Consider the following 461,373-nt stretch of genomic DNA (forward strand, 5'->3'; position numbering starts at 1 on the left):
GTGCTGTACGCCCTGTTCCCCGTCTGGTGGATCGCCGCCCTGTCGTTCAAGGACCCCGCCACCCTGACGGACGGCAATTACATCCCCACGGACTGGACCTGGGAGAACTACCAGGGCATCTTCGAGACCGCCGAGTTCACCCGGGCCCTGATCAACTCGATCGGGATCGCCCTGATCGCCACGGTGATCGCGGTGGCGCTCGGCACCATGGCCGCCTATGCGGTGGCCAGGCTCCGCTTCCCCGGCAAGCGGGTGCTCATCGGCATGTCCCTGCTGATCGCCATGTTCCCGCCAATCTCCCTGGTGTCACCGCTGTTCAACATCGAGCGGATCATCGGGATCTTCGACACCTGGGTCGGGCTGATCATCCCGTACATGACCTTCTCCCTGCCGCTCGCGATCTACACCCTGTCGGCCTTCTTCCGGGAGATCCCCTGGGATCTGGAGAAGGCCGCCAAGGTCGACGGGGCGACGCCCGCGCAGGCCTTCCGGATGGTCATCGTGCCGCTGGCCGCGCCGGGCGTGTTCACCACGGCCATCCTCGTGTTCATCTTCTGCTGGAACGACTTCCTGTTCGCGATCTCGCTGACGTCCACCGAGTCCGCGCGCACCGTGCCCGCCGCGATCGCGTTCTTCACCGGGAGCTCCCAGTTCCAGCAGCCCACAGGGTCGATCGCCGCCGCCGCTGTGGTCATCACCATCCCGATCATCCTTTTCGTCCTGTTCTTCCAGCGGCGGATCGTCGCCGGGCTGACCTCCGGGGCAGTCAAGGGGTGAACGGGCCGACCGTGGCAGACAGGCCACCGGTCCGAGACGCCGACCGCAGTGCTCGGACCCGGAAGGCATGAAGGCAAGGAGACACCACCATGGCCGAGCTCATCCTCGAGGGAGTAACCAAGCGCTTTCCCGACGGGGCCCTCGCCGTGAAGGACGTGGACCTCGAGATCGCCGACGGGGAGTTCGTGATCCTGGTCGGTCCGTCGGGATGCGGCAAGTCCACCACCCTGAACATGATCGCCGGGCTGGAGGACATCACCGAGGGCACCCTGCGCATCGGAGACCAGGTCGTCAACGACCTCGCTCCCAAGGAACGCGATGTCGCCATGGTGTTCCAGAGCTACGCCCTGTACCCGCACATGAACGTCCGGGAGAACATGGGTTTCCCGCTGCGCCTGGCCAAGGTGGACAAGGCCACCATCGACGCCAAGGTGACGGAGGCCGCCCGGATCCTCGACCTGACCGACCACTTGGACCGCAAGCCCGCCAACCTCTCGGGCGGTCAGCGCCAGCGGGTGGCCATGGGGCGGGCGATCGTCCGTGATCCCAAGGCGTTCCTGATGGACGAGCCGCTGTCCAACCTGGACGCCAAGCTCCGGGTACAGATGCGCACCCAGATCTCCCGGCTGCAGCGGCGCCTCGGCACGACCACCGTGTACGTCACCCACGACCAGACCGAGGCGATGACGCTCGGCGACCGGGTCGTGGTGATGAGACAGGGACTGGTCCAGCAGATCGGCACACCCGCCGAGCTCTACGACCTGCCGCGCAACATCTTCGTCGCGGGCTTCATCGGCTCCCCGGCCATGAACTTCGTGAACGCCACACTGGAGGAAGGTGCGCTGCGCTCGTCCCTGGGCGACCTGACCCTCGACGACCGTACGAGGCAGGCCCTGGAACGGCAGAACGCGCCCCGCGAGGTCATCGTCGGGCTGCGGCCGGAGGCATTCGAGGACGTGGCCGTGTCGCACGACCGGGACCGGACGGGCCCGGTCTTCACCGCCACCGTGGAGGTACTGGAGTCGCTGGGCTCCGATGTGTATGTCTACTTCACCGCGGAGGGCGGACCCGCGACGACCGCCGAACTGGAGGAGCTCGCCAAGGACTCCGGCCTGCGCGACACCGGGGCCGACACCCATCACATCGTGGCCCGCCTGGACGCCGCCACGCGTGCCCGTGAGGGCGAGCCGGTGGAGCTCCAGGTCGACATGGCCAAGGCGCATGTGTTCGACCCGGCGACGGGAGCGAACCTCACACATCCGGTGAGGGCGGACTGACGCCGCACGGCAGGGCGACCGACGCCCGACACGCGCCCGGGTGGGAGCTGTTGTGCGCCGACAACATAGGTGGCCCGCACCACTGGGGGGTCAGGGGGCGCACGTTCACGTTCTGTCGTCCCGACTTGCGCAGAAGCAGCCGACTACGAGCCTTCCGGGGAGCCGGCGCAGCCTGCCGGGGAGCCGATCTCGCGGCGCACGGTGGTGATGAGGGGTGTGTCGGGGGTGCTCGGTGGACCTGGGGGAGTGTCGGTCGCTTTGATGGGGGTCGCGGGGTGATCCGTGCCGTCACGGGTCGACGACCGCAGGCCGAGGACCCTCGACACGCGCCGGAGATGAGCTGCCATGGTGACCGACCGGTACGGAAACCGCCTGTACGAGTGCACCGCCGAAGGCGCGGGGCACCTGGACCGGGCCGTGGAGGGGCTGCTGTTCTTCCGGCCCGAGTTCCCGGCCGCCGTCGCGGACGCGGTGGCCGCGTGCCCGAGGGCGCCTCTGGCCCAGGCGTTCGCGGCGTATCTGGGGGTGCTGGGGACCGAGCCGAGGGACGCCGACGAGGCGGGCCGGCGTTTCGCGGACTTCGACGCCGGGCTGGACCGTGCGGCGCTGCCCCGGCGGGAGCGGATGCACATGGCCGCGGCGGAGGCCTGGCTCGGGGGCGATCTGGGGCGGGCCGGGCAGGTGCTGGAGGAACTGGTCGTGGAGTGCCCGCGTGATCCGCTGGCCCTGGCGGTGGGCCATCAGCTCGACTTCTTCACGGGGGACGCGACGCGGCTGCGGGACCGGATCGGCGGGGCCCTGCCCGCGTGGGACGCGGACGACCCCCATCGTGGGCCGCTCATGGGCATGTACGCGTTCGGCCTGGAGGAGTCGGGGCACTACGACAGGGCGCAGGAGATGGCTCGGGCCGCCGTGGAGACGAACTCCCGTGACATCTGGGCCATCCACGCGGTCGTCCACGTACACGAGATGCAGGGTCGGTTCGCCGAGGGGCTCGACTTCCTCCACGCGCGTCTGGACGACTGGGCGAGCGGCAGTCTGCTGACGGTCCACAGCTGGTGGCACTACGCCCTCTACGCGCTGGAGGCGGGCGACACCGCGACGGCCCTGCGGATCTACGACGCCGTACTGCACCACAAGGACTCGACCGGGTTCGTCATGGAACTCCTCGACGCCGCCTCGCTGTTGTGGCGGTTCCTCCTCGACGACCGGGACCAGGGGGACCGCTGGCGGACCCTCGCCGACGCGTGGGCCGCGCGCGAGGACCCGCCGTTCTACGCCTTCAACGACGTGCACGCCGTCATGGCCCTCGCGGGAGCGGGACGGCTGGAGACGGCGGACGCGTTCGTCGCCGACCGGCGGCGCTGGCTGCGGGAGGCCCGGCAGGGCGGGCGGCCCGGCACCAACCGTGTGATGACGGGCGAGATCGGGCTGCCCGTGTGCGAGGCGCTGGTGGCGTACGTCCGGGAGGACTACCGGGCGGTCGTGGAGCTGCTCTGGCCCATCCGCCGGCGACTGCACATCTTCGGCGGCAGCCACGCCCAGCGGGACGCGATCCAGCGGACCCTGCTGGAGGCGGCCATCCGCGCCCGCCGGGACGACCTGGCGCGGCTCCTGCTCGGCGAACGCACCGGCCTGAGCCCCCACAGCCCCTACAACTGGCTCGGCCAGGCCCGTCTCGCCGATGCCCTCGGCGAAGCGGGCCGCGCCGCCGCCGCCCGCGACACGGCGACCGAACTGGCGGCGCCCGCCGCCAAGAGGCTGAGCCGCAACCCGCACGACACCTATCTCGTACGGAGGCCCTGAGCCCAGGCCGCCACGACCCGCTCCCGGCTAGGACAGACAGCCCACGTGTGCCAGAGCCTGCTTCAGCAGGACTCCCTGGCCGCCCGGCATCTCGTTCTGGACCGACTCCGACGCCGCCTCCTGGGGGCTGAACCACACCAGGTCGAGAGCGTCCTGCCGGGGGCGGCAGTCGCCGGACACCGGGACGATGTAGGCGAGGGACACCGCGTGCTGACGCGGGTCGTGGAACGGAGTGATGCCCTGTGTCGGGAAGTACTCGGCGACGGTGAAGGGCTGCAGTGCCGACGGGACGCGCGGCAGCGCCACCGGCCCGAGGTCCTTCTCCAGGTGCCGCAGGAGCGCGTCACGCACCCGCTCGTGGTGCATCACGCGGCCGGAGACCAGATTGCGGCTGACCGTCCCGTCCGGGCCGATGCGCAGCAGCAGGCCGATACTGGTGACTTCGCCGCTGTCGTCGACGCGCACGGGCACCGCCTCGACGTACAGGATCGGCATCCGGGCGCGCGCCGATTCGAGCTCGTCGGACGGCAGCCAGCCCGGCGTGGTTTCGGTCATGTCAGACATTGGCCGATCATACTTTCAACGTCAGCCGGAGCGCGCGTCGCTCCGATCACACTTGTCACAGATGCCCGCGTCGCTCCGCCCGCATGCGTCGCGTCGGTGATCGGTCGTGCGGTTCGTATGCGTCGCGTCGGTGATCGGTCGTGCCGCTCGCGTGCGTCGCTTCGACGATCAGTCGTGCGCGGCCCACATTCCGCGCACGTGACCGAGGTGGCGGGTCATCACCGCGTGCACGGCGGCCTCGTCGCGGTCGAGGAGGGCGTCCAGGAGTTCCAGGTGCTCCTGCGCGGAGGAGAGCAGACGGCCGGACTCGACGAGTGCGGTCAGGCCGTAGAGGCGGGCGCGTTTGCGCAGGTCACCGACCACCTCGACGAGGTGCGCGTTGCCCGCGAGAGCCAGCAGACCGAGATGGAAGCGGGTGTCGGCCTCGACGTACGCGATGAGGTCGCCGGCAGCCGCGGCGGCGACGATCTCCCGGGCGGCGGGCCGCAGCGCCTCCAGGGAGACCGGGTCGGCGGTCCGGGCCAGGCCGACGGTGGTCGGGATCTCGATGAGCGAGCGGACGTGGGTGTACTCGTCGAGCTGCTTCTCGGTGACGGCGGTGACCCGGAACCCCTTGTTGGGCACGGTGTCGACCAGGCCCTCCTTGGCCAGATCCAGCATGGCCTCGCGCACCGGCGTCGCCGAGACGCCGAAGCGGGCGGCGAGCGCGGGCGCGGAGTGCACCTCGCCCGGCCGCAGCTCACCGGCGATCAGCGCGGCCCGCAGCGCGTCGGCGACCCGCTCCCGGTAACTGCTCTTCTTGCCGCCGAGCACCGGCAGGGCGGGGGCCGGGGGAGCGGCGGCGGACGGGGCGCCGGTGCGCTGCGAGGCCATGGGGGGCATGCGGTCTCTCCTGGAGTCCTGAAGTCCCGGAATCCTAGAGGACGAATCCGGAGGGGAACGGGTCGGACGGGTCGAGCAGATACTGGGCCGTGCCGGTGATCCAGGCGCGGCCGGTGAAGCTGGGGAGCACGGCCGGGACACCGGCCACCTCGGTCTCACCGAGCAGCCGCCCCGTGAACCGGGTGCCGATGAAGGACTCGTTCACGAACTCGGTGTGCAACGGCAGTTCGCCGCGCGCGTGCAGTTGCGCCATGCGCGCGCTGGTGCCCGTCCCGCAGGGTGAGCGGTCGAACCAGCCGGGGTGGATGGCCATCGCGTGGCGCGAGTGCCGGGCGGTGGCGCCGGGGGCGTACAGGTGGACGTGGTGGAGGCCGTGGATCGACGGGTCCTCCGGATGGACGGGCTCCTCCTCGGCGTTGACGGCGTCCATCAGGGCGAGGCCGGCCCGCAGGATGTCGTCCTTGCGTTCGCGGTCGAAGGGCAGCCCGAACTGTTCCAGCGGCAGGATGGCGTAGAAGTTGCCGCCGTACGCGAGGTCGTAGGTCACCGTCCGCCCGTCGGCGAGTGCGATCTTGCGGTCGAGGCCGACGGAGAACGACGGCACGTTCCGCAGCGTGACCGCCTTCGCCGCGCCGTCCTCCACCGCCACCTCGGCGACGACGAGGCCCGCCGGGGTGTCGAGACGGATGGTGGTGACCGGCTCGACGACTTCGACCATGCCGGTCTCCACGAGCACGGTCGCGACCCCGATCGTGCCGTGGCCGCACATGGGCAGATAGCCGGAGACCTCGATGTAGAGCACGCCGTAGTCGCAGTCGGGGCGGGTCGGCGGCTGCAGGATCGCGCCGCTCATCGCCGCGTGGCCGCGCGGCTCGTTCATCAGCAACTGCTTGACGTCGTCGCGGTGTTCACGGAACCACAGCCGTCGTTCGTTCATGGTCGTGCCGGGGATCGTGCCGATCCCGCCGGTGATCACCCGGGTGGGCATGCCCTCGGTGTGCGAGTCGACGGCGTGCAGGACGAGTTTGCTGCGCATGACCGGTCCTACCTTTCTGACGTGGGCTACGCGAGGCCCGCTGCGACGGCCTTCTCGGTGGCCGCCCGGATCACGGCCTCCTGCTCAGGCAACAGCTCCACCCGAGGCGGACGGCAGCGTCCGCCGTGCCGGCCCACGATGTCCATCGACAACTTGATGGCCTGTACGAACTCGACCTTCGAGTCCCAGCGCAGCAGCGGGTGCAACTGCTCGTACAGATCCTTGGCCGTCGCGAGGTCGCCGTCCACCGCCGCGTGGTACAGCTCGACCGTCGCGGCGGGCAGCGCGTTCGGATAGCCCGCCACCCAGCCCTTGGCGCCCGCGAGCGCCAGCTCCAGCAGCACGTCGTCCGCGCCGATCAACAGGTCGAGTTCCGGGGCGAGTTCGGCGAGCTGGTAAGCCCGGCGGACATCGCCGGAGAACTCCTTGACGGCCCGGATGTACCCCTCTGAGTGCAGCTTGGCGAGCAGTTCGGGGACGAGGTCGACCTTGGTGTCGATCGGGTTGTTGTACGCCACGACCGGGACGCCCGCCTTCGCGACCTCCGCATAGTGCGCGAGGACCGACCGCTCGTCGGCGCGGTAGGCGTTCGGCGGCAGCAACATCACCGAGGCGCAGCCCGCGTCCCGCGCCTGCTCGGCCCAGCGCCGAGACTCGGCGGACCCGTATGCCGCCACCCCCGGCATGACCCGCGCACCGCCGATCGCGGCGACGGCCGTCTCGACGACCTTGGCGCGCTCCTCGGGCGTCAGCACCTGGTACTCGCCGAGCGAGCCGTTCGGTACGACACCGTCACAGCCGTTCTCGACCAGCCAGGCGCAGTGCTCGGCGTACTTGTCGTGGTCGACGGAGAGATCGTCGCGGAGGGGGAGCGCGGTGGCGACGAGGACGCCGTGCCAGGGACGGTCATCGGTGGTGGTCATGCGGATCCCTCTCAATGGGGTGTGACATATCACTGACGCGCGCTGGCGCAGGGGGTGCCTGTAGGTAGAAGGGCTTACCGGTTTCGGTGCCGGTTCAAGGGTCAGCGTTCAGGGGGTGCCATCGCTCTCCTCGGAGGTCTCTCCCGCACGGGCCAGTACGCCCAGCGGCACCGGTCGTGCGAACGGCCGCCGGGCGACGGCCTCCGAGCATCCCGCGATCCCCGCGACCGCCGGCCCGCACATCCGGCCCTGGCACCAGCCCATCCCGGCACGGGTGAGGAGTTTCACCGTCCGGACGTCCCCGGCGCCCAGCTCCCCGACGGCCTCACGGACGGCTCCCGCGGTGACCTCCTCGCACCGGCAGACGACCGTGTCGTCGGTGACCTGCTCGGTCCATCGCGCCGGCGGGACGTACACGGTGTCGAGCACAGCGAAGAACTCCCGCAGCATTCCACGGGACTTGGCGGCCCCCGCCCACTTGCCCGGGTCCGGAAGCCGGCCCAGGAGGTGGGCGGCGGCCGACCGCCCGGCGATGTGTCCCTCGGCGAGGGAGAGGGCCGCGCCGCCGATCCCGGTGGTCTCGCCCGCCGCCCAGACCCCCGGCACATCGGTGCGCTGCTCGTCGTCGACCCACACCCGCGTCCCGGCGGGCTCGACGCGGCAGCCGAGCGCCTCGGCGAGGTCGGTGTGCGGGAGCATGCCGTGCCCGACGGCGAGTGTGTCGCAGGCAATGCGCCGCTCGGTGCCGGACCGGACGCGCCCCTCGTCGTCGAGCGCGGCGACGGTCACGGCCTCCAGCCGGTCGTCGCCGTGCGCCTCGACGACGGTATGGCGTACGAGGGTCCGCACCCGGCGGCGCAGCAACTCCACCGCGTACCCGGCCCCTTCGGCGAGCTTGTCCGCCCGGCCCACCAACGCTCCGGCCCGCCGCACCAGGGCCTTCGGGTCCGCCGACTCCACCAGCGCGGCCACCGTCACGCCCGCCGCCGCGAGTCCGGTCGCCACCGGCAGCAGCAGTGGTCCGGTACCGGCGACGACCGCCGTACGGCCGGACACCACGAGCCCGCCCTTCAGCAGGGCCTGCGCGCCCCCGGCGGTGACCACGCCGGGCAGGGTCCAGCCGGGGAAGGGCAGCACCTTCTCGTAGCCGCCGGTCGCGAGGAGGACGGCGTCCGCGCGCACTTCGACGGGGGTTTCCTGGTCGGGGCCGAGCAGGGCGTGGACGGTGAAGCGTCGGGGGTCGCCCCCGCAGTGCCGCTCCACACACCACACATGGTGGTCCGGCAGATGCGTGACGCGGCCGGCGGTGACCTGCCGTTCGAGAGCGTCGCGCAGCCGCCGCCACGTGCGCCACTGGTGGTGCAGGGCCTGGGGGCGCCGCGCGCCGAGCCCGGCCGCGGGCTGCCGGTAGAACTGGCCGCCGGGTGCCTCCGCCGCGTCGACCACCGTGACGCGTACGCCCTGTCCGGCCGCCGCGAGGGCGGCGGCGAGGCCCGCGGGGCCGGCGCCGACGACCGCCAGACGGGGCAGCCCGGGTTCAGTGCTCATGGCCCGTCCCCTCCTGAGTGCTGATGGCATCCCCCGGCCGGAGCGGAACCAGACAGGCCCGTTGGTTGGGGCGGTCGTTGACGGTGACCAGGCAGTCGAAGCACACGCCGATGCCGCAGAAGATCCCGCGTGGCCGGCCCTCGCTCCGGGTGGTGCGCCAGGACGTGACCCCGGCGGCCCAGAGCGCGGCCGCGACCGTCTGGCCGGGCAGGGCCTCCATGTCACGGCCGTCGAGGGTGACGGTGAAGGCGGGTCCCGGCACTGCCCGTGCCAGCTCCAGTGGGTTCATGCCGCGTCCCCCTCGTACTCTTCGAACCGGTCCGGGCGGAACGGCGTGAGGTCCAGATCGGGCGTCCCGCCGGCGAGTACCCGGGCGATCGACTGCCCGGTGCCGGTGGCGAGGCCGATCCCGGCGCCCTCGTGGCCGCAGGCGTGGAACAGACCCGGGACACGGGGGTCGGGTCCGATCGCGGGCAGATGGTCCGGCATGTACGGCCGGAAGCCGGCGTACGTCCGCATCGCGCGGACCCCCTCCAGGAACGGGAACAGCAGGGTCGCACCCGCCGCCAGCGCCCGTACGACGGGCAGCGAGAACGACCGGTCGAAGCCGACCCGTTCGCGGCTCGCGCCGATCAGCACGGGCCCGGCGGCCGTGCCCTCGACGACCGGGGAGGTCTGGAGCGCCGCCGAGTCGCTGGCCACGTCGGCCACGTAGTCGGCGGCGTACACCTTGTGCCGCACCATCGGCGGCAGCGGTTCGGTGACGAGGACGAAGCCACGCCGGGGGAGGACGGGGAGGGTGACTCCGGCGAGCGCCGCCAGTTCGCCGCCCCAGGTCCCGGCGGCGTTCACCACCGCCGGAGCGTGGACATCGCCCCGGTCGGTCCGTACACCGCGCACGGCACCGTCCGGTGCGCGCAGCACCTCCGTCACGGTCCGGCCGGTGAGCAGTCGGGCACCGGAGGTCCGCAGGAGATGGGCGGCGGCCAGGGTGGGCATGACCTGGGCGTCCTGCGGGTAGTACACGCCGCCCGCGCGGTCGGGCGCCAAGTGCGGTTCGAGATCCGGGAGCCGGTGTGCGGGAACGGTCACCGCCTCGACCCCTGCGGTGCGTTGCCCGGCCGCGAACCGTTCCAGAGCGGCGAGCCCCTCCGGTGCGGACGCGACGACGAGCCCGCCCTTCGCCTCGTACTCGAACGCCTTTCCCAGGCCCGGCTCTGCGGCCAGCTCCGCCCACAGGCGGCCGGACAGCAGGGCGAGTTCGAGCTCCGGGCCGGGTTCCTTGTCGGAGACCAGGAGGTTGCCCTCACCGGCGCCGGTGGTGCCACCGGCGACCGGGCCGCGGTCCACCACGGCGACGCCCAGACCCGCTCGGGCCGCGTACAGCGCGCAGGCCGCGCCCACCATTCCCGCTCCCACAACCACGACGTCGCAGGTCAGTCGCTCGGTCACATCAGTACTATGTCACATGGCTCTGTGCCGCGGAATATCCCGGCCGGGCGTCCGGGGGTGGGGCGGGGGCGATGAGCGCGGCACCTGAGCTGACGTGGACCTCGGTGAGGTGGCGCAGAGTCGATTCGGCCCGGCGGCCGGCTTGCGGTGACCGGCGGGCTTGGTGTGCTCCGGCGGCGGGTGTTTGATGTCCCAGATCGGCAGCCACCCGAAGACGCGGTCGAGCAGGCGGCGGGGGCGAGGATGAGCAGCCGCTCCTCGGGCAGCCGGAGTGGTCGGCGACAGCCGCCAGAGACTCGGGTCGTCGTCGAGATCGAGCGTATCGGCCGACTGGAGGTGTGAGTCGACGCCGGTCACGCCGCCCCTGCGCCCAGCGGCCCGGCAACGCCACCGCACTCGCCCGCTGATCACCGCATGCCGCTCCGGTCACTACACTCTCGACCTGCGCGAGGTTCTTCCACCGGGGCGGCACCGCACTGGGCAGGGATGGGACAGCGAATGGTTCAGGCACTCCAACTCGACGCCTGTATCGGGTACTTGATCCGGCGGTGCGAACAGGTCCACACCGCCCTGTGGGCAGCGCACGTCTCCCGTGGCATCACGTCCCAGCAGTTCGCCGTGCTCAACACCGTGGCCCGACGTCCGGAGGTGGACCAGCGAACCCTGTCCCAAGAAGCCTCGCTGGACCGCTCCACCGTCAACGTCATCGTCCGCCGCCTGGTGGACCGGGGCTGCGTACAGCAGGTACGCCACGAACGAGATCGCCGACGCACCATCCTGTGCCTCACACCGGACGGTGCACGGTTGCTGGAGGAACTCATCCCGCCCGCCCGGCACATCAACCAGCAGATGCTGGAGTCCTCGCTCCGTCCAGGACGGAGCAACGGCACTGCGGCTGCTCACGGCACTGGCCGAGGCTGAGCTTTCCTGACGGTTCCTCCGTGCGGCCCTGGACCGACGCACCTCACACGACGTCAGGGCTGATTGTTGCCCGCGATGCCCAGAGCCGTCCGAGTGGCCGCGGGTTCGTACTCGGGGGCAATGTCCGCCAGCACGCTCAGCGCGGTGCGCGCCAGATGACGGGCGACCACGCGTGCGGCTTCGACCGGGTCGCTCAGGCGCAGTGCCTTCAGGAGCGCCTCGTGCTCTGCGTATGCCTTGCCCCATGACGAGTGCGCGCCGAGCTGGGCCAGGCGGATGTAGCGTTCGCTGTGCTCGCCGAGCGAGGCGATCATGCGCTGCAGCTGTGGCCCCACCGCCTGGGTGGCGATGCCGTGGAACTCGTGGTGCGCCGCGTGCCATTCGTCCGGCTGTTCGTCGACCGTCAACCCCTGCATACGCTTCAGGGCGGCACTCATGCGTTCGACATCCGTAGCCGTGAACGTCTTGGCTGTCATGCTGACAGCGAGCGTTTCGAGCATGATGCGGGCCCCGTAGACAGCGTCCAGGTCCTCGGGGTCCACCGACCGCACCCGTGCTCGCTGGTCGGGCCGTGCGTCGATGAGCCCCTCTTCCTGGAGCAGCCGGAACGCCTCCCGCATGGGCGTGCGGCTGACGCCCAGCTTCCGGGCCATCTCGGCCTGGGGCAGCACCGACCCCGGAGGCAACTCGCCGCTGAGGATCATGGTGCGCAACCGCCCGTGGACGTCGAGAGCCAGTCGGCGCCCGCCCGCAGCAGCCGCGGGGCTTTCGTCCGGCGGCGCCGACCGGGCCGGCACATCGCCGCCGTCGTCGGCCGGCCGCTGTTCCTCGTGGGACGTGTTCCTGCTTCTGCTCACGCCGGCAGTCTACCCAGTGTGTATGCAGCCGATACGGCAATCCGCCCAAGCTTCGGGAGGATGGCCCGCCCACGTCGACCTGACCGTGTTCAGGCAGCGCATGACTGTATCCACCTGTGAGGGGGTGGAGAAGGTCGTGGCTTCGCCGGCCACACCGCACCGGTGGCCCCTGCTCGTCATCGCACGACAACGAGGGCAAGGCCCTGTCCCATGCCGAGCGCAGATCGCCGCACCGCCACCCACCCGCCGGGGCGAGGGATGCGTCACCGAGCGCGAGTGCCCATGCGGCCTGGATGGCGGCCCCAGTCCTCAGCTGCACAACAGGTTGATGGTGACGCCGGGCACGGTCTCCGGGGAGCGCCGCCTTACGTGCCGCATTGCGGTTCTCCTCACTGACGCCGTCGGCGTTGCCGAAGAAGAGGTCGTCAACCGTGTCGCATTGGCCCGGGCGACCAGTCCACTTCTCTTTCCCTGCGCAGACAACGCCAAGAACCGGCTGAATGGAGCGGCCATCGATCAGCAAGCGCACCGCCGCAAGATCGCACACGGTATCGCGCTCGTCCTGCTCCGTCCGGGCGGACAGGCACTCGTTGATGCCCGAGCCGCGCGTGGCGGCGGCTCGGGCATCAGTACGTTCAGCGCGACCCAGGGCAGCGGAGCACCCCGTGTCGGCGGTCTCGTAATGCCGCGTGGGCGGCGGGAACTCCACCTCGGCGACGGCTTGCGTCAGTCTGCCTGGCCGGGTCCGATCAGGGACGTCAGCGGGCGGGCGGGCTGCCAGTCGGGAGCGAAGCGGCGGCGCAGGCCGGCCACCGCCTCCATGCCGCGCAGGGTCACCTCGGGAGAGGTCGACAGGCCGGCGGGCCCGAGGAGACCGGGCACGGCGGCCCGGACGGCAGCCGCGGGCGGACCGTGCCGCAGCAGAGCCGCCTCGATGCCCGGTGCGCCGGAGGCCAGCAGTTCCTCAGTACTCGCGCGGCAGACCTCGACATAGGCACGGGTGTGCCAAGCGGTGGCCACCTCACGTGCGGTGATCACCACGTTGGTGATGAGGTCGGGGGCGACCTGGAGGTGGCCGCCGACACGAGGGAAGCCCTTGTCGGCGGCGAGGACGTCGAACGGCGGGTGGAGCGTCGTCCCGTCCAGGTCCTCCGTCCGCAGGGCCTGGAACCTCTGCAAGGTGCCCCCCACCGGGACGAGCTGGTCGTCGGTCACCGGTGAGCCGGCGACGTCGGCGAGCACGGCGCGCAGCACGAACGCGAAGGCGCTCCGCGCGTTGTCGACCGCCCACCGGTCCGTCGGCAGCGGTGTTCCGGGACGCCGGTGAACAGCCAGTTCGCCCATGCCCTCGGCCCGGACGGCCACGGGGTCCCGTTTCAGTACCCCGCGCAGCAGGTGGTCGGGAGAGGTGTGCATGATGTCGAAGTCGTCATCGTTCCACCCGGCCAGCTGCTGGTCCGAGGAGACGACCTGCACGAGGTTCACCTCGAGGCCGGCCTGCTGGAAGTATCCGGAGTCGATGGCGTGGTGGAGATGCACGTTGCCGGAGCCGGGGAAGACGCCCACGGTCAGCTGTCGGGTGGGGGCGCCGGGCGGGCGCGGCGTGCTCAGCGCGGGAAGCATGGCGAACTCCGTTGCATGGGTGGTTCCTCCGAGTCGGAAGGCAGGACATTCAGGCCGTCGGCTCGGGGCGTCCCGACGGTCATGGGGCGACGGTCAGGCGGGCTTCGCTTCCTGGTTGGTGATGAAGTCGGCCGGCGGCGGCCCGGGGCTCCAGACGGCGGCCGGGAGGTCTTCCCAGTCGGTCGGCTGCCAGTTCTCGGTGATGCAGTCCATGTCGCTGGAGTACTCGATCCAGCTGCCCCAGGGGTCCTGGATGTAGTGGAAGAGGTTCGAGCCGAGGGTGTGGCGGCCCAGGCCCCAGCCCTTCGTGTAGCCCTCGGCGGCCATGTTCTGCGCGCCTCTGGCGATCTGGTCGATGTCGGACACCATCCAGCTGGAGTGGTGCAGGCCGGGGTGCTCCCCCGGGACGAAGCCGAAGACGTGGTGGTCGCCGGGCCCCGAGTTCATGAAGACGGGTCCGCCCACGATGCGGTCCGACAGGCGCAGCCCGAGCGTGCGGGTGTAGAAGGCCTCGGAGGCGCTCACATCGGAACTGAAGATCAACATGTGGCCGAGACGTTGCGGGCCGGTGTCCTCGGTCGCGCTCCGCCAGCGAGCCTGGTCGATCCGGCGGACCCGGTCGCCGACGTTGGAGTCCTGCGCGTCCGTGGTCCCGAACTCGCGACAGGGGGCGATTCCTTCGTCACGGAGATTGACCAGGTTCCCCTCGTGATCGCGGAACCACAGCCCGCCAGGGGCCTCGGCCGGCCCGTCCAGCAGCTTCAGGCCCAGGTCTTCCAGGTGTCGCTGCCACTCGGGCAGCGAGCCCGGCTCAACTGCGAACGCCACGTGGTGGAACCGCTTGACCGGCCCCTCCATCAGCAACGTCTGGTCCTGCTCCCGGCCCTCGCAACGGATCACCACCGCGTCGCCGCGCTCCGCCGTCTCCAGCCCGAACGCGCTGTAGAAGCTCGCCCCCGTATCCAGCGACGGCACCTGGAGGCCGTAGTGCAGGAGACCGATGACACGCAACATGTGCACTCCTCGTGGTTCTGGTGCACCCGCGTCCCACACGGGCACCCAAGCCAAGTGTGTACACCCTAGGGGTCGAGCGTCCAGAGGTTGACCAAAGCTTTTTCCGATACATGCGTGCATACCTCCCTCCGTCGACCCTCACGCATTCTGAAGCCTGCTCTTCCTCTCTCAATGTGTATGCACTATGGTGCTCCTGCTTCAGAGAGCCGCTCGACGGAGGAAACATGACACCGCAGGAATGGTCGTTGGTGCAGTACCGGGTGGATCACTCGGAGAAAGTCGCCGTCGGTGCGTACACCGACGGAACCGTGGTCCAGGGGCCGCCCGGGACAGAGGGCCTCACGCTCATGGAGGTGCTGGGCCGATGGGAGTCGTTCGCGCCTCTGTTCCGTGACTGGACTCCGACGGCGTCGGACGCCGTTGTGGGCGCCCGGCTCGCGCCGCCGCTGACGTATCCGGGCAAGGTGCTCTGCGCGGGCGCCAACTACTGGGACCACATCGCCGAGATGGGCTGCGCGCGCCCCGATGAGCTGGGGGACCCGTTCTTCTTCTTCAAACCTCCGACGACGACCGTGACGGGATCAGGGGACCCGGTGCCCTTGCCCGCCTACGCGGGCGCCCGCGTCGACTGGGAGGCCGAACTGGCCGTGGTCATCGGCCGTGGCGGTCGCGACCTCACGCCCGAGCGGGCCATGGACCATGTCGCCGGCTACCTGGCGGCGAACGACATCTCGGCTCGGGACCGGATCAAGGCGGACAAGCCGGTCGCCGAGCCCTTCACCTACGACTGGGTCAGCCACAAGGGCCAGGACGGCTTCTGCCCGCTCGGCCCCGGGCTGGTGCCCGCCTGGCAGATCACCGACCCGCAGAACCTTCGGATCCAGCTCAGCATCAACGGTGTGCTGAAGCAGGACTCCTCCACCGCTCAGATGATGGTGAAGATCCCGGAGGTGATCGCGGCGGCCAGCCGCATCACCCGACTGGAACCCGGAGACGTCATCCTCACCGGCACACCCGCCGGGTGCGGAGTCCCGCGCGGAGAGTTCCTGGCTGCCGGGGATGACATAGTCATTGAGATCGAGCGCATCGGTCGCCTGGAGAACACGGTGGTGGCGTCATGAGTGAGACCTTGCCCCTTTCCGAGCTCGGCTGGTCGCAGGCGCTGCCGGTTCCCGCGACCATGCAGGCCATGCTGTTCCGCAGGTTCGGCCCGCCCGACGTCCTGGAGCAGGCCACGGTCGACACACCGCGCCCCGGACCCGGCGAGGTCCTGGTCCAGGTCGCCGCGGTCGGCATCGGCCGACTGCTCGACCTCACGGCCCGCGCGGGCGATCACCCCTACGCCAAGATCGAACCGCCCCACATCCTGGGCGCGGACCACGCCGGCACCGTCGCCGCACTGGGAGAAGGCGTGGACTCCGTCCGGGTCGGGGACCGAGTGGCCGTCCTGCCCGGTGTCGCCTGCGGCGACTGTGCCTACTGCGCGGACGGCCGTGAGGAGGTCTGCGACTCCCTGACCGTGATAGGCACCCACCGCCCCGGCGCCTACGCGCAGTACTGTGCGGTGCCGGCGCGCAACGTCCACAGGGTCCCGGACGGCATTCCGGCCGCGATGGCCGCCTCGCTCGCGCTCCTCGGCGCTGTCGCCGCCAACCAGATGACCCAGGCAGGGCTCCGCCCCGGACACTGGGTGCTCGTGCAGGGCGCGTCTTCCGCGCTCGGTTCCACGACGGCCGCCTACGCCCAGCACCTGGGCGCGAAGACCATCGCGACCTCCCGATCGGCGGAGAAGCGCGCGGCCATGGCCGCGGCGGGGGCCGACGTCGTGCTCGACACCAACGCGCCTGACTTCGTGGAGCGGGTACGCGAGGTGACCGGCGGTCGCGGCGTCGACATCGCCGTCGACAACCTCGGGGACCCTGCCGTCTGGGACGCCACCATCGACTCCCTGACCCGCGGCGGCGCCGTGGTGACCTCCGGCGCCTTCCTCGGCGGCCAGGTCAAGATCGACCTGCGTCGCGTGTACTCCGACTGCCACCGCATCATCGGGGTACGCACGGGCAACCCGGCCGCGGTGACGGAACTGTGGAAGCAGGTGGAGAACGGCTTCCGTGCCGTGGTCGACCGCACCTTCCCCATCGCCCGAGCCGCCGATGCCCACCGCTACATGGAGGACGACAACAGTCTCGGGCGGGTGGCACTCACCCTGGGCACCGGGGACTGGAACGCGTAACGGACCCGACACACGGGCACCCGGCCGGGCGCCCGTGGGACAACCTCGGGAACGATGCGGATCAGTCGTCCCAAGGCGGTCCCGTCGGGCCCCACCGTCCCGTCGGGCCCAGCTCCATGTGTTCGGCGGGCGTCCGGCAGGCCGCCTTCGAGCAGGGCGCTGCGGAAGCCGCGCGAACTCTCGTCGCCGGTAGCCCGGCTCCTCAGTGCCGTCCAGGTACGCGATGCAGGTGCGGCCATGGGCCACCAGGTGTGCGATGGCCCTGTACAGCGCAACGTGATCGTCCACGCCGCATCACGAGGTCCGAGCGACGGGTGCCTGCGCAGCAGCTGCAGTTGACCGCCATGACGGTCAGGGCTCCGGCGAGGAGGGAGGCGAGAGTGGTCACGGCCGCTCTCGGGCGTATGTGTCTGCGTGTTGTTCAGATCGAGCGCCCACTCAAATGGGAGATCGAGAACGCCGAGGCGGGCCCGTGCGGCGGTCACGACCTCTTCCATCGCTTCGATCACGGGCAGGGGTATCTCGGCGGCCAGGGCCGCGAGCCGTTCGGCAGGCATGGCCTGCGGTACGAAGTGACGTTCGACCTGGTCGGCGTCACCCTGGTCTGCCGGACTTGACCTGGATACCGAGCCCTCGCCCCCGGCGTCGGCCCTCAGGCGCCGAGTCACGGGCTAATGTGCAGGCCCCATCCTCATCCCCATATGCCCATCCTTTCCTTCCTCTTCTTCCTTTTCTTCCTTCCTGAGGACGGCGCGATGTCACTCGACAGGCCTTGCTGCGCTCCCGCCCGCGAGCCGGTGGCCGGGCCGGTTGTCCTGCCGGTCGGTGGACTGGTCGATGTGCCGTCGCGCGGCCCGGTCGATGGTCCGTCGGGCGGGGCTCCGGCGGAGCGGACGCAGGGTGGCGAGAGGCTTCTGTCGCTGCGGGGCGGGGCGTTCCTGATGGGCACCGAGGACGAGGCCGGTTACCCGGCGGACGGTGAGGGCCCGATCCGTGAGGTCGGGCTGAGTCCGTTCCGTATCGCCGCGACGACCGTCACCAACGAGCAGTTCGCGACGTTCGTGGACGCGACCGGACACGTGACCGAGTCCGAACACTTCGGCTTTTCCTTCGTGTTCGAGGGGTTCCTCACCGCCGACCTGCGCGCCGTCTCCCCACGTGTCCCCGGCACCCCGTGGTGGCGCGGCGTCCGGGGCGCCACCTGGCGGCAGCCGGAGGGGCCCTCCTCCTCCGTCGACGGGCTCCTCGACCATCCGGTGGTGCACGTCTCGTGGAACGACGCGCAGGCCTACTGCGCATGGTCGGGCACCCGGCTGCCCACCGAGGCCGAGTGGGAGTACGCGGCCCGTGGTGGCCTGGAGCGGAAGCGTTACCCGTGGGGCGACGAACTGGACCCCGACGGGCGGCACGCCTGCAACATCTGGCGCGGCACGTTCCCCACCGACAACACCGCCGCCGACGGCTACCGTTCGACGGCCCCGGCCGACGCCTTCGAGCCCAACGGCTTCGGCCTGTACAACACCGTCGGCAACGTGTGGGAGTGGTGCGCCGACCGGTTCTGCCCGGACTTCCACCGCACCGGCCCGCGTACCGACCCGACAGGGCCCCCGGACGGCCCGGCGCGGGTGATGCGCGGCGGCTCCCACCTGTGCCACGCCTCCTACTGCAACCGCTACCGCGTGGCGGCCCGCTCCTCCAACACTCCCGACAGCGCTGCCGGGAACATCGGCTTCCGGGTCGCGGCGGCGGCCTGAACCGCCGCTGCCGGGTGGCAAGTTCAGGCCCTGTTCGGCATCGGCATCGGCATCGGCATCGGTGTCGGTATCGGTGTCGATGTCGATGCCGGCCAGGGGGCGAGGCCGGCCGCGGCCGTCGCGGTCACGTGCCCGTCGTCGACCGCTGGACCGCCCTGACCCGGCGGTCGAACTCGCGGTTGAGCAGCGGCATCAGCACGCTGCCGAAGCGGGCCAGTGCCCGGGTGCCCGTGTCCGGGCAGATCGTGAAGCGTCGCCGATCGATGCCCTTCACGATCGCCGCCGCGACCTTCTCCGCGGTGAGGGGCTTGATCGTGCCGCCGACCGCGCGGGTCTCCCGCGGTTTCCACCGGTTCTCCTCGGCGAGCTGCGGCGTGTCCACGTCCGGCGGGAACACGACCCCGACGTGCACTCCACGCGGGGTCAGTTCGGCCCGTACCGACTCCATCAGGCCGCGTACCGCGAACTTCGCCGGCCCGTACGCGCTGTAGCCGAAGATGCCGAGCAGCCCGGCGGCGGACGAGACGGCGACCACGCTGCCGTGCCCGCGCTCCACCATGCCGGGGGCGACGGCCCGTACGGCGTGGAGCGTGCCGAAGTAGTCGACCTCGATCATCTGCCGGAAGACGTCGTCGGGCAGGTCGAGGAAGTGTCCCGGTCGGGCGAGTCCGGCGGAGGTGATCAGGATGTCGCAGGGTTGTGCCTGTTCGGCCTCCAGCTCGGCGATGGCTCGGGTGAGGGCCGCCTGATCGGCCACGTCGGCGGCCCGCGCGGCTACCGATGTCCGCTGTGCGGCAACCGGCGTCCCCTGTGCGCCAACCGGCGTCCGCCGCTCGGCGGCCGGTGCGTCCGTCGCGGCGGCCGACACCTCCTTCGCCGCCGTGTCCAGTCGTTCCGCGCCTCGCGCGATGAGTGAGAGCTTCGCGCCGCGTGCCGCCAGGAGCCGGGCCGTGGCCAGGCCGATGCCGCTCGACCCGCCGGTGACGATGACATGGGACGAACCGATGTCCATGGGGCGGGTGTTCCGCAGTCTCATGGTGGGGAGCGTAGCGGTCGTCGTCGCGGGAGCAGAGGCCTTCGGCCCGGCCGGTCAGAGCCCGAGCCCCTGCACCATCTCGTCGACGACGACCCGGCACCGGGGCAGCGGCCGCCGGTCCGCTCGCGGAGGGGTGGTGTCGTCGTCGGCCGCTCGGGTCGCCCGGTCCGTCGGCGCGGCCACCGGGATCTCCCGCAGCCACTGCTGGACGACGCGTGTCGGGAGGCCGCTGCGGTGAGCGGCCTCCCTCAGCGTGAGCCTGTCGGCGAGGATGTCCGCGAGGATGCGGATCCGCTCGGTCGGGGGAAACTCCGAGGCGTTCAAGGGCCGGCCCTTTCCATGAGACGTGCACCGGTGTGGCAGTTGATCCGTCGGAACTCGTACTCGGGAACTCGTACTCGGGAACTCGGAACTCGTACTCGGGACCGTGAACAAGGCCGTCGTCCGTTCCCGGATGACCGTGCGCCGTGAGCAGCTTCGGACCGCGCCGGAGAGCCGTCCTTGCCGTGGCGTGGCCCGCGACCGTCCGGAAGATGAAGAGCCGCGGCCCGAGCCCTCTGCGAACACCCGGTCACCCTCTCGGCCGAGTACCTGGGGTGGCCGCCGGCAGTCCTCCCGCGCACGGGTGTGGCGGGCCCGGCCCGACTCCGCCGCCCCGACCTGCTGCGAGCCCTCCGATCCGCCCGAGCCCTACGGCCACCGGCTGAAGCGCCGGGTGCCGGGCCCCTGGTCACCGAGCGGATCGGCCGGGAGGAGCTGGACAGCCGGGCCGCGTCTCGGACCGCGTCAGCTCCGCCGCGTACGGCGGCGAGCAGCTGCTGCGGGTGCCGTCCCGGTGGTCGGGGTCGCGACCTTCACCCTGCTGATGCCCGTGACCGGCGCGATCGGTGACGGTGACGGTGACGGTCCTCCCGTAAGAGGTGGGCCGGTCGCCTTGACAGTGAGGCGCCCCAACAGCGCCTCGTCGGGGATGCGGGAACTGCGCCACCAGCCGCGTACGACAGGTGCCCGACAACGTACCGAAGCCCCACCCGCCAACTCGAACGCCCCACCCCACATGCCTGGACCCGAGAACCCACTGACACTGACCCCATGCCAGGACCCGCCCCCGACCCCCGCACCAGACCCGATCCCCGCACCAGACCCGGCCGCATCGAGGACTACGCCCTCATCGGCGACCTTCTCTCCGCGGCCCTCGTCGGCAAGGACGGAAGCGTCGACTGGCTCTGCCTCCCCCGGTTCGACTCACCCGCCTGCTTCGCCGCCCTCCTCGGCGACGAGGACAACGGCCGCTGGCGGATCGCCCCGGCCGACGAGAAGGGCCCGTACGCCCGCCGCCGCTATCGGGACGACACGCTGATCCTGGAGACGGAGTGGGAGACGGCGGGCGGCCAGGTCCTGGTCACCGACTTCATGCCGTGCCGGAAGACCGGCGCCCCCAGCGTCGTACGCATCGTCGAAGGCCTTTCCGGCACCGTCGACATGCGCATGGACCTGCGGCTCCGCTTCGACTACGGCCGGGTCCTGCCCTGGATGCGCCGCCGGAACGGGCATCTGACGGGGATCGCGGGGCCCGAGTCGGTGTGGCTGCGCACCCCCGTCCGGCCGGTCGCCCACGGCACCGTCCACACCGCCGTCTTCCCCGTCACGGCGGGCGAACGGATCCCGTTCGTGCTGACCTGGCACCCCTCCCATCTGCCCGCGCCGGAAGAGGTGGACGCGTTCGAGGCGCTGCGCACCACGGAGGCGTACTGGCGCCGCTGGCTGCGCAGGCTCACGTACGACGGGCCGTACCGCGACGCCGTCGCCCGCTCCCTGATCACCCTCAAGGCTCTGACGTACCAGCCGACCGGCGGCATCGTCGCCGCCCCGACCACGTCCCTGCCCGAGGAGATCGGCGGCGTGCGGAACTGGGACTACCGCTTCTGCTGGCTACGGGACGCGGGCATGACGCTGGAGGCGTTGCTGCGCAGCGGCTTCAAGGCCGAGGCGGACGCCTGGCGGGGCTGGTTGGAGCGGGCGGTGGCCGGGCGGCCCGAGGACGTGCAGATCATGTACGGCATCGCGGGGGAGCGGCGGCTCACCGAGTGGGAGGCCGACTGGCTGCCGGGGTACGAGGGGTCGCGCCCGGTGCGGATCGGCAACGCGGCAGCCGGGCAGCGGCAGCTCGACGTACCCGGTGAGGTGATGGAGGCCATCCACCTGGCCATCGGCTGCGGTCTGCGCCCGCGCCAGCACCTGGTCTCCCTGCAGGCGGTCTTCCTGGAACACCTGGAACAGGCCTGGACCGAGCCCGACCAGGGGCTGTGGGAGATGCGCGGCGCCCCCCGTCACTACACACACTCCAAGGTGATGTGCTGGGTCGCCTTCGACCGGGCGGTCCGGATGGCCGAGGCGCACTCCCGGCCCGGTCCGGTGGAGAAGTGGCGCGCGATCCGCGACCGTATCCACCGCGAGGTCTGCGAGCGGGCCTTCGACCCGGAACGGGGCACCTTCACCCAGTCGTACGGCTCCCGCGAACTCGACGCCGCGCTGTTGCAGATCCCGCAGACCGGGTTCCTGCCGCCGGACGACCCCCGGGTGATCGGCACCATCGAGGCCGTGCAGCGCGAACTGCTCACCGACGGGCTGGTGGCCCGCTACTCGGCGGGCACCGCCGACTCGCCCGACGGCCTCAGTGGCGGCGAGGGCGCCTTCCTCGCCTGCTCCTTCTGGCTCGCGGACGCCCTGCGGCTGATCGGCCGCGAGGACGAGGCCCGCGCCCTGTACGAACGGCTGCTGGAGCTGCGCAACGACGTCGGACTGCTCGCCGAGGAGTACGACCCCCGGGCCCGCCGCCAACTGGGCAACTTCCCGCAGGCGTTCACCCACGTCCCGCTGATCAGGGTCGCCTACGAGCTCGACCGGCACGCCCTGCACGCCCGCCGCGAAGACCCGAAGGCGCCGCCCGGGACGCCTCCTGGGGCCAAGGAGGGGTGAGATGCTGCCCGGATTCTTCACCAGGGCCGTCGAGCTGCTGCTCGGCAGGGAAGGCCGGGACGGCCCCCTCCATCTGAAGGCGGCGGGCGGCGCGACCGCCGTGCTGGTCGTGGTGATGCTCCTCGGCTCCTGGGCCGTGATCGCCGCCGAGCACGACGCGCCGCGCGCCAACCTGACCTCGTACCCCAGGGCCCTGTGGTGGTCGATCGAGACGGCCACGACCGTCGGCTACGGCGACTTCTATCCAGTGACGTTCTGGGGCCGTGTCGTCGGCGCGGTCGTCATGGTCGTCGGCATCACCACGTACGGCATGGTCACCGCCGCCCTCGCCACCTGGTTCGTGGGCCGGGAGCAGAAGCGTCACCGACTCACCCACGGAGCCCATGAGTTGTGCGACGAGACCGCGCACGCCCTGCATGAGCGTTTCGACCGGCTGGAGCGGATGCTCGGCGCCAAGGGGCACGGCGACTGACCACCGGTTCCTCGCCGACCGCGGGACACCTGCCCGGCCGGCGGGCTTCCGATGTCCACACCTCGGACATTGCTTCCAATCCCCGGACACCCTCTTGACGTGCGGCGTGGACGGCTCGACACTCCAGGTGGGGTATTTCCTAGTGAACAGGTAGGGAATGATGGGGCGCCTGGAGCCGGTGGTCACTCGTGTGCCGCGCGCACGCCGGCAGTCCCTCCTTCTGACCTCCCGCCGTCACATCGACCTGCTGCGGGTCTGCAGTGCGAGAAGCCCCCTGAGCTGACCTGAGCGAGCCGCCGGCGTGGCACGCCACAGCGCCCGCGCGTCCATGTGCTCGCGTCACCACGCCCTCACGTCGTCGCGCAACCGCGCACCGCGCACCAGAACCCCCGGGGAGACACATGTCCGCCATGCCCGTCCACGCCCTGAACGCCGTCCCGTCGCCGCGGTCCCTGCCCGCCTTCCGGGGCCGGATCGGCTGCGACGCCCGCAGTGGCCACTACGCCGTGCCGCGCCGCTACCGGCTCCATCTCTCGCTGTCCTGTCCGGGCGCCCTGCGCATCGCCGTCGTCCACAGCCTCCTCGGGCTGGCGGACGCCTGCCCCGTGACCCTCCTGCCCGCCGTGCCCGACGGCCCGAACGGCGAGCACTCCGAGCTGCGCCCGCTGTACGAGGCGAGCGCCCACCGCTACCCCGGAGCGGCCGTGGCGCCGGTCCTCAGCGACGACTGGTCCGGACGCATCGTCAGCACCCACGCCCCCGACATCATGCGCGACCTCGCCCAGCGCTTCGGCGGCGGCCGCACCGAGCTGTACCCGCAGGGCGCGGAGGCCGAGATCGAGGGTGTCGCGCGCCTCTGCGAGCAGGGCATGGACGGCTCCGCCCAGCGCGCCGGCCGCGCCGACGCCGACGACCTGGAACGCCGTGACGCGCTCGGTTCCCTGCTGCGCACCCTGCGCTCGCTGGACGCCCGGCTCGCCGGCCAGGAGTACATCCTCGGCGACCGACTCACCGTCGCCGACGTCGAGTTGTGGGTCGCCCTGGTGCGGCTCGACACCGTGCACCGCTGGCACCTGGACGCCTCCGCCGTGCACCGCGTCGCCGACCATCCGCACCTGTGGGCGTACGCGCGCCGCCTGGCCGCCCACCACGCCTTCGGCCCCCACCTCGACCTCGACGGCATCGCCCGCCGCCACCACGCGAACTGCCAGGGACTGGAGGCGGCCGGCGCGGCCGTGCAGATCCTGGACTGGGCCTCCCACGTCCCGGACCAGGCCGTATCGACAGACGGACAGGCGTCCCATGTGCTGGACTGACGTTGACAGCGGCCCGCCGGGCCTGAGTTACTTACGGCCACCCGAAGAGCACGAGGCCCACCGGGCCGGAAGAACGATGGTGACGGACATGTACGCAACCCCGAGGCCGGCCGCATGGCGCCGCCACGGTTGCGTGCCGCTCTGCGCCGACCGCGCCGTCGATCTGCTCCGGGTCAACAGCGCACTGTGTAGCGCACGCTAGCGCGGTCCGGGCCCGACCCGGCACCGCGCTCCCGTCGAGGCTGACGGTTCCCCCGAACCCCTGAGGCACCGCACCAGCGGTCCGCCCTCTCTCCGCCAGCCCCGGTGTCGTGCGCATTCGTGTGTCTTTCCGTGCCTCCGTACGGCGAGCGGTCCCTCTCCGCCGTACGACCGACGAGCGTTCTCGTCCGCCGAACGGCCGAAGTCACCTGCGTCGCCTGGGGTTTGACACTCTTCCGGAGCCCTTGATGAGTGAACCCCCAGGCGCCGCCGTGTCCTTGACCGAGGCGCCGTCGCCCGCAGACACCCCGCCGAAGCCGCTCGCCGCCCAGCGGGTGCTGCCGCTGCGCCGCCCCGGCCGCTGGATCGCCACCGCGGTCGTGCTGGTCGTCGCGGCCCAGTTCGTCCACGGACTGATCTCCAACCCCTTCTACCAGTGGGACCGCTTCGCCTACTGGTTCCTGCGGCCGACGATCCTCGACGGCCTGCTCATCACCCTCGAAGTCGCCGCCTACAGCGCGGTGTTGGGCCTCATCGGCGGCGTCCTCCTCGCGCTCGCCCGGCTCTCGAAGAGCCCGGTCCTGCGCTCGGTCAGCTGGGTCTACATCTGGGCCCTGCGCTCGATCCCGCTGATCGTCGTCCTGCTCTTCCTCTACAACTTCAGCGCCCTGTACCAGACGCTCAGCCTGGGCGTCCCCTTCGGCCCGGCGTTCTTCACCTTCGACGAGTCGCGCCTCGCCACCGACATGGCCGTCGCCGTCATCGGCCTCAGCCTCAACGAGGCGGCCTACGCGGCCGAGGTCGTCCGCGGCGGCATCCTCTCCGTCGACCAGGGCCAGCACGAGGCGGCCTCCGCACTCGGCCTGCCGAAGGGCTACCAGTTCCGCAGAATCGTCTTCCCGCAGGCCCTGCGCTCGATCACCCCGAACTACGTCAACCAGCTGATCGGCCTGATCAAGAGCACCTCGCTGGTCTTCTACGTCTCGCTGCTCGACCTCTTCGGCACCGCGCAGGCCATGGGCTCCACCTACCCCGGTGACATCGTGCCGCTGCTGCTGGTCTCCACCGTCTGGTACCTGATCCTCACCAGCGTCGTCTCGATCATCCAGTTCTACGTCGAGCGGTACTACGCCCGGGGCGCCACCCGCACCCTGCCGCCGACGCCGTTGCAGAAACTGCGGGTTGGTGTCACCGACCTCCGGGACCGCATCCGCAAGGAGGCCGCCGTATGACCGCCGGGACGCTCGACCATGCGGCCGCCACCGTCGAGGTGCACGACGTGCACAAGTGGTACGGCACCCACCGGGTGCTGAACGGTGTCGACCTGACCATCCGGCCCGGCGAGGTCACCGTGATCCTCGGCCCGTCCGGCTCCGGCAAGTCCACGCTGCTCAGGGTCATCAACCACCTGGAGAAGCCCGAGATCGGCCACGTCAGCGTCAACGGCGAACTGATCGGCGTGCGCCGGCACGGCGACCGGCTGAAGGAGCTGAGCGAACGGGCGATCCTCACCCAGCGCGGCCGGATCGGCTTCGTCTTCCAGAACTTCAACCTCTTCCCGCACCTGACCGTCCTGGAGAACGTGGCCGCGGCCCCGGTGGCGACCGGAAAGCTCGGCAAGGCGCAGGCCGGCCAACTCGCCCGCGAACTCCTGGACCGGGTCGGCCTGGCCGACAAGGCGGCTGCCTATCCACGGCAGTTGTCCGGCGGACAGCAGCAGCGCGTGGCGATCGCCCGCGCCCTGGCCCTGCGCCCCGGCGTCATCCTCTTCGACGAGCCGACCTCCGCCCTCGACCCCGAACTCGTCGGTGAAGTCCTGGCCGTCATCAAGGGCCTGGCGCGAGGCGGCACCACGCTGGTGATCGTCACCCACGAGATCGGATTCGCCCGGGAGATCGCCGACCGGGTCGTCTTCATCGACGGCGGACGGATCGTCGAACAGGGCCCGCCCTCAGAGGTCCTGGACAGGCCGCGGCACGAACGGACCAAGGACTTCCTCAGCAAGGTCCTCTGACCCAGCCCTCCCAGCTTCCCCCGACACCGCCCTCAAACCCTCTCGAACGACAAGGACAGTCATGCCCACGCACACCCGGTTCTCCCGGCGCAGCCTGCTGCGCGGCATCACCGCGGCGACCGCCGCCGCCACCCTCGCCACCGGGCTCGCCGCCTGCGGGGGCGACACCGAGGCCGCGACGAGGACCGAGGCCGCCGGCACGGTCACCGTCGGGCGGCTCGCCAACGGCGCCGCCAAGGAGACCGAGATCAAGGTCTCCGAGGTGAAGTCCATCAGCGCCGAACTGCCCGACGCCATCAAGAAGAGCGGCAAGCTGGTGATCGGATCGGGCACGCTGCCGTCCGGCAGTCCGCCACTCGGCTTCATCGGCAGCGACCAGAAGACGCTCACCGGCTCCGAGCCCGACCTCGGCAGACTCGTGGCCGCGGTCCTCGGTCTCCAACCCGAGGTGCGCCAGTCGACCTGGGAAAACCTGTTCATCGGTATCGACAGCGGCAAGGTCGACGTCGGCTTCTCCAACATCACCGACACCGAGGAGCGCAAGCAGAAGTACGAGTTCGCCTCCTACCGCAAGGACGACCTGGCCTTCGAGACGAAGAAGGACAACGACTGGAACTTCGACGGCGACTACGAGAACCTCGCCGGCCGGACGGTCTCCGTCGGCAACGGCACCAACCAGGAGAAGATCCTCCTGGAGTGGAAGGCGAAGCTGGCGAAGGAGGGCAAGAAGCCCCTCACCGTCAAGTACTTCCAGGAGAGCAACAGCATCTACCTGGCGCTGAACAGCGGCAAGATCGACGCCTACTTCGGCCCCAGCCCCAACCTCGCCTACCACGCGGCCAAGACCGCCGGCACACCCCAGGCGACCCGTATCGCGGGCCAGTTCTCCGGGGCCGGCGAGACCCTCCAGGGCCTGATCGCCGCGACCGCGAAGAAGGGCAGCGGTCTGGCCGAGCCTCTCGCCGAGGCCATCAACCACCTGATCGACAACGGCCAGTACGGCGCATGGCTGAAGGCCTGGAACCTTCCCAACGAGTCCGTGGAGAAGTCCGAGGTCAACCCCCCAGGTCTGCCCCTCACCAATTCCTGACGATACGTCATATCAATTGCAGAGAAAGCCCGTTGAATGAGGAAGGGATTCCGCCTCAGTGGCCCGTCAGACCGACCTCCACGGAGGCGGAACTCCGTCCGCACCCGCTGCGGCACCCTCCGCACCCGCCGCCGAACCCCTCGCCGCACTCGACATGGCCGCACCCCCCGCCGCACTCGACATACCCGTCCTCGACAACGCCGTCTGGGCCTCCCTCGACGGCCCGCACGCCCGCTTCGCCGAACGGGTCGGCGCCGCCGCCCGCTATCCGGCCGACACCTACGCCTTCGCCGCCCTGGCCGACCCTGGGGACCCGGCCGCCTGGGCCGACCTGCACACGCTCGTCGGCGCGGGGACCGTCGTACGGATCAAGCCGGTCCACGAGGTGCCGGACGACTGGGAGGTGGTCGGCGGCGGACAGGGTGTCCAGTTGGTGGACACCGCGCTACGGGCCGAACCCGCGCCCGAAGCGGTACGGCTCGGGCTCGACGACGTCCCCGAGATCCTGGACCTGGTCGCCCGCACCCGACCGGGCCCCTTTCTGAAGCGGACCGTCGAACTGGGCACCTATCTCGGCATCCGGGACCGGGGGCGGCTGATCGCCATGGCCGGCGAGCGGATCCACCCGCCGGGCTGGACCGAGATCAGCGCGGTCTGTACCGACCCGGACCACCGTGGCCGGGGCCTCGCCACCCGGCTCGTCCGCGCGGTCGCCGCGGGCATCCGCGAACGCGGCGAGACACCTTTCCTGCACGCCGCCGCGGACAACACCACCGCGATCCGGCTCTACGAGTCCATCGGCTTCACCCTGCGCCGCCGCTCCACGATCCTGGCGGTCCGAAGCCCGGCAACGCCCCGCGAGAGGGCCGTACGAACTTCCTAGGAAGGCGCACACCTGTGTCCCCAGCTGCCTCTTTCCCCTCCTCCACGCCGTCCGTCCCCCCTGCTTCCGCCTCCTCTCCCGCGTCCGCGCTGCACCTCGCCGTCGCACTCGACGGCACCGGATGGCACCCTGCCTCCTGGCGCGAGCCGGTGGCTCGCCCCCGCGAGGTGTTCACCGCCGGATACTGGGCCGACCTCGTCGCCGAGGCCGAGCGCGGACTGCTCGACCTCGTGACCATCGAGGACGGCCTCGGCCCGCAGTCCTCGCACCTCCTTGACCCGGACGAACGCACCGACCAGGTCCGCGGCCGGCTGGACGCCGTCCTCGTCGCGGCCCGGATCGCCCCCCTCACCCGGCACATAGGAATCGTGCCGACCGTCGTGGCCACCCACACCGAGCCCTTCCACATCTCCAAGGCGATCGCCACCCTCGACTACGTCAGCTCCGGCCGCGCCGGCCTGCGGGTACAGATCACCGCCCGGCCGAACGAGGCCGCCCACTTCGGCCGCCGTACGATCCCGCGCATCGAGGCCTACGACAGCCCGGACACCCGGGAGTTGGTGACCGAACTGTTCGACGAGGCCGCCGACCACGTCGAGGTCGTGCGCCGCCTCTGGGACAGCTGGCAGGACGACGCGGAGATCCGGGACGTGGCCACCGGCCGGTTCGTCGACCGCGACAAACTGCACTACATCGACTTCGAGGGCCGCCACTTCAGCGTCAAGGGCCCCTCCATCACCCCCCGCCCGCCGCAGGGCCAGCCCGTCGTGAGCGCCCTCGCCCATGACACCGTCCCGTACCGGCTGGTCGCCCGCCAGGCCGACATCGGCTACGTCACGCCGCACGACACCGGCCGGGCACGCGCGATCGTCGCCGAGATCCGGGCGGAGCAGCGCGCCGCCGGACGTGGCGACGAGCCGCTGCACGTCTTCGGCGACCTGGTGGTCTTCCTCGACGACGACCCGGCCGAGGCGGCGGCCCGGCGGGAGCGCCTCGACACGCTCGCGGGCGAGCCGTACACGAGTGACGCCCGGATCTTCACCGGTACGCCGGTCCAACTCGCGGATCTGCTGCAGGAGTTGGCGGAGGCTGGTCTGACGGGATTCCGGCTGCGGCCCGCGGTCCTGGGCCACGACCTCCCGGCGATCACCCGCGGCCTCGTGCCCGAACTCCAGCGCCGCGACGCCTTCCGCCGCGCCTACGAGGCCGAGACCCTGCGCGGCCTGCTGGGGCTGCCCCGCCCCGCCAGCCGCTACGCCGACGCCGCAGCGACCGCGACCCTCTGAGCCGTAGGGAGACCGACCACCATGAGCAAGCCCCTGAAGCAGATCCACCTGGCCGCCCACTTCCCCGGCGTCAACAACACCACCGTATGGAGCGCCCCGGAGGCCGGTAGCCACATCGAGTTCAGCTCCTTCACGCACTTCGCGCGGACGGCCGAGCGCGCCAAGTTCGACTTCCTGTTCCTCGCGGAGGGCCTGCGGCTGCGCGAACAGGGCGGCAGCATCTACGACCTGGATGTCGTCGGCCGCCCCGACACCTTCACCGTCCTCGCCGCGCTGGCCGCCGTCACCGACCGTCTCGGACTCACCGGAACCATCAACTCCACCTTCAACGAGCCGTACGAGGTGGCCCGACAGTTCGCGAGCCTCGACCACCTCTCCGGCGGGCGTGCCGCGTGGAACGTCGTCACCTCCTGGGACGCCTTCACCGGCGAGAACTTCCGCCGGGGCGGCTTTCTGCCGCAGGAGGAGCGCTACTCCCGCGCCAAGGAGTTCCTGGCCACGGCGAACGAACTCTTCGACTCCTGGGACGGGGACGAGATCGTCGCCGACCGGGAGACGGGCGTCTTCCTGCGGGACGCCAAGGCGGGAGCCTTCGTCCACAGCGGACAGCACTTCGACATCGAGGGCCGGTTCAACGTCCCGCGCTCACCGCAGGGCCGCCCGGTCGTCTTCCAGGCGGGCGACTCCGACGAGGGCCGTGAGTTCGCCGCCGCCGGTGCCGACGCCATCTTCAGCCGGTACGCGAGCCCGGACGCGGGTCGGGCCTTCTACACCGACGTCAAGAACCGTCTCGCCACGTACGGCCGCCGCGAGGACCAGCTGCTCATCCTGCCCGCGGCCAGTTTCATTCTCGGCGATACCGACGAGGAGGCGGAGGAGCTCGCCCACGACGTCCGCCGACAGCAGGTCAGCGGCGCCACCGCACTCAAGCATCTGGAGTTCGTCTGGAACCGGGACCTGTCCTCCTTCGACCCCGACGGACCGCTCCCCGACATCGACCCGGACATCAGCGACACCCACATCTCCAAGGGCCGCGCCCAGGTCCGTATGTACCGCGACCCGCTGGCCACCGCCCGCGAATGGCGGGAGCGTGCCGCCGCCCACAACTGGTCCATCCGCGACCTGGTCATCGAGACCGGCAACCGGCAGAACTTCATCGGCTCGCCGGAGACGGTCGCCCGCACGATCAACGACTACGTCCAGTCGGATGCCGCCGACGGCTTCATCCTCGTCCCCCACATCACCCCCACCGGCCTCGACCCCTTCGCCGACAAGGTCGTACCGCTGCTCCAGGAACGGGGTGTCTTCCGCGCGGACTACGAGGGCACGACCCTCCGCGACCACCTGGGACTGGAAGCACTGTCCTAGCCGCAGGTGGTCGTCCGCCGCGGCACGCAGCTGCGGGCAGCCGAACCCGTATCCGGCGGCCGGGGCGGAAGGAACCCCAGTCCCGGTCGTCGCCGACGAGGGCTGCGGGCCGATGGACACGCCCGTCCGGCGGGTGGCGGGGGAGTGCGTGCCGCTGTCGTTCGGCCGCGCCCCTAAGGAGCGGGTCGTCGTCGGTGTCGGCCGGGTCACGAGGACGGTCCGCGACCGCGTCGCATACTGACTGCCCGTCAGTTTTTCACGCGGACCCACCTCTGGGAGGAACGGCGATGACCAAACGGATGCTCCTGCGCTCGGGCCATGTCGTCTCGATGGATCCGGCCATCGGTGACCTGCCCGAGGGCGACGTCCTCATCGAGGACGGCACGATCACGGCGGTCGAACGCGAGATCGAAGCGGACGTGGACGCCGAGGTGCTCGACATGACCGGCCGCATCGTCATCCCCGGCTTCGTCGACACCCACCGCCACACCTGGGAGGCGTCGATCCGCGGCTGCGCCCCCGACGCCACCCTCGACGACTACTTCGTGGACGTCCTCGACACCTTCGCACCCGTCTACACCCCCGAGGACGTGTACGCCGGCAACCTGGCCGGCACCCTGGAGTGCCTCAACGCGGGCATCACCACCCTCGTCGACTGGTCACACATCAACAACACACCCGAGCACCCGGACGCCGCGGTCCGGGCGCTGACGGAGACCGGCATCCGCGCCCAGTACGCGTACGGCAGCGCCAACACCTCACTCGCCGACTACTGGTTCGACAGCAAGATCGCGGTACCCGGTGACGACGTACGCCGAGTCCGTGACCGGTACTTCGCCTCCGACGACGGCCTGCTCACCATGGCGCTGGCCACGCGCGGCCCCGGCTTCTGCGCCGACGACGTCGTCACCCGGGAATGGGGCCTCGCCCGCGAACTGGGCATCCCGATCACCGTGCACGTCGCCATGGGCCGCCTGGCCGGACGCTTCGGCATGGTCAGGCAGTTGCACGAGCTGGGCCTGCTCGGCCCCGACACGACGTACGTCCACTGCTGCCACCTCAGCGAGGACGAGTGGCGGATGGTGGCCGACAGCGGCGGCACCGTGTCCATCGCCGCCCAGGTGGAGACCCAGATGGGCCACGGCTGGCCGCCCGTGATGCAGGCGATCGAACACGGGCTGCGGCCGTCCCTGAGCATCGACGTCGTCACCACCGTGCCCGGCGACATGTTCACCCAGATCCGGGCCGCCTTCGCCGCCGAACGGGCACGGGTCAACGCCGACTGCTGGCAGGCCAACCTGCCCGTGCCGAAGACGATGCTGACGGCACGTCGGATGCTGGAGATCGCCACGCTCAACGGGGCTCACGTGGCCGGCGTGGAGGACCGTACCGGCTCCCTCACCCCCGGCAAGCGGGCCGACATCGTCGCACTCGACGCGACCGCCCTCAACATGGCGCCCGTGCACGACGCGGCGGCCGCCGTGACCCTCGGCGCGGACGTCTCCAACGTGGAGACGGTCATCGTGGACGGCGTGGTCCGCAAGCGCGACGGCAGGCTGCTCGCGGACGTCGGCCGGGCCCGCCGCCTGGTCGAGGAGTCACGTGACCGGCTGCTGGCGGCCGTGGCGGCGAGGAAGCCGGAAGCATGACGCACCCTGTGATACGCCGGGCCGCCGAGACCCCCGACCGCCGTACGACAGCGGGGGGTTCCGGCGGCGCGAGGTCGTCGGCGAGACGGAAGGCGCCGCGCACACCCGCTCGGCCGTCTGCGAACCACGGTCCCACGGCAGGGCCGACGCCCACGTCCACGCGACGGGGCGAGCTTGCACATCCTCCGGCGACCGCTCGGTCGACGCGGGGTTCCCGAACGTCGACGGGGGCGGCTGCTGCGCAGGCGCCGCCCGCCTGCCGCGCTGTCAGTCCTCGCGCGGCCAGTTCTCGGCCTCGAACATCCAGCGCTGCTTCTCCAACTCGTAGGTGATGGAGATCAGCAGGTCCTGCGTGACCTTGTCGGCCTCCTCCGTGGCGTCGATACGCTCGCGCAACCGTCCGATCGCCGTCTCCAGCGCCGCCACCAGCAGCCGTACGACCTCGGTGTCCCGCAGCCAGCCGTCCTTCGGCCCCTGCAGGGCGAACCGTGCCGCCACGGTCTCGGGCCGTCCGTCCGGGGCGACCCCGAGAGCCGCCGCGCGTTCGGCGACCTGATCGGCGAACGACCGTGCCGTGGACACCACCTCGTCGAGCTGGAGGTGGATCGAACGGAACCTCGGTCCCACGATGTTCCAGTGGGCCTGCTTCCCGATCAGCGAGAGTCCCAGCAGATCCACCAGGCTCTCCTGCAGCGCCTCGCCCGCGATCCGGCGGGCGGGCTCGGGAAGGGTGCTCCTCACCATCGTCATTGCTCGTTGCTCCTCATCGCATCGTGCCGGCGAACGCTTCGTGCCGGGCGGCGTCGGCGCTCCCGGCCCTGCGGAGCAGTTCGGTGCGCTCCTCCTCGCCCATGCCGCCCCACACGCCGGCCGTCTGCCCGTTGCCGAGCGCCCAGTTGAGGCACTCGCGGCGCACCGGGCAGCGGGCGCAGACACGCTTGGCGGTGGCGACGTCGTCGATCGCCGGCCCTGTAGTGCCCACGGGGAAGAACAGTTCGGGGTCCTCTCCCACGCAGGCCGCTCTCCGCAACCACTCCATGCGGGTCCGGGTGCCCAGGTCGCACAAGCGAAAACGCGGCGTGAAGCAGCAGCTCAGCGCCCCAGCACGCCGTCCACGAACTCCTTGACGTCCGCGAGCACTTCGCCCCTGTTCGTCTCGTTGAACACCTCGTGCCGGGCGCCGGGATAGACGCGCTCGCTCCACTCGGCGCCGCGGAGCTCCTCGATCCCCGTACGGCTGCCGGGCAGCGGCACGATCCGGTCGTCGTCGCCGTGCAGCCACAGCAGCGGAAGCGAACCGATGGACCCGCTCTTCGAGATCGTCTCCAGGGAGCGGTCGATGGCCTCCAGCGTCGGCCGCTTGAACGGGCCGTGCCACACCAGCGGATCGTTCGCGTACGCGGCACCGACCGCCATGTCCCGCGAGAGTATCTTCGGATCGAGCGGCACGTCGGGCACCTCCGGCGGCGCGAGCAGTGCCCTCAGCGGCTCCCAGATGCCGATCAGAGGCCCGGACAGCACGACCGCGGCGAGCCCCGCGCCGTACTGCTGGGCGTACCGCGCGGCGATCAGACCGCCCATGGAATGGCCGATCAGCACCACCGGCAGACCCGGATACGCGGCCCTGGCCAGCACCTCCACGGTGTGCACATCGGTGACCACGGCCTCGAAGTCCTCGATCAGCACCCGCTCGCCCGCCGACCTGCCGTGCCCCATGTGATCGGGCCCGAACACCGCCGCACCGTGCCGTACCAGGGCGTCGGCCACATGTTCGTACCGGCCGATGTGCTCCCCGTAGCCGTGCACCAGGAGCACGACGTAACGCGCCCCCTCGCACGGCCATTCCCGTGCGGTGACACCGCCCCGCGTACCGGCGAAGCTGTGCTCGCGCGAGTCGGCCATGACTCCTCCAACTACGTCGGTGAAGGTACCCGGGGGATCTTGCCAGCCCGTCGGACGTTGGTCCATGGGCCGACCGGGGCGAAAGCCGAACCGGGCGGCGGCGGGGGCGCGGAAGATCGAACCGGGCGCAGTCGGGGCCTGGGGAGTCAGGATCGGAAGGTGGCAGGGCCAACTGGCGAGACGGTCCTGTCGCGCGCCGACAGGTGCGCATAGCATCGGACCCCGCATGAACACCATGACTCTCTGGCACCTGTCCGTGGCCGAGTTCGCGGTCCTCGCCTTCGCCGCAGTACTCGTCGGCTTCTCGAAGACAGCCGTGAGCGGTGCCAACACGGTCAGCCTCGCGATCTTCGCGGCGGTCCTGCCCGCCCGCGCCTCGACCGGCGTCCTCCTGCCGATCCTCATCGTCGGGGACGTCCTCGCCGTACTCACCTACCGCAGGCACGCCCACTGGCCCACCCTGTGGAAACTCTTCCCGGCCGTCGGTGCCGGCGTGGTCCTCGGCACGCTGTTCCTGATCTGGGCCGACGACCAGATCGTCCGGACCTCCATCGGCGCGATCCTGCTGCTGATGACGGCCGTCACGATCTGGCGCCGCCGCACGGTCGACAAGGACGACGAACCCGACGCGATCACCACCCGCGCCGGCCGTGTGAAGGCCCGCTCGTACGGCGTCCTCGGCGGCTTCACCACCATGGTCGCCAACGCAGGCGGCCCCGTGATGTCCATGTACCTGCTCTCGGCGGGCTTCCGGAAGCTCGGCTTCCTGGGCACCTCGGCCTTCTTCTTCCTCATCGTCAACGTCTCCAAGGTCCCCTTCAGTGTGGGTCTCGGCCTCATCGACGGGCACTCCCTGCTGCTGGACGCCGCACTCGCCCTGTTCGTCGTGCCGGGCGCCTTCCTCGGCAAGTGGGCGGTCAACCGCATCAACCAGAAGCTGTTCGAACAGTTGGTGATCGCGGCGACGATCGTGGGCGGCCTGCAACTACTTCTCCGATGACGCCCCCGCCCCGGAGGACGTCGGTTCCGGTGCCCGCGGGGACAGCCCTTGGGTCAGGTCCTCCCGTGGCGGGCGCTCGGCGATGGTGGCGACGGTGGTCGGCCCGCGCGGAACCGATGCTGCCGACGCGGCTGTTCCGCAATCCGCGATCAGCGCCATCGCGGTGACCATGAGCCCGCCCGTGCCCACGCCCTGCAAGGCCCGCCACACGATCGCGGCGTCATGTCCGAGGCGAGGCCGCACAGGAACGAGCCCGTGATGAAGACGACCGCCGACACCTGGAGAACGACCTTCTGGCCGAACAGGTCGCCCGACTTCCCCACCAGGGCCGTCGACACCGTCTCCGTCGGCAGATACGCCGTCACGACCCACGTCATGTGCTCCGCACCGCCCAGGTCCGACACGATCGTCGCAGCGCCGTCTCCACGATCGTCCGGTCGAGGGCCACCGGCGGCATCCCCGGCGTGATCGTCACAAAGTCGACATCGCGTTGTGCGTCACGGCGCGCCGACGCGCGCCCCTGCGTGTCTACCGCTGTCCGGAACGGGCCGTCGCATGCCCGGCCTGGTCCCCGCGCAACCGGGGAGCGCAGGCCTCCGCGTCCACCGCCCGTCCCTCCCGCTCCACGACGTCGGCCAGCCGCCGCGCCCAGGCCCCCACCCCGGCCAGATCGACACCGTAGGGCTGCCGCCGTCGGCTCCCGGCCCCCCACTCCTCGACGGCCCCGGCCCCGCGCCGCAGCAGCAGTGCCCCACCCTTGACGTTCCCGCGTGCAGAGTGCGTGAGGCCCACCGCGAGCTGGGCCAGCCCCCGCCACAGCGGGCGCTCCTCGTCCGGCCCCGACTTCCAGGCGTCCTCGAAGACCTCGTGCGCATGGAACGGCTTTCCCGCGTCCAGCAGCGCCTGCGCCTCGACGACCGTCTCCTCGGGGGCCCGCACCACCCCCTCGGGCTGCCGTTGCACACCCGGCGCCCCGTACGGCAGGGGGCGGCCCAGCCCGTCCCGGGGCCGCGCGCTCCGCGCCCGCCCCTCCTCGTCCCGGTCCCGCCCCCACGTCGTCCCGTCATCCGCTGTCCCGCTCATCCCTCGATTGTCCCCCGCCGCTCGCCGGCTGCGGGGCGAGGGCCGGACGTACGGTAAAGTTCTCACTGCGCGATCACGCGGTTCACCGCGGACAGCGCACCGGGACGTGGCGCAGCTTGGTAGCGCACTTGACTGGGGGTCAAGGGGTCGCAGGTTCAAATCCTGTCGTCCCGACAGTTTGATGGACTGTCGTAGCAGGTCAGGGCCTTGGATCACATGACGTGAGACGAGGCCCTTGATCATTTCCGGGCTCTCGTCTCACAATCTCTCACCAACTGGGATGATCTTCCCCAGTCAAGCAGCTTGCCTGGCTTCTCCGAGCCTTGCCTTGAGACTCTGCGGGTCAGGGGGCAGGTAGACGCGCCCGGTGAACGACAGGTCGCTGTGTCCGGCCCAGGCTGAGACCACCGTGTCAGGCACCCCGTTGTTGGCCATCCAGGACAGGCACGCATGGCGCGCGCGTACAGACGCACCCGGCGCACTCCTGCTGCCTCCATCGGCTTCTGCGCTTCGCGTCGTGGCTTGTCCGTCTTGAACGGACGGCCCAGCTCATCGACGCCGACATAGCCGGAGTCCGCGTAGGCCTCGCCCGCCTGCTCCTTCTCTTCGCCTGGAGGGCGCGGAGCACCACGAGCGCGCTATGAACGGGCTTGGGCAGCGGAAGGACTCGCTTGCCGTTTTGGGTCTTGGGCTGCTTCTCGACGACCTTGTTCCGTAGGCCTCGCTCCCGGCTTCGGTCGTAGACAATTATGCGGGTATTGCCAACGGCAAGAGTCCCCGATCCGTGAAGGTCAACGTCCTCACGCCACCGTGCGCCACAGACTTCTGCGGGACGCTCGGCAATAAGGGTGAGAAGCATCGGGCCAAAGAGCCTGTGGCCCTTGCTCGCCTCGACAAAGGCCTTCGCCTCGGCCTCGTCCCACGGTGGGCGTGCAGGTGCATTCCGAGCGGCCCGGGTACGCGCTTCGCGGGATGCGCCGCTGGCCTGTCCACGGACATCGTCCAGCGTCATGTCGATCACCGGTTTGCTGGTGCATTTCATGCCCGCCGGCCAGGAGGCACCATCGCCGGAGGCCTGCCAACCTGAGCCGGCTACGGAAGGAGAACACCGACCCGCACCACACCCTCGCTCTGTACGAGGAGGCCCATCCGCCAGCAGGTCCTCGAAAACGACGCCGTGCGCAGCGGCGGCATCAAGGGGAGTTCATCAAGCCGTGCGTGCCGACGACGTGCCCGTTCCCGCCCGGGTGGCATCCGCGCCCCAGCTGGCCAGCAGTCGCAGAGCCTCCGCCGACGGGGAGTTCGGTTCGGCGTGGTAGGTCACCAACATCTGTTCGTGGGCGTCGGCCTGGTGGAACGACTCGAGGCGGAGATCGAGTTCGCCGACGAGCGGGTGATGCAGGCGCTGGATGCCGTGGCACTTCTCCTTGACGTCGTGGGTGGCCCACAGCCGCCGGAACTCCTCGCTCTTCACGGAGAGTTCGCCCACCAGCGCGGACAGTCGGGGGTCGTCGGGATGGGAGCCGGCGTCCATGCGCAGTTGTGAGACGACGTCGCTGGCTTTGTGCTCCCAGTCCATGAACAGGTCGCGGTACTCGGGCTTCAGGAACACCAGCCGTGCCCAGTTCTGCTCCCTGGCCGGCAGCTCGGCCCAGTCGCCGAAGACCGCCGCGGCCATCCGGTTCCAGACGAGGATGTCCGAGCGCCGCCCCACGAGGATCGCGGGAACGCCGTCCATGGTGTCCAGCAGCGTCCGCAGGGGGCCCCGCACCTGCTGGGCGCGGCCGGCCGGCTTCTTCTTCTGTTTCGGCTTCGCCAGGTGTGTGAGGTGGGCGTGCTCGGCGTCGCTCAGCCTGAGGGCGCGGGCGATGGCGTCGAGGACCTCCGGCGACACGTGCCGTCCGTTGCCCTGCTCCAGGCGTGTGTAGTACGCCACGGACACCCCGGCCAGCTGCGCGAGCTCCTCGCGGCGCAGCCCCGGTACCCGCCGGTACCGCCCGTAGTCCGGCAGTCCCACGTCTTCCGGCTTCAGCCGGGCGCGTCGGGTGCGCAGGAACTCACTGAGCTCGGCACGCGGGTCCAGAGCGCCGGCGGCCAGCTCGTGCACCGGTTCGGGGTATTCGTCCATGTCTCGAGTATCCACGGTCGCACGCACACCAGCCTGACCCAACCAGTGGTAGGCACCGCGCGCGTACGCAAAGCCGTGACCTGGGTGGATGCCGGATCGTCCAGCACGCTGGCCACTGTGCCCGGCTGGAAAACGGCCAGGGCGTGGCCTGGATCAAGAACGGAGTACATCCCATGAGCGCAACACAGGGGATCGAGTCGAGGACGCACCAGAGCGAGACGGCTGCGGAGGTGGTGGGCCGCCTTCGTGCGAAGTTCAACACCGGTGTCACCCGCCCATTGGACTGGCGCGTCGACCAGCTGCAGCGGCTGCGGGCACTGCTGGTCGAGAACGAGCAGGAACTGATCGAAGCCCTCTGGGCGGATCTGAGGAAGAACGCCGCCGAGGCGAAAATGCAGGAGATCGACTTCACCGTCGCCGACATCGACGAGGCACTGGCGAATCTCGAGAGCTGGCTTCAGCCTCGCCCGGTGGAGGTTCCCGCCCACTTCGGTCCCACGACCACGGCCTACACCACGTACGACCCGCTCGGCGTCGTTCTGGTCATCGCTCCGTGGAATTTTCCGCTGCACCTTCTCATCGACCCCATCATCGGCGCGCTGGCAGCCGGGAACACCGTGGTGGCCAAGCCGAGCGAGATGTCGGTGCACACCTCGGCGGTCGCTTCACGCCTCCTGCGCGAGTACTTCGACGCCGATGTGCTCACCGTGGTCGAGGGGGGAGCCGAGGAGACCACGGCCCTCCTGGCGCAGCGTTTCGACCAGATCTTCTACACGGGTAATGGCACGGTCGGCCGGATCGTCATGGCCGCAGCCGCCAAGAACCTCACCCCGGTCACGCTCGAACTCGGGGGCAAGTCGCCGGTCTTCGTGGCGCCGGACGCCGACGTGGACGAGACCGCGAAGCGGCTGGTCGGCGCCAAGTTCGGCAACGCGGGGCAGCAGTGCATAGCCCCCGACTACATACTGGCCGATCCTGCCACCGCCGCCGCGCTCGTCCCCGCCCTCCGCGCGGCGGTCGACGCCCAGTTCGGCCCCACTCCGCAGACCGCAGCCGACTACGGTCGGATCATCAACGAGCGGCACTTCGACCGGCTCACCCGTCTGCTGGACTCCGGCCGGGCGGCGGTGGGAGGCCGGCACGACCGTGACGACCTGTTCATCGCACCGACCGTGCTCACCGATGTCGACCCCGCATCGCCGGTCATGCAGGAAGAGATCTTCGGTCCGATCCTCGCCGTCGTCGAAGTCGAAGACCTCGATGCCGCCATCGCCTTCATCAACGAACGCGACAAGCCCCTCGCCCTCTACGCCTTCACCACCTCCGAGGCCACCAAGTCGCGCCTCGTGAACGAGACGTCCTCCGGCGGCATCGCCTGGGGCCAGCCGGTGATGCAACTGCTCATGCCCGGCCTGCCTTTCGGTGGCGTCGGCGAAAGCGGCATGGGCCGATACCACGGCCGGTACTCCCTCGAGACGTTCAGCCACCTCAAGGCCGTCGCGGACGTCCCTCTCAACTAGGGCCCTCCTGGCGGATCTCCACGGCGTCGCGACGCCCGGCACGCCCTCTCGCCGCCCCGGGCGAAAGCCCGAGTACGTCCAGTACGAGGTCTTCCGCCCGGCACGCCGAGGACACGCACCGAACGACGCTCCTTCTCCCACGGAGATCCATCAGAAGGGCCCCAGGCCCGCGCTCTCCCGAAGCAGGCTGCGCGACTGACGATCGGCAACGCAGCAAGTGCCTCTGACCAGTTGAGGTGAGGACTGCTGAGGTCCTGGTCCCCGGCACCCCGCCAGGCCCAGGCCGCCGCCTGTCTCTTCCACCCGACCCATTCTTCGAAGGAAGCTGCCATGACCACCGCGTTCGACCCGATCGACCTGAGCGGCAAGACGCTCGCCAACCGCATCGCCATGGCACCGATGACCCGCAGCCGCGCGGATGCTCCCGCGGCCACGGCGACGGAGCTGATGGCCACCTATTACGCCCAGCGCGCGAGCGCCGGCCTGATCATCACCGAGGGCATCCAACCGTCGGCCGGCGGCCAGGGCTACACCAACACCCCCGGCCTGCACTCCGCCCAGCAGGTCGACGCCTGGCGGAAGGTGACCGAAGCCGTCCACGCCCAGGGCGGCACGATCTTCGCGCAGCTCATGCACACCGGCCGGATCAGCCACCCCAGCCTGCTGCCCGACGGACTCCTCCCCGTCGCCCCCTCCTCCGTCGCGGCGGCGGGCCAGGTGTTCACCTACCAGGGCCCCCAGGACTACGTCACGCCGAACGAACTGGATCAGGACGACATCGCCCAGACGATCGCCGACTACGCCGACGCCGCGCGCAACGCGATAGCCGCCGGTTTCGACGGCGTGGAGATCCACGGGGCGAACGGCTACCTGATCCACCAGTTCCTCGCCCCCAACACCAATCTGCGCACCGACAACTGGGGAGGCGGCGCCGCGGACCGGGCCCGCTTCGGGATCGAGGTCGCCACGGCCGTCGCGGAGGCGATCGGCGGCCACCGGACCGGCTTCCGTATCTCTCCCGGCAACCCCTACAACGACATCGCCGAGACCGACCCGGCCAACGTGCTGGAGACCTACACCACCCTGATCGCCGGACTCGCCCCGCTGGACCTCGCCTACCTGCACCTGGTCGAGAGCCCGGACCGCGACCTGACCGCCCGGCTGCGCAAGGACTGGCCGACGGTGTTCATCCTCAACCCCTTCACCCACCCCGAGACCACCGGCCCCGGCGCACTCGCCCACATCGCGGACGGCACCGCGGACATCATCGCCTTCGGCGCGCTGTTCCTGGCCAACCCGGACCTGCCCGCCCGCCTCACAGCCGGCGGCCCCTACAACAGCCCCGACGCGGCCACCTTCTACGGCGGCGACCACCGCGGCTACACCGACTACCCGACGCTGCCCGCCGACAGCGCGTGAACTGAAAAGGGTCATCGCCGGCGAGTGCGGAGGCAAGACGCGGCGTGTCAGGCCACCGAAGTCCCTCTGGTCCTGACCTATGTGCCTGGTGGCGGCACTCGCCGCCTGGCACGCCCGGCGGATCACCTTGGAGAACCAGCAGCTGCCTCAGTACCGCAATGCGTCGCGGACCTCGGTGGTCACCGTGCCGGTCAGGTCCCGGTTGCTCCGAGCCGTGGCCTTGGAGGTCTGGCCTGCGGCGACCTCGGGGACGTCGAGGACGACCACGTCGGCCAGGTTGCCCGACCGGTCCTTGAAATTGACCACGATGATGTAGCTCCTCGACTTCGAGTCGTGGTTGGCGATGGTCACCGGGACCTCCGCCTTGCCGACCCTGCTCATGACGCGGCGCCTTGCCCGGCCGGGCCCCGGGAGAGGGTGAACCGGCCCGGCTGCCGCTCGGCCAGCCAGCCCCGCGCGACCGGGCGTTTCGCCTTCGACCGCAGCGCCTCCACCTTGGCCGGCACCGCGTCCAGTCCGAGCATCAAACTCGGTCACCCAGCTGAGCACGTTCATCCGTATCTGCCTGAGAGGTGAAGGGACGACGCGGGTCATGTACCACGCGGCGACGGAGGGTTCCGACGATCAGACACTGCCGTGGACGAAGACGGAGACCGTCGAACTCACCGAAGCCCACCAGGAGGCGGATGCCTGGTGTCCGTGATCCCGGGCTCGGTCACCGGCGCAGACTGACTGCTGCAGTTCTCACCGCGCGTGATCAAGGTCGACGGCAAGCCTGCGGCGGCGCCGGTGCGCAGAAGGGGTCTGCGGCCGTCAGGCCGCAGACCCCTTCTGGCTGCGTATGCGCGTCCCGGCTGGTGGTTACGCGTCCTTGAGCTTGTTCACGATCCACTCTCCGAGTTCTCGGGTCACGACGGTGTGGCCTTCGTTGGTGGTGGCGCAGCGGAAGTCGTGGAGGTGGCTGTAGTCGGGATCGATCTTGCTGTAGAGGGCGTCGTGGTTGTCGATGTCAGCGACGGCGACGGCGCTGATGGTGGGGACGAAGGTGGAGGCGTTGTGCGCGGGTTGCGTCGGCGCGCCGTTGAGAAGGTTGGCCAGCATGTTGGCCACGCCGAAGTTGGAAGCGCCCCCGAGGAGCTCGGGGAAGAGACCACCTGGGGCGCCGTCGAGTTCGGGGAAGCCGGTGGTGTTGATCGAGACCTCGGCCTGGTCCAGTTCCCGCATCCGGGCGACGGTCTTGCTTCCCTGGCCCTGGGTACGCAGCTGCGCGGCCACCTTCGGTCCGGGGGTGTCCATCGCGGGGCTGTCGGCGGGGATGCTGTTTCCGGCTCCGGTGCCCGTTCCGTTGGCGACGCCGAGCAGGCGGGGGATCTGGGGCCACTCGCCCATCCGTTCCAGTGCGTCCAGGAAGTCGGTCCGTGCCTGGTCCTGGCCGGCGGCGACGTCGAGAGTGGTGTTGGTCCCGGTTGCGATGTGCCAGCGCAGCATCTCCCGTGCGGCGGGGCTGTTGATCAGGTCGGAGTAGAGGTTGTAGAGCGGCTTGCCTACGCCTCCCCAGTGGGCCTTCACGTAGTGGGCGAACGCCTGGACGCCCAGGGGCAGCCACGCGCCGCGGTGCGGGGTGTCGTAGGAGAAGTAGGTGGCGGTCTCGTGCCGCATCTTCTGCCGCTCCAGCTTGGCCAGGGCGTAGCGGGTGACCAGGCCTCCCATGCTGAAGCCGCCCACCGTCAGCGGGTGCTCGCCTTCGCGCTCGCCGATCGTCTGCATGATGCACTGGATCGCGACCTCGGCGTTGTCGAGGACGGACGCGGTGCGGTCGGCGAAGCCCAGCAGAATGACGTCGAAACCGGCCTGGCGCAGCGTGGAGATGAACGGGTACTCCCCGTTCTCCAGGCCGTCGTACAGGTTGTCGACGTTGGTTCCTTCCGGAGCGAAGCCGTCGGCGAGGATCACCGGCCGCCTGAGGACCTTCTCACCGGGTGACCTGTAGAAGACCCAGGCGGTTCCGCTGGTGGTCGTGGTGCGGAGATCCCACTTGGCGCCCCAGGGGGCGGACTCCACTGCGGCGAGCTCAGACCCCGGAGGAGTACCCCAGATATTGACGACAGGCTTGGACATGCTTCGACGTCTCCCTTTGTGTCGCGGCCGGTCATGCCGAACACAGCCATCGTCCCGACGCGTACATCCCCATCCCACCCGAATTCGGCAATATCACCCTCCTGGACATGAAACGGCCCTATTCGCGCCCTCTCGTGCGCCTGTCGCACGCGGGCGCTCCAGTCAGAACGCCGCCCTGACGAGGCAGAGGCGTCAACGTGGCGGGGGCGCCGGACAGGAGGTGTGTCGGACAGCACAGACCCGCGCCGCGACCTCGAAGGGCGCCTTACTGCGAAAGGAGGAGGTTCGGGCGAGGAGGCACGGCGGCGAGGCTCTCGGCGGAACCGTCCAGTCCTACGACCACAGGGCGGAGCGCGGTCAACACCTCCCGGGATCGGTTCCCGTCCGTTGTGCCGGTGCGGTCGGCCAGGACAACCTCGTGCCGCACGGTGTGCCCGCCGGAGCGTGCCGCCACGACCCGGACGCCACGCCGCTCGCACACGGCGACTACCCCGGCCGCGCCGCCTCCGAGGAACGCCGACTGCACACCGTCGAGTACGCGCGTCCGCAGGATTTCGCCGGACGCCGTGTGATCGTCGTCGGGGGCGGCAACTCCGGCGCCCGGATCGCCGCCGACCTAGCGCACGACACCCAGATGACCTGGGTCACCCAGCGCCCGCCGCGCTTCCTGGCCGACGACTTCGGCGATCCGAAGCGGCCCCTTCGCCGTGCTCCGCATCGGCTCCGTGCCCTACACGGGTTGCGGGGCGAAGGGACACAGCTCGTCCGCTCCGGGCCGGACCACGCCGTAGCTGCTCTCGGGGACCTCGTTCCAGGCGCCGGGCAGATCGCCCAGGGGTTCGGAGACGACGAGGCGGGTCTCGTCGGAGACCTCCCGCAGGAACGCCAGGTCGGGGTGGAGCGAGCGCAGCGTCTCCACCCGCGTGCTGTAGAACAGCGAGCGTGACTGCTTCTGGCTGGAATAGCGGAAGGCCCACAGCGCCTCCCCGTCCGTCACGGCGATCGTCATCTGCAGCGGGAACTCCACCCCGTGCTCGTGACCCGTCCGCTCCACCAGGCCAGCCATCCGCGCGACCGCGCCCGGAGGGTCCTCTTCCAGGCCGAGCGTGAGCGCCAGGTAGAACATCAGCTCGGAGTCCGTCTGTCCTTCGATGTCGGCGAAGAGCTCCGGGGCGACGGCCAGGGAGAGGTCCCGCCGGATCAGGTGGAAGTCGGCGATCGCGCCGTTGTGCATCCACATCCAGCGGCCGTGGCGGAACGGGTGGCTGTTGGTCTGCTGCACGGCGGTACCGGTCGAGGCCCGGATGTGGGCGAAGAACAGCGGGGAGCGGACGTGGTCGGCGATCTCCCGCAGATTGCGGTTGTTCCAGGCCGGGCCGATGTCGCGGAAGACCGCGGGGGTCTCCAGGTCCGGCGAGTACCAGCCGATGCCGAACCCGTCACCGTTGGTGGTCTCGACGCCCAGCCGGGAGTGCAGACTCTGGTCGATCAGGGAGTGCGCCGGCCTGTAGAGGATTGTGTCGAGCAGGACGGGCGTTCCCGAGTAGGCGAGCCACCGGCACATCGGTTACCACCTTCCTGGCAAACGAGCCGTAGGGGCGAACCGGCCATTCCCATGGTCGTGCGACCGCCCGTTGATCGCCACACGGCGCCCCCGGCCGGAGTCCGCGCGGGCACGCGTCGGTGTGTCGGACGGGGGCCGGAGGACGGGGACGGTTCAGCCCCGATATCCCCGGAGTTTGCGGTACAGCGTGGCACGGGCGATGCCCAGGGACGCCGCCGTGCGGGCCTTGTTGCCCCCGTTGCGGCGGAGGGCCTCCAGGATGGCGGAGCGTTCGGCGTGCTCCATGGGGCTGAGGCGCCGCGCCGCGGGACCCTCGCGGACGGCGTCCGGCAGCTCGGCGCGTCGCACGGGCCCGGACGCACGCCGCTGTTCGGCCAACGCCCGTACGACGTGGACGAGTTCGGTGACATTGCCGGGCCACGGATGCTGCTCCAGTGCGCGCAGGGCGTCCAGTGTCCAGGTGAGCGGGGGCTGTCCGGGGGCCGGCTTCGGAGCGAGGGCGGTCAGCAACTCCCTTATGTCCTCCGGCCGTTCACGCAGCGCGGGGAGGGTGACCGAACGGGCGGCCAGGGTGTCCAGGAGCCGCTGGAGGCAGGGGCCCGGTGGTGGTCCGGGAGTGTAGGTGACCAGCAGGGGCACGCCCGGGTGCGTTTCGAGGAGGGAGTTGAGCGTCGCGGTGTCGGGTTGCGCGAGCCGCTCGACATGGCGGATGAGGAGGGCGTGGCCTTCCGCCAACTCGTCGATCAGGAGGCCGGGTTCGGCCTCCGCCGCGTCGACGACCAGCAGCTCCGGGGCCAGTTCGTGTGCGAGCGCGGTCTTTCCGGTGCCGCGTTCGCCGACAAGCAGCAGTGGTTCGGGCGACCGGGCCAGCTCCGTCGCGCGGCCCACCGCGTGCCGCCACGGCACCGAGTGCCCGGCGAGCGCCACGAGACCTCGCCCGAGCGGCACGGCGGCGTCTGCTCCCAGCGGCTCCAGCACGGCCACCGCGCCGATGACCGACCCCCGGTGCACCACCGGGACGACCGTCGCGGAACACCGCACACCGTCCGGGAGCCGCATACGATACGAGTCTGTGGTCACGCCGGTCACGCCAGCCACGCCGGTCATGCCAGCCACGCCGGTCACGCCAGTCACGGCCGCTGCTTCGGGATCGGGAGCGGTCGTCTCCGAGGGGGCTGCGGGCGAGGCTTCGGGCTCGGGTCCGGACGTTTCCGAGAGGGCTTCGGGCACCGCTGTGAGCGCCGCTTCGGGCTCCGTCGTACCCGGGAAGCCCACACCCTCGGACCTTTCCCCGCCGTTCGCGTCCCGCAGCAGCGCGGCCACGCCTCGTTCCAGCGCCTCCAACCCCTCGGGTGACAGCAAGCGCCCCGCGGCCTCGCTCACGAGACGGTTGCGGCCGTCGAGGGCGACGACCGCCTGCCCCTGCTCCCGAGCCGCCCGCAGGTACGCGTCCAACAGGACCCGCTCGGCCGGCTGCGACCGGGCCAGGAGTGCCGCCTCGACGGCACCCGCCGCGGCCTCGGCGAGGGAGGCCCACGGATGCGGAGCGCACTCGGCGCAGAGCCCCGAGGTGACCGTCACCGTGCCCACGGTCCGCCCGGTCTCCGGCGCGAGCACGGGCACGCTGACCGCGGACACGTCCTGCCACAGATCGAGGAAGTGTTCCGGGCCGTGCACCTCGGCGCGGCGCCGGGTGCGCAGCGCGAGCGCCGCGCTGTTGTTGCCGACCACCTGTTCGGAGAGATCCTCGCAACAGGGATCGCCGGGCGCGCACCCGGTCGCCCACAGCACCCGCAGTCGTTCGTCGGTCAGCAGGAGCGCGGTCCGTCCGGTACCCACGGCGGGGGCGAGCCGTTCGAGCACCGGCCGGGCCGCGGCCAGCAGGGCGGACTCGTCCGGTCGTACGGTATGGCGTGGCGTGTCGGCGGCCTTGCCGGGCGCGTCGGGCGCGGAGTCCGGCACGTCGTGTCGCAGGCCGAAGAACCGGGCACGCCTCCAGGCGGCGACGATCTCCTCCGGTACACCGTCCGGCAGTTCGCGCCCTTCGAGGAACAACTCACGGGCCCTGCGCAGCGACGCCAGGGCAGGGTGGACGGGGAGGTGTTCCGCGGTGGTCACGACACCACTCACCGTACCCGGCGAGGTTGAAGGCGCAACAACCACCCCGGAGCCCGGTGGGCGGGCGGGCGGTGAGCCCGTCCCCCCGTCCACTTGAACGGACGCGGCCCCGGCCCCGTACGACTCCCGTCCGGCAAACCGTACGCACTGTCTCTTATTGAGACACCCACGCTCCCGCGCCGCCCTCCATGATCTTGAACGGTCGGTGCCTGTCCTCATTCCCTGGAGCGTCTCCCGTGCACACCGTCGAGCCGGATGTCGTGACCGACGTACTGATCGTGGGCAGTGGCCCCGCGGGCGCCTCCGCCGCGCTCGCCCTGAGTACGTACGGCGTCCCGAACATCGTGGTCACCCGTTACGCGCGTCTCGCCGACACGCCCCGGGCACACATCACCAACCAGCGCACCATGGAGGTGCTGCGCGACCTCGGCGTCGAGGACGAGGTCGTCGCGAAGGCCACGCCGCAGCGGCTGATGGGCGACACGACCTTCTGCACCAGCCTCGCGGGGGAGGAGCTGGGCCGGGTCCGCTCGTGGGGCAACGACCCGCTCGTCCAGGCCGCGCACGAACTGGCCAGCCCCACCCGGATGTGCGACATGCCGCAGCACCTCATGGAACCCGTGCTCGTCGACGCGGCCGTGGCACGCGGCACCAACCTGCGCTTCAGCACGGTCTACAAGTCCTTCGTCCAGGACGACCACGGCGTCACCGTCACCGTCGAGGACCGGCTGCGCGGCGACGAGTACACCATCCGCGCCAAGTACCTCATCGGCGCCGACGGCGGCCGCTCACAGGTCGCCGAGGACATCGGGCTGCCGATGGGCGGCCAGATGGGCGTGGCCGGCAGCATCAACATCGTCTTCGACATGGACCTGGCGAAGTACACCGCGCACCGCCCGTCAACCCTCTACTGGGTGCTGGCCCCCGGCGCCACCGTCGGCGGCATCGGGGCGGGCCTGGTCCGGTGCGTGCGGCCCTGGAACGAGTGGATGATCGTCTGGGGGTACGACGTCACCGCGGGCGCCCCCGACCTGACCACCGAGTACGCCGAGTCGATCGTCCGCAGGCTGGTCGGCGACGACGAGATCCCGGTGACCGTCAAGTCGTCCTCGGCCTGGACCGTCAACGAGATGTACGCGCAGACCTACTCCAACGGGCGGGTCTTCTGCGCCGGCGACGCCACGCACCGCCACCCGCCGTCCAACGGCCTCGGCTCCAACACCTCCATCCAGGACGCCTACAACCTGGCCTGGAAGCTCAAGCTCGTCCTCGACGGCACCGCGTCCCCCGAGCTGCTCGACACCTACACCGCCGAACGCGCCCCGATCGGCAGGCAGATCGTCACCCGTGCCAACAAGTCCATCGGCGAGACCGCCCCCGTCTTCGAGGCACTCGACGGGCTCTCCCCGCAGAGCCCCGAACAGCTGTGGGCCAACATCGCCGCCCGCAAGGACGACACCGAGGCGGCCGAGAAACAGCGGGCGAAGCTCCGCGAGGCGATCGCGTTCAAGGTGTACGAGTTCAACGCGCACGGCGTCGACCTCAACCAGCGGTACTCCGCCGAAAGCTCTTCGGCGATCGTCCCCGACGGTACGGCGGACCCCGGTTTCGACCGCGACCCCGAGCTGTACCACCAGCCGACCTCCCGCCCCGGCGCCAAACTTCCGCACGCCTGGATCACCTCCGGCACCCGCACCCTGTCCACGCTCGACACAGTCGGCCGGGGCCGCTTCACCCTGCTCACCGGCATCGGCGGCGCCGACTGGATCAAGGCCGCCGCCGCCCAGGACCTGGAGATCGCCACCGTCGTCATCGGCCCCGGCCAGGAGTACGAGGACCCGTACGGCGACTGGGCACGGCTCCGAGAGGTGGCCGACGGGGGAGCCCTCCTCGTACGGCCGGACGGGTACGTCGCCTTCCGCCACGTGACGGCGGCCGCGACCCCGGACGACGCCGAGCGGTCGCTGACGGACGCGGTCCGGCGGATTCTCGGGCGTGCCTGAACCGGAGGCCCCCGGGGCAGGCGCCGTGTGCGGGGAAACATCTGCCGTCTCAGCCGTGGCGAAGCCGCGTGAACAGTCGTAGGAGTGGGGCATGAGCACCGAATTCACCACCCGGATCACCGAGGCTGTCGTCGACAGCCTCGACGGCACGGCCGACCCGCGCCTGCGCGAGCTGCTCGCCGCCCTCACCCGCCACCTCCACGCCTTCGTGCGCGAGGCCGAGCCGACGACGGCGGAGTGGGAGCAGGCGATCGCCTTCCTCACGGCGACCGGGCGGGCCTGCACGGACACCCGGCAGGAGTTCGTTCTCCTGTCGGACGTCCTCGGTGTCTCGATGCTGGTCGAGACGATCAACAGCGACGGGCGTGACGGGCGCGATGAGAGGTACGAGAAGGGCGAGAGCACCGAGGGGGACGAGAGCGATGGGCTCGGCGGCGTGACGGAGTCGACGGTCCTCGGCCCGTTCCACATGACCGAGTCCCCGGCCCGGGAACTCGGCGCGGACATCGACCTGGTCGGCGGCGGCGAGCCGTGCGTGATCAGCGGACGCGTGCTGTCCAAGGACGGCACTCCGCTGCCCGGCGCGGTCCTCGACGTGTGGCAGGCGAACCCCGAGGGCTACTACGACGTCCAGCAGCCCGACCTCCAACCGCCGGGCAACGGCCGCGGACTGTTCACGGCGGACGCCGAGGGCCGCTTCTGGTTCCGCACCTGCGTGCCGAGCCCGTACCCCATCCCCACGGACGGCCCTGTCGGTGACCTCCTCCGGGCGACGGCACGGCACCCCTACCGCCCGGCTCACATCCACTTCATCGTCTCGGCCGAGGGGCACACCCCGGTCACCACCCACATCTTCGTGGCCGGCAGTGACCACCTCGACTCGGACGCGGTCTTCGCGGTCAAGGAGAGCCTCGTCCAGGACTTCACGGAGACCGACGACCCGTCCCAGGCCCGGCGGTTCGGCATCCGGAACCCGTTCCGCCACGCCCACTTCGACCTCGTACTCGACGCGCCGGACACCGCGGGCGCGCGCGACTCGGAGCGTGCGTAGTGGAGTTCGTGTACGAGGCTCAGCCCATGCGGGTCGTCATGCGCCCCGGGGCGTCGGCGACGGCGGTGGCGGAGGAGGCCGAACGGCTGGGGCTGCGGCGGCTGTTGGTGGTGTGCGGACCGAGGGGTGCCGAGACAGCTCGGGTTGTCGCGGACTCACTCGGTGGCGCATGCGCAGGACTGTTCGCACAGGCCCGCCAGCATGTACTGGCGGAGGTGGCCGAACGAGCGGTCCGGGCGGCGCGGGCCGCGGACGCGGACGGATGCGTGGCGGTCGGCGGCGGCTCGGCGATCGGACTGGGCAAGGTGATCGCGCTCCGCACCGAACTGCCGTTGATCGCCGTGCCGTCGACCTACTCCGGCTCCGAGATGACCCCGGTCTGGGGCGTGACCGAACACGGCGCCAAGCGCACCGGCCGCGCCCCGTCGGTCCTGCCCCGCAGCGTTGTCTACGACCCCGAACTCACCCTCTCTCTCCCCGTGCTCCTCTCCGTGACGAGCGGAATCAACGCGGTCGCCCACGCCGCCGAAGCCCTGTACGCGCCGGACGCCTCGCCGCTGGTGTCGCTGACGGCGGAGGAGGGCGCCCGTGCCATGGTGGGCGCACTCCCCGCAGTGGCGGCCGACCCCGGGGACCTGGAAGCACGAGGCCGAGCGCTCTACGGCGCATGGCTCTGCGGGGCCGCGCTCGGCGCGACCACCATGGGCCTGCACCACAAGCTGTGCCACGTCCTCGGCGGCACCTTCGGCCTTCCGCACGCCGAAACGCACACGGTCGTCCTTCCGTACGCCCTCGCCTTCAACGCCCCCGCCGCACCCGACGCCATGACGGCCCTCGGCCGAGCCCTGACGGCAGAGAACGCCCCACAGGCTCTGTGGGACCTGTCGGGCGGCCTCGGCGCGCCCCGCTCCCTGGCCGAACTGGGCCTCGGTGAAGCGGACTTGACCAGGGCAGCGGCCGAGGTGACGGGGCAGGCGTACCCCAACCCGAGAAAGCTCACGGTGACGGACGCCCTGCAGGTCCTGAGGGCGGCATACGAGGGCGACCGGCCTCCGGTGTGGCCCTGACCGAGGGCCCGACGCGTACCGAAGGACGCGTACCGAACGGCGCGTACCGAACGGCGCGTACCGATTGACCCGCACCGACTGACCCGCACCGACTGACGAGAAACCGAAAGGTGAACACCATGCCCCTCGGACTGCTCCGGCGGCGATTCAGGAATGCCCCCGGAGGCGCCGCGGGCGCCACGTTCCCCGTCCCGGACGGCGCGGGCGTCGTCCTGCGCGAGGTGCTGGACCCCGTGAACCAACCCATGGGCGCGGCCGAGGTGACGGTGACGGAGCTGCGCAGCCACCGCGTCGCCGCGCGCGGTGCCACGGACCCGTACGGCTTCTTCATGGCCGTACTGCCGCCGGGCACCTACAGCGTGCTGATCATGGCCGAGGGGCTGGAGCCGCACCGCGAGACGGTCGAGATCGTCGCGGACGCCGGTGTCTCCCGGGAGCGGGTGTGGCTCCAGTCGGCAAGGGCGCTCGAACTCCCGGCCCCCGGCACCTGGCTCTTCGACCCACCGCACACCGCGATCCGCTTCATCGCCAAGCATGTCGGGATGGCCCATGTGCACGGCCGCTTCGAACGCTTCGAGGGCGGCCTCGCGGTCGCCCAGGACATGACCCGGTCCCGCGTCCACGTGCGCATCGACGCGTCCAGCATCACCACGGGCAACAACACCCGTGACACGCACCTTCGTTCGGCCGACTTCCTCGACGTCGAACGCTTCCCGTACATCGACTTCACCAGCACCCGTTTCGCCTACCGCGGCGGCAGCAAGTGGACCCTCCAGGGCAGCCTCACCATGCACGGCGTCAGCCGCTCCGTGGCCCTGGACACCACCTACCTCGGCACCGTCAACGGCGGCTACGGCGAGGAACTCCGCTGCGCCGCCCTCGCCAAGTCCGAACTCCACCGCGAGGACTACACCCTCAACTGGCGCTCCATGCTCGCCCGTGGCATCGCGGTCGTCGGCCCCACCATCCAGCTGGAACTGGACGTCCAGGCGATGTACCGCACCCACGACACGCCCACGCCGCCGGAGTAGAGGGAAAAGTCCGCGCGATATCCGCTCAATCCCTGTTCAAATCCGGTCGACCATTTCTGGTCATCGACAGTCGAGAACTCGGCGGTCATGTACGCCAATTCGGCCACGGTGGCAAGGAATGGCCGAGGATGCACCTTGATGCTCCGGATGTATGCATGGGGCAACTGACCCCAACTGTCTTGTGGACGCGCGAAGAGCACTGACAGAGCATGGACAGGGAATACATCCGAGCGGGGCAGCTTCTCCGCGCCCATCGGCTCTCAGGGAGGCAGCTAGGCATGGACGCGCCTCGGAACAGCCACATCAGTACAGAGCTGGTCGACATCCGTGAAGTGTCGCCGGCTCTGCTGGAGGCGGAGGCCGGCAAGGACACTGCGTTCGGCCAGGCCGTACGTCGCCACCTCCAGGAGCGGGACGACTCGTCGAGGACGACCGACGTCGTGTTCGAAAGTGCGCTGTGATGACGGCGGATCCGGAACCGGAGGGCCTGCCCACAGTTCCTTTCCGGCAGTTCCTGCTGAAAATACACAGTTTATGCAACTTGTCATGCGATTACTGCTACATGTACTTCGCAGCCGACCAGAGCTGGCGCAGACGGCCGGGAGTGATGGCCCTCGACACGGTGCGCCAGGCAATGGACCGGATCGCCGAACACGCCCGTGAACACGGGCTTTCCACGGTGCGCATCATCCTCCACGGAGGAGAGCCCCTGCTGGTGGGCAAGCGGCATCTGGCCGAACTGCTCGCCATCGTCGCCGAGCGTCTCACCCCTGTCGTGGAGGTGCGCTGCTCGATGCAGTCGAACGGCGTCCTTCTCGACCACGAGTTCCTCGCGCTGCTGCGTCACCATCGTGTCGGCGTGGCGGTCAGCGTGGACGGCACGCCCGAGGCACACGACAGACACCGGCGGTTCGCGAACGGCCGCGCCAGCCACGCGCGGGTGGCCGCGGCCCTGCGTCTGCTCGACGAACCGCGCCATCGGGACCTGTTCGTGGGCTTGTTGTGCACCGTCGATCTCGACAGTGACCCCGTCGCCAGCTACGAGGCGCTCCTCGAATTCGCTCCGCCGCGTGTCGACTTCACCCTTCGGCACGCGGACTGGGGGCACCCGCCGCCCGGTCTCGGACACCGGAGGGTTCCCCCGTCACGACCGCCGGGCGTCGTGCCGGACGGCGAGCCGATCCCGTACGCGCGATGGCTCATCGCCGCGTTCGACCGGTGGTTCGACGCACCGCGCAAGGAGACAAGGGTGCGGATGTTCGAGGAGGTCATCTCGGGAGTGCTCGGTGGTGCCGTGAACACTGAGGTGTTCGGACTCGCGCCGGTGGACCTCGTGGTCGTGGAGGCCGACGGGGCCCTGGAACACTCCGACTCGCTCAAGATCGTCGGGGAAGGAGTTCCCGAGACGGGCCTCGATGTCTTCCGGCACGCCTTCTCGGAGGTGCTGGCGACCGGGACCATGAGGCGCAGGCAGGCGGGGCTTCTCGGTCTCGGCCGGGTCTGCCGGGGCTGTTCCCTGGTCCAGGTCTGCGGTGGCGGCCTCTACACGCACCGGCACCACGAAACGACCGGATTCGAGACCCCGTCCGTCTACTGCCACGATCTGGCGGCCTTCATCGGTCACGTCCGCTCCCGGGTCCACGCCGCGATGGCACAGCTCGCCGCGAGCGCACCGCAAGCCGGCCCGGAACGCCCGTCAGCCCTCTCCTGAGCCGGAGTGCGACTCGGGGCGCACGGGTGACACCCGCGCGGTTCCCGCGTACGGGCGCACCTGGAAAGGGAGTTGGACGCGGAGAACAGGGGAAGCATGCATTCGGGTCCTACCGGAACGGGGCCCGTCGGGCTGGACAGGGGTATCGTCTTCTGTCTCGGCACGACTCAACCGAAGGCTATGGCTGAGGGGTACCGGTTGGGGGGTGGGGAGGTGTGGGAGGCGACCGAACCGCGTGCACTGCCGTCGGCGTCGGCCACCTTCCGAGGCACGAGAATCCATCCACCCCACGACAGGGACCCCGCTAACGCGGCACGTCGGGGGCTCGTTGGAACCGTATTTCTTCCTGAGCTATGCGCGCAGGCGCGGACCCCGCGTCCTCGTCAAGCGATTTTACGACGATCTGTGCGCGGAATTACGCCAAGAACTGCGGCGATTACACAAGGGCAATCCCGTGCCCTTCGATCGCCCCTTCTTCGACGTCCAGTCCATTCAGGTGGGGCAGGACTGGAGCGCTGCCCTCGGCGAGGCACTGGGCCGCTGCCGCACCATGCTGGCCCTGTACACGCCCGACTACTTCAGAAGCGACTTCTGTGGTCGCGAATGGAAGGCGTTCGAGGACAGACAACGCAGCCACAGAACAGTGACAGGAGTGGACGCGAAGGCTCTCATTCCCGTTCTGTGGGAGCCGGTACGAAACATTCCGTCGGGCGCGGCCCACATCCAGTACGACAACTTCGATTTCGGCGAGAACTACGCGCGGTGGGGCCTGCGCCGCATCCTGGTCGCGGACCCGGGCGGCCAGGAGTACCGCCGCATAGTCAACCTCATCGCGCACCAGATCCTCGTCGCCGCCGAGCACTTCCGCATACTGCCCGTCAACGGCCTGGACCTCACCGCGCCGGAGGCCGCCGGCCCGTTCCCGTCTGCCGCGGAACGCGCGGAGCCGGGAAGCCACGCCCTGCTGTTCGTAGCCGCCCGGACCTCGACGGACGCCCACAGGGGGGCGGCGGAACCAGGCTGCCACGGGGACACACCGACGGACTGGAACCCCTACCACGCCGACTGTCCGGAACCGCTGGCCGAGAGAGCGAGCCAGCTTCTGGAGGAGCGTGGCTTCGAGGTACGGACCGAGGTCGTCTCGGACGTGCTGGGCGCCAGCCTGGACGAGGCGCGCGGGCGGGGACAGGTCGCGGTCCTCCTGGTGGAGGCGATGGCCGCTGCGGACGAACCCTTCGGAAGGGCTCTGCGCGCCTACGACCGGAGCAACCATCCGGGCAGCGCGGCCATCGTTCCGTGCGGCCCGGACGACGCAGGTGACGGAGCCCGGAGCAAGGCGTACTGGGAGGCGGTCCGGGGGGCTCTCCCGTTCAACTGGGCGAAAGGAGTGGGGGATCCCCTGCCGCTGCTCCAATCGGGGATCAGCTCGGACCAGTTCGACGGGGCGCTCCATGCCGTCGTGGTGAAGGTGCAGAACCATCTCCTCTCGTTCCTGGGCACGCTCAGGACCAGTGTCCTGGAGAAGTCGCAGAGCCCACCCCCTTCGCTCCCCGTCCTGAGTGTGGCACCGCCGCCCGACCGGCCGAGGCCCGGACCTCCACCGACACCTGCCCGCCCCTTCTCCGAACCGATTCCCATCGAAGAGCAGGAGCAGGACAGATGACCCATGACGACCGCGGCCGGGGCACCATCATCACCTTCTACTCCTTCAAGGGCGGCACGGGGCGCACCATGGCGCTGGTCAACACCGCCTGGATCCTCGCGAGCAACGGTCTGCGGGTACTCGTCGTGGACTGGGACCTCGAAGCGCCCGGACTGCACACGTATCTCCAGCCCCTGCTCGCCGACCCCGAACTCACCGAGAGCGCCGGCATCATAGAGATGGTCAGCGCGTTCACCCTCCGCGAGACACAGGTGAACTCCGGAGCGGAGAACGGGCGCACGCCCGTGCCCCCGCTGAACGGCGGTGGACTGCCCGAGGCCCCCGACTACCGCGAGCATGCCCGCGTCGACCGATACGTCGTCGGCACGGAACTTCGGCTGCCACCGGGCGGAAAACTGGACCTCCTGCCCGCCGGTGTGCAGGACGCCTCGGGCTATGCGGCCGCCGTCAACAGCTTCGACTGGAGCACGTTCTTCCTCACGGGCGGTTCCGAATTCCTCAAGGCACTGCGTGACGACATGGCCGCGCGCTACGACTACGTCCTGATCGACAGCCGGACCGGCCTCAGCGACACCGCGAGCATCTGTACGGTCGTCATGCCGGACATCGTCGTGGACTGCTTCACACTCAGCCGGCAGGGGATCAACGGCGCGGCCCGCGTGGCGGCCGCGATCCGCCGCAACGTCGAGAACCGGCTCAACACGGGAAACTTCCACGACCACCGCGACATCCGTATCATGCCCGTCCCCATGCGCGTCGAGGACGCCGGACCCGACCGCCTGGAGGCGGGCCGGTACCAGGCTCGCAGCCTGTTCGCACCGTTCCTGGACTGGGTTCCGCCCGAGGAGCAGGAGCACTACTGGAGCAGTGTCGAGATCCCGTACAAGGCCAGCTACGCGTATGAGGAGATTCCCGCGACCGTGGGGGAGCGGCGACAGGACGGCGCTCTGCTCGCCGCCTTCGAACGGCTCACCGCCCGGCTCACCGACCATCGGGTCTCCCGTCTCAGCAACATGCCGGAGGCCTACCGGCTGACGCTGCACGCGGAGTACAAGCGCACCTCCCCGATGATTCGCAAGACGTTCTACGTCAGTTACGCCGCGACCGACCGGCTGTGGGCCGACTGGATCGTCACGGTGCTGCGGGCGGTCGGCTACGAGGCGACGCTGGCCCCGATCGAGTCGGACGACCTGACCGTCACCTCCGCGACCCCGACGGCGCTGGAGCACACGTTGGCCGGTGAGGGCCGCATGCTGGTCCTCCTCTCCCCGCGTTACGTCGCGTTGCCGCCCGCACGGGAGATCTGGCACCAGACCAGCCGCAGGGACCCGGCCGGACAGATAGGCCTGGTCGTCCCCCTCCGGGTCGACGACTCCCCGCCCTCGTCGGAGTTCGCGTCCCCTCCGGCGGTCAGCCTCGCCGGTGTCTCCGCGGAGGAGGCCGTGGCGCGACTGCTGACGGCCGTCGACCGTGGCGGCTCGGCGGAGCCGGGGTCCCGTTCGGGAGCTGCGGGCCTGGCCGCCGCGGCCCGGATCCCGGGGACGCCGCCGCAGGTCATAGGCGGTCGACCACAGCGCAATGTCGTCTTCACGGGCCGCCGGACGACCATCGAACGTCTGCGTGACAGTCTGCTCGCAGGCACCACCGCCGTCCTGCCGCAGGCGCTGTTCGGGCTCGGTGGTGTGGGCAAGACCCAGGTCGCTCTCGAGTACTCGTACCGGTTCGAGTCGGACTACGACCTGATCTGGTGGATCAAGGCTGCGGATCGCACTCAGATCCGGCAGGACCTGAACACGCTGGCCGGGCACCTCGGTATACCCGTCGGCGGCAAGGACCTGACAGCGGTGTGCAACGAGGTGCTGGAGAAGCTGCGCCTCGGGACGCCGTACTCTCGTTGGCTCCTGGTCTACGACAACGCCGAGAAGCCGGCCGACCTCGACAATCTGATTCCGGCCAGCGGACCGGGCAAGCACATCCTCATCACGTCGCGGGACCCGGCGTGGGCGGAGCGCGCCGCACGCGTCGAGGTGAACCTCTTCACCCGTGCGGAGAGCGTCGCGCTGCTGCGGCGTTACAACGAGGAACTGCAGCCCGCGGAAGCCGCCCGGGTGGCCGAGGAACTCGGGGACTTCCCCCTGGCGGTGAGCCTCGCCGCCGCCTCACTGCTGGAGTCGGCGACGCCGGTGGACGCCTACGTGGACATGCTGCGGACGAAGATGTCGGACTTCCTGGGGAGCCGGTCCGCCCCCGACTATCCGACGTCGGCAGCAGCGACCTGGTCACTCGAACGGCTGAAGACACGCACGCCCGCCGCAGCCGTTCTGCTCGAACTGTGCGCGTTTTTCGGGCCGGACCCCATTCCCCGGGAGCTGTTCAGCAGCCGCCCCGCACTCGAACTGCTCGAACGCCATGACCGGAGCCTCTCCGATCCGCTGCTCATGAGCCGACTCTACGGCGACATCGTTCGGAATGGGCTCGCACAGGCCGACCAGCGGACGGACACTTTGACCATGCATCGCTTGATCCAACATGTGCTCCGGGACCAGCTCACCGGCGAACAGCAGGACGTCATGAGGGGGCAGGCCCAAGCCGTACTCGGCCAGGCCAATCCGAAGGACCCCGACGAGTCCGAGAACTGGAAGAGTTACGCCGCCCTGCTCCCTCACCTGTGGCCCACCAGGGCCGAGGAGAGCGACAACCTCGAGGTACGGCAGTGGATCTGTGACACTGTCCGCTACCTGTGGCGCAGTGGCGACGCCGACACGGCCACCAGGACGGCTGAGCGGGTGCTCGAGAGCTGGCTGCCACGCTTCGGCGACGACGAGGCACTCGTGCTGCGTCTGCGCACCGAACTCGGTAACGCACTGCGCGATCAGGGCCGCCTGGCCGAGGCGTACGAGGTGACGCGCGACGTGTACGAGCGGGGCAGCCGGATACTGGGCGAGGAACACCCCTACACCCTCGGCGCGGCCATGAGTCTCGGCTCCGACCTGCGCAGTGTCGGCCGGTATGCGGACGCGATGGAGAGCGACAGGGAGACGCTGCGGCGCACCCGGAGGGTCTTCGGCGAGAACCACCCACGCGCCCTCGCGGCGGCCAACAACCTGGCCGTGTCGGAGTTCCTCTCGGGCAACCGCCGGGCCGCCCGTGATACCAACCGGGACATCCTCACGCAGCGCCGGGAGATCTCCGGCCCCGACCAGCGCGCCACCCTCAACTCCGCCACGAACTACGCGCGCGACCTACGGGCCGCCGGCGCCTTCCGGGAGGCGCTGAAGCTCATCGAGGACACGCTGAAGCGCAGTCGGAGCGCGCTGGGCCCCGACCACCTGATCACCTTCCGCGCATCTCTCGGAGCGGCGATCCTCTACCGTCGGCTGGGCCGGTACGAGGACGCGTACAAGCTGACGGACGAGATCTACGAACGGGCGCTGAAACAACTGGGCCCCGAGCACCCCGACACACTGGCCATCGCGACCAACCTCTGCTCGGACCTGTACGACCGAGGGGAGTCCGTGCAGGGCCGCGAACTCGCCAAGGAGACCCTGGACAGTTACGAGGGAAGGTTCGGCCCGGACCATGTCTTCACCCTCGCCTGTGGTGCCAACCTCGCCGTACTGCTCCGGCTGACCGGGGAGCCGGAGGCGGCGCTGGAGCTGTCGATCCGTACCGTCGACCGCTTCCGCCGACTCCTCGGGCCGCGCCACCCGTACACCCTCACCTGCATGCTGAACCATGCGACGGACCTGTCCGAGAACGGCGACCACGCGGGGGCCGTCCAGGTGGGCCGCGAAGCGCACAAGGGGCTCACCGAGGTGCTCGGCCCGGAGCACTACCTCGCCATCGCCGGTGCCTCGAACCTCGCGGCCGAACTGCGCCGCGACGACTCGGAGGAGGCCGAGCGGCTGCAGGAGGAGGCCGGGCGACTCCATGGCGAAGCGGAGCGCCGCGCCGTCGACAGTGCCGAACTCGGCGGGGACCACCCGATGACCCGGGCGGTCACGCGCTGGCATCCCATCGACGCGGACATCGAGCCACCGGTCACGTGACGCCCGCCGAGTGAACGCGATACGTCACCGGGTCCCGCAGACCATCTGGTCTGCGGGACCCGGTGCGACAGCGGGACCGGCGCATCGGATGCGCGCATCGGATGCGCCTCGGACATGGGACAGAGGCTCTCCTGGGTCCCGCTGACGACTGGACCCGCCTTCTGTGCGAATTATGGCACTTCCTGTCGTTTCTCTGTGTTTCGTTGCTATTCTCCGGTCGGAGTTACGGCGTGATCGCCATCGCCACACGATTCCCCGTATGAGTTCTGGTCCCCGCGAGAACGGTGTCAGCTCTATGGTTCCGCCAACCGCGCCCGCCGGCCCCGATCTTGTCGCCGCAGACAACGCTCTGGGTCACATCCTGCGCCGCCTCGAACACGAGGCCGCCGATCCGGATGTCACGCACTTCGCCGAGTTCGAATCGTCGATCGACTTTGAAGCACCGATGCGGTGATCTCTCCGCCGGTCCCGCCAACTCCGGTGTGCCTGCGGCAGTTCATCCTCAAGGTGCACAGCCAGTGCAACCTGGACTGCGACTACTGCTACGTCTACCACTCCGCCGACACCAGCTGGCGCGACAAGCCGCGCCTCATGGAAGCGGCTGTGGCCGAGCAAGTGGCCCTGCGTATCGCCGAGCACGCCGTGGCTCACCGGCTGCCCGACGTCCGGATCGTGCTGCACGGCGGGGAGCCGTTGCTTCTCGGGGCCGGGCGGCTGGGGGAACTGCTCGATGTCCTCGCGCGGGGACTGGCGAGGGCGGGGGTGCCCGTCCGTTTCTCGATGCAGACCAATGGCGTGCTGCTCACCCCCGACACCCTGGACGTGCTCCACCGGCATCGGGTGGGCGTCAGTGTCAGCCTCGACGGCACGCAGGCCGGCCATGACCGACACCGGCGCCTCCTGAAGGGCGAGGGGAGTCACCGGCGGGTGATGGAGGGACTCGGCCGACTGGGAGAGCCCAGGTACCGCGTCCTGTACGCAGGCCTGCTGTGCACGATCGATCTGGCCAACGACCCCGTCGACACCTACGAGGCGCTGCTGGCCTCACACCCTCCTCGCGTTGACCTCCTGCTGCCGCACGGCACTTGGGACACACCGCCCCCCGGACTCGCGGATCGGATGAACCGGGTACCCGCTGTCCCGCCGGTGACCGTCCGCGCAGTGACGGACAACTCGGGGGAGACGCCGTACGCCGACTGGCTGCGGCGGGTGTTCGACCGTTGGTACGACGCCCCCGTACGGGAGACGGGCGTCCGGCTCTTCGAGGAGCTGATGGCCGGCCTCCTCGGCGGCTCGATGCGCACCGAGTCCGTCGGGCTGGCCCCGGCGACGCTGGCCGTCATCGAGACCGACGGTTCCATCGAGCAGTCCGATTCCCTCAAGGTCGCCTACCAAGGCGCTCCGGAGACAGGGCTCGACGTCTTCCGCAACACTCTCGACGACGTCCTGGAACAGCCTCTGATCCGTCAACGGCAGTCGGGCGCCGACGGGCTGGGGCCCACCTGCGGGCGCTGCCTGCTGCTCGGCGTGTGTGGGGGCGGGCTCTTCGCCCACCGGTACGCCTCCGGGAGCGGCTTCAGTAACCCTTCCGTCTACTGCGCCGACCTGGCAGCGCTGACCCTGCACATCCGGGCCCGGGTGCGGGCCGATATCGCTCCGGCGCCGTAGGAGCCTGTCCGAGCCGGATGTCGGAGGCGCGTACGGTAGGGTTTACCTGCGCGTTCACATGACACTCCGTGGACACGCGACGGGACGTGGCGCAGCTTGGTAGCGCACTTGACTGGGGGTCAAGGGGTCGCAGGTTCAAATCCTGTCGTCCCGACTCGTGAGAGTCGTGGATCCGGGGCCGTTTCGGAGCAATCCGAAACGGCCCCTCGATCTTTCTCGGGGACCAAATGGGGGACCGGCCCCCCTTGGCCGTGGTGGTGGGCCACCGCGATCGGGCTCGCCGGGGAGCGCGGGGCGGCGCCCCAGCGACCGGCCCGGCACCATCGCCGGCCCCGGACGGAATGGCGAAGCCGACTCTTCCGCCGCACCGGGCCGAGACGGAATCCCTGCGCGCATGAGTCCCCGCCGGAAGACCGGCGGGGACTCATGCGTAGAACGCGGTCGTGAGGTGTGGGGTCAGCTGCAGACCACGTAGACCGTAAGGGTGCTGAGGGCAGCCGCCGTCGCGGTCACGGTCCAGTGGTCCCCGCTCGGGAAGGTCTCCGCGAGGACGGTGGCGAGGCCGCTGGCGGACAGGCCTCCTGAGATGGGCACGGTGCCGGCCGGGCATGACGGGGAGTCGTAGGACGTTTCGACGGCCAACAGGACGCTGTAGTCCTGGGTGAGGATCGTTGCGTCCACAGGGCCGGTGGGGCCGGTGGGGCCGGTGGGGCCCGTGGCACCCGTGGCACCCGTGGCGCCGGTGGCACCCGTGGCGCCCGTGGCGCCGTCGACGCCGTTGGTGCCGTCGATACCGTTGGTGCCGTCAGCGCCGGTGGGTCCGGTGGGGCCCGTGGCGCCGGTGGCGCCGGTGGCGCCGTCGACGCCGTTGGTGCCGTCGATACCGTTGGTGCCGTCAGCGCCGGTGGGTCCGGTGGGGCCCGTGGCGCCGGTGGCGCCGGTGGCGCCGTCGATGCCGTTGGTGCCGTCGATACCGTTGGTGCCGTCAGCGCCGGTGGGTCCGGTGGGGCCCGTGGGGCCCGTGGCGCCGGTGGCGCCGTCGACGCCGTTGGTGCCGTCGATACCGTTGGTGCCGTCAGCGCCGGTGGGTCCGGTGGGGCCCGTGGGGCCCGTGGCGCCGGTGGCGCCGTCGACGCCGTTGGTGCCGTCGATACCGTTGGTGCCGTCAGCGCCGGTGGGTCCGGTGGGGCCCGTGGGGCCCGTGGCGCCGGTGGCGCCGTCGACGCCGTCGACGCCGTCGATACCGTTGGTGCCGTCAGCGCCGGTGGGTCCGGTGGGGCCCGTGGGGCCCGTGGCGCCCGTGGCGCCGTCGACACCATCGGCACCGTCAGCACCCGTCGGGCCGGTGGGTCCCGTGGGGCCGGTCTCGCCCCGCTGGCCGTTGCCGCCGTCGCCGTAGTCGCCGTAGTCACCCTGGTCGTCGCCACTCGGGTTGGTGGCAGAGGCTCTGTTGGCGACCGTCTTCGTGTGCTCCATCGCGAGAGCGGGGCTGGCCAGGCCCGTGAGCACGAGAGCGAGGGATGCAAGGCTGCTGCCCGCAATCCAGGTGCTCCGCCTGGGGAGCGGGCCAAGTGAGGAACGTGTCCTGGAGTCAGGACTCATGCGGTCTCCTGATTTCGCGAAGTCGAATAGTCACGCCGCCCCGGCAGGGGCGACACACCCATCATTACCATTTGTCACGGTTTGCGCACTTTGTGTGATGTGCTGCCCTGTCGGGGGCCACCCGCCGCTCGCCTCACTTCTCTTGTCGTGCCCATGACATGCATCCGACTTCGACGTGAACGGCCGACTCCGGGACGCCTGTGGAGTGTGTCCACTCCGTGAGGCAAGGGTGGCTACCGAAATCCGCCTGCTTCCTACGCTCCGCCCGGCTCGCTCACAACGAGAATCACCGTTGCGCCGGCAACCCTTGTGTCGAAGTGGCTCAAGTGATTACGGCGACTTTTTTCCACGTGATTCAGGATTTATCGTCATGCCCGATCGAAAACTCGAAGGTGGGGTCAGAGGAATGAAACCGACCATCTCCCTCTGTGTGATTCGAAAATTCCTCGATGGTGTCCCCGGCGAGCTGTACGGCGCCACCCCTGGGTTGACTTCGGGGACAAGGGCATTCTCAATGTCGAACGCGCTCGCGGAAAAGTGGACCACCTGCTTCTGGTGGACGCGGGCATGACCAATCGGCGAGAAGAGTCATTTCCTCCACTGCCCTGTGAGTCCTGTATGATCCCGCGCGCCGGCCCGCCTACCCGATCAAGCATCTCGTCCGCGGCGATTTGCACGGGCGCTACGAAGGCGTGACACGCGAGTACCTGACTGCCGATGAGGAGCGCGGACAGGAGTGCGTTCTGCCTGGCCCGGACCAGGCGTGACATGGGACGCAGTGCAGAGGTGATCGCCCCCTGCGGAACCGGCACGGAACCTTGCGGAGAGGGGTGGCTGGGTGGAGGGGATCTATTACGCACTCACGCAGGCAGGAATCCTCAAGGATGAGTCCGGTGACTGGCCGGGAACCAGGAATACCCTCTGACGGGCACGGGCAGCAGTCGCAGCGTCTTGAAGATGTGGGGGCTGCCCTTCGAATATTTTGGAAACGAATTGTCCGCAAAACCGCGGAGTCGTGATTGTGCCGTCGCCCGTCAGGCCGGAAAATCGAACAGTATCCAGGGGGACGTCCCGGGTGGTCCGTCGCAGGTTCAGAACCTGTCGTTCCGACTTGTGGAGAAGCAGGTTGGAAGCCGTATCGGTGTATGTCGATGCGGCTTTTTTCTTGAGGGTGAGCTGGTGCGCGCCCGCTCACAGTACGGCCGGTTGTTGAAGTCGCCCGTGCTTTTCCACAGACAGTAGGCCGCCTGGATGTTCCATTCGGGATCCAGTGCCTTGCGCGGAGTTCCGCCGAGTTTCGACGGACGGGCGTCGGAGTCCGGAAGACGCCCCGGTTCCTGGTGCCGTTGGTGTTCGGCAGCATGCGGAGGGGGTCGAGGAAGGACTGGCAGTCGGCGATCGCGACCGCATGGTCGGGCTCCTCGGCGAACACCTGGCGGACGCGTTGCCTCTCACGGAGAGGCATGTGCGGCGGTCGTTCGCGCGGGACTCAGCCGCCGCCGTCGAGGTCGGCACACCGGCGCAGCACGTGCAGTTCGTGGCCGTCGAGCCGCATCTCGTAGAGCTTGCCGCGCGCGTTCTCGAAGGGGCGGTGGAGGATCATCATCAGCCGGCCGTCGAAGGTGCGGAACAGCATGCCGTGGCCACTGTCCTCGCGGACCAGGGGCCGCTGCTGGTCCCACGGCCCCGCGAGGTCGCCGGACCTGGAGACCGCGTACGTCTGCACATAGCCGCCGCTGATGGTGCCGTCGGCGCCGGCCACGTTCTTCTCGTACGTCGACCACAGCATGAGCAGGGAGTTGTCGGGAGTCCGGTACAGCTGGGGGCCGTCGGTGATGTACGGCGCGAGCTGGTGCGGCACTCCGCCGGGGATCTGCTCGGTGAGCCAGGACGCGTCCGAGGCCTTGAACAGGAAGACAGGGTCCCCGATGGTCCCGGTCAGGTCCGGCGCCAGCCGGATCGCCTCCATGGTTCCGTCGACGGTCTGCAGCCACTCGTGCGCGTACACCATCCAGGGCTGCCCGGACGGGTCGACGTAGAGGGTGCCGTCGAGGGTCATGAGGTTCTCGGGTGGAGTGGGGCGTGCGGGGTCGACGACGGTGAACGGGCCCAGCAGCGAGTCGGAGGCGGCTGTGATCGTGCCGCGCATGTGGTTCGGGAGCCGGAAGGGGGTGCCCCACCGGTTGGCCGGTGGCACATCGAGCGGTTTGTCCTCGTCGTGCAGCGTGGTGAGCAGGTAGTACCGGCCGTCCCACGCGTGCACCTCCGGCGCCCACGCCCCTTCGGTCGCCCAGATGCCCTTCTGCTCGGCCGTCCGGAAGACCACGACGGGGCGCGTCCAGTCCCGCAGGTCGGCGCTGCGGTAGACCATCGTGCCGGTGCCGTCCACGCCCGAAACGGTCGGGTCGTTGGACGTGTAGAGGTAGTAGGTGCGGGTTCTGTCGTCGGCGACCACGAACGGGTCGTGCAGCGGCATGTCGGGAAGCCGCATGGCGGGAAGGTGCTTCGGGTCGCTCTTGGTCACGGTCACGGTCGAAGAATAGTGAGCGGGGAGCCTTGACTTCGCGTGCGCTCCAAGTTGAAGACTCCCGTTCAGGCCCGAGATCCGGGTGGAACGGGAGGCAACGGCATGAAGTACCGCACGATAGGCAGTGATCCGGGGACCCGCCGTGAGGTGAGTGTGCTGGCGCTCGGCGCGATGCTGTTCGGCTCGCGGACCGACGAGAAGACATCCTTCGCGGTGCTCGACCGCTACGTCGAAGCGGGTGGGAACTTCATCGACACGTCCGACAACTACGCGTTCTGGATCGACGGAGGGCAGGGCGGGCAGAGCGAGGAACTGCTCGGACGGTGGCGGCGCAGCCGGGGCATCGGCAACGAGATCGTCATCGCCACCAAGCTCGGCGCCCGGCCCCTCGCGCCCGGCACCAGCTATGTCGACAACGCGGAAGGGCTTTCGGCGAAGGTCATCCGGGAGTCGGCGGAGCGCAGCCGGGAGCGGCTCGGGGTGGAGCGGCTGGACCTGCTCTACGCACACATCGAGGACCGTACGGTGTCGGCGCGGGAGACCGTCGAGGGGTTCGCGGAGCTCGTCGCGGAGGGCACGGTCGGGCTGCTCGGCGCGAGCAACCACGCCGTGTGGCGGGTGGAGCGGGCCCGCGCCCTCGCCGCCGCGGCCGGGCTGCCCGGCTACGAGGTGCTCCAGTACCACCACAGCTATCTGCGACCGCGCACCGACGTCCCCAACGACCTCTGGGCGGACGGCACCCTCGGCGCGACCACCGCCGAACTGTTGAGCTATCTGGAGGCCGAGCCGGCCCTCACCCTGGTCGCCTACTCACCGCTGCTCACGGGCGGGTACGTGCGGCCGGACAAGCTGCAGCCGGACTACGACCACCCGGGTACCCCCGCCCGGACGAAGGTGCTGGGCGAGGTGGCGCGGGAGACCGGTGCGACCGTCAACCAGGTCGTGCTCGCCTGGCAGTTGGGTGGCCGGTTCCCGATCGTTCCGCTGGCCGGGGTGTCGTCGGTGGCGCAGTTGGAGGAGAACCTGGGGGCGGTGGAACTGGAGCTGACGGAGGAGCAGCGGGTCAGGCTGGACGCCGCGCACTGAACCACGCGGGCCGGGCGCACCCGTCCTCGGTCACGCCGCCTTCTGAAGGTTCCCGTCCTCGTTCCCGCCGGCCTTCCGGCAGTCCCGGTCCCGGGTCACGCCCGAGCGACGTTCGCCGTGAGCAGCCGCAGCAACTGCTTGGCCATGGTGTGCTGTTCGGGGGTCAGCCCCATGGCCTCGCCGATGTCCACGGGAACGGTCCGGGCCCGCTCCTCGAGCCGGGCGCCCGACTCGGTCAGGCGGATGGAGACCGAGCGCTCGTCGTCCGTGCGGCGCTCGCGGCGGAGCACGCCGCCGGCCTCCAGGCGCTTCAGGAGTGGGGAGAGCGTGCTGGACTCCAACTGGAGCGCGGCTCCCAGGTCGCGTACGGAGATCGAGTCCTGCTCCCAGAGCACGAGCATGACCAGGTACTGCGGATAGGTCAGTCCCAGCTCGTCGAGCAGCGGCCGGTAGCGGGCGGTGACCGCGCGCGAGGCGGCGTACAGGGCGAAACAGAGCTGGTCGTCCAGGAGCAGACTCCGCTCCGGCGCCGAGGCCGGGTCCTGGGCCGTTCCGGTCGTGCTCACGATGTCGCCGACTGTGCTCACGGTGTCGCTCCTCCGCCCTGTGCTCTGCATGACGATCACCCACCCTACCTTCAAGTCCCCCCGACTCTATTGTGTGTCATTTAGTCGGCCACGATTTAATCGTGCGATGTGCCGGGGTGTGGCGTCAGGGCGTCCGTGGGGCGGGCGCTACGGACGGACCAGCGGGGCCTGGCGCATGACGGCCCAGCGCGAGGCGGCCGGGAGGGGGATCTGCTCCACCTTGACGTCCAGGAGCGAGTGGCGGTAGCGGCAGGTCGGGGGAGTGTCGACCAGGAGAAGGCAGGTGACGGTCGTACCGCAGCCGATGAGGCCCGGACCGATCCTCAGCTCGGAACCGTGGAGGGTGACGGGCGGGGGTTCGGCCGCGCTGGGCTCCGCTTCGGTGGCGACCAGCTCCACGTAGGGCACGCCGAGGTCCACCCGGATCGGCTGACCGCGGTCGAAGGCGCCGCTCGGGATGTCCCGCCGGCCCGGATTGGTGAGGACGATCCGTACCAGGTGGGGATCGGCCAGCAGCGTGCCGTTGCACCGGATCTCCAGCGCGCCGCCTACCGGCTCGTGGACCAGCGGGGCATGGCTCGTCGCATACGTGAGCCGGCGTCTGGGATGCGCCGCGCGCAGTGCGGCCCAGATCGCGCCGCAGCCCATGAGGACGGCCACCGCGACACCGGCGGCCGTCCACAACGTCTGCGACGCGTAGAAGGCGCCGGAGGCGAGGAGTCCGGAGACGGGACCGGACGCGACGTCCACCCAGTCAGATGTCCCGTGCATGGGCGGCTTCCCGTGGACAGGGGCCACCCGGCCACCCCGAACGTGCCCCGCCGACGAGCCTCCGCCATGCGGCGGGCCGGAACACCAGCCCCGGCCCGTCGGTGTCCTTGGAGTCCCGGACGGCTATCAGGTTCTCGACGAAGGCCACCTCCACACAGGCGCCGTTGCCCGAGCTGCGGCTGCTCCTGTGCCAGAGCGCGTTCCTCAGTGCCGTCGGCTCGACCTGCGGGGCCCGTCGCCCGTCGTCCGTGCTCGTCATCGGCTCCGCATCTCCCTCGCGATGTTCTCCAGCGTGGCGGGCGTCTCCTGCGGATCCGGGGCCGCTGCCCGCACCAGGTCGAAGGTCTGGACGAAGGCGCGTACGTCGCGCTCCTTCTCCAGGTACACGTTGCCGGCGATGGAATTGACGTAGACCACGGTCGGTGTGTGGCCCTCGAACTCCAGCAGCGAGAACATCCCGGCCAGCGCCGCGTGCGCGCCCTTGGCCGTCGGCATGATCTGGATGGTGACGTGGGGCATGGCCGTCGCCTCGGCCAGGTGGGCGAGCTGGGCCGCCATCACCTCCGGGCCGCCGACCGGGCGCCGCAGCGCGCTCTCCTCGACCACCACCCACAGCTCCAGCGGGTCCGGGTCACGGGTCAGCAGCGCCTGGCGCTCCTTGCGGAACCGCACCAGCTGATCCACCTCGTACGGTTCGTTCGGGCGCGCGGCGGAGATCACGGCGCGGGCGTAGTCCTCGGTCTGGAGCAGTCCGTGCACGAACGTGGGCTCGTACGAGCGCAGCGCGCGGGCGTCGGACTCCAGCCCGGCGTACGTGGCCATGCCGGAGGGGAGGACCTCGCCGTAGTGGGCCCACCAGCCCTGCTGCTGCGCGTCCTTGTGGATCTGCAGCACGGTCTCGATCTGCGCCGGGTCGGTGACGCCGTACCACCCCAGCAGGTCCCGTACGTCCCGTGCCTTGATGGGGGCCTGGCCCGTCTCCACCCGGCTGATCTTGGACATGGAGCATTCGAGGTGGGCCGCGACCTCCTCGATCTTCCGGCCGGCGTGCTCACGCAGGCGCCGCAGCTCCGCCCCCAGCTGCCGTCGCCGTACCGTCGGTCCCCCCGCCATGGCCATCGCTTCTCCCCACGGTGATGCCTCGCGTGACGCAAGTGTGCCGACCGCTCAACTTGCTTGTCCCCGGCCCGAGTTCAGAATACACATGTGACTGACGCAATTGCGTGGAGGAAGTCCCTTTGGGTGCGGGAGAGGTCGAAAGTGGGCAGAAAGCACACCGCCCCGGCCGGGAACGATCCCGGCCGGGGCGGCGCCGTGCGGACCCGCAGATCCGCGCAGGGTGTGTGTCAGGGTCAGGCGAAGTTCGCCAGCGCCTCGTTCCACGTGGTCGACGGACGCATGACCGCGGTGGCCTTGGCCGGGTCGGGCTGGTAGTAGCCGCCGATGTCGGCCGGCTTGCCCTGGACGGCGATCAGCTCGTCGACGATGGTCTGCTCGTTCGCCGTGAGGGTCTCGGCGAGCGGGGCGAAGGCCTTGGCCAGGTCGGCGTCGTCGGTCTGGGCGGCCAGCTCCTGGGCCCAGTACAGGGACAGGTAGAAGTGGCTGCCGCGGTTGTCGATGCCGCCGACGCGACGCGACGGGGACTTGTCCTCGTCGAGGAAGGTCGCCGTGGCGCGGTCGAGGGTGTCGGCGAGGACCTTGGCGCGGGTGTTGCCGGTGACCTGGGCGTACTGCTCCAGGGACGGGACCAGGGCGAAGAACTCACCCAGGGAGTCCCAGCGCAGGTAGTCCTCCTTGACCAGCTGCTGGACGTGCTTCGGGGCGGAGCCGCCGGCGCCCGTCTCGAAGAGGCCGCCGCCCGCCATCAGCGGGACGACCGACAGCATCTTGGCGCTGGTGCCCAGCTCCAGGATCGGGAACAGGTCGGTGAGGTAGTCACGCAGCACGTTGCCGGTCACCGAGATCGTGTCCTCGCCGCGGCGGATGCGCTCCACCGACAGCTTGGTGGCGTCGACCGGGGCGAGGATCCGGATGACCAGGCCCTCGGTGTCGTGCTCGTCCAGGTAGGCGTTGACCTTGGCGATCAGGTTGGCGTCGTGCGCGCGGGTCTCGTCCAGCCAGAACACCGCCGGGTTGCCGGTGGCGCGGGCGCGGGTGACGGCCAGCTTCACCCAGTCGCGGATCGGGGCGTCCTTGGTCTGGCAGGCGCGGAAGATGTCGCCGGCCGAGACCGCCTGCTCGATCACCACGTTGCCGGCCTGGTCGACGAGGCGGACCGTGCCGGTGGTCGCGATCTCGAAGGTCTTGTCGTGGGAGCCGTACTCCTCGGCCTTCTGCGCCATGAGGCCGACGTTCGGGACCGAGCCCATGGTCGACGGGTCGTAGGCGCCGTTGGCACGGCAGTCGTCGACGACGACCTGGTAGACACCGGAGTACGAGGAGTCCGGGAGCACCGCGAGGGTGTCGGCCTCCTGGCCGTCCGGGCCCCACATGTGGCCGGAGGTGCGGATCATGGCCGGCATCGAGGCGTCGACGATGACGTCGGACGGCACGTGCAGGTTGGTGATGCCCTTGTCGGAGTCGACCATCGCCAGCTCCGGGCCCTCGGCGAGCTCGGCGTCGAAGGAGGCCTTGATCTCGGCGCCCTCGGGCAGGGCCTCCAGGCCCTTGTAGATGCCGCCCAGACCGTCGTTCGGGGACAGACCGGCCGCTGCCAGCGTCTCGCCGTACTGCGCGAACGTCTTCGGGAAGAAGGCGCGCACCACGTGACCGAAGACGATCGGGTCGGAGACCTTCATCATCGTGGCCTTGAGGTGCACGGAGAACAGCACGCCCTCGGCCTTGGCCCGGGCGATCTGCGCGGTCAGGAACTCGCGCAGCGCGGCGACACGCATCACGGAGGCGTCGACGACCTCGCCCGCGAGGACGGGTACGGACTCGCGCAGCACGGTGGTGGAGCCGTCGTCGCCGACCAGCTCGATCCTCAGCGCATCGGCCTCGGAGATCACCACGGACTTCTCGGTGGAGCGGAAGTCGTTCTCGCCCATGGTCGCGACGTTCGTCTTCGAGTCGGCGGACCAGGCGCCCATGCGGTGCGGGTGTGTCTTGGCGTAGTTCTTGACCGAGGCGGGGGCGCGGCGGTCGGAGTTGCCCTCACGCAGGACCGGGTTCACGGCGGAACCCTTGATCTTGTCGTAGCGGGCGCGGATCTCGCGCTCCTCGTCGGACTTCGGGTCGTCCGGGTAGTCCGGCAGCGCGTAGCCCTGGCCCTGCAGCTCGGCGACGGCGGCCTTGAGCTGCGGGATCGACGCCGAGACATTCGGCAGCTTGATGATGTTCGCCGCGGGCGTCTTGGCCAGCTCGCCCAGCTCCGAGAGGGCGTCCGGGATGCGCTGGCCCTCCTCCAGGTACTCCGGGAAGACGGCGATGATGCGCCCGGCCAGCGAGATGTCACGGGTCTCGACGGAGACACCGGCCTGCGAGGCGTACGCCTTGATCACGGGCAGGAACGAGTGGGTCGCCAGGGCGGGCGCCTCGTCAGTGTGCGTGTAGATGATGGTCGAGTCAGTCACCGGGTGCTCCGCTCCACGTCTGCAACATTGCTCGACATCAAGATATCTCGTGCGCGGGCGGGACTCGACAGGGGCCGGGGTGTGGGGGTGCGTGACCCCACGGATGTTCTCCGCCCCCGCCGCCCCTACCCGTCCCATCTTCAAGGGCCGCGTGCCCCTTCGGCCCCCGCCACAGACTCGGGGCTCCGCCCCGGACCCCGTTCGCGCAGTTCCCCGCGCCCCTTTTCAGGGGCGCGGGGACGAACACCTAGGGCGCCACCTCGACCGACGCCTCACGCTGATGCGGGATCTCCACGCTGCCCCCGCCCGTCTGCAAGGTGATCGCCCGCCGGGGCACCGGCACGCTGATCCCCTCGGCCCGGTACCGCTTGTGCAGGCGCTTGATGAACTCGTGCTTGATCCGGTACTGGTCGCTGAACTCCCCGACCCCGAGGATCACGGTCATTCCGATGCGGGAGTCACCGAAGGTGTGGAAGCGCACGGCGGGCTCGTGATCCGGGACCGCGCCCTCGACCTCCTTCATGGTCTCGGCGATGATCTCGTTGGTGACCCGCTCGACATGCTCCAGGTCGCTGTCGTAGCCGACGCCCACCTGCACGAGCAGGGTCATGTCCTGCTCGGGCTGGTTGAAGTTGGTCATGTTGGTGCCGGCGAGCTGGCCGTTGGGGATGATCACCAGGTTGTTGGAGAGCGACTTGATCGTCGTCTGCCGCCAGTTGATGTCGACGACATAGCCCTCCTCGCCGCTGCTCAGCTTGATGTAGTCGCCCGGCTGGACCGTCTTCGACGCGAGGATGTGGATGCCCGCGAAGAGGTTGGCAAGGGTGTCCTGGAGGGCCAGCGCCACCGCGAGACCGCCGACGCCCAGTGCCGTGACCAGCGGGGCGACCGGGATGCCCAGGGTTTGCAGGATCACCAGGCAGCCGATCGCGAGGACCGTGACCCGGGTGATGTTCACGAAGATCGTGACCGAACCCGCGACCCCGGCCCGGGACTGGGCGAGCGAACGCACCAGGCCGGCGATCACCCTGGCCGACGTGATCGTGGCGACGAGGATGAACAGCACCGTCAGGCACTGGTTCACGTTGTGCTGCACGGTCTTCGTCAGTGGCAGCACCGCCGCCGCGGCGGCCGCGCCGCCGACGAACGCGCCCCAGGGGACCAGGGAGCGCAGTGTGTCGACGATGACGTCGTCACCGCCCCAGCGGGTCTTCGTGGCGTGGCCGCCGAGCCAGCGCAGCAGCAGCCGCAGCAGGAACGCGGCCAACAGGCCCGCGGCCAGAGTGATTCCGGCCACGAGGTAGTCGTCTAGGGTGAGGGCCCGGGTCATCGGTCACCTCCCGAGTGACGCGCGGAGCGGCCGACGGGCCGTATGTCAGGTCCCGTGGGCCGTATGTGATGTGTCGTCACCTTGCCACCTGCTCGAATTCGAGATGCACGATCAGCGCCTGCCCGGATGCGTGTACGACGTCGGGCGCGACCGCTCATCCTGCCGTATCCGCACAGCTGATCGGCACCGGACCTGCGTGGATCGGCCGACGACCGGCCCCGCGTCCACAGGAATGTCCGGATGTGCACCGCGGTACGGCCGCCTCCGCCCGCCGGATCAGGGCAACATCCTCTTCCCGGATCCGCCGGTGTCCTCTTCCCGGATCCGCCGGGATCCGCCGGGATCCGCCGGTGTCCTCTTCCCGGATCCGCCGGTGTCCTCTTCCCGGATCCGCCGGGATCCGCCGGTGTCCTCTTCCGGGATCCGCCGGTGTCCTCTTCCGGGATCGGCCGGTGTTCTCCTTCCGGCACCGGCCGGCACCTCATCCGGCGTCAGATCACCTTCAGCCGGACCAGCGCGCCGAGCGTCAACGCGCCCGGCAGCAGCGGCAGCCAGACCGTGATGACGCGGAACGTCAGCACCACCGCGGTCGCCACGGCCACCGGACCGCCGGCCGCCACCAGGGCGACCACGAGCGCGGCCTCCACCGAGCCGAGACCGCCGGGAGTGGGCACGAGGGCGACAGCGACCGTGGCCGCGAGATACGCGAGCGCCATGTGCGTCACCGGGATGTCGAGCCCCAACGCCAGCCCCACGGCGACCAGTACGGCCGCCTGGAGCGCCGGGAACGCCAGCGAACCGCCCCAGAGCGCCAGCACACGCGCCGGCCGCATGTGCACCGAACGGGCCTCGCCCAGCGCCGTGCGCACGAACCCGAACACGGCCGTACGCAGCCGTCGTACGAGGAGAGCCACGGCCACGGCGGCGCACGCGACGGCGACGGCCGTGATCAGCAGGGGAGTCGACGTGCCGTCGGGCAGGAGCGGGCCGAGTCGCAGTGCCCGCGGGAACGCGAACAGCAGAGCCACCAGCAGGCCGACGCGGGCGACGGACTCGGCGAGCAGATACAGCGCGAGCGCCGCCGAAGAACGGGACAGCGACACCCCGCACACCGTCATGAACCGTAGGTTCACCGCGCTCGCGCCGAGGCCGGTCGGCAGCAGATGGTTCGCCGCGCCCGCCGCGAACTGGGTGGCCACCAGCCGCCCCGTCGGCAGCCGCTCGACGAGCGCCCCCTGCCGGGTCACGGCCGCCGCGACCCACGTCAGACAGGTCACGCCGACCGCCGCGACCAGCCAGGGCCACCGGGCGGTCGCCAGGTGGGTGAAGCCCTCGGCCAGAACGGAACGGTGCCGCACGGCGACCACCAGAACCATCACGAGGGGCAGCAGACAGAGGATCCGCCGCACCGGAACACGCCGGGTGGGCCGTCGGGGGAGTGGTATCGCTGTCACACCGGGAGAGGTTCTCCGGGCCCGGCCAACAGGGGGTTGCGGGCGCGGGGACGGCGGCTGACCGACGGCGGACTTCATCGCGTCGGGACGTACACCGTCCCAACCGGGCCTCGGCACCGTCCCAACCGGGCCTCTCCACCGTCCCAACCGGGCCTCTCCACCGTCCCAACCGGGCCTCGCCACCGTTCTCACCGCGCCATGGCGTGCGCCGTCCCGCGGCCTTGACCTCAAGCTTGGTCGAGGTCCTAGCGTCCTCCGTATGAGTATGGAGATCACCGCCTGGACCCAGCTGCAGGGCCTGATGACCGCCCAGCAACAGAACCGCCCCTTCGCCCGCGCGACGCTACGGCGTATCGGCGCCTTCGCCCGTCCACATCGTCGCCGTATCGCGTGGTTCGTCGCCCTCAGTGTCGTCACCGCGCTGCTCGCCGTGGCGACGCCGGTGCTCGCGGGGAGCGTCGTGGACGTGATCGTGTCGGCCGGGGACGAGACCCTCGTCGTCCGCCTTGCCGTGCTCATCGCCCTCATCGCGGTCGCCGAAGCGGCGCTGGGCCTGCTGGGCCGCCGCCTGTCTGCGACGCTCGGCGAGGGACTCATCCTCGATCTGCGGACCGCCGTCTTCGATCATGTGCAGCGCATGCCGGTCGCGTTCTTCACACGTACTCGTACGGGAGCGCTCGTCAGTCGTCTCAACAACGACGTCATCGGCGCCCAACGCGCCTTCAGCAACACCCTGTCCGGAGTGGTGAGCAACCTGGTCACCCTGCTGCTCACCCTCGCCGTCATGCTCACCCTCTCCTGGCAGATCACCCTGCTGTCACTCGTCCTGCTGCCCGTCTTCGTGATCCCCGCCCGGCGCATGGGCAGCCGCATGGCCCGGCTCCAGCGGGAGGCGGCCGACCTCAACGCGTCCATGGGCACCCGCATGACCGAGCGCTTCTCGGCGCCCGGTGCCACCCTGGTGAAACTCTTCGGACGGCCCGGAGACGAGTCCGCCGAGTTCGCCGAACGAGCCGGCCGGGTACGGGACATCGGCATCCGGACGGCGATGGCGCAGTCGGCGTTCATCACCGCCCTCACCCTCGTCTCGGCCCTCGCGCTCGCCCTGGTGTACGGCCTCGGCGGCTGGTTCGCACTGCGCGGCACCCTGGAGGCGGGCGCGATCGTGTCCCTGGCGCTGCTGCTGACCCGGCTGTACGCACCACTGACCGCGCTGGCCGGGGCGCGCGTGGAGATCATGAGCGCCCTGGTGAGCTTCGAGCGCGTCTTCGAGGTGCTGGACCTCAAGCCGCTCATCGAGGAGAAGCCGGACGCCCGTGAGGTGCCCGAGGGCCCCGTGGCCGTGGAGTTCGACGACGTCCGCTTCGGTTACCCGTCCGCCGACAAGGTCTCCCTCGCCTCCCTGGAGGAGGTGGCCTCCCTCGACACCCGAGGCGGTACCGAGGTCCTGCACGGCGTCTCCTTCCGCGCCGAACCCGGCCAGACCGTCGCCCTCGTCGGCTCCTCCGGCGCCGGCAAGTCGACCGTCGCCCAACTGTTGCCGCGGCTGTACGACACGGACGCGGGCACCGTCCGCGTCGGCGGCGTCGACGTACGCGACCTCAGCGCCGCGTCGCTGCGCGGCACCCTCGGCATGGTCACCCAGGACGGCCACCTCTTCCACGACACCGTCCGCGCGAACCTGCTTCTCGCCCGCCCCGACGCCACGGACGACGACCTGTGGGACGTCCTGCGCCGGGCCCGCCTCGACGACCTCGTACGGTCCCTGCCCGACGCCCTCGACACCGTCGTCGGCGAACGCGGCTACCGGCTCTCAGGCGGCGAACGTCAGCGCATGACCATCGCCCGCCTGCTCCTCGCCCGCCAGCGTGTCGTCATCCTCGACGAGGCCACCGCCCACCTCGACAACACCTCGGAGGCCGCCGTCCAGGAGGCCCTCGTGGAGGCGCTGGAGGGCAGGACCGCCCTGGTCATCGCCCACCGCCTGTCGACCGTACGCACCGCCGACCAGATCCTCGTCGTCGAGGCCGGCCGGATCGTGGAACGCGGCCGGCACGAGGAACTGCTCGCGGCGGACGGACGGTACGCGGAGCTGTACCGGACGCAGTTCGAGAAGACGGCGGAGTCCGTCGTGGAGGCGCCGGTCGCCGCCGTGTGAGCCGCGTAGGAGGCCCGCGGTTCCCCGGGGTCCATCCCCCGACACCGGTCGCCGCGCGGGCGGCACCGATCGGCTCGGACTCCGGGGAACCGCGGTGCACCGGCCGGACCGTGAGAAGGAGAACCGCGGGCACCCGGACTGCCCGTTCTCCCTCACGTCGACGGCGAGGTCCGAGTCGCCGGACAAAGACCCCGCCTCGGGGCTCGCCAAGGGCGCCGCGCGAGGGCCCGGGACGGCCGACACCCCCGGCCGGGGCGACGGGCCCTACGCACCGTCCGCTCCCGCACCGTGCGCCCGGTCCACCGGCAGCCGGTACACCGCGAAGGCGCGCCGGATGACCGGCTGGGCGACATTGCGGACCCGTACACCACCGCTGGTGATGCCGTGTTCTGTGCCCAAGTGTGCGTGGCCGTGGACGGCGAGGTCGGCGCCGGACTCGTCCATCGCCTCGGCCAGCAGATAGCTGCCGAGGAAGGGGTAGCTCTCCAGTGGCTCACCGACGAGCGTGTCCGGTACGGGGGAGAAGTGGGTGAGCGCGATACGGACCGCGCAGCCGTCCTGCGCCAACGCGTCGAGGGCGCGGCGCAGCTCGTCCGCGAGTGCCCGGGTGTGACGGACGAAGGCCTTCATCTCGGGTTCGCCGAACTCGCTGCCGCCGCGCCCGGCGAAGCCGCCGCCGAACCCCTTCGTCCCGGCGACCCCGACCCGTACCCCGTCGACCCGGACGACGGTTCCCTCGCCCTCCAGTACGGTCACGCCCGCGTCCCGCAGCACGGCCGTCACGTCCTCGGGGCGCTCGGCGTGGTGGTCGTGGTTCCCGAGGACGGCGATCACCGGAACCGGCAGCCCCGCCACCTCACCGGCGACGACCCGGGCCTCCTCCGGCGTGCCGTGGCGGGTGAGGTCCCCGGCGAGCAGCAGCAGGTCGGCGTGGTCGGGCAGCGTGTCGAAGGCAGGGCGGAGCAGACCTCGGCTGTCCGGGCCCAGATGGATGTCCCCGACGGCCGCGACCCGGATCACGACAGCTCCTCGGGACGGTGGTCGGGCACGGTGACGTCGGCCAGCGCGATGTCGGCCCGCACGGCCACGCCCGGCAGTTCCTCCGCCGCGATGCGCAGTATCTTCTCCCGGTCGGCCGGGGTGGACGCCGAGCCGGTGATGTGCACGGCGTCGCCGCGTGCCTCGATCCGCATCCCGAGTTCGGCCAGCTCGCTCCGGGCGAGCCGCTCCTCCAGGTGGGCTATGCGGTACTCGGAGTGCGCCGCCGGGTGTGCGGCACGGTTCCCCGGCCCGTTCACCGGTGAGTGGTCATGTCCTGTCGCCATCGCCGGTCTCCTCCGGCTCGATCACATTCAGGCGTTCCAGCAGATAGAGGAAGGCCGCCTGCATCGGCTCGGCACTCCTGCCGTACCCGGCTCCAGTCGATCTTCTCGCGCAGGGTGCGGGCGATCGGCAGCACGGCACCGAAGTCGCAGTAGTGCTCGGAGAACGCCCGGAGGCGCCCGACGAGCAGATCCGTCGCGGCGAGCACGGGCATCCACACGGACTGGACCGACAGCACCTCTGCCCGGTCCAGCAGTTCCCGGCTGACCGGCGCCCGGGACGGCCGGAAGATCAGGTCGACCTCCTGGCCCTGGCTCCGCGTCTTCAGCAGCCAGACCTCGGGCGGCTCGACCACGGTCAGCCCAGCGGCCTGAAGCGTGCCGGTGACCGCGCCGATGTCCTCCGGCAGCACACAGAAGTCGACGTCGTGCTGGAGCGTCCCCGGGCCGCCGTGCGCGTACACAGCGACCCCGCCCGCCAGCGCGAAGGAGTGCTCACCGGCCTTGAGCAGCGAGGCGACCTCCTTGGCCGCTTCCAGGATGGCCTGGGACCGATCGGGAGCAAGCCCGTCGTCGTCCGGGCCCGCGGGATCACCCATGTTTTCCACCCCGCTCGGGTCAGCAAACGGTCAGCATCGGGCGCGGGAGCGTCCCAGCTTGCTGACCAGGTGGCCGCCATGACAGGGGGTTTGGACACAGGCGCCTGGCTCCCGCTTGGGAACGTTCGCCGCGTGACCTGCTGCGCCACGATCACCTCGGCTGCGAGCGGGGCTGGTCCAAGGTCGGCAGGTCAGCTGGTTGCCCCGCCACCTGGGGGCAGCACGGGTAGGCCATGATGCGTGTCCGAGGGAGGGACGGGCGGCGCCCGACCCGTACATGCGACAGGGGAGCCTCCGTATCCGCCATGCCGCCGCCTCCCAGCAGCGATACTGGATGCATGGACACGACGATCAACGACCCCCGTGCCGAGGTGCTGCGAGACCGCTACCGTAGCCGACTGCCCGAGCGCTTGCAGGAGCTGGCCGGCCCCGTCGAGGGCAACGTGGACCTGCCCCTCCACATCGTCTGGTCCGGGAGGACGAGTTACAGCCTGGACCGTGCGAAGTCCCGCATGACGCTCTACCGGACCGTCCTCGCCGAAGGACTGAGTGAGGACCTGGTGGCTCTCCTGCATCACCGGCTGCTCACCGAGCAGTGGCCCGTCCTGCGGCGCTTGATCAGTCCCTACATCCGCGAGGTCTGGGAGGACGCCTTCCCTGAGCTGCTCCGCACTGCTCTCGCCGATACGACCGCCGCGTGAAGCTCACTCCGCTCCACGAGCGTCTCCTCGCTGACATCCTCGACCTCGGCTCCCCCTACCCGCTGGTCCTCACCGGTGGATACGCCGTGCAGGCCCACGGCCTGGTCGAACGCTTCAGCCGTGACCTCGACGTCGCCACCGAGAACCCCGCTCCGATGCAGGAGATCGTCGCCTCACTCACAGCAGGCCTCAGTGCGCGCGGATGGCGGACCACGCACGTCCAGACCGATCCCCTCAGCGGCCGGTTCCTCGTCACCGATCCGGACACCGGCGAGGAGTGCGAGGTCGACGTCCTCAAGGAGGCGTTCTGGGCTCCGCCTGCCCAGACCCCCTACGGCCCCGTTCTTTCCCTCGACGACGTGATCGGCACCAAGGTCCGTGCCCTCGCCGACCGCGGCACCGTCCGCGACCTCATCGACGTCCAGGCTGCCTCCCGCCACCGCTCCATCGCCGACCTCGAATCCCTGGGCCGCCGCCGCGCCCACGACGAGTTCAGCCTCGAAGACCTCCGGGACCGGCTCATCGGCGCGGACTGGTACGAGGATGAGGACTACACCGCGTACGGGCTCACCTCCCGACAGATCGAAGAACTCAAGGCGTGGGCGCTGGAGTGGGCGGAGGATCTGGGTGCGCGGATCCATGACGAGAACGCCTGAGAGGCGGTCGTCGCGTCCATCCCGCCTCTACCGCCGTTGCAACGAGAAAATGCGGTGTAACCCGCCCGTTCTCATCGAATCGATGAACTCGTACTTGCTCGCTACCGGGGATCCCTCGCGAATTACGCTGCGGGCTTTTTCAGGAAGGCGTTCTCCTGCTCAAGTTTCCGGTTCCGGCGTCGCAGCTCCTACAGCAGCCCGTGCAGCCGGGCGAGTTGATCCATCACTCGGATACCTGGTCGCGCTTGCTTCTGGGGGTGGTGGGATCGGGGTCTGCGGTGGTCCACGCCCACGATGAGCAAGGCACTTGGTCTGAACTGAGTCCGCCGCGATCCAGCATCTGCCCACGTGCGTGGGAGTGGAGCCTGCGAACGTGGAACAGGTGCTTACGGAAGGCGGTGTGTCTTCCCTTCCGGTTACGCAAGCGCTTATCTGACGTATCGTCAGATAAGTCTGTGTCTGGTCAGAGTCGGTCCTCGAGCATTCCGAGACCGGCGTTCGAACAGGTGGTTGGTCGGCGGCGATATGACAGCCTGGTTCGTACGGAAGCGCAGGCAGGGAGCCTTCGCGTCAGAATGAAGCGATGTTCCTCACAGTCTTCGAGTCCAACGTGCGCCCGTGTAGGGTGAAGAAAGCCCTTGACCTGCAGAAAGCAGGCAGGGAGCCGTCTTCCAGGAGTCCAAGATGCTGCGAACTTTGATCAAGTCCAAGATCCACCGCGCCACGGTCACCCAGGCCGACCTGCACTACGTCGGGTCCGTGACCATCGACGCCGACCTGCTGGACGCCGCCGACCTGCTGCCGGGCGAGCTCGTGCACATCGTCGACATCACCAACGGCGCCCGTCTGGAGACGTACGTCATCGAGGGCGAGCGAGGGTCGGGGGTCGTCGGGATCAACGGTGCCGCGGCCCATCTCGTCCATCCCGGGGACCTGGTGATCATCATCAGCTACGCTCAGGTCTCCGACGCCGAGGCCCGTGCCCTGGAGCCCAGGATCGTGCACGTGGACCGCGACAACCGGATCGTGGCCCTGGGCTCGGACGCCTCCGAGCCCGTGCCGGGTTCGGACCAGCGGCGCAGCCCGCAGGCCGTCACCGTCTGAGGCCACGCGGCCGCCCGGCGTCACTGATCCGCACGCGAGGAGTGCCATGAGCGACGTACAGATCCGTGACGACCGGGCAGCCGGCCGGCTGGAGGCCTTCGCCGGCGACGAACTGGCCGGTCACATCCAGTACTTCGTCCTCGAATCCCCACAGGGCGCGCTGGTCCCGGTCCACACGATCGTCGACTCCGCACACGAGGGACAGGGCATCGCGGGCTCACTGGCCCGGGAGTTGTACGGCATCGCGGCCCGCGAGGGCGTCGTCGTCGCGCCGCTGTGCCCTTACGTCGTCAGGTGGGCTGAACGCCACCCCGAGGAGGCCCCGGCCGTCGGTCCGGAGCTGCTACGGGCCGCCAAGGACTGGCTGATCGCCCACCCCGAGGGCTTCTGAGGAATCCGTCGGCGGGAGCCGGCACGGCGGCTCCCGTCGACCGGGGGACTGCCCGTGCGGGGGACGGGTACCCGTGCCACCGGTCCATCGCCGACGTACCTCATGGCTGGAGGACGCGATGACACACCCAGACCCGGACCCCGTGCGCCCCGGCCCCACCCCGGGACCGGGCCCCGACCGTCCGGAACCCTTCCCGCAGCCCCCGTTCCCCGACCCCGTCCCCACCCCCGACCCCCGTCCCACCCCGACCCCGGACCCGGTGCCGAACCCCCCGGGCCCGGACCCGGTGCCGGGGGAGCCGAGGCCGGGACCCTTGTCCTAGCAAGTGGTCAGGTGGCAGAAGAAAGGCCCGGCATGGACGTTTCCATGCCGGGCCACATCTCCCACCTCAGGGGCGCGGGGAACTGCGCGACCAGCCACCGACGACCTGCGGCCGTCGACCGATCCGCGCTCTCGCTCCTTTAGGCTTCGACCTCACCGCGGCCCTGTCCCCACAGCGTGTGGAACGACCCCTCCCGGTCCACCCTCCGGTACGTGTGCGCCCCGAAGAAGTCCCGCTGCCCCTGCGTGAGCGCCGCGGGCAACCGCTCGGCGCGCAGCGCGTCGTAGTACGCCAGCGCCGCCGCGAACCCGGGCGTCGGCACACCCTGACGCGTCGCGGCCACCAGCACCTCGCGCCAGTCGTCCTGCGCCGCCGCGATCTCCTGGGCGAACGCGTCGTCGGAGAGCAGGCTCGGCAGGTCGGGCCGGGCGTCGTACGCGGCACGGATCCGGTCGAGGAAGGCCGCGCGGATGATGCAGCCGCCCCGCCAGATCGACGCCACCTTGCCGAGGTCGATGTTCCAGTCGTACTCGTCACGGGCCGCGTCGATCTCGTGGAAGCCCTGGGTGTACGACACGATCTTGGAGGCGTACAGCGCCTGCTCGACCCGGTCGGCGAAGGCGCCCGCCTCGGCCGCGCTGAGCGGCGTGGCCCTGGGGCCGGCCAGCGAGCGGGAGGCGTCGCGCAGCGCGGCGTGGCCCGACAGGGAGCGCGCGAAGACGGCCTCGGCGATGCCGGAGACCGGAACGCCCAGGTCCAGCGCGATCTGGACGGTCCAGCGGCCGGTGCCCTTCTGCTCCGCCTGGTCGACGACCACGTCCACGAACGGCTTGCCGGTGGCGGCGTCCACGTGCGCCAGCACCTCGGCCGTGATCTCGATCAGATACGAGTCGAGCCGCCCGGTGTTCCAGGTACGGAAGATCTCCGCGATCTGCGCGGGGCTGTATCCGGCCACATCGCGCAGCAGTTGGTACGCCTCGCCGATCAGCTGCATGTCGGCGTACTCGATGCCGTTGTGGACCATCTTCACGAAGTGCCCGGCGCCGTCCGGCCCCACGTGCGTGACGCACGGCGCGCCGTCGGAGGCCTTCGCGGAGATCTTCTCCAGCATCGGGCCGAGGGAGTCGTACGACTCGACCGGGCCGCCCGGCATGATGCTCGGCCCGTTGAGCGCGCCCTCCTCGCCGCCGGAGATGCCGGCGCCGACGAAGTGGATGCCCTGGTCGCGCAGCGCGGCCTCCCGGCGGCGGGTGTCGGCGAAGTGCGCGTTGCCACCGTCGATGATCATGTCGCCGGGCTCCAGGAGCGGCGCGAACTCCTCGATCACCGCGTCCGTCGGCCCGCCCGCCTTCACCATGACGACCAGGCGCCGGGGCCTCTCCAGCGCCTGCACGAAGTCCTTGGCGGTCTCGGCCGCGATGAAGTCGCCCTCGTGCCCGTGCTCCTTGATCAGCGCGTGGGTCTTCGCCGCGGAGCGGTTGTGGACGGCGACCGTGTAGCCGTTGCGGGCGAAGTTGCGGGCGAGGTTGCTCCCCATGACCGCGAGGCCGGTGACGCCGATCTGGGCTGAAGTGCTCATACGGTTGGCTCCTATGGGTCCTGATATCGGTGGTGCCGTTCCTGCACGCCAGTATTGTCCTTCGGGCCATCCTGACGTGCACCGGCCCCGTCCGCACTGCGCGGCCTGCCGGGCTTGAGTACGCGGGAAGGGCCCTACCTGCCTCAATGGGGGCGCAACCCGGTTGCTTGTGCGCCGTCCCTGCTCACTCGCGCGCCGGACGGGGGCACTTACGCGCCGGAGCAGGTTGCTTACTCGCCATTCGTGGGACGGGAGCGGCTGGTTTTTCGTCTTGTCATGGCCGGTTCGGGGCACTTACTTTTGCGGCTCATGGCATATGCGAGGGGGCTTCTCCATGGCCGTACGCGGTCGGCACCGCCGGTACCAGCCGAACAGGATCAACCGCGCTTCACTCACCGTCACGGCGGGCGGCGCCGGGATGGCGCTCCCGTTGATCGGCACCGGGGTCGCGGAAGCGGCCGATGTCGAGACCTGGGACAAGGTCGCGGCCTGTGAGTCCACCAACGACTGGAACATCAACACCGGGAACGGGTACTACGGCGGTCTCCAGTTCAGCCAGTCCACCTGGGAGGCCTTCGGCGGTACGGCCTACGCCGCCCGCGCGGACCTGGCCACCAAGGAACAGCAGATCGCGATCGCCGAGAAGGTCCTCGACGGGCAGGGCCCCGGGGCCTGGCCCACGTGTTCGGGCCCCGCCGGCCTCACGATCGGGGACGTGAAACCCCAGACCACGCCACAGTCACAGGCCGGCAGGGTCGAGATGTACACGGTGGTCCAGGGCGACACCCTCTCCGAGATCGCCGATTCCCGTGAGGTCAGGGGCGGTTGGCGCAAGCTCTACGAGGCCAACCGCAGAACCATCGGCTCCGATCCGGACGTGATAGTCCCCGGACAGCGGCTGAGCCTGAACACGACGGGTCAGAAGAAGGAACAGAAAAAGGAACAGCAGAAAGAGCAGAAGAAAGAACAGAAGAAGGTTCAGAAGGAGCAGAAGCAGAAGGAGCAGCCGTCCGAGAAGCGGCAGGAGTCGGCGTCCTTCGTCGCCCCGGTGAGTGCCTCCCTGGGCACGCCCTACCGGGCCTCGGGCTCCTCCTGGTCCAAGGGCTACCACACGGGCGTCGACTTCCCCGTGGCGACCGGCAGCTCCGTGAAGTCCGTGGCCGCCGGTGAGGTCGTCACCTCGGGCTGGGGCGGCTCCTTCGGCTACCAGGTGGTGATCCGGCACGCCGACGGCCGCTACACGCAGTACGCCCATCTGTCGGCGATCTCCGTGAAGGCCGGCCAGAACGTGGGCGCGGGCCAGCGCATCGGCCGCTCCGGCTCCACCGGCAACAGCTCGGGCCCGCATCTGCACTTCGAGGTGCGGACGGGGCCCGGCTTCGGCAGCGACATCGATCCGATCGCCTACCTGCGTGCGGGAGGGGTGCGGATCTGACGCGGTGCGGGAGGCCCGGACCCGGAGCGGGAGGCCCGGTCCGGGCCTCCCGCTCAGGATTTCACGCGGTCGCGGTGCCGGTCGAGAAGTGTCCTGGGCACGTACAGCTCGCCGTGGAACGGTTGCAGCAGCAGGCCGGGCGGTGCGTCGTCCTCGTCCGCCGCGCTCCTCCCCAGGAACGGGGCCGGTACGACCACGCGCTTGTCCAGGCCGATGGCGTCGCCTGCGGCCGGGATCTCCGCGGTGCGCCGCGGAAGCCCCGCGAGCAGCTCCTCCAGGGCCAGGGACTGCCGGTCGGCGGCCGTGACCGGGGCTTCCTCGTCGGTCCGCTCGGCCCGGACCTCGTCGCCGAGGCGCTCGGTGGTCAGCAGGATCAGACCGCCCGCCGCGACGACGCCGCAGCCCAGCGCGAGGAGGGTGCCGGCCGTGCCGTAGCGGAACGTCTCGCCGAACATCGTGATGCCGACCGCGGCCGCCACCACCGGGTTCACCACGGTGAGCGTGGCGAGCGGGGCCGCGAGGCCGCCGCCCCGATAGGCGGCCTGGGACAGCAGCAGACCGGCCGTCGCGAAGACGCCTATGACCGCGAGGGTCGGCACGTCGGAGAGCGCGACGCCGTCCGTCCAGTCGACGGCGACCGTCTTCGTGAAGACCGAGGACATGCCGAACGCGACACCGGAGGCGACCGCCAGCAGGATGCTGCGCACCGCCGGGTGCCGGTGCGCGGCGCGGCCCGCCACCATCAGTGCGGCCACCGCGCCACCGCTGACCACGGCCACCAGCACACGCTGGGTGGTGTCCAGCGACTGCACGTCGGCCGAGCCGACCAGGGAGAGCAGGCCCGCGAGACCCACCGTCGCCATGATCGCGCCCCGCCAGGCAGTCGCACCCGCCCTGCGGCCCACGAACAGAGCCGCCATGGGCAGGGCGAAGACGATGGTCAGCGCACCGAGCGGCTGCACCACGCTCAGGGGGCCGTAGGCCAGGGCCACCACGTGCAGCAGCCCACCGAGGCCGTTCAGTCCGACGGCGGCCCACCAGACCGGCCGGCGCAGCGGCGCGTAGGACGGGGCGGGGGAGGACACCGCGACACGCTCCTGGACGATCGCCCCGCCCGCGTACGCGACGGCGGAGACGAACGACAACAGTACGGACAACGCGAGGGCACTCATGAGCTGCTCCTCAGCGAAGCGCGGGGGCTCCGGGCCCGGCGCGGTGAACGCTCGGCTTTCATAGTGACCACGATGCCTCGCGAAAGTGTTCGCGTCGTCGTACCTGAGCACTCAATGAGTCCTACTGCCGTTGGAGTACGACGGGCCCACCGTCATACCCAGGGTGGGTGACACGGAGTGCAAGCCCACAGGTGAACACGCCCCCGGGCCCTGGTACTACTCGTCCTCGTGGATCACGACCCCGGCCTCGACGCCCTCTCGGCCCTCGGCGGTTTCTTCGTACTACGCACGGGCGAACCGCCGCACGGTCCCCTGCCCACCCTCGCGGAGGCCTATGCGGCACGGGATGCCCATGTGGAAAGGGAGGTTTACGCGAATCCCGTAATTTTCCGTGTCCGGAAGGTCGCGCGGAGTGTGCGGGCGCCCGAACCGCGCGTGGCCGCCTCCATCGCCCACCTCGGTTTCGCCGCCCGCCTGTGGTCGGTGGCCCTCGGCGCGGCAGCCCTGTACGGCCGCGTCCTCGACCTGGACCCGGGCCTCCTGTGCTGGGACGCGGACGCGAGCGCCCCGGACGAGCTGTGGCTGACCGAGGTGCGGAGCCTGCCCGCCGAGCGGATCGGCGAGGTCGTACGGGACGGCCACCTCGTACCGCTGGCGGCGGCTCTGCGCGCTCAACTGCCCGTCTCCGAGCGCCTGCTGTGGGGGAACGCGGCCTCTGCGCTGATGGGGGCGGTGCGCCAGATCGACCACTGGGCCGCCGCCAACGGCCGTACGGAGGAAGCGAGTCGGGCCCGCGCGCTCGCCGCCGAGCTGTTCGCGCACCCCGCCCTGGCGGGCACGCTCGACCCGGTGACGTACCGCCGCCGCAGCTGCTGTCTCTACTACCGGCTGCCCGGCGGTGGCCTGTGCGGGGACTGCTGCTTCGACCGGCCGCCCGGCCCGCGGCCCCTCGGTGGCCGCCGCCGCACCTGACCTCGTCGCCGCCGTGCCTGACCCCGGGAGAGCCACCGCGCGAAAATCGTGGTCTTCCCCAACCGACCCTTCTGGGTGACCATGTGGGAACCAGCCGCTGAGACAGGGGGTTCCGGGTGCGAGTCGGCCTGCTGACCCGGGAGTATCCGCCCGACGTCTACGGTGGCGCGGGTGTCCATGTCGAGTTCCTCGCCCGCGAGTTGAGGTCCCTCGTCGACCTGGACGTGCACTGCTGGGGCGAGGGGGCGGGCGGCGGCGTCGTACGCCACCGGCCCTGGTCCGCGCTCGACGGCGCCAACGACGCGCTGCGCACCTTCTCCGTGGACCTCTCCATCGCGGCCGGTCTCGAAGGCCGCGAACTGGTCCACTCGCACACCTGGTACGCCAACCTCGCCGGCCACTTCGGCAAGCTGCTGCACGGCATCCCGCACGTCGTGACCGCCCACTCGCTGGAGCCGCTTCGCCCCTGGAAGGCCGAGCAGCTGGGCGGCGGCTACGCCCTGTCCAGCTGGGCCGAGCGCACCGCCGTGGAGTCCGCCGACGCGGTGATCGCCGTGTCCGGCGCCATGCGCGACGACATCCTCGACTGCTATCCCGCCCTGGACCCGGCGAAGCTCCACGTCGTGCACAACGGCATCGACACCTCCCTCTACCGGCCGGACCACGGCACGGACGTCCTCGGCCGCATCGGCATCGACACCGGCCGCCCGTACGTCCTCTTCGTCGGCCGCATCACCCGGCAGAAGGGCGTGCCCCACCTGCTGCGTGCCGTACGGGACATCGACCCGGCCGTGCAGGTCGTGCTCTGCGCGGGCGCACCCGACACCCCGGAGACAGACCAGGAGTTCCGCGACCTCTTCGCGGAACTGAGCCGCACGCGCGAGGGCCTGTTCTGGATCCCGCAGATGCTGCCGCGCCCGGATGTGATCCAGCTCCTCACGCACGCCGCGGTGTTCGTCTGCCCGTCGGTGTACGAGCCGCTGGGTATTGTCAACCTGGAGGCCATGGCCTGCGGCACGGCCGTGGTGGCCTCGCGGGTCGGCGGCATCCCGGAGGTCGTGGAGGACGGTGTCACGGGCCTCCTCGTGTCGGCCGAGGACGGCTTCGAGGACCGGCTGGCCCGGGCTCTCGACTCGGTGCTCGCCGATCCCCGGGCGGCCGCCCGTATGGGCGAGGCCGGACGGGAGCGGGTGGTGCGGGAGTTCGGCTGGGACGCGGTCGCCCGGCGGACGGTCCAGCTGTACGAGGAAGTCCTCAAACAGGGCTAGTCGAGGAAGCCCTCAAGCAGGGCTGGCCAAGGAACAGGGTTCGGCACGAGCGGGCGTAGAGGGGCGGCGGGATGCGGCGGGGTGGACCTTCGGTGCTGGGAATCGTACTGGCGGGCGGGGAGGGCAAGAGGCTGATGCCCTTGACCGCCGACCGTGCGAAACCAGCCGTGACTTTCGGCGGAACGTATCGCCTGGTGGATTTCGTGCTCTCCAATCTCGTCAACGCGGACATTCTGCGCATCTGCGTGCTCACGCAGTACAAGTCGCACTCGCTGGACCGGCACATCACCACGACCTGGCGGATGTCGAGCCTGCTGGGCAACTACGTCACCCCGGTCCCGGCGCAGCAGCGGCTGGGTCCGCGCTGGTACCTGGGCAGCGCGGACGCGCTGCTGCAGTCACTGAACCTGGTGCACGACGAACAGCCGGAGTACGTCGCCGTGTTCGGCGCCGACCACGTCTACCGCATGGATCCCCGCCAGATGCTGGCGCAGCACATCGAGGGCGGCGCGGGCGTGACGGTGGCCGGCATCCGCGTGCCGCGCACGGAGTCGTCGTCCTTCGGTGTGATCACGCCCGGCTCCGACGGCCGGACCGTGGAGCGCTTCCTGGAGAAGCCGTCCGACCCGCCGGGCCTGGTCGACGATCCCGAATCCGTGTTCGCCTCGATGGGCAACTACATCTTCACCACCAAGGCCCTGGTGGAGGCGCTCCAGCGTGACGCCGAGGACGAGAGCTCCGTCCACGACATGGGCGGCTCGATCCTGCCCCAGCTCACCGACCGGGGCGAGGCGCAGCTGTACGACTTCAGCGCCAACCACGTGCCCGGCGAGACCACCCGCGACCAGGGGTACTGGCGAGACGTCGGTTCGCTCGACGCCTACTACGACGCCCATATGGACCTCATCGCCGAGCGCCCCGCCTTCAACCTCTTCAACCGCAGCTGGCCCATCTACACCAGCTCCGGCCAGCTCTCCCCGGCCCGCTTCAACGCGGGCGGCATCGCCAGCGAGTCGATCATCAGTTCTGGCTGTCTGATCCGCGGCCAGGTGACCAGGTCCATCCTGTCGCCGGGTGTCGTCGTCGACCCGGGTGCGGTCGTCCAGGGCTCGGTCCTGCACGACAACGTCCACATCGGGCGGGGCGCGGTCGTCCGGGGGGCCGTGCTCGACAAGAACGTCCAGGTGCCCCCGGGGGCCACGATCGGAGTCAACCCCGAACGGGACGCCGAGTTGTACACCGTCTCCAGGGGTGGAGTGATCGCCCTGGGGAAGGGGCAGCGGGTGTCTTAGTCCGTCAGGGTGACCCCGGTGAACACAGATGTCCCATGCGTCCCACCTTCGCCAGGAGGTGGGACGTAATCTGATGTTAACTGTGCGTAGCTTGATCGTACTTGACCGTAATCGGCCAACAGCGATTGACTGCTGACTCACCCGTCGTCGACGCGAGGCAAGCCATTGACTTCTGACCTGCTCGCCCCACTCGACCTTGCGTTCTGGAACATCGAGTCCGCCGAACATCCCATGCACCTGGCCGCCCTGGGCGTCTTCACCGCGAACTCGCCCACCGCGGGAGCCCACGCCGCCGAGCTGCTCGCCACGCGGGCCGCCGCGGTACCGGGGCTGCGGATGCGGATCCGGGACGTATGGCTCCCGGACGTACGGCTGCCGCTGGCGTTCGGCGGCGCGACCCGGGAGCCCGTCACCGACTTCGAGCCCTTCGACCACGTACGGCTGCACGCGCCGACCGCGGACTTCCACGAGGTGGCCGGCCGGCTGATGGAGCGCCCGCTGGAGCGCGGCCGCCCGCCGTGGGAGGCGCATGTGCTCCCCGGGGAGGACGGCACCTCCTTCGCCGTGCTGTTCAAGTTCCACCACGCCCTGGCCGACGGACTGCGGGCGCTGACGCTCGCCGCCGCCGTCATGGACCCCATCGACATGCCCGCGCCCCGGCCGCGCCCCGCGGAACCGCCGCGCGGCCTCCTTGACGAGGTGCGCAAGCTGCCCGGCCTGGTCCGGGGTACCTTCTCCGACCTCGGGCGCGCGCTCGACATCGGCGCCTCCGTCGCCCGCACCACGCTCGACGCGACCCTCGGCGCCCGGTCCTCCGCCGCGCTGACCTCCGAGGCCAGCGGCACCCGCCGTACCGCCGGGGTGCTCGTGGACCTCGACGACGTGCACCGGATCCGCAAGACCGTCGGCGGCACCGTCAACGACGTCCTCATCGCCGTGGTGGCGGGGGCGCTGCGGCGGTGGCTGGACGAGCGCGGGGACGGCAGCGAGGGGGTCGCGCCCCGGGCCCTGATCCCCGTCTCCAGGCGCCGCCCGCGTACGGCGCACCCGCAGGGCAACCGGCTCTCCGGGTACCTGATGAAACTGCCCGTGGACGACCCGGACCCGCTCGGGCGGTTGCGTACGGTGCGCGCGGCGATGGACCGCAACAAGGACGCCGGGCCCAACCGGGGCGCCGGCGCGGTCGCCCTCCTCGCGGATCATGTGCTGCCCCTCGGCCACCGGCTCGGCGGCCCGCTCGTCAGCCAGGCGGCCCGCCTCTGGTTCGACATCCTCGTCACCAGCGTCCCCCTGCCGAGCCTCGGCCTCCGCCTCGGCGGCTGCCCGCTCGCGGAGATCTACCCCCTGGCTCCGCTCGCCCACGGCCAGTCGCTCGCCGTGGCCGTCTCGACGTACCGGGGAAGCGTCCACTACGGGCTGGTCGCCGACGCGGAGGCCGTTCCGGATCTGGAGCTGCTCTCCCGGGCGGTCACCCGGGAGGTCCAGGACCTGTTGGCGGCGTGTGAGCCGTGACACGCCGGGGGTGACCGGAGAGTTCCTCGCCCCCGCCGCCCCTACCCGTCCCATCCCCAGGGGCTGTGCCCCCTTCGACCCCCGTCACAGACTCGGGGCTCCGCCCCGGACCACGTTCGCGCAGTTCCCCGCGCCCCTGAAAGGGGTGCGGCGGATGGGGGGCGAAGGGGCGCAGCCCGGGGGATGGGACGGGTAGGGGCGGCGGGGGCGGGAGCTGGTTTTTGGTGACCGGGGCCGCCGCTCCGTAGAATTCCGCGTTCGACGGCGGATGCGGTTGGCGCGCCGCACGGGATCAGGGAAGCGGCAGCGCGATGACGGTGACAGAGGACGGTCCGGCGACCACGGACGAGGTCGTGCACGGCCCGGGCATCGATCCGGAGCGGCTCGCCGTGTGCCTCAGCGTGCTGGACGAGCTGGACAAGCTGGAGGTCGACCACCCCGACGCGATCGCGGTGCGCCGGGCGACGGCCGGTGTCTACCGCACGGTGAAGCAGCGCCGCCGCCAGGAACGCCGCGCCGCCAAGACCGCGCACGACAAGGCGGTCACGGAGTCCACCGCCACCGGCTCCGCCCAGCGGATCGACGACGAGACCGAGGGCATTCTCCCGTCGTCGGTGACCGAGGCCGGGAAGATCGCGGGGATACTCCAGCGCCCGCGCTCCTGCTACACCTGCAAGACCCGGTACGTCGAGGTCGACTACTTCTACCACCAGCTCTGCGCCGACTGCGCCGCCCTGAACCGAGGCAAGCGCGACGTCCGCGCCGACCTCACCGGCAAGCGCGCCCTGCTCACCGGCGGCCGCGCCAAGATCGGCATGTACATCGCCCTGCGGCTGCTGCGCGACGGCGCGCACACCACGATCAGCACGCGTTTCCCGAAGGACGCCATCCGCCGCTTCAAGGCCATGGACGACTCGGCGGACTGGCTGCACCGCCTGGAGGTCGTCGGCATCGACCTGCGCGACCCGGCCCAGGCCGTCGCCCTCGCCGACCAGGTCGCCGAGGCGGGCCCCCTCGACATCCTCATCAACAACGCGACCCAGACCGTACGCCGCCTGCCCTCCGCCTACGCCGCCCTGGTCGAGGGGGAGAGCGCACCGCTGCCCGCCGGCGAGCTGCCCGCGCACCACGTCATCGGCGCCTTCAACTCCGGCGCCGTGGACGGCCTGACCGCGCTGCCCGTCGGCATCAGCGGCCTCGACGCGCAGCAGGTCGCCGACCTCGCCCTGGTCGCGGGCAACGCCAGCGTCGCCCGGCACCTCGACGGCACCGCCATCGACGCGGGCGGCCTCGTTCCCGACGTGGTCGACAGCAACACCTGGGTGCAGACCATCGAGCAGATCTCCCCGGTGGAGCTGCTGGAGACCCAGCTGTGCAACTACACGGCGCCCTTCATCCTGATCAGCAAGCTCCGCCCGGCCATGGCCGAGGCCGCCAGGAAGGCGACCAGCAAGCGCGCGTACATCGTGAACGTCTCGGCGATGGAAGGCGTCTTCGGCCGTGGCTACAAGGGCGCGGGCCACCCGAACACCAACGCCGCCAAGGCCGCGATGAACATGGTCACACGGACCAGCGCCCAGGAGATGTTCCAGACCGACGGCATCCTCATGACCTCGGTCGACACCGGCTGGATCACCGACGAGCGCCCCCACTTCGACAAGCTGCGCCTCGCCGACGAGGGCTTCCACGCCCCGCTCGACCTCGTCGACGGCGCGGCCCGCGTCTACGACCCGGTGGTGCTCGGCGAGCAGGGCGAGGACGTGTACGGCGTCTTCCTGAAGGACTACGCGCCCGGCAAGTGGTGAGACGACGCCCCGACCCGGCCGGCCCGGCCAGCCCGGTCGGCCGCACGGGGGCGGCGGTCCCGCTCGGTCTGGTGCGCCCGGTCCGCCACCAGTTCCAGCACGGTGCGCCAGTCCTCCAGGACCCCGGCGTCCACCCCGGCCGACCGGCCCGCCTCGTCCGCCTGGCGTAGCGTCAGCACGTCCTCGACGAGACCGGTGTCCACCCAGCCGCCCGCATGCAGTCGTACGAGGTGGTCGGGGCCGAGGGCGTGCAGGCGTACGAGATGTGCGACCCGGTCGCCGAGCAGTGGCCGGACCGCTTCGGCGGCCAGGTCCGCGTGGCTCGTGTCGTCACCCGGTCGGAGCAACTGCCCGAGGGTGTGGACCAGGCCGGCCACCTGGAGCTCCTTGTCGGCGGGGCGCCCCCGGCGCAGCAGCGCGGCGGTCCGCAGCGCGTGCTCGTGCGGATCGGTACAGGTGCCCGGAGTGCGGTCCGGTCCGTCCCGGCGGCGGTCCGGCGTCCTGCCGCCGCCCCGGCGGGCGTGCAGCAGATCCATCAGCTCATCGACGCTGCGCAGTTCCATCCGCCGGTCCTCCCGAGTCCGCCCGTGAGAAATGCCGTTGCGGCACATGAGCAGATCATGGTCGGCTTGCGATCCGGCCAACGGGACCTGAACTACGCGCCGAGGCCGACGAACCGATGGGTCGTCGGGGCGGTGCGGGGTTCGAGTACTGAGCCGAACGGGTGATGAGAAAAGCTACCAAATGGGTCAAATTGCCCTAGGGTGTGGCCTGCTGGGCGCTGAACGACTCTAGACAGTTACCTCTTGTTTTCAGCCCCATAGAGCGGCCGCCCGCTCATTTGGTTACTCTGTACCGGACGGACAGCCTGATATGGGTCCCACCCACACCCACGGTCCGTCCCGGGACAAGCCGGTCACCACGGCCTGCTCTCACACCAGGTAATCCGGCGCCACCGCGTCCGAACTGACATCGACTCAGACCCGAGCGGACGTCAGGCGCGCAGCGGCAGGCTGGGCCGACGTCCCGAGGGTGACCCGACACATAAGGAGTGCGCGGTGACACCAGAGAACACGAATGGCGATCAACGCCCCAAGGAACGCACCGAGGGCGGCGGCCGGTCGAAGAAGGAACTCGGCAGCCTGGACGTGTGGGCCAGGTCCGCCCCGATCCGACTGGCGGGCTACGAGGACGACCTCGCGGAGCCCCACATCCTGCCCAGCGTGGACTGACCGGCAGGATCACGATCGCCGTCTGCATGGGCGTGCCAGACTCGCGCCCATGCAGATCAGAGAAGCCACCGCCGACGACTGGCCCGGGATCTGGCCGTTCTGGCACCGCGTCGTCGCCGCCGGCGAGACCTACACCTGGGACCCGGACATCTCCGAGGAAGCCGCCCGCACCCTGTGGATGGCGCCCACGAAGCGCGTGTACGTCGTCGAGGACGAGACCGGAGCGGTGGTCGGCTCGGCCTACCTCACCCCCAACTACGGCGGACCCGCCGCCCGCATCGCCAACGCGGGCTTCATGGTCGACCCCGACCGTGCCGGCCAGGGCATCGGCCGCGCCCTCGCCGCACATGTCCTCACCGAGGCCGAGATCCAGGGCTTCCGCGGCATGGTGTTCAACGCCGTCGTCGAGACCAACCCCGCCGTACGTCTCTGGACCTCACTCGGCTTCACCGTCCTCGGTACCGTCCCGGACGCGTTCGAGCACCCGAAGGACGGCCGGGTGGGGCTGCACATCATGTACAAGGCGCTCTGACGCGGCCGGCCGGACGAGGCTGTTCCGGCCGGACAGGGCTGTTCCGGCGCCGCCGGGCCGTGTCCCGGGGTCAGTCGATCGGCGCCGTCCGCCGCCACGGATTCAGCTTCTCCAACCGGCCCGCCACCTCCAGGAGTTCGGGCTCCGAGCCCGGGCGGCCCACCAACTGCACCGCACAGGGCGCGCCCGACGGCAGCGTGCCGAACGGCACCGACATCGCCGGCCAGCCCGTGAGGTTCCACGGCGGGGTCAACGGCGAGTAGTTGGTGTTCACCAGCAGATTGCGCAGCCACCCCCGCTCGTGCCAGTTCGCGGCGGCGGGCCCGCGCCGGGCGAGCGCCGGTGTGAGCAGCACGTCGTGCTCGGCGAAGAACGGCTCCAGACGCCGGCGCAGCTGCTCCCGGCGGTCGCCCGTGCGGACCCCCTTCACAAAGCGCCGCCCCACGGCCGCGTGCACCCGCGTGCGCCGGGTGAGCAGCTTCGGATCGAGGCCCTCGGCGTCCACCGCGGTGCCCGCCGTCCAGTGCGCCAGCGAGGTCGTGCCCAGCCAGACGGGATACGACGGATCGGCCGGCCGGACCGTCAGCCCGGCCCCGGCCAGCAGCTCGGCCGCCCGGCGCGCGGCATCGGCGTACGGGCGGGTGACGGTCACGCCGACCAGGGGGCTGCGCACGGACAGGGCGATGCTCGGTGAGGGCGGGGTGGTGCCGCAGGGCCGTCCGGTGTCCGAGCCCGCCAGTATCCCGAACATCAGCCGGGCGTCCTCGACGGTCGTGGCCAGCGGGCCGTTCTCGGACATGCCGAACCAGTCGCCGTGCCCGATGTCCGCGGGGACGACTCCGAAGCCCGGCTTGAGCCCGAGCAGACCGCAGTTGGCAGCCGGTATCCGCAGCGATCCCATTCCGTCGTTGCCGAGGGCCAGCGGCACCAGCCCGGCGGCGACCGCGGCAGCGCTGCCGCCGGACGAGCCGCCCGTCGTACGCGAGGTGTCCCAGGGGTTGCGGGCGGTGCCGTGGACGCCGTCCGTGGTGCCGAAGACACACAGCTCGGGCACGTTCGTGAGCCCCACGACCACCGCGCCCGCCGCCCGCAGCCGGGCCACCGTCACATGGTCGTCCTCGGCCGGTGTCCCGGGGGTCGCGGCGGACCCGTTCCGGGTGGACTCGCCCCGCACGGCGAGGTTGTCCTTGATCGCCACCGGTACGCCCGCCAGGGGCAGTTCGGCCAGCTCGGCGCGGCCGGCCACCTCGTCGGCCTCAGCCAGGGCCGCCTCCGCCCGTACCTTGCGGAACGCCCCGACCCGCCCGTCCAACGCCTCGATCCGCGCCAGATGCTCCGCCACCACCTCACGCGGTGTGACCCGCTTCTCCCGCACGGCGGCGGACATCTCGGCGGCGGTCCGGCCGACCCAGCTGGTCACGGGCGCTCCCTGGCGGTGTCGTGCGCGTCGGTGTCGTACGCGACGGAGGGGCGTACTCGTGAGTAGTGGTCGAGTACGGGAGCACTGTGCCCTGCGGCACGGCCCCGCGTCGAGAGTCCGCCGTGAACAAGTCCGTCCGTGGCCTCGCTACGCGCTCCGCGCGGGCGACGTGGTCAGCCGCGTGGGCGGCATGAACTCACGTACGTACGTCCGGTCCCAGCACGCCCCGGTCTCCCGCAGCTCGCGCCAGGTCGTGTAGCGGTAGCGGAAGAGGCGGGCGCGGACGAACCGGGGCGGGGCGTCGGCGGGGAAGGGGGAGCGGCGGAGCAGGCGGAGGGTGTCGCGGTCGTTCTCCAGGAGCCGTTCCATCAGGGCGCCGAACCAGGAGCCGGCGTACGCGGGGGAGAGGGCGGCGAACCACATCAGCCAGTCGAGCCGCAGATGGTACGGGGCGAACTGGCGCGGCCAGCGCCTCGGATCGCCCGGCTTGCCCTTGAACTCGTACTCCCGCCACTGCGAGTCCTCGCGCGGCACGTCGTCCGCCGTGCCCTCGACCACCACCTCGTACCGCACCCGGCTGACGCTGCCGAACGCCCCGTAGGTGTTGACCAGGTGCAGCGGGTCGAAGGAGCGGTTCATGACCTGGCGGCGGGAGACCATGTTGCGGACCGGGTGGTAGCTGAGTCCGAGGAGCAGTGCGGCGGCGGCGAGCACGACGACCGTGTACCAGAGAGGTGCTTCGGGGGTGTCCGGCGCCGGCGTCCCGAAGTCGACCGCGGACACGGCCAGCACGATCGTGATCCAGTTCAGCCAGGAGAAGTTGCCCGACAGGACCAGCCACAGCTGGGTCAGGATCATCAGCGAGGCGGCGGCCGTCGCGATCGGCTGCGGGGTGAAGAGCAGGAACGGGACCACGAGCTGGGTGACGTGGTTGGCGGCCGCCTCGACCCGGTGCAACGGCTTCGGGAGGTGGTGGAAGAACCAGCTGAACGGGCCGGGCATCGGCTGCGTCTCGTGGTGGTGGTACAGACAGGTCAGCTTCCGCCAGCACGCGTCGCCGCGCATCTTGATCAGCCCGGCGCCGAACTCGACCCGGAACAGCACCCAGCGCACCAGGAACAGCGCGACGACCGGCGGCGCCACCTCGTCGTTGCCCAGGAAGACGGCCAGGAAGCCGACCTCCAGGAGCAGGGACTCCCAGCCGAACGCGTACCAGGTCTGGCCGACGTTCACGATCGACAGGTACATCGCCCACGGCACGAGCCACAGCACCATGCCCGCCCAGAGAGGCAGCAGCGAGTCCACCCCCGCGACGAGCGCCGCCGACACCGCGCAGCCCGCCCAGGCCCACCCCGCGAAGAAACGGTCCGAGTAGTGGCGGTGGAACACGCTCGGCGCCCGCCGGAACGGCACCCGCTCGACGAATCGGGGCACCGGCAGCATGCCGCGCTCGCCGATCAGCGCGCGGAACTGCAGGGCCGCCCCCAGGAAGGCGACCAGATAGACGACGGCCAGGGACCGCTGGAAGAGCAGTCGGCCCAGCCAGTAGTCGGGTGCGGTGAACCAGTCCACGGTACCGACGATAGTGAGCGGATCGACGACGATCTCTCCACTCGAATAATCGGGCAAATACTGTCAAAGTGTCCCCATGGTTGATCGGGGAGCGAGCGATTCGGACGTCCCGGACGACTGGCTCGCCCACCCGGATCCGGTCCTGGCGCTCAACCTCATGGGCACCTTCGACTGGGACCTCGACGCCGGTGCGTTCCACATGGACGCCACCGCCCACGAGATCTTCGACATCCGCCCGGACGAATACGACGGCAGACCCGAAAGCCTGTCGCCGCGGGTGCCGCCGATGGAGGGCCGCAGACTCGACACCCTCGTCTCGCAGGCCCTCAAGGACGGCAGCGAGAACTACGGGGCCTACTTCCGCATCCGGCTGCGCGACGGCACCCTGCGCTGGACCCACACCCAGGGTTACATCCGCCGCGACGGGACGGGCCGCCCCTACCGCGTCATCGGCATCGTCCGCGACGCCACCCGGGAGCTGCGCGAGATCCGCTCCCGCACCGAGCGGGCCGCGCACGACGAGGTCCGCCGCAAACAGACCAACGTCGTCCAGGTCATCACGGCCGCCCTGGCCCACGCCCGGACCGTCCAGGACGTGATCGACGTCCTGGAGGACACCGACGGCCTCACCCACCTCGGCGCCGCCAGCCTGGTCATGGGCCTGGTCGAGGCCGGACGGATCCGGATGGTCGCCGCCGGCCCCGAGGACAGCTATGTGCCCGGCACCCGGATCACCCGCCTCGACGTGAAGTACCCGATGAACGAGGTCGTACGACAGCTCGTACCGCACTTCATCGAGTCGCCGGAGGAGTTCGCCGAGTCGTATCCGCTGCTGTGGCCGCACATCACCGACCTCGAGATCACCTCGGCCGCCTATCTGCCGCTGATCGTGCAGGCCCGCCCGATCGGCGCGATGGGACTGCTCTACAGCGACCGGCGGGGCTTCACCGGGGAGGAGCGGGACGTCCTCGTCGCACTCGGCAGCAGCATCGCCCAGAGCCTGCAGCGAGCCATGTTCTACGAGCAGGAGAAGGACCTCGCCGAGGGCCTCCAGCAGGCCATGCTGCCCCGGTCCATCCCCAGCTTCCCGGGCGCCGACATCGCCGTCCGCTACCGGGCCGCCTCCTTCGGGGGCTCTCTCGGCCGGGACATCGGCGGCGACTGGTACGACCTCATCCCGCTGCCCGGCGGACGCGTCGGCGCGGTGATCGGCGACGTCCAGGGCCACGACACGCACGCGGCGGCCGTCATGGGCCAGCTCCGCATCGTCCTGAAGGCCTACGCCACCGAGGGCCACACCCCGGCCACCGTGATGGCCCGCGCCTCCGCCTTCCTCCACGAACTCGACACCGACCGCTTCGCGACCGCCCTGTACGCGGAGGCCGACCTGGCCACCGGAGTGGTCCAGGTGGTCCGGGCCGGGCACATCGACCCCCTGATCCGGCACACCGACGGCACCTGTCACCGGGTGACCGTGGACGGGGGGCTGCCGCTCGGGCTGTCCGCCGAGTTCGGGGGCCTGGAGTACCCGGTGACCGCCGTCGAGCTGGACCCCGGGCAGACGCTGCTGCTGTGCACCGACGGCCTCATCGAGGAGCCGGGCGCCGACCTCGACGACGGCATGCGGACCCTGAGGGCACTCGTCGCCACCGGGCCGGACGACGTGGACGATCTCGCCGACCGGCTCATCGACGTGGCGGAGGAGAGGGGCGGCGACGACGACGTGGCCCTGCTCCTGCTCCGGCGCCGCAGCCGCAGCGCCGAACAGCCCGGCGGGCGGCTCCAGCAGCATGTCGGGCCCGGCGACCCCGAGGCGCTCACCGAGGCCAGGCACATGATCGGTGCGGCCGTCCGCACCTGGGGTGCGCGGGACCGGGCCGACGAGATCGAGCTCGTCGCCGACGAGCTGATCACCAACGCGCTCATGCACACGGAGGGGTCCGCGATCGTGACGCTGCGGGCGCTGGCCGGGTCCGACCGGCGGTTGCGGGTCGAGGTGGAGGACTCCTCCAGCGCGTTGCCGCGGCGGCGGGAGGCGGGGGAGGCGGGAGTGTCGGGGAGAGGGTTGCTGCTGGTGGACCGGCTGACGGACGTGTGGGGGGTGGAGGCGCGGGGCGGGGGGAAGTGTGTGTGGTGCGAGTTCGTGCTGCCGGGTGAGCGAGGGGTTGCGGGCGCCAAGTAGCTCGGGGGTGCGGGAGCGTCGGCGGGGTGCGGGTCCGGTGGGGCTGGTCGCGCGGTTCCCCGCGCCCCTGAAAAGCACGGGCTGCGCCCGTGCTTTTCGGTCCGCAGACAACCCCCCACTCGCCCGCACCCACCCACGCACCTCATGGCACCCTTGACGTATGCCTGAATTGCCCGAAGTCGAAGCGCTCCGGGACTTCCTGGTCGGGAGCCTCGTCGGTCATGAAGTCGTTCGGGTGCTGCCCGTGGCGATCAGTGTGCTGAAGACGTACGAGCCGCCGGTCACCGCGTTCGAGGGGCGGGAGATCACGGGCGTACTGCGGTACGGAAAGTTTCTCGGCATCGAGGCGGACGGTGGTGAACTGCACCTGGTGACCCATCTGGCCCGTGCCGGGTGGCTGCACTGGAGGGACCGGCTGCCGGACGGTCCGCCGCGGCCGGGCGGCAAGAGCCCGCTCGCGCTGCGGGTCGCCCTGGAGACCGGCGAGGGCTTCGACCTCACCGAGGCCGGGACGCAGAAGCGGCTGGCGGTGTACGTCGTACGGGATCCGGCGCAGGTCCCGGGCGTCGCCCGGCTCGGCCCGGACCCCCTCGCCGACGAGTTCGACGTGACCCGGTTCGCGGGGCTGCTCGCGGGTGAGCGGCGGCAGATCAAGGGCGCGCTCCGGGACCAGAGCCTGATCGCGGGCATCGGGAACGCGTACAGCGACGAGATCCTGCACGCCGCGAGGATGTCGCCCTTCAAGCTGGCTTCGTCGCTGAGGCCGGAGGAGACCCGGCATCTCCACGAGGCGCTGCGCGCGACACTCACCGAGGCCGTGGAGCGCTCCCGGGGGCTGGCGGCCGGGAGGCTGAAGGCGGAGAAGAAGAGCGGGCTCCGCGTGCACGGCCGGACCGGGGAGCCCTGCCCGGTGTGCGGTGACACCGTCCGAGAGGTGTCCTTCAGCGATTCCTCGCTGCAGTACTGCCCGACCTGCCAGACGGGCGGCAGACCCCTCGCCGACCGACGGCTGTCACGGTTGCTCAAGTAGCGCGGCCGTGCGGCCGGGGGCCACTCGACGCGGTCCCGGACCGGTTCGACCATGATCCGCAACCATTGAAGGTACGGACCAATCGGGGGCGGATTCGGTGGCGAACTCGGGGGCGGATTCCGGGGCGGATCCGGCGGACCGATTCAGCGCCATGCCGGTGCCTTGAGGGTCGCCAGAAGCTCGCCCTCCTGGCTGCGCACCTCGAAGTGGCTGATGTCCTCGCGCTGCATCGCGGTGCCCCCCATCATCTCGGAGGCCTTGTCGGCGCCCTCGGGGGACTTCCAGTTGGCGGCCGTCTCCTCGGAGCCGTCCTTGCCGATCACGACGAGCCGGCAGGCGTGGGCGCCGTCCGCCTCCTTGACCTTCAGCTCGATGTCACTGCCCCAGATCCGGTCCTGGACCTTGACCTCGGCCCACACGCCCGTCTTGGAGTCGGTGGCGGCGACGGTGTCCGGCGCCTCCCCCGGACCTGCGAGAACGGCCACGGTGGGGCCGCCCACGGCGATGACGACGGAGGCCGCCAGCGCGAACAGCCAGCGCCTGCGCTTCGCGCGGTGCCGGGCGGTCACCTCGTCGAGCAGCCGTCCCAGCATCCGGGGGCCGGGGGCCGCGAAGGGGTGCACGGCGCGCGGCGTCGCGTTGCGGTACAGCATCAGCTGCCGGGCAGCCGGACGGAACTCGGTGACCTGTACCGCGCACTGGGGGCAGCCGCGGACATGGTCCTCGAAGTGGAACGAATCCACCTCGTCCAGCACGCCCAGCGCGTACGCGCCGACGTCGTGATGACGATCCTGGGACCACATGGCAATTCCTCGGGCCGGTGTGCGGTGGGGGTTGCTTCCTGCCCCCACCGGTACGGACCGGACCGGCGAATCACTCAAGCCCCACGACCAATGCCAACCAAAAGATTCGGAGCCCTCCGCCGCGCGGATTGGTCCAGGACCGAAAAACCTGGTTCATCAAGGCCGGGACAGCCGGGTGGCCGCCACCTGAACACGGGGTGCCGGTGCTAGAAGAGGTGGATCGCCAGGTGCCCCAGCGGCAGACCGAGCTGCCAGGCCGGCGTCCAGACCTTTGGGCCGTCGTCCTCTCCGAGGACCGCGCCGCCACCCGGCACCGCGTCCAGGTCGGGGGCGAGCAGCTCCGTCTCCTCCAGCCAGCGCCACGCCGCGACCGCCAGCTCCAGGTCCGGCGACGGGCCGCCCGACTCCAGCGCCTCGGCGGTGAAGTGCGCCGTGCGCTCGCGCACCCAGTCCTGCCACGGCTGGTCGTACGCCGTCAGCGACAGCCAGGTCTCCAGCTGGGTCACGACCCGGATGCCGGAGAGTTCACCGCCCGCGTCCGAGAGGAAGATGGTCAGCGCCAGGGCGTCCCGCCCCGCACGGAATTCGAAGGACGTCGGCGGCATCAGGTCGCCCGTCCGCAGCAGCTCCTCCGCGATGTACTCGGCATAGAACCACGCCATCGGGACGGACAGTTCGCCGCCGCCGGCGCCGTCCGTGCTCTCTTGACCTCTGTGCAGCATCCCTTCCTGCCTTCCTCCGGTGCGTGCGCGTCGCCCGACCCCGGGCCTGGAGACCAGGCCCCGGGTCCCCATCCGGAACACGGATAGAAGACAGCTGATTGCTCAACCGGGGTCCTCTGCAAGGCGCTTTACGGAGGTTTGACTCGGCCATGGGTTTCACCGCAGGTCGGCCGCGTATCCGGGAAGCACCCGGCGCAGGGCGCGCAGCGCGTAGTACGCGCGAGATTTCACCGTACCGGGCGGGATACCGAGGGCTTCGGCGGCCTCCGCCACACTCGCCCCCTGGAAGTACACCTGCACCAGTACTTCGCGGTGCTCGGGAGTGAGTGTCTTCACAGCTTCGCGCACATCGAGGCTCGCCACCGACCGTTCGGCGTGATCGGCCATCACTCGCGCGTTCTCCAGCACCGCGTCCCCCACCTCGGCGGGGCGCGCCTGCCGGGCCCGGCGCGCGTCTATGGCGAGCCGCCGCCCGACGGTGAGCAGCCAGGGGCGTACGGAGTCGAAGTCGTCGGCGCGCAGCGCCTCGGGGTGCTGCCAGGCGCGCACGAAGGTCTCCTGCACCAGGTCCTCGGCGCGATGCCGGTCCCCGTCGGAGAGCCGCAGCAGCAGGGCGAAGAGGGGGCGGCCGTGTTCGCGCTGGAGTTCGGCCAGCTCGTTTTCGGCGGTCGTCCCGTCGGTGATCGTGGTTCCGGCCGTCATGGCCGTATGGGAACGCGGGGCGCGACGCGGGGACAGGGGCCGGTCACGGGTGTGCGGCGGGCGGTCGAACCTGTCGGCGAACGGTGCGACGAACGGTCCGCCGCCGGACGGACCCGCCATGCGACGGTGCGCCCGTATGCCCACTTGACTGGTATGTGGCGATGTGTATGGATTCTTACTGACTCGTCATTAAATGTGACTAGGTTGGGGTGCTCATCCATGACCGCACACAGGGGACCCACCGCCCTTGCCCTCGCTGTCCTCCTCACCGCGACCGCCGCCTGTCAGCACCGGGGTTCGTCCCCTCGGCCCGGTCCGTCGGCCCCCGTCGGTGACGGCCGCGGCTTCACCCTCGTCGCCTCCGGCGACGTCCTCCCGCACATGTCGATCATCGAGAAGGCGTACATCGACGCGGGCGGCGACGGCTACGCATTCGGGCCGATGCTCGCGGGTGTGAAACCCGTGGTGTCCGGGGCCGATCTGGCGATCTGTCATATGGAGACGGTCTACGGGGCGGACGGGAACTACAGCGGCTACCCGGTGTTCAGGTCACCGCCGCAGGTGGCGGAGGGGCTGGCGGCCACGGGGTACGACGCGTGCTCCACCGCCTCGAACCACACACTGGACGACGGCGCGCCCGGTATCCAGCGCACGCTGGACGCGCTCGATCGCGTCGGCGTACGGCACGCGGGATCGGCGCGTACAGCAGCGGAGGCGCAGAGTCCGACGTTGATGCGCGCGGGGGGCGCTCAGGTGGCGCATCTGGCGTACACCTACGGGACGAACGGCATTCCGCTGCCGGCGGACCGGCCCTGGGCCGTGAACCTGATCGACCGGGAGCGGATCGTGGCGGACGCGCGCGCCGCCCGGCGGGCGGGCGCCGACGTCGTGGTCGTGTCGCTGCACTGGGGGACGGAGTGGCAGGACGCGCCGGACGCACAGCAGTTGAGCCTGGGGGAGGAGCTCACGGAGGCGGCCACCGGCGGGCGGCCCGACATCGATCTGATCCTCGGCACGCACGCGCACGTCCCGCAGGCGTACGAGAAGGTCAACGGGACCTGGGTCGTGTACGGGATGGGCGACCAGGTGGCGGGGGAGATGCGCAACCACTCCGGTGCCGTCGATGCGCGCGGCAACCAGAGCACCCTGGCCCGGTTCACCTTCGCCCCGCCCGTACGTGCGGGCGACCGCTGGGCGGTGAGCCGGGCGGAGTTCGTGCCGCAGTGGTTCGACGTCGCCCGGGGGCGGGTCGTCGAGCTCAACTCCGCGATCGCCTCCGGGGCGGGGGTGGACGTCACCGCCGTGCGCGACCGCATCCGGGACGTCGTCCTCAGCCGGGGCGCGGCGCAGGACGGGTTGGTCATGGGGCGGTAGCCGCCGTGCGCGCTCCCGGAGCCGCGTTCGGCCCCGCTGGACCTACGGCACCACCGTCACCGGCCAGCGGCCCGCCTTCACCAGACGCAGGGCCACCGAGCCGACGATGCGGTGGCCCGCCTGCTGGGAGGCGCCCACCACGACCGCGTCCGCCTTGAGCTGGTCCGCCGCCGTCACCAGGCCGTTGAACGGGTCGCCGCGGAAGGTGTGGAACTCCCAGCGCACCTCGAAGACGCCCTTCACCTGCTCGGCGGCCTCCCGGATCTCCGCGACGAGGTGCGCGGCGATCTCCTCGGTCGTCCCGGCCACCGGTACCCCGAGCGCCGCACCGGCCGCCAGCAGCGGCTGTACGTACACGATCGCGAGCAGCGCGTGCTGGCGGCGGGCGAGGCCGGCGGCGTACGCCACGGCCCGCAGGGACGTGTCGGAGCCGTCCAGCCCGACGAGGACGACCTTGGGCCCGTCGGTGCCTCGTTCGAACCGGTGCGCTCGCTGATCGGTCACGGTCGCGAGGCTATCCGTGAACCCGTGAACCCGTGAACCCGAGCACCGAGCACCGAGCATCCGAGCACCGAGAATCCGTGAACCCGAGCACCGAGCACCCGTGAACCCGAGCATCCGAGAACCGAGCATCCGAGAACCGAGCACCGAGCATCCGAGAACCCGAGCACCGAGAACCCGAGCATCCGTGAACCCGAGTTCCGGCGTGCGCCGGGTGCGTGGCGGGGGCGCGGACAGCTACTCCCATCGGGTGTTTCCATGCCGCCGCACCGGTGTCGCAGTGGTGCGCCGTCCCCGCCTTGGTCGACTGATGAGTCATGACGAAGGATCAGATGTTCACGCGTCGCCATGTGTTGACGGGCGGCACCGCCCTGCTGGGCGTGGCCGGTACGGCGGGCACCGCCGGCCTGCTCATCGGCGACGGGGCCGCCGCTCCGGCACCGACCGGCGCCTCCGTCCCGGCGGCCGGTCCCGTGGCCCGCCCGGCGCTCAGGCCCTCCTCCTACCGTCTCCAGCCCATCGCCGGGTACGGCCCGCACACCCGGCGCCGCACCCTCGTGCGGGCCGCCGTCCGGCGCGAGCCGTTCCTGAGGGTGGACGGGCGCGGCCGGACCATGGTGCTGACCTTCGACGACGGCCCCGACCCCCGCTACACCCCGGACATCCTGCGGATCCTCCGCGACCACGACGTCCGGGCGATGTTCTTCGTGTGCGGCGAGATGGCGGTCCAGCACAAGGACCTGCTGCGGGAGATGGCCGACGACGGCCACGTGGTCGGCAACCACACCTGGTCCCATCCACTGCTCACCACCCTCTCCCGGTCCAGGATCCATGTGGAGATGGCCCGCACCTGCGAGATCATCGAGAAGACCTACGGCGAACCGCCGCTGTGGTTCCGTGCCCCGTACGGAGCCTGGAACAGGGCCGCGTTCCGGTTCGGCGCCGAGCTCGGAATGGAGCCGCTGGCCTGGACGGTGGACACCCTCGACTGGCGGAGGCCCGGCGCGCACACCATCGCCGAGCGGGTGGAGGACGGAGCGGGCCCCGGCGTCGTCGTGCTCTCCCACGACGCGGGCGGCGACCGCTCGCAGAGCGTACGGGCGCTGCGCGAATACCTGCCCGGCCTGCTGGACTCCGGTTACCGCATCACCGTGCCCCAGCGGCGATACACATAGGCCCGCATGCCCGGCCTGTGGCATGGGCCATGAAGACAGCCCGTACGCGCAGCGGGATTCCCGCGGCAACTCGCCCGCCCGGCGGGGGAACGCTCAGCGAACATCGACCAGGCGGGCGAACACGACGACGTTCCCGTCGTAGCCGTTCTGCTTGGAGAAACCGCCCCCGCAGGTGATGACCCGCAATTCGGGAATACCACTGTTTCCGTAGACCCGGTCGCCCGGGAAGTTGTTCTTCTCGAATACCTCGATGCCGTAGATCTCGAACACGGCGGTCTTTCTGTCCGCGCGCCTGATCTCGACCTTGGCGCCCTTCTTCAATGCCCCGAGCCCGTAGAACACGGCGGGGCCCTGATTGTTGTCGACATGGCCGACGACGACGGCCGTGCCCTTCTCGCCGGGGGAGACCGCGCCGGTGAACCAGCCCGCGAGATTCGGGTCCCGGGCCGGCGGCGCGTCCACCCAGCCCTGCGTGTCCAGCCCGACGGGCATGGCCGGCGCGTCGACGCGGATCGAGGGGATCAGCACCCGGTCGACCATGGCGTACGGCATCGGGTCGGGGACGTCGGTGAAGGTGGCGTGCGGTGTGCTGCGGCCGTCCGCGGCCGCCGCCGACGCGGGCTGCGGCGGGCCCACGTCGAACTCCCCCGAGCCGTTCCGGATCAGCGCGAGGCCGGTCAGCAGAACAAGCGCTATCACGCCCCACGGAGCGCGCTTCTTCCGCGGCTCCTCCCATTCGGCCTCGGCCGGTCCGGACGAAGACATTCGCCATCCCCTCTCGACCCGGCCGTCGCCGTGTCCGTCGCGCATACGAAAAAGCTAAGCGTGCCGCACGGCGAAGGCGACGGGGCAGGTGCGAACGGGTGGCGGTGAGGGGAGTTCTGCGCCATCCGAGTCGCCGCCCGGAGGAATTTTCTGACGGTCCGTGACCTGCGGCGATTCCGATCGTGCGGAGATATCCCGGCGTGTCCCCTCACCAGGACGGACCATCGCCGAAATGCGGCCCCGCGCACGGCATCTGAGGGTCTTTTCTGGGAGGCGTTTTCTCGCCGATCGACCGGGGACGGGACCCGGGGCGTCTTCCGCGGAGGATCACATGCGTACTACTCGTGTCCTGGCGGCCTCGGCCGCCGCGGTCGCCCTGGTCGGCGTCGCCGCACCGACGGCCGCCGCCTGGGACCAGCCGAGCTCGGTCACGGCCGCCCCCAACGTCATCGCCCGCGGCGGGCAGCTCGTCCTCACCGTCAAGGGCGGTGACGCGTGCGCGATCGCCGGCAGCACCATCGGCTCGAACGCGTTCCCCACCACGAATCTCGCCTCCATGGGCGGCACGACCGCCACGGCCAGGGTGCGGGTCAACGCCGACGCCGGCCCCGGCTCGTACAGCGTCACCACCAACTGTGAGGGCAAGCGCAAGACGTTCACCGGCGTCTTCACCGTCATCGGCGGTGTCCGCGGCGGTCTCGGCGGCAGCAGCTCCACCGGGGCCACGCCGACCGACATCGCGATCGGCGGCGGACTGGTGACGGCCGCGGTCGTCGGCGGAGGTGTGTTCTGGATGCGCCGCCGCGCAGAGAACAAGATCTGAGTCCGAGAACCAGAGATCTGGGTCCGAGAACCAGAGATCTGGGTCCGAGCACGAGATCCGAGTCCGAGAAAGAGATCCGGCCCGCCCGCCCCTTCGGAGCACGGATCGTACGTGGCACAGCCCTTCGCCCCGGAACCCGTGAGGCTTCGGGGCGAAGGGCTGTGCCACGTACGAGGAACGGCGGTCAGGTGTGGCTGCCGTCCTCGGGGCGGCGGCGCGACCAGCGCCAGGCCGCCGTCAGCGAACCCGCGACGAGCGCGGCGCCGAGGCCGAGCTCGTGAAGGTCGAAGCCCGCGACGGTGCCGCCGGCCCCCGCGTGGGAGCCACGGGTGGGGTGGTGATGGGTGGGGTGATGGGTCGGGCGGCCGGAGGCGATGGTGAGATCCGTCCGGCCGCTCTCGTCGCCGCACTGGAACGTCACCTCGTACACCGTGCCGGGCCTGGCGTCCCAGTCGACGGTCGCCGTGGCCGCGGACTGGCCCCTGGGGATGGTGACGGTGTCGAAGACGCCCGAGGAGACGGTCGTCCTGCGGTGGCAGCCGTCGACGCGCAGGGTCACCTGTCCGCCGGCGGCGACCGTCGAGGGCACGACGCCGAAGCCGAACGACGTGATGTCGCCGGCCCGTGCCGCGTGCGCGGCCGGAGCGGTGAGGGAGAGGGCGGTCAAGCCCAGCAGAGCGGCCGAAGCGACGCGTATCGCGCGCATGATGTGCCTCCGGGTCCCCGAGGAGCCCGCCGCGGACCGATTCCGCCTGCGCCTGAAATGCACCTCGATGACCGAAACGCTAGGAAGGTGCGCCCGGTGGCGCGATCGCAGTCGCGCGAATGGGGCAAGCATGTGCTCCGCACAGGGGACCGGCATACGTACGGCCGGAGGACGGGCGCGGCGTGGCGCTCGTCCCCCGGCCGCACGGCCGGGTTCGAGGAACCGTCACCCGCCCGCGTTCGGGAACAGGGTCAGGAACGGATCCGCGGTGGCCGACAGACCCCGGCTGTAGGGCGCGTCGAAGTCCCAGACGAGGAACAACAGGAACGCGATGAGCGCGGAGAACAGGCCGGCGAGGATCAGCTCGCGGGGCGTACGCCGGATCTGCAGGGCGAACACCATGCCGACCGTCACGACGGCGCCGGTGATCAGGCCGAACCACACCACCCCGGGCATCGTCTCGCCGGTGGAGTCGGCGCGGCTGCCGCGTGCGGCGTCGGCCACGGCCACCTGGTCGAGCAGCGGCTGGTAGGCCTGCGCCTCGAAGTCGCTGCCCGGCTCGTAGTCGGTGACGTCGTGGCGGACGGTCTCGAACAGCTCGGCGCCGCGCTCGGTCACCTCGCCCTTCTCCGCCATGACCTTCCACTCGGTGGACACGACGTGGCCGACGTACGCCTCGATGTCGCCGCGGATGCGGTCGCGTACGTCCTCGGGGTACACCCGCACCCGTTCACTGATCTCGTGCAGTGCCTGCGCCTCCGTCTGGACCTGGTCCTGGGCGACGCTGCGGGCCTCCCAGACGCCGGCGATGGCCAGGCCCAGCACGATGGCGTACACCACGCCGATCATCATGGTGATGTACTCGATGACGTCCGGGGTCTCGGACGGGTCCTCGTCCGCGGGTGCGGCGTGATGCCGTACTACGGCCACGATGAGGACGACCAGACAGGCCGCCCCCATCGCGAGGGTGAGAACAAGCCATTCCGACAAGAGGTTCCTCCAGGGGTCAGCGCGGACGCAGTGCTGCGGCGGCGAACACCGCGGGCACGGTGACGAGCAGGGCGAGCGAGACGAGGGACGGACCGGAGCGCTTGGTCCCCGAGTGCGACGGGGCCCGGTACGGCGGGTAGCTCACCGGTGTCGGCGAGATCTCGGGGCGGGTGCTCGGCCTGCGTTTCGGCTTCGGGGTGGGGGTCGGGCGGGGGACGGGCCGGGCCGCCTCGGTGACGGGCGGTGGTGGTGGAGGCGGCGGTGGCGCGGGCCTCGGGGGCGGGGTGGGTGGCGGCTTCGGAGCGGGCGGGGGGTCCGGAGCGGGATCCGGGGTGGGGGTGGGCTTCGGCGTCGGAGCGGGTGGGGGGTCCGGGGTGGGCGTCGGCTCCGGTGGGCACGACGGTGTGGGGGTGGGGGTCGGCGGCGGGGTGGTCGGCGGCTCCGGCTCGCAGGAGTCGGTGCCCCCGATCGCCACGGCGACCGCGCCCGCGCTGTGCGGGCCGACGGTGGCGTACGCGCAGGCGTCGGCGACTGCCGTGCCGCTCGGTGCTCCGGTGAGGAGCCAGGTCAGTGCGAGCAGGGCCGACAGCCGTAGGGCGAGAGCGGATCGGGTCCGCTGGGGTCCTTGCACGTCGGAGATCATCCGTGCTCGCGCGCCCGCGTACGCGGGAGCACGGACCGATTGCTCCAAAAGAGGGAAGAACGGGCCCCGAAGGTTTGAGTGCGGTCGCACGATGCTGACCCCGCTTTCGATACCTCCGCAGGCAGGCGGCGCGAACCGAAGCACAGGCTCCGGAAAGAAAATCGTGCAGCGTTGAACACACCAGCCACTCCCGCCCGTACTTAGGACCAGCAAGCGGCGCAGTAGGGCGCTGCAACACCCACCGGATACACGGGGAGTTGGAATGAAGACCTCCTGGCGGAGCGCCTCACTCGTAGCGACAGCTGCGGCTGTACTGGTGCTGACGACGGCGTGCGGTCAGGAACAGGGGTCGACGTCCTCGCAGAACGTGGGCGCCGCTTCCACCCCGACGCTCGGCGCCGGCACCATCGCGGGCACCGGGACCGGCACGGCCGGTGTCGGCGCGGCCGGTTCCGACACGTCGGACCAGGCCCAGTCCACCACGGCGGCCTCCGCGGGCCAGCTGACGGTGTGGAACAGCGACGAGTACGGCAAGGTCCTCACGGACAGCGCCGGACGCACCCTGTACCGCTTCGACAAGGACTCCTTCGAGCCGCCGAAGACGACCTGTGAGGGCGAGTGCGCCACCACCTGGCCGCCGGTGCCCGCCTCGGGCGCCACCGCCGCCGAGGGTGTCGACAAGGCTCTGCTCGGCGAGGTCAGCCGTCCCGACGGCACCAAGCAGCTGACGGTCGGCGGCTGGCCCATGTACTACTTCGCCAAGGACACCAAGGCCGGTGACATCAAGGGCCAGGGCCTCAAGGGCACCTGGTTCGCCTCGGCCCCCAACGGCAAGAAGGCCTCCACCAAGGGCGGTTCCGGCGGCGGTACGGGCGGCACCGGCGGCACCGGTGGCGAGGCCGTCGAGCAGGCCGGCCTGACCACCCGCAACGACGCCAAGCTCGGCGAGATCGTCGTCGACAAGAACGGCATGACGGTCTACCGGTTCCTCAAGGACAAGCAGTGGCCGATGTCCACCAAGTGCACCGGCGCCTGCCTCGACAAGTGGCCCGTCGTCGCCCCGGTCGACAAGAACGACACCAAGGGCATCCTGCTGAAGGGCTACACGGTCTTCGACCGTCCTGACGGCTTCAAGCAGCAGACCATCAACTGCATCCCGCTCTACACCTTCGCCAACGACAAGTCGCCCGGCGACACCAACGGCCAGGGTGTCGGCGGCACCTGGTTCGCCATCAACGGCGACGGAGAGCCGATCGGCGCGCAGAAGTAAGGATCACCTTCCCCAGGGTGGGTCGCCTCGCCACTCACAACACCGCACGCGGAAGGGAGTGGACGAGAAGAAGAGTGCCGGACGCACCACACCAGCGCGACCGATCCAGGTCCGCCCCCTCCGCACCGCACGGAGGGGGCGGACCGCTTGGTATGCCCGGACACGCGAACAGCGGTGTCCGGGCACAGGCGTTGCCGGGGCGGCGGTAACGTCCGGGGTCGAACAGGGATGGTCGGGGCGGCGGTAACGTCCGGGGTCGAACAGGCATGGTCGGGGCGATGGTTGGGCATGTGCCATCGGCAGTGGACTTGAACGGACGGTCAATTTCCGTTTTCGCTCGCTCCTTCGGCGGGCGATCAGTAGCCTCAGCTCGAACACCGGATCGCCTACGCCACCCCCGACGCGTTGGAGAACACAGATGGAGCGTCCCGCCTGGGCGCCGCGGAGCATCGACATCTCGATGCCGTCCGTGGCGCGCATGCACGACTACTACCTGGGCGGTTCGCACAACTTCGAGGTCGACCGGGAAGCGGCCCGAAGGGCCATGGAGTTCGTGCCGGGCCTGCCCAAGATCATGCAGGCGAACCGGGCGTTCATGCGCCGAGCCGTGCGGTATGCCGCCGGCTCGGGCATCACCCAGTTCCTGGACATCGGATCCGGGATCCCCACCTTCGGAAACGTGCACGAAGTCGCCCAGGACGCCAGCCCCGGCGCCCGGGTCGTCCACGTGGATCACGACCCGGTGGCCGTAGCACACAGCCAGGCGGTTCTGGAGGGGAACGACGACGCGGACGTGATCGCGGCCGACCTCCGCAAGCCCCTCGACATCCTCACGAGCCCCCACGTCGAGCGACTGATCGACCTGAACCGGCCGGTCGCCCTGCTCCTGGTTGCCATACTGCACTTCGTGGAGGACACGGACGACCCGTACGGAGCGGTGGCCGAGCTGCGCGACGCGCTCGCGCCCGGCAGCTTACTCGTCGTCTCGCACACCTCCTACGAGGGAATTCCGCTCCCCCGGGAGCGGGTCGAGGGCGCGGTGGACGTGTACAAGGACATTCACAATCCGCTGATCATGCGCTCTCGAGGTGAGATCGCGCGGTTCTTCGAGGGGTACGACATGGTGGAACCCGGACTGGTGCCGATGGCGAAGTGGCGGCCCGACACGGCTCCCGACGACGAGGATCCGTACGCCTTCTCGGGGTTCGCCGGCGTGGGGACCAAGGCGTGAGGGCGGAGCCGGACGGGCCGGAGGACAGACTCCGCCGGTTCGCGACGATCTGGAGCCGCGCGGTCTTCCCCGCCACCTCCACGTCGCTGACCCGGCCCGAGTTCGAGGAACAGCTGCTGCCGCTGGCCCGCAGGCTGAGCGAGGCGCTGCTCGCCAGGACGTACGACGCCGAGGCGGCCAAGGCCGTCGGCGCCGCCCTCGTCGAGGCGCACTGCACCGAACCCGAGGCGCTCGGCCGGACGCTGGACTGCGTAGACGCCTATCTGGTGCTCTACTGCGGCGGCGACGGGCCCCAGGAGGATCTGCGGGCCCGCGCCGCACGGCTGCAGTCCGCGATGGCCGCCGGATTCGCCGAGGCGCTGCGGCAGCGGACACTGGCCGAGCAGGAGGCGATCGCCCGTGCGGCGCTGGAGGCCCAGGGCGCGGTCGCGCTGGCGCTGCACGCGACCGAGGCCCGTTTCCGCGCGGTGTTCGAGGGCGCCGCCATAGGCATCGGCATCGCCGACCTCGAAGGCAACATCCTCCAGGTCAACGGCGCGCTACAACGCATGTTCGGGGTCACCGAGCAGACGATGCGCGGGCGCCGCGTCCCGGAGTGGAAACACCCCGAGGACGCGCCCCAGGTGTGGCGCCTCTACGAGGAGCTGGTCCGCGGCGACCGCGAGCACTACCACACCGAAAAGGCGTTCCACCGACCGGACGGAACGGTCCTGTGGACCAACCTGACGGTGTCCCTGCTGCGGGACGCGGACGGCCGGCCCCAGTACCAGCTGGCCCTCATGGAGGACACCACCGAGCGCCGGCTGCTCAACCTCCGCCTCCGCTACGAGGCCACGCACGACGCGCTCACCGGACTGCCCAACCGCACCCTGTTCTTCGAGCGCCTGGAGAAGGCTCTCGCCGCGGGCGACGGCCAGCGCTTCGGCCTCTGCTACCTCGACCTCGACGGCTTCAAGACCATCAACGACAGCCTCGGCCACGCGGCCGGGGACCGGCTGCTCGTCGAGGTCGCCGACCGGCTGCAGTCCTGCGCGACCGCGCCCGGCGAGATGGTCGCCCGGCTCGGCGGTGATGAGTTCGTGGCGCTGACCACCGGCGCCGACACCGAACGCGAGGTCGACGAACTCGCCGACCGCATCATGAACGCGCTGGTCACCCCGGTCCGCATCGAAGGCCGGGAGCTGCTGGTCCGTGGCAGCATCGGCATCGTCGAGGGACCGGCGGGGGAGCGCGGCCCGGCGGAGGTGCTGCGCAGCGCCGACATCACGATGTACCGGGCCAAGTCGGCGGGCGGCAACCGCTACGAGATGGCCGACGCGGAGGCCGACGCGCGCGCGATCACCCGGCACGGGCTGACCACCGCCCTGCCCGCGGCCCTGGACCGGGGCGAGTTCTTCATCGAGTACCAGCCGCTGGTCCATCTCGGTGACGGGACCGTGCGCGGTGCAGAGGCCCTGGTCCGCTGGCTGCACCCGCAGCACGGAGTCCTCGGCCCCGACCGCTTCATCCCGCTCGCCGAGCGCACCGGCCTGATCGTGCCGCTCGGCCGCTGGGTCCTGGAGCAGTCGGTGCGGCAGGCCCGCGCGTGGCAGGAACGGCACGGCGGCACGGGAGCGGGCGGCCCGCTGCGCGTCAACGTCAACCTCTCCCCGTGTCAGCTGACCCACCCCGGGCTGGTCCAGGACACGGTGGACATCCTGGAGCGCGCCGGGCTCCAACCGGACGCCCTCTGCCTGGAGGTCACCGAGTCCGCCCTGATCGGCGCCGACGACGACCTGCTCAAACCCCTGCGCAGACTTTCCGAGATGGGCGTCGACATCGCCCTCGACGACTTCGGCACCGGCTACTCCAACCTCGCCAACCTCCGCCGGCTGCCGGTCCGTGTCCTGAAGCTGGACCGGTCCTTCACCCAGAGCATGCAGCAGTTCCCGGCCGACCCCGTCGACCTGAAGATCGTCGAGGGGATCGTCTCCCTCGCCCACAGCCTCGACCTCGCGGTCACCGTCGAGGGCGTCGAAACCGGCGCTCAGGCCGAACAGCTGCGGATACTGGGCTGCGACACGGCCCAGGGCTGGTACTACGCCCGCCCGGGCCCGCCCGAGCGGCTGCACGAACTGGCGCTGGTGGACGCGACGGGATAGGGGTTCCCTTCACAGCCGCCGGGGCGTGCGGCGCGCCCTAAGGGGCGCGGGGAACTACGCGACCAGCCACAGCGCACCCGCAGTCCCGAAACGGCGCGCAGACCAATGGCGCGCCCGGGACCAACAAGCCCGCCTTCATCGCTCGACCAACATCCGCTGCAACTCCCGCGCGGCCCTGGGCGGAGCCACATCGCTGCGGTGGGCCAGGGCGATCGTGCGGTGCAGGCCGGGCCGGGCCAGCGGGGTGACCCGCAGGCCCCGGCCGGAGCGGGTGGCGACCATACGGGGGACGACGGCGACGCCGAGGCCGGCCCGGACGAAGCCCAGCACCGCGTCCATCTCACCGCCCTCCACCGCGAAGTCCGGCTCGAAGCCGGCGGAGCGGCATGCGGCCACCGTGAGTTCGCGCAGGTCGTAGCCGTGGCGGAACATGACAAGACGCTCGCCCTCCAGGTCGGGGACGCGGACGGTACGGCGGCCGTTGCCGGGCCTCGGTTCGTCCGGGGAGGAGACCACGACCAGGTCCTCGCGCAGCAGCTCCACCGTGGTCAGAGCGGGGGAGGGCGTGGGGAGGGGCAGGACGACCAGGGCCAGGTCGAGGGCGCCCCGGGCCAGCTGCCGTACGAGGTCGTGCGAGCCGCCCTCCTCGATCAGCAGCCGGATGCCGGGATAGCGGTCGTGGAAGGCGCGCAGCACGTCCGGAAGCAGACCCGTGCACAGGCTCGGGGTCGCGCCGAGCCGGACCCGGCCCCGGCGCAGCTGGACCAGCTCCTGCACCTCGTGCCGGGCGGTGTCCGTGTCCGCGAGGATGCGGCGGGCCAGCGGCAGCAGCGCCTCACCGGCGTCGGTGAGGGTGATGTTGCCGCGCGCCCGCCGGAAGAGGTCCGCCCCCAACTCCCGTTCCAGCGCCTTGATCTGCTGCGAGAGCGACGGCTGCGCCACATGGACCAGCTCGGCGGCCCGGGTGAAATGCCTGGTCTCCGCCACCGCCACGAAGTACTGGAGCTGCTGGAACTGCATCCCGCCACGATACGGGACGATAGTTTCCAGCTATCGAATCGAGCTGTTTCATGTCTTGGACCGATGGGGTGATGTCGCTCTAGCGTCGGGGGCATGGCTCTGGCAACGCGGACGGAACGGGCGGCACAGCCGGAACGGTCGGAACGAAAGCCGTCCCTGGCGCGCTCGGTGTGGGACAGCTCCCTCGGCAAGAAGACGGTGATGGCCGTCAGCGGACTGATCATGCTGGCGTACCTGGTCGCCCACATGCTCGGCAACCTCAAGATTTTCTTCGGCTCGGACGAGTTCAACGGATACGCGCACTGGCTGCGCACCCTCGGCGAGCCCTTCCTGCATCACGAGTGGGCCCTGTGGATCGTCCGCGTGGTCCTCGTCGTCGCGGTCGTCGCCCACGCCACGGCCGCCTACCAGCTCAGCCGCCGCGACATCAGGGCCCGGCCGGACAAGTACGTCCACAAGAAGCGCCGCGCGAGCTACGCGACCCGCACCATGCGCTGGGGCGGCGTCATCCTCGGCCTCTTCATCGTCTGGCACATCCTCGACCTGACCACCGGCACCGTCCACCCGAACGGCTTCGAGGCCGGACACCCGTACCAGAACGTCATCGACACCTTCTCCACCTGGTACGGCAACGTCATCTACATCGTCGCGGTGCTCGCCCTCGGCCTGCACATCCGGCACGGCTTCTGGAGCGCCGCACAGACCCTCGGCGCCGGCAGCCGTACCCGCGACCGCGCCCTGAGGACCACCGCGAACGCCCTGGCCCTGGTGCTGACCCTGGGCTTCGTCTCCGTACCCCTCGCCGTCATGACCGGAGTGGTGAGCTGAACATGACTACGTCCTCCGAGTACGCGGACTACGTGACCGGCGAACCGGTCGTCGACGGCAAGGCGCCCGAGGGCCCGGTCGCCGAACGCTGGGACAAGCGCCGCTTCGAGGCGAAGCTGGTCAACCCCGCCAACCGCCGCAAGCACACCGTCATCGTCGTCGGCACCGGCCTCGCCGGCGGCTCGGCCGGCGCCACGCTCGCCGAACAGGGTTACCACGTCGTCCAGTTCTGCTACCAGGACTCCCCGCGCCGCGCCCACTCGATCGCCGCGCAGGGCGGCATCAACGCCGCGAAGAACTACCGCAACGACGGCGACTCGGTACACCGGCTGTTCTACGACACCGTCAAGGGCGGCGACTTCCGGGCGAGGGAGTCGAACGTCCATCGTCTCGCGCAGATCTCCGTCGAGATCATCGACCAGTGCGTGGCGCAGGGCGTGCCGTTCGCCCGGGAGTACGGCGGTCTGCTCGACACCCGCTCCTTCGGCGGCGTACAGGTGTCCCGGACCTTCTACGCACGGGGCCAGACGGGCCAACAGCTGCTGCTCGGCGCGTACCAGGCACTGTCGCGACAGATCGCCGCCGGGAACATCGAGATGCATCCGCGGACCGAGATGCTCGACCTGATCGTGATCGACGGGCGGGCACGCGGGATCGTGGCGCGGGATCTGATCACCGGCGAGATCGACACGTACTTCGCCGATGCCGTGGTGCTGGCGAGCGGCGGATACGGGAACGTCTTCTACCTGTCGACCAACGCCATGAACTCCAACGCCACCGCGGTATGGCGGGCACACCGGCGCGGCGCGCTGTTCGCGAACCCGTGCTTCACCCAGATCCATCCGACGTGCATCCCGCGCACCGGCGACCACCAGTCCAAGCTGACGCTGATGAGCGAGTCGCTGCGCAACGACGGACGGATCTGGGTGCCGAAGGCGAGGGGTGACCAGCGGCCCGCGAACCAGATCCCCGAGGACGAACGCGACTACTACCTGGAGCGCATCTACCCGTCCTTCGGCAACCTCGTGCCCCGTGACATCGCCTCCCGCGCCGCGAAGAACGTCTGCGACGAGGGACGGGGCGTCGGCCCCGGCGGCCAGGGTGTCTATCTGGACTTCGCCGACGCCATAGAGCGGATGGGGCGCAAGGCGGTCGAGGCCAAGTACGGCAACCTCTTCGACATGTACCAGCGGATCACCGACGAGGATCCGTACGAGGTGCCGATGCGGATCTACCCCGCCGTGCACTACACGATGGGCGGGCTGTGGGTGGACTACGACCTCCAGACCACCGTCCCCGGCCTGTTCGCGATCGGCGAGGCCAACTTCTCCGACCACGGGGCCAACCGGCTCGGCGCGTCCGCGCTGATGCAGGGCCTCGCCGACGGGTACTTCGTGCTGCCGGCCACCATCAACGACTACCTCGCCCGGCATCCGAAGCAGGGCGAGATCGGTCCAGAACACCCTGTCGTCCAGGAGGTGCTGGCCGAGACCGAGGACCGGCTGAACCTGCTGCTCTCCGTCGACGGCGACCGCACGCCCGACTCCTTCCACCGCGAGGTCGGCGAGCTGATGTGGGAGTTCTGCGGCATGGCGCGCACCGACAGCGGACTGCGCAAGGCCCTGGAGCGGATTCCGCAGATCCGCGAGGAGTTCTGGCGGCGGATCAAGGTCCCGGGGACCGGCGAGGAGTTCAACCAGTCCCTGGAGAAGGCCAACCGGATCGTCGACTACCTGGAACTCGCCGAGCTGATGTGCCTCGACGCGCTGCACCGGAGCGAGTCGTGCGGCGGGCACTTCCGAGAGGAGTCCCAGACGCCCGACGGTGAGGCGGCCCGGAGGGACGAGGAGTTCTCGTACGCGGCCGCCTGGGAGTTCACGGGTACCGGCGCCGCCCCCGTCCTGCACAAGGAAGACCTGGTCTTCGAGTACGTCCACCCCACCCAGCGGAGCTACGCATGAAGCTCACCCTGCGCGTATGGCGGCAGCGGGCCGCCGACGCCGACGGCGCCATGTCCACGTACGAGGTGGACGGCATCTCGCCCGACATGTCCTTCCTGGAGATGCTCGACACGCTCAACGAGGAACTCATCCTGCGCGGTGAGGACCCGGTGGCCTTCGACCACGACTGCCGCGAGGGGATCTGCGGGGCGTGCTCGCTGGTCATCAACGGGGACGCGCACGGGCCGGAGCGGACGACGACCTGTCAGCTGCACATGCGGTCCTTCGCGGACGGCGACACGATCGACGTGGAGCCGTGGCGGGCGTCGGCGTTCCCGGTGATCAAGGACCTCGTGGTGGACCGGACGGCGTTCGACCGGATCATCCAGGCCGGTGGGTACATCACGGCGCCGACCGGGGCCGCGCCGGAGGCGCATGCCACGGCCGTTCCGAAGCCGGACGCGGACTTCGCGTTCGAGCACGCGGAGTGCATCGGGTGCGGGGCCTGTGTGGCCGCGTGTCCCAACGGGGCGGCGATGCTGTTCACCTCGGCCAAGATCAACCATCTGAACGTGCTGCCGCAGGGGGCGCCCGAGCGGGAGACGCGGGTGCTGGACATGGTGGAACAGATGGACGAGGAGGGGTTCGGGGGGTGCACGTTGGCCGGCGAGTGCGCGACCGCTTGCCCCAAGGGGATTCCGCTGGTGTCCATCACCGGCATGAACAAGGAGTGGCTGCGGGCTGCCCGTAGGGCCGGGAAGCGGTAGCGCCGTAGGTGGCCTGTTGTATTCGGGCTGCGGGATCGTTGTGGCTGGTCGCGCAGTTCCCCGCGCCCCTTTGGGGCGCGCTGCAGCGGGCCCCAGTCACAGGTGAACGTTCGCCGACCCGTGCGGACGGGCGGGGCCGGGTGTGGTGCTCATTCCCGGTCCCGCCAAGGTTCGCAGGTCAGTGCCTCGTAGATCAGGGCGCGGAGTTCCTCGTCCTGGAGGACCGCCCGGTAGTCGGCACGCGGCGAGAGGCGGTGGTCCTGGTCCCGGAGGAGGCGCAGGGCCGCTTCGATGGCGGGGGTGAGTGTGCGGAAGCGGATGAGTGTGCGCAGTGCTTCGCCGAACGGGCCGTACCACTGGCCACCGGCCGCGAACGCCAGGATCTCCTCCTCCAGGGTCGGCAGCGCCAACCCGGGGTCGCCTGTGATCGACCACAGGGCGATCGCCGCCTCCGTCCTGATCCAGCCCTCGGGGGCGGTCAGGGCGTGGCGCACCCGGTCCGTGTACGGCGCGGCCACGGCGCCGAAGGCGGTGAGGTGGCCGACCATGCCGCTGCGGGGCTCCTCGCCTTCGGCCGACAGGGTTTCGCCGACGGCCCGCAGCGCCTGTGCAGGGTCGTCGGCGCCGCCGATACGCCAGAGGGCCCAGTACAGCCACGGGTGATTGTTCGGAGGTTCGAGGGACATGCGCTCGCGCAGGACGGGCGCGGCGGAGGCGGCGGCAGGGCCCATGGCCACCAGGGCCTCGATGGCGGCGAACCCGCGGAAGGGGTGGCTCACGTAGGCCGTGACCTCCGGCAGGGCGGGCAGCGCGTCCGTCTCCCAGGCCTTGACGATCGCCAGGAGGTCGGTCGTCAGGACGCCGGGTGCGCCAGGGTCGTTCAGGTTGCGGCGGAGTTCCTCACATATCGACGGCAGCAGGGCCGCCGCGTGGGCGCGGAGCGGGCCCAGGACTTCCGCGATCTCGGGGCGACGGGGTTCGCCACTGCCGTAGCTCCCGCCGTCGAGTTCGTGGAACGGTGCGCAGAGCCGGTCGACGAGGCCGGGCAGAGCCCGTGGGTCGTGCATCCGGGTCAGTGCCCAGCAGGCGTGGTCGCTGACGGTGGCGTCGTTGAACTCCTCCTCGCCCGAGTCGTCCAGCAGACCGGCCAGTTGATCGGCGTACGCGGCGGCCCGGCGGCCCAGTATGCCGAGGAGGTGGGCCGCCCTGATGCGTACGGAGGGGTCCGGGTGGGGCAGCGCAGCGCCCGCGAGCGGCAGTACCGCGGGTTCCACGGACCGGCGGGAGATCAGCAGCAGGACGCAGCGGTCCAGCACGGTCCGCAGCAGATCGGCGTCCCCGGCGGGGTCCGCCGCCGAGGACAGCCGGGTCAGGAACCCCAACTCCTGGGCGGGTGTGTCGTCGAACAGATCGGCTGTCCAGTACGCGACGGTCTCGCGGTCGAAGGGGTGCTCACTGTCCCGTTCGTACCAGACGGTCCCCCAACGAGACCGTGCGGCGGGGTCGGTGAGCGCCTCCACCAGCGGATCCAGCTCGCGGACCGGCACTTCGGTGTCCAGGCCCGCGTAGGCCTTCACGGCCGCGACCCGCAGGACGGGGTCGGGGTCCTTCAGCGACGCGTCCAGGACGGCACGGATCTCGGTGACCGTCGTGGTTTCGGCGCCGGGGGCCGCCGCGAGCCGGCCCAGCGCGAACAGCACCGGCAGCCGGACCGACAGGTCCCGCTCGGTCCGCCACCGCTCCAGGAGCCGACCGGGTCCGTCCGCCAGCGGGACGGCCTCGCGGCGTACCGCCGGATCGGGGTCGGCGAGCAGGGGCTGCACAGCCTGGTGGGCCTGGCGCCAGGCCTCGGCCCAGCCCGGGGCGACCGACTCGGGCGAAGCCGTCTCCGGCACCTCGGACAGGAACGCGAGCAGTTCCACGAGGGTCGCGCGGGCGCCCGTCCGGGGATCGGCGGCGAGCGCGACGACGAACGGCAGGGCGGCCGTGGCGACCGACGAGATACCGGGCCCCGACGCCCGAAGGCTGTCGAACAGCGCCCAGCAGTCGTCCTCGGTCGACTCCGGCCCCTTGCGGTACAGCCGGCGCAGAGCCCGGCGCACCTCCTTGGGCGGGACATCCGGATCGATCGACTCCAGCCGGTCCCAGGGCACCGCGTCCAGTGTCTGCTCCGACAGCTCCGCCACCTGTACACCCCGTTCGTCGATCGGTCCGTCGAAGAGACGGCCTTCCGGGCCGGGAGGTTGCCCCCGCTCACGGGCCGGTCACCGCCAGGCCACCCGCGCGTCGACGGAGTCGGACGCCCCGGACACCTGGTCCGAGCCGTTCAACGTCCTTACATCCGGGCTCTCGCAACCGGTCACACGCGTGTCAGTCAACGTCGGAAGAACTAGGGCGGCGGACCGCACGTCCCCAGGTCCGCCCCTGACGCCGCCGAGCCGGCCCGTGACCAGGAGATGCCATGACCGCCTCCACCCTCGACAGCCTGCCCCAGTCGACGGCCCCCATCCGCTACACCGTCACCCTGGCCCGCAGCGAGGAGGACGTCCGTGCCGCTCAGCGGCTGCGGCACGACGTGTTCGCCGGGGAGATGGGCGCCCTGCCGGCCGGCTCGCAGCCGGGGCTCGACGTCGACCCGTTCGACGCGTACTGCGACCACCTGCTCGTCCGGGAGACGCTGACCGGACAGGTCGTCGGGACCTACCGGCTGCTGCCGCCCGAGCGGGCCGCCGTCGCCGGACGGCTGTACTCCGAGGGCGAGTTCGACCTCACCCGCATCGACGCCATCCGGCCCGGCCTCGTCGAGGTCGGCCGCTCCTGTGTCCACCCCGACCACCGGGACGGCGCGGTCATCGGCCTCATCTGGGCGGGCATCGCCCGCTACATGCTCGACCGGGGTCACGAGTGGCTGGCCGGCTGCTGCTCCATCCCGCTCGCCGACGGCGGGGCTCTCGCCGCGGCTGCCTGGGACCGGGTGCGGGACAAGCACCTTGCGCCGCAGGAGTACCGGGTACGGCCGCTGCTGCCCTGGATCCCGAAGGGCGAGGCCCCGGTCGGCCGTACGGAACTGCCCCCGCTGCTGCGCGGCTATCTGCGGCTCGGCGCATGGGTGTGCGGCGAGCCCGCGTACGACCCGGACTTCGGCGTCGCGGACCTGTACGTGCTGCTGTCGATGCGCCGGGTCGACGCCCGCTACCTGCGGCACTTCCTCTCGCTCGTCCCGGCGGCGTGACCCGATGAGCGTGTGGCTGCCCAGCGCGCCCTGCAGCCCGCGGGCGTGCGTGGCGGCGACCGTGCCGGTCGTCGCCGTGCCGCGCGCCGTCGCGCGGTTCGTGGCGGTCGTGGCCCTGGTCGTCGTCGGGGTCATGGTGAGCCTCGTCGGCCTGCGGCTGCCGGCCGGCGTGGTGCGGCGGTGGAGCCGGTGGGTCGTGCGGGCCTCGGGGGTCCGGGTACGGATCTCCGGCGTCGCCCCGCCCACCGGCGGACTGCTGCTCGTCGCCAACCACGTCTCCTGGCTGGACATACCGCTGCTCGGCGCGGTCCGTCCCGCGCGGATGCTCGCCAAGTCGGACATTCGCGGGTGGCCGGTGACAGGCGCTCTCATCGCGCGGAGCGGGGTGCTGTTCATCGAGCGGGACCGCATCCGCGCGCTGCCGGAGACGGTCGCCCGCATCGTCGACGCCCTGCGCGGTGGTGCGGCCGTCGTCGCCTTCCCCGAGGGGAGCACCTGGTGCGGCCGCGCGCAGGGCCGCTTCCGGCGGGCCGTGTTCCAGGCCGCGCTCGACGCCGACGTGCCCGTGCAGCCGGTGCGCGTCCGCTACCGTTCCACCGCGGGCGGGGCGAGCACCACGCCCGCCTACGTCGGGGACGACCCGCTGCTCGCGTCGGTGTGGCGGGTGGTGTCGGCGCACGGCGTCGTCGCGGAGGTGGAGGTACGGCCCGTCATCGCCCCGGCCGGCCACCTCGACCGGCGGGCCCTGGCACAGGCCGCGCAGACGGCGGTGATCGACGTGGCCGCCATGGTCGAGCACATGCCGGATGCGCGCGGCGGTTGCCGGGGCGGACGGCCGAGCTCCGCGGCCGGGTTCCCACCGAGGCCCGCGACGGAGATCGGCACCGGCCCTCGACCGGGGATCGGATGAGGCCCGCGACGGGTACCTTCCTCGGCTTGCGGGTGGTGCGAGCCGAGGGCCGCGGCGGGGATCTGTTTCAGCCTGTGGTTGAGGACGAGCCGAGGGCTGCGGCGGGGATCTGTCTCAGCCTGTGGTTGAGGACGAGCCGAGGGCTGCGGCGGGGATCTGTCTCAGCCTGTGGTTGAGGACGAGCCGAGGGCTGTGACGGGGATCTGCCTCAGCCTGTGGTTGAGGACGAGCCGAGGGCCGCGGCGGGGATCTGCCTCAGCCTGTGGTTGAGGACGAGCCGAGGGCTGTGACGGGGATCTGCCTCAGCCTGTGGCTGAGGACGAGCCGAGGGCCGCGAGAAGACCGGCTTCAGTCTGCGAACAGGGGATCAGGTGAGGCCCGCGAGCCGGGACAGCCTTCGGTAGGAGTCCAGCAGGGCCTCGCGGTCGTACGTGCTCGTCGTGACCAGGACCTCCTGGGCACCCGTCTCCGTGATCACCGACTCCAGTTCCTGCGCGACCTGCTCCTCGGTGCCGTACACGTGCCCGGTCAGGCCGGATTCGTAGAAGCCCCGCTCCTTGGCCGTCATCGTGCGCCGCTCGACCTCCTCCGCCGGGGCGAGCGGCGGGAACGTGCCGTGGGTGCGGGAGTACGCCATGGCCCAGGCCTCCGGGAGGAGGAGGCGGCGGGCGTGCTCCGGTGTGTCTGCGACGGCGATCGTGCCGGAGACGACGACGTACGGCTCCGCCGCCCAGGCGGACGGGCGGAACCCGGCGCGGTAGCGGTCGATGCCCTGCCGCATCCTGTCGCGGTTGCGGAGGTCGCCGATCACCATCGGCAGGCCCGCCCGCGCGGCGATCTCGGCGCCCTCGCCCATCGCGAGCACGAACGGGGGTACGACCAGGCCCTCCGGGGGACGCGCGTGCACCCCGGTCGGGGAGGTGCCGCCGAACCAGCCGAGCAGTTCGTCGAGCTGTCCCGCGAAGTCGGCGGTGTCGGCGGCATCCTTGTCCCGGCCCAGCGCCCTGCGCACACCGTCCGTGAAGCCGACGGAACGGCCGAGCCCCATGTCGATCCGCCCCGGGAACAGCGACTCCAGCACGCCGAACTGCTCGGCCACCACCAGCGGGCGGTGGTTGGGCAGCATCACACCGCCGGTGCCCACCCGGATGGTGTGCGTGGCCGCGGCGACGGCTGCCGCCAGCACGGTGGGGGCGGAGCCGGCGACCCCCGGTACGCCGTGGTGCTCCGACACCCAGAAGCGGTGGAAGCCGAGCTCTTCCGTTTCGCGCGCCAGTTCCACGGTGTCCCGCAGGGCCTCGGGGGCGGGGTGGCCCTCGCGGGTGCGGGAGCGGTCGAGGACGGAGAAGCGGGTGGAGGAGAGGGCCGGGGTCATATGGGGTTCAACGCTCTGGGGGTGGGGGGATTCCCGGACGTCGCGGGCTGCGCGTGCGTGGGGCTTCTCGCGCAGTTCCCCGCGCCCCTGAAGTGCAAGGGGCTGCGCCCCTTGCACTTCCCTCTCCGCGTCGGCGCTGCTTTTCGGCGCGAGAGGGCCGTAGGCCCTCAAGGGGCGCGGGGAACTGCGCGAGAAGCCCCACCGGCCCGCAGATGACCACGCACCGCCCACCCACCAAAGCGAACCGCGCCCGGAAGGAATCCGGGCGCGGTTCGGTTCAGGTGTCGCTAGAGCTCGGTGTTACTTGCGGCCGATGGTGATGCCCTTCGTCTTCGCGGCCGTGTTGTTCTCGTAGACGACCGTGCCGGTGGACTTCTTCCAGATCTTGATCTTGAAGGTGTCCGGGCCGTCGGTGGCCGTGACGCGGAAGAGGTAGCCGCCCTTGCCGTTGACCGTGCCGTAGCCCTGGTAGACGGCCTTGGAACCGGTGACCACGAGCCAGTCGGAGCTGGTTGAGCGGAACTTCAGCTTGGCCCCGGCGAAGTCGAGCGAGACCTTCCCGGACGGCGTGGTGTCGCTCTTGCCGTACTTGGCGGTGAAGGAGAAGTCCGCCGTGCCGGTCAGCTTCGGGCCTGCCGGGAACGCCCCGGCGGGTGAGGTGAAGCTGCCGTCACCGGTCGCGGAACCGGCGCTCCGGTCGAAGACGACCAGCTCGGGGATCGTGCTGCTCGCCGTGGCGCCGTCGTCGTCGGTGACGGTGATCACCGGGGCGAAGATGCCGGCCGTGCGGTAGGTGTGCTCGGCCTTGCAACTGCCGGTCGTGACCTTGCCGGCCGTCGGCTTGCCGCCGTCCTTCCAGTCGATCTCGCAGGTGTGCCCGTCGCCGGTGCCCGGGTCGGTGAACTTGACCCTGACCCTGGTGACCTTGCCCGTTTCCGAGGTCTTCCGGCTGGTCACCGAGGTGATCTCCGGGGCCGCGTTGGTGACGGTGACGGTGGCAGTGTCGGTGCTGCGGCCGCCGGTGAGGGTGACCTCGTAGCTGCCGTTGTCGGTGCAGGTGATCGTGGTCTTCGCGGACTTGGCGTCGGCGAAGGTACAGAGTGCGCCCTTCTCGGCCGTCCACTGGGCGGTGCCCGCGCCGGAGACCGTGCCGTTCAGCTGGATCTTGGCGCCTTCCTTGCCGGAGACGTCCGCGCCGGCCCGGGCGATGGTGACCGGGTCGATGCTCTCCAGGGTGGGGACGACCTTCTTCATCAGGCCGTCGGCGTCGAACTCCAGCTTGTCGATGGTGGTTTCGCGGTGGGTGCCGTCTCCGCCGGGGATGGCGAAGCGGTGGTAGGCGATGTACCAGTCGTCGGTGCCCGGGACATGGACCACCGAGTGGTGGCCGGGGCCCTTGATGCCGAGCGAGAGGTCCTTCTCCAGGATCACGCCCCGCTTGGTCCAGGGACCGGTGGGCGAGGAGCCGGTGGCGTAGGCGACCCGGTAGTTCTCGTCACGTGTGTCGTTCTCCGACCACATGAAGTAGTAGGTGCCCTTGCGCTTGATGACGAAGGTGCCCTCGTTGTAGCCGCTCGGCGTGATGTCGGTGACCTTCGAGGAGTCGAAGGAGACCATGTCGTCGTTGAGCGGGACGACGTAGGCGCGGCCGTTGCCCCAGTAGAGGTACGACGTGCCGTCGTCGTCGGTGAAGACCGCCGGGTCGATCATCTGGCCCGCGCGGTCACCGACCTTCAGCAGCGGCTTGCCCAGGGCGTCCTTGAACGGGCCGGTGGGCGAGTCGGAGACCGCGACACCGATGTTCGCGTCGGCGCAGAAGTAGAAGTAGTACTTGCCGTTCTTCTCCTCCATCGCCGGCGCCCAGGCCCTGCTGTCCGCCCAGGAGACGTCCGGACCGAGGTCCAGGATGACGCCGTGGTCCTTCCAGTTGACCAGGTCCTTGGAGGAGTACGCCTTGAACTTCGTACCGCTCCAGCCCTCGAAGCCGTCGGTGGTCGGGTAGATGTAGAAGGTGTCACCGAAGCGGACGATGTTCGGGTCCGCGTTGAGGCCGGGCAGGACCGGGCTCTTCAGCTCCCGGGCCGACACCGTCCAGGTGCGCTTCTTGCCGTCCGAACCGGTCACCTCGTACTTCACCGGCTTGCTGAAGTTCTGCACGCTGCCGGAGGCGGGGCTGATCGTCGCGCCGTGGGCGAGGGTGAACTCCGGTGCCAGCTTGGTGAGATCGGTGCCCGGCTTCATCGGCAGGGTGACGCGGCTGTCGGCGTCGTCGATGATCGCGTCGGTCTTCTGCGCCGGGTGGGTCACCTTGGCGATGCCCGTGGTGTTGCCGCTGATCTCCAGGACCTCGGCGGCCGTCAGGGCCCGGTTGTAGATCCGGAAGTCGTCGACCTCACCGCCGAAGTACGGGTCGGGGGAGTACATGGACCGGCCGATGTAGCCGCTGTAGTCCTTGTTCGCGTCGTACAGCTCGGACGGCTTGACGATCACGTCGGTGGCGCGGGACACCTCGATGCCGTCCACGTAGAGGACCGCCGTCTTGGAGCCGCTGTCGATGGTGACGGTGACGTGCTGCCACTCGCCGACGGTGAGCCGGGCGCCCGACAGCTTCTTCTCCGCGCCCCAACTCGCCGCCGTGATGGCCGAGTAGAGGGACGAGGAACCGTTCGAGGGGCTGGCGAACAGGTACTTGTTGCTGTCCGGGCCGAGGCCGAACAGCCACTGCCAGTTGTCGCCGCCCTTCCACTTCGCGTACGTGGAGACGGTGACGCTGTCGGCGTTCTTCAGCACGCCGCCCGGGATCTTGACGTACGGCGAGCTGGAGCCGCTGTTGCCGCCGGACATCTTGAACGAGCCGCCGTCGACGCCGGTCCCGAAGTCGGGCGTACGGACGTAGGTGCCGTGGTAGCCGTGACCGCTGGAGTCACGCGTGATGTTGCCGCCGGTCTCGTCGAAGCCGTAGTGCAGGAGCAGGTCGGCCGGGACGTCCGGGCCCTCGGCGGAGACCGTGACCTCGGCGCTGACCTCGATCGCCGCGTCGCCCGGCAGGTCGCCCTTCACCGTGAAGGTGCCGGCCTGCGCGTACTTCGAGGCGTCCACGTCCTCCCAGGTGACCGCGACGGGCCGCTTGGCGCCGTCGGCGAACTCCGCGATGACGGTGGCCGGCAGGACCGGGGCGTCACCGATGCGCGTCTTGACCTTGACGTCCTCGACGCTCGTGACGATCCCGTCGGGCTGGTAGGTCTTCAGCAGCCGGTCGTACTCGTCCTGGGTGACCGGGAGCACGGTGCCGTGCCGGGGCTTGGACGGCAGGTCGTAGCCGGTGGACGGGGTCCAGACGCCGGAGTCCAGGTCCTTCGTCTCGAAGGGGATGTAGCCGCGGCCGCCGAACTCGTCGAGGAACGCGTACCACTTGTCCTCGGTGTTCGACTTGAACACCAGCGGTCCCTCGGCGGCGTTCATCGCGCCCTTGCCGATGCCCTCGGCGACGGAGGTCCAGGAGAGGTTGCGCAGCGAGTCGCTCTTCTCCTCGAAGATGAACTTGCTGTTGGGCGTGGAGGAGGAGTTGTTCCGCTCGTCCTTGGAGAGGCGGTAGTACTCGCCGTCGTGCTGGATGACCGTGGAGTCGATGACCGAGTAGCCGCGGTCGACCCAGACCTTGGGCTCGCTGAAGGTGTAGAAGTCACGGGTCGTCGCGTACATCATGCGGTTGTAGGTGTCGCCGGAGTGGGCCTCGTTGTCGTACAGCTTCGACGCCCAGAACACGACGTACTCGCCGAGCTGCTCGTCGTAGTACGCCTCGGGGGCCCAGGTGTTGCCGGCCGAGTCGGGGGAGACCTTGACCAGGCGCTGGTTGGTCCAGTTCACCAGGTCGGTGGACTCCCAGACCATGATGGACTTGCTGCCGGTGCGCTGGGAGGCGTCCCAGTCGCCGTTGCCGTAGATCTTGAGGTCGGTGGCGATCTGGTAGAACTTGTCGCCCTCGGGGGAGCGGATGATGAACGGGTCGCGCAGACCCTTCTCACCGAGCGTGGACGTCAGGACGGGCTTGCCGTCGTTCAGCTCCCGCCACTTCAGCGGGTCGTTGCCCTTGCTGAGCGCCGCGTACAGCTGCTCGCCGTCCGAGGTGCCCTCGCCGGTGAAGTAGCTGAACATGTAGCCCTTGAGGGCTTCCTTCTTGGGCAGTTCCGGCACCTTCGCGGTGAAGGCGCGGGTCTTCTTCGCGTCGCCCTTGGTGACGGTCGCGGTCAGCTCGGCGGTCGTGGCGCCGTCGCCGTGCGCGGGACGCTTCACCACGCCCTCCGCGGAGACGACGTCCGTGTTCGCTGAGGACCAGGAGACCTTCGTGCCGAAGGTGCCGGTGGTCGGGAGCGAGAGGTTGCCGCGGGCGTCGTCGAGGTTGTGCACGGTCAGTGCCTCGGCGGCCTGCTCGACGGCGGTCGTGTCGTCGAAGGTGGGCAGGACCGTGACCTCGAAGGTCTTGGTGGCGCTCACCGAACCCTTCTTCAGGGTCGCCGTCAGTGTGGCGTGGCCGTCCGGCTCACCGGCGGCGGGGCGGGTCACCGCGCCGGAGTCCGAGACCACGCCCGTGTTGTCGCTCTTCCAGCTGATCGAAGAGCCCCCGGCCGTGCCGGTCTTCGGCAGGTCCAGGTCGGCGGTCACGGCGCTGGTGTCGCCCAGGGTGAGGGCCGCCTTGTCGGCGGCGAGGCCCTCCTCGGCGATGGGGAGCGAGAGCTGCTCGACCTCGGAGCCGGCGAGGGCGCGGTTGTAGACCCGGAAGTCACGGATCTTGCCCTTGAAGAGCTTGTCGCTGGTGTAGACCGACTTGCCCACGTAGTTGGCGGTCGTGGTGCCCGAGCCGATGGAGCCCGGGGTGGTGGTGACCGACGTGTTGCGGCCGACCTCCACGCCGTCCTCGTACAGCACGGCCGTGTTGCCGGTCTGGGTGTAGGTGAGCTGCTTCCACACCGAGCGGCTCAGGTTGTGCGAGTCGGAGGGCCGGGTGTTCTGCTCGGTCGACCAGTTGCCCGAAGCGATGGCCGTGCGCAGCGAGTTGCCGGTGGCGAAGAGGTAGCCGTTGCCCGCGCCGCTGGTGGTGTTGCCGAAGCCGTAGATGAAGTACGGGCCCACCTGCGACTCGTCCATCAGCACGTCCATGGACACGCTGATCGAGTTCATGCCCTTCATGACGTCGTTCGGCACCTTGATGTAGGTGTCCGAACCGTTGAAGCCGAGGCCCTGGCCGTTGCCCGTCCAGCCGGCGGTGCCGTTCACCGTGCCGTCACGGCCGTTGCCGGAGGCGTCGACGGCCGTGGTGCCGGAGGTGGCGTCGAGCTTGTACCAGAGGGCCAGACCGTCGGTGAGGTCGGCGTCGTCCGCGGCGGCCGGGGCGACGGGCCCGGCGAGGCCCAGAAGAAGTGACGCGGCGGTCAGTCCGGCGAGCGGACCCGCCCAGCGTCTCGCGCGGCCGCGCAGACGTTCGATGTACGTCATATCGAGTTATCCCTGCTGAGAGCACGGCTGATGAAGGGGTGGCGAAGGCAAGGGAAAAGCAAGGAGAGAGAGGGGGTCGAGAAGGGGCGGGAACCCTCGCCCCGGGCGTCCCGCTGTTTCGACCATGTGACATCGTGTTGCGAGAGTGTCAATCGGCGTGTGGTGAGGCGTCAAGAGGTTTCGAACAACGTCCGACAGGTCGAACATGAGAAGCCCCGTTCTCTGTGGAGAACGGGGCCTTTGCGTGCTGTGTCTACTTGACGGGGCGTACCAGCTCCCAGGTGTCGACCGCGAAGTCCAGCTTCATGTCGTGCCGTTCGTAGAGGGCGAGGGCGCCGGTGCCGTTGTCGGTGTCGACGCCGAGGCCGATGCGGTCGCGGCCCAGCGCCGCGTAGTGACCGAAGGTGTGGCGGAGCAGCAGGCTGCCGAGGCCCCGGCCGCGGGCCTCGGGCAGGACACCGATGCCGGCGATCCAGGCCATGCCGGAACGGTCGTTGCGCGACCGCAGGGCCGCGACGTCACCGAGACCGTCGAGGTGCGCGATCCAGATCAGCGACCAGTCGACGTGCTCGGCGTCGATGTCGTCCAGCCACTGCTCGTACGTACGCGGCTGGAAGTCGAAGTGGTCGGCGAAGGCCGTCTGCAGCAGGGCGTGGGCCCGCCTGCGGTCCGGCTCGGCGGCACAGGTGCGCAGGGTGACGCCGGGCGGGGGCGTCGGCAGCGGCTCGGCGGGGGACAGCGGGCGGGCCATGACGTGGTAGCGGCGGACCGCGCGCCAGCCGCGCCCGCGCAACGCGTCCAGGTCCGTCGTGGGCGCGATGTTGAGGTGCATGTGCACCACGGCCCGGTCCGCCCCGTTGGCCGCCGCGCGCTCCGCCGCTCGGGCCTCCATGAGGTCGTACAGGTGCAGTGCGCCGAGCGGTTGGTCCGGCAGCGTGTAGTGGTCCATGTCGACGCGCTCACCGCCGGACTCGTCCCACAGCAGCCCGTAGGCCACCAGCCGGTCCCCGTCGAACAGCAGCCAGGAGTCACGCTGGAGGTCCGCCTCCGGATGCCTCAGATCGGCCTGGACCTCGCCCAGTTCGGTCTCGGCGCGGCCGATCTCCAGCACGTCGATCTCGTTGAGCAGCGCGCACACCGCCTCCGCGTCGTCGAGCGTCGCCGGGCGCACGGTCAGGCCGGGCGGCAGAGGGGTGGTGTGCGTCGTGGTCATGGGGCCACTGTCGGGGGGCGGAGGTGGGGGCCGCAACGGGATTTCGGGAGCATGGGTGCGGTGGGCCGGGGTCTCGGGGGTGACCTCCACCGGGGCGGGCCGGGGCGGGGAAGTGCTCGCCGGCGCTGACGGGGTGCCGCTGCGCCCACCCGTGCCGCCCCAGCGGCACGATTGCCCGCAGCCGTGCGGGCGGCGGAGCTGCGCCGTCGTGGGACCGCGGAGGGGCGCAGCCCTCTCGGGGCGCGGGGAACCTGGGGCGCGGGGAACCGCGCGATCGCCACGTACTGCCGCAGTCGCCGGACCACCCGACCCCTGAGTCGGAAGGCGCCCCTTACGCCGCCACAGGCAACCCCGGTGTCCGGAAGACCCGCCGCTCCGCGTCGACCGCGAAGACCTCGCAGCCCTCCCGGGACGCGGCCCACTCGATGCCCTCCGTGCCCATCGCGAAGGCCGCCGTCGCCGTCGCGTCGGCCTCGGTGAGGGACGGGGCCACGACCGTGAGGCTCAACAGGCCCGTCGCAGGGCGGCCCGTGCGGCCGTCGAGGATGTGGTCGCCGCGCTCGTAGCGGGCGGAGGTGGCGACCGCCCCGTCCGTGAGGGACAGGACCGTGCACAGGCGGTCGGCCCGCTCGGGGTGCCGTACACCCACCCGCCACGGGCCACCGGTCGCGGCCACGTCCCCACCCGCGTTGAGGCACAGTTTCGGCGCGCCGAGGTCAGTCAGCAGCTCGGCGGCCCGCTGTACGGCCCAGCCCTTCACCATCGCGCAGGGATCGAGCCCACGCCCCGGCAGCCGTACGTCGAACGCGCCTCCCGTCGCCACCCGGTACTCCTCGCAGAGGGCCAGCACCTCGGCCAGGTCCCGGCTGACCACGTCCGGTGCCAGCTCACCCCGGTCCAGCCGCGACACCTCGCTGTCGGCGCGGAACGGGCTGAATCTGGCGTCGACCTCGCGCAGCCAGGCGAACGCCGGCTCCGTGGCCTCGGCGGTCAACGCCCCGTTCCCGCCGTCGTTCTCGCCGTCCTCGACGAGCAGCGAGATCGGGAACCCCATGATGTGTTCGACGCGGCGCACCGGATCAGGCCTTCGTGTCGATCGCGGCCTGGAGGGACTCCCGGTAGCCGTCGCTGGTGATGGTGGCGCCGGAGACGGTGTCGATGTCGGCGCTCTGCGCCTCCAGCGTTTCCTTGATCAGCACCGGGACGGCTGCCTCGGTCTGCGGGTGGTTCGGCTGCTTCAGCATCTCCACGGCGGTGATCTTCTCGCCCTCGAAGGTCACCTGGACCTGGACGTCACCCTTGGAGGTGCCGACCGTCGAGCCCGCGACCGTCCGGTTCGCGCTCTCCTGCGACGCCGACGAGTCCTCCGAGTCGCCCGAAGCGGAGGACGAGGAGGATTCGCCGGCCGAGGAGGACGCCGACTTCTCGTTCTCGTCGATCGCGGCCTGGAGCGACTCCCGGTAGCCGTCGCTGGTGAGCGTGGCGCCCGAGACCGTGTCGATGTCGGCGCTCTGCGCTTCGAGGGTCTCCTCGATCAGCACCGGCACCGCCGCCTCGGTCTGCGGATGGTCCGGCTGCTGGAGCATCTTGACGGCGGTGATCTTCTCGCCCTGGAAGGTCGCCCGGACCTGGACGGGGCCCTTCTCGGTGTCGATCGTCGTGCCCGTGACGACGTTGGAACCGGCCGAGGCGGACGCGGAGGCCGACGGCGTCGACTCGGCGGTCGTCGTCGTGGACGTCGTGTCGGTGGAGGGGGCGTAACGCCAGACGGGGACCAGCGCGGCGGCGCTCAGGACCAGGGCGGGTATGACTCGTTTCACAGTGCTTTCCTCGTGTCCCGGTGTCCCTCAGCCGGCCAGGCTGAAGCGTTCGAAGTGGATCTGCGGCTTGGGCACGTCCAGCTCGCGCAGGCTGCTCAGGACCGCGTTCATCATCGGCGGCGGCCCGCACAGGAACACGTCCCGGTCGGTGATGTCCGGCACCATGCGCTGCAGTTCGCGCGGCGCCAGCAGGTCGGGGCTTACGGGGCCGGAGACCAGGTGCAGCTCGGCGCCCTTGTCGAAGGCGAGCTGCTGGAGCTCGTTGTAGAGGACGGCGTCCTGCTTCGCGGCCACCCGGTAGATGACCACGGCGTGCCCCTCGATCTCCTCCAGCAGGGCCCGGATGGGGGTGACGCCGACGCCGCCGGCGATGAGCACGGACTCCGGCCGGGTGCGGTGCATCGCGGTGAAGGCGCCGTAGGGGCCCTCGGCGAAGACGCGGGTGCCGACCTTGACGTGCCGCAGGGCGGCGGAGCCCTCGCCGGCTGCCTTCGCGGTCAGCCGCAGCTGCGTGCCGTCGGGCGCGGCCGACAGGGAGAACGGGTTGGCCTGCCACCAGCGGTCCCGGGTCAGGAAGCGCCACAGGAAGAACTGGCCGGCCTGCGCGGGCATCCGGTCCAGATCACGGCCGGCCATATAGATCGAGACGACGTTGTCGGCCTCGGGAACGACGGCGGTGACACGGAGCTGGTGACGCCAGTTGCGCCACAGCGGCAGGACCAGCCGGCCCGTGAACACCGAGGCCAGGGCCACGCCCCACAGCACGTACCAGTACGCCGTCGCGGTCTCCGACGAGGCGAACGACGTCCCCGCCGCGACCTGGTGGGTGAAGGCCAGCACCACCGCGACGTAGGTGTACAGGTGGATGAAGTGCCAGGTCTCGTAGGCCAGCCTGCGCCGGGCGAAGCGGGCCGAGACCACGCCGATCATGATGATGATGCCGAGCGCGACGATCGAGCGCAGCACGCCCTCGACGGTCTCGGCGAGATCGATCAGCTGGTTCACCGGGTCCATGTCGGAGGACTGGGCGTAGCCGAAGGTGATGAACACGGCGTGTGCGACCAGCAGCCACAGCACGGAGAAGCCGGTCCAGCGGTGCCAGGAGGTCAGCCGGTCCATGCCGATGCGCCGGTCGAACCACGGCAGCCGGGCCACCAGCAGCAGTTGGAAGGCCATCAGCAGCGCGCCGTACAGGCCGGTCAGGCGGCCCAGCACGATGAGGGCGTTCGAGGCGAAGCCGGCTTGCACGAAGAAGAAGGTCACCACGGCCACGTTCGCCGCCAGCACCGCGTACAGACCGGTGCGGGCGACCACTTTGGGGCGCGCTCCCGAGCGGCTGACCGCCGCGGGGGGTTGTTGGACAGTGGTCACGGGGACGGCTCCTTGATCGGGTGGGGAGTATGAGCTTCGCCGGTGAGTGCTGTCGTTTTCCTGTCGGACAACTTTCAAGTTTTTATCGATCAGCTGCCAACCTGTGAGCGGCTATGGCGCTGCGCGATCGGTAGCGCAGTATGAACACGTGGAAAAAGTGCGACTTCTCGTGGTGGACGACGACCCGCCGATCGCTGACCTGGTGGCGACCGTCGCCCGCTACGAGGGCTGGGACGCGGTGACGGCTCACTCCGGTGAGGAGGCGCTCAGGCAGGCGGCCGCGTTCCGTCCCGACATCGTGGTCCTGGACCTGATGCTGCCGGGCGTGGACGGCTTCGGCGTGCTCGACCGGCTGCGCCAGTCCGGCACCATGGTGCCCGTGGTGTTCCTGACCGCCCGCGACGGCGTCGCCGACCGGGTCGCGGGTCTCACCCGCGGCGGCGACGACTATCTGGTCAAGCCCTTCGCCGTGGAGGAGCTGATGGCCCGGCTGCGCACCGTGCTGCGCCGCAGCGCCGGGCCCGCCTTCCAGCGGTCCGTGCTCCATGTCGCAGACCTGACGATGGACGAGGACACCCGCGAGGTCCGTCGCGGCGACAAGCTCCTCACGCTCACCCCCACCGAGTACGAGGTCCTGCGCTACCTCATGCGCAAGTCCCCGACCGTCCTCACCAAGGCGCAGATCCTCGACCACGTCTGGGAGTACGGCTTCGGCGGCCGCTCCAACGTCGTCGAGCTGGTCGTCAGCCGACTGCGCCGCAAGCTCGACGACACCGGCGAACCCCTCATCCACACCGTGCGGGGCTTCGGCTACGTGCTGCGGCAGGCCACCGAGTGATCGGCCGACTCAAGCAGACCTACCGCGGCATGCGCCTCGGCACCCGGCTGGCCCTCGGCCTCGGCGCCCTGGCGCTCGTCGTGTTCGCCGTCGTGGGCAACGCGCTGACCATGTACATGCGCGACTACCTCTCCGCGCAGCTCAACGAACAGCTGAAGATCGCCCAGATCGCCCAGTCCAAGAGCATCGCGGACTACGGCACGCTCAAGGGCAAGAAGTACTACCGCTGGTACTACGCGGTGTACGACACGTCGGGCGGCGCCCCGGTGCTCCGGAAGCCCGAGGACCCCGCCGACGTGCCCAAGGACATCGACGACTTCACCCTCGTGGCCAAGGCGCTGACCGTCGAGGGCACGGAGGTCACCCGCACCGAGCACCTGAAGGGCCAGGGCCAGTACCGGCTGCGGGCCTGCGAGGTCGAGCCCGGCGTGATCCTGGTCAGCGCCGCGCCCATGGACGACATCGAGGACACGGTCGGCCGGCTGATCACGGTCCAGGTCGTCACCTTCGCCCTCGCCCTCATGGCGCTCGTGGTGTTCGGCCGGGCCATGCTGCGGCGCGGCCTGAAGCCGCTGAGCGACATGGCGCACACCGCCCGCGGCATCACCTCGCACGACCTGACGGACTCGGCACGGCTGCCGGTCCGCCACGACAACCGCGACGGCGGCTTCGAGGTCGAGGAGCTGCGCACCGCCTTCAACACCATGCTGGAGCACATCGACGACGCCCTCGCCGTCCGCACCGAGGCCGAACAGCGGCTGCGCCGCTTCGTCGCCGACGCCTCGCACGAACTGCGCACCCCGCTGATGTCGGTACGCGGCTACGCCGACCTCTTCCAGTACGCCGCCGCCCACAGCCCCGAGGAACGCGACAAGCACCTGGCCCGGCTGCGCGCCGAGGCCGCCCGCATGGGGTACCTGCTGGACGACCTCCTGATGCTCGCCCGCCTCGACGCCGCCGACGTGGAGACCCCGCTGCGACTGGAGGAGGCCGACCTGGTGGAGCTGGCGCTCCAGGCGGCGGACGCCTTCCGCGCGGGCCACCCCGGCCACCCGCTGACCGTGAGGACCGGCTCCGACTCCGTACGGCTGCGCCTGGACCCCCTGCGGCTGAGGCAGGTCCTCGACAACCTCCTCACCAACGCCGCCGTGCACACCCCGCGCGGCACGAAGGTCCGTCTGGAGGTGTCCGTCGAGTCCGGCTCGGCCGAGGTGCGGATCACCGACTCCGGGCCCGGTATCCCGGCCGACGACCAGGAGCGCGTCTTCGACCGTTTCTACCGTGTCGACAAGGCGCGCAGCCGTGACCGGGGCGGCAGCGGCCTCGGCCTCGCCGTCGCCCGCTCCCTGGTCCGTGCCCACGGCGGCACCATCATCCTGACCGGCGAACCGGGCACGACGACGTTCACGGTGCGCCTGCCGTTGGGCGAGAGCGAAGCGCCCGGGGTGTAGGGAGTGGGGTGGCGCGGTGGCCGGGTCGGTCGACCTGCCCCAGTAGGCGGGGGCGGGGGCAGGGGCAGGCGCGCGACGGGTCGTGCCACCGGTCGCCGCAGGAGATCGGCCCCCGCAGGGCACGTCGGGGACACCGCAGTCGTCGGAGCGACCGGTACGACTCCGATCGTGCCCGTGCCGTCGCCGGCGAGCGGCCGACCGCGGCGAGCGGTGCCATGGCCCCGGGCCGGTCCGGTCCCGCCCGGTCGCCTAATCTGATCGGTATGGGCAAGACGGTGCGGCAGGCCGCGCGGGCCACGCTCCAGCTGGTCATCGCCGCCGCGATGGCCTTCGGCATGTACCTCTTCATCACGGTGCTGCTGATCACCGCGATCGCCACGCTCGCCGTGGTGGGCGCCTGGATGCTGCCCGAGACCGTGACGCTGATCCGCCGTATCGCCGGCGCGAAACGCCACCAGGTGGCCGCCTGGACCGGCCGGGCCGTCCCCGAGGCCTACCAGCCCCTGGAGGGCACCCTCCGCGAACGCCTGCGTATCGCCGTCCGTGACCCCGGCACCCGCACCGACGCCCGCTGGATGCTCGCGTACTACGTCTACGGCGCCCTCTTCTTCCTCGCGGTACCCCTGTGGCCGCTGGGCCTGGTCGTCGACGGTGTGTGGTGCGGGGCGCTGCGCCGCGAAGCCCTCGTCCTGCCGCTGATCAGCCGTCTCGCCGACCTCGACGCCCACTGGTCCGAGACCCTGCTCAAACCCTCGCCCAAGGCCCGCCTCGCCGAGCGGGTGGAGGAGCTGACGGCGACCCGCGCCGACGCGATCGCCGCCCACGGTGCCGAACTCCGCCGGATCGAACGCGACCTGCACGACGGCGCCCAGGCCCGCCTGGTCTCGCTGTCCATGCGAATCGGGCTGGCCCAGCGCGCGTACGACCGCGACCCGGAAGCCGCACGCCGGCTGCTGCTCGACGCGCAGGAACAGGCCGAGGCCGCGCTGACCGAACTCCGGCACGTCGTGCGCGGCATCCACCCGCCGATCCTCACCGACCGGGGCCTGGCCGGTGCCGTACGGGCCCTGGCGGCGAGCAGCGGCCTCGAAGTGACCGTGGACGTGCGCGGGTTGGAGGAGGCCGACGGGCCGCGCCCGCCCGCCGCGGTGGAGGCCGCCGCCTACTTCGTCGTCGCCGAGGCCCTGACCAACGCGGCCAAGCACAGCGGCAGCGGCAACGCCGAGGTCCGCCTCGCCCGCACGGCCCGGGGTGTCCGTGTCCTGGTGCGCGACGACGGCCGGGGCGGCGCCGGCCCGGTTGCCCCGTCGAGCCGCCCCGCCGTACCTGCCGACGCCGCCTTTGCGATGGGCGGATCCGGACTCCTCGGCATGCAGCGGCGGGTCGCCGCGCTCGACGGGAGCACGGCTGTGACCAGCCCCGTCGGCGGGCCCACCGTGATCGAGGTGGAGCTGCCCTGCGTATGGTGAGCGAAACGCCGATCACCGGCCGATCCGCGGACATCGCGTACGCGCGGCGGTCGAGGACAGAGGTGGGACTGCCGTGCGCGTGGTGATCGCAGAGGACAACGCCCTGCTGAGGGAGGGCCTGGTCCTGCTGCTGACCTCGGCCGGACACGAGGTGCCGGCGGTCGCGGGCAGTGGCCCCGAGATCCTCCCCGCACTGCTGGAACACCGCCCGGACGTCGCCGTCCTGGACGTCCGGATGCCGCCCGCCTTCCGCGACGAGGGGCTGCGCGCCGCCCTGGAGGCCCGCCGGAGCATTCCGGGTCTGCCGGTACTGGTCCTCTCGCAGTACGTGGAGGAGTCGTACGCCGCCGAACTGCTCGGCGGGGGCGCGAGCGGGGTCGGCTATCTGCTCAAGGACCGGATCGGCCGGGTGGACGAGTTCCTGGACGCGCTCGACCGGGTCGCGGCGGGCGGTACCGCGCTCGACCCGGAGGTGGTGACCGAACTGCTGGCCCGCCGCAAGGACTCACCGCTCGACTCGCTCACCCCGCGCGAGCGCGAGGTGCTGAAGCTGATGGCCGAGGGACACGACAACGCCACCATCGCCAGGACCCTGGTCGTCACCGAACGCGCGGTCAGCAAGCACATCGGCAACGTCTTCCTGAAGCTGGGCCTGCCGACCAGCGACAGCGGCCACCGCAGGGTGCTGGCCGTGCTGGCGTACCTCGACAACAAGTAGCCCGGCCACGCACGGCGAGGGGCCCGCCGCCGGCGACAGACCGGTGGCGGGCCCTTCGCACCCCAGGACCGCGCGGTCCTACTCGTCGAAGGTGACGACCACCTTCTCCGCCGCCCCCGGCGTCAGCGCCAGCTCGAAGGCCCGGTCGACGTCGGCGGCGGGCACCCGGTGGCTGATGAGCTTGGCGAAGCGCTCGTGGTGCTCGACGATCTCGGGGGTCACCTCGAAGATCTCCGTGGGGTAGCCCTGGGAGGCGATCAGGGTCAGCTCGCTGCGGAGCATGCCGCCGAGATCGATCTCCGAACCCTTCTTCTGCACGGCGACCATGACGAGCTTCGCGCCCCACTTGGCCGAGCCCACCACGGTGTTGAACACCGCGGGAACCCCGGCCGCGTCGATGAAGATGTCCGTGCCGGGCCGGGGCTGGCCGAGCGCGTTGGCGGCCCCGCCGTGCAGCTCGGTGAGCCGCGCGGCGACATCCTCCTGGGCGGAGTCGATGACGGCGTCCGCGCCCACGGCCAGTGCCTTCTCCAGCCGGGAGGGGATGACGTCGGCGACGACCACGTGCTTCACACCGCGCAGCTTCAGCCAGATCGCCGCGCCGAGACCGATGGGCCCCGCACCGAAGACGACGACCTTGTCGTCCGGTCCCGCCCCGGAACGGTTGACGCAGTGCCGGGCCACGGCCATCGGCTCGTTGAGGGAGGCGATGGCGAAGGGCACGGTGTCGGGGAAGACGGCCACGCCCTTGCCGACCTCGGCGTTCTCGATCAGCAGGTACTCGCTCATCCCGCCGTACCTGCCGCCGCAGCCGATGATGCCGGTCGGCGCGTCCTGCGGGTTGACCACCACCCGGTCCCCGACCGCGAGACCGATGACCTCGGCGCCGACCTCGACGATCTCACCGGCCGGCTCGTGGCCGAGCGGCACCGGCACCATCTCACCGCCCTGGTGACCACGGGCCGGCATGCCTCCCATGTGCAGGAAGGTGACGTCGGTGCCGCAGATGCCGCAGGCGCGGACGCGGACGAGCACGTCCTTGGGGCCGGGCGCGGGGCGCTCGACGTCCACGACCTCGACCTTGCCGACACCGGCGGTCCGGACGGACTTCATCGTCGCCATGGAAAGACTCACTTTCTGGGGGAACCGGAGGAGAGGTACCGCCGCCGTGGGCGGGCGGAGAGAGGTGTTGCCGGTCGGGCCGGGCGCGGAATCCGTCCGGCACCGGCCCGACCGGGGTCAGCCGTGGCTCGGGGCCGTCAGACGGCGGCCCAGGCGTCGTCGACGGGCAGGACCACGCCGTTGACGAAGGCGGCGGCGTCGGAGGCCAGGAAGAGGATCGCGTCGGCCTGCTCCTCGGCGGTGCCGAGGCGGCCGATGTTGGCGCCGATCAGCCCGCCGATGACCGCGGGGCCGTGGGCCTGCTGGTCGGCGTCGACCTTGATGTTGGTCATCGTGGGGCCGGGGGCTATCGCGTTGGCCCGGATGCCCTGCTTGCGGTACATCACCGACAGGCTCTTCACCAGGCCGACGACACCGTGCTTCGACGCGGTGTAGGCGGCACCCGCCGCGCTGCCGCGCAGTCCGGCCTCGGAGGCGGTGAAGACGATCGTGCCGCGCCCCGCCTTCAGCATGTGCGGCAGAGCGGCCCGGGTGAGCAGGAACGGCGCCGTCAGGTTGACCCGGATGACCCGCTCCCACTCGGCGTCCGCGACGTCCGCGAGGGCCGACATCCGGTCCATGATCCCGGCGTTGTTCACCAGGACGTCCAGCCCGCCGAAGGCCTCCACGGCACGCTCGACGACCTCGTCGACGACCGACTGGTCGCTGAGGTCGCCGACGACCCCGACAGCGGTGCCGCCGGCCGTCCCGATCGCCCGGACGGTCTCCTCGGCGGCCTCCTTGTCGAGGTCGGCGACCAGGACCTTCGCGCCCGCCGCGGCGAACTTCAGGGCCGCGGCCCGTCCGATGCCGGAACCGGCACCCGTGACGACGACACTGCGGCCGTCGAGACCGTTGCTGCTCATGAACTGTTCCTCATTTCGTCGGGTGGGCCGGCCGCCGGGCGGAGTGATGTCCGCCCGGACCGGCCCACGATCAGTGGTCCGGTGGTTCAGGGGTGTGCCCCGAGGGCGTGCAGGACCGCGTCGGCCATGCCACGCTCACCGCGCTCGTTGGGGTGGACGGCCGCTGCGGGGGAGCGCGGAGTCGGAGGCCTCGATCTTCAACCGCGTGGCGACGAGGGCCGGGTAGTTCCGGCCGGACGGCTCGCAGCCGGCGGGGGTGCCGTTCTGGTCGGGGATCCCCGACCCGGCCGTGTAGGAGTCGCCGAGCGCGACGTACGGGCCGGTCGGCGGCGCCGACGCGTCTCCTCCGTCATCCCCGTCCCGTCCGGCAGTCATCGAGGTGACCAGCACGCCACAGGCGAGCGCCCCAGCCAGGCCGGCTCGTAGGGAGGTGTTCATCGGTGTGTCCTGTCTTCCGTCCGGGGTGGTCCCATGCGGGTGCGGGCGGTGCGCTGTTCGCTCGGCCGGGAGGGGGGAGGGCGGCTGGGACGGCCGAGCGAGCTTCGGGTCGTACGGGGGTGGTGCGTGGGGAGTGGGGGTCTGGAAGGGGTGTCCCCGGACCCGGCGCCGTTCGGGGGAGGATCGGCTGCCGGGCCCGGGGGCGGCGCCGGGCCCCGTCCCCACGGGTGCGGCGCGTCGGGGCCGTCCCGCTCGAACGGCCCCTGTCCTTTGGCCCCACGGCCGGGGAGGCCGGGGGGACTCGGGTGGCGCACCACCTCCTCCGGTCGTCCGGCCATCCGGCCCGGGTTCGGAAGTAGTGCGTCACGTCGTCTTGCTTGAGTTAGGCAAGCACATATGACTTACTTGAGTCAAGCAATTGAGCTGAATGGAATTGCTTGAGTTAGGCAATGAGAAGGGTAGGGTGATGCTCATGTCCCCATCGCCGCCGGCGGCCGGTCCCGCCTCCCCGGAAGTGATCGAGATCGAACGGGCTCTGACACGGATCACCTATCTGAGCACCAGGGCCCGGCAGCACGAGCGGCTGATGGCCCTCGCCGGAGTGCCGCTGGACCGGGCCGCCGTGGCGCTGCTGCGACAGGTGGCCGACTCCGAGCCGCTGCGCCCGGGGGAACTGGCGGGCCGGCTCGACGTCGAGGCCTCCCATGTCACCCGCCAGGTGCAGCAGTTGGAGAAGTCCGGCTACGTCACCCGCGTCGCCGACCCCGGCGACCGCCGCGCCCTGCGCATCCGCCTCACCCCCACCGGCCAACAGGCCATCGACCGCATCCGCGAAGCCGGCGCGGTCGGCATGCGCCTGGCCCTCGCCGACTGGCCTCCCGATCGGATCCGCCAACTCGCCGCGCTCTTCCACCGGATGGTCGAGGTGTTCCTCACCTACGCCGTGGACGAGGGCCAGGGCCCCGACACGGGTCCCCCGGATCCCCCCGACCGAGGGCAGGGGAGTGCGGGACCGGATCTGTTGGAGGACGGGGCCGGGGCAGGTTCCAGGGGCGGACGTTCCGCCGGCGAGAGGTGTGGAGCGGGTGGGGGCGACGAGGGGCGGGCGGAGTGAACGGGGCCGAAGGGTCGGGCGGAGGGAGCGGGGGTCGATGAGTGTGCCGGAGCGGATGAAAGGCGAGGGCGCGGAGTTCGGAAGGCGGCGGGCACGGACGGCAGCGGGCACGGACGGCATCGAGCACGGGCGGCAGCGAGCGCGGAGCAGCCGCCGTCGGCGAAGGGGCCCGCACGTGCGACACCCGGCGAGTCGTCTGCCCCCGCCCGAACCCCGACGCCACGCTCCGAGCCCGCATGGATGGGTCCCGGAACGACAAGCCGCCCCGCCGACGGAAGGGACCGTGCCGGTGCGTAACAGCCCCTCGCATACATCGGCCCGAAGAACGCCGCCCACCCACCCCCGAGCAGCAGGGCACCAGCGACAGCTCTCCACACCGCCGACACCCCGTTCGCGGCGGAGCCGCGCCCCAAGAGGGGCGCGGGGAACTGTGCGAGCGGCCACACGTCACCCGCAGGCGCTCGCGCGACAGCACTCCACGTCGATCAGGCGTCCGCCATCGCGCCGGGTGGGCCCGGCCGCCCCGAAGTCCCCGGCCGCACACTCGAACCGGCCGACCGTTGGAGGTATCTCGTTCGCGGCGGAGCCGCCCCAGGAGGGGCGCGGGGAACTGTGCGAGCGGCCACACGTCACCCGCAGGCGCTCGCGCGGCAGCACTCCACGGCGATCAGGCGTCCGCCATCGCGCCGGGTGGGCCCGGCCGCCCCGAAGTCCCCGGCCGCGCACTCGAACCGGCCGACCGCCGGAGGCCCCCCGCAAGGAAAGAGCCCTACACGAATGGCCTTAACCATGTACGGCAGTGCCAGTGAGAAACCCTCGCTCCCCCGGGGCGCGGGCCAGCACCTCCTGATCGTGGTCGACGACCCGGACGTCGTCGAACTCCTCTCCACGACACTGGAGTTGGCGGGCTACCGGATTGAGACGGCCGAGTCGGGCACGGAGGCGGTGGCGCGGCTCACCGAGCGGCGGTTCGACCTGGTGGTGCTCGATCTGGCGCTGCCGGACCTGGAGGACCTCGGGCGGGAGCGCCGCCCCGTCGCCCACCGTCCTCCGGTGCTGTTCCTGACGCGGTACGACTCGCTCGGCAGACTTCTCCCCGAAGTCGGCCTGGGTGAGCAGGACTACGTCACCAAGCCCTTCCGTATCGCCGAGGTGCTGGCCCGCGCCCAGGTCCTGCTGCGCGGCCGGAAAGCCGTCCGGCGGGACAACGAACTGTCGTACCGCGACCTGGTCCTGGACGACCCCGCCTGCCAGGCCCTGCGCGCGGGCCGGGCGTTGAACCTCACCCCGGCGGAGTACCGGTTGCTGCGCTACCTTCTGGTCAACGCGCACAAGGTGCTGTCGAAGGAGCAGATCGGCCGCTATGTGTGGGGTGACTTCCATGGCGACAACGCCATCGAGCAGCTCGTCTCCCGCCTCCGCCGCAAGGTGGACCGCGAGGGCCCGCCGTTGATCCACACCCGCCGGGGCTTCGGCTACTGGCTCGGCAGACCCGGCGACCGGGAGCGCTGAACGAATCTCTCGACCGGGAGTGCCGATGACAAGTCGTGGGCACTCCGAGAAGCAAACGCACCCGCACCACGTCGGCATGCGTGACAGCCCACGCGATCGCCCGAAGGGCGGTGCCGGAACCCCCGGCGCCGCCCTTCTCCGTCCCCGCAGCTCCCACCCCGGACATTTCCGTGTACGTCAACTGATCCCCGAGGCAAGCTGTTTGAGGAGCGACACCAGTCCCGTGCGGTCCGCCACCGACGCCCGGGATGTGATCTGGGCCACGTCAGGTTCTTGTCAGGCAACTGACCGGGAGCCGTCAGACCGCTCTGTTTGCATGTGCTCATCGAGGCCTCGAAGCATCCCCCGGCGCTCCACCCCACCGGAGCCCCCACCACCGAGGAGAGACCATGGCCGACACACTGACCGACGCCGCGTCCGGCACGAGCGGACAGGTCCCCGAGTACCCGATGCCCAGGGCGTCGGGCTGCCCGCTCGCGCCGCCGCCGGCCGCGGCGGAGCTGCGCGGCGACCAGCCGGTCACCAAGGTGCGGATCTGGAACGGCAGTACCCCGTGGCTGATCACCCGCCACGCCGACCAGCGGACCCTGCTCACCGACCCGCGTGTCAGCAACGACGACCACGAGCCGGACTTCCCCCATGTCAACGCCCACCGGGCGGCCATCGCCCCGCACACCCCGAAGCTGATCACCAACACGGACGCGCCGGAGCACACCCGGCTGCGCCGCTCGGTCAACGCGCCGTTCCTGGTGAAGCGGATCGAGGCGATGCGCCCGGCCGTGCAGAAGATCGTCGACGACCTGATCGACGACATGCTGGCCGGCCCCAACCCGGCCGACCTGCTCACCGCGCTGGCCCTGCCCGTGCCGTCGCTGGTCATCGCCGAGCTGCTCGGAGTGCCGTACAAGGACCACGAGTTCTTCCAGGAGAACAGCAACCGCGTCCTCGACAACTCCCTCACCGCAGAGGAGGCCCAGGAGTCCAGCCGTGCCCTCGGCGGGTATCTTGACGCGCTGTTCCGGGAGAAGCTCGAACAGCCGGGCGACGACGTGCTGTCCGAGATGGGCACCCGGGTCAAGGTCGGCGAGATGACCCACCAGGAGGCCGTCAGCATGGGCGTCGCCATGCTGATCGCCGGGCACGAGACCACGGCCACGATGATCAGCCTCGGCACGCTCGCCCTGTTCGAGCACCCTGACCAGCTGGCCGTGCTGCGGGACACCGAGGACCCGAAGGTCGTCGCGGGCGCCGTCGACGAGCTGCTGCGCTATCTGTCCATCGTCCACTCGGGTCTGCGCCGGGTGGCCAAGGACGACATCGAGATCGACGGTCAGGTCATCCGCAAGGGCGACGGCCTCCTCTTCGACCTCCAGACCGCCAACTGGGACCCGATCGCCTTCCCCGAGGCCGAGCGCCTGGACCTGAGCCGCCCCGCCCGCCAGCACAACGCGTTCGGTTACGGCCCCCACCAGTGCCTCGGCCAGAACCTGGCCCGCCTCGAACTGCAGGTCGTCTACGGCACCCTCTACCGGCGTATCCCCACCCTCCGCCCGGCCGCCCCGATCGAGCAGCTGGCGTTCAACCACACGGGGACGACGTACGGCGTGAAGTGCCTGCCCGTCGCCTGGTGACACCGCGCCCGGTGTCTCCCCACCCGGTGACACCCCCACCTCGCCCCCACAAGTACCAAGAACCGAGGAGCAATCCATGCGTGTGGAACTCGACGAGCCCAAGTGCGTGGCCTCCGGCCAGTGTGTGATGGCCTCCCCCGAGGTGTTCGACCAGCGGGACGACGACGGTGTCGCGATCCTGCTGGAGGAGCACCCCGCCGACGACCTCATGGACGGCGTGCAGGAGGCCGTCGCGATCTGTCCCGCCGCCGCGATCCGACTGGTGGACCGGTGAGGCGCATCCTGGTCGTGGGTGCCTCGGCCGCCGGGATGGCGGCGGCCGAGACGCTGCGCCGCGAGGGCTACGACGGCACGCTCACCCTCGTCGGCGACGAACCGCACGCCCCGTACGACCGGCCCCCGCTGTCCAAGCAGCTCCTCGCCGCGGAGTGGGACACCGACCGGCTGACCCTGCGCACCCCGGCCCACCTCGACGGCCTCGACCTGGACCTGCGCCTCGGGGCCGCCGCGACAGGCCTCGACCTGAAAGAACGTCAAGTACACCTCGCGGACGGCGATTCGGTGCCGTACGACGGACTGGTGATCGCCACGGGCGTACGGCCGCGGCGGCTGCCCGGTGAGGGTGCGCATGTGCTGCGCACCCTGGACGACGCGCTGACGCTGCGGGAGCAGCTGGCGCCGGGGACGCGGCTGGTCGTGGTCGGCGCCGGGTTCCTCGGGGCGGAGGCCGCCGCCGTCGCCTGGCGGCTCGGCGTGAAGGTCACCCTCCTCGAACCGGCGTCGGTACCGCTGGCGCACGCGGTCGGCGGGGACGTCGGCGCGGTGCTGTCCCGGGCCCACCTCGACCACGGGGTGGACCTGCGCACCGGCGTCACCGTCACCGAGGTGACCGAGGACGGGGTGCGGCTCGCGGACGGCGAGTCGATCGAGGCCGACGAGGTGCTGGTCGCCATCGGCTCCCTGCCCAACACCGAATGGCTGGCGGACAGCGGCCTGGACGTCGGTGACGGTGTGCTGTGCGACGAGTACTGCGAGGCCGCGCGGAACGTGTACGCGGCCGGTGACGTCGCCCGCTGGTACAACCCGCTCTTCGGCGCGTCGATGCGCGTCGAGCACCGTACGAACGCCGCCGAGCAGGGCATGGCGGTCGCCCGCAACCTGCTCGGGCCCGAGACACGCAAGCCGTTCGCGCCGGTGCCGTACTTCTGGTCCGACCAGTACGACATGAAGGTTCAGGCCTACGGCCATCTGCGGGGTCACGACGAGGTCGCCGTAGTCGACGGGAACCTGGCCGAACGCCGGTTCGTGGCCGTCTACCGCACCGACGACCGGGTGACCGGCGCCCTGGCCGTCGGTATGCCACCCAGGGCGATCCGGCAGTGGCGGCAGGCCATCGCGTCCGGTGCGCGCTGGCACGAGGCGGTACCCGACAAGAGCCCGACCCTGCGGGAGGAGGCCGAACGTGGTGGAACAGCTGCCTGACCGAGGCGGTGAGGTGGTCGTCGTCACCGGCGCCGGTGGCATGGGCGTGGCGATCGCGCGGCGGATCGGCAGCGGGCGGACCGTTCTCCTCGCCGACGCCTCGCGCGGTCAACTCGACCGGGCCGTACAGGCGTTGCGCGACGAGGGGTACGCGGTGCGGGGTGTCCTGACCGACGTGTCCGACCGCGAGTCCGTGGACGAGCTCGCGGCGGAGGCGGCCGGTGCGGGCCGGGTGGCCGCCGTCGCGCACACCGCGGGTGTCTCTGCCGCCCAGGGTTCTGCGAAGACGATCCTGGAGGTCGACCTGCTGGGCACGGCCCACGTCATCGACGCCTTCGAGGCCGTGGCCACGCCGGGGACGGCCATGGTGTGCGTCTCCAGCATGGCCGGCCATGTCGCCTCCCTCGGTCTGGAGGACGAGGCCGCCCTCGCCACGGCCCCCGTGGGAGAACTCCTCGGGATCGGTGCCGTCGAAGCCGTCGGGGACAGCCCGACAAGGGCGTACATCGTGTCCAAGCGGGCCAACCAGGTGCGCGTCGAGGCGGCAGCGCTCGCCTGGAGCCGACGCGGCGCCCGCATCAACAGCGTCAGCCCGGGGGTCATCGCCACCGCCATGTCGAAGGCGGAGGCCGAGGGCCCGAGCGGCGCGCACATGCTCGCGATGCTGGAGGCGAGCGGCGCGGGCCGCACCGGCACACCGACCGAGATCGCCGACGCCGTGGCATTCCTCGTCGGTCCCGAAGCGCGTTACATCACCGGTACGGACCTCCTCGTCGACGGCGGGCAGGCCGCCTGGCTACGGCGCCACCGACCGGCCTGACACGACGGCGCGGACAGGACGGCACCACCGAACCACCGGGATCATCGGGGCCACCGAACCACCGAACCACCGAACCACCGGGACCACCGAACCACCGGGGCCACCGAACCACCGAACCACCGGGACTACCGGGACCACCGGAACCACCGGGACCATCGGAACCACCGGAACCACCGGGACCATCGGGACCATCGGGACCACCGAACCACCGGAACCATCGGGACCATCGGGACCACCGAACCACCGGGACCACCGGAACCACCGGAACCACCGGAACCACCGGAACCACCGGGACCACCGAACCATCGGAACCATCGGGACCATCGGGACCACCGAACCACCGGGACCACCGGGACCACCGGAACCACCGGAACCACCGGAACCACCGCACCACCCACAACAGACGTATCAGGACCGCAGAGAGGACACCGATGTCCACCCCCCACGCTCCGACCGGCCCCACGTCCATCGACCCGGAGAAGCTGGGCTTCGACCCCGAAGCCCTCCGCGCCCGGTACCGGACCGAGCGCGAACGCCGGATCCGGCCGGACGGCGGCGCGCAGTACCGGCGGATCGCCGGTGAGTTCGTCTCCTACGACGACGACCCCTACGCCGACCAGGAGTTCACCCGCGAGCCGCTGCACGACCGGGTCGAGGCGGTCGTCGTCGGCGGCGGCTTCGGCGGGCTGCTCGCCGCGGCCCGGTTGCGCCAGGCGGGCGTCGAATCGATCCGGGTGATCGAGAAGGGCGGCGACTTCGGCGGCACCTGGTACTGGAACCGCTACCCCGGCATCCACTGCGACATCGAGTCGTACATCTATCTGCCGCTGCTCGAAGAGCTGGGCTACGTCCCGAAGTGGAAGTACGCGCCGGGCGAGGAGATCCGGCAGCACACCCGGGCCATCGGCCGCCACTTCGACCTCTACGGCGACGCCTGCTTCCAGACCGTCGCCACCGAACTGCGCTGGGACGAGACCGAGTTGGAGTGGATCGTCGCCACCGACCGCGGCGACCGCATGCGGGCCCGCTACGTCGTCGTCTCCAGCGGCACACTCAGCCAGCCGAAGCTCCCCGGCATCCCCGGCATCGAGACCTTCAAGGGCCACACCTTCCACACCAGCCGCTGGGACTACGACTACACCGGCGGCGACGCGAACGGCGGCCTCACCGGGCTCGCCGACAAGCGGGTGGCCGTCATCGGTACCGGCGCCACCGCCATCCAGGTCGTTCCCCACCTCGGGGCCGACGCGGCGCACGTGTACGTCTTCCAGCGCACCCCCTCGACGGTCGACGTACGCGGCAACGGCCCCACCGACCCGGAGTGGGCGAAGACGCTCACCCCCGGCTGGCAGGGGCGGCGCATGGACAACTTCCTCAAGACCGTCACCGGTGTGCGGGCCGGGAAGGACCTGGTGAACGACGCCTGGACCAGCAGCGCCCGCCTCCAGGAGAAGCTCATCCCGACCGACGCGTACGCCGACGTACCGGCGGACGAGCGCGAACGGGCGTACGAGATCGCCGACTTCCAGAAGATGAACGAGCTGCGCGACCGGGTGGCGGCGATCGTCGAGGACCCGGAGACCGCCGAGAAGCTGAAGCCCTGGTACCGCTACATGTGCAAGCGCCCCACCTTCAGCGACCACTACCTGCAGACCTTCAACCGGCCCAACGTCACGCTCGTCGACACGGCCGACACCCACGGCGTCGAGCGGATCACCGACAGGGCCGTCGTGGTCGGCGGGGTCGAGTACGAGGTGGACTGCGTCATCTTCGCCACCGGCTTCGAAGTCGGCGTCTCGGGGCTGCTCTCGGGCCGGCTCCCGGCGTACGGCCGGGACGGCGTCGGCCTGCTGGAGACCTGGATGACGGCCGGCCCGAAGACCCTCCACGGCTTCTACAGCCACGGCTTCCCCAACCTCTTCCAGCTCGGCCCCATGCAGAACGCCAGCGCCGTCAACTACGTCCACATCCTCGACCAGCAGTCGGTCCACGTCGGCGAGGTCGTCGCAGAGGCCCGCAGGCGCCGCGCCCGGTATGTCGAGCCGACCGCCGAGGCCGAGGCCGCCTGGGTCGCCACCATCCGCGAGAAGGCCGCCGACCTGCACGCGTTCCAGGCGGAGTGCACCCCCGGCTACTACAACAACGAGGGCCGGCCCAGGAAGCGCAGTGAGTCGTACGGCGACGGCCCGGTCGCCTTCCATGAACTGCTCCGCCACTGGCGCTCCGACGGCGGCATGGACGACGTGCTCGTCGGCGCCGAGTGAGGCCGGGCGAGAGGGTGGGAGACGACATGAGCAAGCGGCCCAACCGGTACGACGAGACCGGCGATCTGCGTACCACCAGTGCCCGTTGGCGGGCGCGGCGGCTCAACCTGCCCAGTCCGCTGTGGGGTTCCAACGGGGTCGCGTTCGGCCCCGACGGTCGGCTGTACGTGGCGCAGTTCCTCGCCGGGCAGATCAGCGCCGTCGACCCGGCCACCGGGGACGTCGACGTCGTCGTCCCGATGGACAGCCCGGTGCAGTCGCCGGACGACCTCGCCTTCGGCGCCGACGGCTCGATGTACATAGCCGACCTGGTGCCCGGCCGGGTGTGGAGACGGACCCCGGCGGGGGAGTACAGCCTCGTCACCGACGACGTGACGAACCCCAACGGCATCACCTGTATCGGGGACCGGCTCTTCATCAACGAGATGAAGCCCAACGGCCGTCTGATGGAGCTGTTCCCGGACGGTGGCGACCCGGTGGTGCTCACCGAGGGCCTGGCCCTCGGCAACGCGATGCAGCGCGGCCCGGACGGCCACCTCTACTACCCGCACATGATCACCGGGCAGGTCTGGCGCATCCCGCCGGACGGCGGCACGCCCGAGGTGGTCGCCGAGGACGTGCACGAGCCGGTCGCGGTCCGTTTCGACCAGGGCGGTGTCCTGCACGTCGTCTCCCGGGGCGTCGAGGGCATCGTCACCCGCATCGACCTGCACGGCAGCGGTACCCGCACGCTCGTCACCAGCGGTCTGAAGGGGCTGGACAACGCGGCGTTCGACGCCGAGAACCGCATGTTCGTCTCCAGCTATGCCAGTGGCGGCGTCACCGAGCTGCACCCCGACGGCCGCACCCGCGAGATCGTGCGCCGCGGCCTCGACGGCCCCTACGGCGTGACGGTCGACCTCGGCGGTACGGTCTACGCCGCCGACCACTACCGGCTGGCGAGCCCGGCGGCCACCGACGAGGGCGAGCCGGTCGGCACGTCCGTGGAGACCGGGCCCGGCGGTGTGCGGACCCACCTCCTGCTGCCCTTCGCCCACGGCATCACCGCCGACGGTGAACTGCTGCACTACACCTCGCAGTTCGGCATGGTGCAGACGTACGACACCGCGAGTGCGGCGGTCCGGGAGCGGGCACGGGGGCTGAACCGCCCCATCGGCATCGCGGTCGGGCCGGACGGTTCGCTCGTGGTCGCCGAGACGGGAGCGGGCCGGGTCGTGGCCATCGGGGACGAAGGCGGTGCCCGTACCGATGCCGATTCCGGCACCGGTACGGGCACCGCCGCCACCGCCGCCACCGTGACCGTGCTCGCCGAAGGCCTCGACCGGCCCACGGACGTGGCCTTCGACGCGGAGGGCCGTCTCTACGTCAGCGAGGAGCGGCTCGGGACGGTGCTCCGGATCGACACGGACGGCCGGACGGCCCTCGTCGTGGGCGGGCTGGGCGCACCCCAGGGCCTGGCGGTCCTGGGCGAGGAGCTGTTCGTGGTGGAGACCGGGCCGCGCAGGCTTCGCGCGGTCTCCCTCACCACGGGGGAGCGGCGGATCGACGCGGAGGACCTGCCGGTCGGGCCGCCCCCGGGTGTCGTCCCCCGCACCGAACCGGCGCTGTTCGCGGACATCATGCCCGGTATGGCCCGCCGCTTCGCGGGCCTCGCCGCCGCCCCGGACGGCACCCTCCTGCTGTCGGCCAACGGTGAGGGCACCGTGCTGCGGCTGACGCCGAGGACGGGGGCTCAGCCGGAGCGGTAGAGCGCCGTCAGCAGTTCGATGGCGGCCGGGGTGGCGGGATGCGGGTCGTCCCGCCACCAGGCGAGCCGTACGGCGATCGGCTCGGCGTCGCGCACCGGCCGGTAGACGACGCCGGGCCGCCGGTACTGGTTGGCGGTGGACTCCGCCGTCACGCCGATGGCACGGCCCGTCGCGATCGTGGTGAGCCACTCGTCGACGTCGTGCGTCTCCTCGGTCGCCGGACGGGCGTCGGGCGGCCACAGGTCGGTGGTGGTCGTGCCGGTCCGGCGGTCGACCAGCAGGGTGTGTCTGCTCAGGTCGGCGAGCCGCACCGACCGGCGGCGGGCCAGCGGATCGTCGCTCGCCATCGCGCACAGCCGCCGTTCCAGGCCCACGATCGCCGAGTCGAACCGGCGGTCGTCCACCGCCCACCGGACCACCGCGAGATCGCAGGAGCCCTCCGCCAGCCCGGCGGTCGGGGAGTTGGCCCGCACGAACTGCAGATCCGTCGCCGGGTGCGCGGCACCCCAGCGGCGCTGGAACGCGGGTGTGTGCCGGCCCAGCGCCGACCAGGCGTAACCGATCCGCAGCCGCACCCGGCCCGAGGTCGCCTCCCGCACCAGGTCGTCCACCTCGCCGAGCACCCGTCGTGCGTGCGACACCACCCGCAGTCCGGTCGGTGTGGGCGTCACCTCGCGGGAGTTCCGCCGCAACAGCCGTACGCCCAGGGCCCGTTCGAGCGAGGCCAGGGTGCGGGACACCGCCGCCTGGGAGACGCCGAGCGCGATGGCCGCGTCGGTGAAGGTGCCCTCCTCGACGATCGCGACCAGACAGCGCAGCTGTCGCAGCTCCACATCCCTGACGGCCGGGGCCGGACCGGCACCCCGCTGCGGCCTCGTGTCATCCATGACTCCAGCGTATGGATCGGGACGCGGATGCATTTTGGGCATCGGTCGCCCGGGCGCACGATCGGCCCATGGACACCACCGCGGCCTCCGCCCCCGACTCCTCCGGTACGGTCCCCGCATCCCCCGCCCCCGCCCCCACCTCCGTCTCGGCTCCGGCCCCCGTTCCCGGGTCGGGTGGGGCCCGCCTGGCCGGGGTCCTCACCATGGTCGGCTGCGGGGTGTCCAACCAGGTCGGGGCCGCGCTGGGTTCACTGGCCTTCCCGGTGCTCGGGCCCGCCGGGGTCGTCGCGGTACGGCAGTACGTCGCCGCGATCGTCCTCGTGGCCGTCGCCCGGCCCCGGCTGCGGTCCTTCACCGCGCGGCAGTGGTGGCCGGTGGTGCTGCTGGCACTGGTCTTCGGGACGATGAACCTGTCGCTGTACACGGCCATCGACCGCATCGGTCTCGGGCTCGCGGTGACCCTGGAGTTCCTCGGCCCGCTCGCCATCGCCCTGGCCGGCTCGCGCCGCCGGGTGGACGCGTGCTGCGCGCTGATCGCCGCCCTCGGCGTGGTCACCCTGATGCGTCCGCAGCCCTCCGCCGACCACCTCGGCATGGGGCTCGGCCTTCTCGCCGCCGTCTGCTGGGCGTCGTACATCCTCCTCAACCGCACGGTCGGCCGCCGTATCCCCGGCGCGCAGGGTTCGGCCGCCGCCGCCGGGCTCTCCGCCCTGGCCTTCCTGCCGGTCGGCATCGTCGTGGTCGTCCGGCAGCCGCCGACCGCCGGGGCCGTCGGCTACGCGATCGCCGCCGGCGTCCTCGCCTCGGCCGTGCCGTACCTCGCGGACGTGTTCACCCTGCGCCGCGTGCCCGCCCAGGTCTTCGGGCTCTTCATGAGCGTCAACCCCGTCCTGGCCGCCCTGGCCGGCTGGATCATGCTCGGGCAGGGCCTCGGGTGGATCGAGTGGGCCGCGATCGGCGCGGTGGTCGCGGCGAACGCGCTGAGCATGCTCGTACCCCGCCGCTGACGCACCTGGGGGAGAGGGCCGGGGGTGGATCCACTCTGTGTCGGGGTTCATGGACACTTGCTCATTTCTTGACAGGTGTCCATTATCTTGGTCATGAAGCAGGAACCCACCGAGTCGACGACGCCCCCGCCGCGCATGGACCGCAGAGTCCGCCGCTCCCGCTCCGCGTTGATGCGGGCGGCGATCGCCCTGGTCACCGAGCGGGGCACGACGGCCGTGCCGGTGTCGGAGATCGCCGAGGCCGCGGATGTGAGCCGACAGGTGCTGTACCAGCAGTTCGGCGACCGTGACGGGCTGCTGCTCAGGGCCGCGCTCGACCTCGCCCGGCGCGAACTGATCGAGGGCCCCGCGTACGACTCGGCGGACATGACCGACCGGGCCGGGGTTCTGGCCATGGCACGGCACTTCGCGGAGCACCGCGGCTTCTACCGCGCGATGTTCACCGGGTCCTGCGCGTTCGACCTGAACAGGGCGCTGACCGAACTGATCATCCCGGCCAACCGGGAGGTCGTACGCCACAGACACGGCACCGACCTCGCCCCCGAGCTGGTCGACGACCTCGCGACGTTCCTCACCGGCGGCGCCTCCGCAGTCGTCAACACCTGGGTCGTGGCGGGCGAAGAGCCGCTCGACCCCGAGGAGTTCACCGACCGGCTCATGCGGATGGTGCCCGTGGTCGCCACCGCGCTGGGCCGGTCCACCACACCCGCACCGAACCAGGAGCAACGCCGGTGAACCTGAGCAGCCACCTCATCCAACGCGCACTGAAACTGCCGCCGCCGCTCACCCGGGACCTCGTCGTCGAGCGGGACCTGCGGGTGCCGATGCCCGACGGGGCCGACCTGCTCGCCGACCGCTGGGCGCCGCGCACCGGCGCCGAGGGCCTGCCGACCGCGCTGATCCGCTGCCCGTACGGCAGGCGGGGCGCGATCGCCCTCGGGGCGGTCCGACCGCTGGCCGAGCGCGGATACCAGGTGCTGATCCAGAGCACCCGCGGCGGCTTCGGCTCCGGTGGCACCCCCGACCACATGCGGCAGGAGCGTGCGGACGGCCTGGCCACCCTGGACTGGCTCGTCGAGCAGCCGTGGGCCGGTGACGCGATCGTGCTGATCGGCACCAGCTACATGGGCTATGTGCAGTGGGCGGTGGCCGACCGGGTGCCGCCGCAGGTCAAGGCGATGATCCCGCACATGACGGAGTCGGCGCTGACCCTGGAGTTCCTGCGCCGGGACGGGATGTCGCTGCAGACGCCGTTCGGCTGGGGCGCGATGATCGCCAAGCAGGAACGCCCGTTCGCGATGGTCCGCCAGCCCTTCGAGCTGAAGGGCATCCGCCGCGCCCTCGACACCCTGCCCCTGGCCGACGCCGATCTCGCGGCCCTCGGGCACCGCTCCCCGTACATCCAGGACATCCTCGCCCATGACGCCGACGACCCGCGCTGGGCGGGCCTCGACCACCGGGACCGGGTCGCCGACGTGACCGTCCCGGTCAGCTCGATCGGCGGCTGGTACGACATCTTCCTGCCCGGCCAGATACGGGACTTCACGGCTCTCCAAGCGGCGGGCCGCGAGGCCCGGCTGACCATCGGGCCCTGGACGCACACCTCGCTCGACAACACCCTCACGCGCGAGGCCGTCGAGTTCGGCCTCGCCCACGCGCGCGGCGAACAGCCCCCGGAGCGCGCCCCGGTACGGCTGTACGTGACGGGGGAGGAGGCCTGGCGGGACTTCGCGTCCTGGCCGCCGAAGGGATACGAGGAGCAGCGCTTCCACCTCCACCCCGGTGGCGCCCTGGCCGTCGAGGCCTCGACGCGGCCGGCAGCCGACACGTACCGCTACGACCCGGCGGACCCCACCCCGTCCGTCGGCGGGGTGGCCATGCCGCCCGGCGCCGGGCGCGTGGACAACACCGCGCTGGAGGCCCGACCGGACGTGCTCACCTACACCGGCCCCGTGCTGGAGGAGGACGTCGAGATCGTCGGCGAGGTGAGCGCCGAGATCTGGTTCCGCTCCAGCCTGCCGTACGCCGATGTCTTCGTCCGGCTCTGCGAGGTCGACGCCAGGGGCCGCTCCGTCAACGTCTGCGACGGACTGACCAGCCTCACCGGCGCCGACGAACTCCGCCGCGCCACCGTCCGGTTGTGGCCGACCGCCCACCGCTTCCGGCGCGGCCGGCGCATCCGCGTCCAGATCTCCAGCGGTGCCTTCCCGCGCTACGCCCGCAACCCGGGCACGGGCGAGCCCCTCGCCACCGCCACCACCCTCCGCGCGGCCGACCAGAGCGTCCACCACGGCCCGGAGCAGCCCTCGGCCGTGCTTCTCCCGGTGCGCGTGACCCTGTGAACAGCGTGAACCCTGTGAGAACAAAATTGTTGACAATTCTGTCGCCATAGATTTACGTTCGACAGGCACTCACTCAGGGAGGGCACCATGCAGGAGGAAGCCCGTCCGGGCACCGGAGAGCGGGCCAGACAGCTCGCGCTGGCGAAGCTGCGGCAGGCGATCCTGGACGGCGAGATGGCACCGGCTCAGCGGCTGGTGGAGAACGAACTCGCCGAGCAGTTCGGTGTGACGCGGGCCAGCATCCGCGCGGCACTGATCGATCTGGAGGCCGAAGGGCTGGTCGAGCGGATCCGCAACCGGGGCTCGCGGGTGCGGGTGGTGACCGTGGAGGAAGCGGTCGCCATCAGCGAGTGCCGCATGGTCCTGGAAGGGCTGTGCGCGGCGAAGGCGGCCACGGTGGCCACCGACGACCAGCTCGCCGAACTGGCCGACATCGGCACGGCGATGACCAAGGCCGTGGCCGACGGCGAACCGGTGACGTACTCCGAGCTGAACCAGCGACTGCACGCCCGTATCCGGGAGATCTCCGGTCAGCAGGTGGCGGTGGAGCTGCTGGAACGGCTCAACGCCCAGCTGGTGCGCCACCGATTCCGGCTCGCGCTGCGGCCGGGACGGCCCCAGCACTCCCTGGGCGAACACCTGGCCATGATCGAGACGATCACGGCGAGGGATCCGCGGGCGGCCGAGGAGGCCGTCCGCGCCCACCTCACGAGCGTGATCACCGCGTTGCGCGAATAGCCGCGCAGCGCACGACGCTCAGGGGTGGGCGGACAGGCCTGTCCATCACGGCGAGTGAGCCGAAGGGGCGTGCCTGTGTCGAGACGGGGAACGCGCGGAGGCCCGAAGTGGGCGAGCACGATCGCCGCCTCGGCACAGGATTCGGCGCCCGGAGGCGAACAGAGCCTCAAGAGGGAGTGAGCTGACACATGGCCGACGGCACGGCATCCGCCGCCGCCCCACCTCGATCGACACTCGTCATCACCGCCCACGCGGGGGACTTCGTGTGGAGGGCCGGCGGTGCCATCGCCCTGGCGGCCTCGCGTGGCGAGAAGGTCACCGTCGCCTGCCTGACCTTCGGGGAGCGCGGGGAGTCCGCGAAGGCCTGGCGCGAGGGGCGGAAGCTCGGCGAGATCAAGGCGATCCGCCGGGAGGAGGCCGAGAAGGCCGCCGACGCCCTCGGCGCAGGGATCGTCTTCTTCGACGCCGGCGACTACCCCCTGCTCGGCACCCCCGAACTGACCGACCGGCTGGTCGCCGTCTACCGCGCGACCCAGCCGGACGTCGTCCTCACCCACCCGCTGGAGGATCCCTACAACGGGGACCACCCGGCCGCCGCCCGCATGGCCCTGGACGCCCGCGTACTCGCGCAGGCCATCGGCTACCCCGCCGAGGGCGAGATCATCGGTGCCCCGCCCGTGTTCTTCTTCGAGCCGCACCAGCCCGAGATGTGCGGCTTCCGGCCCGAGGTCCTCCTCGACATCACCGACGTCTGGGAGACCAAGCGCAAGGCCATGGAGTGCCTGGGAGCCCAGCGGCACCTGTGGGACTACTACACCGACCTCGCCGTACGCCGTGGCGTCCAGCTCAAGCGCAACGCGGGGCCCAACCTGGGCCTCGCCCACAAGACGATGGCCGAGGCGTACATGCGCCCCTACCCGCAGGTCACGGAGGTGCTGGACTGATGGGCGGCGTGATCGTCACCAACCCGCCGAAGGCGGACGCCGAGGATGTCGAGGCGATCGGCCGGTACGGGGTCGCCACCGTCCACGAGGCGATGGGCCGCACCGGCCTGCTCGGGACCCATCTCCGCCCCGTCCAGCAGGACACCCGGATCGTCGGCACCGCCGTCACGGTCCTGTCCTGGCCCGGCGACAACCTCATGATCCACGCCGCCGTCGAGCAGTGCGGCGAGGGCGACATCCTCGTCGTCACCACCACCTCGCCCTCCACCGACGGCATGTTCGGCGAACTGTTCGCCACCGCGCTCAGGCGGCGGGGCGTACGTGGCCTGGTCATCGACGCGGGCATCCGCGACACCTCCGAACTGCGCGCGATGGACTTCCCCGCCTGGGCCGCGGCCGTCAGCGCGCAGGGCACCGTCAAGGCCACCGGCGGCTCCGTCAACGTCCCCGTGGCCATCGGTGGCCAGGTCGTCCGTCCCGGCGACGTGATCCTCGCCGACGACGACGGCGTGGTCGTCGTCCCCCGGGAGAAGGCCCGGCGTACGGCCGAGGCGTCCGAGGCCCGCGAACGGAAGGAGGCCGCCTCCCGTGCCGCCTTCCTCGACGGCCAACTCGGCTTGGACCGCTACGGGTTGCGCGAGACCCTCGTACGGCTCGGGGTGACGTACCGGTCCTACGAGGAGTACACGGGCGAGGAGACGGACTCGTGAGGCCGTACGCGATGTACGCAGGCGAGCGCGGCCGAGCCGGGAAGCCGCACGGGGAGCACGTCGGCGCGGAGGCCCGGCCGTGACCGGGTGGCCCGACGGGATCCGCTGCATGCTCATGCGCGGCGGCACCTCCAAGGGCGCCTACTTCCTCGCCGAGGACCTGCCCGCCGACCCGGCCGACCGTGACGGCCTGCTGCTGCGGGTCATGGGCGGCCCCGATCCGCGCCAGATCGACGGACTGGGCGGCGCCCACCCCCTGACCAGCAAGGTGGCCGTGGTGTCCGCCTCGGCCGATCCCGGGGCCGACGTCGACTACCTCTTCCTCCAGGTCGGCGTCGACCTACCGGAGGTGAGCGACCGTCAGAACTGCGGCAACCTGCTCGCCGGAGTCGGTCCGTTCGCCGTCGAACGCGGACTGGTGCGCGTCGGCGAGCCGGACACGTCCGTACGGATCCGCATGCTGAACAGCGGTGGCCTCGCCGTCGCCACCTTCCCCACCCCCGGCGGCCGGATCGCGGTCACCGGGGACGCCGGGATCTCGGGGGTGCCGGGGACGGCAGCGCCGGTGGTGATCGAGTTCCCGTCGGGCGGCACCCCGCTGCTGCCCACCGGCAACGCCCGTGACGTCGTCGCCGGCACCGAGGTGACCTGCGTGGACAACGGCATGCCGACCGTCCTGATCCCCGCCGCCGCGCTGAACGTCACCGGCCACGAGACCCCCAAGGACCTGGAGGAGGACCTCGCGCTCGCCGACCGGCTGCGCGGGATCAGGCTGGCGGCGGGCCCGCTGATGGGCCTCGGCGACGTCGAGCACACCACCGTGCCCAAACTCAGCCTGCTCGCCCCGCCGCAGGACGGCGGCGCGGTCGCCACCCGCACGTTCATCCCGGTGCGCTGTCACACCTCGATCGGCGTACTCGGTGCCGCGAGCGTGGCCGCCGGACTGTGCGTGAAGGGCGGAGTCGGCGACGGCCTGGCCCAACTCCCGCCCTCCGGTGACCGGTTGCGCATCGAGCACCCCACCGGCTTCCTCGACATCGAGACCCACGTGGCATACGGCCCCGGCGGCAGCCCCTCGGTGAGCCGCACCGCCGTCGTCCGCACCGCCCGCAAGATCTTCGACGGCACGGTCTTCCCCCGGCCCGCCGACCCCGTCTGCCGCCCCTAAGGAGTCACCGATGACCCCGCCGCTCGGCGACATCGCCCACCTCGGGCACGTCGAACTGCTCACCCCCGACCTCGACCGCAGCCTCTGGTTCTTCACCGAGATCCTGGGCCTCACCGAGAACGGCCGCTCCGGGGGCTCCGTCTACCTGCGGACCTGGGACGACTACGAGCACCACAGCCTCACCCTCACCGCCCACTCCACCAACGGCATCCGCCGCACCGCCCTGCGGGCGTCCGGTGAGGAGGCCCTGCGACGCCGGGTCGAGGAGCTGGAGAGCACCGGGCGCGCGGGCCGCTGGGTCGAGGACGAACCCGGGATCGGCCCGCTCTACGTCACCACCGACCCCGACGGGCACGAGGTCGCCCTGTACTGGGAGAGCGAGTGGTACGAGGCGCCGGCCGACCTCAGGCCGGGGCTGAAGAACCAGCCCCAGGCCAAACCCGGCCACGGCGTCGGCGTACGCCGCCTCGACCACGTCAACTATCTCGCCTCCGACGTCGGCGCCAACGCCGCGTTCACCCGCGAGGTGCTCGGCGCCCGCCCCACCGAACAGATCGTCCTCGACACCGGGAAGGTCGCCGCCCAGTGGCTGACCTTCACCAACAAGTCGTACGACGTCGTCCACACCGAGGACTGGACCGGCTCACGCGGCCGTCTGCACCACATCGCGTTCGCCACCGACACCCGCGAGGACATCCTGCGAGCCGCCGATCTCTGCCTCGACCAGGGCGTGTTCATCGAGACCGGCCCGCACAAGCACGCCATCCAGCAGACGTTCTTCCTGTACGTCTACGAGCCGGGCGGCAACCGCATCGAGCTGTGCAACCCACTCACCCGGCTCGTCCTCGCCCCCGACTGGCCGCTCGTCACCTGGACCCAGGCGGAGCGTGCCAAGGGCCAGGCATGGGGCCTGCGGACCATCGAGTCGTTCCACACCCACGGCACACCGCCGGTCGGCTGAGAGGGCGCGCGAGTCCCCGTCCCCGACAGGCTGAACACCCCGTGGAGGGCCGGCCGGCGGTCACGGACCGGCCCTGCGCGGGGACGGCGCCGCCCTACGACACCCCCTGCTCGAACGCCCGTCGCACCTGCTCCGCGATCAGCGGGTACACCTCGCGTGCCCTGGCCTCGTCCTGGGTGTCGTAACCGTGGTCGGCGCCGGTGACGTCGTGGTGGCCGACCAGCGATCCGGCCGTGCGGAGGCGGTCGGCGTAGGCCACGCCCTCGGCCTTGAGGAGGTCGTACTCGGCGGTGACGACGAAGGCCGGCGCGATGCCCTTCAGGCCGGCGGTGTCCGAGGGATGCGCGGGCGAGGCCAGACGGTCGCCCCGCTGCTTCGGGTCCGGGATGTACGCGCTGTCGAAGACGTCCGCCATCCACGGACGCAGCAACGGCTTGGCGATCGCGGCCCGCTTGTCGCGGGCGGCGGTGGCGAGGTCGAGCGGCGGATAGTGCAGGACCTGGAGGGCGATCGACGGGCCGCCCTCCTCCAGCGCCTGGCGGGCCACCGCCGCCGCGAGGCCGCCGCCCGCGCTCTGGCCGCCCACGGAGAGCCGCTCGCCGTCCCAGCCGTGCTCGCCCCCGTGCTCGGCGACCCACCGGACGATCTCGAACGCCTGCCGGGGCGGCGCGGGGAACGGGTGCTGCGGGGCGACCACGTAGTCCACGTTGAGCACGGCCACACCCGCCTCGACGGCTAGGCACCGGCACAGTGAGTCGTCCAGCTCGATCTGCGGCATGACGTAGCCGCCGCCGTGGAAGTTGACGTGGACCGGCGGGGGAGGGGTGCCCTCGGCGTCGGCGGGCAGGTACAGCACGGCGCGGGCCGGGCCGAACGAGGTCGGTACCGTCAACTCGCGCGTGGTGCAGGCGTATTCGGGGAGGCGGGCGTGCCATGCGGCCGTGGAGCCGGGCCCACCGGCCCGCCTGCTCGCCAGCGCTGCGAGCCGTTGCATCGCCTTGGCCGCGAAGGCGGCCACCGCCGGGCGGGCGAGAAGGGACATGAGGGCTCCGTTCGGTCGCGGGGGCTACTCGGGCGATGAACTTACTTGAGTTAGGCAACAAGATGGTAAAGTAGATCCCATGTCCCCCTCACCGCTACCCTCCGACCCCGCTTCCCCGGAAGTGATCGAGATCGAGCGAGCCCTCACCCGCATCACCTACCTCAGCACCCGGGCCCGGGCGCACGAGCGTCTGATGAGCCTGGCCGGGGTGCCGCTGGACCGTGCCGCCGTCGCCCTGCTGCGCCAGATCGCCGACTCCGAGCCGCTGCGTCCGGGGGAGCTGGCCAACCGCCTCGGTGTCGAGGCCTCGCACGTCACCCGCCAGGTCCAGCAGCTCCAGAAGGCCGGCTACGTCACCCGCGTACCCGATCCGGACGACCGCCGAGCCCAGCGCATCGAGCTGACGGCGGTCGGCGAGCAGGCCATAGGCCGCATTCGCGAGGCCGGTGTCCGTGGAATGCAGATGGCGCTGTCCGAGTGGTCGCCCGAGGAACTCCAGCAGCTCGCGGGACTCTTCCACCGGATGGTCGACGACTTTCTCGCCCACGCGAACGACCTCGTGGAGCAGGAGCCGACGGGTGCGGCACGGGTCGACTGACCCTTTCGGGGTGTGGTGTTCGGCTGCGGGCGGGTGGGCCTTCTCTCGCCCCCGCCACTCCCCCGGGGGAGGCCCGAGCCTCACGCGGAGTAGCCGAGCTGCTTCCGTATGTACGGCGTCATCAGCGTCTTCGCCTTCGCCAGCGTGGACGTGCGCGCGCCGAGCACGGCCGTCTCGCCGCCCGGCACGGGCAGGAGGGTGATTCCGTCGGCCGGACCGAGGGGCACGATCAGCGGGGTCCGCCGGATCGGCCGGTACAGGCGCGGTTCCTTGCGGTGCCTGCCCGAACTCCCCAGATAGGCGCGGATGTTGTGGGCGGCGATGTCCGCCTGGGCGAACGCGACGGGGGAGACCTTCAGCTCGCTGACGTCGTTCACGTCACCTACCGCGAACACGTCGAGCCGCCCGTCGACCCGCAGCATCCGGTCGACCTTGACGTGCCCGGCGGCGTTGAGCCAGTCCCCGTGCCCGGCCAGCCGCAGCCAGAGGGTGTTCGGCGTGGTGCCGTTGGCCCAGAAGGAGAGGTCCGCCTCGATGAGGTTGCCCCGCCCGTCCCGGTAGGTGCCGAAGTCGGGCCCGGGGGAGACGAACGAGTCGAGCCGTACCCGCACGTCGTGCGACTCCAGCCAGGCCAGGGCCCGCCGCCCGGCCCACTTGCTGCCGGTGGAGCTGAGCAGCTCGGGCCCGGCGTGCGCGAGGGTGACCCGCGCGTCCGGCCGGGCCAGCCGGATCTCGGCGGTGAGTTCCACGCCGCCCGGCCCGCCGCCGACGATCAGGACGTGCTCGGCGGCGGCCACGCTCTCCTGGTGCACGGCGAACGTCTTGCCCGCCTCCTCGGTGGTGGTGCCCAGGAAGCGGGCCGGCTCCGGATAGTCCGCGCCGGTCGCTATCACCACCACGTCGTACGGCAGCCGCTCACCCGTGGCGAGCTTCACCTGCCGCTCGGCGGTGTCGATGCCGACCGCCTTGCCCACCACGACACGGCCGTTGCGCAGCAGCCGGTCGTACGGGATGAAGGGCGTCGTCGTCCATGCCTCGTGCACGCCGGCGCGCAGCGCGGCGATGCGGTGGAAGAAGACCTCCTTGCGGTCCACAAGGGTGACCCGTGCGACCTCGTCCAGCTGCCTGGCGAGGCGGATGCCCCCGTATCCGCCGCCGATCACGATTATTTCGCCGTCAAGCACGCCCGTTCTCCTGTGCTGTGTGGGGGGAGAGATGTCGAGCGTAACGTTTGAAACTTAAAGCTACTGGCGGAGTTTGTGGTTGTTGTGTGAAGCGACGACGGACGACACGAGTCATCTGCTGCCTAGGCTGGTGCCGTGACCGACAACGACCGGCCCCTCGCCGTATTCGACCTGGACAACACCCTCGCCGACACCGCGCACCGGCAGCGGTTCCTGGAGCGGAAGCCGCGCGCCTGGGACGCGTTCTTCGCCGCCGCCCCGCACGATCCGCCGCTGGCCGAGGGCGTCGCGCTGGCGCGGGAGAGCGCGCAGGAGTGTGAGGTCGTGTACCTGACCGGGCGGCCCGAGCGCTGCCGCCGCGACACCGTCGACTGGCTCGCCGCGCACGGGCTGCCCGAAGGGCGGATCTGGATGCGCCGCGACAACGACCGCAGGCCCGCCCGCCGCACCAAGCTGGAGATCCTCCGCGATCTCGCCAGAACCCGTGAGATCCGCGTCCTCGTGGACGACGACGAACTGGTCTGCGAGGACGCGGAGCGGGCGGGCTTCACGGTCGTACGGGCGCGCTGGGCCGTCGGCTCCAGCGCTCTGAAGGTGGCGCAGGAGCGGGAGGGACGGACCTGAGCGCCCGCCGGGGCCGCTCGGTCAGTCGGTGTCGTCGTCCAGGCGGAAGCCGACCTTGAGGCCGACCTGGTAGTGCGCGATCTGCCCGTTCTCGATATGCCCCCTGACCTGCGTCACCTCGAACCAGTCCAGGTTGCGCAGGGTCTGGGAGGCGCGGGCGACGCCGTTGCGGATGGCGTGGTCGACGCTCTCGCCCGAACTGCCGACGATCTCGGTGACCCGGTAAACGTGGTCGGTCATGCGGGTTCTCCTTGTCGCGTGCTCCGCCGTGGCCGGTGCGCCACACGTCACTCCACGGTGCCTCAGAGTGCGCGGGTCCGCGAGACGTCGGATGGGATCGCCCCCGCCTCCCCTACCCGTCCCATCTCCAGGGGCTGCGCCCCTTCGACCCCGAGGGGGGTGGGTTGTCGGGTGCGGGTCCGGTGGGGCTTCTCGCGCAGTTCCCCGCGCCCCTGAAAAAGCAGGGGCTGCGCCCGTGCTTTTTCGGCCCGCGAGGGCCGTGGGCCCTCCAGGGGCGCGGGGAACTGCACGAGCAGCCCCCACCGGACCCGCGGATGGGGGTCGCAGGGGCGCAGCCCCTGGGGGGTGGGAACGGGTAGGGGCGGCGGGGGCGAGGAAGCCGCTACGCCGCGCGGCTCAACGACAGCGCGAAGCGGCCCTCCCTGTCCGTCCACCAGTGGGCCAACTCCAGCCCGCAGGACGCCAGCTCGGACCGAATGCCACCCTTCCTGAACTTCGCCGACACCTCCGTGCGCAACTCCTCCCCGGCCGCGAAGTCGACCGCCAGGTCAAGCGCGGGGACCTTCACCGTCTGGGCCCTACGGGACCGCAGCCGCATCTCGATCCACTCGCACTCGGCGTTCCAGAGGGCGACATGCTCGAAGGCGTCGGCGTCGAAGTCCGCCCCCAACTCCCGGTCGACCACGTTCAGCACGTTCTTGTTGAACTCGGCCGTCACCCCGGCCGCGTCGTCGTACGCGGCGACCAGCACCGCCGCGTCCTTGACCAGGTCCGTGCCCAGCAGCAGCGCGTCACCGGGCGTCAGCAGCGCACGGACGGCGGCCAGGAACGCGGCCCGCTCCACGGGCACCAGGTTGCCGATCGTGCCGCCCAGGAACGCCACCAGGCGTGGCCCCGGAGTATCGGGCAGTTCGAGCCCGGCGGTGAAGTCGGCGATCAGGGCGTGCACGTTCAGTCCCGGCCGCTCGGAGATCAGCGCCTCGCCCGCCTGCCGCAGCGCGCTCTCGCTGACGTCGACCGGCACGTACGTGTGCAGGCCGGGCATCGCGTCCAGCAGGTGCCGGGTCTTGTCGGACGAGCCGGATCCCAGCTCGACCAGGGTGCGCGCACCGCTCGCCGCGGCGATCTCGCCCGCCCGGTCGACCAGGATCTCGCGCTCGGCACGGGTCGGGTAGTACTCGGGCAACTCGGTGATCTGCTCGAACAGTTCGCTGCCGCGCGCGTCGTAGAACCACTTGGGCGGCAGTGTCTTCGGGGTGCGGGTCAGACCGTCCAGGACGTCGGCGCGCAGGGCGGCGTCCGTGGCGTCCTCGGGCAGGGTGCGGGTGAGAAGGAACGGGCTCACGCAGGGGGCTCCTTCGGAAGGACGGGTGGGGAGTCGTCGTTCGGGCGGGTGGGCACCTCCGGCTCCATGAGTCGGGTGGGTGCCTCCAGCTCCTTGAGCGGGGTGAGCAGGACGTCCGTCCGGCTCGCCGCGAGCAGCGTGCGGTCCGGGACCTCCACCCAGTGCGGATCGTCGTCGTACGGCTCGGACGCCACGACCGTGCCGCGGCCGGGCTCGGCGAGATACCAGAGCGTGTCGCCCCAGGCCGTCGCGGCGATCGTCTCGCCGTCGGTGAGCAGCAGATTGAGGCGTGAGCCGGGGGCCGCCCGGGCGACCTCCAGGACGGTGTCGGCCAGCGCCTGGCCCTCCGTGTCGCCGGCCCGCAGCCGGTTCAGGACCATGGCCCACACGAGCGCCGAGTCGTTGCGGGCCTCCATCGACAGCACCTCGACGGCGGGCAGTCCGGCGGCGAGCGGCGCCAGGGACCGGGGCCATCCGGCGACCGCCCCGTTGTGGCTGAACAGCCAGGGTCCGGCCGTGAACGGCGCCGCAGCGGCCTCGTCGTCCGCGCCCGGCACCGTCGCGTCCCGTACTGCGGCCAGCAGCGCCCCGGTGCGGATCACCCGGGCGAGGTCCGCGAAGGACTGGTCGCCCCAGATCGGCCCGGCCCGCCGGTACCGCCCCGGCACCGGGTCGCCCTCCGCGTACCAACCGACCCCGAAACCATCGGCGTTGACCGTCCCGTACCGCTGCCGCCGGGGTGCCCACGACTGGCGGAACAGACTGTGCGGCGGGTCCACCAGGGCCCTGCCCAGCGGCAGATCGGGCCCGAGATAGGCGATATGACGGCACATCAGACGACCTCCCGGGAGGCGTCCCGCGCCGTGCGGAATCCGCTGAAGATCTGCCGCCGGATCGGATAGTCCCAGTTGCGGAACGTTCCCCGGCACGCCACCTGGTCCACGGCGAACGCACCACCGCGCAGCACCTTGTACTCGGGGCCGAAGAACACCTCCGAGTACTCCTTGTACGGGAACGCGGTGAAACCCGGGTAGGGCAGGAAGTCGCTCGACGTCCACTCCCACACGTCACCGATCAACTGCCGTACGCCCAGCGGCGACTCGCCCGCCCGGTAACTGCCGGCCGGTGCCGGACGCAGATGCCGCTGCCCGAGGTTGGCGTGCTCGGGCGTCGGGTCGGCGTCGCCCCACGGGTAGCGGGCCGAGCGGCCGGTGACGGGGTCGTGCCGGGCCGCCTTCTCCCACTCGGCCTCGGTGGGCAGCCGGCGCCCCGCCCAGCGGGCGTACGCGTCCGCCTCGTACCAGCACACGTGCAGCACCGGCTCGTCGGCCGGTACGACCTCGGTGACGCCGAACCGCCGCCGCAGCCACTGCCGGCCGTCGCGCCGCCAGAACAGCGGCGCGTGGATGCCGTGCGCACGGATGTGGTCCCAGCCCTCGGCCGTCCACCAGCGTTCGTCGTCGTAGCCGCCGTCCGCGATGAACGCCTGGTACGCGCCGTTCGTCACCGGCGTGGTGTCGATGTGGAACGGCGGGACGATCCGCCGGTGCGCGGGCCGCTCGTTGTCCAGCGCCCACGGCTCGGTCGAGGTGCCCATCGTGAACTCCCCGCCGGGCACGAGGACTTCGGCAGGGCCCGTGAACAAGGGGACGGGCTCGGGATCCGGCGCCGACAGCACGGCGGGGCCCCGGCGGAGCTGATGGGTGATCAGCATCGTCTCGTCGTGCTGCTGTTCGTGCTGGGCGATCATGCCGAAGGCGAACCCCGCGTCGGTGAGCCGGGTGCCGTGGAAGGCGGTGCTCTCCAGCACGTCAAGGGCCCGGCCGCGCACCTCGTGCAGATACTGCCGGGCCTCCTCGGGAGCCAGCAGCGGCAGCGAGGGCCGCGCGGCCCTCGGATGCTCGAAGGCGTCGTACAGTCCGTCGATCTCGGGCCGCATCGCCTCCCGCCCGGCGACGTTGCGCAGCAGCCACAGCTCCTCCTGGTTGCCGATGTGGGCGAGGTCCCACACCAGCGGGGACATCAGAGGCGAGTGCTGCGCGGTGAGGTCGGACTCGTCGACTGCGGTCGTCAGGAGCGCGGTGCGGGCCCGGGCGGTGGTCAGCGCGGCCAGCGCGCGCTCCCGGAGTATGTGAGGGTCGGCGTCGGTCATCGGGGCCGGCGTCCGGGATGCGGTCATGCGGGGATGTCCTTCCCGTGGAACAGGTCGAGCACGTCGTCGGCGGGGCAGCGGCCCCGGGCCACATAGCGGTCGGTGTACGCCGCGACCGCGTCCCGCACCTCGGAACTCGCGCCGAGCCGGGGCAGCGCCTCGGCCGCCGCGGCGAAGCAGACGGCCGCCGCTTCCCGCAGTTCGGGATCGGCCAGGCCGTCACGCGTGGCCGCGTCCCACAGCGGATTGCGCGGTGGCGGCTGCGAACCCGCCCGCTCCGCGAGGGGCTTGACCGTCCTGTACGCGATCTCGGCGGCCTCCGGGTCCTCGAACAGCGCCGTCGTCACCGCGAGCGGCACGATCCATCCGTCCTCGCCGGGCTGCGCGTCGATCATGCGGAGCTCCAGGTGGCCACGCGGGCGCACCGGCGGGAACAGGGTCGTCAGGTGGTAGTCGAGGTCGGCGCGGCTCGGCGGGGTGTCGGATCTGGTCCACTCCCGGAACGTCATCGCTCCGGGCACACCCCAGGGCCCCTCGTCCGCCCGTACGCACATCACGGGCGCGTCCAGTACCAGCCGCGCCCACGCCGCGCGCGGGTCGCCGTCCAGCGCCGGGGCGTCGGTGCGCGCCGGGTCCATCCCCGCCCACAGTGCCTGCCGGGTCGAACGCCAGCCGGTGACCCGGCCGCGTGCCAGCGGAGAGTGCGCGAACGCGGCCACCAGGACCGCGCCCAGCTGGTGCGCCAGCCACCAGCGCCGCCGGTGGCCGAGGGTGCCCGGTTCCTCGTACCCGGCGTCGAGACACACCTGCACCGAGGCGGAGGAGCACATCATGGACCGCCCCTCGGGTCCGAAGCGGTCGAGATAGATCTCCATCGCGTCGTACCGGGGCTCGTGGAGATAGCGGGTCGGGGGGTTCCAGGGTTCGTGGCCGAAGCCGCTGATGCCGAGATCCGCCTCGCGCAGTGTGGCGCGTACGGCGGTGAGGTCGGCCGAGACGGACCCGACGCACTCCATCAGGGAGGCGGCCGGTGCCGAGCTGAGCTCCAGCTGGCCGCCGGGCTCGACGGTCAGGGGTGAGTTCAGGGTCAGGGTCCGCAGTGCGGCGTAGGCCGCTTCGAGTCGTGCGGGTGTTGCCGGGAGCCGCGGATCACGCAGCTCGTGGACGTGCCATTCCAGTTCGACACCGAGGGTGCGGGGTGGACCGGTCTTGAAGCAGATGCCCCGTACCAGGGCTTCCACCTCCGCCTCGGTGACCACGGAGCGTTGCTCCGTACAGCCACTCAGCGAATCTGACATGTCGGGATCCTCCTGAGATGCCAATCTCGTCGGTCAAGCCGCCGGTCCGTTCCCGATGGGGTCGGACCGGCGGCGCTCGTCCCACCCAAAACCCTCACGCCGCTTTCGCACAAGGGGGCACATCGTGGCAATGCGGATCGACGATCTCCGTTTCCGGGACCTTCAGGCACCCCTTCCCGCTCCCGTACGAACCATTCACACGAGGAAACTCCGTTGCGGTCACTCACCAGCATCGCCCAGGATGCGCCCATGAGCACGACGGGGGAGAACGCTGCGCCGGCGGTGCGCACGGGGGTGGCGCCATGAGCGCACGCCTACGCGCAATCGCACGCGAGACCGAGAGGATCGTCGAGGCCGGGCGCTATCGCGCGCCCGCCGGCCACGAGGTGTCCATCGCGGCCCAGGTGGCGGCCGCCCGGGCCGGCACCCGCCTGTACGGCCCGGACCCGGTGGACACACCGCAGGCCGGTGCGGTGAAGGCGGTCATCGAGGTCACCGGTGAGAGCAGCCTGGAAGCCGCCCACCGCCTGACGGCCACGGCGGCCCCCGTGGCCGTCCTCAACTTCTCCTCCGCCCGAAACCCGGGCGGCGGCTATCTGAACGGCGCCCAGGCCCAGGAGGAAGCCCTCTGCCGGGCCTCCGCGCTCTACACCTGCGTCCGCGAGGCCCCCGCCTTCTACGACCACCACCGCACCCACCGCGACCCGTTCTACACGGACCGTGTCATCCACTCACCCGCCGTGCCCGTCTTCCGGGACGACCGCGGTGCCCTCCTCGACACCCCGTACACCACCGGCTTTTTGACCTCCGCGGCCCCGAACGCCTCGGTCGTCCGACGTACGACACCGGAGCGCGCCCCCGAGCTCCCCGGAGCCCTGGCCGTACGTGCGGAACGCGTCCTGGAGACGGCGGCGGCGAACGGCTACCACCGACTGGTCCTGGGCGCCTGGGGCTGCGGGGTGTTCGGCAACGACCCGACCCAGGTGGCGGCCGCCTTCCGCACGCTGCTCACGGCCGGTGGACGATTCGAGGGAGTCTTCGAGCACGTGGTGTTCGGAATCCTGGACCGCACGAAGGGCACGGCGATCCGGAGCGCCTTCGAGCGAGAGTTCGCCACAACCGCGCCCTCTCAGGGGCGCGGGGAACCGCGCGATCAGCCACGGACGACCCGCAGTCGGCCTACGAGCTAACGCCACCCGTACCGTTCCCGCAACCGGTGCACGACGGCGTTGAACCGCATCCGGTCCAACGCGCACGCCTCCCGCCGCATCCCCGCCTCATGCAGCCGCAGCACCCGGTCCACATCCACCCAGGAATCCCGGCCCGACCGATCCCACGGCCCACTCCCGATCGGCACCCACTCCCGGTCCCCGTCATGCCGCTTGCTGGACAACTGCACGGCGAGCAACGTCCCCCCGGCCTCCCGGGCCACCACGAGCACCGGCCGGTCCTTCCCCCGCCCGTCGTTCTCCTCGAACGGCACCCACGTCCAGACGATCTCCCCGGGATCGGGATCCCCGTCGTGCGCGGGCGAGTACTCGGTACGCACCCGCCCTACATCACGGGGATCGGCTTCGGCGGTGGCGGTGGGCCCGTAGCGCCCTGGAACATCTTGCCCGGCAAAGGAAGTCACAGCCGACACGCTAACCCGCGCCCCGTAAGGGGCGCGGGTTAGCGTCGATGTGCGGCTCCGCCGCGCGGCGCGATCAACCACGAACAACCCGCGGCCGATCTCTCACAGCCGAAGCCACGGCGCTACGACTCCCTGTCGACCTGCACCTTCTCCACGGCAACCTTCTCCACAGGCACCCCATTGACCCCGGCCGAGCCGCCGGCAGGCACCCCGTTCTGGTTCATCGAGGACAGCAACTGCCGAGCCAGCCCCAGCCCGGTCCCGCCCATCGTGAGCGCCTTGGCGAACATGTCCGCCATCCCGTCGGCCCCGTTGAGCAGCACCATGTTGTCGACGTTGCCGAACGCGGACGCGCCGGCCTGCACGATCTCCGGCCACTGCTCGGCCAGTTGCTGCGCGATCACCGCCTCCTGGTTCTCGGCCAGCGCGGCGGCCCGCGCCTTGATGCCCTCGGCCTCGGCGAGTCCCTTCGCGCGCGCGGCCTCGGCGGCGGCGAGCCCCTTGGCCTTCCGGGCGGCGGCCTCGGCCTCACCGGCGATCTGGGTCGCGGTCGCCTCGGCGGCGGCCGCGAGTTCGGTCTCCTTGGCCTTGGCCTGCGCGGCGGAGATGCGGGCGTCGCGCTCGGCCTCGGCGAGGGTGCGCTTCTCGTAGGCCTTGGCGTCCGCGGGCTTGCGGACGTCCGTCTGGAGCTGCTGCTCGCGCCGGGCCGCCACCAACTCCGCGACCCGGGTCTCCTGGACGACGACCTCCTGCTTGGCGGCCGCCTCGGCGAGCGGCCCGGCCTGCTTGGCCTTGGCCGCGGCGTTGTCCCGCTCGGCCTGGTAGCCGGCCTGCAGGATCTCGCTGTCGCGGGTGGCCTCCGCCATCCGCGCCGCGGCCATCTGCTCGGCCTCGGTGGCGAGCCGGTTGGCCTCGGCCTGCGCGATACGGGCGTCCCGCTGGACGGCCGCCGCGTGCGGCATGGCCAGGTTCTTGATGTAGCCGGTCGGGTCCTCGATCTCGTGGATCTGCAGCGAGTCGACGATCAGACCCAGCTTCTCCATCTCCGTACCGCACGCCGCCCGGGTCTGACCGGTCAGCTTGTCGCGGTCGCGGATCATGTCCTCGACCGTCAACCCGCCCACGATGGACCGGAGATGACCGGCGAACACGTTGTGCACCCGCTCCGAGACCCGCTTCTGCTGGTCGAGGAAACGACGGGCGGCGTTCGCGATGGACACGAAGTCGTCGCCCACCTTGAAGATGACGACACCACGGATCTTCAGCGGAATGCCCTGATGGGTCACGCAGTCCACGGAGAGCTCGGTCTGGTTCAGGTCGAGCGAGAGCTTGCGCACCGCCTGCACACCGGGCAGCACGAGCGTGCCGCGCCCTGTGACGATACGGAAGTTCATACCCTCCTCCAGGCCCTCCATCTTGGTCTTGGAGCCGGAGATGATGAGAGCCTCGTTGGGTTCGGCGACCCGCCACATGAGTTTGAACAGACCGACCACTACCAGGACGGCGCCCAGGGCCGCCCCCACGATCATGCCGACGAACATCGGCACACCCCCTCAGCCAGGTGCCCTGACGGCACCGAACGTCGGGAGTGTCCCGCGTGGTTCAGCGGTGGTACAGGTACCGGGAGACCGTTGTTGCAGTCCTGATGCGAACCGGTGCCACAAGGCCGACACAGGCGCCCCGCGGACCCTGCGGACCGTCAACTGTCGTACGCCGCCGACACGTACACCGTGCGCGGCGGCAGATACTCCATCACCATCACGAGCGTTCCCGGCGCGATCCGGTCCTTCGCGGAGGCGGGGTACGCGAGAAAGTGCTCGGCGCCGCCCCGCACCCGGACGATCACCTCGCCGACGAGCCCGGGACCGACCGCACCGGTCACCCGTCCCATCAGCCCGACCATCGACGCTTCGTCCATGGTCACAGCGTACGGGTCACATCGCGGGCGCCGAACCCGCTCACACAGCGGGTGGCGAGTCCGCTCGTGCCGCGGCGACGGTACGCGATTCACCCACCGCACGGCCCGACCGGCTCACACCGCCGGCGAATCCGCGGTGCTCCGCTGCGGCGGCCACAGCTCGTGCCAGCGCTGGTCCGCCTCCAACTGCGCGGCCAGCGACAGCAGCAGAGGCTCGCTGTTCGCCGGGCCGAGCAACTGCGCACCGACCGGCAGCCCGTCGTCCACGAACCCCGCGGGTACGTTCACGCCGGGCCAGCCCAGTACGTTCCACGGCCACGCGAACGGACAGGCCGCGATCATCGCGCGGTCGGTGCCGAGCCCGCCGAGGTTCAGCATGGAGCCGATGCGTGGCGGGGGAGCGGCGGTCGTCGGCGCCAGCAGCACGTCGTAGGAGTCGAAGAGCGCGCCGATCCGCCGGTGCAGCGTGACCTCCGCGCGGCGGGCCAGCCGCAGGGGAGCCCCGCCGAGCAGCCGGCCGAGGCGGGCGGCGTCGAGGGTGCGCCGGTCGAGGAGGCCCTGCTCGGTGATGGCGCCGACGCGTTCGGCGATGCCGGCGGTGGCGCGGGGGATGAAGGTCAGCCCGATCTGCCCGTACCGGGGCTCTGCCTCCTCCACCACGTGCCCGAGCGCGGCGAGCCGCTCCGCCAGGGCCCGCACCCGGTCCTGTACGCGGGGGTCGAGCCGCGCGGGCAACGCGGTGAACGGCGGTTTCAGCGACAGGGCGATTCTGAGCCGCCCCGGCTCTCTTGCGACGGCCTCGGAGGCGTTGACGGCGGTCGGCCGGTGCAGGTCGCCCTCGTGGTTGCCGCTGGCCGCGTCCAGGAGGAGGGCGGCGTCGGCGACCGTGCGGGCGAGAGTGCCGTTGACGGTGATGCCCTGGAAGGACTCCGCGTGCGGCCAGGTCGAGATGCGGCCGCGCTGGGGCTTGATGCCGATGAGGTGAGTCCAGGAGGCGGGGATCCGCACCGACCCGGCGCCGTCCGAGCCCAGGGCGGCCGGCACCAGCCCGGCGGCCACGGCTGCCGCCGAACCACCCGAGGAACCGCCCGGGGTGTGGTCGGGGTGCCAGGGGTTCCGGGTGGCCCCGAAGGCCGGCCCCTCCGTGAACGGCCACTGTCCCAGCTCGCACGTGTTGGTCTTGCCGACGACGATCGCCCCGGCCGCGCGCAGCCGCCGTACGGCCTCGCCGTCCTCCGGCAGCGACGGGAACTCTCCCCGGCAGCCGAACGCGGTCGGTTCGCCCGCCACGTCCATGTCGTCCTTCACGGCCACCGGCACGCCGAGCAGCGGCCGCCGCCCGCCCTCCGACAGTTCCTTGTCCGCCGCGTCGGCCTCCATCAGCGCCGCCTCTGCCCGCACCCGCCGGAACGCGTTCAGGGTTTTCTGACTCGCCTCGATCCGGGCGAGCGTCCCCTCCACGAGTGCCCGCGACGTCACCTCCCCGGCGGCCAGCGCACGAGCGCACTCCACGAGACCCGGCGCACGGTCGACACCCATACGGAACACCTCCGGAAGCAGGATTTCTACCGAACGGTAACGTCCGCGTGGGCGCGACGGTACGGGTCGGACAACGTGCCTGACGAGGGCGGCGATTCGGTTCGGCGGCGTGCGGCGTGCGGCGTGCGGCGTGCGGCGTGTGGCGTGCGGGGACCGGGTCGCGGAGCGCGGAGCGCGGAGCGCGAGAGGGGGCAGCGGCGGTGGTGATGGGGCGGCGGCCCGGGCTCGGCCGTGGTGCGCCGCAGCCGCCCGCTCCTGCCCGGAAGCCCTGTCACCGCCGTTCCTGAAGCCGTGTCGCCGCCGAGCGCCGCCGGGCACGGTCGCTCAGCCGCCGCGGGCCAAGTGCCGCATGGTGAGGGCCAGATGGAGCCGGAGGCGGCCCTGGGGTGTGCGGACCGGCCAGCCGAGGAGGGCCTCCGCGTGGGCCAGGCGGTCCTGGAGGGTGGAGTGGTGGACGTTGACGCCGGTGGCGGCCGCGCGCAGGCTGGCGGTCGTGGCGACCGAGTGGAGCGTGGCGAGCATCCAGGGCGCGTCGGCCGCAGCCCGCTCCAAGTCCCGTACGTCCGGCGGAGGTTCGGCTCCCGGTGCGATCAGCTCGGCGAGGAGGGCGATTCCGCCGAGGTCGTCGGCGTGGACCACCCGCTCACCGGGGTCCTGCGCGGTGCCCTCGGCGGTGAACCGCAACGCGGTCCGTGCGGCGTCCCAGGAACCGGGCAACCCGAGCACGGGTACCGGGGGGCCCACACCGACCCGCGCACCGGGAAACTCGGCCTCGGTGAGCAGGCCGCCCCGATGATCACGCGGTGAGCCATCTCCGGGCCCGCCGTCCCGACGGCCGAGCACGCCCCCGTCACCCGGCCCGGCGCCCCGCCGACCGTGCATGTCGTCGGCGGTCGGCCTGCCCGCCCTGCGGTCGCGCGTGTCGCCGTCGGACGGTCTCCCCTCCCGGCGTACGCGCAGGATCCGGGGTCGGCCGCCGAGCGGGGCGAGGGCGCGGGCCAGGGTCGTGGCGTCGTCGGGGTCGAGGCCGAGGCGTCGGGCGGCGTGGAGACGGGCCTGTTCGGTGGCGGTGGGGTCGAGGACGGTCTCCACGAGCGCCGGGTCGTCGGCGGGGGAGACGGGCGCCCGGCCCCGGGTCCGGTCGAGCACCAGCCGGAGGGCACCGGCGGCCCGCTCCAGGATGACCGCGTCCACCACGCTCGGCTCGCCGCCCCCGGCTCTCTCCAGCCACAGCGCGGGCACGCCGTCCGGTACGAGCGCGGCGGACGGCCAGGCCGGGTCCGGCGGGAGGTCGCTGTCCCGGCGCCGCCCGTCGGGCTCCACCCGCACGTGCACGCGCCGCTCGGCGTCGACGAGCCGCGCGGGACACCCGGCCAGCACGGCCGCGCCGCGGACCATCGCCTCCAGCCCGGCCCGCCCCTCGGCCAGTGTGTCGAAGTAGGCGATGACCCGCACGGCCGCACCGGCATCCGGGTCCACTGCGGTCAGCCGCCCCGCCAGCTCTTTCATACGCCCCATGGTGCGGCATGACTCCGCCGGCCGGCCAAGGCGTACGTCTGCCTGCGGTCCTTCGGGACCGGCCCGCAGGGTCGTCTCGACGGGTGCGGGGAACTGCGCGACCAGCCCCCACCCACCCGCACCCGGGGGTCGAACGGGCACCGCCCCCGGGGAGGGGACGGGTAGGTGCGGTGGGGGCGAAACTCACTCCCCGAGCAACCGTCGCACCCACCGCACATGCGCCTCCCGGCATGCACGCGACACCGCCGCCTGAGGCGCAAACCCGTCGAACCCGTGAAATCCTCCCGGCCAGACATGAAGCTCGGCCACCCCACCCGCCTGCCACAACCGAGACGCGTACGCGACGACCTCGTCCCGGAACGTCTCCGCGGACCCCACATCGAGAAACGCCGGAGGCAACCCGCTCAGATCCTTCGCCCGCGCCGGCGCCGCGTACTCGGAAACCTCGGGCCCACCCCGCCGCTCACCGAGCAGAGCAGTCCACCCGGTCTCGTTGGCCGTCCGGTCCCACACCCCCCGCCCCGCCATCTGGTGGGCGGACGGTGTGTCGTTGCGGTCGTCGAGCATCGGGCACAGCAGCACCTGCCCGATCGGCCGGGGCCCCTTCCGGTCCCGTGTGAGCAGCGCCAGCGCGGCGGCCAGGCCGCCACCCGCACTCGCCCCCGCGATGACGATCCGCTCGGCATCGCCGCCGATCTCGTCCGCGTGCTCGGCCGTCCACAGCAGACCCGCGTAGACGTCCTCGACGGGCGCCGGATGCGGATGCTCGGGAGCCAGCCGGTACTCCACGGACACCACGACCGCGCCCAGCTCCCGTGCCCAGGCCAGCGGCGCGTCCACCCCGACCCGGTTGTTGCCGACGATCATGCCGCCGCCGTGGATGTGGTAGATCACCGGCAGCGGACCCGCCGTCGATGGCGCGGCCGGACGGCAGACGAGCAGCGAGATCTCCGGCTCGCCCTCGGGACCCGGCACCACCCGGTCCTCGACCTCGAAGAACCCGTCCATGGTGAGGTCGAGCTGGGCCAGCAGCGCGATGCCGGGCCCCTGGCGCATCGCGGGGATGTCGTCCATGGTCAGCCCACGCGGAACCATGTCCTTGATCGCTTCCAGGGCCGCCGCGAGCTCCGGATCGAACGGGGGCGGGATCATGGTCATGGTTTCTCCTCGTGCGGGTACCGCGTCCACGGTGCCTACCGAAAGACGCGTGCCAACGGTTCGTACCGCGATGATGAGCGCGACGGCAAGCGCGCGGACGCCGTCGTACGGCGGTGGATGCCCGCCATCCGGCGGGTGGCCCACGGGAAGCCGGGAGCGGCGCGGTCGGCGGGTGTGCCGACCGGTGTTCGCACCCGCCTCGAACACACAGTTCACGCCATAGCTTTCGGGCGTCGCCACCACCGGCGCCCACTCCGGCGGCCGTCGCCGGACAGGGGAGGCAAGCCCCACGAACGCCGCGCGAGAGCCAGGCGCGAGTCCTTGGCCAGGCACGCGACCGCCCACCGGTCGCCGACCCTGAGCAGCGGATCGGCTCCCGCCACCAGCGGAACCCCGGTGCGCCGCCGCGCCACGAGCCTGCGGCGGTGCCGGACGGGGGCCGGTCACCCGCACATCGAGCCGGAGCGGAAAGCAGGCCAACCGTCTGTTCGGGCTCGCCATGGGCACAGCTGTGTGGAGATGGCGCGAAATGATTGCCGGGTTGAACAGATTTCGAACACATTCGTCAAACTGCCCTGCCACAAAGATCGGTGGCCCGAACCCCGAGCTCCCGCGTGGTCGGTACTCCCCCGGCCGGAACGACCTTCACCGCTTCTGCAAGGATGCAATCCTCATGGTGCAGATACCGAAAGAGCCCGCCCCGCCCTCGCCCCTGCAGCGATCCGTGCCCACGAGCGCCGATGTGGCACGACTCGCGGGTGTCTCACGCGCGACGGTCAGCTATGTCCTGAACAACACCAGCGCCGTCCGCATCAGCGAGCCCACCCGCCGCCGGGTCCACGAGGCTGCCAAGGAACTCGGCTACGTTCCCCACGCGGCGGCCCGCAGTCTGCGCGCCGGCCACAGCCGCCTGGTACTGATGCCCACGCCGAACGTGCCCATCGGCCCGCTCTACAGCCAGTTCATCAACGAGATCCAATGGGCCCTCAGCCGTCTCGACTACACCGTCGTCCAGCACGGCGGCTTCGGCCTGCGCGGCGACGACGCCGCCCGCGCCTGGGCCGAGCTGCGCCCGGTCGCGGTGATCGTGCCCGGCGTCGGCATCGGCCCGCAGGGTGTGGCCGTCCTCAAGCGTTCCGGCGCCAAGGCCGTCGTCACCCTCACCCCCGAACCCGTCGAGGGCGCCCACGCGTTGATCCTGGACCACGCGGGCGTCGGCCACAGCGCCGGCCGGCATCTGGTCGAGCGCGGCCGCCGCCGTATCGGTGTCGTCGTGCCCGAGGAGCCCGGCTACGGGGTCTTCTCCCAGCCTCGCCTCGCCGGCGTGCGACGAGCGGTGCAGGGGACGGAGGCCACGGTCACCGAACTGCCGCTGGCCTACGACGAGGCGGCCGCGGCCCGGCTCGCCCGCGACTGGCGCTCCCTCGGTCTGGACGCGGTGTTCGCGTACAACGACGAATACGCGATGCTGGTGGTGCGGGCACTGCAGGACGAGGGCATCGACATCCCCCGCGAGACGGCCGTGGTCGGAGCCGACGACCTGCTGCTCGGCAGGCTGCTGCGGCCGCGCCTCAGCACCGTCCACCTGGAGCTGCCGTCCGGACGACACCTCGCGGAACTGGTCGACCGTGTGGTGCGCGACCCCGCGTCCGTCCCCACGACCCACGACGTGCTGGGCGCGAGGGTCGTCCACCGCGAATCGAGCTGAACGGGCAGGTCCGATCGGACAGGGCGGGGCGGACCCCCGCCTCGGGAGGCGCGTCGTGCGCACCACGGTCGGGATCATCGGCGGCGGCACCGCCGGGCTTCTCCTCGCCCGGCTGCCGCACCGGGCGACAGCGACCGCGTGGTCCCGGAGAGCCGGACCCGCGCGTACATGGAACAGTGCCGGGCCGGGATGCCGGAACAGGGCACGGTCGACGCGTCGCGCGAGTGCGGCGCCGCCGAACGCCTGGAGACCGAGGGCCTGGTGTCCCACGGCATCGAGCTGCGCCTCGACCGCGAGCGGCACCGCCTCGACCTCCCGGTCCTCACCGGCGGCCGTACGGTCACGATCTAGCAGAGCCGAGATCGTGCCGGACCTCGGCGTCCTCCAACTCGCCGACCGGCCAACGCTGTTGTTCCAGACGGAGGCACTCGGCGTCGAGGACCCGCTCGGCGGGGCGACCGGTGGGGCCCTTCGTCCACGACGGCTACCAGGAGGAGCCGTCCTGCGAGTCGGTGGTCGGCTGCGACGGTCCGGCGAGGCCTCCGCGGCATCTCCCGCCACGTGTTCCCGGCCTCGACCGCCCACGCCGACCCGCCGGGTGCACGCGCACGGGTACCCGTACCCCTGGCTGGGTGTCCTGGCTGAAGTCCCGCCGTTCTGAACGGAGTTGATCCACGCACACGGAGAGGACGGCTTCGCCCCGCGGAGTATGCGCGTCCGGGACGACCTCGCCGCGCGCTTGACGATCGATGCCGACCGCAGCCCGGGACGCGGCCCGGCCAACGCCAGGTCCGCGACCCCGTGCGCGGTCACGGCCACGAGCCGATGCGCCACGGGTGCGCTGCTGCTCGCCGGGGACGCCACCCACATCGTGCCGCCGGGCGCCAAGGGCCTCGACCACGCGGTGTCCGACGTCCGCGTCCAGGCCCGCGCGTTCATCGAGCCGAACGAAAACGGAACGGCACGAAAAGGAAGCGGCACAACTCCTCGACCGCTCCTCGGAGTTGTGCCTCGACCAGGTCCGGCGGCCGCCCCGCTTCTCATTCGACACGACCGGGATGCCGCACACCCGGGCCGGAGAGCGTGCCTTCGGCCGCCGTCTCCGGCGCGCCCTGCTGCGCCGGTTCGCGGCGTCCCGGCAGGCAGCCGCCGTACTGGCCGCCGCTACACGGGACTGCCGTCGGCCCGGTGAACCGGCCGGCTCACTGGCCGTGCCGACCCGCTTCTCGTACGACACGACCGGGATGCCGCACACCCGGGCCGGAGAGAGTGCCTTCGGCCGCCGTCTCCGGCGCGCCCTGCTGCGCCGGTTCGCGGCGTCCCGGCAGGCAGCCGCCGTACTGGCCGCCGCTACACGGGACTGCCGTCGGCCCGGTGAACCGGCCGGCTCACTGGCCGTTCTGCTCGACCTGCGCCTGCTGCTCGGCTACGGCCTTGCGGACCTCGTCCATGTCCAGCCCCCGGGCCTGCCCGATGACGTCGGTCAGCGCGGCCTCGGGCAGCGCGCCCGGCTGCGCGAACACGGCGACCTGGTCACGGACGATCATCAGCGTCGGGATCGACTGGATACCGAAGGCCGCGGCCAGCTCCGGCTGCGCCTCGGTGTCCACCTTGCCGAACACCAGGTCGGGGTTGTCGTCCGCCGCCTTCTCGTAGACCGGGGCGAACTGCCGGCATGGCCCGCACCAGGACGCCCAGAAGTCGATCAGGACGAACTCGTTCTCCGTGACCGTCTGGTCGAAGTTCTCCTTGGTGAGCTCCACGGTGCTGCTCATGGCGTGCATCCCTCTTCCTGGTATCGGTGCTCGGGGCGAGCCGCACTGGACAACGCCGCCGCGTGGTGGCGTATTCCGCGCGCTTACCCGTTTGGCCACCGCGCACGCCACCAACCAGACTGACCCCATGACGGATACGGAAAACCCCGAAGGCACCGCAGGCGACCCGACGCCGACCGAGTACGACGTCGTGGTGCTCGGTGCCGGACCCGTGGGGGAGAACGTCGCCGACCGCACCCGTGCGGCCGGCCTGTCCACCGCGATCGTGGAGAGCGAACTGGTCGGCGGCGAGTGCTCGTACTGGGCGTGCATGCCCAGCAAGGCCCTGCTGCGCCCCGCGATCGCCCGTGCCGACGCCCGCCGCGTACCCGGCCTGCGCCACCTGGTCGACGGCCCGCTGGACAGCGCCGAGGTGCTCGCCCACCGCGACTACGAGACCGCCCACTGGAAGGACGACGGCCAGGCCGGCTGGCTGGAGAGCGTCGGGGCGGTCCTCTACCGTGGCCACGCGCGCCTGGCCGGGCCTCGCCGCGTGGTCGTGGACGCCCCCGCCGGCGGGCGTCACGTCCTCACCGCCCGGCACGCGGTGGTGGTCTCCACCGGCAGCCGCGCCCTCCTGCCCGACCTGCAGGGACTCGCGCAGGTCAAGCCCTGGACGAGCCGCGAGGCGACCAGCGCGCAGGCGGTCCCCGGCCGGCTGGTCGTCGTCGGTGGCGGAGTCGTCGCCGTCGAGATGGCCACCGCCTGGCGGTCCCTCGGCTCCGAGGTCACCGTCCTCGTCCGTGGCGAGGGCCTGTTGCCCCGCATGGAGCCCTTCGCCGGTGAACTGATCGCCGAGGCGCTCGTCGCGTCGGGCGTGGACGTCCGCACCGGTACGTCGGTGACGGCGGTGTCCCGCGAGAACGGGACCGTGGTGGCCCTCACCGACACCGGCGACCGTCTGGAGGCCGACGAGATCCTCTTCGCCACCGGCCGCGCCCCGCGCACGGACGACCTCGGTCTCGACACCGTCGGACTGGAATCCGGCTCGTGGCTGCCCGTCGACGACAGCCTCCGGGTGACGGGCAGCGACTGGCTGTACGCGGTCGGGGACGTCAACCACCGGGCGCTGCTCACCCACCAGGGCAAGTACCAGGCCCGGATCGCGGGGTCCGCCATCGCCGCCCGCGCGGCCGGGGTCCCGATCCTGGAGAGCGACCCCTGGGGCGCCCACGCGGCCACCGCCGACCACGTCGCCGTCCCCCAGGTCGTCTTCACCGACCCCGAGGCCGCCGCCGTGGGGCTCTCCCTGGCCGAGGCGGAACAGGCCGGCCACCGGGTCCGCGCGGTCGACGTCGAGTTCTCCTCCGTCGCGGGGGCGGGCCTGTACGCCGACGGCTACCGGGGCCGCGCCCGCATGGTCGTCGACCTGGACCGCGAGATCCTGCGCGGCGTCACCTTCGTCGGCCCCGCCGTCGGCGAACTCATCCACTCCGCCACCGTCGCCGTCACCGGAGAGGTCCCGATCGGCCGCCTCTGGCACGCGGTGCCCTCGTACCCGACGATCAGCGAGGTGTGGCTCCGGCTGCTGGAGGCGTACCGGGGCTGAACCGGCCGGTCCGGGCGCTCGGGCTCCGAGCCGCGCGGCCGTTCAGTCGGGCAGCAGGAAGCCCAGTGCCCGGGCGGCGTTGGCCGGAGTCGGATCGTTCCAGCGGTCGGCCATCGCCTGGTTAGAGGAGAGCGAGCGCACTTCGGCGTGGTCGAGGTAGAGCGTGCCGTTCAGATGGTCCGTCTCGTGCTGGACGATACGGGCGGGCCACCCCGAGAACTCCTCGTCCACCGCCCGCCCCCGCTCGTCGAGCGCCCGTAGCCGCACCTTGGCGTGCCGGGCCACCACGGCCTGCCAGCCGGGCACGCTCAGACAGCCCTCGAAGAACGCGTCACGGTACGACCCGACGGCCTCGTACGCCGGATTGACCAGGACGCGGAACGGCTGCGGAACCCGGCCCCGGGCGAGCCGTACCTCGTCCGGGACCGGCGCGGGGTCCTCGATCACGGCGATGCGCAGCGACACCCCGACCTGGGGCGCGGCGAGGCCGACGCCGGGAGCCGCGTGCATGGTGGCGCGCAGGGCGGCGACGAAGCGGGCCAGAAGGCCGGGGGCCAGCTGGCCGTCGAAGGGCTCGGCGGTGCGGCGCAGTACCGGGTCGCCCGCGGCGACGATCGGCAGCGGCCCCTCGTGGGCGAGGAGTTCCTCGACCCGGTCGCTCAGGGGCTGGGACTCGGTGCGGTCACGTTCGGAAGCCATCGGGCCAGGATGCCAACCGCGGTCGAGCGATGCGAGGCGGCTCTCGCGGAGGCACCCGGGCGAGCGGGCGGGCGACACGGCCATCCCGTGTGACCCACATCACATAAGGTGCCGGGAACTCGAAGCCCGTACGCCCCGACTACTGAACCGCCACGACGTCCCCGCATCCCGGAGCATCCGCCGATGACCATCGCCCCCTCGACCGAGACGGACGAGCCCCAGAAACCCGTCGCCAATCCCGACGGCGCCACGAGGGGCTGGGCCTCGCTCAGGCCGCTCGTGCTGCGGCTGCACTTCTACGCAGGCGTCCTCGTCGCCCCGTTCCTGCTGGTCGCCGCCCTGACCGGCGGGCTGTACGCCGCCTCGTTCTCGATCGAGAAGATCGTCTACGCGGACCAGATGACCGTCGCCAAGGTGGGCGACGAGAAGCTGCCGATCTCCGAACAGGTGGCCGCCGCCCGCAAGGAACACCCTGAGGGAACCATCTCCGCCGTACGCCCCTCGCCGGAGGACGACGCGACGACCCGGGTGATGCTGACGGGTGCCGAGGGCATCGACGAGGGCAACACGCTCGCGGTGTTCGTCGACCCGTACACGGCTCAGGTGCGCGGCGCCCTGGAGCAGTACGGCTCGACGGGCGCGCTGCCGGTGCGGACCTGGATCGACAAGTTCCACGCCAACCTTCAGCTCGGTGAGCCCGGCCGCCTCTACAGCGAACTCGCCGCGAGCTGGCTGTGGGTCATCTCGGGCGGCGGCCTCGTGCTCTGGTTCGCCCGCCGCCGCGCCCAGCGCAAGGTGCGCGGCACGAGCGGCCGCCGCCGAACCCTGGGCCTGCACGGCACGGTCGGTGTCTGGGCCGCCGCCGGGTTCTTCTTCCTCTCGGCGACGGGTCTGACCTGGTCGACGTACGCCGGCGCCAACATCGAGGTCCTGCGCACCGAGCTCCACCAGGCGACCCCGGCCATCTCGGCCACGGCGGGCGACCACGGGGGCCACGACGACGCCTCGGCGGACGGAGGTGCCGCCGCGGAGGGCGACCTGGACAAGATCCTCGCCGCCGCGCGCAGCGAGGGCCTCGGCGACCCGGTGGAGATCGTGCCGCCCGCCGACGCGTCCTCCACGTACGTGGTCAAGCAGGTCCAGCGCAGCTGGCCCACCAAACAGGACGCGGTGGCCGTGGACCCGGCGACCGCCGAGGTCACCGACACGCTCCGGTTCGCCGACTTCCCGATCCTCGCCAAGCTCTCCCGCTGGGGCATCGACGGCCACACCGGCGTCCTCTTCGGCCTGGCCAACCAGCTCCTCCTGATGGCCCTCGCGGCCTCCCTGGTCGTGCTGATCCTCTGGGGCTACCGCATGTGGTGGCAGCGCGGCCGTGCCTCGTCCTTCGGCCGCCCGATCCCGCGCGGCGCCTGGCAGCACGTGCCGCCCCAGATTCTGGTCCCGGCCCTGGCCCTCATCGCCGTCACCGGCTACTTCGTGCCCCTCCTCGGTATCCCGCTCGCCGTGTTCATCGTGGTGGACGTCGTCCTGGGCGAGATGGCGCACCGACGCGGCAAGCGGTCGTACGGCGGTCGGGTGGAGGCGAAGTAGGTCGACGGCCGGGCGGAAGTTGCGCCGTCCCCCTGAGAGGCGAAGCGGCGAGAGGGGTGTGTCCCACGGGACACACCCCTCTCGCCGCTCGTCCGCCCGCTACAGGCTCGCCGCTCGTCCGCCCGCTACAGCCGCTCGAAGTCGCCCGCGAGCGCCGAGGCGATCCGCAGATGGGACTCCGCCTCGTCGTGCCGGGCCTGCCGTTCGAGCGTGCGGCCCAGCATCAGCCGGGCGTAGTGCTCCACCGGGTCCCGCTCGACGAGAACGCGCAACTCGGCCTCGGCGCGGCGCAGTTGTGCCGAGTGGTAGTAGGCGCGGGCCAGCAGCAGCCGTGGGCCGGTCTGCTCCGGAACCTCCTCGACCAGCGGGCCGAGGACGCGCGCGGCGGCGGCGTAGTCCCTGGCGTCGAAGAACATCCGGGCGCGCTCCCAGCGCTCGGCGGGTGTTCCGTGGTCGTAGTACGTCGTGTCCACTGGTGGACCTCCTTCGACGGCCCACAACCCGCACTGGCTGTTGAATATTCCACTACTGCTGCATTTGCTTGTGCTTCTTCTTCTACTACTACTGCTCCTTCTTCAGGGAGGCGAGTTCCGCGTTGGCGCGCTCGGTGACGAGGGTCAGCACGCGACCGGTGGCCGCCAGGTCCTCGGCGGGGAGGCCGGCGTAGATCCGGGCGGAGATGGGTGCGGTCTCGGCGGTGGACCTGGTGAACGCCTCCTGTCCGGCGTCCGTGATCCTGATCCGGGAGGGCCGCGCCGGGTCCGTCTCCACCAACTTCGCGGAGGCCAACTCCTCGACGACGGCCCGTATATCGGCCTTCTCGACCTTGAGGAAACCGACGACCTGGTCCACGAGCCCGTCGCGGTCGACGGGTTCGTCGGCGACCGCGACGACCCGGAGGGTCACCGACTGCTGGAACGTCAGGCCGTAGCCGGTCAGCACACTCTCCAGGACCGCGCGGCTCGCGTAGTGGGCGAGGGCGACGACCCGGCCGTTGACGGGGGGTGCGGTGGTGGTCATGACTGCTCCTTCTCGTGATCCTGCTCGTGCTCGGTGGGCGGGACGATGGGTACGTCGAGCAAGGCGGTGAGTTCGCGTGCGAACTCCCCGGTCCGGGCGCCGTCGAGGCCGCCGAGCGGCTCCAGCAGCTGTTGCATCAGACCTTGGACGACCTTGATCGCGCGCCGGGTGACATCGCGCCCCTGCTCGGTGAGCGCCAACTGCACGGCTCGGGGATCGTGGGGGTCGCGCGTGCGTTCGAGGAGCCCGGCGGCCTCCAGGGCACGGGCCAGCTTGGAGACGTACAGGGCCTCCAGGCCGGTGTGGTCCGCGAGCTGCCGCTGACTCGGCCGCCGACCCGCCCGGTCCATGCCGTACAGCGACGTCACCAGCGCGTACTGCGCGTGCGTCAGCCCCAGCGGAGCGACCGCGCGGTCCACCGCGACCCGCCACTTCATGGACAGCCGCCAGACGAGAAAACCGGGCGTCGCACCCTCGAAAGCTGAACTCATGCGGATACCGTACATGGCTACTATAGCCATGGCTACTATCTAGAGCGGACCGAGAGTGTTCTGTGCGGCGTGTGGTGGCGCATGTGTCGTACGGGCGTGCGGTACCCGTCCCTGGCGACCTGCTCCACGCCGCTTGTGAGCCAAGTGCCCCGAGGTGGGCGGAGGGACGGCTGACGGCGGGGGCCGGACGGGTCTAGGTTGTGCAGCATGAGCAACCTAGATCGCGAGGCGGTGCCCGCGGTGTGCGGCGGCCGGGGCTTCGTGGTGGCCGAGCCGGTTCGTGAACTTCTCAGCCCGCGCCGGGTGAAGCTCGGCGAGTCCACCGAGGTGCGGCGCCTGCTGCCCAACCTGGGCCGCCGCATGGTGGGCGCCTGGGCATTCGTCGATCACTACGGTCCCGACGACATCGCCGACGAGCCCGGCATGCAGGTGCCGCCGCACCCGCACATGGGCCTGCAGACGGTCAGCTGGCTGCACCAGGGCGAGGTGCTGCACCGCGACTCCACGGGCAGCCTCCAGACGATCCGCCCGCGCGAACTGGGCCTGATGACCTCCGGGCGGGCCATCAGCCACTCGGAGGAGAGCCCGAAGTCGCACGCCCCCCTCCTGCACGGCGCCCAGCTCTGGGTGGCCCTGCCGGACGGCCACCGGCACACCGACCCACACTTCGAGCACCACGCCGACCTGCCCGTCGTCACGGCCGCCGGCCTGAGCGCCACCCTGATTCTCGGCTCCCTGGACGGCGCGACATCCCCCGGCACGACCTTCACGCCGATCGTCGGCGCCGACCTCACCCTGGCCCCCGGCGCGGACCTGCGCCTACCCCTCGAACCCGACTTCGAGTACGCCGTCCTCGCCATGTCCGGCGAGGCATACGTCGACGGCGTCCCCGTCCTCCCCGGATCCATGCTCTACCTCGGCTGCGGCCGCACCGAACTCCCCCTCCGCGCCGACTCGGACGCCTCCCTCATGCTCCTCGGCGGCGAGCCGTTCGAGGAGGAGCTGATCATGTTCTGGAACTGGATCGGACGGTCACAGGAAGAGATCGTACAGGCGCGTAGGGACTGGATGGAAGGGTCGAGATTCGGGGAGGTGAAGGGGTACGACGGGGATCCGCTGCCCGCGCCCGAGCTGCCGCCGACGCCTTTGAAGCCGCGGGGGAGGGCCCGTTGACCTGCGAAAACAACCGATCGTTCGGTGCTGCGTGGGCGACGTGCTGTCGGTGCTGTCTCCCGCTCGGCGGCCGCTCGCGGGGGAGCAGGTGCGTGTGCCGCAACTACGGTTTCCGGGGCTGAGCGGTTTCAGGGTCTGGCTGTCTGTGGGCGGCTGTGGCAGGACTCTTGCTAACCCTTTGCTAACTCTACTGACGCGTCATCAGGTGCCGCCGGTGGCTCGTGTTCTACCTTCACGGGTGTGGGGTGGCCATCGTCGGCTGAGTGGTCACCTGATGGCCTTCCGGCTTTCCGGGCGACCGAGTTGCACCCTGGTGTCAGGACCTGGCGCTCGGCCTGCCGTCTTGTAGCAGTTCCACAAGGCGTGAGTGTCTGTGGCAGTGAGTGATCTGGGTGCTGCTTGCCGGAGGGGGATGCCGTCTCGGATTGTTCCCGGCAGGTTCTTCGTCTGCTGGTGGTACAGCATTCATAGCGTTGTGACCAGGGGGAATGAAGATCGTACTCACTCTGACTGGGGTCTTGGCCCGTATATGGTCCGGATCTTGGTCTTGATCGGTTGGGCGGGCGTAACTCGCGGAGCAGTGCTGCATTTCAGGTGCTCATGGGAGAGCGAAGGCCAGCTCGCGGTTGTGGCGAGCCCGGATTGGCGGCGTGGCGGTCGCCTGGGGGCGAGGGGATCGCAATCGCCGTCCTTGGGTGCGGGGCGGAGGCGCGGACGTCGACGTCGTCGCGGGTGCGTTCGATCTGGTGCGGCCGGTCGCCGAAGACACCGTCGAAGACCTCGCGGCAGACGGGGACGAGGCCGGGGTGCGCGACCCAGGAGCCGTCGAAGCCGTCTTCGGCCTCGCGTTCCTTGTCGAGCCGGACCTTGGCGAGCGCGGCCCCGTTCGCGGTCGCGTCCTTGCTGGCGATGTGGGCGGCCATGCCGCCGATCGCGTGGGCACCCCGCTTGTGGCAGGTGCGCATGCGCACCAGTAGTTCCGTGTAGGCGCGCATGAACGGGGCGGTCATGGTGACCCTGGCGCGGTCGGGCAGCAGAAATTCGGTGCGGTAGCCGAAGGTCTTGATCAGGCTGAAGAGGTAGTCCCAGCGGTCGGCGTTGAGGCCGGAGCTGCGCTCGCGCAGCTCGTAGAGGATCTCCTCTAGGTCGGAGAGGACGTGGGGCACTGCCGCCGCCACCCGCCCGGCCGCACGTGGCGGGTAGGTCCGGTTGCGTTGTGGTGGGCTGGAAGCCGGCCGGCGGATCCGGCCCGGTCAAGGCGCCCGCCGTCAGGTGCGGCCCGGCCGCGATACATGGAGCCGGAACACAAGGAGTACCCACCCTCAATGTCGATGATCACCGACCCGACGGCCCTGGACGGCCAGGCACAGTCATCGCTGGAGGTCGACCTCGAGGACCTGGCCGCGCGGCAGGAGATGACACAGCTCCAGGAGATGACCGCGGCCGCGGAACTCGAGGGCGGTGAGCAGGCCGTACAGCTCCAGGCCCGGGTGGCGCAGCTGGAGGCGCACGCCGCGCTCAGGGCCACGGCCCAGCCCGTGAAACGCCTGGTACGCGGCCGCTACCGTAGTTCCGGCACCGGAGTTGAGTTGGAACTGCGCGTCGACGTGGACGGCGTCCGGCCCACCATGCGCGTGAGCGGCGACTTCTTCCAGAACAGCGGCGCCACCTCCAGCTACGCCGGCTCCTTCGTCGTCGAGGCCCCGACCATCACCCAGTCACCCGGAACGGTGACACTCAATGGGCAGGGCAGGTTCAGCTTCCCCAGCAGCTCCAGGCACGTCCGGGTGACCATCCCCCGGGGCACGGGCCTGCCGCCCCGACCGGGCACCGCCACCGTCCAGTTCTCGGCCGGTCCGACTGCGGCGCCCAGCGCCACCTACCTGTGCTCCTTCGTGTCACCCCACCTGCGCAGTGTGCAGATCGAACAGGACTCCGTCGCCGGGACCGTCCCGTTCATCTCGTACGACACCGGCTCCCTGCCCCAGCCGCCCTCCAGCCCGCCGCGTACCCTCACGGTGCCGAAGGCGTACGAGGAGGCGGGCATCGAGATCCAGCTGGCGGGCACCCCCAACGTCATCGACTTCGCGGCGGCCGGTACGGACGCGAAGTGGGACCTCTCCGAGCTGCACAACGCCATGGAGAACCACTTCACCCTCTGGCGGGACGCCCCGCTCTGGCGGGTCTGGATGCTGGTGGCCACCGCGTACGTGAGGAACGGCACCCGGGGCATCATGTTCGACGTCGGCGGAGCGTTCCAGCGGCAGGGCGCCGCGGTCTTCCACAACGCCATCCAGGGCACGGATCCCGCCAGCCGGCGCGCTCAGCTGCGCACCTACGTCCACGAACTGGGCCACGCCTTCAATTTGCTGCACTCCTGGGACAAGAACACCGCGATCCCTCCGCAGCCCCTCGGCCCCAACGGGGGCCTCGGCGACCTCTCGTGGATGAACTACACGTGGCAGTACCAGCCCCCGCCCCCGGCCCCGGGCGGCGAGGCCGCCTACTGGGCGGCGTTCCCGTTCCAGTTCACCGACAACGAGCTGATCCACCTCAGACACGGCTTCTACCGCGACGTGGCCATGGGCGGGCACCCCTTCAAGGCCGGTGGCGCCGAGATCGACGCCGACCTGTTCGGCGATCCTGTGGTGAACCACTCCGGCCTCGCCCTGGAGCTGCGCTCGCCCGGTGCCTTCCGGTACGGGCAGCCGGTGGTCGTGGAGCTCAAGCTGTCCACCACCGACCTCAACGGGCGCGCCACGCACGGCCACCTCGACCCCGAGGAGGGCTTCGTCACCATCGTGATGCGCACCCCCTCCGGCGACACCAGGGTCTACCGGCCACCGCTGACACGTTGCGTCGAGGACTCCGAGGCCATTCGCCTCGACGGCGAGCGGCCCGCGATCTACAAGAGCGCGTACATCGGATACGGCAAGGACGGCCTGTCCTTCCAGCAGACCGGCCGGTACCAGCTGCGCGCGCAGTACGTCGCCTCGGACGGCTCCCGGGTGCTCTCGCCGGTGCACCACATCACCGTCCGCCCGCCCCGCACCGACGAGGACGAGCACATGGCCGAGCTGATGATGGGCGACGAGCAGGGCATGCTCTTCTACCTGCTCGGCTCCCACAGCGAAGCCCTCCGCGTCGGCCGTGACGCGCTGGAGGAGGCCCTCGACCGCTACCCCGACCACCCGCTCGCGGTCTACCCCCGGCTGGTCAAGGGCGCGAACGCGTCCCGCGACTTCAAGTACCTGCCGGCGGAGGGCAAGCCCTTCATCAAGGAGGCCGCCCCCGAGGAGAGCATCGACCAGCTGAACAAGGTCGTGGACGCCACCGTGGAGAACCGGGGCGTCGACAACCTCACCCTGGGCTGGGTGATGAAGCGGCGCGCCCTGATGGAGGCCAGGGCGGGTCGCTCCGGTCAGGCCCAGCGGACCGTGGACGACATGGTCAGCCTCCTCAGCGAGAGGACGCGCCACCCCGCCGTCCGGCGTGACATCGAGGCGCGAGCCCGCCGCGTCCGCGACATGCTCTCGGGCGAGCACCGCTACGGGCCCTGACCGCTGCCGGGTCGGCCGCCGGTACGGCCGGCCCACGGTTCAGGCGTGCGACAGGGCGAACGACACGAGGAACCCGCACACCGTGATCAGCCCTATGGCCAAGTGCGCGTCCTCGAAGGCCTCCGGGATCATGGTGTCAGCGATCATGGCGAGGATGGCGCCGGCCGCCACCGCGGTGACCGCCGCCACCACGGCGGTGGACAGTCCGCCCACCACCGCGTACCCGAGCACCGCCGCCACCGTACTGGCCAGGGCGATCGCCCCCCAGACGCCGAACACATACGCCTTGCTGCGGCCCGCCCGCCTTATCCCCGCGGAACTGGACAGCCCCTCGGCACATTGCTGATGAACACCGCGACCACCGTCACGAGACTGACCGTGCTGCCCTTGAAGGCTCATCGGCATGATCGTGATCGGCCTCGGTGTCGTCACCCTCGGCTTCAGCCAGGCCGGTGACACCGTCGCGGTCGCCAACATCTGGGCCCACGACGGCATCTTCCCCAAGGGTATCGGCTCCAGCCTGATGACCCTTCAGGGCGTCATGTTCGCGTCCTCGCCGTCGAGCTCGTCGGTGTCACGGCGGGCGAGTCGGAGAACCTAGGGAAGACCCTGCCCAAGTCCATCAACACGCTGCCGTGGCGCATCATCGTCTTCTACGTCGGTGCCCTCAGTGTGAGCCAGATGGTGGTCAAGTGGACCGAGTTCGAGGCGGGAGTGAGCCCCTTCGTCGCGGCCTTCGCGAAGATTGGCATCCCCGCGGGCAATGCGATCGTGAACTTCGTTGTCCTAACGGCCGCGCTGTCCTCCTGCAACTCGGGCATGTACTCCACCGGCCGCATGCTCCGTGACCTCGCCGCGAACGCCGAGGCCCCGAAGGCGCTCGGGCGGCTGAGCCCCACCAAGACTCCGGCCGTCGGCATCACGCTCTCCGTGGCCCTGATGGGGCATCGGAGTGGTCCTGAACTACGTCGTCCCGGAGAAGGCGTTCGGCTACGTCACCTCGGTGGCCACCGCGGCCGGCATCTGGACCTGGAGATGATCCTCGTCGGCCACATCCTCTACCGGCGCGCGGTCGTCGCCGGCCGCCTGCTGCCCGCGTCCTCGTTCCCGGCGCCGGGCGGCACGGTGTGCAGCTGGATCGCGGTGGCGTTCCTCCTCATGGTGACCGGCCTCATCGCCATCGACCCGGACAGCCGCATCTCGCTGTACGTGGGCGCCGGCTGGGCCGTGTGCCTCCCCATCGGGTGGGCGTTCCTCAAGGCCCGCAACCCGCAGCTCGCGGCGCGCGCCGCGGTCGCCGGCGGGCCGCCCGCGCGGCTGACCCGCACCACCACGACAGGGCGCCCCGCTGTACGGGGGAGGGTGTTTACGGCTCATCCTCGACGTAGCGGAACTCCGGTCCGTAGGTGTTCCCGCTCCCGTCGGGCAGCGGCGTGCGCATCAAGGCCCGGGCGGGCTCCTGCAACTGGAACATCTGCCCGACCGCCTGGCCCAGCAACTGCGTCGCCGTGCCCGGCTGATCCGCCTGCCAGGCACGCTCCAGGAGGCGGAGCAGCGAGCTGTAGTGGCGGTTGAAGGCATCGAGGTTCGTACGCACCTCGTCGGAGACGGGAACACCGCCCTTCGCCCAGCCGCCGGCCGGCACTGTTCCCATCGGGAGGGTGCGGGGCATCGGAATCTCGTCGCCCTGGAAGTCGAACCGCGGCGGATCCTCCGACACGCGGATCAGCCGGCGCCCGTGGAACAGCTGCCGGAACGCGTAGAAGTGGGCGAGCTCCCCGGTACCGCCGGGGAACGGGTTGTCCGGCGCCGCGGTGGTGCCCTCGCCCTGCTCCTTGATGATCTTCACGGCCGCCTCGACGTCGTCGAGCGAGGTGAGGGCGACGATGTTGTTGCCCGCGCCGTGGGACGCCATGTTCTTGGTCAGCTGTCGGGTGCCCTTGATCAGCTCGGGCCGGGCGCGGAAGGCGTCGAGGATCGCCTGGTAGAAGGCGCCGATCGAGGTGTGCGCGTCCAGATCCTCGACGACCGGGTCGTCGGGCCGCTCGATCTGGGAGTACATGTCCAGGGCGGGTTTGCCCAGCCCCATGAGGGCGACCGACAAGTCGGGCTGCACACCACCAGGCAGCTTCCCCGGGTACACCGGCACCAGGCCGGCGTCGGCGATGCGCGGCACCCCGCCGATGGCGGTGAGCATGTTGCACGCCAAGCCCATGTGCGACATCTCGTCGAAGACGATCGTGTGGATCGTCTGGAAGGCGTCCGTCCCCTGGTCCTCGTCCTCGATCGACCACAGCCCGCACAAATAGGGGGGAAGCGTCGCCAGTTCCAGCAGGATGGCATGCTGGAGTGCCTTCTTCAGCCACAATTCGTCATGCTCGGCGGCAGGCGTCCGCATGAGTTCGACGATCGCGTTGCTGCGATGATTGACCACACTTGACACGAGAACCTCGTCTCCTGCGAATATGCGGCCATCATGAAGCGGTCCGACCGGGCCGCCGACCACGTGCGGCGGCGTGATCATCGAGTCCACCCGTTCGGTGGAGGACGTGCGGACAGGCGGCCCCTGACGAAGCCGTCGGCCCGCTGTGCCCGGGCGGAGCCACCAGTCAGGTGCCGGTGCGGATGGCGATCTTCCAGCTGCGCAGGGTCCCGGCGGCAGGCGTGACCGCGTCCGTGATCTTGAGCTTCCAGCTGCCCGCCACCGCGTCGCCGACGAGTGGGGCGAGCAGCGACGGCGGCTGTGACGTCAGAGTCAGCCGCAGGTTCTTGGTGTCGCCGCCCGTGCGGTTGTGGAGCAGGGCCCGGCGGCCCGAGGGCGCCAGCAGCACCACGCGCATATCGCCGATGCGCCGGTGTTCGATGTCGATCGTCACCGTCAGTTCCCGGACGGTGCCCGCGCCTTCGAGGGTGATGGCATCGGTCAGACCGCCGGCGTCGTCCTCGGGGATCGCGGCCTGAGGTGCCGACTCGCCGCTGACCAGCCTGCCCGCAGTGCTCTCCTCGCCGGTACGGAAGGTGATCACCTCACCGGGGGGACTGATACGGGAGATGGTCAGCCCGGACTCGCTGCCGTCCCACCACAGGGACGGCGGCCGACTGCTGTGCGAGACCGCGGTGCCGGCCGTCGGCCCGTAGAGGTCCGCGCCGTCACCGGAATTGCGGCCGGTCTCCAGGTCCAGGTGGCCGTCCGCCTGGAGCAGCGCGCACTGGTAGTGGTGGACCTGGGTGCCCTGCTGGAACTCGTTCGAGCCTTTGATGTCGCAGTGGTAGACGGCGAGCCCGCTGGAGGGCAGGCGGGAGTCGAAGCCGAGCCTGCTGCGGTTCTCCGCAAGGTAGTACTCGACGTTCCTGCGCTGGGGGTTGTGGTAGATCAGCGCCTCGTACTCGCCCTGCTTGGCCTCGTACGAGCCGGGCACAGAGATGTCGACATCCCGCGTCCACCCGACCAGGCGGCGCAGGTAGACGCAGACGGCGGACGGGAGGAACCCGTCGCCCAGGCTGTCCGCCGGCCATGGCGCAGTAGGTGCCCATGCCGGCGCTGGTGAAGTCGTCACCCTCGCGTTCGATGGTTCCGTAGTCGTAGAGGTCGGGAAATCTGCACAGCAGGTGTCCGCTCTCGTGGCAGAAGGTGCCGATGCTCAGGTCGGCCGCCGTGTCACCGATGCTCGTGGCGGTGTAGAAGTCCGTCCGTACGCCGTCGATCTCGGAGGGGAAACGCGAGTTGTGCGGCCAGAGGTCCTCCAGGAACTCCGTCCGCCCCGCGTAAATGATGCACACGGAGTCGACGACGCCCCGTCCGAGGGAGTCGAAGCGGCTGAAGTCCACACCGGCGTCCACAGCCGCCTGGAGAGCCTCCGGTACGAGCTTGCCCCGGTTCCGCTTGAGCCCGTACGCGAGCCGGGGCCGGCTCATGCGGAGCGGGCCGACGACGGTGTTGGTGAACCTGAGCCGGCCCGTCGACATCGTGCGGAAGTACTCCTTCACGGAGCACCGATTGCCGTTGGCGGTGAAATTGGGGCTGTTCAGCAGGGCGGAGACGTCGTCGACGGTCACCTCCGTCGGCGTGTCCGGGAAGTCGACCAGGATCGTCAGACCCTGGACATCGCCTTTCGTCAGGGTGAAGCCAGGGAGCAGGCCCTTGACCGGGCCGAAGGTGAGCAACGACTCGAGGTCGGTCTCGGCCCGTTTCCTCCTCCGGAAGCATCTCCATCATCCGAGGAGTACGCCACTGGAGACGAACCGGCGTTCGGCGCCGGAGCCGTCGGTGTGCGCGTATACGTAGGCTCCGCGATCGGGATCGTAGATGACGGTGTAGCCGTCCAGGGTTTCGTACCGTGCGTACCTTGTCGTCACCGAAGGCGACGAGCTCGACGTCGCCGCCCTCTTCCTGGCTGAAGGTAGCTGAAGGTAAGGGTGTCACCGAAGATGCCACTCATCGCAGGACACCTCCCGGGAATAGGGCGCGCGAGGGCTCTCGCCCTCAGTGTGGCGGGCGGGGACGGAGGCGCACAGGGCAGAAGAACCTGGTTGTTGCTGCGCAGGGACCACGACCAGCGGTAGACCTCGGCGCTGGACGTAGGAGCTGGCGTAGCCACCGAGTTGGTCTTGCGGGAACCCCGCCTCGCGGCCCCGCCGGAGCCCTCGCGCGGAGAGGCCACAACCATCTCCGTGTCGAGGCGGGATGTCCAGGTGCCGCGAGCGCGGGCGTTGGTGAGGGTCTTGCGGGAGCCGGACGGGAAGGGTTCGGGGCCGCCTCCTGGTCCGCCGCCGGCACACACGGTGGGCACGGGACGGTCGGTGGCGCCCCAGCCCAGGGCCTCGGCCATGGACATCCAGCGGGCGCGGCCCGGACCGAACAACGACTCTGGCTCTGCCGTTCTCGCATGGGTGGGCGCTGGGGGTTCGGCGGTGCGGACGCGGGAGGCGAGCATAATCGCCCGCTTCCGGGTCTGGGGTACGCCGTAGTCGGCGGCGTTGAGGATGCCGGTCCACACGGAGAAGCCCCAGCCGCGCAGGATGGCCGCGTACTGCTTCCACAGGGGCAGGACGTCGGGGACTTCCTCCATGGCCACCCATTCGGGCTCGCCCACGGTGTTGAGGGCGTGTAGGTAGCGCATGGGTTCGGCCGCGAGGAGAGAGCGTTCGTCCGCGCACGCGCCGAGCAGTTGCTCGCGGGTGTCGCGGCCGGCGGCGAGGTCGGCGACGGCCTGGTGAACGAGCGGCTGGTCGACCAGCCCGAGGCGCTTGCCGGCCATCGACCACGCCTGACACGGCGGAGAGGCGATCAGCCCGACTACGCGGCCGGAGAAGACCCACGTCGGATAGCGAGCGACGTCCGTCCGGATGGTCAACTGCCCCGCCACGGCACGGGTTTTGCAGGCCCACTCGTCCCATTCCAGGCCGATGTCCCGCGCGCCGAGGACGGTGAGTGCGTGGCTCCAGCCGCCGGGGCCGGCGAACAGGTCGAGGACGATCCGCCTCAAGAAGCCAGCCCGTAGTCGCCCTGCACCGGCTCGGGTCCGGCGCCACGGCAGGCCCAGGGGGAGCAGCCGTCGACCACGCCGTGCTCCTGTTCCTCCACCGTGGTGGGCCGGTCGTCGAGTTCCTGCTGGCGTGCTGCCCATTCGGCGGCGGTGACGTGGTCGATGGGGGCCTGGTCGAGAGGGACACGGGAGCGGTGGAAGCCCTCGACCACCTTGTGGTCGAAGGTGTTCATGCGCCGGCTGCCCAGCAGCGGCAGCAGATGGATGTTCAGCAGCGACTCCACGTGCACCATGGAGGCCGGTCCCAGATCCCGCTGAGCGGCCTTCCACTCCGCGGCGTACTCCTCGAACCGCATCGCCCCGTACGTCGCGATCCGCTCCGCCTTCGCCTGGCCCCTGGGCGCCGCCTTCTTCGCGTTGTAGACCTCCGTCAAACACGCGATCGCCCTGTCCTGGGTCGCAAACCCGGACTCCTTCACCTGCTTCCCGGCCGCAGACCTGTACCGGACCTTGTAAGGATGAGAGCACTTCGACCACCGCGACCGCGGATGCTCACACTCCTTGAAAAACGACCCCATCCCACGAACCAGGGCAGCAGAACTCACGGTTGCCGACTCCTCCACGACCGACGCTGACAGTTCGCTAACCGTCAGCAGACCGGGACACGGCTGACCTGCACTGATGCGCGCAGCGTCCGCTATGTTCTGGAACTGCGCGGTGAGCTGCTCAATCCCGAGCCTGGTCGACGGCCTGCTCGGAGGCAGTTACGACCTGGCTCTCCTGCGCACAGGCACGCCGGTGGACGCCGCCGTCGAGGTCACCATCCTCCGGTCCGAACGGCTGGTGGCGGTCCTGGCCACGGGCCATCCGCTGGCAGGCCGCCGCGAGATCCCCCTCGCGGCACTCGCCGACGAGCCGATTGTCGTCCACCCCTCCCGTGACCGTTCCTCCATGCACGGCCGGGTCCTCGCGGCATGCGCCCCGGCCGGCTTCGAGCCCGCCGCTCTGGTCGAGGTCGGCGAGACCGCGACGCTGGTCGTGTTCGTCGCCGCGGGCCACGGCGGCGCCCTGGTCCCGGAGTCGGTGCAGAGCCTCCGCCTCGACGGGGTGACGTACCTGCCGCTCGTCGAGACGGAAACCGTCGACCTGGGTCTGGCGCGCCGAGCGGGCCCGAACTCACCGGCCGCGGAACAGGTCGCAGCGGTCATCGAGTCATGCGTGAGGCGGTGACCAGCCGATCGAGCCTCGACGGCGACGGCGTGGAGAACAGGGCGGCAGGGCCTCATCTGAGGCCCTGCCCACGTACGCGGTCCTATCGGTGGTGAGGCGGCTGTACGGGCGTCACCCCGGGCTTGTTTCTCACGTCTGCCCCGCGAGGGGACGCGCGGTCCCGCCGACACCCCCGTGACCCGTGGCCGCTGCCGCCTCCGGTGCGCGGGGAACCAGCCCCACCAGCAGGGCACCGATGACGCCGGGTACGGCGAGTGCGTAGAAGTTCCACTGGAACGCCAGCCCGGCTCCGATGATGAGCCCGAGCAGCGGCGGGGCGAGCATCGAGCCGAGGCGGCCGAACCCCAGCGTCCAGCCCATCGCCGTGGCGCCCATGCGTACCGGATAGTGCTTGGAGACATAGGCGAGGACGAACGACTGCGTGCCCATCGCCCCGACGCCACCCAGTGCGACGGCCGCGTACAGCACCGTCGTGGGCAGCCGCAGGCTGAGCAGTATGACGGCCACGCTGGACACGAGGTAGGTCGTGGTGATGATCGGTTTGGAGCCGAATCGGTCGGCCGCCAGCGAGATGACGATCGTGCCGACGACGGCTCCGATGTTGAACACCAGGAGGAATCCGAGCGAGGAGCCCGTGGAGTAGCCGGCGCGACGCATGATCTCCGGGAGCCAGGTGTTGAAGCCGTAGATCATGAAGAGGCACAGGCACGTCATCACCAGGAAGCAGATCGTCGCTCCGATGTAGCTGCGCGAGAAGAGGGCCCGTACCGGCGACATGCCGCCCGAGTCGGTACCGGACGGGCTCTGCTCAGGTGCCGGTACGCCGTGCTGTGTGTCGTCCGCGGTGATGTTCCAGCGGTCCGCGATCCTGTCCGCCTCGGCGTGCCGCCCCTTCGCCCGGAGGAATGTGATCGACTCCGGCAGAAACCTGATGGCCAGTGGCAGGACGAGGACGAGCGGGAGGAGGCCGAGGACGAACATCGTCTGCCAGCCGAACCGGGGCAGCACGAAGATTCCGGTGAGGGCGGCGATGATGCCGCCCACGGGGAAACCGCTGAAGAGGATCGCGAAGACCAGGTTGCGCGTCCTGGGGCGCGAGTACTCACCCACCAACGCGCTCGCGGTCGGCAGCACGCCGCCGAGACCGAGGCCGGCGAGGAAGCGGAAGAGGCCGAACACCTCCGGAGTGGTGGCCGTCGCACACAGGCCCGTCATCACCGAGAACCAGATCAGGCAGCCGATCAGCATTTTGCGTCGGCCCAGAGTGTCGGTGAGCGTGCCGACCGTCGTGGCTCCGAAGAGCATCCCGACGAGAGCGAATGAACCGATCAGACCGGCACCGGCGGGAGTGAGGCCCCATCCGGGTTCGTGGAGCAAGGACGGAATCACCGCGCCGTAGACGACGACGTCGTACCCGTCGGCCACGACGGTGATCCCACAGATCGCGAGTACCAGCAGTGTCACCGGGGGCCAGGTGGCGTTGCCACGACTTCCTCCGCGGCTGTCTTCGTGCATGACGGTTCCTCTCACATGGCTCTGCTGTTGCGGTGAGGGTTCTCTCGCTGGGGAGGCGAGGGCGACGGCTCTTCCCGATGTTCTGGCGGGATCGTGTGCTACTCGCCTCGCATCGCTAAGTGTGCACACTGATACGGGCCTGTAAAGAGTTACGTGCAGGAAAGGACCCTGTGCTGTTTGGTTGGTGCGATGTTACGAACATGGGTGTATGCACATTTGGTTTCGTGCGGGGGAGGCTGCTCGGTGCGAGCACCTCACATCCTGGCGTCGGCCCTCCGGGCTCGCGAGATACCGCGGCCGGCCAGTACGACCGCCGGTACCAGCAGGTGGGTCCGGGCATCGGCGCCCACCACGGACAGGGCCGCGACGACGCGCCCTTGCGCGTCGGTGATCGGTGCCGCCACCGAGTAGGCGTCCGGGCTCATCTCCTCGCGCACGATGGCGACGCCGGTCCGCCGGCACCCCGCCAACGCCACACGCAGTGCGGCGGGATCGGTGATGGTCCTGGGTGTGAAGCCGGTGAGGCCGTGCCGTACGACCTCACCAAACAGCTCCTCGCCGGCGTGGGCCAGCAGCATCTGCCCGACGGCGGACGCGTGCAGGGGCAGCCGTCCCCCGACCCCGGAGACCACCGGAACCGCTTCCGCCGTGGAGATCCGTTCGACGACGAGGGCGTCGGTTCTGTCGAGGACGGCCAGTTGCACGTGCTGCTGCGTGGCGGCGTGCAGGTCCTCCATCACCGGCATGGCCCGCACGCGCAGCGGCAGCCCCCGCGGGTTGAGGCTGCCCAGCTCCCACAGCCGCAGGCCGATGACGTAGGCGCCACTGGGGACACGCTCCAGCGCTCCCCACGCGGTCAGTTCGCCGGCCAACCGGTGCGCGGTGGCGTGGCTGAGGCCGGTGATCCGGCATATCTGGGCGAGCGTCAGCTCCGGGCGTTCCGGCGTGTACGCCCCCAGGATCGCCAGGGCCCGAGAGGTGACCGTGCGCCCGCGGTCGTTGCTGTTGGCCGTCTTGGCTCCCCTGCTCGATGTCCATTCAGCGGACATCGTACTGACCCCGGCGAGGCCGATCGCGGAATCTCACCCTCGGGCTCCTGAGGCCCTTCACGGGATGACGCGAGAAAGACGCCGCCGCCGTCGGCTGCGGAGGTCACCGACGGTCCCACTCACCGATGAAAGGAGTCCGGGCATGCGCATGACCGTGACGCCGCGGGACCGCGGCGGTCATGACACCGACTCGGCAGACAGGTCGTTGATGCGTTTCGAGCACGAGACGCTGCCTCAGCGGGTGTGTTTCGCCTCGGGCGAGGCGGCGTCGACGGTACAGGCCGAGGTGGAGCGGCTCGGCGCCACGCGGGTCATGGTGATCGCGGCAGCGGCGGAAGTTGAGCTTGCGCAGCAGGTCACCGCCGGCCTTCCGGTCGCGCTGCGGTGGGGTGACGTGGTGATGCACGTTCCCGTGGAGGTCGCCGAGCGGGCACGTGCCGCCGCGGCCGTACACGAGGTGGACTGCCTGGTCAGTGTCGGTGGGGGCTCCACCACCGGACTGGCGAAAGCGATCGCGTTGACCGCGGACGTGCCCATAGTGGCCGTCCCCACCACCTACGCGGGCTCGGAGGCCACGAGTGTGTGGGGTCTGACCGAGCGAGCGCGCAAGACCACGGGGGTGGACGCGCGAGTCCTGCCCCGCTCGGTGGTGTACGACGCGACGCTGACCGTGTCCCTGCCGGTGCCGATGAGTGTCGCCTCGGGGATGAACGCGCTGGCGCACTGCGTCGACGCGATGTGGGGCCCTCGCGTCGATCCGATCGACCGGGCGCTGGCGGGGGAGGGGATCCACGCGCTGGCGACCGGGCTGCCCGCGGTGATGGCCGACCCGGCCGGCCTTCCGGGCCGCGAGCGGACGCTGTACGGGACGTACCTGTCCGCCGTGGCGTTCTCGTCGGCGGGGTCGGGGCTGCACCACAAGATCTGCCACGTCCTCGGCGGCAGGTACGACCTGCCGCACGCCCAGACCCACGCGGTGGTGCTGCCGTACGTGCTGGCCTTCAACGCACCCCACGCCCCGGAGGCCGAGCGGCGGATCGCGGCCGCGTTCGGAGCGCGGTCGGCGATCGCAGGACTCCAGCGCCTTCGGCACGACGTGGACGCGCCGAAGGCGCTGCGCGACTACGGGCTGAAGGAGTCCGACGTCGACGACGCGGTGCAGGCGGTCCTGGACGTGGTGCCGGCCGGCAATCCGCGTCCGGTGACGGCCGGCTCTCTCCGGCGCCTGCTGCGTTCCGCCTGGCGAGGGACGGACCCGAGCACGACGACCGATGGCACGGAGGACTGATGACGACGAGTGAGCAGAACCGGACTGCCGAGCAGCAGGAGCGTGAGCAGGCCCTGGTCGAGCAGGTCGTGGCCTCGTTCGAGACCGCGAAGGACCCGCGCCTGAAGCAGCTGACGCAGGCGCTGACCCGGCACCTGCACGCGTTTCTGCGCGAGGTGCGGCTGACCGAGGCGGAATGGGCGTCCGCGATCGAGTTCCTCACCGCGGCCGGGCACATCACCGACGACAAGCGGCAGGAGTTCATTCTGCTGTCGGACGTGCTCGGGGCGTCCATGCAGACGATCGCGATCAACAACGAGGCCTGTGCGAACGCGACGGAGGCGACCGTGCTCGGGCCGTTCTTCGTCGAGGGCTCACCCGAGATCCCGCTGGGCGGGGACATCTCCTTCGGCGCCGCCGGGCAGCCGTGCTGGGTCGAGGGCACGGTCACCGGAACCGACGGCGCACCCGTGCCAGGTGCGCGCATCGAGGTGTGGGAAGCCGACGAGGACGGCTTCTACGACGTGCAGTACGACGACGACCGCATGGCGGCTCGGGGTCACCTCGTCGCCGACGAGCGGGGCCACTACCGGTTCTGGGCGATCGCCCCGACGCCGTACCCGATCCCGCACGACGGCCCCGTCGGTGCGCTGCTGGCCGCGGTCGGCCGTTCCCCCATGCGCGCCTCGCACCTGCACTTCGACGTCCGTGCCGACGGCAAGCGGACCCTGATCACCCACATCTTCGTCAGGGGCGACGAACTCCTCACCTCCGACGCCGTGTTCGGCGTCAAGGACTCACTCATCCACGAATTCGTGGAACACCCCGCGGCGACCCCCACCCCCGACGGACGCGACATGGCCGGCCGTGCCTGGTCCAGCGTCCGCTTCGACATCGTCCTCGCTCCCGCACAGACAGGACTCTGCGAATGAACAGGCACGACAACCAGCACACGCCCGACCTGCGCGTAGCCGTGATCGGCGGAGGAATCGGCGGTCTCGCGACCGCGGCCTTCCTGCACCGGGCGGGGATCGAGGCGACCGTGTACGAGCAGGCTCCCGCCCTGACCGAGGTCGGTGCCGGTCTCGTCGCCTCTCCCAACGCCGTGCGACTGCTGAGCAGCCTCGGCCGACTGGACCGCTTCCGGGAACGCGCGGTGCCACTGCGGGCCGGATGGGAGTTCCGGCGCTGGGAGGACGGGCGCGTGCTCTTCTCCCAGGAACTCGGCGAGGAATGCGAACGGCGCTTCGGTCAGCAGAGCTACGTCGCGCACCGCGCCGATCTCCTCGACGCGGTGCGGTCGGCCGTCCCCGAGGCGTCGCTGCGTCTGGGGCTGCGGCTCGCCGGCCTCCACCGGCTGGACGAAGGCGTCGAGCTGACCTTCACCGACGGATCACGGGAGGTCGCCGACGTCGTCATCGGTGCCGACGGCGTGCACACCACCGTCGGCCGGTTCGTGGCCGAAGCCGAAGCACCACGCTTCTCGGGCATGTGCGCCTACCGCTCCCTCGTACCGGTGGAGCGCGCGCCGGCTTTCGCGCGCCGTCCAGTACAGACCCTGTGGCTCGGCCCGGACCGCCACCTGGTGCACTACCCGATCTCCGCAGGCACTCAGATCAGCATCGTCGCCTTCGGGCCCGCACACGACTGGACGACGGAGTCCTGGTCGGCCGAGGGCCGGATCGAGGACCTGCGCGCCGAGTTCGCCGGGTGGTCCGAGGGCCTGACGGAGCTGCTCGCGGCGGCGCAGCGCGTCGGGCGGTGGGCGCTGCTCGACCGGGATCCGCTGCCCCGCTGGACGAACGGGCCCATCACGCTGTTGGGTGATGCGGCGCACCCGATGTTCCCCTTCTTCGCTCAGGGGGCGGCGCAGGCGATGGAGGACGCCGCCGTCCTGGCCGGCTGCCTCGCCGACCAGCCGGAAGACCCCTCTGCCGCGCTGCGCCGCTACGAGGACGTCCGTCGGCCACGGGCCACCCGGGTGCAGCTGATGAGCCGGGGCCGGGCGGAGAGCAACCACCTGCCCGACGGGCCCGAACAGCGTGCCAGGGACGCCTCGTTCGCGAACGAGGATCCCCTGGCGCACAACGGCTGGATCTACGGGCACGACGCGGAGCTGGCCCTGCGGGAAGCACCGGTGTGAGTGCTCGGTCCGCGTCGCTGGAGCGGGGACGGCCTGGCGGGGGAGTGATGATAGCCTGCCGATAGAGTCCTATTTGTATCTATTAGTCCAGCGGCAGTGGAGTCGCCGCCCCACCGGCTGCGGGCAGGAGGACTGGTGACGGTCGAGCCTTGCGAGGGCGTTTGGGGGCCCGGTGAGCGAGGCGAGGCGACGTTGGACCTCGTCCTCCGGCAGTCGACGACATGTCTCAACGGTCTGGGGGCGATGGTGCACCGGCACGACGTTGCCGCCGGTCGGCTGCGTCTGGTCGCGGCGACAGGGCTCGACCGGGAAAGCACGGCGCAGTGGGCGGATCTGGCCGACCAGCAGGACGTGGCGCCCGCCCAAGCTGTGCGGCGCGCTGCCTTCGTGCACGTTGCGGGAGACGGCTTGGGCAACGAAGCGGCCGGCACGGTGGCTGTACCCCTTCCCGGCGCCGATGCGCCGGTCGGTGTGCTGTCCGTGTTCACGGCGGCACCCGGTGAGCCGGACGAAGCCCAGCGGTCCCTGCTGCGGGCGCTGGCGGCGTGGGCAGGCGCGCGTCTGGCCGGTGGCCCCGGTACGTCGCCCGGTCCGGACGGGGAGGCGGGGGTTCAGCGCTCGCTGCGCATGGGCGAGCTGACCGCCGCGCTCGCCGAGGCCGTCACCTCCCGTGACGTCGTGCGGGCCGTCGCCGAGTTCGTCCTCGCTCCGTTCGGTGCCGACGGGCTGGTGTTCCAGGTGCTGGAAGGGGACCGCTTGAAAGTCGTCGGCGCCACCGGATATCCGCGGCAGCTCCTCGGCCTGGTCGACGGGATCCTGCTCGGCGACCATGCGCAGATGCAGTACATGGTACGAACCCGTACTCCTCTGTTCGTCGAGTCGAGAGCGGAGCTCGCCGGGCGCTTTCCCTCGCTGAGGCATGTCACTGACGCGTCCCCGAAGGAGGCGTGGGCGTTCCTGCCCATGCTGGCCTCGGGGCGCGTCATCGGCGTGTGCGTGGTGTCCTTCAGCGAGCCGCACTCGTTCAGCGACGACGAGCGCTCCCTGCTGACGGCGCTGAGCGGCCTGGTCGGGCAGTCGCTGGAGCGGGCCCGCCTGTACGACACGGAGCGTGCCCGCGCCCGGGAACTGCAGCGGGGTCTGCTGCCCAGGACGCTGCCCCGTCTGCCCGCCGCCGTCGCCGCCGCGCGGTACCTGCCCGCTGGTCGGGGTGACGAGGTGGGCGGCGACTGGTACGACCTGATCCCGCTGTCCGCCGACCGGGTCGCCATGGTCATCGGTGACGTCATGGGACACGGCATCACCGAGGCCGCCACGATGGGTCGGCTGCGCACAGCCGTACGCACCCTCGCCGACCTGGAGATGCCCCCCGACGAGCTGTTCAGTCGTCTCAACGACCTGGTCTCCGACCTGGGTGAGGACTTCTACGCCACCTGCCTGTACGCCGTCTTCGACCCTGTCGCGCGTATATGCTCGTACGCCCTGGCCGGCCACCCTCCGCCGGTTGTCGTCCATCCGGACGGCACGGTCCACAGCCCCGACGTGGCTCCGGATCCACCGCTGGGCGCCGCCAAACTGCCCTTCGCAACACATGAGTTGCCCATGCCCGACGAGAGCCTGGTCGTCCTGTGCACCGACGGGCTGGTCGAATCTGTCATCCGGGACGCCGACGAGGGACTGGCCCAACTGCGGCGGACGCTTGCCCGGGCCCCGGCCGAGGCCGCCTGCTTCGAGGCCGCCGACGAGGACGACGACGTGCGACGCCTGGAGCGGTTGTGCGACACGGTCGTGTCGGCTCTGCTGCCCGATCGCGGGCAGACGGCTGATGACGCCGGTCTGCTCATCGTCCACGCCCGGTGCACCGGCGCCGGTGATGTCGCCTCCCGCGACCTCAGGCACGATCCCCGTGCGGCCGGAGAGGCCCGGGCCTGTGTCCGCGAACAGCTCGACGCCTGGGGGCTCGGCGATCTCGTGCTCACCACCGAGCTACTGGTCAGCGAACTGGTGGGCAACGTCGTACGCCACGCCAAGGGCCCCGTCCGCCTCCGCCTGCTGCGCAGCCGCTCCCTGATCTGCGAGGTCTACGACGGCAGTCTCACCACACCGCGCGTCCGCCACGCCAGTTACACCGACGAGGGCGGGCGCGGCCTGCAACTCGTCGCCGCCCTTTCACGGCGCTGGGGCGCCCGCTATCTCCACGACGGCAAATGCATCTGGACGGAGCAGGACCTCCCGCCTGCCGTCCACGAGGGCGTCAGTGAGACATGAGCACAATGAATGCTATAGATGATTCACAATCGCCAGACTAATGAGCAGAGCGAACAAGCTGCTTCCGCAGCCACGCCCGCCCCGGATCGGTGGCGCCGCGTGGATTCCACACCAGATCGATTCCGAGGGTCGGCAGGGGCACCGGCGATTCCATGACACGCAGCCCGTGCCGCGCTGCCAGACGTTGAGCCAGACGGCGCTGCAGCAGCGCGATCATGTGTGTGCCGCGCACCACCGAAGGGATCATCAGGAACTCGAAGACGACCATCTGCACAGTGAGATCGGGAATCATCCTGGCGAGGGCCTGCTGAGCGCCAACCCGCCCTCCCTCCCACTCGAACACCGCGTGAGGCAGCCGGGTGAGGTCGTCGAAGGTCAGCGCCGCGCCGATGCGGTCGTTGTCCGCGTCCGCGACCAGGACCCAGCTTTCGTTGTAGAGCCGCTCCCTCGGCAGAGTGGTCGGCATGGTGTCCGGCAGCAGCGCCACGTCCGCGGTCGCCTCACTGCGGGTGAGGTCCATCGCGGACTCGGGCGCCTCAAGATGCAGGCGGACACCCGGGGCGGACTCGGCGAGCGTCGCGCTCAGGAAGGGGAGGACCGTCAGAGCCGAGGCACTGGACGCGGCGATGCGAAACGTACGTTCTGAGGTTGCCGGATCGAACGTCGGCGGCGCGAGCACCTGGCTCGCCGCGGTCTCCAGGATCAGGTTGAGCGGTTCGATCAGGGCACTGGCACGCGTCGTGAGCACGTACTGCCTGCCGACCCGGACGAGAAGCTCGTCCCCGAGTGTGCGCCGCAGCCGCTGCAGTGCGTTGCTCATGGCCGGCTGTGTCAGCCCGACCGCCCGAGCGGCCCGAGTGACACTGCGGTGCTCGAGCAGGGCGGCCAGTTGCGGGAGCAGATTGAGATCGATGCGGTGTAGACCGGTCGCGGGACTCGTCGACCGGGATTCAGTATTCACGATGCCTATATATCGCATGGACAACAATAATTCGACTGATTCTCGACCAGCTATTAACGTGCTGGTGTCGCCAACTCGCCGCCGCGTTTCACCGTCGGCGCAACGGAGGTCTTCCATGCCGACCATCGAGACGGACCACTTCGAGATCCGTCGACTCGTCGAGAACTGGGCGCTGTGGCGTGACGCAGGCGACTGGGAACGGTTCGCCACCGTATGGCACCCGGCAGACGGCTGGATGACGGCCACCTGGTTCCAGGGCCCGGCGACGGACTTCATCGCCGTGAGCCGGGAGGGATTCGACAACGGGGTCAGCATCCTGCACTTCCTCGGCGGGCACACCGCCGACGTGGTGGGTGACCGTGCCATCGCCCAGACCAAGATGACCATCAACCAGCGGGCCATGGTCGACGAGGTGGAGGTCGACGTCGTCTGCACGGGACGCTTCTACGACTTCTGCTCCCGCCACGAGGGCGCGTGGAAGATCGTGCGCCGCCAGCCGATCTACGAGAAGGACCGCCTCGACGTGGTCGATCCCTCCGCGTCGCTCGACCTGGACCCGCAGCTGCTGCGCCGCTTCCCGGTCGGCTACCGCCACCTCGCCTACCTGCAGACCAAGGCCGGCTTCACGGTGAAGGCCGGGCTGCCGGGCCTGACGGGTGACGTCGTACAGCGTCTCTACGACGAAGGGGCGAAGTGGCTGGCTGGTGCCGGCACCCCAGGCGATCCCCACTGACCCCGAGGAACGGTCTGCATGGAACACTCAGAAGACTTCGTCGCGCGACGCCTGACTGTGGGCATCTTCCCCGGCGCGGGCGCCGTCCATCTCTACCACGCCCTCGACTCCGGATACTTCCGGAAGGCGGGACTGGAGGTGGACCTCGTCCAGGTCGTCTTCTCCGACCAGCAGATGGCCGGCTGGAACGACGGCGACTACGACATCATGCACACCTCTCCCGACCACCTCCTGCGCGGACTGCTGAAGCGGGACCCGGTGGCCGTCCAGGCCGAGGGTATGGGTGAACTCGCCGTGCACCGGCGTCCCGGCGCACCGTTGCCGACGGACCGGTGGGCGGTCGACAACGCGCGAAGCGCCTTCGCGTTCGTCCTGCGTGCCGTACTCGCCGACGCCGTCGGCACGCCGGTCACCGACGGCCAACTGGTATCGGTGGGCGGCACTCTGCAGCGGTTCCAGGCACTGCCGACAGGCGCTGTGGACGGGACCACTCTCCATCCACCCTTCGACGCCCTTGCCGCGGAGAAGGGATACCCGCGTCTCGGCGGCCACCTTCAGGTAGCACCCGACATCCTCACCGGTGTGGTGGTGGTGCCGCGCACTGCCGCCACCACGCGGCACATCCGTGCCTACCTCGACGTCTGCCGCGTGAGCACGGCAGAGCTACTGACCTCCGGGGCGTCGGGCGTAGAAGCGGCTCTGGTGCGACACGGCCTGCCGAAGTCCGCCGCCCAGGCTGCGGCACCCGGCCTCCTCGGGCCCGCAGGGCTGTCCACCTCACCCGACGTGACTCTGCGTGGTATCGAGGCCGTGGCCGACCTACGCCGCCGCTTCACTCCGGCCTGGCAGCCCTCCTGCCCGCTCCAGTCGCTGATCGGCCCCGGAACGGAGCGCTGAGCTTCCCGACGGCACGGCGACCATGTTCCGGTAGTGGATACAGTGCAACCCCGCTCCTGCGGCAGTCGTGGAGGGAAAACCGGCGGGACTGCTCCCTGCCGGTTTCCGCGTATCGCAGCTGCATACACCTGGGTAGACTCCAGGTATGAGCAGGAGGAGGGGCGAGACCCCTGAGGAACCACGGTCGGCGGACAACGGAAGTAAAGCGTCGCAGATCCCGTTCGAGACGACGGGCGGGACACCCGGGCCTACCGCGGGCGGACGCCGACTCGCCCTTGACATCCACGGACGCCTGCGGGGGATGATCCTCAGCGGTGAACTGGTGCCGGGGTCTGCGCTGCTCCAGGCCGAGATGGCACGGAAGCTGGGTGTCAGCCGCACGCCGATGCGCGAGGCGTTCCGGCTCCTCCAGGAAGAAGGGCTCATCGACGCCCAGCCCGACCAACGGGCGAGGGTACGGGCAGTTGACCCCGAGGACCTCGACGGCGTCTATGGCGCCCGCATCATGCTCGAAGCGCTCGCAGTGAGCGTGACGGCCAAGTCGCTTACGCCCGAAGACCTGCAGCGCATGGGCGAAGCACTGAAGCGCATGCAGGAACTGGCGGGCGACGACCTGCCGGACGAGTGGCATGCGGCGCACAGGGAATTCCATCGCATTCCGACGCAGGCTGTGGGACCGCATCTGCAGCGAATGCTTGCGTCGCTCGGCGAGCACAGCGAGCGATACATTCGGCTGGCCCAACTGGGCGTACCCAGCTCATGGGCACGGGCGCACGCAGAGCACGAAGCACTGCTGGAGGCGCTGCGACTGAGCGACCAGGACGAAGCGGTACGCGTGATGGCTCGCCATCTCGCGCGCACCGCCTTGAACGTGCTGGCGGACGTCGCCCCGGAGTACGAACCCGCGGCCACGCGCACTGCGCTGGGGATCGCGGGCAACGGGCAGTCCTGACGTCAGGACTGCCCGGCGGGCGGGCGGTGGTTGTAGCCGACGGCACGTTCCGGTGACCTGCTTCTTGAACCGACCCGCCCGGGAAGGACTCACAGATACGTCCGTCGGCGGGGACACGGAGGGAGAGGCGGCGCGTTGCCGTAGCGGTGCTCAGAAGCCTCATCGCCGCCGTGGGAAACGCTCGACCGGAGCCCGACGCCAGCTGAGCCAGGCTGCCGTGACCCCGGTCGACCTCACCCGGCCCCGCCTTTTGGGGGTGACGACACCGCATCGTCACCCGGCAGCCCCGTCGGACCGACCGGGGCCGGCCTTTACGCGTCCCAGTCCCCGGGGCCCAGAGTGAGTGCGACCCGCCCGAGGTTGCTGTCGTCCTCCATGTAGCGGTGGGCGTCGGCGGCCCGGGCGATGGGGAAGGTGCGGTCGACGACAGCGCGGAAGCCGCGCTCGACCTCGGTCCACAGCGCGTCGACCGCGGCGGCGTTGCCGGTGCGTACGCCGATGATGCGATGGCAGTCGGAATAGAGGCGCCGCAGATCGACCTGGACTCTGCCGCCGAGGAACGCACCGGAGGTGACCACGGTGCCGCCGCGGGCCAGCGTGTCGAGGGTGGCGTCCCAGATCGCCGGGTCACCGAGGTTGTCGACGGCGATGTCCACGCCGTAACCGCCGGTGGCCTCGCGCACGCGGTCGACAAGGTCGGGGGCGGTGGTGTCGAGTACGACCTCGGCGCCGACCGCTGTCAGGGCCTTGCGCTTTTCCGCCGAGCGGGAGGTGGCGATGATCCTCGCGCCGAGGTGTTGGGCGTAGGCGGCGGTGGTGGAGCCGAGGGCGGAGGCGGCGCCCTGGACCAGTACCCACTGACCGGGGCGCAGCCCCGCCTGGGCCAGCTGGTTGGCGGCCACCGCGCCGACGAGCGCCAGGGACGCCGCCATCGCGGCGGGAATGCCGTGCGGTACCCGGTGAACGTTGCGCGCGGGCACCGCACAGTACTCGGCGTACGCACCGGGGCGATGGGTGCCTATCACGCCCAGGTCGGGACAGACTTCCTCGCGGCCCTCCAGACAGAAGGCACAGCTGCCGCAGACGACTGCGGGAAACACGGCCACGCGGTCCCCGACCCGGACGGAGTCCACACCCTCTCCCAGCGCGGCGACGACGCCCGCATGGTCGGCGCCCAGCACGTGGGGTGGCTCGATCTTGGCGTAGGGGTGGTTGCCCGCGCGGGCCGTGAGGTCGAGCAGCCGGCCGATGCCGACCGCGGCGACCTGGACGAGGACCTCGCCCGGACCGGGCCGGGGCGTCGCGATCATGGCCTGTTCCAGCACGTCGGGTGGTCCGAATCTATGGAACACCATGGCCCGCATTGCCTCGGGCACGGGCAGCAGGTCCGGCCAGCCCAGTTCAGCAGCCGTACTGTTCATGACGCCACCACCGTGTTCTCCAGGCGACCGATCCGCTCGATCTCGACGACGACCTCGTCCCCGGCGGTCAGGAACTCCCCGCGCGGCGCTCCGACGCCGGCCGGTGTGCCGGTGAGGATGACATCGCCGGGCTCGAGCCGGGTGAGGCGGCTGGCCGCCGCGACCACTTCGGCTGTCGGGACCATCATCTGCGCCGTCGAGGAGTCCTGCTTCACCACACCGTTGACACTCAACCGGATCCGCAGGTTCTGCGGGTCGGGGATCTGCCAGGCGGGCACGATTCCCGGGCCGAGCGGGCAGAAGCCGTCCTGTCCCTTGTGGCCGACCCAGTCGTAGGTGAAGGGTTTGCCGACCGGCTTGGGGGCGGTGAGCCGGTCTCTGGCCGAGATGTCGTTCGCTGCCAGGTAGCCGGCCACGTGATCGAGGGCCTGATCGGGCGAGAGGTTGCGGCCGGCGCGGCCGATGACGACGGCGAGTTCCGCCTCCCAGTCGACGCGGGCGCCCGGGTAGGACGGCAGCGGCACAGGGTCTCCCGGTCCGGTCACGGTCGTCGTGGGCGGCTTGAGGAAGAAGAACGGATCACCAAGTTCGTCGGGAGGCTCGACGCCCATCTCGGCGCAGTGGTCCCAGTAGTTGGCGCCTGCGCAGAGCACCTTGCCCGGGTACGTGAGCGGGGGAGCTACCCGGGCCTCGGCGATGACGTCCGAGGGCGTCGGCACCCATTCCTGTAGGAGCGGGGCGAGTGAGTCCCATCGGCCCAGCACCTCCATCAGTGACAGGCCTTCCGTGCCGGGTGGCCCCTGGACGATGCTCCCCCGGACGCTCACACCGACGGCGAGCTTCTCCGAGTCGTCGACCCGGTACTGCACCAGTGACCATTCAGAAAATTTCATGGATTCCTCCGACATGCGGCTCTCTGAGGCAACAGAACCATAGTGCATACACATTGCCCACGGTAAGGGGTGCTGCGTGCCGTGTCGAGGTGGAAGCGAGGGGTAAACGCATGATCGATGGGCGAGAGAGCGTAAAATGTCCCCTCCGAGGCTAGACGCACCGCCTGAAGAGTGTGCACACTTAAAGGAGGTGTGGTGCGTGAGTGACGCGGATCCACCGGAACCATGAGGAGTACAGAATGTTGCGTGTCAAAGGCCTCCTGCACTACGGACTCCAAGTGCCCTCGCTGGATACGGGCGCGAGCTTCTACGACGCGTTCGGACTGGAGACGGCGGAGCGTGGCAACGCGGTCGTGATCCGTTGCGACGGTCGGGAGCAGGACCAGGCGGTGCTGATGGAGGGGCCGGCCAAGCGGCTCCATCACGTGGCCTTCGCGGTCGAACCGGACTCTCTGCCGGAGTGGCAGCGCCACATCGAGGGCATGGGGCTGAAGCTGCTGGACGCGCCAGCCGAGGTGCCCGGCGGCCTGTGGCTGCGGGATCACGAGGGAAACCTGATCAACCTCCGTGACGAGGGGATCGCTTTCTGGCGCGAGTTCGGCACCACGGACGCGCAGGACGCCAATGTCGGAGACCGTGTCCGGCGGGTCGATCAGGCTCGCTGGCTGAACGCGAGAGAGAAGGCCCGCCCCCAGCGTCTGGGACACATGCTGATCTTCAGTACCGATGTGGGTGCCTCCGAGGCCTTCTATACCCGCACGCTCGGGCTGCGCCTGTCGGACCGCATCATCAACGGGCCGGTTTTCATGAATTCGGGACCCGGTGACCACCATGTCTTCGGCTTCGTCCCGGCGGCACACCCTGGCCTGCACCACTCCAGCTGGATGGTGTCGGACATCGACCAGATCGCCCGGGGCGCGCAGAACATGGCCTCCGTGGGCTACGCGAAGGGCTGGGGCCTGGGCCGCCACACTCTCGGCTCGAACCTGTTCCACTACATCCAGGACCCCTGGGGCAGCTGGATCGAGTACTCCAGTGACATGGACTGCATCACCGAGAACTGGCAGCCGAACGACTGGGACTGCCCGGCAGCCATCTGGAGTCCGGAGGTGCCGGCCGACTTCATCACCAACCAGGAGGAGAAGCCTGCCTGATCGTTGCCACGATGCCCGTGCCGCCGACTTCTCCCCTCACGGGGGCGACGTTTGGACGGCGTGGGGCGTTCGCCGGTTCGCGCCGGGACGGCCATCTGGGTCGGTTGGTGGTCCCGTCGGCGAGCAGCGCGGTTGGGCCCGGGCCCGTAGGCCTTGTGACGGTCCTGCTCCGCGAAGCCACGGAAGACGAGCATCGCTAGGTGCAGAGTAACCACGACATAGGATCACCCGCCTCAAACTGTGCACACATAGGCGGGCATGGTCTTAGTTGAGCCCCGGAGGTTCACGGTGAATGGTGAAGTGAGTGAAGCAGGTCGGCGGAAGTTGCTCGATAAACTGTATGCAGATTTTGCAGAGGCCGGTCTGACACCGCTGTGGACACAAGTCAGTGACCTCATGCCGATGTCTCCACAGCCGACCGCAGTCCCGCACCTGTGGCGGTGGGCGGAACTGCTCCCCATAGCTGAGCGGTCCGGACGGCTGGTGCCGGTAGGGCGCGGCGGTGAGCGCCGAGCGATGGCGCTGTCGAACCCGGGCCTGAAAGGGCTGCCGTACGCGACCCCGACCCTGTGGACCGCGATCCAGTACCTGGGGCCGCGGGAGTCGCCCCCTCGCACCGGCACAGTCAGGGCGCCTTCCGGTTTGTCGTCGACGGTGAGGGTGTGTGGACGAACGTCGACGGGGATGCGGTGGCCATGCGTCGCGGCGACCTGCTGCTGACTCCCAGCTGGGCCTTCCACGAGCACCAGAACGTCACCGACGAACCGATGACCTGGATCGACGGCCTCGACGTCCCGCTCGTGTCCCAACTGGACGCCGGACTCTTCGAGTTCGGGCCCGATGAGCTCTCCACCCGTGCCACGCCGAAGCATTCGCGCGGCGAGCGGCTCTGGGGGCACCCGGGCCTGCGTCCGATCAGCCTGCCCGACCGGCCGAACTCTCCCCTGGCCGCGTACCGATGGGAGCACACGGACGCGGCGCTCACCGCCCAGCTGGAGCTCGAGTCCGAAGGATCCGTCGGGGTGATCGAGCCGGGACACGCCGGCGTGCGCTTCTCCAACCCCTCCACCGGTAAGGACGCCCTGGTCACTATGCGCACCGAGATGCGCCGACTGCGCCAAGGAACGCGCACCATCCCCGTGCGGTCGGTTGGCTCGGCCGTGTGGCAGGTCTTCGACGGCGACGCAGTCGCGACAGTCGGCGACAAGGCCTTCGACATCACCAAGGGCGACCTGTTCGTGGTCCCGTCCTGGTGCGAGGTCACGCTCACCGCATGCACACAGATCGACCTGTTCCGTTTCAGCGACGAGCCCGTGTACGAGGCGCTGGGTCTCGCGCGTACCCACCGAGGAGAGAACAAGTGAAGCTCGCCACCATCCGGGTCAACGGCATCACCCGTGCCGTGCGCATCGACGAGGACAAGGCGGTGGACCTCGGTGAGAGCGACCTGGTCGCCTTCCTGCGTCACCCCGACTGGTCCGCGCGGGCCGAGGCCGCCGACGGCGAACGATACGAAGGCGCCCTGGACTACGCCCCTGTGATCGTCGCTCCGGAAAAGGTCGTGTGTGTCGGCCTCAACTACCGTAATCACATCCTGGAGATGGGCCGGGACCTGCCCCGACACCCCACCCTCTTCTCCAAGTACGCGCGGGCGCTGGTCGGCGCGTACGACGACGTGGTCCTGCCCGCCTCGTCCACGCAGATGGACTGGGAAGGCGAACTGGCCGTCGTCATCGGCGCGGAGGTCCGGCACGCGGGCCCCGAGCAGGCGCGCGCGGCGATCGCGGGATACACAGTGCTCAACGACGTCACCGCCCGGGACTGGCAGTTCCGTACCGCCCAATGGCACCAGGGCAAGACCTTTGAGGCGACGACGCCCATCGGACCGTGGCTGGTCACCGCCGACGATCCCGCGGTGGCCGCGGGGAACCTGGAGCTGGCGTGTGAGGTCGACGGCGACACGGTCCAGAAGGCCGACACCGCTGATCTCGTCTTCGACCCGGTCACGCTTGTGTCGTACCTGTCCGAGATCGTGACGCTCGTTCCGGGTGACGTGATAGCCACCGGCACGCCGGGTGGAGTGGGCCATGCGCGTCAGCCCGCCCGCTACCTGGAGGACGGTTCGCTGCTCGTCACTCGGATCGAAGGGCTCGGCGAGTGCCGCAACATCTGTCGCAGGGAGGCACGGTGAGCGGGCCACCCCACGCGATGCTGGACTGGGTGGGCAAGGGGACGGCCGCCTTCGAGGCCGCCACGCACTGGGCGACGGATGCGAGCCTCACCAGGCCCTCGCACCTGCCGGGCTGGAGCCGAGCCCACGTCGTCGCGCACGTGGCCCGCAACGCCCACGCGCTCGTTAACCTGCTCACATGGGCTCGTACAGGTGTCGAGACCCCGATGTACGCCGATGACGACCAGCGCATGAACGAGATCGAGGCGAACGCCCGCCGCCCGGCCGACGAACTGCGCGCCGCGCTCCTCGCGGCCGACGGACGACTGCGCGAGACACTCACCACTCTGCCCGACGAGTGCTGGAGTGCGACCGTCCGGACAGCACGGGGGAGGGCGGTGTCGGCCGCGGAGGTGCCCTGGATGCGGGTGCGGGAGGTGTGGGTGCACGCCGTCGATCTGAACACGGGGACGAGCTTCGACGACGTCCCCCGCGAGGTGTGTGCGGGTCTTGTCGACGATGTTGCCGCCGCGTTCCGGGCACGCAGCAATTTTCCGCTCGTTGAGCTGCGAGCCGATGACGGCGGTCGGACCTGGCTTCTTGGAGAGCCCGGTGCTGCGGATCCGGTCGTGGTGAGCGGAGACATCCCCAGCCTGGCCGCTTACGCGACCGGACGCCCTGTGCCAGGACCTCTGTACGTCGTCGGCGGATCGGTGCCCATTCTGCCCCCGTGGCTGTGAAAGCGGAGGAATCACGACGAAGTCGCCGATCGGGTTGTGGATGTCGAAGCGGCCCGCCTCGATGGCTTCGCAGCGCACCGAGGACACTGGCCGCTCGGACTCCCAGCCGCAGTATGGTTCGGCTTCAGCCCGCGGTGATACGGGAGTTGACGCGCCGCATCCAGTCCCCGTCGGTGTGCCACATGGGGTGGTGCGGAGCGGCGTTGGAGGTCAGGACGACGCCCTGGAAGCCGGCCGCGAGACAGCGATCGACGACGAACTCCGCGATGTCCTTGCCGACTGCGTCCTCCTCGAAGCGCGTCAGCAGCGGGGTGTAGCCCACGACGCCTTCACCGAGAACGGCGGGAATCCCGCGCAGGCGGGCGAACTCGGCGACGGAGTCGGCCCACCCGGCCAGCGTGTCCCGCATGGCCTGGCGGTGCGCCGCGTAGTTCTCGTAGAGCCACAGGTCCCAGCGGTCGGGGTCCACCCAGTCGTGCGCGTAGAACAGTTCGCGAGGGATCCCGGTGGCCGCCAGCCGCCAGGGTTCGTCCGGCTGGTAGTCGGCGAAGGCGGGCGCGTCGGGGCGCAGCATGGCGGCCAGTTCGGGGGTCGGCCAGGCGGCCGTCTCGGGCGCCGCCTCGGTTCCGTGGCCGAGTCCGACCGCCTCGTACAGCGCGCCCAGCACGCCGTAGACGTAGAAGTGGAAGTGCGCGATCTGCGCCTGCTCGGGCAGGTCGTTGAGTTCGCCGGGCCAGGGCTCACCCAGTGAGTAGGTCACGGGGATGGCGGGGTGGCGTGCCTGCAGCAGCTTCACGGCGCGTTCGAGGGGGCCACGCAGCCGGGCGTAGTGGCCGGGGGTGCCGTCCGCGGGTACCAGGTCGCAGTTGTCGACCTCGTTGTGCACTTCGACGTAGGCGACCTGGTCGGCCAGCCCGCGCTCGGTGAGAAAGTCGAGGAGTCCGGCGAGCCCTTCGGCCACCGCCTCGGCCCGGTCCGGGCCCGGGACTTCGTCCAGGGCGCGATGCCAGGTGTCGGTGTCGGCGAAGCTGGGGGACTGCTGGTACTCCCAGGAGGACACGATCACTTTGCAGTCGTGCCGGGCCGCTGCCTCGAAGAGCTCGACGAGACGCCGTCGGCCGTCCAGCGGGTAGCCGCCGCGGACGTCGTACCAGCGGGTGCGCTGTCCGAACTCCTCGCCGAGGCCGCGGACCTGGATGGAGTCCGGGGCGTGGACGCGTCCGGAGAACAGCAGGAAGGGCATGGCGCAGATGCGCACGGTGTTGAAGCCGCGCTCCACCGTCTCGGCGAAGGCGCGGTCGATGTCGGCGAACGGCTCGCCGGGTCCTGCCTGTGTGTACCAGCTGAAGTCCCACAGGGTGATGGCGAGTCGGCCCGTGGTCTCGCCCGGGGTGGGCTGCTGCTGTGCGCTCATGAGGTCACCCGTCGTTCGTGTGCGGTGGGACGCCGTCGGCGGCTCGGCGGCACCACGCTAACTCAATACATTATTTATGAATAATCCTTGACGAGGGTAACCGGGTTGTCCAGGCTGTGGGGCGGACGAACACGTATGCGCATCGAGGAGCCGCCCGCCATGACCCCATCCATCCACCCGTCCCGTCGCACCGTCGTCACGGCACTCGGCGCCGCCGCAGCCGTCGCTCTGCCGGCCTGGCCGCAGACGGCGCGAGCGGCGGACGGCCCGGCCGTGGCCGCGGCGAACGGCCCGGTGCTCGACACCCACCCGGCCACCGAGCCCTCCGGCACCCACGTGCGTGACGTCGGCGGCACCAATGTCGTCTTCCAGTACGGCACGGTGCTCCCCGCCTTCGACGGCTGGCGCACCCATGAGCCCACCCGCGACTACGTGTCCCTGGACAGGCGCTGGCGTTTCCGCTTCGACCCCGCCGGCCAGGGGACCGACGAAGGGTGGCAGTCCCGGCACCATGACGACCGGACGTGGGACCGCATCGAAGTGCCCGCCGCCTGGGACCTTCTGAACACTCCCGGGTTCGGCTCGGAGACCGCCCCCTTCGCCAAGGGCACCGCGTTCACCGACGGCTATGCCTGGTACCGCACCACCGTCGACGTACCCGCGTCCTGGCGTGCCCGGCACGTCCGTATCGCCTTCCTGGCCGCCGGCTACAGCGCCGAGGTCTGGCTCGACGGTGTGCATCTCGGCAAGCACGAGGGCGCCAACTCGCCCTTCGCGCTTCCGGTGGCGGGGGCGCTCCGGCCGGGCACCCGTCAGACGATCGCCGTGCGGGTCTTCCGCCGGGCGAGCTACACCGACTACACGGCCTCGCCTCCGCAGCCGGTGACCGATGACCACGAGATCCCCTACAAGCCGGTCGACTACTGGCCCTACGCGGGGCTGACCCGGTCGGCCTGGATCGAGGCGGTGCCGCAGGTCACCGTCGCCAAACTGCTCGTGGCCGCCGCGGACGGGCGCCTCGAGGCACGTGCGGTCGTCGAGAACCACGGCACGTCCGACTTCGACGGCTGGCTCACCCTGGATCCCGGCCGGAAGAGCGGAGGCCGGCCCGCCGTGGTCCCCGCCCGGATCGCGGCCCGATCGGCGGGCGTCGTACGCCTTTCGGTGCCCGTGCCCCGCGCCCCGCGATGGAGCCCTGCCGCACCGCACACGCTCACCGCCCGCGCCACCCTGACCGCCGGCAGGCCGTCAGGCCCACGGGTGGACACGCTGTCCACTCGCTACGGAGTACGCGAACTGACCGTGGCCGAAGCCCAGTTGCGGTTGAACGGCGAGCCCCTCTTCCTGAAGGGGCTCAACTGGCACGAGGAGACGGCCGCGCACGGCAGAGCGATGAAGCCCGCCGAGTACGACCAGGAACTGGGCCACTTCAAGATCCTGGGCGCCAACTTCATCCGTAACTGCGTCTACAACCGCCACCCCTACGTCTACGACTGGGCGGACGCGCACGGCGTACTGGTGATGGACGACATCGACACCATGTGGCTCAACACCGCCCAGGAGAAGCTCCAGACCGAGCGCTACGGCCTCGCCCGGGCCCTCGCCCTGACCATGGCGTGGAACCAGCACAACCACCCTTCGGTGATCCTCTGGGGCCTGCAGAACGAGTCGGAGATCGACGCCGCCGGCGCCCCGGTCTACCGGGCCTGGCTCGCCGACCTGAAGGCGGCCGTGAAGGCGGTCGACCTCACCGCCCGTCCCGTCACCTGGGCCTCTAACACCAGCAACGACCCCGCCTTCGACCTCGCCGACGTGATCGGGTTCAACGAGTACTTCGGCTACTTCTACGGCAAGGACGCCGACCTCGGCCCCACGCTCGACGCGGTGCACGCGAAGTACCCCGACAAGCCGATCCTGATCACCGAGAACGGCACCTGGTCCGTCGCCGGCACCCACGGCCCCGACACCACCCAGGGCACGGAGGAGTGGCAGGCGGCGAGCTTCAGCGCGCACTGGGCACAAGTGACCGCGCGTAGCGCGTTCGTCGCCGGGTTCACCTACTGGGTGCTCAAGGACTACAAGCAGCGGGCCGGGTACAACCAGGACTACAACGGGATCTCCGTGATGGGCCTGCTGACGTTCGCGGAGGAGCGGCCCAAGCTGGTCTACGACGCCTTCCGGAAGGCGGCGGTGCCGGGCGCCGAGTGAGCGTCGAACGGCTGGAGGGGGGAGGGGCAGACTGCCCTCCCCCCTCCAGCCGTCGGGCTCTCAGCGGCGTCAGCCCTTCACGCTGCCCTCGGTCAGCCCGCTGCGCCAGAAGCGTTGCAGGATGACCATGGCGATCATCAGAGGGACGACGGAGACCAAGGCGCCTCCGACGGTCAGCTGGTAGAGCTGCGGTTGGCGGTCGGCGAAGGACTGCCACGACGTCAGACCGAGGGTGATGGGGTACAGCTTGGAGTCGGACAGCATGACCAGCGGCAGGAAATAGTTGTTCCAGATGCCGACGAACTGGAAAAGGAAGATCGTCACCAGGGCGGGGGTCATGATGCGCAGAGCAACGACCGTGAAGATGCGGATCTCTCCCGCGCCGTCGATGCGGGCTGCCTCCAGCAGCTCGTCCGGTATGGATGCCGCGGCGTAGATACGGCAGAGGTACACGCCGAAGGGACTGACGAAGCTCGGCAGCAGTACGGCCCAGTAGGTGTTGGCCAGGCCTGCCTCGCTGAACAGCAGGTACATGGGCAGCGCCAGCGCCGTGGCAGGGATCAGGACGCCACCCAGCACGACGTTGAAGATCGTGTCGCGGCCGGCGAAGGAGAACTTGGCCAGCGCGTAGCCGCACATCGCGGCCAGAAGCGTCGCCACGCCTGCGCCGACGCCCGCGTACAGCAGGCTGTTGGCGGCCCAGCGCAGGTAGATCGCATCGTCGTAGGTGACCACTTGGCGCAGGTTGCTCAGGAACTGGGGATGGGAGAACCACAACCCGAAGCTGCCGAACAGGTCGCCGGTGGACTTGGTGGACGCCACGACCAGCCAGTACACCGGGAGCAGGAAGTACCCGGCGGCCGCCACCAGCAGGCCGGTGACCAGGATGCGACTGCGCGTGGTGACCCCGGTGATGCCGCCGTGCGGCGTCGTGCCGTCGTCGGAGGCCGGCGTCTCGCCCCTCGGCAGGACTGTGCGGGCCGGTGTCTGAAGACTCACGCGTCCCCACCTCTCTTGTTGATCAGCCGCAGAAAACCGAAGGAGAGCACGAACGCGGCGAGGGCGAGCAGCACTGCCTCGGCGGCGGCGAGGTGGTAGTTGTCGTTGGTGAACGCCTCGTTGTAGGCGCTGAGGTTGGGGGTGTAGGCGCTGTCGATACTCGATGAGACGGGCTTGAGCACCAGCGGTTCTGCGAACAGTTGCAGCGTGCCGATGATGGTGAAGACCGTGGTGAGGATCAGCGCCGGGCGCAGCAGCGGCAGTTTGACGTGCCGGACCGTCATCCACGCACTGGCGCCGTCGATGCGGGCGGCCTCGTACAGCTCCGCGGGGATGGTACGCAACTGGGCGACGAGAACCAGGACGTTGTAGCCGGCGAACTCCCACGTGACGATGTTCGCGATGGACCACAGAACCGTGTCTCCGCCCAGCAGGTCGACCGACACCCCCAGGTGGCGCATGCCGTCCACGAGGGGGCTGACTCCCGGGACGTACAAGAAGCCCCACAGGATGGACGCGATGACGCCCGGAACGCCGTAGGGCAGGAAGAAGGCGGCGCGGAAGAACCGCACGCCTCTGGTCGAGGCGCTGTCCAGCAGCAGCGCGAGCCCGGCGGACAACGCGACCATCACCGGCACCTGGACGGCCGCGAACAGCAGTACGCGACCGATGCTGCGGACAAAGGCGTGATCGGACAACGCGTCGGAGTAGTTGCGCAGCCCCGCGAAGACGGTATGGCTGCCGCCGAGTCCCAGGGCTCCGGTGTGCTCGACATCCATGACGCTCTGGTAGACGGCGTAGCCGATGGGGAGGGCGAAGGTCAGTAGGAACAGCAGGAGGAATGGCGCGACGAAGACGACGGGCGCCGGGTTTCTGCGGCGGCGGGGCGCTCGGGTGGGCATCAGGGGTCCTTCTGGAGTCCGGAAGGGAGAACGGCGGCGGCCGTGTCGCGCCCTCCGGAGGTGGTCACTGGCCGGTGGAAACCTTCAGACCCTTCTTCTTCAGGTCCTCGACGGTCTGCTGCTGCGCCTGCTTGACCGCGGAGACGAACGTGCCCTTGCCGGCCAGGGCGGCCTGGAAGCCGTCGTTGAGGTGCTGGTACGTGGCGTCGATCGTCGGTATCCACTTCCACGAGTTGTCGATGTTCTTGTCCGCCTCCGCGAAGACCTCGTTGTACTTCTGGCCTCCGAAGAACGGTGACGGCTTGTCGAGCGAGGAGCCCTTGTACCCGTCGGCCGCCGCGGGCCAGCCGTATCCGCCCTGCAGCAGCAGGTCGACGCTCGTGGGGTCGGTGTTGAGCCACTCGGCGAACTTCAGGGCCTCGGGGATGTGCTCGGCGCCCTTGAGGACAGCCGTGGAGGATCCTCCCCAGTTCGCGGACACGTTCGCGCCCTTCGTCCACTGCGGCATGGGTGCGACCGCCCATTTGCCACTGGTCTGAGGGGCGTTTCCGCTGATGATGGCGTCGCCCCACTGGGCGCTGACCCACGAGGTGATGGCACCGCTCTGCAGGTCCTTGTACCAGCCGTTGGCGAAGTCGGGTTCGGTCTTGATGACCTTCTTGTTGCGCAGGTCGTCCCAGAAGGCGGCGACCTTGAGGGTCTGCGGGGAGTCGATGTTCACCGACCAGGTGTCGCCGTTCACGCCGAACCACTTGGCGCCTGCTTGCCAGGCGAGGGCGGTGAACCAGGCGGAGTTGCCGGCGGGGAAGGTGCTGATGTAGGCCTTCGGGTCGGCGTGGTGGATCTTCTGCGCGGCCTGGGCGAACTCCTCCCAGGTGGCGGGCGGCTCGATGCCCCACTTCTTGTACAGGTCGGAGCGGTAGAACAGGCCCATCGGACCGGATGCCTGGGGGATCGCGTAGACAGACTTGTCGAAGACCCCCTGCTGCCACTGCCAGTCCACGAACTTCGACCGGTCCTTGTCGGCGCCGTACTGGGACAGGTTCACCAGGCCGTTCTCCAGCAGGAACGAGGGGATCTCCTGGTATTCCACCTGCGCCAGGTCGGGCGCGTTGCCGCTCTTGAGCGCGGCGCGCATCTTCGCGTAGCCGCCACTGCTGCCCGCCGGGATCTTCTCCAGCTTGACGTGGATGTCCGGGTGGGTGGCGTTCCACTTGTCGACGGCCTTGTCGACACCGGGAACCCACGACCAGAAGCGCAGGTCGACCTTCTCGCCGGGCTTGGCAGGTTCCTGGACTGCGGGGTCCTTCGAACCGGTCGAACCCCCGCAGGCGGAGATCACCAGGGCGGCGGCGGCAAGGGTCACTGCGAGTGCGCCCCGGCTTCGGTGGCGGGGTGTGGTGCGGCTCATGGGAGGAGGTCCTTCCTAACTTCGTACTGAAGGTGCCTGTTGCATGCCGGTCAGTTTCGGAGCGGTGTCACCACCCCGTCAAGATATATTCATAATTAATTGAAACAGCTATGGTGGGTGCGTAGACAGTCACGAGGGGAGACACACGCGATGAGGGAATGCCGCAGGATGAGCGGCCGCGTGGCGGTGATCACCGGCGCCGCCCACGGGATCGGCGCGGCCACGGCTCACAGACTTGCGGCCGAGGGGGCCCTGGTCGTGGTCACGGACGTGGACGACACCGCGGGCAAGGAGGTCGCGGCCGCCATCACCGGCCAGGGAGGCCGCGCGGAGTACGTACGCTGCGACGTCACCTCGGCCCCCGACTGGGAGCACCTGGCCCGCCACGTCCAGGAGCACCACGGACGGCTGGACGTGCTGCACAGCAACGCCTTCGCCCAGCTCAACAAGCCCGCCGACGAACTGAGCGAGGCCGAGTGGGACGGCCAGATGGCCGTGCTGCTGAAGCCTGCCTGGCGGGCGATGAAGACATTCGCGGCCATGCTGCGCGAGGCCCGCGGCTCCGTCGTGCTGACCTCCTCGGTGCACGCGGTCATCGGGCTGCCCGGCCATGCCGCCTACGCCGCCGCGAAGGGCGCGCTGTGCTCGCTGGGACGGCAGCTGGCCGTCGAGTACGGTCCGCACATCCGGGTCAACACGGTGCTGCCGGGCCCCATCATGACCGCCGCGTGGGACGGCATCCCGGAGCCCGACCGCGAGCGCAGTGTCGCGGCCACAGCGGCCCGGCGGTTCGGGCAGCCGGAGGAGGTGGCGGCCGCCGTCGCCTTCCTGGCATCGGAGGATGCCTCCTATGTGACCGGCGCCAGCCTCGTGGTCGATGGAGGATGGAGCGTCATGAAGGAGTCCTCATGAGCGACGCACACAACGCTTGTGGACCGATACGGAAACGGAGAACGTGGTGACCCATCCCCCCAAGGGGCTGCACGGCCAGGCCGTGGAGGAACTGGGCCGACGCATCATCCGCGGCGACTACCCCCCGGGCTCCGTGGTGGACCCGGTCAAGTTCGAGACGGAACTCGGCGTCAGCAAGACCGTGGTCCGCGAGGCCATGCGCGTGCTGGCCTCCAAGGGCCTGCTCGAGTCGAAGCAGAAACGCGGCACGACCATCCGCCCCCGCGCCGACTGGAACCTGCTCGACAGCGACCTGCTGCGCTGGCAGGGCAGCAGCGACCCGACCGACGGCTTCCTGGAGGACCTCGCCGAGGTCCGCGCGATCGTCGAGCCCGCGGGAGCCCGGTTCGCGGCGGCCCGCCGCACCACCTCCGACCTCGAGGCGATGCGGCAGGCACTGGACGCGATGGCGGCGGCGGGGACGGACGCCGACGCGATGGTCGAAGCGGACCTCGCCTTCCACCGAGCCCTACTGGACGCCGCCCACAACGAACTGCTCAGCCGGATGGAAGTCGTCATCGAGGCCGGCCTGCGCGTACGCGACCGGATCGTGCACGGCGCCCGGCACTTCTCCGACTCCATCCCCGTGCACCAGGAACTGCTGGACGCGGTCGAAGCGGGTGATCCTGACGCCGCCGTGGCCGCCGTCGAGTCACTCCTGGCACAGGCCTCCGACGACCTGGCGGCCGTCCGGGCGACCGACCCGCTGCCGAAGGAACTTCCTTGAAGATAACCGGACTTGAGACGTTCCTGGTGGCTCCGCGCTGGCTGTTCCTGCGCGTCGCCACCGACGAGGGCGTCACCGGCTGGGGCGAGCCCGTGATCGAGGGCCGCGCCGAGACCGTACGCGCCGCGGTCCACGAACTGGCCGACTACCTCGTCGGCCGGGACCCGCTGCGCATCGAGGACCACTGGCAGGTGCTCACCAAGGGCGGCTTCTACCGGGGCGGCCCCATCCTCTCCAGCGCCGTCGCCGGTATCGACCAGGCCCTGTGGGACATCGCGGGCAAGACCTACGGCGTTCCGGTGCACCGCCTCCTCGGCGGCCCCGTACGCGACCGCGTCCGGATGTACGCCTGGATCGGCGGCGACCGGCCGAGCGACGTGGCGGAGCTGGCCGAGGAACAGATGAAGGCGGGCTTCACCGCCGTGAAGATGAACGGCTCGGCCGAACTCGCCCCGATCGACACCCCGGCGAGCACCGCCGAGGTCGTCGAACGCGTCGCGGCCGTCCGGGAGGTGCTGGGCGACGAGCGGGACATCGCCGTCGACTTCCACGGCCGGGCCTCCACCGCCATGGCGCGCCGCCTACTGCCCCTGCTGGAGCCACTGCACCCGCTGTTCGTCGAAGAGCCGGTCCTGCCGGAACACTCGGGAAACCTGCGCAGCCTGGTGGAGTTCACGAACATTCCCCTCGCGACCGGCGAACGCCTCTACTCCCGCTGGGACTTTCGCGAGGTGTTGGCCAGCGGCATCGCCGTGGCGCAGCCCGACCTGTCACACGCGGGCGGCATCTCCGAGGTGCGCCGCATCGCGGCCATGGCCGAGACGTACGACGTCACGATGGCACCCCACTGCCCCCTCGGTCCGATCGCCCTGGCCGCCAGCCTGCAGATCGCCTTCTCCGTGCCGAACTTCCTCATCCAGGAACAGAGCATGGGCATCCACTACAACCAGCAGGCCGACCTGCTCGAGTACGTGATGGACTCCGCACCCTTCCGGTTCCAGAACGGGTACGCCGTCGCCTCCACCCGCCCGGGCCTCGGCGTCGAGATCGACGAGAAGGCCGTACGCCACGCCGCCGAGACCGGACACCGCTGGCGCAACCCCATATGGCGCGGCGCCGACGGGGCGTTCACCGAATGGTGACCGCCGCCCGCACACCGAACCCGCAAGGAGAGCCCGCCCCCATGAACCTGGTGGAATCGCTCGGCGCCCACCGCCTGTTGGCGATCGTCCGAGGCAAGGACCCCGCCGCCGCCCTCAACACCGTACGCACCCTCGCCGAGGAAGGCATCGCGGCCATCGAGGTCTCACTGACCACCGCCGACGCCCTGACCGTCATCCGGCAGGCGCGCGCCGAACTCGGTCCCGGCGCGCTGCTCGGCGCAGGCACCGTGCGCTCGGCCGAGGACGCCGCCCGCGCGGTCGACGCCGGCGCGTCGTACCTCGTCACCCCGGCACTGGTCGACGGACTCAAGGCGTACGGCGTACCCGTGCTGATGGGCGCCCTGACACCGACCGAGATCGAAGCCGCCCTCGCCCGGGGCGCAGACGCGATCAAACTCTTCCCCGGCTCCCTCGGCGGCCCCGGCTATCTGAAGGCTCTGCGCGACCCGTTCCCCGAGGTGCCCTTCGTACCCGTCGGCGGAGTGGACGCGCAGATCGCCCGTGACTACCTCGACCGGGGCGCCCTCGCTGTCGGCGTCGGCTCACCGCTCGTCGGGGACGCTGCCGACGGCGGTGAGCTGGAGCAACTGCGCGCCCGCGCGGCCGAGTTCCGCAAGACGGCCACGGGGGAGAGGCCGTGACATCACCTGAAGTCGTGACCTTCGGCGAGACAATGGCGGCGCTCAGGGCCCACGGCGCGCTGCGGCTGGGCGGCAGCCTCGGCCTGTCGGTCGCCGGAGCCGAGTCGAATGTCGCGATCGGCCTCGCCCGGCTCGGCCACCGGGTGCGCTGGGCAGGGCGGGTGGGCGCCGACGAACTCGGCGCGCTGGTCCTGCGCACGCTGCGCGCCGAGGGCATCGACACCAGCCACGCGGTCACCGACGACACCGGCCGGCCCACTGGACTGCTGCTGACCGAACCCCGCTTGGGCACGCTCACCCGCGTCAGCTACTACCGTGCAGGTTCCGCGGGTTCGGCAGTCGCACCGGACGACGTACTGTCCGCGCTGGTCCCCGGGTCCCGCGTTCTGCACCTGACCGGCATCACGCCGGCGCTCGGTCCGTCGGCGGCCGAGGCAGTCCTGGCCGCTGCCAAGGCCGCCCGCGAGAGCGGTGTCACCGTATGCCTCGACGTCAACTACCGCTCTCGGCTGTGGACGTCCGAGCGCGCCCGCACCGCACTGCGACCGATCCTGGACCACGCGGACCTGCTCATCGCCTCCGAGGACGAGCTACCGCTGGTGCAGGAAGTGTCTGGTGCGGGCGAGTCCGGGGCCGTGCACGGTGTGCTGGCGGCAGGCGTCACCGAGGTGGTCGTCAAGCGGGGCGCCCGCGGCGCGACCGTCTTCACCGCCGACGGCGCAACCGACCTTGCTGCGCGAGAAGTTGACGCCGTCGACCTGGTCGGCGCGGGCGACGCCTTCGTGGCCGGATACCTCTCCGGCCTCCTGGACGGCGCGGACATCCCGGCCCGGCTGCATCGGGCGGTCACCACCGCGGCCTTCGCCGTCGCCACCCGGGGCGACTGGGAGGGCCTGCCGACGCGGGACGAACTCGGCCTGTTCGACGAGCCCGACGGCACGACCATCCGCTGACCGGAGAACTGCTCATGACATCTGCATCAGCACCGACGGCGGTCGTCGTGGACGGCGCGTACGAACTCGCCGAGGGCGGCCGCTGGACCGACGGCCGCTACGTGTACGTCGACATCCTCAGCGGCCGGCTCTTCGAGCTCCGCGACGGCACCGACCCGGTGACCCCGCGCCCACTGGCCCGGCTCGACGTGCCGTTGGGTGCCGTCGCGCCGGTGGGGGACCGGCCCGGGGCGTGGATCGCCGCCGCGGGCACCGGCATCGCGCTGCTCACCACCGACGGCGCACTGGAATGGCTGGACCGCCCCGAGGAGCGCACCGCCGTCCCCAGCCGCATGAACGACGGCGTCGCGGACCCCGCAGGCCGCTTCTGGGCCGGCAGCATGGCCTACGACGGCACCCCCGGCGCGGGCTCCCTGTACCGAACGGACCACGCCGGCACGGTGGTACGCGTCCTGGACGGCCTGACCATCGCCAACGGCCCGGCCTTCACCGCCGACGGCACGACCATGTACCTCACTGACACGGCCGTCGGCACCATCCTGCGCTGCCGGGTCGACCCCGCCTCCGGCGATCTCGTCGCTGGCCCGCAGGCCTTCGCCCGGGTGAGCGACGGCGAAGGCAGCCCCGATGGGATGACCGTCGACGAGGAGGGCTGCCTGTGGGTCGCGATGTGGGGCGCCGGCACGGTCCGCCGCTACCATCCCGACGGCCGCCTGCTCCACACCCTGACCGTGCCCGCCCCCCACCCCACGTCGGTGTGTCTGCACCCCGGCGACAACCGCCTCTACGTCACCACGGCCCGCTACGGGGTGACGAACCCGACCGCCGCCTCGGGCGCGGTGCTGAGCGTTCCCGTACCGGTCGCAGGAACGCCGGACTGCTCCTGGGGTGTTGGGCGCTGACCTCCTCTCCACTACCGGCAGGTGGATCAGCGGGGCTCGCGGACGACGGCGACGCCTCCCGGTGGGACGGTGACGGTTCCGGTGACCGGTGTGCCGGTGAGGAGTTCGACGCCTTCGGCAGGTGCTTCGGCGCCCTTTCCGGTGTGGTCGATGAGGAACAGGAAGTCCGCCTCTGCGCCCCGGCGCCGGACCACCTCGATACCGGCGGGCGCGTCCTGCTCTGGTGTGACACCGGCGCCCTGGCGGATGCGGTCGAGCAGGGCGGCGAGCGTGACCTGGTCGGGGTGGGTGCCCAGATACCAGGCGGTGCCGTCTCCGTGCCGGTGGCGGGTGACGGCGGGGTGACCGGCCAGTGGGCCGTCGGCGTGGGAGGCGACGGCCTGTGCGCCGGTCAGCCGTATGCGTTCCGACCACAGGTCGGCCGTGGCGCCCGACGCCACGTCGCCGGTCAGGCCGGTCGTCTCGCCCGGCAGCAGAGGGAAGAGCTCGTCGGTGACCACGCCGAGGACGTCGCGGAACGCGCCGGGGTAACCGCCCAGGTACACATGGGCGTTCTCGTCGACCATGCCGCTGTGGAAGCCGACGGCCAGCGTGCCTCCGCTTTCGGCGAACCGGGCGAGGTTCGCCGCGGCCGCTTCCGCGACCAGGTACAGCGAGGGTGCCAGGACGAGTTTGTAGCGGTCGAGTCCAGGGTCGTCGGGGCGTACGAAGTCGACGGCGACCCCGGCCCGCCACAGGGGGGTGTACCAGTCCCGGACCAGGTCCTGGTAGCGCAGCTCGCCGCTGGGCTGGGAGGGCAGTTCCAGTGCCCAGCGGGCGTCCCAGTCCCACACGATCGCCACCTGTGCCGTGCTGGTGGAGTCCCGCACGTCGGCCAACGCCCGCAGGTCCGCGCCGAGTTGGACGACGTCGTGCCAGATCTGGCTGTCGGTTCCGGCGTGCGGCAGCATCGCCGAGTGCCACTGCTCGGCGCCCGCCTTCGCCGCACGCCACTGGAAGAACGCGATGCCGTCGGCACCGTGGGCCACGTGCGCGAGCGCGTTGCGGCGCATCTCGCCGGGTCGCTTGGCGCGGTTGACGGGCTGCCAGTTGACGGCGCCGGTCGAGTGCTCCATGAGGAACCACGGGCCGCCCGCGAGCGAGCGCATCAGGTCGCCGTGGAGGGCGATGTCGACCTCGGCCTCCGGGTCGTCGGACAGCAGGTAATGGTCGTTGGAGAGGATGTCCAGCTCGGGTGCCCAGCGCCAGTAGTCGAGGGCGTCGATGGTGCGCAGGACCAGGAAGTTGGTGGTCGCCGGGGTGTCCGGAGCGGCCCGGCGCAGTACCTCGCGTTCGGCGGTGCACAGGGAGAGCAGTTCGTCGGAGCAGAAGCGGCGCCAGTCGAGCTGGTGGGTGGGGTTCGGGGGAGCCGCGGTCGTGCGGGGCGGCAGGATCTGGTCCCAGTCGTAGTACCACTGGCTCCAGAACGTGGTGCCCCAGGCGTGGTTGAGGGCGTCCAGGTCGTCCTCGTAGCGGGCGCGCAGCCAGGTACGGAACGCGGCGGCGCTGGTGTCGCAGTAGCAGGCGTCGTTGTGGCAGCCGTACTCGTTGTGCACGTGCCACATGGCGACGGCCGGGTGGTCGGCGTAGCGCTCGGCGAGCGCTCCGGCGATCCGCAGCGCCGCTCTGCGGTAGGCGGGGCTGCTCGGGCAGAACGTCTGGCGGCTGCCGTACGACAGTGTGCGGCCGTCCTTGTCGACCGGCAGGGCGTCCGGGTGGGCCCGGAAGAACCAGGCCGGCGGGGCGGCCGTCGGTGTCGCCAGGTCGGCGGCGATGCCGTTCTCGTGGAGCAGGTCGAGGATCTTGTCCATGCGGGCGAAGTCGTAGACGCCCTCGGACGGTTCGAGCAGAGCCCAGGAGAAGATGCCGACGCTGACCATGGTCACCCCGGCCTCGCGCATCAGGCGCATGTCCTCGGCCCAGACCTCCTCGGGCCACTGCTCGGGGTTGTAGTCACCTCCGTAGGCGATTCCAGGAATGCGAAGACGGCGTGCGGTACTCACTGGTGGTGCTCCGGGAGGGGTGTAGGGGAGGGGCGAGTGGGGGTGTTTCAGCCCTTGTTGGCGCCCAGGGTCAGACCGCTGACGAACTGCCGCTGGAGCAGGAAGTACACGATCAGCGTGGGGATCGCGGTGAGCAGGGCTCCGGCGGCGACCAGGTTGGGGTCGGTGAAGTACTGGCCGGAGAGGTTGTTCAGGGCCGAGGTGATCGGCATGTTCTCGCCGGTGGAGATCAGCACGAGCGCCCAGAAGAAGTCGTTGTAGATCCAGATGGAGAGCAGGGTCGCCAGGGCTGCCATGGCCGGGCGGCACAGCGGCAGCACGATCTGCCAGTACAGGCGCCACACGGAGGCGCCGTCGACGAGGGCGGCCTCGGTCAGCTCGTGCGGCAGGGAGCGCATGTAGTTGCTCAGCACGAAGGCGCAGAACCCGGACTGGAAGGCCACGTGGATGAGGACCAGGCCGAGGGCGGAGTCGTACAGCTTGCCGCTCATGGTGATGCCGGGCAGGTCGATGAGCAGGTACATGCGGTACAGCGGGGTGATGATGACCTGCTGGGGGAGCAGGTTGCCGGCGGTGAAGACCAGCAGCAGGGCGAGGTTGAGGCGGAAGTCGAAGCGGCTGACGTAGAAGGCGACCATCGACGACAGGAGCAGGGTCACCAGCACCGCCGGTACGGCGATGAGTATCGTGTTGACGAAGTAGTGCCCCATGTCCGACTGCGTGAACGCGTTCGTGAAGTTGTCGAGGGTCAGCTTGTCGGGCCAGGAGACGTAGCCCTTCTCGCTGGTCTCCGCGTACGGCCGCATGGCCGAGTACAGCGCCCACAGCAGCGGCGCGAGCCACGCGAGTGAGGCGCCCACGAGGAAGAGGTGCAGCAGGATCCGGGCGGGGCGGACGGGCGTACGGACCTTGGTCATGACGGTGGTGCTCATGCGCGCCGCTCCTTCCGGAAGGTGGCCACCAGGTACGGGATGATGACGACGAGTGAGATCAGCAGGAGGACGACCGCGATCGCCGATCCGTATCCGATGCGACTGGACTCTCCGATGATGTTGTTGGTGACGAGGATCGAGAGCAACTCGGTGCCCTCGGCGCCCTTGTTGAAGACGTAGACGAGGTCGAAGGCGCGCAGGGCCTCGATGATGGTGACGACCAGGACGACGGTGTTGGTGGGGCGCAGGGTGGGGAAGATGACGTTCTTGAACGTCTGCCACTCGTTGGCGCCGTCCAGCGCGGAGGCCTCGCGCAGGGACGGGTCGACGCCCTTGAGGCCGGCCAGGTAGAGGATCATCATGTAGCCGGTGTGGCGCCAGGACGCGGCGATGAGGATGGCCCAGAGGTTGAGGTCGGGGTCGCCGATCCAGTCGATGTAGCGGCCGGGCTCGTTGGCGCCGATGATGCTGTTGATCAGGCCCGTGTCGGGGTTGTAGATCAGCTGCCAGACGAACCCGATGACTGCCATCGACAGCACGACCGGCAGGAAGAACGCCGTCTGGTAGACCCGGCTGAACCGGATGTTCTTGTCCAGCTGCACGGCGAGGAACAGGCCGAGCGGCGTGGGGAGCGCGATCAGGACGACGAACCAGATGACGTTGTGCTCGACGGCGGGCCAGAACTGCGGGTTCTGCTCGAAGAGTTCCTCGAAGTTCCGGAGTCCGACCCACTGGATCGAGTCGAAGCCGATGCCGTCCCAGGTGGTGAAGGCGAGGGCGATGGAGGCCAGGGCGGTGACCCAGACCAGTGCCACGTGCAGGATCGTCGGCAGGCCGGCCATCAGGCCGAGCGCGGTCCGGTCGCGGCGGGTCAGCAGGCGCTGGTGGCCCTGCGGAACCCGCCTCTTCGGCGTCGCGGCGCCCGGAGGCGGCGCCGCGGCTGCCTCCGGGATCTTCGTGGTCGTGTCGGAGCTCATGGTGTCGGTGTTCATCCGCTTCAGAAGGGGGTCGGGCTCAGTCGGACGCGAAGATCGTCTTCTTCTGGCGCTCGATCGAGGACAGCAGGCTGTCGATGCCCTTGGGGTCGCGGATGAACTTCTGGAGTGCGGGCTGCATCACCGTGGAGGTGAAGTCGGGCCGACTGTCCCGGTCCATGAACTGGGTGAGATGCTTCGCCTGCGCGATCATGTCGTAGCCCTTCTTCTGAAGGGCGCTGTAGCCGGAGGTGTCGGCTTTCGTGGAGGCGGCGATAAGGCTCGGGTCGGCCTTGAGGTAGATCTCCTCGGCCTGTGGCGTGCCCAGGAATTCGAGCAGTTTGACGGAACCGGCGTGGTTCTTGGGCTTCTTGCTGAGCATGATGCCGTCGGTCGGTGCCTCCACGGTGTCCTGGCCGTACGCCGGGTCTATCTCGGGGAAGGCGAAGAAGTCGAGGTCGTCCAGGTCCGCCTTGTTGCTGAACTGCTGGGCCACGAACATGCCGAGCATATACATGCCGGCCTTCTTCGCCACCAGAGTCTGGGCCGCGTCCTGCCAGGTACGGCCGACCGCGCCCTCCTGGTGGTAGGGGAGGGTCTCGGCCCAGGTGTCGAAGACCTTGCGGACCTTCGCGTCGGTCCACGAGGCCCTGCCCGCCATCAGCTCGACATGGAAGTCGTAGCCGTTGAGGCGGAAGTTGATCTGGTCGAAGGAGCCCATCGCCGGCCAGGCGTCCTTGTCGCCGTACGCGATCGGGACGAGGCCGTCCTTCTTCATCCGCTTGCACAGGGCGACGTACGCGTCCCACGTGGTGGGGACCTCGTAGCCGTACTGCTGGAAGACGCTCTTGCGGTAGAAGACCGCCCACGGGGACGTGGTGAGGGGCACCAGGTAGTACTTGCCGTCCTGACCCTTGCTCAGGTCGTGCATGGCCGACGGGAAGTTGCCGCCGATCGTCTTCCACACGTCGTCGATCGGGGAGGCGAGCCCCTTGGACGCGAAGAACTGCATCCGGTAGCCCGCGAACCACTGGAACACGTCGTCCGGCGTACCCTGCAGATAGGTGTTGATCTGCTCCTGGAACGTGTTGTGGTCCTTGGTGTTGATGTCGACCGCGATTCCGGACTGCTTCGTGAAGGCCGCGTAGACGTCGGCGTACCCCTTCTTCGGGACGGCGTCGGACGCGTTGGAGCCCACAGTGACGGCCTTGGTGTCCGACGAGGCGGAACTGCCGGCGCAGGCGCTCAGCAGGGGGATGCCGGCACTCAGTAGCGCGGCTCCGCCGAGTCCGCGGAGCACGGTGCGGCGGCTGGTTCCCGGCATGGATTGACCGGGGGAGGAACGGTGCATTTCGGCTCCTACTGGGCTGGCGGTGCCCAGGTATGGCACGTCAGCCGGACGGGGGTATGGCGGAGAGTGGGTCGTCGAGGGACCGTTTGAGGGTCAGTCGAGAACCGGAATCCAACACAATCGAACAAACGCGATCGTCGGACGCCAGGAAGCGTGAACGCTCTGTGGACTCGCTGTCAAGACCTTCCGTCCGGGAATCCATGATGGACCGGGTCCGGCCGTGAGCCCCACGCGCTGGCGGCCGGACCGGACTGACGGGGCTGACATGGCTCGCCATCGCACCGTCCCGGCCCCACCACCGGCCGCTTGAGCTGTAGGAAATGCGTGCCGGGCACGCATTCCTCGGAAGCCTCCGGCACCTCGCACCGCCACGCCGTGGGCCTCGACGATCGTCATGCCAGAGGCAAGTGGTGTTGCGAGAACTCTTGACGTGAGCTCGGTGGGTGCGTACACATTGACCGCGCGGTCAGACCGCGCGGTCATGTAAGTGACCTCGTTCGATGGAGAACACACGGCCATGGGGAGACTTCATGACAACAGGGCTGGGGCGCGGTACCGGCTCCTCCGCGCCGCGCAGTGAGGACGTGGCCAGACTGGCCGGCGTCTCACGCAAGACGGTCTCCCGGGTCCTCAACAACGAGCCGTACGTCTCCGACGCGTCCCGCCGACGCGTCCTGGCGGCCGCCGAGGAACTCGGCTACCGGCTGAACCACGCCGCCAGGGCACTGGCCTCCGGCCGTACCCGCTCCATCGGTGTGGTCGCTCTGGGGACGGCCGGGTATGGAACCGCCTCCCTGCTCGTGGGCATCGAACAAGCCGTACGGGACGCCGGTTACGCGCTTCGCGTGCTCAACACACCGGATGGCGACTCAGAAAGCATCGCCGCCGCGCTGGAATCACTCCTGGAGCAGGGTGTGGACGGCATCGTCGTCTCCGAACCCATTGTCGAAGGAGAAGTCCCGCTCGGCGTCGACGTGCCGGTCCTTTTCCTAGGAGCCCCACCCGCCTTCAGTGCCGCCCGGACCCTGACTGCCGGCGTGGGCGCCCATCAGCTGGCACGCGCGGCCACCGATCACCTCCTGGACCTGGGGCATCCGACCGTCCATCACCTCGCCGGGCCGCGGCGGTGGTACGCCACCACGGACCGCATCGAGGGATGGCGGGCGGCGCTCGCAGCCCGGGGCGCGCACGAACCGCCCGTACTGAACGGCGACTGGTCGGCGGCTTCCGGGTACGCCGCGGGTCGCGAGCTGGCCGCAGACGGCTCGGTGACCGCCGTGTTCGCCGGAGGCGACGAGATGGCCATCGGCCTGATCCATGCCCTGCGGGAAGCCGGCTGCCGGGTTCCGGAGGACATCAGCGTCGTGGGTTTCGACGGAAACCCCGTCTTCGCCTACGTCTCCCCGCCGCTGACCACAGTCCGTCAGCCCTTCGAGGCCGCGTCACGGGAAGGAATCCGGCTACTCCTGCACGCCATCGAGAAGCCCGACACCGTCCTGCCGCCGGCGAACGATCCACCCGTCGAACTGATCGTCCGCGGCTCGACGGCGCCTCCACCCTCGCCCTGACCAACCCCCCCCACTGCTCCGGCGCACCCACACGCCGGGGCGCCCCACCTCTTCTATTCCGCTACTCCGCGCTTGTCGCGCCGCGCCCCCTCTCGTGAGCCGGGCCCTGCAGTGTCGCCCGGCTGTCCCCGGACGACGCGCCCAACGAACTCCGCCGCGTCACTCTGGGACGTTCCGAGTCGGCGGACACCGAAACACCCCTTCCCCTTTCTCCTGGGAGCCGCAATGTCCCCAGCGCAGACAGGCGCCAGATCCGGCGCCGCTCCGCGTTCCCGTCCCATCTCCCTCTTGTCCCTGGCCTTCGTCCTGCTCGTCGCGGCGATGACCATGGTCCTGCCTGTCGGCAGGGCGGATGCCCTGGCCCGCCCCTCGCAGACGATGTACACCCCGCCGTCGGGTGCGCCTTCGCCCGGCTCGCTATACCCGCGGGCGATGCGTATGCAGCACAACGGCTCTGCCAACGGCACCATCCTCGCGACGTTCGAGCAGTACACCTCCGGCACACCGGTCCTCCCGATCTACCGCAGCACGGACAACGGCAACTCCTGGACGAAGATCTCCGAGGTCGCCGACACGCAGAACGGCTGGGGCATGCGCTGGCAGCCCGAACTGTTCGAACTGCCCACCGCAGTGGGCGGCTTCCCGGCCGGTACCATCCTGGCCGCCGGAGCCTCGGTCCCCGCCGACCGCTCCGCCATCAAGATCGATGTCTACGCCAGCACCAACCGCGGACAGACCTGGACGTTCGTCAGCAACATCGCCACCGGCGGCCCGGCTTACGACCAGAACGGCAACGGCAACACCCCCGTATGGGAGCCCTTCTTCCTCTACGCCAACGGCAAGCTGATCGTCTACTACTCCGACCAGCGCGACCCCGACCACGGCCAGAAGCTCGTCCACCAGGTCACCACGGACATCCGTAACTGGGGTCCGGTCGTGGATGACGTGGCGATGCCCACCTTCAGCGAGCGCCCGGGTATGGCCACCGTCGCGAAGCTGCCCAACGGCAACTACGTCATGACGTACGAGTATGGCGGCTCTCCCTCGGGCAACTTCGCTGTCTACTACAAGATCTCCTCCGACCCGGAGGCGTTCGACTCCGTCACGGGCATCCCCCTGCGGTCGACGGACGGCGCGGTCCCCACCAGTACCCCATACATCACATGGCTGTCCACCGGAGGTCCGAACGGCACGCTTGTCGTCGGCGCCTACAGCACCAGCGACCTGTTCCTCAACACCCAGAACGGTGCCGCGAACACCTGGACGCGTATCAGCTCCAACGTCGCCAACGGCTACAGCCGCGGCATGGTGCCCCTGGCCGACGGCCACAGCCTGCTCGTGCTCAGTGGCGGCAACGGAGGCAGCAACCTCTCCAACCCCGTCACCTACAGCACCATCGACCTGGGCGGCGGCATCTCGGACGGTGCCACCTACACCGCGTCGAACGCGGGCAGCAACCTCAGGCTGAGCATCGCGGGCGGCTCCACCACCAACGGCACGAACGCCACCCAGCAGAACTCCACCACTGCCACCGACCAGCAGTGGCGATTCATGCAGCAGAGCTCCGGCTACTTCAAGATCTTCAACGTCGCCAGCGGCAAGGTTCTCGGTGTGGAGAGCCAGTCCACCGCCGACGGCGCCAAGATCCTTCAGTGGGACGACAACGGCACCCTGGACCACGAGTGGGCCGTCTCCCCGCACCAGGCCGGCGGGTACAGCATCACCAACCGTGTGACCGGCAAGTACCTGGAGATCCCCAACGCCTCCACCGCGGCCGGTACCGCCGCCGTCCAGTGGAGCGGCACCAGCTGCGCCTGCCAGCGCTGGAACCTCACCCAGACCGCCCTGCCCCCGCTGGGTACCGGGCAGTACATCCTCGTCAACAAGAACAGCGGCAAGTACCTCGACATCCCCCAGGGTTCCACCGCCACCAACACCGCCGCCAACCAGTGGCAGAACTCCGCCTGTATCTGCCAGCTGTTCACCTTCCAGTCCGCCGGCGGCGGAGCCTGGACCATCAGGAACGCCAACAGCAACCTGAACCTGGACATCCGTAACGGCTCCACCACCGCCGGAGCCGCCGTCGTCCAGAACACGCCGTCCGCAGCCGATTCACAGAAATGGACCCTCGTCGAAGCGGGCGACGGCTACTACGAACTCAAGAACGTCAGGAGCGGATTCCACGCCGGCGTTGCCCAGTCCTCCACCAGCAACGGTGCGGCAGTCGTGCAGTGGAACGACGTGAACATCGACGACCAACTCTGGAAGATCGTCCGCATCAACTGAGTGACCGTCCGCAGATGGACGTGTCAGGCGGTCGTGCCGGTCACTGAGTTCCCGGACTTGGTGACCGGCACGTCGCTGTTGCGCCTTTCCAGAAGTGGGGATCAGAACCCTTCACATTCCCCGAGTGCGGCCAGATAGGTGAGCACAGTGCTCAGCGATATCGAGCAGGCCGCGGCCAGCGACGGGCACCCGGTCTGGGCCGCCCAGAGTCAAGGCGGTGACGGCCTGGGGCGGGGGGTACGGGCCTGGTGCCACGGCGCGGCGCTGGCGGTGGCGAGCCCGGACCCTCAACCGCACCGGCTTGCGGTCAAGGGGTGACGGCGCCCATGTGGCCGGTGTTTGTGCGGCGGATCCTGGAGGAGATTGGCCTGTCCTAGCGAGTCTTGAGGGAAGCTGCGATCCATGCGCAGGTGCGACAGCTGCCCAACCTGGCGCCGGTCCACAGCTTCTTCAGACGCGGAGTTGGTGACGAGGGGTCAGACAGCTTTGAGCATGCCGCCGTCGATGACGTATTCGGCGCCGAGGATGTTGCTGGCGGCGTCGGAGAGGAGGAACGCGATCAGGGCTGCGACTTCGTCGGGCTCGTTGACGCGACCGCTGGTGATGTTGAGGACCTGCGGCATCTGCTGGAGGAGCTGTGCCTGCTGGTCGAACAAGGAGGTGCGAGTCACCCCGGGGGCGACGGTGTTGACGCGTACGCCCTGAGGGCCGAACTCTTCGGCCAGGGACTTCCCGAGAGAGGTCAGGGCCGCCTTGGCCGCGCCGTACGGCGCCGGGCCCGCGCCGGGCTGTCGGGCCACGACGGACGAGATGTTGACGATCGCGCCGCGCCGCTCGATCAGGCTGGGCAGCGCGGCCCGGGTGGCGCGGACGGTGCTGAGCAAGTTGAGGTCGAGGAAGCGCGCCCACTGGGCGTCATCGGTCTCGAGGAACGTGGAGACGACTTCTCCGCCTCCGACGTTGTTCACCAGCAGGTCGATGCCGCCCAGTGCCGTGAGGGCGCTGTCGATCAGGGCGGTGACGCCTTCGGCGGTGCTCAGGTCCGCCGAGAACGTGAGGGCACCGGTTTCCTTCAGTTCGGGTGTGATGGTGCGGGCGGCGCCCATGACGCGGACGCCCTCGGAGATCAGGGTGCGGACGGTGGCCAGTCCGATGCCGCGGCCGGCGCCGGTGACTACTGCCGCCTTGGAGATGAGATTGAGGTTCACGCTGCTCCGTTGCTCGAATTTCCGTACATGCATAAGTGAGGAAGGGCTGCTCGTGGTGGCACGGCGCAGGCGTGCATCGGGGGATATCTCTCAGCCGTGGCTGCTCTTGCCGTGCTTCCAGTAGCCGAGGAAGGAGATGTCGGACTTCGGGACGCCCTGGTCCTTGACCAGGTGGCGCCGCAGACCTGTGGGAAGGCCGCTCTCGCCCGCCACCCAGCAGTAGATGCGCTGCCCCGGGGGGAGCGTCCAGGAGGACGTGACCGTTTTCCGGGCCCGTTGTCCCGGGACGGCGGTGTGGTCGTCGCGGGGCAGCCAGTGGACGGTGACTCCGGGGGGTGCAGCCACCGGCCGGATGTCCCTGCTGGTAGGCACTTCGAGGTAGGCGTCGCCGGTGAGATCGGGCGGTGACTGTTCCAGGATGGACAGCAGAGCCGGTACGGCGCTCTCGTCGCCGACAAGCAGCTGTGACTGGGCGGTCGGGGTGGGCAGGTAGCCGATTCCTTCGGGGAACAGCCCGACCGGGTCTCCGGGGCGGGCGTGCGAGGCGAACGCGGAGGCGGGTCCGGCGTCGGCGTGGTCGCCGTGCAGGACGAACTCGATGTCCATTTCGCGCGCTTCGGGGCGGAACGCGCGCACGGTGTAGAGGCGGACCCAGGGGCGGGTGGCCGGCCGCATGAGCATGAACTGGGCCAGCCAGCCGTTGTGCGAGGCGGTCGGCATGGCGAGTTCGCGCTGGCCGTCGCGGCGGAAGAAGAGCCGGCATGCCTGGTCGAACCCCATGGGATCGAAGTCGGCCAGGTCGGGGCCTTGGATGGTGAGGGTGACGAAGCTCGGGCTGGTGCGTTCGGTGCGGGTGACCTCGGCGCGATGCATCCTGCGCCGGGTCGGTGACTTGTGTCGGGGCATGGTGGCGCTCCCGGTGGGATGGGTCAGGCGGTGTGGGTGAAGGCGGGGAGGAGGATCTCGTCCGTCAGACGTTCGAGGAACGCGTCGGTGACGGGGACGCCCGCCACGAGAATCCGATTCATCAGCACGCCCTGCGCCAGCTCGCTGAGCCAGGACAGGTCCACGCCGGTACGCAGTTCACCGCGGCCTTGTGCTCTGTCGATGACCTCTTCCCACATGCCGTCGAGGGGCTGGGCGAGCTGACGTTCGGTCGCCTCGCGCAGGTCCGCGTCACGACGGATGGCGTCCACGAGGTTGCGCAGCATGGCGCCGTCCCGCTTGAGCCAGTTGCTGATCAGTCGCAGGGCCTCCAGTACGTCGGCGCGGAAACTTCCCTGGTCGGGCACGGTGAAGGAGAAGTCCACCCGGCGGCGTACGGCGTCGATGACCAGTTCGTGCTTGGTCGGCCAGCGTCGGTAGAGGGTCGTCTTGGACACGCCCGCCCTGGTCGCCATGGCGTCGAACGTCAGCCGGTCGAAGCCGACCTCGCTGAGCAGTTCCACGGCGACGGTGAGGATGTGGCGTTCGCGTTCTCTGATCTTGGCTTGGGATTGCATAGTACGAAACTGTAGCGTATTACTGAGGCGAGGCAAGCCTTAGTAATCATGCACTGAGGAGAGATGAACCGTGTCACGATCCCCCCACACCGACGTTCTCCAGCCCTCCCGGGCCGCCGAAGCCGACGCGCCCCGGCCGCCCGCCGAATCCGCGCGCTACCTGGAGCGCATCGACGGCATCCTGCCGCTGCTGAGGGCGAACACGCTCAAGGCCGCCGAACTCCGGCGCATGTCCGACGAGAGCATCCGGGCGATGGCGGATGCCGGTGTCTTCCGCGCGGTGCAGCCCCGGCAGTGGGGCGGCCTCGAGGTCGACCCGACGACCTGGGAAGAAGGGCTGGCCCGGCTTGGTTCGGCGTGTCCGGCCGGCAGCTGGGTCGCCGCACTGCTGGGCGGGCACGCCTGGTATCTCGGGCTGTTCTCCCAGCAGGCCCAGCAGGACGTCTGGGGCGAGAACCCCGGCGCCCGTGCGGCCTCGTCCCTGGCTGCCACCGGCAAGGTGGAGCGCGTGAGTGACGGGTTCCGTCTCACCGGACGGTGGAGGTTCCTCAGCGGAGTCGACCACGCCCAGTGGATTCTCCTCGGAGGCGTCATCCCGGACGAGGGCGACGGCCCCGAGTTCCGGGCGTTCCTCCTTCCCGCGTCCGACTACGAGATCGACCAGGACAGCTGGCGAGTCGCAGGGCTCCAGGGCTCCGGCAGCAAGGACGTCACGGTCGACGCCGTCGTCCCGGAGTACCGGACCCTGACCGTCGACGCGCTCTACCACCACACCGAGCCTGGCAAGGCCGTCAACACCGGCCCGATCTTCGACCTGCCCTGGATGTCGATGTGGGCCTACAACATCGCGTCCTGCGCGATCGGCGCCGCGACCGGAGCGCTCGACGCCTTCATCGACGACAACAGGCGCCGGGTATCGGCCGTGACCGGCGCGGCGGCCACGCAGAACGCGGCCCTCCACACCAGGCTGGCCGAGGCCGTGACCCTGGTCAGGGACGCGCGTGCGCGCATCCCGCGCACCTGGGGCCCCATCTACGCCGACGTCGTCGCGGGAAGGCCGATTTCCGGGGAGACGCGCGTCCAGGCCCGGTTCGAGGCCTCACACGCCATCGCCCAGTGCCTCGCCGCGGTCAACAAGGTCTTCGAGATCGGCGGTGGTGGCGTGCTCGGCAGCGACAAGCTGTTCCAGCACTACCTGCGCGACCTGATGGGCATGCGCAACCACCCCATCGGGATCTACGAGAACCATGCCGGCCTGTACGCCACCACGCTCTTCGGGGCCCCGGTGGAACTGCCGTTCACCAAGGCGCACATCGGCTGCGTGCTCTGAGGCCGACACGATCTCGACGTGACGGGCCGCCCTCGTCGCCGGTGCGTCCGGCGGCAGAGGCAGGCCTGCGACACGGCCGTTGACAGAAGCGGGCGCGAGGTGAAGGTCACCAGCTCGCGGCGCTGTTACCCGGCATGCGTCACAGACTGCACCAGGACATGTGGACCGGCATCCGCAACGATGGGCCCGGACCTGTCCAAGCCATACCGAACGCCCCGTCGCTCGCGGTTGGTTGGCGACTCCATCTGCCAGAGTGCCGCCGGGAGCTACCTTTCGACGGCGTCACCCCAACCTGAGCCCGCGACCCCAACATCAACGCCTCCCTGCGCACCACGCGCACAAGGCTCAATCTCCATCACGCACTTGGTGGGAGTGAAAGCTCTTATGACAGACACCATCAGCACCGAAACTCGCCGCTTTCGGGAGGCCATGGCGTCCTTCCCTTCCGGCGTCACCATCGTCACCACCACCGACGAGACCGGACAGTGGCGCGGGTTCACGGCGACCTCGTTCTGCTCGGTCTCGATGGAGCCCCCGCTGATCCTGGTGTGTCTGGCGGCCAGCGCTGAATGCCATCCCGCCTTCACCAGCGCCGCCCGCTGGCTCGTCCACGTCATCACCGACGAGCACACCGAACTCGCCATGCGGTTCGCCACCCGGGGCGCCGACAAGTTCTCGCATCCCGGCTTCGCCCCCAACGAGCACGGGCTTCCCACCCTCGACGGCGCCGCTGTCACCCTCGAATGCAGCACCTACGCGATCCACCCGGCCGGAGACCACACGATTCTCCTCGGCCGCGTCGACAACGCACGACTCAGCGAGGGCATCCCAACCCTCTATTATCAGCGCGACTTCCATCCCCTCGAGCTCGTGCCAGGACGATGAAAGTCGGCCCGCAACCGAGCGGATCAACCACGCCCGGGTGTCTGAGAAGCCTTCCGTTCACCGTTCGACAGGCTTGAGCAGTCGTACACGGTTCCTGTTCGGGTGCCCTCTCGGCAGCCGGGACATAACTGCAGGGCCTACGGGTGGCTCGGGGGGTTGCGATCCCAACCGAGCAGCGTCAGGAGGTGCACTGTCGGAGCTCTTCGTGCTCGTCTACGGAGTTCAACGCGCCGGATATGCTGTTCCATCACTTTGCCGACGGATGCATCCGTCACGTCGACGTCTACTGCAAAGCAGAAGGTGGGTCACGGTGCTGCCCGGCCCGGTCGTGATCGCTCCTCCCAGCTCGTGCCGTCGTCGGAGACGTTCGTGGTGCAGAAGGTTTTCGATCTTCCAGTTGCCCTCTGATCCAGTTGGCGAGCTGGGCGCCGGTAACCGCGCCGGGTGGCAGGCTGGTGATCAGATAGACGCGCTCGATGGTGAGCTTGCGGGTGGTGACGTCCTTCCTCCAGCGCACGACTTGCAGGGCCTGGTGTGCGTCGGGGCAGTCGAGGTGGGCGATGGCGGCGGTCTTCAGCCGTCGGATCTCCAGGCGGTGGTGGGCCCGGGTGCGGTCGTAGTGGTCGAGCGTGATCTCGCGCCAGGGCAGGTGGCGGACGCGGTTGAAGAGACCGGATGGTTGGCCTTGACCTGGGCGATGTGGTGGGCACCGTGCTTGCGGAGGTAGGTGCCGTGAGCGTGCTGGGTGTGCAGCGCGTCGGCGGTGATGACGGTGCCGGTCAGGTCGACGCTGTCCAGCAGGGGCCGGAAGGCGGGGATCTCGTTGCTCTTGTCGGCGACCTGGCCCTGGGCCAGGACGTAACCGGTGTGCCCGCCATCGGCAACTGACCCGCCTGCGGCCCAGAGCGGTCCCCTCCCCGGTGTATGGGAAGCGACCCTTGGCCCGATGATCCCCTCGCATCCCGCTCGTCCCGTGGGGTCCCTCACTCGTCGGCTTGGGGAGTGAGCACCACCACTGGGATCTCGCGTTCGGTCCATGTCTGGTACAGCTCGAAGTCGGCGTAGACCTCCAACAGCAGGGGCCAGAGACGAGAGCGTTCCTGCGGATCCGCGGTGCGGGCGCGAACAGGTCTCCGCTCGGCGCGGATCTGTATGTGGGTGTCCGGGTGGGAGCGCAGGTTGCGATACCACTGAGGGTTTTTGGGGAGCCCGCCTTGGGAGGCCACGACCACCGTGTCCGGTCCGTCGGTCATGTAGAGCAGCGGCGTGGTGTAGAGCCTGCCGGACTTACGACCACGATGATCCAGGAGCAGGACAGGCACAGGCTTGCGGAAGCCGGCGGCCATGCGCCACGTCCCGCCGACCCGGCCGCGGGTACGGCGGTAGGCCCACACCTGGACCTTGGCCATGTACTTGAAGAGTCTCGGCAGTAGGGGGGAGTCCAGTTGCTTGGGACGTGGACGCTGATGTGACACTGATCGCCTCCGATCGGGCAACTGACCGGTCTGCTGCTGCGGTTGGCCGAGCGTCGAGCCTCACCTGGAGGCCACGGGTTCTGACGAGACGCGCGGCAAGCGGCCGAGCTGGTCATCCGCTGAGTGCGCCTTGGGCCTTGGTTGTTACAGCTTGCGGAAGTCCCAGGAGACGGTCTTCGACGGTGTCAGGCGGATCCACGCATGCCGACCGTCGTGCGGCATTGCCTCCAGGCCGAAGTTCTTGCGGGCGAACAGCGGTTCCAGCGCGTCGAGTTCGGTGCACGGTTCTCCGGTGCGGGGGATCTCGCCCACGAACTCGGCGGTGCCTGACAGTTCGACCCCGCGCAGCTCCCCGTACCCCTCGCCGGAGTCGATGACGATCGCGACGCGCGGGTCGCGGCGCAGATCGGCCCAACGCTTGCTGCGCACGATGGAGTACAGCCACAGCGAGGTGCCGTCCCAGGCGAACCAGAGGGCACTGAGATGCGGGGCGCCGTCGTTTGAGACGGTAGCGACGCGGCACGTGCGCTGGCTGGCGAGGAACTCGTCCAGCTCGTCCGGCGTCATCATGATCTTTCGGCTCCTGCGCTGAGTCGCAGCCATGCGGGGCCTCTTTTCTCTTGCGTCAGGGTGCCAGGGAGGAGGCGTATCTGATGCAGCGTCAGAAGCATCGGGCATTTTCCATAAGCCTGCAATGGCTGAGGGGCCGTGTGGCACCGAAGCCGATCCGAGGCGCCGCCGGAACCGGCGACAGCCCTTCCGGATCATCAAGGGCAGGGGTAACGAGTCATACCGGCCCCAGGAGGCCACGAACGCCTCCCTCAGACCAGGGATGTGCGAGAACCCGCTCCGCCGATCGAACGTGCCGGCCCGCCCCGTGGCAGTGACACGGGGCGGGCGGGGGTGCGTACGGGCAGACGTGTCAGAGAGTGAGGAGGACCTTGGTGGCGCGGCGCTCGTCCATCGCCTTGTAGCCCTCCGGGGCCTGCTCCAGCGGCAGGGTGAGGTCGAAGACCTGGCCCGGGTCGATCTTGCGGTCCCAGATCAGCTGGATCAGCTCGGGCAGGAACCGGCGTACGGGGGCCGGGCCGCCGAGCGTGTGGATGCCGGCGAAGAACAGCTCGATGCCGGGGATGGACACGTCGTAGTTCACACCCACGTAGCCCAGGTGCCCGCCGCCGCGGGTGGCGCCGACGGCCTGCATGAACGACTCCTGGGTGCCGACCGCCTCGACGACCGAGTGCGCGCCGAGCCCGCCGGTGAGTTCCTTGATCTTCGCGACGCCCTCGTCACCGCGCTCCTCGACGATGTCGGTCGCGCCGTAGTGGCGGGCCAGCTTCTGCCGTTCGGGGTGGCGCGACATGGCGATGATCCGCTCGGCACCCAGCTGCTTGGCGGCCAGGACGGCCATCAGACCGACGGCGCCGTCGCCGACCACCGCGACGGTCTTGCCGGGCCCGGCCTCGGCGGCGACAGCGGCGTACCAGCCGGTGCCCAGCACGTCGGAGGCGGCAAGGAGGTCGGGGATCAGCTCGGGCGCGGGCTGTCCGGGGGTGGCGACCAGGGTGCCGTCGGCGAGCGGGATACGGGCCTTCTCGGCCTGGGTGCCGATCCCCGCGTGGACGAACTCGGCGTGCACGCACTTGGACTGGAAGCCGGCCTGGCAGATCTCGCAGGTGTTGTCGGAGATGACGAACGATCCGACGACGAAGTCCCCGGGCTTGACGGTCCTCACCTCGGAGCCGACCTCCTCGACGACGCCCACGTACTCATGTCCCATGAGCGTGTGGTCGGCGGGCTCGACGCCGCGGTACGGCCACAGGTCCGACCCGCAGATGCAGGTCGCCGTCAGCTTCACGATCGCGTCGGTGGGCTCGATGATCTTCGGGTCGTCACGGTCCTCGACCCGGACGTCGCCGGCCTTGTGCATGATTACGCCGCGCATACCTGAATCTCCTAGCTTTCCTTGCTTGTGCTTGCTGTGCGTGTACCGGCGCCTGAGCCGCTGAATCGTCACCGGTGGGGGTTGCCGGTCGGACGAGGCCCTGGCGCAGGACTCGTAGTGTCCCTTGAGGGCCGGCGGCGGCCCGGTGAACGGCCTCGCCGAACCGCGTCGCCCCCTGAAAGCACCCCGTCATCCATGGAAGCCCCGTTCCGCACGCGAAGCGAGTTACTGATGAAGGGTGTACTGGCAGTACACCCCAACCTGTCGGACTCGGTCGTACCGTCGTGTCGTGGACAACCGTGACGAAGTCCGCGAGTTCTTGACCTCGCGGCGAGCCAAGATCACCCCGGAGCAGGCGGGGCTGCCGGCCGGCACCCGGCGCCGCGTGCCCGGGCTGCGCAGGAGCGAGGTCGCGGCGCTGGCGGACGTCAGCGTCGAGTACTACGCCAAGCTGGAGCGCGGAAACCTCGCCGGCGTCTCACCCGCCGTGCTCGAAGCCGTCGCCCGCGCCCTCCAGCTGGATGACGCCGAACGGGCCCACCTGCTCCATCTGGCTCAGGCCCAGGAAGGCTCCGACACTCTCGCCCGTCCCCGACGGCGCTCCGGCAGGCAGCGGACCTTGCACAAGAGCCTCCAGTGGACCCTGGACGCCGTCACGGCCGGGCCGGCGTTCGTCGTCAACGGCCGCCTGGACGTGCTGGCCACCAACCAGCTCGCCCGCGCCTTCTTCAGCGACCTCTGCGACGGCGGCACGCAGCCGCCGAACCTGGCCCGCTACCAGTTCCTCGACCCTGCGGCCCGCCGCTTCTATCCCGACTGGGACCGGGCCGCCGGCATGACCGTGGACCTGCTGCGCACCGAGGCCGGCAGCAATCCGCGCGACAAGGACCTGCACGATCTCATCGGTGAGCTGTCCACCCGCAGTGACGCCTTCCGTATCCGCTGGGGCACCCACAACGTGACCCACCACGGCACCGGCTCCAAACGCTTCCACCACCCCGTCGTCGGCGACCTCACCCTCTCCTGGGAGTCCCTGGTCATGGCCGCCGAACCGGGCCTCAGCCTGATCATCTACACCGCCGAACCCGGCTCACCTTCCCAAGAAGCCCTGCACCTGCTCACTTCCTGGGCCGCCACTCAGCAAGCTGCCACCGCCCCCGCTCCACGGTCTCCGGCCACTCCGCCGAATTGATCGCCGAAAAGGGTCGGCGTGACAGACGTCGCCGGCCCAACGGGCGGGGCTCTGCGGGGGCTACCCGGACTTTCACCGAGGGTGCCGGGCCGCCTCTGCGTCCGGGGGCGGGGTCGCTGTCCAGCTGGCGAGGAGTTTGAGCCGGTCTTCGGAGGTGGTGCCGGGCTCGGCGGTGTAGAAGGTCAGGTCGTGGACGGTCCGGTGGGGCATGGGCAGGTCCAGGGACCGGTAGGCCAGCTCCAGGCGGCCGACCTCGGGGTGGTCCAGGCGCTTGGTGCCGTCGTGGCGGATACGGACGTCGTGTGCCGCCCACATGGTGCGGAACTCGGCGCTGAGCGTGGACAGTTCGCCGACGAGTGGGCGCAGATCCCGGTCGTAGGGGTCACGCCCGGCCTCGGCCCGCAGCAGGGCCGCGGTGGTGACGGCGGCGGCGTCCCAGTCGACGTAGAAGTCGAGGGCACCGTCGTCCAGGAAGATGTAGCGGGCGATGTTGGGGCGGCCGTGCTTGTCGGCGGTGGTGCTGTCGAACATCGGCGCGTGCACGGCCCGCGCCAGGGCGTTGCTCGCGATCACGTCCATGCGGCCGTTGCGCACGAAGGCCGACGACATCGTCGTGGAGTCGAGCACCCACTGAACGGACGGCGGAACCTGCACGTCCTTGCGGCGGCGCGGCGGGCGGGGCACCGGCCGCGATGCCCGGGCCAGGTCGAACAGATAGGTGCGCTCGTCCTCGTCCAGCCGCAACGCCTGGGCGACCGCGTCGATGACGTCCTCGGAGACGCCGCTGATGTGGCCCTTCTCCAGGCGCGTGTACCACTCGGTGCTCACTCCGGCGAGGACGGCGACCTCCTCGCGGCGTAGACCCGGAACCCGGCGCCTGTGCCGATACCAGCCCACGTAGCGGCGGACCTCGTACTGATCCAGTCCGCACTCGTTCTTCGCGGCCTGGAAGTACCTCGATTGCCCAGCGTGCCCCGGCGACCCGCACCAGGTCCTGGACGGTGACCTGAAGGGGGGCGTAGGGATGGCGCCCCGTGGAGTGGTGTAACGGATCTTGGCTGGGAAGTGCGCCGTTTCCGTGCCCTCGCGTGCATCGACTGCCGGTGAACGCTCCCTGAGAACGGGGCAGGCCACCGTGCAACTGTCCTTGGTGAACTGCCAGTTCGGTCCAAGGGGGTGCCCGGTGGCCATGTCCCAGCATGACCTACTTCGCCTGCTTGAGTCACTACGTTCTGCAGACGGTCTTGAACTCGTCCGCGAGGTCGCTGAACGGCTGCTGCAGGAACTGATCGAGGCCGAGGCCACTGCCCGGATCGGTGCGGAGTGGGGCGAGAGGACCGACACTCGCACCACCTGGCGCAACGGGCACCGGGAGAAGACCGTGACCACGCAGGCCGGCGACCTGGAGCTCGCGATCCCGAAACTGCGGGCCGGCAGTTTCTTCCCGAGCCTGCTCGAGCGTCGGCGCCGGATCGACCAGGCCCTCTACGCGGTCATCATGGAGGCATACGTCCACGGCGTCTCCACCCGCTCGGTCGACGACCTGGTCAAAGCCCTCGGCTCGGACACCGGCATATCGAAGAGCGAGGTCTCCCGGATCTGCGCGGACCTCGATGAACAACTCGACGCGTTCCGCGCCCGGCCGCTGGATCACATCCGCTTCCCCTATGTCTATCTCGATGCCACCTACGTCAAGGCGCGGGTGAACCATCAGATCGTCTCCCAGGCCGTCGTCATCGCCACCGGCGTCACCGAGGACGGCGGCCGTGAGGTCCTGGGCGTCATGGTCGGCGACAGCGAAACCGAAGCGTTCTGGACCGAGTTCCTGCGCTCGTTACGGGAACGCGGCCTGACCGGTGTCCGTCTCGTCATCTCCGACAGCCACAGCGGTTTGGTCAAGGCCATCCGCAAGGTCATGCTCGGCGCCCCTGGCAGCGCTGTCGTGTCCACTGAAGCCGTCAAGAATCAACCTGTTGCTTCGCGGTCAGCGGCTCGTTGGCCTGGTATGGCGATCACGGAGGAGTTGCTGTCCCAACTCGACCACCGTTTCGCGGTGTTGCTGCCGCATCTGAACGAGCGTCAGCGGCGTCTGATGTTGGCGCAGGAGGCGCGACTGCTCGGACACGGTGGGGTACGGGCCGTGGCGCGGCTGGCCGGAGTGAGCGAGACCACGGTCCGCAGCGGTGTGTTCGAGCTGGAGGCCGGTGAGGATCCGCTGCGGGACGGCTGTGTCCGGCGCCCCGGGGGTGGCCGCAAGTTGGCCGAGGAACAGGATCCTTGCCTGGTTCCGGCGTTGCTGAAGCTGGTGGAGCCGGACGAACGGGGCGATCCGATGTCACCGCTGCGCTGGACCACCAAGTCCCTGCGCAACCTCGCCGAGGAGCTGACCAGGCAGGGACACCCGATCTCCGCCCCGACGGTCGGTCGGCTGCTGAGAGAGCAGGGTTTCAGTCTGCAGACCAGCGCCAAGACGCTGGAGGGCAAGCAACACCCCGACCGGGACGCACAGTTCCGCTACATCAACGAACAGGTCAAAGAGCACCAGTCCGGCGGTCAGCCGGTGATCAGTATCGATGCCAAGAAGAAGGAGCAGATAGGACAGCTGCCGAACCCCGGGCGGCAATGGCGCCCCGCAGGCGATCCGGTGCAGGTCGAAGACCACAGCTTCTACTTCATCGGCCCCGACGTCGACGTGGCGATACCCTTCGGCATCTACGATCTGGCCCACGACAGCGGCTGGGTGAACGTCGGTACCGATCACGACACCTCGGTGTTCGCCGTCGAGTCGATCCGCCGCTGGTGGCGGGCCCGTGGCCGGGTGGACCACCCGGATGCCGACAGGTTGTTGATAACCGCGGACTGCGGAGGGTCCAACAGCTACCGCTACCGGTTGTGGAAGGCCGAACTCGCCGCGTCCGCCGCCCAGACGGGTCTCACGGTGAGCGTCTGTCACTTTCCGCCGGGCACTTCGAAATGGAACAAAATCGAGGTGCGCCACGAGGCGTCACTGTTACCGGGCAGGGGTGAAAGAACCCTGCCGCCGGGCTGTCGCAGCAGCCCGGTGAAGCTGAGGGCAGCCGATCCGTGGAGACGCACGGAGAGGTGGGAGCAGCCCTGACAACGACGGAGCGCGTCGGTACTTCCAGACGGCGCGTGTCCGGCAAGCAAGACGAGACGCCGTACGAGAGGAACCAGTGCCTGACGTCCCGTAAGTGTTCCACCGGCTCCAATCTGGAGGATATGGGCCGGGTGCAGCGCACGCCGCCTTCTCGTGGGCGGCGACTTCGAAGCCGGTCTTTCGATGCTGGTGAGGAGGCCACGCTGAATGCCTGCGGCGTAGGTGTGGCGATGCTGTCGGGGTAGAGCTGGGCGGCTCACTCGTCGACCGGAGAGTGGTGAACGTGGGAAGCGTGCTGGAGGCGCCCTTCCCGGCTGACATCCAGTCAGCCGGTGGGCAGGCCCGTTGTCGGCCGACGGCTCCAGGACGTGGCGGAGGCCCCGTAGTAGTCCGAGCGCACGAGAGGTGCGCACATGGCGAAGGGGGCCAGCAAGTCAGTGGCCGAAGTACTGGAAGACCAGGAGGTTTTCGCCGGTGAATACCGACGAACTTGAGGCCGTCACGTATGTGGCGGAGCGACGGGTACTGGAGATCCAGACCAAGCTGCACCGTTGGGCCCGTGATGATCCTCATCGCAGGTTCGAGGATCTGTTCAACCTTGTCGCCGATCCCGCGTTCCTGCTGGTCGCGTGGGATCGGGTGCGGGGCAACAGGGGTGCGAAGACCGCCGGGGTGGATGGCCGTACTGCGGCCTCCATCGTGGAGCGGACGGGCGTCGAGGAGTTCCTCGGCGGGCTGCGGGACAGCATCAAGGACCGTAGTTTCCGTCCGCTGCCGGTGCGGGAGCGGATGATCCCCAAGCCGGGGGGCAAGTTGCGCCGGCTGGGGATCGCCACGATCGCGGACCGGGTGGTGCAGGCATCCCTGAAGCTGGTGCTGGAGCCGATCTTCGAGACGGATTTCCTCCCGTGCTCCTACGGGTTCCGTCCGAACCGCCGGGCTCATGACGCGGTGGCCGAGGTGCGCTTCTTCACGTCCAAGTCATATGAGTGGATCGTGGAGGGTGACATCAAAGCCTGCTTCGACGAGATTTCACACTCCGCTCTGATGGATCGGGTGCGCAATCGCGTCGGGGACAACCGCGTCCTGGCCATGGTGAAGGCGTTCTTGAAGTCGGGCATCCTCGGGGAGGATCGCCTGCTTCGGGAGACCACCGCCGGTACCCCACAGGGTTCGATTCTCTCGCCGTTGATGAGCAACGTGGCGCTGTCGGTCCTGGACGAGTACATCGCCCAGTCACCGGGAGGGCCGGGGTCCACGCCCTGGGCGAGGGCCAAGCGGCGTCGTCAAGGTCTCCCCAACTACCGGCTTTCCAGGTACGCGGACGACTGGTGCCTGATGGTCTCCGGCACCAAGGACGACGCCGAAGCTCTGCGCGAGGAGATCGCGGAGGTGTTGTCCACGATGGGTTTGCGCCTGTCCGTGGAGAAGACTTTGATCACCCATATCGACGAGGGGCTGGACTTCCTCGGGTGGCACATCCAGCGCCACCGCAAACGGGGCTCCAGCCGCAGCTACGTCTACACCTATCCCTCGCGCAAGGCCCTCAAGGCCGCGATGGACAAGGTCAAGACGATCCGCCGCGGAACAGCCACCGGCCTGCCGCTGGACGAACTGCTCATCCAGATCAACAAGATGCTGTTCGGCTGGTGCATGTACTTCCGCCCCGGGGTGTCCAGCGCGACCTTCCAGTACCTCAGCTCGTACACATGGAGCCAGGTCATGAAATGGCTGCGCCGCAAACACCACCGGATCAACAGGAAGGACCTCCGCCGCCGCTACTGCGGTGGAGGTTGGTGGCCATCAGGAGAGGAACGGACATTGTTCGATCCCGGCAAAGTGCGCACCACGCGCTACCGATACCGGGGAACGGTCATCCCTTCACCCTGGCCGACCACCGGATGAAGACAACTGTCCATGGTTGAACGGGACTTGTGGAGCGCCCGGTGCCGTGAGAGCGGCACGCCGGGTGCGGGAAGCGGCTCCGGGGAAACGGCTCGATCGAAAGACGAGACCGCGCCCCGGGCCGACTTCACCACCGGCTGTTCTCCCACATCTCCATGAACTGGCGTGGCAGGCCCCTGACCAGCCACGAAGTCGTGGTCAACAGCATCGCCGCGACCCGCACCCGCACCCGCACCGGCCTGCGCGTTCACGCCGAGTTGGACACCGGGTCCTACCCGGTGGGAATCTCCGTCAGCCGCGAGCACCTGCGCTCACTGCCGATCACACACCATGACCGGCACGGATCCTGGAACTACACGATCGCCCCGGTCAACACCACCGGCGACTGCGCGATCAACACCAGCGATCGCGACCACACCAGGTCACAGGTCCTGGCGATGCTCGCCGACCCGCGTCTGAGCGGCATGACCTCACCCGAACTGGACGCACTGTGCGCCCAGTTGGCTCCCGCGCAGGCCGCCCAGGCCGAACAGCGCAAGTTCCAGCAGCGCGGCGGCCGACGCCTGCAGGCCCCCGGAGCACACGGCAAACCCCTGCTCTCGAACGCCGACCGCACCCTCATCACCGTGATCTACCTGCGCCGCGTCTGCTCCCAGAAGGTTCTGGTCGACCTGCTCGCCATCAACCCGGTCACCATCGGCAAGGCCATCGGCGAGACGCGCCCACTCATGGACGCCCAGAAGATCACCGTCTCGCAGACCGCGCACTACTTCTCCTCCGCCCAGGAACTGCACGACTGGGCGCAGGACGGCGCGACCACCAGCCGAATGGATCTCTCCCAGACTCTGTCCCACCCCACCCTCACCGGCATGCCCCGCCCGGACTTCCAGGCGCTGATCGACCGGATCACCGTGCCCTACCAGGCCGCGCTCGAACGACGCCGGCATCACCAGCGCGGCGGCGCCCGGCGTCCGGGAACCCGTGGCGGCGTCTTCCGCCAAAAGATCACTGACGCGGACCGGATCCTGGCGACGGTCCTCTCGCAGCGAGATCTATGCAACCAGCAGACCCTGGCCGACTTGTTCGGTGTCAGCCGCGGCACCATCCGTAACGCCATCGAGGATGTCCGTCCCCTCCTCGAACAAGACCCGTACGTCCCGATGCCCGCCGAACGACGCTTCGCCACGGCCGCCGACGTACTCGCATCCGTCACAGAAGACAGGGAAACACCATGTTGAATCCTTACGGCTTCACTTCGTGCGAAACGTCTTCTCGGTGATCCCGAAGGGAGCCGCGGAGATGGTCGCCGCGACGATCCGCACGCTCTTCGCCCAGCCCACCGCCGAATCGGTCCGGGTCCACCTCGACACCGTCGCGGACATGCTCGGCGAGCAGTTCCCCAAGGTCAAAGAGATGCTTCTCGACGGGAAGGAAGACCTGACCGCGTTCGCGGACTTCCCCCACCAGCACTGGAAGAAGATCCAGTCAACCAACCCACTCGAGCGACTGAACCGGGAGATCAAGCGCCGTTCCGACGTCGTCCAGGTCTTCCCGAACACCGGCGCCGTCGACCGGCTCGCCACCGCCGTCCTCGTCGAACTCCACGACGAGTGGATCGCCTTCCCCCGCCGCTACTCTCCATCGAGAGCATGGACAGCCTCTATCCGGACAACACCACCTGCCTGCCCGGCACCGCCGACTGATCAGCTACACCACGCCAAGGGACACAACCGGCGTAGGCGAGGTAGTAGGCGATCTCGTCGGGCTTGCTGATGCTGCGCCGGGCCAGTGCCCACCGCATCCGGTGAGGGACCTCGCCCTGATAGTCGAACTCGGCGACGGCCGGCAGCCGCACCGCTGCCCAGTGGTAGACGCGGGGCCCCTTCGCGCCGTCGCCGCAGGAGATTTTCTCCCATGCCTCGTCCGGGGCCTGCGCGAATAGGCCCTCGATCCGTGAACAGCTCACGCTGAACTGGGACTTGGGGACGGCCAGTACGTAGCCGACACCCGACTGCTCCAGCAGCCGGCGGAACCGGTTTTCCTGACCGTAGGCGGAATCCGCGGTGACCCAGGCAATGGGCAGCGGCGAGGCCAGGGCCCGCAGCACCATGTGCCGTGCCAGTTCACCTTTGGTGGCGAACTCCCGCTCGTCGGGGACCCTTGCGGTGCGGCAGCGTTCCCGGTCTTCCGTCCAGGACTTCGGGAGGTAGAGCTCGCGGTCGACCAGAGCCCGGCCACGGGCGGAGGCGTAGGCGGCGAAGACGCCGATCTGGCAATTCTCGGTCCGGTCGGCGGTTCCGGAGTACTGATGCTGGACCCCGGCGGAGGTGTTGCCCTTCTTTCCCGTTCGCCTGAAAAGAAGCCCCCTCTGTGGGCGAGGCGCGACTGAGACGCTCAGCGAGACTTTCGGGCGTCGCTTGCTCTCAGCCCGTCCTCCGCTCACCTGATTGCACTCCGATGATGCACGGTCGGCGAATGTCCTCGTAGTGGCAGGGCGCGGCAGCGGAGTCCCCGGCTGCCGACGAGACAGCCCGGGGCGCGGCGCCATGGGCGACAGGGGCTCAATCAAGGCCAGCGCTTGACTGCGATGAGCGACAAGTATTTAATCAGTGCACCAATGATTGGCGTACTGATTATTTACGGTCGCTGTCGGCGACCGATGGCCTGTTCGGGCCTGCCAAGGCGTTCATCGAGATCGTCACGGAGGACCGAGGTGGCGATGAGCTCCTGCGGGCGGCAGCTACCACCGGTTGTGTCAACAACTCAAGCATGCCGTGCAACGGACCTTTCGGCCGTCCACAGCTTCGACACCACCCACATCCCTGGATCAAGTCCCGACCTATACCCCGGCCGGTCTGTGCCCGCAGCGGGCTGACCGTGATTGGAGCCGCCATGACACCCGACCCCGTCTACGACGAGTTGCCTCGCCACGGCGTGGCACCGTTGTGGCACTACTACGGCAATCTCTTCCCTGCCCAGCCCCGCAGCCGAGCGGTGCCCTTCGTGTGGAGCTGGCGCGACCTGCGCCCCCATCTCCTGCACTTCTCCAGGACCCTCTCCCTGGAAGAGGCCGAGCGACGGGTGCTGATGCTGGTCAACCCCGCCCTCGCCGAACCGCCCGCCACGGTCAATACGCTGTACGCGGGACTCCAGGTCATCCTGCCGGGAGAAACCGCTCAGGCCCACCGGCACACCTCCAACGCCTTCCGCTTCATCATCGAAGGCAGCGGCGCCTGGACCACGGTCGACGGCGAACGCGTCCACATGAGCCCCGGCGACCTCCTGCTCACCCCCGGCTGGTCCTGGCACGACCACACCCACGCCGGAGACGCCCCCATGATCTGGCTGGACGCGCTGGACTATCCCCTGGTCAACGCCCTCGAAGCCGGCTTCTACGAGAAGTATCCCCAGCGTCTTCAGCCGGTCACCCGTCCCGACGACGCCGGAAGCCGGCAGTTCCTGCACGGCCGCCTCAACCCGGCCTGGCAAAGCCCAGCAGGCCCCAACTCGCCGGTCACCCGCTACACCTGGGCGGAGACCGAGCGGGCGTTCGACGCCATCGCCGACAGCGCCGAGGGCAGCGACGTGGACGGCATCGTCCTGGAGTACACCAACCCCTGGAACGGAGGCCCCGTCATGCCCACCATCGGCTGCCGGGTCCAGAGGCTGCGCCCGGGATTCGAAGGAGCGGGCCGTCGCCACACCGCCTCCACCATCTTCCACGTGGCACGCGGCGAGGGGGCCACTGTCGTCGACGGAACCCGCCTCGACTGGGCCCGGCACGACACCTTCGCGGTCCCCGGCTGGGCCGCCTACCGCCACCTGAACACCTCGGCATCCGCCGACGCGGTGCTCTTCTCCTACAGCGACCAACCCGTCATGAATGCCCTGGGCCTGTACCGCTGCGAACCCGCAGATCCGCAAGCCTGACCCCCTCTCCGAATGCCGCTTCTGCTCCCGTGAGGAATCGCCATGCGTTTCGCACTCTTCGACGACGGCCGACTCGGCGTCGTGGATCACGACGACCTCGTCGATATCACCGACGCGCTCGGTGACGACGCCCCCCACTCCGGCGGTGCGCTGCACGCCTGGATCGAAGCCCACGCCGCCGGCCGAACGCCCAGACCGTCCCTGGACACCGCTCCCCGCAGCTCCCTGGCGACCGCACGCCTTCAGGCACCCCTGCCCCGACCCGGAAAGATCGTCGCCGCGCCCGTCAACTACCGCGACCACCAAACGGAAATGGAGTACACCACCTCCATCGCCGACCTGGGCGTGTTCCTCAAGGCCAACTCCTCCGTCATCGGCCCCGGTCAGGACATCCGCCTCCCCTACAGCGACAAGCGCACCGACCAGGAAGGCGAACTCGGCGTCGTCATCGGCCGTACCGCCTCCCACGTACCCGTCGAAGAGGCACTGTCGTACGTGTTCGGCTACACATGTGTCCTTGACATCACGGTGCGCTCCGGCGAGGACCGCTCCACCCGCAAGTCCTTCGACACCTTCACCCCGCTCGGCCCCTGGGTGGTGACCGCGGACGAGGTGCCCGATCCCGACCGGCTCGACCTGCGCTGCGACGTGGGAGGCGTGACCCGCCAGCGGGTCAGTACAGCCGACCTCATCTTCGGCGTCGGCGAACTGATCGCCTACACCAGCTCGGTCATGACCTTGTATCCGGGCGACGTCATCGCCACCGGCACCCCGGCCGGCGTCGGACCGCTCTCACACGGCGACCGGGTCGTCGTCGAGATCGAGCGTATCGGCCGGCTGGAGGTGGGAGTCGACGCCAGTCACGCCGCCCCCTACGCCCAGCGGCCCGGCAACGCCTCCGCACTCGCCCGCTGATCACCGCATGCCGCTCCGGCCACTACACTCTCGACCTGCGCGAAGTGCTTCCACCGGGGCGGCACCGCAGTGGGCGGGGATGGGACAGCGTATGGTTCAGGCACTCCAACTCGACGCCTACATCGGGTACTTGATCCGGCGGTGCGAACAGGTCCACACCGCCCTGTGGACAGCGCACGTCTCCCGTGACATCACGTCCCAGCAGTTCGCCGTGCTCAACACCCTGGCCCGACGTCCGGAGGTGGACCAGCGAACCCTGGCCGAAGAAGCCTCGCTGGACCGCTCCACCGTCAACGTCATCGTCCGCCGCCTGGTGGACCAGGGCTACGTACAGCAGGTACGCCACGAACGAGATCGCCGACGCACCATCCTGTGCCTCACACCGGACGGCGCACGGTTGCTGGAGGAACTCATCCCGCCCGCCCAGCGCATCAACCAACAGATGCTGGAGGCCCTGCCCGTCCAGGACGGAGCAACGGCACTGCGGCTGCTCAAGACACTGGCCGAGGCTGAGCTTTCCTGACGGTTCCTCGGTGCGGCCCTGGACCGACGCACCTCACACGACGTCAGGGCTGACCGTTGCCCGCGATCCCCAGGGCCGTCCGAGTGGCCGCGGGTTCGTACTCGGGGGCAATGTCCGCCAGCACGCTCAGCGCGGTGCGCGCCAGATGACGGGCGACCACGCGTGCGGCTTCGACCGGGTCGCTCAGGCGCAGTGCCTCCAGGAGTGCTTCGTGCTCTGCGTATGCCTTGCCCCATGACGAGTGCGCGCCGAGCTGAGCCAGGCGGATGTAGCGCTCGCTGTGTTCGCCGAGCGAGGCGATCATGCGTTGCAGGTGTGGCCCCACCGCCTGGGTGGCGATGCCGTGGAACTCGTGGTGCGCCGCGTGCCACTCGTCCGGCTGTTCGTCGACCGTCACCCCCTGCATACGCTTCAGGGCGTCGCTCATGCGTTCGATGTCCGTAGCCGTGAACGTCTTGGCCGTCATGGTGACAGCAAGTGATTCGAGCATGATGCGGGCCCCGTAGACAGCGTCCAGGTCCTCTGGGTCCACCGACCGCACCCGTGCTCGCTGGTCGGGACGCGCGTCGATGAGCCCCTCTTCCTGGAGCAGCCGGAAGGCCTCGCGCATGGGCGTACGGCTGACGCCCAGCTTCCGGGCCATCTCGGCCTGGAGCAGCACCGACCCCGGAGGCAACTCGCCGCTGAGGATCATGGTGCGCAACCGCCCATGGACGTCCAGGGCCAGTCGGCGCCCGCCCGCGGCAGCCGCGGGGCTTTCGTCCGGCGGCACCGACCGGACCGGCGCCTCGCCCCGGTCGTCGGCCGGCACTTGTTCTTCGCGGGACGTGTTCCTGCTTCTGCTCACGCCGGGAGTCTACCCAGTGTGTATGCAGCCGATACAGTGATCCGCCCAAACTTCGGGGGCAGGGCCCGCTCACGTCGACCTTGCCGTGTTCAGACAGCGCATGACTGTATCCACCTGCGAGGGGGGGGCGGGGCAGGTCGTGGCTTCGCCGGCCAGACCGCGCCGGTGCGCCCTGCTCTTCATCGCACGAGAACGAGGGCAAGGCCCTGACTCATGCCGAGCGCGGAATCGCCGCACCGCCGCCGACCCGCCGCGGCGAGGGATGCGGCAACGAGCGCGAGTGCCCATGCCACCTGGATGACGGCCCCGGTCCAAAGGTGCACAGCGGGTTTGACGGTGACGCCGGGCCAGTCACCAGCAGACCGACCAGCAGCACCGCCATGCGCACAGCGTTGCGGTTCTCCTCACCGACACCGTCGGCGTTGCTGGAGAAGACGTCGTCAACACAAGTCGGATCGTGCCCGGGCGAATTCGTGATGCCGCCTGGGCGGCGGCGTCTCCACCTCGGCGACGGCTTGTGTCAGTCTCTCTGGCCAGGGCCGATCAGGGACGTGAGCGGGCTTGAGGGCTTCCAGGCGGGGGTGAAGCGGCGGCGCAGGCCGGCGACCGCCTCGATGCCGCGCAGCGTCACGTCAGGTGATGTCGAGAGGCCGGCGGGGCCGAGGAGGCCGGGGATCGCGGCCCGGGCGGCGGCCTCGGGCAGACCGTGCCGCAGCAGAGCCGCCTCGATGCCCGGTGCGCCGGCGGCCAGCAGTTCTTCGGTGCTCCTGCGGCAGACCTCGGCGTAGGCGCGTGTGTGCCACGCGGTCGCCGTCGCCCGCGGGGTGACCAGCACGTTGGTGATGAGGTTGGGCGCGACTTGAAGGTGGCCGCCCACGCGCGGGAACCCCTGCTCGGTGGCCAGGAGGTCGAACGGCGGATGCAGTGTGGTCCCGTCCACAGCGGCCGTCGGCAGGGCCTGGAATCTCTGCAACGTGCCCCCCACGGGGACGAGCTGGTCGTCGGCGACCGGGGAGCCGGCGACGTCGGCGAGCACGGCGCGCAGGACGAACGCAAAGGCGCTCTGCGCGTTGTCGACCGCCCAGCGGTCCGTCGGCAGCGACGCTCCGGGGCGCCGGTGAACAGCCAGTTCACCCATGCCCTCGGCCCGGACGGCCACCGGATCGCGCTTCAGCAGCCCACGCAGCAGGTGGTCGGGAGAGGTGTGCATGATGTCGAAGTCCTCATGGTTCCAGCCGGCCATCTGCTGGTCGGAGGAGACGACCTGCACCAGGTTTACCTCCAGCCCGGCCTGCTGGAAGTACCCGGAGTCGAGGGCGTGGTGGAGATGCACGTTGCCGGCGCCGGGGAAGACGCCAACCGTCAGCTGTCGGGTGGGCTCGCCGGTCGGGCGGAGCGCGCTCAGAGTGGTTAGCATCAAGAACTCCCTGAACAGGCCATATGAGGCTTCATTCGACTAGGAGGGCAGGGACGCGCAAGGCCGTCTGTTCGGAGCAGTACGGCGGTCACGCGACGGCGGTCAGGCGAGCTTTGCTTCGTGGTTGGCGATGAAATCGGCCGGCATCTCGGGGCACCACACGGCGGCCGGGCAGTCCCAGTCGCCCGGCTTCCAGTCCTCGGTGATGCAGTCCATGTCGCCGGAGTACTCGATCCAGCTTCCCCAGGGGTCCTGGATGTAGTGGAAGAGGTTCGAGCCGAGGGTGTGCCGGCCCAGGCCCCAGCCCTTGGCGTAGCCCACGGAGGCCATGTCCCGCGCGCCCCTGGCGATCTGGTCGATGTCCGAGACCATCCAGCTGGAATGGTGCAGGCCAGGGTGCGTTCCCGGGACGAAGCCGAAGACATGGTGGTCACCGGGCCCCGAGTTCATGAAGACGGGCCCGCCGTTGATGATGCGGTCCGACAGGCGCAGCCCGAGGGCGCGGGCGTAGAAGGCCTCGGAGGCGCGCACATCGGTGCTGAAGATCAGCATGTGGCCGAGTCGCTGGGGGCGGGTCTTCTCGGTCGCGGTCAGCCAGCGGGCCTGGTCGATCCGGCGGACCCGATCGCCCACGTTGGCGTCCTGCGCGTCCGTGGTCCCGAACTCGCGCCAGGGGGCTATCCCCTCGTCACGGAGGTTGACCAGATTCCCCTCGTGATCGCGGAACCACAACCCGCCAGACACCTCTTCCGGCGCGTCCTGCAGCTTCAGGCCCAGGCCCTCCAGGCGGCGCTGCCACTCGGGCAGCGAGTCCGGGTCCACCGCGAACGCCACGTGGTGGAGGCGCTTGACCGGCCCCTCCATCAGCACCGTCTGGTCCTGCTCCCGGCCGTCACAGCGAATCACCACCGCATTGCCGCGCTCCGCCGTCTCCAGCCCGAACGCACTGTAAAAGTTTGCGCCCTTATCGAGCGACGGCACCTCGAGTCCGTAGTGCAGGAGACCTTTGACACGCAACATGTGCACTCCTAATGGTTCTGGTGAACCCGCGTCCTGCACGGGCACCAAGGTAAGTGTGTACACCTCTAGTGCTTGACGTCCAGATGCCGGGTGAAACCTTTACGTGCCATGCCTAAGCTGCTTCGCGCATGCCATGACACGCGGCCAACCATGCCCACCGCCATGCACTCGAGAGCAGGCTCTTCCTCTACCAATGTGTATGCACTACGGTTCTACTGCTTCAGAGAGCCGCTTGCCGGAGGAAACATGACACCGCCTGAATGGTCGCTGGTGCAGTACCGGGTCGATGACTCGGAAATGATCGCCGTCGGTGCCTACACCGACGGAACCGTGGTCCAGGGGCCACCCGGGACCGAGGGTCTCACGCTGATGGAAGTGCTGGGCCGATGGGAGTCGCTCGCGCCGCTGTTCCGCGCCTGGACGCCGGCAGCATCCGACGTCGTCGTCGGCGCCAGGCTCGCTCCGCCGCTGACGTATCCCGGCAAGGTGCTCTGCGCGGGCGCCAACTACTGGGACCACATCGCCGAGATGGGCTGCGAACGCCCTGATGAGCTGGGTGACCCGTTCTTCTTCCTCAAGCCGCCGACGACGACCGTGACCGGACCGGGGGACCCGGTGCCGCTGCCCGCCTACCCTGGTGCACGCATCGACTGGGAGGCCGAACTGGCCATCGTCGTCAGTCGTCGCGGCCGCGACCTCGCGCCCGAGCAGGCCATGGACCATGTGGCCGGCTACCTGGCGGCCAACGACATCTCCGCCCGTGACCGGATCAAGTCCGACAAGCCGGTCGCCGAGCCGTTCACCTTCGACTGGGTCAGCCACAAGGGACAAGACGGCTTCTGCCCGCTCGGCCCCGGACTGGTGCCCGCCTGGCAGATCACCGACCCCCAGAACCTGAGGATCCAGCTCAGCATCAACGGCGTGCTCAAACAGGACTCCTCCACCGCGCAGATGATGGTGAAGATCCCCGAGGTCATAGCGGCGGCCAGCCGCATCACCCGACTGGAACCAGGAGACGTCATCCTCACCGGCACACCGGCGGGCTGCGGGGTTCCGCGCGGGGAGTTCCTGGCCGCCGGGGATGACATAGTCATCGAAATCGAACGGATCGGTCGCCTGGAGAACACGGTGGTGGCGTCATGAGCAACACCCCTACGGCTTCCGAGCTGGGCTGGCCGCAGGCGCTGCCGGTGCCCACCACCATGAAGGCCATGCTGTTCCGCCGGTTCGGACCGCCCGACGTCCTGGAGCAGGCCACGGTGGACACACCGCGTCCCGGCCCCGGAGAGGTCCTGGTCCAGGTCGCCGCGGTCGGCATCGGACGCCTGCTCGACCTCACGGCTCGCGCGGGCAACCACCCCTACGCCAAGATCACACCGCCCCACATCCTGGGCGCGGATCACGCCGGCACCGTCGCCGCCCTCGGCGAAGGCGTGGACTCCGTACGGGTCGGCGACCGCGTGGCCGTGCTGCCCGGCGTCGCCTGCGGCACCTGTACCTACTGCGCCGACGGCCGCGAGGAAGTCTGCGACTCCCTGACAGTGATAGGCACCCACCGCCCCGGCGCCTACGCGCAGTACTGTGCGGTGCCGGCGCACAACGTCCACAAGGTCCCGGACGGCATTCCGGCCGCGATGGCCGCCTCGCTCGCCCTCCTCGGCGCTGTCGCCGCCAACCAGCTGACCCAGGCAGGACTCCGCCCCGGACACTGGGTACTCGTCCAGGGGGCGTCGTCCGCACTCGGCTCCACCACGGCCGCCTACGCCCAGCACCTGGGCGCGAAGATCATCTCGACCTCCCGCTCGGCGGAGAAGCGCGCGGCCATGGCCGCGGCGGGTGCCGACGTCGTGCTCGACACCAACGCGCCTGACTTCGTGGAGCGGGTACGCGAGGTGACCGGTGGTCGCGGCGTCGACATCGCCGTCGACAACCTCGGTGACCCGGCCGTCTGGGACGCCACCATGGAGTCCCTGACCCGCGGCGGCACCGTGGTGACCTCCGGCGCCTTCCTCGGCGGCCAGGTCAAGATCGACCTGTGCCGGGTGTACTCCGACTGCCACAGCATCATCGGGGTACGCACGGGCAACCCGGCCGCGGTGAAGGAACTGTGGACGCAGGTGGAGAACGGCTTCCGCGCGGTGGTCGACCGCACCTTCCCCATCGTCCGCGCCGCCGATGCCCACCGCTACATGGAGGACGACAACAGTCTCGGGCGGGTGGCACTCACTCTGGGCCCAGGAGACTGGGACGCGTAACGGCCCAACACCCGGCACCCGGCCGGGTGCCGGTGGGACAACCTTGGGGACGATGCGGATCAGTCGTCCCAAGGCGGTCCCGCCGGGCTCCACCGTCGCGGCGGGCCCAGCTCCATGCGTCCGGCGGGCGCCCAGCCGACCGCCTTCGAGCAGGGCGCTGAGGAAGCTGCGCGGACGCTCGCCGCTGGTAGGGCAGCTCCTCAGTGCCGCCCAGGTACGCGATGCGGGCGTGGCCCTGGGCCACCAGGTGTGCGGTGGCCCTGCGCAGCGCGACGTGATCGTCCACGCCGATTCACGAGGGGCCGAGCGACGGGTGCCTGCGCAGCAGCGAACATCACGCCACCGCCGACGGTCGCATCGTCAGCCTGGGCAGGTAGGCGACCGGGGAGCCCATGTCCCCGGTCGCCTACCTGCGGCGGCAGCGCACCGATCGATGCGCATCGGTCGACCACCACGAGCACAGTCCCGCGCTCGGCCTTGAGCTCGCTGAACACCTCGCGGAGCTGGGGCTCGCTGTTGGGTAGCTGCTTGTCGAAGGCCTTCTTCCCGGCGGACGTGCCCGCGATGCCATCGTCATCGCCGGCGCGGCCCGTGTCATGCCACCCACGCTCCGCTCGGTCGAGCGCGAAGACGAGGCCGTCGCCGAGTCGGAGCTGATCGTCGGGTTCGACGACGACCTGGCCGGCGAAGCAATCCGCATCTCCAACCGGCTGCGGGGTCTGCTGACGCAGATCCGGCATGCACTGGTGCACGAGGCAGGCGAAGTAGGCAGGGCGGTGCCACGGAATGTCCGGCTCCGGGGTGACCTGCGCGATGTGTCACTGACCTGCGACGGTTTCGCTGTCCGGACAATGCCGAAGGCTCGCCGGCCTCAGCTGATCCGATCGATCCACTCTTCGAGCTGTGGAGCCTCGGTGCCGATGGTGGTCGACTCTCCGTGACCGGTACGGACCACCGTCTCGGGCGGCAGGACCAGCAGACGGTCACGGTTGGAGCGGATGATGGTCGGGAAGTGGGAGTACGACCGTCCCGTGGCCCCAGGTCTTCCGGCGAACAAGGTAACGCCCGTGAACACGGTGCCCAGTTCCTCGGCGTACAGCGAGATCGCTCCCGGTGTATGGCCGGAAATATGAAGCACCGTCAGCTCGATGCCGGCCACGGCGATCCGCCGCATGTCCGAGAGGTAGCCGTCCGGGTTCCGGTCCGGGTGGGTGTGCTTCCACAGTAGCCGGTCGTCGAGGTGGATCAGTATCGGTGTTGTCGACGTCCCAGGTGCCGCCGTCCAGGCTGAAGGTGCCGGACGTGACCAGGTGCTCGATGCGGGCGGCCATCACAGCACGACCACGGAGCGCAGCACATCGCCGTTGTGCATCCGGGCGAAGGCGTCCTCGACCCTGTCCAAGGCGATCGTCTCGCTAACGAACGCGTCGAGGTCCAGACGCCCCTGGATGTACAGGTCGATCAGCAGGGGGAAGTCGCGCGAGGGCAGGCAGTCGCCGTACCAGGACGACTTCAGCGCCCCACCCCGGCCGAAGACGTCCAGTAGCGGCAGTTCGAGTCTCCGTTCGGGCGTGGGCACGCCGACGAGGACGACCGTTCCGGCCAGGTCTCGGGCGTAGAAGGCCTGCTGGTAGGTCTCGGGGTGGCCTACCGCGTCGATGACCACGTCCGCGCCGAATCCCTCGGTCAGCTTACGGATCGACTCCACCGCGTCCGCTGCCCGTGAGTTGACCGTGTGCGTGGCGCCCAGGCTGCGGGCCGTCTCCAGCTTGCGGTCGTCGATGTCCACGGCGATGATCCTCGCCGCGCCGGCCAGCCGCGAGCCGACCACCGCCGCGGCGCCGACGCCGCCGCATCCGATGACGGCCACGGAGTCACCGCGGGTGATCGCACCCGTGTTGATCGCCGCGCCGACGCCCGCCATCACGCCACAGCCCAGCAGGCCCGCGGCGGCCGGTGACGCGGCCGGGGCGACCTTGGTGCACTGCCCGGCCGCGACCAGGGTCTTCTCGGCGAAGGCGCCGATGCCCAGGGCCGGCGACAGTTCTGTGCCGTCGGTGAGGGTCATCTTCTGCCGGGCGTTGTGGGTGTTGAAGCAGTACCAGGGCCGGCCGCGCAGACAAGCGCGGCAACGACCGCACACGGCGCGCCAGTTGAGGATCACGAAGTCCCCGGGCGCGACGGCGGTCACGCCTTCGCCGACCGACTCCACGACACCGGCCGCCTCATGGCCGAGCAAGAAGGGGAACTCGTCGTTGATGCCGCCCTCACGGTAGTGGAGGTCCGTATGACACACCCCGCAGGACTGAATCCGTACCACCGCCTCCCCCGGCTCCGGGTCGGGGATCACGATCGTCTCGATGCCGACGGGCTCGCCCTTCGCCCGCGCGACAACGCCTCGTACCTGCTGGGACATTGCTGGGTTCCCTCATTTTCCACAGAGATGAATCGACGGAGATGAATCGATGGCAGATCAAGCAACCGATGGAACTCGGCAGGGGCAGGAGAGCCCACGAGCGCAGGTGTTGTCGGGTGACGGTGCTCTGTTCCAGCGAGTTCGTCGTGACGGCGGTCGTGGGGCAGCTAGTCATCGGCTCGCTGTGGACCCGCGTCCTCGGCGACTCTGACATCCGTTGGCATGTACAAAATGCGGCCCGGTGAGGCCGCGACCGATCAGTAACAAGATCTCCGGCTCGCACCACTACGGGATCGGCGGCACAGTGTCGAGCGGCTCATCCGGGACGGCGAGGTCCCCGACGGTGGCCTCGGCGACGCATGTCACTCCTCCGCTTCAACTGCCCCGCTTCCGGAGATCCGGCTCCGTCGGCGGGGCTCCGGAGCATCGGCTTCCCGAATGCACGGGCCGCAGCCGGTGACGGCCGTGGCCCAGGGCCTGCGTGATGGTGTGATCGATTTCGTCGCGGGCTCACCGGCCCGCAGGGCTCGGCGCCCTGGCCAGAACCGTAATACCCCTGCCGACAGTCAGTCGAATGACCTTTCTCAATGCGCTATATAGATGTAGTGAATACTGAATCTCGGGCGCAGCGCCCGGTAACCGGCTTGCACGGCGTCGACCTCAACCTGCTTCCGCTGCTGGCGGCCCTGCTCGAACACCGCAGTGTCACGCGCGCCGCCGAGGCGGTCGGGCTGACGCAGCCGGCCATGAGCAACGCCCTGCAGCGGCTGCGGCGCACGCTTGGGGACGACCTCCTTCTCCGGGTGGGGCGGCAGTACGTGCTCACGACCCGTGCCGCCGCATTGATCGAACCGGTCAACCTGATCCTGGAGACCGCCACCAGTCAGGTGCTCGCACCTCCGACGTTCGATCCGGCGACGTCGGACCGCACCTTCCGCATCGCTGCGTCCAGCGCCGCGGCCCTGACCGTCGTACCCGCCCTGAGCACGATGCTCGCCGTGACCGCGCCGGGGGTCCGCCTCCATCTGGAAGCGCCCGAGTTCTTGATGGACCTCACCCGCACCGACGCGACCGCTGACGTGGCGCTGTTGCCGGACACCATGCCGACCACGCTGCCGAGGGAGCGGCTCTACAACGAGAGTTGGGTCGTGGTCGCCGACGCGAAGAACGACCGCATCGGCGCGACACTCACCGTCGACGACCTCGCCCGGCTGCCCCACGTGGTGTTCGAGTGGGAGGGGGGACGTGTCGGCGCACAGCACGCCCTGGCCGGGATGATCCCCGATCTCGTCGTGCAGGTCGTCGTCTCCGAGTTCCTGATGATCCCCTCGGTGGTGAGCGGCACGAACATGATCGCACTGCTGCACCGCAGGCTGGCTCAGCGGCTGGCGGGGCAGAACGGGCTGCGCGTGGTGGAGCCGCCGGTTCCACTGCCGCCTTTGGGAGTCGATCTGGTGTGGAACCCGCGCGGCGCCGGCGATCCCGGGCGGGCGTGGCTGCGGGAGCAGCTGATGCGCGCAGTTCATTGACGACACGATTGCGAGTCATTCGTATCATTCATTGGACTCATTCCTGGTGGCTGCATAGCCTGTCGTGACCGGAGGCGCCCCCCAGGGGGCAGGTGGCACCGGCCCTACGGCGTGGCGCCGATGACCGACGCAAGCCTCGTTCCCGCTCCTCACCACGCTCTGCGATGTGTCGAGAGCTGGTACCTCGCACGGGGGCTGCGGACTCGTCCTTGCGAGACGGCTGCCGCCGAACCCCGACGTCCCCGTCGTTCCCGACGGCAGCACGTGAACAACCGGAGGAGGAGAACCGTCATGTTCCCACTGAACGCCTGGTACGCCGCGGCCTGGGACACCGAAGTAGGTCGCGGCCTGTTGCCGCGCACCATATGCGAGCGACCGCTCGTGCTGTACCGCACCACTTCCGGGAACGCGGTGGCGATGGCCGATGCCTGCTGGCACCGTCTCGTGCCGTTGTCGATGGGCGAGTTGCACGGTGACGAGGTGGTCTGTGGCTACCACGGCCTCGCCTTCGGGCCCCATGGCCGCTGCACCCGGATGCCTGCCCAGGAGACGCTCAACCCCTCCGCCGCGGTCGCTTCGTACCCGGTCGTGGAGCGGCACAGGTTCGTCTGGGTCTGGCTGGGCGATCCCGCGGTGGCCGATCCCGATCTCGTTCCGGACCTGCACTGGAACGACGATCCGCAGTGGGCCGGGGACGGCGGGACCATCACTGTCGACTGCGACTACAGGCTGGTCCTCGACAACCTCATGGACCTCACCCACGAGCAGTTCCTGCACGCCGACAGCCTCGCCAACGACGAGCTCTCGGAAGCCGAACCCGACGTGGCCCACGACGACCATTCGGTCACGCTCACCCGGTGGATGCGGGGAATCGAGGCGCCACCCTTCCTCGGCATGCAGTTGCGCCGCAAGAACCCGGACCACCAGGGGCCCGTCGACCGGTGGCAGGTCATCCGCTACACCGCTCCCTCGACGATCACCATCGATGTCGGTGTCGCGCCGACCGGGACCGGTGCCCCGGAGGGTGACCGGAGCGCCGGCATCAACGGCTACGCGCTCAATACCGTGACGCCCGCCGCGGCCGGCGGCTCCCACTACTTCTGGTGTTTCAGGCGGAACTACCACCTGCACGACCAGAGCCTGACCAACCTGCTCCGCGAGGCTGTGGCCCGGGTCTTCGGCCAGGACACCCACATGCTCAACGCGCAGCAGCGGGCGATCGAGGCCAACCCGGGACACGAGTTCTACAACCTCAACATCGACGTCGGCGGGATGTGGGTGCGCCGCATCATCGACGCACAGGTCGCACGCGAACAGGGACGCGACCGTACACCTCCGAGCCGCCTGGCCGCCGTCGCGGCCACGACGAGGGAGACGGCATGACGAGCACCGTCGACTCCTCCAAGCAGCTCCCCGGTTCCGGCCCGTACGGCCGCACAGCAGACCTTGCCGTCGTGGCGGGACGCAGCGAACTCGTACCGGACATCGTCGAACTGGTGTTGCGCCCGTCCGCGCCGGTTCGATCGGTCCCCCCGGGCAGTCACATCGACATCACCGTCCCCTTGGCCGGTGGGCCCGAGACCCGCTCGTACTCGCTGGTCGACCGCGGCCACGACGACGGCCTGCTCCGCATCGCCGTACGCCTCCAGCGGGACGGCCGTGGAGGATCGTGGTGGATGCACAGCCTGCGCCTCGGCTCGCAGATCACCTTCGCCGGCCCCATCGACGAGTTCCCGCTCAGCCCGGGGCCACTGCCGAGCGTGCTCCTCGCCGGCGGCATCGGCATCACACCCATCGTCGGGCTCGCCCACGCCCTCCGGACACGAGGCGCCGACTATCAACTCGTCTACGCCGGCCGGTCCCGCGACCACATGGCCTACGTCGGGGACCTCGAGCGGGAACACCCCGGCAGGGTCCGGGTCGTCGAGGACAGTCACGGAGCCCTCGTGGACCCGGACGAGCTCGTCGCGTCGGTACCCGACGGGGGCGTGCTGTACGTCTGCGGCCCGATGGGGCTGCTGACGGCCGTACGGGCAGCCTGGGAACACGCCGCCAGGCCACCCGGCGGACTCCGCTTCGAGACGTTCGGCACGAGTGGGGCCCTTCCCGCGGCACCGTTCCGCGTGGAGGTTCCCGCACGCGGGCTGAGCTTCGACGTACCCGTCGGCACGAGCCTCCTCGACGCCCTCGAAAGCGCCGGGGTGGAGATGATGTACGACTGTCGCCGAGGCGAATGCGGCCTGTGCAGAGTCGCGGTACTCGACGTGGACGGCAGCGTCGATCACCGGGACGTGTTCCTCTCCGAACGCCAGCGCGCGGAGGGTCGGGCGATGTGCGCCTGCGTCTCCCGCGTCGCGGGAGCCTCCCTCACCATCGACTGCTGAACCCGACGAACCCCGGCCGCAGCCTCCGGCCGCGATCCGGGCAGTGGCGCGGGAACGTCTGCTCCCTCAGACCGGCGGTGCCCAGGAGGGGAAGGTCCTGCTCCGTCCAGACGCAGTTGCCGTCGTGGATTCAGCGGGCACCCCAGCGTCTGGAAAGTGCGGCGCCGAGCCGCATGCCGCGTCCGCCTTCGCAGGTGTCAGCGGTCCTTTCACGATGCTGGGTGCTCGCAGGCGTGGGTCATGCGATGGGCGAACCGGGAGAGGCGTCGCGCATGTCCTCGCGGACGTCCCGGCGGGTCCGTGAGCGGCGAGGACCGTGAAGCCGGGCGATGGCGGAGTCGGCACCCCCGGACGCGGCCCGGGCCCGAACCATGCGGTTGCCTCCGCCGGGCGATCTCCGGGACGACGCCGCGCTCGCGCAGTCGGCGGCGTTACAGGTCTTGGTCGTAGCCGCGGTCGGTGTACAGGGCGCGGGGCTCGCGGCGGGGCCGGACCCGCACGCACCGCATTCGAGCGGGCCGTCGGCCAGCGGAAGAAGCCGGGTGACATCGTTGTGGCGCCCGCCGGTGCGCCCAGCCTGGCCGGCTTCACGCCCGGAACCATCACCGCCCCGGCCGCACTGTGTGGGGTACTGGCGGAATGCCAGCGGATCGGCGCCGCCAGCGTGCGCGAGGACATGAGCCTGGACGCCTGCTCGGTGGCGGCGCTGATGATCCATGGTCCGCAACCCAGTTCGGAGCCGATGGGTGTTTGGTCCACACGACCACAATGTGCATACACCCAACCGAGCGCAACGGAGCCGTCACACCCCAACAAAGCCGCACGCCTGGCTACGCATGTGCGATCACGGAGCGTCGAAACTCACCAGAAGAGCACTCGCGTCAGATGCGCCCGAAGCGGCTCCCGCCTGCGATACCACGCTTACCGGACCCCCCAGGCTCACAAGATCACCAAGGTGTCACAGGGCCGGGGCGCACCCCGGACCGAAGCCGCCCAGCGGGTGGCGCTTCCGTCAATCCTTCCTGAACCGCATGACGGAACCCTTTACATGCCAGAAATAGTGTGCACACTTAGCGATGCGGGTGTGACGCGGACAACCCACTCAGGACGTCGAGGAGAACCGCCGCCCTCGCGGAACCAAGGCTGCCCGCCTCCCTGGGGCCCACATCTACACGTCACACCTGCTGATCCGGCTGGACGCTTCTTCGGCTTCCGCTTGTGCGCCCCAGAACGGCACCGGTCAGAGACCACCATCAAGCTTCCACGCGCCGCCCCGAAGTGAGAAAAACCCTCACCCGAAAAGCAAAGCCATGTGAGAGGAAGTGTCATGCAAGAAGACATTCGCAGAGGGAGCCGCGGCAATGCCAAATGGCCTCCGGTGACACTGCTGGTACTGGCGATCTGTGGGATCACCGTCATCTCCGATGGCTACGACGTCATCATCTACGGCGCGGTGGTTCCCTCGCTTCTTCACGAACCCGGGTGGGGCCTGACTCCCGCCGGTGTCGGCCTGATCGGTTCGTTCGGCCTGGTCGGGATGCTCATAGGTTCCACATCCGTCGGCACGCTCACCGACACACTGGGCCGACGCAAGACGCTGATCGGCTGCCTGGCCTGGTTCTCCGTGATGACGGGCCTGTGCTCGATGGCCACCTCTCCGGAGATGTTCGGCCTCCTTCGGTTCGCCGCCGGCCTCGGTCTCGGCGGCGTACTGCCGACCGCCAGCGCACTCGTCGGTGAGTACTCACATCCCAAATCACGCAACCTGGTCTTCGCGATCGTCTTCAGCGGCTTTCCCGTGGGCGGCATGATCGCCGCTCTCACCGGAATCTTCGTCATTCCCCGGTTCGGTTGGCAGACGATGTTCCTGCTCGGCCTCCTCCCGCTACTCCTGGTCGTGCCGCTGGCCCTCATGCTCCTGCCCGAGTCGATCGCGTTCCTCCGGGCGAAAGGGCGGCACGCCGAGGCGGAAAAGACGGCCAACCGCTGGGGAATCGCCCTGGATGACGCGCCGAAGGCCGTACCGGCGCCGGAGGCACGCCCGTCCGGAACCGGCTCAGGCGGCAAGTCGTCGGTGCGGGTACTCTTCTCGCGCGGTTACGCCATGGCGACCCTGTGCTTCCTGGCGATGTGCTGCCTGTGCCTGTTCATGATCTACGGATTCAACATCTGGCTCCCGGAGATCATGCACCGCGCCGGCCATTCCTCGGCTTCCGCGCTCGGCTTCCTCCTCATGTTCAACATCGGCGCCGTCGTCGGCACGATCGCCCTCTCGTTCGTAGCAGACCGAATCGGCTCCAAGCCGATCATCGTCACGACATTTCTGGTGTCCAGCGTCGCCGTGCTGGTGCTCAGTCTGCAGCTGCCCACGGGCGTGCTGTACGCGGCCGTCGCGCTGGGCGGCCTTGGGGCGATGGGGACACAGTCGTTCGTCCTGGCCTACGTCTCCAAGCACTACCCGGTAGGGGCGAGCGCCACGGCGATGGGCTGGTCCCTGGGCTTCGGTCGCCTCGGCTCGATGCTCGCCCCACCGCTGCTCGGACTCATCATCGGATCCGGGCTGGCGTTCCAGTGGAACTTCTACGCCCTCGCCGTGCCCGGCCTCATCGGCGCCGTACTGACCGGGCTGGTTCCCCGCGCGCCAAGGACGGAAGACCCGGCGGACCTCGTGAGTGCGGGCGGGCCCACGCGGTCCCTCGCTGAGCCGGCCTGATCCACGCTCAGACTTGAGCGTCCGACATCTACGGCCGGTTCGTCGCTCGGGCGTCACAGGCCATGCCCGAGCGGCGAACCGGCGTCATCGCCGCCGTCGCAAAGGACGCCGAACCTGATGAAATGCCGGTGCTGCCGAATGGGCGGGCGTTGGCTCCGTAGCCTTCGGCACACCACCAACGCCACAGCCGCAATCTCCGCGGCCGTCCGTCCGCGCCCTGTCCTGCCGCATCACTCGTGTCTCCTCCCTGCGGCCTTACAGACGCTGCTACTTGTAGGGCGAAGGCAGCCGGAGGCGACGGCATCGCCTGCGACACCATCGGGGGGATCCGAGCGGGTCAGGGATTCGGTCGACGTGAAACGGCTACCGGGTCGCGGCTCGGCGTGACTGTCAGGCGATCGCCCGCCTGCCTGAGGCCACCTCGAATCCAGGTAGATTCCGGCGATCCGGGGACGCGGTGGGGTGTTCGTCAGGTGGGAAGTGCGCGGCCTGGACGAAGAGGAAGTAGCCGAGCTGGCGGACGGCCTGCCCGTAGGCCGCGTAGTTCTCCGGAATGCCGGGCACGCTACCGTCCCTGCCAACAGGCCGCGGCGCCTCAAGGGGAGAGGGCCGCTGTCTGTCTTGGTAATTGAGCTCATAGAGCTTTCACTCCCGATCGGTCATGGACGCGTCACCCCAAGGCGCGCGCCCGCACGGCTCAGCTCGACCACACAAACGGACCGTGTTCTCTGCGGATTCGGCCCTCTGCGCGGCGTATGCCCGAAGCCTCTTCCCGCCAGCGGTCATGCTGCGCGATGGTGAGCTACCGGGGATGGGTGTACTGGCAGTGCATCCCAACTTGCCGGACGCAGCCGTACGGTTCGTGGTGTGGGCAGGGACGCACCGCCCACACGCACAGGAGAGGACTGACATGGCACTGATCCTGGTGACCGGGGCAGCCGGCGGGCTCGGGCGTAACACGGCGAACGCCCTGGTCGACGACGGGCACGATGTGGTCGTCCACGTCCGGAACCCGGCCCGTCTCACCGGCGCGGAGGACCCCGGCCGCTGGAAAGGTGTGGTCACCGGGGATCTCGCCGACCTCGACGAGATCCGCGATGTCGCCCGGCAAGTCGGCGAGTTCGGCCGCTTCGACGCCGTCATTCACAACGCCGGCACCATGAACTCCCGCGATGCGGGCACCGTCAACACGGTCGCTCCCTACCTGCTGACGGCGCTGATGGACAAACCGGGCCGGCTCATCTACCTCAGCAGTTCCATGCACCGATCCGGCTCCACGGGCCTGCGACGGCTGGCCGCCGGCACCGCCTCCTACGACGACAGCAAGCTGTGGGTCACCACCCTCGCGTTCGCGTTCGCGTCCCGATGGGAGGGAACCACGAGTCATGCGGTCGACCCCGGGTGGGTGCCCACACGGATGGGAGGTGCCGGCGCACCAGACGACCTGACCGCTGGGCACCAGACCCAGGTGTGGCTCGCCACGCACCACGGCGTGACCCCGAGCACCGGCGGCTACTGGTACCACCGGCAGACGCAGACCCCATGTCCCGCGGCGCAGGACGAAAAGTTCCAGACCCGCCTCGTCCAAGCCCTCGAGAGCCACACAGGCGTCGCACTCGACTGACGCGACCGTCGATGTGACCAGGGCGGCGTCCATGCACGCGGCCGGGGCGCACCTTCACCACCAGCGTGGCTCCGGGTTCTTCGGGACACAGTTCGCCATTTCAGCGCTGCCGCTCCAGGGTGAGGACGGCGGCGGAGATTGACGACATTCGATTTGGGCTGCGTCGTGCCCTGCGGAAGATCCGCTACGACTTGAGCCGTGCGACGCCGCGCTCGACCGGTGCCCGTGCCGCGGGCAGCGCTCCGTTGACGGTCTGCTGGGTTGGCGTGAGGTCACGGCCCGGCGGGCGTCTGAGGGGCGTTGTCACCCACGGGCCAGCTCCCATGTAGGCGCGGTCGGCGAGGACCGGGACGCCCTGGCGTTCGCAGATCCGGATGATCTGGTGGGTGCGGGCCGCGGTCAGGTCGTGCGCGCGGCCGGGCAATGCGGGCGAGATCCACAGCAGCCGGCCATCCGGATCGGTCATGTCGGCGGTGCTTGGCAGAGTAGTCGGCCCGGCCGTCGCCCAGCGGTCGTACTCCGCGAGAGTGGCGTCGAGCAGGACGTAGTCGGGATCGGTCTCGCGCACCACCTTGAGCAGGCCCGGTGCACGGTCGGCGAGCGGGCTGATCACCGAGGTGGTGTAAGCGTGAGCGGTGCCCACCGAGATACCGAAGCCGACGGCGATCTGGGCAAGCGTGTCGTGCTTACGCAAGTACGTCAGGGCGACGAGCGCACGCTGGTGCGGCGGGAGTTTGCATCGTCGGTCACCCTCGCGGGTGACGATGAGCATGGTGACCCAGTCGATCAGGGCGTGGGGCAGGTCGAGTGCGGCAGAATAGGGTCCCAACGCTGGCTCCTGTGCCAATGCCGCGGAGTTAAGGCTTTCCTCCGCAGGTCAACCCGCTTTCTGCCAGTGGTTTTAGCGCGTCGGGCAAGAAGGTGTAGGCCCCTCTGCGGGTTCTGGTGATCCGCCCGTTCCGTGCCCAGCGGCTCAGTTGGGTGGCGAAGACGTTGGGGTTGGCAATGCCGAGTGCTGGTGCGATCCCCCCGGCGGTCCAGGAGTGTTCCGGCGCGGATTGCAGGACAGCGAGAGTGCCTTCGAACCGGGAAAGGGCCGGGTCGACACGGGGAGGTACCGGCGGCGGCGACAGGGCGGCCAGATCCTCGATCAGGGTGTAGGTGCCTCTGCCGACCTTGGCGAAGTGTCCCTGGCTGGCCCAGCGGGAAAGCAGCACACGGTAGCTGTTGATGTTGTTCACGGCCAGGGCGTGCGCGAGGTCGGTGGCGTTCCAGCAGCGCCCTGGCTGGGAGTGCAGGAACCCCATGGTGCGGTCGATGAGGGGTGGCAGCTGCGGAGCGCGCGCGTGCGGCGCAGCGGGAGGGAAGGGGTGACGGCGGGAGACGAAAGCAGGCGTGGTTGGTTGAACGGCGTGGACGCTGATGGTGATGGATGCGATCTTCGTGCTGTTCATGGGGCGTCCGTCGTCGGTTCTGGCATAACGCGGCATGGGAGATTTGACCTTGCCGGAGCTGATTCGCGGGCGGCGGGCGGGCAGGAGATTGGCCAGGACAGCCTGACCGATCCGGCCGACGAGACCGGCGTCCTCGTCAAGGACGCCCTGGGCGGCCACGACCTGGTCGCGGGCCGCTTCCTGGGCGATGGTGAAGCTGGCCCGGTCCAAGTCGGTGCCAGGCACGGACTCGACGGCGTCGACCATGGCGGTGCGCAGGAGCTGGTAGAGGGTGAGCTGGGCCCACAATTCCTGTTCGACACCCCTCGGGTCGGTGGAGCGCGGCACCCTGCCCTGCATCAGCGTGTGGCGCAGAGCGTAGTAGGCGGACTCGATCTCCCAGCGCTCGTGATGCAGGTGGACAAGGGTGCCGGAGGGGTCTTGTCCGGGGTCCAGCAACGTGGTCACCAGCCGGTATCCGTCGTGCAGGCGGGTGCCGCCGGTGCAGGTCGCGGCCATGTCGGCCTCGATGATCCGCACCTGCACCGAGCGGATACTGGACAGGTAGGAGCCGTCGGATAACCGCTGGGTGGTGGGCAGACGGCGCTTGGAGGTGAGGCGGACCAGGAACTGGGCACCGGTGCCGGCGAACTCGGCCAGCTGCTTGCCATTGTCGAAGCCGCGGTCGGCCAACACCAGCGACTGCGGGCCGAGCAGGTGCATCAACTGCCGCGCGTAGCGGGCCTCCCCGTGGAACGTGGGGCCAAACGCCGCTCCGAGCAGGCAGCCGATGCCCGCCTGGGCGGCTACGGCCCCGACTCACCCTGCCGCCTGGTCGTGGCCACCACTGATCCGGCTGCCCTGCCGGAGAAGGCCACCTGGTACCTGGCCACCAACCTGCCCCACCCCGAGGCACCCCACGCCGCCACCAGCCCGCACCCGCCCGCCGACCTGGCCGAGATCGTGCGCCTCTACGGCCTGCGGCCCTGGATCGAGCAGAGCTACAAGCAAATCAAGGACGAACTGGGCTGGGCCGACTTCCAAGTCCGCTCCGACCGCGCCATCCGCCGCCACCAGACCCTGGTCAACTGCGCCTTCTCCTTCTGCCGGGATCAATGGTTCACCCCACCCGGCCCCCTGGACGCCACCGCGCCGGACCCCTGCTCCGACCGACGAGGGACCAGAGAGAGGGGGACCAGCCCCGTCCCACCGGCCCCAACAGCCTTGCTAGCCCAGGGCCTTACGCGACATCCCCTCCTGGCTCACCCCCGCCGTCCCCCTCAACCGATGGTGGCGAGCCTGGACGGACAGGACCCCACCACCCTCCGAGCTCCAAGCCCTGATCGACGCCGTCAGCACCGGACACGCGATTGACCTCTACCGCTGAATTTAACGAACTACCGGTGACTGCTCGGGCGGTCGGAGTGAAACTGTCCCAGGCCGTTGGGATGGATGCACTGGAGCTCGCGCGCGTGATGCTCCACGATATTGCCGGATCGGCGCTCGCGTCAGTGTCGACCACATCTACGCCGCGACCGGTGGCCCAGCGGACCCCAGCACCTGTGCGCGTGCCTCGTCGATCGTGGCGAGGACCGACACCGTCTCGTCGAGGGGGTGCAACGGGGACTCGGTCAGACCCGCCGCAACGTACGAGGCGAGGGCATTCGCCTGATAGCTCAGTGCGTCGTAACCCTCTTCGAAGGTGTCGTCAACCCAGGTCAGAACCGCCCCCATCGCGTCGGTGCGTTTCATCAACGTGACGCCACTCGGTGTGAAGAACGAACTCATGACCTCGATTCGCCCCTCGGAACCGATCACCATCGCCCTTGTGGGCAACTCCGAGACAATCGAAGTCGCAAGGAGCCCCTGCGCTCCGCTTGCCGTTTCCAATAAGACCGCCGCTCGCGCGTCGACACCGGTCGAGGTCATCGCCCCAGATGCCCGCACCACGCTGGGCTCGCCGATCGCGAACGAGGCGAATGAGATCGGGTAAACGCCTGCATCGAGCAATGCTCCGCCGCCGAGAGCGGGATCCCACAGCCTACCTCTGGGGTCGAAAGGTGCGCTGAATCCGAAGTCCGCGGTGACGAGATGGACGTCGCCGAGTGCACCGTCCGCCAGGAGCTGTCGCACGATGTCCGTCTGTGGGAGGTAGCGGGTCCACATCGCTTCCATCACGAAGATGCGTGCAGCACGCGCGGCGGCCACGATCTCGCCAGCCTCCTCAGCCGACGTCGCAAGCGGCTTCTCGATGAGTACGTGCTTGCCCGCAGCGATCGCGAGCAAGGCGAACTCGCGGTGTGAGCTGTGGGGGGTGGCGATGTACACGACGTCGACGGACGAGTCGGACACGAGCGCCTCCGGCGTCGGCGACGCCTTCTCGATGCCGTGCTCGGCGGCGAACGCGATGGTCCGCTCAGTGCTGCGCGCCGCGACGGCCACGATCCGTTGAGTTGTGTGGGTATGGAGTGCGCGGGCGAACCTGGTAGCGATCCAGCCGGTGCCGACGATGCCCCAGCGCAGGGGGCGGACATCGGACGGGCCGATAACACGGGGAGCAGGGAGTGTGCCGGTCATCAGTCCTCGCAGGAGATAAGGAGGGAAGCGGGCCGAAACTCAAGCTGGCTGGGGAGGCGCTGGACGGGGACTTTGGCGGAAACGCCCTGGCCATACCAGCGGTTAGATCTGACATTAAACTGAGTGACAGACAACCTAATTGCCTGACAGATCGCGGTCAAGGATGAGGTCAGCAAGCCCACCGCCGCAGTTGACAGCGGTCCTCGCAGGACTCCCCGTGGCCGCAGCGCTCGCCGCCTCGGCTGCCCTGCAACCGCTACTACCTACCTTGCTGGCGTGATGTCGTTTAGTAGGACTCCGTTAAGTGGGGTCTGTACGGTGAGCGGCCCTGTCTCACATTCGGTGGTGAGGGAGAGTTGGGTCGTTGACCTTCATGCGATAGGTGTCAACGAGCTTGTGCAGACGGTGTTCTCGGGTCTGTCCCCACTGGTCATGGGGGATGTGGTCGACGAGGGTGAGCGGATCGTGGTGCGGGCCCGGACACCGCGGTCTGCCCGGTGTGCGGGGCCTCGTCGGGACGGGTGCACGGCTATCACTGGCGGACGGTGGTCGACGTTCCGGGCGACGGGCGACGGGCGACGGGCGACGGGCGACGGGCGGCGGGCGACGGGCGACGGGTGGTGGTCCGTGTGCGGGTGCGGCGTCTGGTGTGTCCCACGCGAGGCTGCCGCCACACTTTCCACGAACAGGTGCCCGGGTGCTGGAGCGATACCAGGACGCACCGCTCGTCTGACCAGGCAGGTCAAGGCCGTGATCAAAGAGCAAGCGGGCCGGGCGGGATCACGTTTGCTGGCGATACTCGCGGTGGGCCTGTCCCGTCACACGGCCCTGCGCACCCTGCTGCGCATCCCGTTGCCCACGGGCGTGTGCCCCGCGTGATCGGCGTCGACGATTTCGCCCTGCGCCGGCGGCACCGCTATGCCACCGTGGTGATCGACGCCGAGACCCATGAACGGATCGACGTGCTGCCCGACCGCACGGCCGACACGCTGGAAGCGTGGCTGCGCCGGCATCCGGGCATCGAGGTCGTGTGCCGCGACGGCTCAGCCACCTACGCCGAGGCCATCCGCCGTGCTCTGCCTGACGTGGTGCAAGTCGGTGATCGCTGGCATTTATGGAAGAACCTGTGCGAAGCCGCCCTGAGCGAGGTGCAGGCACACAGTGCCTGCTGGGCCACCGTACGGGACGCGCCGATCTACGACGGGCCCCGCGCTCAGACCACCCTCGAACGCCGGCATCAGGTTCATGGCCTGCTCGACCAGGGCGTGGGCCTGCTCGAATGCGCCCGCCGCCTGCAACTGGCCCTGAACACCGTCAAACGCTACGCCCGAGCCGACCGGCCCGAGCGCATGCTCCGCGTCCCCAAGTACCGTGCCAGCCTGGTCGATCCCTACCGCGAGCACCTGCGCAAGCGCCCAAGTGAAGACCCCGGCGTCCCCGTCCAGCACCTCTTCGAAGAGATCAAGACCCTCGGCTTCACAGGCTGCCTGAACCTTCTGCACAAGTACATCAACCAAGGCCGCGCGGACGCCGACCACAGCCATATCTCGCCACGTCGGCTCGCCCGGATGCTGCTGACCAGACCCGACAACCTCAAGCCCGAGCAGCACGAACTCCTGGCCAAGCTCACCGCCGCCTGCCCCGAAATGACCCAACTGGCCACAGGTATCAGAGACTTCGCCCCGCTCTGTACGCCACACACCGACAATGCCGATGCGCTCACGCACTGGATCGCCCAGCCCGAACAGCCGACCTGCCCCACCTACACGCCTTCACCCGGGGCCTGGACCGGGACATCGACGCCGTGATCGCCGGGCTCACGCTTCCGTAAGCGACGGCCCCACCGAGGGCGTCAACGCCAAGACCAAACGGATCGCGCGCCAGATGCACGGACGAGCAGGCTTCACCCTGCTCCGGCACCGCATCCTCCTCGGATAACAGCACGCTCCGTCACCACCGAATGTGAGACTGGGCCGAACGTTTTACAGTCCCCCGGGACAGCGTCCTTCCGGTCCCGCCCCAGAACGAAGCCGGCCCCGGCCGCGGCTGGCTGACCCATCCCGCCCTCACCGGCATCCCGCACGAGCAGCGGGACTCGCTGGTCACCGAGCTGGCAGCGGCCCGCGCGGCTCAGCGGGAAGCAGACCTCCAGCAACGACGCGGCGGCGACCGGCAGAAGACCCCTGCCACTGGCTCTACACGGTCGCCGCCCCGGCCTCACCCTCGTCGACCGACTCCTGGCCACCATCCTCTACCAGCGGTTCAAACTCCCCCAGGTTGTCATCGCCCCGCTCTTCACCGTGACACCTATGACTCTCAACCGGACCATCAGCCAAACCCGCCAACTCCTCCACGAAATTGGACACACCATCGAACCCGCAGAGACGCCGCTGGCCGCCCGCGACGATCTCAACACACACCTCGGCATCCCCAAACCGGAGATCAAGACGGCGAGTTACTGATCTGCGAGCCCTAACTACCCGGCCTTGGGGCAAGGCCCTCAAGACTCTGATTTCGCACTGGCTGCACAAGAGGCGGCTTCCCGTCGCCCCCCTGGGCGCAGCGCGGACACACAACGACTATCCGGCTGTAGGGGGTGCCCGCGCCGCATCTCAATTGCCGCCCTGGCCACTGTCCTCGATCTGATCCGCGGCGTACTCAACCTGGCGGGCTACGGGAACACCGCTGCCGGACGCCAAGCCCACACACCGACCACCAAGACGTCCGCGCCCGTGCGGCATCACATGATCAACCAGACCTCTCGGATAAAGCCGAGTCCCGCTATTGACATAGCATCAAGTGTAAGACAACTTCTTCCTGACCACCTACTGTCACGCTTGTGCGTTGACGCATAGCAGGCTCAAATGTAAGAGCTTAAGCCTATGTGACGACCCTGGCGGTCGCGGAAGGAGCGCAGCGAACATGAATCGAGCACAGGCCGACGGGGTAACCCGCCGGGGGTTCCTCGGCCTGGCCGGGGCGGCACTTGCCGTGCCCGCCTTGAGCGCGTGCAACGTGTCCGGCAGCGGCGGCAGCAAGTCAGCCAGCGCTGGTGGTGACCTCAAGTTCTGGGACATGCCCTGGCTTGATCTTTAACGTCCGACGTCGAATGGTGCGTCGAACTTGATCACTCGGTCCGGTAACTGCCGTACGCGGAAGCGGCCTTCGTCTGAACATGTGCTCCGACCAAGGAACACACACGTCGAGCACGAAGGCCGTGAGGATGAGTCTGCTGCATCACGATGCCCGGCGAGAGCCGTTGGCGGAACTGTCATGCTTCCGGGGCGAGTTCTACTCCTGCCTGACCGCTCGTTCGGACGCGTTGTTCGAGCTGGCTGATGCTGTCCTGTGCGGCGACGGACCAGTGAGGTCGCTGGCCGAGCTGTCGCTGGTGGGTGAACACCGCCGGGGCCATGGTGGGCTCTACGCCGCGGTGGCCCGTGGACGCATTGATGCCGGCCGGCTGCGGCGGGCACTGGCTGAGGTGCCACTGCCGCGGGCTGCCGATGGCCGACTGGTCCTGGCCGTCGATGTCACCTGCTGGCTGCGGCCCGACGCCCACACCTCACCGGAACGAATCCTGTGTCACACCTACGGCAGGGGCAAGGACCAGCACATTCCGGTCCCCGGCTGGCCGTACTCGATCATCTGCGCACTGGAGCCCGGCCGAAGCTCATGGACCGCACCCCTGGACGCGCTTCGTCTGGCGCCGGGCGACGACACCGCCACCGTCACCGCCCGGCAGCTGCGAGATCTGCTTCAGCGACTGATCACCGCGGGGCAGTGGCAGACGGGCGACCCGGACATCCTCATCGTCGCGGACGCCGGATACGACGCACCCCGCCTCGGCTTCCTCCTGAGGGATCTGCCCGTGCAGGTGCTGGCCCGGATGCGATCAGACCGCGTCCTGCGCAGGGCTGTCCCACCCCGGCTGCCGCACACCCAGGGCCGGCCGCCCCGGCATGGAGGCGAGTTCGTCTTCGGGCAGCCCGACACCTGGGGCACCCCAGACACCGAAACAGTCACCAGCACACGCCTCTACGGCGCCGCCACCGCCCGCTCCTGGAACCGGCTCCACCCCAGACTGACCCACCGCTCGTCCTGGGCCGCGGCCGATGGCACCCTCCCCATCGTCGAGGGGACAGTGATCCGCCTGGACATCGACCACCTGCCCAGCGGAGCAACCCCCAAGCCGGTCTGGCTGTGGTGGTCAGGCACCGACGCCACCCCGGCAGAAGCAGACCGCCTGTGGCAGGCCTACCTGCGGCGATTCGACATCGAGCACACCTTCCGCCTCTTCAAGCAGACCCTGGGCTGGACCTCCCCGAAGATCCGCACCCCAGAAGCGGCGGACCGATGGACCTGGCTGATCCTCGCCGCCTACACCCAACTGCGGCTCGCCCGCCCCCTGGCAGCCGACCTGCGTCGTCCCTGGGAAAGGCCCGTCCCACCGGACAGACTCACCCCCGCCCGCGTCCGCCGGAACTTTAGACACATCCGCCCGCAGACGGCCTGCCCGGCCCAAGCACCGAAACCGTCCCGACCCGGCCCCGGACGACCTCCAGGCCGAAAGAACACCCGACCCACCCCACGCCACGACGTGCACACACCCCGCAAAACGCAGCCAGCGAAACAACGCACAAAGAAGTCAACTACCCCACGGCCCCGCCGCACAGGTTAAAGATCAAGCTGGGGATCGCAGGCCTACAGCACTCTGGGCGAGAAGATCGTTACCGGCTACAGCCCGGCGCAGGGCTTCGGCAAGGCGACGTATCAGACCGTCCAATGGAACGGCTTCTACCAGACCTTCTCCTCCGCGATCGCTTCCAAAACCGGTCCCGCTGTCAGCTCCGGGGCCGGGTTCCAGGCATTCCAGTTCGCCGAGCAGGGCGCGATCGCCTACGCCGACAACTTCATCGAAAGCTTGAAGAAGGACGGCACGTACGACGACTTCCTTCCCGGGATCCTCGACACGATGAAGACCGACAACGGCTACGTCGCCATACCGTGGCAGACCGACGTCCGTCCGTTCTGGTACAACAAGGCGCTGCTCGACCAAGCCAGCGCCAAGGTTCCGACCACCTGGGACGAACTGCTGACCGCAGGCCAGGCGCTGAAGAAGATCGGTGCCTCCGGCTTCGCCACGGGCTCCGGCGCCGACAATCCCCTCGGCTCGCAAACCATGGTCGCGATGATGATCAACAACGGCGGTGGGCTGTTCGACCCTGACGGCAAGCCTGACTGTGTGACAGACGCCAACATCGAGGCGATGGCGTTCGTCCGTGAGCTCGCGAACGAGGGGATCATCGATAAGGGTGCGGTGTCCTACACGATCGACAACCTGTTGTCGCAGTGGAACGGCAAGAAGGCCGGCATCGGGATCCATACCCCCGGACTCGCGGCGCGGGCGAGCGAGGTCGCCAAGGACTTGCTGGTCACCAGCCCCCTGAAGAGCCCGAGTGGCACCGTCGGCAGCTGGTTCGCCGTGAACAACCTCATGATGTACGCCAACACCCCCTCGCAGGAGGCCTCGGAGGCGTTCCTCAAGTACTACTTAGGCCGGCTTCACAGCTATTGGGAGACCCCGGTCGGGCTGCCCGTGCCGGTGCTGAAGTCGATCGCCACCGCGGACTACTTCACCAAGGACCTCAATCAGGTCGCGATCGTCGAAAAGTGGATCCCTGTCTGTAAGACATACGGTGCGAGGACGGCCCAGTCCTTCTCCGCGCTCGCGGCTGTCGACGGCGGCCAGGCGCTCCCCCAGTTAGCGCAGACCATGCTGCAGGGCCGGACCGATCCCAAGACCGCCCTCACCACCTTGCAGCGGGGCCTCGAAGCGGTCGTCAAGTGACGACCGGGCCGTCGATTTCTGGCGGGGATCCCCCGACCTCGCTCACGTCGTCGGTTCGGCGACCCTCCGGAAGCCAAGCACTGGTGGTGGCGTCGGTCCGGAGCCACCGTTTCAGCCGCCGCGCGATCACGTTGATCGTGCTGGTCGCGCCCGCAGTCATCCTGCTGTTGTTGATCAACGCCTACCCACTGGCGATCGCGGCGTCACAGTCGACCCACAACGGCACGCTGACCGGGACCGGCGATTTCGTAGGGCTGACCAACTACGTAGACGTTCTGACCAGCCCACGGTTCTGGACCGCTGCCCGATTCACCCTGATCTTCACGGTCGTCGGCGTCTTCGGCAGCTGGCTCGCCGGCATGGGTCTGGCGCTGCTACTGCGCACGAGGATCCCCGGTGGCAGGGTGTTCAAAGTGCTGCTCATGCTGCCCTGGGTGGTACCGATCGTGGTGTCCTCCACGGCCTGGAACTGGCTCGTCGGTACGCCGGCCAGCCCTGTCCCCACCCTGGCGGCCAATCTCGGCTTCGGAGAAGTCCACTTCCTCGCCGATCCCACGCTGGCGGCGATCACGGTCTGCGTCTTCAAGGTCTGGGTCAGCTTCCCGTTCATGATGCTGATGACGTCGGCGGCACTGGCCGCAATCGACACCACGGTCTATGAGGCCGCCAGCATCGACGGTGCGACCCGGTGGCAGCAGTTCACCCGCATCACGCTGCCGTTGATCTCCCGCTCCACGTACATCAGTTGGATCTTGATGACGATCTTCTGTGTCAACGACTTCCCGACCATCTATCTGCTTACCGCCGGCGGACCGGTCGACGCAACGTCCTCGCTAGTGGTGCTTGCCTACCGCGCCGTCTTCCAGGACCTGCTCACCGGCCCCGGCGTGGCGATCGCGTTTCTGATGACGCTCGTACCGGTGATCATCTCGACCGCACTGTACCGCCAGATCCGAAAGGTGGACACCGCGTGAGCACAGCCGATCGCATCGCCGCCGCACTCAGGCCGCGACCCATCCCGTCCGGCGACCCTGCAATGCGCGGCCAGTGGTGGCGCTTCGCGGCCGTTCTGCTCATATGCCTGATCGTGCTGATACCCGTGTTCGCCATCGTCATTCTGGCGATCCGGCCCAGCTCGTCGAGCAACACGACCAGCCTTCTCACTATGGAGAACTTCCGCTACGTCTTCGCCGACACGGACCTACTGACCTGGCTCGGCAACAGCCTCGGCGTCACTCTCGCCACCGTGGTCGTCTCCGTCATCGTCGCCGCACCGGCCGGCTATGTGCTGTCGCGTGGCCGCGGCAAGACAGTCTCGGGTCTCTCACTACTGCTGTTCGTGATCCAGTCGTTGCCGGTGATCGTCGCGATCATCCCGTTGTTCGTCCTGTTCGCCCGCATCGGGCTCACTGACAACCTGATCGGGTTGGTCGTCGTCTACGTCGGCAGCACGATGTCCGTGGCGACGTGGATGATGGCGGCATACTTCGACTCCATCCCGGGCGCGCTCGAGGAAGCCGCGTGGGTGGACGGCTGCTCGGTGTTCGGCTCGTTCTCCAAGATCGTGCTGCGGAACTCGCTGCCCGGTGTCCTGTCCACCGCGATCTTCGCGTTCCTGGTGGCGTGGAACGACTACCTGGTGGCACTTGTCTTCCTGCGGTCAAGCACCATCTTCACCCTCCCCGTCGGGATGCAGACCTTCTTCCAACAGGACGCGGTCAACTGGGGTGCGGTCATGGCCGCCTCCGTGGTGATGCTGCTGCCGCCGGCGATCATCTTTGCCGTCTTGAACAAATACTTCAGCGTCGGTGGCATCGGCGGCTCGCTCGCCGGGCGCTGAGCAATCGCCGTACCCGAGAACACACCACGGGGAAGGACAGTGATAGCTCAATCTGTCGAACGCTGGTTGCTTCTCGACGGACAGGAACTGAGCGGCTGGTACACGGTGCCACGCACTTACAGGTCCGTGTGGTCCGACGGGCCGAAGAAGCAATCGGACTTGCGTGATTTGGCCTCCGCACTCGACGAGGACGCCATCGCCCACGACATCGGCCGTGCGGGCACACCGTGTGGAACTCCTCGACAACGCCCCCTGCGGTGAGGCTGGGTGGGAACAGGAGCCCTGCCTGTGACCATGCCCCGTCGGACGCCCTTCGACGGAAAATCGGAAGTATCCACCTCTCCGCACCGCACCCGACCAGCAATCTGAGTGCCACGCAGAATCTGGACCGGATGGGCCGAACCTGCAACGTCACCCAACGCGCCACCCAAAGGAACCCGACATTGCATGACGAACCCGACTTCGCCTCCTTCGGCCACGACGACGCCTGGGAGCTCGGCACCGCGCTGGTCGCCCGATGTCGCGCGGAGCAGCTCGCCGTCACCATCAGCATCCACCTCGGTGCGCAGCGCGTCTTCCACGCCGCCCTCCCCGGCACCGCTGCAGACAATGACGAGTGGACGATGCGCAAGACCCGCATCGTCCAACGCTTCGGCCGGTCCTCCCAAGAGGTCGGCCAGACCTGCGCAGCCGACGGCCCGATGAGCTTCCACACCGTCTTCGGGCTATCCGCGGCCGACTACGCACCCACCGGCGGCGCCATTCCCATCCGCATCCACGGAACCATGATCGGCGTACTCGCTGTCTCTGGCCTCACGTCAGCCGAGGACCACGATCTTGCCGTGACTGCACTCCAATTTGCACGCAATAAGGAGATCACGACGAACGGTTCCAAGTGACCGCGGGCCGACTCCCTCGTTCGGCTGCAGGGAACGATCAACATCTCCCTCTGGTCACCCACGGAACCTAAATGGGGCGGAGGCACTCTCTGGTGTTCCCCCGCTGAAGAGTCGCCTAGGCGGTCTTGTTCGCGGCGCAACCAGGCCCATGAATCGACTAGCTGACCGGCCTGCATCGAAGCACGGTCGATGTCATACGAAGTCACCCATCCGAGAAGCTATCGGCAGAAAGAGTTTTCTCATGGAAGCGGACATCACGTCCCCCAGTAACGTGTATGACAAATCAGTGGAAGAGGTCCGTTCGGGTGCCGAACCAGAGGAGGTTGCAGCCGGTCTGTACTCCCAACTGACCGCTAACGAGCGGCTGAATCTGCTCGATGGGGATCAGGACTTCTGGCCGGGCATGCAGGAGATTGCCGAAGAGGGCTACAACACGCGGCCGATCGTTCAAGGTGCCGTTCCTCGCCTCGGCATCCCTGGTCTGCGGTTCTCCGATGGCCCACGTGGCGTGGTGATGGGCAGTTCGACGGCGTTCCCGGTATCGATGGCGCGCGGTGCCACCTGGGATGTCCGCCTCGAGGAACGCGTCGGGGAGGTCATCGGCGTCGAGGCCCGCGCCCAGGGCGCCAACTTCTTCGGTGGCGTATGCATCAACCTGCCCCGCCACCCGGCGTGGGGCCGCGCCCAGGAGACCTACGGCGAAGACCCCGTGTTGCTCGGCGAGTTCGGGGCGGCACTCACCCGCGGCGCGCAACGCCACGTCATGGCCTGCGCGAAGCACTACGCCCTCAACTCGATGGAAAACGCCCGGTTCAGTGTCGACGTCACCTGCGACGAGGCGACACTGCACGAGGTGTATCTGCCACACTTCCGGCGGGTCGTCGAGGAAGGCGTCTCCGCGGTCATGAGCGCCTACAACTCGGTCAACGGCGAGTGGTGCGGCCAGAACGAACCACTGCTGACCGGCATCCTGCGAGACCAGTGGGGATTCCGTGGCGTGGCCGTCTCCGACTTCGTCTGGGGGCTGCGTGACGCCGTACTGTCCCTGAGGGCAGGCCTTGACGTCGAGGAACCGTTCCGGCAGCAGCGCGCACAGCGTCTGCCAAGCGCGCTGGCCGAGGGCCATGCCAGTTGGACCGACGTCGAGCGGGCAGGGGTGCGCATCCTCGCAGCGCAGCTGCGTCACGCGGCCTCCGTGGACACCCCGCCCCCGGCACGCGATGTCGTGGCGAGGCCGGAACATCGGGCGCTGGCTCGGGAAGCGGCGTCACTTTCCATGGTGTTGCTGCGCAACGAGCCGGTCGACGGTACACCGGTGCTGCCGCTGGCGGCGGACCTCAGGTCGATCGCGGTGATCGGCCGGCTCGCCGACGAGCCGGGTACCGGCGACCACGGCTCCTCCGACGTCCGCGCGCCAGAGGTCGTCACGGCGCTCGAGGGTCTGCGGGCCGCGCTGCCCGGCGTGGATGTCCGCCACACCGCCGCCGACGATCCGGCCGAGGCTGCGGCCCTCGCCGCGGCGTGCGACGTGGCCGTGATCGTGGCCGGCTTCACCGCCGAGGACGAAGGTGAGTTCGTCGACCCCGAGGCATTCGGACGGCCCGAACTGCGAGCCCTCTATCCGCCGGCTCCGGATCCTGAACTCGCCGAACGGTTGGTCGGCGCCCCTGCAGCCGACCGGTCGTCGCTGGTCGGGGGCGGCGCCGTCGGTGGCGACCGCACGCGGCTCACCCTGCGGCCCGTCGACGAGGACATCATCCGCTCGTGCGCCGCCGCGAATCCCCGCACGGTCGTCGCCATTCGCGCCGCCGGGGCGGTGCTCTCGGAGGCCTGGCGCGAGTCCGTCCCGGGGGTGCTGATGGCCTGGTACTCCGGCATGGAGGGCGGCCACGCGCTCGCCGATGTCCTCCTCGGCAACGTCGACGCGACCGGCCGCCTGCCGTTCTCGATCCCCACCGACGAGGCCCACCTACCCGCCTTCGCCCCAGACGCGACGACGATCACATACGACCGCTGGTTCGGCCAACGACTCCTGGACCGCCTAGGCGTGCCCGCGGCGTACCCACTGGGCTTTGGCCTCTCGTATACGACGTTCGACTTCGACGGCGCCGATGCCGAGCTCGACCAGTCCGACGCCCTCCGCGTAAGCACCACGGTGCGCAACACCGGCGACCGCCCTGGCCGCCACGTCGCCCAGGTCTACGGCGTGCGCCTCGACGGAGACCGTGCCGGCGAGCGGGCGCTGCTCGGCTTCACACCGGTCCACCTTCAAGCTGGCGAATCCCAGACCGTCACGATCTCAGCATCACTGCGCCCGCTCGGCCGCTGGACCCACGGCACCCAGCAGCTGCGCGTCCCAGCCGGCCCAATCCGCGTCGAAGTCGCCGCCTGGTCCGGCGACCCCAACCGCGAAGAAACCGAGCTGACCCTGCCCGAAACCTAAACAAGGAAGAGGGCACAGAGACGGCCGGCCGCGGCCACCGCGGCCCGCCGGGTCGGCAAGAAGGCGCCTCTGACCAGCAATGCCCATGCCTGCTGCCGAGTGGATAGACAATCGGCTCAAACGGGAACCGATGACGGCAGACCCGATGAGGCTTCGCCAAGCTCGTTTCCGCAGTTCAGCGGGGCTGGTGCTATGCGTCGGTGAGGTCCGCACGCCGGCAGGTGGGGATTGTTAGCACGAGATCGTCTGGCGCGGGTGTTCTCGCGGGTTCTGGAGTGAGGTTCGGAGGTCGCCGCGTAGGTTCTGCGCTGGGAGGGATGTTCGTGACGGATGTGCTGGCGTGGAGGATCGAGCGGCGGCTTGAGCTGCCGAAACGTGCCGAGCCGCTGCGCAAGGAACTGGGTGAACTCGAGACGTAGGTCGGCCCGGTTGGAGGCCACCGAGGTGGTGTTCGGGCGGTGGGCCGAGGCCACCAATGGTGGACGGCGACCGCCGGGCATCGTGTCGCCGGAGCCGGAGCCGGAGCCGGAGCCGGAGCCGGAGCCGGAGCCGAACGTTGTGACGGTGGGTCCGGGTGCGGGCGGGATGCGAGTGGTGGCGGACCGCGTCGGGGGGATGGGACTGGAGGTCCTGACCTCGGAGTATCGACGGATCATGGAGATCGTGGCCGGTGCGGACGGTCCGGTGATGGTCAAGGGCGTCGCCTTCGGGAGGCGAGTCCGGCGAAGACCGAGCCGGTCCGGAGCGAGCTGCGCAAACTTGCCGACCGGGGCTGGCTCTCACGTATTGCGTCCGGGCGTTACTTGCCACGCTGACCAGTAACGCGGTGTCGGCGCACACGTGAACGTCCCCGGAGGTCGCCGCCCTCAAGTGCATCTATGGCGCTGATGAGCCTGGACCCGACCGGGAAGGGCCGCAAGCGGTGGACCATGCGCTGGAAAGCACCCCTCAACGCGTTCCAGATCACCTTCGAGGGCCGCCTGACCCCGGGCAACAACTGACCATCAACAACCAAGATCAGTCGTTAAATTGACACATCCTGTCGCCGAGGTGCGGCCCGACTACGCCACCGAGTGGACCGCGATGAAGGCGGTCGCGAGCAAGCTGGGGATCGGTTCGACGGCGACGCTGCGCCCATCGGTCCGCCGGGATCACCGGACGATGCGCTCTGCCGAGCGGAGAAGCGATGGAGGGCGGCCCGGAATTCTGCGAGGGACGGTCGGCAGCCAGGACAGCGCCCTGCGGGACGCATGTCGAAGGCCACGTCATGGTGATGTCGACAGCCTCAACCGGTGCTGCAGGTAGAGGGTCCCGGCCCCGTCCCCCGAACAGCAACGCCTCCTTCGCGTTGAGTCGGGCAGGACCGGATCGATCGCCACTACATGTGGGCAATGCGGACTACTCCCACACACTGGCCTTCGGCGTGACCCTCGGCATTCTGAGGACGAACGTTGCTCAGGACCGCGGATACAGCCCGCGATTTTCGCCTCTACTGCGCCCCGCACGTCGGGCCGGCCTTCGGCCGACCGGCGTACAGCCGCGTGGTCGGGACGGACGAAGAGGGACGTCGGCCGCGCGCCGCATAAACGGTGCCAGGCCAGGGGAAGGCCCCGGCCGCTCAACGGCCGGGACCTTCAGTTCTACTCGACTTCGAGCCACGTGGCGGAACTCAGCCACTCGTGAGGTGGAGCAGGATGAGCTGTTCGGGGTGGAGGTTGGGGATCTGGATGCCGACGCGTTCCAGGACGCTGCCGGGCAGGGTGATGCCCTCCTTGGTGCACCAGGCGGGGGTTCCGCGTTCCATGCCGGGGACCTGGCCGGTCGGGGGCAGCGGGCGCAGGCGGTAGGTGGCGTCGGGGTCGAGGCCGGGCAGCCGTAGCGTGCCGGGGTGGGCGGCGACCGGGGTAGCCACGGAGGTGAGGGCGAAGACGGCTTCGGTCCGGTCGTGGGAGACGACGCCGTGGGACCACAGGGCCGGGTCGGCGTGGTCGACGCGGACCACACGGCCGGTGTGCAGCAGGCTGCGGAGCTACTTGTGGAGGGAGACCCAGTGGGCGAGTTCGGCGCGTTCGCTCTCGCTCGCGCGGGTCAGGTCCCATTCGATGCCGAGGTGACCGAAGAGCGCGGTACCGGCTCGGAAGGCGAGGTCGTGGGTGCGGCCGGTGGTGTGGGAGCGGGCGGCGCCGATGTGGGAGCCGACGAGTTCGGGCGGCAGGAGCAGACCGGTCCAGCGGTTGATCGACTGGCGTTCCAGGGCGTCGTTGCAGTCGCTGGCCCAGACGCGGTCGGTGCGCTCGAGGATGGCGAGGTCGACCCGGCCGCCTCCGCTGGAGCAGGATTCGATCTCCAGGCCGGGGTGGCGGGCGCGCAGTTCATCGAGCAGGGCGTAGACGGCGAGGGTCTGGCGGTGGACGGCGGGTTCGCCGCTCGGTGAGTGGCCGGCGTCGACCAATTCGCGGTTGTGGTCCCACTTGAGGTAGGCGATGTCGTACTCGGTGAGCAGGTCGTCGAGCCGCTCCAAAATGTACGCGTATGCCTCGGGGTGGGTGAGGTCCAGGACCTGCTGGGAGCGGCGGTCGGCGGGGGTGCGGCCGCCCGTGCCCAGGATCCATTCGGGGTGGGCGCGGGCCAGGTCGGAGTCGGGGTTGACCATTTCCGGTTCGACCCACAGGCCGAACTCCATCCCGAGCGCGCGAACATGGTCGATCAGCGGGCGCAGGCCGCTTGGCCAGACGGTCTCGTCGACGTACCAGTCGCCGAGCCCCGACCGGTCGTCGCGGCGGTGGCGGAACCAGCCGTCGTCCAGGACAAAGCGTTCTACGCCGACCTCCGCTCCGAGGTCGGCGAGGTGGGTGAGCCTGTCGAGGTCGTGGTCGAAGTAGACGGCTTCCCAGGTGTTGAGCACCACCGGTCGGGAGCGGTGAGGGTGGCCGGGGCGGGCCCGTAGGTGGTCGTGGAAGCGGGCGGACAGACCGTCCAGGCCCTGGTCGCTGTGGGAGGCGTACAGCCACGGGCCGGTGTACTCCTCGCCTGGGCCGAGGACCGCCTCGCCCGGAAGCAGCAGTTCACCGGCCGCGACGACCGGGCGACCGGTGGGCAGCCGCTCGGCCAGGACGCGGTGGTTGCCGCTCCAGGCGATGTGCAGGCCCCACACCTCCCCGTGACCGAAGCCGAAGCCCGGTGTGCCGGCCGCCAGGACCAGGGCGGCGTCGTGGCCGGTCCGCCCGGCGCGGGTCTCGCGCAACCAGGTGCCGTGGGTGAACGGGCGGCGTTGCGGGGAGCGTTCGCGGCACCAGCGGCCGGTGAGGTCGAGCAGTTCGGTGGCGGCGTCGGGGACCGGTAGCGCGAGCGTCAACCCGTCGAGCGTGTATGGCCGTACGGAGTCGTCGTTACGCACGGCGGCCCGCATGCGCACCAGCCCGGAGGGGGTAAGCCCGGCTTCCAGGACGAGACCCAGGCGGGCGGTCCGGTCGGTGGCCCGGATCCGTAGCGAGGAGCCCTCGACGTCCACTGAGTCGAGAGTGAACAAGGGTGACCAGTCGGCGCCCTGGCGGTGTCCGGTCAGCCCCGGCTGTCCGGGCCATCCGCTGCCGTGCTCGGGCAGCAACGCGACCCGCGGTACGACGTCGTCGAACCCCGGCATGTTCGGCATGGTGACGGCCTCGGCCAGTCGCGAGAGCTCCTCCTGGGTAAGGTCGCCTAGATCGGCGCCCCAGTGGAGCACGGCGGGCAGACCGCTGCCTCTCAGGTCGAGCACCAGGCTCACGCCTGCTGCCCGCATGTGAACCAGGCCCTCGGCTGCGGCATTGATCGGGGTCTTCATGGAACGGGTCGTCCTTAGTGTGTCAGGGGCGGGATCAGGAGGTTGCGCCCGGCAGTTCGCGGGTGCGCGGGCCGTTGTACTGCTCGTCGGTGACCGGCGCGGCCCAGGTGGTTTCCGTGGTGCCGTCACCCTTGGCTTTCCACAGGGCCAAGTGCTCCATGAATCGGGCGGGGCCGCCCCGTGCCAGTTCTCCTCGCCGGGCGGGCAGGTGACCGTTGCGCCCGGGTGGGTCTCGAAGATCGTGCCGTCCCGGGTGCCGATCAGGGCCGAACCGGAGACGACGTGCAGGGTCTGGCCCAGAACATGGGAGTGCCAGTGGGTGCGCGCGCCCGGTGAGAAGCGGACCATGGTGACGCCAATCCGGGTCGGCTCTTGGCCGTCGTGGATGACGTCCCACCAGACGTCACCGGTGAACCAGTCCGACGGGGCCTTGTTGCTGGGCTGCTGCTTGACGAACTGCGTGGCGCCTCACACATCGTTGCCTACGAGCGGGGTTTGGGATGCTGGCCCGACGGCGCCGTCGCGGCCTGTCCTTATCGGGCGACGTAACCTCCGTCGACGGGGAGGGCGACGCCGACGACGAAGCCGGCTCCGGGGCTGCACAGCCACAGAACGGCGTGGGCGATCTCCTCGGCGGTGCCGAGTCGGTTGATGGGCTGGTTGGCCTCGGCGTCGGCGCGGTCGAGTTCGCCCTTGGCGATCATGTCGCTGACCATGGGGGTGTCGATGGTGCCGGGGCAGACGGCGTTGATGCGGATGCCGCGCGGGGCGTATTCGAGGGCGGCGCTGGTGGTCAGGCCGATGACGCCGTGCTTGGAGGCGTGGTATGAGGCGCGGCCGGGGAGGCCGACGAGGCCGCCGAGGGAGGAGCAGTTGACGATGGCGCCGCTGCCCTGGGCGCGCATGTGCCGCAGCTCGTGCTTCATACAGGCCCACACGCCGCGGAGGTTGATGGCGTTGACGCGGTCGAAGCGTTCGGCGGGTTCGTCGGCGGCGTCGCTGGGCGGGATCTGGATGCCGGCGTTGTTGTAGGCCATGTCGAGACGGCCGAACGTCTCGACGGTCCGGTCGACCGCGGCGGCGACCTGGTCCTCGTCACTGACGTCGCAGGGGAGGGCGAGCACTCGGTGGCCCGCGTCGGCGAGGTCCTTCGCGGCGGCGTTGAGAGCGGCTTCGTCGATGTCGGTGAGGGCGACGGCGGCCCCGGACTCGGCGAAGGCACGGGCGGTCGCCAGGCCCATGCCTGAGCCAGCTCCGGTGACGAGGGCGACCTGGCCGGTGAAGTCGTAGGTGGGGTTCACGTCGTGCTCTCCCATCGTGGTGATCTGTGGTTCTGGAGTTCCCCGTTCCATTCATGGCGGGGGCTTGCTTGCTTTGTGCACTGGGCCGCGTCAGCGGCGTGCGGCGGCCAAAGGTGGGGTCAGCGATGCGACGGTGTCTGTGCCGGCTCGTCATCCAGCGCGTGGGCCGGGGCAGCAGGGTGCTGGGCCACGATGCGGCTCCTGCCGGAGGTGCCGCGGACGGCGAGGGCGATGAGCGGGAGCAGAGTGAGGGCGGCTATGACGGTGCCGACCAGGGGTGGGCCGGTCACGCCGAGGGAGGAGTCCAGGGCCGCACCCGCGATGAAGGATCCGCCGGCCACGCCGACGTTGAAGGCGGAGGTGGTCAGCGCGGATGTCAGGGTGGGGGCGTCACCGGCGAACCGCATGGCGAGCGCCGTGACGACGGGGTTCACCGCGAAACCGGTCAGGCCCATGAGGAAGACCAGGACGGTGGCCGTGACCGCGTCGGTGGACAGCGGGATCATCAGGAGCAGGACCAGGGCGGTGGCCGCGGCGGCGGTGATGCTGGTGCCCATCGGACGGTGCTCGCCCAGACGGCCACCGGTGGTGGTGCCGCCCAGGGCGCCGACGCCGAAGGCGATGAGGACGAACGGGACGGCGCCCGCTGGGATGTCGGCGCGGTCGGTCAGCAGCGGGGTGACGTAACTGTAGGTCGCCAGCACCCCGCCCATGATCAGCATGGCGGCGCTCAGCGCCAGCCACAGTCGTCCCTGGCGCAGGGAGCCGAACTCGGCGCGAAGCGAGACGGTCGCGCGCTGTTCCTGGGTGGGGATGAAGCGGCCGATGAAGACGGCGGCGAGTGCGGAGAGAGCGGCCAGGGCCCAGAACGGGCCACGCCAGCCGACGTACTGGCCGGCGAAGGAGCCGATGGGCACGCCGACGACGTTGGCCAGGGTCAGGCCGCCGATCATGACGCCGGTGGCGCGGGTGGCCCTCTGTGGGCCCGCGGCGGCGGTGGCGACGACGAAACCGACGGACCAGAACGCTCCGGTGGCCAGCGCGGTGACGACGCGGGCGGCGAGGACGACGGAGAAGGAGCTGCTGAGGGCAGCCACCACGTGGCCGAGGCTGAAGACGGACAGTGCCAGAATCAGCGTCTGACGCTGGGGCAGGCGCAAGGTGGCCATCGTCATGGTCGGCGCCCCGATGATCATGCCGATGGCGAAGGCGGTGATCAGCAGTCCGGACTGGGAGGTGCTCACACCGAGGCCGGTGGACAGTTCGGGAAGCAGCCCGGCGATGACGAACTCGGTGGTGCCCATCAGGAACGTACCTGCGGCCAGCACCCAGACGACGAAGGGGAGCTTGCCGGGGGTGGTCCCGGATGTGGAAGGCATACGGGTGGACTCTCCTTGAGCAGATTGGCGGATCGGAATGCGGTCAGGTCACAGGGACGGGAAGGCCGCCGGAGCGGACGGCGGCCACCTGTTTCAAGCGTTCCACGGCCGAAGAGGGCGAAATCGGGAGAATGTTCTCCTCACTCTGGGCCGCTGGCCGCATGCTTGCGGTGGTTGTCGACCGAGTCAGGGGGCGACTTCGATAGTGATGTGTTTGGCATTGGCGAGCCGTTGGGTGTCGCTGTCGTCGACGTGGCCGAGGATGATCAGGTCGGCCGAGGCGGAGTCGCCGTCGCGGTAGAACAGGGCCATGTTGCCCCAGGGCGCGTAGTAGGCCAGGTCGCCGGCCTTCGGTGCTGCCGGGTCCGGGGCGTCGGAGGTGTCCAGCTTGCGCGGCAGATATGCGATCCGCTCCGTCTGGTGGAAGTCCTCCAGATCAAGGCTGAGGGGGAGCAGGGAGGCGAAGTCGCGGGGTACGGCGTTGTCGTTCAGGGTGGCGTCGACCGGTTGGCCGTCGAGGGTGAGCCGGATGTCCATGGCGGTGTTCCTGTCGGACGATGGGGTGGATGGCGGGCGGGTCGGTGTCTGTTGCCGTCCGGAAGGGGACGAGACGGAGGGCGCGGCGGCGGGCGAGTTGTCGGTGCAGGCGGTGACGGCAAGCAGCAGGGCTGCGGCTGCGGCGCCGCGCGCCGCCCAGGCCGGAAGGGTGGTTGGCATTACGGGGCGTCCAGGGGGTTCAGTCGGGCAGGGGCTCGGAATAGTGGCGGAAGCCGTCGCGCTTGGTGTGGATGTCGTACAGGCGCCGGGCCAGGGCATCGGGGCTGCTGTGTTCGGCATCGGGCCGGATGGCGCCGGGGACGATCAGCTGGGCGACGTGGATGTTCTGCGGGCCGAGGGTGTCGTGGAGCATCTGGGCGTAGGCGCTCTCGGCGGCGAAGGCGATGGAGGTGCCGGCGACGTTCGGGTTGGGGCGTACGGCGCTGGAGCCGTTGACGAACAGCAGGGTGCCGCGGCCTAGTTCGCGCATGCCGGGCAGGACGGCGTTCACGGCGGTGACGGGGCCCTTGACGGAGAAGGCGAGGGGGGCGTCGAGGTCGTCGGCGCCGGTGTCCAGGACTGGTTTCATGAAGTCCGCCCGGGGCACGGGGCTGAACTGGAGGATCTCGACGGTTCCCAGGGAGGTTCCGGCCGCGTACAGGGCCGCGGTCAAAGACTCGATGTCGAGGACGTCGGCGGCGAAGCCGCGGGCCTCGATGCCGTCGCGGGCCAGCTCGGCCGTGAGGTCGTCCAGGTGCTGGGTGTTCCGGGCGATGAGGGCGACGCTGTGGCCAGCGGTTCCGAAGCGGCGGGCGGTGGCGAGCCCGAGGCCGGGTCCGGCACCGATGAGAGCGAAAGTGGTCACGGTGAGTCCTTGGTGGAGAGGGGCAGCGCCGGGGCCGGGCTTCGGATGCCCGGCCCCAGCGGCGGGACGGTTTGCGGTCAGGGCTTCAGGAGGGCCTTGATGGCGCGGCGCTCGTCCATCGCCTTGTAGCCCTCGGCTACCTGGTCCAGGGGCAGGGCGAGGTCGAAGACCTTGCCGGGGTTGATCCGGCCGGTCAGGACCCGGTCGATCAGGTCAGGCAGGAAGCGGCGCACCGGGGCGGGGCCGCCCCGCAGGCCGACCTGGGAGAAGAACAGCTCCTGGCCCTCGACCGCAACGTCGTGCGGGACGCCGACGAAGCCCACGTTGCCGCCGGGGCGGGCGGAGTGCAGGGCCTGCCGCATGGACTCGGGGGTACCGACGCATTCCAGAACGGAGTCGGCGCCGATACCGCCGGTGAGATCCTTCACGCGGGCGATGCCGTCATCGCCGCGCTCGGTGACGATATCGGTGGCGCCGAACTCGACGGCGAGCTTCTGCCGGGACTCATGGCGGCTCATGGCGATGATCCGCTCCGCCCCGAGCTCCTTCGCGGCGATGACACCGCACAGGCCGACCGCGCCGTCACCGACGACTACAGCAGTGGAGCCGGGCTTCACCTCGGCGGCGAGGGCGGCGTACCAGCCGGTGCCCATCACATCCGAGACGGCCAGAAGACCAGGCACGAGCGCGGCGTCCGGGTGCTCGGCGGTGGCAACCAGCGTGCCGTGGGCGTTGGGGATCCGCACGTAGTCGGCCTGGCAGGTGCTCATGAACTCGCGGTGCAGGCAGGAGGACTGCCAGCCGTTCAGGCAGTTCGGGCAGGTGTTGTCCGAGGTGGCGAACGATCCGACGACGAACTGGCCCGGCTTGACGTTGGTTACCTCGCTGCCGACCTCGTCGACGATACCGACGTACTCGTGTCCCATCGGGTGAGGCTCGTCGACGGGTTCCGCGCCACGGTAGGGCCACAGGTCCGAGCCGCACACGCAGGTGGCGACCGTGCGGATGACGGCGTCGGTCGGCCGGCTGATCGTCGGGTCGTCCAGGGTCTCGAAGCGCACGTCGCCGGGGGCGTGAATGACTGCTCCGCGCATGATTGGGTGTTTCCTTCGGTACGAGGGTCTGGAACCGCAGCCCGGACATCTGGGACGGCTGCTCGAAATCGAGCCTCGCACGCGAGGGCGGGTGCGAAAAGCGGAGGAATCTATCCGGGGAGAGGAACATCCAGGGAGGGAATTCTCCCCCCTTCCCCAGGTGCGATCGATGTAATGCTGGGAAGCATGACCAGTGATCTCGCCCCGAACGAAATGGGAGAATTCCTCAAGAGGCGCCGCTCACAGCTGAGCCCGCTCACGGTCGGACTCCCGTCGACCAGCCGACCCCGCCGAGTTGAAGGACTGCGCCGCGAGGAGGTCGCTCAGCTCGCCTCCATCAGCACGGACTACTACACCCGGCTCGAGCAGGGCCGTATGCAGGCGTCCGCTCCCGTGCTGGACACCATCGCCCGCGTCCTCCACCTGGACGACGACGAGCGGGACCATCTCTTCCAGCTCGCGGGCAAGACCACCGTGCGCACGCGGCGCCGTGGCGTGCAGAAAGTCCAGCCTCAGCTGCAACGCGTGCTGGACGACCTCACCGCCACCCCGGCCATCGTGCAGGGGCGGCGCGGGGACATCCTGGCGTGGAACGCGCTGGCGGCCGCCCTGGTCACGGATTTCTCCCGTATTCCGGAGAAGCACCGCAACTACCCGCGGCTCATCTTCACCGATCCGGCGATGCGCAGCCTGTACGCCGACTGGGAGGGCTCGGCGCGGATCGCCGTGGCGCAGGTGCGGATGGAGGCGGCGAAGTATCCACAGGATCCCCGTCTGATCGCCCTGGTCGGTGAACTGTCCTTGCACGACCAGCAGTTCGCCCAGTGGTGGAGCGACCACCGCGTCGCTGCTCGCTCCGTGGGCACCAAGACCCTGATCCATCCGGTCGTGGGCGAGATCACCCTCGACTGCGACACCCTCACTGCCAGCACCGACCTCGATCAATACATGACGGTCTGGACCGCCGCCCCGGGATCCCCCGCGCACGACCAGCTGCGCATCCTCGCCTCGTGGGCCGCCGACCAGAACCTGTCGGCCTCGTCAGGATGGGAAGCATGACCAGCAACGTTCCTCTCAATGAGCTGGGCGAGTTCCTCAAGAAGCGCCGTTCGGAACTGAGCCCACGCACGGTCGGGCTGCCCGAGACGGGCGGGCCACGCCGGGTGGACGGGCTGCGCCGTGAGGAAGTCGCTCAGCTCGCCTCGATCAGCACGGACTACTACACGCGTCTTGAGCAGGGCCGTATGCAGGCGTCCGCCCCTGTGCTGGACATCCTCGCCCGCGTCCTCCACCTGGACGACGACGAGCGGGGCTATCTGTTCCAGCTCGCGGGCAAGACCACCACCCGCACCCGGCGTCACGGCAGGCAGAAGGTACAGCCTCAGCTGCAACGCGTGCTGGACGACCTCACCGCCACCCCGGCCATCGTGCAGGGGCGGCGCGGGGACATCCTGGCGTGGAACGCGCTGGCGGCCGCCCTGGTCACGGATTTCTCCCGTATTCCGGAGAAGCACCGCAACTACCCGCGGCTCATCTTCACCGATCCGGCGATGCGCAGCCTGTACGCCGACTGGGAGGGCTCGGCGCGGATCGCCGTGGCGCAGGTGCGGATGGAGGCGGCGAAGTATCCACAGGATCCCCGTCTCATCGAGCTGGTCGGTGAGCTCTCCACGCGGGACAAGCAGTTCGCCCAGTGGTGGGGCGACCACAAGGTCGCCGCCCGCACCGTGGGCACCAAGACCCTCAACCATCCGGTCGTCGGAGAACTCGTCCTGGACTGGGACACCCTCACCGCCAACACCGATCCCGACCAGCACCTGACCGTCTGGACCGCCGCCCCCGGTTCCCCCACCCACGAGCGGCTGCGCATCCTCGCCTCCTGGGCCGCCGACCAGAACATGGCGCCCTCTTCGTCGCTCCGCTGACCGGTGACGCCCCTGGACCGACGGTGTGACCCCGCCGGGCTGAACCTCACGCTCTGCTGGTCCGCGAGCGCGACCTGCTGCTCACGTGTGGGACGAGCCGAGCGCCGCGTCAGCCGATGTCCTGAGTGCCGCAACCGACCGGCTGGTCTGCGGCTGCCCGAGGCTGAGGCGGGGGCGCCTCGGTGCGGGTGGCGCGCATCAGCGCGAGTACGGTCAGCGGTACGAGGGCGAGAGCGACCGCCACCGTGCCGACCAGCGGGGGCCCTGCTTGCCCGAGTGGTGAGGACAGGGCGATGCCCGCCGTCCAGGAGCCGATGGCGATACCCATATTGGGTGCTGAGCCACTGAGGCCGGAGACGAGGTTAGGCGCGGAGCTGGAGAAGCGCAGGGCCAGCGCTCCGAGCACCGGGGTCGCGGCGAAGCCGGTCATCGCCATGAGTGTCACCAGAATGACGGCCGCCACGGGGTTCGGGGAGAGCAAGGTCAACAACAGCAGGACCAGTGTGGTCGTGGCAGCGGAGGTGATGAGCGTGGCAAGGGGGCGGCGGTCGCCCAGGCGTCCGCCGACCGTGGTGCCCAGCAGGGCGCCCAGACCGTAGCCGGTCAGAACCATGGGCACGGCTCCATGGGGGATGCCGGCCCGTTCGGTGAGCAGGGGCGAGATGTAGGTGTACGTCGCCAGGAAACCGCCCATCAGCAGCGTCATGGAACTCAGCGTCAGCCAGACCCGGACATCGCGCAGCGCGGCGAACTCGGCCCGGACGGAAGGCGCTTCGCGCCGCTCGTCGGCAGGGATGTACCGGCCGATGACCGCCGCCGCGCCGGCCGACAGCGCGGCGAGCACCCAGAACGGCCCGCGCCAGCCCGACAGCTGTCCCAGCCACGCGCCCAGCGGTACGCCGGCCACGGTGGCCACGGTCAGACCTCCCAAGAGCATGCTCAGGGCCCGTGACGTCGCTGCCGGACCTGCCGCGGTCGTGGCCACGATCGCGCCGACGCACCAGAAGGTCCCGGTGGCCAGCGCGGTCACCACGCGGGCCGCGAGCACGAGAGCGAAGGACTGGCTGAGCGCGGCGACCAGGTGGCCGAGGGCGAAGACGACGAGCGCGAGGATCAGCGTGGAGCGCCGCGGCAGGCGCAACGTCGCGATGGCCATCACCGGCGCCCCGACGATCATGCCTGCCGCGAACGCCGTGATCAGCAGTCCTGCCTGAGAGACGCTGACATGCAGATCGTCGGCGATCTCGGGCAGCAGGCCCGCGATGACGAATTCGGTGGTGCCCATGAGGAATGTTCCGGCGGACAGCACCAGGACGACGAAGGGCAGTTTGTGGGGTCGGCCGTCGGTCGTGGGCGACATTCGGTGGCATTCTCTTTTCCGGGCGATGTGCGACCGCTGCAAGGTGAGGACGCCGTAGAGCATCGCATCGCACGGGCGTTCTGTGAGGGGGAGGAATCTCTCCCTGCCTCGCGGCGGAGCGACGAGTGGTTTTCCTTTTCGACAGCTGCGATTTACCGGTGAGGAACTGACTCGTCCTGGAGGAGACCAGCAGGCCACGTGACCTGCTGCGTTGAGCGGTTGTGGCTTGTTGCCCTGGGCATATGGGCTTTTCTGCTGTTGCACGACTCATGCCTCGTTGATGCAGCTGGAAGTCCCTGAAGAGTCGCAGAGGACTCCCATTGCCGACAGCCACTCCTTCCGCTCCAGGTGCGGGAAGACACGACAAGGGCTCCAGCCGGACAGACCCGCCCTGTCTGGATCCACCCCCGCGCCGATGGGGCGCGAACCGCTCCTACCCCTGGGCCCAGGGCGTCGGCGTAGTCGTCGGGCGTCCGTTTCGTGATCACGTGAGCTGAAGGAGAGCGAGCGGACGGTTCCCTGCTCACGGACGTACGCCTCACAGCTGTTGCGTCTGCCAGCACCATCAGGTGGAGCGAGCCGAACTGCGCTGGGGGATGATCTCCTGCGTGGCTGAAGAGGCGGGTACTGGTGCGGACGACGCTTGTGTATGGGATGAGCGACTGGGCTGGGCGTTCGGACTGATAGCGGATGATCCGGCTGCGAGGACCGCAGCGCTTGCCCATCTGGCTGAGGCACGGAGGCAGGTCGTGTTCACGCTCGGTCGGTTCAACGAGATGTGGCGGCTGACGCGGCCCCTGGGAGCGGACGAACAGTACCGGGAGCCGGCCTTCCTCAAGGCGCGTCGGAGGTATCAGCAGGCGCAGAGACGTTCGCTGCCTGACGGGCTGTGGGGTCGCCCTGCGAGCGAGGATCTGGCGACTTGGCCGGGGTTGCCCTATGCGTTGCTCTTCCTGGAGTGGGAAGCGAGATTCCCGCAGGACTGGACGCAGCATGCGAAGGCGTGGGGTACGAAGCAGAGCCTGATCCGGGAGGTGGCCCGTGCTTGCCAGGAGGAGGCGATCAAGGCGAAGCTCACCGACCTGGTCGAGATCGTCGTCCACCGTGCGTATCGCTGTGAGCTGCCCCGAGTTTCGTAGAGTCCGGTGATCTTGCTTCAGGCGGACTGCGGGGTGGCTTCCCGTTGCCGCCACCACTCGCGTTCGTACTCGGCGGGCGGTACGTAGTCGAGGGCGGAGTGGAGCCGTTCCTCGTTGTACCAGGTGACCCACTGGAAGATCGCCCGCTCGACCTGGTCGACGTCCCGCCACGGTCCTTGCATCTCGATCAGCTCGGCCTTGAAGGTGCCGTTCAGCGCCTCGGCCATCGCGTTGTCGTAGCTGTCCGCGACCGAGCCGACCGAGGCTGAAGCCCCGATCTCGGACAGCCTCTCCGTATACCGAATTGACACGTATTGCGACCCACGGTCGCTGTGATGAATGAGGCCGGAGTCCTTCTTGATCCGGCGTCTCCACAACGCCATCTCCAGTGCGTCCAAAGGCAGTTCGGTCCGCATGTGGTTCGCGACCTGCCAGCCGACAATCATCCGCGAGTACACGTCCAGGACGAACGCCACGTACGCCCAGCCGGACCAGGTGCGCACATACGTCATGTCCGCCACCCACAGCTGATCCGGCCGCGAGGCCGTGAAGTCGCGGTCGACCAGGTCCGGCGGCCTGGGTGCCGACGGCTCCGGCACCGTGGTGCGGCGACGCTGCCCGCGGATCACGCCCTCCAGGCCCAGCTCACGCATCAGCCGCTCGACGGTGCAGCGTGCCACGAGAACGCCCTTGCGCCTGAGCGCGCGGGTGATCCGGCGGACACCATAGGTGCCGCCGGACTCGGCATGGACCTGTTCGATCAGCGGCATCAGCTGGTCGTCGCGCAGTCGGCGGGCCGACTTCGGCCGCTTCTTGCGCGCGTAGTACGCCGACTCCGACAGCCCCAGCACCCGGCAGGCGAACCCGACCCCGAGACCCTTGTCCTTGAGGTGCTCGATCACCTGGTCGGCCTCGTCCGGGGACGGTCGAGTTCGGCCGCAAAAAACGCGCTCGCGGCTTTGAGGATCTCATTCGCCCGCCTCAACTCCGCTACTTCTTTGCGGAGTTGCTTCAGTTCCTCGTGCTCGGCGGTGGTCAGCCGGTCGTCGCGCTCGCCGGCGTCCGCCTCGGCCTGGCGGACCCAGCCTCGCAGAGCTTCCTTGTGGATGCCCAGGTCTTTGGCGACGTGCGCGATCGGCCGGCCCGTGGTGCGGACCTCGCGGACGGCCCGCTCGCGGAGCTCGTCCGGGTATTTGCGTGGTGCTGGCACTGCTCGTGGTTCTCCTTCGGGCCAGGATCATAAGCCTGGCTTCAGGGACTCCACGAATCCGGGGTCAGCTCACTGCAAGGACCGCGAGTACGTGTGGGTTGCCCGGGCTGTCGGCAGCGCTGACCTGCGCGGCAGGCTCGATCGGGCAGCCGATTCCGACAGTCCGTGGGCCCGGTGCCATGCAGGGTATGTGCTCTGGCTCCTTGAGCGCCCTGACTTGCCGAACACCCGTCATGTCTGGCAGGCCTGGGTGGCAGACAAGGCTGCGGCGTTGATGTGACCTGAGGACGATGCCGGGAAGGTCCCGTGATCATGGAGTGCTCTACGCCCTCGTGACCTGCCTGGAAGACCGTGCCTGCCGACGCATCATCCGTGATCCCGCTCGCCCTGGATCAGCTCCGAGGGCATCTCGACGTCGGCGCCGACGAGGTGCCCGGCCTGCTGGAGCGGCTGACCCAGGTTCCGGACCCGCGCGATCCGCGCGGAGTGCGGCACGCCCTGTCCGTCGTCCTCGCGCTGGCCGCGTGCGCGGTGCTGGCCGGGGCGACCTCGCTGCTGGCAGTCGGCGAGTGGATCGCGGACGCGCCGCCGCAGGTACTGGAGGGACTCGGTGTGTGCCCTGATCCGGTGTTGCCTCGGCGGCTGGTCCCGGCCGAGGCAACGGTCCGCCGGCTGCTGACCCGCATCGACGGAGACGCCCTGGACCGGACGGCTTGCGGATCGTCGGCCTGCGAGCGCCGGGCTGCGCGGGACTGTCCGTGGACGGCAACGCGGCTAGGCCGTTTCTGATGGCTCTTGGTGGGCTGGGTGGATCTCGTACTCGGCCGGGCAGGACGCCCGTATGGTGCGGCGACACGAGCTCACGGACGCGCAGTGGCAGAAGATCGAACCCCTCCTGCCCGGCAACGGCAAACCGGGCGGGCAGTGGGCGGATCACCGCAGGGTGATCAACGGGGTGCTGTTCCGGGCCCGGACCGGGGTGCCCTGGCCTGACCTCCCGGACCGGTACGGGCCCTGGCAGACCGTCTACGAACGGCATCGCCGCTGGTCAGCCGACGGCACCTGGAAGAGCGTCCTTCAGGAGTTACAGATCGAGGCCGATGCCGACGACCCGGACGGGACGCTTGCCCGCCGGGCGGAGCGTCAGGAGTGGGCGGTGAACATCGACTCGACTTCCTGCCGGGCGCATCATCACGCGGCCGGCGCGCCCCGCAAACCTCCAGCGGACTACCCGCAAAAGGGGGCGGGACGCGTGAGGAAGCAGATGGGCGCGAGGCGTTGGGACGCTCGCGGGGCGGGCTGACCAGCAAGGTCCATCTGCTCTCCGACGACCGGGCCCGCCCGCTGCACTGGCTGACCTCACCCGGCCAGCGAGGTGACAGCCCGATGTTCGCTCCGGTGCTGGACGGCTTGCGCATCCGGCGCCGCGGACCGGGCCGTCCGCGCAGCCGGCCGGACCGGGTGCGCGGCGACAAGGCCTACTCCAGCCGCGACAACCGCGCCTACCTGCGTCGGCGCGGGATCAAGGCCACCATCGCTCAGCCCGATGACCAGCGACTCCACCGCAAGCGCCGGGGACGAGCCGGTGGCCGACCCCCGGCCTTCGACAAGGCCCAGTACCGCCGTCGCAACGCGGTCGAGCGGTGCGTGAACAAGTGGAAGCAGTTCCGCGCGGTGGCCACCCGGTACGACAAGCGCGACTACATCTTCAACGGCACCCTGACCGTCACCGCGGTCGTCATCTGGCTCCGCGACACCGTCCAAGAGCCATCAGAAACGGCCTAGGGCTCGGGCTCGGGAGCCGGCCACAGCCATCATGGGGTGCTGAGCCCGGGACAGGAGTTCTCGGGGCGTCGGCGGTCGGATCTGCTGGATAGGAGAGGTGCGCCTGGGAGTCTGCTCAACTGCCCCTTTCCGAGGGCACGGTCGGCGACCAGGCAGGCGGGGAGAGGACACGGCACCGACGGTCGGCGGCCGCACGGACGACAACGTGGGTACCACGACGGCGTTCTGCCACAGCTGGTTCATGGCGCTCCCCATGATGGACCTGTCCGCATCGGAATCCGAGATCTCGAGGTCACCGACCCACCACCACACCGCTACGGCCGCCATCGCCCCCCGTCCCGCCGCGCGCAGACGAGGGGCCCTCCGAGGTCTGTCGCAAGTTTTTTAGACTTGTCTGGGAGATCCGCATTCGGGACGAGGGCCGGCCGAGCCGAAGATCCGGCCTGGAAAGAAATGAATGAATTCCTTTCACTGCAAATTCGAGGCCCGTGTCGAGCGCACTTTCGCCCGTATGAGGACTTGGAATATCCTCCGTGACTACCGCCTCAAGGGCGACAGCGTTCACTCCGTCGTGCTCGTAACCGCGAGTCTGTTAGCCCCCATCTTCGCCGGGTGCACAGAAATTGGCGGTGCACTCGGATGCGAAAGATCAGTTATGGGCTGACAGAAGCGGACGAGGGGGTGAGGGCCCCTCGGCGGGTCTTGGCCCAGATGATGTATTGGGCCTCCTTGCAGTCCTTGATGCACGCATGAATCTTGGACCGAGGGACCTAAAAATTTCTTATGGGCGTTGTGGGGCAGTGCGGTCTAAAACGTCAGTGAGTCAATCCGATCGGCGCGGTCATGGGCACCCTGGCTCTGCACTCTTCACGGATGTCTTTGCACTACCGCCGACGTATCCGATTAATGTAAGACTGCATTCATATGCTCATAACATCTGTCCGTCAAGAGGTTCGGTGAGGTTCGATCGCGGCTGGTGCGGACTCGTGATCGACCTCGGCCCGTTGGCCTCTGGGGGCTCCGTGGTCGAGCTTGCGAGCGCGGCGTGGGTGAAGGCGGTCACGGCTCAGTCAATCGCGTCCGGCCCTCCGATGAAGTAGGGATCTTCATCGCGCTCCGCGGCTCAGGTCGGCGACCGGTTCAGCGGTAGCTCGGCGGGAGAGCAAGGAGGCGGAGGGGGCCCGGAGCTTAGTCCGCATGGGCTGGGCGCGCCCGACGTCTAGGTGGCCGACCGCGTGCTGACTCCCCGGAAACGCGCCACTACCTGCGCTGATGTCGACGAGTAGGAGGTGAGCCGGCGTGCTCGGTAGCTCTGTCGAGCGGTGTGCGATCGATACCGGCCGCCGTGGCGGATGATCCGCTGCGGGTTGCCTGCAGGCGCGAGCCAGTTGGTTCACAGTCAGTGCTGTATGTACCACAACTGACTGGATGATCCTCCAATGCTTACTGCCTGACAGTTTTCCCGTAAGTCCGACTATTGACACTGTGGTGAGCGGCGCTCTACGGTCCGCTGGAACGATTCAAACGAGCCTGCGGTGTTGGTCATTCCCGATCCGGCCCGGGCCCCGCGGCGTATCGCGCTCACGCTCGACCACCTCAATGGAGAGGCGTCCATGAAGCATCAGTTGATTCAGACTCCTGTACTGCGAACCACGAGCAGAATTGCCGGTGTGACGGTCGCGCTCACGCTGATGGCCGCGTGTACAAGCGGTTCAGAGGGGTCACCCACCGGTGCGCAGGGGGACACGCTTCGAATAGGCGTCCCGGGAGTTGCGACTCCCGCAAGCCTGGACCCCGCACGGGGGGCGGTTACCGCGGCGAATCTCTTCTTCGATCTTGCCTACGCACCGCTGATCCACATCAACCAGAAGGGCGAGTTCGAGGCCGGACTCGCGGAGTCGTGGGAGTACCTCGACGGCAACGAGCACAGGGTCTTCCAGCTATCACTGCGGACCGACGCGCGGTTCTCCGATGGCACGCCGGTGGACGCCGAGGCGGTGAAGGCATGGCTCGAGTACTTCATGGAGTCGGGCGGACCGTTCTCCTCGGCCTTCGGCAAGGGCGCCACGGTGGAGACGCCGAGCGATCGGAAGGTCGTGCTGCGCATGAAAACGCCGAACACTGACGTGGCCTGGCAACTGTCGCAGACCAACGGCGCGGGGTTCGTCGCCGCGACGGCCGGACTGAAGGGCAAGGCTTTGACACGGAGCACCTTCGGTGCCGGTCCGTACGTCTACGACGCGGGCGAGTCGGTGCCTGGTGACACCTACACCCTGACGCCCAACAAGCACTACTGGGATCAGTCGGCCATCCGTTGGAAGAAGGTCGTGATCAAGGCCGTACCTTCCGCGACGGCTTTGGTCCAAGGCATGGCCAGCGGTCAGTTCGGCGCAGGTGTGGGCTCCCTCAACACCATCGGCAGTGCGGAGAAGGCAGGCCTCGGCGTTGTCAGCGGTCAGCTCAGCTGGGACGGCATCAGCATCCTGAACCGCGCAGGGGAGCGCAACCCGATGAGCGACGTGAAGGTTCGTCAGGCGCTGAACTATGCCGTGGACCGCGAAACGCTGGTGAAGGGCATCCTCCAGGGTCACGGAAGGCCGACCGCGGCCTGGGTGACGCTCGACGGCGCCGATCCCGAATCCCAGTCCGCCTATGCATACGATCCGGAGCGAGCGAAGGAACTCCTGGAAGAGGCGGGGTATCCGTCCGGGATCACCTTCAAGCTGCTGGCGAACTCGGGCGCACTGCCAAGCGGGGTGCCCGCGGAGCAGCTGGTGCAGGCCATGGCTCAGCAGATGCAAGCGGCGGGGATCACGCTCAAGACCACGTTCGCGACGCCCACCGACCTGATGGCGGAGCAAGCCTCAGGCAAGTACGACGCCACACTGACAAGCTTCGGCAGCAACGCCTACGGGACCTACTACCCGGTCTTCGTCTCGCCCAATGCGATCTTGAACCTGGGCAAGGTCACCGATCCGACGATCGAGCGGCTGACGCGGGAGTATCTTGTCGCGCCCGATCCGAAGGCCCTCTCCCAGAAGATCACGCGGTACGTGACCGACGAGGCGCTGCAGATTCCACTCTTCGTGCCGGAGTCGGTGATGTACACGACCGGCGCGGTCACCAACGTCGGCTTCCCGACCGACGCGGGCGGCCTCGGGCGGGCGATATACCCCGATCCCAGCGAGTGGCGGCCGAAGAAGTGATGTCCCCTCGAGTCCGGAGGGTCGGAGCGCAGACGGTGTCAGCGTCAAGCACCTCAACGGCGGTAGTCCCTACCTCGACCGGCGCGGCGACACCTGGTCGAAATGGGGGTGCAGCGGTCCGGCTCGTACGTCGGCGGCTGATGCTGGCGATCCCACAACTTCTGATCGTCACCTCGGTCACTTTCCTGCTGGTGTCGCTCTCACCCGGCGATCCGGCCAGGGCGATCCTCGGATTGCAGGCTCCCCCTGAGTCGGTAGCACGGCTCAGGGCGGAGCTTCGCCTCGACCAGCCTGTCTGGGTGCAGTACTGGCACTGGCTGGTCGATGCTCTGCACGGTGACCTCGGTGCCTCGATCACCTCGCAACAGCCGGTGACCGACGCCATCGCACAGGGCCTCCCCGTGACGCTCTCGTTGGTGGTCGGCGGATTGCTGGTGACGTCGGTCATCGGCATAGGCATAGGCGTGCTGACGGCACTGCGCGGCGGGACCGCCGGCCGGCTCGTCGACGGGCTGGCTCTGGTGGGGTTCGCACTCCCCAACTTCTGGCTCGCGTCCGGGCTCGTCGCGGTCTTCGCCGTGACGCTGGGGATGTTCCCGGCTCTCGGATATGTGTCGTTCATCGAATCGCCGTCCGGTTGGTTCATGTCATTGGTCCTGCCGGTCATCGCGTTGGCCGCCGCAGGTGCTGCGGTCGTCGCGCGGCAGACCCGCGAAGCGATGTCGGGCGTCATCAACTCGGAGTACGTCCGGATGGCACGTGCGCACGGCGTACGGCCGATAGCCCTGGTGATCCGCTACGAGCTCCGCAACGCCGCCGTCCCCGTGGTCACCGTGATCGGCACGCAGTTCGTCGCGTTGCTGGTCGGCACCCTGTTTATAGAACAAGTGTTTGCACTGCCCGGCCTAGGTTCGTTGCTGGTCGATGCTGCCCTCTCGCACGACCTGCCGGTCCTGCTGGGCGTCACCGTCACGTTCACGTTGATGGTCATCGCCGTCAACCTGCTCATCGACGTCTTGTACCTCTGGCTGAATCCCAAGGTGAGAAAGCAATGACAAACCTCCTCGGTGTTGATCCGGCTGGTGCGAGCAGTGACCGGTCTGGCCTGGGCGACGTAGCCGACACGAGGGCGCCGGTGTCGAAGAGCGGCCGACGATCCTGGACCTTCACGACGGCCCTCTCCGGCGGCTACCTGCTGATCGTTGCGGCGGTCGCCGTCCTTGCGCCGATCATCTGGCCGCATGTCGCCGGTCAGAACGCGGCAGACATCCTGGAGGCCAACCAGGGGCCGAGCGGGAACCATCTGCTCGGCACGGATACGGTCGGGCGGGACGTGTTGCTCCGGATCCTGGTGGGAACGGGGCCGACGATGCTCGGGGTCGTGGAGGGGCTCGCTGTTGTCGCAGTCCTCGGAATCCCCGTCGGTGTTGTTGCCGGCTATTTCCAGGGCCGCGTCGACAAGACGGCGAGCTGGGTCGCCGACATCGTGTTCTCCATCCCCGCCATCGTCGTCATCATGGCAGTCCTGGCTGTCTTCCGTGGCAGCATGCTCGCCGCCATGGTGGCCTTCGGTGTCCTGGCCGCGCCGGGTCTGATGCGGATTGTCCGTGCAGTCACCTTGGAGATATGCGGAGAGCTCTACATTGCTGCCGCGCAAGTGGCAGGCCTGAGTCGGTTCTACATCCTCACCCGGCATGTTCTCCCTCGTATACGGGGCACGCTAGCGGTGCAGCTGTCGCTGCTTGGCGCATTGGCACTGCTGGTACAGACCGGCCTCGCGTTTCTGGGGCTCCTGATCGCACCGCCCGCCCCGTCATGGGGTGGCATGGTGGCCGAGGGCACCAGCGTGCTGGCCCTGAACCCCTGGCTGATCTGGCCGTCCGGCGCGGTGATCGCGCTGACCGTTCTCGCGTTCGGCTTTCTCAGTGACAGCATCCGCACCAGGACGGGCCGCCAACCCGTTGTCGTCAAACGACCCGATCGGCGACGGTCCCTGCGCGGCGCTCCTGATGTGACACCGTCGCCTGAGTCGGGGGCGAAGTCGTCGACACCGTGGTTGACGTCGGCTGACGACGATCTGGTTCGGATACAGGGTTTGCGCGTTTCGGTGGTGACCCAGGCAGGAACGACGCGGATTGTCGATTCCGTGACGCTGTCGATCCGGCCGGGCGAGACCGTCGGGCTGGTCGGTGAGAGCGGCTGCGGCAAGTCGGTCACGGCAGCCGCGTTGACAGGGGTCCTGCCCGCCAACATGTTCGTGGAGGCCGGCACGATCGAGTTCGAGGGCGCGGACTTGACCCGGTTGAACCAGCGCGCCCTCCGTAGCGTTCAGGGTCGAAAGATAGGACTGATCGGGCAGGAGCCGATGATCGGTCTGAATCCCGCGATGCGCATCGGCGCCCAGCTCTCCGAGTTGGTACGGCTGCACCACGGATGCCGCCGCGCGGAAGCACGACGACGGGTCGTCGAACTGCTTGGCAGTGTGCGACTGCGAGACCCGGAAAGCGTCGCACGGAAGTATCCGCATGAGCTGTCCGGCGGCATGGCGCAACGCGTGGCCATCGCTCGGGCGCTGGCCGGTGAACCCGAGTTGCTGATCGCCGACGAACCGACAACCGCACTGGATGTGACGGTCCAGGCCGAGATCCTCGACCTGCTCCGCGAGACGCAACAGCAACGCGGGATGGCCATCCTGCTGATCACACACGACTGGGGTGTCGTGGCCGAACTCTGCGAAAGGGCTGTCGTCATGTACGCCGGACACGTGATCGAGTCGGGGCCGGTCGAGGGAATCCTAACTCGGCCACATCATCCGTACACAGACCTGCTGCTGTCGTCGGATCCACATCGCTCACGAGGCGTGGACATGCTGCCCACGATTCCCGGGCTCGTACCTCCACCGGGTTCCTGGCCGGTTGGCTGCCGCTTCGCCGATCGTTGTCCGCGCGTCGAACAGGACTGCAGGGGCGGTCACATCGCTGTTGAGCAGGTCAACGATTCCCTCGTGCGGTGCCTCCACACCTTGCCGGGAGCGGAGTCATGAGCGCCGACGAGACACTTCTGGAAGTGCGTGACCTGGCTGTCGAGTACGACACAGGCCCACACCAGGCGCTGTCCAGGGCAGTCGACGGAGTTAGCTTCACCATCCGCCCAGGAGAGACCCTGGGACTCGTCGGCGAGTCGGGATCGGGGAAGTCGACCATCGCCAAGGCAGTCCTCCACCTGGTACCCGCGGCCCATGGATCCATCGCGTTCGACGGACGCGACATCACGCGGGTAACCCCTCAGCAACGAACGGCACTCAGCTCGCAGATCCAGGTCGTCTTCCAGGACCCCTACAGTTCCTTCAATCCCTCCCGCACGATCGAGAGTTCGCTGTGCGAGATGACGCTGCCCCACGGACATCAGGACCGAGCAGAGGTCCGCCGCCGGGCCGCCGCACTGCTCGAGCGGGTCGGGATGCCCGCGTCGGCCATGGGCAAGTACCCCGGGGAGTTCTCCGGTGGCCAGCGGCAACGGATCGCGATCGCCCGTGCACTGATGGTGAATCCGCGCCTGCTCGTGTGTGACGAGGCTGTCAGCGCGCTGGACCTCTCAGTGCAGGCACAGGTCGTCAATCTGCTCCGCTCGATCCAGCGCGTGACCAATCTCGCGATGCTGTTCATCTCGCATGACCTCACGGTCGTTGAGCACGTTTCGCAGCGGATGCTCGTTCTCTACCACGGCCGCGTGATGGAAACCGGAGGAGCGAAGCAGGTGCACACCGCGCCTGGGCACCCCTATACACGTCTGCTCATGGACGCGGTCCCCACGCCGGACCCCACGCGGCGGTCCCGGCACCCCCTGCAGGTGGTCAGCCAGGCACACGAACGCTCCGCCCGGGAGTGCGTCTTCGCGCCCAGGTGTGCCCACGCCACAGACGTCTGCGAAGAGGTGACTCCACCCGTCGTCGTCCTCGACGAGGGGCATACGGCCACCTGCCACCACGCCAGACCAGCGGCTGGACCTGTACTTGCCCCCGCCCCCGAGGACCTGATCGAAGCACCCGAGCCCTCCGGGCTTCCACCATGGGCCGAACTGATGCGACGACCGATGCCCGGCATGCCGCCGCTGGACCCCGGGGAGACCACTGACGGCCTGCGCCGCTCGTATCCGGAGCTGTCCGACGTCATGATCGACGAGGTGGAGATCAATTCCCACGTCCGGGCGCGTTTCTACCACCGCTCGGGCAGCGCCGGCCGGCCGATGCTCGTTTGGGCCCACGGCGGGGCGTTCGTCGCGGGTGACCTGGACATGCCGGAGGCCAACTGGGTGGGGCTGGCTCTGGCCGGTCGAAATCTCAACGTGCTTTCGGTGGACTACCGAAAGGCACTGGACGGCACGGCCTATCCGGCTCCGATGGAAGACGTCCTGGCGGCATGGCGCTGGGCAACCGAGCATGCCGACTCGCTCGGCGCAGGCCCCCTCCACCTCGGCGGAGCAAGTGCCGGCGGCGCTCTCGCGGCAGCGGCCGCGCTCAAGCTTCGCGACGACTCAGGCACTCTCCCTGCCTCAGTGGCCCTCGTATACCCAAGCCTGCACAGAGAGCTGCCCCCCTGGAGACGGGACGAGGTCACCAGAATCCGTGACGCCGCCGGTATCACGTACTTCAGCTCATCGTGGATTCGAGACATGGCAGCCAACTACCTCGGCGACGGTGGGCCGGACCATGGCCGGTATGCCTTCCCGGGTGAGGCGGAACTCCACGACCTGCCACCCCACCTTCTCCTCCTGGCCGAGCACGACACGCTGCGCTCATCGGGTCAGGCCCACGCGGACTCACTTCGTTCCGAGGGCGTCGGGTTCCGCTGCCATGTCGAGCCGGGAACCGTCCACGGGTTCCTCAACACCCCCCACGCACCGGGTGGAGTCAGCGGCATCGAAGTGATCGCCCAATGGATCAACGAGGGGTACGGCCAAGGAGAGTCCGCATAGTTCCACATGGTTGCCGGGGCGACCGGCAACCTCACGGCCGTACCGCGGCCACGACACCGTACGAACCGAGGAGCGAGACCATCAACGGACAGGCACCCATCCAGTCGGTACCGACCGAGTCGTCCGGACCATTCCGCGGACGCCCGCGCTGGCGCGGGCAGTGGATCGCGCCCGAACCGCGTCAGGAAGCGGAGGAGGAGATCGGCGCCCACCTCGGCCACAACCCTTCGGTCAGCCGATTCGCCCGGTCGATGTACCGAAGGACGTTCACGCTGGACAAGCTCCCGGCTGCCGCACCGGCCAGGGTGACGGCCGACTCACGTTATGTGCTGTGGGTCAACGGTCACGAGGTCGGACGAGGCCCCGCCCGGTCGCAGCCCTACCGCATGCGCTACGACTCCTACGACCTGGCGCCGTACCTCACGGTCGGCACGAATGTCGTCGCCGTGCTGGTCACCTACTACGGCGCTCCGACGACGTTCTGGCAGCCGGCCGCCGCGAACGCGAACACCCAGGCCGCGCTCGTCTTCGAGGCCGAGATCGGGGACACCGTGATCGCCAGCGACGACCGCTGGAAGGTCAACACCTCCGACGCCTGGACGCGTGCCGCGGGCGACAACGCCGAGGACATCAGCATCCCCGTAGAGGTCTTCGACGCACGCTTGCTCCCCGAGACCTGGCGTACGTCCGACTTCGACGACTCCGGATGGGTTGGTGCCACGCCGGTACGAGCGACCCACATGGGCGCCATGGGCGAGACCCGCCCACCCGTGTATCCCTTCGGCCGACTCCTGCCGAGAGGAATCTCGCAGCTGTGCGGTGAGGTCGTCAGGCCGCGTTCGGTCCTCGACCTGTCCCAGCGGCCGCGGCCGACATGGGAGAGCGAGCATCCGGTCACCCGAATCAAGCAAGTGCTCGCCCAGCCCGAAGCACAGGCGCAGAATCCCTCGCTGCCCGCGGCCTTCTGCGTCCCGGCGGACGGCGTGCAGCACCTTGAGGTCGACTTCGGAAGGATCGTGGCGGGATTCGTCGAGGTCGAGATCGACGCGCCCTCAGGCACGTCGGTCGAGTTGCACTACCGAGAGAAACGCCATGCAGACGGTGCGGAGGGCCCGATCGACCCCCCAGCCGGGGCGCGGTTCGTCACACGGGCAGGGACCACCGAGTTCACCGGCCTCGAGATCAACGGCCTGCGATACCTGCACCTGATGGTGCACGCCCGAGAGTCCGTTGATGTGGTGGTGTCGCGAGTCGCGGTGCGCGAGCACCTCTACCCCCGGACCGGAGCGGCCTACTTCCGTTGCGACGACCCGCTCCTGGACAGGCTCTACCACGCCGGTGTGCGCACAGTTCAGCTCAACTCCTTCGACGCCTACACCGACTGCCCCACCCGCGAACAGCGAGCCTGGGTCGGCGACGGCGTCGTTCACCAACTGGTCGACCTCGTCACCAACGAGGACTGGGGTCTGGCCCGCAACTACGTGGACCTCGGAAACGCCGCCCGACCCGATGGCATCCTGCCCATGGTGTCTGTCGGCGATCTCTCCGTCGACGGCGGACTCACCATTCCGGACTGGTCTCTGAGCTGGACGCACGGCGTCCACGTGCAGTACATGCACGACGGCGACCTCGAACGAGCGCTGCACTATCTCCCGACAGTCCAGCGCATCCTCCAGTGGTACGCGAACTACGTCGACGAGCACGGGGTCATCGCGGACGTGGCCGAGTGGAATCTCGTCGACTGGTCCAGCCTGATGCACAGCGGCCGGAGCTCCATCCTGACCGCGCTCTGGGCGAGAAGCCTCTCGGAGTTCGCCGAGATCCACCGGCACGCCGGGAACACGGCTTCGGCCCAGTGGGCGCAGAACCTGTACGAGGCCGCCGCCGTCGGCTTCGAGCAGTTCTGGGACCCTGCGCGAGGGCTGTACGTCGACCACATTGACGATGACACGACCATGTCACCGACCTCACAGGCCGCCAACGCGGTGGCGATCGCATCGGGCCTGGCGCCTCAGGAACGGTGGGACGGCATCATCACGAAGATCACCGACCCTGCACTGTTGGTGGTGCGGTCCTGGGTCGGGTCTGTCGAGACCGGCAGTTACGACTTCGCCAAGATGCGTGAGCAGATGAACGGCCGGCCACAGCCCGACTGGGCCGTCGACAAGGAGATCGTGGCCGCCCAGCCGTTCTTCAGCTACGTCGTTCACGACGCCGCGGCTAAGGCGGGTCGGGCTGATTCGCTGCCGGACCTGTTGCTTCGATGGGAAGACCTCCTCGGCGACTACGACACGTTCGCGGAGTGCTGGGGCTGGGGCACCCCGGTCCACGGTTGGAGCAGCACCCCCGCCCGAGACCTGGTGGCGTACGTGCTGGGCATCACGCCCGACCTTCCCGGCTACCGACGTGCCCGCATCGCGCCCCGGCCGGGACGCCTCACAGAGATCGCGGGCGCCGTCCCGAGTCCCTTCGGACCGATCGAAGTCAGCCTCACCGGATCGAGAGTTCGCATTAATTGCCCGGTTCCGTCCCGATTCGTTCGGCCCGACGGTCAAGAGATCGAACTTCCCGCGGGCACCCACGAAGTCGGCATGAGCGAAGGCGCACATGAGGTGTAGCCGCGCGTCGTCAGGCCAGAGCGGCACGGCGCTCTGGTGTAGACCGCGGGGCTGCCCCTGACCGTCTGAAGTCTGCACAGATCAGCCAGTCATTCGGGAGGACATGTGGGCCGGCCGAGCGTCAAGGACGTCGCCCTTCGCGCAGGGGTCTCGCTGGGCACTGTCTCCAATGTGCTCAACCAGACCAAGGTAGTGCGAGCGGAAACGCGGCGCCGTGTCGAAGCAGCGATCGCCGAACTCGGATTCGTCCGCAACGACTCGGCGCGTCAGTTGCGCGCGGGAGTCAGTTGCACGATCGCATACGTCACCCTCGACGTCGGGAACCCGCTCTTCACCGATGTGGCGCGCGGCATCGACGACATCGGCCGACGCCATGGTCTCGCTGTGTACCTGTGTGACAGCCGGGACGATCCTGAACGTGAGGATGACTACATCGATCAGTTCTGGGAGCAGAGCATCCGCGGGATCTGCCTCACGCCGGTCAACCCCGACAACCCGCGGCTGCGCCTGCTCGCTGACAGCGGTGTCAGCCTCGTGATGGTCGACCGGGTACCCCGTGAGGAACCGATACGGTGGTGCTCGGTCGGCGTGGACGATGTTCGCGGCGGTGAGCTGGCCGTCACCCATCTTTTGGAACGAGGCCATCGACGCATCGCCTTTGTCGCGGGGCCCATGCACATACCCGAGGTTGCTGACCGGCTTCGGGGAGCGCAACAGGCAACGCAAGCGTTCGGAGCGGATGCAAAATCCCTCACAACTGTGGGCACCGACGACATGACGGTCGACGAGGGTAGACGGGCGGCGGCCCGCGTGCTCGGCCAAGCGAAGGCTACGCGGCCGACGGCGGCGTTCTGCGCGAACGATCTACTCGCCCTCGGGTTCCTGCAGCACGTGATGCAGCAAGGGCTGCGCGTCCCCGACGACATCGCAATCGTCGGATACGACGACATCGCCTTCGCTTCGGCCGCGGCAGTGCCGTTGACGTCTGTCCGGCAACCCCGACACCTGATCGGTCGGACCGCGGCCGAGCTTCTTCTCGAGGAGTCGGGTCGGAATGCCTACCACGAGCACCGGCATGTCCAGTTCCCCCCTGACCTTGTGGTCCGTCAATCCAGCGGTAGCGGGTGATGGCAACGGACTGTTCCGCCACTTCGTCACGCCCGGGCCGGAGCGTGAACCCGGGATCCGGGTGGCCGAGCTGGCGGGCCAGGGAGACCACCTACTCGATGGCCTCCAACTGCTTGGATGAGTCGTCCGGTGTTGCAGCCGTGTACGAGTTGCATCCCGAGTTGGCCGCCCGCTCCGATCGCGGCGAGGACGTGGTAGAGCTCCGGCCGAGCTGCGCGTACGGCCAGGGGTGCGGGTGCCAGCGGCAGCGACGCCTTCGACGCGGTCTTCGCGTAGCCATAGGCCCGAGCGGCCGGGGCACAGCCCGATCCTCGCTCAAAGGCGCAGAGGTGCCGCCGCACCCCCTCGTGACCCACATACGTACAGGTCAAACGGGGTGTGGCGGCATACCGTCATTCAGATGTCGCGGAAGAGACCAGCCGATATCGCCTCGACTTCGCTGGAGTCGAGGCGATATCGGCCATCTGACGTCAGACGCGACAAGGGGCCGCGCGCGGTGGGCGTGGTCCCTTGTCGTGGGTCTGTGGGTTAGGGATGGTCGATCACGGTGCGGGAGGCGTTGGCGAGGTCGGTGGGGACTTTGGTGTGTGTTTGGCAGTTGGCGTTGGGGCCGGTGGTTTTGGGGGTGTCGGGGTAGGCGCAGATGGTTCGCTGGACGCCCGCGACGGTGTCGTTCTGGTTGAAGGACTCCGGCGCTTTTCCGTGTTCGGTCCAGGTTTGGAGGGCGTCGAGGAGCTGGGACATGGCGGGGGTTGTGCCGGTGAGGGCTGGGGGTTCGTGGCCGACGTTGGGGAAGTAGAAGGTGCGCACGAAGGAGCGGGTGTTGTGGACGCCGTATCGGTCGAAGAGGCGTTGCTGGTAGTTGTAGGAGCCGAAGGGCACGATGAGGGGGTCGTTGGTGGGGACGTAGTAGAGGATTTTGCCCTTGTTGTGGCGGACGTCGGTCAGGTCGGTGCTGTCGGTCGAGGCGGTTCCGGCGAACTTGCGGTAGGCGGCTTGGAAGGTCTGGGGGAAGTTGTCGGTGGTGAGGTGGGAGCGCCAGTTGTAGGTGGCGTCCTGCTTGAGCCAGTGGCGGAGCCAGGTGTCGATCATCGGGCTCATGTTGTTGCCGCCGGGCAGGAGTGTGGAGAAGGAGGTTCCGCGGGTGATGCCGCCCCACAGGCGGTTGCCGTGTGTGTCGCGGGGGCCGTCCCAGATGAGGTTGACGGCCTTGGCCTCTTGAGGGGTGAGGCTGTTGACGTTTCGGGCGTCGAAGGTGCAGCGGCGGGGTTCTGCGATGACGCCGTCTTTCACGCCGTCCTGGGTGTCGCAGGCGGTGACGGCGGCGGCGTTCGCGGCGTCGCTTTTGGCAGGTGCCAGGCCTTTTGCGCCGAGCAGTTCGTTGACGACGATGGCGGGCCAGGCTTCTGCGACGGGGAAGCGGTTCCAGTTGATGGCGGGGAAGCCGATGAGGAAGCCGTCGTAGAGGTCGCCGTGTTTCTGGGCCATCTGCCAGCCCTGCCGGCCGCCGGTTGATGCGCCGACCCAGTAGTTCCTGCGGGCGTCTTCGCCGTAGTAGGTCTTGGTGAGTTTGAGGGCCCAGGTGGTCTGGGCGTGTTCGCTGCGGTCGATGAAGTCCTTGACCTGTGAGGTCAGGAGTTTGCCGCGTGGGTCGAGGACGAAGCCGCCGCCGATCAGGCCGCAGTCCGGCTGGGCGTTGGTCAGACCGGTCTTGGGGTTGGTGGCGTTGCACCAGGCCTGGTTGTGACCGGTGTCGGTGTTGGAGCCGACTTCGCCGCGCTGCAGTGGGAAGGAGAGGTCGGAGATGATGCCCTGGTAGCCGCCGCCGCCGATGTTGAGGACGCGTCCGTTCCAGGCGCCCGACTCGGTTCCGCCCTTGCCGCCGTCGGCGTCGTTGAGGGGGAGCACGACCCGGATGTTGATCGCGCGCGCGGGTGTCAGGTCGACCTGGCAGTGGGCGGGAACGTCCGGTGTTGCGGAGATGACCTTGGACGTCGCCGACTTGACCTCATGCTTGTTCACCAGACCGGAGGCGAGATCGGAACACGCAGCGCTCCGTGCACTGGCGCTGTGGGGCGCGACCAGCGTCCAGAGGGAGACCGACGCCGCGGCCAGGGTGCCGCTGGCCAGCAGCCAGCGAGACCTTCGGCTCCGGTGGGATCGAGGAGGTGTGGATTGCTGCATCAGAGGCCTTTCTGAGATGACTCCACCAAATGAAGACATCTCACTGAGGGGGGAGGGGCCGCCACCGCGCCACGGGGGAGCGTCAGCACGCGGCGGCGGCCCTGGAAGGTCCGGCAGACGGACCGGGGGGCCGACTGCCGGCCGAGGAAGGAGCGCCCGGGCCGCTGGGCCGCTCCGCAGCGGCCCGGGCACTCGGCTCAGCGCAATGCCCCGGTGGTGGTGGGCACTTCGCGGAGACATGTCCCCCCGATCACACCGCCCGCAACCGCGGCACCATCGACCGCGCCAGTGGTGGCGATGAAGGTGCGCCGACTGGGGGTCGGCGGCGAGTCACCGGAGCCGGCGGGGGATAGGACGGCAGACTCAGGGACTTCAGCGGACATGGCTAGGCCTTCGCATCGCGGACGGGTCACGCTCGCGCACAGCGGCACGGCTGGACGCGGGACCGTCGTCGCCGCAAGACCTGGACGATCGTGCGGTTCACAGCCGCGGCCGGTCATGCCCGGCAGTCTGGCATCGCCGGTGAGGCCTGTGGCAGGGAGACTTTTCTCCCCCCATGCTTTCTTTGTCGGAGGCGGCTGAACCTGGGTTCTGGATCACTTTCCGTGCCAGAGCCACGGAGGGTCACCACAACCGCGATCATGAACGGCCGTGGGTGATGTGTTCCTCCAGGACCTGTGGTTCCACCGGGTTGAAGGCGTTGTGCTCGAAAGTGCACTGGTCGACGGCGAGTTGGTGATCGTGCGGGCCCGCGCGTCGGCGGAGCGGGCTGCGTGTCCTGCTTGCTCGACGACGTCGGGCCGAGTGCACAGCCGATACGTACGCCGCCTCGCCGACACCGCAGTCGGCGGTCGTCACGTGGTGATCGAGTTACAGGTCCGGCGGTTCCGCTGCCGCGACCGCGCCTGCCGGCAGGCCACGTTCGCCGAGCAGGTCGACGGGCTGACCTTCCGGCACGGGAGACGAAGCGCCGGGCTGCAGACGGTGCTGCAAAAGGTGGCGGTGATGCTGGCGGGCCGGGCCGGCGCCCGCCTGGCGGACACGCTCGCGGTCCGGGCGAGCCGGTCGACGCTCCTGCGGCTGATACGCCGCCTTCCGGAGCCGGAAGTGCACACACCACGGGTGCTCGGAGTGGACGAGTTCGCCCTGCGCAAGGGACACAACTACGGCACGATCCTGGTAGACATCGACACGCGCCGTCCGGTTGACCTGTTGCCCGACCGGGCCACGGCAACGGTGGCTGCCTGGCTCACCGACCATCCCGGCGTCGAGGTGATATGCCGTGACCGGTCGACCGCTTACGCCGAGGCCGGACGGCTCGGCGCCCCGGATGCAATCCATGTCGCGGACCGGTGGCACATCTGGAAAAACCTGGTGGAAGCCGTCGAGAAGACGGTCATCCAGCACCGCGCCCTGCTGCGCGAGCCGGAGGAAACTCCCCCGGTCCGCGCTGAGCCCCTCGAGAATCCGGCTCTTATGCCGCGTTCCCTGGATGAGCCACGACAGTCAGGCCGTCTGTCCGATCGGGTGCGGGAGCAGCACTCGGCCGTCCATGCCCTGCTGGATGAGGGGCTCGGGCTGCGGCCGATCGCCCGCCGGCTGGGCCTGGCCCGCAACACCGTCCGCCGACTCGCGAATGCGGCCACCGCGGACGAGCTCCTCGTCGGACGGTGGACCGGCAGGACCAGCATCCTCGATCCCTACAGGCCCTACCTGCATCAGCGGTGGGCGGAGGGCTGCACCGTCGCCCGCCGCCTGTTCGAGGAAGTTCGCGAGCGCGGCTATCCCGGTGGCGAGAGCGTCGTGAAGAAGTACGTGCAGCGGCTCCGCGAAGCCTTCCCGCACGACGATCCGCCCCGCAAAGCGCCGTCCGTGCGGGACGTGACCAGCTGGATCACCCGTCGCCCCGACCGCCTCACCGACGACCAGGCCCAGCAGCTCAAGCAGATTCTCGCCCGCTGCCCCGCCCTCGGCAGAACCGCCGAACACGTTCGTCTCTTCGCCGAGTTGATGAACGACCGCCGGGGCCGGGACCTCAGTCAATGGACAGAGCGCGTGCAGGCTGACGACTTGCCCGCCCTGCATGGCTTTGTCACCGGCCTCGGCCAGGATTTCGATGCTGTCGTCGCCGGGCTCAGCCTGCCCTACAGCTCTGGAGCGGTCGAGGGCCACAACAACAAGATCAAGATGCTGAAGCGGCAGATGTTCGGCCGCGCCAACTTCGACCTGCTCCGCAAGCGGGTCCTCCTCGCAGCGTGAGGCCGTTCATGATCGCGGTTGTGGTGACCCTCCGTGGCTCTGGCACGGAAAGTGATCCAGAACCAGAATTCAGGCGTCGCCGAGATTCTTCTCCGGCCGAGCCATGGTGAAGTCTTTTGCGGGGTGGGTGCATTGGGGCACAGCAGGCCAGTGCTTCCCCGGCGATGACGCGCGCGTCACTGGCCAGGCGGCCCTTGAAGATGTGCCAGAGAGCCTGTTTCGGGTGCGAAGGCGCGTACCCCCGCAGGGCCTCGGTGCCTCGGCCGGCTGCCCTGACGTCACTTGAGGTCTTCACGCGCTGCGTGTCCACCGCTGAACCAAGCCCAGCTCTGCGACCGAGCGCACAGCGGGCCTCGTCGCCCAACTGGTCCTGGAAACGTCAGGAGGCCGAGATCCGGAGGCTGAGCGGCCCCAGCGGCCTGGGGCGCAGGGACCTCCCCACCGGACACCGATGATGATCGGGAAACTAAAAAGCAGGCGTGCTTGCTTTTTATATTTTCGACTGCCACGCTCGCACCACACGGCCGAGGGGCGATGGCCATCCGTACCGGATCAGCATCCGCCTTGCGTATGCCGGTGTTTCCGGGAACGGGCGCGGAGAGGAAACCCATGGAACTCGCCACCACCCTTGAGTATGCCGAGAACAACCCGAGGAAGGCCGTCGAGGAGATCGTGCGGCTGGAGAAGGCCGGGCTCGACGCCGTCTGGGTGGCCGAGGCGTACGGTTTCGACTCGCCGACCACTATGGGCTACCTCGCCGCCCGCACCGAGCGCGTGAAAATCGGCTCGTACATCATCAACGTGTACTCGCGCACGCCCGCGCTGATCGCCCAGACCGCCGCCGGACTCGACGCGGTATCCGGGGGCCGTGCCCTGCTCGGGCTCGGCGCGTCCGGCCCGCAGGTCGTCGAGGGCTGGCACGGCCTGCCGTACGACAAGCCGCTCGGCCGCACCCGCGAGACCGTCGAACTGTGCCGCCGGATCTGGAGACGTGAGGTGATCGACCACCATGGCATCATCGACATGCCACTGCCGCGCGAGAAGGGCGGCAAGCTTGGCAAACCCCTGAAGTTCCTCAACCAGCTGGTGCGCAGCGAGATACCAATTCACGTCGCATCCCTCGGCCCGGCCAACGTCCGTATGACCGCGGAGATCGCCGACGGCTGGCTGCCGCATCTCTTCATTCCCGAGAAGGCAGGACTGGTCTGGGGAAACGCCTTGGCCGAGGGTTTGGCGCGCCGGCCTGCGGAACGTGGGAATCTCCAGATCGTCGCGGGCAACCTCCTCGCCGTCGGCGAGGACGCGGCAGCCGCCCGCGACCTGCTCCGCCCGATGATCGCCCTTTACGTCGGCGGCATGGGCGCCAAGGGCAAGAACTTCTACAACGACCTGGTCCGCGCGTACGGTTACGAGGAAGCGGCCGAAAAGATCCAGAACCTCTACCTGTCCGGTAAAAAGAGGGAGGCGGAGGCGGCTGTTCCCGATGAACTGACCGAACTTGTGTCCCTGTGTGGCCCCGAGGGCTACGTACGCGAGCGCATCGAGGCGTTCCGCGCCGCCGGTGTCACCCAGCTGAACGTCCGGATGGTCGGTCCTGATCCCGCTCGCCTCGTGGAGAAGGTCAAGGGTTGGCTCTGACGGGCTGCTCAGGACTGCCTCGGGCACTGTTCAACCGGGCCGGCACCTCACTGGGCTTCCCCAGCACTGGGACGCGTTTTCCTACCGGCTATCTGGAGCTCAAGCACACGCGAGGCGCAGTGCCCACCGAGTCGTGGAGCAACGCAGTGTGCACAGGACCTTCCATGACCCATGCTCGTGCATCGAGGGGCAACCCGCCCCGGATCATCATGCCTCCGTGCAGTTGCCGTGTCCCCCGAGCTGGACCATCGCTTGGTACACCTGATCGGGGGTCATGGATGGCTCGGGCAGGGGGTGTGCCCTGTCCGCGCGGAAGGCGTCGAGCATGAGGTGGAGGTGGCGGCGCCACGCCAAGGGGGCGATGTCTCGAGTTGCTTCGGTGATCCGCCCGTGAGACCAGATGAGGAAGGCCAGGTCCTCGGGCGTGGCGTCGGCGCGCAGGCTGCCCTGCTCCTGGGCGCGGTGGACGACCCGTACGCCGAGGTCATGGATGCGGCTTCGGGTGCGTTCGAGACTCATGGAGTCGGGCAGGCGCATCGACGTCAGATCGGCGAAGCCGCGATCGTCGGCCTGCAGCTCGCACATGGTCTCGACGAAGAGTTGGAAACCCTGCCACGCGTCCTCCATGGCGGCCGCTCGTTCCGCAGCGTCCAGCCAGGTCCTGAGTTTGTCGGCGAATACCGCCTGGATCAGGTCCACGCGAGCGGGGAAGTGGCGGTAAAGCGTTCCGATGGCCAGTTGGGCATGTTTGGCGATCTGCTCCAGCGGCGCATGGAGCCCCTGGTCGGCGAAGTGGGCGCCGGCCGCCGCCAGCAGGGCGTCACGGTTGCGCTGAGCGTCTCGCCGTAGCGGACGGCCGGCGGACGGCGGGACGTCGGGCGAGATTGGCATGCGCCCACCCTAGCAACATGAGGACCCCCTCACCTTCTCTGCTACGCTCGGGCCGCAACATGAGAGTTGCCTCAACTTATGCGGGAGTGCGGACATGAACGTTGCCCTGTGGATCTTGCAAGTGCTGCTCGCGACCATGTTCGGCATGGCAGGACTCATGAAGTCCACTCAGCCCAAGGAGAAGCTCGCCAAGTCCCTGCCGTGGGTGGAGGACTTCTCGACGGGCACCGTACGCCTCATAGGTGCGCTGGAACTGCTCGCCGCCCTCGGCCTGATCCTGCCCGCCGCCACCGGTATCGCCGCCGTGCTCACGCCGCTCGCCGCGACCGGCTTGGCGGTCGTGATGATCCTGGCCGCACTCGTGCACGCCCGCCGGAAGGAGATGAGCGGGATCGCCCTCAACGCCGTGTTGCTGGCATTGGCGGTCGTCATCACGTGGGGTCGCTTCGGTCCGTACTCTTTCTGACCCGCTTTGCATCGCACCGATTGGAACGAATCTCATGCGCATCACCGTCTTCGGCGGTACCGGCCCGACGGGCCTGCTCCTGATCGACCAGGCCCTGACGGAGGGCCACGAGGTCGTTGCCTACGCCCGTACCCCCTCGAAGTTGCCCTCCCACCGGCGGCTCACCGTGATCGAGGGGCCGCTGGACGACGCCCCGGCCATCGGCACGGCGGTACGCGGCAGCGGTGCCGTACTCAGCGTGCTCGGGCCGGGAACCAAGAAGACCGACATCCCACCCTTGATCACCGGCTACCGCAACATTGTCACTGCGATGCGTGACCACAGCGTCGAACGGCTCGTCGCGATGGGCACGCCCAGCATCACCGACCCGGCCGACGGCAAGGATCCCAGAGTCGGGCTCATGGTCGCAGGCATCCGGACGTTCCAGCCGACCGCGTATCGCGCCATCGTGACCATCGGCCGCACCGTGCGGGAGTCGGGGTTGCAGTGGACCATCGTCCGGCTTCCGCTGCTCACGAACGGCCCCAAAACCGCCGCGGTCAATGTCCGCAACGTCGGTGGCAAGGGCGGACTGCTCCTCTCGCGAGCCAACGCGGCCGCGTACTTCCTAGCGCAGGCCGCCGACTCCACGCAGATCGGCCGCGCGCCGTTTATCACCGACAAGTAAGCCTGCACATCACCAGCCGCGGAAACGAACGCGGCTTCCGCCTCACGTGCGACTTCGGAAAGACAACCATGCGTGCCTTGATCACCACCGGCGGCGTCGCTCCCTGAGTCGCCGACATCCCTCGCCCCACGTTCGGCTCCGACGCGGAGGCGCTGGTGAAAGTCGTGGCCACCTGTGTCAACGGCTTCGACACCATGGTTGCGGCCAGCCGGCTCAAGGGAGCGCTGCCGCACACCTTCCCCCGCCTGGGCGGGAGTGTTTAACCAACGGCCTCGTGTCACTTTCGGTGGCGATGCAGGGTGATGTCATCCGAAGAGGATGCGGTGGCGGAGGAGGGGGAAGCCTGCTCTGCCGTACATCTGCCGCGCGACGAGCTTGGTCTGGGTGGTGACGCCCTCGGTGGCGCCGTTGCTGTACGGGAAGGTGAGTACCACGATCACAGCGTCACGGTTTCACTCCAAGGCGCGGGGTGAAGGGGTGCCGAGGGGACAGTCCTGCTGCGCGGACTTTGTCTGTGCCAGCTGCGGGGAGTTGACCGCCTTGCCTGTGGCGCTGGGGGCCAGGCGGCGGGCCCTCGGTTGCTCGCCGAAGAGTGGGGCCGGATGCGAAAAGCACCGGCACTGCCTCGAGCGAAACGCGTACGTGTGCTTCAGCGGCCCGCCGCGCCGCCGCGACCTCACGCTTCGCCATCAGCATGGCCCGGTCGCCCGCGCAGTGAGATCGCAGCGGCCCAGAGGCGGGACAGGTGATCGACGACTTCATTCTCGTCGAGCGGCTCCCTGAGCGAGTACATGACGTGGGCGACCTGCTCGACCATGGCGCCCAGGGCGATGGCGGTGAGCCGGGGATCGAGGCTCGGGTCCGCCAGCCCTGCCGCCTGCAGGCGCCGGAGGCCCTCCTCGCCACGGGCGACGTACAGCTCACGGACCTCCAGAACCATCTCGCGCATGCCTTCGTCCGAGTCAGCGCCCTGCTCGACCAGGCGCAGCACCTTGGAAGCTTCGGCCCAGGCACGAAGATACCGGCGGTTCGCCTCGACGATTCGCGTGTACGGGTCATCCGCCGTTGCCGACGAGACGAGGCTGGCGGCGAACATCTCGCCGGCAACGGCACGTACGAGGGTGCGCAGGAGGTCTTCCTTGGACTCGAAGTAGGTGTAGAACGTGCCGTAAGAGACGCCTGCGGCCTGGGCGACCGTCTCAGGGCTGAAGCCGGACAGCCCGCTCTGCTCCAGGATCTCCCGCCCTGCCGAGATCAGGGCATCACGTGTGCGCCTCCCCCGGGTCGTCGTCGGCATCGGCGGTGCAGGCTTCGTTCTGGATCGTCCCATACACCTATTCCATCAAACGGGAAGGGCGGTGAGTGGCGACAGGCAGCAGGTGACGCTCGGCCACGGCCGCAACCCGACCGGCTTCGGCTCGGTTCGCCGGGCCAGCACTGTGCGGTCGCACCCGGGGGCGACGCCGTGGCGTGAGCCTGGGCTCCACTCGGGCTGGTTCCAAAAGGCTCGGCTACGTGTGGCGCCAGGGCAGCCAGCCCGGCAGGTCGGAGGGAATCGTCTGCGGGAACTTTGGCTTGCGCCGCTCAAGGAACGACGCCACGCCTTCCGCCGCGTCACGGTTGGCGCCGATCTCGAACACGAGACGCGAGTCGACGCGCTGCATCGGATACGGCGACTCCTGGAACGCCAGTCGGTAGATCATCTGCCTGAGCACGGCCACGGAGACGGCGGCCGTGTTCTCCACAAGGCCTCGGGCGAGGCGGCGGGCCGCGTCGAGCACATCATCGGGTTCGTGGAGGCTGTGGACCAGACCTGCGGCCTGGGCTTCCGCCGCATCGAAGACACGTCCGCTGATCATCCAGTCCATGGCTGTCCCAAGTCCGACGAGCTTAGGCAGGAACCATGCCGAGGCGCCCTCGGGGTAGATTCCGCGCCGGCTGAAGACGAACCCGAAGCGGGCGTCGGTCGAGGCCAGTCGGTAGTCCGCGGGAAGGACGATGGTCGATCCACCGCCGACCGCGGCGCCGCGCACCGCGGCTATGACCGGCTTGTTCATCTCGTAGATGCGCAGGGCGCAGCGGCCGGCCGGCTCCTTCCAGTTCTCGTCGAACTCGGCTGGCAGGCCACTGGTGTCGAAACCGCCGCCGGAGAGGTCGGCACCGATGCAGAAGTTGCCGCCCGTGGCAGTGAAGATCACTACGCGCACGCCCGAATCGGCGTCGGCCAGATCGAAGGCTTCCACGAGCTCGTCAGCCAGTGCCGGGGTGTACGCGTTGCCTGTCTTGGGGTCGTCGAGCGCGATCGTCGCAACTCCGTCCGCCACCTCGTAGTGGATCAGGTTAAAGGTGGACACGCATCATTCCTTTCTGACAATTTTATCGAGTTCATGGAGTGAGACCTGTGCGAAGCGACTCTGCTGAGTCGGCAAGGCTGGTCGCTAGCGATGAGCATCGTGACTTCGGTCATCGTCCGCAGTACTTGACTATTTTGTCAATTCAACTAGCGTGATCACTGTCATCGCATCCGTTGCACGATGGGCCCGTATGCGCCGGGGCGCTCGAAGGGACAGAAACACCTGATGGACATCCAGTTCGACTTCAGCGGGAAGACCGTCGTGGTCTTCGGCGGCACGACCGGCATCAACCTCTCCATCGCGGAGGCGTTCGCCCAGCGTGGCGCCGACGTCGCGGTTTCCAGCCGCAAGCAGGACAACGTGGACGCCGCTGTGGTGCAGTTGGCCAAGCACGGTGGGAAGGTCCTCGGGTATGCCTCGGACGTGCGGAACATGGAGTCGGTCGCCCGCGTCTTCGAGGCGGTCCGCGCCGAGTGGGGGACGGTCGACGTGCTCGTCTCTGGCGCGGCCGGCAACTTCCTCGCCGAAGCGAACGGGCTGTCGTCCAATGGCTTCAAGGTGGTTGTAGACATCGACCTGAACGGCACGTTCCACGTGCTGCGCGCAGGGTATGAGCATCTCTCCCCGGGCGCGTCGGTTATCAGCCTCACCGCTCCTCAGGCGGTGATCCCCATGCGTTACCAGGCCCATGTATGTGCGGCCAAGGCCGGTGTGGACCAGCTGACACGGGTCCTCGCCCTGGAATGGGGAGCCAGGGGCATCCGGGTCAACGCCATCTCACCGGGCGCTATCGCGGGCACCGAGGGGTACACGCGACTGTCGCCGCCCGACGACCCCGGAGGGCAGCAGATCGCGCGAGATGTTCCGCTGGGCCGGCTGGGCACGAAGGACGACATCGCCTCGCTCGCGATGTTCCTGTCGTCCTCGGCGGCCTCGTACATCTCGGGCGCTGTCATTCCGTGTGACGGCGCGGGTGCCGTCGACGGCATCAAGCCCGTCATCGAGGCAGCCGGGGCACTTGTCGTCGGCTCGCAGGGGTGAGGCCGACATGAAGCTGCCCGTCCCGGGACCGGAGCTGCGCCGGATCGGCCGTATCGCTCTGGGAGACATCGTCCACCGTTCCGCCGAGAGGTGCGGCGACCGCGTCGCCGTGATCGACGGTGAGCGCACCCTCACCCATCGGGACCTCGACGCGCTGAGCTCGCGCTTCGCCCACCATCTGCTCAGCGTGCTGCCGCCTCGTACGACTGTGGCCACGCTGACAGGGAACTCGGCCGAGATGCTGGCTTGTCTCTTCGGCATCAGCAAGGCGGCCATGGTCTGGGTGCCCGTCAACGTGCAACTGACCGCCTCCAGCATCGAGTACATCCTCGAACATGCCGAGGTCGAATACGCGGTCGTCGACCAGGAACTGCTCGAGCGGCAGGATATCGCCGCCGTCCTCGACCGGCTCGGCATCACCGCGGTCGCGATCGGCCCTGGGAACGGGAAGCGGGTCGCCGGTTTCGCCGAGGTGACCGCAGGTCAGCCAGAGGATCTGCCCGACGTCGACATCGGCGGCGACGATCTCGCCCTGGTGATGTACACCAGTGGCACGACAGGGCATCCCAAAGGAGCGATGCACACGCATCTCTCCGTCTTCAGCACAGTGATGGCGAACATGGCCACCCACCTCATGCGCGAGGACGACATCCTGTCAGGCTGCCTGCCGCTGTTCCACTGTGCCCAGCACGCGATGACGACGTCCGTTCTGGCCGCGGGCGGTGCCGTAGCGCTCACCCGCGGGTTCACCCCCGACGCGGGCCTCGAACTCATAGAGCGCCGACGGGTGACCATATTTGGCGGACTGCCCATGATGTTCGCCGTCATGCTGCGGCACGAGCGGGCCCGCAGTGCGGACTTCTCGTCGGTCCGGCTGGCGCTGTACGCGATGGCCGCCATGCCCCGGCCGCTCATCGAGCAGATCTCGCGCGCCATGGACGCCGACGTGTGGCTGGTCACCGGCCAGACCGAGGCGTACCCGATCACGATGGCCTTCCGCGCCCTAGAGCATCCGCACCTTGACGCGAACTACTGGGGGATCTCGACGGCGCTGTGCGAGACGAAGATCATGGACGATCAGGGCCGCCTGCTCGGCCCGGGCCAACCGGGCGAGATCGTGCACCGGGGCCCGAACGTCATGGCCGGGTACCTGAAGGATCCCGACGCTACAGCGGCGGCCCAGCGGTTCGGCTGGCATCACACCGGGGACCTTGGCGTGATCGACGACAGCGGCCAGCTGCTTTTCTTGGACCGCACGAAGGACATGATCAAGTCCGGTGGGGAGAACGTCCCCAGCATCAAGGTCGAGTCAGTGCTTCTGGCACATCCGGAGGTCGCCAACGCCGCGGTGATCGGGGTGCCGCACGCGCACTGGGGCGAGGCGATCGTAGCCGTCGTCATCCTGCGTGACGAGGCGCGCTCGACCGCCGCTGACCTCATCGAACATGCCAGGGCGCATCTTGGCAGGTTCGAGTCCCCGAAGGAGATTGTGATCGTCGAGGATCTGCCGACCACGGCGACCGGAAAGACCCAGAAGGTGGAGCTGCGCAGGGCCTATCAGAACCTGTTCGACGCCTGAGGGCTCCGTTGTGAGAGCGGTGGCAAACCTGCGGTTCGGGAGGGGCTCATCGCGACCACACGGCGGAGCCGCGCATAAGCACACAGCCCCGCGTCCCTTACGCGCGTGCGGACTTCGCCGAGGCCGTTCAGGGCCTTTCTTCCCGACCGGGTCGGCTCCGAGTGGCACCGCCTGCCTCATACGGGCACGCGCCACGGGCAGGACCGCGGCACACATCCCGTCCCAGCGGAGGGCGCGCCCTCGTCAAGGAGAGGAAAGAAGGATTCGTGGATCACGATCAGGCTGCTGGAAGCGGGCGGACGATACGGGTCGGCAACTGCTCGGGCTTCTACGGAGACCGGCTGTCCGCGATGCGGGAGATGCTGGAAGCCGGCCCGCTCGACTATCTGACGGGCGACTACCTTGCCGAGCTGACCATGCTCATCCTCGGCAAGGACCGTCGCAAGGATCCCTCGCTGGGTTACGCGAGAACCTTCCTGCGCCAGCTCACCGACTGCCTTGCTCTCGCCCGCGAGAGGAGGGTGCGCATCGTGGTGAACGCTGGCGGGCTCAACCCGTCCGGTCTGGCCGCAGCGGTGCGAACTCTGGCCCGGGAGCAGTCCGTCGAAGTCAACGTGGCGCATGTCGAGGGTGATGACCTGCTTGACGCTGCCGAGGAGCGTGGTTGGAAGGGTGTGCTGACGGCCAACGCCTACCTCGGGGCATTCGGAATCGCCGAGGCTCTGCGGGCCGGCGCCGACATCGTCGTCACCGGACGGGTCACCGACGCCGCTCTGACGCTCGGCCCGGCGATTGCCGAATTCGGCTGGGGCCGTGAGGACTTCGACCTGCTCGCCGCCGGTGTCGCGACCGGGCATGTGCTCGAATGCGGCGCGCAGACAACGGGTGGGAACTATGCCGGCTTCACCGCCCTGGACACCTCGAGGCCGCTCGGTTTCCCGCTGGCCGAGATCTGCGAGGACGGCACCGCCGTCATCACCAAGCATCCCGGCAGCGGCGGTGCGGTGACGGTGGACACTGTCACCGCCCAGCTCGTCTACGAGGTCGGTGGCGCGCTGTATGCCAACCCGGACGTCACCGTCTGTCTCGACACCGTGGCGCTTGAGCAGGCGGGCGAGGACCGGGTGAAGGTCACAGGAGTGCGGGGGCAGGCTCCGCCGCCCGCGACGAAGGTCGCCCTCAACCGGCTCGGCGGATACCGCAACAGCGTCGAATTCGTACTCACGGGGCTCGAGATCGAGCAGAAGGCGGCCTGGGTACGCCGTCAGATGCAGCAGGCACTCGCGGTCCGGGCGCCCCAGCAGGTCACGTGGGATCTCGTCCGCACGGACAGGCCCGATGCCGCGACCCAGTCCGAGGCGTCCGCGCTGCTGCGCTGCCACGTCAAGGACCCGGACGCCGCCGTTGCCGGCCGCTCCTTCAGCAGCGCCGCCGTCGAGCTCGCTCTGGCTTCGTACCCGGGATTCCACGTCACCGCCCCACCCGGGCCCGCGACCCCGTACGGAGTCTTCGAAGCCGGGTACGTGCCGCAGGGAGATGTACCGCACACCGTGGTCCTGCACGACGGTCGCCGGATCGACGTACCCGCTCAATCGGTGACCGCGCCGATCACCGTCGAAGGGCCGCTGCACCATACCGACTGGGAAAGCGAGCAGACCGGCCCTCGGCCCACGGCGCCGGCGATTTGGGGGCCGATCACGCAAACGCCCCTGGGAAGGCTGCTGTTCGCGCGGTCCGGTGACAAGGGTGGCAGTGCGAACGTCGGCGTCTGGGTTCCTGCCGGGCATCCGAGGCGCGAGGACGTCTTCGCCTGGCTGACCGGCTGGCTCGATGCTGATGCGGTCAGGCGGCTGCTGCCGGAGGCTGCGGTCCTCGACGTCACGGTGCACCCTCTGCCGAACCTGTCGGCGGTCAACATCGTCATCGACGGCCTGCTCGGTGAAGGGGTCGCCTCCTGCACGCGCTTCGATCCCCAGGCCAAAGCGGTCGGAGAGTGGCTCCGCTCCCGCAACGCGCCGATCCCACAAGGGTTCTTGGCGTGAACCTCCTCCGTGAGCTGCTGACAGCCCTGGCCAGCGTACGTACCCCGGCCCACGCCGATGGGTGGCTGGCTGCACACCCGCACCACCCCGGTCCGCAGGGCGCAGACGACATGACTGGGCTCGACGAGCTGCTGGCCGTGCTTCGCGTGGAGGGAGACCGGCTGCGCGCCGCGGTTGCGCAGGCGTCCGAGGCACAGTGGCGTACGGCCACCGCAGCCCCGGGTTGGGACGTCGCCGCCCAGATCGCCCACCTTGCCTGGACCGAGGAGGCCGCACTGTGCGCCGTCCGCGCTTCCCGCGGCGACGGCGGAGACTGGGAGGCGCTCGTGCGCCGCGCACAGCGGTGCCCCGAACGGTTCGTCGATGATGAGGCCGTCAAGGCGGCCTCCCAGCCCACCCCAGCGATCATCAAGCGCTGGGACACCGCGCGCTGCAGGCTCCCCGAGGAACTGCGGAGCGCCACCGGAAAACTGCCATGGTTCGGTCCGCCGATGTCACCGGCCTCCATGGTGACCGCGCGCCTGATGGAGACCTGGGCCCACGGCCTGGACGTGTACCAGGCCCTGGGTGTCGAGCCCGACGTCACCGACTCCATTCGTCACATCTGCCACCATGGAGTACGCACCCGCGACGTTGCCTACCTCGTACACCGGCTCTCCCCGCCTGCCGAGGAGTTCCGGCTGGAGCTGACTGCTCCCAGCGGTGCGACCTGGGCATGGGGCCCGGTCGACTCCTCTCAGCGCATCACCGGACCGGCCTTCGACTTCGCACGCGTGGTCACTCAGCGCATCCACCGCGACGACACCGCGCTGAGAGCTGTCGGCTCGGACGCCGAAGTGTGGCTGGCGATCGCGCAAGCCTTCGCTGGCCCGCCTGGAGAGGGACGTCGCCCATCAGCGACGGCTCTGGGAAAGTCCGCGGCCACGCTCCAGGAGCGCTGATGCGCCCACACTCCACGACCTCAGACGCCGGATGTCCACGCCGTCACCCGCCACTCACCAGGACGAGACCATGAGGACCACGATCGACCCTGCCTCGGTGGCCTACGCCACCAACCGTGAAGCGATGCTGGAACGCGTCGCCGACCTCACCGAACAGCACGCCCGGGCGCTCGCCGGAGGCGGAGCCAAGAACGTCGAACGGCACCACCGCAGGGGGAAGCTCACTGCTCGCGAACGCATCGAGCTGCTCCTTGATCCGGACGCACCATTCCTCGAGCTGAGCACGCTGGCCGGCTGGGGATCGGACTTCGCCGTCGGTGGCTCGCTCGTCACCGGCATCGGCGCGGTAGAGGGCGTCGAATGCATGATCGTCGCCCACGATCCGACCGTGCGCGGCGGATCCAGCAATCCGGTCTCTTTGAAGAAGAGCTTCCGGGCCGCGCAGATCGCCGCGGAGAACCGGCTGCCGACGATCAACCTCGTCGAGTCCGGAGGCGCCGATCTGCCTACGCAGAAGGACATCTTCATTCCTGGCGGCCGGAGCTTCCGTAACCTCACCGAGGCCAGCGCGGACCGCCGCCCCACCATTGCGCTCGTCTTCGGGAACTCCACCGCCGGCGGAGCCTACGTGCCCGGCATGAGCGACTACGTCGTGATGGTCGCCGGCGGAGCGAAGGTCTTCCTCGGCGGGCCGCCGCTGGTGAAGATGGCCACCGGCGAGGAGTCCGACGACGAGTCGCTCGGCGGAGCCGAGATGCACGCCCGCACTTCCGGACTGGCGGACTACCTCGCCGCCGACGAGCACGACGCCATCCGGCTGGGGCGGCAGATCGTGCGACGCCTCAACTGGCGCAAGGCCGGACCCGCTCCCCGGATTGGCTACGCCGACCCGCTGTTCGACCCCGAAGAGCTGCTCGGGATCGTCCCGACCGACTTGAAGATCCCCTTCGATCCGCGTGAAGTGATCGCGCGGATGGTCGACGGCAGCGAGTTCGACGAGTTCAAGCCTCTGTACGGCACGAGCCTGGTCACCGGCTGGGCCCAGCTGCACGGCTACCCCATCGGAATCCTCGCCAACGCCCAGGGCGTGTTGTTCAGCAAGGAGGCGCAGAAGGCGGGCCAGTTCATACAGCTCGCCAACCAGACCGATACTCCGCTGCTGTTCCTGCACAACACCACCGGCTACATGGTCGGCAAGGAGTACGAGCAGGGCGGGATCATCAAGCACGGCGCCCAGATGATCAACGCCGTCTCCAACTCGCGGGTCCCGCACCTGTCGGTCGTCATGGGCGCGTCCTACGGCGCAGGCCACTACGGCATGAGCGGCCGCGCCTACGACCCTCGATTCATGTTCACCTGGGTCGGCGCGAAGTCCGCGGTCATGGGACCTGCGCAGCTCGCCGGTGTCGTCTCCATCGTCTCCCGCCAGGCTGCAGCAGCCAAGGGCCTGCCCTTCGACGAGCAGGCCGACGTCAAGATGCGGGCGGTGATCGAGGAGCAGATCGAAAGAGAGTCACTGGCCTACTTCACCTCCGGGATGCTCTACGACGACGGCGTCATCGACCCGCGCGACACCCGCACCATCCTCGGCATCTGCCTGTCCGCCATCCACTCCGCGCCGGTCGAGGGCGCTCAGGGCTACGGGGTGTTCCGCCTGTGACCCGCACATCAGCGGCACCCGCCGCACCCCATGTCGCCGAGGCGCCACTGCCCCGAGGAAGAGTTCTGATGATCCGCAAGGTCCTGGTCGCGAACCGAGGAGAGATCGCACGACGGGTGTTCCGTACATGCCGGGACCTCGGCATCGCGACGGTGGCTGTCCACTCCGACGCCGACGTCCACGCACCGTTCGTGCGCGAAGCCGACGTCGCCGTGCGGCTGCCCGGTAACGCACCCTCGGAGACCTACCTGCGTGGCGACTTGATCATCGCGGCCGCGCGGCTCGCCGGCGCGGACGCCGTCCACCCCGGCTACGGGTTCCTGTCCGAGAACGCGGACTTCGCCCGGGCCGTCGAGGCAGCCGGACTGGCCTGGATCGGTCCGACACCGGAATCGATCGAGGCCATGGGCAGCAAGATCCGCGCCAAGCAGATCATGGCCGAGGCCGGGGTTCCCATCCTCGACGTCGGCATCGAGGCTGTCACACACGCGATGCTGCCGCTGCTGGTCAAGGCATCCGCAGGCGGCGGCGGTCGGGGCATGCGCGTCGTTGAGTCGCTGGACCAGTTGGACGGCGAACTCGCCAAGGCCGAAGCGGAGGCCCGGTCCGCGTTCGGCGACGGCACCGTGTTCGTCGAGCCCTACCTGCCCATGGCCCGCCATGTCGAGGTTCAGGTGCTCAGCGACGCCCACGGCACCACGTGGATCGTGGGCGACCGTGACTGCTCCATCCAGCGCCGCCACCAGAAGGTCATCGAAGAAGCACCTGCCCCCAACCTGTCGGACACGGCCCGGGAGACGTTGCACAGCGCCGCTCGTGCGGCCGCGGAGGCCGTCGGCTACCGGGGAGCCGGCACGGTGGAGTTCCTCGTTGACGGCGATCGTGTCTTCTTCCTGGAGATGAACACCCGCCTCCAGGTCGAGCACGCGGTCACCGAATGCGTGACCGGCCTGGATCTGGTGGCCCACCAGATCGCAGTAGCGGAGGGCCGCCCGCTCCAGGGCCAGCCGCCCGCTCCCTCGGGCCACGCCATTGAGGTCCGCCTGTACGCCGAGGACCCGGCCGACGGCTTCGCCCCACAGACCGGCCGCATCCGGGCCTTCGACCTCGGCGGCACGGCCTTCGGCATCCCTCACGCCCCGGCCCTGCGCGTGGACTCCGGCGTAGAGGCCGGCAGTGAGGTCGGGATCCACTACGACGCCATGCTTGCCAAGGTCATCGCCTACGCCGCCGACCGCCCCTCGGCGATCCGCATGCTCGACGACGCGCTACGCCGCGGCAGGATCCACGGCGTCACCACCAACACCGACCTGCTACGTGCCGCTCTCAACGACGACGAGTTCACCGCCGGCCGGATGCATACCTCACTCCTCGACCAGCGCATCGACGACTGGACAGCAGGCGTCGGCGAACGCGCCGTGCACAAGGCGGCACTGGCCGCGGCAGTCTGCGAAGCGGCCCGGGCAGCCGCCTTCGCACCTGTACTGGCGCGCATCCCCGCTGCCTGGCGCAACGTGCCCAGCGGCCCCCGGGTGCGCACCTATCGGCGAGGCCGGACCGAATACGCGGTCACATACGCCTCTCAGGGACAGCGCCTCGTCTCCGACTACATCGAGAACGTCTCCGTGCTCGACGCCTGCGGCGATTACGTCTTGCTCCAGGACGGCGGTCTGCGCGAGACCTACCATGTGGCGGTCGGCGACGGCGTCGTCGATGTCAGCGGCCCGCACGGCGCGTTCGCTTTGGACGTCGTTCCCGTCTTCGTGGACCCAGCCGAAGCAGTGGCACACGGATCCCTGCTCGCCCCCATGCCGGCCACCGTCATCGCCGTGGCCGTCGAAGTCGGCGACCAGATCAACAAGGGCGACCCCGTCGTGCTGTTGGAGGCCATGAAGATGCAGCACACCGTTGCCGCGCCGGCCCCCGGCATCGTCACCGCGCTAGAAGTGAGCGTCGGACAGCAGGTCACGGCAAGTGCCGTGCTCGCGATCATTGAGGAGAAGGAAGCATGAACACATTCATGGAGGCGGACGAGCGTCGCGCGCTGCGCGCGGCGGTAAGCGACCTGGGCAAGAAATATGGCGCCTCGTACTTTTACGACACGGCCCGCGACGGTCGGAAGACCACGGAACTGTGGAACGAGGCGGCGGCCCTCGGCTACCTCGGGGTGTGCGTCCCGCAGGAGTACGGCGGAGGCGGAGGTGACATCGGTGACCTCGCCGCTGTTCTGGAAGAACTCGCCGCCGCAGGTTGCCCTCTGATGCTCCTGGTGGTCTCGCCCGCCATCGTCGGCACGATCATCGCCGAGTTCGGAACCGATGAACAGAAGCAGCACTGGCTGCCCGGCATCGCCGACGGAACCGCCAAGTACGCCTTCGGCATCACCGAACCGGACGCCGGGTCTAACTCGCACAACATCACCACGCACGCACGCCGCGACGGAACCGACTGGATCCTCAACGGCAGGAAGACCTTCATCAGCGGCGTCGACGAGGCCAGCCATGTGCTGATCGTCGGCCGCACCGAGGACAGGACGGGCAGGCTCAAGCCTGCCCTGTTCATGGTGCCGACCGACGCCGACGGGTTCACCCGGCACGAGATCAGCATGGGCCTGACCTCTCCGGAGAAGCAGTTCACCTTGTTCCTGGACGACGTCCGGCTGCCCGGAGACGCACTCGTCGGCAAGGAGAACGCCGGCCTCGAACAGCTCTTCGCCGGCCTGAACCCCGAGCGGATCATGGTGGCCTCCTCCGCCATCGGCACCGCCAGATGGGCGCTGGGCAGGGCTGTCGAGTACGCCCGCGAGCGAGAGGTGTGGGCCACCCCGATCGGGTCCCACCAAGCCATCGCGCACCCCCTCGCCAGGATCCACATCGAGATCGAGGCAGCACGACTGCTGACGCAGAAAGCCGCGGCGCTGCTCGCCTCCGGCGATCTGCTCGCCGCGGGTGAAGCGGCCAACATGGCCAAGTACGCCGCGGGCGAGGCCGCCTGCGCTGCTGTCGACCAGGCGATCCAGACCCACGGCGGCAACGGTCTGGCCGAAGAGTACGGACTGGTCCAAGCCCTCGCCACCTCCCGGCTGTCCCGCGTGGCGCCCGTAAGCCGGGAGATGGTGCTGAACTTCATCGCCCAGTCCTCCCTCGGCCTGCCCCGCTCCTACTGACCCGCCCGACACCGCGAATGGACACCATGCCCAGCGAACTCGTCCATCTGGAACTCTCCGACCACGTCGCCACCGTCACCCTCGACAGCCCGCACAACCGCAACGCCCTCAGCCGCGAACTTGTCCGGCAACTGGGCGAGCGGCTCTCAACGGCCGAAGCCGACCCCGATACACGAGTCGTCCTGTTGCGCTCCGCACACCCCGTCTTCTGCGCCGGCGCTGACCTCACGGAGGCCGCGTCCGGCACCGGGGCGGACGGGCCACGGCAGCTCGTCGCCCTGCAGGCCCAGATCGCGGGGATGGCCAAACCTGTGGTGGTCGAACTCCGCGGCCCCGTCAGAGCTGGAGGGCTCGGCATCGTCGGAGCCGCGGACATCGTCCTGGCGGCCGAAACCGTCACCTTCGCCCTCACCGAGGTCCGCCTTGGCCTCGCCCCCGCGGTCATTTCCCTCAGCCTGCTCGAACGCCTCTCGCCGCGCGCGGCCGCCGATGTCTTCCTCTCGGCCAGGACGTTCGGAGCGGCGGAAGCGGCCGACATGGGCTTGATCACACGGGCTGTACCGGATGCGGAAGTCGCCTCCGCCGTGGACGACACCCTCAACGCGATCGTGAAGGGGAACCTCCAGGGACTCTCGGAGACCAAACAACTCCTCAACTGCGACGTCTTGGAGCGAATCGAACGGGATGGTGAATACGCAGCCCGGCGATCCGCCGAACTGTTCGACAGCGAGGAGGCCCGCGCAGCGATGAAAGCGTTCCTGACCCGCACCCGGCCATAGCTGATTCCGTCGTTCGGTTTCCGTAGATCGGTCTGTGGAGACTCCGCAGACGCCGACGAGGACGGGGTACGCCCCACCGTTGCTGTCCTCTACCGGCTGCCCGGTGGAGGGCGTGCAGCGTGGACTCAGCACGGCCGTTACCCCGACAACCAGCACATGGCCGGGGCCCGCGCAATCCAAGGCATGCGCAAAACCACGCTCAGATCCACACCTCCCTCGTAGAACACGACTGCCTGCTCGCTGAGCACTGGGTAGATGCCGGGTACCTCACCGCCGCCCATATCCGCGCCGCCCGCGTCAGGCACGGCGTTGAACTGCACGGGCCGCTTGCTGGCGAACACATCGTCCCGGGGGACAAGGGGGCCGTCGGGCTGGATGCGTTCTCCGTCGCTGTGCGCGTCTTCTGGTTCTTGGATTCCCGCTGTTCGGATGCAGCCCATCCTGTCGTGTGAGGCTGTGCCCCTCATGCCGAAGGAGCGGCCGGGTTGGGTGTGCATCAGTGCGGCCGATCGTAATTCCTGAGGAGGAAGCCCCGCTTCGTCAACCGCCCTCGCCAGGAGGGAGCTCGGTCGCTGAGCCCGAGTTCAAGCCGTGCCGTCGACGCGCGGTACGAGACGAATCGCCTCACTCCTCCCGCTCCGGGGACGACATGAGCCCAACAAGAATGTGTGAGCCCCATGCGCAGCGCTGCCGCCTCCCCGGTGGTTCCTTCGACAGCCAGAGGAGCGCACCCCCCAACGCCTTGCTGAGGCGATGGTCTCCCAGGAGAGATGGATGATTCCATGAAGAGCCGACGGAGAGTGAGATGACATGACCGACACTCCACCCACCGCTACGACGCCCTTCGATCGCCCCCAAGGGCTCGATTCGCCACTCGTGCCGAAGATCATCAAACTGGCGTCCCGGCGCAATGTCGGCGTCTATCGCGCCACGGGCGGCCGGATCGGCGGCAAGTGGAGGATCGGGAGCGCCTTCCCCGCGGCGTGCCCGTCTGCCTCGTGACCACCAGAGGGCGCAAGAGTGGCTTGCCACGGACTCAGCCTCTGCCTTTTACGGACGATGGTGATCGTGTGGTTCTCGTGGCATCACAGGGCGGGCTGCGGAACAACCCCTTGTGGTATCGGAATCTTCAAGCAGATCCGCAGATCACCGTTCAGATCCGCAGCAACGTGCGTCGCATGCTCGCCCGCACAGCCGGGCCTGCCGAGCGCGCAGTGCTGTGGCCGCGACTTGTCGCTATGTACGCTGACTTCGACAAGTACCAGGCGTGGACGGCCTGGCAGATCCCGGTTGTCATCTGCGAGCCGGCCCCGTAGGCGACCCAAAGAGCGTTTCTCCTGTGCGTGACTTCGACGAAGAGGACGCTCGCGGCGGCTTGCGGTAAGGCGTCTCAGCTGGATGCTCTGCGATCGGGCCCGATGGACCGCCACCGCATCAACGTGCTGTTCGCGATGCTCCGCGACGGCACTTTCTACGAACCTCGCATCCCCGCAGCAGCCGTCGCATGACCAGCTCAGGCTCGACGAAGGACATAGAGGCCCCCCTCATCGCCGAGGACGAAGATGAACGACTCACCACGTCCGCCGCACCTTGCCTCCGCACTCGACGGGGGGCGGTTGCGGCGGCTGTTCTGGAAGGTCCGGGAGCCGGACGGGGGACCGACTGCCGGACGAGGAGGGAGCGCCCCGGGCAGGAGCCGCTTCCTGTGGTGCCTGGGCACTCGGCCCAGAGCAACGCCTCGACCGTGATGGGCAGTTTGTGCGCCCCTGCGGCCGGTCGCGTTGAAGACCGCGTTCGCGATGGCGGGCGCGACACCCATCAGCACGAGCTCGCCGAGGCCCTTGACCCCGGCGCGCATCTCGATTGCGGAGGTGTTGTCTGCTCGACGGTGATGATGGTCTCGGCCGCTTCGCATCCGGGGGCTGTCGCCTGGATGCGGATCTCGCCGACGGCGGTAGGCCGTACGATCGCCAGAACCCGTCCGTTGTAGGTGTGCCGTTCGGCCGCGTCGAACCGCTCTTGCGTCTGCGGGGCGGCGCTGCCCAGGGCGATCAGCTCGCCGGGGCCGGAGACCTCCACACGGACCGGTCGGTCGGCGCCGGTCCAGCAGGTCCCGTGTGGGTCGGTCAGGGTGAGGGTGACGAAGCAGAGTTCGCCGTGCGCCGCAGTAACAGTCGGCCGGTCCGCCTCTGCGGTCAGCGTCACCGGGCCCTGGGCCGAGGCAAGCCGGCAGCGGCCCGTCTCTTCTCCGTTCCGGTACGCGACGGCGCACAGCTCTCCGGGCTCGTACGGGAGGTCGAAGGCGGCGCGGAAGCGGTGTGCCGGGCCCGTCGGCGCGCGGCCCACCGGGCGGTCGTCGAGACAGAGTTCGACCTCGTCGGCGTCGCTGTAGACCTCGACGGTGACGGGCTTGCCTTCCCAGCCGGGCCAGGTCCAACTGGCGATGCTGTCGCTCCATGCCCAGGGGGTGCCAATGAAGGTCCTGCCGTGGGTCTCAGGGTTCTGGACGGCGATGTAGGGGGCAGTGCGCAGGCCGAAGACGATCTCGCGGTAGTAGGAGGCGGGGCGCCGGTGGCCGGTGATGTCGACGTCTCCGCAGCCCGCGAGGAGGTGGGGGAAAGGGGCACCCATGACGATCTGGGGGTTCTCGGGGGTCGCGTACTGGGGGCGGCCGATGCCGACCTCGCCGAGGTAGTCCCAGCCGGTCCAGGTGAAGTCGCCGATGACGTGGCTGTACTGCTCCACCAGCTGCCAGGTGCGGTCGATGCGGGTGGGGAAGGTCTCGGTGCCCAGGATGATCCGGTTCGGGAAGAGCTCCCGGTCGAGGGCGTAGCGGCTATCGGCGTAGTTCATGCCGGCGACATCAAGGACGCTGAAGGACTCGGCCGTGCGCTGGGTGACCACGTCGGAGGCGCTGATGTCGTTCGTCGTGTCGGACATCTCTGCCATCAGGGTGTTGATGCCCGCGCCGCTCTCGGCTTCCTCCTCTTTCTCCATCTCGTGCAGAGCGGCGGCATCGGATAGGGCGGCAAAATGGCAGTTGATGGCGTTGGTGACGTAGCGGCTGCTGTCGAGGGAGCGGATCTTCTCGGCGAGCTTGCGGCCCCAGGCGGCGCCGACCGCGGATCCGGTCTCGGGGATCTCGTTGCCGATCGAATACATGATGACGCTGGGGTGGTTGTAGTCCTTCGCGACCATCGCCTCCACGTCGCGCTCCCACCACTCGGGAAAGTGCAGGCTGTAGTCGAATCCGCTCTTGGCGGACGTCCACACGTCGAAGGTCTCGTCGACCACAAGCATGCCGTGCCGGTCACAAGCGTCGAGCATGGCCTTGCTCATCGGGTGGTGGGACATGCGGACGGCGTTGAAGCCGGCGTCCTTGAGGATCTGCACCCGCCGTTCCTCGGCGCGGGCGTAGGTGGCCGCGCCGAGGGGGCCGTTGTCGTGGTGGATGCACGTCCCTCGCAGCTTGACGCTGCGGCCGTTGATACGCAGTCCCCGGTCGGGGTCGAGCTTCAGCGAGCGGATGCCGAAGTGAACGCTGTCGCTGTCCAGCGGTTGGCCGGCGTCGCTCAGGGTGAGACGACAGCTGTACAGATGGGGGCTGTCCACGTCCCACAGCCGGGCCTCATGCAGGTACACGCGTGAGCGGACGGTGGCGTACTCGCCGGGCAGCACGGTGACCTTGGTGACGTCGTCCGCCACCGCGTTCCCCGAGGAATCGAGGACACTCACGGCGAGGTCGAGTGTGCGCAGGGCGATGGAGTCGTTGCGCAGTCGGGTCGCGACCTCAACCACCGCCTGCTCGCCTTCCACGTCCAACGTGGTCACACGGACTCCGTCCGGGGCGATGCGCACGATGTCACCGGTGAGCATCCAGACGTCGCGGTAGATGCCTGCCCCGGTGTACCAGCGGGAGTCCTGGTGGGCGCGTGCCTCCACGCGGATCTCGTTGTCCTGGCCGTACCGAAGATAGGGGTCGGCGTCGACGGTGAAGTGGGAGTAGCCGTAGGGACGCTGGCCGGCGAAGTCGCCGTTGATGTGCACGGTGGCGTCGCGGTAGACACCCTCAAACTGGAAAAGGATCCGCTTGCCGCGCAGCTCCTCCGGCACGAAGAACGCTTTGCGGTACTCGAAGACACCGCCCCGGAAGTAGGCGCCCGCGCCGGACTCGATCGTCAGTGCACCGTCCGGAGGAACGCGATCCTGACCGATCATCGCGTCGTGCGGCAGCGTGACGGTATGGAACGGGGCGACGGGGCCGCTCATTTCCGCGAAGGGGTTCACCTTGCGCCGGGTCTGCCAGTCGTCGTTGAAGGAGGTGCGGATCAATGTGGGTCCTCTTCGCCGAATACCAGGGGTGGAGCCGTGGGGCCTGAAGACGCAGCGCCGGGCCCGTGCCAACGGGCTCACGCCACGGAACGTTACTTATATCGCGTACTTAAACGTGTAGGTGAACGTGGGCGTAGGCTAGTCCGCGGTCCTGAATCTTGACAAGAGGCTTATCGGAGGGTGGCTGCATGACCGGGACATCCAGCGGCAGGCGGGTGATCAGCCGGGATGCCGCGCCGAAGGCCGGGGTCTCCCGCCCCACGGGGAGCCACGTACTCAATAACGTCCCGCACCAGAAGATCCCCGAGGTGACGCGCCGCAGGGTGTGTGGCGCGGCCGACCAGTCCGGAGCCGACCGCGAACCAGGCACGCCGGGCCGGTCTGCCGACCACTCACATGAACAGCAGGCCGGCGACGAAGCCGATCGGCAGTCCGATCAGGGCGAGCTGGGAGAACTGTGCGACCTCGCCCTTGGCCAGAGCGGTCCACAGGAATGTGCCAACTGACCGAGGTTGTTCGCGCCGAGGTTCCAGGTGGCGTAGTGCAAGCCCGTTGCCAGCAGGGCGCACGCGGTCGGCGTCCGGAAGAGATCGCGGATGCGGCTGAATTCGATGGTCTCGGAGCGGGCTGTCGCATGCCTGTCGGCGGCCCTGTGGGCAGCCACTCATTCGACCGACTCGCTGAGGGTGAGGCGCAACAGCAGTACGACGACCGCGACGACCAGCAGTTGGGCGAACAGGATCCGGCCAGCCTACTCGTTTCACTGACGCGTGCCAGTCCGGTGATCTGGCGGGTAAGCTAACCGCGGCCGGGGCTTTGACGTGAGGTGCGACTGAGGCGGCGGGTGACCGTGGTGTCCGAGGGCAGGCTGGTGACCAGCGCGGATGTGGCGAGGGAAGCTGGAGTCTCCCGCGCGACGGTGAGTTACGTCCTTAACGAGGTTCCCCATCAGAAGATCCTCGAAGCCACACGGCAGCGGGTGCGGGAAGCCGCCGCCCGGCTCGGCTACGCACCCTCGGCCGCGGCGCGGGCCCTGCGCACGGGGCGCTCGGAGATTGTGCTCGGCCTGCTGCCGGACTGGCCGATCGAACATGTGCTCGGACGACTTATCCAGCAGCTGACCAACGCCTTCGCCGTGAACGGGCTGACCTTCGTGGTGCACTCGTCGGCTCCCCCCGCGCGCCCGCTGCGGGAAATCTGGAAGGCCATGACCCCTGCGGCGGTGTTGTCTCTCCAGGAGTTCGACGACGGGGAAGGCGAGGCGATGCGGGCGGCGGGTATCGAGGTGGTCATGGCGATGCACGGATTGACACGCGGTGAACCCCAGCCACCTCTGGTGTCCGAGCAACCCATTGGCGTATTGCAGGCACGGCACATCGTCGGAACCCACCGCCGCCTCGGCTACGCCTACCCCGATCTGCCGGGACTCGACGTCCTGGCCCAGCCGCGCTTGGACGGCGTCCGCAAGGTATGCGCCGAACTGGACATGCCTGAGCCGGATGTCCGGACGGTCCCTCTCGATGCGCAGGGCGCCGCCGAAGCGGTGAAGGCGTGGCTTGCCGCCGACCCACCGGTCACGGGGATCTGCGCGTTCAACGACAACGTCGCCCTCGCTGTGCTGGCTGGCTTGAGCCACCTTGGATTGCGTGCTCCGAAGGATCTGGCCGTGATGGGCGTCGACGACATCCCGGGCGCGTCGCTGGCACAGCCACCGCTCACCACGGTCGTCCGCGACACCGACGCCATCGCGCGGGGCCTGGCCCGCCGCGTCATCGATACGCTGGCCGGAAAGGAGATCCCCGCCGAGCCCCTTCGGGACGAACTCTTGATCAGAGTCCGCGCATCCGTCTGACCGGTGCGCGGGTGCCTTCGGGCAGCCGATGATCACGCCTCTGCTACAAAGGGCACTCGCGCTTTCGTGCCAGGGCCGTGTCGAGGGGGGATGCTGTCACTCCGGCCGCAGCATGCCAGTCGGGCATCTGGGGAGTCTGTCCATGATGCAGGGCTGATTCATAGTTCTGGTGATCATGTGGTGTTGCGGGTCAGGGCGGTCCGATCAAGTCCAGCGGGCGGGTGAAGAGCCTGCAGGAGAGCTCGCACAGGTCGGCGGCACTGCTGTGGTGCCCAGCGGTGCGTAGGGTGCTGATCGCGAAGCTGCGCAGGGTAGCCATGTTCTCCGGTCCTTGCCTGGTGCGGATCTTCGAGGCGTCCTCGCGGAACGTGGAGTCTTACGTAGTGCACGGCCTCGATGCCCCATTGCGCGCGGGCGAGTTGGTCGATGGCCTGGGGAGATGCCGCACGCGCCGTCAGGTCCGTGATGGCGTAGACGGTCTCACTGGTGATTTTGCCGGTCTTGAGGCTGGTGCGATGCCGGTGGATGCGTGGAATTGGTACGCGCCCGGCCTCGCGTCCTTGAGCAGCCTCGCTCCCCGGCCGCAGCCAGGATGCCGTCCAGCACCTGGCGCCCCGTATCGGCTCCGACCAGACGGTCACGGAACTCCGAGAGCACCGAGTAGTCGACCCCGGGGGCCGTCAGCTCCAGTCCGAGGGCGTACTTGACGTCGATCCTGGCCTGCACCGCCTCGGCCGCCTGCCGGTCGGTGAGCCCCTCCACAAACTACAACAGCAGTACCAACGCCAGCCGCCCCGGCGACCACGCGGGTTGGCCCGCGTCGCGAACAGCCCGCCGAACTCCTCGTCCCGGAAGAGAACCCCCAGCTCATCACGGATTCGGATGGCTCAGCTCCCCTTCGGGAAGGCCGCCCGCGCCACCCGCACCGTCTCCACCGGGATCTCCCCCGGCTCCCGAGGTCTCATAGACATGGACGCCCGCCCCATACGACAACGTCGGCCCTCAAGGCCTATCGGGTCTTGAGGGCCGACGTCACGCTGAGACCGGAATTAACCAGCAGTATCAGGAATCGCTCCCGGGCAGGGGCCGTACAGATGTGGGCCCCGAGATGACCTGGCGGATCGCTGGAAGGCCTCGTCGCCTTGTTGCCGCACGCCGTGCGGCTGGGGCGCTTGGGCAGCCGTCCCTCTGAGTAGCGTCGGCTGCCCGGGCCGACCGGATCGTCAAGCGGTCGCTGCCACCTCCGTCCGCTGCTGACGCCGCTTGCGTTGCAGGATCGGGTCCGGGACGGGCGCGGCCGCCACCAGTCGCCGGGTGTACGCGTGCTGCGGCTGGTCGCACACGTCGACGCTGGGTCCCTCTTCGACGATGCGTCCGTGTTGCAGCACCAGGGTGCGTGCCGCGAACTCCTTGACGACGGCGAGGTCGTGGGTGATGAACAGGTACGCACAGCCAAGGGTGTTCTGGAGTTCGGAAAGGAGCTCCAGCGCGGCGGCCTGGGTGGTGACGTCGAGGGCACTGGTCGGCTCGTCGCAGATGATCAGCTTCGGTTGCCGAGCGACCGCCCGTGCGATGGCGATGCGTTGGCGCTGGCCTCCGCTGAACTGGGCCGGGTAGCGGCCGGCTGCGTCCTCCGGCAGGCCGACGCGGCGCAGCAGCTCGGCGATGCGCTCGTGGACCTCCTGGCGTGAGAGGGGTGAACCGGTGAGCAGAGGCTCGGCCAGTGTCCGGCCTACGGGCAGCGCCGGGTTCAGAGACCCGTAAGGATTCTGGAAGATCGCCTGGAGGTCGGAGGACAGGGAGCGGCGTGCGCGGGCGGTGTGGTGGGTGATGTCCTGCCCGTCGAGCAGCACGCGTCCGGCGCTGACCGGGGTCAGCCCCAGTACCGCCTTGCCGATGGTGGTCTTCCCCGAGCCGGACTCGCCCACGAGCGCGACCGTCTCGGCGCGTCCCACCTCGAAGGACACGTCCGCGATGACCGTGGTCGGGGGCTTGCGCAGTCCACGGGACGGGTAGCGGATCGCAAGGCCGTCGAGTTGGAGTACAGGTGTTCCGGTCACGCGACCCTCCCCTCGATACGAGCGATGCTGGGTGTGCTGGCGATGAGCTTCTTCGTGTACGCGTGCTGGGGCCGGTAGAAGATGTCCTCGACCGAGCCCTCCTCCACGATCCGGCCCTGTTCCATCACGATCGCGCGGTCGCAGCTGTCGGCGACGACCCCGAGATCGTGGGTGATCAGGATGATCGCCATCCCTCGTTCGTCGCGCAGTGTCCGGAGCAGATCCAGGATGCCCGCCTGCACCGTGACGTCCAGTGCCGTGGTGGGTTCGTCGGCGATCAGGACCTTCGGTGAGCCGGCCAGCGCCATCGCGATGGCGATCCGCTGAAGCATGCCGCCGGACAGCTCATGCGGGTGACGGCGCGCGATGTCGTCCGGATCGCGCAGGTGGACGCTGGTCAGCAGTTCACGGATCCGTTGCTTGACGGCCTCCTTCCCGCCCGACACGGTGCCGGTGCGGCGGACGACCTCGCCCAACTGGGAGCCGATGGTGAAGTAAGGGTCGAGAGCCATCATGGGTTCCTGCGACACCAGGGCTATCTCTCTGCCGCGGATGCGCTGCAGTTCCCGCTCCGACAGGCCGGCGATCCGGGTCCCGGCCAGCCAGGCCGAGCCGCTTGTCACCATGCCGCCCGGGGCCAGCAGCCCGAGCAGCGACAGGCCCGTGACAGTCTTGCCGCTCCCGGATTCGCCCACGAGACCGAAGATCTCTCCGGTGTTCACCGTGAAGCTGACGGAGTCGACGACGGTACGGGGACCCTGCGCGGTGGCGAAGGCGATGGAGTAGTCGCGTACGGCGAGCACACCCGCGTCCGAAGGTGTCTCCGGCGTCTCGGCGGTCTGCTTGGTGACCGCCACGGGAACCGGCCGCCGCGACCGACCGCCGCCGGTCCCTCGCCTTCGGTCCTGATCGAGGTCGCGCAGTCCGTCGCCGAGCAGCCCGAAGGCGATGGACATGAGGCCGATGAGGCCGCCGGAGACCAGCAGCAGGTAAGGGGTCTGCTGCATGACCTGCGCGGCTTCTCCGACCATGCCGCCCCAGCTGGGGGCCGGCGGCGGAGTGGCCAGGCCGAGGAACCCGAGGCCGGTCTGCACCATGAGGGCGATGCCCGAGAAGAGGCAGACCTGGATCAGCAGCAGCCCCACCAGGCCGGGGAAGATGTGCCGTGCCATGATCCGCGCGGAGCTGAGTCCCGACACTCTGGCGGCGTCCACGAACAGTTCCTCCCGCAGCGCGATGCACGAGCTGCGGATGACCCGTGCGAGGCCCGCGGAGGAGAGAACGCCGAGCGTGAACATGGCGGCGACGTTGCTCTGACTGAAGATCGCCAGGACGGCCAGCATGAGGATGACCGCGGGAACGGAGAGCATGACGTCCATCACTGCCACGATGACCCGGTCGGTCCAGCCGCGCAGATAGCCGGCGAGGATGCCGAGTGACATGCCCAGGATCATGTAGACGCTCACGGCGACAGCCACCCCCAGCAGGGCTGGCCGCCCGCCGTAGAGCAACCGGCTCAGCACGTCGCGGCCGAGGCCGTCGGTGCCCAGCGGGTGACTGGCCGACGGACCGCCGCGCGCGTGGAGCAGGTCCTGTGCCAGCGGCGGGTGCGGTGCCAGAAGGGGGGCGAGGATCACGGCGACGGAGACCGCCAGGACCACGGCGAGCGCTGCCGCGGTGAGAGGGCGGCGCCAGATCCCGGCGAAGGGGTTGGTCCACTTCCGTGGTGGCATGCTCACGGGCGGATCAGTGGTCATGCCACACGCACCTTCGGGTTCAGGAGGGTGTAGAGAACGTCGACGAGAAGGTTGATCAGGATCACCAGCATCGTGAAGGTGATGGCGACACCCTGCACGACCGGCAGATCGTGCTGGTTGGTGGCGTCCACGACCGTCGTCCCGAGCCCGGGCAGGGTGAAGATGTTCTCGACGAGGATCGTGCCGGGGATGTACGCGATCATCGTGAGGGCGATCGCGGTCGCCACCGGCAGCCCGCAACTGCGCAGGGCGTGTTTCCAGACGATGGATACGGGCCGGACGCCGGAGGCTCGCAGCGTTCTGATGTAGTCGAGGTTCAGGGTGGACAGCATCGCGTCGCGGGTGATCTTGGAGATCAGGGCGACACCCCCGATCGAGAGAGCGATCACGGGCAGGATGAGGCTGGCCGCCCATTGACCCGGCGACTCGGCGAACGGGGTGTACCCGGTGGCCGGGAAGATCGGGAACTTGACGGCGAACAGGGATACGAGCATCAGCGCGAGCCAGAAGTTGGGCAGGGCGCTGCCCAGCAGGGACACCACGTCGATCAGCCGGCGGCTGAACCGGCCGCGCGTAGCGCTGTACACCCCGAGCAGGACGCCGACCAGGGTCGACAGGACGGTGGCCCCGATGACCAGGGTCAGTGTGACCGGCAGGCGTTGCCCGATCGTCCCCAGCACGGACTCGCCGCTGAACAGCGAGCTGCCGAAGTCGCCATGCAGGATGTCGCGCAGGTACAGCCAGTACTGCTCGACGAACGGCTTGTCCAGATGGAGCGCGGCCCTCAGCGCGTCGTACTGCTCCTTCGTCGCGTTGATACCCAGGACCGTCCGTGCCGGGTCACCCGGCACGAACGACTCCAGAAGCGAGGTGATCGCCGAGACGACCACCAGGAGCGGGATGGACAGCGCCAGCCTGCGCAGAATGATGGGAAACATCTGTCCTCGTCAGTTAGAGGCCCAGGTGACGTTCGAGGTCAGCTGGGCGGTGCCCACCGCGAACTCCACCCCGCGCAGCTTGTTGTTGTACATGACGATCGTGTCGGTGGAGGCCACCGGCAGCGCGAGCGCCTTCCGCACGATCACATCGGTGAGATCCTTCGCCGCCGCGCCGCTGGACTGGGCGTCCGACTTGGCGAGCCGGGCGAACGCGGCATCGACGTCCTTGTCGCCCACACCGAAGACGTTCATGATGCCCGTCTTTGCGAAGCCCGCCTGCTGTGCGTAGAAGTTCGCACCACCACCCTGGCCGGGCGTGAGTACGGTGGCCGCGTACTTCTTCGACAGCAGGTCGTTGACCCAGCCACCGAAGTTGGCGGCGGCCTTCAGCTTCAGAGTCACACCCACCTTGGCGAGCTGATCCTGCACGGCTTGGAGCATCTTGGTCGTCGAGGGGTCGAACGACCCGTAGTTCACCGGGATGGTCAGCCCGTTCTTGTATCCCGCCGCCTTCAGTAGCTGCTTGGCCTTGGCCGGGTCATAGGGATACGCATCCGCGGACGCGGGGCTGTAGCCGTCGTAGCCGGGCATCGCCGGCTGGGAGAGCGGCTTCCCGTAGTCGCCGTAGACCGCCTTGGTGATCGCGGCTCGGTCGATGGCGAAGTTCAGCGCCTGACGCACCCGCTCGTCGCGCAGTCCCTTGACGACGGTGCCCTCACGGTCCAGGAGGAACAGGCCGGCCCAGGTGGTGGGGCTCTTGATCGTGGTGAGCGACGAGACGTCCGCGACGGTCGGCGCCACGTCCGGGGTGCCGTACATGACGTCGATCTGCCCGGACTTCAGGGCCTGCGCCTGCGAGTTGACGTTCGGCATCACCCGGACGGTGATCTTCTTGAAGTGGATGGCGGACTGGTCGTAGAAGTTCTTGTTCGGAAGGTAGACGTAGTGGTCGCCGGAGACTGACTGCTGGGCGCTGAGGACGTACGGCCCGGCGCCGAAGGTCGTGGAGGCCAACTTCTTCGGGTTCTTCAGCCCCGCGGGGCTGATGATCGCGCCGCCCAGGAACTCGGGTGTGAACAGGGCGCCCATGTCGGGGTACGGCGTCGGGCTGCTGGCCACCAGGGTCGAGTTGTCCGGCGTCGAGAAGGTCAGGGGACGGAAGTAGGACCCGGCGGGTCCGCTGCCCTTCTGGAAATACTTGATCGAGTTGACGACGTCGTCGGCGGTGATCGGCGTGCCGTCGGCGAACTTCGCCCCCTTACGCAGGCTGAGCCGGAACTTGGTGTTCCCGCTGCCCACATAACCCCACTTGTCCGCCAGTCCGGCCGCCAGGGTGCCGTCGGCCTTGCGGCTCAGCAGCGTGGCGTAGGCCGGGTCCGTGTAGTTCAGGCCGGGCCCCACAGCGGCCTGGGCGGGGTCCAGGCTGTTGGGTGCCGAATTCAACGCGATGGTCAGGTCCGCAGGGCCTGCGCTGCCGTTGTCGCCGGTGTTGCTGTTGCCGGCACTGCAGGCGGCGAGCGCGAGCGCGGTCACCACGCCGATCGAGGAGTGGAGGACGGTTCTTCTCTTCATCGAGATCTCCGTTGGGTCGGAAAGTGAAGGCCCGGAGGACGGGGAGGGTGGCACCATCGAGGTGGATGGCCTTGTTGGCGGGTCCGAATGCGCGGAGTTCCAGGAGGGACCCCGCGGATGGTGGCTGATCGGTACGGGGGCGGCAGTTGTCCGCTCCCAGGACCACTCCGTCCCGTATGAGGCAAGAGGACGTCTGCGGCCTGCCGATTCCTTACACGTTTAAGTCGGTGGCCGGTAAACTAACCGTGTCGCCTTCGTTGCGCAAGAGGTGGGCGGAAGGTTGCGACGGCGGAGCCGGTCAGGCGGATACCCGGCCCTCAACACGAAGCGGGCCCTGAACGGGATCAGCGGGGACCTGCTTCCCGTCGAGGGCGTCGACGACGCGGCTGGCCAGGCCCCGTGCGAGGGCGTCGGTGTCACGGACGATCGTGGTGAGCGGTGGCTGTGCCAGCGCCGCACCAGGTATGTCGTCGACGCCGATCACGGCCAGGTCATGCGGGGCCCGCAGCCCCAGGGACCGTAGGGCGACCAGGACAGCCAGGGCGACTTCGTCATTGAAAGCGCAGATCCCGGTCACCGGCGGGTCGGCGGCCAGCCATGCCTTCACCGCTTCCACGGCACCGTCCGGGCCAAAGGGAATCGTGCGAACATCCGGCTCCGGAAGGCCCAGTTCGACGCACACCTTGCGCACACCGTCCAGCCGTGGCTGGGCCAGGACGCCGAGTCGATCCAGGTCCGGGTAGGCGTAGCCGAGCCGTCGGTGTGCGTGGGCCAGGTAGCGGGCCTGCGCCGTTCCGATCGGTTCCTCCGATACGAGCGGAGGCCGGTGCGGACCCCGGATCGAGCCGTGCACCGCCATGACCAGCTCGACTCCCGCTGTCCGCATCGCGTCGGCCTCTGCTTCGGGGAACTCGTCCAGTGCCAGAACCGCTGCTGGTGTCAGGGCTTTCCAAACCTCCCGCATGGGCCGGGCGGAGTGGGTCGATGAGTGCACTAGGAAAGTGAGTTCGTGCTCGGCGAAGGCATTGGTCAGCTGCTGGACGAGTCGTCCGAGGACGTGCTCGATCGGCCAGTCCGGCAGCAGCCCGAGCACGATGTCCGAGCGCCCCTTGCGCAGCGAGCGCGCTGCGGCCGACGGAGCGTAGCCGAGCCGAGCGGCCGCATCCCGCACGCGCTGACGCGTGGCCTCGGGGATCTTCTGGTGGGGTGTGTCGTTGAGGACGAAGCTCACCGTCGCGCGGGAGACCCCGGCCTCGCGCGCGACATCCGCGCTGGTCACGCGTCTCCGTCTGAATGACCCGGTCATGGATCCTCCTCTGACAGTCTTCTGGGACAAACCTCTTGTCACAGCCCGCGGACTGCGGCTACCTTGCCCGCTCAGAGTACCTACACGTTTAAGTTGCGCGAGTAAGTAGCTCAACGTGGCTCTCGCTCCGGGGATGGGCCCGCCCCGTCGGAACCCCACCGTCGCCGGTGCTCGTCGAGGTCAGGCGCAACAGCGGTGCGCCGACCTCCTAACACGTCCCCCGCGCCCGACACGACCCACGAAAGGCAGCCGCGTGATCCGTCATCACGACTTCACCCACAACGGCTTGACACTGCGCTCCACTGTGCATATCCCCGAGGGGCCGGCCGGGACCCGCTGGCCGACCGTGGTGTTCGTGCACGGTTTCACCTCCAACCGGCTCGAACTTCCCAACTTCGTCGCCATGTCCCGGCTGCTGGAAGGTAACGGCATCGCCTCGGTCCGTTTCGACCTCTCGGGCCACGGCGAGAGCGACGGCGACTTCTTCGACGTCACCATCACCGGCGAGATCGCCGAAACCCGGGCAGTGCTCCAATCGGTCCGTGCCTTCGACTTCGTCGACCTCGAGCGGATCGGCCTGGTCGGTATGAGCATGGGAGGGGTGGTCGCCGGGATCGTCGCAGCCGAGGAGTCGGGTATCGGCGCGCTGTGCCTCTGGTCTCCGGCAGCGGTCGCCCCCTTCGAGATCGGCAGGGGCTACTTTAAAGGCCGCAGCCTCGCGGCGGAGATCAAGGAGAAGGGTTACTTCGACGCCGACGGGCACCGGATGAGTCCCGCCTTCGTCGAGGACATCGCCGGCCTTGACGTCTACGGGCGGTCCAGCCGGTACACCGGCCCGGTCCACATCCTGCACGGCGACAAGGACGACATCGCTCCTCTCGAATACCTCCGCCGCTACCTGGACCACTACGACGGCAACGCGGAGCTCCAGGTCGTCGAGGGCGCGGACCACGCCTGGGGCACCGTCCCGCACCGCACCACGTTGCACCAGTCCACCCTGCGATTCCTGCGAAGGCACCTCCAGTCATGACGACGCCGAGCTTCAAGCCGTTCCGTACGACGGACGCCACAACGACGGTCACCGGGCTGTGCACCGCGGACGACTCCGGTCTCGTGGCCACCCCGTATCCCGTCCCCCGGTTGTCGTGGTCGCTGACGAGCGACCGGTCCGGCGTCCTGCAGCACGCCTACGAGATCCAGGTGTCGGCCGACCGTTCCTTCGGCGACGCGACCTCCAGCGGAGCGGTCCGGTCCGACGTGGTGGTCGATCACCCGTGGCCGGCCGAACCGCTGCGCAGCCGCGAGGTCCGTCACTGGCGCGTCCGCGTCCGCACCGAGCGCGGGTGGACGGCATGGAGCGAACCCGCCCGGGTGGAGGCCGCACTGCTCGATGACACGGAGTGGACGGCCTACCCCGTCCATCTCCCCAGTGACCAGGGCCGCCCCTCCCTCGGCCTGGTGCCGCTGTTCCGCCGGGAGTTCGACCTCCCGGCGGAGCCGGTATCCGCGCGCCTGTACGTCACCGCGATGGGCGTCCACCGAACCACGATCAACGGCCGGCGGGTCTCCGACGACCTGCTGGAACCGGGCTGGACCAGCTACCCCAATCGCCTCCTCTACGCCACCTACGACGTCACCCACCTGCTCGTCCCCGGCCGCAACGCCGTCTCCGCCGCGGTCGGCGACGGCTGGTACCGAGGCCACCTCACCTGGCACAAGAACCGCAACGTCTACGGCGACACCTCGGCACTGCTCGCGCAACTCGAAGTCACTCTGGCCGACGGCAGCGCCGTCACGGTGGTCACCGACGAGAACTGGCGGGGCGGTTACGGCGACCTGCGGGCGGCGGACCTGTATGACGGCTGCGAGCGCGACCTCCGTCAGGAACCGCACGGATGGCAGCTGCCGGGCTTTGACGACCACGGCTGGGAGCGGGCCGCCGCACTCGCCCTGCCCACCGGCCTGACCCAGCGGACCCACCCGCCCGTCCGTGTCGTTCAGGTCATCCAGCCCGATCAACGCACACTGCCCGACGGCACCATCGCCGTCGACGCAGGCGAGAACATCACCGGCTGGCTCCGACTCCGCGCAGAGGGCCCGGCCGGAAGCACCGTCACCGTCCGGCATGCGGAAGTCCTCGACGGCGACGGCCGCCTGCTGACCAGCGTCCTGCGCGGCGCCCGTGCCACCGACCAGTACACCCTGGCCAGCGGCACGACGGACCTGGAGCCGAAGTTCACCTTTCACGGCTTCCGCTACGCCGAGATCGAAACCTCACCAGGCGTCACCGTCGAACACGCCGAGGTGGCCGTCGTGGCCAGCGACCTGCGCCGCATCGGCGACTTCCACTGCTCCGACGAGCGCGTGAACACGCTGTTCGCCAACGTCGTGCGCTCCCAGCGCGGCAACTTCCTCGCCGTACCGACCGACTGCCCGCAACGCGACGAACGACTCGGCTGGACCGGCGACATCATGGCCTTCGCACCGACCGCGTGCGCCACGTTCGACAGCCGATCCTTTCTCGACAGCTGGCTCACCGATCTGGGCATCGAGCAGCGCCCGGACGGCGCGGTCCCGATGGTGATTCCCGACGTGGACCTCGGTGAACTGCCGCCGAGCGACCTGCCGTTCGCCGGCTCCGCGGCGGGCTGGGGCGACGCCGCCACCGTCGTACCGGTCGCCCTCTTCGACGCATACGGCCATCGCAGCCTACTCGGCCGCCACTACGCGGCGATGCGCGCGTGGGTCGAGTTCACCGTTGGCTGTCTGGACAAGGACGGGACCTGGAGCGGCAACGCGCAACTCGGTGACTGGCTCGACCCGTCCGCGCCACCGGAGGACCCGTCCCGCGCCACGACCGACTCCGCCTACGTCGCCACCGCCTTCGTCGCCCACAGTGCCCGGCTCCTCGCCGAGGCGGCCCGCGAACTGGGCCACTCCGATGAGGCCGACCGGTACGCGGCCCTGCACCGCCGTACCGCCGAGGCCGCCTGGCGCAAGTGGGGCGACCACGCACGCACCACCCAGACTGGCTGCGCACTCGCCCTCACTTTCGACATCGCACCCGCCGCCGAACGCGCGGCGGTGGGCGAGGCACTCGCAGCCCTGGTGCGCGCGAGCGGCGGGCGCATCGCCACCGGCTTCCTCGGCACGCCCTTCGTGCTGCCCGCCCTCACCGCCACGGGCCACACGGCCGAGGCCTACCAGCTCCTGCTCAACACTGAGTGCCCAGGCTGGCTCTACCAGGTCGCCCGCGGCGCCACCACCATGTGGGAACGGTGGGACGCCATCCGCCCCGACGGCACCATCGACACCGAGAAGGCCGGCACGATGCTGTCCTTCAACCACTACGCCTACGGTGCCGTCGCCACCTGGCTCTACCAGTCCGTCGCCGGACTACGACCAGCGACTCCCGGCTATCGCACTGTTGAGATCGCTCCCCGCCCTGGAGACGGCCTCACCTCGGCCGACGCCTCCATCGTCACTCCCTACGGCAGGGCATCCGTCGCCTGGTCGATCAGCGGCAACACGCTGACCGTGGACGTCTCGCTGCCACCCGGCACGACCGGACGGTTCAGCGCGCCCGAGGGCTGGCGTTGCGCCACCGAAGCCGGCCGACTCGGATCCGGGGGGCACCGCCTGCTCCTTCACTCCGGCTCCTAGCCCCGCACCACCAAGGAACGCGCCCCATGGCAACCAGCCACGACAACTGCACCACTGAGCCGAGCCTCGTCGAGAAGACCGCGCGGCTGTCGGGCCAGGACTTCTAGTCCACCAGGCTTTCCGCAGGAGCGGGGATCTGGGATCCCTTCGCTCGTGCTGAGCGACGGGCCCGCACAGCGCGCGGCGCCCGCCGCCAGCGCCAGGAGGCCGACAATCTCGGCCTGTACAACAGTGAATCGGCGACCTGTTTTCCGCCCGCGGTCGCGCTGGCGTCTAGTTGGGATCCGGACCTGGTCGGCCGGGTGGGAAAGGCGCTCGGCCGTGAGGCGAGGGCGCTGGGCGTGGACGGACTCCTCGGCCCTGGCATCAACACCAAGCGCTCGCCGACCGGATGCGGGTGAGCGCCGATATCGACGAGCACACCCTGCGGGAGATCTACTTCCCGGCGTTCGAGCGGATCGTGAAGCAGGCGCGCCCGGCGACCGTCATGTGCGCCCACAACAAGATCAACGGCACCTACGCCTCCGAGAGCCGATGGCTGCTCACCCAGGTGTTGCGCGATGAGTGGGGCTTCGACGGTCTGTCGGTCTCCGACTGAGGAGCTGTCAGCGATTGCGTCGCCGCGCTGCTGGCCGGGACCGGCCTGGAGATGCCCGGCAACAGTCGCGGCACCGATGCGGAGGTTGCCGCCGCGGTGCGCCGCGGGGAGCTCGACGAGACCGAGGTCGACACAGCTACGTCAACGCCACCCGAGTGTCATGAGTTGGGTGTGATCCCGGTGGGTGCCGGGTGAGGCCCGCCGGGCGGCGAACTCCTGGCACTGGAGAGCGTCGGCGAGGCATGGATTCGCCGCGGTGGAATGGATGGATGGTCCTGCCTATGTGGTGGATGACTGGTTGGCCGTCCACCAGGCGGCGACCTGGGCCAGGGCTCCGAAGGCGGGCTTGGCCAGGGTGTTCTTGATGTGGTACTCCACCGTGCGCGGAGAGAGCGCGAGTGCGGAGGCGATCTGCCGGTTGCTCTTGCCCTGTGCGGCCAGGGCGGCCACTTGGTTCTCTCGCTGGGTACCGTCGATGATGGGCGGACCCAGCAGGGCAGCGTTCGCGTTGGCCTCGGCGAAGGACAGGGTGGCCAGGTCCTTGACCTTGCGTGGGTCGCTGTGCGAGCAATCCCGAGGTGTCGTCGTAGACGGTGCGGTTCTTGTGCCAGGTGAGGTGGCCTCGGTACCAGCCGTCGCCGACCGATTCGGGGACGCCGGCCGACGACCCGCACGTTCCTGTCGGAATCTCCTCCGGCCCTTTGGGCTGAATCGACATCGTCACCCGCCTCACACGACAACGTCGATCTCCACGACCGCAACCAGGCCATGGAGACCGACGTCACGCGAGGGACCGGATTGCCAACAGCGGTTCGCGGTGGGCGTGGTCCCTTGTCGTGGGTCTGTGGGTTAGGGATGGTCGATCACGGTGCGGGAGGCGTTGGCGAGGTCGGTGGGGACTTTGGTGTGTGTTTGGCAGTTGGCGTTGGGGCCGGTGGTTTTGGGGGTGTCGGGGTAGGCGCAGATGGTTCGCTGGACGCCCGCGACGGTGTCGTTCTGGTTGAAGGACTCCGGCGCTTTTCCGTGTTCGGTCCAGGTTTGGAGGGCGTCGAGGAGCTGGGACATGGCGGGGGTTGTGCCGGTGAGGGCTGGGGGTTCGTGGCCGACGTTGGGGAAGTAGAAGGTGCGCACGAAGGAGCGGGTGTTGTGGACGCCGTATCGGTCGAAGAGGCGTTGCTGGTAGTTGTAGGAGCCGAAGGGCACGATGAGGGGGTCGTTGGTGGGGACGTAGTAGAGGATTTTGCCCTTGTTGTGGCGGACGTCGGTCAGGTCGGTGCTGTCGGTCGAGGCGGTTCCGGCGAACTTGCGGTAGGCGGCTTGGAAGGTCTGGGGGAAGTTGTCGGTGGTGAGGTGGGAGCGCCAGTTGTAGGTGGCGTCCTGCTTGAGCCAGTGGCGGAGCCAGGTGTCGATCATCGGGCTCATGTTGTTGCCGCCGGGCAGGAGTGTGGAGAAGGAGGTTCCGCGGGTGATGCCGCCCCACAGGCGGTTGCCGTGTGTGTCGCGGGGGCCGTCCCAGATGAGGTTGACGGCCTTGGCCTCTTGAGGGGTGAGGCTGTTGACGTTTCGGGCGTCGAAGGTGCAGCGGCGGGGTTCTGCGATGACGCCGTCTTTCACGCCGTCCTGGGTGTCGCAGGCGGTGACGGCGGCGGCGTTCGCGGCGTCGCTTTTGGCAGGTGCCAGGCCTTTTGCGCCGAGCAGTTCGTTGACGACGATGGCGGGCCAGGCTTCTGCGACGGGGAAGCGGTTCCAGTTGATGGCGGGGAAGCCGATGAGGAAGCCGTCGTAGAGGTCGCCGTGTTTCTGGGCCATCTGCCAGCCCTGCCGGCCGCCGGTTGATGCGCCGACCCAGTAGTTCCTGCGGGCGTCTTCGCCGTAGTAGGTCTTGGTGAGTTTGAGGGCCCAGGTGGTCTGGGCGTGTTCGCTGCGGTCGATGAAGTCCTTGACCTGTGAGGTCAGGAGTTTGCCGCGTGGGTCGAGGACGAAGCCGCCGCCGATCAGGCCGCAGTCCGGCTGGGCGTTGGTCAGACCGGTCTTGGGGTTGGTGGCGTTGCACCAGGCCTGGTTGTGACCGGTGTCGGTGTTGGAGCCGACTTCGCCGCGCTGCAGTGGGAAGGAGAGGTCGGAGATGATGCCCTGGTAGCCGCCGCCGCCGATGTTGAGGACGCGTCCGTTCCAGGCGCCCGACTCGGTTCCGCCCTTGCCGCCGTCGGCGTCGTTGAGGGGGAGCACGACCCGGATGTTGATCGCGCGCGCGGGTGTCAGGTCGACCTGGCAGTGGGCGGGAACGTCCGGTGTTGCGGAGATGACCTTGGACGTCGCCGACTTGACCTCATGCTTGTTCACCAGACCGGAGGCGAGATCGGAACACGCAGCGCTCCGTGCACTGGCGCTGTGGGGCGCGACCAGCGTCCAGAGGGAGACCGACGCCGCGGCCAGGGTGCCGCTGGCCAGCAGCCAGCGAGACCTTCGGCTCCGGTGGGATCGAGGAGGTGTGGGGTGTGTGGGTTGCTGCATCAGCGGCCTTTCTGAAGGGACTCCAGCGAATGACGGCATCTCAGCCGTCACAGGCGTGGGATGGAACATCGTGTGGCACTCTGTGTCACGGCAGCGGGAATGCTCTTCCGAAGTGGCGGTGACGGGCGCCAGATGGCGCTGCCGAGGAGATGCGAGCCAGCCTGTGAAGTCTGCGCGGCCAGTCCCCGTTGCATTGTTTGGGCTGGGAGGGGTGGGTCAGGAGCCGTGGAGGTAGTGCCGGTGATTGGGCTTCCCAAGCCCAGGCCTCCCGCCGATGGCCTGCCAGCGGGCACCGGCGGCCGACTGCCGCATCACGCAGCCCGCCGGTGGTGGACGCTTCCGTCCGTTAGCCGGTGGCGCCAGGGCCTTCCCCCAGATCATCAACGTCAGGGGTAAAAGTCTTACCGGGTCCCGGAGGCCACGAGCCCGAACCGGCCACTGCAAGGAAGGTGCTTGTGATAGTCGAGCTGCGGCCCGGGGCCCACGCGAACGCACTCCAGGCCGCATCCGGGGATCACGCGAGGTTCTTGGTGAAGAACTCCGACAGCGTGTCGAACGGGATCAGATTCGTCCTGTCGTAGAGGTCCACGTGGCCAGCGTTCGGGACCACGTGGAACTCCTTCGGCTCCGCCGCCAGTTCATAGGCGTCCTCGCTGAAGTAGCGCGAGTGCGCGTGCTCTCCCACGACGAACAGGATGGGGCGTGGCGAGATCGTGTTGATGTGGGTGAGCAGCGGGAAGTTCATGAACGACATCATGCTCGTCATCGTGAACTGGGTGATCGAGTTGGGGTGGTAGCCCCGTGGGGTGGAGTAGAACTCGCCGAACTCGCGGCCGATGGGGTCGGTTGTGTCGTCGAACCCGATCGGCGCTCCACGCGGTGTCAGCACGGGGGCATAGCCCTCGAAGTCCACGTATCGCTGTTGTGCCATCGCGTCGAGCATGCCGTTTCGCGCCTCGTCGGTGAGCGAATCCTGCCAACCCTTCGAGGCAGTCCGGGAGATGTCGTACATGACGACGGTGGCGACCGCCTTGAGACGCCGGTCGACCTGTGCGGCGCTGAGCAGAAATCCGCCGCTGCCGCACATGCCGATCCCGCCGATGCGCTCCCGGTCGACGAAGGGACGTGTGCCGAGGTAGTCCACCGCTGCGCTGAAGTCCTCGACGAAGAGGTCAGGGGAGGCGACATGACGTGGCTCGCCGCCGCTGTAGCCGTTGTACGACGGGTCGAACGTGAGGGCCACGAATCCGCGCAGGGCCAGATTCTGGGCGTAGATGCCGGGCCCCTGCTCCTTGACGCCACCGAACGGTGCGCCGATGACGATCGCCTGGTGCTTCCGTGACTCGTCGAAGTCCTTGAGCCGGTAGAGGTCCGCCGCGATGGTGATCCCGAACCTGTTCTGGTACGACACCGATGTGCGCGTGACGTTCTCGTCGAGCTCGAAGATGTAGTTGTCCGGGGCTGGCATTGTTTTTGTCCTTCTTCCTGTGCGTATAGCCGTGAGGGGCGCTGCTGGCGGACTCCGTGGGCCGGTGTGCCGTGCCGGCTGTCGGCCGAGTGCTCATGCCGTGTGCGCGCCACACAGCCCAGCTAACCGGCTCTGCGCGGTCGCAGGGAGTCTCTGACAAGGGGTGTACTGGCAGTACATCCCTTGTCAGCCTTAGTCGGGCGTACCGTGCAGTAGTGGACCATCGTGAAGAGATCCGCGAGTTCCTGATCTCGCGGCGAGCCAAGATCACACCTCAGCAGGCAGGGCTGCCCGCCGGTAGCAAGCGCCGCGTTCCCGGGCTGCGTCGCAGTGAGGTCGCTGCGCTGGCAGACGTCAGCGTCGAGTACTACGCCAAGGTGGAGCGCGGCAATCTCGCCGGCGTGTCCCCGGGCGTACTTGAGGCGATCGCCCGTGCGCTCCAGCTCGACGACGCCGAACGCGCGCACCTGCTCCACCTGGCCCAGGCAGCCGACGGCTCTGACACCCTGGCACGGCCCCGCCGCCGCGCTGCCAAGCAGTGGACCGCGCACCCGAGCCTGCAGTGGACCCTGGACGCCATCACCGCGGGGCCCGCCTTCGTTGGCAACGGCCGTATGGACCTGCTCGCCATGAACCACCTCGCCCGCGCCTTCTACTGCGATCTGCCCACCGCCGGACAGCGGCCACCGAACCTCGCCCGATACGCTTTCCTCGACCCCGCCGCGCAGCGCTTCTACGCGGACTGGGAGCAGATCGCCGACCAGACCGTCGCCATCCTGCGCGTCCAGGCCGGCCGCGACCCCCACAACCGGGACCTTCACGACCTGGTCGGTGAACTGTCCACCCGTAGCGACGCATTCCGCACCCGCTGGGCCGGCCACAACGTCCACCTGCACGGCACGGGAGCAAAGCGGTACCACCATCCGGTCGTCGGCGACCTCACCCTCTCCTGGGAGGGCCTGGAAATGATCGCCGCACCCGGCCTCGCCCTTACCATCTACACCGCCGAGCCGGGCTCACCCTCCGAGGAAGGGCTGCGTCTACTCTCCTCTTGGGGTGCCACCCAGGAAACCGCCTCCCCGACGCCACCGCCCACGATCGGCTGACGCGCCGCCCCGCTCGGCACCCGGGGCTCGATGCGGGCGCAGCGGCCTTTGCTGGTCACGCTGCCTCGGTTTGCTGTCGGCTGACCTTGCTTGGCATCCTGAATCGGGTTTCCGCGAGCCGTGGAACGTTTCGGGAAGGAATGCAGCTCGGTCTGGACACCTGCCTGGATCAGCCGACGGTTGTAGCTCAGACCTTCGCCGTGCAACGGGTCGAAGTCGCAGACGGAGACATACGAGGGGCCGACTGGTGAGATCTCGGTGTGGGCTGGCGCCTCTGCATTGGGCCGGGGCCGCGTTGGCTTGTCGGTGAGCGCACGCATCGATGGGTTCTCCAGCCAGTCGTCCCTTCTAATATGCCGAGGAACTGGAAGCACGACGCCGGACCACCAAGACGAGGTGAGGGCGCAGATGGGCGAGTCCGTCCTGTCGCGGGCGGTGCGGATCCTTGAGGTGTTCACGCCCGATGAGCTGGCTCTCACCGTCTCCGAGATCTCGCGGCGCTCAGGACTGCATCTGGCGACGGCGTCGCGACTGGTGGCTGAGCTTGTCACGCACGGGTTCCTGGCGCGGGACGCGGACCGCCGGGTGCGGATCGGCGTGCGGCTGTGGGAGCTCGGGACGCGGGCCTCGCCCACCCTGTCGCTGCGGGATACGGCGATGCCGTTCATGGAGGGCCTGCACGACGTGGTGGGGCACCACGTCCAGATCGGTGTGCTGGACGGCGGTGAGGTGCTGTTCCTGGAACGGCTCTCGGCGCCGGGAGCGATCATCAACTACACCCGCATCGCGGGCCGGCTGCCGCTGCACGTGTCCTCCAGCGGTTTGGTGCTGCTCGCCCACGGGCCGGTGGAACTGCAGGAACGCGTCCTGGCCGGGCCGTTGCGCGCCTACACACCGCACACCATCACGTTCCCCGCGGCATTGCGCTCCACCCTGGCCGCCGTCCGGCAGCAGGGCTACGCGTTCTGCCCGGGCTACTTCCACGAGGACGCTCTCGGCATCGCGGCTCCGGTGCGCGACGGGCGGGGCGACGTCATGGCCGCCCTTTCCGTGATCGTGCCCAACGACTCCGGAGCCACTTCCCTCGTGCCCGTGGTGCAGGCGGCCGCGCGGGGCATGTCCCGGGCCCTGGCGGCTCGAGGAGCCCACGGCCTCCCCGGCTGAAGCGCTCGCAATTCGGTCTCTCATTGAATGAGAGTGCCGTCGCACCACCTTCCCGCCCCCGCGCATGCTTCCGGCAACCCCAACGACGGGAGGCGACGACGTGGTCGTAACTCTGGAGATCTCTGCCAAGGAGACCGTGGCCGAGGGTGTAGCCGCGCTGACCCTCGGCCACCCTGCGGGCACACGGCTGCCGGACTGGACACCCGGCTCCCACATCGAACTGGTGCTGCCCGAGGGGACGATCCGGCACTACTCGCTGTGCGGCAACCGGTGGGACGCGTACACGTACCGAATCGCGGTCCTGCGCGAGCCGCAGGGCCGCGGCGGATCGCTGTACGTGCACGATGCACTGCGACCGGGCGCGCGGGTCGGCGTCGGCGGTCCGCGCAACCACTTCCCGCTGGTGCCCTCGGAGAAGTACCTCTTCATCGCTGGCGGAATCGGCATCACGCCGCTGCTGCCGATGGTCCAGCAGGCCGAACTGCTGGGTGTGGACTGGCAGTTGCTCTACGGTGGACGGACGCGGGCGTCCATGGCCTTCACCGAGGAACTGTCGGTTGCCTATGGCGAGCGGGTGCACCTCGTACCGCAGGACGAGTGCGGACTGCTCGATCTCGACGCCTGGTTGGGAACTCCGCGCGCGGACACCAAGGTCTACTGCTGCGGTCCCGGTCCTCTGCTGGCCGCCGTGGAGGCCGCCTGCGCCGACTGGGCACCGTACACCCTGCGCACCGAGCGCTTCAGCGCCGCCGAACAGACCGCCCCGGTGCGCGGCACCCCCTTCGAGGTCGAGTTGCGGCGGACGGGACGCATCGTGACCGTGACCCAGGACGTCTCGGTCCTGGACGCGGTGCGCCGTGCCGGAGTGGACGTGCTCGCCTCCTGTGAGCAGGGCACCTGCGGCACCTGTCTCACCCCGGTCCTTCAGGGTCGACCCGACCACCGCGATTCGATTCTCGCCAACCATGAACGGGCCGCGAACACCTGCATGTTCCCGTGCGTGTCCCGTTCCTGCGACGACCGCCTGGTCCTCGACCTCTGATCCGTCCCTGCCCGAGCCGTGCCCAGGAGCCGTCATGCCCGAAACCGCCGAGCGAGCTGCAATGGTGCCTATCTGTGACGCCGACCCCTTCGCCCCCTCCGTTCTTGAGGAGCCGGAAGGACTCCACCATGTGCTGCGGGCTGCTGGGCCGGTGGTGTACCTGCCCCGGTACGACGTCCACGCCTTGGCCCGCTACGAACAGGTGCACGCCGCCCTGGTGGACTGGCAGCACTTCGAGTCGGGGGCCGGGGTGGGGCTGGCCAACTTCCGCCACGAAGAGCCGTGGCGGCCGCCGAGCCTGCTGCTGGAGGCCGACCCGCCTCGGCACGACGCCCCCCGTCGAGTGCTGCGCGAGATCCTCGCTCCGCCGGAGCTCCGCCGCCTGCGCGAGACATGGCAGGCCGGGGCGGAGGAGATGGTTGACCAAATCCTGAGCGAAGCAACGGAGTTCGACGCCTTCGCACGACTGGCACGAGCGTTTCCGCTGAGGGTCTTTCCCGACGCGGTGGGACTCGGCCCCGACGGCCGGGAGAACCTCCTGCCGTACGGCAACATGGCCTTCAACGCCTTCGGTCCCCGCAACGACCTGGTGGCGGCGGATGTCCATCGGGTGGCCGAGCTGTCGGCATGGGTCAATGCCCAGTGCGCCCGCGAGGCACTTGCCGAGGACGGGTTCGGAGCACGTATCTGGGGCGCGGCCGACCGCGGTGACCTGACGCGCTCCCAGGCGCCATTGGTGGTGCGTTCACTGCTCACCGCCGGCGTCGACACCACGGTGCATGGTCTGGCGGCCTGCCTGTACGCCTTCGCCTCCCACCCCGAGGAGTGGCAACGGCTACGCGAGCGACCGGAGTTGGCGCGGGTCGCCTTCGACGAGGCGGTGCGCTGGCAGTCGCCGGTGCAGACCTTCTTCCGTACCGCCACCACCGGCATGACCATCGCCGGCACCGTCATCCCCGAGGGAACGAAGATTCTCATGTTCCTCGGCGCCGCCAACCGAGACCCCGCCCGCTGGACCGACCCGGACCGCTTCGACCTCACCCGCGATCCCTCCGGGCACGTCGGCTTCGGCATGGGCATCCACCAGTGCGTCGGCCAGCACGTCGCCCGCCTGGAGGCAGAGGCGCTGCTGAGTGCCCTGGCCCGCCGCGTCGAGCGGATCGAGTTCACCGGCACCCCGCGCCGGCACGTCAACAACACCCTGCGCGCCTGGACTTCCCTACCCGTGCGCGTCCACCCCAGCGCCTGAGCCGAGAGGAACCAGAAATGCCGCAGCGCGTACGAGCCGTTGTCGCCCTGGCCAAGGGAGAGCCGCTCACCCTCGAGACGATCGTCGTGCCGGACCCCGGTCCGGGTGAGGCCGTGGTGAAGGTGCAGGCCTGCGGGGTGTGCCACACGGACCTGCACTACCGCGAGGGCGGTATCAACGACGACTTCCCGTTCCTTCTCGGCCATGAGGCCGCCGGAATAGTGGAGTCGGTGGGGGAGGGCGTGACAGAGGTGGAACCGGGCGACTTCGTCGTCCTCAACTGGCGTGCGGTGTGCGGGCAGTGCCGCGCCTGTCGACGCGGCCGTCCCTGGTACTGCTTCGCCACCCACAACGCGACCCAGAAAATGACATTGGCCGACGGCACGGAACTCTCGCCCGCCCTGGGCATCGGGGCCTTCGCCGAGAAGACCCTCGTCGCGGCCGGCCAGTGCACCAAGGTCGACCCGAATGCATCGCCCGCTGCGGCGGGACTGCTGGGCTGCGGTGTGATGGCGGGTCTCGGCGCCGCGCTCAACACCGGCTCCGTCGGCCGCGGAGACTCGGTCGCCGTCATCGGCTGCGGCGGCGTCGGCAACGCCGCCGTGGTCGGCGCCCGGCTGGCGGGCGCGGCGCAGATCATCGCCGTGGACATCGACGACCGTAAGCTGACCACTGCCCGGTCGATGGGAGCCACGCACGCCGTGAACTCCCTCGCGACCGACCCGATCGAGGCCGTCCGTCAACTGACCGGAGGTTTCGGTGCCGACGTCGTCATCGACGCCGTGGGCCGCCCGGAAACGTATCGGCAGGCGTTCTACGCCCGCGACCTGGCCGGGACCGTGGTTCTGGTCGGGGTGCCGACCCCGGACATGAAGATGGAACTGCCACTGCTGGACGTCTTCGGGCGCGGCGGGGCCCTGAAGTCGAGCTGGTACGGCGACTGCCTTCCCTCCCGCGACTTCCCCCAGCTCATCGACCTGTACCTCCAGGGCCGCCTGGACCTGGACGCCTTCGTCACCGAGACCATCGCCCTGGACGACGTCGAGAACGCCTTCGCCCGCATGCACAAGGGCGATGTGCTGCGCTCGGTAGTGGCGTTGTGACCGCCCGCATCCAACGCCTGGTCACCTCGGGCACCTTCAGCCTGGACGGCGGCACCTGGGACGTCGACAACAACGTCTGGATCGTGGGCGACAACGAATTGGTGATCGTCGTCGACGCGGCACACGATGCCCCTGCTATCGCCGACGACGTCGGCGATCGAAGGGTGACGGCCATCGTGTACAGCCACGGCCATGAAGACCACATCGACGCCGCGCCCGCCCTCGCTGAACTGGCCGGGGCGCCGATCCTCCACCTTCCAAGGAGCCACCGTGATCTACCGCAGCCCCCTGTCCGGACTCCACATCCCCAACGCATTCCTCTCGGAGCACGTACTCGCCGGTGCCGCTACACGGGCGGACAAGGCGGCGCTCATCGACGCCTCCACCGGTGAATCCGTCACTTACGCCGAACTCGTGCGAGCAGCCGACAGCGGTGCGGAAGGGCTTGCGGGGACTGGCATCGCGCCGGGCGACGTCGTCGCCGTGATGAGTCACAACCAGCCCCGGTTTGCGGTGGCGGTGCACGCCGTGCTCAGGGCAGGGGCGGTGGTCTCCCCGCTCAACCCGGTGCTGACGGTGGAGGAGATTGTCAAGCAGCTCACCGACTCCCATGCCCGTGCGCTCGTCGTGGCGCAACCGTTCGAGGAGAAGGCCGCCGAGGCCGCGCGGCGGGCCGGAGTGCGGCAGATGTTCGTCATCGGCACCCGCCAGGAACAGGGTTCCTGGGACGTGTTGGTGGCAGGCGCCAAGCCGACTCCTCTGGCGCTCACCGCGAGCCCCGCCGAGGCGCTCGCCGCGCTCCCGTACTCCAGCGGAACAACGGGCATGGCCAAGGGTGTCATGCTGACACACCGCAACCTGGTCGCCAACCTTCAACAGCTGGCACGATGCTGGCAGTTGACTGAGGACGACGTGCTGTGCGGCGCGCTGCCGTTCTTCCACATCTACGGCTTCACTGTCATCCTCAACTCGGCGCTGCTGGCGGGCGCGACCATCGTCACCCTGCCGCGCTTCGGAATGCGGCCCTTCCTCGAGGTCGTTCAGAACTACGGCGTCACCAGGGGGCACCTAGCCCCACCCATGGTCTTGGACCTCGCGCAGGCAGCAGAGGTCGACGAGTACGACCTGTCGTCGATGGGCAAAGCGATCTGCGGGGCCGCCCCGCTGGACGAGGAGTTGGCGGCGCGCGCGGAGAAGCGCGTCGGCTCCGTGATCCGCCAGGGCTACGGGATGACCGAGGCGAGCCCTGGCACCCACTGCGCTGCCGACGAGATATTCGCTGAGACGCCCGCGGGATCGGCCGGGCGGCTACTGCCAGACACTGAAGCACGGCTGGTTGACCCGGTCAGCGGTGAGGACGCGGAGCCCGGCGAGACCGGGGAACTGTGGGTCCGCGGCCCTCAAATAATGGCCGGATATCTGGCCAACCCCGAAGCGACCGCCCAGACTCTCACGGAGGGATGGCTGCGTACCGGCGACATCGCCCGCGTCGACGAGCACGGCAACTTCTTCGTCGTCGACCGGCTCAAGGAGCTGATCAAGTACAAGGGCTATCAGGTCGCGCCCGCCGAGCTCGAGGCCGTACTACTCACCCATCCCGACATCACCGATGCCGCCGTCATCGCGATGCCCCACCCGACGGGCGGCGAGGCGCCCAAGGCCTTCGTCGTGACCGAACGGCCCATCGACGCCCGGGACCTCCTCGACTGGGTGGCCACGCGGGTCGCTCCGTACAAACGCATCAGGGCCGTCGAGTTCATCGACGCCATCCCCAAGTCGCCGGCCGGGAAGATCCTGCGTCGCCGACTCAAAAAATCTTGATCAAGACTCGATCGAACAGAAACAGCGAAGGAAACCAATATGGATCTGACGGGCAAGGTCGCGGTCGTGACCGGCAGCGGTCAGGGCCTCGGGCTGGCGTACGCGTACGCCTCCTCCCTGGCCCGAGCGGGCGCGAGCGTAGTGGTCAACGACATCAACGCCGAGGCGGCCGACAGGGCCGTCAAAACCACCGAGGCCGCCGGCGGGCGGGCCGTCGCCGAGGTGGCGGCGGTCGGCAGCGGAGAGAAGGCCGATGCCCTGGTCGCCCGCGCCCTCGACGCCTCCGGGCGGCTCGACGTCATGGTGACCAACGCCGGGTTGCTGCGCGACAAGGTGCTGTGGAACGTGACGGACGACGACTTCGACTCCGTCATCGATGTCCACCCGCGTGGCACCTGTGCCCGCGCTGCCGTACGGCACTTCCGTACGGTCGGGGAGGGCGGGCGGCTGATCCTGGCCGGCTCACCTGCCGGACAACGTGGCAACTTCGCTCAGCCCAAGCAGGAAGGTAGGGCCGCCCGATGACCGCCGCACTCGACATCGCCTCGCTCACGGCCATCGACGTCCATGTCCACTGCGAGGTCTCCAAGGACGGTCGCCCCTCCCTGCCCCCGGACCTCCTCGCCGCCTCCGAGAAGCACTTCGGGCCGGGCGGCCAGCGCCTGCCGCAACTGGACCAGGTCGCTGCGTACTACCGCGAACGGCGCATGGCCTGCGTCGTGTTCACCGTCGACGCCGAGTCCACCACCGGCTATCCGGCCATCGCCAACGAAGAGGTCGCCGAGGCGGCCGCCGCACACCCGGACGTGCTGATCCCCTTCGCCAGCATCGACCCGGCGAAGGGGCGGACGGGAGTGCAGGCCGCGCGGCGACTGGTCGAGGAGCACCAGGTCCGCGGCTTCAAGTTCCACCCCAACATGCAGGCGTTCTTTTCGAACGACCGGGCGGCCTACCCCCTGTACGAGGCGCTTGAGGAGCTGGGTGTCCCCGCCCTGTTCCACAGCGGCCAGAGCGGCATCGGTGCCGGCCTGCCCGGAGGCGGCGGCATACGCCTGAAGTACTCCAATCCGCTGTACCTCGACGACGTAGCCGCCGACTTCCCGAACCTCAAGATCATCATCGCTCACCCGTCCTTTCCGTGGCAGGACGAGGCGCTCGCCGTCGCCACGCACAAGCCGAACGTGTGGATCGACCTGTCCGGCTGGTCGCCGAAGTACTTTCCGCCGCAGCTCGTCCAGTACGCCAACACGCTGCTCAGCGACAAAGTGCTCTTCGGCTCCGACTTCCCCCTGATCACTCCCGACCGCTGGCTGAAGGACTTCGCCGCGCTGTCCATCAAGGACGAGGTACGGCCGAAGATCCTCAAGGAGAACGCCGCCCGGCTCTTCGGGCTCACCAAGGACTGACTTGTCAGCGAGCCGACGCGCCCATCTCCTGGAACGCGGCGGGGTCTCGCGCGCGGCCGAGTCCGTCGCGTAGCAAGCTGCCTATGTCGACGGCCTTGACACGGTGGTCGGTTGTGGCGGCACACGCGACGCGGCCCGCGCCGGTGCAGACGCCCAGCGTGCCGATACTGCTCGGATCGACATCCCGACGTGTGATCAGGAAATTCCGGCCTGCTGCATACCGCTACTGGGGAAGTGGCATCCGCCCTCGCGTCCTTCTTCGCCTCGTTCGCGCGGCACACGGCTTTCGACAACGTACAGAGGACGGCCCACAGGGTGGGGGAATTGAAGGGGATGTTCTCGGTGACCTGAGCCGGTCTCGGGCCGCGCCAACGACCTGCGACTATCGCGCGGGCCGACAAAAGGGGCAATTCCCCCCTGAGGTCACATCATCCAGGGAGGAAACTGTCCCTCCCCCTGCCCGGGTGAACGGTGGCAGACTCGTGGCCAGAATCAGTACCGTGCCGGATGCGAGTGGGGAGACTTCTCGCGAGATGCCGTGCCGAGTCGAGTTCGAATTCATCGATGGCGGCCCGTGTCGGGAATCCTAAACTTCGGACCCGCATACGCGCATGCCCGGAGCTGCGGTTCCTCTCGGCTCGACAGAGCCCACCAGTCGGTGTGAATGAGATTCGAGACCATCCTGGGATAAAAACGCCCCCCTCACAATGTGGGGATTTCGTGTGAGAGTGACTTGCATGGAGAGCAGCATACATTTGAACGAGCTGGGTGCATTTCTCAAAGCCCGGCGAGCGGAGCTGAGCCCGCGCACGGTAGGGCTGCCGGAGTCGGGAGCGCCGAGGCGCGTGCCAGGTCTTCGGCGGGACGAGGTCGCCCGGCTGGCCGGGCTCAGCAGCCCGTACTATGCGCGCCTGGAGCAGGGGCGGGTAGTGCGGCCGTCGGCGGTGGTACTTGCGACGCTCGTCCGTGTCCTGCACCTGGATGACGAACAGCGGGACTATCTGTTCGAGTTGGCGGGCGAGGTGGGAGTCAAGGTGTGCCGACGCCCGGCACAGAAGGTTCAGCCTCAGGTGCAGCGATTCATCAACGATATCCCGTTCACCCCGGCATTGGTGCTGGGCCGGTACATGGGCATCCTCGCCTGGAACTCGTTGGCCGCCGCCTTGGTCACCGACTTCTCCCGGATTCCAGTCAAGAAGCGGAACTTTGTCCGGCTACTCTTCACCGAGCCCGCTATGAGGGTGCTGTACCCGGACTGGGAGCGTGTCGCCCGCGCGTGCGTCACGCAGTTGTGGCTGGAGGGCGTCAAGTGCCCCGGAGACGCGCAGCTGACCGAGCTGGTGGGTGAACTGTCGCTGGCTGACCCCCACTTCCGCCAATGGTGGGGAGCGAAGCACGCCACGGTGCTGAGCGTGGGAACGAAGACCCTGCGGCATCCGGTCGTCGGGGACGTCACTCTTAACTGGGACAGCTTCACCAGCGTCACCGATGGCGAGCAGCAGTTGGTGATCTGGACTGCCGAACCAGGAACGGCATCTCACGACAACCTGCGTCTTCTCCAGGCCTGGACTGCGCGGCCGTCGGCGGCATGAGCGGCTGCGTGCATCCGAGCGATGCCGGACACCCAACGTGAGACGTCACGGGCTCGGCGAATTGCTGAATGCTACACCTTTCTCGGCTGCGGTCGTTGCCCGATAGTGCCACACCCGCTTTCATCTGTTCGCTGTCGGGCAAACGGGCCAGAGTTCCCTTCGGGGGAAGAATATCCGGGGAGGAAACTCTCCCTCCCATGGGTGATGCCGGTGGTGCAAGACTTCGGGGCGTGACCAACCGCGGTCGCACAGCACGTGCGCATTATGAATACGCGGTGGTGACGAAGTCGTGGGATTCGCCCAGCTCCCTGTCGCCGTGCAGGCCAGGTGCCCCATCCACCGAGTCCGAAGGCCTAAGTATGTCCTCCCCTGAGTTCACTGACCCAGATGTTCCACCCTCCACCGACTCCACCGAGTCCACCGACTCCGAGTCCCTCACCGCGCCGACACGACGCACCTTCATCGCCACCAGTACTGCGGTCGGTGGTGCCGTCGTCGTCGGCGGCGTGATCGGTGGATCCTTGCTTACCGCCGGGGAGGAGGTGGCTGCCGCCGAAGCGCCCCCGTCGAGCCGTGTCTCTCTGACGGTGAACGGCACCCGCCGGACCGTGACGGTGGACAACCGCACCTCGCTGCTGGACCTGTTGCGTGAGCACTTCGATCTGACCGGTTCGAAGAAGGGTTGCAACGCGGGTGCTTGTGGCGCTTGCACGGTGTTGGTCGACGGCCGGCGGGTCAACTCCTGTCTGACGCTGGCCGTGCGGTTGGAGGGTGCCGAGGTCACCACGATCGAGGGCTTGGCCGACGGGGACGAACTGCACCCGTTGCAGAAGGCGTTCATCGAGCAGGACGCGTTCCAGTGCGGTTACTGCACACCGGGCCAGATCATGTCGGGCGTCGGCTGCATCCAGGAGGGCCACACCGACTCGCCGGAGGAGATCCGCGAGTGGATGAGCGGCAACATCTGCCGCTGTGGCTGCTATGTGAAGATCGTGCGCGCGGTCGACCAGACCGCTGGCCGGAAGTAAGGAGCCGCTGACATGCATCCCTTCTCCTTCACGAAGGCCGCGAACACCCGTGAAGCCCTCAACGCCGGCCGGCGCGGCGGCCGTTACATCGCCGGGGGCACCACCCTCGTCGACCTGATGCGAGAGACCGTCGAGCGTCCCGAGACGCTGGTCGACATCTCCGGTCTGCCTCTGGACAAGGTCACCGTCACCGAGCGCGGCGGGCTGCGCATAGGTGCGCTGGTGACCATGGCCGAGACGGCCGCGAACCGGAAGGTGCGCACCACGTACCCGGTCATCTCCGAGGCGCTGGAGCTGAGCGCGTCGGCGCAGCTGCGGAACATGGCTACCATCGGCGGCAACATCATGCAGCGCACCCGGTGTACGTACTTCCGCGATGTGACGGCCGACTGCAACAAGCGTGATCCGGGGTCGGGTTGTGCCGCACTTAACGGCCACAACCGCACGCACGCGATCCTCGGCACCTCCGACTCCTGCGTGGCCACCCACCCCTCCGACGTCGCCGTGGCCTTCGCGGCGCTGGAGGCGACCGTGCACCTGCTCGGCCCGGACGGGGAACGCCGTATCCCCTTCGCTGACTTCCTGCTGCGGCCCGGCACTACTCCGAACCGCGAACAAGCCCTCAAAAAGGGCGAGTTGATCACGGGAGTGGAGATCCCGGCTCTTCCGCGTCCCCTGCGGTCGGGCTATCTGAAGGTGCGCGACCGGCAGTCGTACGAGTTCGCCCTGACGTCGGCGGCTGTCGCCCTGCATGTGCGCGGCGGGGTGATCCGGGAGGCGAAGGTGGCGGCCGGGGGAGTGGGCACGGTGCCGTGGAAGCTGTCCGCAGTCGAGCGGCACCTCATCGGTGAGCGTCCCTCGGGGTCGTTGTGGAAGGCTGCCGCCGCGAAGGCGGTGGCAGGTGCCCGTCCCCTTGACCACAACCGTTTCAAGGTCGAGTTGCTGAAACGGACCGTTGAGCGTCAGTTGCGCATCGTAGGAGGTACGAAGTGAGCCCCCAGCCGCAGGCAGCCGTAGGCGCGCCGCTGTCGAGGGTAGACGGTCGGCTGAAGGTCACGGGTAAGGCGGTGTATGCCGCCGAGCACGACGTTGACGGGGTGGTGCACGCCGTCATCGTCGACGCGAGCATCGGCCGGGGCCGTATCACCTCCATCGACACCGGTGATGCCGAGAATCATCAGGGTGTGCTGCGGGTGCTCCACCATGGCAACGCGCCGAAACTGCCCTACCGCGACAACGCAGGCTCCAACAACCCACCCGGTCGCAGACTGCGGGTGTTCCAGGACGACCGGGTGCTCTTCCACGGTCAGCCGGTCGCCGTCGTGGTCGGCACGACCTTGGAGGCCGCGCAGCACGGGGCGAGTCTGGTCAAGGTCCGCTATGACGCGGAGGAACCCTCGACCGATCTGCACGAGGCCGAGCGGGACGAGCCGACGGATTACGCACGCGGTGACGCGGAAGCGGGCCTGCGCTCCTCGGCCGTACGCCTGGACCTGACCTACCAGTTGGCGCGCAACCACCACAACCCGATGGAGCCGCACGCCACCATCGCCCGCTGGGACGGCAACAAGCTCACTGTCTGGGACAAGACGCAGTGGGTGGTAGGCACACATGACGAGCTCGCTGCCGTGTTCGACCTGCCGGCTGAGGCGGTGCGGGTCATCAACCCGTTCGTCGGGGGCGGCTTCGGCAGCGGGCTGCGCTGCTGGCCGCACACGATCGTCGCCGCGCTGGCCGCGCGGGAGACGAAGCGTCCGGTCAAGCTGGTGCTGAGCCGCAAGCAGATGTACTTCGGCACCGGCTATCGGCCGTCGTACGAGTACCGGCTGCGCCTCGGCAGCGACCGGCGCGGCCGGCTGTCCGCCGCGATCCACGACATCGACGCCGAGACCTCGTCGTACGAGACGTTCACCGAGGCCGTCATGGCGGCGGGGCAGATGATGTACAGCATGCCGAACGTCAGCCAGGCGTACCGGCAGGTTTCCCTGGACGTGAACACCCCGATCTGGATGCGCGGCCCTGGTCTCGCCACGGCGTCGTTCGCCATCGAGTCGGCCATGGACGAGCTCGCGCACGAACTGGGCATCGACCCGATCGAGCTGCGCCGGCGCAACGAACCCAGCGAGGACGAGTCGAACAACCTGCCGTTCTCCACCCGGCGGCTGCGTGAGTGCTACACCGTCGGCGCCCGGGAGTTCGGCTGGAACCGCCGCTCCGCCCGGCCGCGATCAAGGCGCGAGGGCGACTGGCTGATCGGTCTGGGCATGGCCGCCGGTGTCTACGACCCCGGGCGTTTCCCCGCGGAGGCCCGGGCGCGTCTGGATGCCGACGGCACCGCCGTGGTCGAGTCGGCCACCAGTGACATGGGACCGGGCACCTATACCTCCCAGACCCAGGTCGCCGCCGACGCCCTCGGGCTGACCATGCGCACGGTCACCTTCCGGCTCGGCGACTCCCTCTATCCGCCGACCGGCCCGCACGGCGGCTCGGCCACCATGGCCAGCGTCGGCACCGCCGTCGTCGACGCCTGCGACAAGGTCCGCGAGCAGGCGATCAAGCTGGCCGTCGAGGACCGCGAGTCACCGCTGTACGGGGCGGCGGTGAAGGATGTCGTCGTACGCGGTGGTCGGCTGCACGTGCGGGGCAATCCGGCACGGGGCGAGACGTACCAGCGGCTGCTCACCCGCAACGACCGCACCCACCTCCAGGCGGACGGCTCCTACGCCGGGGCGCCGCAACCGGCGCGGCGCTCTTACCACGCCTACAACGCCACGTTCGCCGAGGTCGCCGTGGACGCGACCCTGGGCCTGGTGCGGGTGCGGCGGATGCTCGGGGTGTACGACGCGGGCCGCATCATCAGTCCGAAGCTGGCCGAGAGCCAGGCGTTCGGCGGCATCGTGGGCGGCATCGGCACGGCCCTGCTGGAGCACACCGCCACCGATCACCGCGACGGCCGGATCGTCAACGCCAACCTGGCCGACTATCTCGTCCCGGTCAACGCCGACGTCCCCGAGGTCAGGGCGATCTACCTGGACGGCGAGGACAACGACGGCAACGCCCTGGGGGTGAAGGGGCTCGGCGAGGTCGTCCAGGTGGGTGTGGCGGCCGCGATCGGCAACGCGGTCTTCAATGCCACCGGCCGCCGGGTGCGTGAACTGCCCATCACAGCCGAGGCGTTGCTCTGACCTCAGCACGCCCATCGACCGGTCCGGCAGCAGCTCCACTGTCCGGCTGCCGGGCCAGACAGGGTCGCCGCCGCGCACAGATTCTCCCCCGCAGCGCGGCGGCGACCCGCCCCACGTTCCCCTGGCGAACCACGGAGAAAGACTCATGCTGAACATCGCGGACACACTGCACCGCTGGTGCCGCGAAGCACGCCCCTTCGCCCTGGCCACCGTTGTTGACGTCACCGGCAGCGCTCCTTTGCCGATCGGCACTTCGGTAGCGGTGGACGCCGACGGCAACGCGGTCGGCAGCATCTCCGGCGGCTGCGTCGAGGGCGCGGTCTACGACCTGTGCCGACAGGTCCTGCGCGACGAGGGTCCTGTGCAGCGCGCCTGGTTCGGCTACTCCGACGACGACGCCTTCGCCGTCGGCCTGACCTGCGGCGGCGAACTCGATGTCCTCGTCCGGCGCATCGACCCGGCCACCGAACCGCATCTCGGTGCTGCCCTGGACGACATCGTCCAGGGCAGGCCGACCGCCGTGGCGCAGGTCGTCGACGGCCACCACGACCTGCTGGGCCGCATGGTCTGCGTCCTTGCCGACGGCACCGCCTCCTACGGAACCCTGGACGGAGGGCCGACGGACCGCGCGGTGACCGCACAGGCGGGCGCCCTGCTCCGGTCCGGACGTACCGCGCGCGTCGAGCTGGGCGGAGACGCCGACACCTGCCCGGACCGGCTGTCCGCCCTCGTCCATGTGGCCGCCACCCGCCCCCGCCTGATGATCTTCGGTGCCGTCGACTTCGCCGCCGCGCTCAGCCAGGCTGGCCGCTTCCTCGGGTATCACGTCACCGTGTGCGACGCTCGCCCCGTCTTCGCCACACCGGCACGCTTCCCGGACGCGGACGAGGTCATCGTCGACTGGCCACATCGCTACCTGGAGCGCACGAGCGTGGACGCCCGCACCGCCGTCTGCGTCCTCACCCACGACGCCAAGTTCGACATCCCCCTGCTACGGCTGGCCCTCGATCTGCCCGTCGGCTATGTCGGGGCCATGGGATCGCGGCGCACACACGAACAGCGTCTCCGTCTTTTGCGTGAACAGGGCATGTCCGACGCTCTCGTCGCCCGCCTGCACTCGCCGATTGGCCTCGATCTAGGGGCTCACACACCGGAAGAGACAGCTGTCTCCATCGTGGCGGAGATCATCGCCTCCACCAACCTCGGAAGCGGCCTGCCTCTCTCCCGGCGAACGGGACCGATCCACCGTGTGATGTCCCCGTTGCCAGGCGCGGCCGATACGCTGCCCACGGTCGAAGGGACAGCCGCACGTGCCGGTGTGTGAAGCGGCACGGTCTCGCGGATGATCAATGGTGTGCCGGGGCGGCGACGAGGCCCGGACGGCCCCATCTGAGGCGGTGTTCCCGCAGCCGAACCCGCCGCCCTCCCGGAACCTTGACCGCCTAACAGGCTCGATCCGCAGACGTTTCCGTCCAGCAAGTGCGCCACAAGCACATCTGTGGAGCGACGCTTCGCCCCGGCCAGGGGCCCCATCCCTGTGAGATTGGCTGACATGACTGGCAGTGCACCCCATGAGTTGGGTGACTTCCTCAAACTCCGGCGTGCGGAGCTGACTCCCCGGTCCGTGGGGCTGCCCGACTCGGGAGCGCCGCGTCGAGTCCCCGGCCTGCGCCGGGAGGAAGTGGCTGTGCTGGCCGCGATCAGCACCGACTATTACACACGGGTGGAACAGGGACGCATGCATGTCTCCGAGCCCGTGCTGGAGGCCATCGCCCGAGTGCTGAAGCTCAGTGACGACCAGCGGGAGTACGTCTTCGAACTGGCGGGCAAGGACGCCGGCCGCCCGCACCCGCCCGAGGCTCAGGTCGTCAACCCACAACTGCAGCGGTTGCTCGACGACCTCATGTCCATCCCGGCCATGGTCCTCGGACGCCGGATGGACGTGCTGGCCTGGAACGAAATGGGTGCTGCCCTGGTGGGCGACTTCGGGCGCATCCCGAAAGGGGACCGCAATTACGCGAAGATGATCTTCTCGGACCGCATGAGGGGCCTGTACGCCGATTGGGAGGCCGCGGCCCGCCTCGCTGTCGCACAACTGCGCAGGGAAGCGGCCCGCAACCCCGGCTCGCCGAGACTCGCCGCGCTGGTCGACGAGTTGTCGGAGCGGGACGCGGACTTCCGGCGGTGGTGGGCCGAGCACCTCGTGGCAGCCCGGAAGGTCGGTGCGAAAACGCTGAACCATCCGATCGTCGGCGAACTCACCCTCGAATGGGACACCCTGACGTGCAGCACCGACCCCGATCAGCAACTGACCATCTGGACGCCCGCACCCGACACGGCCACGCACGGCAGGCTGCGCAGCCTTGCGGCTTGGTTGGCTGACGGGCACCCGGCCGCCCCCGGTACGGCGAACTGACGACATCGCGCGCGGGCGAATCCGGTTCGACCCACTCAGGTGACGCCTACTTCGCCGGCGGCGCGGCGCCTTCGAGGCGTGGTCTGGAGGTTTGCCGACGTCCCCGCGAGCGAGACAGCCGGTTCACAGAGGGCGAGTGTTAGGCGGGTGCAGGGAGGCAAGGGTGAGCTCTGGCCCACTCGGGTCGGCGCCGGCGTCCGGCCCTGCAGTCGGCGAAGTACCAGCCGAGCCGGATGGGCACTGCTGCTTCCAGGTCGGCGTCCTCCCGGAACTCTCCCTGGTGGTGGGCGGGTGCGGAGAGCAGGGTTCCCTCCCTGGTTGAGAACATCCAGCGAGGGAACCCTTCCCCGCACAGCCACTTACCCCATGATGCCGTCAGCTGAGGCCGTCGTGGGAGATGGTCTGCACCTCGGCCCGCAGGGCGTGGCTGGCCCGGTATCGCGGGTCGTGGTAGGACGACCAGAGGGCGTCGAGCAGCTCGAGCACCCTGCGCGTGGACCACCGCGCGCTCCAGGCGAACGGACCTATGGGGTAGTTGGTACCCAGGAGCATCGCGAGGTCGATGTCGTCGGGGGTCGCGACCCCGTGGTGGGCCGTCTCCCACGCCTCGTTCGCGATCATCGAGAGAACTCGGGCGACCACGAGCCCCGGGATGTCGGCCATGGGGAAGGCGTGTATGCCGGCGCGATCCAGCAGGGCGACGACGACGTCCGTGAGCGCGGCATCGGCGGAGGCGAGGGCGAGAGCTGTCGCCGTCGAGGGATCCAGGCAGCGATCGAGGAGGAGTACAGGCTCGCTTCGCCGGGCGGCCTCCTCACGTGCGCTCCGGCCGCGAGTGACCATGACGGACCCCAGACTGACGAATTCGATGCGGGGGGTGTCGCTTACCTCCCGGCCGAACTCGAGGCCGCTACGAGTGAGCACGGCCTCCAGTTGGTCGTCCGAACCGTGCAGGACCACTCGCGTGGCGCCCGTCACCGCTTCGGCTTTCACTTCCGCGGCGAGGGGACGTGCTCGCTCGGCATTCTCGCCGTACCCGTAGAAACCCTGGCCGGTCTTGCGACCGAACCGTCCTGCGGCGATGAGTTCGCTCTGGATGAGGGAGGGTGCGAAACGCGGGTCGTAGTGGTACGACGTCCAGACGGACTGTGTCACCGCGAAGTTGACGTCGTTGCCGATGAGGTCCATCAGTTCGAAGGGGCCCATGCGGAATCCGCCGGCAGAGCGCATGAGTTCGTCGATCGTCTCCGGAGTGCACGCACGCTCCTCGACGAGTCGGAGCGACTCCCCGTAGAAGGCCCGGGCGACCCGGTTGACGATGAATCCGGGTACCGAGCGGACGTGGGCAACCGACTTACCCCAGCGTACGGCGAGTTCGGCGACGGTGTCGACGACCTCGTCGGCGGTCTGTAGGCCCCGGACGACCTCGACGAGCCTCATGACGGGGACGGGGTTGAAGAAGTGCATGCCGACCACGCGTGACGGATCCGGCGTTCCGGCGGCGATGGCGGTGACCGACAGCGACGAGGTGTTCGTCGCGAGGACGCACGTCGGTCCGAAGTGTTCTGCGGCGCGCCGCAGAACCGCCTGCTTGATGTCGAGGCGCTCGAGGATGGCCTCGACGACGACTGTGGGTGCGTCCGTCGGTGTCTGGGTGAGGTCGGTGAAGGTACGCAGCCGTGCCTTCACCAGGGTGGGTGCCGCCGGGTCTCTCCGGCTGAGACGTGCCGTGATGTCGGACCTGGCCACCTTCAGCTGCGCCTCGTCCGGGTCGACCAGATGCACCGGGTGACCGGAGGCGAGTGCGACCTGCGCGATCCCCCGGCCCATCGTGCCCGCTCCGATCACGCAGATGTGGGCCAGTGGTTGTGACATGAGGGGCTCCTCGGCGTCGTCCGTGGATCGCCGCCGCCGTAGTGCCGCGCACGATCCCCAAGATCCTTGACATGGTTCCTCGACAGAGTATCGTAATGTCAAACTTTTGCAGGTGTATGAAAAACAGATCAGGGTGTGAGGTGTTCGTCAGGTGAACGCGCCCTGACGCGAACAGTCGCATTCCGTACGGGCCGACTCGTCGAACCAGGAGCTGAGTCCATGAGCTACGAGGACATCACCGTCGCCGTCCATGACGGCGTCGCGGTGATCACGATCAACCGGCCCGACCGGGCCAACAAGCTGAGGTTCGAGACAGCGCGTGAGCTGCTCGCTGCGTTTCAGCACGTGCGGCAGTCGCCCGACATCGACGTGGCGATCCTCACCGGCGCGGGCGAGAAGTTCTTCTGTATCGGGGGAGAGCACGAGGAGCCCACGTCGCTCGACTACTCCAGCGTGATGCCGGTCATCGATCTCTACGAGTTCATCGACGCGATGCCGAAGCCGGTGATCGCGGCGGTCAACGGATACGCCGTCGGCGGGGGGAACGTGCTCCAGGTCGTGTGCGACCTCTCGATCGCCGCCGACCACGCCGTGTTCCGCCAGGTGGGTCCGATGGTCGGCAGCTTCGACGCAGGCTTCGGCACCTGGTACCTCGAGGAGACCATCGGGCGGCGGCGGGCGAAGGAGATGTGGTACCTGAACCGCAAGTACTCCGCGCAGGAAGCCCTGGACATGGGTTTGGTCAACGAGGTGGTGACCGGTCGCCCCGTCCTCGACCGTGCTGTCGAGGTCGCGCAGGACCTGCGCCGACGCGGTCCTTTCGCGCTGGCCGCCCTCAAGACCGCCTTCTCCAGCCGCCACACCGGTGTCGTCGGGCAGGCACGCCTCGCACACGACCTCCTGCTCACCGCCTACCGCAACACCCAGGAGGCGGCCGAGATGTCGGAGTCCTTCGAGGAGCGCCGCGACCCTCGTCGCGAGAGGTTCTACCGATGACGGGGCGCAATGCGGAACTCGACGACTTCCTCGAGGTGCTGACGAAGCGTCTTGTGTCGGTGGAGTGGAGCGACGCCCACGCGATTCGCGCCGCGCTCGCCGCGGCGGATGTCCTCGATCTGGCACAGGAGGCGGCCGAGCTCGACGACGCCGTCGACTGGCTCGTCGCAGCCGTGCGCACGACCGCGCACTTCTCGCCCGCAGCCGCGTTCGCCCTCGCGGGCCGGTTCGCCGCGCAACGTGGTCTCGCCACTACGGACGAGGACGGCTGCGAAGTGCGGGACGTAACCTCTGCGGTCACCAATCCCACCGCACCCGACCCGTGGACGGCCACTGTGCCGACCTTGTTCGCGCCCGGCGCGGTGGTGCTCTTGGACCGCTCCACGGGACGGGCCGTGCTGGCCCGCCGGAACGCTCTGGTGGGGGAGGGGCCCGAGGGAACGCGGCGCAGCGGACTGCGCGAAGCCGCCCTGCGGACGGTCCGGCTCGGTGACACGGTCGTGACGCTGCCGGAGGCTGTCACGAGGCGTACCGCGCGCGACTGGGACCTGTTCACCTCCGCTGTGGGCCTCGGCCTCGCCGAGACAGCGCTGCACACGGCAGAGACGTACGCCGGTGAGCGGCGTCAGTTCGGTTCCGCGATCGGTACCTTCGCGGGTCTGCGCGCGATCCTGGCCGAGATGCGGATCCGTGTCCGCACGGTGGACGCGATGCTCGACGGCGCGGTCGCCGGTGACCTCGACACAGCAGAGCTGCTGGCCCAGGCGGGCAGGACCGCCGTCGACGTCTGCCTGGACGCGATCCAGGTGCACGGGGGCTACGGGTACATCGATGAATACCCCGTGGCCGGTCTGCTGCGCGACGCGGTGAGCCTCCGGGCCCGTGGCGGCGGCCGCCGGACCGTCCTGGCGCAGGTCGCCTCTCGACGCCTCGGCAAGCCCGGGGGCGATACGTGAAGGCTCTCGCACACTCCGCGCCCCTGAATGACCACCCGAGGAAGGAGGCCTCATGAACGCGTCTGCCGGCCCGCTGCACGGGATCACCGTGGTCGACATCTCGTCGTCCTACGCAGCACCGACCACTTCCATGTACCTCGGCGACATGGGAGCGGAGATCATCAAGATCGAGCCCGTGCGTGGAGACGACGCCCGTGGATGGGGGCCACCCTTTCTCAACGGCGAAGCCGCGTGGTTTCTGTCGGTCAACCGCAACAAGAAGAGTTTGTGCCTGGACATACGCGGTGAGCAGGGTCGTGAGGTGCTCTTCCGGCTGCTGGAGACCGCGGACGTGTTCATCGAGAACCTGAATCCGGCCAAGCTCGAGCGGCACGGCCTGGGGCTCGACGCACTGCGTGAACGCTTTCCCCGGCTCGTGATCTGCGCTCTGTCGGGATTCGGGATCGACGGCCCCGATGCCGCGCTCCCGGGATACGACCTGATCGCCCAGGCCCGCTCCGGGATGATGAGCGTCACCGGTGACGCCGGAGTACCGCAGCGCGTCAGCACCGCTCTGTCCGATGTCGCGGCCGGCACCGTCGCCGCGTACGCCATCGCGGCCGCGTTGGTCAGGCAGCAGAGGCACGACATCGGCGAGATCATCGACGTCGCCCTGCTCGAAGCCGACCTCGCCTTCATGTCACCTCGGATCGCCAGCTTCCTCGCGGGCGATCCGGAACCCCGCCCCTGCGGCGGCACCGACTCGGTGGTCGCGATCTACCAGACGTTCCGGACGAGCGACCGCCCCATCGTCGTCGCCGTGGGGAACGACAAGATCTGGCTCCACGCCTGCGCGGCACTGGGCCTGGACGAGCTGGCCCAACGGCCCGACCTGGCCACCAACGCCGGACGTCGCGCGCGCCGGGACGAGGTCGTCGACGCCTTCCAGTCGGTTCTGAGCATGAGGACCTCGCAAGAGGCGCTCAAGGCTCTTCAGGATGTCGGCGTACCGTGTGCGCGGATCAACTCGCTGTCCGAAGTCGTCGACGACCCTCAAGTGGAGGCTCGCGAGGCGATCGTCAGCCAAGAGCATCCGCGTGCGGGCGTCTTCCGGGGCGTCGCGAGCCCGTGGCGTCTCGGTTCGCAGAGGAGTCGGGCGCCCCGCCTGCCGGCGCCGCTCCGGGGCGAGCACGGGCGCGACATCCTTACAAGTGCAGGATTCGACGACGAGCGGATCGCCGATCTCGCGGAGGCGGGTGTCGTATGGGTTCCCTGATCGAGGTGGACGACAACGGGCGGGTGCGGACGATCACCCTGAACCGCCCGGACCGGCTCAATGCCCTGAACACCTCAGTGCTGGACGCGCTGGCCGGGGAGGTCCGGCGGGTCGCTGAGGAGAACAGGGGCATCCGGTGCCTGGTCATCAGAGGGGCAGGCGACCGGGCGTTCAGCGCCGGCGCCGACCTTGAGGAGATTCGCGGCCTCGACGCCGACCAGGCGCAAGCCTTCATCCGGCGGGGCCACCGTGCGATCACCGCGATCGAGCGCTCATCCGTTCCGGTGATCGCCGAGGTCGACGGCTTCGCCCTCGGCGGCGGATTCGAACTCATGCTGGCGTGCCACATGGTGATCGCCTCAGACCGCAGTCAGTTCGGCCTCCCGGAAGCACGGATCGGCTGCATCCCGGGATTCGGGGGCACCCAGCGGCTGCCCAGAACCGTGGGCAAGGCGGCGGCCTTCCACCTGATGCTCACCGGCAGCCGGATCGACGCTGATCGTGCCTGGCAGATCGGTCTGCTGTCAGTCCCGCCGGTTCCCACCGCCGAACTGCCCCGTCAGGTGGAGGAGACGGCGTTTCTGATCGCGTGCGGGAGCCGCACCGGTCTGGCCAACCTACTCGAAGCCGCGCGGCAGAGCACGTCCGGCCCGGCCCTGGAACACGAGGCGGCACTCGCCGCCATTTCGATCGCCTCCGTCGACGGCCAGGAAGGCATCACGTCCTTCGCCGAGCGACGCGAGCCCGTCTTCACCGAGGAGTGACGGAATTGAACACTGTGCCTGAGCACCCACCCTCGGCGGACCGCACCAACGTCCTCTCACTCCTCGATGGCGTCATCGCGCACTCCGTGACCCCGGCCGCAGTGACCGTGGACCGGGACAGTTCCTTCCCTTCGGCGTCCATCCAGGCGCTCGCCCAGGCAGGTCTCGGCGGGCTTCTGATCCCGACATCGCTCGGAGGGCGAGGCACGTCCACGGCGACGTACGCCGAGGCGCTGTCCCGGATCGCGGCCGCCTGTGGATCGACCTCGACGGTCTACATGACCCAGATGCACTGCGCTCACCCGATCCACCTCCAAGGGCGGCCCGACCAGCACGAGGCGTGGATTCCCGCGCTCTGCGAGGGCACGGCCATCGGAGCGATCGCCCTGACCGAGCCCGAGGCGGGATCGGATGTCGCGTCGATGCGTACGACGGCGCGCCGTGACGGCGACTCCTATGTGATCAACGGCGAGAAGACGTTCATCTCCAACGGCGATGTCGCCGACGTCATCGTGCTCTTCGCGACGGTCGATCCGAGTCGCGGCAAGGACGGCATCACGGCCTTCCTCGTCGACACGGAGTACTCGCGGGGTCTTGAGCCCGGCAAGCCGATGAAGAAGCTGGGTCAGAAGGGCGCTTCTACCGTCACGCTCGGATTCCAGGACTGCCGGATCCCGGTGGAAGCGCGACTCGGCGCCGAGGGCGAGGGCTACCCCCTGCTGTTGCGGTCGGTGACGAAGTCGCGTATCAGCGCCGCCGCCCAGGGCGTGGGCTTTGCACAGGGTGCCTTCGACGCGACTGTGCGCTACTGCGCGGAGCGGGATCTTCTGTCTTCCCGCACCCGCAGTGCCCAGGACCTTCAGTTCGAACTGGCCCGCCTGCGGGCGGAGATCGCGGCCGGGCGGTCGATGCTGAGGGACGTCTGCGATCTGGTCGACGCCAGCGACGAGGACCCCACGGCCGAGGTCGCCATGGTCAAGCTGCACTGCACGACCCTGGGCGTGCGAGTCGCCTCGGCCTGCGTCGAACTTCTCGGCGAGGACGGAGATCGCGACGACATCGGTGCGGAGCGCCGACTGCGCGACGGGAAGATCACGGAAATTTACGACGGGACCAACCAAGTCCAGAGCATGCTCGTCGCCCGAGACATCCGTCTCTCGGTAATGCCGTGACCGAGCGCATCGACCGGCGCCGCTGACTCACACGAGTCTTGTCCACGAGGAGAGGTCCATGATGTGGGAGGCCCGTTACGACCGCCTGTTCATCGGAGGGCGGTGGGTTCCGGCACACGGTGAGCATCTGAGGATCGTGTCGCCGTTTACAGAAGAGGTCGTCGCCGAGGTTCCCTCGGCGTCGTCGAGCGACATCGACCGTGCCGTCGCCGCGGCACGTGAGGCGTTCGACAACGGGCCGTGGCCGCGTATGCCCCTGGAGGCGCGCATGGCGGTACTACGGGAACTGCGGCGGCTGCTCGCCGAGCGACAGGAACCGATCGCACAGCTCATCACTGGCGAGATGGGCTGTCCCATCACGCAGTCCCGCGCCATCCAGGCCGCCAATCCGGTTCGGGTGATCGACGCGTGTCTCGATCTCGCGCTGGACTACCCGTTCCGGTCGATCCGTAGGGCAGAGACGGGCAGCGCACTCGTCACCCGGGAACCCGTCGGCGTTGTGGCCGCCGTCGTTCCTTGGAACGTGCCTATGAGCATCAGCGTCCAGAAGGTCGTTCCGGCCGTGCTGGCGGGGTGCACGGTCGTTCTGAAGCCGGCCCCGCAGACGGCGCTCGACGCGTACCTCCTGGGCGAGCTGATCGAGCGGGCCGGGTTCCCGGAGGGCGTGGTCAACATCGTTCCGGCGGAGCGCGAGAGCAGCGAGCACCTCGTCGCGCACCAGGGCGTCGACAAGGTGTCTTTCACCGGATCAACCGCTGCGGGTCGCCGGATCGCGGCGCTGTGCGGTAACGATCTGCGGCGTGTCACGCTGGAGCTGGGTGGAAAGTCGGCCGCCCTCGTTCTGGATGACGCCGACCTTGACCGGACCGTCGAGGCGATGCGCCTCGGGGCGTTCCGCAACAACGGTCAGGTGTGCACTCTGAAAACCAGGGTGCTGGTCTCCGAGGCGCGTCAGACCGAGCTCGTCGAGCGGCTCCGCTCCCTGATCGACTCGATGCCCGTGGGCAGTCCCTACGACGAGGCCACGCAGATCGGGCCGCTGGTCTCCCACCGGCAGCGTGAGACGGTGGAGCACTACATCGCTACCGGTCTCAAGGAGGGCGCGACCCTCGTCACAGGTGGCGGACGTCCAGAGGGTCTTGACCGCGGCTGGTTCGTGGAGCCGACGCTCTTCACCGGTGTGCGGCCGGATATGACGATCGCTCAGGAAGAGATTTTCGGGCCGGTCCTCTCCGTTATGACCTACCGGGACGAAGCCGACGCGGTCGAGATCGCCAACAACTCGCCTTACGGTCTCAGCGGGGCAGTGTTCACGTCGGACTCCCGCCGAGGGCTGGAACTCGCGAGCCGGATCCGTACCGGTGTCGTGGAACTGAATGGGCATCCGGTCGGGCTCAAGGCACCGTTCGGTGGGTTCAAAGCCAGCGGCATCGGCCGCGAGTACGGGCATGAGGGGCTGGACGCCTACACGGAGTTGAAGTCCATCGGACTGCCCCCGGACATGGCGACATCGTTTGCGTAACCGACCGACCGACCGAGCTGGGCCCGGGACAACTCGCACGCTCTGCACCCATCGCCCCTGCTGACCAACGGGTCGCGGTTGTCGGGACGACACCGTAGCCACCGGACTGAGAGGAACAGACCATCAGATGGATCGTCTTGCTCACACCGATGAACTGACCGAGGACCAGCGGGAGATCCTCAAAGTGGTCAGACAGTTCGCCGAAGAGAAGATCATGCCGGTCGCCGCCGAGCTTGAACACAAGGACGAGTACCCGACCGACATAGTCGAGGGACTGAAGGGGCTCGGTGTCTTCGGCCTGATGATCCCAGAGGAGTACGGCGGGCTGGGTGAGTCGCTCCTGACGTACGCGCTGTGTGTGGAAGAGATCGCACGAGGCTGGATGAGTGTCTCAGGTGTGATCAACACCCACTTCATCGTCGCGTACATGCTGATGCAGCACGGCACCGAGGAGCAGAAACGGAAGTACCTCCCGCGGATGGCCACCGGCGAGGTGCGGGGCGCCTTCTCGATGTCGGAGCCAGGGCTCGGCTCCGACGTCTCGGCCGTGGCCACCAAGGCCGACAGGCTTGCCGACGGCTCGTACTCGATCACCGGCCAGAAGATGTGGCTCACCAACGGCGGTTCGTCGAACCTGGTCGCGGTTCTGACGAAAACCGATGAGGGCGCGGCCTCGGTCTACAAGAACATGACCACGTTCCTGGTCGAGAAGCAGCCTGGCTTCGGCGAGACCGCCCAGGGTGTCACCGTCCCGGGAAAGATCGACAAGATGGGTTACAAGGGCATCGACACCACCGAGATGGTCTTTGACGGCCATCGGATCGAGAGCGCCCAGATCCTCGGGGGAGAGCCCGGCCAGGGCTTCTATCAGATGATGGACGGTGTCGAGGTGGGTCGCGTGAACGTCGCAGCGCGCGCGTGCGGCATCGCCGTTCGCGCCTTCGAACTGGGCATCGCGTACGCGCAGCAACGTGAGACGTTCGGAAAGCCGATCGCGCAGCACCAGGCGATCCTGTTCCGCCTGGCGGAGATGGCGACCAAGGTCGAGGCCGCCCACGCGATGATGGTCCGCGCGGCCCGCAAGAAGGACTCCGGCCGACGCAACGACGTCGAGGCCGGCATGGCCAAGATGCTCGCGAGCGAGTATTGCAAGGAAGTGGTCGAGGCGTCGTTCCGCATCCATGGCGGGTACGGCTATTCCAAGGAGTACGAGATCGAGCGGCTCTACCGCGAGGCTGCCTTCATGCTCATCGGCGAGGGTACGTCCGAGATCCAGAAGATGATCATCGGGCGCAGTCTGCTCAAGGAGTACGCGATGTGACCAGCCCAGGGACAGCCGACGCATGTCTCCTCGCCGGTAATCCGGTAGGAAGGCTCTCGATCGGCAGGTTGAAGCACGACATTTTTCGGTATGACAATTTACCGACCCTGGTCATATACTGCGGCTTTGGATCAGGCCTTGTGTACGTCCGAACGTGACGGCGTCGGGCATGTCGACGGTTGGGGAGGCGTGGTATGGCTGAAACGGGGTCTGGGGCGGCGGAGAAGTTCCGGGCGCGACAGGTGACGCGGCCGCGTGATCAGGTGGAGCAGCAGATCAGGGAGGCGATCCTGGAGGGTCGTTTCGCCCAGGGGGAGAAGCTTCCGCCGGAGACGGAGCTGGCGAAGCAGTTCGGGGTGAGCCGTCCGACCGTGCGTGAGGCGTTGGGTGCGCTGGTGAGCGGCGGCCTCATCCGGAAGATTCCGGGCATGGCCGGCGGGAGTTTCGTCAACACGGTCACTCCGGATTCGCTCAGCCGCATGCTGAGTGAGTCGGTGGACACCATTTTGCGCCTGGGTGCCTTGGACATGCTCGAGTTGACCGATGTGCGGCGGGTGTTGGAGGTCCCGGCCGCCCGTCTGGCCGCTCGGCATCGGAGCGAGGAGCAGGTGGGCGAGCTGCGGTCGATCGTGGAGCGGCAGAGGACGACGACCATTGATGATCCGGGGATTCCCGGCTACGACCTGGCGTTCCACACGACTATCGGGCAGGCGTCGGGCAACCGGCTGCTGGCGGCGTTCATCGCCGCGGTGCACGATGCGACGCATCCGGCGCAGTACCTGGACGTGACCGCGGAAGTCGGGAAGCGGACAGTGAAGCAGCACATGGTGATCCTCGCGGCGATCGAGACTGGGGATGAGGACGCGGCCGCGGAGGCGATGCAGTCGCACCTCGACTACGTCCTGCGCTATTCGACCGCCCAGCCCAAGGCATAGTTCCACGCACGGCGACCTGAGTGACTCGTCTGAGTCGGCATCGCTCGTGCACGCACAAAAGCTGGTGTTCATGCGTGTGCCCTCCCAGCCAGCAGGCTGGGAGGGCACACGCATGAACCGCATCAATCGGCGTACCACTCCGCCATGAACTGGCTCTGGTCCGCGTCGGGGCCGAAGCGGTCGATGGCCTCCATGGTGAACTCCTCGACGAGGTGCCCGATCGGGGTGGCGTGCCCGAGGCTTTCCGCCATCTCGTTGGCCAGGTGGAGGTCCTTGAGCATCAACTGGAGCGTGAAGCCCTGCGCCCTGTAGGAGCCGCCGCTGAGGAGCTGGGGGAACGTGTTCTCCGTTGTGTAGTTACGGCTGCTCGACTTGTTGATGACCTCGACCACGGTGTCCTGGTCGATTCCGCACGCCTGCCCGAGACGAACGGCCTCGAGCGCGGCGAAGCGGTTGCAGCTGTTGAGCAGGTTGTTCACGAGCTTCATCGCGTGTCCCGTGCCCGCGGGACCCACGTGGAAGACATCAGGGGTCACGGCCAGCAGCAAGTCCCGGGCCTTGGCGAATGCCTGCTCGGAGCCTCCGACCATCAGGGTGGCCGTGCCGGCCCGGGCCCGTTTGACACCCCCGGCGATCGGCGCGTCGACGAAGTCGACGCCGAGTTCGGTGAGGGCAGAAACGATCTCCCTGTCCGTCGTGGGCGCCCCAGTGGTCGTGTCGATGACCAGAGTTCCCCGCGCGAAGTGCCGGGCGATTCCCTGGTCGCCCAGGAGGAGTTCGAGCACGTTCGCCGGTCCCGGTAGCGAAAGGAAGACGTACCGGCAGCGCTTGGCTGTCTCGTCCGCCGACACGAAGGTGGCGCCCCGGCTCACGAGTTCGTCAGCAGCCTGCCTGTTCAGATCGCTCACGTACAGATCGTGATCCGCCACGAGACGGCTTGCGATGGCCGAACCCATGGCGCCAACGCCGATGAACCCCAGCTTCTCGGACAATGGGTACCTCACTCACCTCACGGCCGATCCGGAGTCGACCAGCTCATGACCGTCGGTCGTGCTTGCGGGGAGGGGACGGGCCGGGTTCCGTGCCGCTTCCCAGGATCATCAGGCCCGCGGGTTGAAGGGGTCCTTGATGGTGTTGCCGGTGTCGATCCAGGCGGACTTGACCTCGGTGTACTCGTTCACGGCATGCATGCCGTTCTCTCGGCCGATGCCGCTCTCCTTGAAGCCGCCGAACGGGGCGACGTAATTGACCTTGCGGTAGTTGTTGATCCACACCGTGCCGGCGCGCAGGCGCTTGATCATCCGGTGCGCCAGCGCGATGTCTCGGGTCCAGACGCCTGCGGCCAGACCGAAACTGGTGTCGTTGGCGATGCGGACGGCGTCGTCCTCGTCACGGAACCGGATCAGTGAGGCCACCGGCCCGAACACTTCCTCCCGGGCGATGCGCATGTCGTTGGTGACCTCGGTGAACACCGTCGGCTCGACGAAGAGCCCCTTCTCCAGGGCGGGATCGTCCGGGCGCTTGCCTCCGGCGGCGAGCACCGCGCCCTCGGCCTTGGCGATGTCGATGTACCGCAGCACCTTGTCGTACTGTGCTCGGCAGGCGACCGTCCCCATTTCGCTCGCCGGGTCGCTCGGATCGCCCAGCCGGATCTGCGAGGCCCGGGTGGCGAGCGCCTTGGCGAAGTCGTCGTAGATGTCGTCGTGGACCAGGACGCGGGACCCCGCCATGCAGGTCTGGCCGGTGGCCGCGAAGATTCCGGCCATCACACCGTTGACGGCGTTGTCCAGATCGGCGTCGGGAAAGACGATGTTCGGTGACTTGCCCCCCAGCTCCAGCGACACACGGGCCAGCCGAGTGGCCGCAGTGGCCGCGATCTGCTTGCCGACCGAGGTCGAACCGGTGAACGAGATCTTGTCCACGCTGGGGTGAGCCACCAAGGCGGCTCCAGTCTCGCCAGCCCCGGTCACCACGTTGACCACACCGTCGGGGAAGCCCGCTTCCTTGATCAGCCGTGCGAACACCAACGTCGAAACCGGTGTCACCTCCGACGGCTTGACCACTACCGTGCATCCGGCCGCCAGCGCCGGCGCGAGCTTGGCCATCAACAGCATCAGCGGGCTGTTCCACGGCGTGATCAGGGCCACGACGCCGATCGGTTCACGCATCGTGAACGCCTGCATGTTCGGCACGCTTGTCGCCAGCGTCTCACCGATCGGGCTCTCGGCCACGCCAGCGAAGAAGTAGCAGTGGTTCGCGAGTGCCTTCGCCTGGTCGGCCACTTCGCGGATCAGCTTGCCGTTCTCGCGTACCTGCACCGTCGCCAGTTCGGTGGCGCTCTGTGTGATCAGGTCACCCAACCGGCGCAACAGGCCGGCACGCGCCAGGGGAGTCGCGCTCGACCACGGACCCTCCTCGAAGGCCCGCCGTGCTGCGGCCACCGCGGCATCCACGTCATCAGTGGTCGCCGTCGGCACCTCCGCCCAGTCCTCACCGTCGAACGGACTGGTGCACCTGAACGTCGAGCCGTCGGCGCTCGCCCGCCACTGACCGTCGATCAGTATCGAGAAGCTCTCGATCGGCATCTAGGACCTTCCTTTCCTGGGTGTGCGCCATGCGGCGCTGGGGTGGGCAGCGGGAGTGGTCCTGCGCGTCAGGGACGCGAGGGAGGAAGAAGCGGCCGTGAGACGGCCGGACCGGTACGAGGACGACTCGGCGAATGGCATGGAACTGCTGCCCACCTCGCGAATCTAGCCCTGGGCCTTCAGTCGGTCAACTGTCAGACAAAGGCAAGTGTGCATGCGATCCTGGCCTGCGGCCGTATTCATTGGGCGGCCCGGGGCTCAAGCCGACCGCCAGAAGTGGGCCTGCGGATTTCGCGGCGGGATCCGGCCGTTGCGGGCGGGGGGATCCGCACAGAGCGGCGCGAGCGTACGGGCGTCGCCCTCTCGCCGTGGCCGCTCGCCCCCAAGCCGAGGAGGTATTTCTCCTTCGCTGACGGTTGGCGCGCGGATCCGGGACGGCCTCCGCGAGTACGGCGCCGCTAAGTCACTACCATGAGAGGTGACGGCATGGCCAGAAATGGGCTGATATGGATGGGTGCACCAACGGCTTCCCGGTACCTCGGCGCAGGACCGGGAAATGTATTGCAGGGGCCTTGTACGGCCACTGCGGTCGTGGATGGCCAGGGCGGCATCTCCTTGTGGAGTCCGGAGGCGGAATCTCTCCTCGGCTATCGGGCGAGAGAGATCTATGGAACGCCTGCGGTGGATCTGCTGATCACCCCGGCGGACCGCGAAGCGGCGCTGGCAGCCGGCCGTAGACGGGGTGGAGCCGGGCAGGGCTGGGACGGTGTGCTGGCCATGAGACACCGAGACGGGCATGTGGTCCGGGTCGCGCTGCGCGTGCGTCCCGTACTAGGGGGTCAGGGGCAGGCCGGCTGGTCGGTCGGCGCCGCCGACGTGCGGCAGGTGGAGCGGTCGGAGTTCGATCAGGCGGTCCTCAAAGCGCTGTTCGAACAGGCCCCGATCTCGATCACCGTTGTGGGCACCGATCTGAAATTTCGCGCGGTCAATGCCGTGGCCATGCGGGATCTGGGCCTGCCAGCCGAGCGGATCATCGGGCGCCGCAACTATGAGGTCGCACCGGAGATCGACTTCCAGATAGCCGAGGAGCGCCTGCGCCGGGTGCGGGACACCGGCGAACCGGAGATCGGTTTCCCGGTGCGCGGTCGACTCCCGTCGGACGTGGAGCGCGAGGGCATGTGGTCCTCCTCATCGTTCCGGCTGACGGACTCGGCCGGCCACGTCCTCGGTATGTGCCAGACGTTCGTCGACGTCACCGAAGGCTATCGGGCCCAGGAGCGGCTGGAACTGCTGACCGAGGCCGGGGCGCGGATGGGCACCACGCTGGATGTGGAGCGCACCGCGCAGGAACTGGCCGACGTGGCCGTTCCCGGGCTGGCGGACTTCGCCGTCGTCGACCTGCTGGAGGCCACGGTGCGCGGGGAGGAGCCGGCTCCCGTGCCCGTGGCCGCGCCGGCGCTGCTTCGCCGGTCGGGAGTCCGATCGGTGCGGCCGGGGAATCCGGAGGCCGCGTATGTCATGAGCGAGAGGGTGACGTTTTCCCCGGGCACACCACAGGCTCGGTGCCTGGTGGGCGGGCGACCGGAACTCATGCGGAAGCTGGACGACGGCGAGCAGTCCACCTTCGATCCGCGCATCGTCGAGAAGATACGTGCGTCCGGCATCCGCTCGGCGATGGTCGTGCCGCTGCGGGCACGCGGGATCACGCTTGGTGTGGCTGTCTTCGCTCGTCACCGCGACTCCCCTCAGTATGATGAGGGGACTCTGGCCCTGGCCGAGGACTTCTGTTCGCGTGCAGCGGTGTGTATCGACAATGCCCGCCGCTACACCCGCGAACACACCACCGCTCTCGCTCTGCAGCGCAGCCTGCTGCCGCGCGAACTGCCTGACTCTCCTGCGGTGGATACCGCCTACCGGTACTTGCCCGCCGCCGACCACGCCAGCGCCGGCGGGGACTGGTTCGATGTCCTGTCCCTGTCCGGTGCCCGGGTCGCCCTGCTGGTCGGCGACGTCACCGGGCACGGCCTGCATGCGGCGGCCATCATGGGGCGCCTGCGCACCGCTGTCCACACCCTGGCGGATCTCGACCTCGACCCCGACGAGGTCCTCGCCCACCTCGACGATCTCGTCGTCCGCCTGGCTGAGGAGGATCCCGACTGTCAGGGCGCCAGCTGTCTGTACGCCGTCTATGACCCGGTCTCCCGCCTGTGCACCTTCGCGCGCGCCGGGCACCCCCCACCCGCCCTGGTACGCCCCGACGGAGCTGTGGAGTTCCTCGATGCCGTCCCGCCGGGCCCGCCGCTCGGCCTGGGCAGCCTGCCTTTCGAAACCGCCGAGTACCAACTCCCTGAGGGCAGTCTGCTCGCGCTGTACACGGACGGTCTCATCCAGGACCCGGGGCGCGACGTCGACGCCGCGCTGGACCGGCTGGCCCGCGTGCTGGCCGGTCCTGGCCGACCGCTGGAGCAGCTGGGTGACGCGGTGATGTCCACCCTCGTCGCCGAACGCCGCTCCGACGACGTGGCCCTGCTCCTCGCCCGCACCCGTGCCCTGCCAGCGGACCGGGTCGCCTCCTTCCAGCTGGCGGCCGACCCGGCCTTGGTGGCCCAGGCTCGATCCCTCGCCACCCGCCAGCTCGCCGAATGGGGCCTGGAACGGCTCGCTCTTACCACCGAACTCATCGTCAGCGAGCTGGTCACCAACGCCATCCGGCATGCACGTGGTCCAATCGCGATGCGTCTCATCCACACCCGAACGCTCATCTGCGAAGTCTCCGACAGCAGCCTCAGTGCCCCGCACCTGCGCCATGCCCGGACCACCGACGAGGGAGGTCGCGGCCTCTTCCTGGTCGCTCAGCTCGCCTCCCGCTGGGGCACCCGCTACACCCACGACGGCAAGACCATCTGGGCCGAACAGCCTCTGCCTCCTGCCGAGACGCCGGGTGCGCGGATGGACGAAGCGGTAGACCTCCGGACGGGCTGATCCGCGGGAAACGTAGAATCGTTCAGCAGGGAGCCGGCTTCGTCTTTGGCGTCGAGCACATGCGGTCCCGGGCCACCGGAGGGGCGTGCCCGGTACGGAACCGAAGGCCCCAGCTTGTGCCCTTTACTGCACCGACCCCACCAGCGTGTGGGGGCTGACTCGGCCGGTCGCCTGTCAGTCGCACGCTCATCGCGACGCCTTTGAGAGTGAGCAACTAGGGACGCCGTTGCGTGCACAGCCAGAAGCGGGCCGACAGCCCGCGTGCCGCGCCGTAGGCCAGGAGGTAGTGAGCAGATCCTGGCGACGGCAGGCGTTCTCTTTTTCTGCTCGCGAATGCCTGAGTGAGGGCCACTCAATACGGCGCGCCACGCCCGCCTGGGCCTCGCCTTCTCGGCGAGCTGGAACCGTTGGGCGCGGTCGGCTGGGGAGGCCTGCCGGGTTCGATGCGCCGCGACCTGCTAAGACGCCAACGCGATTGACTGTGGAAGCACTCGCTTACATCTTGACAGTGGGTTGAATGTCAGACATCTTGTGGGCATGTCCACACAGGTAGCCATCGTCACGGGCGCGGGCCGAGGCCTCGGCCGCGCCGTCGCCCACAGCCTGGCCCGCCGCAAGGTCGCCGTCGTCCTCGCCGGACGTACCCCCGAGCATCTGGCGGAAGTCCGGGAAGCCGTGCTCGACGAGGGCGGCACCGCGCTGGCCGTGCCGACCGATGTCTCCGACGCCGCGTCGGTCCAGGCCCTCTTCGACACCTGCCTGGAGGAGTACGGGCGTCTGGACGTCCTCGTCAACAACGCCGGTGTCACCGCGCAGGTGCAACTCGCCGACATGACCGAGGGCGACTGGGACCGTATCTTCGACATCAACGTGCGCGGCATGTTCTTGTGCAGCCGGGCGGCGGCCCGGCACTTCGTGTCCACGGGTTCCGGTCGAGCGATCAACGTCGCCTCGGTGTTCGGGCTGCTCGGTCGGCCCGGGTTCACCGCCTACGGCGCGTCGAAGGGTGCCGTCATCAACTTCACCCGTGCCGCGGCCGCGGAATGGGCGAAGTTCGGAGCGCAGGTGAACGCTGTGGCGCCGGGCTATTTCGCGACGGACATCAACGCCGAACTGCGTGACGACGAGGCAGCGGTGGCCAAGGTGGTGCGGAGGATCCCCGCCCGACGTATGGGGCGGCCGGAGGAACTCGCCGATCTCGTGACCTACCTGTCCCTCGACGCCCCGGATTTCCTGACGGGGCAGACCATCGCCATCGACGGCGGAGAATCCAGCGTCTGACCACGCCCCAAAGGAGCCGTACCAATGTTCGATGCCGTCATCTGTGAGCCTGTCCGCACCCCGGTCGGGCGCTATGGGGGCGTGTTCAGGGACGTACCGGTCACACACCTCGCCGCCACGGTGGTCAAAGGCCTCGTCGACCGCACCGGCGTCACCGCCGACGCCATCGACGACGTGATCTTCGGTCAGGGCTACGCCAACGGAGAGGCAGCGGCCATCGGCAGGATCGCCGCCCTGGACGCGGGCCTGGACATCACCGTTCCGGGCCTGCAGATCGACAGGCGGTGCGGATCGGGGCTGCAGGCCGTGATCTACGCCTGTATGCAGGTGGCGACCGGCGGCTCGCAACTCGTGCTGGCGGGAGGCGCGGAAAGCATGAGCCAGGCCGAGTACTACATCCCCGGTATGCGATGGAACCAGGGGCGCCAACCCCAGCTGCTCGACCGGCTTGCCCAGCCGCGTGGCAACTCGGGCGGCCGACGCTTCCCCGTGTCCGGCGGGATGATCGAAACCGCTGAGAACCTACGCGCCGAGTACGGCATCAGCCGCACGGAACAGGACGAGTGGGCGGTCCGCTCGCACGCCCGCGCCGTCAGCGCGATGGAGCGTGGCCTCTTCGCCGACGAGACGATCCCGGTCGCGGTGCCCGCTCGCAAGGGAGACGACCTCACGGTCACCGCCGACGAGCACCCTCGGCCGGGGACCACGGTTGAGTCGCTGGCCCGGCTACGGCCGCTGCTCGAGGGCACCATCGACGGGGCGACCGTGACCGCGGGCAACTCCAGTGGCCAGAACGACGCGGCCGCCGTCGCCATAGTGACCACGCCGCAGCGCGCCGAGCAGCTCGGACTGCGTGCATACGCCCGGCTGGTGAGCTGGTCGCTAGCCGGGGTGGAGCCGCACCGTATGGGTATAGGGCCCGTACCCGCGGCGCAGCGAGCGCTCGAACGAGCCGGGCTCCAGTGGTCCGATCTCGACCTGGTCGAGCTCAACGAGGCCTTCGCCGCCCAGGTGCTCGCCTGTCTGCGCGAGTGGAAACTCGGCAGTGACGACCTGGAGCGGGTCAACGTCAACGGTTCGGGCATCTCCCTCGGCCACCCCATCGGCGCCACCGGCGGCCGGATCCTCGCGAACCTGCTGCGGGAACTCGACCGACGCGACGCGCGTTACGGGATGGAGACCATGTGCATCGGCGGCGGCCAGGGGATCGCGGCGATCTTCGAGCGGGTCGCGCGATGAGCCGGCGACGCGTCCTGGTGACCGGGGCCGCCGGATTCCTCGGCTCGCACGTGGTCGAGCAACTCAGCGCCGCCGGCCACTACGACGTGGTGGCCACGGATGTAGTGTGCACCGAGCGGGCTGAAGCACTGGCCGCCCTGAAGCATGTCGAGTTCCTGCCCATGGACCTGCGTGACACCGCGGCACTCGACACGGCCGTCAGCGCGAGCGACACGGTCATCCACCTCGCAGCGGTCCGCACCCAGGCCTCCTCGACGACACCGCGCGCCGCACACGACGTGAACGTGGGCGCGGCATACGACCTGGTGAGCCTGTCGGCCCAGCACGGTGTCGAGCGCCTGGTGCTCGGGTCGACCCACAGCGTCTACGGCCCCTTCGACGACCCTGCCGCGCCCCCGTTCACCGAGGACCAGGCATCGATCCGTCGCGGCCTGAGCATGTACGCGGCGAGTAAACTGGCCGCGGAGGCTTTCGCGGAGGCCTTCGCCCAGGCCGGTGGCGCCCCGTACATCATCCTCCGCTACGGCACGATCTACGGACCACGGGCCAACCGTGACTCCAATGCCGGCATCCTGATCGACATCCTCGACGCGCTCGACCGGGGTGAGCGCCCGTCGGTGCCGTGGCAACGGGACGCCGTGCACGCCCTCGTCCATGTCCACGACGCGGCGCTGGCCACCCTCCGCGCGGTCGAGGTGGTCGGTGTCGAGCGCACGGCGGTCAATGTCGTCGGACCGCCGGTCACGGCGGAGGAGCTCTACACGGAGCTCGTGCGTATCCACGGCGGTGACCCGGGTGCCATCGAGTGGCGTGACGAGCGCACCAGGTATCAGTACGTCAGCGCCGGGAGACTGGCCTCGGTGCTGGGCCTCACCGCGACGACTGACCTGATCAGCGGCCTGCGGGAGTTCGTCGACTGGTACCGCGAAGACGTCAAGGGCGTAGACCGAGCCCAGTGACCGGAACCCAGAGATCGGAAGACGAACCCTGTGACCCGCATCCTGTATCTGAGTCTGTCCAACGCCACGTACTCCTCGAACTACTTCCCGTTCCTGCGCCGGTACATCGATGACTTCGTCTCCGAAGGCACCGAGGTCGAACTGAGGGGGGCCCGGGTCGGACGCATCGACAGCTTCCGGTTCTGGGAGGCCCTCGACTCCGTGTCGATCCTGGATTCCGTGCTGGACGCGGAGCAGTCCGGCTTCGACGCGGTCGCGATCGGGAACATCCTGGACCCCGCGCTGCGCGAGGCCCGCTCCATGGTCGACATCCCCGTGCTCGGCTACGGGGAGACCTCGATGTTGACCGCGTGCCTCATGGGCAGCAAGTTCGCCCTGGTGGGCGTCAACCCCTACTTCGGGGGACGCTTCGAGGAGAACGTCGCCAAGTACGGGCTGCGCGAACGACTGGCCGGCATCGAGTGCATGGACCTCACCCCGCACGAGCTGGACGCCTGCTTCTCGGACGACGAGGGCCGCAAGAGGGCCACCGACTCGTTCCTGGCGGCGGCCCGGGCGACCATGGCCCGCGGGGCCGAGGTCATCATCCCGGCGGGCGGCCGTATCACGGCGTTCCTCAACTCCGTCGGTCTGCGCGAGGTGGATGGCGCGCCCATCCTCGACGGCACTGCGACCCTGCTGGCCATGACCGAGTCGGCGGTACGGATCCGTGCCGCGGCGGGTTCCTTCGTCAGCCGGCGACGCCTGTACGCCAAGGCCCCCACCGACGTGATCGGGGCAGCGGCGGCCGAATACGCCGAGAGTTATGGGCTGCCCGCGCTGGCCCGGCTCGCAGACCCCGCCACCGAGGCCCCGGAGGAGAAGGAATGAGCATGCCCCAGCCCATCGGACCGCCGGTCTACCCCCTGAGCAAGCAGGACACCTTCGTGTCCAACCTCGACCGGCTGAGGGAGACCTCGGACGCCGTGGCGGACGCGTTCCGAGGCCTGCGTCACGCGGCCGACGCGCACGGCACGTTGGACGCGAAGCAGCGCGAACTCTGTCTGCTGACAGGCTTCGCCGTCACCCGCAACGAGGGCGGGTTCCGCGTCCACTGCACCCGCGCCAAGGACGCGGGCGCGACGCTGGAGGAGATCGAGCAGGTCGTCATCCTCATGCTTGGCACAGCCATGGGCCTGGTCCCGGTCGTCGAAGCGCTCAGCTGGGCGCACGACGAGCTGAAGTGACCGGAAACGTTGTCCCACTACCCGCAACGCCCCCTTCGGAAGGCCGAAGGCATCGACAGGAGGACATCATGGCCGACGTCAATCAGCCGAAGAAGGCTCTCGTGGTGGGCGCCGGCTCCGGCATCGGACGGGCCACGGCCCTGCGCTTGGCGGACACGGGCATCATCACCGCCGTAGCCGATCTGAACGCCGAGGCCGTCCAGACGCTGGCGAAGGAGCACTCGAACATCGTCGCCCTGGGTGACAGGCAGTGGGACGCGACCGACCCGGAAGCCTGTGACCGCATGCTCGAGGAAGCCGTCGATGCACTGGGACGCGTCGACCACGTGATCTCCACCGTGGGCTGGACGGCCATCACACCGTTCCTGGAGGAGTCGCCCGACTATTGGCGACGCATCATCGACGTGAACCTGATGTCGAGCATCTACCTCGCGGCGGCGGCGGGAAGGGTGCTGCGTGAGCATGGCGGCAGCATCGTTCTCACCTCGTCCGAGGCGGGCACGGTGGGAACATCGGGTGAAACGGTCTACTCCGCGGCCAAGGCGGGCGTCATCGCGCTGGTCAAGTCACTCGCCCGCGAGTGGGCCCGCCACGGCATCAGGGTCAACGCGGTGGCCCCCGGGATCACCGCAACGCCACTGCTGGAGAGCCAGGGCGGGGACTCACTGCTGTCGAAGATCGTTCGGGGGGTCCCGCTGCGCAGGGCGGGAGAGCCCGAGGAAGTCGCCGCCGCCCTCACCTTCCTCGCGCTCGACGACGCGAGCTACATCACCGGCCAGACCCTGTGCGTGGGCGGCGGTCTGACCATGGGGTCGTAGACCCGGACACACATCACGAGTGCGGCGCGGCCTGCGGCGGCACGTACGGACAACTCCCGATGGTGAGGACACCATGGAACTCGACAGCAAGACGATCATCATCACGGGTGGCTCTCGTGGCATGGGACAGCGCCTCGCGCTCCGGCTTGGCGGCGAAGGCGCCAACGTCGTCGTCAACTACCGGCGCGACGCCGAGGCGGCGGAACAGACCGTCGCCCGTGTCGAGGAAGCCGGCGGCAGAGCCCTGGCCGTGCAGGCCGACATCTCGGACACCGAAGCCGTCGAGGCGCTCGTGGAGACCGTGGCCGACCGATTCGGGAAGATCGACGTCATCGTCGCCAATGCGGCGGCCAGCGCGTTCAAGCCACTGACGCAGATCCACTCCCATCACATAGCCAAGACGATGGGCATCACGGTCCAGGGCTTCCTCGATCTGGCGCGCGCCGGCGCCCAGCACATGCCGCCCGGCGGGAGGATCGTCGCCGTCTCCGGATGGGACAGCTTCCGCGTCCTCCCGGGCCACGGACTCCTCGGCGCCGCCAAGGCGGCCATGGAGACGATCGTGAAGTACTTCGCGATCGAACTGGGCAGCCGCGGCATCACCGCCGTCGGAGTCTGCCCGGGGCCCATCGACACCGATTCCTTCCGGTACTACGCCGGCGAGGCCTGGGAGGACTACGAACGCCACTGGCTGGCCCAGACACCCTCCGGTGCCTACCCCACACCGGAAGAGGTCGCCGAGGTCATGGCGTTTCTCTGTTCCCCGCGCAGCGCGGCCATCAACGGCCAGACGATCGTCGTCGACGGCGGGCTGTCGCTCGCCACGATGCCGATGTCCTTCGGGCAGGGCTGACACCATGACCACCGCAATGAACGTCGCGGCGCAGACGGTCGTCCAGCTCATGAGCCAGATCGAGCGCCGGCCCCGCCACTCCGTTGCAGTCGAGGGATCCGACGGCCGGCACCGGCTCACCGTCGCCAGCCTGACCGAGGCATCGAACCGGCTGGCCAACGCCTTCATCGGCCTCGGGCTGGCCCCTGGCGACCGGGTGGCCTACGTCGCGCAGAACCACGTCGAGTACGTGGTGCTCGAGTTCGCGCTGCTGAAGGCGGGACTGGTCAAGGTCCCGCTCAACCACCGGTTCACGCCGCACGAGCTCCGCCGGTGCATGGAGCTCGCCGACGTCCGCCTTGTGGTCGCGGACGGCCTGGCTGCCGCCGCTGTCGACGAGGTCGTCGACGGTGACGAACTCCTGAAGGTCGTCCTGGGCGAACGGCCGGGCTGGCGTTCATTCGACGCCCTGGCCGCCGCGGGCTCGCCACTGCGGCCACGGGTCCACGTGGGTCCAGACGACCTTTACCACATCAGGTTCAGCTCCGGTTCGACGGGACGGCCCAAGGGCATCGCGATCTCGCACCGCGGGGCACGCGCGGCGATCCTCGGCAACACCTGGGTGATGAGCACGAGTGGACCGACACTCGCTCCCCGAACCCTGCAGGTGGCGCCCCTGGTGTACGCAGGCGGATGGAGCGTCCTGCCCACGCTGCTGTGCGGGGGTACGAACGTGGTCCTTCCGCGGTTCGACGCGGACGAGACACTCCGGGTGATCAAGGACGAGCGGATCGACTGGATGTTCGCCGTTCCCACCATGCTGCGCCGGATCAGCGCTTCCGACGAACTCCCGCTGCTGCGTGAGGCACAGCTCTCCTGCCTGATGCTTGCCGGTGAACCCGCCGCCCTTCCGGCGCTCGAGATTGTCGGCGAACACACGGACGCACTGCTCCAGTGCTGGGGGCAGACGGAGGCACCCGCGTCCACCACCCTGCTCAGTCGGCAGGAGATGAGGACACCCGAGCTGTGGCCCTCCATCGGCCGGCCTGTTCCCGGCGTGGAGTTCTCCCTCCTCGTCGGCGGTGAGGTGATCGAGGAGGTAGCGCCCGGCATTCAGGGAGAGCTGGTGATCCGCACCCCGAGCATCACTACGGCGCTCCTCGGCGCCGAGGCCGAGCACGCCGACCGCCTTCTTTCCGACGGTTGGTGGCGCACCTCGGACCTGGGTCACTTCGACGAGGAGGGCCGCGTCTTCATCGTCGGCCGCGCCAGCGAGACGATCATCACCGGCGGCACCAACATCCAGCCTGTCGAGATCGAACGTGCATTTGAAGAGCACCCCGGAGTGCGTGAGGCCGTCGTGGTGGGCGTTCCCGACGAGCAGTGGGGCGAGACCCCGGCGGCGCTGGTCCACGCGCCCGACCTCGACGCCCTCAAGGCGGAGGAGCTCACGGATTGGGTGCGCGGCAAACTGGCCGGATTCAAGAATCCCCGCCACGTCTACCTCTCGAGCGACCCGATTCCTCGGGCCTCCGGCGAGTCCAAGATCGCTCGCGGTGACATCAAGCGGATGCTCCGCGCGTGGGTGGCGGATCCCACCCACGTCCCTGCCAACGTGACAAAGGTGGTGACCCCTCGTGGATGAGGTCGTGGTCGACGGTGCGGACGTGATCGGTTCGGTGCGGCTGAACCGTCCGGAGCGTGGCAACTCGGTGACGCCGGCCGTCGTTACGGAACTCGGTGACGCCGTCCAGAGGCTGTGCGACACGAACGGGGTCAAAGCGGTCGTGCTGACCGGGACGGGTTCGGTGTTCTGCGCCGGGGCCGACGTCCGGGAGATGTTCGACGTGTACCACGGCGACGGCGCCGACGGCCTGATGGACTACCTCGCCGACGTGTGGATGCCCGCTGTGCAACGCACGGTCCGCCTCATCTGGGGCGCCCCGAAGCCGATCGTCGCCGCGTTCAACGGCGCGGCCACGGCCGGTGGGCTCGACTTCGGTCTGGCCTGTGACGTGCGCGTAGCCGCTTCCACCGCGCGTTTCGCTGAGAGCTACGTCAACCTAGGGATGGTTCCGGTGGCCGGCGGCGCCTACCTGCTGCCCCTGGTGGCGGGCCTGCCAGCCGCCACCGCTCTGCTGGCATCGGGCGCCTTTGTCAACGCCGACCGGGCTCTCGGCCTCGGCATCGTGAACGAGGTGTGCGAGCCCGACGAGCTGGATGCCTGCGCATTGCGGTGGGCGTCGGACATGGCTCACGGGCCCGTCGAGACTTTCGCGCGGGTCAAAGGTATCGCCCGCGGTGCCTCGACACCGGCCTTCGAGACAGCCCTGCGCGACAGCCTCGCCGCGAACATCGCACTGATCGCGCGCCCCGAGGTCAGAGAACGCATCGTTGCCGTCATGGAAAGGTTCAGTCTCGCGACGGCACAGCGCGGTTGATTGCTTCAGGTCATTGGGCAGGCTCGCATGCGCGCCGTGGAAGACGGCGCGCCAGTCAGGGCCCGTGCATGCGGGAGGCGACCTGAGCGCGTAGCTGAGTTGCGGTCGGTGATCGGCTGGCTTGGCGCACTCGGGGGTGAACAGCCGCAGCTCGGCGTACACGGGACTTTCGTATCAGCCTTCCGACACTCCTCGCGCGCGTCGCGCTCCTCGCCGTAACACCGCTGGGGAGCACGCCGCTCAGGGCGCAGCGGCGCAACCGGGACGGGTAAACATGAGTTGCCGGTGAGAAGCTGCCGTCGTTGAAGCATCACCGCTTTTGGCGGTGCGGCCCACGATGCTGATCAGCCGCCGATTGCCGACATGGGTCTGTCGGGCTGGACGAAGGACGGATCGTCCAGCCCGGCTCCTGCCTTCTTGCCCCACATCGCCAGGCGCCAGATCCGGGCGATCTCCTCGTCCGGGGCGCCGGAGCGCAGCGCGGCGCGGAGGTCGGTCTCCTCACGGGCGAACAGGCAGGTGCGGACCTGGCCGTCGGCGGTGAGGCGGGTGCGGTCGCAGGCCGAGCAGAACGGGCGGGTGACGGAGGCGATGACGCCGACGCGGTGCGGACCGCCGTCGACCAGCCAGCGTTCCGCCGGGGCCGAGCCACGCTCGTCCTGGCCCTCGGGGGTCAGCTCGAAACGGGTGCGCAGGGAGGTCAGGATGTCGCCCGCCGTGACCATGCCGTCGCGCTTCCAGCCGTGCTGGGCGTCCAGGGGCATCTGCTCGATGAAGCGCAGCTCGTAGTCGTGTTCCACGGCCCAGGCCAGGAGGTCGGGGGCCTCGTTCTCGTTCAGGCCCGGCATCAGGACCGAGTTGACCTTGACGGGGGTCAGGCCGGCGTCGCGGGCGGCGGCCAGGCCTTCGAGGACGTCCTGGTGGCGGTCGCGGCGGGTGAGGGTCTTGAAGACGTCCGGGCGGATGGTGTCCAGGGAGACGTTCACCCGGTCCAGGCCGGCCGCCTTCAGGGCCGTCGCCGTGCGCTTGAGGCCGATGCCGTTGGTGGTGAGGGACATCTGGGGGCGGGGGGCGAGGGCCGCCACGCGCTCCACGATGCCGACCAGGCCGGGGCGCAGCAGCGGCTCGCCGCCGGTGAAGCGGACCTCCGTGATGCCCAGGGTGCGGACGGCTATGTCGATGAGGCGGACGATCTCGTCGTCGCTGAGCAGGTCGGGCTTGGCCAGCCACTGCAGGCCCTCCTCGGGCATGCAGTACGTGCAGCGCAGATTGCACCGGTCGGTCAGCGAGACCCTCAGGTCGGTGGCCACCCGGCCGTAGGTGTCGATGAGCACGTGCGCCCCCCTCGTCGTACCGAACACAAGGCCCTTGCAGGTCAGAATTGCCGTCTGACAGTGAAGTAATTGCATTGCCGCTTCCCGCGTCGTCACTTCCATGACGTCGGGATGCTGTTGCGCTCGCTGGGCTCAGTGTCCGACGGATGCTGGGCTCGGCAAGCAATCACCGACTGCCCGCCAGCATGCCATCGCGCAAGACTGCGGTGGGAGGGAGTTTCTTGTCCCTGGCTGCGGCGCAGCTCGAGGCGCGCTCAGTTTTCCCTGACGTTTTGTCATTAGGAGGTGCGTTATGGCTCGGGCACGGGCGGGGAGGGCTTCGTGGTCGCGGGCCAGGTGTTAGTGGAGTGTGCTGTGGTCTTGACGGACTCCAGGAGCAGCTGGGCGACGTCGACGACCGTGATGGACTCCTTGGCCTTGCCTTCGTTCTTCTTGCCGTTGACCGAGTCGGTCAGCATGACGAGGCAGAACGGGCAGGCGGTGGAGACGATGTCCGGGTTGAGGGAGAGGGCCTCGTCGACGCGCTCGTTGTTGATGCGCTTGCCGATCCGCTCCTCCATCCACATCCGCGCGCCACCGGCGCCACAGCAGAAGCCGCGCTCCTTGTGGCGGTGCATCTCCTGCTGACGCAGGCCCGGGACGGCGGACATGATCTCGCGCGGGGGCGTGTAGATCTTGTTGTGCCGGCCCAGGTAGCAGGGGTCGTGGTAGGTGATCAGGCCCTCGACCGGGGTCACCGGGATCAGCTTGCCCTCGTCGATGAGGTGCTGGAGCAGCTGGGTGTGGTGGATGACCTCGTAGTCGCCGCCGAGCTGCGGGTACTCGTTGCCGAGGGTGTTGAGGCAGTGCGGGCAGGTGGCGACGATCTTCTTGGCCGACTTGGGCTTCTTCGTCGACTCGTCCTCGTCGTCCTCGCCGAAGGCCATGTTCAGCGCGGCGACGTTCTCCATGCCGAGCTCCTGGAACAGGGGCTCGTTGCCGAGGCGGCGGGCGGAGTCACCGGTGCACTTCTCGTCGCCGCCCATGATGGCGAACTTGACGCCCGCCATGTGGAGCAGCTCCGCGAAGGCCTTGGTGGTCTTCTTGGCCCGGTCCTCCAGCGCGCCGGCGCAGCCGACCCAGTACAGGTACTCGACCTCGGAGAGGTCCTCGATGTCCTTGCCGACGACCGGGACCTCGAACTCGACCTCCTTGAGCCACTCCAGGCGCTGCTTCTTCGCCAGGCCCCAGGGGTTGCCCTTCTTCTCCAGGTTCTTGAGCATCGTGCCCGCCTCGGACGGGAACGCGGACTCGATCATCACCTGGTAGCGGCGCATGTCGACGATGTGGTCGACATGCTCGATGTCGACGGGGCACTGCTCGACACAGGCACCGCAGGTCGTGCAGGACCACAGGACGTCGGGGTCGATGACGCCGTTCTCCTCGACGGTCCCGATCAGCGGCCGCTCGGCCTCGGCGAGGGCGGCTGCGGGCACGTCCTTGAGCTGCTCCTCGGACGCCTTCTCCTCGCCCTCCATGGTCTTGCCGCCACCGGCGAGGAGGTAGGGGGCCTTGGCGTGCGCGTGGTCCCGCAGCGACATGATCAGCAGCTTGGGGGACAGCGGCTTGCCGGTGTTCCAGGCCGGGCACTGCGACTGACAGCGACCGCACTCGGTACAGGTGGAGAAGTCGAGGATGCCCTTCCAGGAGAACTGCTCGACCTGGGACACACCGAAGACGTCGTCGTCACCGGGGTCGGTGAAGTCGATCGGCTTGCCGCCGGAGGTCATCGGCTGCAGTCCGCCCAGCGCGGTGGCGCCGTCGGCGTTGCGCTTGAACCAGATGTTCGGGAAGCCGAGGAAACGGTGCCAGGCGACACCCATGTTGGTGTTCAGCGAGACCGTGATCATCCAGATCAGCGAGACGCCGATCTTGATCATCGCGGTGAAGTACACCAGGTTCTGGAGGGTGGAGGGGTCGATGTCCTTGAAGGCGAGGACCAGCGGGTACGAGGCGAAGTACCCGGCCTCGTAGTGGTCCACGTGGTGGATGGCGCCCTCAAGGCCGCGCAGCGTGTAGATCGCGAGGCCGATGGTGAGGATGACGTACTCGACGAAGTACGCCTGCCAGGCCTTGGAGCCCGCGAAACGCGACTTGCGGCCGGCCCGGGAGGGCAGGTTGAGCAGCCGGATGGCGATCAGCACCAGGATGCCGAGGATCGTCATCACACCGATGAACTCGATGTACATCTCGAACGGCAGGAAGCCGCCGATCACCGGCAGCGTCCAGTCCGCCTGGAACAGCTGGCCGTACGCCTGGGCGAGGGTCGGCGGCAGCGTCAGGAAGCCGATCGCGACGAACCAGTGGGCGAAGCCGACGATCCCCCACCGGTTCATCCGGGTGTGGCCGAGGAACTCCTTGGCCAGGGTGATCGAGCGCGCCTTCGGGTCGTCCGTACGGCTGCCCGCCGGTACCGGCTGACCGAGCTTCACGAACCGGTAGATCTGCGCCACGGCTCGGGCGATGAGCGCAACGCCGACCACGGTCAGGACCAGCGACACGATGATCGCGGCGAGTTGCATTGGGGGATCACTTCCTCAGCGTTTCCGGACGGGCTGTCTCGCGCCCGCGAGCGCTGTGTACAGAGTTGGGCGCACGTCTCAGCCCTTGCGGGCGTTGATCTCCTCGGTGAGCTGGGGGACGACGTCGAAGAGGTCGCCGACGACGCCGTAGTCGACGAGGTCGAAGATCGGGGCCTCGGCGTCCTTGTTGACGGCCACGATGGTCTTGGAGGTCTGCATGCCGGCGCGGTGCTGGATGGCGCCGGAGATGCCGTTGGCGATGTACAGCTGCGGGGAGACGGACTTGCCGGTCTGGCCGACCTGGTTGGTGTGCGGGTACCAGCCGGCGTCCACGGCGGCGCGGGAGGCGCCCACGGCCGCGCCGAGGGAGTCGGCGAGGGATTCGATGAGCGCGAAGTTCTCGCTGCCGTTGACGCCGCGGCCGCCGGAGACGACGATCGCGGCCTCGGTCAGCTCCGGACGCCCGGTCGACTCGCGCGGGGTGCGGCCGGTGACCTTGGTGCCGGTGGCCAGCGCGCCGAACGTCACCGCGAGGGCCTCGACCGCACCGGCGGCTGGGGCGGCCTCGACGGCGGCGGAGTTGGGCTTGACGGTGATGACCGGGGTGCCCTTGGCGACCCGGGACTTGGTGGTGAAGGAGGCCGCGAACACCGACTGGGTGGCCACCGGGCCCTCGTCGGACGCTTCGAGGTCGACGGCGTCGGTGATGATGCCGGAACCGATGCGCAGCGCCAGGCGGGCGGCGATCTCCTTGCCCTCGGCGGAGGAGGGGACGAGAACGGCGGCCGGGGACACGGCCTCGTACGCGGCCTGCAGCGCGTCGACCTTGGGGACGACGAGGTAGTCGGCGTACTCGGCGGCGTCGTGCGTGAGGACCTTGACCGCACCGTGCTCGGCGAGGGCGGCGGCCGTGTCGGCGGCACCGGAACCGAGGGCGACGGCGACGGGCTCGCCGATGCGGCGGGCCAGGGTCAGCAGCTCCAGGGTGGGCTTGCGGACGGCGCCGTCCACGTGGTCGACGTAGACGAGAACTTCAGCCATGGGATTGCTCTCCTGCGGATTGCGAAGGCTTGAGGGGAGGGGCGGGCCTCAGCCGGGCCGTGGGCCGCGGCGGGCCGCAGGGGCTAGATGAACTTCTGGCCCGCGAGGAACTCGGCGAGCTGCTTGCCGCCCTCGCCCTCGTCCTTGACGATCGTTCCGGCGGTGCGCGCCGGGCGCTGGGCCGCGGAGTCGACAGCCGTCCAGGCGCCCTCCAGGCCGACCTCTTCGGCCTCGATGTCGAGGTCGGACAGGTCCCAGGACTGCACCGGCTTCTTCTTCGCCGCCATGATGCCCTTGAAGGACGGGTAACGCGCCTCGCCCGACTGGTCGGTGACCGAGACCACGGCCGGCAGGGAGGCCTGAAGCTGCTCGCTCGCGGCGTCGCCGTCACGGCGGCCCTTGACCGTGCCGTCCTCGACGGAGATCTCGGAGAGCAGCGTGACCTGCGGGACACCCAGACGCTCGGCCAGCAGCGCCGGGACGACACCCATCGTGCCGTCGGTGGAGGCCATGCCGGAGATCACCAGGTCGTAGCCGGCCTTCTCGATCGCCTTGGCCAGCACCAGGGAGGTGCCGAGGGCATCGGTGCCGTGCAGGTCGTCGTCCTCGACGTGGATCGCCTTGTCGGCGCCCATCGACAGCGCCTTGCGCAGCGCGTCCTTGGCGTCCTCCGGACCCACGGTCAGCACGGTGATCTCGGCGTCGTCGGCCTCGTCGGCGATCTGCAGCGCCTGCTCCACCGCGTACTCGTCCAGCTCGGAGAGCAGGCCGTCCACGTCGTCACGGTCGACGGTCAGGTCATCGGCGAAGTGCCGGTCGCCAGTGGCGTCGGGCACGTACTTCACAGTGACAACGATCCTCAAGCTCAAGGCATGCCCCTTCATAAACGATCTCTACAGTGGCGTACTTTATTGACAATGCGAGAAGAGTATGACATTTAAATTCTTGTTAGATCAATACTGACTGCTTCCAGGGCACCGGTACGGACCGACGCATCGGCCGTGGCTGGGCGGCCGCACGCCAACGCCCGTGGATGCCTCGACACCTGGCGTGCCGGACGTGAAGGAGGTCGCCGTGCTCATCGGTGTGGTGAAGGAGTCCAAACCGGGCGAGTCGCGGGTCGCGACCACGCCAACGACCGCCGCGCAGCTGCTGAAGCTCGGCTACGAAGTGGTGGTCGAGCCGGGTGCGGGTGCGGCATCGAGCTTTCCCGACGACGCGTACGCCGAGGCGGGCGCCACCATCGGTGATCCCCTGGCGGCCGACATCGTGTTCGGGGTAAACCCGCCGTCGGCGGAACAGCTGGACGGGCTGCGCGAAGGTGCCACGCTCGTCAGCCAGTTGGGGCTGGCGGGGAAGCCCGACCGAGTGGAGGACCTGGCCGGCCGGCCGATCACCGTGCTCGCCATGGACGCCGTACCGCGAATCTCGCGTGCCCAGTCGCTGGACGTGCTGTCCTCGATGGCCAACATCGCCGGCTACCGAGCCGTGGTCGAGGCGGCCCATGCGTTCGGCCGGTTCTTCACCGGCCAGGTCACGGCCGCGGGCAAGGTACCTCCGGCCAAGGTGCTGGTCGCCGGTGCCGGTGTCGCCGGCCTCGCGGCGATCGGCGCCGCCGGCAGTCTGGGCGCGGTGGTGCGTGCCACCGACCCGCGACCGGAGGTGGCCGACCAGGTCAGGTCACTCGGGGGCGAGTACCTGGCGATCGAGTCCCCCGAGGCGGCGGTCAGCGCGACCGGATACGCCAGAGAGATGGGGGACGGCTACAAGGCGCGTGAGGTAGAGCTGTACGCCACGCAGTGTCAGGACGTCGACATCGTCATCACCACCGCCCTCATCCCAGGGAGGCCGGCGCCGCGACTGATCACCGCCGAGATGGTGGCCGACATGAAGCCGGGCAGCGTGATCGTGGACATGGCCGCGTCCAACGGCGGCAACGTGGCGGGCTCCGTCGCGGGTCACAAGGTGGTCACCGACAACGGGGTGACCATCATCGGCTACACCGACCTCGCGGGCCGGCTTCCCGCCCAGGCCTCCCAGCTGTATGGCACCAACCTGGTCAACCTCATGAAGCTGCTGACGCCGGACAAGGACGGCACGCTGGTGCTGGACTTCGACGATGTCGTGCAGCGTTCGATGACCGTGGTACGTAAGGGGGAGCTGACCTGGCCTCCGCCGCCGGTGCAGGTGTCGGTGACTCCGACGGCGGCGCCTGCGGCGACGCCGGTTCGGGACGAGAGCGCGGCTCCGCGAGTCATCTCCCCCGCCAAGCGGTTCACGGCGGTCGCGGCGGTCGGCGCACTGCTGTTCGTGACGGCCGCGCTGTCGCCGCGCGCACTCCAGGGCCATCTGACCGTCTTCGCTCTCGCGATCGTGGTCGGCTACTACGTGATCGGGCATGTGCACCATGCCCTGCACACTCCGCTGATGTCGGTGACCAACGCGATCTCCGGCGTCATCGTGGTCGGGGCGCTGCTGCAGATCGGCCACGGGGACACGGCGATCACGGCCGTCTCGTCCGTCGCGATCCTGCTCGCCGCCATCAACATATTCGGTGGGTTCGCCGTCACCCGGCGCATGCTCGCCATGTTCTCCAGGAGCTGACTCCGCATGGCTGTCGACACCGCCGCACAGGCGGCATACATCGTCTCGGCACTGCTGTTCATCCTGGCCCTGGCGGGCCTGTCGAGACACGAAACCGCCAAGGCCGGCAATACCTTCGGCATCGTCGGCATGACGGTGGCGCTGATCGCGACGGTCGCGCTGGCCATCGACCAGGACCTGGAGAACTCTGGCCTCGGCCTGCTGATCGGCGCCACCGCCGTCGGTGCCCTCATCGGGCTCCGACGGGCCAAGGCGGTGGAGATGACCGGTATGCCGGAGCTGATCGCGCTCCTGCACAGCTTTGTTGGGCTGGCCGCGGTCATGGTCGGCTGGAACGGATACCTCCACGTCGAGGCGGACCTCGACGGCAGCGGAGCGCAGGCGCTGCGCGTCACGGACACACTGGGCATTCACCATGCCGAGGTGTTCGTCGGCGTGTTCATCGGCGCGGTGACGTTCACCGGTTCCGTCGTGGCCTTCCTCAAGCTGTCCGCACGGATGAAGTCCGCGCCGCTGACGCTTCCCGGCAAGAACGCCCTCAACGTCGGCGCCCTCCTTGCGTTCGCCGTGCTGACCACCTGGTTCGTGATCGAGCCGAGTTTCTGGCTTCTGGTGGCGGTCACCGCGATCGCATTGCTGCTCGGGTGGCACCTGGTGGCCTCGATCGGCGGCGGTGACATGCCGGTCGTGGTGTCCATGCTGAACAGCTACTCCGGCTGGGCCGCGGCCGCGTCGGGTTTCCTCCTGGAGAACGACCTGCTGATCATCACGGGTGCCTTGGTCGGTTCCTCCGGCGCGTACCTGTCCTACATCATGTGTAAGGCGATGAACCGGTCCTTCATCTCCGTGATCGCCGGTGGCTTCGGGATCGAGGCGGGACCGGGCGGTGACCAGGACTACGGCGAGCACCGCGAGATCGGTGCCGAAGGCGTCGCAGAGATGCTCACCGGCGCCGACTCAGTGATCATCACCCCCGGCTACGGTATGGCGGTCGCGCAGGCGCAGCACGGTGTGGCCGAACTGACCCGCATCTTGAGGGAGAAGGGCAAGGACGTCCGCTTCGGGATTCATCCGGTCGCCGGGCGGCTCCCCGGCCACATGAATGTGTTGCTGGCCGAGGCCAGAGTGCCCTACGACATCGTGCTGGAGATGGACGAGATCAACGACGACTTCGACGGCACGTCGGTGGTGCTCGTCATTGGCGCCAACGACACTGTCAACCCGTCGGCGATGGACGACCCCGGCAGCCCGATCGCCGGTATGCCGGTACTGCGGGTCTGGGATGCCGACAACGTCGTGGTCTTCAAGCGGTCCATGGCCTCCGGTTACGCCGGCGTGCAGAACCCGCTGTTCTTCCGGGAGAACTCGGCGATGCTGTTCGGCGACGCCAAGGAGCGTGTCGAGGACATCCTCCGCGCACTCTGACGCCGTTTCGGTCGGCCGCTGACGCGGCCTCATCTGATATCCATCACGCTGCCTTTCCCGAAATCCCCTCAACCCGCACCGGGCCGCCAGGGCCGGTCTCGACAGAGCCGAGGTGCGCAGGCTGGGCGCCGCCCTCGTGTTTGGCAAGGAACTCTTCCTCCAAGAAACCCCAGTTACCGGTAGTACTCCAGTGTGGTTTCGTGATCTGCCCAGTGGGTTCGCTGGTGGTCCGTGGCTGCGCCGGGCTGTGGCCTGGTGGCGTCTGCCCCAGTTTGACCAGTGCAGAGCCTGGCCGCAGCCATGGCCGGTGAGTTGCGGGCGGCGCCGAGCAGGTGGCGGATTTCCGGGACGGCGGCCAGCGTGATCGGATCGCGGCTGTGGACCAGGTGGTGCGTGCTGGCGGGCCGCTCGGGGGCTGCGTCGGAGGCGCGGGCAGTCAGAAGGCCAAGGCGAGCATGGCGAGGGTGATGTGCGGGTGCCATGAGGTCGCCGGTCACCCACGGTGCCCGTATTCCGGCGTCCAGCGCGGCGGCGATCATCTTCCAGGCCAGGCGGGGTTTGGTCTGGAACCGCACCTCGTCGGGTATCCCCGCCGCGTGTGCCCGGCGTCAGCGCACCAGGAGCGCTCGGGCAAGTAGGGTCTGCGGTCGATCAGCGTCCGCCCCCGGCTAGTGGCATAGGCGAGGTGTGTTCACGACGTCCCGGAGATCACAGGTTCTGGGGACTCCCGTCGCCGGCCAGCTCACTCTGTCCCGTTTTTCCAGGCAGTGATCATCGGCTCGATCAACGCACACTGCCCCGACATTGAGCTTTCGCCGCCCCGAGGCGCATGCTGGCTGTATACGGCTCACCGTTGAGGCCCCTGAGTTGCATGGCTAAGGCCTCCTGCGGTGGGAGGGAATAGGACCATGGACTCCGATACTGCTGGCGGCTACACCGCCTCAGCCATCATCGATGGCCGGGGAACCGTGACGGGCTGGAGTGCAGAGGCCCGTCGGCTGTTGGGTTACACGGCCGCAGAAGTTGTGGGACAGGCCGCCGGTCTCCTGCTTGCGGAAGACCTGTCTGAATCATTGCTGCGTTCCCTGGCGGACCGGGTCCCAGGGGCGGATCAGGCCAGGTGGCACGGGACGGTCCGGCTGCGACACCGGGACGGTCACAGTGTGGAGGCCAGGTTGCTGGCGCATCACCGGCTGTCCGAGGGCCAAACGGAGAGCGACTGGCTGGTCATGTCGCCTGTCATGGGCAAGGCCAGTCCTGAAGGTGACGTCGCTCTGCTGGAGCGGACTCTCGCCCAGCAGTCCTGCGCCATTGCGATCTACGGCAGTAACCAGCGCATGCGGCTGGCGAATGTCGAAATGGAAAGGGCTTTCGGTCTCACACAGGCAGAGATGTGTGGGCTGCGCATGTCGGAGATCGTTCCCCACCCTGATATGGAGGCTACCGACAAAGCCATCCGTGAGGTGCTGGAGACTGGCAGGCCACAGCATCGGGAGAATGTCGTCCGTACGCCGGGCCAGGGCCGCCACCACCAGGCATGGGCGGTCTCCCTCGCCCCGGTGAAAGACGCCGGCGGCGCGGTGGACGCCGTGTGTGTCAGTGCGCACGATGAGACGCAGCAGTACTGGGCGCGGAAGCGGCTCCAGTTGCTCAACGAGGCGAGCGCGAGTATCGGCAGCACCCTGGACATGGTGCGCACCGCACAGGAACTCGTCGACGTCGCCGTTCGAGGGCTCGCGGACTTCGTCAGTGTCGACATACTCACCCCGCGTCACGGTGACTGCGGACCGCCCTACCCGTTGCGGACGATCGCGCCTGTCGCGCTCCGTCATCTCGCCCATGCGTCGGTCACCGAGAGCTGCCCTGAGATTCCCTTCGCGGTGGACGACCTGAGGACATATTCGCAGGGGTCACCCCAGGCCGAATGCCTGGGGACCGGGCGCACCGTCTTGCGCCCGATGACGGAGTCGGACTCCCCCGGCAGCCCATCTGCGGATCATGACACAGCGGACGGTGAGGCACGGCGATCGGCGTTCCACTTGTTGGTGGTTCCGATGCGCGCACGCGGGGAGACCCTGGGGGCGGCCGTCTTCGGCCGCCGCCAGCTTCAGGAGGCGTTCGACCCCGACGACCTGCTGCTCGCCGAGGAGATCACGGCCCGCGCCGGGCTCTGCATCGACAACGCCCGTCGCTACACCCGTGAGCGGAGCACGGCTCTCACCCTGCAGCGCAGTCTTCTGCCTCGACGGCTGCCACGGCAGGCGGCGGTCGAGGTCGCGTCCCGTTACCTTCCCGCCGACCCCCGGGCCGGCGTGGGCGGCGACTGGTTCGACGTCATCCCGCTCTCCGGAGCGCGGGTGGCGCTGGTGGTCGGCGACGTGGTCGGCCACGGCATCCAGGCATCCGCCACTATGGGCCGCCTGCGTACCGCGGTGCGAACCCTGGCTGACGTGGATCTCCCACCTGACGAACTGCTGACCCACCTCGACGACCTTGTCACTCGCCTCGCCGACGAGGATGCCGACGGGGAGTACGACCCTGATGCCGATCCGGACATCGTCGGCGCCACCTGTCTCTACGCGGTCTACGACCCGGTCTCCCGCCGTTGCACCCTGGCGCGCGCGGGGCATCCACTGCCCTTCGTGGTCACTCCCGGGGGAACTGTCGGCCTCCTCGACCTCCCGGCAGGTCCACCGCTGGGCCTGGGCGGCCTGCCCTTCGAATCGGCCGAGGTGGAACTGGACGAGGGCAGCCTGTTGGTCCTCTACACCGACGGACTCGTCGAGGCTCGGGACCGCGACATCGACCAAGGACTCGACATGCTGCGTCAGGCGCTCACCTGGCCTGCACGGTCCCTGGACGAGGCATGCGACACGGTGCTCGAAGTCCTGTTGCCCGATCGCCCTCAGGACGACATCGCCCTGCTGATCGCCCACCCCAACGCCCTGGACGCCGGACAGGTCGCCACCTGGGACATACCGGCCGATCCCGCAGCCGTGGCCCAGGCCCGCAAGAACGTCTCCGCTCAAGTTGCTGAATGGGGACTCGAAGAGGCTCTCTTCGCCACCGAGTTGGTGGTCAGCGAGCTGGTCACCAACGCCATCCGGTACGGCGAACCGCCTATCCAGTTGCGTCTGATCCATGACCGCACGCTGATCTGCGAAGTCACCGACGCAAGCAATACAGCCCCTCACCTGCGCCGTGCCCGGGTCTTCGACGAGGGTGGCCGCGGGCTCCTTCTCGTGGCCCAGCTCACTCAGGGCTGGGGCACCCGCCAGTCGTCCACCGGAAAGACCATCTGGGCCGAGCAGGCGCTGCCGGATGCGGCGCCGAATCCTGGCCCGTTCGTTGGGGACGCGCAGGAGGAGCTCCCTTCGTCAGGAAACGGCGCCGTCTCAGCCTGTTCGGGGCCATGAATCCGCCCTTGGCCTGCCGCCGGTCCAGCCCTGTCCCCCTCCGACAGGGCCCGCAGCGGGTGATCGACGCCCGGCGTCGATGGAGTGGGGCGGTGCCGCAAGCCTGATCGGAGAGCATGCCAAGGGTCGCACCGGCTTCCGGGGGAGCCTGCTGTCGAGTGCCCTCTTACCGGTCTCGTCAACTACACCTGGGGCGCCGAGTCGCAGGTGGGCGGAACAAGAGGTCGCGGTAGTCCCGCGAGGAGAAGCTCGTACATGCCCCGTTGACAGGCGGGTGGATGCGGGGCCGGTAGCAGCACATCGCGGTGATCGAGACCCGTCGCCGGACTCTCACGAGGGAAGTCTCCCCGCGCCACAACCCGGCCTCGCCCTCAGGCGACGTAGGCCACGAGGGGTTTCCCAGCCGTGCGCGGCGGGGCCATTAGCGCGTCTTCTCCCAGCCGAACGAACCCTTCATCACTTCTTGTTCCCGCTCTTCTTGCTGCTGGGGACTCGGGAGACGGGCTTCATCATCGCCGCAGTGACGTACGGAACCGCCGGGGAGCGGCCGTGTCCTGGGCGGGAACCTATGCGGTGCCAGTGTCGGAGGGAAGGTTCCGGAGGCAGGCGGTCACCCTCAGTAAGCGCCTGCCTCCGGCTCGCACCACCGCGCCTGGCGTTCCGTGCCTCGCGGTGCGGGGCGAGGCACGGAATCCAGTGGATCAGGGCGCGGGGTGGGAGTCGTGGGTCTGGCCCAGAAGCCGTCTGGCTCTCTCCAGGACGGGCTTGTCGACCATCCGGCCGTCGACCGCGGTGACGGAGTCCCCTGCGGCGACGACGGTGCGCGCCCACTCCAACTCCGCCTCCGACGGGGCGAATCCGCGGCCGACCGCCTCGACCTGGGCCGGGTGGATGCAGAGTTTCCCGGTGAAGCCCAGGCTGCGCCCGTGCATGACGTCCTTGTGCAGGACCTCGGCGTCCCTCACCGTGGTGGTGACCCCGTCGACCGGTGGGCAGATGCCGGCTGCGGCGGAGGCCGAGACGAGCTTGGAGCGTGCGTACGTGAGGGCGGTGTGGTCGTCCCAGGCGATACCGAGCTGTCCGGCGAGGTCGACGTTGCCGAAGGCCGCACGGGCGACGCCCACCGTGGCGCACACCTCCCACGCCCGCTCCACACCGGCCGCTGTCTCGATGAGCGGAACGAGCTCACAGCGTCCGGCGACCCGGGCGGCGACTTCCGTGAGTACGGCCGGATCCTCTGCCTTGGGCACCATGACCGGGCAGCCGTGGCGGGCCGCCTCCGCCAGATCGGACTGGAACCACGGGGTTCCCGGCGGGTTGATCCGGACGACCGCGTCGTTCCCCTGTGCGAGCCAGTCGGCGGCGCTGGCACGGGCCTGTGCCTTGTCCTCAGACGCGACGGCATCTTCGAGGTCGATGATGACCAGGTCCGCACCGGAGGCTGCGGCCTTGGGAAAGCGGTCCGGGCGGTGCCCGGGGACGAAGAGCCAGCTACGAGCCGACGAGATGTACCTGCTGCCGTGGATCATGCGAACGTCACCTCGGCGGTGGCATGTCGGGCCTCTCGGCCAGAGGCGATACGCAGCTCCGTCCGGCCGTTCGCCAGGGTGCCGGCGGCGAGAAGGCGCTCGCCCGCGAAGGCCGGGCTCCGCAGGCGATAAGACACGGACCGCACCTGGCGGGTCGGGGCGTTGCGGTGGACGAGATCCATCATGAGCAGCACTAGAAGAGGGCCGTGGACGACCAGCCCCGGATAGCCCTCCACGTCCCGGGCGTAGGGCGCGTCGTAGTGGATACGGTGGGCATTGGAGGTGAGCGCGCTGAAGCGGAACAGCAGGGGCGGGTCCGGCCTCAGCGAGAGCTGCCACGCGTCGTCGGCCTGGGGTTCCGCCGACGTTTCGAGCGCCGGGGGCGCGCTCCGGGTGGGGCCGCGTCCGGACCGGTAAACAATGTCCTGCTCCTCGACGAGACAGGTCCGGCCCCCCTGCCGGTACTCGTTGCGCTGGGTCACGAAGAGCAGTTCGCCGGTTCTGCCGTGCTTGACCTCGACACTGTGTACGCTGCTGACCCGCTCGGCCCGCTCTCCGAGACGCAGGGGTTCGGAGACGGTGCAGCGCCCTCCGGCGAACATCCGCTGCCGGTCGGGGACGGGGGGCAGGAAATGGCCGTGAGCCGGGTGGCCGTCGGGCCCGAGATCGCACTGGGCGGGCCAGTCCAAGAAGTAGAGCCAGTGCCATAGCGCCGGGAGAGGAGCCCCGGAGCCTGCGACCGGTTCGGGTCCGTCGAGCAACGCCGCCAGCGCCGCGACGGGTCCTGGGAGCAGCGGGTCCACGCAGGTGGCCGAGCCCGGCTTCCATGACTCCACGTGCGCTTGCAGGGGACTCGTACTGAGCTGCATCGGTCCGTCCTTGGGAGCGGTGGGGTGGACGCGGGCGCTGCGCCGCTGAAGGGCCCGGCCCGTCGGCTGACGACCTTGACATAGTTGTAAGACAATTACATGATTGTCAATAGAGGCGCGCTTATGGACGCACGGTGACAACGCCCGCCCGGCGTGGAAGCAGGGGTTGATTCCTCTTGGCCGGTTTCCCTCTGGTCCTGGGTGTGCAGCGGTTCTTGCGGCCGTGGAAGCACCCGCAGTGCGCCGTTCCGCAGAAGGGAATCACGTTGACGCCATCACCCCAGCCGCTCGGCGGTCTGCGCATCATCGAAGGCGCTTCCTTCGTGGCCGGCCCATCGGCCGGCCTGGCTCTCGCCCAGCTCGGGGCGGATGTCATCCGGGTCGACCCTCCGGGCGGTGGAAGCGATTTCCTTCGTTGGCCGCTCTCCTCCACCGGGGACAGCCTGTTCTGGGCCGGCCTCAACAAGGGCAAGCGGTCCGTGACGATCGACCACCGCACTGAGCAGGGACGGGAACTGCTGCTCGCCCTCGCCACGGCGCCCGGACGCGGGGCGGGGATCTTCCTGGACAACATGGTCGGCCGACACCGGCTGACGTACGACGAACTGCGTGCTCGGCGCGAGGACGTCATCCATGTGCACCTCCAGGGCAGGAGTGACGGATCCCCGGCCGTCGACTACACGATCAACGCGGAAGTGGGAGTACCGCAGATGACCGGTCCCCAGGGCGTGGAACAGCCGGTCAATCACGTACTGCCCGCCTGGGATCTGCTGTCCGGAATGGTCGTGGCCTCGGGAATCCTGGCAGCTGTCCTCCATCGTGAGCGTGAGGGTCAGGGAGCTCAGATCGAACTCGCCCTGGCGGACGTGGCGTTGGCAGGCGTCGGCAACATGGGATGGCTGGCGGAAGCGGAGATGAGGGGTGGTCCGCGAGTCCGCCAGGGAAATCACATGTACGGCTCCTTCGGCGTGGACTTCGAGACCTTGGACGGCCGTCGGCTGATGGTGGTCGCCCTGACAGAGGGGCAATGGCGCGCGCTGCGTGACGTTACCGAGACGGGTGCGGTCTTCGCCGCGCTGGAGCAGGTCCTGGGCGCGGACCTGAGCCAGGAGGGCGACAGGTATCGGCTGCGTGAGACGATCGCCGCCGTACTGAGGCCATGGTTCGCCCAGCGGGACTTCGGCGCGGTGCGCGAACTGCTCGAGCGCGCGAAGGTCCTGTGGAGTCCGTACCTGGACATGGCCGAAGCGGCTCGCGCCGCACGCGCTGACGAGACGTCGGTGGCGGCGGAGATGGACCAACCTGGGATCGGCCCTCTGCTGGCCACCGGCCGACCGCTGCGGTGGGCCGGCACCGGGGCGGCTCCCGTGCCGGCGCCACGTCTCGGCGAACACACCGAGGACGTGCTGTCCGACCTCCTCGGCCTCTCGAGCGAGGAGATCGGCCGACTGCGGGACGAGGGTGTCGTCCGTGTAGGCGGCGACGGCAGCCGGCGAAGTCGACGGCCGTCCAGCCCGGAGCTTCCCCCAGGCGCGCCGCGACGGCCCAGTCTGCCCGCGCGGGCGTGACCTCCCCGGAACTCGCTCTCCGGTGGCGACGCGGGTTGGCGTTGCTGGGCCACGCCGCCCGGCAGGTCCCCTCTGGTGCGTGCCGGTAGAAGGGCGGGCCTTTGTGGTCTTCCGTCGGCCTTGATCGACATATCTACAGCGACGGGTTACGGACTGGCATGGTGGACGGAGGGTCTGCGACGGTCGTGTCTGGGGCGCCTTCCTGAGTGCTCGGCTGGATCGCCCCCCGTCGGGGCTGTGTATACGACCACGCCGCACCGGTGTCGCCAACCGGCCGCACCTGCCCTCGACGCGATCTTGTGCAGCAGCATCGCCGGCGCCCGCAACTGGCCGGCCGCTCCGCTGGTCACAGATCCCCCCGTGGTCGTCAGCCGCTGTTCGGACGGCCCGTGGCGGTGGGCACTCCCGTGACAGCCGGGAGCGATGCGGCGGTCGGCGATGACGTCGAGGCAGACGCGCCCATCACGAGGTGGCAACGACCCGAATGTCGCTGCCAGGGCTCTTGACGGACAGTTGTTAGGCAGCTTTGAATGCAGTCTGACATTAGCTCGCTTGGTAGAAGTCGCGCCAGGCGCTCTGCAATGAGGCGGTGTGCTGATGAAGGTAACGCGCTGGGATCTGCCGAGGGTGGCCGTGGACGCCCCCTCTGCCGATGCCGCGGCTGTGGCTGCGGCTGAGCGTGCGGGCCGGCTCACAGACCTGAAATATCGCTGGCCCGCTCGCTACCGGGCCAGCTGGGCCGCGTTCCTGATGCTCGCCGCGGTGGTGCTCTTCGCGGCGCCGCGGACGCTCAGTAGCGCGTCGCTCGAAATGGTCACCGCACTCGCCGGTGTGCTGGCGATCGCCGCGATAGGGCAGATGCTGATCATCATGCTGGGATCGATCGATCTGTCGGTCTCGGCCATTATGTCCGTAGCGGCCGGCATGATCGTGCACTATGGCGGCCCAGGGGCGAGCGTGCCGACGGTGATCGCCTTCGCGTTGGTGGTCCCGGTCGTGTTCAGTGTGGTCAACGGAGTGCTCATCGCCGTTTTCCGGCTCAACGCACTGATCGTCACTCTGGCGACGTTCGGCATGATCTCCGGTGGGATCACGCTGTGGACGAGCGTGTCGCTGTCCGTTTCGGGGCAGGCGCCACAGTCCCTCCAGGAGATCGCGCAGAAGACGTTCTTCGGCGTCAATGCCGGCTTCCTGTTCGCGCTGGTCGTGGCCGTGATACTCACCGCGGTCCTGACCAAGACCCGTTTCGGTCGCCGTATCGCGGCCGTCGGCGCCAATCGGCGGTCGGCGCGCGCACTCGGAATCCGGGTCACCGCGGTCGAACTGTCGACGTACGCCCTCGCCGGGCTGCTCTACGGCATCGCGGGCGTGCTGCTGGCCGGGTACATAGGGACGCCGGACGTCTACGCGGGCGCGCCGTACCAAATGGCTACGATCACGGCGGCGGGCATCGCGGGCGTGATCTTCACCGGAGGACCGGCGAGCGTCGCCAGCGTCGTGATCGCCGCAATCTTCCTCCAGTTTCTCGACCAGGCGCTCTCCATCATGGGCCTTTCGGCCGGAGCGCGCGTGGTGATCCAAGGACTTGCCCTCGTGGTCGCCGTCGCTGCCATCACCCTTGGCCAGTACGGCGCCTCGAGCTTCAGGCGTGGCTTCAAGAAGGCCGGACGCCCCGTTGCCGGCGGCTGACCCCAAGCAGTGTCATCCGCGCATCTCCGTTACCTGCCATGCCGATAGGAGCACATCAATGACGATGGGCAAGCAGGCCTGCGTGCGTAGTCGTAAGACCCGCCAAAGGCTCACCATCACCACAGTCGCCGCGATACTCGCGCTGACCGCCTGTTCCAGCACGACAGCGAGCAACTCCGCGAACAACGCGGGCTCGGCGGACGCGTCCGCAGGGTCCTCCGCGCCGGTCGACGAGAAGGCAGTCGCCACGACCGTCAAGCGCATGTTCCTGAAGGACATTCCGCTGGAAACCATGGACCCGGTGGTCCAGGAGGCCATGAAGACGGCCGCCGTCAAGTTCACGCCGAAGATGGAGTCCAAGCTCCAGGAGTGTCTGACGAAGAACGTCTGTGAGACCGGCACAGGCTCGCTCACGATCGGCTTCCCCAACGACAACATCAATCCGTGGCGCCAGACCTTCCGCGCCGAACTCACCGCCCAGGCGATCTCCTCGGGTCAGGTCTCGAGGGTCATCTACAGCCTGGGGTCCGATGTCGCCAGCTACCTGGCGAACTTCAAGAGCATGATCGCCCAGCGGCCCGACATCATCGTGATGGACACGATCTGGGGAGCCGCCGTGCTGCCCGTGGTGCAGCAGGCCAAGGCGGCCGGCATCACCGTCGTTCAGGTGGAGACACCGGTTCCGGACGCGGTCGCGAAGGCGGTGGACGTCTACGCGCCCGCCGACCTCTGCGGTGCCTACACCGACGGTGCGAAGCAAGTGGCCCAGATGGTCGGCAAGCCCGGCAGCTACGGTCTCTACACCGGTGTTCCCGGCAACGCCAGCGCGGCCGCATGGCAGCCGTGCCTCCAGAAGGGCCTGAAGGACGCGGGCTGGCGCAAGTCGATCGAGGGATTCACCCAGTGGACACCTCAGGGCATGACGCAGGCGGGTAACTCCCTGTACGCCTCCGGCAGGGACCCGGAGGCGGTGGCCTACGACTACACCCTGGAATACTTCATGGCCCCGTACCTCAAGGCCGACCGTACGCCGCCGATTCTGATGTCGGACGTCGTGAACTACGCCTTCCTCAAGCAGTTCAAGCAGGCGCAGGAGGACGGCGTCAAGGCAACCGCGTTCGTCGCCAACAGCCGTGTGTGGTACGGCCGCATCGGTGTCACCGCCGGAATCATGGCCAAGCAGGGCCAGAAGGTCGACCACGAGGTGTCGATTCCGTACCCGATGGTCGACATCAGCGAGGTGATGCCGACCTACGACCCGGCGATGCCAGCGAACGCACCGGTGCCCACCCTCTTCAATGCCAAGCAGGCGGCCGCGGTTCTTGCGGCAGGTTCGTGATTCCTGAACGACCTGGTGGTTCTGGCCGGACCGGGCCTCGCCCGGTCCGGCCAGAACCGAAGCATCGAATCAGCCAGCGGAGGAATCCTTGATGGAGAAGATCATGCCGCGTACAGACGATCTCGCCGAGGACAGGACCCCCGGCACCACGGACGGGGAGCGCAGCGTTCCCGCTGTCACCCTCACCGGGGTCACGAAGTCGTTTCCCGGCGTTCGCGCATTGTCCGACGTCGACTTCGACTGCCGGCCGGGCGAGGTCCACGCCCTGGTCGGCGAGAACGGCTCCGGGAAGTCGACCCTGATCAAGATCGCGTCGGGTGTCCTGGGCGCGGACGAGGGCACCGTCCTCATCGGCGGCGAGGAACTCGGTGCCGGCGGTGTGCAGCGGGCCCGGCGCCTGGGGCTCATCACCGCCTACCAAGACACTTCACTGGTTCCCGAGCTGAGCGTGGCCGACAACATCACCCTCAGCTTCAACGCCGTCGGCGAGTCGCGGCCGCCCGACCTGGACCAGATGCTCGCCCGGTTCAACCTACCGTTCAGGCCCACGGACCTGGTCTCCGCTCTCGGCCCGGGCGCCCGCCAGTTGCTCGAAGTGGCGAGAGCGATGGCCCACCGCCCCCGCGTGCTGATGCTCGACGAGCCCACCGCCGCGCTCGACATGCGTCTGGCGGAACAGCTCAGCGACCTCATCAAGCAGGCCCGCGACGAGGGCACCGCCATCGTGTACGTGAGCCACCGACTGGCCGAGGTCAAGCGCCTCGCCGACCGTGTTACGGTGCTGCGCGACGGCGTCATCCAGGGTACGCACGCTTCGCGGGACTGGAACGTCGACGAGATCGTCGAGCTCATGGTCGGCGCGCCGACCGAACTCGAGTTCCCCACGCGTACACCGCCGTCTTCGTCGCCCGTCCGGCTGGATGTCCAAGAGCTCTCCGGTCACGGGTTCGGGCCGGTGTCGATCAACGTGCGTGCGGGCGAGATCGTCGGTGTCGCCGGGGCCGAGGGCAACGGCCAGCGAGCGCTGCTGCGCGGCATCATCGGCATCGACCGGACCGGCGGATCGAGCAGCGTCGATGACAAGAAGCTGCGCCGTGTCACGCCGGCGACCGCGCTCGACGCCGGCATCAGCTTCCAGAGCGGCGACCGGGCGGCCGAATCGGTCTTCGAGTCAATGTCGGTCATGGACAACGCCACGATCCAGCTGGGCCCCGATGCAGGGCCGGCCGGGTTGTCGCTCAGTCGACGGTTGCTGCCTGCCTTCCGGCAGGCGAAACGTGATCTGGGCATCGTCGCGGCGTCGCCGTATCAACCCGTCAGCGGGTTGTCGGGCGGCAACCAGCAGAAGTCCGTGCTCGCCAGGCCCGCGCTGCGTCAGCCGAAGGTGCTCATCGTCGACGAGCCCACGCAGGGCGTCGACGCGCGGGCCCGTATGGACATCTACCGCGTCCTCGCATCCGCTGCCGACGAGGGCATCGCGGTCCTTGTGAACTCCTCCGACTCGGCTGAACTCGCGGGGCTCTGCGACCGCGTGTACGTCATGTCGCGCGGACGGGTCGTCGAGGAGCTCAGTGCGCCGACGACCGAGACCGAGATCGTGCGTGGCTTCGTCAGCGCGACCGATGTGGCCGAAGAACAGGGCCCCGCTCTGATCCAGGGGCAGGGACTGCTGCGCCGACTGGTTGGCCGTGTGTCCGCGCACCTGCCCATCGCCATCCTGCTGCTGCTGATCACCATGGTCGCGCTCTACACCGGCACGCAGTCCGACGTGTTCTGGACGAAGACGAACCTGGCGAACCTGCTGATCCTCACGTTGCCGCTGGCCTTCGTCGCGATCGGTCAACAGTTCGTGATGTTCACCGGCCTGCTCGACATCTCCATCGGTTCGACGATGAGCCTGACGGTCGTCCTGGTCTCCATGACATTGCCCGACCTCGGGATGTCATCGGTTCTCTCCACGCTGGGCCTGCTGACAGTGGAAGTCCTGGCAATCGGCCTGTTCAACGTCCTACTGATCGAAGTTCTCAAAGTGACACCGATCGTCGCGACGGTGGCGACCATGGGCATCGTTCAGGGCATCGCGATCGTCCTGCGTCCGCAACCGGAGGGCGCGATCGCCCCGGAACTCGTCACACTCGTCGCTCAGGGCATTGGCTTTGTTCCGGCCGCGTTCATCATGCTGGTGGTCATCGCGGTCGCCACGGAGTTCTGGCTCCGTCGAAGCCGCGGAGGGCTCGCCCTGCGCGCTGTGGGATTCCACGGCGAATCCGCTCGTCGCGTGGGGACACGCGTCGTCCGGGTACGCGTGCTCAGCCTGATCCTCTGCGCCCTCGGCGCCGTAATCGGTGGCGTCTTCCTCGCCAGCCAGACCGGCTTGGGGTCGAACGCGGTCGGCGCCGGTTACACCCTTCCCTGCTTCGCCGCCGTGTTCCTCGGCGGAGCGGTGCTCAGTGGTGGCCGCGGCTCGTTCATCGGTGCCATGCTCGGGGCGCTGTTCCTGGGCCTGCTGAACAACGTCACACCGCTGCTGCACATCCCGGATGCCTGGCAGCAGATCCTTTACGGGGGCATTCTGCTGGTGGCCGTCGGGGCCTACGCGTCGCTCGAGCGTGCCCGTAACCGCGGCATCCGCACAGCCTGACAACCCATTGCGCTCGCACTGGAGCACAACGTGCACTGGAGAACAACGGTGACCTACGAGATCAACACGCTGATCCCCGGGCGGACCTTCGTGGAGGCGCCCCGCTGGCACGAGAACCGGGTCTGGTTCTCCGAGCTGCACACATGCAGCGTCATGTCGGCCAGGGGAGACGGCTCCGACCTTCGCGTCGAGGCGATCGTTCCCGCACAGCCGTCCGGACTGGCCTGGCTGCCGGACGGCAGACTGCTCGTGGCGTCGATGCAAGATCGCACGTTGTTGCGTCGCGAGGCCGACGGCAGCATGGCGGTGCACGCGGACCTGAGCGGTCATGTCAACGGCTTCTGCAACGAAGTCATCGTCGACCGGCACGGCCGGGCCTATGTCGGCGACTTCGGGTTCGACCTGGACAACCGGGCCCCGATGGCGCCGGGCTCCCTCCACCGGATCGACCCGGACGGCCGGATCACCGAGGTCGCCACCGACCTCTGGTTCCCGAACGGCTGCGTACTCACCGAAGACAACGTCTTCATCGTCAACGAAACCTTCGGGAACCGCATCTCCGCCTTCGACCTGACCGACGACGGGCGGCTCGTCAATCACCGGGTATGGGCCGAGTTCGGTCCACTGCCCAGCACGACGGAGTTCGCCGAGGCCCAGGCGGAGTTCCTCGTGTGCCCTGACGGCATGTGCGTCGATGCCGAGGGTGCGCTGTGGATCGCCGACCTCGGTTCCGAGAAACTCCTGCGCCTGCGTGAAGGGGGCGAGGTGATCGATGAGATTGTGCCCGGCATGATGCCCTTCTCGTCCGTCATCGGAGGAGAAGACGGCCACACCATGTTCATCTGCGCCGCGCCCGACTTCGACCAGGAGGAACGTCGGATCACGACCGAGGCGAGGATCCTGACGACGCGCGTGTCGGTGGGGATGGCAACGGGGAAGATGGAGCCGGCCGGCTGAAGTCAGGTAGTTCGCGTCGTGCTGCGTCGCCCCGCACCAGGCGACGGGTCCGGGCGTGTGTCGAAAGTGGATCTTGTCCGTGAGGGGTCTTGATTCGTGGTGCATACAGATCTCACCGACGAACAATGGGCGCAGTGCTGGAGTCGCTGTTGCCGAACGGACGGAAGCCCGGTCGGCCACCGATATGACGTCGGCGACAGCTGATCGATCCGACCAGGCTATTGCCGAGAGTGCCAGGTCGGTCACTGAAGGTGCCCTGAACGCACCTCCCAAGGCAGGGACTCACCGATCCTGGGAGGAAATTGACCCCTCTTCGCTGGGCGTTCGTTGAGGTTCACTGGCTGCGGCACACCCCAAGCCCTCGCAAAGGATCGACTCGGTATGCACTTCATCAACATCGCCGCACCCGTGGCTCGCACCGGCGCCCGTCGCATCAGGCTGGCGACAGCGTCTCTGGTCTCCGCAGCGATGCTCACCTTGTTCTCGGCGGGTGCCGCGCAGGCGCACCACGGGTTCGACGACTTCGACACCGATCGCCTCTACTACATCTCGGGTACCGTCTCCCAGGTCCGCTGGGGCGAGCCGCACTCCTACTTCAACGTGACCATCGACAGCGATCTCCCCGCTGACACCCCCGAGCGCGATCTGCCCGAGGGACTGCGGGACGCCGCCGACAGCGACCCGATCAATGCCGCACCGTCCTACAGCGGGTCTCAGGACGAGCTGGAGGTCACCATCGCGCCACCGAGCTTCACGGGCATGTGGGGCCTGGACCGCGAGCTCGAAGACGGCGAGCGGATCGAAGCCGTCGGTTACGTCGGCAGGAGTCACACCGACGAGTTCCGTCCGGTCGTGTTCTGGTACGAAGAGGGGAAGCCTGTCAATCAGGTGCTCAACGAGGAACTCCCGGCGAGGCCGCTGCCGGTCCCGTATCCGGAAGGCGACGCACCTGCCGCCGACGCCGACCAGGATTCCCCGTCGGCCGCAGCGGACTCCGAGGGCACGTCACCGACCGTGGTGTGGGCCACGCTCGGTGGCGTACTGGTCGCCGTTATCGCAGGTGGAGTCTTCTACCTGCGACGACGCTCGCCCCGAGAGTGACGGCGCCAGTCATGGACAACATCTTCTCCTGGCTGGAGGACAACTGGTTCTCCGAGGCCGTCCGTGGCACGGCCTACCTGTACCCGATGCTCGAAAGCGTCCACATCATCGGCATCGCCCTCCTCATAGGGCCGGCCGCGGCATTCGATCTCCGGCTGCTGGGGCTCGGCCGGCGGACTCTGCGGGTGACGACCGCGGCCGACTACCTGCTCCGCATGTCACATCTCGGCTTCGTGATCGCGGCAGTCACCGGCGTGGTCATGTTCCTGCCCGGCGCGAGCCTCATCGCCGACCGTGGCAGTGCTCCGTGGAAGCTCGGCCTCATCCTGCTCGCAGGTCTGAACATCCTGATCTTCCATCGGCGGACCTACCGCGGCGTGGCCGACTGGGACATGGACCAGCCGACGCCTGTCGCCGCCCGGGTCGCCGCGGTCGTCTCCCTCACGTCGTGGTCGGGCGTCACGATCGCGGGGAGGCTCCTGGCCTACACCTGACCGCCATAGCGGACGGAGCCGCCAGGAAGCATGGATTGATTCGACATGCGCTTCGTCCAGGATCGGCGCGATGGCGCCTTACAGCCTTGGGAGCGATTGAGTTCGGGGCGTGCTGGCCTGGCGGGTCGGCTGGTGGGTGATCAGCAGGCGGCCTGCCGGGCGAGCACCAGCTCAGTGCTCGCCTTGCGGCGGGTCGCCCGCCGGGCGGAGCGGTCAGAGACCAGGGTGGCGATCGCGAGGTGAGTCTCGGCGTAGGTCTCGCGGCGGCCGGTGAACCGCTGCAGGGGCCGCCACTGCTTCTACTCGGCATTGGTGTGCTCCACACAGATCCGCGCGGAGGACTGGCGGCGTCGCTGCTCGCGCCAGGCGTGGTGCTCGCCCAGCGGCGCGTCGTCCTTCGGCTTCTTCGGCGGGGCACTGACCTGGCCGGGGAACTCGTTGGCCAGGCCCCGGTAGCCCTCGTCGACTACAGCCTTGACCTTGGGGTGCCGGAGGAACTGCTCGGCGATGCCCTCGGTGCGCACGGCGGTCTGGTCGTGCATGCGGCCCGGCCGGACCACGCCGCTGAACAGGGTGCGATCCTGCGGGTCACTGAAGGTGGTGGTCTTGATGGTGTTCTGCTTCTTCTTGCCGGAGACGAACGCCTTGCGGCCGGAGCGGTGGGCGCGGGGGCGGCGGACCTGCACTTCGGTGCCGTCGATGCGCAGGTCAACGCCCTCCGTGCCGGCGTAGGCGAACAGGTCCTCCAGCGTGCGCAGCCGCACCCCCGGCCGGTCCGGGACGGCGAAGCCGCGGGCCGCCAGCAGCGGGCGGACCTCGCGAATCGCTCCGGAGACGGTGGAGCGGTCCACTGCGTACAACTCGGCTAGAGCGGCGTGCGGGATCCCAAGCCGCAGGTGGACCAGCGTGACCAGAAGTCGGTCGACGAAGACCAGGCGCTGCTTGGGCCCGGCGTCGGCCGCCCGTCTCCGGTCTCCGCCACGCCGCTCGTGTAGCGCCGACTCCCGCGCGGCCTGCCATCGGGGCGCGAGTTCTTTGAGCAACTCGCCGAAGTGTGCGCGCGGGACCCCGGACAGGGCAGGATGGGAACAGGCCGCACGGGCCCAGGTAGGCCTCACAACTTACCCAACTCGTAAGGCCGTTCTCATGTCACGGGCCAGTGCCACAGCACTCTTGATCGTTTACTGAGTGGAGCCTAGTAGGACTCCGTTAGGTCTGTCTCGATCTTGATGTTCTGTATGTCCTGCTGGGCAGGGGCTGTTGGCAGGTGGTGCAGATGCCGGTCCAGCACCTCAGGACGTCTTGGAGGGCGTCGAGGGTCTGGTAGAGAGTGAGCCCGGCGCGGGTGCTTTTGGGGCCAGACGTTGTTCGGTGAGGAAGGCATGGGCTGCGGTCACGAGGGTGATGTGGTGGTGCCAGCCGGGCCAGGACCGGCCTTCGAAGTGGTCCAGGCCCAGGCCGTGCTTGAGTTCGCGGTAGTCGTGCTCGATGCGCCAGCGGATCTTGGCCAGACGGACCAGATCGACGACAGGGGTGTCGGCCGGCAGGTTGGACAGCCAGTAGTCGGTGGGAGCCTTGGCCTCTTCGGGCCACTCGATCAGTAGCCAGCAGTCGGGCAGGATGCCGTCCCACCAGCCCTGCTCGGCTGAGGCGGCGGCCCGGATCGGACGCTCGACGGCGTTGCCGGCAGGACGGACGCGCACGGCAGCGAAGCGGGAACGTAACTCGCCGCGTGAGCCCTGCCGCCAGGTGAGGGAGGTGAATGCTTCCTGTCCAAGATCGGTGGCAAGGGCTGTCACCGAGGGTGCGGGCCGGCGGTAACGGGGCTGGGGCCAGCAGCCGACGGGGCCGGGCCTTGACCCGGAATCTTGGACACGGGCTATGCGGCTGGGGCCAGGGTAGTTGATGTCGTGTCGAGTGCTGTCTCGTAGGCGATGGGACTGCGTTGTCCGAGGCTGGAGTGGCGGCGTCGGGTGTTGTAGCGGTGCAGCCAATGGAACAGGTCGAGGCGGGCTTCGCGTTCGTCGGCCCAGGCATTGCGGCCCTGGAGCGTCTCCCGCTTGCAGGTCGCGTTGAAGGACTCGGCGAGCGCGTTGTCCGCCGAGCTGCCGACGGCGCTCATGCTCTGGATCACGCCGGCCCGGTGGCAGGCGTCGGCGAACGCCCGGCTCGTGTACTGCTTGGACTCAATCGGTCGTCGCAACACCGGCTTTCTGGACCGATATTAGGTGCTCTTCGAGGGCCTCGGCGGGTGTCTTCCATCCGAGGGTTTTGCGGGGCCTGTTGTTGAGCGTGAGAGCTACGGCTTCCAGCTCGTCGACACCCCATCGCGACAGGTCGGTTCCCTTCGGAAAGTACTGGCGCAGCAGGCCGTTGGTGTTCTCGTTCGTGCCGCGTTGCCAGGGGCTGTGCGGGTCCGCGAAGTAGACCTGCAGCCCGATGTCGAGGCGGAGTTGGGCATGCTGGGCCAGCTCCTTGCCGCGGTCCCAGGTCAGCGAGCGGCGCAGGTGCTCGGGCAGCGTGGTGATCGTCGCGGAGATCGCGTCTTTCACGGCCTCGGCGCCGCGGCCGGCGAGGGCCGGGCCGTTCTTCACTCGTGGCTGCACGCCGTAGCCGTCCATCGGCGGCAGATGCAGCAGCATGGTGAACCGTGTCGTGCGCTCCACGAGGGTGCCGATCGCGGACCGGCCGGTGCCGATGATGAGATCGCCCTCCCAGTGTCCCGGCACCGCGCGGTCCTCAGCCTCAGCGGGCCGTTGACTGATCATCACCTCGGAAGTGACGTGCCCTGCGGCGCGCTGCCGCGAGCGTGCCCGCGGAACCCTCAGCGCACGGCCGGTACGCAGGCAGGCGACCAGCTCGCGCTCCAGGGCCCCCCTCCCCTCGATGAACAGGGCCTGATAGATCGCCTCGTGCGAGATCCGCATGGAGTCATCATCGGGGAACTCGGCCTTCAGCCGGTTCGCGATCTGCTCCGGACTCCACGACAGCGCCCAGCGGCGATCCTGCCGGTGAGGTTTGTTCCGTCCCTTCCACGGCGGAATCTGCGGCCCCTGAACGACTGTCCCGTCCGGGATCTGGACGGCGCCGGACAGCCGGTCCTGGACGTATTCGCGCAGCCGACCGTTCTGGACCAGCTTCGCCGTCTTCGGCCGCCGGCCCCGACGCTCGGCGTGCCACTGCGCCACCGAGGCCCGGTACTCCAAGCGGTACGTCCGCGTGGACGCGTTGCGCCGCACCTCCCGTGAGACCGTCGAAGGCGAACGCCCCAGGCGCCGCGCGATCTCCCGCACCCCAACGTCCTGAGCACGCCACAGCGCGATCTCTTCTCGCTCCGCGAACGACAGATAACGGCCCGACACTTTCAGGGCAAGGCACGGTCTCACCCCGCCAGCATGGCGAAACCAGCGAGTCCCCACGGCCGGAGAGATCCCGATCTCAGCCGCCGCGTCCTCCGAACTCAGCCCCCGCGCGATCGCCTGCCAGAACCGGACACGATCCTCACGCCACGCGACCGTCGGCCGGCCCGGCGAGGGCATCTGCCCGCGATACAACCGAACAGCCTGCTGCCGCTTCCCCACACCCACCAGCAACACCTCCAATGACGAGGTGTTGCAACGACCACTTGAATCCGCCCTGGGAACCGTGGTCGGTGTGCATGACGGCGCCGGCGAGGCTGCCGCGGCACCGCTCGGCGGCGGCCAGGGCGTCGATGACCAGTCCGGCGCGCATGTGGCCGGCGATCGCCCAGCCGGCCAGGCGCCGGGAGGCGAGGTCGATGACCGTGGCCAGATACAGGAACTTCCCGCCGGTCAGCGGGAGATAGGTGATGTCGCCGACGTACTTCGTGTTCACCACCGCGGCGGTGAAGTCGCGGCCGATGAGGTCGGATGCCTTCGCGGCAGCCGGGTCCGCGATGGTGGTGCGGTGCTTCCTGCGCAGCCGCAGTCCGGCGATTCCGATGGCCTGCATGACGCGGGCGACACGCTTGTGATTGATCCGCTCGCCGTCCTCGCGGAGCTCGGCGGTGATCCTCGGAACGCCGTAGGTGCCGTCCGAGCTGTGGTGGACCGTGCGTATCCGCGCGGCGAGTTGGGCGTCGGCTGCCCGGCGCGCCGCCCGCGCGGCCGCGGCGTTGCGCCAGTAGTAGAAGCTCGATCGGGCGACGTTGAGGATGGTGCACAGCCGCTTCACGCCGAAGCGGCGCTGGTGGTCGGCGACGAACTGGAAGCGGTTCACCAGCGCGTCTCCCCGGCGAAATACTTGGCCGCCTTGCGCAGGATCTCGCGTTCCTCCTCCAGCTCGCGGACCTTCTTGCGCAGGGCCGCGTTCTCCGCCTCCAGCGGCGTAGGCGGCTCCGCCGGTGCCTCTGCCCGACGCCCTCGGGGCCGGTTTGCCCCGGCCGCCCGTACCCAGTTCCGGAGCGTCTCCGGGTTGACTCCCAGATCGGCGGCGACCTGCCTGATCGTCGCTCCAGGGCGCGATTGATACAGCGCGACCGCGTCCGCTTTGAACTCGGCGGGGTAGTGCTTCATGACCACGAGATGTCCGTTCTCAGATCCTCAGGATCCAGTGTCTCGTGTGTCCAAGATCAAGGGTCAAGGCCCGACCTAACGGAGTCCTACTAGGCTCCTGTGCCCATGGAGATGGGGGAAGCGGACCGCGGGCGGCGGGCATGGCGCGACGGGCTGGTCAGGCGTCGTGCAGCCGTGGCTCTGCTGGCCGGGGCGGCGGGGCTGGTCGTTCTAGGCACGGTGTTCGTCGTACTGCCGGGTGTGGTGGTCGATCACGATCTCGCCGGGGCGAGCGTCGCCGCACAGGATCGGCTGAAGGCGGTGAACGATGTCCGTACGACGCTTCTGCAGGTGGTCGGCGGCCTGGTCGTGCTCTTCGGCGCGTACGCCACCTGGCGGCAACTGCGGGTGAGTCAGGACGGTTTGCGCGCCACCCAGGAGGGCTACGTCACCGACCGATTCAGCCGGGCCGTCGACCAGCTCGGCAGCGACAAGCTGGATGTGCGCATCGGCGGGTTGCACGCGCTGTGGCGGATCGCCGAGCAGTCCGCCCGCGACCGGGAGGCCATCATCTCCATCCAGGCCGCGTATCTGCGTACGCACCTGCCCTGGCCACCCGCCGGGCCGGAATCACCGGCGGCAGACGTGCCCATCAACGACATCGCACCCCTGGAGACTCGCGCCGCCGACGCCCAGGTGGCGCTGACCGCGCTCGGCGTGCTGTGCCGGCACCGGGAGCAGTCCTGGGTCAATCTCAGCATCACCGACTTGCGCCGGGCCGACTGCGACGGACTCTGGTTCCCCGAGGTCAACTTCGACCGCGCTTGCCTGGAGGCCGCGGGCCTCTACCACGCCAATCTGACCCAGGCGTCCCTGGTCTCGGTCAACCTGCGGCACGCCGACCTCACGACTGCGATTCTCCGCCGGGCTCGCTGCATTCTGGCCGACCTACGGGGCGCGAAGCTGGTCGAAACCGACTTGCGTGACGCCGACTTCACTGAGACCGACCTGCGCGAGGCGAACCTGCGCAAGGCCGTCGCCCACGGCGCGGTCTTCCAACGCGCCGATCTCCGCATGGCCGACTTGCGCGGCACCGACTTGAGCACCGCCAACCTTGTCGAAGCACGCCTGACCGGCGCCGTGGCCAGCGAGCACACCCGCTGGCCCGCCGACTTCGACCACACGGCCGCCGGAGTCGTCGACACCGATGACCCCGGCCCCGAGCCCTCGCCCCTACTCCAGCCCCCGGGGATGACGTGGCAGGCGCCACCGCTGCGGTCCACTCCCTGACCAAGACACGCCGGTCAAGACAGTGGCGACCGCGATCCGCCTGACGGCACCACTCCTCCTCAGCGGCGTCCTGATCGCGCAGGGGCCCAGACCGCCAGGCAGATCCGGGGCTGGTATCGCTCCCAAGGTCGTTAGCCTCGGTGGTCATCGCTCTGACTGCGCGACGTAGTGACCTGCGGCGCCGCCTGGGACACAGAGGCCCGGCGTGAGCCAACGGTGTCGGTGAGCCGGACGTTGCTCGTCGAGACGCTGGAGCGCGGCCTCGTCATCGCCGGACGCGAGTGGTCTGCCTGGCTCGCAGCCATCAAGGCCCGCAGTGACAGATGCGACGGCGAGGACGTGTCCAGCGTGCGTTCTCCGTCGGCGGGCATCGAATGGCTGGTCACAATCATTCGTTGATGGCCGCGACGAGGACGCCGTAAGACGTGCTCAAAACGGTGGGGTCCGTGAGGTCGCGCGTCGGCTTGCCGGTCGTCGTCGACGATCTTGCGGGAGCTTCGCCGGAACGCCTCAAGGTGCACCCACCACCTGGAGTATCGGGCGTGCATCACGCAGTGGCATGCGAAGCGGCGGGCCCAGCGACCGAAGACGGCGAAGTTGACCGTGAACGAGCTGCTGTGTGGGTACGTGCAGGACAGACCGACCGGGGTGATCAGAGCACCGGACGGGAAGCTGGTGCCAAGCCCGGTGACGCAGGAGTGGACTAACGACCTCGTGCACGGTTGGCCGTGGCACGTCGAGGTGTGTGGCGTTGTCGGTGTTCAGGCTCGAAGGCCGTGATCGAGGGTGGCGGTCTGCTGGTGTGAGAGCAGTCCGGCGACGGCTTGGACGATGTCGCTCATGTGCTCGCGTCGGCCAAGGTGTCGGGTCAGATCCCGCCAGTTCTTGAGGTGCGCGATGTGCCGTGCTCGACGCGGATCCGGCGTGAGGAGTGCGCTTTGCGCGCGAGTTCGTGCCGTTCCTCGTACCAGGCGGGAGCGTTCTTCTTGAACTTGCGATGCGGGGGCGTCACCACCCGCCCGCCGGTCTGCGCTCCCATGCCCTGGTAGCCGGCATCCGCGAGGATCTCCATGAACGGGCCGTCGGCCAGGAGCTGGACCAGGCCCAGCTGCCGGGCCTGGGTGATGTCTGCGCAACTGCCTGGCTGGACTGGGCTGCAGAACAGCATGCGCCCCTCAGCGTCCGTGAGGACCATGGCCTTCACGGCGTTCTGCCTGGTCTTTCCAGAGACGAACTTGTCCCGGTCCTTGCGGCCTGCAGCTGGGCGTCGCACGCGGATCTCTGTGCCGTCGATGATGCCGGTCCGGCCGTCGACGCCCAGGTGCTCGACGACCTCGGCGAGGGTACGTAGCCGGACGTCCGGTGCGATGGTGCAGCCCCGCTGCGCGAGCAGGGGCCGCACCTCGCCGATGGCACGGGTGATGGTGGAGCGGTCCACGCCGAACCAGCAGGCCAGCACATCATGAGTGGTGCCATGGCGCAGACTCACCAGCGTGGCCAGCAGCCGGTCGACGAAGACGAACTGGTGCTTCGCACCGGCTCCTACCGCCCGTTTCCGCGGCCGTGCCGTCAGGCGCGCCTGATGCTGCTCGTGCCATAACGGCCCTATCTCGGCAATCAGTTCAGCGATCACAACCGGCGACAGCCCGGTGACCCGGTACTCCGCCACGATCAACTCACGCGCCCCAGCCCCCATCATGCACAGCTCAACGAGCCACCCGGGCACCGGGCCACGGCCAACCGTGCACGAGGTCGTTAGCCGCGACAAGCCCCGCCGACAGGGCCGGCGGTGGGCTCTCGACCTGGGCGACGTCGTGGAGTCCACAACAGATCGCGAACCGGTCGCTGCTGGACTTCTCCGATGATGAGTCCATGTGTATCTCGCGCGACGACCGATTTCGTCCGGGCTGCGCTGCGCATCGGTGACAGCTGTTTTGTGCGCATGGTTGGCGATCCACCGGCCCTCGCGCCGCTTCCTGCAGCTCCAGAACTGAGGAATTGGCCATCACCGATGGGGAGATGCGTGATGTTGCCGAAGCACCGAGTGTTCGGCTCGGCGGTGGTGAAGTCCCGCCGCAGCAGGTCGGGCAAAGGGGTCGCTTCCGGCTCGGGGGCCGCGGTGCGGACCTTCTTGCGCAGGTGCACGCCCTGACGGCCGCCCCGGCTCATCACCCGCTTGTGGTTGACGTTGAGTCCGGGACCATGAGGGTGAAGAGTCGCTCGAGGGAGGGCTGCTCCTCGAGACTCCAGATGCACTGCAACAGCTCTTCCGCACGGTCTTCGCCGAGGCGCGGCTCGACCTGGCCGAGGAACTTTGCGGAGATCTCGTCGTCGGTCATAGGGTTTCGTGGGTGCCCCTTGGGATTCTCACCCAAGAGAGTCAGCGCCCGTCCGTCCTTGAGCGCCACCTCGAACCGACACGCCATCTGCCAGGGGAAGCTCGCTGTGTACGCCGGGTCTTCGATCAGCTGGATCGTGTTCGTGACGTCCAACAGACTGGGGTCGAGGTAACGCTCTGCCTCGAACGTCGCCTCCGTGATCGCGCCGTCCACCAGTGCTGCGGCGATGAGATATGGGCCACTGTGGTCGGCGGTTTCCCGGTTCGAGGGGCGCCACAGGGCCGGTTCTGCCTCACGTGACACGACTGACTTGCGTTCCATGTAGACCCTCATCGTCGCGATGTCACGTGGGTCGACTGTCTTGCGCATCTCCAGCGCAAGCTGAACCGGCAGCTGCATCTCGTAGCGCAACGGCAAGTGCTTGAAGTATGTGTTCTCCACACGGAAGGGGCGCTGAGGGCTGCCGAACTGCCCGAGCGAGAACTCGTGGTCGAGCTGCCGCATGAATCCACGAGCACCTTCGAACGCCATCTCAGGCCCCGTGATCCCTGCTTCAGCGAGTACGGCCGCGAAGAGTCCGTTGCGACTACCGTTCGGGCCGGCCAGACCCTTCCAGTTGGAAATTGACCCCACCCGGGTCTCGTACAAACAGATGTTGGGGACCACGGCGAGCCGGATCGCGTTCGCCGTCTGCGCCCGCGAGAGTCCGAGAAGCCTGGCTGCGGCCGCCGAGGTTGCGATGCTGTGAAAGAGAGGATGGTCCCAGCCATTGCCGCGGAGTACGACCTCATCGACGAGCTGCCCACAAACCTCGTACGCGATGACGATACCCAGCAAGGTTTCCGATCCGCTCGCACCGGCGACCTCAGCAGCTGAGAGAATCCCCCCGAGATTGTCACTGGGATGGGGCCCTGTGTCCCCATGAGCGTTCGTCTTCTCGGTGCCGAAGTAGTCGTCGTTGAAGTCCAGGCACCGGGTGGCCGACCCATTGACGAATGCGGCCATGTCAGGTGTCGTCTGGATCGTGGTGCCCCAGAGCGTGGCGGGGCGAGAGCTGGTGGCTGTCGACGCGACCGCCCGAAGGGCGCTGATTACGTCGGTCTCCTGAGCGCCGAGGGCACAGCCCACGGCATCGACAAGGCATCGCTTCGCGGCCCTGAGAGCGACGTCGCCGACTTGGTCGTGAACCACCTCCGTTGCGAAGGAGGTCAACCCGCGTACGACGTTGTCAGCGATATCGGTCTGAGTGGGACCAGCCTTCATCTGGAGCACCTCGTGATGTTGCGGGTTCGGTGTCGGATTGCGTCCCGGCAAGCCTGACTGGCTCGGTAGCGTTTTACAAACTAGGCCAGCAGTAACAGCACTGCAAGAGTCTGACCTTTAGCACTGAGGTGACGTTATGCCTCGCGACGCCACCGTCCACCCAGCCCTTGCGGTGCCCGTCGATGAGCGACGCAAGCTGCTCCGCCTTTCGTGGCATCCGGTGGTCCTGTTCGTTCATCCCCTCCCTTGCTTCCCAGGCATGGGAGTCGTGGACGCGTGACCATTGCCTGCCGCGTAGTTCGGGAGCCGTGGCACAGTGGCGCGTCCACCGAGGTATGCGATGCGCCCTCTGCTGCTGAGGAAGCGGGCTCCTCACGCGAGACGCCGACTGATCTCAACAACGTCGGCAACGGATTCCAGGTTCTTGATCAGCTCGATGACGGCCTCGACCTGTTCAGGCGGAGGAGGGTGTGCCGCAGCGGCAGCGCAGTCCCGGAACTTCCCTGACAGGTCATCCCATGTGGTGGGTCTTTCCGGACTTCCTGGGTAGCCGGCCCCGTCCTTGGCGAAAGTTCGGCCGTCTGTGGTCGTCATCTCGACGCGCCCCGGAGGCAGTTCGAGCTTCCAGTCGAGGGAACTGTCCTCGACGGGGACGACCTTGGCGGCCACAGCGCGGACTCGCCGGTCGCGGACTCCCTCCTCGGTGAAATGCGCGAGCCTGACCGACCCATGGACGGCTGCCAGCGCAACGAGGTACGGGAGGCTGAACTTTGCGTCGACAAGTGTCTGTGGCGCCCTTCGGGTGTCCAGAGGGGTGCACATGAGGTTGTGGTAGTCCCCCACGAAGACGCGAATCTCCTCGATGGCTTCTGGCTCCAGGTCGTGTTCCGTCATGAGCTCGATCGTCGCGTGAATATGGCTGTGCGATGTTCCGACCGAGGGCCAGAGTTTGTACAAGGTGCCTGCGCCTCGGTAGTCGCTACCGAGTTCGGCCAGCATCAGGTCGCGGTCGTACTGACCAGCGAAGAAGGTGTTGAAGACGCCGACCGGGCCTTCGAACAGCCGGTCAACGCCGGTTAGGCCCTTTTCGGCCAGCAGCGCGGCCGTGACGGCGCCTCGCGCCGAGAATCCCGCATAGAGCGCTCTGAGGTCGCTGCCCGTGCCGGCGATGACTTCCATGACCCCGGCGGACTGCTGACTTGCGATGCCTAGCGCATGCTGGAGGGCGGAGCCAGACAGACCCAGCACGCGGGACGCCGCGGCAGTCGCGGCGTAGATGCCGAGAACGCTGGAGAGGTTCCAGTCCTTGCGCCATCCGACGTGGCACCGCAGGCGGGCGAAGATGTCCTGTCCGGCCGCGACGGCAGCGATCAGGTCGGCGCCGGTCACCGAGCCCTTGCGCTCAGACACAGCCATGGCGGTAGGCACCACCGAACTCGCGGCATGCTGACCCCAGGGCGTCTGGTCGTCGAAGTCCAGACAGTGAGCCAAGCCGCCGTTGGCGAAAGCGGCGTTCACCGCCGGGACCCGCAGACCGAGCCCCCATACGGATGCTTCGCCCCGGCCGCCGTCCCCCTTCACCAAGGCGAGTAGGGCTTGGGCCGCCGGTTCCGCACCACTCGCTGCGAGGGTGACGCCCAGAGTGTCGAGGATGCTCATCTTCGCCGCCTCGATCGCAGGGCCGTCCAAAGCCTCGATGGTGACGGTCGCTGCCATCGCTGCGAAGTGGTGAGAGACGTCTCGTTCGGTTCCGGGCATGGCGCACCTCGTTCCTTGAGAGTGCAAGACACTTTACGATGTGTCTATAGTCTGACAGTATCCCGGGTGTGACCATTGTGGCGCCTACTGAAGGTGCAATGCCTCAGGCAGGAGGGCGACTATGAGCGTGAACTTCGCAAACAAGGTGGCTTTCGTCACCGGAGCGTCGAGCGGCATTGGGCGCGCCACCGCGCTGGCCTTCGCGCGCGCCGGTGCCTCGGTGGCAGCGGTCGACATCGACGAGGAGGGGGCGGCGGAAACCGTTCGCCAGATTGAGAAGGGCGGCGGAACCGCAATCGCGCTCACCTGCGACGTGACCTCCGAGGCGGCGGTCTCGGGAGCGGTCCAAGCGACCCTCGACAGCTTCGGCCGACTCGACGCGGCATTCAACAACGCCGGGATCGAGCAGCCTGTCGCACCCCTGGCCGAGATCGGCGAGACCGACCTCGACCACTTGATCGCGGTCAACCTCAAGGGCGTCTTCCTGTGCATGCAGAGCCAGGTGCCCGCGATGCTCGCCGGAGGTGGAGGCACCATCGTCAACACCGCCTCAGGCGCCGGCGTGGTCGGTATCGCGGGCCAGGCCGTCTATTGCGCGACCAAGTTCGGGGTGGTCGGCATGACCAAGGCGGCGGCTCTCGACTACGCCGCGCTCGGCGTGCGGATCAACGCCGTGTGCCCCGGGATCATCCAGACCCCGATGATGGACCGTTTCACCGGGGGTACCGACGAGGGCCGTGCCCGGGTTGTGGCACAAGAACCAATCGGCCGGATGGGGTCCCCCGAAGAGATCGCCGACGCGGTCCTGTGGTTGTCGTCGGATGCGTCGTCTTTCGTCGTGGGCCACGCCATGGTCGTGGACGGCGGGCAGACGGTTTGACGCCGTCCAGCCCGAGAGCGGTCCGGACTTGAACGAGAGGGAGATGCGGATGGCCAGGATCGGCTTCATCGGAGTGGGCGCGATGGGTTCCTCGATCGCCAGTCGGCTGGTGAACGGTCACGACCTCCTGGTCAGTGACCACAATCCTGCTGCTGCCGCGGAACTGGAGACTCAGGGTGCCCGGTTCGCGACACCTGAAGAGATCGCTGAGAAGTGCCGGACCATCTTCCTCTGCCTTCCCGGCCCTCCCCAGGTGAAGGATCTGCTGCTGGGCCCCAAGGGCCTGGCGTTCAGCCTCGCCGCGGAAACGATCATCATCGACACCACTACGGGCACCCCCGTCACCGACTCGGAGCTGGTGGCAACGCTCTCGGAACGGCGGGTGACCTACGTCGACGCCCCGATCGCCGGTGGCGTGAGAAGGGCGCGCGAAGGAACTGCCACGCTCATGGTTGGTGCTGACCCCGAAGTGTTTGCAGGGATACAGGACCTGCTTCATGAAGTGACGACCGAGGTTGTCAATGTCGGCCCGGTCGGGTCGGGTCACGCGATGAAACTCGTCAACAACCTGCTCAACGCGTGCAACCGCTTTGCCGCGTTGGAGACCATTCGTCTGGGAGTCGCGGCAGGGATGAGGCAAGAGGTCGTCGTCGACGTCCTCAACAAGTCGAGTGGCCGGAACTACGCCACGGAGTACACGTTTCCGCAGTTGCTCTCAGGAGACGCGTACAAGCCGCAGGGATTCACCCTCCACCTCATGCTCAAGGACATCCGCCTGGCGAACGAGCTTGCGGAGACCCTCGGCCACACGACTCCGATCGGCAACCTGGTGCAGGAGTTCACGCAGCAGGCGATCGAACGTTTCGGCCCCACCACTGACCAGAGCCAGATGATGGCCGAATGGTATGACGCATGACCGACCCGGGACGTACGAGCGCGATGGCCCCCGACACCATGCTGATCGACGGCGAATGGCGTCAAGCCTCCGACCGGGGAACCTTCGAGTCCGTCAATCCTGTGACGGGGCAGGCCTGGGCTACCTGCCCACGTGCCACGAAGCAGGACGTGGACGACGCGGTCGCCGCAGCGCGCCGTGCCTTCGAGGACGGACCTTGGTCGACTTCCACCCCTCTCGAGCGAGCGCGCCTTCTTCGCAGACTCGGCGACCTTGTCGCCGAGCATTCCGAGGAGCTCGCCCTGCTCCAGGTACAGGAGAACGGCAAGCTATGGCGTGAGGTCGCGGATCAGGCCAAGGCACAGGCCAACGCCTGCTACTTCTTCGCGGGGCTTGCGGAGCATCCGATCGGCCATACCCTCGCCGTGAGCAATCCCCACATGCAGGCCTTCACGCTTCGCGAGCCGGTAGGTGTTGTGGCTGCGATCACCCCGTGGAACAGCCCCATCGCCCAGTTGATCGCCAAGCTCGCTCCCGCCCTGGCGGCCGGCTGCACTATGGTCGCCAAGCCTTCGGAGATCACGCCCATCTCCACGCTGTATCTCGCCCGGCTGATCGACAAAGCGGGATTCCCCCCTGGTGTCGTGAACGTCGTCACGGGCAGCGGTGAAGCGGGGCGCCACTTGGTGGAGCACCCACACGTCGACCACATCTCGTTCACGGGGTCCACCGCCGTGGGGAAGCAGATCGCGGCAACTGCCGGCTCCCGTATGGCGAGGGTGTCCTTGGAGCTGGGCGGCAAGTCCCCCAACATCGTCTTCCCGGACGCTGACCTTCCCAACGCCGTCAACGGAGTCATGGCGGGGATCTTCGCGGCAACCGGGCAGACCTGCATGGCGGGATCGCGAGTGCTCGTTCACCACGACATCTACGACGAGTTCGCCGACGCACTTGCACAGCGGGCCTCGGAGATCAAGATTGGCGATCCGATGGACCCCGCGAGTGAGATGGGCACCGTCGCGTGCCGGTCGCAGTACGACAAGGTTTTCGGTTACGTGGACATCGCTGTGCGAGAAGGCGCACGCCTTGTCGCCGGTGGGAAACGTCCCGACGCCCCTTCACTCAGCCGTGGCCTGTTCATTGAGCCGACCGTGTTCACGGAGGTCACGAACAACATGCGCATCGCATGTGAGGAGGTTTTCGGCCCGGTCGCGGCACTGATTCGGTTCCGGGACGAGGACGAGGCTGTGAAGATCGCCAACGACACCTCTTACGGCCTGGCCGCCGGTGTCTGGACGAATGACGTGTCGCGGGCTCATCGACTGATCCGACGGCTCCGGGCCGGCACGGTCTGGGTCAACAACTACCGCAAGGTCAATTATGTTGCCCCGTTCGGCGGCTTCAAGGAGTCGGGCGTTGGGCGCGAGAACGGCGTCGACGCGATTCACGAGTACACCGAAGTGAAGACCGCGTGGATCACTACGGGGGGAACAATCAAGGACCCGTTCAACCCACGCGCCTGACGAAGGGGCGTACCCACTCAGGGACGTGGTCACGACGCATCGAAGCGGACGGAAACAGGAGTCACTGTGGATCTGAGCCTGAAAGGCAAGACAGCCCTGATCTCGGGAGCCAGCGCGGGCATTGGTCGAGAGACCGCGAAGACACTGGCCCGCGAGGGAGTACAGACGATCGTGGTCGCCCGGCGAGCCCCTGAGCTCGAGGCGTTGGCAGACGAGATTCGAGGGGCGGGTGATCCGGCCCCCGTGCTGATCATTGACGACCTCCTCGATGACGGGGCCTTTGACCGGGTCACAGCGAGACTCATAAACGACTTCGGCGGTATCGACATCGTCGTCAACAACCTGGGGCAGGCTCGGCCGTTCGACCTGGAGACCACCGAGGAGGAATGGAGCGAAGCGTTCCGTCTGAACTTCGCGACCCCGAGAAGGCTCACCACGCCTTTCGTCGCGGGCATGAGGGAACGGGGGTTCGGGCGAATCGTCAATCTCACCGCGACATCGGAGCCGCAGCATGTGAGTGGTTCACTCACATCGAAGGCGGCCGTGCTCATGTGGGCGAAGGGCCTTTCCCGCCTGGTGGCAAAGGACGGCGTGACCGTCAACTGCGTCTCGCCCGGTTACCTGCTGACCGACCAGATCAAGAACAACTTCATCCCTCAGTTCGTCCCTACCGAGAAGGATCAGCGGGACTGGCTCGAGCGGGAGATCCCAACCGGGCGCTTCGGAGATCCCGCCGACGCGGCCACCCTCATCACTTTCCTGTGCTCTCCGCTGGCCGGGTACATCACAGGACAGCGGATCTATGTCGACGGTGGATGGAACCGGCACGTGTGACCGACATGGGGGCCCTGCCCTGCGAACAGAGCTCCGGTGTTGTCGTGTGAGGCCCGGCGCGTGGCGGCCTTGCCACCTCGGTGGCGCCCGGGATCAAGGCTAGGTACGTGCTTCCAAGGCCATGCAGTACGCCCCGCGACCGTGGTAGATCGTGCCTGCCGGCACATCGGCGCTGTGGCGGACTGCCCTTGACAATTCCGTGAGCAACCGAGGCTGTACCGATGAGGTCCCGCCCTGATGGAGCTGCCGGCCGGGGTGTCTCGCCCGTGAGATCCACGCGGCGTACGGCACGAGGCCGTCCAGTCGGTGAGCACTGCCGAGTGTGTCCAGGTCGCTGTCCATTGCGGTGATGTACTCGGCGCCCAGCCTGGCTCCATGCAGGGGAGGCTGTGGGTTACCTCAGCCGTGGGACGTTTGCGAACCTCGTCTTGATGAGGCCGTCCAACTTGGCGAGGGCCATTACACCTTCGCGTGGCGGCCATCATGGCAGCGGCGAGTTGCCCGCCCCGTGGCGCACTGTGCTGGGTGGCTAGGGCGATGTGAGCGAATGCGGCGGCGCCCTTCGGCTGGATCACGGTCGGCGTGTGGCAGCCGCCAAAGGCATCAACGGACCCCCTTTTTTTCGGCTAGCTTCAGTGACCGCTCAACGCAAGGAAGATCTCGCCAGGTGTTGGGCCGGGAGGCGATTGAACTGCCGTGTGCGGTCGAGACCAGGTGCAACCGTCTCGGGGTCACAGGGCGCAAGTTGGGGGCGATCTCGTCACTGGGCTGCAACGGTCCCAGGTGCTGGCGGACGCAGGCGTGGCCGATCCCAGTGTCATGCCGCGCCTGGTGAGTCACTGACAACAGCGTTCACCCTTCCTAGGCGGCTTCGACTGCGGGGGCGCGGATCACCGGCTCGTGCCAGCATGAGGGAACGCTTGCCAAGCAAGGAACAGCATGACTATTGTCTGACTGAAGCGCAGCGTGCAAAATCTCTAACCGAGGGCGGAAACGAACCTATCGATCGCGGCGCATCTTTAGGAGCGGCATGCAAGGGATCGTATTTCGAGGCGAGCGCAAGCTTGAACTGGTGACTTTTCCGGACCCGACACCGGGACCCAATGAAGTCGTCGTCCGGACTGAGGCGTCGGGCATGTGTGGGTCTGATCTGCATATCTACCGCGGATCCAGGGGTGGGACGCACGGCAAGATCGCCGGCCATGAACCCGCCGGCGTGATCGTCGATGTGGGCTCGGAGGTTCCCGGAAGCTGGCTCGGCCGCTCGGTTATGGTTCACCACTACTTCGGCTGCGGCAAGTGCGACCAGTGCAACGCCGGTTGGACTCAGATGTGCCGCAACGGAGCTGTGGCCATGGGGAACACCGCACACGGATCGCACGCCGACCTGGTCAAGGTGCCGTTCGGTGCGATCCTGCCCATGCCTGATGGTTTGTCGTACCTGGCGGCTGCGGCCATCAGCTGCGGCACGGGAACGGCCTGGGGAGCGCTCAAGCGCCTGAATCTGACTGGCGACGACACCATCGCAATCTTCGGCCAGGGCCCGGTCGGACTGGCCGGCACCCAGCTCGCCGTCGCCATGGGTGCCCGTGTGGTCGCCCTCGACATCTCGCCCGCCCGCCTGAAGCGGGCGCACGAGTTCGGTGCGTGGCGGACGATCAACCCCGCGCAGGTGGAGTCGGTCGCCGACGCCGTCCGCGATGTCACCGGCGGCCGTGGCGTCTCGAAGAGCTTGGAGACCTCAGGCGCGTCATCCGCCGCGCAAGCCGCGCTGCACGTGTTGGACCTGTGGGGTGCCGCCTGCTGGGTCGGAGTCGGTTCGACCATCCGGTTCGACCTCACCGAGCACCTGTACAAGCAGATCACCGCGACGACTTCGTGGACGATGTCCATCCCGGCGATGGAGGCCTGCGCCAACTTCGTCGTCGAGCGGGGCGTCAATGTCGATGAGCTCTTCACTGAGCGCTGGAAGCTCACTGATTACGCGGACGCCTATGAGATGTTCGACAAGCAGACGTCGGGCAAGGGCGCCTTTATCCCGTAGTAACCCCACAACGAGAACGGCCAATGACCGGTTGCGCTGATCAACGATTTTCGGCGGCGACTCCGGAGGCGCTTGTGTGGTGTCGGCCTCTTTCCCCATCAGCAGGTGACAATGTGGTCGACGCAGCGCGCGAGCGGTAGTAGCGGCGCAGAATGCGTTGCCGTGGTGGATCAGGCATAGCTGACCCATATCGAGGTAACTGCATCGCTATCAATCAGTGCAGCTTCCACATTCGTTCGGACTATGTAACCAGAGCCGCGTCAGTCGACGTGATGTACAGAAAAGGAAAAGAGAATGGAAGGTCGCGTGCCCGAACTCTCCGGGAAGAATGTCCTCATCACTGGCGCCCTCGGCACAATTGGGCAGGCGCTGGTCGCCCGCTATGCCGAAGAGGGTGCCAACATAATCGCGCTGGATCGGCCGGACGCGCCCGATCCGCAAAAGGTACTGGACGGCATTGCTCAGGGCGTGCGCTATTTCGGCTGCGATCTGAACGACTTGGCTGGGCTGGAGGCCAATGCGGCAGCGCTGGTCGACGATGTCGGCGGAATCGACGTGCTGGTCAACAATGCAGCGCTGGTCATCTTCAAGCAGCACGATGAGTTCACCATCCAGGAATACGAGGACCAGGTTCGGGTGAACTCGTCTGCCGCCTTCGTCCTGTCACGTGTCTGCTCCAAGCAGATGAAGATGAAGCGCTACGGGAAGATCGTCAATATCACCTCGTTGACCCTGACAGGTCGATGGGACGGCTATGTGCCGTACATCGCCTCCAAGGGGGCCATGTACGGCCTGATCAAAGGGCTCGCCCGCGAGCTCGGCGAATACCTGATCAACGTGAACGGCATCTCGCCTGGCGCCGTCGTCTCGGAGGCTGAATTCCGGGACCGAGGTGAAAAGCGCGAAGAGTACCACCAGTGGATCCTCCAGAATCAAAGTATCAAGCGCCGAATCGAGGCCGTTGACATCGCCAACGCAGCCGTATTCCTGTCGACTTCGGTGTCGGACCTGATCTCTGGCCAGAACATTCAGGTCGACGGCGGTTGGTAGTCGGCCGAGAGAGGGCTGGCGACCGCGCATCCTCCAGCCGTTCCGGAGGTGTTGTCGAGCTAGCCAGCAGAGTCCTGCGGGAGTAGTGGATCGCACCCACCGCGAGAGGGGCCACTGACCTCGACATTTGTGACGGCTCGCCGGTTCAACTGGCGGGCCGTTTCGGTGTGTTCGGAGGTCGATGGGCAAGTTGAGGGGCCCGTCTGTCGCGTCGGATGGGCGCCAAGTTCCGCGGCCCCGGCAGGGTGATGCTGCTCGCAGGGACGGGGGAGCGCTGGTCGGGCGGGGTTCGGGAAGGCGGGCGGCTGACCCTGGTCGTTCATGATCACACAGTCCAGGGTCAGTGGGCTGTGAGACGGAGGATGCGACGGCGTCCGGTGATGACGAGTTGGGTGGCAGGTGTGGGCAGCCGGCGCCGCTCGGAGCATCGTCGCAGGCGGAGCCGGCTGGGGCCCCCGCAGACGGGCGGGGCCGGCCAGTCGGAATCGGCGTCCAGGTGGGCCGTGGTCGACGTCGACGCCCTACCCCAATGGCGTGGTCTTGACCATTGCCCTTTCCTGATACTTTGCCCATCTTTAGGCTGCTCTTTGCAGGGATTGAAACATCCAGGGAGAGGACTATCCCTTCCGGAGGTGGAGTGGGTGATGCGATTCTTTCAATGTGACCGAGCAGTGAATTCCTACCCGGGGAATTACTGAACCGCCACTGCGTTGCGGTAGGTATCCCGCGACTTGGGTAATCGGGCAATCGGTGAATCACAACCGCAATCTGGGATCTCTGTCGAATCCGGACGGTTCGCGCGGGGGTCGCATACATGTTCACGAACGGCGGGGATCTAACTGCTCCCCGCTGGCATCATCTGTGAGGAGGCTGAGGAGATCGACGAATCATGATGACAAAACTCAGGATCCCGCGGCTCGGGCTAACGCTTGCGCTTGCGCTCCTGGTATCCGTGCCTTTGTTCGTTCAGGCCAGCGCGACTGAGCGCGGTACGGGTTCCCTCGTTGGCGTGTGGCGTATGACATCTTTGGAAGTCGGCACCGAGGGAAACCTCCAACCTGTGCCCTACTCCGGCCAGATCGTTTTCACCAAGACCGACACCATGTCGGTGCAGGCGATGAACCCCGACGCCAATGTTCCGGACACGCCATACACGAAGAACGGGTACGAAGCCTTCTACGGGACCTTCGCCATCAACAAAGCCGCCAGGACGTTCGGTGTGACCGTCGAGTCATCATTGGCGCGTGACCTCATCGGGCAGAGACTGACGCGCGCGTTCCGAGTATCGGGCAGGACTCTCGTCCTGACGCCGCCGAATCCGGCAGAAGGTTGGCGCGCCACCTATAAGCGCGTCTGATCGGACAGGATCCGCTCACCCGCCACGATTGTTCATGAGTCCCCGTCAGTTCCTGACGGGGACTCTGTGGTGTCTGGGCGGCCAGTGGAGTTGATGTCCGGGGGGCGGTATCCGGACTACCAAGGAACTGGCAACGTCCAAGAGTCGCCGCATGTGATTTGGCGGCACCAGCCGACGTAGCGACGGACTGGTACTGCTCCAGTCGGCAACTCGTTTCTTTCGCGGCCTGAAAGCACTCCTCAGTGCGCCACTGGTGAGACACCCCAAGACGGTTCGAACTTGGCGGAGTTGGCGATAATCCAGGTAGATGCCCTGCTGCGCCTGGTCGCGCTGGTCGATCGGCTGCGGGGTCGAGGAGATGCGGCAGGGGGTGCGGAGCGGTGTCCGACCCCGACGACTGCCCCCCTTGACACCGGTCTGGGCAAGTCTGCCGGTCGAGCAGAGGATCGTGGCGGTGCGTCTGCTGGCGGCCTGGGCGGCTCGGGCAGCGACGGCTCGCAGTCGACGGGAGGACCACGATGACCGCGACATTCCCGCCGCCGTGGGGCCGGTCCCAGGACAAGATCCGCGCTGAGGCGCTTGACCGGGCCGCGGTGGTGTACGTCCGTCAATCCACCCGTCAGCAGGTCGCTGAGCACGGCGAATCGACGCGGCTGCAGTACGCACTGGTCGAACGGGCGGTCGCGCTCGGCTGGGCCCGCTCGCGCGTCGAGGTGATCGATGACGACCTGGGGCATTCCGCGGCGGCGGCCGAGACGCGGCCCGGCTTCGCGAAGCTGGTGACCGAGGTGACGATGGGCCGGGTCGGTCTGGTGCTGGGGGTGGAGATGTCCCGGCTGGCCCGCACCGGCCGCGACTGGCACCAGTTGATCGAGTTGTGCTCGCTGTCCGGTGCACTGCTGGCCGACCCCGATGGCGTCTACGACCCCTCGTACTACAACGACAGGCTGTTGCTGGGGCTGAAAGGGACGATGTCGGAGGCGGAACTGTATCTGATCCGGCAGCGGATGCAGGGCGGGAAGATGGCCAAGGCCGAACGCGGTGAACTGGCCATCCGCCCTCCGATCGGCTACTGGCGCCGCCCGTCGGGGGAAGTGGTGTTCGAGCCCGACGAGCAGGCCAGGACGCTGGTGCACCTGGTCTTCGACACGTTCGCGAGAATCGGCACCCTCAACGGCGTCCTGCGCTACCTGGTCGCCCACGACCTGCAGCTGCCGGTGCGCTCTGCATCAGGGGCGGACAAGGGCGAGTTGACCTGGCGCCGTCCCAGCCGCGAGACGCTGCAGAACATGCTGCACAACCCGATCTACGCGGGATACTACGCCTACGGGCGCCGGCAGAGTGATGTCCGGCGCCGCAAGCCGGGACGGCCCTCGACCGGGCGGGTGGTGACCGCAATGGACTCCTGGCACGTGCTGCTGCCGGACCGGATGCCCGCCTATATCAGCGCCGAGCAGTACGCCGCGAACCTGCGCCGCCTTGAGGCCAACCGGAACACGGCCGCCGCCCCCGGCGCCCCACGCGGCGGATCGGCGCTGCTGGCCGGGCTGCTGCACTGCGGCCTCTGCGGCGGGCACAAGATGACCTCCCACTACCACCGGCGCGGACCGCACCCGCTCACCCACCGGTATGCCTGCGCGTTCTACCCGGTCAACTACGGCACCGGACAGCCATGCCAGACCATCACCGGCCCGGCGCTGGACGCCCACGTAGTCGACCAGGTCCTGGCCGCGGTGCGGCCGGCTGCCGTGGAAGTGTCGCTCAAGGCCGCCGAGCAGGCCGAGGCCGAGCGAGCGGTGCTGGAGACGCTGTGGCGCCAGCGGGTGGAGCGGGCCAGGCTCGCCGCCGAGCGAGCGGCCCGGCAATACCGCCTGGCCGAACCGGAAAACCGCCTGGTCATACGGCAGCTGGAGAAAGACTGGGAGACCGCGCTGGCCGAGCAGGCCCGGCTGGAGGCCGACTATCAACGATTCACCGAGACCCGTCCGGCAGCCTTGAGCGCCGCCGAGCGGGACGCCGTCCACGCCCTGGCAGCCGATCTTCCCCGACTGTGGGCCGATCCACAGGTCACGACGACCGAACGCAAGGAGCTCCTGCGCACGCTGATCGAGAGGATCACCACCGTCGCGGTGGTCGGCCGCAGCGAGCTCGTCGACGTCACGATCACCTGGGCCGGAGGATTCGAGACCCACAGCCGGGCGGTGCGACCGGTCCTGCGCTACGACCAACTGTCGTACTTCCCGCACCTGCTGCAGCGGCTGACCGATCTGGCCGGTCAGGGGATGAACGTCGGCCAGATCACCGCACGGCTCAACACCGAAGGGCTGAGGCCGCCCAAACGCACCACCCGCTTCACCACCGAGCAGGTCGGCAACCTGTTGATCCGCCACGACATCCGCGTCCCCGGGCACCGCCGCACCCCCGCCCCGGACCTGCCTACGCACCAGTGGACCGTCAAGACGCTCGCGGCAGAGCTCGACCTGCCCATCAACACCGTCTACTCCTGGATCTACCGCGGCTGGATCACCTCGGAAAGGCGCCCCGGCCTGCGATTCCGGATCATCCGAGCGGATGCCGCAGAGATCCAGCGCCTCCGCGCACTGCGCGACCTGCCCCGCGGCCATCACACAAAAACCCGCTGGCAGGCACCCGTCCCACCCCAACCCCACAACAACACCGAGAGGCAAGAGCCATGAAAAACCATCCCGATATGGGGAGCACTACGGGTGGCACACCTCGGTCGCCCATCTGGGGCTGGCTATCCAGACCTGTTCGCAAACGTCCACCTCCGTGGGGCGAAGGCGAGGTAATAGGCAACCTCCTCGCGCGGGCCGGGCGACGACGGGCCAGCACCCAACGGCGATGTTATGGAAGTGGCAGCCCGCCTCGCGGAGTCTGGGCTGGTCAGCTGTGACGCTCGTTTGACGCTGCGACTGTCTAACGCTACTAACGCAGCTCGGGGAAAGTGCCTGTGACCTGCATGTTCTCTGGGTCTTTCGCAAGCCGACGTCTTCTCGATGACTCACCACGTGGAGTGCACGCCTGGGCCTGTGGCGATCGGGATGCGGCCAAGGCGCTGGTCCGGTCCGCGCTGGAGAGCATGCGGGACTTCGACGAGTACGCGATGGTCGGGCGGATGCTGGTACTGCTCGCCTGGGCCACCGGCTGCGCCGGCGATCACGGGCGGGCGGCCCGGCTGCTGGGCGCTACCGGCGCCCTGTGGAGCAAGGCCACCTCTCAGCGTTCGGCCCGCAGGTGGCCGAGGGCCACAGACGCTGCGAGAGTGCGGCCGCCGGCGCCATGGGGCAGAGGAGGTCCAGGTCAGTGCCGGGGACCTGCCACCGGCGAGGAAGGGGAGGCAGGTGGAACAGGGACGGTGGTGGTGCGAGAGGTGGTGCGCTGCGGTCGCTGCGGACTGGTCTGACGGGTTCCGGTTCCGTGGGCGAGTTCTTGGGCGAGGTCGGCGAGGAGGCCGGCCGGGGTGTAGACGGAGGCGCCAATGGCCCAGGTGGGGTGGTCGATGCTGAGGCCCGCCCAGATGGTCCATGTGTCGAGGGGAGTGTGGGGTGCCTGGGCGGCGAAGGCGTCGAATTGGACGCCGGCATCCTCCTGATGGGTCTGCCAGCGCAGCCAGCGTCCGTCCACGGTGTGCGTCCACCCTGCTGCGGTGAGGGGGCGGGTTGCCTCGGTGACGGTCTTGTCGATGGCGGGGGTGTCAAGGGCTGTCTCCCAGGCGTCTCCGGAGGCGAGAACCGTGAGCAGGGTGTTCAGGACGGGGGCAGGTGTGGCGGCGGTGATGGTCATGTGCCACATGCGGTCGCTGACCGGTGTTTCGTAGGCGGCGATGGTCCACTTCGGGTCACGGGACCGGGCGTCGTGGTCGAAGAGGATGCGCAGGGTGAGTGATTCGTGGTTGGCGATGGTGGTGTTGTCGTCCCAGGTGCGGTACTTCTCCCAGTCGTTGTTCTCCGTGAGGAAGCCGTTGAGCAGGGCTTCGTGGTCGTCAGGGTCGGCTTCGTAGGAGGGGACCCTCTCGACGTGCGAGGCGGCGGGGGTTTGCGCCGTGTCGGGTGAACGGGGGCTGGTGCGTGCCTGGGCGGTCTGCTGTTCGATGTCGGTCATGGGTGCGGGTCCGGGGCGTACGGCGTCGCCGTGAAGGCGTTGGAAGGAGGCGAGGGCCTGGGCGGGGGATTCGAGTCTGTCGGCGATGGAGCGCAGGTGGTTCTCGCCGTGCAGGGCGACCGTCCCTCCGTCGAGGTAGGTGCCGATGGCGACGGTGGTCCAGCTGTCGTGGGCATGGGCGTGGATGATGAGCCGGCCGTGGCGGATGTCGTCGTAGATGGTCTGGGTTGCGTTGGAGACCTCCCGTACTTCGGCTCGGGTCAGCCAGTGCATGGGGTAGTTCGCCCAGGTCCATTCCTCGTCGATGGTTTCGCGTAGCCGGGGTGTGATCTCGGTGGTGATGCCTTCGGCGTGCAGGGCGTGGGTGGCCTGGTGGGCCCAGTAGGGCTCTTCGTGGTCGATCCGGGCCAGGACCATGGTGTGGTCGTCGAGGTTCTCGAAGCCGCGGGCGGCCAGGATGGCCTGGGCGGCGCGGTGGTGGGTGCCGGTGAGGGTGGCGGTCACGGCGCTGGTGTGGGCGAGGTGGGTGTCGAAGCGGACGTGGGCGTCGATCGAGTGGTCGGACATGGAGGTGGGGCTCGATTCGGGTTCGGTCTCGGATGTGGGTTGGCCGGGTCCGGTGATTGAGGTCATCGGTGGGTGCGTGCGGAGGTGAAGGCCGGCCGGTGAGGCGGACCTGCCCGGGGGGCCGGGGCTGGGCGTGCCGGGGGCCGGGTGGTGGGCGATGGGGCTGGAGTGGTGGCGCGGTTCCAGCGGGTGCGCAGGGAGTTGAGCTCGGCCAGGGCGCGGCGGCTGCCGGTGATGAGCTGGTGGGGGGTGTTCGCGGGGTCGTCGGTGTAGGCGGTGATCCGGTCGGCAACCGCGCGGGTGCGGGCGAGGAGGGCGCGCCGGAGGATTCTCTCGCCCCAGTACTCGGGGGAGCCGGCGGGTGTGGAGACCAGGGCCATCAGGTCTTTGGGGGTGAGGGAGTCGGTGAGCAGCCCGCGGTGCTGGGCCTCGCCGAGGACGGTGACCGGGTCGACCATGTCGCCGCGGTGGACCAGCGCCGTGATGGACTGCCAGAGCGCGGCGTGCAGCGGTAGCAGGAAGTCCGCCTCGGTCAGCCACCGCATCTGCTGGACCTCTGCCGGATAGGCGGTGGCGGTCGCCAGGAGGAGGCGCTCTTCGTCGAGGTCTTCCTTGCCGGCCTGCCGTGGGACATCCGGGGGGAGTGCCGTGCGGGGGAAGGAGCCGGGGTGCGGGGCGAACTGTGCGGCGAGGGAATCCAGGACGCGGCCGATGTCGTCGGCCAGGCCGAGCGTCGCGGCTACCGGGTTGGGCAGGCCCGGGTCGGTTGCGGTGGACGCGAGGCGCTCGGCGTGCCCGCGCAGAATCCGGCGGGCGTTGTCGGCGCGGATCATCCTGGCGTATGCCGCAGTGTGCTTGGGCTGCGGGCAGAACTGGATGAGGGCGTGGAGGTAGGAGGCGCTCAGGCCGCGAGCGTGAGGACGGGCGTGGTCCAGCACCGCGTTGAGCCAGGCGGTGTCCTTGGCGTGGGCGGCGGGAGCGTGCGGATCGCGGTGAACAACGCGGCGTGGGTGTGGCTGTCGAAGTGGTGGGCGATCAGCGGCTCGGTGTCGGCCAGCCGCGCGGGCTCGAGGAGGAGGGCGCCGAGGAGGGCCTGCTCGGCGTAGTGCACGGGCTTCGGCGCCGGGACGTGGTCGAGGCCGTCGTCGTCATGGGGATCGGGGGTGTGGGGCATCAGGCGGTGAGGGTGAAGTCAGCAGGGTTGAAGGGCTTGTTGAGGTGCGGGGCGAGCAGGTGTGCGGCCAGGCGCGGGGGGACGGCGTTGCCGATCTGTGAGAACATCTGGCCCTTGTTGCCTTGCCACGGATAGTCGGCTGGGAAGCTCTGCAGCACGCCCGCTTCCCGGGCGGTGATCTTGATCGGCTCCGGTGCCGACCCCGCTGCCTCGACGGTGGGTTCGGCGACCCAGGTGCACTCGTTGGCTCGGTGGCCGAAGAAGAGCGTGCCGGCGGGTTCGTCGGATCGGCGGATGGTGGCGTTGGTCTGGTTGTTGCTGCGAAGCGACCACGACCAGCGGTGCGCCTCGGCAGTGGACGTGGGGGCTGGAGGGTCTGCGGGGCGGTTGTCGCGGGCGCCGTGCCGGGCGGTCCAGCCGGAGCCCTCTCGCCGGGAGGCCAGGACGATGTCGGAGTCGGGGCGGGGTGCCCAGGTGCCGCGGGCGCGTGCGTCGGTGAGGGTCTTGCGGGAGCCGGAGGGGAAGGGCTCTGGGCCTCCGCCTGGTCCGCCGCCCGCGCACACAGTGGGCACGGGCCGGTCGGTGGCGCCCCAGCCCAGAGCCTCCGCCATGGACACCCAGCGGGCGCGGCCGGGCCCGAACAGGCTTTCCGGCTCGGCCAGTTGTGCATGCGTGGGAGGTGGGGGCTCGGCGGTCCGTACCCGCGAAGCGAGCAAGATCGCCCTCCGCCTGGTCTGCGGGACACCGTAGTCGGCGGCGTTGAGAATGCCGACCCACACCGAGAAGCCCCAAGCGCGCAGGATGGCCGCGTACTGCTTCCACAACGGCAGAACGTCGGGGACCTCTTCCATGGCCACCCATTCGGGCTCGCCCACGGTGTTCAGGGCGTGCAGGTAGCGCATGGGCTCGGCCGCAAGGAGAGAGCGTTCGTCCGCGCACGCGCCGAGCAGCTGCTCGCGGGTGTCGCGTCCGGCCGCAAGGTCGGCCACGGCCTGGTGGACGAGCGGCTGGTCGACCAGACCGAGGCGCTTGCCCGCCATGCTCCATGCCTGACACGGAGGGGAGGCAATCAGCCCGAGGATCCGGCCGGAGAAGATCCACGTCGGATCGCGGGCGACATCGGTCCGGATCGTCAACTGCCCTGCCATGGCCCGGGTCTTGCAGGCCCACTCGTCCCACTCCAGGCCGATGTCCCGCGCGCCGAGGACGGTGAGCGCGTGGCTCCAGCCGCCGGGCCCGGCGAACAGATCGAGGATGATCCTCCTCACGAGGCCAGTCCGAAGTCGTCCTGCACCGGCTCGTGCTCGGAGGCTCCGCGGCAGGCCCAGGGAGAGCAGCCGTCGACCACGCCGTTCTCCAGCTCCTCCACCGTGGCGGCACCATCGTCGAGTTCCTGCTTGCGCGCAGCCCACTCCGCGGCGGTGACGTGATCGATGGGGGCCTGGTCGAGCGGGACACGGGAGCGGTGCAGGAACGCCTGGCCCAGCAGCCGGTTCCCGGAGGCGTTCGCGCGGGCGTTGCCCTGGCGGATGTCTGCGTCGAACGCGACCACGTCCGCCCATTCCTCCGGACTGCTGTCCCGGATATTCCTCCACTGTGCGTTTCCATAAAATGGACAGGTTGTTGAGAATCGAGACAGGAGCGTGACCTTTCGGTGAGTGAGGGGGCGGGGACGCCTGGAGGCGGCCCATCGAGGGGCGTTGCGGCGGTCTTGGCCTGGCCCGTAGGGTGCTCTGATGTCTTTGCTGAACCTGCGTCACGCGGTCCGTGCGGTCGTTCTGGATGGGGAGGACCGCATCCTGCTGTGCCGGTTCGTGCTTCCGGAGAGGGTGGTTTGGGCAGCTCCCGGAGGAGGGATCGAGGCTGGCGAGTCACCTCAGGAAGCGCTGCGCCGCGAGCTGCATGAGGAGATCGGGTTCGTGATCGACCGTTCACCGCAGCATGTGTGGCATCGGAGGGTCGTCGGGCCCGGCTATGTGAGCGGGTATGACGGCGCGATTGAGGACTACTTCCTCATCCGCACTGCTGCCTTCCAGCCGGACGGTGCGCTGTCGAGTGACGAGTTGGCTGCTGAAAACATCACGGGTTTCCGCTGGTGGCAGCTGTCAGAGATCGCCGATTACCAAGGGTCGGACCTCTTTGGGCCGCGTGATCTTGCAGGTCCACTAGCCGGTTTGATCAAGGACGGAGTCCCCGATCAGCCACTGGAGCTTGGTCTGTAAGTCTGGTCGGCCGTTGGCGACTGCGCTGGTGTCAGCGGTGAGGCTGTTCGGCGCGGCTTGTTGAATTTCGGGGGCGTCATTCGGCGTCTTCTTGCGCTGGGCGGGACACGGTGTTCATCAGCTGGGTCAGAGGAATGAAGCTGCCCGTGGTGCCGAGTTCCCCGGGTGTGGGGCCAGCTGGCGTGGGGGTGTCGGCAAGTCGCTCGGCCAGGGCAGTGACCGCTTCGCGGTCTCCTTCAAGGGCTTCGCGTTCGTCGTCGGTCAGGTCGAGCCGTTCGAGCATCTGGTTGATGCCGTCCTTGACGGCCAGAAGCTGGCCCTGCGCGGACTGCTTGGGGACGTAGAACGGACAGCGCGCGCCTGCCATTCGGTGGGGGCATTTGGCGAAGAAGTCGTAGCTGCAGTAGCCCTCACCCAGGTCGTAGTACTTCCATGGCTGTTCGCCGCCCGCGGCGGCTCCGGTGAGGATGGACTCGCGGTCGATGAGGACCTGGATGGTGCGGACGTTGCGGGCGAAGTAGTCGGCCTTCTTGTAGGCGGCGGTGAGGGTGCGCTGCAGGATCGCCGCGTAGTAGCGGGTGCTGGCGGGGTGTTTGTGGCCGAGCCATTGCTGCAGGTCGTTGAGGGTCAACGGTTCGCGGGCGTTGAGGAGTTGGGTGGCGATGGTGGCACGGGCTCGGTGGCTGGTCAGCGCGCCATGGGAGTCGGTCTGCGGGACGCCGGACTTGCGGCAGAGGACGGGGATGATGTTGTGGTTGAGGTAGTCCTTGCCGACGAGCTGGCCGCGGTGGCAGAACAGGTGTGGTCGCTTCTGCCCGGTCTTGCGGTCGATCAGGTCGGGCTGGGGCGGCCGGATGAGTTTCCAGGCGTCGATGAGCTGGCCGACGATCGGGTCGACCGGCTTGTTGAACGGCCGGGAGGTCTTGTTCTGCGGGATGTGCAGCAGGCAGATGGTGAAGGGCTCGCCGGTGGTGTCGTCGGTGGCCTGGTCCCAGGTGACGCAGTCCAGTTCGAGCCGGCGGATCTCGTCGACGCGGCAGCCGCCGAACAGCCAGACGCCGACCATCGCCCGGACCATCTCGACGGGATAGTAGGTGGCCTTCCAGCCGGCTTCGCGGGCCCGGCCGGAGCCGTAGGGCTTGAGGTCCTCGGCGTTCAGGGTCAGCCCGGCGGCCATGAGCTTGGCCCATGACGCATCGTCGATGATCCTGGGGTTCGGTCCCATCTGGGCGCGCAGGGACAGCGGCATGCTCATCACACGGCGCGGATCGAAGCGCGGCTTGATCCATTCCCATTCGGTGAGGTCGCAGAAGAACCCGCGGATGCTGTCGATCCGCGCCGCCCGGCCGCCGGGGGAGATGGGCTGGCCGAAGCGGCTGCGGTTGCGGTTGTGGCCGGCCCACTGACCGACGGTGGCCTGCATGGTGTCGGCGACGTACTCGGCCGCCATGTCCCTGGTCCACTGATCCGGTGCGATGACGTCGGCGTGCTTTTCCGCGGCCCAGCGTCCGGCGATGAGGGTGACGGAGAACATGGAGCGGATGGTGCCGGGCTCGTGCGTGGAGAACTTCCGCCAGCGCAGGGCCCATTCGGCCCATTCCGGCGGGACGGTGGAGAGCATGTCCGAGCGGGGACCGGCCTTGTTCTCGTTGCTGTGCAGCGGGGCGGGGATGATGCCCTTGCCCGCGAGCACCCGGGAAAGCTTGATCAGGCCGCGGCGACGGCTGTTGAGGCCGGCAACTTTGTCGTACTCGGCCACCAGTTGGCGCACCAGAGTGTCGGTGAGGTCTTCCAGGTGAGGGCTTCCGGCGCTGAGGAGGGCGTCGAGGACCGCGTTGCCGACCTGCCACTCCAGCAGGTGCGGGGAGGTCTGCCAGGAACTCAGCGTCTGCTCGACCTCGTGCAGTGCGGGCCCGGTCGCTCCGGGGCCGAAGACCATATCCGCGAGCCTGTGCATCTGGTTAATACCGGCGGTGTGATGCAGGCGGTGATGCCCGCCGAGGAGATGCCCGAGGGCTGCGATGCGCAGACGGGCCGGCCCGGCCGCGGCGGACACCTCCGCCCAGGTGGCTTCGTCCCACGACTGGTAGGAGAGGCCAGAGGCTCGTACTGCGTCGAGTACCCGGTTGCGTGCGGCGCGGCCGGTCTTGCGGGGCCATTCGCGTACGGGTTCGTCGACCGGGCGCATCAGCTCGAACAGGGCTTCACGTGCAATCTTGCCGGTGGGGGCTTGGCCGGTGTCGGCGGGGTTCATGGCTCCTCCAGCAGTGAGGCGAGCAGTCGCTCGCGGTCGGCGTGGATGGTGGTGTTCGCGCGGTAGAAACGGGCGGCCAGTTCACGGCCGGACAGGTGGATGTAGCGCATCGTGGTCGCCAGATCGCGGTGGCCGGCGTACTGGGCGATCTGGTCAAGGGTCCAGTCGGCGCGGGCCAGGTCGGTCAGCCGTAGATGCCGGAAGGTGTGGGTGGACAGCCGGGCGGCCCCGGCATTTCGGGCGATGTGCTCGACGGTCTTCGACCAGATGGAAGGTCCCAGCGGCGCACCGTAGTTGCGGTTCGACACCGACCGGAACAGCGGCCCGTCGATCCGGCCGAACAGTGTGCGACGTTCGCGGAGATAGGCCACGAACAGCTGCGACGAGGTCCTGCCGAACGCCACCTCCCGGGCCCTCTGAGACTTGGTGGTCTCTGCCCGCAGGTGGATGAGACGGTGTGCGGGCTCGAAGTCTTCGACATCGAGTTGGGCGAGCTCTTCGCGGCGCAGGGCACCGTCGTAGGCGAGCGTGACCATCAGCCGGTTGCGCAGCGATTCCGCTGCACAGGCAGCCAGGATCCGTTGCCAGACCTCCTCGGCGGGGATCCACGGGGCTTGCTCGATGTGCCGTACCAAGCCCTGACGGGGTCTTCGGCCACCGCGTCCGGCCTGCCCCCGGCGGACCGGGTTCTGCTCGCGCCGGCCGTCTTCCACCAGGTATTCGTAGAAGGACCGGACCGCGACCAGTCGCTGTTGGATGGTCGCGTTCGCCAGGCCCGTCTCGGCCTGGCGTGACCCTTTCGACGCGTGTCTGACGGCTCGGGGCCGGTCCAACATGTTCCTGATCCAGGCGGCGACGGTGTCCGCGCGGGCCATCAGCGGGTCTGTTGCTTCCGCGGCGCGGAACCGCAGGTGGTCCTCGACCGCACGCCCGTATGCGTCGATCGTGTTGGGTGCTCGACCGATGTTCGCGGTGAACTGCAGCCACCGGCGGGCCAGTTGATGCTCTGCAACAGTGGGGAACTTGCCCCACGGTATCGGGGCCATGACTGCAGGCTAGTACTCCAGCAGTACTTCGTGGCTTGACCTGGGGAAACGTCGAGCGGTGGGAGTGTAGCGGGCGGGAAGTCGTCACGGACGGCTTCTGCCCGCACGCCCCTCGAAGGAGTGCCCCCGACGTCGGTAGTGGCAGCGGCGGGCCACCGCTTGGCGTCGTCGGCGCCAGTGCGACCAGCTCAGCACGTGAGTGAGGGTGTGAAGGTCTCGGGGTGTGTGAGCTGCCAGGAGTCGCCGCACTTCTGCCACGGTGAGCTCGATGACCACGGCATCCTCACCGGTGGATCCCCTTTTTCGGCTGCTCGCGCGCTCATCGCAACGAGGAAGGTGTGGGCGAGCATGGCCAGGGTGATGTGCCGGTACCAGCCGACGTAGCGGCGGACTTCGTACTCGTCCAGGCCGCACTCGTTCTTCGCTGCCTGGAAACACTCTTCGATCGCCCACCGGGCGCCGGCAACGCGCACCAGTTCGTCCACGCCGACATCCAGCGGTGCGTAGCCGAGGTAGTAGGCGATCTCGTCCGGCCGGCTCAAGCTGCGCCGTGCCAGCGCCCACCGTCGACGGATCAACACGCCGTCCTGGTGGTCGTACTCGGACACTGGGCGCAACTGGACGGCTGCCCAGTCGTATTCGCGCTGTCCCTTCGCGCCCGCGCCGCAGGAACGGCGTTCCCATGCCTGGTCGGGGGCCTGCTCGAAGGCCTTGTCGATGCGTGGGCCGGCCAGGGAGAACTGGGACTTGGGGACGGCGAGGACGTAGCCGACGCCGGATGTTTCCAGCATCCGGCGGAAGCGGTTGTCCTGTCCGTAGGCGGCGTCCGCCGTGACCCAGGCGACCGGCAGCGGCGAGGCCAGCGCCCTGCGGACGATCGTCGCCGCGAGGGTGTTCTTGGTGGCGAACTCCCGCTCGTCGGGGACCTTGGCGGCGCGGCAGCGGTCACGGTCGTCCGTCCAGGACTTGGGCAGGTAGAGCTCGCGGTCCACCAGGGCGCGGCCGGCTGTGCTGGTGTAGGCGGCGAAGACGCCGATCTGGCAGTTCTCGGTGCGGCCGGCGGTGCCGGAGTACTGCCTTTGGACTCCGGCGGATGTAGTGCCCTTCTTCAGGAACCCGGTGTCGTCGATGATCAGTACACCGTCGGGGCGGCCGAGGTGTTCGGCGACGTAGGTCTGCAGGTCGTCGCGGATGTCGTCGGGGTTCCAGCGGGCTCGGGAGAGCAGGTGCTGCAGTCCGTCCGGGGTGGCGTGGCCGGCGTGTTCGGCAAGTTGCCAGCTGTTTTTTCGGGCCACCGGGGCGAGCAGTGCGCGCACGTAGTCCCGCATGCGGCGGCGTGGTTCGACACGGCCGAAGTGGCGCCCGATGGTGGTGAAGAGGTGGTCCAGGTCGCGGTCCCAGGTCTCGGCTGCCTGTTCGGTGATCACGACCCGAGGCTTCCCAGGCCCGGGGCGACCTTGCCATCGGGGGCACTCCTTCGAGGGGCGTGCGGGCAGAAGCCGTCCGTGACGACTTCCCGCCCGCTACACTCCCACCGCTCGACGTTTCCCCAGGTCAAGCCACGAAGTACTGCTGGAGTACTAGTACTCCAGCCGTAGATCGTGATCTTGCGGGTCCGAGCCGGTCTGGGAGCGAGTGCGGCCACCGTTGATCATCAGTGTGTGAAGACAGAAGATCAGTCGGTGGCCGCAGGTCACAGCATAGATCCTGCACGTTGGCAGAACATGTTCGAGGCCCTGATGGGCCGAATCGCTGGACGGTTCGGGCGGGTGGAACCGCGGCGCCGGGCACGGGAGTTCGTCCTTGGCCTGTTGTCGGACCTACCGCGCAAGAACTGCTGGACGCTCGCCGAGCATGCCGGGGACGCGACACCGGACGGCTTGCAGCATCTGCTGTCCAGGGCGAAGTGGGACGCCGACGCGGTCCGTGACGACCTCCGCGGTTTCGTCATCGAGCAACTGCAGGACGACGACGCGGTGTTGGTCGTCGATGAGACCGGCGATCTCAAGAAGGGCACCGCCACGGTCGGGGTCCAGCGCCAGTACACCGGCACCGCCGGACGCATCGAGAACAGCCAGGTCGCCGTCTACCTCGCCTACTCCACCCCGCGCGGCCATGCGGCGATCGACCGGGAACTCTATGTCCCGCGCTCCTGGACCCAGGACGCGTCCCGCTGCCAGGCCGCCGGGATACCCGACACCGTGCGCTTCGCCACGAAACCCGCACTCGCCGCCCGCATGATCGGCCGTGCCATGGATGCCGGCATCCTCGTATCCTGGGTGGCCGGCGACGAGGTCTACGGGAGCAACCCGCACCTGCGGGCCGCGCTGGAGCAACGGCAGCTCGGCTACGTCCTGGCCATCGCCTGCGACCACCAGATCACCACCCGCGCAGGCAGAATCCGCGCCGACGCACTGGCCAAGAGGCTCCCGAAACGGGCCTGGCAGAAGCTTTCCGTCGGGGCCGGAGCCAAGGGGCATCGCTACTACGACTGGGCCCTGGCCGATACCGCCGACGAGAGGCCCGGCCACCACCATCTGCTCGTCCGCCGCAACCGCAGCAGCGGTGAACTCGCCTTCTACCGCTGCTACTCGGCGGCCCAAGTGCCCCTGTCCACCTTGGTGAAGGTGGCCGGACGCAGATGGACGGTCGAAGAGATCTTCCAGTCCAG

General features: G+C 69.2%; 369 protein-coding genes, 2 tRNA genes and 29 pseudogenes (2 of these 400 cut by a window edge). 230 read left to right on the forward strand and 170 right to left on the reverse strand.

Annotated elements, in window-relative coordinates; genetic code table 11:
• The 3 genes from OG858_RS38690 to OG858_RS38700 form a co-directional block, all read left to right on the forward strand.
• Positions 1-777, forward strand: the 3' portion of a protein-coding gene (locus OG858_RS38690; protein ID WP_086748609.1) for a carbohydrate ABC transporter permease. The gene continues 57 nt to the left of window position 1, outside the view; 777 of the gene's 834 nt are visible here — the last part of the coding sequence; its start codon lies beyond the left edge, outside the window; the stop codon is at positions 775-777.
• A gap of 89 nt (positions 778-866) precedes the next feature.
• Positions 867-2,054, forward strand: a complete 1,188-nt coding sequence (locus OG858_RS38695) for an ABC transporter ATP-binding protein (protein ID WP_327725344.1) — start codon at positions 867-869, stop codon at positions 2,052-2,054.
• A 345-nt stretch (positions 2,055-2,399) separates the two neighbouring features.
• The gene (locus OG858_RS38700) at positions 2,400-3,860 is read left to right on the forward strand and encodes a tetratricopeptide repeat protein (RefSeq protein WP_086748611.1); all 1,461 of its coding nucleotides are present in this window, start codon (positions 2,400-2,402) and stop codon (positions 3,858-3,860) included.
• A gap of 27 nt (positions 3,861-3,887) precedes the next feature.
• On the opposite strand, the gene OG858_RS38705 is transcribed toward OG858_RS38700, so the two are convergent.
• The 7 genes from OG858_RS38705 to OG858_RS38735 form a co-directional block, all read right to left on the reverse strand.
• A complete protein-coding gene (locus OG858_RS38705) occupies positions 3,888-4,415 on the reverse strand; it encodes an NUDIX hydrolase family protein (RefSeq protein WP_060892508.1) in 528 nt (175 codons plus the stop codon).
• A gap of 177 nt (positions 4,416-4,592) precedes the next feature.
• Positions 4,593-5,297: a GntR family transcriptional regulator gene (locus tag OG858_RS38710; protein ID WP_319266701.1), complete on the reverse strand. Its 705-nt coding sequence runs from the start codon at positions 5,295-5,297 to the stop codon at positions 4,593-4,595.
• A 43-nt stretch (positions 5,298-5,340) separates the two neighbouring features.
• The gene (locus OG858_RS38715) at positions 5,341-6,342 is read right to left on the reverse strand and encodes a proline racemase family protein (protein ID WP_319065772.1); all 1,002 of its coding nucleotides are present in this window, start codon (positions 6,340-6,342) and stop codon (positions 5,341-5,343) included.
• 26 nt (positions 6,343-6,368) lie between these two features.
• Positions 6,369-7,265 (reverse strand): dihydrodipicolinate synthase family protein, encoded by an 897-nt coding sequence (locus OG858_RS38720; protein ID WP_328543980.1) that lies wholly within the window; start codon positions 7,263-7,265, stop codon positions 6,369-6,371.
• Positions 7,266-7,373: 108 nt separating this feature from the next.
• Positions 7,374-8,813: an NAD(P)/FAD-dependent oxidoreductase gene (locus OG858_RS38725; protein WP_328543979.1), complete on the reverse strand. Its 1,440-nt coding sequence runs from the start codon at positions 8,811-8,813 to the stop codon at positions 7,374-7,376.
• Positions 8,803-9,102, reverse strand: coding sequence for a (2Fe-2S)-binding protein (locus OG858_RS38730; RefSeq protein ID WP_319317401.1), 300 nt, complete (start codon positions 9,100-9,102; stop codon positions 8,803-8,805). Before OG858_RS38730 ends, OG858_RS38725 begins: the two co-directional genes overlap by 11 nt.
• Complete coding sequence (locus OG858_RS38735) at positions 9,099-10,265, reverse strand: NAD(P)/FAD-dependent oxidoreductase (protein ID WP_086751078.1); 1,167 nt, start codon at positions 10,263-10,265, stop codon at positions 9,099-9,101. Before OG858_RS38735 ends, OG858_RS38730 begins: the two co-directional genes overlap by 4 nt.
• A 498-nt stretch (positions 10,266-10,763) precedes the next feature.
• On the opposite strand from OG858_RS38735, the gene OG858_RS38740 reads away from it, so the two are divergent.
• Positions 10,764-11,186, forward strand: coding sequence for a MarR family winged helix-turn-helix transcriptional regulator (locus tag OG858_RS38740; protein ID WP_179201293.1), 423 nt, complete (start codon positions 10,764-10,766; stop codon positions 11,184-11,186).
• A 53-nt stretch (positions 11,187-11,239) separates the two neighbouring features.
• Here the strand turns inward: OG858_RS38740 and OG858_RS38745 are convergent, their stop codons facing one another.
• The 4 genes and pseudogenes from OG858_RS38745 to OG858_RS38760 all read right to left on the reverse strand — a co-directional run bounded on the left by OG858_RS38745 (position 11,240) and on the right by OG858_RS38760 (position 14,680).
• Positions 11,240-12,043, reverse strand: a complete 804-nt coding sequence (locus OG858_RS38745) for a GntR family transcriptional regulator (protein WP_319317397.1) — start codon at positions 12,041-12,043, stop codon at positions 11,240-11,242.
• Positions 12,044-12,281: 238 nt separating this feature from the next.
• Positions 12,282-12,473, reverse strand: a pseudogene (locus OG858_RS38750) (3-oxoadipyl-CoA thiolase); the annotation flags it as partial.
• A 296-nt stretch (positions 12,474-12,769) separates the two neighbouring features.
• Complete coding sequence (locus tag OG858_RS38755) at positions 12,770-13,666, reverse strand: ABC transporter substrate-binding protein (RefSeq protein ID WP_328543978.1); 897 nt, start codon at positions 13,664-13,666, stop codon at positions 12,770-12,772.
• 93 nt (positions 13,667-13,759) lie between these two features.
• Positions 13,760-14,680 carry a VOC family protein gene (locus OG858_RS38760; protein WP_086751083.1) on the reverse strand — a complete coding sequence of 307 codons (921 nt, stop codon included), beginning with the start codon at positions 14,678-14,680 and terminating at the stop codon, positions 13,760-13,762.
• A gap of 224 nt (positions 14,681-14,904) precedes the next feature.
• Between OG858_RS38760 and OG858_RS38765 the strand changes: the two genes are divergently transcribed.
• The 4 genes from OG858_RS38765 (at position 14,905) to OG858_RS38780 (ending at position 18,667) form a co-directional block, all read left to right on the forward strand.
• A complete protein-coding gene (locus OG858_RS38765; RefSeq protein WP_086751084.1) occupies positions 14,905-15,801 on the forward strand; it encodes a fumarylacetoacetate hydrolase family protein in 897 nt (298 codons plus the stop codon).
• Positions 15,798-16,913 (forward strand): alcohol dehydrogenase catalytic domain-containing protein, encoded by a 1,116-nt coding sequence (locus tag OG858_RS38770; RefSeq protein ID WP_086751085.1) that lies wholly within the window; start codon positions 15,798-15,800, stop codon positions 16,911-16,913. Before OG858_RS38765 ends, OG858_RS38770 begins: the two co-directional genes overlap by 4 nt.
• Before the next feature lie 380 nt (positions 16,914-17,293).
• Positions 17,294-17,530 (forward strand): hypothetical protein, encoded by a 237-nt coding sequence (locus tag OG858_RS38775; protein WP_143677405.1) that lies wholly within the window; start codon positions 17,294-17,296, stop codon positions 17,528-17,530.
• Between the two features lie 138 nt (positions 17,531-17,668).
• On the forward strand, positions 17,669-18,667 hold the full coding sequence (locus OG858_RS38780) for a formylglycine-generating enzyme family protein (protein ID WP_086751089.1): 999 nt from the start codon (positions 17,669-17,671) through the stop codon (positions 18,665-18,667).
• Positions 18,668-18,791: 124 nt separating this feature from the next.
• On the opposite strand, the gene OG858_RS38785 is transcribed toward OG858_RS38780, so the two are convergent.
• Both OG858_RS38785 and OG858_RS38790 read right to left on the reverse strand, forming a co-directional pair.
• Positions 18,792-19,703, reverse strand: a complete 912-nt coding sequence (locus OG858_RS38785; protein WP_218779661.1) for an SDR family oxidoreductase — start codon at positions 19,701-19,703, stop codon at positions 18,792-18,794.
• A gap of 54 nt (positions 19,704-19,757) precedes the next feature.
• Positions 19,758-20,027 (reverse strand): hypothetical protein, encoded by a 270-nt coding sequence (locus tag OG858_RS38790; RefSeq protein ID WP_319065770.1) that lies wholly within the window; start codon positions 20,025-20,027, stop codon positions 19,758-19,760.
• 768 nt (positions 20,028-20,795) lie between these two features.
• Here OG858_RS38790 and OG858_RS38795 point away from each other — a divergent pair.
• The 11 genes from OG858_RS38795 to OG858_RS38845 all read left to right on the forward strand — a co-directional run bounded on the left by OG858_RS38795 (position 20,796) and on the right by OG858_RS38845 (position 32,961).
• Positions 20,796-22,682 (forward strand): glycoside hydrolase family 15 protein, encoded by a 1,887-nt coding sequence (locus OG858_RS38795; protein ID WP_319065769.1) that lies wholly within the window; start codon positions 20,796-20,798, stop codon positions 22,680-22,682.
• Between the two features lies 1 nt (position 22,683).
• Complete coding sequence (locus OG858_RS38800) at positions 22,684-23,154, forward strand: potassium channel family protein (protein ID WP_319065768.1); 471 nt, start codon at positions 22,684-22,686, stop codon at positions 23,152-23,154.
• A 401-nt stretch (positions 23,155-23,555) separates the two neighbouring features.
• Positions 23,556-24,470 carry a glutathione S-transferase C-terminal domain-containing protein gene (locus OG858_RS38805; protein ID WP_319065766.1) on the forward strand — a complete coding sequence of 305 codons (915 nt, stop codon included), beginning with the start codon at positions 23,556-23,558 and terminating at the stop codon, positions 24,468-24,470.
• A gap of 449 nt (positions 24,471-24,919) precedes the next feature.
• Positions 24,920-25,903, forward strand: a complete 984-nt coding sequence (locus tag OG858_RS38810) for an amino acid ABC transporter permease (protein WP_086749783.1) — start codon at positions 24,920-24,922, stop codon at positions 25,901-25,903.
• Positions 25,900-26,685 (forward strand): amino acid ABC transporter ATP-binding protein, encoded by a 786-nt coding sequence (locus OG858_RS38815; protein WP_327745383.1) that lies wholly within the window; start codon positions 25,900-25,902, stop codon positions 26,683-26,685. The genes OG858_RS38810 and OG858_RS38815 overlap by 4 nt, the downstream gene beginning before the upstream one ends.
• Positions 26,686-26,746: 61 nt before the next feature.
• Positions 26,747-27,775: an ABC transporter substrate-binding protein gene (locus tag OG858_RS38820; RefSeq protein WP_327745384.1), complete on the forward strand. Its 1,029-nt coding sequence runs from the start codon at positions 26,747-26,749 to the stop codon at positions 27,773-27,775.
• A gap of 58 nt (positions 27,776-27,833) precedes the next feature.
• Positions 27,834-28,658, forward strand: coding sequence for a GNAT family N-acetyltransferase (locus tag OG858_RS38825; protein ID WP_408059455.1), 825 nt, complete (start codon positions 27,834-27,836; stop codon positions 28,656-28,658).
• 14 nt (positions 28,659-28,672) lie between these two features.
• The gene (locus OG858_RS38830; RefSeq protein WP_319065761.1) at positions 28,673-29,944 is read left to right on the forward strand and encodes an LLM class flavin-dependent oxidoreductase; all 1,272 of its coding nucleotides are present in this window, start codon (positions 28,673-28,675) and stop codon (positions 29,942-29,944) included.
• Between the two features lie 21 nt (positions 29,945-29,965).
• Positions 29,966-31,312: an NtaA/DmoA family FMN-dependent monooxygenase gene (locus tag OG858_RS38835; protein WP_319065759.1), complete on the forward strand. Its 1,347-nt coding sequence runs from the start codon at positions 29,966-29,968 to the stop codon at positions 31,310-31,312.
• A gap of 112 nt (positions 31,313-31,424) precedes the next feature.
• The gene (locus OG858_RS38840; RefSeq protein ID WP_327725351.1) at positions 31,425-31,553 is read left to right on the forward strand and encodes a hypothetical protein; all 129 of its coding nucleotides are present in this window, start codon (positions 31,425-31,427) and stop codon (positions 31,551-31,553) included.
• A gap of 46 nt (positions 31,554-31,599) precedes the next feature.
• Positions 31,600-32,961 carry an amidohydrolase family protein gene (locus OG858_RS38845; protein WP_319065755.1) on the forward strand — a complete coding sequence of 454 codons (1,362 nt, stop codon included), beginning with the start codon at positions 31,600-31,602 and terminating at the stop codon, positions 32,959-32,961.
• A 267-nt stretch (positions 32,962-33,228) separates the two neighbouring features.
• Here OG858_RS38845 and OG858_RS38850 read toward each other — a convergent pair whose 3' ends face one another.
• Genes OG858_RS38850 through OG858_RS38860 form a run of 3 tightly spaced genes read right to left on the reverse strand, consistent with a single transcriptional unit; the run spans position 33,229 to position 34,863 of the window.
• Complete coding sequence (locus tag OG858_RS38850; RefSeq protein WP_086754197.1) at positions 33,229-33,711, reverse strand: Dps family protein; 483 nt, start codon at positions 33,709-33,711, stop codon at positions 33,229-33,231.
• 13 nt (positions 33,712-33,724) lie between these two features.
• The gene (locus OG858_RS38855; protein ID WP_179201490.1) at positions 33,725-34,000 is read right to left on the reverse strand and encodes a WhiB family transcriptional regulator; all 276 of its coding nucleotides are present in this window, start codon (positions 33,998-34,000) and stop codon (positions 33,725-33,727) included.
• 53 nt (positions 34,001-34,053) lie between these two features.
• Positions 34,054-34,863 carry an alpha/beta hydrolase gene (locus tag OG858_RS38860; protein WP_086754201.1) on the reverse strand — a complete coding sequence of 270 codons (810 nt, stop codon included), beginning with the start codon at positions 34,861-34,863 and terminating at the stop codon, positions 34,054-34,056.
• Positions 34,864-35,089: 226 nt separating this feature from the next.
• Between OG858_RS38860 and OG858_RS38865 the strand changes: the two genes are divergently transcribed.
• On the forward strand, positions 35,090-35,863 hold the full coding sequence (locus OG858_RS38865) for a sulfite exporter TauE/SafE family protein (protein WP_086754377.1): 774 nt from the start codon (positions 35,090-35,092) through the stop codon (positions 35,861-35,863).
• 141 nt (positions 35,864-36,004) lie between these two features.
• Here OG858_RS38865 and OG858_RS38870 read toward each other — a convergent pair.
• Positions 36,005-36,320, reverse strand: a pseudogene (locus OG858_RS38870) (MFS transporter); the annotation flags it as partial.
• Positions 36,321-36,391: 71 nt separating this feature from the next.
• Entirely contained in the window at positions 36,392-36,946 is a 555-nt protein-coding gene (locus tag OG858_RS38875; RefSeq protein WP_328543977.1) for a DUF309 domain-containing protein, read from the reverse strand.
• Between the two features lie 100 nt (positions 36,947-37,046).
• Between OG858_RS38875 and OG858_RS38880 the strand changes: the two genes are divergently transcribed.
• Positions 37,047-37,120 (forward strand) — tRNA-Pro (locus tag OG858_RS38880).
• Positions 37,121-37,240: 120 nt separating this feature from the next.
• On the opposite strand, the gene OG858_RS48325 is transcribed toward OG858_RS38880, so the two are convergent.
• Together OG858_RS48325 and OG858_RS38885 are read right to left on the reverse strand one after the other, a co-directional pair.
• Positions 37,241-37,381 carry a hypothetical protein gene (locus OG858_RS48325; protein WP_408059456.1) on the reverse strand — a complete coding sequence of 47 codons (141 nt, stop codon included), beginning with the start codon at positions 37,379-37,381 and terminating at the stop codon, positions 37,241-37,243.
• Positions 37,382-38,153: 772 nt separating this feature from the next.
• Positions 38,154-39,074, reverse strand: a complete 921-nt coding sequence (locus OG858_RS38885; RefSeq protein WP_086746946.1) for a helix-turn-helix transcriptional regulator — start codon at positions 39,072-39,074, stop codon at positions 38,154-38,156.
• A gap of 173 nt (positions 39,075-39,247) precedes the next feature.
• Here OG858_RS38885 and OG858_RS38890 point away from each other — a divergent pair, with 173 nt between their 5' ends.
• Together OG858_RS38890 and OG858_RS38895 are read left to right on the forward strand one after the other, a co-directional pair.
• Entirely contained in the window at positions 39,248-40,594 is a 1,347-nt protein-coding gene (locus tag OG858_RS38890) for an aldehyde dehydrogenase family protein (RefSeq protein WP_328543976.1), read from the forward strand.
• Between the two features lie 330 nt (positions 40,595-40,924).
• The gene (locus OG858_RS38895; protein WP_319065748.1) at positions 40,925-42,013 is read left to right on the forward strand and encodes an alkene reductase; all 1,089 of its coding nucleotides are present in this window, start codon (positions 40,925-40,927) and stop codon (positions 42,011-42,013) included.
• Positions 42,014-42,160: 147 nt separating this feature from the next.
• Here OG858_RS38895 and OG858_RS38900 read toward each other — a convergent pair whose 3' ends face one another.
• The 3 genes and pseudogenes from OG858_RS38900 to OG858_RS38910 form a co-directional block, all read right to left on the reverse strand.
• Complete coding sequence (locus OG858_RS38900) at positions 42,161-42,394, reverse strand: hypothetical protein (RefSeq protein WP_086746948.1); 234 nt, start codon at positions 42,392-42,394, stop codon at positions 42,161-42,163.
• Positions 42,391-42,537: pseudogene (locus OG858_RS38905) on the reverse strand (hypothetical protein); the annotation flags it as partial. The gene OG858_RS38900 and the pseudogene OG858_RS38905, both read right to left, overlap by 4 nt.
• Positions 42,538-42,874: 337 nt before the next feature.
• A complete protein-coding gene (locus OG858_RS38910) occupies positions 42,875-44,131 on the reverse strand; it encodes an esterase/lipase family protein (protein WP_086746949.1) in 1,257 nt (418 codons plus the stop codon).
• Between OG858_RS38910 and OG858_RS48330 the strand changes: the two are divergent.
• Positions 44,130-44,723 (forward strand): annotated as a pseudogene (locus OG858_RS48330) (hypothetical protein); the annotation flags it as partial. The gene OG858_RS38910 and the pseudogene OG858_RS48330 overlap by 2 nt on opposite strands.
• 138 nt (positions 44,724-44,861) lie before the next feature.
• On the opposite strand, the gene OG858_RS38920 reads toward OG858_RS48330, so the two are convergent.
• Both OG858_RS38920 and OG858_RS38925 read right to left on the reverse strand, forming a co-directional pair.
• On the reverse strand, positions 44,862-45,695 hold the full coding sequence (locus OG858_RS38920) for a class II glutamine amidotransferase (protein WP_086746950.1): 834 nt from the start codon (positions 45,693-45,695) through the stop codon (positions 44,862-44,864).
• Positions 45,696-45,848: 153 nt separating this feature from the next.
• Positions 45,849-47,813 carry a helix-turn-helix domain-containing protein gene (locus tag OG858_RS38925; protein ID WP_328543975.1) on the reverse strand — a complete coding sequence of 655 codons (1,965 nt, stop codon included), beginning with the start codon at positions 47,811-47,813 and terminating at the stop codon, positions 45,849-45,851.
• A 236-nt stretch (positions 47,814-48,049) separates the two neighbouring features.
• Here OG858_RS38925 and OG858_RS38930 point away from each other — a divergent pair, with 236 nt between their 5' ends.
• The 11 genes from OG858_RS38930 (at position 48,050) to OG858_RS38980 (ending at position 62,210) form a co-directional block, all read left to right on the forward strand.
• Positions 48,050-49,816, forward strand: coding sequence for an FAD-dependent oxidoreductase (locus tag OG858_RS38930; RefSeq protein WP_086746952.1), 1,767 nt, complete (start codon positions 48,050-48,052; stop codon positions 49,814-49,816).
• Between the two features lie 91 nt (positions 49,817-49,907).
• A complete protein-coding gene (locus OG858_RS38935; RefSeq protein WP_086746953.1) occupies positions 49,908-50,867 on the forward strand; it encodes a dioxygenase family protein in 960 nt (319 codons plus the stop codon).
• 26 nt (positions 50,868-50,893) lie between these two features.
• A complete protein-coding gene (locus tag OG858_RS38940; RefSeq protein WP_328545273.1) occupies positions 50,894-51,934 on the forward strand; it encodes a maleylacetate reductase in 1,041 nt (346 codons plus the stop codon).
• A 119-nt stretch (positions 51,935-52,053) separates the two neighbouring features.
• A complete protein-coding gene (locus OG858_RS38945; protein ID WP_086746957.1) occupies positions 52,054-52,965 on the forward strand; it encodes a YceI family protein in 912 nt (303 codons plus the stop codon).
• A 278-nt stretch (positions 52,966-53,243) separates the two neighbouring features.
• A complete protein-coding gene (fxsA, locus tag OG858_RS38950; protein WP_060905937.1) occupies positions 53,244-53,426 on the forward strand; it encodes an FxSxx-COOH cyclophane-containing RiPP peptide in 183 nt (60 codons plus the stop codon).
• A gap of 101 nt (positions 53,427-53,527) precedes the next feature.
• Complete coding sequence (locus OG858_RS38955) at positions 53,528-54,676, forward strand: FxsB family cyclophane-forming radical SAM/SPASM peptide maturase (RefSeq protein ID WP_373420779.1); 1,149 nt, start codon at positions 53,528-53,530, stop codon at positions 54,674-54,676.
• A 328-nt stretch (positions 54,677-55,004) separates the two neighbouring features.
• Positions 55,005-56,339: a TIR-like protein FxsC gene (locus OG858_RS38960; RefSeq protein ID WP_086753015.1), complete on the forward strand. Its 1,335-nt coding sequence runs from the start codon at positions 55,005-55,007 to the stop codon at positions 56,337-56,339.
• On the forward strand, positions 56,336-60,388 hold the full coding sequence (gene fxsT, locus OG858_RS38965; protein ID WP_327745386.1) for an FxSxx-COOH system tetratricopeptide repeat protein: 4,053 nt from the start codon (positions 56,336-56,338) through the stop codon (positions 60,386-60,388). Before OG858_RS38960 ends, fxsT begins: the two co-directional genes overlap by 4 nt.
• 259 nt (positions 60,389-60,647) lie before the next feature.
• Positions 60,648-60,842: a hypothetical protein gene (locus OG858_RS38970; RefSeq protein WP_328543974.1), complete on the forward strand. Its 195-nt coding sequence runs from the start codon at positions 60,648-60,650 to the stop codon at positions 60,840-60,842.
• Positions 60,839-62,056: an FxsB family cyclophane-forming radical SAM/SPASM peptide maturase gene (locus OG858_RS38975; protein ID WP_328543973.1), complete on the forward strand. Its 1,218-nt coding sequence runs from the start codon at positions 60,839-60,841 to the stop codon at positions 62,054-62,056. Before OG858_RS38970 ends, OG858_RS38975 begins: the two co-directional genes overlap by 4 nt.
• A gap of 80 nt (positions 62,057-62,136) precedes the next feature.
• Positions 62,137-62,210 (forward strand) — tRNA-Pro (locus OG858_RS38980).
• A 302-nt stretch (positions 62,211-62,512) separates the two neighbouring features.
• Here OG858_RS38980 and OG858_RS38985 read toward each other — a convergent pair.
• Both OG858_RS38985 and OG858_RS38990 read right to left on the reverse strand, forming a co-directional pair.
• Positions 62,513-63,532: a hypothetical protein gene (locus OG858_RS38985; RefSeq protein ID WP_328543972.1), complete on the reverse strand. Its 1,020-nt coding sequence runs from the start codon at positions 63,530-63,532 to the stop codon at positions 62,513-62,515.
• Positions 63,533-65,147: 1,615 nt separating this feature from the next.
• The gene (locus OG858_RS38990) at positions 65,148-66,149 is read right to left on the reverse strand and encodes a glycoside hydrolase family 43 protein (RefSeq protein WP_328545272.1); all 1,002 of its coding nucleotides are present in this window, start codon (positions 66,147-66,149) and stop codon (positions 65,148-65,150) included.
• A 138-nt stretch (positions 66,150-66,287) separates the two neighbouring features.
• Here OG858_RS38990 and OG858_RS38995 point away from each other — a divergent pair, with 138 nt between their 5' ends.
• Positions 66,288-67,271 carry an aldo/keto reductase gene (locus tag OG858_RS38995; protein WP_319266645.1) on the forward strand — a complete coding sequence of 328 codons (984 nt, stop codon included), beginning with the start codon at positions 66,288-66,290 and terminating at the stop codon, positions 67,269-67,271.
• Positions 67,272-67,366: 95 nt separating this feature from the next.
• On the opposite strand, the gene OG858_RS39000 is transcribed toward OG858_RS38995, so the two are convergent.
• From OG858_RS39000 to OG858_RS39030, 7 genes are all read right to left on the reverse strand, one after another.
• Positions 67,367-67,786 (reverse strand): MarR family winged helix-turn-helix transcriptional regulator, encoded by a 420-nt coding sequence (locus OG858_RS39000; protein ID WP_086750872.1) that lies wholly within the window; start codon positions 67,784-67,786, stop codon positions 67,367-67,369.
• Between the two features lie 219 nt (positions 67,787-68,005).
• Positions 68,006-68,629 carry a hypothetical protein gene (locus tag OG858_RS39005; protein WP_327725361.1) on the reverse strand — a complete coding sequence of 208 codons (624 nt, stop codon included), beginning with the start codon at positions 68,627-68,629 and terminating at the stop codon, positions 68,006-68,008.
• Positions 68,613-68,888 carry a DUF397 domain-containing protein gene (locus tag OG858_RS39010; RefSeq protein WP_086750868.1) on the reverse strand — a complete coding sequence of 92 codons (276 nt, stop codon included), beginning with the start codon at positions 68,886-68,888 and terminating at the stop codon, positions 68,613-68,615. Before OG858_RS39010 ends, OG858_RS39005 begins: the two co-directional genes overlap by 17 nt.
• Positions 68,885-69,742 carry a helix-turn-helix domain-containing protein gene (locus OG858_RS39015; protein WP_256960766.1) on the reverse strand — a complete coding sequence of 286 codons (858 nt, stop codon included), beginning with the start codon at positions 69,740-69,742 and terminating at the stop codon, positions 68,885-68,887. Before OG858_RS39015 ends, OG858_RS39010 begins: the two co-directional genes overlap by 4 nt.
• Before the next feature lie 239 nt (positions 69,743-69,981).
• On the reverse strand, positions 69,982-72,201 hold the full coding sequence (locus tag OG858_RS39020; RefSeq protein ID WP_086750870.1) for an NADP-dependent isocitrate dehydrogenase: 2,220 nt from the start codon (positions 72,199-72,201) through the stop codon (positions 69,982-69,984).
• Between the two features lie 247 nt (positions 72,202-72,448).
• The gene (locus OG858_RS39025; RefSeq protein WP_086746155.1) at positions 72,449-73,531 is read right to left on the reverse strand and encodes a mechanosensitive ion channel family protein; all 1,083 of its coding nucleotides are present in this window, start codon (positions 73,529-73,531) and stop codon (positions 72,449-72,451) included.
• 491 nt (positions 73,532-74,022) lie between these two features.
• Positions 74,023-74,985, reverse strand: coding sequence for a lysylphosphatidylglycerol synthase transmembrane domain-containing protein (locus tag OG858_RS39030; RefSeq protein WP_328543971.1), 963 nt, complete (start codon positions 74,983-74,985; stop codon positions 74,023-74,025).
• A 265-nt stretch (positions 74,986-75,250) separates the two neighbouring features.
• On the opposite strand from OG858_RS39030, the gene OG858_RS39035 reads away from it, so the two are divergent.
• Positions 75,251-77,143 carry an ABC transporter ATP-binding protein gene (locus OG858_RS39035; RefSeq protein WP_319266704.1) on the forward strand — a complete coding sequence of 631 codons (1,893 nt, stop codon included), beginning with the start codon at positions 75,251-75,253 and terminating at the stop codon, positions 77,141-77,143.
• A 264-nt stretch (positions 77,144-77,407) separates the two neighbouring features.
• Here the strand turns inward: OG858_RS39035 and OG858_RS39040 are convergent, their stop codons facing one another.
• The 3 genes and pseudogenes from OG858_RS39040 to OG858_RS39050 form a co-directional block, all read right to left on the reverse strand.
• Positions 77,408-78,163 carry a metallophosphoesterase family protein gene (locus tag OG858_RS39040; protein ID WP_328543970.1) on the reverse strand — a complete coding sequence of 252 codons (756 nt, stop codon included), beginning with the start codon at positions 78,161-78,163 and terminating at the stop codon, positions 77,408-77,410.
• A complete protein-coding gene (locus OG858_RS39045; RefSeq protein WP_328543969.1) occupies positions 78,160-78,468 on the reverse strand; it encodes a hypothetical protein in 309 nt (102 codons plus the stop codon). The genes OG858_RS39040 and OG858_RS39045 overlap by 4 nt, the downstream gene beginning before the upstream one ends.
• Positions 78,452-79,064, reverse strand: a pseudogene (locus OG858_RS39050) (hypothetical protein). The gene OG858_RS39045 and the pseudogene OG858_RS39050 overlap by 17 nt, the downstream one beginning before the upstream one ends.
• 338 nt (positions 79,065-79,402) lie before the next feature.
• Here OG858_RS39050 and OG858_RS39055 point away from each other — a divergent pair.
• The 4 genes from OG858_RS39055 to OG858_RS39070 all read left to right on the forward strand — a co-directional run bounded on the left by OG858_RS39055 (position 79,403) and on the right by OG858_RS39070 (position 81,916).
• Positions 79,403-79,765 (forward strand): hypothetical protein, encoded by a 363-nt coding sequence (locus OG858_RS39055; protein ID WP_319266658.1) that lies wholly within the window; start codon positions 79,403-79,405, stop codon positions 79,763-79,765.
• On the forward strand, positions 79,762-80,421 hold the full coding sequence (locus OG858_RS39060) for a nucleotidyl transferase AbiEii/AbiGii toxin family protein (protein ID WP_319266660.1): 660 nt from the start codon (positions 79,762-79,764) through the stop codon (positions 80,419-80,421). The genes OG858_RS39055 and OG858_RS39060 overlap by 4 nt, the downstream gene beginning before the upstream one ends.
• 684 nt (positions 80,422-81,105) lie before the next feature.
• Positions 81,106-81,525, forward strand: coding sequence for an aspartate 1-decarboxylase (gene panD / locus OG858_RS39065; RefSeq protein WP_328543968.1), 420 nt, complete (start codon positions 81,106-81,108; stop codon positions 81,523-81,525).
• Positions 81,526-81,571: 46 nt separating this feature from the next.
• Complete coding sequence (locus tag OG858_RS39070) at positions 81,572-81,916, forward strand: GNAT family N-acetyltransferase (RefSeq protein WP_327725445.1); 345 nt, start codon at positions 81,572-81,574, stop codon at positions 81,914-81,916.
• A 461-nt stretch (positions 81,917-82,377) separates the two neighbouring features.
• On the opposite strand, the gene gndA is transcribed toward OG858_RS39070, so the two are convergent.
• Positions 82,378-83,817, reverse strand: coding sequence for an NADP-dependent phosphogluconate dehydrogenase (gndA, locus tag OG858_RS39075; protein WP_086750928.1), 1,440 nt, complete (start codon positions 83,815-83,817; stop codon positions 82,378-82,380).
• A 334-nt stretch (positions 83,818-84,151) separates the two neighbouring features.
• Here gndA and OG858_RS39080 point away from each other — a divergent pair, with 334 nt between their 5' ends.
• The gene (locus tag OG858_RS39080; protein WP_327725446.1) at positions 84,152-85,252 is read left to right on the forward strand and encodes a transglycosylase family protein; all 1,101 of its coding nucleotides are present in this window, start codon (positions 84,152-84,154) and stop codon (positions 85,250-85,252) included.
• Positions 85,253-85,305: 53 nt separating this feature from the next.
• On the opposite strand, the gene OG858_RS39085 is transcribed toward OG858_RS39080, so the two are convergent.
• A complete protein-coding gene (locus OG858_RS39085) occupies positions 85,306-86,424 on the reverse strand; it encodes a DMT family transporter (protein WP_256960779.1) in 1,119 nt (372 codons plus the stop codon).
• 228 nt (positions 86,425-86,652) lie between these two features.
• Between OG858_RS39085 and OG858_RS39090 the strand changes: the two genes are divergently transcribed.
• From OG858_RS39090 to OG858_RS39110, 5 genes are all read left to right on the forward strand, one after another.
• Positions 86,653-87,396 (forward strand): (2Fe-2S)-binding protein, encoded by a 744-nt coding sequence (locus OG858_RS39090; protein WP_328543967.1) that lies wholly within the window; start codon positions 86,653-86,655, stop codon positions 87,394-87,396.
• A gap of 116 nt (positions 87,397-87,512) precedes the next feature.
• On the forward strand, positions 87,513-88,664 hold the full coding sequence (gene glgA, locus OG858_RS39095; protein ID WP_328543966.1) for a glycogen synthase: 1,152 nt from the start codon (positions 87,513-87,515) through the stop codon (positions 88,662-88,664).
• A gap of 71 nt (positions 88,665-88,735) precedes the next feature.
• Entirely contained in the window at positions 88,736-89,956 is a 1,221-nt protein-coding gene (gene glgC, locus OG858_RS39100; protein WP_319065728.1) for a glucose-1-phosphate adenylyltransferase, read from the forward strand.
• A gap of 165 nt (positions 89,957-90,121) precedes the next feature.
• Positions 90,122-91,468: a wax ester/triacylglycerol synthase family O-acyltransferase gene (locus OG858_RS39105; protein WP_319065727.1), complete on the forward strand. Its 1,347-nt coding sequence runs from the start codon at positions 90,122-90,124 to the stop codon at positions 91,466-91,468.
• A 311-nt stretch (positions 91,469-91,779) separates the two neighbouring features.
• Positions 91,780-93,273, forward strand: coding sequence for an SDR family NAD(P)-dependent oxidoreductase (locus OG858_RS39110; protein ID WP_319065726.1), 1,494 nt, complete (start codon positions 91,780-91,782; stop codon positions 93,271-93,273).
• On the opposite strand, the gene OG858_RS39115 is transcribed toward OG858_RS39110, so the two are convergent.
• Positions 93,252-93,836, reverse strand: coding sequence for a hypothetical protein (locus tag OG858_RS39115; RefSeq protein ID WP_086746231.1), 585 nt, complete (start codon positions 93,834-93,836; stop codon positions 93,252-93,254). The genes OG858_RS39110 and OG858_RS39115 overlap by 22 nt on opposite strands.
• A gap of 495 nt (positions 93,837-94,331) precedes the next feature.
• On the opposite strand from OG858_RS39115, the gene OG858_RS39120 reads away from it, so the two are divergent.
• Positions 94,332-94,505, forward strand: a complete 174-nt coding sequence (locus OG858_RS39120; protein WP_179200744.1) for a hypothetical protein — start codon at positions 94,332-94,334, stop codon at positions 94,503-94,505.
• Positions 94,506-94,554: 49 nt separating this feature from the next.
• Positions 94,555-95,037, forward strand: coding sequence for a GNAT family N-acetyltransferase (locus tag OG858_RS39125; RefSeq protein WP_086746232.1), 483 nt, complete (start codon positions 94,555-94,557; stop codon positions 95,035-95,037).
• 70 nt (positions 95,038-95,107) lie between these two features.
• Here OG858_RS39125 and OG858_RS39130 read toward each other — a convergent pair whose 3' ends face one another.
• Both OG858_RS39130 and OG858_RS39135 read right to left on the reverse strand, forming a co-directional pair.
• On the reverse strand, positions 95,108-96,457 hold the full coding sequence (locus OG858_RS39130; RefSeq protein ID WP_086746233.1) for an amidase: 1,350 nt from the start codon (positions 96,455-96,457) through the stop codon (positions 95,108-95,110).
• A gap of 147 nt (positions 96,458-96,604) precedes the next feature.
• On the reverse strand, positions 96,605-98,029 hold the full coding sequence (locus tag OG858_RS39135; protein WP_319065724.1) for a lipase maturation factor family protein: 1,425 nt from the start codon (positions 98,027-98,029) through the stop codon (positions 96,605-96,607).
• A 76-nt stretch (positions 98,030-98,105) separates the two neighbouring features.
• Here OG858_RS39135 and OG858_RS39140 point away from each other — a divergent pair, with 76 nt between their 5' ends.
• A complete protein-coding gene (locus OG858_RS39140) occupies positions 98,106-100,211 on the forward strand; it encodes a SpoIIE family protein phosphatase (RefSeq protein ID WP_319065723.1) in 2,106 nt (701 codons plus the stop codon).
• A gap of 160 nt (positions 100,212-100,371) precedes the next feature.
• The gene (locus tag OG858_RS39145) at positions 100,372-101,241 is read left to right on the forward strand and encodes an Fpg/Nei family DNA glycosylase (RefSeq protein WP_086751054.1); all 870 of its coding nucleotides are present in this window, start codon (positions 100,372-100,374) and stop codon (positions 101,239-101,241) included.
• 143 nt (positions 101,242-101,384) lie between these two features.
• Here OG858_RS39145 and OG858_RS39150 read toward each other — a convergent pair whose 3' ends face one another.
• From OG858_RS39150 to OG858_RS39160, 3 genes are all read right to left on the reverse strand, one after another.
• A complete protein-coding gene (locus OG858_RS39150) occupies positions 101,385-102,044 on the reverse strand; it encodes a hypothetical protein (protein ID WP_086751055.1) in 660 nt (219 codons plus the stop codon).
• A gap of 206 nt (positions 102,045-102,250) precedes the next feature.
• Positions 102,251-102,766 (reverse strand): hypothetical protein, encoded by a 516-nt coding sequence (locus tag OG858_RS39155; protein WP_037698837.1) that lies wholly within the window; start codon positions 102,764-102,766, stop codon positions 102,251-102,253.
• A 156-nt stretch (positions 102,767-102,922) separates the two neighbouring features.
• Complete coding sequence (locus OG858_RS39160) at positions 102,923-103,468, reverse strand: sigma-70 family RNA polymerase sigma factor (RefSeq protein ID WP_086751061.1); 546 nt, start codon at positions 103,466-103,468, stop codon at positions 102,923-102,925.
• 219 nt (positions 103,469-103,687) lie between these two features.
• On the opposite strand from OG858_RS39160, the gene OG858_RS39165 reads away from it, so the two are divergent.
• On the forward strand, positions 103,688-104,842 hold the full coding sequence (locus tag OG858_RS39165; RefSeq protein ID WP_086751056.1) for a CapA family protein: 1,155 nt from the start codon (positions 103,688-103,690) through the stop codon (positions 104,840-104,842).
• A 42-nt stretch (positions 104,843-104,884) separates the two neighbouring features.
• On the opposite strand, the gene OG858_RS39170 is transcribed toward OG858_RS39165, so the two are convergent.
• Complete coding sequence (locus OG858_RS39170) at positions 104,885-105,346, reverse strand: universal stress protein (protein WP_086751057.1); 462 nt, start codon at positions 105,344-105,346, stop codon at positions 104,885-104,887.
• Between the two features lie 314 nt (positions 105,347-105,660).
• On the opposite strand from OG858_RS39170, the gene OG858_RS39175 reads away from it, so the two are divergent.
• Positions 105,661-106,518 carry a polysaccharide deacetylase family protein gene (locus OG858_RS39175; RefSeq protein ID WP_086751058.1) on the forward strand — a complete coding sequence of 286 codons (858 nt, stop codon included), beginning with the start codon at positions 105,661-105,663 and terminating at the stop codon, positions 106,516-106,518.
• Between the two features lie 93 nt (positions 106,519-106,611).
• Here the strand turns inward: OG858_RS39175 and OG858_RS39180 are convergent, their stop codons facing one another.
• Entirely contained in the window at positions 106,612-107,283 is a 672-nt protein-coding gene (locus tag OG858_RS39180) for a class F sortase (RefSeq protein WP_319266685.1), read from the reverse strand.
• 331 nt (positions 107,284-107,614) lie between these two features.
• Here OG858_RS39180 and OG858_RS39185 point away from each other — a divergent pair, with 331 nt between their 5' ends.
• A complete protein-coding gene (locus OG858_RS39185; RefSeq protein WP_086751060.1) occupies positions 107,615-108,106 on the forward strand; it encodes a hypothetical protein in 492 nt (163 codons plus the stop codon).
• A 184-nt stretch (positions 108,107-108,290) separates the two neighbouring features.
• Here the strand turns inward: OG858_RS39185 and OG858_RS39190 are convergent, their stop codons facing one another.
• The 3 genes from OG858_RS39190 to OG858_RS39200 form a co-directional block, all read right to left on the reverse strand.
• On the reverse strand, positions 108,291-108,812 hold the full coding sequence (locus tag OG858_RS39190; protein ID WP_086752999.1) for a hypothetical protein: 522 nt from the start codon (positions 108,810-108,812) through the stop codon (positions 108,291-108,293).
• 225 nt (positions 108,813-109,037) lie between these two features.
• Positions 109,038-109,802 (reverse strand): bestrophin-like domain, encoded by a 765-nt coding sequence (locus OG858_RS39195; RefSeq protein ID WP_319065722.1) that lies wholly within the window; start codon positions 109,800-109,802, stop codon positions 109,038-109,040.
• 16 nt (positions 109,803-109,818) lie between these two features.
• Positions 109,819-110,433, reverse strand: a complete 615-nt coding sequence (locus OG858_RS39200; protein WP_319266688.1) for a hypothetical protein — start codon at positions 110,431-110,433, stop codon at positions 109,819-109,821.
• A 274-nt stretch (positions 110,434-110,707) separates the two neighbouring features.
• On the opposite strand from OG858_RS39200, the gene OG858_RS39205 reads away from it, so the two are divergent.
• The 3 genes from OG858_RS39205 (at position 110,708) to OG858_RS39215 (ending at position 115,087) form a co-directional block, all read left to right on the forward strand.
• Positions 110,708-111,715 carry an SCO0930 family lipoprotein gene (locus OG858_RS39205; protein WP_086751327.1) on the forward strand — a complete coding sequence of 336 codons (1,008 nt, stop codon included), beginning with the start codon at positions 110,708-110,710 and terminating at the stop codon, positions 111,713-111,715.
• A gap of 418 nt (positions 111,716-112,133) precedes the next feature.
• A complete protein-coding gene (locus OG858_RS39210; RefSeq protein WP_086751324.1) occupies positions 112,134-112,946 on the forward strand; it encodes an SAM-dependent methyltransferase in 813 nt (270 codons plus the stop codon).
• The gene (locus tag OG858_RS39215) at positions 112,943-115,087 is read left to right on the forward strand and encodes a putative bifunctional diguanylate cyclase/phosphodiesterase (RefSeq protein WP_319318596.1); all 2,145 of its coding nucleotides are present in this window, start codon (positions 112,943-112,945) and stop codon (positions 115,085-115,087) included. The genes OG858_RS39210 and OG858_RS39215 overlap by 4 nt, the downstream gene beginning before the upstream one ends.
• Before the next feature lie 135 nt (positions 115,088-115,222).
• Here OG858_RS39215 and OG858_RS39220 read toward each other — a convergent pair whose 3' ends face one another.
• On the reverse strand, positions 115,223-116,107 hold the full coding sequence (locus tag OG858_RS39220) for a LysR family transcriptional regulator (RefSeq protein WP_037698859.1): 885 nt from the start codon (positions 116,105-116,107) through the stop codon (positions 115,223-115,225).
• A 156-nt stretch (positions 116,108-116,263) separates the two neighbouring features.
• On the opposite strand from OG858_RS39220, the gene OG858_RS39225 reads away from it, so the two are divergent.
• The 3 genes from OG858_RS39225 to OG858_RS39235 are packed head-to-tail and all read left to right on the forward strand — an operon-like array spanning position 116,264 to position 119,642.
• Complete coding sequence (locus OG858_RS39225; protein WP_086751330.1) at positions 116,264-116,935, forward strand: succinate dehydrogenase; 672 nt, start codon at positions 116,264-116,266, stop codon at positions 116,933-116,935.
• Positions 116,936-116,937: 2 nt separating this feature from the next.
• The gene (locus OG858_RS39230) at positions 116,938-118,896 is read left to right on the forward strand and encodes a fumarate reductase/succinate dehydrogenase flavoprotein subunit (protein WP_086751321.1); all 1,959 of its coding nucleotides are present in this window, start codon (positions 116,938-116,940) and stop codon (positions 118,894-118,896) included.
• Positions 118,893-119,642, forward strand: a complete 750-nt coding sequence (locus OG858_RS39235; RefSeq protein ID WP_086751319.1) for a succinate dehydrogenase/fumarate reductase iron-sulfur subunit — start codon at positions 118,893-118,895, stop codon at positions 119,640-119,642. The genes OG858_RS39230 and OG858_RS39235 overlap by 4 nt, the downstream gene beginning before the upstream one ends.
• 149 nt (positions 119,643-119,791) lie before the next feature.
• Here OG858_RS39235 and OG858_RS39240 read toward each other — a convergent pair whose 3' ends face one another.
• Complete coding sequence (locus OG858_RS39240) at positions 119,792-121,828, reverse strand: hypothetical protein (protein ID WP_328543965.1); 2,037 nt, start codon at positions 121,826-121,828, stop codon at positions 119,792-119,794.
• A gap of 275 nt (positions 121,829-122,103) precedes the next feature.
• On the opposite strand from OG858_RS39240, the gene OG858_RS39245 reads away from it, so the two are divergent.
• Positions 122,104-122,874: a GNAT family N-acetyltransferase gene (locus tag OG858_RS39245; RefSeq protein WP_328543964.1), complete on the forward strand. Its 771-nt coding sequence runs from the start codon at positions 122,104-122,106 to the stop codon at positions 122,872-122,874.
• 4 nt (positions 122,875-122,878) lie between these two features.
• Complete coding sequence (locus OG858_RS39250) at positions 122,879-123,784, forward strand: lysophospholipid acyltransferase family protein (RefSeq protein ID WP_328543963.1); 906 nt, start codon at positions 122,879-122,881, stop codon at positions 123,782-123,784.
• Between the two features lie 367 nt (positions 123,785-124,151).
• On the opposite strand, the gene OG858_RS39255 is transcribed toward OG858_RS39250, so the two are convergent.
• The 6 genes from OG858_RS39255 to OG858_RS39280 form a co-directional block, all read right to left on the reverse strand.
• Positions 124,152-125,159, reverse strand: a complete 1,008-nt coding sequence (locus OG858_RS39255) for an LLM class flavin-dependent oxidoreductase (protein ID WP_328543962.1) — start codon at positions 125,157-125,159, stop codon at positions 124,152-124,154.
• Positions 125,160-125,459: 300 nt separating this feature from the next.
• Complete coding sequence (locus OG858_RS39260; protein ID WP_319264230.1) at positions 125,460-130,652, reverse strand: family 43 glycosylhydrolase; 5,193 nt, start codon at positions 130,650-130,652, stop codon at positions 125,460-125,462.
• Between the two features lie 253 nt (positions 130,653-130,905).
• On the reverse strand, positions 130,906-131,865 hold the full coding sequence (locus OG858_RS39265; RefSeq protein ID WP_319065718.1) for a GNAT family N-acetyltransferase: 960 nt from the start codon (positions 131,863-131,865) through the stop codon (positions 130,906-130,908).
• A gap of 331 nt (positions 131,866-132,196) precedes the next feature.
• Positions 132,197-132,940 (reverse strand): FAD:protein FMN transferase, encoded by a 744-nt coding sequence (locus tag OG858_RS39270; RefSeq protein WP_319320480.1) that lies wholly within the window; start codon positions 132,938-132,940, stop codon positions 132,197-132,199.
• Between the two features lie 4 nt (positions 132,941-132,944).
• A complete protein-coding gene (locus tag OG858_RS39275) occupies positions 132,945-133,685 on the reverse strand; it encodes an FMN-binding protein (protein WP_319065717.1) in 741 nt (246 codons plus the stop codon).
• A gap of 27 nt (positions 133,686-133,712) precedes the next feature.
• On the reverse strand, positions 133,713-135,056 hold the full coding sequence (locus tag OG858_RS39280) for a ferredoxin reductase family protein (RefSeq protein WP_179201435.1): 1,344 nt from the start codon (positions 135,054-135,056) through the stop codon (positions 133,713-133,715).
• Between the two features lie 148 nt (positions 135,057-135,204).
• Between OG858_RS39280 and OG858_RS39285 the strand changes: the two genes are divergently transcribed.
• The 4 genes from OG858_RS39285 (at position 135,205) to OG858_RS39300 (ending at position 139,532) form a co-directional block, all read left to right on the forward strand.
• Complete coding sequence (locus tag OG858_RS39285; RefSeq protein ID WP_079024256.1) at positions 135,205-135,894, forward strand: response regulator transcription factor; 690 nt, start codon at positions 135,205-135,207, stop codon at positions 135,892-135,894.
• A complete protein-coding gene (locus OG858_RS39290; protein WP_328543961.1) occupies positions 135,891-137,345 on the forward strand; it encodes a sensor histidine kinase in 1,455 nt (484 codons plus the stop codon). Before OG858_RS39285 ends, OG858_RS39290 begins: the two co-directional genes overlap by 4 nt.
• 263 nt (positions 137,346-137,608) lie before the next feature.
• A complete protein-coding gene (locus tag OG858_RS39295) occupies positions 137,609-138,814 on the forward strand; it encodes a sensor histidine kinase (RefSeq protein ID WP_328543960.1) in 1,206 nt (401 codons plus the stop codon).
• A 73-nt stretch (positions 138,815-138,887) separates the two neighbouring features.
• Positions 138,888-139,532, forward strand: coding sequence for a LuxR C-terminal-related transcriptional regulator (locus OG858_RS39300; RefSeq protein WP_086754019.1), 645 nt, complete (start codon positions 138,888-138,890; stop codon positions 139,530-139,532).
• Positions 139,533-139,610: 78 nt separating this feature from the next.
• Here OG858_RS39300 and OG858_RS39305 read toward each other — a convergent pair whose 3' ends face one another.
• The 3 genes from OG858_RS39305 to OG858_RS39315 form a co-directional block, all read right to left on the reverse strand.
• Positions 139,611-140,654, reverse strand: a complete 1,044-nt coding sequence (locus OG858_RS39305; protein ID WP_086754017.1) for a zinc-dependent alcohol dehydrogenase — start codon at positions 140,652-140,654, stop codon at positions 139,611-139,613.
• A 137-nt stretch (positions 140,655-140,791) separates the two neighbouring features.
• Positions 140,792-141,559: an SDR family NAD(P)-dependent oxidoreductase gene (locus OG858_RS39310; RefSeq protein ID WP_086754015.1), complete on the reverse strand. Its 768-nt coding sequence runs from the start codon at positions 141,557-141,559 to the stop codon at positions 140,792-140,794.
• Between the two features lie 135 nt (positions 141,560-141,694).
• The gene (locus OG858_RS39315; protein WP_319264238.1) at positions 141,695-141,997 is read right to left on the reverse strand and encodes a hypothetical protein; all 303 of its coding nucleotides are present in this window, start codon (positions 141,995-141,997) and stop codon (positions 141,695-141,697) included.
• A gap of 472 nt (positions 141,998-142,469) precedes the next feature.
• Here OG858_RS39315 and OG858_RS39320 point away from each other — a divergent pair.
• From OG858_RS39320 to OG858_RS39355, 8 genes and pseudogenes are all read left to right on the forward strand, one after another.
• Positions 142,470-142,976: pseudogene (locus OG858_RS39320) on the forward strand (MarR family winged helix-turn-helix transcriptional regulator); the annotation flags it as partial.
• Between the two features lie 924 nt (positions 142,977-143,900).
• Complete coding sequence (locus OG858_RS39325; RefSeq protein WP_086753201.1) at positions 143,901-144,623, forward strand: response regulator transcription factor; 723 nt, start codon at positions 143,901-143,903, stop codon at positions 144,621-144,623.
• A 389-nt stretch (positions 144,624-145,012) separates the two neighbouring features.
• On the forward strand, positions 145,013-146,254 hold the full coding sequence (locus tag OG858_RS39330) for a cytochrome P450 (RefSeq protein WP_319264240.1): 1,242 nt from the start codon (positions 145,013-145,015) through the stop codon (positions 146,252-146,254).
• Between the two features lie 76 nt (positions 146,255-146,330).
• The gene (locus tag OG858_RS39335) at positions 146,331-146,528 is read left to right on the forward strand and encodes a ferredoxin (RefSeq protein WP_046707169.1); all 198 of its coding nucleotides are present in this window, start codon (positions 146,331-146,333) and stop codon (positions 146,526-146,528) included.
• Positions 146,525-147,736: an NAD(P)/FAD-dependent oxidoreductase gene (locus tag OG858_RS39340; RefSeq protein ID WP_319264242.1), complete on the forward strand. Its 1,212-nt coding sequence runs from the start codon at positions 146,525-146,527 to the stop codon at positions 147,734-147,736. Before OG858_RS39335 ends, OG858_RS39340 begins: the two co-directional genes overlap by 4 nt.
• Positions 147,717-148,556, forward strand: coding sequence for an SDR family oxidoreductase (locus OG858_RS39345; protein WP_086752511.1), 840 nt, complete (start codon positions 147,717-147,719; stop codon positions 148,554-148,556). Before OG858_RS39340 ends, OG858_RS39345 begins: the two co-directional genes overlap by 20 nt.
• A gap of 431 nt (positions 148,557-148,987) precedes the next feature.
• Positions 148,988-150,820 (forward strand): flavin-containing monooxygenase, encoded by a 1,833-nt coding sequence (locus tag OG858_RS39350; RefSeq protein ID WP_086750933.1) that lies wholly within the window; start codon positions 148,988-148,990, stop codon positions 150,818-150,820.
• 26 nt (positions 150,821-150,846) lie between these two features.
• A complete protein-coding gene (locus OG858_RS39355) occupies positions 150,847-152,568 on the forward strand; it encodes a hypothetical protein (RefSeq protein ID WP_328543959.1) in 1,722 nt (573 codons plus the stop codon).
• Here OG858_RS39355 and OG858_RS39360 read toward each other — a convergent pair.
• Positions 152,553-153,455 carry a LysR family transcriptional regulator gene (locus OG858_RS39360; protein WP_328543958.1) on the reverse strand — a complete coding sequence of 301 codons (903 nt, stop codon included), beginning with the start codon at positions 153,453-153,455 and terminating at the stop codon, positions 152,553-152,555. The two genes, OG858_RS39355 and OG858_RS39360, sit on opposite strands and share 16 nt — an antisense overlap.
• Positions 153,456-153,523: 68 nt before the next feature.
• Between OG858_RS39360 and OG858_RS39365 the strand changes: the two genes are divergently transcribed.
• The 8 genes from OG858_RS39365 (at position 153,524) to OG858_RS39400 (ending at position 161,325) form a co-directional block, all read left to right on the forward strand.
• Positions 153,524-154,462, forward strand: a complete 939-nt coding sequence (locus OG858_RS39365) for an EamA family transporter (protein WP_319065712.1) — start codon at positions 153,524-153,526, stop codon at positions 154,460-154,462.
• 93 nt (positions 154,463-154,555) lie between these two features.
• Positions 154,556-155,197: a TetR/AcrR family transcriptional regulator gene (locus tag OG858_RS39370; protein ID WP_319065711.1), complete on the forward strand. Its 642-nt coding sequence runs from the start codon at positions 154,556-154,558 to the stop codon at positions 155,195-155,197.
• Positions 155,194-156,804, forward strand: a complete 1,611-nt coding sequence (locus OG858_RS39375; RefSeq protein ID WP_319065710.1) for a CocE/NonD family hydrolase — start codon at positions 155,194-155,196, stop codon at positions 156,802-156,804. The genes OG858_RS39370 and OG858_RS39375 overlap by 4 nt, the downstream gene beginning before the upstream one ends.
• 87 nt (positions 156,805-156,891) lie before the next feature.
• Positions 156,892-157,542 carry a GntR family transcriptional regulator gene (locus OG858_RS39380; protein WP_086754465.1) on the forward strand — a complete coding sequence of 217 codons (651 nt, stop codon included), beginning with the start codon at positions 156,892-156,894 and terminating at the stop codon, positions 157,540-157,542.
• A gap of 188 nt (positions 157,543-157,730) precedes the next feature.
• Entirely contained in the window at positions 157,731-158,486 is a 756-nt protein-coding gene (locus OG858_RS39385) for a PIG-L deacetylase family protein (protein ID WP_319264252.1), read from the forward strand.
• The gene (locus tag OG858_RS39390) at positions 158,486-159,196 is read left to right on the forward strand and encodes a 4-carboxy-4-hydroxy-2-oxoadipate aldolase/oxaloacetate decarboxylase (RefSeq protein ID WP_319065708.1); all 711 of its coding nucleotides are present in this window, start codon (positions 158,486-158,488) and stop codon (positions 159,194-159,196) included. The genes OG858_RS39385 and OG858_RS39390 overlap by 1 nt, the downstream gene beginning before the upstream one ends.
• A 79-nt stretch (positions 159,197-159,275) precedes the next feature.
• Positions 159,276-160,364, forward strand: a complete 1,089-nt coding sequence (locus OG858_RS39395) for a 4-oxalomesaconate tautomerase (protein WP_086750564.1) — start codon at positions 159,276-159,278, stop codon at positions 160,362-160,364.
• A gap of 10 nt (positions 160,365-160,374) precedes the next feature.
• The gene (locus OG858_RS39400; protein WP_086750565.1) at positions 160,375-161,325 is read left to right on the forward strand and encodes a catechol 2,3-dioxygenase; all 951 of its coding nucleotides are present in this window, start codon (positions 160,375-160,377) and stop codon (positions 161,323-161,325) included.
• A 94-nt stretch (positions 161,326-161,419) separates the two neighbouring features.
• Here OG858_RS39400 and OG858_RS39405 read toward each other — a convergent pair whose 3' ends face one another.
• Positions 161,420-162,367 (reverse strand): alpha/beta hydrolase, encoded by a 948-nt coding sequence (locus tag OG858_RS39405; protein WP_327748001.1) that lies wholly within the window; start codon positions 162,365-162,367, stop codon positions 161,420-161,422.
• Positions 162,368-162,446: 79 nt separating this feature from the next.
• Here OG858_RS39405 and OG858_RS39410 point away from each other — a divergent pair, with 79 nt between their 5' ends.
• Positions 162,447-162,965: a MarR family winged helix-turn-helix transcriptional regulator gene (locus OG858_RS39410; RefSeq protein WP_319065707.1), complete on the forward strand. Its 519-nt coding sequence runs from the start codon at positions 162,447-162,449 to the stop codon at positions 162,963-162,965.
• Positions 162,966-163,045: 80 nt separating this feature from the next.
• Here OG858_RS39410 and OG858_RS39415 read toward each other — a convergent pair whose 3' ends face one another.
• Positions 163,046-164,149 carry an NAD(P)/FAD-dependent oxidoreductase gene (locus OG858_RS39415; RefSeq protein ID WP_086750568.1) on the reverse strand — a complete coding sequence of 368 codons (1,104 nt, stop codon included), beginning with the start codon at positions 164,147-164,149 and terminating at the stop codon, positions 163,046-163,048.
• Positions 164,150-164,284: 135 nt separating this feature from the next.
• Between OG858_RS39415 and OG858_RS39420 the strand changes: the two genes are divergently transcribed.
• The gene (locus OG858_RS39420) at positions 164,285-164,773 is read left to right on the forward strand and encodes a phosphatase domain-containing protein (RefSeq protein WP_037698914.1); all 489 of its coding nucleotides are present in this window, start codon (positions 164,285-164,287) and stop codon (positions 164,771-164,773) included.
• A 21-nt stretch (positions 164,774-164,794) separates the two neighbouring features.
• On the opposite strand, the gene OG858_RS39425 is transcribed toward OG858_RS39420, so the two are convergent.
• From OG858_RS39425 to egtA, 5 genes are all read right to left on the reverse strand, one after another.
• Positions 164,795-165,013, reverse strand: coding sequence for a dodecin (locus OG858_RS39425; RefSeq protein WP_037698916.1), 219 nt, complete (start codon positions 165,011-165,013; stop codon positions 164,795-164,797).
• 382 nt (positions 165,014-165,395) lie between these two features.
• A complete protein-coding gene (egtD, locus tag OG858_RS39430; protein ID WP_086750186.1) occupies positions 165,396-166,358 on the reverse strand; it encodes an L-histidine N(alpha)-methyltransferase in 963 nt (320 codons plus the stop codon).
• Positions 166,355-167,191, reverse strand: coding sequence for an ergothioneine biosynthesis protein EgtC (egtC, locus tag OG858_RS39435; protein ID WP_086750187.1), 837 nt, complete (start codon positions 167,189-167,191; stop codon positions 166,355-166,357). Before egtC ends, egtD begins: the two co-directional genes overlap by 4 nt.
• On the reverse strand, positions 167,191-168,537 hold the full coding sequence (gene egtB / locus OG858_RS39440; RefSeq protein WP_328543957.1) for an ergothioneine biosynthesis protein EgtB: 1,347 nt from the start codon (positions 168,535-168,537) through the stop codon (positions 167,191-167,193). Before egtB ends, egtC begins: the two co-directional genes overlap by 1 nt.
• Entirely contained in the window at positions 168,534-169,808 is a 1,275-nt protein-coding gene (gene egtA / locus OG858_RS39445) for an ergothioneine biosynthesis glutamate--cysteine ligase EgtA (protein WP_328543956.1), read from the reverse strand. The genes egtB and egtA overlap by 4 nt, the downstream gene beginning before the upstream one ends.
• Before the next feature lie 302 nt (positions 169,809-170,110).
• On the opposite strand from egtA, the gene OG858_RS39450 reads away from it, so the two are divergent.
• Positions 170,111-170,998: a TIGR02452 family protein gene (locus OG858_RS39450; RefSeq protein ID WP_328543955.1), complete on the forward strand. Its 888-nt coding sequence runs from the start codon at positions 170,111-170,113 to the stop codon at positions 170,996-170,998.
• Here the strand turns inward: OG858_RS39450 and OG858_RS39455 are convergent.
• From OG858_RS39455 to OG858_RS39480, 6 genes are all read right to left on the reverse strand, one after another.
• A complete protein-coding gene (locus tag OG858_RS39455; RefSeq protein ID WP_086750190.1) occupies positions 170,995-171,441 on the reverse strand; it encodes a type II toxin-antitoxin system PemK/MazF family toxin in 447 nt (148 codons plus the stop codon). The genes OG858_RS39450 and OG858_RS39455 overlap by 4 nt on opposite strands.
• Before the next feature lie 122 nt (positions 171,442-171,563).
• Positions 171,564-172,982 (reverse strand): flotillin family protein, encoded by a 1,419-nt coding sequence (locus OG858_RS39460; protein WP_086750191.1) that lies wholly within the window; start codon positions 172,980-172,982, stop codon positions 171,564-171,566.
• Between the two features lie 158 nt (positions 172,983-173,140).
• Positions 173,141-173,365 carry a hypothetical protein gene (locus OG858_RS39465; RefSeq protein ID WP_012999015.1) on the reverse strand — a complete coding sequence of 75 codons (225 nt, stop codon included), beginning with the start codon at positions 173,363-173,365 and terminating at the stop codon, positions 173,141-173,143.
• Positions 173,366-173,473: 108 nt separating this feature from the next.
• Positions 173,474-174,898: an amidase gene (locus tag OG858_RS39470; RefSeq protein WP_086750192.1), complete on the reverse strand. Its 1,425-nt coding sequence runs from the start codon at positions 174,896-174,898 to the stop codon at positions 173,474-173,476.
• A gap of 324 nt (positions 174,899-175,222) precedes the next feature.
• Positions 175,223-176,407 (reverse strand): helix-turn-helix domain-containing protein, encoded by a 1,185-nt coding sequence (locus OG858_RS39475; RefSeq protein WP_319065702.1) that lies wholly within the window; start codon positions 176,405-176,407, stop codon positions 175,223-175,225.
• A gap of 192 nt (positions 176,408-176,599) precedes the next feature.
• Positions 176,600-177,574, reverse strand: coding sequence for an alpha/beta hydrolase (locus OG858_RS39480; RefSeq protein ID WP_319315010.1), 975 nt, complete (start codon positions 177,572-177,574; stop codon positions 176,600-176,602).
• Positions 177,575-178,247: 673 nt separating this feature from the next.
• Here OG858_RS39480 and OG858_RS39485 point away from each other — a divergent pair.
• The 3 genes from OG858_RS39485 to OG858_RS39495 all read left to right on the forward strand — a co-directional run bounded on the left by OG858_RS39485 (position 178,248) and on the right by OG858_RS39495 (position 180,474).
• Positions 178,248-179,282, forward strand: coding sequence for a LacI family DNA-binding transcriptional regulator (locus tag OG858_RS39485; protein WP_086750596.1), 1,035 nt, complete (start codon positions 178,248-178,250; stop codon positions 179,280-179,282).
• Positions 179,283-179,420: 138 nt separating this feature from the next.
• On the forward strand, positions 179,421-179,633 hold the full coding sequence (locus OG858_RS39490) for a hypothetical protein (protein WP_256960695.1): 213 nt from the start codon (positions 179,421-179,423) through the stop codon (positions 179,631-179,633).
• Between the two features lie 358 nt (positions 179,634-179,991).
• Positions 179,992-180,474: an FAD-dependent monooxygenase gene (locus OG858_RS39495; RefSeq protein WP_256960696.1), complete on the forward strand. Its 483-nt coding sequence runs from the start codon at positions 179,992-179,994 to the stop codon at positions 180,472-180,474.
• Between the two features lie 196 nt (positions 180,475-180,670).
• Here OG858_RS39495 and trxA read toward each other — a convergent pair whose 3' ends face one another.
• A complete protein-coding gene (trxA, locus tag OG858_RS39500; RefSeq protein WP_063769872.1) occupies positions 180,671-181,057 on the reverse strand; it encodes a thioredoxin in 387 nt (128 codons plus the stop codon).
• 127 nt (positions 181,058-181,184) lie between these two features.
• Between trxA and OG858_RS39505 the strand changes: the two genes are divergently transcribed.
• Entirely contained in the window at positions 181,185-182,645 is a 1,461-nt protein-coding gene (locus tag OG858_RS39505) for a dihydrolipoyl dehydrogenase family protein (RefSeq protein WP_328543954.1), read from the forward strand.
• A gap of 42 nt (positions 182,646-182,687) precedes the next feature.
• On the opposite strand, the gene OG858_RS39510 is transcribed toward OG858_RS39505, so the two are convergent.
• Positions 182,688-183,344 (reverse strand): peptide deformylase, encoded by a 657-nt coding sequence (locus tag OG858_RS39510; protein ID WP_319065700.1) that lies wholly within the window; start codon positions 183,342-183,344, stop codon positions 182,688-182,690.
• Positions 183,345-183,527: 183 nt separating this feature from the next.
• On the opposite strand from OG858_RS39510, the gene OG858_RS39515 reads away from it, so the two are divergent.
• Positions 183,528-184,937 (forward strand): PepSY-associated TM helix domain-containing protein, encoded by a 1,410-nt coding sequence (locus tag OG858_RS39515; protein WP_086750594.1) that lies wholly within the window; start codon positions 183,528-183,530, stop codon positions 184,935-184,937.
• Positions 184,938-185,062: 125 nt separating this feature from the next.
• Here the strand turns inward: OG858_RS39515 and OG858_RS39520 are convergent, their stop codons facing one another.
• The 3 genes from OG858_RS39520 to OG858_RS39530 form a co-directional block, all read right to left on the reverse strand.
• Positions 185,063-185,410, reverse strand: a complete 348-nt coding sequence (locus tag OG858_RS39520) for a tetratricopeptide repeat protein (protein WP_037698938.1) — start codon at positions 185,408-185,410, stop codon at positions 185,063-185,065.
• Positions 185,411-185,498: 88 nt separating this feature from the next.
• Positions 185,499-185,957, reverse strand: coding sequence for a MarR family winged helix-turn-helix transcriptional regulator (locus OG858_RS39525; protein ID WP_086750593.1), 459 nt, complete (start codon positions 185,955-185,957; stop codon positions 185,499-185,501).
• Complete coding sequence (locus tag OG858_RS39530) at positions 185,954-186,448, reverse strand: MarR family winged helix-turn-helix transcriptional regulator (RefSeq protein WP_327747975.1); 495 nt, start codon at positions 186,446-186,448, stop codon at positions 185,954-185,956. Before OG858_RS39530 ends, OG858_RS39525 begins: the two co-directional genes overlap by 4 nt.
• 207 nt (positions 186,449-186,655) lie before the next feature.
• Here OG858_RS39530 and OG858_RS39535 point away from each other — a divergent pair, with 207 nt between their 5' ends.
• Positions 186,656-187,621: a pirin family protein gene (locus OG858_RS39535; RefSeq protein ID WP_327725462.1), complete on the forward strand. Its 966-nt coding sequence runs from the start codon at positions 186,656-186,658 to the stop codon at positions 187,619-187,621.
• A 653-nt stretch (positions 187,622-188,274) separates the two neighbouring features.
• Here OG858_RS39535 and OG858_RS39540 read toward each other — a convergent pair.
• Positions 188,275-188,817 (reverse strand): annotated as a pseudogene (locus OG858_RS39540) (malate synthase A); the annotation flags it as partial.
• 129 nt (positions 188,818-188,946) lie between these two features.
• Here OG858_RS39540 and OG858_RS39545 point away from each other — a divergent pair.
• Positions 188,947-191,181, forward strand: a complete 2,235-nt coding sequence (locus OG858_RS39545) for a hypothetical protein (RefSeq protein ID WP_327725463.1) — start codon at positions 188,947-188,949, stop codon at positions 191,179-191,181.
• A gap of 39 nt (positions 191,182-191,220) precedes the next feature.
• Here the strand turns inward: OG858_RS39545 and OG858_RS39550 are convergent.
• A pseudogene (locus OG858_RS39550) lies at positions 191,221-191,567 on the reverse strand (ZIP family zinc transporter); the annotation flags it as partial.
• Between the two features lie 8 nt (positions 191,568-191,575).
• Between OG858_RS39550 and proY the strand changes: the two are divergent.
• Positions 191,576-192,468 (forward strand): annotated as a pseudogene (gene proY / locus OG858_RS39555) (proline-specific permease ProY); the annotation flags it as partial.
• A gap of 79 nt (positions 192,469-192,547) precedes the next feature.
• Here the strand turns inward: proY and OG858_RS39560 are convergent.
• The 5 genes from OG858_RS39560 to OG858_RS39575 form a co-directional block, all read right to left on the reverse strand.
• Positions 192,548-193,624, reverse strand: a complete 1,077-nt coding sequence (locus tag OG858_RS39560) for a ferritin-like domain-containing protein (RefSeq protein ID WP_327725464.1) — start codon at positions 193,622-193,624, stop codon at positions 192,548-192,550.
• Between the two features lie 166 nt (positions 193,625-193,790).
• Positions 193,791-194,207, reverse strand: a complete 417-nt coding sequence (locus tag OG858_RS48335; protein WP_406200481.1) for a proprotein convertase P-domain-containing protein — start codon at positions 194,205-194,207, stop codon at positions 193,791-193,793.
• Positions 194,208-194,331: 124 nt separating this feature from the next.
• Positions 194,332-195,237: a M6 family metalloprotease domain-containing protein gene (locus tag OG858_RS48340; protein ID WP_406202009.1), complete on the reverse strand. Its 906-nt coding sequence runs from the start codon at positions 195,235-195,237 to the stop codon at positions 194,332-194,334.
• Between the two features lie 296 nt (positions 195,238-195,533).
• Entirely contained in the window at positions 195,534-196,658 is a 1,125-nt protein-coding gene (locus tag OG858_RS39570; RefSeq protein WP_327726114.1) for a DNA cytosine methyltransferase, read from the reverse strand.
• Between the two features lie 5 nt (positions 196,659-196,663).
• Positions 196,664-197,101 (reverse strand): hypothetical protein, encoded by a 438-nt coding sequence (locus OG858_RS39575; protein ID WP_327725466.1) that lies wholly within the window; start codon positions 197,099-197,101, stop codon positions 196,664-196,666.
• A gap of 283 nt (positions 197,102-197,384) precedes the next feature.
• On the opposite strand from OG858_RS39575, the gene OG858_RS39580 reads away from it, so the two are divergent.
• The gene (locus OG858_RS39580) at positions 197,385-197,897 is read left to right on the forward strand and encodes a LysR family substrate-binding domain-containing protein (RefSeq protein ID WP_327725467.1); all 513 of its coding nucleotides are present in this window, start codon (positions 197,385-197,387) and stop codon (positions 197,895-197,897) included.
• Between the two features lie 129 nt (positions 197,898-198,026).
• Here OG858_RS39580 and OG858_RS39585 read toward each other — a convergent pair whose 3' ends face one another.
• On the reverse strand, positions 198,027-199,412 hold the full coding sequence (locus OG858_RS39585; RefSeq protein ID WP_327745425.1) for an MFS transporter: 1,386 nt from the start codon (positions 199,410-199,412) through the stop codon (positions 198,027-198,029).
• A 254-nt stretch (positions 199,413-199,666) separates the two neighbouring features.
• Complete coding sequence (locus OG858_RS39590) at positions 199,667-200,461, reverse strand: IclR family transcriptional regulator (RefSeq protein ID WP_327725469.1); 795 nt, start codon at positions 200,459-200,461, stop codon at positions 199,667-199,669.
• Between the two features lie 208 nt (positions 200,462-200,669).
• Between OG858_RS39590 and OG858_RS39595 the strand changes: the two genes are divergently transcribed.
• From OG858_RS39595 to OG858_RS39610, 4 genes are all read left to right on the forward strand, one after another.
• Entirely contained in the window at positions 200,670-201,749 is a 1,080-nt protein-coding gene (locus OG858_RS39595; protein ID WP_327726115.1) for a maleylacetate reductase, read from the forward strand.
• Positions 201,749-202,660, forward strand: coding sequence for an intradiol ring-cleavage dioxygenase (locus OG858_RS39600; RefSeq protein WP_327725470.1), 912 nt, complete (start codon positions 201,749-201,751; stop codon positions 202,658-202,660). Before OG858_RS39595 ends, OG858_RS39600 begins: the two co-directional genes overlap by 1 nt.
• Positions 202,657-203,871: an FAD-dependent monooxygenase gene (locus OG858_RS39605; RefSeq protein ID WP_327725471.1), complete on the forward strand. Its 1,215-nt coding sequence runs from the start codon at positions 202,657-202,659 to the stop codon at positions 203,869-203,871. Before OG858_RS39600 ends, OG858_RS39605 begins: the two co-directional genes overlap by 4 nt.
• 135 nt (positions 203,872-204,006) lie before the next feature.
• On the forward strand, positions 204,007-206,139 hold the full coding sequence (locus OG858_RS39610; protein WP_327725472.1) for a SpoIIE family protein phosphatase: 2,133 nt from the start codon (positions 204,007-204,009) through the stop codon (positions 206,137-206,139).
• Positions 206,140-206,176: 37 nt separating this feature from the next.
• On the opposite strand, the gene OG858_RS39615 is transcribed toward OG858_RS39610, so the two are convergent.
• Positions 206,177-207,217: a LysR family transcriptional regulator gene (locus OG858_RS39615; protein WP_327725473.1), complete on the reverse strand. Its 1,041-nt coding sequence runs from the start codon at positions 207,215-207,217 to the stop codon at positions 206,177-206,179.
• Here OG858_RS39615 and OG858_RS39620 point away from each other — a divergent pair.
• From OG858_RS39620 to OG858_RS39630, 3 genes are all read left to right on the forward strand, one after another.
• On the forward strand, positions 207,216-207,833 hold the full coding sequence (locus tag OG858_RS39620) for a nuclear transport factor 2 family protein (RefSeq protein ID WP_327725474.1): 618 nt from the start codon (positions 207,216-207,218) through the stop codon (positions 207,831-207,833). The two genes, OG858_RS39615 and OG858_RS39620, sit on opposite strands and share 2 nt — an antisense overlap.
• Positions 207,834-207,851: 18 nt before the next feature.
• Positions 207,852-208,730, forward strand: a complete 879-nt coding sequence (locus OG858_RS39625) for an ABC transporter substrate-binding protein (protein WP_327725475.1) — start codon at positions 207,852-207,854, stop codon at positions 208,728-208,730.
• A 145-nt stretch (positions 208,731-208,875) separates the two neighbouring features.
• Positions 208,876-209,682 (forward strand): GntR family transcriptional regulator, encoded by an 807-nt coding sequence (locus OG858_RS39630; RefSeq protein ID WP_327725476.1) that lies wholly within the window; start codon positions 208,876-208,878, stop codon positions 209,680-209,682.
• Positions 209,683-209,993: 311 nt separating this feature from the next.
• Here the strand turns inward: OG858_RS39630 and OG858_RS39635 are convergent, their stop codons facing one another.
• A complete protein-coding gene (locus tag OG858_RS39635; protein ID WP_327747966.1) occupies positions 209,994-211,103 on the reverse strand; it encodes an alcohol dehydrogenase catalytic domain-containing protein in 1,110 nt (369 codons plus the stop codon).
• Positions 211,100-211,996, reverse strand: a complete 897-nt coding sequence (locus OG858_RS39640) for a fumarylacetoacetate hydrolase family protein (RefSeq protein WP_327725478.1) — start codon at positions 211,994-211,996, stop codon at positions 211,100-211,102. Before OG858_RS39640 ends, OG858_RS39635 begins: the two co-directional genes overlap by 4 nt.
• 239 nt (positions 211,997-212,235) lie before the next feature.
• On the opposite strand from OG858_RS39640, the gene OG858_RS39645 reads away from it, so the two are divergent.
• From OG858_RS39645 to OG858_RS39660, 4 genes are all read left to right on the forward strand, one after another.
• The gene (locus OG858_RS39645; RefSeq protein ID WP_327725479.1) at positions 212,236-213,150 is read left to right on the forward strand and encodes a VOC family protein; all 915 of its coding nucleotides are present in this window, start codon (positions 212,236-212,238) and stop codon (positions 213,148-213,150) included.
• Between the two features lie 569 nt (positions 213,151-213,719).
• On the forward strand, positions 213,720-214,514 hold the full coding sequence (locus OG858_RS39650; protein ID WP_327725480.1) for a cupin domain-containing protein: 795 nt from the start codon (positions 213,720-213,722) through the stop codon (positions 214,512-214,514).
• Complete coding sequence (locus OG858_RS39655) at positions 214,511-215,341, forward strand: fumarylacetoacetate hydrolase family protein (RefSeq protein ID WP_327725481.1); 831 nt, start codon at positions 214,511-214,513, stop codon at positions 215,339-215,341. The genes OG858_RS39650 and OG858_RS39655 overlap by 4 nt, the downstream gene beginning before the upstream one ends.
• Positions 215,338-216,060, forward strand: coding sequence for a maleylpyruvate isomerase family mycothiol-dependent enzyme (locus OG858_RS39660; protein ID WP_327725482.1), 723 nt, complete (start codon positions 215,338-215,340; stop codon positions 216,058-216,060). The genes OG858_RS39655 and OG858_RS39660 overlap by 4 nt, the downstream gene beginning before the upstream one ends.
• A 124-nt stretch (positions 216,061-216,184) precedes the next feature.
• On the opposite strand, the gene OG858_RS39665 is transcribed toward OG858_RS39660, so the two are convergent.
• The gene (locus tag OG858_RS39665) at positions 216,185-217,474 is read right to left on the reverse strand and encodes a cellulase-like family protein (RefSeq protein ID WP_327725483.1); all 1,290 of its coding nucleotides are present in this window, start codon (positions 217,472-217,474) and stop codon (positions 216,185-216,187) included.
• A 159-nt stretch (positions 217,475-217,633) separates the two neighbouring features.
• Between OG858_RS39665 and OG858_RS39670 the strand changes: the two genes are divergently transcribed.
• Positions 217,634-219,682: a glycoside hydrolase family 2 protein gene (locus tag OG858_RS39670; RefSeq protein WP_327725484.1), complete on the forward strand. Its 2,049-nt coding sequence runs from the start codon at positions 217,634-217,636 to the stop codon at positions 219,680-219,682.
• A gap of 69 nt (positions 219,683-219,751) precedes the next feature.
• Here OG858_RS39670 and OG858_RS39675 read toward each other — a convergent pair whose 3' ends face one another.
• The 3 genes from OG858_RS39675 to OG858_RS39685 form a co-directional block, all read right to left on the reverse strand.
• Positions 219,752-220,681 (reverse strand): carbohydrate ABC transporter permease, encoded by a 930-nt coding sequence (locus tag OG858_RS39675; protein WP_328543953.1) that lies wholly within the window; start codon positions 220,679-220,681, stop codon positions 219,752-219,754.
• A complete protein-coding gene (locus OG858_RS39680; protein ID WP_328543952.1) occupies positions 220,678-221,583 on the reverse strand; it encodes a carbohydrate ABC transporter permease in 906 nt (301 codons plus the stop codon). The genes OG858_RS39675 and OG858_RS39680 overlap by 4 nt, the downstream gene beginning before the upstream one ends.
• A 64-nt stretch (positions 221,584-221,647) precedes the next feature.
• Entirely contained in the window at positions 221,648-222,994 is a 1,347-nt protein-coding gene (locus tag OG858_RS39685) for an ABC transporter substrate-binding protein (RefSeq protein ID WP_328543951.1), read from the reverse strand.
• Between the two features lie 168 nt (positions 222,995-223,162).
• On the opposite strand from OG858_RS39685, the gene OG858_RS39690 reads away from it, so the two are divergent.
• The 6 genes from OG858_RS39690 to OG858_RS39715 are packed head-to-tail and all read left to right on the forward strand — an operon-like array spanning position 223,163 to position 228,331.
• Positions 223,163-223,906: an SDR family NAD(P)-dependent oxidoreductase gene (locus OG858_RS39690; protein ID WP_328543950.1), complete on the forward strand. Its 744-nt coding sequence runs from the start codon at positions 223,163-223,165 to the stop codon at positions 223,904-223,906.
• Positions 223,907-223,949: 43 nt separating this feature from the next.
• Positions 223,950-224,672 carry a FadR/GntR family transcriptional regulator gene (locus tag OG858_RS39695; protein ID WP_328543949.1) on the forward strand — a complete coding sequence of 241 codons (723 nt, stop codon included), beginning with the start codon at positions 223,950-223,952 and terminating at the stop codon, positions 224,670-224,672.
• Positions 224,669-225,814 carry a galactonate dehydratase gene (gene dgoD / locus OG858_RS39700; RefSeq protein WP_327725490.1) on the forward strand — a complete coding sequence of 382 codons (1,146 nt, stop codon included), beginning with the start codon at positions 224,669-224,671 and terminating at the stop codon, positions 225,812-225,814. Before OG858_RS39695 ends, dgoD begins: the two co-directional genes overlap by 4 nt.
• 41 nt (positions 225,815-225,855) lie before the next feature.
• Positions 225,856-226,476 (forward strand): bifunctional 4-hydroxy-2-oxoglutarate aldolase/2-dehydro-3-deoxy-phosphogluconate aldolase, encoded by a 621-nt coding sequence (locus OG858_RS39705; RefSeq protein WP_327725491.1) that lies wholly within the window; start codon positions 225,856-225,858, stop codon positions 226,474-226,476.
• 32 nt (positions 226,477-226,508) lie between these two features.
• On the forward strand, positions 226,509-227,429 hold the full coding sequence (locus OG858_RS39710) for a sugar kinase (RefSeq protein WP_327726116.1): 921 nt from the start codon (positions 226,509-226,511) through the stop codon (positions 227,427-227,429).
• Positions 227,430-227,443: 14 nt separating this feature from the next.
• Positions 227,444-228,331 (forward strand): SMP-30/gluconolactonase/LRE family protein, encoded by an 888-nt coding sequence (locus tag OG858_RS39715; RefSeq protein ID WP_327725492.1) that lies wholly within the window; start codon positions 227,444-227,446, stop codon positions 228,329-228,331.
• Between the two features lie 26 nt (positions 228,332-228,357).
• Here OG858_RS39715 and OG858_RS39720 read toward each other — a convergent pair whose 3' ends face one another.
• Genes OG858_RS39720 through OG858_RS39735 form a run of 4 tightly spaced genes read right to left on the reverse strand, consistent with a single transcriptional unit; the run spans position 228,358 to position 233,630 of the window.
• On the reverse strand, positions 228,358-230,373 hold the full coding sequence (locus OG858_RS39720) for a beta-galactosidase (protein ID WP_327725493.1): 2,016 nt from the start codon (positions 230,371-230,373) through the stop codon (positions 228,358-228,360).
• Between the two features lie 47 nt (positions 230,374-230,420).
• Positions 230,421-231,305 (reverse strand): carbohydrate ABC transporter permease, encoded by an 885-nt coding sequence (locus OG858_RS39725; protein WP_327725494.1) that lies wholly within the window; start codon positions 231,303-231,305, stop codon positions 230,421-230,423.
• The gene (locus tag OG858_RS39730; RefSeq protein WP_327725495.1) at positions 231,302-232,282 is read right to left on the reverse strand and encodes a carbohydrate ABC transporter permease; all 981 of its coding nucleotides are present in this window, start codon (positions 232,280-232,282) and stop codon (positions 231,302-231,304) included. The genes OG858_RS39725 and OG858_RS39730 overlap by 4 nt, the downstream gene beginning before the upstream one ends.
• A 37-nt stretch (positions 232,283-232,319) precedes the next feature.
• The gene (locus OG858_RS39735) at positions 232,320-233,630 is read right to left on the reverse strand and encodes an ABC transporter substrate-binding protein (protein WP_327725496.1); all 1,311 of its coding nucleotides are present in this window, start codon (positions 233,628-233,630) and stop codon (positions 232,320-232,322) included.
• 530 nt (positions 233,631-234,160) lie between these two features.
• Here OG858_RS39735 and OG858_RS39740 point away from each other — a divergent pair.
• Complete coding sequence (locus OG858_RS39740) at positions 234,161-235,198, forward strand: LacI family DNA-binding transcriptional regulator (protein WP_327725497.1); 1,038 nt, start codon at positions 234,161-234,163, stop codon at positions 235,196-235,198.
• Positions 235,199-235,423: 225 nt separating this feature from the next.
• Entirely contained in the window at positions 235,424-237,484 is a 2,061-nt protein-coding gene (locus OG858_RS39745; protein WP_327725498.1) for an RICIN domain-containing protein, read from the forward strand.
• Positions 237,485-237,960: 476 nt separating this feature from the next.
• Here OG858_RS39745 and OG858_RS39750 read toward each other — a convergent pair whose 3' ends face one another.
• The 3 genes from OG858_RS39750 to OG858_RS39760 form a co-directional block, all read right to left on the reverse strand.
• Positions 237,961-238,692, reverse strand: a complete 732-nt coding sequence (locus tag OG858_RS39750; protein WP_327725499.1) for an SDR family NAD(P)-dependent oxidoreductase — start codon at positions 238,690-238,692, stop codon at positions 237,961-237,963.
• A 90-nt stretch (positions 238,693-238,782) separates the two neighbouring features.
• Positions 238,783-239,598 (reverse strand): siderophore-interacting protein, encoded by an 816-nt coding sequence (locus OG858_RS39755; protein ID WP_327725500.1) that lies wholly within the window; start codon positions 239,596-239,598, stop codon positions 238,783-238,785.
• A 23-nt stretch (positions 239,599-239,621) separates the two neighbouring features.
• Positions 239,622-240,194 carry a TetR/AcrR family transcriptional regulator gene (locus OG858_RS39760; RefSeq protein ID WP_327725501.1) on the reverse strand — a complete coding sequence of 191 codons (573 nt, stop codon included), beginning with the start codon at positions 240,192-240,194 and terminating at the stop codon, positions 239,622-239,624.
• Positions 240,195-240,264: 70 nt separating this feature from the next.
• On the opposite strand from OG858_RS39760, the gene OG858_RS39765 reads away from it, so the two are divergent.
• Both OG858_RS39765 and OG858_RS39770 read left to right on the forward strand, forming a co-directional pair.
• On the forward strand, positions 240,265-241,524 hold the full coding sequence (locus OG858_RS39765; protein ID WP_327745441.1) for an acyl-CoA dehydrogenase family protein: 1,260 nt from the start codon (positions 240,265-240,267) through the stop codon (positions 241,522-241,524).
• Positions 241,525-241,953: 429 nt separating this feature from the next.
• Positions 241,954-242,409, forward strand: a complete 456-nt coding sequence (locus OG858_RS39770; RefSeq protein WP_328543948.1) for a flavin reductase family protein — start codon at positions 241,954-241,956, stop codon at positions 242,407-242,409.
• Positions 242,410-242,982: 573 nt separating this feature from the next.
• Here OG858_RS39770 and OG858_RS39775 read toward each other — a convergent pair.
• From OG858_RS39775 to OG858_RS39790, 4 genes are all read right to left on the reverse strand, one after another.
• Complete coding sequence (locus OG858_RS39775) at positions 242,983-243,447, reverse strand: transposase (RefSeq protein ID WP_327725504.1); 465 nt, start codon at positions 243,445-243,447, stop codon at positions 242,983-242,985.
• The gene (locus tag OG858_RS39780; RefSeq protein ID WP_327725505.1) at positions 243,393-243,818 is read right to left on the reverse strand and encodes a nitroreductase family deazaflavin-dependent oxidoreductase; all 426 of its coding nucleotides are present in this window, start codon (positions 243,816-243,818) and stop codon (positions 243,393-243,395) included. The genes OG858_RS39775 and OG858_RS39780 overlap by 55 nt, the downstream gene beginning before the upstream one ends.
• A gap of 210 nt (positions 243,819-244,028) precedes the next feature.
• Positions 244,029-244,487, reverse strand: coding sequence for a pyridoxamine 5'-phosphate oxidase family protein (locus OG858_RS39785; protein WP_327725506.1), 459 nt, complete (start codon positions 244,485-244,487; stop codon positions 244,029-244,031).
• 319 nt (positions 244,488-244,806) lie between these two features.
• Positions 244,807-245,829: a zinc-dependent alcohol dehydrogenase family protein gene (locus OG858_RS39790; RefSeq protein ID WP_328543947.1), complete on the reverse strand. Its 1,023-nt coding sequence runs from the start codon at positions 245,827-245,829 to the stop codon at positions 244,807-244,809.
• 289 nt (positions 245,830-246,118) lie between these two features.
• Here OG858_RS39790 and OG858_RS39795 point away from each other — a divergent pair, with 289 nt between their 5' ends.
• Positions 246,119-247,021: a helix-turn-helix transcriptional regulator gene (locus OG858_RS39795; RefSeq protein WP_327725508.1), complete on the forward strand. Its 903-nt coding sequence runs from the start codon at positions 246,119-246,121 to the stop codon at positions 247,019-247,021.
• Positions 247,022-247,093: 72 nt separating this feature from the next.
• Here OG858_RS39795 and OG858_RS39800 read toward each other — a convergent pair whose 3' ends face one another.
• On the reverse strand, positions 247,094-247,849 hold the full coding sequence (locus OG858_RS39800) for a helix-turn-helix transcriptional regulator (protein ID WP_327726117.1): 756 nt from the start codon (positions 247,847-247,849) through the stop codon (positions 247,094-247,096).
• Between the two features lie 361 nt (positions 247,850-248,210).
• Between OG858_RS39800 and OG858_RS39810 the strand changes: the two are divergent.
• The 5 genes and pseudogenes from OG858_RS39810 to OG858_RS39830 form a co-directional block, all read left to right on the forward strand.
• Positions 248,211-248,971, forward strand: a pseudogene (locus OG858_RS39810) (IS256 family transposase); the annotation flags it as partial.
• 55 nt (positions 248,972-249,026) lie between these two features.
• Positions 249,027-250,016: pseudogene (locus tag OG858_RS39815) on the forward strand (ISAzo13 family transposase); the annotation flags it as partial.
• A 597-nt stretch (positions 250,017-250,613) separates the two neighbouring features.
• On the forward strand, positions 250,614-252,044 hold the full coding sequence (gene ltrA, locus OG858_RS39820) for a group II intron reverse transcriptase/maturase (RefSeq protein ID WP_328543946.1): 1,431 nt from the start codon (positions 250,614-250,616) through the stop codon (positions 252,042-252,044).
• Positions 252,045-252,166: 122 nt separating this feature from the next.
• Positions 252,167-253,282, forward strand: a pseudogene (locus OG858_RS39825) (ISAzo13-like element transposase-related protein); the annotation flags it as partial.
• A 7-nt stretch (positions 253,283-253,289) separates the two neighbouring features.
• A pseudogene (locus OG858_RS39830) lies at positions 253,290-253,747 on the forward strand (transposase); the annotation flags it as partial.
• 29 nt (positions 253,748-253,776) lie between these two features.
• On the opposite strand, the pseudogene OG858_RS39835 reads toward OG858_RS39830, so the two are convergent.
• Positions 253,777-254,385: pseudogene (locus OG858_RS39835) on the reverse strand (IS701 family transposase); the annotation flags it as partial.
• A gap of 551 nt (positions 254,386-254,936) precedes the next feature.
• Between OG858_RS39835 and OG858_RS39840 the strand changes: the two are divergent.
• The 3 genes from OG858_RS39840 to OG858_RS39850 all read left to right on the forward strand — a co-directional run bounded on the left by OG858_RS39840 (position 254,937) and on the right by OG858_RS39850 (position 257,412).
• The gene (locus tag OG858_RS39840; RefSeq protein WP_327725509.1) at positions 254,937-255,974 is read left to right on the forward strand and encodes a cupin domain-containing protein; all 1,038 of its coding nucleotides are present in this window, start codon (positions 254,937-254,939) and stop codon (positions 255,972-255,974) included.
• A gap of 42 nt (positions 255,975-256,016) precedes the next feature.
• On the forward strand, positions 256,017-256,889 hold the full coding sequence (locus OG858_RS39845) for a fumarylacetoacetate hydrolase family protein (protein WP_327725510.1): 873 nt from the start codon (positions 256,017-256,019) through the stop codon (positions 256,887-256,889).
• Between the two features lie 91 nt (positions 256,890-256,980).
• Positions 256,981-257,412 (forward strand): MarR family winged helix-turn-helix transcriptional regulator, encoded by a 432-nt coding sequence (locus tag OG858_RS39850; protein WP_327725511.1) that lies wholly within the window; start codon positions 256,981-256,983, stop codon positions 257,410-257,412.
• Positions 257,413-257,455: 43 nt separating this feature from the next.
• On the opposite strand, the gene OG858_RS39855 is transcribed toward OG858_RS39850, so the two are convergent.
• The 3 genes from OG858_RS39855 to OG858_RS39865 all read right to left on the reverse strand — a co-directional run bounded on the left by OG858_RS39855 (position 257,456) and on the right by OG858_RS39865 (position 260,696).
• Positions 257,456-258,259 (reverse strand): GntR family transcriptional regulator, encoded by an 804-nt coding sequence (locus OG858_RS39855; protein ID WP_327745444.1) that lies wholly within the window; start codon positions 258,257-258,259, stop codon positions 257,456-257,458.
• Between the two features lie 520 nt (positions 258,260-258,779).
• Positions 258,780-259,676 carry an ABC transporter substrate-binding protein gene (locus OG858_RS39860; protein WP_327725513.1) on the reverse strand — a complete coding sequence of 299 codons (897 nt, stop codon included), beginning with the start codon at positions 259,674-259,676 and terminating at the stop codon, positions 258,780-258,782.
• Between the two features lie 102 nt (positions 259,677-259,778).
• Positions 259,779-260,696 (reverse strand): VOC family protein, encoded by a 918-nt coding sequence (locus OG858_RS39865; RefSeq protein ID WP_327725514.1) that lies wholly within the window; start codon positions 260,694-260,696, stop codon positions 259,779-259,781.
• Positions 260,697-260,942: 246 nt separating this feature from the next.
• Here OG858_RS39865 and OG858_RS39870 point away from each other — a divergent pair, with 246 nt between their 5' ends.
• Together OG858_RS39870 and OG858_RS39875 are read left to right on the forward strand one after the other, a co-directional pair.
• Positions 260,943-261,839 (forward strand): fumarylacetoacetate hydrolase family protein, encoded by an 897-nt coding sequence (locus OG858_RS39870; RefSeq protein ID WP_327725515.1) that lies wholly within the window; start codon positions 260,943-260,945, stop codon positions 261,837-261,839.
• On the forward strand, positions 261,836-262,951 hold the full coding sequence (locus tag OG858_RS39875; RefSeq protein WP_328543945.1) for an alcohol dehydrogenase catalytic domain-containing protein: 1,116 nt from the start codon (positions 261,836-261,838) through the stop codon (positions 262,949-262,951). Before OG858_RS39870 ends, OG858_RS39875 begins: the two co-directional genes overlap by 4 nt.
• Before the next feature lie 352 nt (positions 262,952-263,303).
• On the opposite strand, the pseudogene OG858_RS39880 reads toward OG858_RS39875, so the two are convergent.
• A pseudogene (locus OG858_RS39880) lies at positions 263,304-263,517 on the reverse strand (IS110 family transposase); the annotation flags it as partial.
• On the opposite strand from OG858_RS39880, the pseudogene OG858_RS39885 reads away from it, so the two are divergent.
• Positions 263,509-263,712, forward strand: a pseudogene (locus tag OG858_RS39885) (IS110 family transposase); the annotation flags it as partial. The pseudogenes OG858_RS39880 and OG858_RS39885 sit on opposite strands and share 9 nt — an antisense overlap.
• Before the next feature lie 110 nt (positions 263,713-263,822).
• Here OG858_RS39885 and OG858_RS39890 read toward each other — a convergent pair.
• Both OG858_RS39890 and OG858_RS39895 read right to left on the reverse strand, forming a co-directional pair.
• Positions 263,823-264,282, reverse strand: a pseudogene (locus OG858_RS39890) (MBL fold metallo-hydrolase).
• A complete protein-coding gene (locus tag OG858_RS39895; RefSeq protein ID WP_327725518.1) occupies positions 264,282-265,367 on the reverse strand; it encodes an S-(hydroxymethyl)mycothiol dehydrogenase in 1,086 nt (361 codons plus the stop codon). The pseudogene OG858_RS39890 and the gene OG858_RS39895 overlap by 1 nt, the downstream one beginning before the upstream one ends.
• Positions 265,368-266,011: 644 nt before the next feature.
• Here OG858_RS39895 and OG858_RS39900 point away from each other — a divergent pair.
• The 4 genes from OG858_RS39900 to OG858_RS39920 all read left to right on the forward strand — a co-directional run bounded on the left by OG858_RS39900 (position 266,012) and on the right by OG858_RS39920 (position 271,993).
• Complete coding sequence (locus OG858_RS39900) at positions 266,012-266,896, forward strand: LysR family transcriptional regulator (protein ID WP_327725519.1); 885 nt, start codon at positions 266,012-266,014, stop codon at positions 266,894-266,896.
• Between the two features lie 291 nt (positions 266,897-267,187).
• The gene (locus OG858_RS39905; RefSeq protein ID WP_327725520.1) at positions 267,188-268,279 is read left to right on the forward strand and encodes an aromatic ring-hydroxylating dioxygenase subunit alpha; all 1,092 of its coding nucleotides are present in this window, start codon (positions 267,188-267,190) and stop codon (positions 268,277-268,279) included.
• Positions 268,276-269,280, forward strand: coding sequence for a PDR/VanB family oxidoreductase (locus tag OG858_RS39910; RefSeq protein WP_327745447.1), 1,005 nt, complete (start codon positions 268,276-268,278; stop codon positions 269,278-269,280). The genes OG858_RS39905 and OG858_RS39910 overlap by 4 nt, the downstream gene beginning before the upstream one ends.
• A 1,327-nt stretch (positions 269,281-270,607) precedes the next feature.
• A complete protein-coding gene (locus tag OG858_RS39920) occupies positions 270,608-271,993 on the forward strand; it encodes an MFS transporter (RefSeq protein WP_327725522.1) in 1,386 nt (461 codons plus the stop codon).
• 390 nt (positions 271,994-272,383) lie between these two features.
• Here the strand turns inward: OG858_RS39920 and OG858_RS39925 are convergent, their stop codons facing one another.
• Positions 272,384-272,557 (reverse strand): hypothetical protein, encoded by a 174-nt coding sequence (locus tag OG858_RS39925; protein ID WP_327725523.1) that lies wholly within the window; start codon positions 272,555-272,557, stop codon positions 272,384-272,386.
• A 346-nt stretch (positions 272,558-272,903) separates the two neighbouring features.
• Between OG858_RS39925 and OG858_RS39930 the strand changes: the two genes are divergently transcribed.
• Positions 272,904-273,617 (forward strand): SDR family NAD(P)-dependent oxidoreductase, encoded by a 714-nt coding sequence (locus OG858_RS39930; RefSeq protein WP_327725524.1) that lies wholly within the window; start codon positions 272,904-272,906, stop codon positions 273,615-273,617.
• A gap of 100 nt (positions 273,618-273,717) precedes the next feature.
• On the opposite strand, the pseudogene OG858_RS39935 reads toward OG858_RS39930, so the two are convergent.
• Together OG858_RS39935 and OG858_RS39940 are read right to left on the reverse strand one after the other, a co-directional pair.
• Positions 273,718-274,446: pseudogene (locus OG858_RS39935) on the reverse strand (transposase family protein).
• A gap of 28 nt (positions 274,447-274,474) precedes the next feature.
• Positions 274,475-275,773 (reverse strand): transposase, encoded by a 1,299-nt coding sequence (locus tag OG858_RS39940; protein WP_406202015.1) that lies wholly within the window; start codon positions 275,771-275,773, stop codon positions 274,475-274,477.
• A gap of 60 nt (positions 275,774-275,833) precedes the next feature.
• Here OG858_RS39940 and OG858_RS39945 point away from each other — a divergent pair.
• Positions 275,834-276,424, forward strand: a pseudogene (locus OG858_RS39945) (IS701 family transposase); the annotation flags it as partial.
• A 150-nt stretch (positions 276,425-276,574) separates the two neighbouring features.
• Here OG858_RS39945 and OG858_RS39950 read toward each other — a convergent pair.
• The gene (locus OG858_RS39950; protein WP_327725525.1) at positions 276,575-277,627 is read right to left on the reverse strand and encodes a Gfo/Idh/MocA family protein; all 1,053 of its coding nucleotides are present in this window, start codon (positions 277,625-277,627) and stop codon (positions 276,575-276,577) included.
• Between the two features lie 521 nt (positions 277,628-278,148).
• Here OG858_RS39950 and OG858_RS39955 point away from each other — a divergent pair.
• The 10 genes and pseudogenes from OG858_RS39955 to OG858_RS40000 all read left to right on the forward strand — a co-directional run.
• A complete protein-coding gene (locus OG858_RS39955) occupies positions 278,149-279,435 on the forward strand; it encodes an ISL3 family transposase (RefSeq protein WP_330346576.1) in 1,287 nt (428 codons plus the stop codon).
• Between the two features lie 185 nt (positions 279,436-279,620).
• Positions 279,621-280,089, forward strand: a pseudogene (locus tag OG858_RS39960) (ISAzo13 family transposase); the annotation flags it as partial.
• A 460-nt stretch (positions 280,090-280,549) separates the two neighbouring features.
• Positions 280,550-280,723 (forward strand): hypothetical protein, encoded by a 174-nt coding sequence (locus tag OG858_RS39965; protein ID WP_328543943.1) that lies wholly within the window; start codon positions 280,550-280,552, stop codon positions 280,721-280,723.
• Between the two features lie 127 nt (positions 280,724-280,850).
• The gene (locus tag OG858_RS39970; protein ID WP_328543942.1) at positions 280,851-282,308 is read left to right on the forward strand and encodes an NF041680 family putative transposase; all 1,458 of its coding nucleotides are present in this window, start codon (positions 280,851-280,853) and stop codon (positions 282,306-282,308) included.
• A 45-nt stretch (positions 282,309-282,353) separates the two neighbouring features.
• Positions 282,354-283,478 (forward strand): ABC transporter substrate-binding protein, encoded by a 1,125-nt coding sequence (locus OG858_RS39975; protein ID WP_330346592.1) that lies wholly within the window; start codon positions 282,354-282,356, stop codon positions 283,476-283,478.
• An 83-nt stretch (positions 283,479-283,561) separates the two neighbouring features.
• Positions 283,562-284,452 (forward strand): carbohydrate ABC transporter permease, encoded by an 891-nt coding sequence (locus OG858_RS39980; RefSeq protein WP_328543941.1) that lies wholly within the window; start codon positions 283,562-283,564, stop codon positions 284,450-284,452.
• A complete protein-coding gene (locus OG858_RS39985; protein WP_327725529.1) occupies positions 284,449-285,318 on the forward strand; it encodes a carbohydrate ABC transporter permease in 870 nt (289 codons plus the stop codon). Before OG858_RS39980 ends, OG858_RS39985 begins: the two co-directional genes overlap by 4 nt.
• 443 nt (positions 285,319-285,761) lie before the next feature.
• Positions 285,762-286,217 (forward strand): heme-degrading domain-containing protein, encoded by a 456-nt coding sequence (locus OG858_RS39990; RefSeq protein ID WP_327725530.1) that lies wholly within the window; start codon positions 285,762-285,764, stop codon positions 286,215-286,217.
• A gap of 241 nt (positions 286,218-286,458) precedes the next feature.
• On the forward strand, positions 286,459-288,660 hold the full coding sequence (locus OG858_RS39995; protein ID WP_327747953.1) for a beta-glucosidase family protein: 2,202 nt from the start codon (positions 286,459-286,461) through the stop codon (positions 288,658-288,660).
• Between the two features lie 853 nt (positions 288,661-289,513).
• A pseudogene (locus tag OG858_RS40000) lies at positions 289,514-289,661 on the forward strand (IS256 family transposase); the annotation flags it as partial.
• A gap of 668 nt (positions 289,662-290,329) precedes the next feature.
• Here the strand turns inward: OG858_RS40000 and OG858_RS40005 are convergent.
• The 8 genes and pseudogenes from OG858_RS40005 to OG858_RS40040 all read right to left on the reverse strand — a co-directional run bounded on the left by OG858_RS40005 (position 290,330) and on the right by OG858_RS40040 (position 297,659).
• Entirely contained in the window at positions 290,330-290,662 is a 333-nt protein-coding gene (locus tag OG858_RS40005; RefSeq protein ID WP_328543940.1) for a GH36 C-terminal domain-containing protein, read from the reverse strand.
• Positions 290,663-290,689: 27 nt separating this feature from the next.
• Positions 290,690-292,483: an alpha-galactosidase gene (locus OG858_RS40010; protein ID WP_328543939.1), complete on the reverse strand. Its 1,794-nt coding sequence runs from the start codon at positions 292,481-292,483 to the stop codon at positions 290,690-290,692.
• Between the two features lie 34 nt (positions 292,484-292,517).
• Positions 292,518-292,942 (reverse strand): annotated as a pseudogene (locus tag OG858_RS40015) ((R)-mandelonitrile lyase); the annotation flags it as partial.
• A 74-nt stretch (positions 292,943-293,016) separates the two neighbouring features.
• The gene (locus OG858_RS40020; RefSeq protein ID WP_327726121.1) at positions 293,017-293,784 is read right to left on the reverse strand and encodes an SDR family NAD(P)-dependent oxidoreductase; all 768 of its coding nucleotides are present in this window, start codon (positions 293,782-293,784) and stop codon (positions 293,017-293,019) included.
• 119 nt (positions 293,785-293,903) lie between these two features.
• Positions 293,904-295,163, reverse strand: a complete 1,260-nt coding sequence (locus tag OG858_RS40025) for an MFS transporter (protein ID WP_327725533.1) — start codon at positions 295,161-295,163, stop codon at positions 293,904-293,906.
• A gap of 186 nt (positions 295,164-295,349) precedes the next feature.
• On the reverse strand, positions 295,350-295,880 hold the full coding sequence (locus OG858_RS40030; protein WP_327747952.1) for a cyclophilin-like fold protein: 531 nt from the start codon (positions 295,878-295,880) through the stop codon (positions 295,350-295,352).
• A 19-nt stretch (positions 295,881-295,899) separates the two neighbouring features.
• The gene (locus tag OG858_RS40035) at positions 295,900-296,565 is read right to left on the reverse strand and encodes an SDR family NAD(P)-dependent oxidoreductase (protein WP_327725535.1); all 666 of its coding nucleotides are present in this window, start codon (positions 296,563-296,565) and stop codon (positions 295,900-295,902) included.
• Positions 296,566-296,642: 77 nt separating this feature from the next.
• Entirely contained in the window at positions 296,643-297,659 is a 1,017-nt protein-coding gene (locus OG858_RS40040; RefSeq protein ID WP_327747950.1) for a zinc-dependent alcohol dehydrogenase family protein, read from the reverse strand.
• A gap of 174 nt (positions 297,660-297,833) precedes the next feature.
• On the opposite strand from OG858_RS40040, the gene OG858_RS40045 reads away from it, so the two are divergent.
• Both OG858_RS40045 and OG858_RS40050 read left to right on the forward strand, forming a co-directional pair.
• Positions 297,834-298,718: a helix-turn-helix transcriptional regulator gene (locus OG858_RS40045; RefSeq protein ID WP_327725537.1), complete on the forward strand. Its 885-nt coding sequence runs from the start codon at positions 297,834-297,836 to the stop codon at positions 298,716-298,718.
• Positions 298,715-299,584, forward strand: coding sequence for a helix-turn-helix domain-containing protein (locus tag OG858_RS40050; RefSeq protein WP_327725538.1), 870 nt, complete (start codon positions 298,715-298,717; stop codon positions 299,582-299,584). Before OG858_RS40045 ends, OG858_RS40050 begins: the two co-directional genes overlap by 4 nt.
• Before the next feature lie 109 nt (positions 299,585-299,693).
• On the opposite strand, the gene OG858_RS40055 is transcribed toward OG858_RS40050, so the two are convergent.
• Positions 299,694-300,944: an MFS transporter gene (locus OG858_RS40055; protein ID WP_327745453.1), complete on the reverse strand. Its 1,251-nt coding sequence runs from the start codon at positions 300,942-300,944 to the stop codon at positions 299,694-299,696.
• Positions 300,945-301,693: 749 nt separating this feature from the next.
• On the opposite strand from OG858_RS40055, the gene OG858_RS40060 reads away from it, so the two are divergent.
• Positions 301,694-302,083 (forward strand): hypothetical protein, encoded by a 390-nt coding sequence (locus OG858_RS40060; protein ID WP_327725540.1) that lies wholly within the window; start codon positions 301,694-301,696, stop codon positions 302,081-302,083.
• 17 nt (positions 302,084-302,100) lie between these two features.
• Here OG858_RS40060 and OG858_RS40065 read toward each other — a convergent pair.
• Positions 302,101-303,293, reverse strand: a protein-coding gene (locus OG858_RS40065; protein WP_408059457.1) for an IS3 family transposase whose coding sequence is annotated in 2 segments (ribosomal slippage) — positions 302,101-302,999 and positions 302,999-303,293 — 1,194 coding nt in all. Because the reading frame shifts where the segments join, the coding sequence is not laid out codon by codon here.
• A gap of 372 nt (positions 303,294-303,665) precedes the next feature.
• On the opposite strand from OG858_RS40065, the gene OG858_RS40070 reads away from it, so the two are divergent.
• The 8 genes from OG858_RS40070 to OG858_RS40110 all read left to right on the forward strand — a co-directional run bounded on the left by OG858_RS40070 (position 303,666) and on the right by OG858_RS40110 (position 317,004).
• The gene (locus OG858_RS40070) at positions 303,666-304,082 is read left to right on the forward strand and encodes a transposase family protein (RefSeq protein ID WP_328543938.1); all 417 of its coding nucleotides are present in this window, start codon (positions 303,666-303,668) and stop codon (positions 304,080-304,082) included.
• A gap of 52 nt (positions 304,083-304,134) precedes the next feature.
• Positions 304,135-305,078 (forward strand): IS5 family transposase gene (locus OG858_RS40075; RefSeq protein WP_408059458.1). Its coding sequence is split into 2 segments (ribosomal slippage): positions 304,135-304,563 and positions 304,566-305,078, totalling 942 coding nucleotides; the frame shifts between segments, so codons are not numbered across the junction.
• Positions 305,079-306,691: 1,613 nt separating this feature from the next.
• A complete protein-coding gene (locus OG858_RS40085; protein ID WP_327725542.1) occupies positions 306,692-308,284 on the forward strand; it encodes an ABC transporter substrate-binding protein in 1,593 nt (530 codons plus the stop codon).
• A complete protein-coding gene (locus OG858_RS40090) occupies positions 308,284-309,339 on the forward strand; it encodes an ABC transporter permease (RefSeq protein ID WP_327726122.1) in 1,056 nt (351 codons plus the stop codon). The genes OG858_RS40085 and OG858_RS40090 overlap by 1 nt, the downstream gene beginning before the upstream one ends.
• Positions 309,336-311,327 carry a dipeptide/oligopeptide/nickel ABC transporter permease/ATP-binding protein gene (locus tag OG858_RS40095; protein ID WP_327725543.1) on the forward strand — a complete coding sequence of 664 codons (1,992 nt, stop codon included), beginning with the start codon at positions 309,336-309,338 and terminating at the stop codon, positions 311,325-311,327. The genes OG858_RS40090 and OG858_RS40095 overlap by 4 nt, the downstream gene beginning before the upstream one ends.
• Entirely contained in the window at positions 311,324-313,258 is a 1,935-nt protein-coding gene (locus OG858_RS40100; RefSeq protein WP_328543937.1) for an oligopeptide/dipeptide ABC transporter ATP-binding protein, read from the forward strand. Before OG858_RS40095 ends, OG858_RS40100 begins: the two co-directional genes overlap by 4 nt.
• A gap of 251 nt (positions 313,259-313,509) precedes the next feature.
• Positions 313,510-315,876, forward strand: a complete 2,367-nt coding sequence (locus tag OG858_RS40105; RefSeq protein ID WP_327725545.1) for an alpha-L-rhamnosidase-related protein — start codon at positions 313,510-313,512, stop codon at positions 315,874-315,876.
• 72 nt (positions 315,877-315,948) lie between these two features.
• Positions 315,949-317,004, forward strand: coding sequence for a LacI family DNA-binding transcriptional regulator (locus OG858_RS40110; RefSeq protein WP_406202020.1), 1,056 nt, complete (start codon positions 315,949-315,951; stop codon positions 317,002-317,004).
• Between the two features lie 528 nt (positions 317,005-317,532).
• On the opposite strand, the gene OG858_RS40115 is transcribed toward OG858_RS40110, so the two are convergent.
• Positions 317,533-319,026: a tannase/feruloyl esterase family alpha/beta hydrolase gene (locus OG858_RS40115; RefSeq protein ID WP_327725576.1), complete on the reverse strand. Its 1,494-nt coding sequence runs from the start codon at positions 319,024-319,026 to the stop codon at positions 317,533-317,535.
• Positions 319,027-319,839: 813 nt separating this feature from the next.
• Between OG858_RS40115 and OG858_RS40120 the strand changes: the two genes are divergently transcribed.
• Together OG858_RS40120 and OG858_RS40125 are read left to right on the forward strand one after the other, a co-directional pair.
• Entirely contained in the window at positions 319,840-321,447 is a 1,608-nt protein-coding gene (locus OG858_RS40120; RefSeq protein ID WP_327747945.1) for an ISL3 family transposase, read from the forward strand.
• Between the two features lie 609 nt (positions 321,448-322,056).
• Positions 322,057-323,085: an LLM class F420-dependent oxidoreductase gene (locus OG858_RS40125; RefSeq protein WP_327725552.1), complete on the forward strand. Its 1,029-nt coding sequence runs from the start codon at positions 322,057-322,059 to the stop codon at positions 323,083-323,085.
• Between the two features lie 207 nt (positions 323,086-323,292).
• On the opposite strand, the gene OG858_RS40130 is transcribed toward OG858_RS40125, so the two are convergent.
• A complete protein-coding gene (locus OG858_RS40130; RefSeq protein WP_327725553.1) occupies positions 323,293-323,976 on the reverse strand; it encodes a TetR/AcrR family transcriptional regulator in 684 nt (227 codons plus the stop codon).
• 94 nt (positions 323,977-324,070) lie between these two features.
• Here OG858_RS40130 and OG858_RS40135 point away from each other — a divergent pair, with 94 nt between their 5' ends.
• Both OG858_RS40135 and OG858_RS40140 read left to right on the forward strand, forming a co-directional pair.
• A complete protein-coding gene (locus OG858_RS40135; RefSeq protein ID WP_327725554.1) occupies positions 324,071-324,442 on the forward strand; it encodes a DoxX family protein in 372 nt (123 codons plus the stop codon).
• Between the two features lie 34 nt (positions 324,443-324,476).
• Positions 324,477-325,109: an NAD(P)-dependent oxidoreductase gene (locus OG858_RS40140; RefSeq protein WP_327725555.1), complete on the forward strand. Its 633-nt coding sequence runs from the start codon at positions 324,477-324,479 to the stop codon at positions 325,107-325,109.
• Between the two features lie 305 nt (positions 325,110-325,414).
• Here the strand turns inward: OG858_RS40140 and OG858_RS40145 are convergent.
• From OG858_RS40145 to OG858_RS40155, 3 genes and pseudogenes are all read right to left on the reverse strand, one after another.
• Positions 325,415-325,619 (reverse strand): annotated as a pseudogene (locus OG858_RS40145) (ISL3 family transposase); the annotation flags it as partial.
• A gap of 166 nt (positions 325,620-325,785) precedes the next feature.
• Positions 325,786-326,406 (reverse strand): TetR/AcrR family transcriptional regulator, encoded by a 621-nt coding sequence (locus OG858_RS40150; RefSeq protein ID WP_327725556.1) that lies wholly within the window; start codon positions 326,404-326,406, stop codon positions 325,786-325,788.
• Positions 326,407-326,620: 214 nt separating this feature from the next.
• Positions 326,621-327,463 (reverse strand): enoyl-CoA hydratase-related protein, encoded by an 843-nt coding sequence (locus OG858_RS40155; RefSeq protein ID WP_327725557.1) that lies wholly within the window; start codon positions 327,461-327,463, stop codon positions 326,621-326,623.
• A 225-nt stretch (positions 327,464-327,688) separates the two neighbouring features.
• On the opposite strand from OG858_RS40155, the gene OG858_RS40160 reads away from it, so the two are divergent.
• From OG858_RS40160 to OG858_RS48345, 10 genes are all read left to right on the forward strand, one after another.
• Positions 327,689-328,504, forward strand: a complete 816-nt coding sequence (locus tag OG858_RS40160; RefSeq protein ID WP_327725558.1) for an SDR family oxidoreductase — start codon at positions 327,689-327,691, stop codon at positions 328,502-328,504.
• 7 nt (positions 328,505-328,511) lie between these two features.
• On the forward strand, positions 328,512-330,083 hold the full coding sequence (locus OG858_RS40165) for a class I adenylate-forming enzyme family protein (protein WP_327725559.1): 1,572 nt from the start codon (positions 328,512-328,514) through the stop codon (positions 330,081-330,083).
• Positions 330,084-330,433: 350 nt separating this feature from the next.
• Positions 330,434-332,125 carry an acyclic terpene utilization AtuA family protein gene (locus OG858_RS40170; protein WP_406202023.1) on the forward strand — a complete coding sequence of 564 codons (1,692 nt, stop codon included), beginning with the start codon at positions 330,434-330,436 and terminating at the stop codon, positions 332,123-332,125.
• Positions 332,126-332,235: 110 nt separating this feature from the next.
• The gene (locus OG858_RS40175) at positions 332,236-333,066 is read left to right on the forward strand and encodes a TIGR03084 family metal-binding protein (RefSeq protein ID WP_327725561.1); all 831 of its coding nucleotides are present in this window, start codon (positions 332,236-332,238) and stop codon (positions 333,064-333,066) included.
• A 70-nt stretch (positions 333,067-333,136) separates the two neighbouring features.
• Positions 333,137-334,726 (forward strand): acyl-CoA carboxylase subunit beta, encoded by a 1,590-nt coding sequence (locus tag OG858_RS40180; protein ID WP_328543936.1) that lies wholly within the window; start codon positions 333,137-333,139, stop codon positions 334,724-334,726.
• A 68-nt stretch (positions 334,727-334,794) separates the two neighbouring features.
• A complete protein-coding gene (locus tag OG858_RS40185) occupies positions 334,795-336,738 on the forward strand; it encodes an acetyl/propionyl/methylcrotonyl-CoA carboxylase subunit alpha (RefSeq protein WP_327725563.1) in 1,944 nt (647 codons plus the stop codon).
• Complete coding sequence (locus OG858_RS40190) at positions 336,735-337,892, forward strand: acyl-CoA dehydrogenase family protein (RefSeq protein ID WP_327725564.1); 1,158 nt, start codon at positions 336,735-336,737, stop codon at positions 337,890-337,892. The genes OG858_RS40185 and OG858_RS40190 overlap by 4 nt, the downstream gene beginning before the upstream one ends.
• Before the next feature lie 26 nt (positions 337,893-337,918).
• Positions 337,919-338,671: an enoyl-CoA hydratase-related protein gene (locus OG858_RS40195; RefSeq protein WP_327725565.1), complete on the forward strand. Its 753-nt coding sequence runs from the start codon at positions 337,919-337,921 to the stop codon at positions 338,669-338,671.
• An 810-nt stretch (positions 338,672-339,481) separates the two neighbouring features.
• Positions 339,482-339,673 carry a hypothetical protein gene (locus tag OG858_RS40200; RefSeq protein WP_327725566.1) on the forward strand — a complete coding sequence of 64 codons (192 nt, stop codon included), beginning with the start codon at positions 339,482-339,484 and terminating at the stop codon, positions 339,671-339,673.
• Complete coding sequence (locus OG858_RS48345) at positions 339,670-339,987, forward strand: nitroreductase/quinone reductase family protein (protein ID WP_406200553.1); 318 nt, start codon at positions 339,670-339,672, stop codon at positions 339,985-339,987. The genes OG858_RS40200 and OG858_RS48345 overlap by 4 nt, the downstream gene beginning before the upstream one ends.
• 502 nt (positions 339,988-340,489) lie before the next feature.
• On the opposite strand, the gene OG858_RS40205 is transcribed toward OG858_RS48345, so the two are convergent.
• Entirely contained in the window at positions 340,490-343,003 is a 2,514-nt protein-coding gene (locus tag OG858_RS40205; protein ID WP_327725567.1) for a glycoside hydrolase family 2 TIM barrel-domain containing protein, read from the reverse strand.
• 188 nt (positions 343,004-343,191) lie between these two features.
• On the opposite strand from OG858_RS40205, the gene OG858_RS40210 reads away from it, so the two are divergent.
• Both OG858_RS40210 and OG858_RS40215 read left to right on the forward strand, forming a co-directional pair.
• Positions 343,192-343,509, forward strand: coding sequence for a helix-turn-helix domain-containing protein (locus OG858_RS40210; protein ID WP_327747937.1), 318 nt, complete (start codon positions 343,192-343,194; stop codon positions 343,507-343,509).
• A gap of 338 nt (positions 343,510-343,847) precedes the next feature.
• Positions 343,848-344,855 carry a LacI family DNA-binding transcriptional regulator gene (locus OG858_RS40215; protein WP_327725569.1) on the forward strand — a complete coding sequence of 336 codons (1,008 nt, stop codon included), beginning with the start codon at positions 343,848-343,850 and terminating at the stop codon, positions 344,853-344,855.
• Positions 344,856-345,045: 190 nt separating this feature from the next.
• Here OG858_RS40215 and OG858_RS40220 read toward each other — a convergent pair whose 3' ends face one another.
• The 7 genes and pseudogenes from OG858_RS40220 to OG858_RS40250 form a co-directional block, all read right to left on the reverse strand.
• Entirely contained in the window at positions 345,046-345,174 is a 129-nt protein-coding gene (locus OG858_RS40220) for a hypothetical protein (protein WP_327725570.1), read from the reverse strand.
• A 199-nt stretch (positions 345,175-345,373) separates the two neighbouring features.
• A pseudogene (locus tag OG858_RS40225) lies at positions 345,374-345,826 on the reverse strand (transposase); the annotation flags it as partial.
• Positions 345,827-346,078: 252 nt separating this feature from the next.
• Positions 346,079-346,915 (reverse strand): ABC transporter ATP-binding protein, encoded by an 837-nt coding sequence (locus OG858_RS40230; protein ID WP_327747936.1) that lies wholly within the window; start codon positions 346,913-346,915, stop codon positions 346,079-346,081.
• Entirely contained in the window at positions 346,912-348,672 is a 1,761-nt protein-coding gene (locus OG858_RS40235; protein ID WP_327747935.1) for a dipeptide/oligopeptide/nickel ABC transporter permease/ATP-binding protein, read from the reverse strand. Before OG858_RS40235 ends, OG858_RS40230 begins: the two co-directional genes overlap by 4 nt.
• Positions 348,669-349,610 carry an ABC transporter permease gene (locus tag OG858_RS40240; RefSeq protein ID WP_327725571.1) on the reverse strand — a complete coding sequence of 314 codons (942 nt, stop codon included), beginning with the start codon at positions 349,608-349,610 and terminating at the stop codon, positions 348,669-348,671. The genes OG858_RS40235 and OG858_RS40240 overlap by 4 nt, the downstream gene beginning before the upstream one ends.
• Positions 349,611-349,619: 9 nt before the next feature.
• Entirely contained in the window at positions 349,620-351,182 is a 1,563-nt protein-coding gene (locus tag OG858_RS40245) for an ABC transporter substrate-binding protein (RefSeq protein ID WP_327725572.1), read from the reverse strand.
• A 298-nt stretch (positions 351,183-351,480) separates the two neighbouring features.
• Entirely contained in the window at positions 351,481-352,461 is a 981-nt protein-coding gene (locus OG858_RS40250) for a LacI family DNA-binding transcriptional regulator (RefSeq protein ID WP_327725573.1), read from the reverse strand.
• Between the two features lie 280 nt (positions 352,462-352,741).
• Between OG858_RS40250 and OG858_RS40255 the strand changes: the two genes are divergently transcribed.
• From OG858_RS40255 to OG858_RS40265, 4 genes are all read left to right on the forward strand, one after another.
• On the forward strand, positions 352,742-353,518 hold the full coding sequence (locus OG858_RS40255) for an alpha/beta hydrolase (RefSeq protein WP_327725574.1): 777 nt from the start codon (positions 352,742-352,744) through the stop codon (positions 353,516-353,518).
• Positions 353,515-356,151, forward strand: a complete 2,637-nt coding sequence (locus OG858_RS40260; RefSeq protein ID WP_327747934.1) for a family 78 glycoside hydrolase catalytic domain — start codon at positions 353,515-353,517, stop codon at positions 356,149-356,151. Before OG858_RS40255 ends, OG858_RS40260 begins: the two co-directional genes overlap by 4 nt.
• A 290-nt stretch (positions 356,152-356,441) precedes the next feature.
• Positions 356,442-356,552 carry a hypothetical protein gene (locus tag OG858_RS48350; RefSeq protein WP_406202026.1) on the forward strand — a complete coding sequence of 37 codons (111 nt, stop codon included), beginning with the start codon at positions 356,442-356,444 and terminating at the stop codon, positions 356,550-356,552.
• A complete protein-coding gene (locus OG858_RS40265) occupies positions 356,549-356,749 on the forward strand; it encodes a glycoside hydrolase family 3 N-terminal domain-containing protein (RefSeq protein WP_406200561.1) in 201 nt (66 codons plus the stop codon). The genes OG858_RS48350 and OG858_RS40265 overlap by 4 nt, the downstream gene beginning before the upstream one ends.
• 279 nt (positions 356,750-357,028) lie before the next feature.
• Here the strand turns inward: OG858_RS40265 and OG858_RS40270 are convergent, their stop codons facing one another.
• The 3 genes from OG858_RS40270 to OG858_RS40280 all read right to left on the reverse strand — a co-directional run bounded on the left by OG858_RS40270 (position 357,029) and on the right by OG858_RS40280 (position 360,731).
• Positions 357,029-357,286 (reverse strand): response regulator transcription factor, encoded by a 258-nt coding sequence (locus OG858_RS40270; protein WP_327726124.1) that lies wholly within the window; start codon positions 357,284-357,286, stop codon positions 357,029-357,031.
• Between the two features lie 312 nt (positions 357,287-357,598).
• Positions 357,599-359,092 carry a tannase/feruloyl esterase family alpha/beta hydrolase gene (locus OG858_RS40275; RefSeq protein WP_327725576.1) on the reverse strand — a complete coding sequence of 498 codons (1,494 nt, stop codon included), beginning with the start codon at positions 359,090-359,092 and terminating at the stop codon, positions 357,599-357,601.
• A gap of 685 nt (positions 359,093-359,777) precedes the next feature.
• Positions 359,778-360,731: an alpha/beta hydrolase gene (locus OG858_RS40280; RefSeq protein ID WP_327725577.1), complete on the reverse strand. Its 954-nt coding sequence runs from the start codon at positions 360,729-360,731 to the stop codon at positions 359,778-359,780.
• Positions 360,732-360,946: 215 nt separating this feature from the next.
• On the opposite strand from OG858_RS40280, the gene OG858_RS40285 reads away from it, so the two are divergent.
• From OG858_RS40285 to OG858_RS40355, 15 genes and pseudogenes are all read left to right on the forward strand, one after another.
• A complete protein-coding gene (locus OG858_RS40285) occupies positions 360,947-361,837 on the forward strand; it encodes a helix-turn-helix transcriptional regulator (RefSeq protein WP_327725578.1) in 891 nt (296 codons plus the stop codon).
• 408 nt (positions 361,838-362,245) lie between these two features.
• The gene (locus OG858_RS40290; protein ID WP_327725579.1) at positions 362,246-363,001 is read left to right on the forward strand and encodes an IclR family transcriptional regulator; all 756 of its coding nucleotides are present in this window, start codon (positions 362,246-362,248) and stop codon (positions 362,999-363,001) included.
• 64 nt (positions 363,002-363,065) lie between these two features.
• Entirely contained in the window at positions 363,066-364,043 is a 978-nt protein-coding gene (locus OG858_RS40295; protein ID WP_327725580.1) for a PDR/VanB family oxidoreductase, read from the forward strand.
• Between the two features lie 34 nt (positions 364,044-364,077).
• Positions 364,078-365,292, forward strand: a complete 1,215-nt coding sequence (locus tag OG858_RS40300; protein ID WP_327725581.1) for a cytochrome P450 — start codon at positions 364,078-364,080, stop codon at positions 365,290-365,292.
• A gap of 17 nt (positions 365,293-365,309) precedes the next feature.
• Positions 365,310-366,395, forward strand: a complete 1,086-nt coding sequence (locus OG858_RS40305; protein WP_327725582.1) for an S-(hydroxymethyl)mycothiol dehydrogenase — start codon at positions 365,310-365,312, stop codon at positions 366,393-366,395.
• Positions 366,392-366,715 (forward strand): annotated as a pseudogene (locus OG858_RS40310) (MBL fold metallo-hydrolase); the annotation flags it as partial. The gene OG858_RS40305 and the pseudogene OG858_RS40310, both read left to right, overlap by 4 nt.
• A complete protein-coding gene (locus tag OG858_RS40315; protein WP_406200571.1) occupies positions 366,666-368,216 on the forward strand; it encodes an AMP-binding protein in 1,551 nt (516 codons plus the stop codon). The pseudogene OG858_RS40310 and the gene OG858_RS40315, both read left to right, overlap by 50 nt.
• Before the next feature lie 39 nt (positions 368,217-368,255).
• Positions 368,256-368,711: pseudogene (locus OG858_RS40320) on the forward strand (SDR family NAD(P)-dependent oxidoreductase); the annotation flags it as partial.
• 26 nt (positions 368,712-368,737) lie between these two features.
• On the forward strand, positions 368,738-369,622 hold the full coding sequence (locus OG858_RS40325; protein ID WP_327725584.1) for an amidohydrolase family protein: 885 nt from the start codon (positions 368,738-368,740) through the stop codon (positions 369,620-369,622).
• Positions 369,623-370,359: 737 nt separating this feature from the next.
• The gene (locus OG858_RS40330) at positions 370,360-371,214 is read left to right on the forward strand and encodes a helix-turn-helix transcriptional regulator (RefSeq protein WP_327725585.1); all 855 of its coding nucleotides are present in this window, start codon (positions 370,360-370,362) and stop codon (positions 371,212-371,214) included.
• Between the two features lie 359 nt (positions 371,215-371,573).
• A complete protein-coding gene (locus OG858_RS40335; RefSeq protein ID WP_327725586.1) occupies positions 371,574-372,242 on the forward strand; it encodes a (2Fe-2S)-binding protein in 669 nt (222 codons plus the stop codon).
• Positions 372,243-372,254: 12 nt separating this feature from the next.
• Positions 372,255-373,235, forward strand: a complete 981-nt coding sequence (locus OG858_RS40340) for an FAD binding domain-containing protein (protein ID WP_327725587.1) — start codon at positions 372,255-372,257, stop codon at positions 373,233-373,235.
• Positions 373,232-375,427, forward strand: coding sequence for a xanthine dehydrogenase family protein molybdopterin-binding subunit (locus OG858_RS40345; RefSeq protein WP_327725588.1), 2,196 nt, complete (start codon positions 373,232-373,234; stop codon positions 375,425-375,427). The genes OG858_RS40340 and OG858_RS40345 overlap by 4 nt, the downstream gene beginning before the upstream one ends.
• A gap of 145 nt (positions 375,428-375,572) precedes the next feature.
• Positions 375,573-376,751, forward strand: a complete 1,179-nt coding sequence (locus OG858_RS40350) for an XdhC/CoxI family protein (RefSeq protein WP_327725589.1) — start codon at positions 375,573-375,575, stop codon at positions 376,749-376,751.
• Between the two features lie 228 nt (positions 376,752-376,979).
• Complete coding sequence (locus OG858_RS40355) at positions 376,980-377,843, forward strand: helix-turn-helix domain-containing protein (RefSeq protein WP_327725590.1); 864 nt, start codon at positions 376,980-376,982, stop codon at positions 377,841-377,843.
• Positions 377,844-378,218: 375 nt separating this feature from the next.
• Here OG858_RS40355 and OG858_RS40360 read toward each other — a convergent pair whose 3' ends face one another.
• Positions 378,219-379,718: a 3-hydroxyacyl-CoA dehydrogenase gene (locus OG858_RS40360; RefSeq protein WP_327745460.1), complete on the reverse strand. Its 1,500-nt coding sequence runs from the start codon at positions 379,716-379,718 to the stop codon at positions 378,219-378,221.
• Between the two features lie 219 nt (positions 379,719-379,937).
• Here OG858_RS40360 and OG858_RS40365 point away from each other — a divergent pair, with 219 nt between their 5' ends.
• From OG858_RS40365 to OG858_RS40400, 8 genes are all read left to right on the forward strand, one after another.
• Positions 379,938-380,714 carry an enoyl-CoA hydratase-related protein gene (locus OG858_RS40365; protein WP_327725592.1) on the forward strand — a complete coding sequence of 259 codons (777 nt, stop codon included), beginning with the start codon at positions 379,938-379,940 and terminating at the stop codon, positions 380,712-380,714.
• Positions 380,711-381,670: an acyl-CoA dehydrogenase family protein gene (locus OG858_RS40370; protein ID WP_327745461.1), complete on the forward strand. Its 960-nt coding sequence runs from the start codon at positions 380,711-380,713 to the stop codon at positions 381,668-381,670. The genes OG858_RS40365 and OG858_RS40370 overlap by 4 nt, the downstream gene beginning before the upstream one ends.
• A 52-nt stretch (positions 381,671-381,722) precedes the next feature.
• Positions 381,723-382,925, forward strand: coding sequence for a CaiB/BaiF CoA transferase family protein (locus tag OG858_RS40375; protein ID WP_327725594.1), 1,203 nt, complete (start codon positions 381,723-381,725; stop codon positions 382,923-382,925).
• Positions 382,913-383,689, forward strand: a complete 777-nt coding sequence (locus tag OG858_RS40380) for an enoyl-CoA hydratase/isomerase family protein (RefSeq protein WP_327745462.1) — start codon at positions 382,913-382,915, stop codon at positions 383,687-383,689. The genes OG858_RS40375 and OG858_RS40380 overlap by 13 nt, the downstream gene beginning before the upstream one ends.
• A gap of 14 nt (positions 383,690-383,703) precedes the next feature.
• On the forward strand, positions 383,704-384,861 hold the full coding sequence (locus OG858_RS40385) for an acyl-CoA dehydrogenase family protein (protein WP_327726125.1): 1,158 nt from the start codon (positions 383,704-383,706) through the stop codon (positions 384,859-384,861).
• Positions 384,862-384,919: 58 nt separating this feature from the next.
• Positions 384,920-386,383 (forward strand): aldehyde dehydrogenase, encoded by a 1,464-nt coding sequence (locus tag OG858_RS40390; RefSeq protein WP_327745463.1) that lies wholly within the window; start codon positions 384,920-384,922, stop codon positions 386,381-386,383.
• Between the two features lie 127 nt (positions 386,384-386,510).
• The gene (locus OG858_RS40395; protein ID WP_327725596.1) at positions 386,511-387,704 is read left to right on the forward strand and encodes an acyl-CoA dehydrogenase family protein; all 1,194 of its coding nucleotides are present in this window, start codon (positions 386,511-386,513) and stop codon (positions 387,702-387,704) included.
• Positions 387,705-387,898: 194 nt separating this feature from the next.
• On the forward strand, positions 387,899-388,639 hold the full coding sequence (locus tag OG858_RS40400) for a FadR/GntR family transcriptional regulator (protein ID WP_257562035.1): 741 nt from the start codon (positions 387,899-387,901) through the stop codon (positions 388,637-388,639).
• Between the two features lie 122 nt (positions 388,640-388,761).
• Here the strand turns inward: OG858_RS40400 and OG858_RS40405 are convergent, their stop codons facing one another.
• Entirely contained in the window at positions 388,762-389,643 is an 882-nt protein-coding gene (locus OG858_RS40405) for an NAD(P)-dependent oxidoreductase (RefSeq protein WP_327745464.1), read from the reverse strand.
• Positions 389,644-389,739: 96 nt separating this feature from the next.
• Complete coding sequence (locus OG858_RS40410; RefSeq protein ID WP_327725598.1) at positions 389,740-391,224, reverse strand: aldehyde dehydrogenase; 1,485 nt, start codon at positions 391,222-391,224, stop codon at positions 389,740-389,742.
• A gap of 471 nt (positions 391,225-391,695) precedes the next feature.
• Here OG858_RS40410 and OG858_RS40415 point away from each other — a divergent pair, with 471 nt between their 5' ends.
• The 10 genes from OG858_RS40415 (at position 391,696) to OG858_RS40460 (ending at position 403,002) form a co-directional block, all read left to right on the forward strand.
• Complete coding sequence (locus OG858_RS40415) at positions 391,696-394,206, forward strand: SpoIIE family protein phosphatase (protein ID WP_327747928.1); 2,511 nt, start codon at positions 391,696-391,698, stop codon at positions 394,204-394,206.
• A gap of 537 nt (positions 394,207-394,743) precedes the next feature.
• Positions 394,744-395,487, forward strand: a complete 744-nt coding sequence (locus tag OG858_RS40420) for an SDR family NAD(P)-dependent oxidoreductase (protein ID WP_327725600.1) — start codon at positions 394,744-394,746, stop codon at positions 395,485-395,487.
• 24 nt (positions 395,488-395,511) lie between these two features.
• Positions 395,512-396,726, forward strand: coding sequence for an acetyl-CoA C-acetyltransferase (locus OG858_RS40425; protein ID WP_327725601.1), 1,215 nt, complete (start codon positions 395,512-395,514; stop codon positions 396,724-396,726).
• A complete protein-coding gene (locus OG858_RS40430; RefSeq protein WP_327725602.1) occupies positions 396,723-397,685 on the forward strand; it encodes an NAD-dependent epimerase/dehydratase family protein in 963 nt (320 codons plus the stop codon). Before OG858_RS40425 ends, OG858_RS40430 begins: the two co-directional genes overlap by 4 nt.
• A 30-nt stretch (positions 397,686-397,715) precedes the next feature.
• On the forward strand, positions 397,716-398,555 hold the full coding sequence (locus OG858_RS40435) for an aspartate/glutamate racemase family protein (RefSeq protein ID WP_327725603.1): 840 nt from the start codon (positions 397,716-397,718) through the stop codon (positions 398,553-398,555).
• Positions 398,556-398,557: 2 nt separating this feature from the next.
• Positions 398,558-398,911 (forward strand): carboxymuconolactone decarboxylase family protein, encoded by a 354-nt coding sequence (locus tag OG858_RS40440; RefSeq protein ID WP_327725604.1) that lies wholly within the window; start codon positions 398,558-398,560, stop codon positions 398,909-398,911.
• A 68-nt stretch (positions 398,912-398,979) separates the two neighbouring features.
• On the forward strand, positions 398,980-399,729 hold the full coding sequence (locus tag OG858_RS40445; RefSeq protein ID WP_327725605.1) for an SDR family NAD(P)-dependent oxidoreductase: 750 nt from the start codon (positions 398,980-398,982) through the stop codon (positions 399,727-399,729).
• 73 nt (positions 399,730-399,802) lie between these two features.
• Positions 399,803-400,582, forward strand: a complete 780-nt coding sequence (locus tag OG858_RS40450; RefSeq protein ID WP_327745467.1) for an SDR family oxidoreductase — start codon at positions 399,803-399,805, stop codon at positions 400,580-400,582.
• Between the two features lie 4 nt (positions 400,583-400,586).
• Positions 400,587-402,206, forward strand: a complete 1,620-nt coding sequence (locus OG858_RS40455) for a class I adenylate-forming enzyme family protein (RefSeq protein ID WP_327745468.1) — start codon at positions 400,587-400,589, stop codon at positions 402,204-402,206.
• The gene (locus tag OG858_RS40460) at positions 402,199-403,002 is read left to right on the forward strand and encodes an enoyl-CoA hydratase/isomerase family protein (protein WP_328543935.1); all 804 of its coding nucleotides are present in this window, start codon (positions 402,199-402,201) and stop codon (positions 403,000-403,002) included. Before OG858_RS40455 ends, OG858_RS40460 begins: the two co-directional genes overlap by 8 nt.
• 344 nt (positions 403,003-403,346) lie before the next feature.
• Here OG858_RS40460 and moaA read toward each other — a convergent pair whose 3' ends face one another.
• The 4 genes from moaA to OG858_RS40480 all read right to left on the reverse strand — a co-directional run bounded on the left by moaA (position 403,347) and on the right by OG858_RS40480 (position 408,807).
• Entirely contained in the window at positions 403,347-404,336 is a 990-nt protein-coding gene (gene moaA, locus OG858_RS40465; RefSeq protein ID WP_327745470.1) for a GTP 3',8-cyclase MoaA, read from the reverse strand.
• Between the two features lie 290 nt (positions 404,337-404,626).
• The gene (locus tag OG858_RS40470; RefSeq protein ID WP_327747926.1) at positions 404,627-406,897 is read right to left on the reverse strand and encodes a (Fe-S)-binding protein; all 2,271 of its coding nucleotides are present in this window, start codon (positions 406,895-406,897) and stop codon (positions 404,627-404,629) included.
• Between the two features lie 78 nt (positions 406,898-406,975).
• Positions 406,976-407,938 (reverse strand): electron transfer flavoprotein subunit alpha/FixB family protein, encoded by a 963-nt coding sequence (locus OG858_RS40475; RefSeq protein ID WP_046917103.1) that lies wholly within the window; start codon positions 407,936-407,938, stop codon positions 406,976-406,978.
• A gap of 83 nt (positions 407,939-408,021) precedes the next feature.
• Positions 408,022-408,807: an electron transfer flavoprotein subunit beta/FixA family protein gene (locus OG858_RS40480; protein WP_028796744.1), complete on the reverse strand. Its 786-nt coding sequence runs from the start codon at positions 408,805-408,807 to the stop codon at positions 408,022-408,024.
• Positions 408,808-408,988: 181 nt separating this feature from the next.
• On the opposite strand from OG858_RS40480, the gene OG858_RS40485 reads away from it, so the two are divergent.
• The 3 genes from OG858_RS40485 (at position 408,989) to OG858_RS40500 (ending at position 415,383) form a co-directional block, all read left to right on the forward strand.
• Positions 408,989-410,542, forward strand: a complete 1,554-nt coding sequence (locus OG858_RS40485) for a Re/Si-specific NAD(P)(+) transhydrogenase subunit alpha (protein WP_455681698.1) — start codon at positions 408,989-408,991, stop codon at positions 410,540-410,542.
• 6 nt (positions 410,543-410,548) lie between these two features.
• Complete coding sequence (gene pntB / locus OG858_RS40490) at positions 410,549-411,967, forward strand: Re/Si-specific NAD(P)(+) transhydrogenase subunit beta (RefSeq protein WP_327725613.1); 1,419 nt, start codon at positions 410,549-410,551, stop codon at positions 411,965-411,967.
• A 908-nt stretch (positions 411,968-412,875) separates the two neighbouring features.
• On the forward strand, positions 412,876-415,383 hold the full coding sequence (locus OG858_RS40500) for a SpoIIE family protein phosphatase (protein WP_327747924.1): 2,508 nt from the start codon (positions 412,876-412,878) through the stop codon (positions 415,381-415,383).
• A gap of 701 nt (positions 415,384-416,084) precedes the next feature.
• On the opposite strand, the gene OG858_RS40505 is transcribed toward OG858_RS40500, so the two are convergent.
• Positions 416,085-416,912: an HpcH/HpaI aldolase/citrate lyase family protein gene (locus OG858_RS40505; protein ID WP_327725615.1), complete on the reverse strand. Its 828-nt coding sequence runs from the start codon at positions 416,910-416,912 to the stop codon at positions 416,085-416,087.
• The gene (locus tag OG858_RS40510) at positions 416,909-417,781 is read right to left on the reverse strand and encodes a hypothetical protein (protein ID WP_327725616.1); all 873 of its coding nucleotides are present in this window, start codon (positions 417,779-417,781) and stop codon (positions 416,909-416,911) included. Before OG858_RS40510 ends, OG858_RS40505 begins: the two co-directional genes overlap by 4 nt.
• Before the next feature lie 266 nt (positions 417,782-418,047).
• Between OG858_RS40510 and OG858_RS40515 the strand changes: the two genes are divergently transcribed.
• The 7 genes from OG858_RS40515 to OG858_RS40545 all read left to right on the forward strand — a co-directional run bounded on the left by OG858_RS40515 (position 418,048) and on the right by OG858_RS40545 (position 427,570).
• Positions 418,048-419,349, forward strand: a complete 1,302-nt coding sequence (locus OG858_RS40515; protein ID WP_327725617.1) for a CoA transferase — start codon at positions 418,048-418,050, stop codon at positions 419,347-419,349.
• Between the two features lie 597 nt (positions 419,350-419,946).
• A complete protein-coding gene (locus OG858_RS40520) occupies positions 419,947-421,038 on the forward strand; it encodes an ABC transporter permease (protein ID WP_327726128.1) in 1,092 nt (363 codons plus the stop codon).
• Between the two features lie 58 nt (positions 421,039-421,096).
• Positions 421,097-422,377, forward strand: a complete 1,281-nt coding sequence (locus OG858_RS40525; RefSeq protein WP_220645700.1) for a substrate-binding domain-containing protein — start codon at positions 421,097-421,099, stop codon at positions 422,375-422,377.
• A gap of 103 nt (positions 422,378-422,480) precedes the next feature.
• Complete coding sequence (locus OG858_RS40530) at positions 422,481-425,018, forward strand: ATP-binding cassette domain-containing protein (RefSeq protein ID WP_327725618.1); 2,538 nt, start codon at positions 422,481-422,483, stop codon at positions 425,016-425,018.
• A 30-nt stretch (positions 425,019-425,048) separates the two neighbouring features.
• Positions 425,049-425,975: an SMP-30/gluconolactonase/LRE family protein gene (locus OG858_RS40535; protein WP_327725619.1), complete on the forward strand. Its 927-nt coding sequence runs from the start codon at positions 425,049-425,051 to the stop codon at positions 425,973-425,975.
• Between the two features lie 381 nt (positions 425,976-426,356).
• On the forward strand, positions 426,357-427,076 hold the full coding sequence (locus OG858_RS40540) for a DUF6152 family protein (protein ID WP_327725620.1): 720 nt from the start codon (positions 426,357-426,359) through the stop codon (positions 427,074-427,076).
• A gap of 11 nt (positions 427,077-427,087) precedes the next feature.
• A complete protein-coding gene (locus OG858_RS40545) occupies positions 427,088-427,570 on the forward strand; it encodes a DUF6644 family protein (RefSeq protein WP_327725621.1) in 483 nt (160 codons plus the stop codon).
• A gap of 299 nt (positions 427,571-427,869) precedes the next feature.
• On the opposite strand, the gene OG858_RS40550 is transcribed toward OG858_RS40545, so the two are convergent.
• The 5 genes and pseudogenes from OG858_RS40550 to OG858_RS40570 all read right to left on the reverse strand — a co-directional run.
• Positions 427,870-428,613, reverse strand: a complete 744-nt coding sequence (locus OG858_RS40550) for a transposase family protein (RefSeq protein WP_327725622.1) — start codon at positions 428,611-428,613, stop codon at positions 427,870-427,872.
• 249 nt (positions 428,614-428,862) lie between these two features.
• Positions 428,863-429,402: pseudogene (locus OG858_RS40555) on the reverse strand (IS701 family transposase); the annotation flags it as partial.
• Between the two features lie 47 nt (positions 429,403-429,449).
• Positions 429,450-429,749, reverse strand: a pseudogene (locus tag OG858_RS40560) (transposase); the annotation flags it as partial.
• Between the two features lie 7 nt (positions 429,750-429,756).
• Positions 429,757-431,109 carry an IS30 family transposase gene (locus tag OG858_RS40565; protein WP_327745805.1) on the reverse strand — a complete coding sequence of 451 codons (1,353 nt, stop codon included), beginning with the start codon at positions 431,107-431,109 and terminating at the stop codon, positions 429,757-429,759.
• Positions 431,110-431,206: 97 nt separating this feature from the next.
• Positions 431,207-432,111, reverse strand: a pseudogene (locus tag OG858_RS40570) (IS3 family transposase); the annotation flags it as partial.
• Between the two features lie 99 nt (positions 432,112-432,210).
• Between OG858_RS40570 and OG858_RS40575 the strand changes: the two are divergent.
• A complete protein-coding gene (locus OG858_RS40575; protein WP_327745474.1) occupies positions 432,211-433,374 on the forward strand; it encodes a pentapeptide repeat-containing protein in 1,164 nt (387 codons plus the stop codon).
• A 222-nt stretch (positions 433,375-433,596) separates the two neighbouring features.
• Positions 433,597-433,773, forward strand: coding sequence for a hypothetical protein (locus tag OG858_RS40580; protein ID WP_327745476.1), 177 nt, complete (start codon positions 433,597-433,599; stop codon positions 433,771-433,773).
• Between the two features lie 469 nt (positions 433,774-434,242).
• On the opposite strand, the gene OG858_RS40585 is transcribed toward OG858_RS40580, so the two are convergent.
• The 3 genes from OG858_RS40585 to OG858_RS40595 all read right to left on the reverse strand — a co-directional run bounded on the left by OG858_RS40585 (position 434,243) and on the right by OG858_RS40595 (position 438,734).
• Positions 434,243-435,043, reverse strand: coding sequence for a transposase family protein (locus OG858_RS40585; RefSeq protein WP_328543934.1), 801 nt, complete (start codon positions 435,041-435,043; stop codon positions 434,243-434,245).
• A 499-nt stretch (positions 435,044-435,542) separates the two neighbouring features.
• Positions 435,543-436,976: an MmgE/PrpD family protein gene (locus OG858_RS40590; RefSeq protein WP_327745927.1), complete on the reverse strand. Its 1,434-nt coding sequence runs from the start codon at positions 436,974-436,976 to the stop codon at positions 435,543-435,545.
• Between the two features lie 372 nt (positions 436,977-437,348).
• Entirely contained in the window at positions 437,349-438,734 is a 1,386-nt protein-coding gene (locus OG858_RS40595) for an MmgE/PrpD family protein (protein WP_327745479.1), read from the reverse strand.
• Between the two features lie 121 nt (positions 438,735-438,855).
• Here OG858_RS40595 and OG858_RS40600 point away from each other — a divergent pair, with 121 nt between their 5' ends.
• The 8 genes from OG858_RS40600 to OG858_RS40635 all read left to right on the forward strand — a co-directional run bounded on the left by OG858_RS40600 (position 438,856) and on the right by OG858_RS40635 (position 450,013).
• The gene (locus OG858_RS40600) at positions 438,856-439,614 is read left to right on the forward strand and encodes a glucose 1-dehydrogenase (RefSeq protein WP_327725626.1); all 759 of its coding nucleotides are present in this window, start codon (positions 438,856-438,858) and stop codon (positions 439,612-439,614) included.
• Complete coding sequence (locus tag OG858_RS40605; RefSeq protein ID WP_327725627.1) at positions 439,556-440,530, forward strand: NAD(P)-dependent oxidoreductase; 975 nt, start codon at positions 439,556-439,558, stop codon at positions 440,528-440,530. The genes OG858_RS40600 and OG858_RS40605 overlap by 59 nt, the downstream gene beginning before the upstream one ends.
• On the forward strand, positions 440,527-442,032 hold the full coding sequence (locus tag OG858_RS40610) for an aldehyde dehydrogenase (protein WP_327725628.1): 1,506 nt from the start codon (positions 440,527-440,529) through the stop codon (positions 442,030-442,032). Before OG858_RS40605 ends, OG858_RS40610 begins: the two co-directional genes overlap by 4 nt.
• A 66-nt stretch (positions 442,033-442,098) precedes the next feature.
• Complete coding sequence (locus tag OG858_RS40615; protein WP_327725629.1) at positions 442,099-442,866, forward strand: SDR family NAD(P)-dependent oxidoreductase; 768 nt, start codon at positions 442,099-442,101, stop codon at positions 442,864-442,866.
• A gap of 1,030 nt (positions 442,867-443,896) precedes the next feature.
• Complete coding sequence (locus OG858_RS40620) at positions 443,897-444,910, forward strand: zinc-binding dehydrogenase (protein WP_327725630.1); 1,014 nt, start codon at positions 443,897-443,899, stop codon at positions 444,908-444,910.
• 294 nt (positions 444,911-445,204) lie between these two features.
• Entirely contained in the window at positions 445,205-445,960 is a 756-nt protein-coding gene (locus tag OG858_RS40625; RefSeq protein WP_327745480.1) for an SDR family oxidoreductase, read from the forward strand.
• Positions 445,961-446,849: 889 nt separating this feature from the next.
• Positions 446,850-447,317, forward strand: coding sequence for a lipocalin-like domain-containing protein (locus OG858_RS40630; protein ID WP_327725632.1), 468 nt, complete (start codon positions 446,850-446,852; stop codon positions 447,315-447,317).
• 518 nt (positions 447,318-447,835) lie between these two features.
• On the forward strand, positions 447,836-450,013 hold the full coding sequence (locus OG858_RS40635) for a recombinase family protein (RefSeq protein WP_327745481.1): 2,178 nt from the start codon (positions 447,836-447,838) through the stop codon (positions 450,011-450,013).
• A 625-nt stretch (positions 450,014-450,638) separates the two neighbouring features.
• Here OG858_RS40635 and OG858_RS40640 read toward each other — a convergent pair.
• The 5 genes from OG858_RS40640 to OG858_RS40660 all read right to left on the reverse strand — a co-directional run bounded on the left by OG858_RS40640 (position 450,639) and on the right by OG858_RS40660 (position 454,732).
• Positions 450,639-452,006: a DUF317 domain-containing protein gene (locus OG858_RS40640; protein WP_328543933.1), complete on the reverse strand. Its 1,368-nt coding sequence runs from the start codon at positions 452,004-452,006 to the stop codon at positions 450,639-450,641.
• Between the two features lie 62 nt (positions 452,007-452,068).
• Positions 452,069-452,944 carry a DnaB-like helicase N-terminal domain-containing protein gene (locus tag OG858_RS40645; RefSeq protein WP_328543932.1) on the reverse strand — a complete coding sequence of 292 codons (876 nt, stop codon included), beginning with the start codon at positions 452,942-452,944 and terminating at the stop codon, positions 452,069-452,071.
• Positions 452,908-453,180: a DnaB-like helicase N-terminal domain-containing protein gene (locus OG858_RS40650; RefSeq protein WP_328543931.1), complete on the reverse strand. Its 273-nt coding sequence runs from the start codon at positions 453,178-453,180 to the stop codon at positions 452,908-452,910. Before OG858_RS40650 ends, OG858_RS40645 begins: the two co-directional genes overlap by 37 nt.
• Entirely contained in the window at positions 453,180-454,439 is a 1,260-nt protein-coding gene (locus OG858_RS40655; protein WP_328545268.1) for a DNA cytosine methyltransferase, read from the reverse strand. Before OG858_RS40655 ends, OG858_RS40650 begins: the two co-directional genes overlap by 1 nt.
• A gap of 5 nt (positions 454,440-454,444) precedes the next feature.
• Positions 454,445-454,732, reverse strand: coding sequence for a hypothetical protein (locus OG858_RS40660; RefSeq protein WP_256960246.1), 288 nt, complete (start codon positions 454,730-454,732; stop codon positions 454,445-454,447).
• Positions 454,733-454,916: 184 nt separating this feature from the next.
• On the opposite strand from OG858_RS40660, the gene OG858_RS40665 reads away from it, so the two are divergent.
• Positions 454,917-455,402, forward strand: a complete 486-nt coding sequence (locus OG858_RS40665) for an NUDIX hydrolase (protein WP_328543930.1) — start codon at positions 454,917-454,919, stop codon at positions 455,400-455,402.
• Between the two features lie 76 nt (positions 455,403-455,478).
• Here the strand turns inward: OG858_RS40665 and OG858_RS40670 are convergent, their stop codons facing one another.
• From OG858_RS40670 to OG858_RS40680, 3 genes are all read right to left on the reverse strand, one after another.
• Positions 455,479-457,656, reverse strand: a complete 2,178-nt coding sequence (locus OG858_RS40670; RefSeq protein ID WP_256960245.1) for a tyrosine-type recombinase/integrase — start codon at positions 457,654-457,656, stop codon at positions 455,479-455,481.
• Complete coding sequence (locus tag OG858_RS40675) at positions 457,653-458,702, reverse strand: tyrosine-type recombinase/integrase (RefSeq protein WP_086747111.1); 1,050 nt, start codon at positions 458,700-458,702, stop codon at positions 457,653-457,655. The genes OG858_RS40670 and OG858_RS40675 overlap by 4 nt, the downstream gene beginning before the upstream one ends.
• 188 nt (positions 458,703-458,890) lie before the next feature.
• Entirely contained in the window at positions 458,891-460,129 is a 1,239-nt protein-coding gene (locus OG858_RS40680; RefSeq protein WP_456243134.1) for an IS701 family transposase, read from the reverse strand.
• A 312-nt stretch (positions 460,130-460,441) separates the two neighbouring features.
• Here OG858_RS40680 and OG858_RS40685 point away from each other — a divergent pair, with 312 nt between their 5' ends.
• Positions 460,442-461,373, forward strand: partial view of an IS701 family transposase gene (locus OG858_RS40685; protein ID WP_328545267.1) — the 5' portion only. The gene runs 304 nt beyond the window's last position; the window shows 932 of its 1,236 coding nt (coding positions 1-932); its start codon is at positions 460,442-460,444; its stop codon lies beyond the right edge, outside the window.

Origin of the sequence: Streptomyces europaeiscabiei, from assembly GCF_036346855.1 — a bacterium.
Classification (GTDB): domain Bacteria; phylum Actinomycetota; class Actinomycetes; order Streptomycetales; family Streptomycetaceae; genus Streptomyces; species Streptomyces europaeiscabiei.

Bases quoted from the DNA above. Each gene is read 5' to 3' on its own strand.
- OG858_RS39085 (WP_256960779.1), bottom strand. From the start codon at position 86,424: ATGAGTGCCCTCGCGTTGTCCGTACTGTTGTCGTTCGTCTCCGCCGTC.
- OG858_RS40040 (WP_327747950.1), bottom strand. From the start codon at position 297,659: ATGCGCGGAGCAGTCATTCACGCCCCCGGCGACGTGCGCTTCGAGACC.
- OG858_RS38845 (WP_319065755.1), top strand. From the start codon at position 31,600: ATGACCAAACGGATGCTCCTGCGCTCGGGCCATGTCGTCTCGATGGAT.
- OG858_RS38815 (WP_327745383.1), top strand. From the start codon at position 25,900: ATGACCGCCGGGACGCTCGACCATGCGGCCGCCACCGTCGAGGTGCAC.
- fxsA (WP_060905937.1), top strand. From the start codon at position 53,244: ATGGACGCGCCTCGGAACAGCCACATCAGTACAGAGCTGGTCGACATC.
- OG858_RS38900 (WP_086746948.1), bottom strand. From the start codon at position 42,394: ATGAGCAGGGTCGGCAAGGCGGAGGTCCCGGTGACCATCGCCAACCAC.
- OG858_RS40670 (WP_256960245.1), bottom strand. From the start codon at position 457,656: ATGAACCCCGCCGACACCGGCCAAGCCCCCACCGGCAAGATTGCACGT.
- OG858_RS39035 (WP_319266704.1), top strand. From the start codon at position 75,251: ATGGAGATCACCGCCTGGACCCAGCTGCAGGGCCTGATGACCGCCCAG.
- OG858_RS39385 (WP_319264252.1), top strand. From the start codon at position 157,731: ATGGCCGACGGCACGGCATCCGCCGCCGCCCCACCTCGATCGACACTC.
- OG858_RS39160 (WP_086751061.1), bottom strand. From the start codon at position 103,468: ATGACGGCCGGAACCACGATCACCGACGGGACGACCGCCGAAAACGAG.
- OG858_RS40290 (WP_327725579.1), top strand. From the start codon at position 362,246: ATGGGCGAGTCCGTCCTGTCGCGGGCGGTGCGGATCCTTGAGGTGTTC.
- OG858_RS40125 (WP_327725552.1), top strand. From the start codon at position 322,057: ATGGAACTCGCCACCACCCTTGAGTATGCCGAGAACAACCCGAGGAAG.
- OG858_RS39250 (WP_328543963.1), top strand. From the start codon at position 122,879: ATGAGCGTGTGGCTGCCCAGCGCGCCCTGCAGCCCGCGGGCGTGCGTG.
- OG858_RS39690 (WP_328543950.1), top strand. From the start codon at position 223,163: ATGAGCGGCCGCGTGGCGGTGATCACCGGCGCCGCCCACGGGATCGGC.
- OG858_RS39325 (WP_086753201.1), top strand. From the start codon at position 143,901: ATGTACGGCAGTGCCAGTGAGAAACCCTCGCTCCCCCGGGGCGCGGGC.
- OG858_RS39510 (WP_319065700.1), bottom strand. From the start codon at position 183,344: ATGGCTTCCGAACGTGACCGCACCGAGTCCCAGCCCCTGAGCGACCGG.
- OG858_RS40395 (WP_327725596.1), top strand. From the start codon at position 386,511: ATGGATCGTCTTGCTCACACCGATGAACTGACCGAGGACCAGCGGGAG.
- OG858_RS40130 (WP_327725553.1), bottom strand. From the start codon at position 323,976: ATGCCAATCTCGCCCGACGTCCCGCCGTCCGCCGGCCGTCCGCTACGG.
- OG858_RS40410 (WP_327725598.1), bottom strand. From the start codon at position 391,224: ATGCCGATCGAGAGCTTCTCGATACTGATCGACGGTCAGTGGCGGGCG.
- OG858_RS38715 (WP_319065772.1), bottom strand. From the start codon at position 6,342: ATGCGCAGCAAACTCGTCCTGCACGCCGTCGACTCGCACACCGAGGGC.
- OG858_RS39255 (WP_328543962.1), bottom strand. From the start codon at position 125,159: ATGACCCCGGCCCTCTCCTCCACCCGCTTCTCCGTCCTCGACCGCTCC.
- OG858_RS38970 (WP_328543974.1), top strand. From the start codon at position 60,648: ATGAGTTCTGGTCCCCGCGAGAACGGTGTCAGCTCTATGGTTCCGCCA.
- OG858_RS40280 (WP_327725577.1), bottom strand. From the start codon at position 360,731: ATGCCAGCCCCGGACAACTACATCTTCGAGCTCGACGAGAACGTCACG.
- egtA (WP_328543956.1), bottom strand. From the start codon at position 169,808: ATGTCAGATTCGCTGAGTGGCTGTACGGAGCAACGCTCCGTGGTCACC.
- OG858_RS38920 (WP_086746950.1), bottom strand. From the start codon at position 45,695: ATGTGCCGGTGGCTCGCCTACTCGGGAACGCCCGTCCTGCTCGACACA.
- OG858_RS39665 (WP_327725483.1), bottom strand. From the start codon at position 217,474: ATGAGCGCACAGCAGCAGCCCACCCCGGGCGAGACCACGGGCCGACTC.
- OG858_RS40165 (WP_327725559.1), top strand. From the start codon at position 328,512: ATGAAGCTGCCCGTCCCGGGACCGGAGCTGCGCCGGATCGGCCGTATC.
- OG858_RS39265 (WP_319065718.1), bottom strand. From the start codon at position 131,865: ATGACCACGACGCACACCACCCCTCTGCCGCCCGGCCTGACCGTGCGC.
- OG858_RS38885 (WP_086746946.1), bottom strand. From the start codon at position 39,074: ATGGACGAATACCCCGAACCGGTGCACGAGCTGGCCGCCGGCGCTCTG.
- OG858_RS40260 (WP_327747934.1), top strand. From the start codon at position 353,515: ATGACGACGCCGAGCTTCAAGCCGTTCCGTACGACGGACGCCACAACG.
- OG858_RS40510 (WP_327725616.1), bottom strand. From the start codon at position 417,781: ATGCAGCTCAGTACGAGTCCCCTGCAAGCGCACGTGGAGTCATGGAAG.
- OG858_RS40635 (WP_327745481.1), top strand. From the start codon at position 447,836: ATGACCGCGACATTCCCGCCGCCGTGGGGCCGGTCCCAGGACAAGATC.
- OG858_RS38765 (WP_086751084.1), top strand. From the start codon at position 14,905: ATGACACCGCAGGAATGGTCGTTGGTGCAGTACCGGGTGGATCACTCG.
- OG858_RS40565 (WP_327745805.1), bottom strand. From the start codon at position 431,109: ATGCCCTCGCCGGGCCGGCCGACGGTCGCGTGGCGTGAGGATCGTGTC.
- OG858_RS39685 (WP_328543951.1), bottom strand. From the start codon at position 222,994: ATGAGCCGCACCACACCCCGCCACCGAAGCCGGGGCGCACTCGCAGTG.
- OG858_RS38910 (WP_086746949.1), bottom strand. From the start codon at position 44,131: ATGTCCAAGCCTGTCGTCAATATCTGGGGTACTCCTCCGGGGTCTGAG.
- OG858_RS40170 (WP_406202023.1), top strand. From the start codon at position 330,434: ATGCGGGAGATGCTGGAAGCCGGCCCGCTCGACTATCTGACGGGCGAC.
- OG858_RS40350 (WP_327725589.1), top strand. From the start codon at position 375,573: ATGCTGAACATCGCGGACACACTGCACCGCTGGTGCCGCGAAGCACGC.
- OG858_RS39895 (WP_327725518.1), bottom strand. From the start codon at position 265,367: ATGTCCCAGCAGGTACGAGGCGTTGTCGCGCGGGCGAAGGGCGAGCCC.
- OG858_RS40370 (WP_327745461.1), top strand. From the start codon at position 380,711: ATGACGGGGCGCAATGCGGAACTCGACGACTTCCTCGAGGTGCTGACG.
- OG858_RS38725 (WP_328543979.1), bottom strand. From the start codon at position 8,813: ATGAGCACTGAACCCGGGCTGCCCCGTCTGGCGGTCGTCGGCGCCGGC.
- OG858_RS40200 (WP_327725566.1), top strand. From the start codon at position 339,482: ATGACCGACACTCCACCCACCGCTACGACGCCCTTCGATCGCCCCCAA.
- OG858_RS39470 (WP_086750192.1), bottom strand. From the start codon at position 174,898: ATGGGTGTCGACCGTGCGCCGGGTCTCGTGGAGTGCGCTCGTGCGCTG.
- OG858_RS39735 (WP_327725496.1), bottom strand. From the start codon at position 233,630: ATGCACCGTTCCTCCCCCGGTCAATCCATGCCGGGAACCAGCCGCCGC.
- OG858_RS40210 (WP_327747937.1), top strand. From the start codon at position 343,192: ATGACCGGGACATCCAGCGGCAGGCGGGTGATCAGCCGGGATGCCGCG.
- OG858_RS40160 (WP_327725558.1), top strand. From the start codon at position 327,689: ATGGACATCCAGTTCGACTTCAGCGGGAAGACCGTCGTGGTCTTCGGC.
- OG858_RS38740 (WP_179201293.1), top strand. From the start codon at position 10,764: ATGGTTCAGGCACTCCAACTCGACGCCTGTATCGGGTACTTGATCCGG.
- OG858_RS39730 (WP_327725495.1), bottom strand. From the start codon at position 232,282: ATGAGCTCCGACACGACCACGAAGATCCCGGAGGCAGCCGCGGCGCCG.
- OG858_RS39920 (WP_327725522.1), top strand. From the start codon at position 270,608: ATGCAAGAAGACATTCGCAGAGGGAGCCGCGGCAATGCCAAATGGCCT.
- OG858_RS40090 (WP_327726122.1), top strand. From the start codon at position 308,284: ATGTCCCCTCGAGTCCGGAGGGTCGGAGCGCAGACGGTGTCAGCGTCA.
- OG858_RS39450 (WP_328543955.1), top strand. From the start codon at position 170,111: ATGAGCGCACGCCTACGCGCAATCGCACGCGAGACCGAGAGGATCGTC.
- OG858_RS40220 (WP_327725570.1), bottom strand. From the start codon at position 345,174: ATGGCTACCCTGCGCAGCTTCGCGATCAGCACCCTACGCACCGCTGGG.
- OG858_RS40325 (WP_327725584.1), top strand. From the start codon at position 368,738: ATGACCGCCGCACTCGACATCGCCTCGCTCACGGCCATCGACGTCCAT.
- OG858_RS39140 (WP_319065723.1), top strand. From the start codon at position 98,106: ATGGTTGATCGGGGAGCGAGCGATTCGGACGTCCCGGACGACTGGCTC.
- OG858_RS40175 (WP_327725561.1), top strand. From the start codon at position 332,236: ATGACTGGGCTCGACGAGCTGCTGGCCGTGCTTCGCGTGGAGGGAGAC.
- OG858_RS38695 (WP_327725344.1), top strand. From the start codon at position 867: ATGGCCGAGCTCATCCTCGAGGGAGTAACCAAGCGCTTTCCCGACGGG.
- OG858_RS39680 (WP_328543952.1), bottom strand. From the start codon at position 221,583: ATGCCCACCCGAGCGCCCCGCCGCCGCAGAAACCCGGCGCCCGTCGTC.
- OG858_RS38895 (WP_319065748.1), top strand. From the start codon at position 40,925: ATGACCACCGCGTTCGACCCGATCGACCTGAGCGGCAAGACGCTCGCC.
- OG858_RS40030 (WP_327747952.1), bottom strand. From the start codon at position 295,880: ATGCCAACCACCCTTCCGGCCTGGGCGGCGCGCGGCGCCGCAGCCGCA.
- OG858_RS40355 (WP_327725590.1), top strand. From the start codon at position 376,980: ATGACTGGCAGTGCACCCCATGAGTTGGGTGACTTCCTCAAACTCCGG.
- OG858_RS39965 (WP_328543943.1), top strand. From the start codon at position 280,550: ATGAATCGAGCACAGGCCGACGGGGTAACCCGCCGGGGGTTCCTCGGC.
- egtC (WP_086750187.1), bottom strand. From the start codon at position 167,191: ATGTGCCGTCATATCGCCTATCTCGGGCCCGATCTGCCGCTGGGCAGG.
- OG858_RS40390 (WP_327745463.1), top strand. From the start codon at position 384,920: ATGATGTGGGAGGCCCGTTACGACCGCCTGTTCATCGGAGGGCGGTGG.
- OG858_RS39150 (WP_086751055.1), bottom strand. From the start codon at position 102,044: ATGTGGTCCCAGGATCGTCATCACGACGTCGGCGCGTACGCGCTGGGC.
- OG858_RS39045 (WP_328543969.1), bottom strand. From the start codon at position 78,468: ATGGCGACAGGACATGACCACTCACCGGTGAACGGGCCGGGGAACCGT.
- OG858_RS39620 (WP_327725474.1), top strand. From the start codon at position 207,216: ATGCCGACCATCGAGACGGACCACTTCGAGATCCGTCGACTCGTCGAG.
- OG858_RS40630 (WP_327725632.1), top strand. From the start codon at position 446,850: ATGATGACAAAACTCAGGATCCCGCGGCTCGGGCTAACGCTTGCGCTT.
- OG858_RS40360 (WP_327745460.1), bottom strand. From the start codon at position 379,718: ATGTCACAACCACTGGCCCACATCTGCGTGATCGGAGCGGGCACGATG.
- OG858_RS38875 (WP_328543977.1), bottom strand. From the start codon at position 36,946: ATGAGCGGGACAGCGGATGACGGGACGACGTGGGGGCGGGACCGGGAC.
- OG858_RS39910 (WP_327745447.1), top strand. From the start codon at position 268,276: ATGACGAGCACCGTCGACTCCTCCAAGCAGCTCCCCGGTTCCGGCCCG.
- OG858_RS40530 (WP_327725618.1), top strand. From the start codon at position 422,481: ATGCCGCGTACAGACGATCTCGCCGAGGACAGGACCCCCGGCACCACG.
- OG858_RS39715 (WP_327725492.1), top strand. From the start codon at position 227,444: ATGACATCTGCATCAGCACCGACGGCGGTCGTCGTGGACGGCGCGTAC.
- OG858_RS39860 (WP_327725513.1), bottom strand. From the start codon at position 259,676: ATGCTAACCACTCTGAGCGCGCTCCGCCCGACCGGCGAGCCCACCCGA.
- OG858_RS39155 (WP_037698837.1), bottom strand. From the start codon at position 102,766: ATGCTGCACAGAGGTCAAGAGAGCACGGACGGCGCCGGCGGCGGCGAA.
- OG858_RS39360 (WP_328543958.1), bottom strand. From the start codon at position 153,455: ATGGATGACACGAGGCCGCAGCGGGGTGCCGGTCCGGCCCCGGCCGTC.
- OG858_RS40105 (WP_327725545.1), top strand. From the start codon at position 313,510: ATGTACCGAAGGACGTTCACGCTGGACAAGCTCCCGGCTGCCGCACCG.
- OG858_RS39635 (WP_327747966.1), bottom strand. From the start codon at position 211,103: ATGAACAGTACGGCTGCTGAACTGGGCTGGCCGGACCTGCTGCCCGTG.
- OG858_RS39640 (WP_327725478.1), bottom strand. From the start codon at position 211,996: ATGAAATTTTCTGAATGGTCACTGGTGCAGTACCGGGTCGACGACTCG.
- OG858_RS40295 (WP_327725580.1), top strand. From the start codon at position 363,066: ATGCTTCCGGCAACCCCAACGACGGGAGGCGACGACGTGGTCGTAACT.
- OG858_RS39615 (WP_327725473.1), bottom strand. From the start codon at position 207,217: ATGGAAGACCTCCGTTGCGCCGACGGTGAAACGCGGCGGCGAGTTGGC.
- OG858_RS39390 (WP_319065708.1), top strand. From the start codon at position 158,486: ATGGGCGGCGTGATCGTCACCAACCCGCCGAAGGCGGACGCCGAGGAT.
- OG858_RS39165 (WP_086751056.1), top strand. From the start codon at position 103,688: ATGACCGCACACAGGGGACCCACCGCCCTTGCCCTCGCTGTCCTCCTC.
- OG858_RS39870 (WP_327725515.1), top strand. From the start codon at position 260,943: ATGACACCGCCTGAATGGTCGCTGGTGCAGTACCGGGTCGATGACTCG.
- OG858_RS48325 (WP_408059456.1), bottom strand. From the start codon at position 37,381: ATGGCCAACAACGGGGTGCCTGACACGGTGGTCTCAGCCTGGGCCGGA.
- OG858_RS39110 (WP_319065726.1), top strand. From the start codon at position 91,780: ATGACGGTGACAGAGGACGGTCCGGCGACCACGGACGAGGTCGTGCAC.
- OG858_RS40235 (WP_327747935.1), bottom strand. From the start codon at position 348,672: ATGACCACTGATCCGCCCGTGAGCATGCCACCACGGAAGTGGACCAAC.
- OG858_RS39790 (WP_328543947.1), bottom strand. From the start codon at position 245,829: ATGCGCGGCGTAATCATGCACAAGGCCGGCGACGTCCGGGTCGAGGAC.
- OG858_RS38785 (WP_218779661.1), bottom strand. From the start codon at position 19,703: ATGAGACTGCGGAACACCCGCCCCATGGACATCGGTTCGTCCCATGTC.
- OG858_RS40600 (WP_327725626.1), top strand. From the start codon at position 438,856: ATGAGCGTGAACTTCGCAAACAAGGTGGCTTTCGTCACCGGAGCGTCG.
- OG858_RS40545 (WP_327725621.1), top strand. From the start codon at position 427,088: ATGGACAACATCTTCTCCTGGCTGGAGGACAACTGGTTCTCCGAGGCC.
- OG858_RS40055 (WP_327745453.1), bottom strand. From the start codon at position 300,944: ATGTCGCCCACGACCGACGGCCGACCCCACAAACTGCCCTTCGTCGTC.
- OG858_RS40150 (WP_327725556.1), bottom strand. From the start codon at position 326,406: ATGCCGACGACGACCCGGGGGAGGCGCACACGTGATGCCCTGATCTCG.
- OG858_RS39905 (WP_327725520.1), top strand. From the start codon at position 267,188: ATGTTCCCACTGAACGCCTGGTACGCCGCGGCCTGGGACACCGAAGTA.
- OG858_RS39015 (WP_256960766.1), bottom strand. From the start codon at position 69,742: ATGGCGGGGGGACCGACGGTACGGCGACGGCAGCTGGGGGCGGAGCTG.
- OG858_RS40595 (WP_327745479.1), bottom strand. From the start codon at position 438,734: ATGCCCGGAACCGAACGAGACGTCTCTCACCACTTCGCAGCGATGGCA.
- OG858_RS39080 (WP_327725446.1), top strand. From the start codon at position 84,152: ATGGCCGTACGCGGTCGGCACCGCCGGTACCAGCCGAACAGGATCAAC.
- OG858_RS38730 (WP_319317401.1), bottom strand. From the start codon at position 9,102: ATGAACCCACTGGAGCTGGCACGGGCAGTGCCGGGACCCGCCTTCACC.
- OG858_RS39780 (WP_327725505.1), bottom strand. From the start codon at position 243,818: ATGGCCAAGGTCCAGGTGTGGGCCTACCGCCGTACCCGCGGCCGGGTC.
- OG858_RS38800 (WP_319065768.1), top strand. From the start codon at position 22,684: ATGCTGCCCGGATTCTTCACCAGGGCCGTCGAGCTGCTGCTCGGCAGG.
- OG858_RS39630 (WP_327725476.1), top strand. From the start codon at position 208,876: ATGAGCAGGAGGAGGGGCGAGACCCCTGAGGAACCACGGTCGGCGGAC.
- pntB (WP_327725613.1), top strand. From the start codon at position 410,549: ATGGCTGTCGACACCGCCGCACAGGCGGCATACATCGTCTCGGCACTG.
- OG858_RS40540 (WP_327725620.1), top strand. From the start codon at position 426,357: ATGCACTTCATCAACATCGCCGCACCCGTGGCTCGCACCGGCGCCCGT.
- OG858_RS40620 (WP_327725630.1), top strand. From the start codon at position 443,897: ATGCAAGGGATCGTATTTCGAGGCGAGCGCAAGCTTGAACTGGTGACT.
- OG858_RS39970 (WP_328543942.1), top strand. From the start codon at position 280,851: ATGAGTCTGCTGCATCACGATGCCCGGCGAGAGCCGTTGGCGGAACTG.
- OG858_RS38890 (WP_328543976.1), top strand. From the start codon at position 39,248: ATGAGCGCAACACAGGGGATCGAGTCGAGGACGCACCAGAGCGAGACG.
- OG858_RS39335 (WP_046707169.1), top strand. From the start codon at position 146,331: ATGCGTGTGGAACTCGACGAGCCCAAGTGCGTGGCCTCCGGCCAGTGT.
- OG858_RS40025 (WP_327725533.1), bottom strand. From the start codon at position 295,163: ATGCCTTCCACATCCGGGACCACCCCCGGCAAGCTCCCCTTCGTCGTC.
- OG858_RS39295 (WP_328543960.1), top strand. From the start codon at position 137,609: ATGGGCAAGACGGTGCGGCAGGCCGCGCGGGCCACGCTCCAGCTGGTC.
- OG858_RS40605 (WP_327725627.1), top strand. From the start codon at position 439,556: ATGCGTCGTCTTTCGTCGTGGGCCACGCCATGGTCGTGGACGGCGGGC.
- OG858_RS38835 (WP_319065759.1), top strand. From the start codon at position 29,966: ATGAGCAAGCCCCTGAAGCAGATCCACCTGGCCGCCCACTTCCCCGGC.
- OG858_RS39770 (WP_328543948.1), top strand. From the start codon at position 241,954: ATGGCGTCCTTCCCTTCCGGCGTCACCATCGTCACCACCACCGACGAG.
- OG858_RS39875 (WP_328543945.1), top strand. From the start codon at position 261,836: ATGAGCAACACCCCTACGGCTTCCGAGCTGGGCTGGCCGCAGGCGCTG.
- OG858_RS40045 (WP_327725537.1), top strand. From the start codon at position 297,834: ATGCTGGGAAGCATGACCAGTGATCTCGCCCCGAACGAAATGGGAGAA.
- OG858_RS40650 (WP_328543931.1), bottom strand. From the start codon at position 453,180: ATGCCCCACACCCCCGATCCCCATGACGACGACGGCCTCGACCACGTC.
- OG858_RS38985 (WP_328543972.1), bottom strand. From the start codon at position 63,532: ATGGAGCACACGAAGACGGTCGCCAACAGAGCCTCTGCCACCAACCCG.
- OG858_RS39005 (WP_327725361.1), bottom strand. From the start codon at position 68,629: ATGCACGGGACATCTGACTGGGTGGACGTCGCGTCCGGTCCCGTCTCC.
- OG858_RS39380 (WP_086754465.1), top strand. From the start codon at position 156,892: ATGCAGGAGGAAGCCCGTCCGGGCACCGGAGAGCGGGCCAGACAGCTC.
- OG858_RS40425 (WP_327725601.1), top strand. From the start codon at position 395,512: ATGTTCGATGCCGTCATCTGTGAGCCTGTCCGCACCCCGGTCGGGCGC.
- OG858_RS38780 (WP_086751089.1), top strand. From the start codon at position 17,669: ATGTCACTCGACAGGCCTTGCTGCGCTCCCGCCCGCGAGCCGGTGGCC.
- OG858_RS39190 (WP_086752999.1), bottom strand. From the start codon at position 108,812: ATGCGCGCGATACGCGTCGCTTCGGCCGCTCTGCTGGGCTTGACCGCC.
- OG858_RS38940 (WP_328545273.1), top strand. From the start codon at position 50,894: ATGCGGGTCGTCATGCGCCCCGGGGCGTCGGCGACGGCGGTGGCGGAG.
- OG858_RS39305 (WP_086754017.1), bottom strand. From the start codon at position 140,654: ATGGCGACGATGAAGTCCGTCCGGACCGCCGGTGTCGGCAAGGTCGAG.
- OG858_RS39180 (WP_319266685.1), bottom strand. From the start codon at position 107,283: ATGTCTTCGTCCGGACCGGCCGAGGCCGAATGGGAGGAGCCGCGGAAG.
- OG858_RS40675 (WP_086747111.1), bottom strand. From the start codon at position 458,702: ATGGCCCCGATACCGTGGGGCAAGTTCCCCACTGTTGCAGAGCATCAA.
- fxsT (WP_327745386.1), top strand. From the start codon at position 56,336: ATGACCCATGACGACCGCGGCCGGGGCACCATCATCACCTTCTACTCC.
- OG858_RS38755 (WP_328543978.1), bottom strand. From the start codon at position 13,666: ATGCTTCCCGCGCTGAGCACGCCGCGCCCGCCCGGCGCCCCCACCCGA.
- OG858_RS38770 (WP_086751085.1), top strand. From the start codon at position 15,798: ATGAGTGAGACCTTGCCCCTTTCCGAGCTCGGCTGGTCGCAGGCGCTG.
- glgC (WP_319065728.1), top strand. From the start codon at position 88,736: ATGCGGCGGGGTGGACCTTCGGTGCTGGGAATCGTACTGGCGGGCGGG.
- OG858_RS39515 (WP_086750594.1), top strand. From the start codon at position 183,528: ATGACCATCGCCCCCTCGACCGAGACGGACGAGCCCCAGAAACCCGTC.
- OG858_RS38865 (WP_086754377.1), top strand. From the start codon at position 35,090: ATGAACACCATGACTCTCTGGCACCTGTCCGTGGCCGAGTTCGCGGTC.
- OG858_RS39175 (WP_086751058.1), top strand. From the start codon at position 105,661: ATGACGAAGGATCAGATGTTCACGCGTCGCCATGTGTTGACGGGCGGC.
- OG858_RS40335 (WP_327725586.1), top strand. From the start codon at position 371,574: ATGTCCTCCCCTGAGTTCACTGACCCAGATGTTCCACCCTCCACCGAC.
- OG858_RS39525 (WP_086750593.1), bottom strand. From the start codon at position 185,957: ATGACCACCACCGCACCCCCCGTCAACGGCCGGGTCGTCGCCCTCGCC.
- OG858_RS39725 (WP_327725494.1), bottom strand. From the start codon at position 231,305: ATGAGCACCACCGTCATGACCAAGGTCCGTACGCCCGTCCGCCCCGCC.
- OG858_RS39670 (WP_327725484.1), top strand. From the start codon at position 217,634: ATGACCCCATCCATCCACCCGTCCCGTCGCACCGTCGTCACGGCACTC.
- OG858_RS40095 (WP_327725543.1), top strand. From the start codon at position 309,336: ATGACAAACCTCCTCGGTGTTGATCCGGCTGGTGCGAGCAGTGACCGG.
- OG858_RS39350 (WP_086750933.1), top strand. From the start codon at position 148,988: ATGTCCACCCCCCACGCTCCGACCGGCCCCACGTCCATCGACCCGGAG.
- OG858_RS39485 (WP_086750596.1), top strand. From the start codon at position 178,248: ATGGTGCAGATACCGAAAGAGCCCGCCCCGCCCTCGCCCCTGCAGCGA.
- OG858_RS39315 (WP_319264238.1), bottom strand. From the start codon at position 141,997: ATGAACACCTCCCTACGAGCCGGCCTGGCTGGGGCGCTCGCCTGTGGC.
- OG858_RS40440 (WP_327725604.1), top strand. From the start codon at position 398,558: ATGCCCCAGCCCATCGGACCGCCGGTCTACCCCCTGAGCAAGCAGGAC.
- OG858_RS40185 (WP_327725563.1), top strand. From the start codon at position 334,795: ATGATCCGCAAGGTCCTGGTCGCGAACCGAGGAGAGATCGCACGACGG.
- OG858_RS40240 (WP_327725571.1), bottom strand. From the start codon at position 349,610: ATGTTTCCCATCATTCTGCGCAGGCTGGCGCTGTCCATCCCGCTCCTG.
- OG858_RS40415 (WP_327747928.1), top strand. From the start codon at position 391,696: ATGAGAGGTGACGGCATGGCCAGAAATGGGCTGATATGGATGGGTGCA.
- OG858_RS39505 (WP_328543954.1), top strand. From the start codon at position 181,185: ATGACGGATACGGAAAACCCCGAAGGCACCGCAGGCGACCCGACGCCG.
- OG858_RS39775 (WP_327725504.1), bottom strand. From the start codon at position 243,447: ATGGACCGAACGCGAGATCCCAGTGGTGGTGCTCACTCCCCAAGCCGA.
- OG858_RS39115 (WP_086746231.1), bottom strand. From the start codon at position 93,836: ATGGAACTGCGCAGCGTCGATGAGCTGATGGATCTGCTGCACGCCCGC.
- OG858_RS40300 (WP_327725581.1), top strand. From the start codon at position 364,078: ATGCCCGAAACCGCCGAGCGAGCTGCAATGGTGCCTATCTGTGACGCC.
- panD (WP_328543968.1), top strand. From the start codon at position 81,106: ATGCTGCGAACTTTGATCAAGTCCAAGATCCACCGCGCCACGGTCACC.
- OG858_RS38820 (WP_327745384.1), top strand. From the start codon at position 26,747: ATGCCCACGCACACCCGGTTCTCCCGGCGCAGCCTGCTGCGCGGCATC.
- OG858_RS38795 (WP_319065769.1), top strand. From the start codon at position 20,796: ATGCCAGGACCCGCCCCCGACCCCCGCACCAGACCCGATCCCCGCACC.
- OG858_RS39330 (WP_319264240.1), top strand. From the start codon at position 145,013: ATGGCCGACACACTGACCGACGCCGCGTCCGGCACGAGCGGACAGGTC.
- OG858_RS39405 (WP_327748001.1), bottom strand. From the start codon at position 162,367: ATGTCCCTTCTCGCCCGCCCGGCGGTGGCCGCCTTCGCGGCCAAGGCG.
- OG858_RS40575 (WP_327745474.1), top strand. From the start codon at position 432,211: ATGGAGATGGGGGAAGCGGACCGCGGGCGGCGGGCATGGCGCGACGGG.
- OG858_RS38710 (WP_319266701.1), bottom strand. From the start codon at position 5,297: ATGGCCTCGCAGCGCACCGGCGCCCCGTCCGCCGCCGCTCCCCCGGCC.
- OG858_RS40500 (WP_327747924.1), top strand. From the start codon at position 412,876: ATGGACTCCGATACTGCTGGCGGCTACACCGCCTCAGCCATCATCGAT.
- OG858_RS38860 (WP_086754201.1), bottom strand. From the start codon at position 34,863: ATGGCCGACTCGCGCGAGCACAGCTTCGCCGGTACGCGGGGCGGTGTC.
- OG858_RS40380 (WP_327745462.1), top strand. From the start codon at position 382,913: ATGGGTTCCCTGATCGAGGTGGACGACAACGGGCGGGTGCGGACGATC.
- OG858_RS40400 (WP_257562035.1), top strand. From the start codon at position 387,899: ATGGCTGAAACGGGGTCTGGGGCGGCGGAGAAGTTCCGGGCGCGACAG.
- OG858_RS39840 (WP_327725509.1), top strand. From the start codon at position 254,937: ATGACACCCGACCCCGTCTACGACGAGTTGCCTCGCCACGGCGTGGCA.
- OG858_RS38945 (WP_086746957.1), top strand. From the start codon at position 52,054: ATGCCCCTCGGACTGCTCCGGCGGCGATTCAGGAATGCCCCCGGAGGC.
- OG858_RS40050 (WP_327725538.1), top strand. From the start codon at position 298,715: ATGACCAGCAACGTTCCTCTCAATGAGCTGGGCGAGTTCCTCAAGAAG.
- OG858_RS40365 (WP_327725592.1), top strand. From the start codon at position 379,938: ATGAGCTACGAGGACATCACCGTCGCCGTCCATGACGGCGTCGCGGTG.
- OG858_RS39310 (WP_086754015.1), bottom strand. From the start codon at position 141,559: ATGAGCAGCAACGGTCTCGACGGCCGCAGTGTCGTCGTCACGGGTGCC.
- OG858_RS39535 (WP_327725462.1), top strand. From the start codon at position 186,656: ATGAGCAACCTAGATCGCGAGGCGGTGCCCGCGGTGTGCGGCGGCCGG.
- OG858_RS40445 (WP_327725605.1), top strand. From the start codon at position 398,980: ATGGCCGACGTCAATCAGCCGAAGAAGGCTCTCGTGGTGGGCGCCGGC.
- OG858_RS38935 (WP_086746953.1), top strand. From the start codon at position 49,908: ATGAGCACCGAATTCACCACCCGGATCACCGAGGCTGTCGTCGACAGC.
- OG858_RS40470 (WP_327747926.1), bottom strand. From the start codon at position 406,897: ATGCAACTCGCCGCGATCATCGTGTCGCTGGTCCTGACCGTGGTCGGC.
- OG858_RS39070 (WP_327725445.1), top strand. From the start codon at position 81,572: ATGAGCGACGTACAGATCCGTGACGACCGGGCAGCCGGCCGGCTGGAG.
- OG858_RS39595 (WP_327726115.1), top strand. From the start codon at position 200,670: ATGCGTTTCGAGCACGAGACGCTGCCTCAGCGGGTGTGTTTCGCCTCG.
- OG858_RS40010 (WP_328543939.1), bottom strand. From the start codon at position 292,483: ATGAAGACCCCGATCAATGCCGCAGCCGAGGGCCTGGTTCACATGCGG.
- OG858_RS39845 (WP_327725510.1), top strand. From the start codon at position 256,017: ATGCGTTTCGCACTCTTCGACGACGGCCGACTCGGCGTCGTGGATCAC.
- OG858_RS39425 (WP_037698916.1), bottom strand. From the start codon at position 165,013: ATGACCGACCACGTTTACCGGGTCACCGAGATCGTCGGCAGTTCGGGC.
- OG858_RS40135 (WP_327725554.1), top strand. From the start codon at position 324,071: ATGAACGTTGCCCTGTGGATCTTGCAAGTGCTGCTCGCGACCATGTTC.
- OG858_RS39785 (WP_327725506.1), bottom strand. From the start codon at position 244,487: ATGGCTGCGACTCAGCGCAGGAGCCGAAAGATCATGATGACGCCGGAC.
- OG858_RS39230 (WP_086751321.1), top strand. From the start codon at position 116,938: ATGACTACGTCCTCCGAGTACGCGGACTACGTGACCGGCGAACCGGTC.
- OG858_RS39745 (WP_327725498.1), top strand. From the start codon at position 235,424: ATGTCCCCAGCGCAGACAGGCGCCAGATCCGGCGCCGCTCCGCGTTCC.
- OG858_RS39585 (WP_327745425.1), bottom strand. From the start codon at position 199,412: ATGCACGAAGACAGCCGCGGAGGAAGTCGTGGCAACGCCACCTGGCCC.
- OG858_RS39365 (WP_319065712.1), top strand. From the start codon at position 153,524: ATGGACACCACCGCGGCCTCCGCCCCCGACTCCTCCGGTACGGTCCCC.
- OG858_RS38720 (WP_328543980.1), bottom strand. From the start codon at position 7,265: ATGACCACCACCGATGACCGTCCCTGGCACGGCGTCCTCGTCGCCACC.
- OG858_RS38840 (WP_327725351.1), top strand. From the start codon at position 31,425: ATGGACACGCCCGTCCGGCGGGTGGCGGGGGAGTGCGTGCCGCTGTCG.
- OG858_RS40085 (WP_327725542.1), top strand. From the start codon at position 306,692: ATGAAGCATCAGTTGATTCAGACTCCTGTACTGCGAACCACGAGCAGA.
- OG858_RS40525 (WP_220645700.1), top strand. From the start codon at position 421,097: ATGACGATGGGCAAGCAGGCCTGCGTGCGTAGTCGTAAGACCCGCCAA.
- OG858_RS40520 (WP_327726128.1), top strand. From the start codon at position 419,947: ATGAAGGTAACGCGCTGGGATCTGCCGAGGGTGGCCGTGGACGCCCCC.
- OG858_RS40475 (WP_046917103.1), bottom strand. From the start codon at position 407,938: ATGGCTGAAGTTCTCGTCTACGTCGACCACGTGGACGGCGCCGTCCGC.
- OG858_RS39210 (WP_086751324.1), top strand. From the start codon at position 112,134: ATGGAGCGTCCCGCCTGGGCGCCGCGGAGCATCGACATCTCGATGCCG.
- OG858_RS40330 (WP_327725585.1), top strand. From the start codon at position 370,360: ATGGAGAGCAGCATACATTTGAACGAGCTGGGTGCATTTCTCAAAGCC.
- OG858_RS39495 (WP_256960696.1), top strand. From the start codon at position 179,992: ATGCGCGTCCGGGACGACCTCGCCGCGCGCTTGACGATCGATGCCGAC.
- trxA (WP_063769872.1), bottom strand. From the start codon at position 181,057: ATGAGCAGCACCGTGGAGCTCACCAAGGAGAACTTCGACCAGACGGTC.
- OG858_RS40430 (WP_327725602.1), top strand. From the start codon at position 396,723: ATGAGCCGGCGACGCGTCCTGGTGACCGGGGCCGCCGGATTCCTCGGC.
- OG858_RS39220 (WP_037698859.1), bottom strand. From the start codon at position 116,107: ATGCAGTTCCAGCAGCTCCAGTACTTCGTGGCGGTGGCGGAGACCAGG.
- OG858_RS39590 (WP_327725469.1), bottom strand. From the start codon at position 200,461: ATGTCCGCTGAATGGACATCGAGCAGGGGAGCCAAGACGGCCAACAGC.
- OG858_RS40305 (WP_327725582.1), top strand. From the start codon at position 365,310: ATGCCGCAGCGCGTACGAGCCGTTGTCGCCCTGGCCAAGGGAGAGCCG.
- OG858_RS39930 (WP_327725524.1), top strand. From the start codon at position 272,904: ATGGCACTGATCCTGGTGACCGGGGCAGCCGGCGGGCTCGGGCGTAAC.
- OG858_RS38810 (WP_086749783.1), top strand. From the start codon at position 24,920: ATGAGTGAACCCCCAGGCGCCGCCGTGTCCTTGACCGAGGCGCCGTCG.
- OG858_RS39850 (WP_327725511.1), top strand. From the start codon at position 256,981: ATGGTTCAGGCACTCCAACTCGACGCCTACATCGGGTACTTGATCCGG.
- OG858_RS40195 (WP_327725565.1), top strand. From the start codon at position 337,919: ATGCCCAGCGAACTCGTCCATCTGGAACTCTCCGACCACGTCGCCACC.
- OG858_RS40420 (WP_327725600.1), top strand. From the start codon at position 394,744: ATGTCCACACAGGTAGCCATCGTCACGGGCGCGGGCCGAGGCCTCGGC.
- OG858_RS39145 (WP_086751054.1), top strand. From the start codon at position 100,372: ATGCCTGAATTGCCCGAAGTCGAAGCGCTCCGGGACTTCCTGGTCGGG.
- OG858_RS39705 (WP_327725491.1), top strand. From the start codon at position 225,856: ATGAACCTGGTGGAATCGCTCGGCGCCCACCGCCTGTTGGCGATCGTC.
- OG858_RS40590 (WP_327745927.1), bottom strand. From the start codon at position 436,976: ATGAAGGCTGGTCCCACTCAGACCGATATCGCTGACAACGTCGTACGC.
- OG858_RS40340 (WP_327725587.1), top strand. From the start codon at position 372,255: ATGCATCCCTTCTCCTTCACGAAGGCCGCGAACACCCGTGAAGCCCTC.
- OG858_RS40245 (WP_327725572.1), bottom strand. From the start codon at position 351,182: ATGAAGAGAAGAACCGTCCTCCACTCCTCGATCGGCGTGGTGACCGCG.
- OG858_RS39995 (WP_327747953.1), top strand. From the start codon at position 286,459: ATGGAAGCGGACATCACGTCCCCCAGTAACGTGTATGACAAATCAGTG.
- OG858_RS39205 (WP_086751327.1), top strand. From the start codon at position 110,708: ATGAAGACCTCCTGGCGGAGCGCCTCACTCGTAGCGACAGCTGCGGCT.
- OG858_RS40450 (WP_327745467.1), top strand. From the start codon at position 399,803: ATGGAACTCGACAGCAAGACGATCATCATCACGGGTGGCTCTCGTGGC.
- OG858_RS39410 (WP_319065707.1), top strand. From the start codon at position 162,447: ATGTCCCCCTCACCGCTACCCTCCGACCCCGCTTCCCCGGAAGTGATC.
- OG858_RS39400 (WP_086750565.1), top strand. From the start codon at position 160,375: ATGACCCCGCCGCTCGGCGACATCGCCCACCTCGGGCACGTCGAACTG.
- OG858_RS40375 (WP_327725594.1), top strand. From the start codon at position 381,723: ATGAACGCGTCTGCCGGCCCGCTGCACGGGATCACCGTGGTCGACATC.
- egtB (WP_328543957.1), bottom strand. From the start codon at position 168,537: ATGACCGCATCCCGGACGCCGGCCCCGATGACCGACGCCGACCCTCAC.
- OG858_RS40640 (WP_328543933.1), bottom strand. From the start codon at position 452,006: ATGTCCGACCACTCGATCGACGCCCACGTCCGCTTCGACACCCACCTC.
- OG858_RS40100 (WP_328543937.1), top strand. From the start codon at position 311,324: ATGAGCGCCGACGAGACACTTCTGGAAGTGCGTGACCTGGCTGTCGAG.
- OG858_RS38990 (WP_328545272.1), bottom strand. From the start codon at position 66,149: ATGCGGCTTCCCGACATGCCGCTGCACGACCCGTTCGTGGTCGCCGAC.
- OG858_RS38805 (WP_319065766.1), top strand. From the start codon at position 23,556: ATGTCCGCCATGCCCGTCCACGCCCTGAACGCCGTCCCGTCGCCGCGG.
- OG858_RS39760 (WP_327725501.1), bottom strand. From the start codon at position 240,194: ATGCAATCCCAAGCCAAGATCAGAGAACGCGAACGCCACATCCTCACC.
- OG858_RS39755 (WP_327725500.1), bottom strand. From the start codon at position 239,598: ATGCCCCGACACAAGTCACCGACCCGGCGCAGGATGCATCGCGCCGAG.
- OG858_RS38700 (WP_086748611.1), top strand. From the start codon at position 2,400: ATGGTGACCGACCGGTACGGAAACCGCCTGTACGAGTGCACCGCCGAA.
- OG858_RS39025 (WP_086746155.1), bottom strand. From the start codon at position 73,531: ATGACCCGGGCCCTCACCCTAGACGACTACCTCGTGGCCGGAATCACT.
- OG858_RS40455 (WP_327745468.1), top strand. From the start codon at position 400,587: ATGACCACCGCAATGAACGTCGCGGCGCAGACGGTCGTCCAGCTCATG.
- OG858_RS40505 (WP_327725615.1), bottom strand. From the start codon at position 416,912: ATGATCCACGGCAGCAGGTACATCTCGTCGGCTCGTAGCTGGCTCTTC.
- OG858_RS39865 (WP_327725514.1), bottom strand. From the start codon at position 260,696: ATGTTGCGTGTCAAAGGTCTCCTGCACTACGGACTCGAGGTGCCGTCG.
- OG858_RS38855 (WP_179201490.1), bottom strand. From the start codon at position 34,000: ATGGAGTGGTTGCGGAGAGCGGCCTGCGTGGGAGAGGACCCCGAACTG.
- OG858_RS38705 (WP_060892508.1), bottom strand. From the start codon at position 4,415: ATGACCGAAACCACGCCGGGCTGGCTGCCGTCCGACGAGCTCGAATCG.
- OG858_RS40610 (WP_327725628.1), top strand. From the start codon at position 440,527: ATGACCGACCCGGGACGTACGAGCGCGATGGCCCCCGACACCATGCTG.
- OG858_RS38850 (WP_086754197.1), bottom strand. From the start codon at position 33,711: ATGACGATGGTGAGGAGCACCCTTCCCGAGCCCGCCCGCCGGATCGCG.
- OG858_RS39625 (WP_327725475.1), top strand. From the start codon at position 207,852: ATGGAACACTCAGAAGACTTCGTCGCGCGACGCCTGACTGTGGGCATC.
- OG858_RS38955 (WP_373420779.1), top strand. From the start codon at position 53,528: ATGTACTTCGCAGCCGACCAGAGCTGGCGCAGACGGCCGGGAGTGATG.
- OG858_RS39545 (WP_327725463.1), top strand. From the start codon at position 188,947: ATGTCGATGATCACCGACCCGACGGCCCTGGACGGCCAGGCACAGTCA.
- OG858_RS39530 (WP_327747975.1), bottom strand. From the start codon at position 186,448: ATGAGTTCAGCTTTCGAGGGTGCGACGCCCGGTTTTCTCGTCTGGCGG.
- OG858_RS40190 (WP_327725564.1), top strand. From the start codon at position 336,735: ATGAACACATTCATGGAGGCGGACGAGCGTCGCGCGCTGCGCGCGGCG.
- OG858_RS39480 (WP_319315010.1), bottom strand. From the start codon at position 177,574: ATGACCATGATCCCGCCCCCGTTCGATCCGGAGCTCGCGGCGGCCCTG.
- OG858_RS40140 (WP_327725555.1), top strand. From the start codon at position 324,477: ATGCGCATCACCGTCTTCGGCGGTACCGGCCCGACGGGCCTGCTCCTG.
- OG858_RS39185 (WP_086751060.1), top strand. From the start codon at position 107,615: ATGCGTACTACTCGTGTCCTGGCGGCCTCGGCCGCCGCGGTCGCCCTG.
- OG858_RS39740 (WP_327725497.1), top strand. From the start codon at position 234,161: ATGACAACAGGGCTGGGGCGCGGTACCGGCTCCTCCGCGCCGCGCAGT.
- OG858_RS39475 (WP_319065702.1), bottom strand. From the start codon at position 176,407: ATGAAAGAGCTGGCGGGGCGGCTGACCGCAGTGGACCCGGATGCCGGT.
- OG858_RS39605 (WP_327725471.1), top strand. From the start codon at position 202,657: ATGAACAGGCACGACAACCAGCACACGCCCGACCTGCGCGTAGCCGTG.
- OG858_RS39645 (WP_327725479.1), top strand. From the start codon at position 212,236: ATGTTGCGTGTCAAAGGCCTCCTGCACTACGGACTCCAAGTGCCCTCG.
- OG858_RS39600 (WP_327725470.1), top strand. From the start codon at position 201,749: ATGACGACGAGTGAGCAGAACCGGACTGCCGAGCAGCAGGAGCGTGAG.
- OG858_RS40625 (WP_327745480.1), top strand. From the start codon at position 445,205: ATGGAAGGTCGCGTGCCCGAACTCTCCGGGAAGAATGTCCTCATCACT.
- OG858_RS39245 (WP_328543964.1), top strand. From the start codon at position 122,104: ATGACCGCCTCCACCCTCGACAGCCTGCCCCAGTCGACGGCCCCCATC.
- OG858_RS39355 (WP_328543959.1), top strand. From the start codon at position 150,847: ATGAGCAAGCGGCCCAACCGGTACGACGAGACCGGCGATCTGCGTACC.
- OG858_RS39260 (WP_319264230.1), bottom strand. From the start codon at position 130,652: ATGACGTACATCGAACGTCTGCGCGGCCGCGCGAGACGCTGGGCGGGT.
- OG858_RS40665 (WP_328543930.1), top strand. From the start codon at position 454,917: ATGTCTTTGCTGAACCTGCGTCACGCGGTCCGTGCGGTCGTTCTGGAT.
- OG858_RS39370 (WP_319065711.1), top strand. From the start codon at position 154,556: ATGAAGCAGGAACCCACCGAGTCGACGACGCCCCCGCCGCGCATGGAC.
- OG858_RS39460 (WP_086750191.1), bottom strand. From the start codon at position 172,982: ATGTTCGTCGGCATGATCGTGGGGGCGGCCCTGGGCGCCGTCCTGGTA.
- OG858_RS39235 (WP_086751319.1), top strand. From the start codon at position 118,893: ATGAAGCTCACCCTGCGCGTATGGCGGCAGCGGGCCGCCGACGCCGAC.
- OG858_RS40180 (WP_328543936.1), top strand. From the start codon at position 333,137: ATGAGGACCACGATCGACCCTGCCTCGGTGGCCTACGCCACCAACCGT.
- OG858_RS39940 (WP_406202015.1), bottom strand. From the start codon at position 275,773: ATGCACCTGCTCGGCCCGCAGTCGCTGGTGTTGGCCGACCGCGGCTTC.
- OG858_RS39125 (WP_086746232.1), top strand. From the start codon at position 94,555: ATGCAGATCAGAGAAGCCACCGCCGACGACTGGCCCGGGATCTGGCCG.
- OG858_RS39010 (WP_086750868.1), bottom strand. From the start codon at position 68,888: ATGACGAGCACGGACGACGGGCGACGGGCCCCGCAGGTCGAGCCGACG.
- OG858_RS39055 (WP_319266658.1), top strand. From the start codon at position 79,403: ATGGACACGACGATCAACGACCCCCGTGCCGAGGTGCTGCGAGACCGC.
- gndA (WP_086750928.1), bottom strand. From the start codon at position 83,817: ATGAGCACTTCAGCCCAGATCGGCGTCACCGGCCTCGCGGTCATGGGG.
- OG858_RS38995 (WP_319266645.1), top strand. From the start codon at position 66,288: ATGAAGTACCGCACGATAGGCAGTGATCCGGGGACCCGCCGTGAGGTG.
- OG858_RS38760 (WP_086751083.1), bottom strand. From the start codon at position 14,680: ATGTTGCGTGTCATCGGTCTCCTGCACTACGGCCTCCAGGTGCCGTCG.
- OG858_RS39710 (WP_327726116.1), top strand. From the start codon at position 226,509: ATGGCGGCGCTCAGGGCCCACGGCGCGCTGCGGCTGGGCGGCAGCCTC.
- OG858_RS39950 (WP_327725525.1), bottom strand. From the start codon at position 277,627: ATGACCGGCACACTCCCTGCTCCCCGTGTTATCGGCCCGTCCGATGTC.